The 456625-nt window shown below is 64.3% G+C and carries 411 protein-coding genes, 2 tRNA genes and 1 pseudogene (2 of these 414 only partly in view); 187 read left to right on the top strand and 227 right to left on the bottom strand.

What is annotated here, in order from left to right:
- The 3 genes from IB236_RS03685 to IB236_RS03675 form a co-directional block, all read right to left on the bottom strand.
- A protein-coding gene (locus IB236_RS03685) for a tripartite tricarboxylate transporter substrate binding protein (protein ID WP_192418975.1) crosses the window boundary here: on the bottom strand, positions 1 to 29 show its beginning. The gene continues 982 nt to the left of window position 1, outside the view; 29 of the gene's 1011 nt are visible here — the first part of the coding sequence; the start codon lies at positions 27 to 29; its stop codon lies beyond the left edge, outside the window.
- A gap of 105 nt (positions 30 to 134) precedes the next feature.
- Positions 135 to 1349 carry a CaiB/BaiF CoA-transferase family protein gene (locus tag IB236_RS03680; protein WP_192418863.1) on the bottom strand — a complete coding sequence of 405 codons (1215 nt, stop codon included), beginning with the start codon at positions 1347 to 1349 and terminating at the stop codon, positions 135 to 137.
- 23 nt (positions 1350 to 1372) lie between these two features.
- Positions 1373 to 2350 (bottom strand): hydroxymethylglutaryl-CoA lyase, encoded by a 978-nt coding sequence (locus tag IB236_RS03675; protein ID WP_192418861.1) that lies wholly within the window; start codon positions 2348 to 2350, stop codon positions 1373 to 1375.
- 118 nt (positions 2351 to 2468) lie between these two features.
- On the opposite strand from IB236_RS03675, the gene IB236_RS03670 reads away from it, so the two are divergent.
- The 3 genes from IB236_RS03670 to IB236_RS03660 all read left to right on the top strand — a co-directional run bounded on the left by IB236_RS03670 (position 2469) and on the right by IB236_RS03660 (position 4400).
- Complete coding sequence (locus IB236_RS03670) at positions 2469 to 3371, top strand: LysR family transcriptional regulator (protein WP_099729820.1); 903 nt, start codon at positions 2469 to 2471, stop codon at positions 3369 to 3371.
- Between the two features lie 205 nt (positions 3372 to 3576).
- A complete protein-coding gene (locus IB236_RS03665; RefSeq protein WP_015013381.1) occupies positions 3577 to 3885 on the top strand; it encodes a helix-turn-helix domain-containing protein in 309 nt (102 codons plus the stop codon).
- Between the two features lie 155 nt (positions 3886 to 4040).
- Positions 4041 to 4400, top strand: a complete 360-nt coding sequence (locus IB236_RS03660) for an FKBP-type peptidyl-prolyl cis-trans isomerase (RefSeq protein ID WP_056061897.1) — start codon at positions 4041 to 4043, stop codon at positions 4398 to 4400.
- Between the two features lie 143 nt (positions 4401 to 4543).
- Here the strand turns inward: IB236_RS03660 and IB236_RS03655 are convergent, their stop codons facing one another.
- The 4 genes from IB236_RS03655 to ppsA form a co-directional block, all read right to left on the bottom strand.
- Complete coding sequence (locus IB236_RS03655; protein ID WP_056061895.1) at positions 4544 to 5068, bottom strand: hypothetical protein; 525 nt, start codon at positions 5066 to 5068, stop codon at positions 4544 to 4546.
- Between the two features lie 124 nt (positions 5069 to 5192).
- Complete coding sequence (locus IB236_RS03650; RefSeq protein WP_192418859.1) at positions 5193 to 7289, bottom strand: VC_2705 family sodium/solute symporter; 2097 nt, start codon at positions 7287 to 7289, stop codon at positions 5193 to 5195.
- Positions 7282 to 7626 carry a DUF4212 domain-containing protein gene (locus IB236_RS03645; RefSeq protein ID WP_056061890.1) on the bottom strand — a complete coding sequence of 115 codons (345 nt, stop codon included), beginning with the start codon at positions 7624 to 7626 and terminating at the stop codon, positions 7282 to 7284. Before IB236_RS03645 ends, IB236_RS03650 begins: the two co-directional genes overlap by 8 nt.
- Positions 7627 to 7693: 67 nt before the next feature.
- Positions 7694 to 10084 (bottom strand): phosphoenolpyruvate synthase, encoded by a 2391-nt coding sequence (ppsA, locus tag IB236_RS03640; RefSeq protein ID WP_056061886.1) that lies wholly within the window; start codon positions 10082 to 10084, stop codon positions 7694 to 7696.
- A 264-nt stretch (positions 10085 to 10348) separates the two neighbouring features.
- On the opposite strand from ppsA, the gene IB236_RS03635 reads away from it, so the two are divergent.
- On the top strand, positions 10349 to 11170 hold the full coding sequence (locus tag IB236_RS03635; protein WP_056061884.1) for a pyruvate, water dikinase regulatory protein: 822 nt from the start codon (positions 10349 to 10351) through the stop codon (positions 11168 to 11170).
- Positions 11171 to 11355: 185 nt separating this feature from the next.
- Here the strand turns inward: IB236_RS03635 and IB236_RS03630 are convergent, their stop codons facing one another.
- A complete protein-coding gene (locus IB236_RS03630; RefSeq protein WP_056061881.1) occupies positions 11356 to 12285 on the bottom strand; it encodes a LysR family transcriptional regulator in 930 nt (309 codons plus the stop codon).
- Between the two features lie 109 nt (positions 12286 to 12394).
- Here IB236_RS03630 and IB236_RS03625 point away from each other — a divergent pair, with 109 nt between their 5' ends.
- Positions 12395 to 13381 (top strand): 2Fe-2S iron-sulfur cluster-binding protein, encoded by a 987-nt coding sequence (locus IB236_RS03625; RefSeq protein ID WP_192418857.1) that lies wholly within the window; start codon positions 12395 to 12397, stop codon positions 13379 to 13381.
- 178 nt (positions 13382 to 13559) lie between these two features.
- Here the strand turns inward: IB236_RS03625 and maiA are convergent, their stop codons facing one another.
- From maiA to IB236_RS03585, 8 genes are all read right to left on the bottom strand, one after another.
- A complete protein-coding gene (gene maiA, locus IB236_RS03620) occupies positions 13560 to 14198 on the bottom strand; it encodes a maleylacetoacetate isomerase (RefSeq protein WP_192418855.1) in 639 nt (212 codons plus the stop codon).
- A 26-nt stretch (positions 14199 to 14224) separates the two neighbouring features.
- Positions 14225 to 15226 carry a tripartite tricarboxylate transporter substrate binding protein gene (locus IB236_RS03615; RefSeq protein ID WP_192418853.1) on the bottom strand — a complete coding sequence of 334 codons (1002 nt, stop codon included), beginning with the start codon at positions 15224 to 15226 and terminating at the stop codon, positions 14225 to 14227.
- Between the two features lie 53 nt (positions 15227 to 15279).
- Entirely contained in the window at positions 15280 to 16404 is a 1125-nt protein-coding gene (locus IB236_RS03610; RefSeq protein ID WP_192418851.1) for a cupin domain-containing protein, read from the bottom strand.
- 30 nt (positions 16405 to 16434) lie between these two features.
- Positions 16435 to 17151, bottom strand: coding sequence for a fumarylacetoacetate hydrolase family protein (locus IB236_RS03605; protein ID WP_192418849.1), 717 nt, complete (start codon positions 17149 to 17151; stop codon positions 16435 to 16437).
- An 89-nt stretch (positions 17152 to 17240) separates the two neighbouring features.
- A complete protein-coding gene (locus tag IB236_RS03600) occupies positions 17241 to 18533 on the bottom strand; it encodes an NAD(P)/FAD-dependent oxidoreductase (RefSeq protein ID WP_192418847.1) in 1293 nt (430 codons plus the stop codon).
- A 40-nt stretch (positions 18534 to 18573) separates the two neighbouring features.
- Positions 18574 to 18897: a non-heme iron oxygenase ferredoxin subunit gene (locus tag IB236_RS03595; RefSeq protein ID WP_146869788.1), complete on the bottom strand. Its 324-nt coding sequence runs from the start codon at positions 18895 to 18897 to the stop codon at positions 18574 to 18576.
- A 9-nt stretch (positions 18898 to 18906) separates the two neighbouring features.
- Positions 18907 to 19380 (bottom strand): aromatic-ring-hydroxylating dioxygenase subunit beta, encoded by a 474-nt coding sequence (locus IB236_RS03590; RefSeq protein WP_146869796.1) that lies wholly within the window; start codon positions 19378 to 19380, stop codon positions 18907 to 18909.
- 2 nt (positions 19381 to 19382) lie between these two features.
- The gene (locus tag IB236_RS03585) at positions 19383 to 20708 is read right to left on the bottom strand and encodes an aromatic ring-hydroxylating dioxygenase subunit alpha (protein WP_192418845.1); all 1326 of its coding nucleotides are present in this window, start codon (positions 20706 to 20708) and stop codon (positions 19383 to 19385) included.
- 915 nt (positions 20709 to 21623) lie between these two features.
- On the opposite strand from IB236_RS03585, the gene IB236_RS03580 reads away from it, so the two are divergent.
- The 8 genes from IB236_RS03580 to IB236_RS03545 all read left to right on the top strand — a co-directional run bounded on the left by IB236_RS03580 (position 21624) and on the right by IB236_RS03545 (position 31766).
- Positions 21624 to 22940 carry a GTPase-associated system all-helical protein GASH gene (locus IB236_RS03580; protein WP_192418844.1) on the top strand — a complete coding sequence of 439 codons (1317 nt, stop codon included), beginning with the start codon at positions 21624 to 21626 and terminating at the stop codon, positions 22938 to 22940.
- 173 nt (positions 22941 to 23113) lie between these two features.
- A complete protein-coding gene (locus tag IB236_RS03575) occupies positions 23114 to 23899 on the top strand; it encodes a hypothetical protein (RefSeq protein ID WP_192418843.1) in 786 nt (261 codons plus the stop codon).
- Between the two features lie 3 nt (positions 23900 to 23902).
- Positions 23903 to 24739: a hypothetical protein gene (locus IB236_RS03570; protein WP_192418842.1), complete on the top strand. Its 837-nt coding sequence runs from the start codon at positions 23903 to 23905 to the stop codon at positions 24737 to 24739.
- A gap of 4 nt (positions 24740 to 24743) precedes the next feature.
- A complete protein-coding gene (locus tag IB236_RS03565) occupies positions 24744 to 27230 on the top strand; it encodes an effector-associated domain EAD1-containing protein (RefSeq protein WP_192418841.1) in 2487 nt (828 codons plus the stop codon).
- 25 nt (positions 27231 to 27255) lie between these two features.
- Positions 27256 to 28347, top strand: coding sequence for a caspase family protein (locus IB236_RS03560; protein ID WP_192418840.1), 1092 nt, complete (start codon positions 27256 to 27258; stop codon positions 28345 to 28347).
- Between the two features lie 5 nt (positions 28348 to 28352).
- Positions 28353 to 29432 (top strand): CHAT domain-containing protein, encoded by a 1080-nt coding sequence (locus IB236_RS03555; protein ID WP_192418839.1) that lies wholly within the window; start codon positions 28353 to 28355, stop codon positions 29430 to 29432.
- A complete protein-coding gene (locus IB236_RS03550) occupies positions 29432 to 30397 on the top strand; it encodes a hypothetical protein (protein WP_192418838.1) in 966 nt (321 codons plus the stop codon). Before IB236_RS03555 ends, IB236_RS03550 begins: the two co-directional genes overlap by 1 nt.
- On the top strand, positions 30390 to 31766 hold the full coding sequence (locus IB236_RS03545; protein WP_192418836.1) for a hypothetical protein: 1377 nt from the start codon (positions 30390 to 30392) through the stop codon (positions 31764 to 31766). Before IB236_RS03550 ends, IB236_RS03545 begins: the two co-directional genes overlap by 8 nt.
- A gap of 621 nt (positions 31767 to 32387) precedes the next feature.
- Here IB236_RS03545 and IB236_RS03540 read toward each other — a convergent pair.
- The 7 genes from IB236_RS03540 to ahpC form a co-directional block, all read right to left on the bottom strand.
- On the bottom strand, positions 32388 to 32771 hold the full coding sequence (locus IB236_RS03540) for a hypothetical protein (RefSeq protein WP_192418834.1): 384 nt from the start codon (positions 32769 to 32771) through the stop codon (positions 32388 to 32390).
- 39 nt (positions 32772 to 32810) lie between these two features.
- Complete coding sequence (locus IB236_RS03535; protein WP_192418832.1) at positions 32811 to 35930, bottom strand: efflux RND transporter permease subunit; 3120 nt, start codon at positions 35928 to 35930, stop codon at positions 32811 to 32813.
- Between the two features lie 9 nt (positions 35931 to 35939).
- Entirely contained in the window at positions 35940 to 37061 is a 1122-nt protein-coding gene (locus IB236_RS03530) for an efflux RND transporter periplasmic adaptor subunit (RefSeq protein ID WP_192418830.1), read from the bottom strand.
- On the bottom strand, positions 37058 to 37630 hold the full coding sequence (locus tag IB236_RS03525) for a hypothetical protein (RefSeq protein ID WP_192418828.1): 573 nt from the start codon (positions 37628 to 37630) through the stop codon (positions 37058 to 37060). Before IB236_RS03525 ends, IB236_RS03530 begins: the two co-directional genes overlap by 4 nt.
- A gap of 36 nt (positions 37631 to 37666) precedes the next feature.
- Entirely contained in the window at positions 37667 to 38941 is a 1275-nt protein-coding gene (locus tag IB236_RS03520; protein ID WP_192418826.1) for a TolC family protein, read from the bottom strand.
- Between the two features lie 720 nt (positions 38942 to 39661).
- A complete protein-coding gene (gene ahpF, locus IB236_RS03515; RefSeq protein ID WP_192418824.1) occupies positions 39662 to 41275 on the bottom strand; it encodes an alkyl hydroperoxide reductase subunit F in 1614 nt (537 codons plus the stop codon).
- Positions 41276 to 41429: 154 nt separating this feature from the next.
- Complete coding sequence (ahpC, locus tag IB236_RS03510) at positions 41430 to 42005, bottom strand: alkyl hydroperoxide reductase subunit C (protein WP_121943337.1); 576 nt, start codon at positions 42003 to 42005, stop codon at positions 41430 to 41432.
- Positions 42006 to 42289: 284 nt separating this feature from the next.
- Between ahpC and bfr the strand changes: the two genes are divergently transcribed.
- The 5 genes from bfr (at position 42290) to IB236_RS03485 (ending at position 48024) form a co-directional block, all read left to right on the top strand.
- Entirely contained in the window at positions 42290 to 42766 is a 477-nt protein-coding gene (gene bfr / locus IB236_RS03505) for a bacterioferritin (protein WP_099729799.1), read from the top strand.
- Between the two features lie 425 nt (positions 42767 to 43191).
- A complete protein-coding gene (locus IB236_RS03500; protein ID WP_192418822.1) occupies positions 43192 to 43500 on the top strand; it encodes a DUF3649 domain-containing protein in 309 nt (102 codons plus the stop codon).
- Positions 43497 to 45335, top strand: a complete 1839-nt coding sequence (locus tag IB236_RS03495; RefSeq protein ID WP_192418820.1) for a PepSY domain-containing protein — start codon at positions 43497 to 43499, stop codon at positions 45333 to 45335. The genes IB236_RS03500 and IB236_RS03495 overlap by 4 nt, the downstream gene beginning before the upstream one ends.
- A 5-nt stretch (positions 45336 to 45340) precedes the next feature.
- Positions 45341 to 45673 (top strand): DUF3325 domain-containing protein, encoded by a 333-nt coding sequence (locus tag IB236_RS03490; protein WP_192418818.1) that lies wholly within the window; start codon positions 45341 to 45343, stop codon positions 45671 to 45673.
- Positions 45674 to 45849: 176 nt separating this feature from the next.
- Positions 45850 to 48024 carry a TonB-dependent siderophore receptor gene (locus IB236_RS03485; RefSeq protein ID WP_192418816.1) on the top strand — a complete coding sequence of 725 codons (2175 nt, stop codon included), beginning with the start codon at positions 45850 to 45852 and terminating at the stop codon, positions 48022 to 48024.
- Positions 48025 to 48210: 186 nt separating this feature from the next.
- Here the strand turns inward: IB236_RS03485 and IB236_RS03480 are convergent, their stop codons facing one another.
- From IB236_RS03480 to IB236_RS03465, 4 genes are all read right to left on the bottom strand, one after another.
- Complete coding sequence (locus tag IB236_RS03480) at positions 48211 to 48789, bottom strand: nucleotidyltransferase family protein (protein WP_370539874.1); 579 nt, start codon at positions 48787 to 48789, stop codon at positions 48211 to 48213.
- Positions 48790 to 48817: 28 nt separating this feature from the next.
- On the bottom strand, positions 48818 to 49354 hold the full coding sequence (locus IB236_RS03475) for a hypothetical protein (protein WP_192418814.1): 537 nt from the start codon (positions 49352 to 49354) through the stop codon (positions 48818 to 48820).
- Between the two features lie 49 nt (positions 49355 to 49403).
- Positions 49404 to 49805, bottom strand: coding sequence for a hypothetical protein (locus IB236_RS03470; protein WP_192418812.1), 402 nt, complete (start codon positions 49803 to 49805; stop codon positions 49404 to 49406).
- Between the two features lie 252 nt (positions 49806 to 50057).
- On the bottom strand, positions 50058 to 50828 hold the full coding sequence (locus IB236_RS03465) for a hypothetical protein (protein ID WP_192418810.1): 771 nt from the start codon (positions 50826 to 50828) through the stop codon (positions 50058 to 50060).
- Positions 50829 to 51297: 469 nt separating this feature from the next.
- Between IB236_RS03465 and IB236_RS03460 the strand changes: the two genes are divergently transcribed.
- The 8 genes from IB236_RS03460 (at position 51298) to IB236_RS03425 (ending at position 60222) form a co-directional block, all read left to right on the top strand.
- Positions 51298 to 52500, top strand: coding sequence for a PepSY domain-containing protein (locus tag IB236_RS03460; RefSeq protein ID WP_192418809.1), 1203 nt, complete (start codon positions 51298 to 51300; stop codon positions 52498 to 52500).
- Entirely contained in the window at positions 52497 to 52721 is a 225-nt protein-coding gene (locus tag IB236_RS03455) for a hypothetical protein (protein WP_192418808.1), read from the top strand. The genes IB236_RS03460 and IB236_RS03455 overlap by 4 nt, the downstream gene beginning before the upstream one ends.
- 259 nt (positions 52722 to 52980) lie before the next feature.
- On the top strand, positions 52981 to 53730 hold the full coding sequence (locus tag IB236_RS03450; RefSeq protein ID WP_192418807.1) for a TonB-dependent receptor: 750 nt from the start codon (positions 52981 to 52983) through the stop codon (positions 53728 to 53730).
- Between the two features lie 78 nt (positions 53731 to 53808).
- Complete coding sequence (locus tag IB236_RS03445) at positions 53809 to 55992, top strand: TonB-dependent siderophore receptor (RefSeq protein WP_192418806.1); 2184 nt, start codon at positions 53809 to 53811, stop codon at positions 55990 to 55992.
- Between the two features lie 447 nt (positions 55993 to 56439).
- A complete protein-coding gene (locus tag IB236_RS03440) occupies positions 56440 to 57408 on the top strand; it encodes a porin (RefSeq protein WP_099729790.1) in 969 nt (322 codons plus the stop codon).
- A gap of 344 nt (positions 57409 to 57752) precedes the next feature.
- Positions 57753 to 58604, top strand: coding sequence for a glycosyltransferase family A protein (locus tag IB236_RS03435; protein WP_192418805.1), 852 nt, complete (start codon positions 57753 to 57755; stop codon positions 58602 to 58604).
- A complete protein-coding gene (locus IB236_RS24590) occupies positions 58576 to 59001 on the top strand; it encodes an FdtA/QdtA family cupin domain-containing protein (protein ID WP_192418804.1) in 426 nt (141 codons plus the stop codon). Before IB236_RS03435 ends, IB236_RS24590 begins: the two co-directional genes overlap by 29 nt.
- A 6-nt stretch (positions 59002 to 59007) precedes the next feature.
- On the top strand, positions 59008 to 60222 hold the full coding sequence (locus tag IB236_RS03425) for an FAD-binding oxidoreductase (protein WP_192418803.1): 1215 nt from the start codon (positions 59008 to 59010) through the stop codon (positions 60220 to 60222).
- Positions 60223 to 60660: 438 nt separating this feature from the next.
- On the opposite strand, the gene IB236_RS03420 is transcribed toward IB236_RS03425, so the two are convergent.
- Positions 60661 to 60906 (bottom strand): hypothetical protein, encoded by a 246-nt coding sequence (locus IB236_RS03420; protein WP_192418802.1) that lies wholly within the window; start codon positions 60904 to 60906, stop codon positions 60661 to 60663.
- Positions 60907 to 61253: 347 nt separating this feature from the next.
- Positions 61254 to 62690 (bottom strand): NAD-dependent succinate-semialdehyde dehydrogenase, encoded by a 1437-nt coding sequence (locus IB236_RS03415; RefSeq protein ID WP_192418801.1) that lies wholly within the window; start codon positions 62688 to 62690, stop codon positions 61254 to 61256.
- A gap of 78 nt (positions 62691 to 62768) precedes the next feature.
- On the opposite strand from IB236_RS03415, the gene IB236_RS03410 reads away from it, so the two are divergent.
- Positions 62769 to 63941, top strand: coding sequence for a pyridoxal phosphate-dependent aminotransferase (locus tag IB236_RS03410; RefSeq protein WP_192418800.1), 1173 nt, complete (start codon positions 62769 to 62771; stop codon positions 63939 to 63941).
- Positions 63942 to 64813: 872 nt separating this feature from the next.
- On the opposite strand, the gene IB236_RS03405 is transcribed toward IB236_RS03410, so the two are convergent.
- The 4 genes from IB236_RS03405 to IB236_RS03390 all read right to left on the bottom strand — a co-directional run bounded on the left by IB236_RS03405 (position 64814) and on the right by IB236_RS03390 (position 72297).
- Positions 64814 to 66310, bottom strand: a complete 1497-nt coding sequence (locus IB236_RS03405; protein WP_192418799.1) for an efflux transporter outer membrane subunit — start codon at positions 66308 to 66310, stop codon at positions 64814 to 64816.
- Positions 66311 to 66419: 109 nt separating this feature from the next.
- Positions 66420 to 69653, bottom strand: a complete 3234-nt coding sequence (locus tag IB236_RS03400) for an efflux RND transporter permease subunit (protein ID WP_192418798.1) — start codon at positions 69651 to 69653, stop codon at positions 66420 to 66422.
- A 28-nt stretch (positions 69654 to 69681) separates the two neighbouring features.
- A complete protein-coding gene (locus IB236_RS03395) occupies positions 69682 to 70944 on the bottom strand; it encodes an efflux RND transporter periplasmic adaptor subunit (RefSeq protein WP_192418797.1) in 1263 nt (420 codons plus the stop codon).
- 471 nt (positions 70945 to 71415) lie between these two features.
- Positions 71416 to 72297 (bottom strand): alpha/beta hydrolase, encoded by an 882-nt coding sequence (locus IB236_RS03390; protein WP_192418796.1) that lies wholly within the window; start codon positions 72295 to 72297, stop codon positions 71416 to 71418.
- Positions 72298 to 72489: 192 nt separating this feature from the next.
- On the opposite strand from IB236_RS03390, the gene IB236_RS03385 reads away from it, so the two are divergent.
- The 3 genes from IB236_RS03385 to IB236_RS03375 all read left to right on the top strand — a co-directional run bounded on the left by IB236_RS03385 (position 72490) and on the right by IB236_RS03375 (position 74303).
- Positions 72490 to 73407 (top strand): LysR family transcriptional regulator, encoded by a 918-nt coding sequence (locus IB236_RS03385; protein WP_056061756.1) that lies wholly within the window; start codon positions 72490 to 72492, stop codon positions 73405 to 73407.
- 108 nt (positions 73408 to 73515) lie between these two features.
- On the top strand, positions 73516 to 73797 hold the full coding sequence (locus IB236_RS03380; RefSeq protein ID WP_192418794.1) for a VF530 family DNA-binding protein: 282 nt from the start codon (positions 73516 to 73518) through the stop codon (positions 73795 to 73797).
- Positions 73794 to 74303 (top strand): hypothetical protein, encoded by a 510-nt coding sequence (locus IB236_RS03375; protein ID WP_192418792.1) that lies wholly within the window; start codon positions 73794 to 73796, stop codon positions 74301 to 74303. Before IB236_RS03380 ends, IB236_RS03375 begins: the two co-directional genes overlap by 4 nt.
- Here IB236_RS03375 and IB236_RS03370 read toward each other — a convergent pair.
- From IB236_RS03370 to IB236_RS03355, 4 genes are all read right to left on the bottom strand, one after another.
- Positions 74269 to 75228 (bottom strand): alpha-E domain-containing protein, encoded by a 960-nt coding sequence (locus IB236_RS03370; protein ID WP_055400923.1) that lies wholly within the window; start codon positions 75226 to 75228, stop codon positions 74269 to 74271. The genes IB236_RS03375 and IB236_RS03370 overlap by 35 nt on opposite strands.
- Entirely contained in the window at positions 75222 to 75368 is a 147-nt protein-coding gene (locus IB236_RS24585; RefSeq protein WP_082564882.1) for an alpha-E domain-containing protein, read from the bottom strand. Before IB236_RS24585 ends, IB236_RS03370 begins: the two co-directional genes overlap by 7 nt.
- A 2-nt stretch (positions 75369 to 75370) precedes the next feature.
- Positions 75371 to 76912 (bottom strand): circularly permuted type 2 ATP-grasp protein, encoded by a 1542-nt coding sequence (locus IB236_RS03360; RefSeq protein WP_192418790.1) that lies wholly within the window; start codon positions 76910 to 76912, stop codon positions 75371 to 75373.
- Positions 76913 to 76997: 85 nt separating this feature from the next.
- Entirely contained in the window at positions 76998 to 79565 is a 2568-nt protein-coding gene (locus IB236_RS03355) for a DNA internalization-related competence protein ComEC/Rec2 (protein ID WP_225580917.1), read from the bottom strand.
- Positions 79566 to 79701: 136 nt separating this feature from the next.
- Here IB236_RS03355 and IB236_RS03350 point away from each other — a divergent pair, with 136 nt between their 5' ends.
- Positions 79702 to 80160: a RidA family protein gene (locus IB236_RS03350; protein WP_192418788.1), complete on the top strand. Its 459-nt coding sequence runs from the start codon at positions 79702 to 79704 to the stop codon at positions 80158 to 80160.
- 119 nt (positions 80161 to 80279) lie between these two features.
- On the opposite strand, the gene IB236_RS03345 is transcribed toward IB236_RS03350, so the two are convergent.
- The 4 genes from IB236_RS03345 to IB236_RS03330 form a co-directional block, all read right to left on the bottom strand.
- Positions 80280 to 82070 (bottom strand): methyl-accepting chemotaxis protein, encoded by a 1791-nt coding sequence (locus IB236_RS03345; RefSeq protein ID WP_192418786.1) that lies wholly within the window; start codon positions 82068 to 82070, stop codon positions 80280 to 80282.
- Between the two features lie 159 nt (positions 82071 to 82229).
- The gene (parC, locus tag IB236_RS03340; RefSeq protein WP_116749389.1) at positions 82230 to 84587 is read right to left on the bottom strand and encodes a DNA topoisomerase IV subunit A; all 2358 of its coding nucleotides are present in this window, start codon (positions 84585 to 84587) and stop codon (positions 82230 to 82232) included.
- Positions 84584 to 85405 carry a lytic transglycosylase domain-containing protein gene (locus tag IB236_RS03335; RefSeq protein ID WP_192418969.1) on the bottom strand — a complete coding sequence of 274 codons (822 nt, stop codon included), beginning with the start codon at positions 85403 to 85405 and terminating at the stop codon, positions 84584 to 84586. Before IB236_RS03335 ends, parC begins: the two co-directional genes overlap by 4 nt.
- A 52-nt stretch (positions 85406 to 85457) precedes the next feature.
- Positions 85458 to 87440, bottom strand: a complete 1983-nt coding sequence (locus IB236_RS03330; RefSeq protein WP_056061737.1) for a DNA topoisomerase IV subunit B — start codon at positions 87438 to 87440, stop codon at positions 85458 to 85460.
- Positions 87441 to 87598: 158 nt separating this feature from the next.
- Here IB236_RS03330 and IB236_RS03325 point away from each other — a divergent pair, with 158 nt between their 5' ends.
- From IB236_RS03325 to IB236_RS03300, 6 genes are all read left to right on the top strand, one after another.
- Positions 87599 to 88816: an MFS transporter gene (locus tag IB236_RS03325; RefSeq protein ID WP_192418784.1), complete on the top strand. Its 1218-nt coding sequence runs from the start codon at positions 87599 to 87601 to the stop codon at positions 88814 to 88816.
- Positions 88817 to 88831: 15 nt separating this feature from the next.
- Complete coding sequence (locus tag IB236_RS03320; RefSeq protein ID WP_165836555.1) at positions 88832 to 88987, top strand: hypothetical protein; 156 nt, start codon at positions 88832 to 88834, stop codon at positions 88985 to 88987.
- 89 nt (positions 88988 to 89076) lie between these two features.
- Positions 89077 to 89631: a bifunctional 2-polyprenyl-6-hydroxyphenol methylase/3-demethylubiquinol 3-O-methyltransferase UbiG gene (locus tag IB236_RS03315; protein WP_192418968.1), complete on the top strand. Its 555-nt coding sequence runs from the start codon at positions 89077 to 89079 to the stop codon at positions 89629 to 89631.
- 30 nt (positions 89632 to 89661) lie between these two features.
- The gene (gene dapA, locus IB236_RS03310; protein WP_056061726.1) at positions 89662 to 90558 is read left to right on the top strand and encodes a 4-hydroxy-tetrahydrodipicolinate synthase; all 897 of its coding nucleotides are present in this window, start codon (positions 89662 to 89664) and stop codon (positions 90556 to 90558) included.
- 47 nt (positions 90559 to 90605) lie between these two features.
- Positions 90606 to 91703, top strand: a complete 1098-nt coding sequence (gene bamC / locus IB236_RS03305; RefSeq protein ID WP_099729773.1) for an outer membrane protein assembly factor BamC — start codon at positions 90606 to 90608, stop codon at positions 91701 to 91703.
- A gap of 106 nt (positions 91704 to 91809) precedes the next feature.
- Positions 91810 to 92592, top strand: a complete 783-nt coding sequence (locus IB236_RS03300) for an MBL fold metallo-hydrolase (protein ID WP_192418782.1) — start codon at positions 91810 to 91812, stop codon at positions 92590 to 92592.
- Positions 92593 to 92715: 123 nt separating this feature from the next.
- On the opposite strand, the gene IB236_RS03295 is transcribed toward IB236_RS03300, so the two are convergent.
- The 3 genes from IB236_RS03295 to IB236_RS03285 all read right to left on the bottom strand — a co-directional run bounded on the left by IB236_RS03295 (position 92716) and on the right by IB236_RS03285 (position 94908).
- Positions 92716 to 92991 (bottom strand): hypothetical protein, encoded by a 276-nt coding sequence (locus IB236_RS03295; protein WP_082522412.1) that lies wholly within the window; start codon positions 92989 to 92991, stop codon positions 92716 to 92718.
- 251 nt (positions 92992 to 93242) lie between these two features.
- Positions 93243 to 93764, bottom strand: a complete 522-nt coding sequence (locus tag IB236_RS03290; protein WP_056061720.1) for a hypothetical protein — start codon at positions 93762 to 93764, stop codon at positions 93243 to 93245.
- A 19-nt stretch (positions 93765 to 93783) separates the two neighbouring features.
- A complete protein-coding gene (locus tag IB236_RS03285) occupies positions 93784 to 94908 on the bottom strand; it encodes a cupin domain-containing protein (RefSeq protein WP_192418780.1) in 1125 nt (374 codons plus the stop codon).
- A 54-nt stretch (positions 94909 to 94962) separates the two neighbouring features.
- Here IB236_RS03285 and IB236_RS03280 point away from each other — a divergent pair, with 54 nt between their 5' ends.
- The gene (locus tag IB236_RS03280; protein WP_056061714.1) at positions 94963 to 95487 is read left to right on the top strand and encodes a peptidylprolyl isomerase; all 525 of its coding nucleotides are present in this window, start codon (positions 94963 to 94965) and stop codon (positions 95485 to 95487) included.
- A 70-nt stretch (positions 95488 to 95557) separates the two neighbouring features.
- Here the strand turns inward: IB236_RS03280 and IB236_RS03275 are convergent, their stop codons facing one another.
- The 4 genes from IB236_RS03275 to coaBC form a co-directional block, all read right to left on the bottom strand.
- Positions 95558 to 96058, bottom strand: coding sequence for a glycine zipper 2TM domain-containing protein (locus IB236_RS03275; protein WP_192418778.1), 501 nt, complete (start codon positions 96056 to 96058; stop codon positions 95558 to 95560).
- Positions 96059 to 96270: 212 nt separating this feature from the next.
- Complete coding sequence (gene dut, locus IB236_RS03270) at positions 96271 to 96717, bottom strand: dUTP diphosphatase (protein WP_015013334.1); 447 nt, start codon at positions 96715 to 96717, stop codon at positions 96271 to 96273.
- Entirely contained in the window at positions 96714 to 97214 is a 501-nt protein-coding gene (locus tag IB236_RS24265) for a hypothetical protein (protein ID WP_225580916.1), read from the bottom strand. The genes dut and IB236_RS24265 overlap by 4 nt, the downstream gene beginning before the upstream one ends.
- 24 nt (positions 97215 to 97238) lie before the next feature.
- On the bottom strand, positions 97239 to 98462 hold the full coding sequence (gene coaBC, locus IB236_RS03260) for a bifunctional phosphopantothenoylcysteine decarboxylase/phosphopantothenate--cysteine ligase CoaBC (RefSeq protein ID WP_192418776.1): 1224 nt from the start codon (positions 98460 to 98462) through the stop codon (positions 97239 to 97241).
- A 91-nt stretch (positions 98463 to 98553) separates the two neighbouring features.
- Between coaBC and IB236_RS03255 the strand changes: the two genes are divergently transcribed.
- The 6 genes from IB236_RS03255 to IB236_RS03230 all read left to right on the top strand — a co-directional run bounded on the left by IB236_RS03255 (position 98554) and on the right by IB236_RS03230 (position 103717).
- A complete protein-coding gene (locus IB236_RS03255; protein WP_192418774.1) occupies positions 98554 to 100212 on the top strand; it encodes a CTP synthase in 1659 nt (552 codons plus the stop codon).
- A 12-nt stretch (positions 100213 to 100224) separates the two neighbouring features.
- Positions 100225 to 101082 (top strand): 3-deoxy-8-phosphooctulonate synthase, encoded by an 858-nt coding sequence (gene kdsA, locus IB236_RS03250; protein WP_192418772.1) that lies wholly within the window; start codon positions 100225 to 100227, stop codon positions 101080 to 101082.
- A 3-nt stretch (positions 101083 to 101085) separates the two neighbouring features.
- Entirely contained in the window at positions 101086 to 101376 is a 291-nt protein-coding gene (locus tag IB236_RS03245) for a DUF1330 domain-containing protein (RefSeq protein WP_056061699.1), read from the top strand.
- A gap of 99 nt (positions 101377 to 101475) precedes the next feature.
- On the top strand, positions 101476 to 102762 hold the full coding sequence (gene eno, locus IB236_RS03240) for a phosphopyruvate hydratase (protein ID WP_192418770.1): 1287 nt from the start codon (positions 101476 to 101478) through the stop codon (positions 102760 to 102762).
- A 34-nt stretch (positions 102763 to 102796) separates the two neighbouring features.
- Positions 102797 to 103075 (top strand): septum formation initiator family protein, encoded by a 279-nt coding sequence (locus IB236_RS03235; RefSeq protein ID WP_056061693.1) that lies wholly within the window; start codon positions 102797 to 102799, stop codon positions 103073 to 103075.
- A gap of 123 nt (positions 103076 to 103198) precedes the next feature.
- Complete coding sequence (locus IB236_RS03230; RefSeq protein WP_121943365.1) at positions 103199 to 103717, top strand: hypothetical protein; 519 nt, start codon at positions 103199 to 103201, stop codon at positions 103715 to 103717.
- Here the strand turns inward: IB236_RS03230 and IB236_RS03225 are convergent.
- The 3 genes from IB236_RS03225 to IB236_RS03215 all read right to left on the bottom strand — a co-directional run bounded on the left by IB236_RS03225 (position 103698) and on the right by IB236_RS03215 (position 105934).
- Positions 103698 to 104168, bottom strand: coding sequence for a CZB domain-containing protein (locus IB236_RS03225; protein WP_192418766.1), 471 nt, complete (start codon positions 104166 to 104168; stop codon positions 103698 to 103700). The genes IB236_RS03230 and IB236_RS03225 overlap by 20 nt on opposite strands.
- Before the next feature lie 198 nt (positions 104169 to 104366).
- The gene (locus IB236_RS03220) at positions 104367 to 105359 is read right to left on the bottom strand and encodes an Hsp33 family molecular chaperone HslO (RefSeq protein WP_056743430.1); all 993 of its coding nucleotides are present in this window, start codon (positions 105357 to 105359) and stop codon (positions 104367 to 104369) included.
- 50 nt (positions 105360 to 105409) lie between these two features.
- On the bottom strand, positions 105410 to 105934 hold the full coding sequence (locus tag IB236_RS03215) for a gamma carbonic anhydrase family protein (RefSeq protein WP_192418764.1): 525 nt from the start codon (positions 105932 to 105934) through the stop codon (positions 105410 to 105412).
- A 113-nt stretch (positions 105935 to 106047) separates the two neighbouring features.
- On the opposite strand from IB236_RS03215, the gene IB236_RS03210 reads away from it, so the two are divergent.
- From IB236_RS03210 to IB236_RS03200, 3 genes are all read left to right on the top strand, one after another.
- Complete coding sequence (locus IB236_RS03210) at positions 106048 to 106851, top strand: ferritin-like domain-containing protein (RefSeq protein WP_192418762.1); 804 nt, start codon at positions 106048 to 106050, stop codon at positions 106849 to 106851.
- Between the two features lie 111 nt (positions 106852 to 106962).
- Positions 106963 to 108228 carry an EAL and HDOD domain-containing protein gene (locus IB236_RS03205; RefSeq protein WP_056061672.1) on the top strand — a complete coding sequence of 422 codons (1266 nt, stop codon included), beginning with the start codon at positions 106963 to 106965 and terminating at the stop codon, positions 108226 to 108228.
- A gap of 101 nt (positions 108229 to 108329) precedes the next feature.
- Positions 108330 to 109610, top strand: a complete 1281-nt coding sequence (locus IB236_RS03200; protein ID WP_056061670.1) for an EAL and HDOD domain-containing protein — start codon at positions 108330 to 108332, stop codon at positions 109608 to 109610.
- Between the two features lie 83 nt (positions 109611 to 109693).
- On the opposite strand, the gene IB236_RS03195 is transcribed toward IB236_RS03200, so the two are convergent.
- From IB236_RS03195 to IB236_RS03180, 4 genes are all read right to left on the bottom strand, one after another.
- Entirely contained in the window at positions 109694 to 110677 is a 984-nt protein-coding gene (locus IB236_RS03195) for a tripartite tricarboxylate transporter substrate binding protein (RefSeq protein WP_060986431.1), read from the bottom strand.
- 50 nt (positions 110678 to 110727) lie between these two features.
- Entirely contained in the window at positions 110728 to 111690 is a 963-nt protein-coding gene (locus tag IB236_RS03190) for a tripartite tricarboxylate transporter substrate binding protein (RefSeq protein WP_192418760.1), read from the bottom strand.
- A 75-nt stretch (positions 111691 to 111765) separates the two neighbouring features.
- Positions 111766 to 112665: a site-specific tyrosine recombinase XerD gene (gene xerD, locus IB236_RS03185; protein WP_192418759.1), complete on the bottom strand. Its 900-nt coding sequence runs from the start codon at positions 112663 to 112665 to the stop codon at positions 111766 to 111768.
- A gap of 88 nt (positions 112666 to 112753) precedes the next feature.
- Entirely contained in the window at positions 112754 to 113719 is a 966-nt protein-coding gene (locus tag IB236_RS03180; RefSeq protein WP_056061659.1) for a tripartite tricarboxylate transporter substrate binding protein BugE, read from the bottom strand.
- A 187-nt stretch (positions 113720 to 113906) separates the two neighbouring features.
- On the opposite strand from IB236_RS03180, the gene IB236_RS03175 reads away from it, so the two are divergent.
- Both IB236_RS03175 and IB236_RS03170 read left to right on the top strand, forming a co-directional pair.
- Positions 113907 to 114812, top strand: coding sequence for an AEC family transporter (locus IB236_RS03175; protein WP_192418757.1), 906 nt, complete (start codon positions 113907 to 113909; stop codon positions 114810 to 114812).
- Entirely contained in the window at positions 114809 to 115456 is a 648-nt protein-coding gene (locus IB236_RS03170) for a GDSL-type esterase/lipase family protein (protein WP_192418755.1), read from the top strand. The genes IB236_RS03175 and IB236_RS03170 overlap by 4 nt, the downstream gene beginning before the upstream one ends.
- Before the next feature lie 90 nt (positions 115457 to 115546).
- On the opposite strand, the gene queG is transcribed toward IB236_RS03170, so the two are convergent.
- Positions 115547 to 116596, bottom strand: a complete 1050-nt coding sequence (gene queG / locus IB236_RS03165; protein ID WP_192418753.1) for a tRNA epoxyqueuosine(34) reductase QueG — start codon at positions 116594 to 116596, stop codon at positions 115547 to 115549.
- Positions 116597 to 116608: 12 nt separating this feature from the next.
- Here queG and tsaE point away from each other — a divergent pair, with 12 nt between their 5' ends.
- The 3 genes from tsaE to IB236_RS03150 all read left to right on the top strand — a co-directional run bounded on the left by tsaE (position 116609) and on the right by IB236_RS03150 (position 119046).
- Positions 116609 to 117139 (top strand): tRNA (adenosine(37)-N6)-threonylcarbamoyltransferase complex ATPase subunit type 1 TsaE, encoded by a 531-nt coding sequence (gene tsaE, locus IB236_RS03160; protein ID WP_099729757.1) that lies wholly within the window; start codon positions 116609 to 116611, stop codon positions 117137 to 117139.
- A gap of 6 nt (positions 117140 to 117145) precedes the next feature.
- Complete coding sequence (locus IB236_RS03155) at positions 117146 to 118585, top strand: N-acetylmuramoyl-L-alanine amidase (RefSeq protein ID WP_056743447.1); 1440 nt, start codon at positions 117146 to 117148, stop codon at positions 118583 to 118585.
- 119 nt (positions 118586 to 118704) lie between these two features.
- Positions 118705 to 119046 (top strand): cupin domain-containing protein, encoded by a 342-nt coding sequence (locus tag IB236_RS03150; protein ID WP_192418751.1) that lies wholly within the window; start codon positions 118705 to 118707, stop codon positions 119044 to 119046.
- A gap of 82 nt (positions 119047 to 119128) precedes the next feature.
- On the opposite strand, the gene IB236_RS03145 is transcribed toward IB236_RS03150, so the two are convergent.
- Positions 119129 to 120709, bottom strand: coding sequence for a methyl-accepting chemotaxis protein (locus IB236_RS03145; RefSeq protein WP_056743451.1), 1581 nt, complete (start codon positions 120707 to 120709; stop codon positions 119129 to 119131).
- A gap of 245 nt (positions 120710 to 120954) precedes the next feature.
- Between IB236_RS03145 and IB236_RS03140 the strand changes: the two genes are divergently transcribed.
- Positions 120955 to 121194: a glycine zipper 2TM domain-containing protein gene (locus IB236_RS03140; RefSeq protein ID WP_056061634.1), complete on the top strand. Its 240-nt coding sequence runs from the start codon at positions 120955 to 120957 to the stop codon at positions 121192 to 121194.
- 114 nt (positions 121195 to 121308) lie between these two features.
- On the opposite strand, the gene IB236_RS03135 is transcribed toward IB236_RS03140, so the two are convergent.
- Complete coding sequence (locus tag IB236_RS03135; RefSeq protein WP_056061629.1) at positions 121309 to 121956, bottom strand: DedA family protein; 648 nt, start codon at positions 121954 to 121956, stop codon at positions 121309 to 121311.
- Between the two features lie 108 nt (positions 121957 to 122064).
- Here IB236_RS03135 and mutL point away from each other — a divergent pair, with 108 nt between their 5' ends.
- Both mutL and IB236_RS03125 read left to right on the top strand, forming a co-directional pair.
- Entirely contained in the window at positions 122065 to 124152 is a 2088-nt protein-coding gene (gene mutL, locus IB236_RS03130; RefSeq protein ID WP_192418749.1) for a DNA mismatch repair endonuclease MutL, read from the top strand.
- Between the two features lie 67 nt (positions 124153 to 124219).
- The gene (locus IB236_RS03125) at positions 124220 to 124906 is read left to right on the top strand and encodes a hypothetical protein (RefSeq protein ID WP_192418747.1); all 687 of its coding nucleotides are present in this window, start codon (positions 124220 to 124222) and stop codon (positions 124904 to 124906) included.
- Positions 124907 to 124996: 90 nt separating this feature from the next.
- Here the strand turns inward: IB236_RS03125 and IB236_RS03120 are convergent, their stop codons facing one another.
- On the bottom strand, positions 124997 to 126871 hold the full coding sequence (locus tag IB236_RS03120) for a hypothetical protein (protein ID WP_192418745.1): 1875 nt from the start codon (positions 126869 to 126871) through the stop codon (positions 124997 to 124999).
- Positions 126872 to 127253: 382 nt separating this feature from the next.
- On the opposite strand from IB236_RS03120, the gene IB236_RS03115 reads away from it, so the two are divergent.
- On the top strand, positions 127254 to 128006 hold the full coding sequence (locus tag IB236_RS03115; protein WP_056743458.1) for a methyltransferase domain-containing protein: 753 nt from the start codon (positions 127254 to 127256) through the stop codon (positions 128004 to 128006).
- Between the two features lie 118 nt (positions 128007 to 128124).
- Here the strand turns inward: IB236_RS03115 and IB236_RS03110 are convergent, their stop codons facing one another.
- Entirely contained in the window at positions 128125 to 129288 is a 1164-nt protein-coding gene (locus IB236_RS03110) for a glycerophosphodiester phosphodiesterase (RefSeq protein ID WP_146871172.1), read from the bottom strand.
- A 276-nt stretch (positions 129289 to 129564) separates the two neighbouring features.
- On the opposite strand from IB236_RS03110, the gene gdhA reads away from it, so the two are divergent.
- The 6 genes from gdhA (at position 129565) to IB236_RS03080 (ending at position 136075) form a co-directional block, all read left to right on the top strand.
- On the top strand, positions 129565 to 130908 hold the full coding sequence (gdhA, locus tag IB236_RS03105; RefSeq protein ID WP_099729752.1) for an NADP-specific glutamate dehydrogenase: 1344 nt from the start codon (positions 129565 to 129567) through the stop codon (positions 130906 to 130908).
- Between the two features lie 152 nt (positions 130909 to 131060).
- Complete coding sequence (locus tag IB236_RS03100; RefSeq protein ID WP_056062158.1) at positions 131061 to 132194, top strand: PilT/PilU family type 4a pilus ATPase; 1134 nt, start codon at positions 131061 to 131063, stop codon at positions 132192 to 132194.
- A gap of 107 nt (positions 132195 to 132301) precedes the next feature.
- Positions 132302 to 133135 carry an alpha/beta hydrolase gene (locus IB236_RS03095; RefSeq protein WP_192418743.1) on the top strand — a complete coding sequence of 278 codons (834 nt, stop codon included), beginning with the start codon at positions 132302 to 132304 and terminating at the stop codon, positions 133133 to 133135.
- A gap of 63 nt (positions 133136 to 133198) precedes the next feature.
- The gene (locus tag IB236_RS03090; protein ID WP_192418741.1) at positions 133199 to 134440 is read left to right on the top strand and encodes a multidrug effflux MFS transporter; all 1242 of its coding nucleotides are present in this window, start codon (positions 133199 to 133201) and stop codon (positions 134438 to 134440) included.
- On the top strand, positions 134427 to 135428 hold the full coding sequence (gene miaA, locus IB236_RS03085) for a tRNA (adenosine(37)-N6)-dimethylallyltransferase MiaA (RefSeq protein WP_192418739.1): 1002 nt from the start codon (positions 134427 to 134429) through the stop codon (positions 135426 to 135428). The genes IB236_RS03090 and miaA overlap by 14 nt, the downstream gene beginning before the upstream one ends.
- Positions 135425 to 136075, top strand: coding sequence for an ABC transporter ATP-binding protein (locus tag IB236_RS03080; RefSeq protein ID WP_192418737.1), 651 nt, complete (start codon positions 135425 to 135427; stop codon positions 136073 to 136075). The genes miaA and IB236_RS03080 overlap by 4 nt, the downstream gene beginning before the upstream one ends.
- A gap of 36 nt (positions 136076 to 136111) precedes the next feature.
- Here IB236_RS03080 and IB236_RS03075 read toward each other — a convergent pair whose 3' ends face one another.
- Complete coding sequence (locus IB236_RS03075) at positions 136112 to 136540, bottom strand: Hsp20/alpha crystallin family protein (protein ID WP_056061601.1); 429 nt, start codon at positions 136538 to 136540, stop codon at positions 136112 to 136114.
- 216 nt (positions 136541 to 136756) lie between these two features.
- Here IB236_RS03075 and IB236_RS03070 point away from each other — a divergent pair, with 216 nt between their 5' ends.
- The 7 genes and pseudogenes from IB236_RS03070 (at position 136757) to IB236_RS03045 (ending at position 146816) form a co-directional block, all read left to right on the top strand.
- Complete coding sequence (locus IB236_RS03070) at positions 136757 to 139432, top strand: FtsX-like permease family protein (RefSeq protein ID WP_192418735.1); 2676 nt, start codon at positions 136757 to 136759, stop codon at positions 139430 to 139432.
- Between the two features lie 218 nt (positions 139433 to 139650).
- The gene (locus tag IB236_RS03065; protein ID WP_225580914.1) at positions 139651 to 140349 is read left to right on the top strand and encodes an IPTL-CTERM sorting domain-containing protein; all 699 of its coding nucleotides are present in this window, start codon (positions 139651 to 139653) and stop codon (positions 140347 to 140349) included.
- 969 nt (positions 140350 to 141318) lie between these two features.
- A pseudogene (locus IB236_RS24255) lies at positions 141319 to 141456 on the top strand (glycosyl transferase); the annotation flags it as partial.
- A 127-nt stretch (positions 141457 to 141583) separates the two neighbouring features.
- Entirely contained in the window at positions 141584 to 142282 is a 699-nt protein-coding gene (locus IB236_RS03060; protein ID WP_225580914.1) for an IPTL-CTERM sorting domain-containing protein, read from the top strand.
- Positions 142283 to 143447: 1165 nt separating this feature from the next.
- Positions 143448 to 144518 carry a glycosyltransferase gene (locus tag IB236_RS03055; RefSeq protein ID WP_192418734.1) on the top strand — a complete coding sequence of 357 codons (1071 nt, stop codon included), beginning with the start codon at positions 143448 to 143450 and terminating at the stop codon, positions 144516 to 144518.
- Positions 144519 to 144561: 43 nt separating this feature from the next.
- Positions 144562 to 145626, top strand: coding sequence for a PLP-dependent cysteine synthase family protein (locus tag IB236_RS03050; protein ID WP_192418733.1), 1065 nt, complete (start codon positions 144562 to 144564; stop codon positions 145624 to 145626).
- Between the two features lie 20 nt (positions 145627 to 145646).
- Positions 145647 to 146816, top strand: coding sequence for a lipocalin-like domain-containing protein (locus tag IB236_RS03045; protein ID WP_370539873.1), 1170 nt, complete (start codon positions 145647 to 145649; stop codon positions 146814 to 146816).
- A gap of 56 nt (positions 146817 to 146872) precedes the next feature.
- Here the strand turns inward: IB236_RS03045 and IB236_RS03040 are convergent, their stop codons facing one another.
- The 5 genes from IB236_RS03040 to IB236_RS03020 form a co-directional block, all read right to left on the bottom strand.
- A complete protein-coding gene (locus IB236_RS03040) occupies positions 146873 to 147874 on the bottom strand; it encodes a branched-chain amino acid ABC transporter permease (protein WP_056747694.1) in 1002 nt (333 codons plus the stop codon).
- A gap of 12 nt (positions 147875 to 147886) precedes the next feature.
- Positions 147887 to 148771 (bottom strand): branched-chain amino acid ABC transporter permease, encoded by an 885-nt coding sequence (locus IB236_RS03035; protein WP_192418732.1) that lies wholly within the window; start codon positions 148769 to 148771, stop codon positions 147887 to 147889.
- 98 nt (positions 148772 to 148869) lie between these two features.
- Positions 148870 to 150066: an ABC transporter substrate-binding protein gene (locus IB236_RS03030; RefSeq protein ID WP_099729744.1), complete on the bottom strand. Its 1197-nt coding sequence runs from the start codon at positions 150064 to 150066 to the stop codon at positions 148870 to 148872.
- A 59-nt stretch (positions 150067 to 150125) separates the two neighbouring features.
- On the bottom strand, positions 150126 to 150839 hold the full coding sequence (locus IB236_RS03025; RefSeq protein ID WP_192418731.1) for an ABC transporter ATP-binding protein: 714 nt from the start codon (positions 150837 to 150839) through the stop codon (positions 150126 to 150128).
- Positions 150839 to 151609: an ABC transporter ATP-binding protein gene (locus IB236_RS03020; RefSeq protein WP_015013285.1), complete on the bottom strand. Its 771-nt coding sequence runs from the start codon at positions 151607 to 151609 to the stop codon at positions 150839 to 150841. The genes IB236_RS03025 and IB236_RS03020 overlap by 1 nt, the downstream gene beginning before the upstream one ends.
- Positions 151610 to 151985: 376 nt before the next feature.
- Here IB236_RS03020 and IB236_RS03015 point away from each other — a divergent pair, with 376 nt between their 5' ends.
- Positions 151986 to 153821, top strand: a complete 1836-nt coding sequence (locus IB236_RS03015; protein ID WP_192418730.1) for an ABC transporter transmembrane domain-containing protein — start codon at positions 151986 to 151988, stop codon at positions 153819 to 153821.
- A 47-nt stretch (positions 153822 to 153868) separates the two neighbouring features.
- Here IB236_RS03015 and IB236_RS03010 read toward each other — a convergent pair whose 3' ends face one another.
- The 22 genes from IB236_RS03010 to rpsO all read right to left on the bottom strand — a co-directional run bounded on the left by IB236_RS03010 (position 153869) and on the right by rpsO (position 174579).
- On the bottom strand, positions 153869 to 154351 hold the full coding sequence (locus IB236_RS03010) for a DUF1178 family protein (RefSeq protein WP_192418729.1): 483 nt from the start codon (positions 154349 to 154351) through the stop codon (positions 153869 to 153871).
- 176 nt (positions 154352 to 154527) lie between these two features.
- The gene (locus tag IB236_RS03005; protein WP_056061582.1) at positions 154528 to 154833 is read right to left on the bottom strand and encodes a DUF2818 family protein; all 306 of its coding nucleotides are present in this window, start codon (positions 154831 to 154833) and stop codon (positions 154528 to 154530) included.
- Positions 154834 to 154906: 73 nt separating this feature from the next.
- Positions 154907 to 156400, bottom strand: a complete 1494-nt coding sequence (gene nuoN, locus IB236_RS03000) for an NADH-quinone oxidoreductase subunit NuoN (RefSeq protein WP_056061579.1) — start codon at positions 156398 to 156400, stop codon at positions 154907 to 154909.
- A gap of 29 nt (positions 156401 to 156429) precedes the next feature.
- The gene (locus IB236_RS02995) at positions 156430 to 157905 is read right to left on the bottom strand and encodes an NADH-quinone oxidoreductase subunit M (protein ID WP_192418728.1); all 1476 of its coding nucleotides are present in this window, start codon (positions 157903 to 157905) and stop codon (positions 156430 to 156432) included.
- Between the two features lie 13 nt (positions 157906 to 157918).
- Complete coding sequence (nuoL, locus tag IB236_RS02990) at positions 157919 to 159940, bottom strand: NADH-quinone oxidoreductase subunit L (RefSeq protein ID WP_192418726.1); 2022 nt, start codon at positions 159938 to 159940, stop codon at positions 157919 to 157921.
- Positions 159941 to 159971: 31 nt separating this feature from the next.
- Positions 159972 to 160280 (bottom strand): NADH-quinone oxidoreductase subunit NuoK, encoded by a 309-nt coding sequence (gene nuoK / locus IB236_RS02985; RefSeq protein WP_005793248.1) that lies wholly within the window; start codon positions 160278 to 160280, stop codon positions 159972 to 159974.
- Positions 160277 to 160942, bottom strand: a complete 666-nt coding sequence (locus IB236_RS02980; RefSeq protein ID WP_192418724.1) for an NADH-quinone oxidoreductase subunit J — start codon at positions 160940 to 160942, stop codon at positions 160277 to 160279. Before IB236_RS02980 ends, nuoK begins: the two co-directional genes overlap by 4 nt.
- Positions 160943 to 160992: 50 nt before the next feature.
- On the bottom strand, positions 160993 to 161505 hold the full coding sequence (gene nuoI / locus IB236_RS02975; RefSeq protein ID WP_010463942.1) for an NADH-quinone oxidoreductase subunit NuoI: 513 nt from the start codon (positions 161503 to 161505) through the stop codon (positions 160993 to 160995).
- Positions 161506 to 161517: 12 nt separating this feature from the next.
- On the bottom strand, positions 161518 to 162600 hold the full coding sequence (gene nuoH, locus IB236_RS02970) for an NADH-quinone oxidoreductase subunit NuoH (RefSeq protein ID WP_056646055.1): 1083 nt from the start codon (positions 162598 to 162600) through the stop codon (positions 161518 to 161520).
- Positions 162597 to 164729, bottom strand: coding sequence for an NADH-quinone oxidoreductase subunit NuoG (gene nuoG, locus IB236_RS02965; protein WP_192418722.1), 2133 nt, complete (start codon positions 164727 to 164729; stop codon positions 162597 to 162599). The genes nuoH and nuoG overlap by 4 nt, the downstream gene beginning before the upstream one ends.
- Positions 164730 to 164743: 14 nt before the next feature.
- A complete protein-coding gene (gene nuoF / locus IB236_RS02960; RefSeq protein WP_056061561.1) occupies positions 164744 to 166099 on the bottom strand; it encodes an NADH-quinone oxidoreductase subunit NuoF in 1356 nt (451 codons plus the stop codon).
- Positions 166099 to 166587: an NADH-quinone oxidoreductase subunit NuoE gene (nuoE, locus tag IB236_RS02955; protein WP_192418720.1), complete on the bottom strand. Its 489-nt coding sequence runs from the start codon at positions 166585 to 166587 to the stop codon at positions 166099 to 166101. Before nuoE ends, nuoF begins: the two co-directional genes overlap by 1 nt.
- On the bottom strand, positions 166584 to 167837 hold the full coding sequence (locus IB236_RS02950) for an NADH-quinone oxidoreductase subunit D (RefSeq protein WP_056061550.1): 1254 nt from the start codon (positions 167835 to 167837) through the stop codon (positions 166584 to 166586). Before IB236_RS02950 ends, nuoE begins: the two co-directional genes overlap by 4 nt.
- Positions 167838 to 167864: 27 nt before the next feature.
- Entirely contained in the window at positions 167865 to 168473 is a 609-nt protein-coding gene (locus tag IB236_RS02945; protein ID WP_108497213.1) for an NADH-quinone oxidoreductase subunit C, read from the bottom strand.
- Positions 168474 to 168483: 10 nt separating this feature from the next.
- Complete coding sequence (locus IB236_RS02940; protein WP_007849129.1) at positions 168484 to 168963, bottom strand: NADH-quinone oxidoreductase subunit B family protein; 480 nt, start codon at positions 168961 to 168963, stop codon at positions 168484 to 168486.
- A gap of 24 nt (positions 168964 to 168987) precedes the next feature.
- Positions 168988 to 169347: an NADH-quinone oxidoreductase subunit A gene (locus IB236_RS02935; RefSeq protein WP_056061547.1), complete on the bottom strand. Its 360-nt coding sequence runs from the start codon at positions 169345 to 169347 to the stop codon at positions 168988 to 168990.
- Positions 169348 to 169420: 73 nt separating this feature from the next.
- Positions 169421 to 169505 (bottom strand) — tRNA-Leu (locus IB236_RS02930).
- A gap of 114 nt (positions 169506 to 169619) precedes the next feature.
- Positions 169620 to 169985 (bottom strand): preprotein translocase subunit SecG, encoded by a 366-nt coding sequence (secG, locus tag IB236_RS02925; protein WP_056061544.1) that lies wholly within the window; start codon positions 169983 to 169985, stop codon positions 169620 to 169622.
- Between the two features lie 42 nt (positions 169986 to 170027).
- A complete protein-coding gene (tpiA, locus tag IB236_RS02920) occupies positions 170028 to 170777 on the bottom strand; it encodes a triose-phosphate isomerase (protein WP_192418718.1) in 750 nt (249 codons plus the stop codon).
- A 2-nt stretch (positions 170778 to 170779) separates the two neighbouring features.
- On the bottom strand, positions 170780 to 171766 hold the full coding sequence (locus IB236_RS02915) for an NAD(P)H-quinone oxidoreductase (RefSeq protein WP_056747674.1): 987 nt from the start codon (positions 171764 to 171766) through the stop codon (positions 170780 to 170782).
- Between the two features lie 95 nt (positions 171767 to 171861).
- The gene (gene pnp / locus IB236_RS02910) at positions 171862 to 174105 is read right to left on the bottom strand and encodes a polyribonucleotide nucleotidyltransferase (protein ID WP_192418716.1); all 2244 of its coding nucleotides are present in this window, start codon (positions 174103 to 174105) and stop codon (positions 171862 to 171864) included.
- A 207-nt stretch (positions 174106 to 174312) separates the two neighbouring features.
- Positions 174313 to 174579: a 30S ribosomal protein S15 gene (gene rpsO / locus IB236_RS02905; protein ID WP_005793232.1), complete on the bottom strand. Its 267-nt coding sequence runs from the start codon at positions 174577 to 174579 to the stop codon at positions 174313 to 174315.
- A 347-nt stretch (positions 174580 to 174926) separates the two neighbouring features.
- Here rpsO and IB236_RS02900 point away from each other — a divergent pair, with 347 nt between their 5' ends.
- Positions 174927 to 175229 (top strand): hypothetical protein, encoded by a 303-nt coding sequence (locus IB236_RS02900; protein ID WP_108497204.1) that lies wholly within the window; start codon positions 174927 to 174929, stop codon positions 175227 to 175229.
- Between the two features lie 94 nt (positions 175230 to 175323).
- Here the strand turns inward: IB236_RS02900 and IB236_RS02895 are convergent, their stop codons facing one another.
- Together IB236_RS02895 and IB236_RS02890 are read right to left on the bottom strand one after the other, a co-directional pair.
- Positions 175324 to 175800 (bottom strand): molybdenum cofactor biosynthesis protein MoaE, encoded by a 477-nt coding sequence (locus IB236_RS02895; protein WP_056061533.1) that lies wholly within the window; start codon positions 175798 to 175800, stop codon positions 175324 to 175326.
- A gap of 48 nt (positions 175801 to 175848) precedes the next feature.
- Complete coding sequence (locus IB236_RS02890) at positions 175849 to 176079, bottom strand: hypothetical protein (protein ID WP_192418714.1); 231 nt, start codon at positions 176077 to 176079, stop codon at positions 175849 to 175851.
- 87 nt (positions 176080 to 176166) lie between these two features.
- Between IB236_RS02890 and IB236_RS02885 the strand changes: the two genes are divergently transcribed.
- The 3 genes from IB236_RS02885 (at position 176167) to dapA (IB236_RS02875) (ending at position 177940) form a co-directional block, all read left to right on the top strand.
- Positions 176167 to 176421, top strand: a complete 255-nt coding sequence (locus tag IB236_RS02885) for a hypothetical protein (RefSeq protein WP_192418712.1) — start codon at positions 176167 to 176169, stop codon at positions 176419 to 176421.
- Positions 176422 to 176429: 8 nt separating this feature from the next.
- On the top strand, positions 176430 to 176789 hold the full coding sequence (locus tag IB236_RS02880) for a hypothetical protein (protein WP_192418710.1): 360 nt from the start codon (positions 176430 to 176432) through the stop codon (positions 176787 to 176789).
- A 272-nt stretch (positions 176790 to 177061) separates the two neighbouring features.
- Positions 177062 to 177940 (top strand): 4-hydroxy-tetrahydrodipicolinate synthase, encoded by an 879-nt coding sequence (gene dapA, locus IB236_RS02875; RefSeq protein ID WP_192418709.1) that lies wholly within the window; start codon positions 177062 to 177064, stop codon positions 177938 to 177940.
- Positions 177941 to 177973: 33 nt separating this feature from the next.
- Here dapA (IB236_RS02875) and moaD read toward each other — a convergent pair whose 3' ends face one another.
- The 8 genes from moaD to IB236_RS02835 form a co-directional block, all read right to left on the bottom strand.
- Positions 177974 to 178225, bottom strand: coding sequence for a molybdopterin converting factor subunit 1 (gene moaD / locus IB236_RS02870; protein ID WP_099729731.1), 252 nt, complete (start codon positions 178223 to 178225; stop codon positions 177974 to 177976).
- Entirely contained in the window at positions 178222 to 179475 is a 1254-nt protein-coding gene (gene glp / locus IB236_RS02865) for a gephyrin-like molybdotransferase Glp (protein ID WP_192418708.1), read from the bottom strand. The genes moaD and glp overlap by 4 nt, the downstream gene beginning before the upstream one ends.
- Positions 179460 to 180029: a molybdopterin-guanine dinucleotide biosynthesis protein B gene (gene mobB, locus IB236_RS02860; protein WP_192418707.1), complete on the bottom strand. Its 570-nt coding sequence runs from the start codon at positions 180027 to 180029 to the stop codon at positions 179460 to 179462. The genes glp and mobB overlap by 16 nt, the downstream gene beginning before the upstream one ends.
- A gap of 144 nt (positions 180030 to 180173) precedes the next feature.
- On the bottom strand, positions 180174 to 181619 hold the full coding sequence (gene thrC, locus IB236_RS02855) for a threonine synthase (protein WP_192418706.1): 1446 nt from the start codon (positions 181617 to 181619) through the stop codon (positions 180174 to 180176).
- A 39-nt stretch (positions 181620 to 181658) separates the two neighbouring features.
- On the bottom strand, positions 181659 to 181973 hold the full coding sequence (locus tag IB236_RS02850; RefSeq protein ID WP_056061506.1) for a hypothetical protein: 315 nt from the start codon (positions 181971 to 181973) through the stop codon (positions 181659 to 181661).
- 35 nt (positions 181974 to 182008) lie between these two features.
- Positions 182009 to 183343, bottom strand: a complete 1335-nt coding sequence (locus IB236_RS02845) for a homoserine dehydrogenase (RefSeq protein WP_056061503.1) — start codon at positions 183341 to 183343, stop codon at positions 182009 to 182011.
- A gap of 72 nt (positions 183344 to 183415) precedes the next feature.
- Positions 183416 to 184447, bottom strand: coding sequence for a DUF1176 domain-containing protein (locus IB236_RS02840; protein ID WP_192418705.1), 1032 nt, complete (start codon positions 184445 to 184447; stop codon positions 183416 to 183418).
- A 37-nt stretch (positions 184448 to 184484) separates the two neighbouring features.
- A complete protein-coding gene (locus IB236_RS02835; protein WP_192418704.1) occupies positions 184485 to 185732 on the bottom strand; it encodes a pyridoxal phosphate-dependent aminotransferase in 1248 nt (415 codons plus the stop codon).
- Between the two features lie 149 nt (positions 185733 to 185881).
- Here IB236_RS02835 and IB236_RS02830 point away from each other — a divergent pair, with 149 nt between their 5' ends.
- The 4 genes from IB236_RS02830 to IB236_RS02815 all read left to right on the top strand — a co-directional run bounded on the left by IB236_RS02830 (position 185882) and on the right by IB236_RS02815 (position 189350).
- Positions 185882 to 186253: an Mth938-like domain-containing protein gene (locus tag IB236_RS02830; RefSeq protein WP_099729725.1), complete on the top strand. Its 372-nt coding sequence runs from the start codon at positions 185882 to 185884 to the stop codon at positions 186251 to 186253.
- Positions 186254 to 186477: 224 nt separating this feature from the next.
- A complete protein-coding gene (locus IB236_RS02825; RefSeq protein WP_015013251.1) occupies positions 186478 to 186963 on the top strand; it encodes a peroxiredoxin in 486 nt (161 codons plus the stop codon).
- 238 nt (positions 186964 to 187201) lie between these two features.
- Positions 187202 to 188962 (top strand): PhoH family protein, encoded by a 1761-nt coding sequence (locus tag IB236_RS02820; RefSeq protein WP_192418703.1) that lies wholly within the window; start codon positions 187202 to 187204, stop codon positions 188960 to 188962.
- A 1-nt stretch (position 188963) separates the two neighbouring features.
- Positions 188964 to 189350: a hypothetical protein gene (locus IB236_RS02815; protein ID WP_192418702.1), complete on the top strand. Its 387-nt coding sequence runs from the start codon at positions 188964 to 188966 to the stop codon at positions 189348 to 189350.
- A 129-nt stretch (positions 189351 to 189479) separates the two neighbouring features.
- Here the strand turns inward: IB236_RS02815 and dnaB are convergent, their stop codons facing one another.
- The 5 genes from dnaB to rpsF form a co-directional block, all read right to left on the bottom strand.
- Positions 189480 to 190892, bottom strand: coding sequence for a replicative DNA helicase (gene dnaB, locus IB236_RS02810; RefSeq protein WP_099729723.1), 1413 nt, complete (start codon positions 190890 to 190892; stop codon positions 189480 to 189482).
- 167 nt (positions 190893 to 191059) lie between these two features.
- Entirely contained in the window at positions 191060 to 191512 is a 453-nt protein-coding gene (rplI, locus tag IB236_RS02805; protein ID WP_015013247.1) for a 50S ribosomal protein L9, read from the bottom strand.
- 12 nt (positions 191513 to 191524) lie between these two features.
- Positions 191525 to 191806 (bottom strand): 30S ribosomal protein S18, encoded by a 282-nt coding sequence (gene rpsR, locus IB236_RS02800; RefSeq protein WP_005795932.1) that lies wholly within the window; start codon positions 191804 to 191806, stop codon positions 191525 to 191527.
- A 17-nt stretch (positions 191807 to 191823) separates the two neighbouring features.
- The gene (priB, locus tag IB236_RS02795) at positions 191824 to 192114 is read right to left on the bottom strand and encodes a primosomal replication protein N (protein ID WP_192418700.1); all 291 of its coding nucleotides are present in this window, start codon (positions 192112 to 192114) and stop codon (positions 191824 to 191826) included.
- 18 nt (positions 192115 to 192132) lie between these two features.
- The gene (gene rpsF, locus IB236_RS02790) at positions 192133 to 192510 is read right to left on the bottom strand and encodes a 30S ribosomal protein S6 (protein WP_015013245.1); all 378 of its coding nucleotides are present in this window, start codon (positions 192508 to 192510) and stop codon (positions 192133 to 192135) included.
- 308 nt (positions 192511 to 192818) lie between these two features.
- Between rpsF and grpE the strand changes: the two genes are divergently transcribed.
- The 16 genes from grpE to accD all read left to right on the top strand — a co-directional run bounded on the left by grpE (position 192819) and on the right by accD (position 211892).
- Positions 192819 to 193370 (top strand): nucleotide exchange factor GrpE, encoded by a 552-nt coding sequence (gene grpE, locus IB236_RS02785; RefSeq protein WP_056747651.1) that lies wholly within the window; start codon positions 192819 to 192821, stop codon positions 193368 to 193370.
- Positions 193371 to 193463: 93 nt separating this feature from the next.
- Entirely contained in the window at positions 193464 to 195413 is a 1950-nt protein-coding gene (gene dnaK, locus IB236_RS02780) for a molecular chaperone DnaK (RefSeq protein ID WP_056061472.1), read from the top strand.
- A gap of 84 nt (positions 195414 to 195497) precedes the next feature.
- Complete coding sequence (gene dnaJ / locus IB236_RS02775; RefSeq protein ID WP_056061470.1) at positions 195498 to 196643, top strand: molecular chaperone DnaJ; 1146 nt, start codon at positions 195498 to 195500, stop codon at positions 196641 to 196643.
- Positions 196644 to 196797: 154 nt separating this feature from the next.
- Positions 196798 to 198162, top strand: coding sequence for an MBL fold metallo-hydrolase (locus tag IB236_RS02770; RefSeq protein ID WP_192418698.1), 1365 nt, complete (start codon positions 196798 to 196800; stop codon positions 198160 to 198162).
- Positions 198163 to 198297: 135 nt separating this feature from the next.
- Positions 198298 to 199275: a LysR family transcriptional regulator gene (locus IB236_RS02765; RefSeq protein WP_192418697.1), complete on the top strand. Its 978-nt coding sequence runs from the start codon at positions 198298 to 198300 to the stop codon at positions 199273 to 199275.
- A gap of 21 nt (positions 199276 to 199296) precedes the next feature.
- Positions 199297 to 200718 (top strand): 3-isopropylmalate dehydratase large subunit, encoded by a 1422-nt coding sequence (gene leuC, locus IB236_RS02760; RefSeq protein WP_108499829.1) that lies wholly within the window; start codon positions 199297 to 199299, stop codon positions 200716 to 200718.
- Positions 200719 to 200787: 69 nt separating this feature from the next.
- Entirely contained in the window at positions 200788 to 200913 is a 126-nt protein-coding gene (locus IB236_RS02755) for an entericidin A/B family lipoprotein (protein ID WP_005795904.1), read from the top strand.
- A gap of 11 nt (positions 200914 to 200924) precedes the next feature.
- Positions 200925 to 201575, top strand: a complete 651-nt coding sequence (gene leuD, locus IB236_RS02750; RefSeq protein ID WP_056061459.1) for a 3-isopropylmalate dehydratase small subunit — start codon at positions 200925 to 200927, stop codon at positions 201573 to 201575.
- 76 nt (positions 201576 to 201651) lie between these two features.
- Entirely contained in the window at positions 201652 to 202725 is a 1074-nt protein-coding gene (gene leuB, locus IB236_RS02745) for a 3-isopropylmalate dehydrogenase (RefSeq protein ID WP_099729718.1), read from the top strand.
- Positions 202726 to 203128: 403 nt separating this feature from the next.
- Positions 203129 to 204259, top strand: coding sequence for an aspartate-semialdehyde dehydrogenase (asd, locus tag IB236_RS02740; protein ID WP_192418695.1), 1131 nt, complete (start codon positions 203129 to 203131; stop codon positions 204257 to 204259).
- Positions 204260 to 204548: 289 nt separating this feature from the next.
- On the top strand, positions 204549 to 207161 hold the full coding sequence (locus tag IB236_RS02735; RefSeq protein ID WP_192418693.1) for a FimV/HubP family polar landmark protein: 2613 nt from the start codon (positions 204549 to 204551) through the stop codon (positions 207159 to 207161).
- A complete protein-coding gene (gene truA, locus IB236_RS02730; protein ID WP_192418691.1) occupies positions 207161 to 208036 on the top strand; it encodes a tRNA pseudouridine(38-40) synthase TruA in 876 nt (291 codons plus the stop codon). Before IB236_RS02735 ends, truA begins: the two co-directional genes overlap by 1 nt.
- Positions 208033 to 208833 (top strand): phosphoribosylanthranilate isomerase, encoded by an 801-nt coding sequence (locus tag IB236_RS02725; protein WP_192418689.1) that lies wholly within the window; start codon positions 208033 to 208035, stop codon positions 208831 to 208833. Before truA ends, IB236_RS02725 begins: the two co-directional genes overlap by 4 nt.
- Positions 208811 to 210094 (top strand): tryptophan synthase subunit beta, encoded by a 1284-nt coding sequence (trpB, locus tag IB236_RS02720; protein WP_192418687.1) that lies wholly within the window; start codon positions 208811 to 208813, stop codon positions 210092 to 210094. The genes IB236_RS02725 and trpB overlap by 23 nt, the downstream gene beginning before the upstream one ends.
- Entirely contained in the window at positions 210095 to 210904 is an 810-nt protein-coding gene (trpA, locus tag IB236_RS02715; RefSeq protein ID WP_056747631.1) for a tryptophan synthase subunit alpha, read from the top strand. It begins immediately after the preceding gene.
- 115 nt (positions 210905 to 211019) lie between these two features.
- Positions 211020 to 211892 carry an acetyl-CoA carboxylase, carboxyltransferase subunit beta gene (gene accD / locus IB236_RS02710; protein WP_015013229.1) on the top strand — a complete coding sequence of 291 codons (873 nt, stop codon included), beginning with the start codon at positions 211020 to 211022 and terminating at the stop codon, positions 211890 to 211892.
- A 107-nt stretch (positions 211893 to 211999) separates the two neighbouring features.
- Here the strand turns inward: accD and IB236_RS02705 are convergent, their stop codons facing one another.
- A complete protein-coding gene (locus tag IB236_RS02705) occupies positions 212000 to 212551 on the bottom strand; it encodes a YggT family protein (RefSeq protein WP_192418685.1) in 552 nt (183 codons plus the stop codon).
- Between the two features lie 79 nt (positions 212552 to 212630).
- Between IB236_RS02705 and IB236_RS02700 the strand changes: the two genes are divergently transcribed.
- Entirely contained in the window at positions 212631 to 213266 is a 636-nt protein-coding gene (locus tag IB236_RS02700; protein WP_108497881.1) for an LON peptidase substrate-binding domain-containing protein, read from the top strand.
- Between the two features lie 21 nt (positions 213267 to 213287).
- On the opposite strand, the gene IB236_RS02695 is transcribed toward IB236_RS02700, so the two are convergent.
- Entirely contained in the window at positions 213288 to 215120 is a 1833-nt protein-coding gene (locus IB236_RS02695; RefSeq protein ID WP_370539872.1) for a polysaccharide biosynthesis protein, read from the bottom strand.
- A gap of 124 nt (positions 215121 to 215244) precedes the next feature.
- Between IB236_RS02695 and pseB the strand changes: the two genes are divergently transcribed.
- The 12 genes from pseB to pseI are packed head-to-tail and all read left to right on the top strand — an operon-like array spanning position 215245 to position 226606.
- Positions 215245 to 216261, top strand: coding sequence for a UDP-N-acetylglucosamine 4,6-dehydratase (inverting) (gene pseB, locus IB236_RS02690; protein WP_192418683.1), 1017 nt, complete (start codon positions 215245 to 215247; stop codon positions 216259 to 216261).
- A 2-nt stretch (positions 216262 to 216263) separates the two neighbouring features.
- A complete protein-coding gene (pseC, locus tag IB236_RS02685; protein ID WP_192418960.1) occupies positions 216264 to 217421 on the top strand; it encodes a UDP-4-amino-4,6-dideoxy-N-acetyl-beta-L-altrosamine transaminase in 1158 nt (385 codons plus the stop codon).
- Positions 217418 to 218341 carry an aldo/keto reductase gene (locus tag IB236_RS02680; protein WP_192418681.1) on the top strand — a complete coding sequence of 308 codons (924 nt, stop codon included), beginning with the start codon at positions 217418 to 217420 and terminating at the stop codon, positions 218339 to 218341. The genes pseC and IB236_RS02680 overlap by 4 nt, the downstream gene beginning before the upstream one ends.
- Complete coding sequence (locus IB236_RS02675) at positions 218338 to 219123, top strand: cytidylyltransferase domain-containing protein (protein WP_192418679.1); 786 nt, start codon at positions 218338 to 218340, stop codon at positions 219121 to 219123. Before IB236_RS02680 ends, IB236_RS02675 begins: the two co-directional genes overlap by 4 nt.
- Positions 219120 to 220406 (top strand): aminotransferase class III-fold pyridoxal phosphate-dependent enzyme, encoded by a 1287-nt coding sequence (locus IB236_RS02670; protein ID WP_192418677.1) that lies wholly within the window; start codon positions 219120 to 219122, stop codon positions 220404 to 220406. The genes IB236_RS02675 and IB236_RS02670 overlap by 4 nt, the downstream gene beginning before the upstream one ends.
- Positions 220406 to 221449 carry a UDP-2,4-diacetamido-2,4,6-trideoxy-beta-L-altropyranose hydrolase gene (pseG, locus tag IB236_RS02665; protein ID WP_225580911.1) on the top strand — a complete coding sequence of 348 codons (1044 nt, stop codon included), beginning with the start codon at positions 220406 to 220408 and terminating at the stop codon, positions 221447 to 221449. Before IB236_RS02670 ends, pseG begins: the two co-directional genes overlap by 1 nt.
- The gene (locus tag IB236_RS02660; protein WP_192418673.1) at positions 221446 to 221958 is read left to right on the top strand and encodes a GNAT family N-acetyltransferase; all 513 of its coding nucleotides are present in this window, start codon (positions 221446 to 221448) and stop codon (positions 221956 to 221958) included. Before pseG ends, IB236_RS02660 begins: the two co-directional genes overlap by 4 nt.
- The gene (locus IB236_RS02655) at positions 221955 to 222668 is read left to right on the top strand and encodes a WbqC family protein (protein ID WP_192418671.1); all 714 of its coding nucleotides are present in this window, start codon (positions 221955 to 221957) and stop codon (positions 222666 to 222668) included. The genes IB236_RS02660 and IB236_RS02655 overlap by 4 nt, the downstream gene beginning before the upstream one ends.
- Positions 222665 to 223543 carry a bifunctional 2-polyprenyl-6-hydroxyphenol methylase/3-demethylubiquinol 3-O-methyltransferase UbiG gene (locus IB236_RS02650; RefSeq protein ID WP_192418669.1) on the top strand — a complete coding sequence of 293 codons (879 nt, stop codon included), beginning with the start codon at positions 222665 to 222667 and terminating at the stop codon, positions 223541 to 223543. The genes IB236_RS02655 and IB236_RS02650 overlap by 4 nt, the downstream gene beginning before the upstream one ends.
- A 12-nt stretch (positions 223544 to 223555) precedes the next feature.
- Positions 223556 to 224848 carry an MBL fold metallo-hydrolase gene (locus IB236_RS02645; protein WP_192418667.1) on the top strand — a complete coding sequence of 431 codons (1293 nt, stop codon included), beginning with the start codon at positions 223556 to 223558 and terminating at the stop codon, positions 224846 to 224848.
- A 4-nt stretch (positions 224849 to 224852) separates the two neighbouring features.
- Positions 224853 to 225551 (top strand): class I SAM-dependent methyltransferase, encoded by a 699-nt coding sequence (locus tag IB236_RS02640; RefSeq protein WP_192418665.1) that lies wholly within the window; start codon positions 224853 to 224855, stop codon positions 225549 to 225551.
- Positions 225548 to 226606 (top strand): pseudaminic acid synthase, encoded by a 1059-nt coding sequence (gene pseI, locus IB236_RS02635; RefSeq protein WP_192418663.1) that lies wholly within the window; start codon positions 225548 to 225550, stop codon positions 226604 to 226606. Before IB236_RS02640 ends, pseI begins: the two co-directional genes overlap by 4 nt.
- A gap of 14 nt (positions 226607 to 226620) precedes the next feature.
- Here the strand turns inward: pseI and IB236_RS02630 are convergent, their stop codons facing one another.
- Genes IB236_RS02630 through IB236_RS02610 form a run of 5 tightly spaced genes read right to left on the bottom strand, consistent with a single transcriptional unit; the run spans position 226621 to position 232553 of the window.
- Entirely contained in the window at positions 226621 to 227802 is a 1182-nt protein-coding gene (locus IB236_RS02630; protein WP_225580910.1) for a UDP-N-acetylglucosamine 2-epimerase, read from the bottom strand.
- Positions 227803 to 227843: 41 nt separating this feature from the next.
- Complete coding sequence (asnB, locus tag IB236_RS02625; RefSeq protein ID WP_192418659.1) at positions 227844 to 229625, bottom strand: asparagine synthase (glutamine-hydrolyzing); 1782 nt, start codon at positions 229623 to 229625, stop codon at positions 227844 to 227846.
- Between the two features lie 3 nt (positions 229626 to 229628).
- The gene (locus IB236_RS02620) at positions 229629 to 230171 is read right to left on the bottom strand and encodes a sugar transferase (RefSeq protein WP_143227249.1); all 543 of its coding nucleotides are present in this window, start codon (positions 230169 to 230171) and stop codon (positions 229629 to 229631) included.
- An 8-nt stretch (positions 230172 to 230179) separates the two neighbouring features.
- Positions 230180 to 231013, bottom strand: a complete 834-nt coding sequence (locus tag IB236_RS02615; protein ID WP_192418657.1) for an aldolase/citrate lyase family protein — start codon at positions 231011 to 231013, stop codon at positions 230180 to 230182.
- Positions 231014 to 231026: 13 nt separating this feature from the next.
- On the bottom strand, positions 231027 to 232553 hold the full coding sequence (locus IB236_RS02610) for a lipid II flippase MurJ (RefSeq protein WP_192418655.1): 1527 nt from the start codon (positions 232551 to 232553) through the stop codon (positions 231027 to 231029).
- Between the two features lie 119 nt (positions 232554 to 232672).
- On the opposite strand from IB236_RS02610, the gene lysS reads away from it, so the two are divergent.
- From lysS to IB236_RS02595, 3 genes are all read left to right on the top strand, one after another.
- Entirely contained in the window at positions 232673 to 234217 is a 1545-nt protein-coding gene (gene lysS, locus IB236_RS02605) for a lysine--tRNA ligase (RefSeq protein ID WP_192418653.1), read from the top strand.
- A gap of 72 nt (positions 234218 to 234289) precedes the next feature.
- A complete protein-coding gene (locus IB236_RS02600) occupies positions 234290 to 235324 on the top strand; it encodes a diguanylate cyclase domain-containing protein (protein WP_146871231.1) in 1035 nt (344 codons plus the stop codon).
- Between the two features lie 62 nt (positions 235325 to 235386).
- The gene (locus IB236_RS02595) at positions 235387 to 236046 is read left to right on the top strand and encodes a mechanosensitive ion channel family protein (RefSeq protein ID WP_146871334.1); all 660 of its coding nucleotides are present in this window, start codon (positions 235387 to 235389) and stop codon (positions 236044 to 236046) included.
- Positions 236047 to 236107: 61 nt separating this feature from the next.
- Here IB236_RS02595 and nagZ read toward each other — a convergent pair whose 3' ends face one another.
- The 22 genes from nagZ to IB236_RS02485 all read right to left on the bottom strand — a co-directional run bounded on the left by nagZ (position 236108) and on the right by IB236_RS02485 (position 255787).
- A complete protein-coding gene (gene nagZ / locus IB236_RS02590) occupies positions 236108 to 237199 on the bottom strand; it encodes a beta-N-acetylhexosaminidase (protein WP_146871232.1) in 1092 nt (363 codons plus the stop codon).
- Between the two features lie 63 nt (positions 237200 to 237262).
- Positions 237263 to 237670 carry a holo-ACP synthase gene (acpS, locus tag IB236_RS02585; RefSeq protein ID WP_056747600.1) on the bottom strand — a complete coding sequence of 136 codons (408 nt, stop codon included), beginning with the start codon at positions 237668 to 237670 and terminating at the stop codon, positions 237263 to 237265.
- A gap of 58 nt (positions 237671 to 237728) precedes the next feature.
- Positions 237729 to 238511 carry a pyridoxine 5'-phosphate synthase gene (locus IB236_RS02580; RefSeq protein WP_146871233.1) on the bottom strand — a complete coding sequence of 261 codons (783 nt, stop codon included), beginning with the start codon at positions 238509 to 238511 and terminating at the stop codon, positions 237729 to 237731.
- Positions 238508 to 239272 (bottom strand): DNA repair protein RecO, encoded by a 765-nt coding sequence (gene recO / locus IB236_RS02575; protein ID WP_056061385.1) that lies wholly within the window; start codon positions 239270 to 239272, stop codon positions 238508 to 238510. Before recO ends, IB236_RS02580 begins: the two co-directional genes overlap by 4 nt.
- A 91-nt stretch (positions 239273 to 239363) precedes the next feature.
- Positions 239364 to 240368, bottom strand: coding sequence for a GTPase Era (gene era, locus IB236_RS02570; protein ID WP_146871234.1), 1005 nt, complete (start codon positions 240366 to 240368; stop codon positions 239364 to 239366).
- Positions 240365 to 241048, bottom strand: a complete 684-nt coding sequence (rnc, locus tag IB236_RS02565; protein WP_146871235.1) for a ribonuclease III — start codon at positions 241046 to 241048, stop codon at positions 240365 to 240367. Before rnc ends, era begins: the two co-directional genes overlap by 4 nt.
- The gene (locus tag IB236_RS02560) at positions 241049 to 241411 is read right to left on the bottom strand and encodes a DUF4845 domain-containing protein (protein ID WP_056747597.1); all 363 of its coding nucleotides are present in this window, start codon (positions 241409 to 241411) and stop codon (positions 241049 to 241051) included.
- A 37-nt stretch (positions 241412 to 241448) separates the two neighbouring features.
- The gene (lepB, locus tag IB236_RS02555) at positions 241449 to 242423 is read right to left on the bottom strand and encodes a signal peptidase I (RefSeq protein WP_146871236.1); all 975 of its coding nucleotides are present in this window, start codon (positions 242421 to 242423) and stop codon (positions 241449 to 241451) included.
- On the bottom strand, positions 242423 to 244231 hold the full coding sequence (lepA, locus tag IB236_RS02550) for a translation elongation factor 4 (protein WP_056061364.1): 1809 nt from the start codon (positions 244229 to 244231) through the stop codon (positions 242423 to 242425). Before lepA ends, lepB begins: the two co-directional genes overlap by 1 nt.
- A gap of 510 nt (positions 244232 to 244741) precedes the next feature.
- On the bottom strand, positions 244742 to 246211 hold the full coding sequence (locus IB236_RS02545) for a Do family serine endopeptidase (RefSeq protein ID WP_056747590.1): 1470 nt from the start codon (positions 246209 to 246211) through the stop codon (positions 244742 to 244744).
- 161 nt (positions 246212 to 246372) lie between these two features.
- On the bottom strand, positions 246373 to 247359 hold the full coding sequence (locus tag IB236_RS02540) for a MucB/RseB C-terminal domain-containing protein (RefSeq protein ID WP_225580909.1): 987 nt from the start codon (positions 247357 to 247359) through the stop codon (positions 246373 to 246375).
- 110 nt (positions 247360 to 247469) lie between these two features.
- Positions 247470 to 248120: a sigma-E factor negative regulatory protein gene (locus IB236_RS02535; RefSeq protein ID WP_192418649.1), complete on the bottom strand. Its 651-nt coding sequence runs from the start codon at positions 248118 to 248120 to the stop codon at positions 247470 to 247472.
- A gap of 9 nt (positions 248121 to 248129) precedes the next feature.
- Complete coding sequence (gene rpoE, locus IB236_RS02530; protein WP_015013192.1) at positions 248130 to 248756, bottom strand: RNA polymerase sigma factor RpoE; 627 nt, start codon at positions 248754 to 248756, stop codon at positions 248130 to 248132.
- Positions 248757 to 248762: 6 nt separating this feature from the next.
- The gene (locus IB236_RS24245) at positions 248763 to 249077 is read right to left on the bottom strand and encodes a hypothetical protein (RefSeq protein WP_225580908.1); all 315 of its coding nucleotides are present in this window, start codon (positions 249075 to 249077) and stop codon (positions 248763 to 248765) included.
- Positions 249078 to 249406: 329 nt separating this feature from the next.
- The gene (gene fabF, locus IB236_RS02520) at positions 249407 to 250651 is read right to left on the bottom strand and encodes a beta-ketoacyl-ACP synthase II (RefSeq protein WP_056061355.1); all 1245 of its coding nucleotides are present in this window, start codon (positions 250649 to 250651) and stop codon (positions 249407 to 249409) included.
- 48 nt (positions 250652 to 250699) lie between these two features.
- Entirely contained in the window at positions 250700 to 250939 is a 240-nt protein-coding gene (gene acpP / locus IB236_RS02515) for an acyl carrier protein (RefSeq protein WP_003058049.1), read from the bottom strand.
- Between the two features lie 103 nt (positions 250940 to 251042).
- Positions 251043 to 251801 carry a 3-oxoacyl-ACP reductase FabG gene (fabG, locus tag IB236_RS02510; protein ID WP_056061353.1) on the bottom strand — a complete coding sequence of 253 codons (759 nt, stop codon included), beginning with the start codon at positions 251799 to 251801 and terminating at the stop codon, positions 251043 to 251045.
- Positions 251798 to 252748, bottom strand: coding sequence for an ACP S-malonyltransferase (gene fabD, locus IB236_RS02505; RefSeq protein WP_192418647.1), 951 nt, complete (start codon positions 252746 to 252748; stop codon positions 251798 to 251800). The genes fabG and fabD overlap by 4 nt, the downstream gene beginning before the upstream one ends.
- A gap of 59 nt (positions 252749 to 252807) precedes the next feature.
- The gene (locus tag IB236_RS02500; RefSeq protein WP_099729687.1) at positions 252808 to 253785 is read right to left on the bottom strand and encodes a beta-ketoacyl-ACP synthase III; all 978 of its coding nucleotides are present in this window, start codon (positions 253783 to 253785) and stop codon (positions 252808 to 252810) included.
- The gene (gene plsX, locus IB236_RS02495; protein ID WP_099729686.1) at positions 253785 to 254837 is read right to left on the bottom strand and encodes a phosphate acyltransferase PlsX; all 1053 of its coding nucleotides are present in this window, start codon (positions 254835 to 254837) and stop codon (positions 253785 to 253787) included. Before plsX ends, IB236_RS02500 begins: the two co-directional genes overlap by 1 nt.
- 107 nt (positions 254838 to 254944) lie before the next feature.
- Positions 254945 to 255127, bottom strand: a complete 183-nt coding sequence (gene rpmF / locus IB236_RS02490) for a 50S ribosomal protein L32 (RefSeq protein WP_005794249.1) — start codon at positions 255125 to 255127, stop codon at positions 254945 to 254947.
- A 111-nt stretch (positions 255128 to 255238) separates the two neighbouring features.
- A complete protein-coding gene (locus IB236_RS02485) occupies positions 255239 to 255787 on the bottom strand; it encodes a DUF177 domain-containing protein (protein WP_056061340.1) in 549 nt (182 codons plus the stop codon).
- Positions 255788 to 255812: 25 nt separating this feature from the next.
- Between IB236_RS02485 and IB236_RS02480 the strand changes: the two genes are divergently transcribed.
- Positions 255813 to 256412: a Maf family nucleotide pyrophosphatase gene (locus IB236_RS02480; RefSeq protein WP_192418645.1), complete on the top strand. Its 600-nt coding sequence runs from the start codon at positions 255813 to 255815 to the stop codon at positions 256410 to 256412.
- On the top strand, positions 256409 to 257185 hold the full coding sequence (locus IB236_RS02475) for an SAM-dependent methyltransferase (protein WP_192418643.1): 777 nt from the start codon (positions 256409 to 256411) through the stop codon (positions 257183 to 257185). Before IB236_RS02480 ends, IB236_RS02475 begins: the two co-directional genes overlap by 4 nt.
- A gap of 275 nt (positions 257186 to 257460) precedes the next feature.
- On the opposite strand, the gene IB236_RS02470 is transcribed toward IB236_RS02475, so the two are convergent.
- From IB236_RS02470 to IB236_RS02455, 4 genes are all read right to left on the bottom strand, one after another.
- Positions 257461 to 258507, bottom strand: a complete 1047-nt coding sequence (locus tag IB236_RS02470) for a S49 family peptidase (protein ID WP_192418641.1) — start codon at positions 258505 to 258507, stop codon at positions 257461 to 257463.
- 92 nt (positions 258508 to 258599) lie between these two features.
- Positions 258600 to 258980, bottom strand: coding sequence for a Rieske 2Fe-2S domain-containing protein (locus IB236_RS02465; protein WP_192418639.1), 381 nt, complete (start codon positions 258978 to 258980; stop codon positions 258600 to 258602).
- Between the two features lie 26 nt (positions 258981 to 259006).
- On the bottom strand, positions 259007 to 259681 hold the full coding sequence (locus tag IB236_RS02460; protein WP_192418638.1) for an HAD family hydrolase: 675 nt from the start codon (positions 259679 to 259681) through the stop codon (positions 259007 to 259009).
- 25 nt (positions 259682 to 259706) lie between these two features.
- Entirely contained in the window at positions 259707 to 260708 is a 1002-nt protein-coding gene (locus IB236_RS02455; RefSeq protein WP_056747571.1) for an RluA family pseudouridine synthase, read from the bottom strand.
- A 599-nt stretch (positions 260709 to 261307) separates the two neighbouring features.
- Between IB236_RS02455 and IB236_RS02450 the strand changes: the two genes are divergently transcribed.
- From IB236_RS02450 to queF, 4 genes are all read left to right on the top strand, one after another.
- Positions 261308 to 264460, top strand: a complete 3153-nt coding sequence (locus IB236_RS02450; protein ID WP_192418636.1) for an Rne/Rng family ribonuclease — start codon at positions 261308 to 261310, stop codon at positions 264458 to 264460.
- A 227-nt stretch (positions 264461 to 264687) separates the two neighbouring features.
- Positions 264688 to 265473: a peroxide stress protein YaaA gene (yaaA, locus tag IB236_RS02445; RefSeq protein ID WP_192418634.1), complete on the top strand. Its 786-nt coding sequence runs from the start codon at positions 264688 to 264690 to the stop codon at positions 265471 to 265473.
- Positions 265474 to 265509: 36 nt separating this feature from the next.
- Complete coding sequence (locus IB236_RS02440; protein ID WP_056061313.1) at positions 265510 to 266415, top strand: 2OG-Fe(II) oxygenase; 906 nt, start codon at positions 265510 to 265512, stop codon at positions 266413 to 266415.
- Positions 266416 to 266514: 99 nt separating this feature from the next.
- A complete protein-coding gene (gene queF / locus IB236_RS02435) occupies positions 266515 to 267360 on the top strand; it encodes an NADPH-dependent 7-cyano-7-deazaguanine reductase QueF (protein ID WP_121943441.1) in 846 nt (281 codons plus the stop codon).
- A 35-nt stretch (positions 267361 to 267395) separates the two neighbouring features.
- Here queF and IB236_RS02430 read toward each other — a convergent pair whose 3' ends face one another.
- The 5 genes from IB236_RS02430 to IB236_RS02410 form a co-directional block, all read right to left on the bottom strand.
- Positions 267396 to 267662 carry a hypothetical protein gene (locus IB236_RS02430; protein ID WP_056061307.1) on the bottom strand — a complete coding sequence of 89 codons (267 nt, stop codon included), beginning with the start codon at positions 267660 to 267662 and terminating at the stop codon, positions 267396 to 267398.
- Between the two features lie 93 nt (positions 267663 to 267755).
- Positions 267756 to 269315 carry a PAS domain-containing methyl-accepting chemotaxis protein gene (locus tag IB236_RS02425; RefSeq protein WP_192418632.1) on the bottom strand — a complete coding sequence of 520 codons (1560 nt, stop codon included), beginning with the start codon at positions 269313 to 269315 and terminating at the stop codon, positions 267756 to 267758.
- A gap of 193 nt (positions 269316 to 269508) precedes the next feature.
- Positions 269509 to 270756, bottom strand: coding sequence for a DNA polymerase IV (locus tag IB236_RS02420; protein WP_225580907.1), 1248 nt, complete (start codon positions 270754 to 270756; stop codon positions 269509 to 269511).
- 95 nt (positions 270757 to 270851) lie between these two features.
- Entirely contained in the window at positions 270852 to 271601 is a 750-nt protein-coding gene (locus IB236_RS02415; protein WP_192418629.1) for a glycosyltransferase, read from the bottom strand.
- Positions 271598 to 272605 (bottom strand): UDP-glucuronic acid decarboxylase family protein, encoded by a 1008-nt coding sequence (locus IB236_RS02410; RefSeq protein WP_192418628.1) that lies wholly within the window; start codon positions 272603 to 272605, stop codon positions 271598 to 271600. Before IB236_RS02410 ends, IB236_RS02415 begins: the two co-directional genes overlap by 4 nt.
- Before the next feature lie 206 nt (positions 272606 to 272811).
- Here IB236_RS02410 and IB236_RS02405 point away from each other — a divergent pair, with 206 nt between their 5' ends.
- Positions 272812 to 273978, top strand: a complete 1167-nt coding sequence (locus IB236_RS02405) for a nucleotide sugar dehydrogenase (protein ID WP_192418626.1) — start codon at positions 272812 to 272814, stop codon at positions 273976 to 273978.
- 63 nt (positions 273979 to 274041) lie between these two features.
- On the opposite strand, the gene IB236_RS02400 is transcribed toward IB236_RS02405, so the two are convergent.
- Positions 274042 to 274986 carry a DMT family transporter gene (locus IB236_RS02400; RefSeq protein ID WP_370539871.1) on the bottom strand — a complete coding sequence of 315 codons (945 nt, stop codon included), beginning with the start codon at positions 274984 to 274986 and terminating at the stop codon, positions 274042 to 274044.
- A gap of 135 nt (positions 274987 to 275121) precedes the next feature.
- Here IB236_RS02400 and IB236_RS02395 point away from each other — a divergent pair, with 135 nt between their 5' ends.
- On the top strand, positions 275122 to 276003 hold the full coding sequence (locus IB236_RS02395; RefSeq protein WP_121943448.1) for a LysR family transcriptional regulator: 882 nt from the start codon (positions 275122 to 275124) through the stop codon (positions 276001 to 276003).
- Positions 276004 to 276041: 38 nt separating this feature from the next.
- On the opposite strand, the gene IB236_RS02390 is transcribed toward IB236_RS02395, so the two are convergent.
- The 5 genes from IB236_RS02390 to IB236_RS02370 all read right to left on the bottom strand — a co-directional run bounded on the left by IB236_RS02390 (position 276042) and on the right by IB236_RS02370 (position 282721).
- Positions 276042 to 277727 (bottom strand): thiamine pyrophosphate-binding protein, encoded by a 1686-nt coding sequence (locus IB236_RS02390; protein WP_192418622.1) that lies wholly within the window; start codon positions 277725 to 277727, stop codon positions 276042 to 276044.
- Between the two features lie 23 nt (positions 277728 to 277750).
- Positions 277751 to 278977: a pyridoxal phosphate-dependent aminotransferase gene (locus IB236_RS02385; protein ID WP_099729670.1), complete on the bottom strand. Its 1227-nt coding sequence runs from the start codon at positions 278975 to 278977 to the stop codon at positions 277751 to 277753.
- The gene (locus IB236_RS02380; protein WP_056061287.1) at positions 278974 to 279891 is read right to left on the bottom strand and encodes an amino acid ABC transporter substrate-binding protein; all 918 of its coding nucleotides are present in this window, start codon (positions 279889 to 279891) and stop codon (positions 278974 to 278976) included. The genes IB236_RS02385 and IB236_RS02380 overlap by 4 nt, the downstream gene beginning before the upstream one ends.
- 74 nt (positions 279892 to 279965) lie before the next feature.
- Positions 279966 to 281162 (bottom strand): FAD-binding oxidoreductase, encoded by a 1197-nt coding sequence (locus tag IB236_RS02375; protein WP_099729669.1) that lies wholly within the window; start codon positions 281160 to 281162, stop codon positions 279966 to 279968.
- A 23-nt stretch (positions 281163 to 281185) separates the two neighbouring features.
- A complete protein-coding gene (locus IB236_RS02370) occupies positions 281186 to 282721 on the bottom strand; it encodes an aldehyde dehydrogenase family protein (RefSeq protein ID WP_099729668.1) in 1536 nt (511 codons plus the stop codon).
- On the opposite strand from IB236_RS02370, the gene IB236_RS02365 reads away from it, so the two are divergent.
- The gene (locus IB236_RS02365) at positions 282720 to 282860 is read left to right on the top strand and encodes a hypothetical protein (RefSeq protein WP_192418620.1); all 141 of its coding nucleotides are present in this window, start codon (positions 282720 to 282722) and stop codon (positions 282858 to 282860) included. The genes IB236_RS02370 and IB236_RS02365 overlap by 2 nt on opposite strands.
- A 118-nt stretch (positions 282861 to 282978) precedes the next feature.
- Positions 282979 to 283890, top strand: a complete 912-nt coding sequence (locus IB236_RS02360) for a LysR family transcriptional regulator (RefSeq protein ID WP_192418618.1) — start codon at positions 282979 to 282981, stop codon at positions 283888 to 283890.
- Between the two features lie 254 nt (positions 283891 to 284144).
- Here IB236_RS02360 and IB236_RS02355 read toward each other — a convergent pair whose 3' ends face one another.
- Positions 284145 to 284510 (bottom strand): YcxB family protein, encoded by a 366-nt coding sequence (locus IB236_RS02355; protein WP_225580906.1) that lies wholly within the window; start codon positions 284508 to 284510, stop codon positions 284145 to 284147.
- A gap of 766 nt (positions 284511 to 285276) precedes the next feature.
- On the opposite strand from IB236_RS02355, the gene IB236_RS02350 reads away from it, so the two are divergent.
- Both IB236_RS02350 and IB236_RS02345 read left to right on the top strand, forming a co-directional pair.
- Positions 285277 to 285636 carry a hypothetical protein gene (locus IB236_RS02350; RefSeq protein ID WP_192418614.1) on the top strand — a complete coding sequence of 120 codons (360 nt, stop codon included), beginning with the start codon at positions 285277 to 285279 and terminating at the stop codon, positions 285634 to 285636.
- Positions 285637 to 286544: 908 nt separating this feature from the next.
- Positions 286545 to 287243 carry a DUF4336 domain-containing protein gene (locus tag IB236_RS02345; RefSeq protein WP_192418612.1) on the top strand — a complete coding sequence of 233 codons (699 nt, stop codon included), beginning with the start codon at positions 286545 to 286547 and terminating at the stop codon, positions 287241 to 287243.
- Positions 287244 to 287288: 45 nt separating this feature from the next.
- Here the strand turns inward: IB236_RS02345 and IB236_RS02340 are convergent, their stop codons facing one another.
- Positions 287289 to 288143, bottom strand: a complete 855-nt coding sequence (locus IB236_RS02340) for an IclR family transcriptional regulator (RefSeq protein ID WP_192418611.1) — start codon at positions 288141 to 288143, stop codon at positions 287289 to 287291.
- Positions 288144 to 288429: 286 nt separating this feature from the next.
- Between IB236_RS02340 and IB236_RS02335 the strand changes: the two genes are divergently transcribed.
- From IB236_RS02335 to IB236_RS02300, 8 genes are all read left to right on the top strand, one after another.
- Positions 288430 to 289539, top strand: a complete 1110-nt coding sequence (locus IB236_RS02335; RefSeq protein WP_192418610.1) for an ABC transporter ATP-binding protein — start codon at positions 288430 to 288432, stop codon at positions 289537 to 289539.
- Positions 289536 to 290408 (top strand): ABC transporter permease, encoded by an 873-nt coding sequence (locus IB236_RS02330; RefSeq protein ID WP_056747537.1) that lies wholly within the window; start codon positions 289536 to 289538, stop codon positions 290406 to 290408. Before IB236_RS02335 ends, IB236_RS02330 begins: the two co-directional genes overlap by 4 nt.
- A 4-nt stretch (positions 290409 to 290412) precedes the next feature.
- Positions 290413 to 291207: an ABC transporter permease gene (locus IB236_RS02325; protein WP_056061258.1), complete on the top strand. Its 795-nt coding sequence runs from the start codon at positions 290413 to 290415 to the stop codon at positions 291205 to 291207.
- A 15-nt stretch (positions 291208 to 291222) separates the two neighbouring features.
- Positions 291223 to 291519, top strand: a complete 297-nt coding sequence (locus tag IB236_RS02320) for a (2Fe-2S)-binding protein (RefSeq protein WP_225580905.1) — start codon at positions 291223 to 291225, stop codon at positions 291517 to 291519.
- The gene (locus tag IB236_RS02315) at positions 291516 to 292904 is read left to right on the top strand and encodes an FAD/NAD(P)-binding oxidoreductase (protein WP_192418608.1); all 1389 of its coding nucleotides are present in this window, start codon (positions 291516 to 291518) and stop codon (positions 292902 to 292904) included. Before IB236_RS02320 ends, IB236_RS02315 begins: the two co-directional genes overlap by 4 nt.
- Positions 292901 to 294058, top strand: coding sequence for an FAD-binding oxidoreductase (locus tag IB236_RS02310; RefSeq protein WP_192418607.1), 1158 nt, complete (start codon positions 292901 to 292903; stop codon positions 294056 to 294058). Before IB236_RS02315 ends, IB236_RS02310 begins: the two co-directional genes overlap by 4 nt.
- 50 nt (positions 294059 to 294108) lie before the next feature.
- Positions 294109 to 295179 carry an ABC transporter substrate-binding protein gene (locus IB236_RS02305; RefSeq protein ID WP_099729658.1) on the top strand — a complete coding sequence of 357 codons (1071 nt, stop codon included), beginning with the start codon at positions 294109 to 294111 and terminating at the stop codon, positions 295177 to 295179.
- A 193-nt stretch (positions 295180 to 295372) separates the two neighbouring features.
- Positions 295373 to 296356, top strand: coding sequence for a c-type cytochrome (locus IB236_RS02300; RefSeq protein ID WP_192418606.1), 984 nt, complete (start codon positions 295373 to 295375; stop codon positions 296354 to 296356).
- A gap of 179 nt (positions 296357 to 296535) precedes the next feature.
- Here the strand turns inward: IB236_RS02300 and IB236_RS02295 are convergent, their stop codons facing one another.
- The 9 genes from IB236_RS02295 to IB236_RS02255 form a co-directional block, all read right to left on the bottom strand.
- Positions 296536 to 297180 carry a plastocyanin gene (locus tag IB236_RS02295; RefSeq protein ID WP_192418605.1) on the bottom strand — a complete coding sequence of 215 codons (645 nt, stop codon included), beginning with the start codon at positions 297178 to 297180 and terminating at the stop codon, positions 296536 to 296538.
- 79 nt (positions 297181 to 297259) lie between these two features.
- Positions 297260 to 297736, bottom strand: coding sequence for a group 1 truncated hemoglobin (locus IB236_RS02290; protein ID WP_192418603.1), 477 nt, complete (start codon positions 297734 to 297736; stop codon positions 297260 to 297262).
- Positions 297737 to 297746: 10 nt separating this feature from the next.
- Positions 297747 to 298679, bottom strand: coding sequence for a DUF3034 family protein (locus tag IB236_RS02285; RefSeq protein ID WP_192418601.1), 933 nt, complete (start codon positions 298677 to 298679; stop codon positions 297747 to 297749).
- A 147-nt stretch (positions 298680 to 298826) separates the two neighbouring features.
- Positions 298827 to 300194 carry a HupE/UreJ family protein gene (locus IB236_RS02280; protein ID WP_192418599.1) on the bottom strand — a complete coding sequence of 456 codons (1368 nt, stop codon included), beginning with the start codon at positions 300192 to 300194 and terminating at the stop codon, positions 298827 to 298829.
- 8 nt (positions 300195 to 300202) lie between these two features.
- Positions 300203 to 301345 carry a hypothetical protein gene (locus IB236_RS02275; RefSeq protein WP_192418597.1) on the bottom strand — a complete coding sequence of 381 codons (1143 nt, stop codon included), beginning with the start codon at positions 301343 to 301345 and terminating at the stop codon, positions 300203 to 300205.
- A 96-nt stretch (positions 301346 to 301441) separates the two neighbouring features.
- Positions 301442 to 301693: a hypothetical protein gene (locus IB236_RS02270; protein WP_108499985.1), complete on the bottom strand. Its 252-nt coding sequence runs from the start codon at positions 301691 to 301693 to the stop codon at positions 301442 to 301444.
- A 17-nt stretch (positions 301694 to 301710) separates the two neighbouring features.
- A complete protein-coding gene (locus IB236_RS02265; protein WP_056061224.1) occupies positions 301711 to 303264 on the bottom strand; it encodes a DUF4331 domain-containing protein in 1554 nt (517 codons plus the stop codon).
- 149 nt (positions 303265 to 303413) lie between these two features.
- Positions 303414 to 304205 carry an anti-sigma factor domain-containing protein gene (locus IB236_RS02260; protein WP_192418595.1) on the bottom strand — a complete coding sequence of 264 codons (792 nt, stop codon included), beginning with the start codon at positions 304203 to 304205 and terminating at the stop codon, positions 303414 to 303416.
- A 7-nt stretch (positions 304206 to 304212) separates the two neighbouring features.
- Positions 304213 to 304788 carry an RNA polymerase sigma factor gene (locus IB236_RS02255; RefSeq protein ID WP_056747526.1) on the bottom strand — a complete coding sequence of 192 codons (576 nt, stop codon included), beginning with the start codon at positions 304786 to 304788 and terminating at the stop codon, positions 304213 to 304215.
- Positions 304789 to 305034: 246 nt separating this feature from the next.
- On the opposite strand from IB236_RS02255, the gene IB236_RS02250 reads away from it, so the two are divergent.
- Positions 305035 to 305448 (top strand): cytochrome c family protein, encoded by a 414-nt coding sequence (locus IB236_RS02250; RefSeq protein ID WP_225580903.1) that lies wholly within the window; start codon positions 305035 to 305037, stop codon positions 305446 to 305448.
- A gap of 15 nt (positions 305449 to 305463) precedes the next feature.
- Here the strand turns inward: IB236_RS02250 and IB236_RS02245 are convergent, their stop codons facing one another.
- The 6 genes from IB236_RS02245 to IB236_RS02220 form a co-directional block, all read right to left on the bottom strand.
- Positions 305464 to 306630, bottom strand: coding sequence for an alpha-hydroxy acid oxidase (locus IB236_RS02245; RefSeq protein ID WP_192418593.1), 1167 nt, complete (start codon positions 306628 to 306630; stop codon positions 305464 to 305466).
- A 142-nt stretch (positions 306631 to 306772) separates the two neighbouring features.
- Positions 306773 to 309061: a diguanylate cyclase domain-containing protein gene (locus tag IB236_RS02240; protein WP_056061211.1), complete on the bottom strand. Its 2289-nt coding sequence runs from the start codon at positions 309059 to 309061 to the stop codon at positions 306773 to 306775.
- Between the two features lie 84 nt (positions 309062 to 309145).
- The gene (gene pbpC, locus IB236_RS02235; protein ID WP_192418958.1) at positions 309146 to 311440 is read right to left on the bottom strand and encodes a penicillin-binding protein 1C; all 2295 of its coding nucleotides are present in this window, start codon (positions 311438 to 311440) and stop codon (positions 309146 to 309148) included.
- 60 nt (positions 311441 to 311500) lie between these two features.
- Positions 311501 to 312370, bottom strand: coding sequence for a methylglyoxal synthase (locus IB236_RS02230; RefSeq protein ID WP_192418591.1), 870 nt, complete (start codon positions 312368 to 312370; stop codon positions 311501 to 311503).
- A gap of 55 nt (positions 312371 to 312425) precedes the next feature.
- Positions 312426 to 312794: a hypothetical protein gene (locus tag IB236_RS02225; RefSeq protein WP_056747520.1), complete on the bottom strand. Its 369-nt coding sequence runs from the start codon at positions 312792 to 312794 to the stop codon at positions 312426 to 312428.
- Positions 312795 to 312873: 79 nt separating this feature from the next.
- The gene (locus IB236_RS02220; protein WP_192418956.1) at positions 312874 to 318858 is read right to left on the bottom strand and encodes an alpha-2-macroglobulin; all 5985 of its coding nucleotides are present in this window, start codon (positions 318856 to 318858) and stop codon (positions 312874 to 312876) included.
- A 222-nt stretch (positions 318859 to 319080) separates the two neighbouring features.
- Between IB236_RS02220 and IB236_RS02215 the strand changes: the two genes are divergently transcribed.
- Positions 319081 to 321198, top strand: coding sequence for a catalase (locus IB236_RS02215; protein WP_192418589.1), 2118 nt, complete (start codon positions 319081 to 319083; stop codon positions 321196 to 321198).
- A gap of 42 nt (positions 321199 to 321240) precedes the next feature.
- A complete protein-coding gene (locus IB236_RS02210; protein WP_056747517.1) occupies positions 321241 to 321849 on the top strand; it encodes a hypothetical protein in 609 nt (202 codons plus the stop codon).
- Positions 321850 to 321972: 123 nt separating this feature from the next.
- Here IB236_RS02210 and IB236_RS02205 read toward each other — a convergent pair whose 3' ends face one another.
- The 3 genes from IB236_RS02205 to argH form a co-directional block, all read right to left on the bottom strand.
- Positions 321973 to 323430 (bottom strand): diguanylate cyclase domain-containing protein, encoded by a 1458-nt coding sequence (locus IB236_RS02205; RefSeq protein WP_192418587.1) that lies wholly within the window; start codon positions 323428 to 323430, stop codon positions 321973 to 321975.
- A 220-nt stretch (positions 323431 to 323650) separates the two neighbouring features.
- A complete protein-coding gene (locus tag IB236_RS02200; RefSeq protein ID WP_099729640.1) occupies positions 323651 to 324640 on the bottom strand; it encodes a Bug family tripartite tricarboxylate transporter substrate binding protein in 990 nt (329 codons plus the stop codon).
- A gap of 41 nt (positions 324641 to 324681) precedes the next feature.
- Complete coding sequence (gene argH, locus IB236_RS02195; protein WP_192418585.1) at positions 324682 to 326169, bottom strand: argininosuccinate lyase; 1488 nt, start codon at positions 326167 to 326169, stop codon at positions 324682 to 324684.
- A gap of 52 nt (positions 326170 to 326221) precedes the next feature.
- On the opposite strand from argH, the gene IB236_RS02190 reads away from it, so the two are divergent.
- A complete protein-coding gene (locus IB236_RS02190; RefSeq protein ID WP_056061180.1) occupies positions 326222 to 327472 on the top strand; it encodes a sensor histidine kinase in 1251 nt (416 codons plus the stop codon).
- Entirely contained in the window at positions 327453 to 328202 is a 750-nt protein-coding gene (locus IB236_RS02185) for a LytTR family DNA-binding domain-containing protein (protein WP_056061176.1), read from the top strand. Before IB236_RS02190 ends, IB236_RS02185 begins: the two co-directional genes overlap by 20 nt.
- A gap of 101 nt (positions 328203 to 328303) precedes the next feature.
- On the opposite strand, the gene arsA is transcribed toward IB236_RS02185, so the two are convergent.
- The 3 genes from arsA to IB236_RS02170 all read right to left on the bottom strand — a co-directional run bounded on the left by arsA (position 328304) and on the right by IB236_RS02170 (position 332056).
- The gene (gene arsA, locus IB236_RS02180) at positions 328304 to 330136 is read right to left on the bottom strand and encodes an arsenical pump-driving ATPase (protein ID WP_056747513.1); all 1833 of its coding nucleotides are present in this window, start codon (positions 330134 to 330136) and stop codon (positions 328304 to 328306) included.
- A 52-nt stretch (positions 330137 to 330188) separates the two neighbouring features.
- Positions 330189 to 331028 (bottom strand): ZIP family metal transporter, encoded by an 840-nt coding sequence (locus IB236_RS02175; protein WP_056747512.1) that lies wholly within the window; start codon positions 331026 to 331028, stop codon positions 330189 to 330191.
- 131 nt (positions 331029 to 331159) lie between these two features.
- On the bottom strand, positions 331160 to 332056 hold the full coding sequence (locus IB236_RS02170) for a dienelactone hydrolase family protein (RefSeq protein WP_056061167.1): 897 nt from the start codon (positions 332054 to 332056) through the stop codon (positions 331160 to 331162).
- 259 nt (positions 332057 to 332315) lie between these two features.
- On the opposite strand from IB236_RS02170, the gene IB236_RS02165 reads away from it, so the two are divergent.
- Together IB236_RS02165 and IB236_RS02160 are read left to right on the top strand one after the other, a co-directional pair.
- Positions 332316 to 334706 (top strand): GGDEF domain-containing protein, encoded by a 2391-nt coding sequence (locus IB236_RS02165; RefSeq protein WP_192418583.1) that lies wholly within the window; start codon positions 332316 to 332318, stop codon positions 334704 to 334706.
- A 93-nt stretch (positions 334707 to 334799) separates the two neighbouring features.
- Entirely contained in the window at positions 334800 to 335690 is an 891-nt protein-coding gene (locus IB236_RS02160; RefSeq protein ID WP_192418581.1) for an NAD-dependent epimerase/dehydratase family protein, read from the top strand.
- 21 nt (positions 335691 to 335711) lie between these two features.
- Here IB236_RS02160 and IB236_RS02155 read toward each other — a convergent pair whose 3' ends face one another.
- The 3 genes from IB236_RS02155 to IB236_RS02145 all read right to left on the bottom strand — a co-directional run bounded on the left by IB236_RS02155 (position 335712) and on the right by IB236_RS02145 (position 338517).
- Positions 335712 to 336707: an amino acid ABC transporter substrate-binding protein gene (locus IB236_RS02155; protein WP_192418579.1), complete on the bottom strand. Its 996-nt coding sequence runs from the start codon at positions 336705 to 336707 to the stop codon at positions 335712 to 335714.
- 95 nt (positions 336708 to 336802) lie between these two features.
- Positions 336803 to 337615 carry an aspartate/glutamate racemase family protein gene (locus tag IB236_RS02150; RefSeq protein ID WP_192418577.1) on the bottom strand — a complete coding sequence of 271 codons (813 nt, stop codon included), beginning with the start codon at positions 337613 to 337615 and terminating at the stop codon, positions 336803 to 336805.
- A gap of 11 nt (positions 337616 to 337626) precedes the next feature.
- Positions 337627 to 338517: an amino acid ABC transporter substrate-binding protein gene (locus tag IB236_RS02145; protein ID WP_056061154.1), complete on the bottom strand. Its 891-nt coding sequence runs from the start codon at positions 338515 to 338517 to the stop codon at positions 337627 to 337629.
- 359 nt (positions 338518 to 338876) lie between these two features.
- Here IB236_RS02145 and IB236_RS02140 point away from each other — a divergent pair, with 359 nt between their 5' ends.
- Complete coding sequence (locus tag IB236_RS02140; protein WP_192418575.1) at positions 338877 to 340091, top strand: D-amino acid dehydrogenase; 1215 nt, start codon at positions 338877 to 338879, stop codon at positions 340089 to 340091.
- 75 nt (positions 340092 to 340166) lie between these two features.
- On the opposite strand, the gene IB236_RS02135 is transcribed toward IB236_RS02140, so the two are convergent.
- From IB236_RS02135 to polA, 5 genes are all read right to left on the bottom strand, one after another.
- On the bottom strand, positions 340167 to 341096 hold the full coding sequence (locus tag IB236_RS02135) for a LysR family transcriptional regulator (RefSeq protein ID WP_192418573.1): 930 nt from the start codon (positions 341094 to 341096) through the stop codon (positions 340167 to 340169).
- A gap of 97 nt (positions 341097 to 341193) precedes the next feature.
- The gene (locus tag IB236_RS02130; protein ID WP_192418571.1) at positions 341194 to 341826 is read right to left on the bottom strand and encodes a glutathione S-transferase family protein; all 633 of its coding nucleotides are present in this window, start codon (positions 341824 to 341826) and stop codon (positions 341194 to 341196) included.
- Positions 341827 to 341847: 21 nt separating this feature from the next.
- Positions 341848 to 342747, bottom strand: coding sequence for a glutathione-dependent disulfide-bond oxidoreductase (gene yghU / locus IB236_RS02125; RefSeq protein WP_192418569.1), 900 nt, complete (start codon positions 342745 to 342747; stop codon positions 341848 to 341850).
- A gap of 167 nt (positions 342748 to 342914) precedes the next feature.
- On the bottom strand, positions 342915 to 343535 hold the full coding sequence (locus IB236_RS02120) for a hypothetical protein (RefSeq protein WP_192418568.1): 621 nt from the start codon (positions 343533 to 343535) through the stop codon (positions 342915 to 342917).
- A gap of 92 nt (positions 343536 to 343627) precedes the next feature.
- Positions 343628 to 346426, bottom strand: a complete 2799-nt coding sequence (gene polA, locus IB236_RS02115; RefSeq protein WP_192418566.1) for a DNA polymerase I — start codon at positions 346424 to 346426, stop codon at positions 343628 to 343630.
- A gap of 52 nt (positions 346427 to 346478) precedes the next feature.
- Between polA and IB236_RS02110 the strand changes: the two genes are divergently transcribed.
- The 5 genes from IB236_RS02110 to IB236_RS02090 all read left to right on the top strand — a co-directional run bounded on the left by IB236_RS02110 (position 346479) and on the right by IB236_RS02090 (position 351853).
- The gene (locus tag IB236_RS02110; RefSeq protein WP_192418564.1) at positions 346479 to 346847 is read left to right on the top strand and encodes a hypothetical protein; all 369 of its coding nucleotides are present in this window, start codon (positions 346479 to 346481) and stop codon (positions 346845 to 346847) included.
- 98 nt (positions 346848 to 346945) lie between these two features.
- Positions 346946 to 347899 (top strand): homoserine kinase, encoded by a 954-nt coding sequence (locus IB236_RS02105; protein WP_192418562.1) that lies wholly within the window; start codon positions 346946 to 346948, stop codon positions 347897 to 347899.
- A 167-nt stretch (positions 347900 to 348066) separates the two neighbouring features.
- Positions 348067 to 348921, top strand: a complete 855-nt coding sequence (locus IB236_RS02100; RefSeq protein ID WP_121943488.1) for a BPSS1780 family membrane protein — start codon at positions 348067 to 348069, stop codon at positions 348919 to 348921.
- Positions 348869 to 349660 (top strand): FecR domain-containing protein, encoded by a 792-nt coding sequence (locus IB236_RS02095; RefSeq protein WP_192418560.1) that lies wholly within the window; start codon positions 348869 to 348871, stop codon positions 349658 to 349660. The genes IB236_RS02100 and IB236_RS02095 overlap by 53 nt, the downstream gene beginning before the upstream one ends.
- A gap of 240 nt (positions 349661 to 349900) precedes the next feature.
- Positions 349901 to 351853 carry a PhoX family phosphatase gene (locus IB236_RS02090; RefSeq protein WP_192418558.1) on the top strand — a complete coding sequence of 651 codons (1953 nt, stop codon included), beginning with the start codon at positions 349901 to 349903 and terminating at the stop codon, positions 351851 to 351853.
- A gap of 342 nt (positions 351854 to 352195) precedes the next feature.
- Here the strand turns inward: IB236_RS02090 and IB236_RS02085 are convergent, their stop codons facing one another.
- On the bottom strand, positions 352196 to 352456 hold the full coding sequence (locus IB236_RS02085; RefSeq protein WP_192418556.1) for a restriction endonuclease subunit S: 261 nt from the start codon (positions 352454 to 352456) through the stop codon (positions 352196 to 352198).
- 124 nt (positions 352457 to 352580) lie between these two features.
- Here IB236_RS02085 and IB236_RS02080 point away from each other — a divergent pair, with 124 nt between their 5' ends.
- A complete protein-coding gene (locus tag IB236_RS02080; protein WP_192418554.1) occupies positions 352581 to 352880 on the top strand; it encodes a hypothetical protein in 300 nt (99 codons plus the stop codon).
- Positions 352881 to 353005: 125 nt separating this feature from the next.
- Here IB236_RS02080 and IB236_RS02075 read toward each other — a convergent pair whose 3' ends face one another.
- Entirely contained in the window at positions 353006 to 355471 is a 2466-nt protein-coding gene (locus IB236_RS02075) for a UvrD-helicase domain-containing protein (protein ID WP_192418553.1), read from the bottom strand.
- Between the two features lie 43 nt (positions 355472 to 355514).
- Between IB236_RS02075 and IB236_RS02070 the strand changes: the two genes are divergently transcribed.
- Positions 355515 to 356240 carry a hypothetical protein gene (locus IB236_RS02070; protein ID WP_192418551.1) on the top strand — a complete coding sequence of 242 codons (726 nt, stop codon included), beginning with the start codon at positions 355515 to 355517 and terminating at the stop codon, positions 356238 to 356240.
- 204 nt (positions 356241 to 356444) lie between these two features.
- Complete coding sequence (locus IB236_RS02065; RefSeq protein WP_121943499.1) at positions 356445 to 357422, top strand: GMP reductase; 978 nt, start codon at positions 356445 to 356447, stop codon at positions 357420 to 357422.
- A gap of 33 nt (positions 357423 to 357455) precedes the next feature.
- Here the strand turns inward: IB236_RS02065 and IB236_RS02060 are convergent, their stop codons facing one another.
- Entirely contained in the window at positions 357456 to 358337 is an 882-nt protein-coding gene (locus IB236_RS02060; RefSeq protein ID WP_192418549.1) for an alpha/beta hydrolase, read from the bottom strand.
- Positions 358338 to 358547: 210 nt separating this feature from the next.
- On the opposite strand from IB236_RS02060, the gene IB236_RS02055 reads away from it, so the two are divergent.
- From IB236_RS02055 to IB236_RS02005, 11 genes are all read left to right on the top strand, one after another.
- Positions 358548 to 359432, top strand: coding sequence for an NAD(P)-dependent oxidoreductase (locus IB236_RS02055; protein ID WP_121944119.1), 885 nt, complete (start codon positions 358548 to 358550; stop codon positions 359430 to 359432).
- An 83-nt stretch (positions 359433 to 359515) separates the two neighbouring features.
- Positions 359516 to 359591: transfer RNA gene (locus IB236_RS02050), tRNA-Lys, on the top strand.
- Between the two features lie 496 nt (positions 359592 to 360087).
- Entirely contained in the window at positions 360088 to 362463 is a 2376-nt protein-coding gene (gene bcsB / locus IB236_RS02045; RefSeq protein ID WP_370539870.1) for a cellulose biosynthesis cyclic di-GMP-binding regulatory protein BcsB, read from the top strand.
- Entirely contained in the window at positions 362456 to 363610 is a 1155-nt protein-coding gene (bcsZ, locus tag IB236_RS02040) for a cellulose synthase complex periplasmic endoglucanase BcsZ (protein ID WP_192418547.1), read from the top strand. The genes bcsB and bcsZ overlap by 8 nt, the downstream gene beginning before the upstream one ends.
- Entirely contained in the window at positions 363607 to 367521 is a 3915-nt protein-coding gene (locus IB236_RS02035; RefSeq protein ID WP_192418545.1) for a cellulose synthase subunit BcsC-related outer membrane protein, read from the top strand. The genes bcsZ and IB236_RS02035 overlap by 4 nt, the downstream gene beginning before the upstream one ends.
- Before the next feature lies 1 nt (position 367522).
- Positions 367523 to 369343, top strand: coding sequence for a BcsE family c-di-GMP-binding protein (locus tag IB236_RS02030; RefSeq protein ID WP_165836550.1), 1821 nt, complete (start codon positions 367523 to 367525; stop codon positions 369341 to 369343).
- Complete coding sequence (locus tag IB236_RS02025) at positions 369340 to 369522, top strand: hypothetical protein (protein ID WP_133246241.1); 183 nt, start codon at positions 369340 to 369342, stop codon at positions 369520 to 369522. The genes IB236_RS02030 and IB236_RS02025 overlap by 4 nt, the downstream gene beginning before the upstream one ends.
- A 13-nt stretch (positions 369523 to 369535) precedes the next feature.
- Positions 369536 to 370327, top strand: coding sequence for a cellulose biosynthesis protein BcsQ (bcsQ, locus tag IB236_RS02020; RefSeq protein ID WP_116749225.1), 792 nt, complete (start codon positions 369536 to 369538; stop codon positions 370325 to 370327).
- A gap of 83 nt (positions 370328 to 370410) precedes the next feature.
- On the top strand, positions 370411 to 372834 hold the full coding sequence (bcsA, locus tag IB236_RS02015) for a UDP-forming cellulose synthase catalytic subunit (RefSeq protein WP_370539877.1): 2424 nt from the start codon (positions 370411 to 370413) through the stop codon (positions 372832 to 372834).
- On the top strand, positions 372831 to 374408 hold the full coding sequence (gene bcsG, locus IB236_RS02010) for a cellulose biosynthesis protein BcsG (protein WP_192418543.1): 1578 nt from the start codon (positions 372831 to 372833) through the stop codon (positions 374406 to 374408). The genes bcsA and bcsG overlap by 4 nt, the downstream gene beginning before the upstream one ends.
- Positions 374409 to 374581: 173 nt before the next feature.
- Entirely contained in the window at positions 374582 to 375814 is a 1233-nt protein-coding gene (locus IB236_RS02005) for a multidrug effflux MFS transporter (RefSeq protein WP_056061100.1), read from the top strand.
- 15 nt (positions 375815 to 375829) lie between these two features.
- Here the strand turns inward: IB236_RS02005 and IB236_RS02000 are convergent, their stop codons facing one another.
- The 3 genes from IB236_RS02000 to orn all read right to left on the bottom strand — a co-directional run bounded on the left by IB236_RS02000 (position 375830) and on the right by orn (position 380294).
- Positions 375830 to 377299, bottom strand: coding sequence for a GGDEF domain-containing protein (locus IB236_RS02000; protein ID WP_192418534.1), 1470 nt, complete (start codon positions 377297 to 377299; stop codon positions 375830 to 375832).
- Between the two features lie 136 nt (positions 377300 to 377435).
- The gene (locus tag IB236_RS01995; RefSeq protein WP_121943507.1) at positions 377436 to 379313 is read right to left on the bottom strand and encodes a DEAD/DEAH box helicase; all 1878 of its coding nucleotides are present in this window, start codon (positions 379311 to 379313) and stop codon (positions 377436 to 377438) included.
- 387 nt (positions 379314 to 379700) lie between these two features.
- The gene (gene orn, locus IB236_RS01990; RefSeq protein WP_056062110.1) at positions 379701 to 380294 is read right to left on the bottom strand and encodes an oligoribonuclease; all 594 of its coding nucleotides are present in this window, start codon (positions 380292 to 380294) and stop codon (positions 379701 to 379703) included.
- Between the two features lie 37 nt (positions 380295 to 380331).
- On the opposite strand from orn, the gene IB236_RS01985 reads away from it, so the two are divergent.
- Genes IB236_RS01985 through rsgA form a run of 3 tightly spaced genes read left to right on the top strand, consistent with a single transcriptional unit; the run spans position 380332 to position 382931 of the window.
- Positions 380332 to 381639 (top strand): M48 family metallopeptidase, encoded by a 1308-nt coding sequence (locus IB236_RS01985; protein WP_192418525.1) that lies wholly within the window; start codon positions 380332 to 380334, stop codon positions 381637 to 381639.
- On the top strand, positions 381636 to 381974 hold the full coding sequence (locus IB236_RS01980; protein WP_056747489.1) for a 4a-hydroxytetrahydrobiopterin dehydratase: 339 nt from the start codon (positions 381636 to 381638) through the stop codon (positions 381972 to 381974). The genes IB236_RS01985 and IB236_RS01980 overlap by 4 nt, the downstream gene beginning before the upstream one ends.
- 12 nt (positions 381975 to 381986) lie before the next feature.
- Positions 381987 to 382931: a ribosome small subunit-dependent GTPase A gene (gene rsgA / locus IB236_RS01975; RefSeq protein ID WP_099729611.1), complete on the top strand. Its 945-nt coding sequence runs from the start codon at positions 381987 to 381989 to the stop codon at positions 382929 to 382931.
- 49 nt (positions 382932 to 382980) lie between these two features.
- Here rsgA and IB236_RS01970 read toward each other — a convergent pair whose 3' ends face one another.
- From IB236_RS01970 to rpsP, 6 genes are all read right to left on the bottom strand, one after another.
- Entirely contained in the window at positions 382981 to 383967 is a 987-nt protein-coding gene (locus IB236_RS01970) for a CobD/CbiB family protein (protein ID WP_056747487.1), read from the bottom strand.
- A 188-nt stretch (positions 383968 to 384155) separates the two neighbouring features.
- Entirely contained in the window at positions 384156 to 384878 is a 723-nt protein-coding gene (locus tag IB236_RS01965) for a CoA pyrophosphatase (RefSeq protein ID WP_192418523.1), read from the bottom strand.
- Between the two features lie 90 nt (positions 384879 to 384968).
- A complete protein-coding gene (rplS, locus tag IB236_RS01960; protein WP_056061081.1) occupies positions 384969 to 385352 on the bottom strand; it encodes a 50S ribosomal protein L19 in 384 nt (127 codons plus the stop codon).
- Positions 385353 to 385480: 128 nt separating this feature from the next.
- Complete coding sequence (gene trmD, locus IB236_RS01955) at positions 385481 to 386239, bottom strand: tRNA (guanosine(37)-N1)-methyltransferase TrmD (protein WP_192418521.1); 759 nt, start codon at positions 386237 to 386239, stop codon at positions 385481 to 385483.
- 24 nt (positions 386240 to 386263) lie between these two features.
- Positions 386264 to 386836: a ribosome maturation factor RimM gene (gene rimM, locus IB236_RS01950; protein WP_192418519.1), complete on the bottom strand. Its 573-nt coding sequence runs from the start codon at positions 386834 to 386836 to the stop codon at positions 386264 to 386266.
- Positions 386837 to 386910: 74 nt separating this feature from the next.
- Positions 386911 to 387162, bottom strand: coding sequence for a 30S ribosomal protein S16 (gene rpsP, locus IB236_RS01945; RefSeq protein WP_015013104.1), 252 nt, complete (start codon positions 387160 to 387162; stop codon positions 386911 to 386913).
- Between the two features lie 145 nt (positions 387163 to 387307).
- Between rpsP and IB236_RS01940 the strand changes: the two genes are divergently transcribed.
- The gene (locus tag IB236_RS01940; protein ID WP_192418517.1) at positions 387308 to 387829 is read left to right on the top strand and encodes a GNAT family N-acetyltransferase; all 522 of its coding nucleotides are present in this window, start codon (positions 387308 to 387310) and stop codon (positions 387827 to 387829) included.
- Positions 387830 to 387839: 10 nt separating this feature from the next.
- A complete protein-coding gene (locus IB236_RS01935; RefSeq protein ID WP_192418515.1) occupies positions 387840 to 388286 on the top strand; it encodes a TM2 domain-containing protein in 447 nt (148 codons plus the stop codon).
- Between the two features lie 117 nt (positions 388287 to 388403).
- Here the strand turns inward: IB236_RS01935 and IB236_RS01930 are convergent, their stop codons facing one another.
- From IB236_RS01930 to IB236_RS01920, 3 genes are all read right to left on the bottom strand, one after another.
- A complete protein-coding gene (locus IB236_RS01930; protein WP_116749216.1) occupies positions 388404 to 389414 on the bottom strand; it encodes an inorganic phosphate transporter in 1011 nt (336 codons plus the stop codon).
- A 19-nt stretch (positions 389415 to 389433) separates the two neighbouring features.
- Positions 389434 to 390081, bottom strand: a complete 648-nt coding sequence (locus IB236_RS01925; protein WP_055403060.1) for a DUF47 domain-containing protein — start codon at positions 390079 to 390081, stop codon at positions 389434 to 389436.
- A 178-nt stretch (positions 390082 to 390259) separates the two neighbouring features.
- On the bottom strand, positions 390260 to 390622 hold the full coding sequence (locus IB236_RS01920) for a DMT family protein (protein ID WP_015013099.1): 363 nt from the start codon (positions 390620 to 390622) through the stop codon (positions 390260 to 390262).
- On the opposite strand from IB236_RS01920, the gene IB236_RS01915 reads away from it, so the two are divergent.
- On the top strand, positions 390552 to 390851 hold the full coding sequence (locus tag IB236_RS01915) for a hypothetical protein (protein ID WP_192418984.1): 300 nt from the start codon (positions 390552 to 390554) through the stop codon (positions 390849 to 390851). The two genes, IB236_RS01920 and IB236_RS01915, sit on opposite strands and share 71 nt — an antisense overlap.
- Here IB236_RS01915 and IB236_RS01910 read toward each other — a convergent pair.
- The 8 genes from IB236_RS01910 to IB236_RS01875 form a co-directional block, all read right to left on the bottom strand.
- Positions 390836 to 391564 (bottom strand): ABC transporter ATP-binding protein, encoded by a 729-nt coding sequence (locus tag IB236_RS01910; protein ID WP_056061060.1) that lies wholly within the window; start codon positions 391562 to 391564, stop codon positions 390836 to 390838. The two genes, IB236_RS01915 and IB236_RS01910, sit on opposite strands and share 16 nt — an antisense overlap.
- A gap of 2 nt (positions 391565 to 391566) precedes the next feature.
- On the bottom strand, positions 391567 to 392361 hold the full coding sequence (locus IB236_RS01905; protein ID WP_192418513.1) for an ABC transporter ATP-binding protein: 795 nt from the start codon (positions 392359 to 392361) through the stop codon (positions 391567 to 391569).
- Positions 392362 to 392381: 20 nt separating this feature from the next.
- Positions 392382 to 393458, bottom strand: a complete 1077-nt coding sequence (locus tag IB236_RS01900; protein WP_192418511.1) for an ABC transporter ATP-binding protein — start codon at positions 393456 to 393458, stop codon at positions 392382 to 392384.
- A 13-nt stretch (positions 393459 to 393471) separates the two neighbouring features.
- Entirely contained in the window at positions 393472 to 394401 is a 930-nt protein-coding gene (locus IB236_RS01895; protein ID WP_056061051.1) for a branched-chain amino acid ABC transporter permease, read from the bottom strand.
- Positions 394402 to 394758: 357 nt separating this feature from the next.
- Complete coding sequence (locus tag IB236_RS01890; RefSeq protein ID WP_192418509.1) at positions 394759 to 396114, bottom strand: replication-associated recombination protein A; 1356 nt, start codon at positions 396112 to 396114, stop codon at positions 394759 to 394761.
- 96 nt (positions 396115 to 396210) lie between these two features.
- Positions 396211 to 396843 carry an outer membrane lipoprotein chaperone LolA gene (gene lolA / locus IB236_RS01885; protein WP_056747481.1) on the bottom strand — a complete coding sequence of 211 codons (633 nt, stop codon included), beginning with the start codon at positions 396841 to 396843 and terminating at the stop codon, positions 396211 to 396213.
- Between the two features lie 44 nt (positions 396844 to 396887).
- A complete protein-coding gene (locus IB236_RS01880; protein WP_056061046.1) occupies positions 396888 to 399224 on the bottom strand; it encodes a DNA translocase FtsK in 2337 nt (778 codons plus the stop codon).
- Positions 399225 to 399297: 73 nt separating this feature from the next.
- Positions 399298 to 399975 carry a Crp/Fnr family transcriptional regulator gene (locus tag IB236_RS01875; RefSeq protein ID WP_056061043.1) on the bottom strand — a complete coding sequence of 226 codons (678 nt, stop codon included), beginning with the start codon at positions 399973 to 399975 and terminating at the stop codon, positions 399298 to 399300.
- A gap of 186 nt (positions 399976 to 400161) precedes the next feature.
- Here IB236_RS01875 and trxB point away from each other — a divergent pair, with 186 nt between their 5' ends.
- The 3 genes from trxB (at position 400162) to rpmG (ending at position 401712) form a co-directional block, all read left to right on the top strand.
- A complete protein-coding gene (trxB, locus tag IB236_RS01870) occupies positions 400162 to 401115 on the top strand; it encodes a thioredoxin-disulfide reductase (RefSeq protein ID WP_056061042.1) in 954 nt (317 codons plus the stop codon).
- 181 nt (positions 401116 to 401296) lie between these two features.
- Positions 401297 to 401530, top strand: a complete 234-nt coding sequence (gene rpmB, locus IB236_RS01865) for a 50S ribosomal protein L28 (RefSeq protein ID WP_010463481.1) — start codon at positions 401297 to 401299, stop codon at positions 401528 to 401530.
- 11 nt (positions 401531 to 401541) lie between these two features.
- Positions 401542 to 401712 (top strand): 50S ribosomal protein L33, encoded by a 171-nt coding sequence (gene rpmG / locus IB236_RS01860; protein ID WP_008904999.1) that lies wholly within the window; start codon positions 401542 to 401544, stop codon positions 401710 to 401712.
- A gap of 251 nt (positions 401713 to 401963) precedes the next feature.
- Here the strand turns inward: rpmG and IB236_RS01855 are convergent, their stop codons facing one another.
- The 3 genes from IB236_RS01855 to IB236_RS01845 all read right to left on the bottom strand — a co-directional run bounded on the left by IB236_RS01855 (position 401964) and on the right by IB236_RS01845 (position 406551).
- Positions 401964 to 403178 (bottom strand): fatty acid desaturase, encoded by a 1215-nt coding sequence (locus IB236_RS01855; RefSeq protein ID WP_056061039.1) that lies wholly within the window; start codon positions 403176 to 403178, stop codon positions 401964 to 401966.
- Between the two features lie 140 nt (positions 403179 to 403318).
- Positions 403319 to 404593: an RsmB/NOP family class I SAM-dependent RNA methyltransferase gene (locus IB236_RS01850; protein WP_192418508.1), complete on the bottom strand. Its 1275-nt coding sequence runs from the start codon at positions 404591 to 404593 to the stop codon at positions 403319 to 403321.
- A gap of 104 nt (positions 404594 to 404697) precedes the next feature.
- Entirely contained in the window at positions 404698 to 406551 is a 1854-nt protein-coding gene (locus tag IB236_RS01845; protein ID WP_192418506.1) for a M48 family metallopeptidase, read from the bottom strand.
- A gap of 66 nt (positions 406552 to 406617) precedes the next feature.
- On the opposite strand from IB236_RS01845, the gene IB236_RS01840 reads away from it, so the two are divergent.
- The gene (locus IB236_RS01840; protein WP_056747477.1) at positions 406618 to 406872 is read left to right on the top strand and encodes a DUF1653 domain-containing protein; all 255 of its coding nucleotides are present in this window, start codon (positions 406618 to 406620) and stop codon (positions 406870 to 406872) included.
- 3 nt (positions 406873 to 406875) lie between these two features.
- On the opposite strand, the gene IB236_RS01835 is transcribed toward IB236_RS01840, so the two are convergent.
- Together IB236_RS01835 and IB236_RS01830 are read right to left on the bottom strand one after the other, a co-directional pair.
- Entirely contained in the window at positions 406876 to 407946 is a 1071-nt protein-coding gene (locus IB236_RS01835) for an ATP-binding protein (RefSeq protein WP_192418504.1), read from the bottom strand.
- Positions 407947 to 407987: 41 nt separating this feature from the next.
- Positions 407988 to 408716 (bottom strand): response regulator, encoded by a 729-nt coding sequence (locus tag IB236_RS01830; RefSeq protein WP_192418502.1) that lies wholly within the window; start codon positions 408714 to 408716, stop codon positions 407988 to 407990.
- A gap of 240 nt (positions 408717 to 408956) precedes the next feature.
- Here IB236_RS01830 and xopAW point away from each other — a divergent pair, with 240 nt between their 5' ends.
- The gene (gene xopAW / locus IB236_RS01825; RefSeq protein ID WP_192418500.1) at positions 408957 to 409961 is read left to right on the top strand and encodes an EF-hand domain-containing protein; all 1005 of its coding nucleotides are present in this window, start codon (positions 408957 to 408959) and stop codon (positions 409959 to 409961) included.
- Between the two features lie 269 nt (positions 409962 to 410230).
- Here the strand turns inward: xopAW and purN are convergent, their stop codons facing one another.
- Positions 410231 to 410812 (bottom strand): phosphoribosylglycinamide formyltransferase, encoded by a 582-nt coding sequence (gene purN / locus IB236_RS01820; protein WP_192418498.1) that lies wholly within the window; start codon positions 410810 to 410812, stop codon positions 410231 to 410233.
- 24 nt (positions 410813 to 410836) lie between these two features.
- Here purN and IB236_RS01815 point away from each other — a divergent pair, with 24 nt between their 5' ends.
- The 4 genes from IB236_RS01815 to IB236_RS01800 all read left to right on the top strand — a co-directional run bounded on the left by IB236_RS01815 (position 410837) and on the right by IB236_RS01800 (position 415501).
- Positions 410837 to 411538, top strand: coding sequence for a YceH family protein (locus IB236_RS01815; protein ID WP_192418496.1), 702 nt, complete (start codon positions 410837 to 410839; stop codon positions 411536 to 411538).
- Positions 411539 to 411585: 47 nt separating this feature from the next.
- A complete protein-coding gene (locus IB236_RS01810) occupies positions 411586 to 412767 on the top strand; it encodes an acyl-CoA dehydrogenase family protein (protein ID WP_056061013.1) in 1182 nt (393 codons plus the stop codon).
- Positions 412768 to 412896: 129 nt separating this feature from the next.
- A complete protein-coding gene (locus IB236_RS01805; protein WP_192418494.1) occupies positions 412897 to 414012 on the top strand; it encodes an acyl-CoA dehydrogenase family protein in 1116 nt (371 codons plus the stop codon).
- 88 nt (positions 414013 to 414100) lie between these two features.
- The gene (locus IB236_RS01800) at positions 414101 to 415501 is read left to right on the top strand and encodes an alpha/beta fold hydrolase (RefSeq protein WP_192418492.1); all 1401 of its coding nucleotides are present in this window, start codon (positions 414101 to 414103) and stop codon (positions 415499 to 415501) included.
- A 149-nt stretch (positions 415502 to 415650) separates the two neighbouring features.
- Here the strand turns inward: IB236_RS01800 and IB236_RS01795 are convergent, their stop codons facing one another.
- Positions 415651 to 416208: an HNH endonuclease gene (locus tag IB236_RS01795; protein WP_055401504.1), complete on the bottom strand. Its 558-nt coding sequence runs from the start codon at positions 416206 to 416208 to the stop codon at positions 415651 to 415653.
- Positions 416209 to 416375: 167 nt separating this feature from the next.
- Between IB236_RS01795 and IB236_RS01790 the strand changes: the two genes are divergently transcribed.
- The 4 genes from IB236_RS01790 to IB236_RS01775 all read left to right on the top strand — a co-directional run bounded on the left by IB236_RS01790 (position 416376) and on the right by IB236_RS01775 (position 422817).
- Positions 416376 to 417428 carry a bifunctional riboflavin kinase/FAD synthetase gene (locus tag IB236_RS01790; RefSeq protein ID WP_192418490.1) on the top strand — a complete coding sequence of 351 codons (1053 nt, stop codon included), beginning with the start codon at positions 416376 to 416378 and terminating at the stop codon, positions 417426 to 417428.
- Between the two features lie 113 nt (positions 417429 to 417541).
- Entirely contained in the window at positions 417542 to 420427 is a 2886-nt protein-coding gene (ileS, locus tag IB236_RS01785; protein ID WP_192418488.1) for an isoleucine--tRNA ligase, read from the top strand.
- Complete coding sequence (gene lspA / locus IB236_RS01780) at positions 420427 to 420930, top strand: signal peptidase II (RefSeq protein WP_099729591.1); 504 nt, start codon at positions 420427 to 420429, stop codon at positions 420928 to 420930. The genes ileS and lspA overlap by 1 nt, the downstream gene beginning before the upstream one ends.
- A 231-nt stretch (positions 420931 to 421161) precedes the next feature.
- Positions 421162 to 422817: a Na/Pi cotransporter family protein gene (locus IB236_RS01775; protein WP_056747467.1), complete on the top strand. Its 1656-nt coding sequence runs from the start codon at positions 421162 to 421164 to the stop codon at positions 422815 to 422817.
- Positions 422818 to 422869: 52 nt separating this feature from the next.
- Here the strand turns inward: IB236_RS01775 and IB236_RS01770 are convergent, their stop codons facing one another.
- The gene (locus tag IB236_RS01770) at positions 422870 to 423850 is read right to left on the bottom strand and encodes a bile acid:sodium symporter family protein (RefSeq protein ID WP_192418486.1); all 981 of its coding nucleotides are present in this window, start codon (positions 423848 to 423850) and stop codon (positions 422870 to 422872) included.
- A 131-nt stretch (positions 423851 to 423981) separates the two neighbouring features.
- Here IB236_RS01770 and IB236_RS01765 point away from each other — a divergent pair, with 131 nt between their 5' ends.
- Complete coding sequence (locus IB236_RS01765) at positions 423982 to 424905, top strand: LysR family transcriptional regulator (protein WP_192418484.1); 924 nt, start codon at positions 423982 to 423984, stop codon at positions 424903 to 424905.
- Positions 424906 to 424985: 80 nt separating this feature from the next.
- Here the strand turns inward: IB236_RS01765 and IB236_RS01760 are convergent, their stop codons facing one another.
- A complete protein-coding gene (locus IB236_RS01760) occupies positions 424986 to 425918 on the bottom strand; it encodes a LysR family transcriptional regulator (RefSeq protein ID WP_192418482.1) in 933 nt (310 codons plus the stop codon).
- Between the two features lie 97 nt (positions 425919 to 426015).
- Between IB236_RS01760 and IB236_RS01755 the strand changes: the two genes are divergently transcribed.
- Entirely contained in the window at positions 426016 to 427107 is a 1092-nt protein-coding gene (locus IB236_RS01755) for an SDR family oxidoreductase (RefSeq protein ID WP_192418481.1), read from the top strand.
- Here IB236_RS01755 and IB236_RS01750 read toward each other — a convergent pair.
- Entirely contained in the window at positions 427061 to 427894 is an 834-nt protein-coding gene (locus IB236_RS01750) for an NUDIX domain-containing protein (protein WP_192418480.1), read from the bottom strand. The two genes, IB236_RS01755 and IB236_RS01750, sit on opposite strands and share 47 nt — an antisense overlap.
- Positions 427891 to 428874: a quinone oxidoreductase gene (locus IB236_RS01745; RefSeq protein ID WP_192418479.1), complete on the bottom strand. Its 984-nt coding sequence runs from the start codon at positions 428872 to 428874 to the stop codon at positions 427891 to 427893. Before IB236_RS01745 ends, IB236_RS01750 begins: the two co-directional genes overlap by 4 nt.
- A 159-nt stretch (positions 428875 to 429033) precedes the next feature.
- Here IB236_RS01745 and IB236_RS01740 point away from each other — a divergent pair, with 159 nt between their 5' ends.
- Positions 429034 to 429933, top strand: coding sequence for a DMT family transporter (locus IB236_RS01740; RefSeq protein ID WP_110959477.1), 900 nt, complete (start codon positions 429034 to 429036; stop codon positions 429931 to 429933).
- A gap of 103 nt (positions 429934 to 430036) precedes the next feature.
- Here IB236_RS01740 and IB236_RS01735 read toward each other — a convergent pair whose 3' ends face one another.
- The 3 genes from IB236_RS01735 to IB236_RS01725 all read right to left on the bottom strand — a co-directional run bounded on the left by IB236_RS01735 (position 430037) and on the right by IB236_RS01725 (position 434802).
- Complete coding sequence (locus IB236_RS01735) at positions 430037 to 432706, bottom strand: EAL domain-containing protein (RefSeq protein WP_192418478.1); 2670 nt, start codon at positions 432704 to 432706, stop codon at positions 430037 to 430039.
- Positions 432703 to 433818, bottom strand: coding sequence for a TRAP transporter substrate-binding protein (locus tag IB236_RS01730; RefSeq protein WP_225580901.1), 1116 nt, complete (start codon positions 433816 to 433818; stop codon positions 432703 to 432705). Before IB236_RS01730 ends, IB236_RS01735 begins: the two co-directional genes overlap by 4 nt.
- A 153-nt stretch (positions 433819 to 433971) precedes the next feature.
- Complete coding sequence (locus IB236_RS01725) at positions 433972 to 434802, bottom strand: SDR family oxidoreductase (RefSeq protein WP_192418477.1); 831 nt, start codon at positions 434800 to 434802, stop codon at positions 433972 to 433974.
- A gap of 115 nt (positions 434803 to 434917) precedes the next feature.
- Here IB236_RS01725 and IB236_RS01720 point away from each other — a divergent pair, with 115 nt between their 5' ends.
- Positions 434918 to 435493 carry an SH3 domain-containing protein gene (locus IB236_RS01720; RefSeq protein ID WP_225580900.1) on the top strand — a complete coding sequence of 192 codons (576 nt, stop codon included), beginning with the start codon at positions 434918 to 434920 and terminating at the stop codon, positions 435491 to 435493.
- Between the two features lie 12 nt (positions 435494 to 435505).
- Positions 435506 to 436546, top strand: coding sequence for a M48 family metalloprotease (locus IB236_RS01715; RefSeq protein ID WP_056060955.1), 1041 nt, complete (start codon positions 435506 to 435508; stop codon positions 436544 to 436546).
- A gap of 56 nt (positions 436547 to 436602) precedes the next feature.
- On the opposite strand, the gene IB236_RS01710 is transcribed toward IB236_RS01715, so the two are convergent.
- The 8 genes from IB236_RS01710 to IB236_RS01675 all read right to left on the bottom strand — a co-directional run bounded on the left by IB236_RS01710 (position 436603) and on the right by IB236_RS01675 (position 445501).
- Entirely contained in the window at positions 436603 to 437502 is a 900-nt protein-coding gene (locus IB236_RS01710) for a DMT family transporter (protein WP_056060951.1), read from the bottom strand.
- A gap of 190 nt (positions 437503 to 437692) precedes the next feature.
- Complete coding sequence (locus IB236_RS01705; RefSeq protein WP_056060948.1) at positions 437693 to 438991, bottom strand: DUF3422 family protein; 1299 nt, start codon at positions 438989 to 438991, stop codon at positions 437693 to 437695.
- A gap of 118 nt (positions 438992 to 439109) precedes the next feature.
- Positions 439110 to 440621 carry a tripartite tricarboxylate transporter permease gene (locus tag IB236_RS01700; protein WP_056747454.1) on the bottom strand — a complete coding sequence of 504 codons (1512 nt, stop codon included), beginning with the start codon at positions 440619 to 440621 and terminating at the stop codon, positions 439110 to 439112.
- Between the two features lie 15 nt (positions 440622 to 440636).
- Positions 440637 to 441125 carry a tripartite tricarboxylate transporter TctB family protein gene (locus IB236_RS01695; RefSeq protein WP_056747453.1) on the bottom strand — a complete coding sequence of 163 codons (489 nt, stop codon included), beginning with the start codon at positions 441123 to 441125 and terminating at the stop codon, positions 440637 to 440639.
- A gap of 200 nt (positions 441126 to 441325) precedes the next feature.
- On the bottom strand, positions 441326 to 443119 hold the full coding sequence (locus IB236_RS01690; protein WP_121943537.1) for a GspE/PulE family protein: 1794 nt from the start codon (positions 443117 to 443119) through the stop codon (positions 441326 to 441328).
- Between the two features lie 13 nt (positions 443120 to 443132).
- Positions 443133 to 443897, bottom strand: a complete 765-nt coding sequence (locus IB236_RS01685; RefSeq protein WP_192418475.1) for a spermidine synthase — start codon at positions 443895 to 443897, stop codon at positions 443133 to 443135.
- On the bottom strand, positions 443898 to 444527 hold the full coding sequence (locus IB236_RS01680; protein ID WP_192418473.1) for a DNA-deoxyinosine glycosylase: 630 nt from the start codon (positions 444525 to 444527) through the stop codon (positions 443898 to 443900).
- A 134-nt stretch (positions 444528 to 444661) separates the two neighbouring features.
- Positions 444662 to 445501 carry a TatD family hydrolase gene (locus IB236_RS01675; protein ID WP_146871322.1) on the bottom strand — a complete coding sequence of 280 codons (840 nt, stop codon included), beginning with the start codon at positions 445499 to 445501 and terminating at the stop codon, positions 444662 to 444664.
- 147 nt (positions 445502 to 445648) lie between these two features.
- Here IB236_RS01675 and IB236_RS01670 point away from each other — a divergent pair, with 147 nt between their 5' ends.
- The 4 genes from IB236_RS01670 to IB236_RS01655 all read left to right on the top strand — a co-directional run bounded on the left by IB236_RS01670 (position 445649) and on the right by IB236_RS01655 (position 449830).
- Entirely contained in the window at positions 445649 to 446596 is a 948-nt protein-coding gene (locus IB236_RS01670) for a S1C family serine protease (RefSeq protein WP_192418471.1), read from the top strand.
- A 44-nt stretch (positions 446597 to 446640) separates the two neighbouring features.
- A complete protein-coding gene (locus tag IB236_RS01665; protein ID WP_056060927.1) occupies positions 446641 to 447657 on the top strand; it encodes a MoxR family ATPase in 1017 nt (338 codons plus the stop codon).
- Positions 447658 to 447669: 12 nt separating this feature from the next.
- A complete protein-coding gene (locus IB236_RS01660; RefSeq protein WP_192418469.1) occupies positions 447670 to 448716 on the top strand; it encodes a DUF58 domain-containing protein in 1047 nt (348 codons plus the stop codon).
- 67 nt (positions 448717 to 448783) lie between these two features.
- Positions 448784 to 449830 carry a VWA domain-containing protein gene (locus tag IB236_RS01655; protein WP_056060921.1) on the top strand — a complete coding sequence of 349 codons (1047 nt, stop codon included), beginning with the start codon at positions 448784 to 448786 and terminating at the stop codon, positions 449828 to 449830.
- A gap of 899 nt (positions 449831 to 450729) precedes the next feature.
- Here the strand turns inward: IB236_RS01655 and lolD are convergent.
- Complete coding sequence (gene lolD / locus IB236_RS01650; protein ID WP_192418467.1) at positions 450730 to 451416, bottom strand: lipoprotein-releasing ABC transporter ATP-binding protein LolD; 687 nt, start codon at positions 451414 to 451416, stop codon at positions 450730 to 450732.
- Positions 451417 to 451565: 149 nt separating this feature from the next.
- Positions 451566 to 452819: a lipoprotein-releasing ABC transporter permease subunit gene (locus IB236_RS01645; RefSeq protein ID WP_056646585.1), complete on the bottom strand. Its 1254-nt coding sequence runs from the start codon at positions 452817 to 452819 to the stop codon at positions 451566 to 451568.
- 346 nt (positions 452820 to 453165) lie between these two features.
- On the opposite strand from IB236_RS01645, the gene IB236_RS01640 reads away from it, so the two are divergent.
- Together IB236_RS01640 and recJ are read left to right on the top strand one after the other, a co-directional pair.
- On the top strand, positions 453166 to 454119 hold the full coding sequence (locus tag IB236_RS01640) for a phosphoglycerate mutase (protein WP_192418465.1): 954 nt from the start codon (positions 453166 to 453168) through the stop codon (positions 454117 to 454119).
- Positions 454116 to 455840, top strand: a complete 1725-nt coding sequence (gene recJ, locus IB236_RS01635; protein ID WP_056060912.1) for a single-stranded-DNA-specific exonuclease RecJ — start codon at positions 454116 to 454118, stop codon at positions 455838 to 455840. The genes IB236_RS01640 and recJ overlap by 4 nt, the downstream gene beginning before the upstream one ends.
- An 11-nt stretch (positions 455841 to 455851) precedes the next feature.
- Here recJ and IB236_RS01630 read toward each other — a convergent pair whose 3' ends face one another.
- Positions 455852 to 456076, bottom strand: coding sequence for a 4-oxalocrotonate tautomerase family protein (locus IB236_RS01630; RefSeq protein WP_056060909.1), 225 nt, complete (start codon positions 456074 to 456076; stop codon positions 455852 to 455854).
- 128 nt (positions 456077 to 456204) lie between these two features.
- A protein-coding gene (locus IB236_RS01625; protein WP_192418463.1) for a methyl-accepting chemotaxis protein crosses the window boundary here: on the bottom strand, positions 456205 to 456625 show its end. Its footprint extends 1346 nt past the window's final position; the window shows 421 of its 1767 coding nt (coding positions 1347–1767); its start codon lies beyond the right edge, outside the window — the gene reads right to left on this strand; its stop codon occupies positions 456205 to 456207.

The raw sequence follows: 456625 nt of genomic DNA, 5'->3' as shown, positions 1-456625 counted from the left end.
CCATGGCGGGCGGGCGCGATGCGGTGCATGTCAAAAGCAGGGGTGGGCTGGGGCACGGTTGTCTCCGGTAGTGGGGTTGGAATCCGGGGCCTGCGGTCTGCGCCGCGTGGGCTGCCCCGGTCGTCAAGGAAAAATCAGGCAATGGCCCCGGTGGCCTGCAGCGCGGTCACTTCATCGGCCGTGTAGCCCAGGCCCTGCAGCAGCTCGGCCGTGTGCTGGCCCAGGCGCGGCGGGTCGCAGCGCACATCCAGGCGCTGGCCGTCCATGCGCAGCGGCATCAGCGTGATCTGCGCGGTCTGCCCGGCACGTTCGCCATCGGGCAGCGTGATGTCGGCGAGGCCCCCCGTGGCTTGCAGGTGCGGGTCGTCAAACAGTTCTTCGGGCCGGCGGATGGGGGCAAACGGCAGGCCGTGGCGCTCGAAGATCGCGGCCAGTTCGTCGGCCGTGTGCTGCGCCAGCCGCTCGCGCAGCACCGGCATCAGCGTGGGGCGGGCGCGCACGCGGTCGTTGTTGGTGGCCAGGCCGGTGTCGGCCTTCAGGTCGGCATAGCCCATGGCGTCGCAGAAGGTCTGCCACTGCGCATCGCTCACGGCGGCCAAAAAGATCTGCCCGCCGTCCTTCACGCTGAACACGTCATACACGGCCCAGGACGAGATGCGGTCGGGCATGGGCGCGGCCGGTTTGCCGGTGACGGCGTACTGCATCATGTGCTGGCCGACCAGGAACACGTTGTTCTCGAACAGGGCCGAGTCCACCTCCTGCCCGCGCCCGGTGATGCCGCGCTGCATCAGCGCCGCCATGGCACCGATGGCACCGAACATGCCGCCCATGATGTCGTTCACGCTGCTGCCCGCGCGCAGCGGGTCGCCAGGGCGTCCGGTCATGTAGGCCAGGCCGCCCATCATCTGCACCACTTCGTCCAGCGCCGTGCGGTGCTCGTACGGGCCGGGCAAGAAGCCGGTGTGGTTGACGTAGATGAGGCGCGGGTTGACCTGGCTCAGCGCGGCATAGTCCAGGCCGTATTTGGTCATCACGCCGGGCTTGAAGTTTTGCGCCACCACGTCGGCCGATGCGGCCAGCTTGCGCGCCACCGCCAGGCCCTCGGGGCTGCGCAGGTCGAGCGCAATGCTCTTCTTGTTGCGGTTGAACATGGGGAAGAAGCCCGCGCCCGCGCCCAGCAGGTGGCGCGTGCGGTCGCCGTCCACCGGCTCGACCTTGATGACCTCGGCCCCCAGATCGGCCAGCACCATGCCGCAGGTGGGGCCCATGACCATGTGGGTGAACTCCACCACGCGCAGGCCTTCGAGCGGCAGGCGGGGGGACGAGGGAGTGGCGGGTGTGTTGTGCATGTTCAGAGCGTTCAGAAAGGGGTTCAGGCCGTTGCTGCTTCGCGCAGCGCTGCAGGTGCGGCATTCTGCGGCAGCCCGGCCTGCCAGAGGGTGCCATGCAGGATCTCGCCCGCCAGCCATCCGGCCACGCGCTGGCGCAGCGCGAGCAGCGCGGTCACATCGATGCCGGTAGCGATGCCCATGCGCTCCAGCATGAACACGAGGTCTTCGGTGGTGACATTGCCGCTGGCGCCCGGCGCGTGCGGACAGCCGCCGATGCCCGCCAGGCAGGCATCAAAGCGCGTGATGCCTGCCTGCCAGGCGGCATAGACGTTGGCCAGGCCCATGCCGCGCGTGTCGTGGAAGTGCGCGCAGGCCAGGCGGTCGCCCACCAGCGCACGCGCTTTGCCAAACAGGCGGGCCACGGCGGCAGGGTCGGCATAGCCCACGGTGTCGGCCAGGCTCACGCGGTCGGCGCCCGCATCCAGCAGCGCCTGCATCAGGCGCAGCACTTCGCTCTCAGCCACCTCGCCCTGCAGGGTGCAGCCAAAGGCCGTGCCCACACCACCTTCGATCAAGGTGCGGCTGCCGCTCGCGTCGCGCAGCGCGCGGATGCGGGCCACCTCGGCCACCACCTCGTCGGGGGTCTTGCGCAGGTTGGCCAGGCTGTGGGCGTGGCTGGCAGACAGGGGCACGATCATCAGGTTGGCACCCTGCTCCAGCGCGCGCTCGGCGCCTTTGATGTTGGGCACCAGCACCGAGGCCACCAGGCCGGGCAACGTTTTGGCGTGGGCCAGCACCTCGGCCGTGTCGGCCAGCTGGGGCAGCAGCCGGGCGGGCACAAAGGAGCCCACCTCGATCTCGCGCTGGCCGGCGGCGTAGGCAGCGTTGATCCATTCGATCTTGTGCGCGGTGGACACCACCGTGGCGATGCTTTGCAGGCCGTCGCGCAGGCCGACTTCGCGGACGATGGCGCGGGCCACCGGGGGCTGCAGGTCGGATGGGATCGGTGAGGTGTGCACGGGATGTCTCTTTCGGGTGGGTCTGGGCAAGATTCTAAAAATTCCCGAATGAATCAGAAAATACATCTCGGAAGCCATAACATTCCAAAACGGAACATCACAACCCTGGAGGTTTGCCATGCGCGACCTGGACTTGCAGACCCTGCGCCTCTTTGCCGCCGTGTGCGAACAGCGCAGCATTGCGCGTGTGGCCGAGCAGGAGTCCATCGTGGGCTCGGCCATCAGCAAGCGGCTGGCGCAGCTGGAAGACACGGTGGGCACGCCGCTGCTGCTGCGCAAGCGCCGGGGCGTGGTGCCAACCCCTGCGGGCGAGACGCTGCTGGAGCATGCCCGCACCATGCTGGCCAGCGTAGGGCAGATCGAGCGCGACATGGCGGCCTACGCCACCGGCACGCGGGGCCATGTGCGCATGCTGGTCACAGCCTCGGTCATGGCCGAGTCGCTGGCCGACGATGTGGCGGCCTTTCTGCAAGACCCGGCACACCGCAACATCCAGATCAGCCTGGAGGAACGCGTGAGCCCGGACGTGGTGCAAGGCGTGCGCGACGGCAGCGCGTCCATCGGCATCTGCTGGGACGCAGCCGACCTGTCGGGCCTGGAAACCAGCGCCTACCGCAGCGACCACCTGGCTGTGGTGGCACACGAGTCGCACCCCGTGGCCCAGCTGCAGAGCGTGCGGTTTGCCGACGTGCTGGAGCACGAATTCGTCAGCATGCCCGCGCTCAGTGCAGTGCAGGTGCTGCTGGCGCGTGCCGCTGCGGTGGAGGGAAAAATGCTGGCCCACCGCGTGCTGGTGTCCAACTTTGACGCCGCCCTGCGGGTGGTGCGCGCCAACCTGGCCATCAGCGTGGTGCCGCGCGAAGTGGCCCAGCCGTTTGCCCAGCTGGCACCGGTGCGCATCGTCCCGCTGAGCGACCCCTGGGCCCAGCGGCGCTTTGCCATCTGCTACCGCAGCGCCCAGTGGCTGCCCCCCGCGGCCCAGTTGCTGGTCGCGCATCTGGCGGGGCTGGGGCGCAGCTGACAGGGGCCGAAAACCGTGGCCCTGTCGCAACAGTTTGATACGCAACATTGTATTTTTCGCCACTAGCGCATGTGTGCTGTGCGTTCTGAGCTACTAAACTTGTAGCAAAATGGGTTCCGCGCTATAGTCTCAGCGCATCAGCGGGCCCGGTTGACGGCCACCCGCACTGAATCCAGATCCAACACTTGCGCGAGGAGAAGCGTCCATGAGCTCCAAAGAAAATGCTTCCATCAACCAGCTTTTCGAGAAACTTGAATGCCGCTATGCGCTGCGCGTGCTGTGGGCCCTGAAGGACGGCCACCCCCAGACGTTCCGCCTGCTGCAGGACAGCGTGGGTGGCATCACCCCCAACACGCTCAACACCCGCATCAAAGAGCTGCGCGAAGCCGGTTTTGTGGACCATGGCAGCGACGGCTACACCGTCACCCCCTCGGGCGCTGACCTGCTCAAGCGCCTGTCGGACGTGCAGGCCTTTGCCACCCGCTGGGTCGCAGGCCGCGCCAAGAAGGCCTGAGCCCTCTTCCCTCCCCCTGCTCGCCCTGCCCCGCAGGGAAAAGCCCCGCCGGACCTCCGCGCGGGGCTTTCGTTAAAATAGGGGTCAAAATAGCTTCAAGCGCACTCAAAACATGCGCTTGAAGCTATATTTTTAATAGCAAACAAGGAACTCCCATGGCACTGACCACCACTGCATCCGGCCTGCAATACGAAGACACCACCGTGGGCGAAGGCGCCGAAGCCACCAAGGGCCAGAACGTGTCGGTGCACTACACCGGCTGGCTGTACAACAACGGTGAGCAAGGTGCCAAGTTCGACTCCAGCCGCGACCGCAACGACCCTTTTGAATTTGCACTGGGCGCCGGCATGGTCATCAAGGGCTGGGACGAAGGCGTACAGGGCATGAAGATCGGCGGCCAGCGCACGCTGATCATCCCCGCCGCCCTGGGCTACGGTGCGCGCGGTGCGGGCGGCGTGATCCCCCCGAACGCCACGCTCAAGTTCGACGTGGAACTGCTCAAGGTGGGCCGCTGATCTCAGCCCCCTTCCGGTCTACATCGGCAAAACAAAAGCGGCCCTCGGGCCGCTTTTTTCATGCCCGCGCATCTTGCAAACGGGCTGTGGCTGTGGAGCCCTCTGGCTCCTATCCGTCGAGACCAGTCCGGAACCCCGGGGCCTCAATCAAACAGCGCCTTGTCCAGCCGCTCGAACTTGGCATCACCCACCGCCTCCCGGATTTTGGGGGCCAGTGCTGCCAGGTCTTCAAAACTGCCTGCGCCCTCCACCGCGAGGTTCAAGCGAAACCCGCGCAAGCCCAGCGCCGCCGTCAGCTCCGTGGCGATGGGATACGCCGCCTGGTAGCGCTCCATGGGCGAACGCCCCGAGCCTTCGACGGGCGACGCCACCGTGCCCAGATCGGTGGCGGGAGCCTCTGCCAGCGTGGCGGAGGCAAGGGGTGCACCGGCAGCAACGGAGCCCACGACTGCGGCAGTCATCTGCCCACCCACCGGCGCCAACAGCCCCTGGGCGATCATGGCCTGCACATCGTCCTGCGTGATGCCCATGGCCGCCGTGGCCGCCAAAATCTCCCCCGTGGTGCGCTTGCCGTCAAAAAGAATGAAGGCCGAGCGCTGGCGCGAGCTCAGGCTGCCGTGACGGTCCTTGAGTGCTTCCTGGCCTGCGGGGGTTTTGACGAGAACCATGAGTCTCCTAGTAGTGAGCAGTCGCGGGGGACGCCGCAAGGCTATCACCTGCGAACCAGAATCCCATGTTTTGGCACCTCTGCAAATCGGGGTTTACACATAACCCCCGCGCGGCGCCAACCCCTCACATCTCCGAGCGAATGCGTGGCAGCGGCGGTGCAGGCCGGGTGATCCAGCTGACCACCAAGGTAACGAGCAGGCCACAGGGCACACCAAACACCCCGGCCGAAATGGGCTGGATGCCGAACCACAACCCATCGGCCAGCAGCCAGCGCGGCAGCGCCTGCATGGCGGGCACATGCGACAGCATGTAGTACACCGTGATGGCCAGCCCGCCCAGCATGCCCGCCACCGCGCCTTGCCGCGTGGTGCCCCGCCAGAAGATGCCCAGCACCATCACCGGCACAAACGCCGACGCCGCCAGCGAGAAGGACGCCGACACCATGGGCAGGATTTCGGATGGCTTGAGCGCCGCCACAAACGCAGCCGACAAGGCCACGGCCAGCAGCGTGAACTTGGTCAGGATCACCCGCTGCTCGGGCGACGCCTGGCGGCGCGTGTCCTGGAAATACAGGTCGCGCACGAGCGCATTGCTGATGGTGAGCAGCAAGCCGTCGGCCGTGGACAGCGCCGCTGCCAGCCCCCCTGCCGCCACCAGGCCCGACACTACATACGGCAGCCCACCCAGTTCGGGCGTGGCCAGCATGATGAGGTCGGCCCCCAGCCGGATCTCACCAAACTGGATCAGGCCATCGCCGTTCACGTCTTCCACCGACAGCAGCGAGCTGTCCACCCGCGCCCACTGCGCCATCCAGGTGGGCAGGGCCTCAAAACTGCTGCCTACCAGGTTCTGCATGACCTCGAACTTCACCAGCACGGCCAGCGCGGGCGCACTGAGGTACAGCAGCGCAATGAAAAACAGCGACCAGCCCACCGACGCACGGGCCGCAGACACCGTGGGCGATGTGTAGTAGCGGGTCAACAGGTGGGGCAGCCCGGCGGTGCCCACCATCAGGCAGAACATCAGCGCCAGAAAATTACGGCGCGTGAGCTCGTAGTCGCGTTGCTCCTCGGGGGTGCCGTGGGGGTCGCCGGCATAGGCCTGGCTGTGGGGCGGCAGCCCGCCCAAAGGACGCGCGCGCTCGTAGTTCTCGCGCATTTCGCGGGTCCAGCGCTCGCGGGCAGCTGCCGTATCGCGGGGCAGCGCCGCCAGCTCGCGGCTGGCAGAGACGATCAGGCCCACATCAGCGTTCTGCGCACGCAGGGCCCGGATGCGCTCACGCCCCTTTTCGCGTTCACGCTCCAGGGCGGCCTCCACATCCTGCAGGCGCGCTTCGAAGTCCTTGGCGCGCTGCAGGTAAGCCTGCACCACCTGGTGTTCGGCCGGGGAGTCGAGCAGCTGCGCCTCCAGGTCGGCAATCTTGCTGATCTGCGCGCCATATACCAATGGCGCCAGCGGGTTGCCCAGCTGCTTGTACGCCAGCCACGAAACCGGGATCATGAACGCCAGCAGCAGCACGACGTACTGCGCCACCTGCGTCCAGGTGATGGCCCGCATGCCGCCCAGGAACGAGCACAGCAGCACCCCCCCCAGGCCCAGCATGATGCCGATCTCGAACTGCACGCCCGTGAGGCGCGAAGCGATCAGCCCCACGCCGTAGATCTGCGCCACCACGTAAGTGAACGAGCACAACACGGCCGCCAGTGCAGCGATGACACGCGGCCAGCGCCCGCCAAAACGCACGTGAAAAAAGTCGGGCACGGTGTACAGGCCCATGGCGCGCAGGTGGGGTGCAATGAGCATGGCCACCAGGCAAAAGCCCCCCGTCCACCCCAGCAGATAGGCCAGGCCACCGGCCTGCCCCGGCGTGCCCGAAAAGCCCTGCAGGTACAACGCGCCCGACAGACTGATGAACGAGGCCGCACTCATCCAGTCGGCCGCCGTCGCCATGCCGTTGTACATGGGCGGAATGCGCCGCCCTGCCACGTAGTAGTCCTCAGGGTCCGTCGTGCGGCCGTACACGCCGATGCCGGCGTACACCATGACGGTGAGAAACAGAAAAATCGGGCCGATCCAGTGGCGCGACAGCCCCTGGTGTTCAGCCCAGGTCATCAGTGCCAGAAAGCCCAGCACCCCCGCCACGTACAGCGCCAGGATGCGGTGCAGCCGCCACAAATAGGCGCGGTCCGCCTCGGCGCTGCCTGGCTTGCGCTCAGCCATGGGCGCGGTCTTCTGCGGGAGGGGCGGAAAGCTCCAACGCCTCGCGTTGCTGCTGGTCCTGCCGCTCAAAGTGGTTCATGGCCCAGCCGTAGGCGACCACGATGGCGATGAACACCAGCACCGCGCCCTGCGCCGCAATCCAGTAGCCCAGAGGCCAGCCCCCCACCACCAGTACCTGCAGGTCGCGGGCGAAGTAGGTGGCACCAAACGACACCAGGGCCCACAGCAGGAGCAAACCTGCTTTGAGCCACAGGTGGCGCACGTCGTGCAAGTCGGGGGGAAACGGTCCCGCCATCTCGGCGTCGGCGGGGCGGGTAGCGGGCTGCTGCAACGGCATCACTGGCGCGGCATCACGGACGCGATGGCGGGTGGTGCAGTTGGCACATGGCAGCCCGGTCGGTGCGTCAGCCTGCCAGTTGCTGCCAGGTGGCAATCACGCTGTCGGGGTTGAGCGAAATCGACGAGATGCCCTCCTTGGCCAGCCACTGCGCAAAGTCAGGGTGGTCGCTGGGGCCCTGGCCGCAGATGCCGATGTACTTGCCCTGGGCCAGGCAGGCCTTGATCGCCTGATGAATCAGTGCCTCGACAGCCGGGTCGCGTTCGTCAAAGTCCTGCGCCAGCAGCTCCAGGCCCGAGTCACGGTCCAGGCCCAGCGTGAGCTGGGTCAGGTCGTTGGAGCCGATGGAGAAGCCGTCGAAGAACTCAAGGAAACGCTCGGCCAGGATGGCGTTGCTGGGCACCTCGCACATCATGATGACCTTGAGGTCGTCCTTGCCACGCTGCAGGCCATGGCTTGCCAGCAGCTTGGTCACGCGCTCGGCCTGGCCCAGCGTGCGCACAAAGGGCACCATCACCTGCACGTTGGTCAGGCCCATGTCGTTGCGCACGCGCTTCAAGGCTTCACATTCCATCGCAAAGGCTTCGCCGAAGTCTTCGCTGATGTAGCGGGCGGCACCACGGAAGCCGAGCATCGGGTTTTCTTCCTCGGGCTCGTAGCGGCTGCCGCCGATCAGCTTGCGGTACTCGTTGGACTTGAAGTCAGACAGGCGCACGATGACGGGCTTGGGCCAGAAGGCGGCGGCGATGGTGGCCACGCCTTCAGCGACCTTGTCCACGTAGAACGCGCGGGGCGATGCATGGCCACGGGCCACGGATTCCACGGCCTTCTTCAGGTCGGCATCGATCTGGGGGTAGTCCAGGATCGCCTTGGGGTGCACACCAATGTTGTTGTTGATGATGAACTCGAGCCGCGCCAGGCCAACGCCTTCGTTGGGCAGCTGGGCAAAATCAAACGCCAGCTGGGGGTTGCCCACGTTCATCATGATCTTGGTCTTGATGGGGGGCATCGCGCCGCGCTGCACTTCGGTGACTTCGGTTTCGAGCAGGCCGTCGTAGATCTTGCCCGTGTCGCCCTCGGAGCAGCTCACCGTGACCAGCGTGCCATCCTTCAGGCGCTCGGTCGCGTCACCGCAGCCCACCACGGCCGGGATGCCCAGCTCGCGCGCAATGATGGCGGCGTGGCACGTGCGGCCACCCCGGTTGGTGACGATGGCGCTGGCGCGCTTCATCACGGGCTCCCAGTTGGGGTCCGTCATGTCGGTGACCAGCACATCGCCCGGCTGGACCTTGTCCATCTCGGAAATGTTGTGCACCAGGCGCACGGGGCCGGTGCCAATCTTCTGGCCGATGGCGCGGCCCTCGGCCAGCACGGTGCCTTGGCCCTTGAGCTTGTAGCGCAGCTCGGCCTGGCCCTTGGCCTGGCTCTTCACGGTTTCAGGCCGTGCCTGCAGGATGTAGAGCTGGCCGTCGGTGCCGTCCTTGCCCCACTCGATGTCCATGGGGCGGCCGTAGTGCTGCTCGATCACCAGCGCGTAGCGGGCCAGTTGCTCCACATCGGCGTCGGTCAGCGAGTAGCGGTTGCGCTGCTCGGTGGGCACATCAATGGTCTTGACCAGCTTGCCGCTGGCGGCCTTTTCTTCAGGCGTGGAGAACACCATCTGGATCAGCTTGCTGCCCAGGTTGCGGCGGATCAGCGCCTTCTTGCCTGCCTGGAGCATGGGCTTGTGCACGTAGAACTCGTCGGGGTTCACGGCGCCCTGCACCACCGTCTCGCCCAGGCCGTAGCTGCTGGTGATGAAGACAACGTCCTCAAAGCCGGATTCGGTGTCGATGGTGAACATCACGCCGGCGGCGCCCAGGTCGGAGCGCACCATGCGCTGCACACCGGCCGACAGGGCCACCACATCGTGCTCGAAGCCCTTGTGCACACGGTAGGAAATGGCGCGGTCGTTGTACAGCGACGCAAACACTTCCTTCATCTTGTGCATGACTTCGTCGATGCCCACCACGTTCAGGAAGGTTTCCTGCTGGCCGGCAAACGAAGCGTCGGGCAGGTCCTCCGCCGTGGCCGACGAGCGCACGGCAAATGAGGCGGCGGGGTTGCCAGCACTCAGCTTGGCAAATTCGTCGGCGATGGCCTTTTGCAGGTCGGCCGGGAAGGGCTGGGCCTCAACCATGGCGCGAATCTCGGCACCGACCTGTGCGAGGGCGCGCACGTCCTCGGTATCCAGGCTTTTGAGCTTGGCGCTGATGCGGTCGGCCAGGCCGTCGTAGGCCAGGAACTCGCGGAACGCGTGGGCGGTGGTGGCAAAGCCCGTGGGCACGCGCACACCCTGCGGCAGCTGGGAGATCATCTCGCCGAGGCTGGCGTTTTTACCGCCAACTGCCTCGACATCGGTCATTCTCAGGTTTTCAAACGGTACGACCAGGGCGGTCGGGCTGAAAAGTGCAGACATGGGAAAGCTCCAGAAGTTGAAACCGGGTCTGCGCGCCTGCCCCCTGAGAGCGATGGGCGAGCGGCCATGCACAGGCTGCAGCTTTGTCGTTGTGGTTGTAGGCCGACGGTGTGCATGGTGAGAATTGGATAATTGTGACAATTGTAGGCCCGCGCATCTGGCAACGGGCTGACGCTTTCACGCGACTGACGCAAAACGGGGAATTGCCACTTCTTTGTGGTGTCCACCCGGCTGGCGCAAGCCGCATCCAAAAAAAGGGGCTCCATGCACTCGCGCACCGTATTTTTTGTCTCTGACGGCACCGGCATCACCGCCGAAACCTTCGGCAACGCCATCCTGGCCCAGTTCGAGATGAAGCCGCGCCATGTGCGCCTGCCCTTCATTGACACCGTGGACAAGGCGCACCAGGCGGTGCGGCAGATCAACCACACTGCAGAGGTCGAGGGTAAAAAGCCCATCGTTTTCACCACGCTGGTCAACATGGACGTGCTCAAGGTCATCCAGGAGGGCTGCAAAGGCATGCTGCTGGACATGTTCGGCACCTTTGTGCACCCGCTGGAGGAAGAGCTGGGCATCAAGTCGCACCACCGCGTGGGGCGCTTCAGCGACGTGAGCCGCAGCAAGGAGTACACGGACCGCATTGAAGCCATCAACTTCAGCTTGGCCCATGACGACGGCCAGAGCAACCGCGACCTGGCGGGGGCCGATGTGATCCTGGTGGGCGTGAGCCGCAGCGGCAAAACCCCCACCAGCCTGTACCTGGCCATGCAATGTGGCCTGAAAGCCGCCAACTACCCCCTGATCCCCGAGGATTTCGAGCGCCGCCAGCTGCCCCCGGCCCTGGTGCCGTTTCGCAGCAAGATCTTTGGCCTGACCATCAGCCCCGACCGCCTGGCCGAGATCCGCGCCGAGCGTCGCCCCAACTCCAAATACGCCAGCATCGAAAACTGCCGCGCCGAAGTGGCCGAGGCCGAAGCCATGATGCGCCGCGCGGGCATCCGGTGGCTGTCCACCACTACCAAATCGATTGAAGAGATTGCGACGACCATCCTGCAGGAGGTGCGGCCGGAGCGGCTGGTGTATTGAACAGCGTTGGGTGACAACGCTGCCACCAACCGACAACCACCAACCCCTCGGAGTGGCGATCAGAATGTTGAATAAAAACCGGGCCTACCGCTTTACCTACAAGAAAAGCAAGCTACAGATAACATAGCAATCTCTAAGAGAGCCAACGGCGCAACCTGGCATGCGCCGCTGGCTCGCTCCACAGATCACGGTAACCCACCGCCAACGGTACCGTCGCCCCCAAACAGCTCAAACACCATCCCGCGCAGCCACTGATTGACGGGTTCGCGGTGCACCTTGGCGTGCCAGAACACGCTGATGGGCGCGTCAGGCAGTTTGACGGGGTGCGTGCGCAGGACCAGGCCAAAGGGTTCGACCAGCTTGAGCGCCAGCCGCTCGGGCACCGTCGCCACCAGCGCCGTGCTTTGGAGGATGTGGCCCACGCTCACAAAGTGCGGCACGCTCAGCCGCACCAGGCGGTCGATGCCGGCCTTCTGGATCAGCTCGTCCACCTTGCCGTGCCCCGTGCCCGCCGACACGATCACCAGGTGCTCTGCCGCTTTGTAGTCCGACAACAGCAGCTTGGGCCGGTCCAGCGCGTGGCCCTTTCGGAACAGGCACACATAACGCTGGCGAAACAAGCGCCGCTGGAAGAACCCGGCTTTCAGCTGCGGCAGCAGGCCGATGGCCAGGTCCACCTTGCCAGCCTCCATGTCTTCGCGCAGATGGGCCGCGTTGTTGCGTACGGTGTTCAGCGTGACGCCCGGCGCCTCCCGCCCCAGGCGCTCCAGCAGCGCGGGCAAAAAGACGATCTCGCCAATGTCTGTCATGCCAATGGTGATGGTGCGCTTGAGCGTTGCGGGCGTGAACTGTGTGCGCTGGTTCAGCCCGCTGTGGATCATGCCCAGCGCATACCCCACGGACTCGCCCAGTTGTTCGGCAAAAGGCGTGGGCACCATGCCGCCCGAGGTGCGCAAGAAAAGCTCGTCGCCAAAAATGCGCCGCAGCTTGGCCAGCGCGTTGCTGACCGCAGGCTGTGTCAGCCCCAGGTTGTCGGCCACTTTCGACACGCGCCGCTCGACCATAAGTTGCTGAAACAGCACCAGCAGGTTCAGGTCGATATCCGATAGCTCCATCGCCACTCCATCAGCTCGGGTGATATGAAGTGGCGATGGTATTGCAGCCAGTGATTCGCAGGCGCTTTCGTGGGCACAATGGGCTGGATGAAATCGAACGCAGCCCGCCATGGACATCCTCGTTCAGCCGCTTAACCGCGTGATCCGCGCCGAGCCCGGCGTGAACCTGCTCGACGCCCTGCGCGCGGCGCAGGTTCCGATGTCGTATTCGTGCCTTTCTGGGCGCTGCGGAATCTGCCGCTGCCGGGTGCTGTCTGGCGAGGTGCTCGATGGCGGGCGCGAGCAGCAGCGCCCGCTGGACGGCGTGGACGGCGCCGTGCTGGCCTGCCAGACCTATGTGACCGAGCCCTGCACCATCGAAGTGCCCGCCCCCGAAGAGGCCGTGGTGCACCGTGCGCGCGTGGCCAAGGCCACCGTGGTGGCCATCGAGCCGCTGGCGGCAGACATCCGGCGCCTGCTGCTCAAGGTGGCAAAACCCATTGCGTACTCGCCAGGCCAGTACATGCAGTTGGGGTTCACGCCGACGCACGTGCGCCCCTACTCCATGGCAAACCTGCCGGGCGAACCGCTGCTGGAGTTTCATGTGCAACTCATGCCTCAGGGCCGGGTCAGCGGCTACATCGCCGGGCAGCTGAAGGTGGGGGACAATGTCAAGGTCAGCGGGCCGCTGGGTGCGGCGTATCTGCGCCAACAGCACACGGGGCCCATGCTGTGCGTGGCTGGGGGCACCGGGCTGGCGTCGGTGCTGTCGGTGGTGCGCGGCGCAGTGGCTGCGGGCATGCGCAACCCCATTCACCTGTACTTCGGCCTGCGCTCGCCGCGCGAGCTGTATGGCCTGGCGTGGCTGGACCATTTGCGCAGCGTGCACCCGGCCCTGCAGGTGCACGTGGTGGTGGCCTCGGGCGCCGACTCTGCCACGCAGCGGCGCGGGCTGGTGACCCAGGCCATCGAGCAGGACCACGCGAGCCTGCAAGGCTGGCAGGCGTATCTGTGCGGATCGCCGCCGATGGTGGAGACCACCACACTGCTGGCGCTGGGCAAAGGCCTGGAGGCGGCGCACCTCCATGCCGAGGCTTTTTACATGCAGGGCGACTGATTCCGTCTCCAAATCATCCGTGTCGTTGTTGCTTCGCCTTGCCGTGCTACAGCACTGTCTGCGGCTTCGCGCCTAGACACGAATGATTTGGAAACGGAATGAGGTTCTTGGAGTCGTCTGAATCCACTTGAACCGCTCACTCAGCGTGGTCAAAGCGCCGCGAGGGGCTTCGACAGGCTCAGCCCGCATCCGGCTGCGCGCTGGGCGCCGCCTTGCGGAACGCTTCCAGCTGCGCGCAGGCAGCGTCAACTGCATGGATTAGCGGCCAGCGCGACAAGTCCACCTTGAAGCGGCGCGCGCTCTCCACCTGCGGAACCAGGTACACATCGGCCAGCGTGGGGGTGCTACCAAAGCAGAAATCACCGCGCTGCGGGTCCTTCGACAGCAGCGCCTCAATGGCATCAAAGCCCGCGCTGATCCAGGTGCCGCACCAGTCGTTCACGGCCGCCTCGTCGGCACCAAAGCGATGGCCCAGCGCCTCCAGAATGCGGCGGTTGTTGATGGGATGGATGTCGCAGCCCACGATGGCCGCCAGGGCGCGCACCTGGGCGCGATCGCCTGCATCGCCGGGCAGCAGCGGTGGGGTGGGATAGCGCTCTTCGAGCCACTCGATGATGGCGGGCGACTGAATCATCAGGCGCTCGTCGGCCTCCAGCACGGGCACCAACTGCTGCGGGTTGATGGCCTTGAAGGCATCGCCCAGATGCTCCTCGCGCCGCAAGTCAACCGCAACCTGTTCGTAGGCCAGCCCCTTGAGGTTGAGCGCAATGCGCAAGCGGTGGGATGTTCCGCTGCGGAAGAAGGAATAAAGTTTCATGCTCAGTCTCTGTTTCCGTCCCTGTGTCAGTCCAGGGCAATCTTGGCGCGCTTGACGACTTCACCGAACGTGCGCGAATCGCGTTCGATGGCCTTGGTGAGTTCGGCGGGCGGGCCGATGTAAGGCTCAAACCCGAAAGTCGCCAGGCGCTCCTTGACCTCCGAGGTGGCCAGCACCTTGCCCACATCGGCATTGATCTTCTCGATGGCGGCCTTCGGCGTGCCAGCGGGCGCGAACAGGCCCACCCAGGTCTTCACTTCAAACCCGGCCGGGCCGCCTGCTTCGCCCATGGTCGGAATGTCGGTGAAGCCCGCCAGACGCTGGGGCGCAGCCAGGGCCAGAAACTTCACCTTCTTGGCCTGGAACATCGGCCCGGCCGTCGCCGCCGTGCCAAACGCCCACTTGATGTCGCCCGTGGCCACAGAGGTGTAAACGCTGCCCATGTCCTTGTACGGCACATGCATCATCTTCGTGCCCGTTGCTGCCTCCAGACTCGCCGCGCCCACATGGGCCACGCTGCCGATGCCCCAGGAGCCGTAGGTGATGTCGCCCGGCGCCGCCTTGGCCGCCTTGATCAAATCGCCCACGTCCTTCCAGGGCGAGTTGGCCGCCACCACCACAAAGAAGTTCGTGAAATACACCGGCGCCACTGGCTCAAAGTCCTTCAACGGGTCATAGGGCAGTTGCTTGAACACATGCGGCTGCAGGGCCATGTGCGTGTTGTCCACCTGCAGCAGCGTGTAGCCGTCTGGCGTTGCACGCTTGGCATCGCCGATGGCGATGAAACCGTTGGCACCCGGCTTGTTGTCGATGACAAGTTGCTGCCCCCAGTTGCGCGACAAGCGCTCGCTGAGGATGCGCATCACCGCATCGGGGCCGCTGCCGGGCGAATACGGTGCGACGGAGCGGACGGGCTTGGCGGGGAAGGTCTGCGCCACGGCATGGGGCACGCTCGCGGCGGCCACAAGGGCCAGCGCGCAAAGCGCCAGGGCGGGTCTAAAAATCTGTGAACGAATGGCGGTCAGCATGGGGGGTGTCTCCTTGGTTTTATGAAAGCCGAATCCGGCTGGTGAGTGATGGATCAAACAGTGACTTGCACACGGTGGCTGTGCAGCGCCTCAAAAATCGGCGCGTCGCTGAAGCGGAACAGGTCGAGCGCGCCAGCGGCCGATGCCTGGGCCGAGAACGGCTGCCACGACGGCACCACAAACAAGTCGCCCCGCGCCACCTGCCAGGTGCGCTCACCCACCGTGACGGTGCCGCTGCCGTCAAACACCTGGAACACCGACGACCCCACATCACGGTGCACCCGCGTTGCACCGCCCGCGCGCACGCGGTGCATTTCGGTCCGCATGGTGGGCAGCACATCAGCGCCGGTGGTGGGGTTGGTAAAGCGCACCGCTGCATGCCCGGGGCTCAGCGTGCCCGCCTGGCCTTCGTCTTCCAGCGCCAGCTGATCGGCCAGTGCACGATCGGTATCCACCCAGCGGTAGGCCAGCAAGGGCGTGGCGGGCTGGGCCTGCACCATCGATACCGGGCGCAGGCCCGGGTGGCCCCACAGCCTTTCTGAATAAGAACGCTCGGCGGTGGTGCGCTCGGCGGGCGGGAGCTTCTCGCGCCCCACTTCAAAGAACTGGCTCTCGGTGTAGTACGAGAACGGAATGTCCAGGCCGTCGATCCAGGCCATGGGCTCGGTGGCAGCGTTGTGGTGGGCATGCCAGTTCCAGCCCGCCTGCGGCAGAAAGTCGCCCCGCGACATGCGCACCGCATCGCCATTGACCACGGTCCACACGCCCTCGCCTTCCACCACAAAACGAAACGCGTGCTGCGTGTGCCGGTGCTCGGGGGCGTCTTCGCCGGGCATCAGGTACTGGATGGCGGCCCACAGCGTGGGCGTGGCAAAGGGGCGCCCGCCCAGCGCAGGGTTGGCCAAGGCAATGGCACGGCGCTCCCCGCCACGGCCCACGGGCACGATGGCGCCCGCCTGTGCGGCCAGGGCCTTCAAGCGGTCCCAGCGCCACAAGTGCGGCACGGCCTTGGATTGGGGCTGTCGGGGCATCAGGTCGCCAATCTGCGTCCAGAGCGGTACCAGCAGCTCTTGCTCAAAGCCCCGGTACAGCTGCTCCAGCTCGGGCGTCGGATCGGGCTGGCCCTTGCCCGCAACGGCATGCAGCCGCACGGGGGAAGGCGTGAGGTCGGTGGTCATGGTGAGGTTGTCTCCTGGATGTGGTTTTTCTTATTCCGCCGGGCCAACGTGGAGCGCGATGCTGCCCACGCCCTCAATGTGGCCGTCGATGCGGTCGCCTGCCAGCACCGGGCCTACGCCCTCGGGCGTGCCGGTGAAGATCAGGTCACCCGGCTGCAGGTGGTAGAACTTGGACAGGTCGGCAACTAGCTCGGGGATGTTCCAGATCAGCTTGGACAGGTCGGACTTCTGGCGCACAGCGCCGTTGACCGACACCTCCAGGTCGCCCTGACCCAGCACCACCTGCGGCATGGGCACGATCTCGGAGACCACGGAGGACTGCTCCACATCCTTGCCCAGGTCCCAAGGCCGACCCTTATCCCGCGCCACCAGTTGCAGGTCGCGGCGCGTCATGTCCAGGCCACAGGCATAGCCATAGACAAGGCGGGGCGCATCCGCCTCGCTCACACGAAAACCGGGTGCACCAATGGCCAGCACCAGTTCCATTTCGTGGTGGTAGTTCTGGGTGCCGGGTGGGTAGGCCACGGTCGCGCCAGACTCGACCAGCGTGGAGGGTGCCTTGGTGAAATAGAACGGCACTTCCACCGCCTTGTCCACCGGACGCCCCATCTCAACCGCATGCGCGTGGTAGTTGCGGCCCACAAAGAACAGCCGGTGGATGGGCAGGCGCTCGCTGCGGCCACGCACAGGCAGCGAATAGACGGGGGGCGGGGTCCAGAGGTAAGTGGTTGACGTGGTTGCGGTCATCGGTGGTTTCCTTAGCGGGTTGTCGTGGTCGGTTCAGGTGGGCTTGGGTGCGGGTGCGGGCTTCTGTGCTGCGCGGCATCAAGCTGGGTTCACAGCTTTGCCATCGGCGTGTTCGGGTCGGCCAGCTGCTCGGCATTCACCGACTTGCGCTGCTCGATCAGCCTGCGGGCAAAGCGCAGGTCACGCGCTGCGTTGGCCCCTACGGCGGCCTGCACCACGTCACCCGCCAGGTAAAACCACACAAAGCTGCCGCTGGCCGGGTCGCCGCGCTGCACCACGCGGTGCGCAGGCGTGGGCATGCCGTAGATCTGCAGGTTCATGCCGTACTGGTCGGACCAGAACCACGGCAGCGGCTGGTAGTCCACGGTCTGGCCCAGGGCCGAGCGCGCAGCGGCCATGCCCTGCTCCTGCGCGTTTTGCCACGACTCCAGCCGCAGGCTGCGGCCCGCCCAGGGGTTGGGCGCCACGGCCACATCGCCTGCGGCCAGGATGTCAGGGTCGGACGTGCGGCATTGGGCATCGACCAGCACGCCACCTTCGCAAGCCAGGCCCGCCGCGCGCGCCAGCTCATCGTTGGGCACCAGGCCAACACCCAGCACGATGGTGTCGCACGCCAGCGCGCTGCCATCGGCCAGCAAGACCTCCGAGCGAATATCTGCGCCGTCTGCGCCATCTGCAGCGCGGGCAAAGCCCCGCACCCCCGCGCCCAGCAGCACGCGCACGCCCTGTGCGCGGTGCAACGCCAGCAGATACGCCGACACATCGGCGGGCACAGTGCGCTCGCACAAGCGGCTTTGCGTCACCACCACCACCTCCGCGCCCTGCTGGCGTGCGGTGGCCGCTACCTCCAGGCCGATCCAGCCACCGCCCACCACCACCACGCTGCGGCCAGGCCGAAGGGCCGGGGCCAGCGCCTGCGCATCTTCAATGGTGCGCAGCGTGTGCAGCGGCACCTGGTCTGCCCCCGGCAAGGCAAGCCGCCGGGCGCGCCCGCCGGTGCACAGGATGAGCTTGTCGTAGGGCTGCGCGGTGCCATCCGACAGCAGCACCTGCTTGGCCGCGCGGTCAATGCGGTGCACCTGCACACCGGGCCGCCATTGCACCGCCAGGGCGTCAAAGGCCTCGGGCTTCATGAGGCGCGCGCTCTCCGGCGCGGCTGCGCCCGAGAGCACCGCCTTCGACAGCGGTGGCCGCTCGTGCGGCGGGTGGGCTTCGTTACCGACCAGCACCACGCGGCCCGCAAAGCCTTCGCTGCGCAGCGTTTGCGCCGCCCAGCCGCCCGCCTGGCCCGCACCGACGATCACGATGGTGTGGGCCGAGTGGGCGTTTGCGCCTTCATACGGCAATGCAGCGGCCTCGACCTCAGGTCGTTCGGCAGTCATGGGGGGGTCTCCTTGAGAGGGTTGCTGTGCTCAGCGGCGCTCAGTCCAGGGCCAGCCACACGCGGCCGCCCTCGATCTTCACGGGGTAGCTGCGCAGCGGCTCGGTCACCGGCGCACAGGTGGGCTTGCCGTTGCGCACATCAAACTTGCCCTGGTGCAAAGGGCATTCGATCTCGTGCCCTTCCAGAAACCCATCGCACAGGCGCGCATGGCCGTGGGTGCAGATGTTGTCAGTGGCAAACACCTCGCCGCCCACGCCATACAGCGCAATGTCGCGCCCGGCCACGGCCAGGCCGATCACGTCATCCTGCGGCACATCATCCTGCGCGGCGGCGTCAATCCAGTTCGTCGTCATCGTCGTCATGGCAGCTCCTCAGATGGGGTAGATCAGCGAGTTGGGGATCATCTCGCTGTCGTAAACGACGAGGCGCGACGCGAACTTCAGGCCCTCGGGCGTGGGCACCACCTCATCCAGCGTGCGCCCCACGTTGAACACCGTCGATTCCTTCGAAAGGCGCGTGCGCAGCACCGCATAGTTGGCCTCGCAGTGGATGCGGCCATCCGCATCGACCTTGTGCACCAGCGGCGCACCCACCACATGGCGCTGGTAGTAGGGGTCGTGGAACAACGTCTCGCGAATGCCGTAGACGCGGTCTTTCAGCATGCCCTTGCTGTCAAACGCCAGTGTGGCCAGCGGAAACCCGCGCTCGTGGTTCTCTCGCGGCTGCAGCTTGTACACGCAGTGGTCGATAAAAAATTCAGGCCACGCCCCCCAGTCCGCCGCGTCGAGCGCGCGGGCGTAGCGGGCGTAGAGCTGGTTCAGTTCAAAGTAGGTCTGGAAGTCCATGGTCAAGCCTCCGCCTCCATCACCTTGCGCCAGTATTCGTACATGCCCCGGATCAGCGTCTCGGTCACCATGTGGTCCGTGTCGCCCACATCGCGCCCCCCCAGCTCGGCCAGCGTGCGGTGCGCGGGCTTGGTCTCAAAGCCTTCTTGCGACCACTCGATCACCTCTCCATCGTCGGCCGACACAAAGCCCGCCGGGCCGAACAGATTGGCCTGGCGCAGGCGGCGCTGCGTCATCTCTTCGCTGTCGTCCTCAAAGCCGAAATGCGTCCACACAAAATCAAAAGCGCCTTTTCCATCCGGCTGGATATGGCGCGTTGACACGCTGTTGACCTGCTGCTGAAAGATCACGCTGGGGAACACGGTCATCATCACCGCCGTCGGCACTGATGCCTGCGCATTGGGCACCGCTGCACCCTCCCCGCTGGCTACCGGGGGTGGCCCCGCCCACCAGTCCTCCTGCGCAATGTCGAGAAAGCGCGGGTCGTTCAGCTCCATGCCCGCCTTGAAGCTGGATACCTGCGTCACATCCGCCGCCTTGCCCGCCGCGCCGCGTGTGGACACCATGGCCGCATGGCGGTGCTGCGCATCCATCAGCAATTGCGACTTGTTGTCTGCACGCCAGAGCCCAAAGGTAACGAACCAGGTGTGCAGCAGGCCGGGGTGGTACGGGTCCTTGATGTTCTCTTGCATCAGCTTCCAGTTGCCCGGAATACGCTGGCGGTTGTAGCCCAGGATGGTGAGCTTGCGGCCATTGAACAGCCGGTCAAAGTAGCCCAGGATGGTGGGGCCCAAAAACTCCTCCAGCGGCTCCACGCCGTGGTCAAACGACGCAAACACCACGCCGCCACGGGTGGCCACCTTGAGCTTGGTCAGCCCATGCTCTGCCGGGTTGAAATCCGCAGGCATGCCGCCATTGACCTTGCCATCCTGCTTCACGCCGCGCCGAAACGGCACACCCTGCAAGTCGCCCGACAGGGTGTAGTTCCACTGGTGGTACGGGCAGGTCAGGCTCTCGCGGTTGCCATGCCGCTCGCGGCAAAACGCCATGCCCCGATGGGCGCAGACGTTTTCCACCACATGGATAGAAGCATCCTTGTCACGCACCAGCAGCACCGAACGCTCGCCGATCACCGTGCGCTTGAAATCCCCCGCGTTGGGAATCTCTGCCTCCAGGCCCACATAGCACCAGTGCCCGTTGTAGAACAAACGGTCCAGCTCCTTGCGGTACAGCGCCTCATCGGTATAGGCCTGAAAGGGAATGCGGCTGGTGCCTTCCGTCTCCCAGCGGATCTGCTGCGGGAACACGGTGACGGGGCATTCATGCATGGGCGTCTCCTTTGTTTTTTGTCATCACGAGTTGATCAGTCAATCAATCAGTCTTTCGGGGCCGGTGCGGATGCACCCAGCGCCTGGGAACCGATCATTCGCTCTGCAGCAATATCAGTCAATGGAACGCTGGTGATGTTTCACATCACCCAGGTGAATATGACTTGGACGGCGGCGCAGGAGATTGCTGCGCCATGCGGCGGTGCAAGGCGCGCCAGGCCGCGCTGCATGCGGGGGCATGAGCGAGTGAAGCGGAAGGTGGTCTTGGGGGAATCGGTCGGGCGCAAACTTCTACCGATGAGGCTGGGCCGGGCAGGCAGCCCGCGTAGCAGGGAGGCCGTTGGAACCGATGCTCAGCCGAAGAGTGGCTCGACCATGCGAAGGCATTTCAATTCAACTCAGATCAGCAGGGGCTGCTCTGCAGCGGTTGCTGCCAGTGGGTGCCCGCTCTCGTACTCACGCTGTTCGGCATCAAGCAGTCATTGGGTGCGGCTACAGAGCGATGGAGGGAAGGGCCGCTCACAGGGTACTTCGGTCGTAGAACTTTCACGAGGCAGTCCTCGCGTCACCAATAACCGCTTCTCTACGTTTCGCCACCCTGTCTCGACCATCCCTGACCATCGCAGTTCCAGTTTTTCGCAAGGACGCTGTCGTTGAAACGCGGACATGAGATGACATTCCTCCCCGATAGGGCGGCGCGCTAGGCAGATTAAGTATGGCAGCATGTGCTCAACAACACTGCACAAAAATCCTCCTACTCCTCCGACGCACACCTCGGAAGCCTACGAGCCGCGGTGTAATGCATACAGGAATGCGCCGGGAGTATTCCCTCTACCCGCCTGCCGTAGCTGCATGCCAAGCGGCTCGTCGTCGCAATGGCTCGCTCATGTAATATGTATCGATGGAGGGTTAGGGATGGAACAAGAGATCCTGATGCAGTTCTTGGAGGCTGGAGTCATTGACCTTAAAGGTGATGACGACAAGCTAGGAAAGCTTCGCTCCACCGCGAAGGATCTGGCGAATTTGCTTGGCAAGACACCAGCAAAGACCGCTACATTCACGATGGTCGCTGCCGACCCTCGTATTGCCGCGATGGACCCGACCATCGAAGAAGCGATGGCTGCGCTGCGCAAGCAATGGGAAACCGTCTCTAACGCGTTTTCTGGACGTCCTGTAGCCATCCTTCGTGCAGTGTTACTCGACGCTTTGGCGCAGGCCTCCCGGGCGCACGACGCCATAGCTGTTGCCTTTGTGAGCACGGCGCGCAATGCCCTGGCGTATAGCGAGTCATCTGATGAGGCATCAATCTGGCGCAACGTTCTCGCGGAGATTGAAACCAAGGTTGACGCTCGCGCAGAAGCCGAGTGGACCACGCCAGAAATGATCACTGTCGGGGACATGCAGTACTCCCCACCGGCGGCGGCCGCAGCCAAGCCTAGGGCCTATGCTGTGGACCTTGAAGCGCTGGGGGCGAAGATTTATCCAATCACTGGACCTTGGGGCCCCCAGGCCGAAAGGAACCCATACCACTTTCAGAACAATCCCCAGGACTGGGGTAAGGAGTTTGCGAATAGGTTGGCTGCCATCCTTGCCACGGAATTTAGCGGAGTTGTTAAGGCAATGTCACCAACTCCTATCGACATCTCAGGGCCGCTCTCATCGCTTTCCGCGGCGGTTGCCGAACATGTTCAAGGCGCGCTCGCCAGCTTCAGCGGAGCGACCGCTGGACTTCAACGTCGGACAAACCTGCTTTGGTGGAAAGAGGCGCTTTACTCTCCGAGCGCTCATGCAAGCTACCGCGACCTAGATCCGTTCGATGCAGCCGCATTGATGGCGCTCGACCTTCACGACCTGCTCCCGATCTACTCGCCCTCGAGCGTTTCTGCATTCCTCAACGAGGCAGTTCGTAGTTTGGCCGACGAAGCGATCCAAACCGTCGAACTTGACGCTGACGCCTTGCTGCGTGGCGCGCGGACGGGCACTGCACTACAGCCATTGAGGGCAGTCGCTGCCCAGTACGTGCCTGCGCCCGCCGGGCGAGCCCCGCTGCTTTCCTTGATTGGGCATCCAGCAGAGCACGGTCTGCTCGACAGCACCGCGTTCAGGCAATTCTCTGGCATCGACTCGTCCGCCAAGCTGACGCCATCCGCCTGGGGCACCTACCTGTTCCGCGAACTTCAATCCGCGCGTGCCACAGCAGGCAGCCCGGCAAAGAAAACCCGTAAGAAATAGGCCCGGCCATGGACACATGTCCGCATCCCAACTGTTTCCCCGACGACAACGCACAGTGCACGCTCGGCCACATGAAACTCGAGCAGTGCCCCCAGTGGCGAGGATCGCTGAAGGCTGGCGGGAGTGCTCCGTCCGACCTAAGTCAGATCTTGCTCCCCTGGAGCGGGCTGGCGATGGGCGAGTACGACCTCACTTATATCAGCGGCAGAACCAAGCCCATCACGGTTGGCATTGTTGGCCCGGAGAGCGCCGGGAAAACGACTATCCTGGCGGCGTTCTACACACTGCTCGGGCGAGGTGCGCTCAGGCCCGTCAAAGATACCTTCAGCGGTAGCTACACCTTGGCCGGCTGGGAGGCCGTAGCGTCATCGTTGCGCTGGAAGCCGGGCCAGCCACCTCGTTTTCCTGCCCACACGCCTAGCACCGCCGCCCGTTCGCCTGGTTTGCTGCACCTGGGCTTTCGGTCAAGCGACGGCTCCCTGCGGGACTTCGTGTTTGCCGACGCTCCGGGAGAATGGTTCAAGAAGTGGGCTATTAACGAGCAAGCTTCTGACGCCGAGGGAGCCCGGTGGATTGCCCGTCGGGCAGACGTGACCCTGCTGATTGCAGACCGCCAAGCTCTCGCGGGCCCCAAGATGGGAACCGCCAGAAACGATTTCCAGCTTATGGCCCAACGCGTGATTACCGAGTCTCGTGGGCGGCGATTGTCGCTTGTCTGGACCAAAAGCGACGTTGAGGTTGCTCCAGCCATGGAGCAAAAAATTCGAGACGCAGTCGCCGCTGGGGCCCAAGGCCTCCCAGAGTTCACCGTGAGCGTCATGCCGCGCGAAGGAGCCAACTCCAACGAAGAATTTCAACAGCTCTTCAACTGGATCCTATCTACAAGGCGGCCTGCGGCGATCCTCCCAAAGACCGAGGTCCTAGGGCACGACCCACTTTTCCGCTTTGGCAGGAGGTAGCCGGTGGCAACGAAACACTCCATCCTGCTTATCGGCGAGTCAAACGTCGGAAAGACCCACTACGGGGCGCAGTTCCTGAAGCGATTGATGGTCAAGGGCTGCGCGCTCAGCATGTCCGGCGCCGCGACAAACCTGGAGCCATTCTCCGCAGCGCTCAGTTGCCTCACCGAAGGGAGAGCGACTGACCACACGCCCGCCACCACCTACGTCGAAAGCGTTTGGCCAATCGCCGACGCCGCAGGCCACGCCGCTGATCTGGTCTGGCCAGACTACGGAGGCGAGCAGGTTCGCAATCTGGTCACCCAGCGAAAGATTCCCGCAGACTGGCGAGATCGCGTCTTGGAAGCGACCGACTGGATCGTTCTGATACGCCTTCACTCGATGCGCGCGGAAGACGACATCTTCTCGCGCCCACTTACTGTCTTCGCTGGAACGGAAACAGCTGAGGAAGGTCCGACTAGGGAGCTTTCAGACCAGGCAAGGACTATCGAGCTACTTCAGATGCTGCTTCACCTGGCCCAGTTGCACCCGGAGTCGCCGCTGGCCAAACCGCGCCTGACGATTCTTCTCAGCTGCTGGGACGAACTGAACACCAATGAATTGCCGGAAGATTTAGTCGCTTCGCGATTGCCCCTACTGTGGTCCTTCGTCCGTAGCAACTGGGCCGGACCGATCGTCATGGGGCTCTCTGCACTCGAACGTCCTTTGAGCAAGACTGAACCGGACCCTGACTACGCGATTCATGGACCGGAAGGCTTCGGGTTCGTCGTGCTTCCCAACGGTACTCGGACGAAGGACATCACCCTCCCAATCCAGCAATTACTCGCCCACGGCGCTTAACCGCATGCAAGTTGAGCAAGCCATTTACGGCGAGGTGCAGGGTCGCGGGCACGGGCTCAGGATCGCAAGCACCGACATGCCCATCGTATCCGAGCTGGCTTTGAGGCTTGATCTGCCGGATGCCGCACCGCCTGGAGTGCCCTGGTCGCCATTCGTGCGGGGCTTTCCTCTGGGGGACCACTACATCCTTGCTCGGACTTTCCTCGACACGACCGCAACCCGCAGCGGCATGGTGCTTTCGCATGCGCTCATCGCCCGCTTGGAAGAGATCTGTGAACTGACGGACATCTCCGAGCTGCTTGAAAACCTCATTCCGTCACTGCAGGACTTGCCCAGCGCCATCCCGTCAATTGAGCTGACTGCGTCAGAGAAGCCATATTCGCGTGCAGCCGAACTCACGGGCGCAGCCAATGCACTCGCTGAGCGGTCAGCCGGACCTGTCATCCGGCTCGGCGTGGTGGGGTTTGAAGCCTTGGTTGCTGACCTTTGGCGCAACTTTTGGCCCACACTTCGCAGGACGTTCTCCTTCAGGCTCAGCTTTGGCCCCAATGATCTGGTCGAACCGCTGCCAACCATCGTGTGCAGTCCTGAACAACTTCGGGCGCGATGGACGAAGCATCGAGTCCTGGCACCGGACGACCTGGAGCCCGCGGGTGAAGCTGCCGCCATCCTCTGCGGTCAGCGTGACGCCCAGCCCATCCTGGAGTTCGCGGCGCAGTTGGGTATCGAGGTCACCGCAGTCAAGGAACTGCCCCGGCTTGAGCGCGCCCACCATCTGCTGGCACCAGGACGAGGCTTTGATGACCTCCTTGCGGCCAGCCGACTTGTTGGCGGCCTATCCAGCGATCCTGCGCGCGGCATTCCACAGAAGGCCGCCTTGGTCCAAAAGCTGGCGGAAGAGGTTTCGCAGGTGACCTACCAGCAGTTGCTGACAATGAGGAACCTGGACCTCTCTGGCTTTAAGGACTCCCGCGCCTTGTGGTTGGCCGTCGAGCAGCGCGTCTCCAGCCTGGACTTCGCACCGCTCAACGATGACGTTGTCCAGGAGATGCTGACGATGGCCGTGGACGTAGACGCCGCGCGTCCTGCCTGGTGTGGTGCTGTCGCCGCAGGATTTATAGCTGCGACCGGCAAAGCCGGAGCTGCACTCCCCGCAGTCTGGCGAATGGCTGAGCGCAGCACGCCTGCTTTCGAAGCAGCCCTGTCGATTTTCCCGACCGATCCCGCCCTGGAGAAGCACCTAGCCGAAGCCGTCCCGACCAAGCTCAATGCCGACTCCCTAGACGATCTGCTGAAAGCGGTTCTAAGCAAGCAGTGGCTTGCGGTACATGGAGCAGTGCTGTCGGCCACACACACGCCGCTGGAATCAGCGCAACGCCAGTTGAAGGCCGAGAGGAGTGGACGAAGCGATGCAGGTCTGCGCCTAGCCCTTCGCCATGCCAGCGCCACTCAATTGCTGGAATGCGCAAAAACCTTGAAGGATCAGCGCCTGGTGACACTTGCTGCTGAGGCGGCTGTGTCAAAACCGGCCGTATTGGCAAGCATTAAGTGCGAGGACCTCACCGAACAGGCGGTTTGGAGCGCTTCTCTAAAGAAGTCTCCGGCACTGTGGAATGCGCCGCGCGACGCTACCGCAGCGCGCAATGTCGTCCTGGTGCAGTTGGTCAACCGGGAGCAGGTCGACGACTCTTTGGTCGAGGCCCTGTCCACAACACCGCTCGCCGATCTGACTGGCTTTTCCGAGCGTAGCCATGTTTGGCAGCTTCTACCGAGTTCTTGCCGAGACGCCTACTTGCAGGCGACAGCGACCGGCTGGATTCAGGCAGCTATCAAGGGGGACGGCGTCACATCACCCGAACATCCGCTTGAACGGGTCATCCTGAACGTCTTGGTGCCACGCACGGCGCCCGGTGGAGCGAACCTCCCGCTCGAGCCCGGACTCGCCATCATCAGTGCTCTGCCCTCGTTCCCAGAGGACCGATTCCTCTCGTGGGTACATAGCGCATTGACAGCCCACCGGCACGTGTCCTCAGCTGCCGCGGAGCAACTCGGCCTACTCATGGCCAGCCGGAGGTGGGAGCGCGCAGCGAAGGAGCTGGCCGACCGGTACGCCAGAAGTCGCCATGACATCCTGCCGGCGCTGAGGGCATGTGCAGGCCTACTCGGCCTAGTCAAGTGCTGGTTTCTAGGCATCAGCAAACCCACCGTGACCGAGAAATGGGCGGCGCTCGAGGAAGAAGCCTGCGAGCTCTATCCGGATGGCCCTGATACCGGTGAACTGTGGTCTAGGGCCGGTGGGAAGAACGCTGCGCTACCGTCCAAGATTTCCAGCGGTCAAGCGAGATGGCACGCAGCCCTCTTGTCGATTCGACACGGAGGGAAGCCAACTGCCAGAGATCTCCTTGCGGAGATGGCGAAGGACTTCTACGCCAACGAGAAGATTCGCCTGTACGCGAGCGACAGCGACATCGTTGGGTCGTATCGGCGATGAGCGAAGCTTCTACGAGAAATACACTATGACTACACCCGGCTTCCCGCAGGGCCATGCGCTGCTAATCGGAGTTACTGACTACCGCTTCGTTACGAATCTGCCCATAGCCGTTCGCAACGACGTCCTGGATCTGTCACGAACCCTTTCGGCCCAGGACCTGTGCGGCTACGATCCGGTGAATGTCGTAGCGTTACTGGACGCTCAAGCCACCCGTGTGGCAGTCATGGAAGCGCTTGAGGACCTAGCATCCAGAGTTGGCGCTGAGGACACTGCGTGCGTGTACTTTTCAGGCCATGGTGCCGTGCTTGACGAAGCAACCTACGAGGACAGTTTCCTGCTAACAGTGGACAGCGATCCGGAGGAATTGCCGACCACGGCCATCAGCTCGGATGAGTTCTCGAGTGCACTGATGAAGGTGAAGGCGAAGCGGCTTCTGGTCTTTGTCGACGCCTGCCACGCCGGAGGGACTGCTATCTCCAAAGGTGTTGGCGACGGACAGACGCCTTACCTCAAGTCAGGCTACAGCGAAAAGACCTTCGCGAAGCTTGCCAACGGCAGCGGTCGGGCGCTCATGGCTTCTTGCCGCGCCAGCGAGGAATCGTCCATCTTTCCCGACGCGCGAAATAGTGTGTTCACCACGGCCCTGCTGGAGGGGCTGCGAGGTTCCGCAGACCCGACGGCCAGCGGATTTGTACGAGTGTTCGATTTGTTCGGATATGTCGCCGACCAAGTGCCACAAGTGATTAGCGAGCAACACCCTGTTTTTCATGCAGACCAGATTGAAGGCAACTTTCCCGTCGCTTTGAGTCGCGGCGGGAAAAATTCTCCTGGCAACGGCCCCTCGCTGACGAGTACTGGGCCACAAAACTGGAAGGCTCTCGAAGAGGCACTCGTAGACCTGTACCCATCTGGCCCGCGAGACCAGGAGGTCTGGAGCCGCGCTGGCGGTGATCTCTCAAGACTCGCCTTTCAAGCGAACGGCAGGGTTGCCTGGCACGCCGCCTTGCGCACACTCCAGCAAGGCGGTGGGGGCAGGAACATCACTTTCGCATCGCTTCTTGAGGTCGCAAAAGACGACTTTGAGAACAACGCTGAGCTGATGAAGCTTGAGGCGTAGAACTTATGGATTTGTTTGTACTTCAGGGTTGTGCTGAGCGCCAGGCGTTGGTTGTAGCCAGACGCGGTCCGGATACAGCGGTCACAAGGCTCGACTTGGCACATCCAGAGATTCAGTCGTTCATTCAGTTTACCGAACGGGTTGAGCAAGTCGTGCTCGGAGGCGAGCGGCCTACGCCGGCGGAGCTCGATGACGTCGGAACTCGCCTCTTCGATCACATCTTCCATGGCGAGGTCCTGCGCCTGTACAACCGCGTTCCGAGCCCGAATTTCAGTATCCAGATTGCGACCGACGAACCAAGCGTTCAGCGGATTCCCTGGGAGTTCATCCGGCCACATGATCGTATGGCGGTTCCTCATCGGGACCGCTGTGTAGTTCGTGTACTTCCCATCTGCGCTCCGTCAGATCCCGCGCCAACCAGGTCACTGAAGAAGTTGAAGGTGCTGTTGGCAGTTGCGGACCCCATTGACCAAGCCGGGGTAGGTTGGCAGGACGTAGAGTACAACATCCGCCGTGTCTTCGAAGCGCAGACAGATGGACTGGCGACTCTCAAAGTTATCCCTGCAGCTACAAGCGAGGCCCTGCTGAGGGCTTTGGACGCTGACTCTTATGATGTCTTCCACTTCTTGGGGCATGGCTGCATCGTGGACGGCGAGGGGCGTCTTGTGCTGGTTGATGTCGCCACAAAGAAGTCAGACTTCATAACCGCTGAGCAGGTGGCCGTCGCGCTCGGTGGGCAGAACCTTCGCCTAGTCATCCTCAGCGCATGCTTGACGGGCGCAGGGGATATCAAGGATGACTTTGGGCCGGTAGCGACGGCACTGCTTCGCAACGGAATTCCTGCAGTGGTAGCGAACCAAACCTCAATTCCAACTAAGTCGGTGGCCCCTTTTGTTGGAGCACTCTACCAACGTTTGCTTCGTGAAGGCAACATTGATTCAGCGGTGATGTCAGGTCGAGTCGCACTGCAGGATTCCCTGCGCAGGACCATGCCTCCTGCGAGCGCAGTGGTTGAGTGGGGAATTCCTGCTCTGTATAGGCTGCCCGGTGGCGATCAACTCTTTGTGCCGCGAGGAGACGCATGATGAAGTCCAAGAACCCCTACAGCATTGTCAACCGTCCTGCTGAGTTCACGTCTCTACGGAAGACAGCCGAAAACATGGTTAGTACAGCGTTGAAGAAGCAGTCAAGGACGCTGGTGATGGACCGTGTGCCACCCGGCCTGTTGGAAGCTCTGGTGTCCAGTTCGAATCAGGTCTTGTCGCCCACTGTTACCAAGACGGCCAAGCGGAGAGTTGTCAAGGCCGCTCTGCCGGCAGCTGCCGATTTGTCTTCTGAGGTGCTCAAGGTTGTTGAACGTGCGGCTTCCGGAAGCATCGCCTCCACCGTCGGGATTTTGGACCTGGGGGCATGGGTGTCGCGGCTTCCGGATCTGCTCAAGGTTATGAACAAGAGCCAGGATGCTTTGGTCTTCCTTGAAGTACAGACACCTGTGCCGGCCGGGCTGATAAAAACAGAGGAGCCGCTGGCCAGATGGGCCGAAAAGTTGTTGGGTCGGTCGTTGAAGGAGGAAGAGTCCAAGGACCTCAAGCGCAACATGCTTGCTGACGAGTTCTACTTCTTTGGCGAGTCAGTACGGAAACAGAACAAGCTGGATGTACTAGTTGCCCTGACGCCGGCAATGATTGCATTCGAAGAAAAAGGGGCTCCTCGGTGGAACTACTTTGCGGCCGGGAACGGGGACGTGTCCGTGGTATCGACCTGTGATGTACGCGAGTTTTCGACGAAAGCAGGCAGGCCTTACGAAGCGGCGATTGGAATGCTAATTGCGGCTCAGGTACTGGCGTCGCGCAACAACATGGAGTATCACGAAGAAACGCGTGGCTGCATCTTTGACTTCAATGATGAACGGACGGAACTCGTCGAAAGCATTCGCGGGATGCACATCGACGCCGACTGCATGAAGCACTTTAAGGATAAGGACGAGGCGAAGAACGCCAAGAGCCTGGTCACCGCTCTTGCTCGCATGAAGGAGACGCACCGTGGCTGAAGTCAGCGTCTTTATCCCTGGCATCATGGGGTCTGAGCTCTACCTTGGTGATGAGCTTATCTGGCCTGGTACTCCGGCTGAGATGCTCTTCCCATACGGGAAGATGGAGAAGCTGCTGCGGCCGGATTTGCTGATCGGCGACATCATCCGAAAGGTGTCCATCTCCAATCAGTACGCCAGTCTCATCAAGGCATTCAAATTGTGCGGCTTCGATGAGGAGGCGGGTCCGCCAACGCTCATCGTCTGCCCATATGACTGGCGCAAAGACAACCGCTTGGCGGCTGACCGGTTGGCAGATTGCGTCAAGAAGCTGCGGGCGGACCATGGCGAAGACGTTGTCATCAATATCGTTGCACACTCGATGGGAGGCTTGGTCAGCCGCTACTTCCTCGAGTCGGGCTCCTACTCGGCGGCTAACTGCCTGGGATTCGACCGGATTCAACGCCTCATCACCATTGGCACGCCTCACCGCGGAGCGCCGCTGGCGTTGTGCGCTGCGATGGGCCAGATTAAGCGCCTTTTCCTCAACGCCAAGCAGGTCAAGCAGATTGCCGACCAGGATGAATTTCCGGCGCTGTACCAGTTGATGCCACCGCGCAGCGAGCCGTATCTTTGGAACACTGACCCGCAAGCGCGCCTGGAACCTGCAAAGGTCTATGAAGACGGCACCGCGAAGCTGCTTGGATTGAACGCTAAGAATCTTGCGTCTGCTGCGGCCTTCCACGCCGCGCTAGATACCGCGAAGAAGCCGGACGGGGTCGTCTACTTCTGCTTCATCGGAACGAGGCAAGACACGATTTGCAACGTCCAAGGAAACTTCGCAGTCGAGACGGAGGACGGAGCGTTTCCAGCGAACCGGCCCCTTCCTGAAGGCGTGGAAATCACCGATGGCGGAGATGGGACTGTACCGAGCTGGAGCGCGTCCATTCCGGGCATGCAGCAGCTCGCGGTAGGTGGGGACCACGGCGGTCTCTACAAGACGCCAGAGGTTCTTCGGACGCTTGGCGCACTGTTAGGTAAGCAGGGGGTCTTGTCCTCTCAATTCAAGCCGGAGCTAGTACGGATTAGTCTCCGAGACGAGGTGGTGACGCCTGGCTTCCGAGAGCCAATTGTGCTGTTCTTCAACACGCCAACCGGAAAAATAGAAGCGGAGATCGTCGTGTCTCGGCTCGCCGGAAGCGACGGCCAGCCGTTGCCGTCACCAGCAGTTGCCAGCAAGTTGTCCGTCAGCTACATCGGCGCTCCTATCGACTCGCTGGCCTTGAAGGTTGACACGCCGGACTTCGCGGGTGTGTACGAACTGGATGTCCAAGTCGGCGGTGCGAGCATTGCCGACAACAATCCGCGACTACTCGTGCAGTGGGAATAGGACATAGGCCTGATGAAGCCTCGCCCGACTCAGCGGTCGATTGAACTTTTCCAGAAGCGGGGCTTTCATGATCGGCCGCTTCGAGTTGGCGCGTCCACCAAAGAGGTAATTGACTGTGGCAACAAGCTGAAATGCGTCCGCCGAACAGAACGCGCGTCAGACTAGCCGAGGCGAATTTACACAGGCGCGACGAGCCGCGCGGTCAAATGACCGATGCTGAGGGTGAAGCGGGCGTTCAGGAATGGTGGCGCTCGGCGACTGGTATTGGCGGTTGCTGCTGTTCAGGCACGGACCTGAATGACTCAGTTCAGCCTAAAACGGCCAGACACTCCGCCCAAAAAATCTGCCTATTCCCGCCCACGCAAGCTAAGCACCCTGCGCCCAGCATCAACCAAATCACTATCAATTTGATAGCAATAAGCGATTGACAGACAAGCGGTAGAGCCTAATCTTTTTCAAATTTCAGCACACCTCACTACTGAAACGACGGGTGCGCCCATCTCGCCCATTCTCATGGAGCACCGCCACTGAAACAGGCCACACACCGCCACACACCGCCACGCCAGCCAAAGCCAGCGCGGCGGCGCGTAATGCACAACGCTCTCTATCTACGGCAGCGGCTTACTTCACCGCAAACCGCACATTCGCCGCCTTCTTTCCCGGCAGTGTCACAAGCGCCACCACCTTGGTGCCCGCGGCGACCTTGAACGCGCCCTTGGCCTCCAGCTTGCCCTCCCCCGCAGGCGCCAGCAGGGCTTCGGATTTTTCGGTGCCGTTGAACAAGGTGAGCTTGGCACTCACGCCTTCGGTCTTGGCTGGCTTGCCGTGGTCGCGCTGGTGCAGCGTGAGGGTATCTGGCTTGGCCACCAGTTCGTAGTCCATGTCGTTGGCTTCGACCACGATGCCGCCGTGCAGCGGCTTGTAGTCGTGGCCATGGTTGCCGACGGCAAACGCAGCGCCACTCACCGCCAGCGCGAGCGCGGCAAAGAAGTATTTGGTGTTCATGAAAATCCTTTCAAAGGGTGGTTGAGACAGCGACAAAAATCAGAACGCCCCGACGTTCTTGTCGTCCAGCAGGCGCTCGGCATCGTGGCGGCCGAACAGCCAGAACAGGGCGGGGGTCAGGAAGGTGTCGAGCAGGGTCGAGCTGATCAGGCCCGAGAAGATCACCACCGCCACCGGGTGCAATATCTCGGTGCCGGGGCGCTCGGCCTCCAGCAGCAGCGGGGCCAGCGCAAACGCCGTGACCAGGGCGGTCATGAGCACGGGGGAAAGCCGCTCCAGCGAGCCGCGCACGATCATGGCGGTGTCAAAGCGCTCGCCTTCCACGCGCATCAGGTTGAGGTAGTGGCTCACCTTCAAAATGCCGTTGCGCACCGAGATGCCCGCCAGCGTGATGAAGCCGATCAGCGCCGCCACCGACAGCGGCTGGCCCGACACCCACAGCCCCAGCACCGCGCCCACCAGCGCCAGCGGGATGTTGGCCATGATGAGGGCCGAGAGCGTGGCCGAGCGGTAGCGGGTGTAGAGCACCACAAACATCAGCACCAGCGAAACGATGGCGAGCAGGCCCACCAGGCGGCTGGCTTTTTCCTGCGCCTGGAACTGGCCGCCCAGGGTGATGAAGTAGCCCTCGGGCAGGCGCGTGTCGCCCACGGCCTGGCGGATGTCGGCCACCACGTCGGACAGCGCCCTGCCCTGCGCGTTGGCCGACAGCACGATGCGGCGCTTGCCGTCGTCGCGGCTGATCTGGTTGGGGCCGTCGCCTTCTTCGATGGTGGCCAGGCGCGACAGCGGCACGGGGCCGCGTGGCGTATCGATCAGCACACGCGCCAGGCCGTAGATGGAGCGTGCGCTGTCGGGCAGGCGCACCACCAGCGCAAAGCGGCGGCTGCCTTCCACCACCTGGGCCACTTTCTCGCCCTCCACCAGCGTCTGCAGCGCGGCCAGCACCTGGGGTGCGGGCACGCCCATTTGTGCAGCGGCGGCGTAGTCCACGCGCACGGTGATCTGCGGTGCCAGCACCTGCTTTTCCACCTCCAGGTCGGCCAGGCCGGGGATGCCCGCCAGCCGCGCGCGCAGGGCCTCGGCCTGGCCGCGCAGGGTGTCCAGGTCGTCGCCAAAGAGCTTGATGGCGATCTGCGAGCGCACGCCCGAGAGCATGTGGTCGATGCGGTGCGAGATGGGCTGGCCGATGGCGATGGCGGCAGGCAGGTGCGCCAGGCGGCTGCGGATGTCGGCCTGCACCTCGGCCATGCTGCGCTTGAGCTCCGCCGCAGGCAGCAGGCCCACGTCCAGCTCGCTCACGTGCACGCCTTCGGCATGTTCGTCCAGCTCGGCGCGGCCACTGCGCCGGCCCACGTGCGTGACCTCGGGCACCTGGCGCACCAGCACCTCGGCCTGGCGGGCCAGCGCGCTCGATTCGGCCAGCGTGACGCCGGGGTTGAGCCGCATGCCGATGAGCAGCGTGCCTTCGTTGAACGGCGGCAAGAAGGTGGTGGGGAAAAACGGCACCGCCGCTGCCGACAGCGCCACCGCCACCGCGCTCACGGCCAGGGCTGCACGCGGCCGCGCCAGCACAGCCACAAGCCCGCTGCGGTAGCGCGCCTTGAGCCAGGCCACCACGCGGGTGTCGCCGTGGTCGAGGTTCTTCATGCGCGGAAGCAGGTAGAACGCCAACACCGGCGTGACGGTGACCGACACCAGCAGCGATGCCACGGTGGAGACGATGAAGGCAATGCCCAGCGGCACAAACAGCCGCCCCTCGATGCCCGGCAGTGCAAACAGCGGCAGGAACACCAGCACGATGATGGCCGTGGCATACAGGATGCCCGAGCGCACTTCCATGGACGCGAGCTTGACCACCTCGATGGGGTGCAGGCGGTGGTTCGGGTGCTTGGCGCGGTCCATCTTCAAGCGGCGCAGCACGTTCTCCACATCGACCACGGCATCGTCCACAAGGCCGCCAATGGCAATGGCCAGGCCGCCCAGCGTCATGGTGTTGATCGACAGGCCGAAATACTTGAACACCAGCGCGGTGATGAAGATGGACACCGGGATGGCCGTGAGCGCAATCACCGTGGGCCTGAGCGTGCCGAGGAACACGAACAAAATCACCGCCACGAACACCGAGGCGCCCATGAGCTTGCCCTGCAGCGTGGTGACCGAGGCCTCGATGAAGCTTGCCTGGCGGAAGGTGACGCGCGGCGCCTCCATGCCTGCGGGCAGCGAGTTCTTCAGGTCCACCAGCGCGGCCTCGATGCTGCGCGTGAGGCCGATGGTGTCGGCCGTGGGTTGCTTCTGGATGCCCAGGATGACGGCGCCCTGCCCTTCAAAGCCCGCGTCGCCCCGCTTGGTGGCGGCGGCAAAGGTTGCATCGGCCACCTGGCGCAGCAGCACGCTCTGGCCGTTTTTGGCGGTGAGGGCCAGGTTCTGCAGGTCTTCGAGCCGCGAGGTGCGGCCCAGGTGGCGGATGAGGTATTCGCGCCCACCCAGCTCCAGAAATCCGCCCGAGGTATTGGCCGCAAAGCCCTTGAGCGCGCCCGTGAGCTGGTCGTGCGTGATGCCCAGCGCTGCCATGCGCGCCGTGTCGGGCAGCACCTGGAACTGGCGCACCTCGCCACCGATGGGGATCACCTGCGCCACGCCAGGGATGGCCATGAGGCGCGGGCGCAGCACCCAGTCGGCGTACTCGCGCACGGCCATGGGCGTGGTCTTGCCTGCGTCGATGGGGATGGCCACCTGCATGATCTCGCCCATGATGGAGCTGATGGGCCCCATGCGCGGCGTGATGCCGCTGGGCAGGCCCTCTTCCATGGACGACAGGCGCTCAGACACCATCTGGCGCGCGCGGTAGATCTCGGTGCTCCAGTCAAAGGTGACGTAGATGAACGACAGGCCCGCGCTGGAGGTGGAGCGCACACTCTCCACACCGGGCAGGCCGTTCATGGTGGTCTCCAGCGGGAAGGTGATGAGCTGCTCCACCTCTTCGGCGGCCATGCCGCCCGCCTCGGTCATGAGGGTGACGGTGGGTTTGTTGAGGTCAGGGAACACGTCCACCGGCGTGCGCGAGAGCGTGAGGGCGCCGTAGGCCATGAGCACGGCTGCTGCGATGAGCACCAGCAGCCGGTGGGTCAGGCTGTTTTCGAGAAGCCACTTGAACATCGTGACTCCTTAGCGGACCTGGTTGATGAGCGTGGCGCCCTGCGTGGCCACGCGGTCGCCGGGCTGGAGGCCCGAGGTCACGGCCACCGAGGTGCCGTCCAGCGGCACCGAGGTGACGACCCGGGGCACAAAGCGCTCGGGCGACTCCTTGACCCACACGATGGTCTGATTGGCCGGGTTGCGCAGCAACGCTGCGGCGGGCACCTGCACGCCATCGACCCTTTCGGTGGACTGCACGAACACGCGTACGGGCTGGCCCAGGGCCAAGGTGCCAAGCGCAGACGAGTCGCCCGCAAACTGCAGCGGCTGCGCCTGATCACGCAGGCTGCGCGCCGCGCCCAGAAAGCGCAGTGGCACGCGCTGCCCGCCCGCAACCAGCGTGGCACCGGCCACGCTCTGCGCCTGGGCCGGGTCATAGGCCAGGGCCTCGATGCGCAGGCGCGATGGGTCTACCACCTCAAACACCAGTTCGCGCGCATCCACCACCTGCCCGGCCACGGCATTGGCCGAGGCGATGACGCCCGACACCGGGGCCACCAGCGCATCGCGTGTGGCCAGGCCCGCGCCTACGGCGCCCAGGCGCTGGGTGAGGCTGTGCAGCTCGCTCTCGGCCGCTTCGATGTCCTTGCGCGGCACGGTGTCGGCCAACTCTTGCAGGCGCGCCACGCGCCGTGCGGCCAGGTCGCGCGCAGCGCGCAGTTCGGCCTGCTGGGCCAGTTGGTTGGAGCGCTCGATGGCGCCCGCCGTGGGCACCACATAGGCCAGCACCTCGCCCTTGCGCACCGCCTGACCCACGCCAGGCAGGCCCTTGGGCCCGGCCTCCAGCCGCCCGGCCAGCATGGCCTGCACCTTGCCACCCGCGTTGGGGTCCATCACCACGGAGCCTGCCAGTTCAAAAGCCTTGGCGTGTTGCCCGGTAGCTGCCACAAGAGTGCGCACGCCCAGTTGGCGCTGCGCGGGTTTGGGCAGAAACACGCTGCCATCGGGCTGGCGGCTGGGGCCGTTGCCGGTGGGCGCGGGCGGTGCGTCGCCGTGGTCGTGGCCGGGGCCTGCCAGGGCTGGCAGGGGGGCGCTGAGCGCGGCGGCCATGAGCAGGGCCAGCAAGGAAGGCATGGGGTGGAAGCGCTTCATGCTGCACCTCCCACGCGCTGGGTGTTGCCCATGCGGGCAGTACGGCCCCGGCGCAAACCCCACACGGCGACCAGCGCCAGCAGCACGGCGGCCACGGCGCCTGCGATCAGCACAGTGCGGCGGGCCAGCCCTGCGGGTGCGGCTTCGGTGTGGGCGGCGGGGTGCAGGTCGATTTCGCCTGCGAGCAGGTCAGTCTCATTGCCTGCGGCCACGGTAGCGGTGACGGGGCTCACGCCCTCGGCCAGCGGGGCGGCCAGGGTGGCCTGGAACTCGCCCTCGGCCACGCGGGTGACGGGCACGCTGGTGCCCGCGATGTCCAGCTCCAGCCGGGCGTCTTTCACGGGGCTGTTGTCGCCCGCGTGGTCCAGATAGAGCGCAATTTTTTGCCCGTCGAGCACGCCCACGAGTTCAAACAGGTCGGAGGTGGCGGCAAAGCGCGGCAGGGCTGTGCCCGCAGCGGCGACGGGGGCTTCGCCATGGTCATGGCCTGCGCCAGCCAGCGCGGTCGGCGGTAGAAAGCCCAGCAGCAGGGCCAGGCCCAGTGTGGAGAAAGCGGAAGAGAGTGTCATGGTCGTCTTAAAAATTGGTCGGGATTCACAGGGAGTTCATTGCGGCAGCAGGCCCAGGGCCTGGCGCAGATGGGAGATGGCGGCGGCCGCATCGATGCGGGCGCGGGCCAGCTGGCGTTCGGCCTGGGCGGCCTCCAGCTCCACACGCAGGCGCGTGGGGCCATCGGCCTCGCCCAGGCGGAAGGCCTTGTCGATAAAGCCGCGTGTGCCCTGTGCCAGCGCCGCGTGGCGCGCCGAGGCGTCGCGCTGGGCCTGGGTGGCTTTCACACGGGCCATGGCGGCGGCGATGTCGGCGGCCAGGCGCCTCTGCTCCACGGCAGCACGCGCCTCGGCATCGATGGCATCGGCGCGGGCTGTGGCCTGCTTGGCTTGCGCACGGTCGCCCCCGCCCAGGGGTATGCGCAGGCCCACGGTGAAGGTCTGCTGGTAGCGGTCGCCCGCCTGCTCGCGGCCGCGCGTGGCGGCCACCGTCAGCTCGGGGTTGGCGCGGGTTTGCACGGCGGCCAGGTCGGCCGCGCGGCGGGCCACCTCGGCCTGGTCCTGCCAGTCGGCCGCCGCAGGGTGCTGGGCAGCGGCTGCCGTGGCATCGGGCACGGGGGGCTCGGGCTCTGCCCCATCCGCCAGCGCCATGGTGGGCGCGGCCTGCACACCCCAGGCGGCCAGTGCGGCCTGCGCTGCGTCCCGTGCGCCCTGGGCCTCGGCCATGGCGGCTTCGGCCTGGGCCACGGCGCCGTCGGCCTGCGCGTGGTCGGCGCGCGACAAGTCTCCCGCACGCACGCGGCGCGCTACGTCGGCGGCCAGGCGCTGCGCGTTCAGCAGCCGGTCTTGCGCCAGTGCCTGATCGGCCTGCGCGCGCTGCGCGGCCCACCACGCTTCGCGCACGGTGGCGGCCAGTTGCAGCTGCGCGGCGCGCTGACGGCTGTCCAGCGCCTGCGCTTCGGCGTCGGCCAGCGCGGCCTTGCGGGCGCGCTCGCCGGGCAGCCACAGCGGCAGGGCCAGGCCCACTTCGGCTTCGCGGCTGCCCTGGTTGCTACCGGGGCGGTCGGTTTTGGTGGACAGCTCCAGCGCCACGGGCTCGGCCGTCCAGGCTGCCGCCGCGCTGCGTGTGGCCTGCGCAGCCTCGCGCCGCAAAGCTGCTGACTGCGCCTCGGGCTGGCGCTGCCGGGCCTGCTCGAACAGGGCCTGGAGCGTGAGCGGCGCTGTGCCGGGGTTGGGGGCCTGGGCCTGTGCGGCAGTGCCCAGAAGTGCCACGCCCAGCGCCATAGCCGCTACGGCGGCGGGCGCATGGTGTCGTCGTTTCGTTGATTGCATCCGATTCCTCTGCAGTGGCCAGAGGCCACAGGTTGAAATCGGCGAGGCGCGATGGGAGGGAGAGACGATCAGCAGCACACGCAGGCGTCAGCGCGCGCGTCGCGACTGCCTCAAAAGGCAGCTCTTCAACACCATCAACAAAATGGAAACGGGACAGCCCAGAGCCCCCGCCTCGCCGCTCAGGCGAGGACGGGCCAATTGGGGCGTTCGGGGCGTGAAAGGGGGGCTGGAGGCCAGGCTGGTGCCGCCTGGGCCAGCGGGCGTGCTGCAGTCACCACGATGGCATGGTCACCGGGACTGTGCGCGAGACCGCTGCCCGCACCATGGCAGGCGTGACAGTCCATGTCCGCCGGGGTGGCACTGGATGTCTTGGCTGGATGGACAGGGGATTCATCGGCCACATGATCGTGCACATGGTGGCCAAAGTGCGAGGCTTGCGGCGCCGTTTCATGCCCGCAATAGGGCGAAGCAGCCGCCCAGATAGACTGGAGCGGCATGAACACCAACAGGAAGAGCAACAGCAAGCGGCGCATGGGCAGCCGGATTCTAGGGAGGTTTGTAGAACCCCTACAAAAACAGCGGATCGCCCAGACCGGGTTGAAGGACTTTGCGTGGTTGAGTGGCAAAAGGCCCAGGCCTAAATCCGCAGCTGGATCCACGCTCCGGGCCGCCCTACCTGCAGGGACGAGGGCAGCATCCGCCCCCATCCCCTGCACGACATCAGGCAGCAACGGCCTCGGGCTGCGCTGCCTGCGCCTTGGCACCTTCAGCCACCACGGGCATGCGGATCAGGTGGTCAAAAGCGCTCAGCGCTGCCTTGGAGCCATCGCCCGCCGCAATCACGATCTGCTTGAAAGGCACGGTGGTGCAATCGCCCGCCGCAAACACGCCGGGGATGTTGGTGCGACCGTGCGAATCGACAATGATTTCACCGAAGCGCGACAGCTCCACCGTGCCCTTGAGCCATTCGGTGTTGGGCACCAGGCCGATCTGCACGAACACGCCTTCCAGCTGCACGGTGTGCTCCACATTAGTGGCACGGTCCTTGTACTTGAGGCCGTTCACCTTGCCGTCAGCACCGGTGATTTCGGTGGTCTGCGCGTTGGTGTGGATGGTCACGTTGGGCAGGCTCTTGAGCTTGTTGACCAGCACGGCGTCGGCCTTGAGCTGGTCGGCAAACTCGATGAGCGTCACGTGGGCCACCACGCCAGCGAGGTCAATCGCAGCTTCGACACCGCTGTTGCCGCCGCCGATGACCGACACGCGCTTGCCCTTGAACAGCGGGCCGTCGCAGTGCGGGCAGTAGGCCACGCCCTTGTTCTTGTACTCGGCTTCGCCGGGCACGTTCACGTTGCGCCAGCGGGCGCCGGTGGACAGGATCACCGTCTTGGCCTTGAGCGAGCCGCCATTGGCCAGCTGCACTTCGATCAAGCCACCAGGCTGCGCAGCGGGGATGAGCTTGTCGGCGCGCTGCAGGTTCATGATGTCCACGCCATAGGCACGGGTGTGGGCTTCGAGCGCGGCGGCGAACTTGGGGCCGTCGGTTTCGAGCACCGAGATGTAGTTCTCGATGGCCAGCGTGTCATTCACCTGGCCGCCAAAACGCTCGGCAGCCACGCCGGTGCGGATGCCCTTGCGGGCGGCGTACACGGCGGCTGCGGCACCTGCGGGGCCACCGCCGACGATGAGCACGTCGTACGGGTCTTTGGCGCTGAGCTTCGCGGCTTCGCGGGCGGCAGAGCCGGTGTCGAGCTTGGCGACGATCTCTTCGATGGTCATGCGGCCGGAGCCGAACACCTGGCCGTTCAGGAACACCATGGGCACGGCCATGATTTCGCGGTCGTTCACTTCCTGCTGGAAGGCGCCGCCTTCGATCACGGTCGTCTTGATCTTCGGGTTGACGATGGCCATGAGCGACAGCGCCTGCACCACGTCCGGGCAGTTGTGGCAGGTCAGGCTCATGTAGACCTCGAAGTTGAAGTCTCCGTCCAGCGCCTTGATGGAGTCGATCACATCCTGCTCGACCTTGGGTGGGTGGCCGCCCGTCCACAACAGGGCAAGCACCAGCGAGGTGAACTCGTGGCCCAGCGGCAGGCCGGCAAAGCGCAGGCTGTTGGTGGCGCCCACGCGCTGCAGGCTGAAAGATGGCTTGCGTGCATCGTTGCCGTCGGTGCGCAGGGTGATCTTGTCGCTGCGCAGGGATTGGATGGTCGTCAGCAGCTCGCGCATGTCGCGCGCCGTCTCGCTGTCGTCCAGGGAAGCCACCAGCTCAAACGGCTGCTGCACGCGCTCCAGGTAGGCGGCGAGTTGGGTCTTGAGTTGTTCGTCGAGCATGGTGGTGTCCTTTGAAATTCGAGTTGTGGTGTCTGGGAGGGTGACGCCAAAAAGGCTGCAGTTCAAGCCTGCTTGTCAACGTCCGGGCGTAAAAAAGCCGGACGGCATGGCGCGATGGCGCCATGACGCTGTCCGGCTTTGGAGGAGCCGTGGATTAGATCTTGCCAACCAGGTCCAGCGAAGGCGTCAGCGTCTTGGCGCCTTCCTTCCACTTGGCGGGGCAGACTTGGCCAGGGTTGGCGGCGGTGAACTGGGCAGCCTTGAGCTTGCGCAGGGTTTCCGACACGTCGCGGGCGATTTCGTTGGAGTGGATTTCCATGGTCTTGATCACGCCATCGGGGTTGATCACGAACGTGCCACGCAGTGCCAGACCTTCTTCAGGAATGTGCACGCCGAAGGCGTTGGTCAGCTGGTGCGTTGGGTCGCCGACCAGGGGGAACTTGGCCTTGCCCACGGCGTCGGAGGTTTCGTGCCACACCTTGTGCGAGAAGTGGGTGTCGGTGGTCACGATGTAAACCTCGGCACCGGCCTTTTGGAATTCAGCGTAGTTGTCGGCAGCGTCTTCGATTTCGGTGGGGCAGTTGAAGGTGAAGGCTGCAGGCATGAAGATCAGCACGGACCACTTGCCCTTGAGGGACTGCTCGGTCACTTCGATGAATTCACCCTTGCCGGCACGGTTGACAAAAGCGGTGGTCTTGAAGGGCTGAACTTGCGTATTGATCAGGGACATTGCTGTTTCCTTTGTGGTTGGTTGACTGAACAGGACTGAAGTTTAGGCATTTCCAATCCATCAATCCAATTAATTGATTACATCGAATCAATTGCCAATTACTATACAACGCCCTGTGCGACCTCCCGGTGACAACCCTGGTGCGCCGCGGGGCACACAAGATGTGAACGCGAACGCCTCTCAGCATCACACGCAGCCCGCGCGCCACAGCAGGGGCTTGCCTTGCGCTGCTGGATGCGGGTCACGACAATCAGCGCCGAATCCACACATTACAAGGAGTCCCCATGAAAGGTGACGCACAGGTCATTGGCCATCTGCAGGCCCAGCTCAAGAACGAACTCACCGCCATCAACCAGTACTTCCTGCACTACCGCATGCTCAAGCACTGGGGCTTCGACAAGCTGGCGAAGAAGGAGTATTCGGAATCCATCGGCGAGATGAAGCATGCCGACTGGCTCATGGACCGCATCTTCACGCTGGACGGCCTGCCCAACCTGCAGGACCTGGCCAAGATCCAGGTCGGCGAAGACGTGCCAGAGATCCTGGCCTGCGACCTGCGCGCCGAACAAGGCGCCCAAGCCACCATCAAGGATGGGATCGCCCACTGCGAAAGCGTGCGTGACTATGTATCGCGCGACCTGCTGCAAAAGATCCTGGACGACACCGAGGAGCACATCGACTTCCTCGAGACCCAGATCGATCTGATCGGCAAGGTGGGCCTGCAGAACTACCTGCAGTCGCAGATGGGCGATGTGGAGTAAGGCCACGGATCGCCAGATCGGTCCACGAAAGCGGGCAGAAAAATCAAAACGGGCTTCGGCCCGTTTTTTTGTGCCTGCGCGCTGCAGCTTTGAGAATATTTCTCCCGGATAGCAATGCCCCCTGCGATCACGGGTTGTTGCAAGTGCACATCAACGGAAGAAAATTCCCGCAACACAAATGCGAATGCCTCTCAACAAAAGTAGAATGTCAGCCTACCACCAGCGGCCGGGTTCAGTGACACCCTGATTCCCGAGCCCGCCAGCAAGCCAGTCAGCCGGCTCCAGCCGCCCGTTGCAGCCAGCGTTTGTGCGTTTTGTACCCACACACCTGTCTGGAGCTCTTTGCTGATGCCGCACCGTACGACCCGCCCCCGCCTTGCGGGGCCCTTGCCCACATACACCCCCGGAGCTCCCCGGGCCCTGCCATGAAGGCCACCCGCGTCAATGGACGCTACCGGCTGGCCATCACCTCCCGCGCCGTGGCGGCGATAGGGGGCGGCTACGCGCTAGCGGCAGGCTTCTCGGCGGCGCTGTCGCTCCTGCTAGCGCAATGCATGCCCCGCGTGGAGGCTGTGCTCACGGCCACCATGCTCTCGTGGGTGGTGTATGCCGCCGCCGCTGGCTGGGCTTTTTACACACGCACCGCCTGGGGCGCCTGGGGTGGCACGCTGCTGCCCGCACTGGTGCTGGGCGCCTGCGCCACGGCACCGCATTGGATGAAGGCCGCCGCATGACGAGCAGCACACTCCCCTCCCGCACCCCGGCAGAACGGGCCCTGGCAGCCACCGCGGCCAGCACCGCGGCTGAAGCAGCACGCTCAGCCAAGAAGCCCAAGGCGCCCAGCGACCGCGAGGGATTCCGCCAGGCCATGTCTTGGCTGCACACCTGGGCCGGATTGATCCTGGGCTGGCTGCTGTTTGCGATCTTCCTGACCGGCACGCTGTCGTTCTTCAAGAACGAGTTCAACCTGTGGATGCGCCCCGAGATGCATGGACTGCAGCCGGTGGATGCCACTGATCCGCAGGTGGCGCAAAAAGCCCTGGACGCGCTGGTGCGCCGGGTGCCCAACGTCACGCAGTGGATCATGCACCTGCCCGACGACCGCGACCCTGCCGTCAACATCCTGTGGCGCGACACGGGCAATGGCCGCTTCGAGACGCTGCGCATGAACCCGCAGACCGGCGAGGCCATCGACGCGCGCCAGACCATGGGCGGCGACTTCTTCTACCGCTTCCACTTCGAGCTGCGCACCGCGCAGAAGGGGCGCTGGACCCTCGAAGGCCGCTGGGTGGTGGGCGTAGCCACCATGCTGATGTTTGTGGCGCTGATCTCGGGGGTGATCACGCACCGCCGCATCTTCAAGGACTTCTTCACCTTCCGCCCCACCAAGGGCGGCCAGCGCGCCTGGCTGGACGCACACAACGTCAGCGGTGTACTGGTGCTGCCGTTCTACCTGATGATCACCTTCAGCGGGCTGATGATCTTCCACACGCTCTACATGCCTGCAGGCATTGCCACCGCCTACAAGGGCGAGAACGGCGTGGACTCCAACGCGTACTTTGCCGACCTGCAGGGCGAGAAAGCCGAAAGCCGCCCCCGGCGCAGACCGGGCGACAAGGTAGAGCCCCTGCCCGCTATTGCACTGCCGTCCATCCTGACCGAAGCGCGCACCCGCTGGGATGGCGGGCGCATCGGCAGCCTGCAGGCACGCCGCGACGCCAAGGGCCGCGCCGTGGTCGAGGTGACGCGCCACGAAGGCGACCGCCTGCAGTACCGCCCACCGCGCCTGCTGTTTGATGCCACCACCGGCCAGTGGCTGGACCAGGCCGATGCCACCGGCCCCGCCGTCAAGACCTACGGCGTGTTGTACGGCCTGCACATGGCGCGGTTTGCCGACATCGGCCTGCGCTGGGCGCTGTTTGGCTTTGGCGTGTTGGGCAGCCTGATGATCGCCACCGGCATGGTGCTGTGGTCGGTCAAGCGCAGCGCCAAATCGCAGACGCAGGCCAGCCGCACAGGGATCGCCGCCAATAAAGACAACAGGGCGGGCGTCGCACCCACCGAGGCGCCGTTTGGCGAGCGCCTGGTGGCAGCCATCAACATTGCCACGCTGGCGGGCCTGCCGCTGGCCTGCGGCGTGTACATCGCCTCCAACCGCCTGATCCCGCTGAACGCTGAGGGCCGGGCCGATGTGGAACTGGCCTGGTTCTTCAGCGCCTGGGGCCTGGCCCTGCTGTGGGCGCTGGCCTGCGCCGTGGTGCGGCCTGGCCGCATGGGCTGGTCGGTGCCACTGGGCGCAGCGGGGCTGGTGTGGGCGTTGCTGCCTGTCATCAACGCCCTGACCACCCACACCCACCTCGGCGTCACGCTGCCGGCGGGCGAATGGGTGTGGGCCAGCATGGACCTGGCGTTCCTGACCACCGGGCTGGTGCTGGGCTGGCTGTCGTGGCGGCTGCGCCCGGGCCGTGCCCCCAAGGGCAAAGCCGCTGAGGCCAAAACACCGCGCACTGCCCCGGCGGCCGCATTGCCTGCGGCCACCGAAGTGTCTGTTTCAACGTCGGGGGCTTGAACACCATGTCCGCATTTCTGCTGTGTTTTGCGGCCTGGTCGGTGATGGCGCTGGGCATGGACCGCCACCATGAAGACGCCACAGACCGTGAAGGTGCGGCCCACCGCCTGCAACAGCTGCGCCGCGCGGGGTGGCTGTTGCTGCTGCTGTCGCTCTGGCTGGCCGCACACCCGGCCGATGGCGTGCCTGTCTCGCTCGGCGTGACCGCATGGGCCGTGGCCCTGTCAGTAGCAGCCGTGGCCGTGACGGCCACTGTGACCTGGCAGCCCCGGCGCACACCGGTGCTGGCGGGGTTGACCCTGCTGGCAGGCCTCGCCGCCTGGGCCGGGGGGTGGTGAGCGGAAAGGATGCGGCGGCCCCTCTGGCTCGTCGCACTTTCTGATCCGCCTCTCACCTCTGCATTTTTTCATCCCGCTCTCTGCGCCCCCCCAGCCACCGGCCCCATAGGCCCGCGCCAGGCCCGGTGCCTGCGGAGCCGTTTTCAACCGCGTTGCGCACACACCTAGGACAAACCATGCACGCACCTTTCCGCCGCCCCTTCCGTCACCCCCAGGCCCTGCACCCGCTGGCCGCCGCCGTCCTGGCCGCGTTCTGCGGCACCGCGCTGGCACAAGCAACACCGCCCTCTGCACCGCCCCAGACGCTGGGCGAGGTCACCGTGCAATCCACCAGCGGCGATGACGGCTATTCGCCCGCCGTCAGCTCCTCGGCCACCAAGGGCAGCGCGCCGCTGCGCGATGTGCCCCAAGCCGTGAACGTGGTACCCGAGCAGCTCATGCGCGACCAGGGGGCGCGGTCGATGGAAGACGTGCTGCGCAACGTACCCGGCGTGGCCATGAGCCACGGCGACGGCCAGCGTGACCAGGTGGTGATCCGTGGCTTCACCGCCATTGCCGACCAGTTTGTGGATGGCGTGCGCGACGATGCGCTGTACTTCCGCGACCTGGCCGACATCGAGCGCGTGGAGGTGCTCAAGGGCCCCGCCGCCGTGCTGTACGGGCGCGGCTCCTCGGGCGGCCTGATCAACCGCGTGACCAAGAAACCCAAGTTCGGCGAGACATCGGGCGAGGCTTCTCTGGGCCTGGGCAGCTACGCCTTTCGCCGCGCCACGGCCGATGTGAATGTAGGCATCAGCGACACCGCAGCCTTCCGCATCAACGCCGCCGTCGAAGATTCGGGCAGCTACCGCGACCAGCAGTTCGTCAAGCGCCACAACTTCGCGCCGTCCCTCGCGCTCAAGCTCGCCGCACAGACCGACCTGCTGCTGCAGTACACCAACGCGCGCGACAAGCGCCTGACGGACTTCGGCATTCCCGCACTCAACGGCCGTCCAGTGAACGTGCCCGCCAGCACCTACTACGGCTCCAGCAACGCCGCGCAAGACGACACCACCACCAGCACTATGCAATCGCTGGCGGCCACCCTCAACCACCGCTTCAACGACGACTGGTCGGTGCGCAATGTGACACGCGCATACGACTACACGCTGGACCGCTACAACACCTTGCCCGGCGGCACCACCAACCCGGTGAACCTGACCGTGGGCCGCACACGCTCGTTCATCCTGCGCGACGAAAGCGGCCTGTTCAACCAGACCGACGTGACCTGGCGCAACCAGCTCGGGGGCCTGAAGCAGGAGTGGCTGATGGGCATGGAGCTGGGCCAGCAGAAGAAGCGCGCGGAGTCCGTGTCGGGCGGAGCAGACCGCGTCTCCATCTCCAACCCCGCCGGCGTAGCCGCTCCGGTGATACCTGCCGCCAGCTACACCGCCGACAGCGCCATCCCCAGCCACACCACCCAAGACACAGCGGCGGTGTACTGGCAAAACCAGATCACGCTGGCCCCGCAGTGGAAGGCGCTGGTGGGTGCGCGCTACGACGTGTTCAAGCAGCAGACCGAGTTTGACCGCAAGCTCTCCGCGTTGTCGCGCACCGACAAAAAGTTCAGCCCCCGCGCAGGCCTGGTCTGGCAGCCCAGCGACGCGGTGTCGTACTACGTGTCGTACAGCAAGTCGTTCCAGCCTTCGGCAGAGACTTTTGCGCTGGCCGCCAACAACACCGCCAACGAACCCGAGATCACGCAGAACAAGGAAATCGGCATGAAGCTCGACCTGCTCGATGGCCGCATGAACGTAACGGGCGCGCTCTTCAACCTGGAGCGCACCAACATCAAGAACACCGACCCCACCAACCCCTCGCGCCAGATCAACGTGGGCACGCAACGCACCAACGGCCTGGAGCTGACCGCCAACGGCCGCCTGCCCGGCCGCTGGGATGTGAGCGCCGGCTACGCCTGGCTGGATGGCCGCATGACGAAATCACTGGCCACCACCACCTCCACCCAGTTGCCCACCGCCGCCATTGCCGCCCAGGGCAAGGTGCCTGCGCTCACGCCCCGCAATTCCGCCTTCCTGTGGGCCATGAAGGACCTCGGCCACGGCCTACGCGTAGGCGGCGGTGTGAACTACGTGGGCGAGCGCTTCACCTCACTGACCAACCTGGTCACCCTGCCCGCCTACACCACGCTCGATGCCGCCCTGCAGTACACGCTGGGCCAGTGGGAAGTGGACGTGAACATCAAGAACCTGGCCAACCGCAAGTACTACGTGTCGGCGCACGGCAGCAACGACAACCTGATCCTGCCGGGCTCGCCGCGTGCGGTGCAGGTGGCGGTGCGCACGCGGTTTTGAGAGGGTCAGCAAAAGCAGACGCCTGACTTCAATTCCGATCAGCTGCTAGCGCTTCACCCAGAAGCACTAGCAGCTATGAAATAAATAGCAACAAAAAGGCGCATATGAACGGCCGATGGCCCATGACGCGCCGGGAGAACAGAATCGCCCCCCATCTGAGTCATTCTCCTCAGAGTACACAACCTGTCAGGGATTTTCGTCAATCGAAAGCAGCGGCCATCGTTCGCTGAACCGCTTCGATTCCACACGTTGCCGGAAGACGGCAAAGCTGGCTCTGAGCGGGTTGTGCCGAACGCGCAGCCCAAACAGATCGCCCAACCCATGCGGGGCCACAACGCCTATCGATTCGTCTTCGTTCAGGTAGACGCCTACACAGGTCGCGAACTCGGGCCACGTGGCCACACCCTCTTCCAGCGAGGCAAGCGCGGGAACCACTTGCCCAAGACTGCGAGCGAACCAGTGATGCACGGTGGCCTGGTTGGTCACTTCCCACTGCACCGCTGGCATGAGCGTGCGAAGGCGCCTTTCGAGGTCCGCATCGGACACTGGCCCGGCCGCTTCGCTGGTGAAGTGCACCACATCCACATCCTGAAGCTTCGACGGTGCATCAAACCCATGCAGAGCGTCCCACACCAGCGACCGCACGGCGCCCGCGCCAATGCACCAGGAACTCAGCCCCAACGAGCGGACTGCCACCAGTGCGGCCATCAAACGGGGCGACGAACGTACCATGCCGATGAGCTTCTGTTCGAGCGCGGGCCGCATGGGTTTGCCGGGGGAAGGCGGTATGCGCCTACCTCGGAAGTTGCCCGGCACGCAGCGCCTTCCGATATCGCTTGAGGTTCTTTGCCTTGCGTCCTGTCGGAAACTGGGTCAGTTCCATACTGCAGCCCGCAGCCGCAAGCGCAGCAATCAGTTCTGTAGGGAAGTGGTCTGACTGGACGACCACATCCCGCATGGCAATCCCGAAGTCCAAAGTCGCGTGCTCCACGCCTGCGACTTCGCTCATGGCCTTCAAGACGCTTGAATGGGCAAGGAGGAACTGAATTGCGTCGGCCTGCTGCTGCTCCAGGTCCTCAAATTCAGCGTCACTCACCACCAAGGTCAACCCGGAAGTCACTGCAGGACGGCTGTTCGGCCGGGAACTGCGCGGCACACCGCGCCGCCAAACGCTGCACGGTTCAATGGGACTCAGCGCGACGAGGCTTTCCACATCAGCCTCGCGGCCCACGAAATGAAGGATGCAGCCCATACGATTTAAGGTTTGAGAAGAGAGTGTTTTCTGGGGACTGAATATTTGGTGAACAGCGATTGAATACACGGTTTTCATAGTTCGCTATTACAAGAAAGTGGTTGATGTGTGCAACAAATACCTGCGGTTACCCATCCACATCTTCGTCACGCACAGCAGCAATCTCGCCAAACTCGGACTGCAACGCATTGCGAATAAGCGCCGGATAAGCAAACCAATAGTGCCGACGAACCGCACCACGAACGAAGTCGGCTCCAAACATCTCACTGAAATGGCGCTGCTCCCACGCGGCAAGCGGACTGCGATCATCCGCCAGCAGCGACCTGCGGTGCCGGGTAATCAGGCGTTTGAGAGTTCCTCGGTCTGCTATCCCAAACCGGCGTAGCTCTGGCAACAAATCCTCGTACAGCGCCATGTCCTCTATGTAGTCATTTTTCGGAGGAAAGATGCCGCGCATGACCTGTCGTACCAGTTCAGCGTTCAGCAACTGAAGCGATGCTCTTTTTCTTGCGGAAACGTACTTTCTCATGGAGGCGGCCACTTACATGTCAGGACTGGGCGAATCGGTGAGGGCGACGCGTACTGGTGAAGCCTTGCACATTCACTCAATGAATCGCGCCATTGTCGATACGTCGAAATAGTCGGCCCGAACCCGCGAAACCGTCATTCTTCAAAAAGGGAGCAGGTACGTTCGAATCGACAGCTCAAGCCGCGGATAGGTTTGAATCATGGTGAATCACGAACAAGGTGCGAGCCAGCTCTTCAACAAACCTGCGCTGCATCATGGCGGTGTCATACCCTTCTTGTGCACCTTGAAACTTTCATCCAGGTAGACCGAAGAACCCGTCATGCCATAGCCTTCACAGACGAACCCATTCAAAGGAAGCACGCCCGGACCATCAACGATCCGGCCTCTCGCCTCCTTGTACTTCTTGCCAGCACGCCGCGAATGAATGGCGGCGTTGGTCAGGTAGTTGAGGCTCACGCGGTGGTAGGAGTTGCTGGGATAGTCTTCGTCGTCCTGCTGCTCGCCGATATGTTCCAGGTCTTTGGTCTTGGGGTTGTAGCGGAACTGCAGCGTGAAGCCCGAGAACCGGGCGGCGTCGGCGTAAAAGACTGCCTGGACGAACAACGAATTGTTCTTGATGTCCAGGTTGTAGAACTTGCTGGGGTGGCAGAACTCGCCGGACACCGAGAGCACCTGATAGCCGCCATCCGCCTTTCCGGTCAGGACGAACAGCCGCTCCTCTTGCGGGCCTTCGCCTTTGCGTCCCATCAACAGCATGGCCCGGTCGGGAACGCCGTCACCGTTCAAATCACCTTCCGCAGCGGCCAGGACAAAGTCGAGATGCCGAAACTCGGGGGGTATTGCGAGTCGGGCTTTTCGCTCCGCAGATGTGCTTTCGTCTGCGGCGTGCACGTTGCCCGCACACCCAATGGCCAGAACAGCGAGCCCGAGCAAGGCAACCTTGTGCAGCGCCCGCCACAAGGCACCCATGCAAGCCGCAAAACTGTACGCGACAGGCTGAACGACGCGGGATATCGTGGACACAGAGTTCTCCTGAAAGCGGCTCGCAGCCTGGGTTTGAAGCCGATGGGCTGATTTCAAACGCCGGTGTGAATGTCTGCCAAACCAGCGTTGGGACGAGAGGAATATAGCCTGCAGGCTCCAACCCCGCCCTGCACCTGCAGCCCCTGCCCGGAGAGCCGTCCCTGCCTCAAAGCGCCGCATGGGCAGCATGGCTGAATCCATTTCGCAACACCTCTACCCCCCAGCACAATCACGAATACAAACAATTCCCATTTGCAATGTAAAATTGAGTTTCCGCCAGCCATAGTCCTTGCCGCGAGCCATCGAACAGGCCTCCCGGCTGCAGCCAGCACCCACCGTCTTCCGATGTTTCCGGGTTGTCTGGCTTGATGAACCACTTTTTCGCCTTCTCTGTTGCGACAGCGTGCCCCGTGCCGTGGGCGGCGCTGGCGGTGGTCCGATTGCATGACGGCCCTTACCACCCCGCCCCATGCTGAGCCCCACCGCCCTGCGCCGCTGGAGCTGGACCCACAAATGGTCCAGCCTGGTGTGCACCGTCTTCATGCTGCTGCTGTGCATCACCGGTCTGCCGCTGATCTTTCACCACGAAATCGGCCACCTGCTGGGCACCGAGGTGGAGGCGCCCGCCATGCCTGCCAACACGCCGCGCGCGAGCCTGGACAAGGTGCTGGCCACCGCACAGGCGCTGCACCCCGAGCGGGTGGTGCAGTTCGCGTCGCATGCGGAGGACGATGACAACGTCTGGTTCGTCACGCTCACGCCCACCCCGGCGCCCACCGATGACTTCCGCTCTGTGGCGGTGGATGCCCGCACGGCCCAGGTGCTGGCGCAGCCACGGTTTGACGAAGGCTTCATGTACGTGATGTTCAAGCTGCATGTGGACCTGTTCGCTGGGCTGCCGGGCAAGCTGTTTCTGGGCTTCATGGGCTTGCTGCTGCTGGTGGCCATCGTCACCGGCGTGGTGTTGTATGCGCCGTTCATGCGCAAGCTGGCGTTTGGTGAGGTGCGGCGGGATCGGTCCACGCGGGTGAAGTGGCTCGACCTGCACAACCTGCTGGGCATCGTCACGCTGGTGTGGGCCTTCGTGGTGGGTGGCACCGGCATGATCAACACGTGGGCCGACCTGCTCATCAAGTACTGGCAGTACGACCAACTCTCGGTGCTGCTCAAGCCCTACGAAGGCCAGCCCATCGTGCCCGCTGCCGAGCGCGGGCCGCTGCAGCAGGCGCTGGTGGCCGCGCAGGCCCAGGCGCCGGGCACCAAGCTGTCGTTCATTGCGTTCCCGGGCACGGCGTTTTCCAGCCCGCACCACAACACGTTTTTCCTGCGCGGCAACGAGCCGCTCACATCGCGCCTGCTCAAGCCCGTGCTGGTGGACGCGCGCACAGCGCAGGTCACCGCATCGCCCATGCTGCCGTGGTACCTGACGGCGCTGCTCGTGTCGCAGCCGCTGCACTTTGGCGACTACGGCGGCATGCCGATGAAGATCCTCTGGGCGCTGCTCGACATCGCCACCATCGTGGTGCTGGGCAGCGGGCTGTACCTGTGGCTGCGCAAGGGCGTGCAGGCCGCAAGCCCCGCAACACCAAGCGCGGGCAGCGCCAACGGTCACTTGGCTGGCGGCGCATTGCCCACATCGGGCGCAGCGCGCACCACCGAGGGAGCCGTATGAACAAGCGCAGCCCTTTCTGGGCCCTATGGGGCGGGCCCATCGTGATGGGTGTGCTCACCACCACCGGGCTGCTAACGGCTCTGGTGTCCGACACCTGGGGCGACTGGTGGTCGTGGGTAGCGCTGGGCATCCCCGTGGGGGTGATGGGCTGGTACGGCCGGCCGCGTGCGCAGGTTCCGACTCCCCCAGCAAAGAACCCGCGCGCGAGCGCGGCGTTGTGAGCGTTTGTCGGCGGCTGTCATGACGACCCCATGGCGGTCGCTGAAGCGGGCCCCACGGACCACCGATCTGCGCTGTCGTCCGGTGTGAGCCGGGCGCTGCAATGTTCAGATCAAAAAGCCACCCAGCGCTTATCCCAAAAGCGCAGGCAGCTACCAAAAAGTGAGCTTTGTTGCACCCACCCGGGGGGTGGTGCGGCGGGCTGCGCGCTGCGTTTTTTGGCGGCGTTCCTGAATCCCAAACCAAAGAGAGGAAATATCCATGTCTTGTGCTCCCACCTTCCCACGCCCTTGGCTGGCTGCCGCGCTGACCATCGCCAGCGTGACCGCACTGGGCCCTGTCCACGCGCACCAAGTGTGGCTGGAAAACGCCGGGGGCCAGGCGCGCCTGCACTTCGGGGAGTTCAACGACAACCTGCGCGAGACATCGCCCGGCCGGTTGGACCAGTTCAAGGGCGTGCCCGTACTCGAACAGCAACGCACGGGCGCCGCCGCCCAGCGTGTGGAAGGCCAACTGGGCAAGGACGCTTTTGTCTACCCCGCCGCCGGCACGCCCGACACCCTGTTTGCCACCGCCACCTACCCGCTGATCGACCGCAGCAAGCGCAACCTGCCCGCGATGGTCTGGCAGCCCGCGGCCCGCTGGGTGGCCAGCCTGGCCAAGCCCGTGGCCCCCACCGCCCCGCTGGACCTGGTGCCCACCGGTAAGCCCGGTGAGCTGAAAGTGGTCTATCAGGGCGCACCGCTGCCCAAGGCCAAGGTGCAGCTGGCCGCACCCTCGGGCTGGACGCGCGAGGCCGAGGCCGGTGAAGACGGCACAGTGACCTTCGTCACCCCCTGGAAGGGCCAGTACGTGGCCGAGGTGAAGCACAGCGACAAGACGCCGGGTGAGGCACATGGCGCACCGTACGGCGAAGCCAGCTACGTGACCACGCTGAGCTTTGTGCTGGCCGACGGCATGCCGTCGCCGTCCCTGCCCCCAGCGCCCACTCCCGCCCCTGCGGGACGCTGACCGGCGCCCATTTCAAGCCAAAACGGCCGCTTGCGCTAGTCGAATATGCCCAAGTAGCTATCCAATTAATAGCAAATCATGCATCCTTCCGCATCCAATTCGCGCGCATGCTGCGCGCCGCGCACCGCGGTGGCACAGGCCGCCCTGCTGCTGCTGTGCAGCGCCGCTGCCCATGCACAAACCGCTCCGACCACCACGGCCGAGACCACGCTGGCCCCGGTCACCGTCTCTTCGGGCGCAGGGCAGGAGAACCCCACCGCGCCCGTCACCGGCTTTGTGGCCCAGCGTGCACTCAGCGCCACCAAGACCGACACCCCACTCATCGAAACCCCGCAGGCCATCAGCGTGATCACCCGCGACCAGATGGAAGCCCAGGGCGTCCAGACGCTGCGGCAGGTGACGGCATACACCGCGGGCGCGGTGTCCAACTATTTCGACAGCCGCGTGGACAGCTTTGCCGCACGCGGCGGCACGGTGAGCCAGTACCAGGACGGCCTGCTGCGCACCTACGGCACCTACAACACCAGCCGACCGGACCCGTACACGCTGGAGCGCGTGGAGTTTCTGCGCGGCCCCACCTCCGTGCTGTACGGCCAGGGCAGCGTGGGCGGTGTGCTCAACCTGACGAGCAAACGCCCGCAGGCCGACACCCTGCGCGAGGTGCAGGTGCAGCTGGGCAACAACGCACGCAAGCAGATCGCCGCCGACCTGACGGGCGCACTCGACCAGGACGGCCAGTGGCTCTACCGCCTGGTGGCCGTGGGCCGCGACAGCGGTACGCAGGTGGACCATGTGGACGACAACCGCGTGGTGTTTGCGCCATCGCTCACCTGGAAGCCCAATGCCGACACGTCGCTGACGCTGCAGGCGCTGCACCAGAAGGACCAAAGCGGCTCGCTCATTGGCTTCTTCCCGTGGCAAGGCACGCAGCTGCCCAGCCAGTACGGACAGATTCCGCGCAGCACCTTCATCAGCGAGCCGGGCTGGGACGCTTACGACACCAGCAACAACTCCTGGGGCTACCTGTTCAGCCACCGTCTGAACAGCGACTGGACAGTGCGCCAGAACCTGCGCCGCACCGTGAGCGAGGTGGACTACCGCACCATCTACACCAGCTTCACCGCCAACGCTGGGACCGGCCGCCCTGCGCGCCCCGTGTTCAACAGCGACAACCGCACGCTGGTGCGCGATGCGGTGTGGAACCTCAACACCGGCCGCATGCTGCTCATCGACACGCAGCTCGAAGGCAAGCTGCAGGCGGGCAATACTGCGCACACAGTGCTCGCCGGCCTGGACGTGCAGCGCAACCACACCGGCCAGCAGGCCTGGCGCGCGGTGGCGTCGTCCATCGACGTGTACAACCCGGTGTACGGCAACTTCACGCCGCCCACTGCGGCGCAGCTGGTGCGCCAGCCCAGCGTGGTGCAAAAGCAGCTGGGGTTCTACGCGCAAGACCAGATCCAATGGGGCCGCTGGACGGCCACGCTGGGCCTGCGCCACGACAGTGCGCAGACCGATACCGAAGGCCGCCCCGCCGCTGCCGTGGACGACAAGGCCTGGACCAAACGCGCAGGCGTCACGTACCAGATGGATGGCGGCTGGGCACCGTATGTGGGCTACTCCGAATCGTTCCAGCCCCTGGGTGGGCTCGACGCGTACGGCACCCCCTACAAACCCCAGCGCGGTGAACAGTGGGAGGCTGGCGTGAAGTGGCAGCCGCCAGGCCAGGGCATCAGTGCGTTTGCCGCTGTGTACACCCTGCGCGAGAAGAACCGCAAGACCACCGACCCCGGCAACCCGCTCAACAGCCTGCAGATTGGCGAAGTAAAGGTCAACGGTTTCGAGGCGGAGGTGCAGGCCAGCCTGGCGCGCCAGTGGGACTTCACGGTGGGCTACGCCTTCACCGACGCCCAAATCAGCCGCAGCAACGCAGGCGACCAGGGCCAGCCCGTGGCCAGCGTGCCCCGGCACACCGCGTCGGCCTGGCTGAGCCACCGCTTTGCAGCGCAGGGACGTGGCGGCTGGGTGGTGGGCGCTGGCGTGCGCTACACCGGCTCGCAATGGAGCGGCACCAGCGCCATCAGCACCCCTGCCGCCACCCTGGCCGATGCCATGCTGGCCTACGACGCTGGCGACTGGCGCGTGGCCTTCAACGTGGTCAACCTGACCGACAAGGTGCACATCACCCAGTGCCTGGCACGCGGGGATTGCTTCTACGGACAGGCGCGCACCTACACGCTGACCTCGACCTACCGGTTCTAGGGGCCCGTTGACGATCCCTCAAGGGGTCGTCGCCCACTCCACAAACCCCACCCGCCGCCCTGCAGCGCTTGCAATCCTCGCGGCCCTTGCAGCGCCTGCACGGCGGCAGCAGCCCGGGCAGTGCGACACGCCGATGGCAGCCCGCGTAGGGCTTGCGCTGCATTCGCGACCTTGGAGGGGGTGCCGGGCTTCGCCCTGGGTCGGTTCTGGCATGCCTTACCAGAACCATGTTGCGCCGCAACGACATCTTGATGACAAAAAGGTGTTTACCCCGCTGGCGGCCAATCACGGCGGCCAGTAGCATCCCCTTCCGTTGCAAAGTGCAACGATCACATCACCACAGGCACCAAACTTGCTTGTAGCGGCGGCCCGAAGGCATCACCCCTGTGCGTTTTTGGCCGGTGATTATTTGTCATCAAACAAAATTTGATTTAAGGAACCTCGCGAATGAAAACATTGAACCGCTGCGCCCTCGCTGCGCTGGCCCTGGTGGGTACGTCTGCTGCCTTTGCACAGAGCAGCGTCACCCTGTACGGCCGGGTCAACACCAGCTTTGAACACCAAAAAGACGGCGATGTCTCCAAGACCGGCCTGTTCAACAACTCCTCCCGCTTCGGCTTCAAGGGCCAGGAAGACCTGGGCGGCGGCCTGATGGCTGGCTTCCAGCTCGAAAGCGGCTTTGACTCCAGCTCCGGCGCTACCGACTCGCGCGGCATTTTTGCCCGCCAGAGCGAAGTGAACCTGTCCGGCGGCTTCGGCATGGTTCGCCTGGGCAACTTCACGTCCGAGTCGTACTACGCCACGGCCGACTTCATCAGCAACCACAACCACGACACCGGCTCGTCGGCTGACGCCCTGTACGCCTACCCCGCCCGTGACATCAACAAGATCGCTTACCGCACCCCCAGCCTGGGCGGCGCAACGTTCGAAGCCGGCTGGGCCCAGCACGAGCAGCCCAGCGGCACCGGCGGCAAGAACAGCATGGACCTGGCTGCCAACTACGAAATCGGCAAGCTGGGCCTGGGCGCTGGTTACTCCAAGCTGGGCGACCAGAACCAGTTCGCAGTGCGCGCTTCGTACTCCACCGGTCCCTTCGTGATGGGCGCCTACGTGCAACGTGACAAGAACGTGTTCATCGCCAACGGCGGCAACCGCACCAACCTGCGCCTGTCGGCCGCCTACATCATGGGCGTGTCCGAGTTCCACGTGAACGTGGGCCGTGCCGGCAACTACTCCAACGTGTCCAACAGCGCCGCCACCCAGTACACGCTGGGCTACAACTACAACCTGAGCAAGCGCACCAAGATCTACACGTACTACACCCGCATCAACAACAGCCAGGCTGCCACCTACGGCGTGTCGGCTCCGGGTAACGACTTCAGCTCCTTCGCCGTGGGCGTGCGCCACAACTTCTGATAGCGCCCCACACGCTGCTGCCCTGACTGGTGGGAGGGCAGACAAACAGCCAATTACCCCGCACTTCTTTGAGGTGCGGGGTTTTTTTCTTGCGCAATCAACGCCTTGCGCATCCAATCCACCGAGCGTTTCCGTGCCAGCCCTGCATGCCCAATGCGGTTACAGATAGACACGCCGTGCGGGTTTGAACTGGTATCTTCCCAACAGTCGGCGCAGTACTTGCTTGCACGAAAAATACCTTCGTGTATGGGAAAAAAATTTCACGACAGAGCAAGGAAAGCGCTCGACCATGCGGGCCTTCCGGCTCCTGCTGCGCTGGCAATAAAAATCACTTTCTCAATCATATGGACTCCCATAAAAAGCCATCGAAGGTCACCGCACTGGTTCCCGCATGGCAATCCGCAGGCTTTATTCAGGCGACTCTTGACTGTCTGTCGGCCCAAACCTATGCCCCTCTTGAGATCATTATCTCAGTGGACAAATGCGATGACTCGACCTATGAAATCTGTGCAGCCCATGCCCACAATGACCCACGCTTCAGGGTGATACGACAGCAGGAACGGCTGGGGTATGTAGGCAATTGCAATTTTTTACTCAACCAAGCCAACTCAGATTATGTTTTGTTTGCATTTCACGATGATATATTAAATTCAGCTTATATCGAGAAGCTGGTCAACATACTTGACAGCCGGCCAGAAGTTGTATTGAGCTATTCCGACGTTCTCTTGACTAACACCGACGAATCTCAAGAGCAGTGGATATTTGAAGAGATTGAAGGCGTGCACGACCCCGTACAGAGAGGGTTCATCATGATGCGGGGAGACAACAAATGGTGGGTGCCCAATCGAGGTCTATTTCGCTTGGAGCCTGCACGTCGAATTCAGGGACTCAAGTCCCACCGGGCGGGCGAATTTTCGGCAGACTGGCCATGGTTGTTTCACATGAGCCTGCTCGGTGAGTTCGCACGAATACCAGAAACCCTATGCTACAAGTACTACAAACCTGACAGCCTTTCTCGAAGCTGGAAATTCTCTCAACGGCAATTTTTTGAGGTTCATGCCGCAATAATGCGAGAAATCTGGATCTCAGACCTAACTAGCGAACAGAAACTCACCTTGACCGGTCCGATGGCGAGATGGCTCCTCCAACACAAGCCAGACTTAGAAAGTGAGGGAAATCATAAATACCAGCGCTGACTTTTCGCATCACTCTTGGTTTGAGGGGCGCGCCCGCCTGATTGATCTTCCCGTTCATGCTGATGAACGCGGCAATTTACTGTCAATCGATTTCGACGATCTTCCTTTCCGGCCTCGCCGGGTATTCACGGTAACAAACGTACCCGCCGGAGCCATACGCGGCGAGCACGGCCACCGAACGGGGCAGCAACTATTGATCTGCCTTCAAGGGAAAATCGAACTCGTGCTAAGAACAGGGCCAGAAGAAGTAAATACCGCGCTGATACCTTCAGGGCCAGGCCTGCTCCTAGGCAGTGGAGTGTGGTGCCGCCAGACATACGTTGCATCGGACTCTGTACTCTTGGTAATGGCCAGTGAGAAATATGATCCCGCGTCATATGTGAATAACTGGAATTAAACAAACATGAAAAAACCGTTACGCATTGCGGTACTCGGAGCAGGGATAATGGGCTGCTCCACCGCGATCTTTCTCGCCCGCAAAGGATTTCACGTATCCATATTTGACAAAGAGAAACATCCTTTCAGTGCGGCAAGTCGATGGAACGAAGGAAAGATCCATCTGGGATTTATCTACAGTGCGGATCCATCTTTACGCACCGCAAGCCATGTCATTCCTGGAGGGCTCAATTTTCGCCCTCTGATCGAAGAATTGGTCGGCACTTCACTTGCTCCAGCCATCACAAGCGAAGACGACCTGTATTTGTGCCATCGCGATTCAGTAACATCGGCATCAGAAATGATGACGTACATGGAGAAAGTTGTTGAACGGGTGCGAGCGCATCCCGATACAAAACGGTATTTAGCTGATGTATCCGATTGCAGGGTTCAGCGACTGAACTCCTCCCAACTTGCCAACTTGACATCTTCTCCAGACATTGTTGCGGGGTTTCGCGCTCCAGAGCGCTCTGTAGAGACCAATTGGGTGGCCGAAAAATTTATATCCGCTTTGGCGGAAGAAAAACTCATTGAGCCTTTGATGGGGGTCCGTATTACAGCAGCCCACCCCACGGGAGACAGCGCCGAAGGTACCTGGAGCATAGAAACATCTGAAGGCACGTTTGGCCCTTATGACTATGTGATTAACTCGCTCTGGCAGGGCCGCATGGCGATAGACCAGACCGCTGGAATAGAACCGACGGGGACTTGGTCGAATCGATACCGCCAGTCGCTATTCGTACGCACACGAGCAACAGTAAACACACCTTGTGCCGTTATTGCCACGGGGCCTTTCGGAGACATCAAAAATTACAATGGACGTGATTTTTATCTCTCTTGGTATCCCGATGGTTTGCGGGTAGATAGTTCAGACGTCTTGCCACCGGATATCAAAGAGTCGGCCGTTTCCGATTCGCAGGCACTGAAGGATTCCATCTTCCAAAATCTGGAGTCATTGTTGCCGTGGGCAGCACAGGTTCGCGAACAAGCCGAATACATTTATCTGGAAGGTGGCTGGGTTTTTGCTGCTGGCCAGGGTTTGCTCTCGGATCCGAAATCCACGCTTCATCGCCGATCAGACTATGGCATCACACGACATGGCCGCTATTTTTCAGTAGACACTGGAAAATACTCCACAGCACCTTTTCTTGCAAAATCACTCGCTCACAGCCTTGCTGAATAAATAGTCAGCACTCAAAATCTCTTTTGGTGTGACCTCCCGGGCATACGATTGCAACCAGGTGCTCTAGGCATCTGGTGTTCATGCCATCCATGAGTAGATACCGCGATAGCCGGTATGCAACAGCCCTAGCTGGCGTTTTGCGCGCTTTCAGTCTCGGGCAAAACCGCCAGCAGGCACGTGGTTTTCGACGATTTGAGTGGCTTGTATATCGACCGGGCCGAAGTCACCCACACGGTGTCGACAGGTGTCAGGCACCAGCGACGGGTCACCACACAGGTGCTTTGAATCACGGCGCGCTCTGGCCAGCGTCCGGCCATCAGCGCCCCATTGCAAACACTGTACGGTGCGCACGAAACGCACCAGGCATCTCGACGCCCGCCAAACCGCCCCAGCTGCCGCAGCCCGCCCGTCAGGCCCCAGAGCGACACGCACCAGCCGTCACACCCCTCCGACACTAAGAACCTGGTCAAAGTCTTTTTGGAGTTGCACAAGTACTTGCCCGAAGGGTTGGAGTGGAATCGGGCGATTGGAAGCCTCGGCTGCTTGCATGGTCAGCCCTGCGGTGTAGGGTTCTTCCTGGCCGGCGGACTTCTGTGGTGATGCTGCCTTGCACTGGTAGCGGGTGCCTGCCTGCAGCGCAAACACCGGCGCGCCGGTATGGCAGTGCCGCACCAGTTGCGGCATGGTGCGCGGGGTTCTCAAAATGCGCCCACACCGGGCCATCGTCCGGGGACAGCCAGGCACAGAACAGTCCAGGCCGCTGGCTGGAGCCTTCCTTGTCCATGCCAGCCCAGGTGGGGCATACGCAGGCTGGGGCCAAGATGAGGGCAAGGTAGCGCGTGGAGAACATGGGCTAGGCTCTCCTGAAAGCAGTGCGCGCTGGCACACCGCTACCCATGCCGTGTGCCAGCGCGGCACCATTGCGCCGCCCCAGCGCAGTCTTCAGAAAGCAGAAAGGCCCCCGATGCCATGGCACCGGGGGCCTGTGACTACCGCGCTGAGAACCTGTTCAAAAAGCGCGATGGTCGCCTTCACACGTTCATGATCGACACCAGACGCGTGTTCAGGTGCGCCTCGATGGCCTCCGGGCCACCCTCGGAGCCGTAGCCCGAATCCTTCAGGCCACCAAACGGCAGCTCGGCTGCAGGTGCGGCGGCCTGGTTGATCCAGAGCATGCCCACTTCCAGGCGCTGCGCCAGCAAATGAGCGTTCTTCAGCGACGAAGTGAAGGCATAACCGGCCAGACCAAACGGCAGGCGGTTGGCTTCGGCAATGGCGTCTTCGATCTTTTCAAACCCACGAATCGCAGCCACGGGGCCAAAGGGTTCTTCGTTCACGATGCGGGCCGACAGGGGCACGTCGTTCAGCACGGTGGGCTGGAAGAAGTTGCCTTCGGTGCCGATGCGCTCGCCACCGGCCAGCACCTTGGCGCCCTGCTGCACTGCATCGGCCAGCAAATCGGCCATGGCGGTAATGCGGCGCGGGTTGGCCAGCGGGCCCATCTGCGTGCCGGCCGTGAGGCCATCGCCCACCTTCAGGCCCTGCGCGTACTTGGCGAAGGCAGCCACGAAATCGGCACGGATGCTCTCGTGCACCAGATAGCGGGTGGGCGAGATGCAGACCTGGCCTGCGTTGCGGAACTTGGCCCCGCTGCCGATCTTGATGGCGAGTTCGAGGTCGGCGTCTTCGGCCACGATGACCGGAGCGTGGCCGCCCAGCTCCATGGTAACGCGCTTCATGTGCTTGCCCGCCAGCGCGGCCAGCTGCTTGCCCACGGGCGTGGAACCCGTGAACGTGACCTTGCGGATGATGGGGTGCGGGATCAGGTAGCTGGAGATTTCAGCCGGGTCGCCATAGACCAGGCCCACGGTGCCAGCGGGCACACCAGCATCGGCAAACGCGCGGATCAGCTCGGCGGGGCTGGCGGGGGTTTCCTCAGGCGCCTTCACCAGAATCGAGCAGCCTGCACCGAGCGCGGCGGCCAGCTTGCGCACGACCTGGTTGATGGGGAAGTTCCAGGGCGTGAACGCGGCCACGGGGCCCACCGGGTCCTTCAGCACCATCTGCGTGGCCTTGAGATTGCGCGAGGGCACGATGCGGCCGTACACACGCAGCGATTCGTCGGCAAACCATTCGATGATGTCGGCGGAAGCCATGGTCTCAACCTTGGCCTCGGCCAGGGGCTTGCCCTGCTCTTGCACCATGATGGCGGCTATTGATTCGGCGCGCTCGCGCATCAGGGCCGCTGCGCGGCGCATGGTCTTGGCGCGCTCGGCGGCGGGCATGTCGCGCCAGGCTTCAAAGCCCTTTTGTGCGGCGTCCAGCGCGCGGTCCAGGTCGACCTTGGTGGCGTGGGCCACGCGGCCAATTTCTTTGCCCGTTGCGGGGTTGAACACGGCAAGGGTCTTGCCTTCGGCGGCGTCTTGCCACTGGCCTGCGATGAAGAGCTGGGTGTTGGGATAGGTCATGAGCGTTGGGGTCAGCCAAAAAAATCAAAAAAACGACTATACGCCTGCGATGATGGCTGTGTATTTCAAGGAGATTGCATGCGAGAAGTAGTCCAAAGCCTCGAAGAGTCGCGCATCCGCGAAGTGGCCAACGAAGGCCTGGGGCGCAGCGATGTGCTGAAGTTCTGGTTCGGCGAGAGCGACGAAGTAACGCCCGATTTCATCCGCGACGCGGCCATTGCGTCGCTGCAAAAGGGCGAGACCTTTTATGCCCACAACCTGGGCCTGCCCGAACTGCGCCACGCGATTGCGGGCTACATGCACGGCCTGCACCCGCAGCAGCACACCGATGCGTGGTTCGACCGCATCGCAGTGACGTCCGGCGGTGTGAACGGCCTGATGGTGGCCGTGCAGACCCTGGTGGACGCGGGCGACGAAGTGGTGCTGGTGACGCCCGTGTGGCCCAACCTGGTGGCGCAGCCGCGCATTCTGGGGGCCCAGGTGCGCACTGTGCCGCTGGTAGCGGATGCAGACGGCGCGTGGCGGCTGGACATGGACGCGCTGATGGCCGCCATCACACGCGGCACGCGCCTGCTGGTCGTCAACGCACCCAACAACCCCACGGGCTGGACGCTGACGCGCGAGGAGCAAGCCACCATCCTGGCGCACTGCCGCCGCACCGGCACGTGGATTCTGGCGGACGAGGTGTACGAGCGGCTGTACTACGCGGGCGACACGGCCAATGGCGCGGCCCCCAGCTTTCTGGACGTGGCTGAGCCCGAGGACCGGCTGATCGTGACGCACAGCTTTTCCAAGAGCTTTTTGATGACCGGCTGGCGCCTTGGGTGGCTGGTGTTGCCGCCTTCACTCACCCAGGCGGTGGGCAAGCTGATCGAGTTCAACACCTCGTGCGCACCGGTGTTTGTGCAGCGCGGAGCCACGGTGGCGCTGCAGCGCACGGAGGAGGTAACGCCCGCGCTGGTGAACCATCTACGCAACTGCCGCGACACGCTGGTGCCGCTGCTGGCCGAGGTGCCGGGAGTGTCGGTGGCCACGCCACGTGGGGGCATGTATGCGTTCTTCCACATCGACGGGCATGACGAGTGTTTGCCATTGGCCAAGCGGCTGGTACGGGAGGCGGGGCTGGGGTTGGCGCCGGGCAGTGCGTTTGGGGGGGAGGCTGCGGGGTGGTTGCGGTGGTGTTTTGCGAGTCAGGATCTGGGGAGGTTGGAGGAAGGGGTGGGGAGGTTGCGGGGGTGGCTGAAGGGGTGATTTGAGGTTTTTGAGCCTTTTTGGCCGCAGGCGCTAGTGGGATATGCGGCGGTAGCTATTGATTTTGTAGTGTCTGGTTGTTGTGCTGATGGGGCCACGTGCCTGGGTTGAGGGCGGAGGCCGGGAGTCGCCCGGCAGGCGAGGTACTTTTCTTTGCTTCGCCAAAGAAAAGTACCCAAAAGAAAGGCGACCCCGCTGTCTGCGTCCCCTGCGCTGACGCTACGGGGCAACCTGCGGTGCTCGGGTGTGGCGGGGTCTCGCTCAACTCGCGCCGCTGGGCGTCGCTCAGACACACGCGAGCCCTGATCCGCCAAACCCTGCGCTCCTCGGCGCATCCACAGGGGCACGGGGAGCTGAACATCCACACGGGCCATCGCTGCGCTCGGCCCCGAATCGCGGGCGCAAGCGCCACGCGCTGCGCAGCCTGGGCCGAGCGCAGCAATGGCCCGAATGGATGTCCGGCTGTTCGGTTGTTTGGATGTTCGGCTGTCCACCCCCTGCTGGCTGCGCCTGCGGCGGGGCGGTTGCGGGGTGAGCATGGGCGTCGGAGCGCCCATGCCTCGTGCACTGACTCGCCGTGGATGTCTGAACGAAGCTGCAACGCAGCGCAGTGAGTTCCACGGCGCACCCCACAGCCGCCCCGCCGCAGGTTTGCCCCTTCGCGTTGCGAAGGGGTCGCAGACTGGGGGTCGCCTTTTCTTTGGTGACTTTCTTTTGGCGAAGCAAAAGAAAGTTACTCGCTCGCCGGGCGACTCCCGGCCTCCGCACTCAAGCCAGGCGTACGGCCCAACCAGCACAACAACCAGACACTACAAAATCAATAGCTACCTAGGCATGTTTCACTAGCGCAAGCAGCCTAAACCGCTCAAAAACTACTGCGGCGCAGCCGCCACCTTCACCACAGGCTGATCCCCCCACCCGCCTCCAAGCGCCCGAATCAACCCCACCGTCGCCACATACTGCGCCGTCCGCACCTGCAGCTCCTGCCGCCGATTGCGCAACTCACTGCGCCGCGCGTCCAGCAACTCCAGCTGACTCACCAAGCCATTGCGATACCGCACATCCGACAACTGCGTGGCCCGCCGCGCCGCAGTCACCGCACGCCCTTGCGCCTCAGCCTGGCCAGACAGCAGACGCAGCGAGGTCAGCTGATCCTCCACGTCACGAAACGCGTTGAGGACCTGCCCCCGGTGGTCCGCCAGCGCAGCCTCCAGGCGGGCCTTGGCGCCCTCGATCTGCGCATCGCGCTGGCCGCCGTCAAAGATCGGCAGCGACAGCAGCGCACTCACGCCCCAGGCACGGGCCGACCACTTGAACAGGTCACCCAGCTCGGGCGACGCATGCCCCGCATTGCCCGTGAGCGTGACCGCCGGGAACCACGCCTTCTGCGCCACGCCCACGCGCGCTTGCGCGGCCAGCACGGCAGTTTGCGCGGCCGACACATCGGGCCGGCGCGCCAGCACCGTGCCGGGCACGCCCGGCGGGATCACCGGCAGCGCGGCGTCGCCCGTCGCGGGCGGCAGCACAAAGCCGCTGGCCACCTCGCCGGCCAGCACGGCCAGCGCGTTGGTCAGCAGGGCCTGCTGGCGCTGCAAGGCCAGGGCATCGGACTCGGTGGCGGCCACTTCGGTCTGCACACGGGCCACGTCCAGCTCTGCCACGTCGCCCGCCTGCAGGCGGCGCTGCGTCAGGCGCAGCGTGTCCTGGTACGCGGCCAGGCTCTCTTGCACCAGCACCTGCTCGGCCTGCACGGCGCGCAGCTGCAGATAGGTTTGCGCCACATCGGCTTGCACCATGAGGCGCGTGCTCTGCAGCAAAGCTTCGCGCGTGTCGGCGTCCAGCCGCGCGGCGTCACTGGTTTGCGAGAGGCGGCCGAACAGGTCCAGCTCGTACGATGCATTGAGCCCCGCCGTGCCCAGCGTGGCAGGTGCTGCGCTGCCCGTGGTGGCAGCGCCTGCCTGGCGCGTCACACCGGCCGAGGCGCCCACTTGCACCGAGCGCGCGGCATCGGCAGAGCGCAGCAGCGAGCGCGCCTCGGCCAGCCGCGCAGCGGCCTGCTGGATACTGGTGTTGGCCTGGCCCGCGCGTTGCACCAAGTCGGCCAGCACTGGGTCTTGAAAGCCCAGCCACCACTCGCCGCGGGGCTGTGCCTCGGCGGGGGCGGCCACCGTCCAGGGGGCCGTGGGCAGCGCGCCGCCCCCTGCGGTGAAGCTGGCGGGCACGGGCACACCCGCATGCGGCGCGGGGGCCACGGGCTGCGTCATGCAACCGGCCAGCACCAGGGCGGCGGCCAGGGGCGCCAGCAGGCTGCGCTTGCGCGCTGCAAGGGCACCGTCGGTGGAGTTTTTCTTCAATAGCAAATCGGTCATGGTTGGTCTCCTGCCCCGCTCGATGCACCCGTTGCAGTCGGCAGCGGGTGCACCGTGGAGCGCGCATCTAGGGCCACAAAGGTCGTTGTTGTCACCGTGGTCAAGGGCATCATTCGTGCTCCTTGCGTGGCGCAGCCAGCACGGGGTGCGCGGTGCCACCAGTGCCAGTGTTGTGCGAGATAGGCGCCACATGCGCGCCATGCTCCACCAGCGGGCGGTTGCCAGCCAGCTTGCGCAGCAGCACGTAGAACACGGGCGTGAGGAACAGGCCGAAGGCCGTCACACCAATCATCCCGGCGAACACCGCCACACCCATGGCGCTGCGCATCTCCGCACCCGCTCCGGTGGAGAGCACCAGGGGCAACACACCCATCACGAAGGCCAGCGAGGTCATCAGGATGGGGCGCAGCCGCAGGCGGCTGGCCTCGATGGCGGCCTGTATGGGCGTGCGTCCGGCAAACTCCAGCTCGCGCGCAAACTCCACGATCAGGATCGCGTTCTTGGCCGACAACCCCACCAGCACGATGAGCCCGATCTGCGTGAACACGTTGTTGTCGCCCTTGCTCAGCCACACCCCAGTCATCGCGGCCAGCAGGCCCATGGGCACGATCAGGATGATGGCGATGGGCAGCGTCAGGCTCTCGTACTGCGCGGCCAGCACCAGGAACACCAGCAGGATGGCCAGCGGGAACACCAGCACGGCGGAGTTGCCGGCCAGGATTTCCTGGTAGGTCAGTTCGGTCCACTCAAACGTGATGCCCTGGGGCAGAGTCTCCTTGGCGATGCGCTCGATGGCCGCCTGTGCCTGGCCCGATGAATAACCAGGCGCGGAGCCGCCGTTCACATCGGCCGCCAGGTAGCCGTTGTAGCGCATGGCGCGCTCGGGGCCGAAGCTGGGCTCCATCTTCATCAGCGCCGACAGCGGCACCATCTCGCCGGTGCTGGAACGCACCTTGAGCAGGCCCACGTCCTCGGCCCGTGCCCGGTAGGCCGCATCGGCCTGCACACGCACGCTGTAGGTACGGCCGAACTGGTTGAAGTCGTTGGCGTACAGGCTGCCCAGGTAGATCTGCAGCGTGTCGAAGATGTCCGTCACGGGCACACCGAGCTGGCGTGCCTTGGTGCGGTCGATGTTGGCGTACAGCTGCGGCACGTTGACCTGCCAGCTGGTGAACAACCCCGCCAGCTCGGGCGTCTGGTAGGCCTTGGCCATGAAGGCCTTCACCGCGTTGTCCATGGCTTCATAGCCCAGCGAGGCACGGTCCTCGATCTGCAGCTTGAAGCCGCCCGTGGTGCCCAGTCCCGCCACCGGGGGTGGCGGGAACATGGCGATGAACGCGTCCTGGATGCTGCCAAACGCCTGGTTCAGCTGGCCTGCCACCGCACCGCCGCTCTGGTCGGCACGGGTGCGCTCGGCAAAGGGCTTGAGCGTGGCGAACACGATGCCGGAGTTGGAGCTGTTGGTGAAGCCATTGATCGACAGGCCGGGGAAGGCAATCGCGTCTTCAACGTTCGGATTCTCCTTCATGATCTCGCCCATGCGGCGGATCACGTTCTCGGTGCGGTCCAGCGTGGCGCCGTCGGGCAGCTGCGCAAAACCGATCAGATACTGCTTGTCCTGCGCGGGCACGAAGCCGCCGGGCACGATCTTGAACAGGCCGACTGTGGCGCCTACCAGCGCGAGATAGATCACGAACATCAGCGCCTTGCGGCCGATGACGCGCTTGACACCGCCGCTGTAGGCCTCGGAGCCGCGATGGAACAGGCGGTTGAAGCCGCGGAACAGGCCGCCGAACACCTTGTCCATGCCGCGCGTAAGCGCGTCCTTGGGCTCGTCGTGGCCCTTGAGCAGCATTGCTGACAGCGCGGGCGACAGGGTCAGCGAGTTGATCGCCGAGATCACCGTGGAGATCGCGATCGTCACCGCAAACTGGCGATAGAACTGGCCCGTGAGCCCGCTGATGAAAGCCAGTGGCACGAACACTGCCACCAGCACCAGTGCGATGGCAATGATGGGGCCGGAGACTTCGCGCATGGCGCGGTAAGTAGCCTCGCGCGGGGTCAGGCCCGCCTCGATGTTGCGCTCGACGTTCTCCACCACCACGATGGCATCGTCCACCACGATGCCGATGGCCAACACCAGCCCGAACAGGGAGAGCGCGTTGATCGAGAAGCCCAGCAGGTGCAGCACGGCAAACGTACCCACCACCGACACCGGCACAGCCAGCAGCGGGATGATGGACGCGCGCCAGGTCTGCAGGAACAAAATCACCACCAGCACCACGAGGGCGATGGCTTCGAGCAGCGTGTGGATCACGGACTTGATCGACGCACGCACGAACTGCGTGGGGTCGTACGCGATCCGGTACTCCACGCCTTCGGGCATGTTCTTCTGGATCTCGTCCATGGTCTTGCGCACGTTGGCCGAGATGTCGAGCGCGTTGGAGCCCGGCGCCTGGAACACGCCCATGCCCACGGCAGGGTCGTTGTTGAGCAGCGAGCGCAGCGAATAGTCGGCCGCGCCCAGCTCCAGGCGGGCGATGTCGCGCAGGCGCGTCACCGCGCCGTCGGCACCGGTCTTGACGATGATGTCGCCGAACTCTTCTTCGGTCTGCAGGCGGCCCTGCGCGTTGATGGACAGCTGCAAGTCCACGCCAGGCAGGCCGGGCGATGCGCCCACCACACCTGCAGCGGCTTGCACGTTCTGGCCGCGGATGGCGGCCACCACGTCGCTGGCCGAGAGGCCGCGCTGCGCGACCTTTTGCGGGTCGAGCCACACACGCATGGAGTAGTCGCCGCCGCCAAAGATCTGCACCTGGCCCACGCCCTGGATGCGCGCAAGGCGGTCCTTCACATTGAGCACGGCGTAGTTGCGCAGGTAGTCGATGTCGTAGCGGTTGTTGGGCGAGACCAGGTGGACCACCATGGTCAGGTCCGGCGCGCTCTTGACGGTGGTGACGCCCAGGCGGCGCACTTCCTCGGGCAGGCGCGGCTCGGCCTGCGAGACGCGGTTTTGCACCAGCTGCTGGGCCTTGTCGGGGTCGGTGCCGAGGGCAAAGGTCACCGTCAGCGTCATCACGCCGTCGGTGGTGGCCTGGCTGCCCATGTAAAGCATGCCTTCCACGCCGTTGATGGACTCCTCCAGCGGCGTGGCCACGGTCTCGGCGATCACTTTGGGGTTGGCGCCCGGGTACTGTGCGCGCACCACCACGGAGGGCGGCGCGACTTCAGGGTATTCAGAGATGGGCAGACCGCGCAATGCGATGAGCCCCCCGAGGAAGATGAGCACCGACAGCACCCCGGCAAAGATGGGGCGGTCGATGAAAAAGCGGGACAGGTTCATGGATGCAAATTCCTGGTGTCCAGCGCGCTCAGGCGGCTGGCGACTTGGCGGCGTTCTTGGCTTCCTTGCGATCACCCGCAATCTCGGCCTTGGCGGTCATGGGCACAGGCTGTGGCGCCACCACGGCGCCGGGGCGCACGCGCTGCAGGCCGTTGACGACGATGCTCTCGCCCGCCTTGAGGCCCGAGGTGACCACGCGCAGGCCGTCAATCGGCGCGCCCAGGGTGACCTCGCGGTACTCGGCCTTGTTGCCCTCGCCCACCACCATCACGAACTTCTTGTTCTGGTCGGTACCCACGGCACGCTCGTTGATGAGCAGCGCCTGGGTGTTACGGGCCTGGCCCATGCGGATGCGAGCGAACTGGCCGGGGATGAGCGAGCCGTCTTCGTTGTCGAACACGGCGCGCACGCGCACGGTGCCGCTCTTGGCATCCACCTGGTTGTCAATGAGCTGCAGGCGACCGGCGTGCGGCGTGCCACCCGTGGTGCCCGTGCCCATCTGGACAGGGATGCGCTCGATGAGCTGGCGGGCGCTGTTGCCGCGCTGGCCGCTTTGCAGGTCGGCCAGGGCCTTCACCACGATCTGCTCATCTGTGTCGAAGCTCGCGTAGATGGGGCTCACGGACACCAGCGTGGTCAGCACGGGGGCGCCCGCGCCGGCCGCCACCAGGTTGCCCACGGTGACTTCGATGCGGCCCACACGGCCCGCCACCGGTGCGCGCACCTGGGTGTAGCCCAGGTTCAGCTTCGCGGTCTGCAGCGCGGCCTGGGCGGCGCGCAGGTTGGCATCGGCCTCGCGCTGGGCGTTCAGGCGCTCGTCATGCTCGCGCTGGGCAATGGCTTTTTCTTCGAGCAGGCGTGTGGCGCGCTCCAGTTCGCTGCGGGTGTACGACAGGCGGGCCTGCGCAGCGACCACCTGGGCTTCGGCGCGGTCCACCTCCACAGCGTAGGGGGCTGGGTCCACCGTGACCAGCAGGTCGCCCTGCTTGACCAGCGAGCCTTCGCGAAAGTGCACGGCCTGCACGGCGCCCGAGACGCGCGGGCGCACGTCCACGCGCTGCACGGCTTCGAGCCGGCCGGAAAACTCGTCCCACAGGGCGATGTCTTTTTGCAGCACGGCAGCCACCGACACCGGCATAGCGGGCGGTGCTGCGGGGGCGCTATCCGCCTGCGCCACGGGTGCCTGAAACACCAGAACAGCAGCCGCCACGGTGGCCGTCACGGCCGTGGCAAGGGTGGCCAGACCCAGGGGGCGGCGCTGGGAGAACTTGGAGAAGGATGGGAAGTTCATGGTCACTTTCGATCAGTAGTTGTGCCCTTGTGGAGCACGCTGTGAAACTTGTCTGCCGTGCGCTGGCGCCTGTGGGCTGCGCTCGGCAGGTGTCAATGCAATAGGCGCGAAATGAAGTCTCGGCAATGACACGGTGGAAAGGTCAATACCCCGGCGACAAACACCGGGGCGGCCTGCGTGCCACCGTCAAAAGACGGTGCGGGCAGGTGCGCTGTGACAGCGGCCGCAGGCCAACGGGATCAGGGGTGCATGCATGGTGAGTTCTTTCCTCCGTGTCGTTTGAATGGCTAACGTGGGCTCTAGGACATGCGGAGCGGGCAACGCCGGGCAAGCGTTTCCCCTCCGGCACGCCAGGCCGGAAATCAAGATGCAAAAAGGAAATGGGGCTCGCGCCGAGCCCGCGTTTCTCTGCCTCCACCCGGGTGGAGGTCAGCGGCTGTCAGGGGTGTGAGAAGGTGTCAGGGGCCGTCGTCAGGACGGCACCGGACTTCGCGTGGAGGCAAAGAACTGCCGGAACTGCTCCTGCGCACCCGCCGCACACGGACATTCGTGCGGGCCGGTCTGCAGCAGGGCATCGGGCCATTGCGGGTTCTTGGAGAACACGTGACGCGTGACCGGCAGGCCGGCAGCCTCCAGCCGGGCCGCGTAGGCCAGCGCCTCGTCGTGCATGGGGTCGGTGTCGCCCACCAGGATCAGCGTGGGGGGCAGCCCCGCCAGGCGCTGCGCACCGGCAGGCACCGCATAGGGGTGCTCGGCATCGCGCGGGCAGCGCAGAAAGTTGCGCCAGCCCTCGGTCCACTTGCAGCCCGTGGAATCCCCCGTGGCCTCGCGCAGCGACGCGGTGCCCACACAGGGGTCCAGCATGGGCGACAGCAGGATCTGCCCGGCCAGCGGGGGGTGAGACTGGTCACGCGCCATCAGTGCCACGGCCGCCGCCAGGTTGCCACCGGCCTCTTCGCCCGCCAGGTACACGGCGGCGCCCTGCCCGCCGAGCTTGGTGCGGTGCTTGTGCACCCACTTGAGCACACCGTAACCCGTGTCCACCGGCTGTGGAAAGGGCGTGAGCGGATACGCGACCGACACCACCACGGCCCCGGCACTCTCCAGCAGAGAAGCCACCGTGCAGCCGTTGTCCAGATCGCCCGACATGAAGGCCCCGCCATGGAAGTGCACGACCACCGGTGACGCCTGACCGGTCTTCTTGCGGCCGTACATGCGCACTTCCACGTCCTGCCCCTGGGCCACCTCAATGGTGGAATCGGTGCAGACGGACGCAGCCACCCCGGACGCCTTGGCGGGCGCCGCAGCGGGCTGCGTGGGCAAAGAGGATGAAGACGGGCGGTCGGGCTGCATGGCAGGTACCCAGTAGGTAGGTGGATAGGTGGAAGGTCGGTTGACGATGGATGAAATGTAGTGGGTTGGGCCTTTCTGATAAACAGGTCAAACACCACCGCACTGTTTCCAAAAGCTCAACAATCAAACCGGGGCGCCCGTGTGAGAATTCCTCAGCACCCAATCTGGGTGCTGATGACTCAAGGAGAAGCCATGGACCAGATACAGGCCATGCGCATATTCGTGCGGGTGGTGGAGGCCGGCACGTTTACCCGGGCAGCGGATTCGCTGAGCCTGCCCAAAGCCACGGTGACCAAGCATGTGCAGGCGCTGGAGGAGCGGCTGCGCGTGAAGCTGCTCAACCGCACCACCCGCCGCGTGACCGTGACACCCGATGGCGCGGCCTATTACGACCGCACGGTGCGGCTGCTGACCGACCTGGACGACATCGAGGCCAGCATGACCAACGCGCGCGCCAACCCGCGCGGGCGGCTGCGCATCGACGTGGGCACGTCGGTGGCCCAGTTGCTCATCATTCCGCAACTGGCGGAGTTCCATGCCCGCTACCCGGACATCCAGGTGGACCTGGGTGTGAGCGACCGCACGGTGGATCTGATCGGGGACAACGTGGACTGCGTGATCCGGGGGGGCGAGCTGAGCGACCAGTCACTGGTGGCGCGCCGCATTGGCAACCTGGAGTTCATCACCGTCGCCGCACCCGCCTACCTGGAGCGCAAGGGCACACCCACGCACCCGCTGGAGATCGAGGAGAAACATGCCAGCGTGATCTACTTCTCGCCTCAAAGCGGGCGGCACTATCCGCTGGAGTTTCGCCGGGGTGATGAGTCCATCGACATCACCGGCCCCTACCAGCTGAGCGTGAACGAGGCCAACGCCTACGTCACCTCCATCGTGGCGGGCCTGGGCATTGGCCAGATCACCAGCTGGCAAGCCCAGCGCTACCTCGCCAGCGGAGCCCTGGTGCAGCTGCTGCCCGACTGGACCCAACCCCTGCTGCCTGTGTATGTGGTGTACCCGCCCAATCGCCACCTGAGCGCCAAGGTGCGCGCGTTTGTGGACTGGGCGGCCGAGCTGTTCCAGCGCGAGGCCCATCTGCAGCGCAAAGCCTGACGTCCCCTGAGCCGGTTCTATGGTGGCGGTGGTGGGGTTAACGCCCGATGCAAACGACAGGATTTCCCTCAGGGCGTGTTCACGCTCCCAGTCTGTATGCTTGGAGCCATGAGCACTCCAGAGACCCCGCCACCCGCCCCACCGGCCAACAAGCCCACCCAGCCGCGCAACCCCCTGCACGGCGTGACACTCGAAGCCATGGTGGTGGGCCTGGCCCACTACTTTGGCTGGGATGAGCTGGGGCGGCAGATTCCCATCCGCTGCTTCCAGATCGACCCCAGCGTGGGCTCCAGCCTCAAGTTCCTGCGCAAGACCCCCTGGGCGCGCGAGAAGGTCGAAAGCCTCTACCTCTTCATGCTGCGGGACCAGCGGCGCAACGCGCAAGAATGACCAGCGATGCGCGCAGCCATACCGCAACAACGCCCAATCAGGCGGCGCATTCGGCACAGCTGAGCGCGCGGTATCGCAACTTTCTGGTACCGCTGCTGGCGCTGGGCGCCATGGGTGGTTTCAACGCGCTGCTGGTGGCTCGGTCTGGAGCCGGTGATGCAGGCTGGTGGCCGGTGGCCTGGCTGGCCACCGTGTTTCTGGGGGTGTTCTTCAGTGCGGCTTTCATGGCGATGGCGGGCCACCGCAAGCTGCCAGTCGCCTACGGCATCGCGGTGGGCACGCTGGTGGGCCTGGGGCTTACCGCCTGTGGCCTACTGCAGGCCCACCTGCACGCACCATGGGGTGCAACCCTGCCCGCCTGGTTAGCGTGGTTCAGCAGCCCCCAGGCAAGGGCCTGGCTGGGCTCTCCCTGGGCACCGCTCCTTCCCTACGCAGCGGGGCTGGCCTGGCATGGCGCCGCCCTGCTGGTTTTCAATCGCCGGACGTCACCAGAAAATCGCGGCTGATGCCGCCACCCAGGTCGTTCACCCGGTCCAGGAACTGCGTGAGGAACGCGTGCAGCCCGGTCGCCAGGATCTCGTCGATGCGGCCGTACTGCAGGTCGGCCAGCAGGCGCCCTGCCCTGCGGCTGGTCTCGGCAGACTGCCCGTTGGCCAGCACCGCCAGGTTGTCCACCACTTCGCGCAGGCACGCGTGCAGCGAACGCGGCATATCGCGGCTCAGGATCAGCAGGTCGGCCACGCGGCCCGGCGTGATCACGTCGCGGTAGACCTTGCGGTACACCTCGAACGCCGACACGCTGCGCAAGATGGCGCTCCAGTGGTAGAAGTCGCTTTCCTGGTTGCGGTCACTGGGGCGGCCAAAAAAGTCGTTCTTGACCGCGTGGAACTTCACATCCAGCAGGCGCGCGGTGTTGTCCGCGCGCTCCAGGAAGGTGCCCATGCGCAAGAAGTGAAACGCCTCGTCCTGCAGCATGGTGCCCAGCACCACGCCGCGTGAGAGGTGCGAGCGGTACTTCACCCATTCAAAGAACTGGCCTGGGTCGCGCTCAAACGCGCCGCCTTCCAGTTGCCGGTGCAGTTCCAGCCAGGTCTGGTTCTGCGTCTCCCACACCTCGGTGGTGAGCGCACCGCGCACGGCCCGCGCGTTCTCGCGCGCGGCGCGCAGGCACGACAGGATGGACGACGGGTTGTTGCCGTCGTGCACCATGAACTCCAGCACGTTGGCGGGCGTCACTTCACCATGCTTGGCGGTGTAGGCAGGGATCAGCTCGCTGATGGACAGCAGGCCCTCCCAGCCTTTTTGCGCCACATCGGCAGCCTGGGGCAACAGGGAGGTCTCGTAGCTCACATTGAGCATTCTTGCTGTGTTCTCTGCCCGCTCTGTATATCGGGACATCCAGAACAGATGATCGGCAGTGCGACTTAGCATTTTTCCTCCCCGGGCAGAGAACCCCGCGCGTGCTGCGCACGCTGGCTGTGTTGTGGTGAAACCCCGCTTTCGGCGGCGTTTTCAGCCCGCTCGGTGTAGCGAGACATCCAGAACAGATGGTCGGCGGTGCGGCTCAGCATGTTCAGAGGCTCCCTTGCGATTGACTTTGCGACTGACCTTGTCCCTGCGATTGCGATTGCGACTGGGATTGCGCGGCCTTGGGTTGCGCTGCGGGCGTACCCTCGCCCAGCACCCAGGTGTCCTTGGTGCCGCCGCCCTGCGACGAATTCACCACCAGCGAGCCCTCTTGCAGCGCCACGCGCGTAAGGCCGCCGGCGGCCATCTGCACCTCGCGACCGCTTAGCACAAAGGGGCGCAGGTCGATGTGGCGCGGGGCAATGCCGCTTTCCACATACGTGGGGCAGCTCGACAGGCTGAGCGTGGGCTGCGCGATGTAGCCCGCCGGGTTGGCCAGCAGCGCGCGGCGAAAGTCCTCGATCTCGGCCTGCGTAGCGGCAGGGCCGATGAGCATGCCGTAGCCGCCCGCGCCGTGCACTTCCTTCACCACCAGGTCCTTGAGGTTGGCCAGCACGTGCTGCAGGTCGTCCTGCTTGCGGCACATCCAGGTGGGCACGTTCTTCAGGATGGGCTCCTCGCCCAGGTAGAAGCGGATCATCTCCGGCACATAGGGGTAGACGGACTTGTCGTCCGCCACGCCCGTGCCCACAGCGTTGCAGATGCCCACGTTGCCCGCGCGGTAAGCCTCCATGAGGCCGTAGCAGCCCAGGGTGGAATTGCGGCGGAAGACTTGGGGGTCGAGGAAGTCATCGTCCACGCGGCGATAGATCACGTCCACCCGCTGCAGGCCGCGTGTGGTGCGCATGTACACGAACTTGTCCTTGACCACCAGGTCCTGGCCCTCCACCAGCTCCACCCCCATCTGCTGGGCCAGGAAGGCGTGCTCGAAGTACGCACTGTTGTGCATGCCGGGCGTGAGTACCACCACCGTGGGCTCATCCGCCGTGGCGGGGGCGCTGGCGCGCAGGGTTTCGAGCAGCATGTCGGGGTAGTGGGCCACCGGCGCCACCTTGTGCAGGCTGAACAGCTCGGGGAACAGCCGCATCATCATCTTGCGGTTTTCGAGCATGTAGCTCACACCGCTGGGCACGCGCAGGTTGTCTTCAAGCACGTAGTACTCACCATTGCCCTGGGCATCGGGGGCGCGCACGATGTCGATGCCTGCGATGTGCGCGTAGATGTCTTGCGGCACATGCACGCCGGCCATCTCGGGCCGGTACTGCGCGTTGTTGAGGATAAGGTCGGCGGGCACGATGCCGGCGCGGATGATGTCCTGGCCGTGGTACACGTCGTGGATGAAACGGTTGAGCGCCGTGACACGCTGCACCAGCCCCTGCTGCATGCTGGCCCACTCGTGGGCCGGAATGATGCGGGGGATCAGGTCGAACGGGATCAACCGCTCGTTGCCTGCGCCGCCTTCATCCTTGGCGCCGTAGACGGCGAAGGTGATGCCCACGCGCCGGAAGATCATCTCGGCTTCGGCCCTGCGGGCCTGCATCACGTCAGGGGGCTGTTTGCTCAACCACTGCGCATAGCGCTTGTAGTGTTCCCGCACGTCGCTGCCATCAAACGGCAGCATGGCGTACATCTCGTCAAATTTCTGCATGAACGGGCCTCCTGCGATCAGGATAGCAAGTTGTGAGCCCACCCCCGCCCAACACCCCTGGCGGCGCTGCGCCATCGGCCCCGAATCAGTCGTCCCGTGGCACCATGCGGTGCTGCCAATAGCGCTCGCCCGTGTCGCGTTCGCAGGCCACCTGCCCAGGCTGCGACGAGGACCAGCGGGCGGCCCCGCAGCGCGACGATTCCACCACCGCAATCTGGCGCGCACGGTAGCGCTGCAGCACATCCGGCGCCGGATGACCAAAGCGGTTGCGATAACCAGCCTGCACCAAAGCGGTGCGCGGCTGGACAGCCTCCAGAAAAGCCGCCGACGACGAGGTCTTGCTGCCGTGGTGGGGCACCAGCAGCAGGTCGGCCCGCAAGGGTGCGCTGCGCGTCAGCAAGGCTTGCTCCTGCGGTGCCTCAATGTCGCCCACCAGCAGGGCCGTCCCGCCCTCGGGCCCAGCGGCCGTGATGCGCAACACGCAGCTGAGTGCATTGGGACGCGGGGCCTTGGCCGCCACAGGTGCGTCGTCACCGGGCAGCGGATGCAGCACCTCAAAAGCCACGCCATCCCACTCCCAGCGCTGGCCTGCCAGGCAGGGCCTGCTGGGGCGCAAGCGCTGCAGGGCGTGCTCGGCTTCGATGGAGCCGGTCAGTTCGGCGCCCGGCTGCTGGGCCAGCACGGCCGCTGCACCGCCTGTGTGGTCGGCATCGCGGTGGCTGAGCATGAGCACATCCACCTGCTCCCCCAGCGCCCGCAGCAGCGGCACCAGCACGCGGTGGCCCGCATCGCTCTCGCGGCTGAAGCGCGGCCCTGCGTCATACAGCAGGGTGTGCGTGGCCGTGCGCACCAGCACGGCATTGCCCTGGCCGATGTCGGCGGCCAGCAGATCCAACTGCCCAGCGGCCGGCCGCTCGGGCTGCCACCACAACACCGGCAGCAGCAAGGGCAACGCCAGCAAACGCAGGCGCCAGGGCAGGCGCATGGCCAAGAGCGCGCCCCCTGCCACCGCCGCCACACCCGCCCACAGCGGCGCGGCAGGCAAAAACACAGCGGCCCATGGCCACTGCGCCAGCCACTGCAGCAACACGGTGAACGGCTGCAGGCTGAGGGCCGCCGCACTCCACAGCGGCGCCCACAACACGCCCCCCAGCGCCAGCGGCGTGACCACCAGCGTCACCCAGGGGATGGCCACCAGGTTGGCGACAAAACCCACCAGCGACACCTGGCCAAACAGCAGCAAGCCTAGGGGCGTGAGCGCCAGCGTGACCCCCCACTGCTCGCGCACCAATGCATAAAAATGGCCTGTAGCGCTTGTACTACTTGCCCCTGTAGCTATTGGATTAGTAGCAAACAGAACGCCCACTGCCACAAAGCTCAGCCAGAAACCTGCCTGTGCCAGCGCCCAGGGGTCCAGCACCACCACGGCCCCGCAGGCCAGCAGCCACACCTGGGGCCAGGGCCAGCGGCGCCCGCTCAGCTGCAGCAGCCCCACGATGGCCAGCATGGTCACGGTGCGCTGCGCGGGCACGCCCCAGCCGCTGAACAGGGCGTAGGCAGCGGCCAGCAGCACACCCGACACCAGTGCGGCGGATTGCGCAGGCACCGCCAGGCTCAACCGGGGCGAGCGCCGCCACAACGCCCGCACCACCAGCGCCGCCAGCCAGGCGAACAGCGTGATGTGGAGACCCGAAATGCTCATGAGGTGGGCCACCCCGGTGGCACGGAACACATCCCAGTCTGCACGGTCAATGGCACGCTGGTCGCCGGTGACCAGCGCCGCCACCACGCCCGCCGTGCGCGTGCGGGCGGGGTCGGCGATGTCATTGCCCGAGCCATCCTGCCCAAATACCAGGCGCTCCAGGATGGCGTCCCGCACGCGCTGGCGCAGCTGCTCCACCGGGTACTGCCAGGTGGCGGCCACACGCACCGGCGGCTCATCCTTGGGCCCCGCGCGCACGTAGCCCGTGGCCTGCAGGCCCTGCTCCCACATCCACAGTTCGTAGTCAAAGCCATGCGGGTTGCGCAGGCCATGGGGCGCCTTCAGGCGCACGGTGATCTGCCACCGCTCGCCCGCCCGCACCGGGGCGGGCTGGCGTTGCAGGTCCAGCACCTCGCCCGCACCGCCGAAAGCGCCGCCATACCAGGCCACATCCACCAGGGGCGGCAAGGATACCGGCGCGCCCTGCAGCGTCGCCCCCTCCACCACCATGCGCCAGCGGTTGCCCGCCTCGTTGATCTGCGGCATGGCGGCCACCACGCCGGTGATGCGCAGGTCCTTGCCCTCCAACGCTGCCGGCAATGCCTGCGCCTGGTAGGCCAGGGCCCGCAGGCCGGTGCCTCCCGCCATGGCCAGCGCCCCCGCCAGCAACATCAGCCAGGGCGCCATGGCGATGGCACTGCGAGCCCAGCGAAGCCCTGGGCGCCGCCGCGCGGCGGCCACCGCACCACCGCCCAGCAGCAGACCAGCCCCCAACAGCCACCCATAGGCCGCAGCGGACCACAGCGTGGGCTGCTGCAGCTGCAGCGCAGCCCCGGCCACCACGCCCAGCAACACAGCGGGCAGCAGCCACGGACGCGGGGGCAATGGCCCCTCCACGCCCCGGCCTGTGGCGGACAGCAGCGTGGCATTAGGGGCGCTTATGGCGGACATGCGCTGATGCTAATGCGCCGCCAGGGCCTGCCACGTCGGCGCGAGGGTGGGGTGCTGTGTAACACTTACCGCGCTCGGCGGCCTGCGCACCAGACCGCTCTCGTCTATCCACCCACACTTCCTAACGAGGACCACCATGAGCGTTTACGACAAGCTGAAAGAAATCAACATCACCCTGCCCCCCGTGTCGGTGCCCGCCGCCGCCTACGTGCCCTATGTGCAGACGGGCAACCTGGTGTTCCTGAGCGGCCACATCGCTCGCAAGGACGGCAAGCCCTGGGCTGCACAGTTTGGCCGCGACATCGGCACCGAAGAAGGCAAGCAGGCTGCGCGTGCTGTGGCCATCGACCTGATGGGCACGCTGCAAGCCGCCTGCGGCGGCGACCTGAACCGTGTCAAACGCATCGTCAAGGTCATGAGCCTGGTGAACTCCACGGGCGACTTCACCGAGCAGCACCTGGTGACCAATGGCGCCAGCGAACTGCTGGGCCAGGTGTTTGGCGAGAAGGGCGTGCACGCCCGCAGCGCCTTCGGCGTGGCCCAGATCCCCATGGGCGCGTGCGTGGAGATTGAACTGATCGCCGAACTGGCCTGACAGACCGCGCGCCCCAGCAAAAACCCATGGCATCACTGCCATGGGTTTTTTTGTTGCCTGTGCAGCGCAGGGTCCCGCCGCCTGGGCCTGCGGCAGCCGGGAGCACCCACCTCAGCGTGTCAGAAAGATTCCCAGTCCTCTTCCGCCCCAGCCGTGGCACCGTGCTTGGCACCTTGCTTCACGCCAGGCGATGATGAAGGCGATTTCGCCAGTGCCACCGGGGCACTCGCAGTGCTGATGCGGGCTGCAGGGGCACCGCCCGCAGTGGCGGACGCTGCGGGCTTGTTGCGGGTGGCTGGCATGGTGGTTGTCGCCTTGGCCGTGCCGCGCGCGATCCCAATGGCGGCCTGCGCAGGCCCGTAGCTGGCAGCGTTGACCTTGAACATGGACACCTCGCGCGCCAGGTGATCGGCCTGCTCGCGCAGGCTTTGTGCTGCCGCAGCGCTTTCTTCCACCAGGGCGGCGTTCTGCTGGGTCATCTGGTCCAGGTTGCTGATCGCCTTGTTGACCTGCGACACCCCCGCGCTCTGCTCAGACGATGCGGCGGTGATCTCGCCGATCATGTCGGTCACGCGCTGCACCGACTGCACGATGTCGGTCATGGTCGTGCCCGCATCGGACACCAGGCGCGAGCCGGTCTCCACCTTCTCGACCGACGCGCTGATGAGCTGCTTGATCTCCTTGGCTGCCTCGGCACTGCGCTGGGCCAGGCTGCGCACCTCACTGGCCACCACGGCGAAGCCCCGGCCTTGCTCGCCGGCACGCGCGGCCTCCACCGCCGCATTGAGCGCCAGGATGTTGGTCTGGAACGCAATGCCGTCGATCACGCCGATGATGTCTGCGATCTTCTTGCTGCTGTGGTTGATGTCCTCCATGGTGGCCACCACCTGGGTCACCACCTCGCCGCCCCGGCGCGCCACGCCGGTGGCACCCGCTGCCAGGCTGCTGGCCTGCTGGGCGCTGCCTGCGCTTTGCTGGATGGTGCTGGTGAACTCTTCCATCGCGGCGGCCGTCTCCTGCAGGTTGCTGGAGGTCTGCTCGGTGCGGGCCGACAGGTCCTGGTTGCCGGTCGCGATCTCTGCGCTGGCAATGGCAATGCTGTCCGTGCTTTGGCGCACCTGGTGCACCATGCGTCCCAGCGCATTGCTCATGGCATAGAGCGAGCGCAACAGGTCGCCAAACTCGTCGCTGCGCGTGACAGCCTCCTGCAGGCTCAGGTCGCCACCCGCAATGCGTTCGGCCAGTCCATTGGCCTGGGCCAAGGGCCGCTGGATGCTGCCAATCAGGTAATACGCCCCCACGATGATGGCCAGCAGCAGCAGGCCCACGGCCACCGCGGCAATCTTGACGGTAAGCATGCGTGAGGCTGCCATCTCCTGCTGCTTGGCGGCCGCATTCTGTTGCTGCTGCTGCACAAAGTCGCGCAGGGCTTGCAGGTAGGTGGCCACGGCCGGGTTGTAGGACTGCTTGACCAGTGCAATGGCCTGGTCCTGTTGCCCATCCGCCTTGAGCTTGCGGGCCTGGCCGCGCAAGTCGATCATGGCCTTGCGTGCTTCGGCAATCTTGGCCATCTGCGCCTTGTCGGCGTCGGACAGGGCCATGGCCTCCAGTGACTTTTGCACCTCGCTGATCTGCGCCGTGGTGGCCGCAATCACGTCCTTGAACTCGGCCTCCACCGCGGCGTCACCACTGACGATGAGCGCCTGGGTACGCGCCGCGTTGGTTTCCGTCAGGCCCGACCAGCGGATAGCGGCCTGCACGCGCGCCTCCATGTCCTTGGCCATCGCATCGGCCTCAGCCTGCACCTTGGCCGAGCGGTAGCCGGAGAAACCCACCACGGCAACCAGCAGCACCACAATCAGCACCACCGCCAGCCAGAGTTTGTGCGCCATCCGGAATTGCTTGGGCATGGATGTCTCCTGAAGCGTTGTGTTTGTGTACAGATGTTGCTCTTTTTTTCACCATCGCACAAACAGACCGCCTCGGCATCAGGGTCTGCCCTCGGCGCCGCGCGTTGAGAGGTACCGGCGCGGCGCAGGGTCGCCGGCCGTGCCCCTCGCCGAAAACAACTACTCGACGCGCGTCACTGTCGTGGGCTTGAAGCCCAGGTCTGCTGCCTTGCCCTTGCGGCCGCGCGCAGCACGGGCGTTGTTCAGGCTGCGGATCTCCAGCGTCTCATCACGCTGCTTGCCGCCCCGGCCCACGCCATCGAGGCGAATGCTGCGCGTGTAGGCCGCCGCGCCTGCGAGCTGGTCCTTGTCTTCCAGGTCGATCAGCATCAGCCCCCGGCCGCCATTGGCCATGGTTTTCAGCTCGGTGATCTCGAAGGTCAGGATGCGCCCGCCCGTGGACGCGCAGGCCACGTGCGTGGCCGGCAGCACCGGTTTGCTGCCCGTGGTGCCCGCAGCGTGCGACGGCACACACACGGTTTCGCCCTCGCCCAGGGTGAGGAAGGCCTTGCCGCCCTTTTGGCGCGAGACCATGTTTTCCACCGCCGCCAGAAAGCCGTAGCCGCCCGAGTTGGACAACAGCAGCGTGGCGTTGGCTGGCCCCGCAAAGTAGTGCAGCAGTTGCGTGCCCGATTCCAGCTCGATGAGCGTGGTCACCGGCTGGCCGTCGCCACGCGCACCGGGCAGCAGCGACACGGCCACCGAGTAAACGCGGCCATTGCTGCCAAAGGCCAGCAGGGTATCCACCGTGCGGCACTCGAACGTGCCGTACAGCCCGTCACCTGCCTTGAAGGCAAAGCTGGCGGCCTCATGGCCATGGCCGGTGCGGGCGCGCACCCAGCCTTTTTGCGAGACGACCACGGTCACAGGCTCGTCCACCACCTTCACCTCGGCCACGGCCTTTTTCTCGGCCTGGATGAGGGTGCGGCGTGCGTCGGCAAAGGTCTTCGCGTCCGCCTCGATCTCCTTGACCATGGTGCGGCGCAGCGAGCCGGGGTTGTTCAGGATGTCTTCGAGCTTGCCCTGGCTTTCGCGCAGTTCTTTCAGCTCTTGTTCGATCTTGATGGCTTCGAGCCGTGCGAGCTGGCGCAGGCGGATTTCGAGGATGTCCTCGGCCTGCCGGTCGCTCAGGTTGAAGCGCGCGATGAGCGCGGCCTTGGGCTCCTCGGCCGCACGGATGATCGCGATCACCTCGTCGATGTTGAGCAGCACGGTCTGCCGCCCTTCGAGGATGTGGATGCGGTCCAGCACCTTGTCCAGCCGGTGCTGGCTTCGGCGGGTGATGGTGGTCTGGCGGAAGGCAATCCACTCTTCCAGCATCACACGCAGCGACTTCTGTACGGGCTTGCCATCGAGCCCCACCATCGTGAGGTTGATGGGGGCCGAGGTTTCCAGGCTGGTGTGAGCCAACAGGGCGGTGATCAGCTCCTGCTGCGGGGTCTTGCCCGTCTTGGGCTCGAACACCAGGCGCACGGGCGCGTCTTTGCTCGATTCGTCGCGCACCACATCCAGCACGGCCAGCATGCTGGCCTTGAGCTGGGTCTGGTCTTGCGAGAGCGCCTTTTTGCCGGCCTTGACCTTGGGGTTGGTGATTTCCTCGATCTCTTCGAGCACCTTTTGCGTGCTCACGCCGGGCGGCAACTCGTTCACCACCAGCTGCCACTGGCCACGCGCCATGTCTTCGATCTTCCAGCGCGCGCGCACCTTGAGGCTGCCACGTCCGGTGCGGTAGGCATCGGCAATGTCGCCCGCGCTGCTGATGATCTGGCCGCCGCCGGGGTAGTCCGGGCCGGGCACCAGCGCGAGCAGGTCTTCCTGGCTCAGCGAGGGCGTCTTGATGAGCGCAATGCAGGCGTCAGCAATCTCGCGCAGGTTGTGGCTGGGGATTTCGGTGGCCAGGCCCACGGCAATGCCGCTGGCGCCATTGAGCAACGCGAACGGCAAGCGCGCGGGCAACTGGCGCGGCTCCTCCGTGCTGCCGTCGTAGTTGGGCATGAAATCGACCGTGCCTTCGTCGATCTCATCCAGCAGCAGGCTGGTGATGCGCGACAGGCGGGCCTCGGTGTAGCGCATGGCAGCAGCGCCGTCGCCGTCGCGGCTGCCGAAGTTGCCCTGGCCGTCGATCAGCGGGTAGCGCTGGGCAAAGTCCTGCGCCATGCGCACGAGCGCGTCATAGGCCGACTGATCGCCATGCGGGTGGAAGCGGCCCAGCACATCGCCCACCACGCGGGCGCTCTTGACCGGTTTGGCGGCCGTGTTGCGCGTGGGGCCGCTGTAGCCCAGGCCCATGCGGTCCATCGAATACAGAATGCGCCGCTGCACGGGCTTGAGGCCGTCGCACACGTCGGGCAGCGCGCGGCCCTTGACGACCGACAGTGCGTACTCCAGGTAGGCACGCTGGGCATAGCCCGCCAGGCCCAGGGAGTCGCCCCCGTCATCGCCTGCGGTGGTGAAATCGAGAGTGGGTTGGTCGCTCATTCGTTGGGTACAGTTTCTGGATTCACGTTCTGGGGAGCGGTGGGTGTCTGCGCCACGCGGGTGGGCGGCAGGTTGCCCCGGTTCTGCGCGCCGCCCGACAGCTCCATGCGCACGCGGCCGGGCAGCGCACGCTGGGCCAGCACCGGCGCCGGGGGCTTGAGCTGGGCATACAGGCCCAGCACGGTGCGCACGTAGTTCTGGGTTTCCCTGAAGGCCGGTATCTGGTTGCCCGCCTTTTGCACCGCGCCTTCGCCGGCGTTGTAGGCGGCCACGGCCAGGTCCATGCGGCCAGGGAACAGGTCCAGCAGGTAGCGCAGGTAACGGGTGCCGGTGGGCACGTTCACGGCCGGGTCGGCGAGCTTTTGCTCGACCGAGCGCTTCTTGTCCGCATTCACACCAAAACGGCTGGCCGTGGCGGGCATGACCTGCATCAGGCCCACGGCGCCTTTGGGCGACACGGCGGCGGCGTCAAAGCCGGACTCGGTGGCGATCACGGCCTGCAGCAGCTCGTAGTCCACACCATGTTGGCTGGACGCAGCGCGCAGGTGGTGCTTGACGCGCTTGTAGTCGGGCGCAATGTCAAAAAACGCCAGCAGGCGCGCACCCGCTGCGGGCAGCGCATAGGGCATGGGCGATGCGTTGGCCGGTGCATCCCGCGTGGAGTCGAAGTCGTTGCCCCGAAAAAACAGCTGGTAGTGCGCATCGACCTGCTCGGACGCAAAGTGCGTCACGCCGCGCTCATCCACATGCGCCCACAGGTCTGCATGGGCCGTTTGCTGCAAAAAACAGAGCAAACAACCCAATAAGTACCAGCGCATGACGCCATTCTTGTTTGGATTCCTCATGGCAGACCTGTCGGACAGCCCTCGGTCAGATATCGATCTCCACCGCGTCGCCATGCAGCTCCATGAGCTCGCGGCGCGCGGCGGCCTCGCCCTTGCCCATGAGCTTGGTGATGAGGCCTTCGGTGGCGGCAAAGTCCACATCCCCCAGCTGCACGGGCAGCAGGCGGCGGGTGTCGGGATTGAGGGTGGTTTCCCACAGCTGCTCGGCGTTCATTTCGCCCAGGCCCTTGAAGCGGCTGATCTGGCACTTCTCGCGTGCCACGCCATCCTTGGCGCATTTGTCGAGGATGGCCGTCAGCTCCCCATCGTCCAGCGCATACATCTTGGCCGCAGGCTTCTTGCCGCGCGCAGGCACATCCACGCGAAACAGCGGTGGGCGCGCCACATAGATGTGGCCGGTCTCGATGAGCTTGGGGAAGTGGCGGAAGAACAGCGTGAGCAGCAGCACCTGGATGTGCGAGCCGTCCACGTCGGCATCAGACAGGATGCAGATCTTGCCGTAGCGCAGACCGCTCAGGTCCGGCGTGTCGTTGGGGCCATGCGGGTCCACTCCAATCGCTACCGAGATGTCGTGGATTTCGTTGTTGGCAAACAGGCGGTCGCGCTCCACCTCCCAGGTGTTAAGCACCTTGCCGCGCAGCGGCAGGATGGCCTGGCTTTCCTTGTCGCGGCCCATCTTGGCGCTGCCACCGGCCGAATCGCCCTCCACCAGGAAGACCTCGTTGTGGGCGATGTCCCTGCTTTCGCAGTCGGTGAGCTTGCCCGGCAGCACAGCCACGCCCGAGCCCTTGCGTTTTTCAACCTTCTGCCCGGCCTTCTGGCGCGTCTGCGCGGCCTTGATGGCCAGCTCGGCCAGCTTCTTGCCGTAATCAACGTGCTGGTTCAGCCACAGCTCCAGCGCCGGGCGTACGAAGCCGCTGACCAACCGCACGGCGTCGCGCGAGTTCAGGCGCTCCTTGATCTGGCCCTGGAACTGCGGGTCGAGCACCTTGGCACTCAGCACATAGCTGGCGCGCGCAAACACGTCCTCGGGCAGCAGCTTCACGCCCTTGGGCAACAGGCTGTGCAGCTCGATAAAGCTCTTGACCGCGTTGAACAGGCCGTCGCGCAGGCCACTTTCGTGGGTGCCACCCGCGCTGGTGGGGATCAGGTTGACGTAGCTCTCGCGCATGGGCTGGCCGTCTTCGGTGAAGGCCACCGCCCAGGCCGCCCCTTCGCCCTCGGCAAAGCTCTCGTTGCCGCTGTCGGCAAAACCCTCGCCTTCAAACAGCGGGATGACCGGGTCGCCGGTGAGCGTCTGCATCAGGTAGTCCCGCAGGCCGCCCTTGTACTGCCAGGTCTGCGTGTCGCGGGTTTTTTCGTTGACCAGCTGCACCGTCACGCCGGGCATGAGCACGGCCTTGCTGCGCAGCAGATGGGTCAGCTCGCCCATGGGCAGGGCACTGGATTCAAAATACTTGGCGTCGGGCCACACGCGCACAGAGGTGCCCTGCTTGCGCTCGCCCGCCTCCAGCGGGCGGGCGACCAAAGGCTCGATCACGTCACCGGCGGAGAACACCAGGCGCGCCGCCTTGCCTTCGCGGTAGCTGGTGGCCTCCAGCCGGGTGGCCAGGGCGTTGGTGACCGACACGCCCACACCGTGCAGGCCGCCCGAGAAGCTGTAGGCGCCGCCCTTGCCCTTGTCGAACTTGCCACCCGCGTGCAGGCGGGTGAAGACCAGCTCGATCACCGGTGCGTTTTCTTCCGGGTGCAGGCCGAACGGGATGCCCCGGCCGTCGTCCTCCACACTGACCGAGCCATCGGCGTGCAGGGTGACGCGGATCTTCTTGCCGTGGCCGGCGAGGGCCTCGTCGGCGGCGTTGTCCAGCACCTCCTGGATGATGTGCAGGGGGTTGTCGGTGCGGGTGTACATGCCCGGGCGCTGCTTGACGGGCTCCAGGCCCTTGAGCACGCGGATTGAGCCTTCGGAGTATTCGCTCGCGGAAACAGAAGAGGGTTTGGCTGCCATGGGGCGGATTGTAGTGCGGCACCGCAGCAATAGCTGGATAAATAACCAGCCCTTCAAACCGCTGCGCCAAGCGCTGCATTTTCTGCCGCCCCCACCGCCAACTGTATTGGTCGCGGGTGTATCAGCGCGTTTCGCCCAATCTGGCTACATTCCTGCGCATGCATATGAATCCTCCCAAACTATCCATGTTCCAGGTGCTGGCGTGCGGCGCGGCCATCGTGACCCTGTCCATGGGCACCCGCCACGGGTTCGGGCTGTGGCTTCTCCCCATCACCCAGGAAATGGGCTGGACGCGCCAGTCGTTCGCCCTGGCCATCGCCATCCAGAACCTGTCCTGGGGCGTGATCGGGATTTTTGCGGGCATGGCGGCCGACCGGTTTGGGGCCTTCCGCGTGCTGCTCGGCGGTGCAGCCCTGTATACCCTGGGCCTGGCGGGCATGGCGCTGTCGCCCACGCCCACGCTGTTTGCGCTGACGGCCGGTGTGCTGATTGGCGCGGCGCAGGCGGGCACCACCTATGCAGTGATCTATGGTGTGCTGGGGCGGCAGATTGCGCCCGAAAAACGCTCATGGGCCATGGGCGTGGCAGCGGCGGCGGGTTCGTTCGGTCAGTTCCTGATGGTGCCGGTCGAAGGCTGGCTGATTGCAGGCCTGGGCTGGCAGCAGGCCTTGCTGGTGCTGTCGATGGCGGTGCTGCTGATCGTGCCGCTGGCCTTTGGCCTGCGGGAGCCGGGCTTCAAGGGCGCGGCCCCGGTCAAGCGCGAGCAGACCATTGCGCAGGCGCTGGGCGAGGCCTTCCGCTACCCCAGCTTCAACCTGCTGATGGCCGGTTACTTTGTGTGCGGCTTTCAGGTGGTGTTCATTGGCGTGCACATGCCCAGCTACCTCAAGGACCATGGCCTGTCGCCCCAGGTGGCCAGCTATGCGCTGGCGCTGATCGGACTGTTCAATGTGTTTGGCACCTACATCGCGGGCACGCTGGGCCAGCGCATGCCCAAGCGCCACATCCTCGCTTTCATCTACTTTGCCCGCGCGGTGGCGATCAGCATCTTTTTGCTGGTACCGCTGTCGCCGCTGTCGGTGTACGTGTTCTCGGCGGTGATGGGCGCGCTGTGGCTGTCCACCGTGCCGCCCACCAACGCCACCATTGCACAAATCTTTGGGGTGCAGCACCTGTCCATGCTGGGCGGCTTTGTGTTCTTCAGCCACCAGATCGGCAGCTTCCTGGGCGTCTGGCTGGGCGGCTATCTGTATGACGCTACCGGCAGCTACGATATCGTCTGGTATATCGCGATCGGCCTGGGCATTTTTGCCGGGCTGGTGAACCTGCCAGTCAAGGAAAGCCCGATCGCGCGCAACAGCCCCCAACCCGCCTGACCCGTTTGCCCCCGCATGAGCGACACCACCCCGCCCCGCAAACCCGCGCCGCGTGCCCTGCGCTGGCTGGGCGGTGCAGTGGCCGTGCTGCTGTGCCTGGTGGTGTTTGGCTTGTACACCGTGCCCGAATTCATGGTGCTGCTGGCCGACCAGATGTGGGCATGTTTTTGACACTCTCTGCAGGCTTTTGAAGCGTTTTTGGCAGCAAGCGCTAGTGGATCATGCGCAGGCAGCTATCATTTTTATAGTTCATGCACGGTATGCACGGTACAGAAGCCCCTTCGGAATGGGTGCGGCGCTGGAGCCACCTGATCGCCCCCCACAGCACCGTGCTGGATGTCGCCTGCGGCGCAGGGCGCCACCTGCGCCATCTGAGGGAACGAGGGCACACCGTGGTCGGCGTGGACCGGTCCGCCGAGGCGCTGGCCGCCTGCGAAGGGCTGGGCGAGCTGGTGCAGGCTGACATCGAAAACGGCCCCTGGCCTTTTGCAGGCCGCCAGTTTGGTGGCGTGGTTGTCACCAACTACCTGTGGCGCCCCTTGCTGCCCACCATCGTGGCCAGCGTGGCGCCGGGCGGGGTGCTGGTCTACGAAACCTTTGCCCAGGGCAACGAAACCGTGGGGCGCCCGGCGCGGGCGGAGTTCCTGCTCGCGCACGGCGAACTGCTGCAGGCATGCCAGGACCTGCGCGTGGTGGCTTATGAGGACGGCTTCATCGACGAACCCGCGCGTTTCGTGCAACGCATCACGGCCGTACGGGAACTCCCGCAGGCGGGTGGACCCTCACGACATCTTTTGTCTACCGGGGCTAGTTAGAATGCCCTTTTACCGTTTACCACTGCGGACATGACTTCTTCTTCCGTGCCACTCACCGGCAGCATCGTCGCCCTCGTCACTCCCATGCACGAGGACGGTAGCGTGGACTACCCCACCTTGCGCAAACTGATCGACTGGCACATCGCCGAAGGCACCGATTGCATCGGCGTGGTGGGCACCACGGGCGAGTCCCCCACGGTGAACGTGGAAGAACACTGCGAAATCATCCGCGTGGCCGTGGAACAGTCTGCCAAGCGCGTGCCCATCATGGCCGGCTGCGGCGCCAACTCCACCGCCGAAGCCATTGAGCTGGCCAAGTTCGCGCGCGGCGTGGGTGCCGACAGCCAGCTGCAGGTCGTGCCCTACTACAACAAGCCCACCCAAGAGGGCCAGTACCAGCACTTCAAGGCGATTGCAGAAGCCACGGGCGACCTGCCCATCGTGCTGTACAACGTGCCTGGCCGCTCGGTGGCCGATATGCAGCACGACACCGTGCTGCGCCTGGCCCAGGTGCCCGGCGTGATCGGCATCAAGGAAGCCACCGGCAACATCGAGCGTGCCCAGTGGCTCATCCGTGACGTGCCCAAGGGCTTTGGCGTGTACTCGGGCGACGACCCGACCGCCGTCGCCCTGATGCTGTGTGGCGGCCACGGCAACATCAGCGTGACGGCCAACGTGGCCCCGCGCCTGATGCACGAGCTGTGCGTGGCGGCACTGGCCGGCAACGTGCAACGCGCCATGCAGATCCAGTTTCAGCTGATGCCGGTGCACAAGCACCTGTTTGTCGAAGCCAACCCCATCCCGGTCAAGTGGGCCATGTCCCGCATGGGCCTGTGTGGTGGCACCATGCGCCTGCCCATGACGCCCCTGGCCAGCAGCAACGAGGCTGTGGTCGAGTCGGCACTGCGCACCAGCGGCCTGATCTAATCCGGGCTTTGCGCCCGCTCTCAGAGACACTTCCCAAGGATTTCCGCGTGAAAGCTGCTACCACCCGCCTGAGCCTGCTGGCTCTTGTCATGGCCCTGTCCGCCTGCTCCACCAGCATTCTGGAGGGCGACAAGATCGACTACAAGAGCGCCGCCAAGGGCTCGTCACTGGAAGTCCCCCCGGACCTCACCCAGCTGTCACGCGACTCGCGCTACGCCATGCCAGGTGGCTCGGTGTCTGCCGCTGCCATGCAGGCAGGCCAGGCCGCGCAGCCGTCGGGCAACGCCAACGCGGCGGCCCTGTCGCTGGGCGACGTGCGGATCGAACGAGATGGCAGCCAGCGCTGGCTGGTGGTCAATCGCCCCGCCGACAAGCTGTGGGAGCCCGTGCGCGACTTCTGGCTGGAAAGCGGCTTCACGCTGGCCCAGTCCGAGGCCAACGTCGGCATCATGGAAACCGACTGGGCAGAGAACCGCGCCAAACTGCCCCAGGATTTCATCCGATCCACCATCGGCAAGCTGATGGAGTCCCTGTACTCGACCGGCGAACGGGACAAGTTCCGCACCCGGCTGGAACGCAATGCCAATGGTAGTACCGAGATCTACATCACCCACCGCGGGATGGTCGAGGTCTATGGCAACGTCACCAAGGACAGCACCGTCTGGCAGCCCCGCCCATCCGACCCGGAACTCGAAACCGAATTCCTGCGCCGCCTGATGGTCAAGCTGGGCGTCAGCCAGGAGCAATCCAAGGCAGTGGCCGCAGCACCCGCGGCGCGTGCCCAGGCCGCCCGCATGGCCACGGTCAACAATGTGCCGGTGGTCCAGCTGGACGAGGGCTTTGACCGGTCCTGGCGCCGGGTGGGCCTGGCCCTGGACCGCACCGGCTTCACCGTGGAAGACCGCAACCGCAACGAGGGCACTTACTTCGTGCGCTACGTGGCTCCGGACACCGTGAAGAAAGAGCCTGGCTTCTTCAGCAAGCTGTTCAGCTCCACCTCCGCAACACCTCCGCTCAAGTACCGCATCGTGGTGCGCAGCCAGGGTGAGTCGACCACCGTGTCGGTGCTCAATGAGGCTGGTGCCCCCGAATCCTCGGCCAACGCCGAGCGCATCGTGCGCGTGATTGCTGACGATCTGAAATAAGAGCCGGCCGCAGGCCCCCACCCACACATCTGGAGCCCCCTCCGCCTTCTGGTGGACGGTGGCTCTGGTTTTTTGGGCCGCTACAAACCCACCCTTTCGCCCCGCCATGCTTCGATTCAAGAACCTGGGCAGCGGCAGCACCGGCAATGCCACGGTCGTCGAAGGCCGCAGTGGCAGCCAGGTTCGCCGCCTCCTGATCGACTGCGGGCTCGGCATCCGGCAGCTGCAAGCCCGTCTGGCGCAAGCCCAGTTGCAGGTGGAATACCTGGACGCCCTCTTCATCACCCACGAACACTCGGACCACATCGGCTGTGCCCAGACCGTGGCGCTGCGTTTTCGCATTCCCGTGTGGATGAGCGAGGGCACGTACGCGGCCCTCGGTGCGCCAGACTTGGACGGCTTGCTGCGGGTGGCGCACGACATGGAAGCGATTGACATGAGCGCGTTCGAAGCCCGCCCCTTCACCGTGCCCCACGATGCCCGGGAGCCGCTGCAGCTGCGGTGCTCCGACGGCGCAGCACACCTGGGCGTGCTGACCGACCTGGGCCACGCCAGCCCCCATGTGCTGCAGCAGCTGCAGGGATGCCACGCCCTGTTGATCGAGGCCAATCACGACCCCGACATGCTGGCCGCGTCCCGCTACCCGCTCTTCCTGAAACGCCGCGTAGGCGGGCTGTACGGCCACCTGGCCAACCCGGCGACGGCGGAGATCCTGCGTGCGGTGCAGCACGACAGCCTGCGGTGCGTAGTGGCAGCGCACCTGAGTGCGCAAAACAACCTCCCCGCACTCGCCCGCCAATCGCTCGCCGCCGCGCTGGGTTGGGCGGACGAGGAGATCCAGGTCGCCAGCCCCACCGAAGGCACTGATTGGCTCGACGTCAACCCTTGATGGCCCAGACCGGGCGTCCATAAATGTCTCACCCTGGCGAAGGGCATAAAAAAAGCCCCGGACCTTGCGGTGCGGGGCCGTGGCACAGGCCGACCTTGGGGTCAGCCCAGAGCCTGCAGCAATTTACTTGGCTGCGGAAGCGCCGGTAGCGGCGGTGGCAGCAGCGTCAGCAGCAGCCTTGGCAGCGTCAGCGGCAGGAGCAGAAGCGTCAGCAGCAGGTGCAGCGGCGGCAGGAGCAGCAGCGTCGGAAGCGGCAGGTGCTGCTGGCTCGGCGGCGGGAGCAGGTGCTGCGGCAGGAGCTTCCACAGGAGCGGGTGCTGGAGCGGGTTCTTCCTTCTTGCCACAAGCGGCGAGTGCAGCAGCAGCGATCAGGGCGGCCAGAACGAGAGAGTTCTTCATTTCGATTTTCCTATTTGGACAGACAGAATCTTGAAAAGCCACGGCGTCAGGCTTCCTGAGCCCATGCACGCATTGGCACAATGCACTTGGTTGCACCTTTTTGGGCACAGCCGCAGATTATATTGGTATTTAGTCAATACTGACTAACACTGACGAAAGCTTTACGCCAGCTTGACTTTGCGCAGCATCCCCCCAGGCGCGACTGCCGCGTGGCGCCATGCCAACGGGCGCTCCCCAAAGTGGGGCACAAGCTACAGGCCCAGTGTGGTGGAGGGAAAGCCGGGTGCGCTCTTGCTGCGCACCCATTCGTTGAGTGTCTCGTGCAGCAGCACCCGGCGATCGGCCTCGCTGCCGGTCACCCCCACGCAGCGCTCAGGATCGAGCCGGTGCAGCACCCATTGCGGCGACCAGAGCGCGCTGGGCAGGTCCAGCGGGTCGGCGGCCGGGCTGCGGCGGCAGGTGATGATGTGGTCCCAGGTACCGCGCCAGCGCACAAAGCGGGCATGGCGGCGGATCACGTCGTCGTAGCTGCAGGCCAGCATGGTGAAGCGCCTGCCGCTGCGGGCCCAGTCCTGCAAGCACTCGACCACAGCACGCTCGCCCAAGGGCCAGTCATGAAAGTGGGCATCGCTGATGAAAATCTCTTGCCAGCCGTCCCGCGCCGCCGTTGCAATGGCGTCGCGCACCAGTTGCTGAAACGCCTCACGCCCGCTGAATCTCCCACTGGGCAAGTCACGCAAAGGCTCGGCGGAGGGGGTTGCTGTGTCGGTCATCACTGGCTCCTGGTCAGTCTCAGCCGGCCCAGGCATGGGCCCAGCCCGCATCGCACCACGACGAAAGCAGCTCCAGCGCGTCGTCGCTGGCCCGTGCCAGATCGCGTGCCGACAGTTGGCGCTCATCGGCCAGGCGCCGCATCAGCGTGGCGTCGCGCCCCGCTGCGCGGTAGCTTTCGCCGTTGATGAAGATGTGCTGTGTGTCGTACATCATGCGGCTCTTGCGGTCCAGCCGCACCCCTTCCAGCATCACCTTGGGGTCACCAGGCTCAAACCACACGCTGGGCTTGGGCTCGGTCAGGTACTCGCCCAGCGCGCGTTCCAGCACCAGCGGCTGGGCCAGCGCGCGCGACAGCGCCTCACGCGCAAAGTCCTGCAGCCCGGCAGGAATGTGCGCCGGCTGCGCCACAGCGTCTTGTCCGGCATCGCGGTACAGCAACGGATGGTCGTCCTCCCCGGCATCTTCCGCCAGACGCACCAGCAGCTCTTGCGCCAGCTCGGCGCGGGCCGGTGCGCGAAAACCGATGGAGTAGGTCATGCACTCGCCTTCGGCAATCCCGTCGTGGGCATAACGCGGGGGCAGGTACAGCATGTCACCCGGCTCCAGCACAAACTCCTCCTCAGGCTCGAACTGGGCCAGCACCTTCAAGGGAATGCCGTCGCGCAGCGACAGATCCTTTTGGCGCCCGATGCGCCAGCGCCGCTTGCCGTGCGCCTGCAGCAAAAAGACGTCATAACTGTCGAAATGGGGCCCTACGCCACCGCCATTGCTGGCGTAGCTGATCATGAGATCGTCCAGCCGCGCCTCGGGCACAAAACGAAACTGCTGCATCAGCGCATGCACCGCGTCGTTGTGCAGATCGACGCCCTGTACGAGCAGCGTCCAGTCGGGCTGCTGCAACGCAGGCAGTGCACGGCGGTTGAAGGGCCCGTGGCGCAGCTTCCAGGCGCCCTTGATCTGTTGCACCAGGCGGGACTCCACACCCTCCTGCCCGGCCAGCGCAAACAGCTCGGCCCGCAGCACCGGCGGCGCAAACTGCGGGATGGCCTGGCGCACCAGCAAGGGCTTCTTCTGCCAGTGGCGGCGCATGAATTGCGCGGGAGTGAGGCCGCCGAGCAGGGCCAAGGGTTGCTGAATGTCCATGGGGAAAGTGTTGCCCTTTTGCGGGGCCGTTGGTCAAACTGCGACAATTCTCCTATGGAAATTACCCAACAATGTGTGGTCGCACTGACCTGGACCCTGAAAGACACCCTGGGCGAAGAACTCGACGTACTCGACGAACCCGTGGAGTTTCTGGTGGGCGGTGATGATCTCCTGCCCCGTATCGAAGAGGCCCTGCAAGGCCACGGCCCTGGTGCCACGCTGGCACTGCACCTCGAACCCGAGGACGCTTTCGGTGACTTCAATGACCAATTGCTGTTTCTGGAACCCCGCGCCCTCTTCCCCGCCGAGATCGAAGAAGGGATGACGTTTGACGGCATGGCCCTGCCCGAGGGCTGCAACCCCGATGCCCCCCGCACGGCCCTCTATACCGTGGCCGAGATCTATCCCGAACATATCGTGCTCGACGGTAACCACCCGCTGGCGGGCATCGCGCTGCGCCTGCAACTGACGGTGCAGGCCGTGCGCGAAGCCACCGAAGAAGAAATCGGGCGTGGCACGGCTGGAACCGGCTTCTTCCGCGTCCAGCCCCAGGCGCCAGGCAGCTCGTTGCTGCACTAAGTCCTACCAAAAGCACAACGGGCGCCCCGAGGAAACTCGGAGCGCCCGCTTGTGAGGGCAGTGCGTCAGGTCACATGCGCGAAATCTGACCGTTGTACAAACGCACGCGATCGCCGATGCGCAGGTCACCCGGGCTGCTCACGTCATACACGCGATACCCCCCCTGGTCCAGCTGCACGGACAACCGGTATCCCTGCACAAATTCCTGGTTGTTGCGCCCCTCGATGGCGTTGCCAGCCACCGCACCACCCAACACGCCTACAGCGGTGGCTGCAGCACGACCCGTGCCCTTGCCCACCTGGTTGCCAAGAACGCCGCCCACCACCGCGCCCAGAACGGCACCAGTGCCGGTGGTCTGGCCTTGGCTGCGGCCCTGCAGGACCTCGATGTTGGACACGCGACCATATTCGGTGCCTGCCTGATTCTGCGGATAGGCAGGCGCCGTCTGGTAGCCACTCGAATAACCGCCGGAGTATTGCGGAGCAGGTGCCGGGCGGCTGTGGCCGCAAGCAGCCAGCGAAGCAGCCAGAACCACGGTGCCCACGAGGGCGAGGGGACGGGTGAATTGCATGTTCAATCTCCAGAAGTTGTTGGGGCAGGCACTGAAAAATCTCCGACGACCCAGAGCTCAATGCCCATATACCGATTGGAACAACGCCTGAGGATGCCGCGGCGTAGACAAGGGGCCATCGCCATGTCGGTAACAGACCCATCGAAACGTAAGCGGGGTCTTACAACCCGGCCACTCACCCATCACGCGCTCGGAGCCCCGGGCGGTCCACCTCAGGACTTGCCTGTGGATCCGTAGCCCCCCTCACCCCGCTGCGTGGCCGCAAACTCGGTGACGACGTTGAACTGGGCCTGCACCACCGGAACAATCACCAATTGGGCCAGCCGCTCCATGGGCTCCAGGGTAAACGCCACATTGCTGCGGTTCCAGGCGCTCACCATGAGCTGCCCTTGGTAGTCACTGTCGATCAACCCCACCAGATTGCCGAGCACGATGCCATGTTTGTGCCCCAGGCCCGAGCGCGGCAAGATCAGCGCGGCATAGCCCGGGTCTTGCAGATAGATCGCAATGCCCGTAGGCACCAGTTGCCAGGCGTTGGGCTGCAGGGTCAGCGGCGCATCCAGGCAGGCACGCAGGTCCAGCCCAGCGCTACCGGGTGTGGCGTAGGTGGGCAATTGGTCCGCCATGCGCGGATCGAGAATCTTCACATCTATCTTCACGGTTTTTTCTTTCCTGTTCCTATTCCTGTGCCACTGCGCTGCTGCGCCATTTGTCGCAGGCGATCCTGCAACGATTCCATCCCTGCACGCCCACCCGGGGCCTGCGCACCCCCAGCCTGTGCGGCCGATTGCATCAGCCAACCCAGTCCCCACCACACCGCCCCCATGACCACCAGGCCTGGCAGCGAGCCCCGACCAAGCAGGAACAGCGCAATGCCATGCAACACCATCATTACCAGCAACACCGATCGCACCGTGCGCAGTACGCCCGCCAGCGGCTGCATCAGCTGCAGCACATCGGGCGGCAGGACCTGAGGCAGGGAAGTCGCTGGCGCACTGGCCTTGGATGACTGAACGGCACCGTTGGTAGCGGCAGCACTTGCCTGTGCCGCTCGGGCCTTTTGCAAAGGCGCCTGGGCTGTCAGCCGTTCCACGTAAGCCGCAAAGTCGCCATCGGGTGGCGTGTCCCAATCAGGCTTGGTGGCACCAGTTGTCATCACACCTCCCCACGGTGGTGGCCGTCAAGAACGCAAAGGTGGCAAACGCGCGGCGATCTCAGCGATAAGCTGCTGCGCCAGCACACGCTTGGACGCGCGGGGTAACTCGCGGTTGCCCTGCGCGTCCACCAGCAGCAGGGCGTTGTCGTCCTGCCCAAAGGTAGCGGGGCCAATATTGCCCACCAGCAAGGGGACGCCCTTGCGCGTCCTTTTGGCGGTGGCATGGGCCAGCAGGTCATGGCTTTCGGCGGCAAAACCCACGCAGAAAAGATCCCCTTCCAGCGCATGCGGCGACCGGGCTACGGTGGCCAGAATGTCGGGGTTCTCGACGAACTCCAGCGACGGGGACTGGCCCGAGCCGTCTTTCTTGATCTTTTGGTCGGACTGGTGGGCAGGGCGCCAGTCGGCCACTGCGGCCGTGGCAACAAACACCGAGGCGGCCTGGACATGCCGCTCCACGGCCGCCAGCATCTCCTGGGCGGACTGCACATTGACACGCCGCACGCCGCGTGGCGTGGGCACATGCACCGGCCCTGCGACCAGGGTGACATCGGCACCCGCCTCGCGCGCCGCCCGGGCCACAGCAAAGCCCATCTTTCCGCTCGACAGGTTGGTGATGCCACGCACCGGGTCAATGGCTTCAAACGTGGGCCCCGCCGTGACGAGTACCGACCGGCCCACAAGGGTCTTGGGCGTGAAAAAAGCGATCAGCTCGTCCAGCAGCTCCAGCGGCTCCAGCATGCGGCCGTCACCCGTCTCGCCACAGGCCTGGTCACCATTGCCCACGCCCAGCACCACTGCACCGTCCTGCGCCACCTGGGCCAGATTGCGCCGCGTGGCCGGGTGCGCCCACATTTCGCGGTTCATCGCAGGGGCCAGCAACAGGGGTACGCGCTGAGCGGGACGCGCCAGGCACAGCAGGCTGAGCAACTCGTCCGCCCTGCCCTGCACCAGGCGCGCAATGAAGTCCGCACTGCAAGGCGCGATCAGGATCGCATCCGCGTCGCGGCTCAGATTGATGTGGGGCATGTTGTTGGGCTCGCGCGCATCCCATTGCGAGCCGTACACCGTGCGGCCAGACAGCGCCTGCATGGTGACCGGGGTGATGAACTGCTCTGCCGCCTCGGTCATCACCACCTGCACGGTGGCGCCCTCCTTGATGAGCTGACGGCACAGATCGGCTGCCTTGTAGCAAGCCACGCCCCCACTCAGACCCAGAACAATGTGTTTGCCAGCAAGCTCATTCATGGCGCGAATTTAGCAGACGGGGGTGACCCTGCCCCCGGGGGTGTCGCCGGGGTGCCATCTATAATCCCAATTTCCCACCACCAAAAAAGACATGACCAAATTTGTCTTCGTCACCGGCGGTGTGGTGTCTTCCCTCGGTAAGGGAATCGCCTCAGCCTCCCTTGCCGCGATCCTCGAATCGCGGGGACTCAAAGTCACCCTCATCAAGCTTGACCCCTACATCAACGTAGACCCGGGCACCATGTCGCCGTTCCAGCACGGCGAGGTGTTCGTGACCGATGACGGCGCAGAAACCGACCTGGATCTGGGCCACTATGAGCGTTTCATCGAAACGCGCATGAAGAAAACCAATAACTTCACCACGGGCAAGATTTATCAGTCCGTGCTGGAGAAGGAACGCCGTGGCGACTACCTGGGCAAGACCGTGCAGGTCATTCCCCATGTCACCAACGAAATCCAGGAATTCATCAAGCGCGGCGCCGGCATTGGCACGCCCGATGCCGTGGATGTGGCCATCGTCGAGATCGGCGGCACCGTGGGCGACATCGAATCGCTGCCGTTCCTCGAAGCCGTGCGCCAGATGAGCCTGCGCATGGGGCCCAACAACGCGGCCTTCGTGCACCTGACCTACCTGCCCTGGATCGCGGCAGCGGGCGAGCTCAAGACCAAGCCCACCCAGCACACGGTGCAGAAGCTGCGCGAGATCGGCATCCAGGCCGACGCCCTGCTGTGCCGCGCCGACCGCCGCATCCCCGAGGAAGAGCGCGCCAAGATCTCGCTGTTCACCAACGTGCCCGAATGGGGCGTGATCAGCATGTGGGACGTGGACACCATTTACAAGGTGCCGCGCATGCTGCACGAGCAGGGCCTGGACGGCCTGATCTGCGACAAGCTGCGCCTGAACACCCCGCCCACCAGCCTCAAGCGCTGGGACGATCTGGTGCATGAGACCGAACACCCCCAAGGCGAAGTCACCATCGCCATGGTCGGCAAGTATGTGGACCTGTCGGACAGCTACAAGTCGGTCAACGAAGCCCTCCGGCACGCCGGCATGCGCAACCATGTGCGCGTGAAGATCGACCATGTCGATTCCGAAACCATTGACAGCGCCGACGCAGCCGCCAAGCTCGCCAAATACGACGCCATCCTGGTGCCCGGCGGCTTCGGCCAGCGTGGTGTGGAAGGCAAGATCGCCACGGCCCAGTTTGCCCGCGAGCGCAAGGTGCCCTACCTGGGCATCTGCCTGGGGATGCAGGTGGCCACCATCGAATACGCGCGCCACGTGGCAGGCCTCGCCCACGCCAACAGCACCGAGTTCGACCCCACCACCCCACACCCCGTGATCGCCCTGATCACCGAGTGGAAGGACGCGGACGGCACCATCAAGAAACGCGACGAAAACTCCGATCTGGGCGGCACCATGCGCCTGGGCGCGCAAAGCTCGGACGTGGCCAAGGACACACTGGCCCACAGCATCTACGGCGATGTGGTGACCGAGCGCCACCGCCACCGCTACGAAGCCAACGTGAACTACCTGGACCAGTTGCGCAAGGCGGGCCTGGTGATCTCGGCGCTGACCCAGCGTGAAGAACTCACCGAAATCGTGGAGCTGCCGCAAAGCGTGCACCCCTGGTTCATCGGCGTGCAGTTCCACCCCGAGTTCAAATCCACTCCGTGGAACGGCCACCCGCTGTTCAATGCCTTCATCAAGGCGGCCGTGGAGCACCAGCAAGCCGCGAAAAAAGCCTAAGGGGACCTCACCATGCAGCTGTGCGGATTCAACGTTGGCCTGGACCAGCGCTTCTTCCTGATCGCAGGCACCTGTTCCATTGAAGGCCTGGAGATGTCGCTCGATGTCGCAGGCCAGCTCAAGGAAGCCTGCGCGCCGCTGGGCATTCCGCTGATCTACAAAGGCTCGTTCGACAAGGCCAACCGCTCGTCGGGCACCAGCAAGCGTGGTGTGGGGCTGGAGGCCGGCCTGAAGATCCTCGATGAAGTGCGCCGCCAGCTGCAGCTGCCCATCCTGACCGACGTGCACGACACCTCGCACGTGGCCGAGGTGGCCAGCGTGGTCGATGTGCTGCAGACGCCTGCCTTCCTGTGCCGCCAGACGGACTTCATCCGCGCCGTGGCACAAAGCGGCAAGCCGGTGAACATCAAGAAGGGCCAGTTCCTGGCGCCCTGGGACATGAAGAACGTCATCGACAAGGCCCGCGCTGCTGCGGCCGAAGTCGGCCTGTCGGAAGACCGGTTTCTGGCCTGCGAGCGCGGCGTGAGCTTTGGCTACAACAACCTCGTGGCTGACATGACCAGCCTGGCCGAGATGCGCAACTCCGGCGCACCCGTGGTGTTCGACGTGACCCACTCGGTGCAAAAGCCCGGCGGCCTGGGCGCCGTGAGCGGTGGCGCGCGCGAGATGGTGCCCGTGCTGGCGCGTGCCGGTGTGGCTGTGGGCGTGGCGGGCCTGTTCATGGAAACCCACCCCCGCCCCGCCGAGGCCTGGTCGGACGGCCCGAACGCCGTACCGCTCAAGCACATGAAGGCGCTGCTGGAGACCTTGGTGGCCCTGGACGATGTCACCAAGAAAAGCGGATTCCTCGAAAACAACTTTGGAGCTTGAGACATGAGCAGTGGTTACGTCATCGCATCCGTCACCGTCACCAACCCCACGCAGTACGACGAGTACCGCAAGTGGAGCACCCTTGCCATGCAAGCCCACGGCGCTGAAGTCTGCGTGCGTGGCGGCAAGGTCGAAGTGCTGGAGGGCGACTGGAACCCCGGTCGTACCGTGATCCTCAAGTTCCCGAGCTTTGAAGCCGCTCGCGCCTTCTACGACACGCCCGAGTACCAGAAAGCCAAGGCCGCCCGCGAAGGCGCCGCCGTCATGCGCATGGTGTGTGTCGAAGGCGTCTGAGCGCACACACCCAAATCGCTCACCAATTAATAGCTGCTAGCGCTTATACAGAAGGCGCTAGAGACTGATTTGATTTAAAACTTCTGCAAAAGGAAAACCATGAGTGCCATCGTTGACATCGTCGGTCGCGAGATTCTGGACAGCCGCGGCAACCCCACCGTCGAATGCGACGTGTTGCTCGAATCGGGCGTGATGGGCCGGGCCGCCGTGCCGTCGGGCGCCTCCACCGGCAGCCGTGAAGCCATTGAAATGCGCGACGGCGACAAAGGCCGCTACCTGGGCAAGGGCGTGCTCAAGGCCGTGGAATACATCAACACCGAGATCAGCGAAGCCGTGCTGGGCCTGGATGCCTCCGAGCAGGCCTTCCTGGACAAGACCCTGATCGACCTCGATGGCACCGAGAACAAGAGCCGCCTGGGCGCCAACGCCATGCTGGCCGTGTCCATGGCCGTGGCCCGCGCCGCCGCCGAAGAGTCTGGCCTGCCCCTGTACCGCTACCTGGGCGGCATGGGCAGCGTGCAACTGCCCGTGCCCATGATGAACGTGATCAACGGCGGCGCACACGCCAACAACAGCCTGGACCTGCAGGAGTTCATGATCATCCCGGTGGGCGCGCCCACGTTCCGCGAAGCCGTGCGCTGGGGCGCCGAAGTGTTCCACGCGCTCAAGAAGATCCTGCACGACAAGGGCATCAGCACCGCCGTGGGCGACGAAGGCGGCTTTGCCCCCAGCGTTGAAAACCACGAAGCAGCCATCCGCCTGATCCTGCAAGCCATTGAAGCTGCGGGCTACACGGCGGGCGATCAGATCGCCCTGGGCCTGGACTGCGCTGCGAGCGAGTTCTACAGGGACGGCCACTATGTGCTGGAAGGCGAAGGCGGCCTCAAGCTCACCGCCCAGCAGTGGACGGACATGCTGGCGGCCTGGGTGGACAAGTACCCGATCATCAGCATCGAAGACGGCATGCACGAAGGCGACTGGGACGGCTGGAAGCATCTGACCGAACGCCTGGGCGACAAGGTGCAACTGGTGGGTGACGACCTGTTCGTGACCAACACCAAGATCCTGAAGGAAGGCATCGACAAGCGCATTGCCAACTCGATCCTGATCAAGATCAACCAGATCGGTACGCTGACCGAGACCTTCGCTGCGATCGAGATGGCCAAGCGCGCGGGCTACACCGCCGTGATCTCGCACCGCTCGGGCGAGACCGAGGACAGCACCATTGCCGACATCGCGGTGGGCACGAATGCGGGCCAGATCAAGACCGGCTCGCTGTCGCGCTCGGACCGCATCGCCAAGTACAACCAGCTGCTGCGCATTGAGGAAGACCTGGGCGAGATCGCGCAGTACCCTGGCCGCGCTGCGTTCTACAACCTGCGCTGAGCCCCTGGCAGCCCTCGCCTGAGCGAGCCCTCCATTGGTCTCCCGCATCGTCCCCGTCATCCTGCTGGCCTTGCTGGCAGCGCTGCACGCCCAGCTCTGGCTGGGGCGGGGCAGCGTGCCGCGCGTCAATGCGATGCAGCGGCAGATTGATGTGCAGAAGGCGGCCAACGAACAGGCCCGCCAGGCAAATGCGCGGCTGACCTCGGAGGTGCACGACCTCAAGGAAGGCCTTGATATGGTGGAAGAAAAGGCGCGCAGCGAGCTGGGCATGGTCAAGCCCAACGAGGTGTACGTGCAGTTCACACCCCGCTGATCTGTCGTGCGGGGTCACTCAGCCGCCTTGGACCACCCCGCACCGTCCACACCCACAACGCAGCCCTGGACCAAGGCCTGCGCTTCATTCAACCCCGTGCGGCAGCCCTCTCCCCCCACTCCCTTGATTGCCCTGCTGGGCGCGCCCTACACGGGCGTGGAGGCGTTGGCACAGGCGCTGCAGCAGCAGATCACTCCCAGCACGGTGCGTATCGCCCTGCACCACCCGCACCTGGCCCACACCCCGCCCACACCGCAGGCAGAGTCCGACGCGGTGGCATTGACTCTGCTCATGGGTCTCGATCAGCCCTGTCCTGCCGAGGAACGGACTGCGCAGGAGGCCTGCGATACCCGGCTGCGTGCGGCCCTGGCGGCTGCGGCGATACCCTACCGCGTGGTGTACGGAACGGGCGAGCAGCGCACTCGCAATGCGCTTATTGCTATACAAAATATAGCACCACAGGCATATTCCACTAGCGCAAGGGCCGCATGGGACACTGAAAATACGCCCAGAGCAGCCCGGCTGCGCGCCTGGAACTGCGAAAAGTGCAGCGACCCGGCTTGTGAGCATCGACTGTTCACGGCGCTCGTTGAGCAGCGGGATACGACACCGCCGCAAGCCATCACGCCAGACCGCGCTTGAGTTCCTTGAGAAGCAACACCACCTGGCTGGAACCATAGCGGTAACCACCGTTGAGCACCTGCACAGCCCGGTCCCATTCGCCCTGCTGGGCCAGTTCCACCAGGGTGGCCGCCTGCTCATGAAAGTATTGGTAGCGCGCCACCAGCAGCGGATAGGCCGGCTGGTCGCCCAGCAGCTCGCCGCCTACGCCGTGCAACCAGCGGCCCAGCGCACTGTGGTCAGCGCGGCGCACCAGCGCCGGGTCCAGCCCGGCGGAGGTGCGGCCCTCCAGGTAGTCCATCAGGCGGTCTTTCCAGCGCTCGTGGGCATTGATGGCGGCGTCGATGTCCAGCGCGGCGAGCAGGGTATCGGCACGCCGCGAGTCGGGTGCCGCCGCGCTGTCGTACAGCGCCAGCGGAGGCGTAGCCGGGCTGGCCCAGTGGCCCCCCAGAACACGGCGAAGAAACTGCATGACACCCCTCGTTCATTTCCTGCGCGACCGGATGTGATCGCTTGAACGCACACAGGCCTTGCGATCGGACCTTGTGCGCCGGCCCCTCGCAGCGGCAGGCGCTGCTGCAGGGTGACCCAGGAATCTTAGGCGTGGATGGCGGGGGCGATTGTCAACGATGGTCAGCCAACCACCGCGCCCGATGGAGGCTGCAGACGGCTACTGGATGCCTGTGGGCCCCGGGGGCTGAGCAGCGGCGGGCGAGACAAAAATCTGCGCAGCATCCACGGCATCAAACCGGTACTGCTGGCCGCAGAACTCGCAACCCACTTCGATGTCGTCGCGCTCGGCGAGGATGCTCTCGGCCTCTTCAGCGCCCAGGTTGCGCAGCATGTTGCTCACGCGCTCGCGGCTGCAGGTGCATGCAAAACGCGGGCCGCTGGCGCCCTGCTGGGGTTCAAAGCGCAGCAACTTTTCTTCCCAGAACAGGCGGCGCAGGATGGTGTCCACGTCCAGCGTCAGCAGTTCTTCGCGGGTCAGGCTGGCAGCCAGGTGGGCGATGCGGTTGTAGTCCTCGTTGTGGCCGATCTGGTCTTCGTTCTCGCGGTGCGAGAGGCCCGCGGCCAGGTTGCCCTCGCCCTTGATGGGCATGCGCTGGATCAAGAGGCCTGCCGCCACCTGGTCGTTGGCGCCGAGCACCAGAATGGTGTCGAGCTGCTCGGACTGCAGCATGTAATGCTGCAGCACGTCCGACAGACGCTCCAGCTTTTCGTGGTGGTCGCCGTGCAGAGGCACCACGCCCTGGTAGGGCTGCTGGCCAGGGTGGCGGTCCTTGGGGTCCAGGGTGATGGCGCAGCGGCCACCGCCGCCCACATTGACCATCTGGCTCAGCTTCGCGTCCGGCAGCACCTCGCCATTCACGGTGGCTGTAGCGCGCAGGCTCAGGTCCGACTGCACCTCGGCCACGGCCAATTTGACGGGGCCATCACCAAACACCTGCAGCACCAGCGCGCCGTTGAACTTGATGTTGGACTGCATCAACACGCCGGCGGCCGCCATCTCGCCCAGCAGCTCGCTCACGGGGGCGGGATAGGCGCCGGTGGCGGTGTTGCCCGCCCGGCGTTTCAGGATCTCGGTCCAGGCATCGGTAAGGCGCACGATCATGCCGCGCACGGGCAGACCATCGAAAAGAAACTTGTGGAGTTCAGACACGCAGGGATTCCAGGAGAAAAATAGCAGCAGCGAGCGCCAGTGGGCGGCGTTCAGCCGATCTTGTGCAAGCCGTGTTGGAAGCGGCGCGCATTGTCGATGTAGTGCTGAGCGCTCTGGCGCAGGCCTTCGATCTGCTCAGGGGTGAGTTCACGCACGGCCTTGGCCGGGCTGCCGATGATCATGGAGCCATCGGGGAACTCCTTGCCCTCGGTGACCAGCGCACCCGCGCCCACGAGGCAGTTCTTGCCGATCCTGGCGCCGTTGAGCACCACAGCGCCAATGCCGATCAGCGATTCGTCGCCGATGGTGCAGCCGTGCAGCATGACCTGGTGGCCCACCGTCACCCGATCGCCCACCACCAGGGGCTTGCCGATGTCGGCGTGCAGCACGCTCGCGTCCTGGATGTTGGAGCCTGCGCCGATGGTGATGCTCTCGGTGTCGCCGCGCACCACGGTGCCAAACCACACGCTGGAGTCTTCACCCAGCACCACGTTGCCCATCACCTGCGCGCTGTCGGCCACCCAGGCCGACGCCGCCACTTGGGGAGCCACACCGTCGAGTTCGTAAATTGCCATGCACCCACTCCGCTGAAACAAAAGAAGCGGCACGCCATGGCGCGCCCTGAGAGGTCGCCAATCGTTACAAAGCGCAAGCCTTGGTGCCGATGGCAAGGCCTAGAATTGTAAGGATGGAGCTTCGCCACCGTGCACTGCAGGTCTTGTGCCTGGCAGACCCCGAACAAAAAGCGGCTGCAGCGCTAGACCTGTATTCCCAGGCAGCTACGCTTTCGATAGCAGATACTGCCCCTGCGGCCCCCACCGACCCGGACGCCCTGCCCGGCCGTCCCGAGCGCCCCGAACTGCTGCGCCACACCCAGGTGGCCCGCCGCTCGCCCGCTACCCCCGAGGGCCGGGCCATCCTCATCCACGCCATCGCCCACATCGAGTTCAACGCCATCAACCTGGCGCTGGACGCCGTGTGGCGCTTTGACGGTATGCCCCGCACCTACTACCAGGACTGGATGCGCGTGGCGGCCGAAGAGGCCAAGCACTTCAGGCTGCTGCGCGACCACCTGCGCAGCCAAGGTCACGACTATGGGGACTTCCCGGCCCACCAGGGGCTGTGGACCATGTGCGAGAAAACCCGGCACGACGTGCTGGCCCGCATGGCACTGGTGCCCCGCACGCTGGAAGCCCGGGGGCTCGACGCCACGCCGCAGATCCAGGCCAAACTGCGCCAGGTGGGCACGCCCGACGCCCTGGCCGCCGTTGCCATCCTGGACGTGATCCTGCATGACGAGGTGGGGCATGTCGCCATCGGCAACCACTGGTACCGCTGGCTGTGCGAGCGCGCGGGCCAGGACCCGGAATCCCTCTACGGCACGCTGGTGCAGCGGTACGAAGCCCCCCGCCTGAAGCCACCGTTCAATGAGTCGGCGCGACGCAGCGCCGGTTTCAGCGACGCCGAGCTGCGCTGGCTGCAGCAGGCCTAATCACCAAGCCATGTGTTGACGATCTGAGGGGAATACGATGGCTCCTACAATTCTTGGCGATGCCCCCAGCGGGTCAGCGCACCCTCTTTCAAGAACACCAAGCCCACGCCCATGACCCAAGCCTTCACCCCTGGCACACCGCCAGCGCCACCGCCGGGCAACCAATCGTCGGTCGCCATGATTGCGCGCCAAGCCATCGTGAACGCACAACAGGTGGTGGTTGGCTACGAGCTGTTCAACCGCTCGCGCAGCGGCGCCGCCCACACGGCCGCCACCGACGTGATCCTGGTGTTCACCGCCCTGTCGCACGCTGGCACCGAGGAGCTGGTGGGCAAGAAGCTGATCTTCGTCAACTGCACCCATGAAAGCCTGTCGGGCGGCCACCTGGAGCTGGTGGACCCCGACAAGGTGGTGCTGGAGATTCCGCCCCTGGGCCATGCGGCCGCCGAAGAGGTCGCTACGCGCCTGCCCATCCTGACCGAGCTGCGCGACCGGGGCTTTCACCTGGCCTTCAACCACACGGTGCTGCAGTCGGCGTATGCGCCGTGGCTGCCGCTGGCGGACTACATCAAGCTGGACCTGTCGGTGCTGGCGCCCGACCAGCTCGCGGTGCTGATCAGCTACGCGGGCCGCCACTGCAAGGCCGAACTGATCGCCGAGAAGGTGGAGACGGCCCAGCAGTACGACATGGTGTCCAGCCAGGGGGTGCAGCTGTTCCAGGGCTACTGGTTTGCCCGCCCTGCCCTGGTCGAGACCAAGCTGCTCACGCCGTCGCAGGCCAGCATCATCGAGCTGATCAACCAGGTGCGCAAACAGGCCAGCACCGACGAGATCGAAGAAGTGCTCAAGAAGGATGCGGGCCTGGCCTTCAACCTGATGCGCCTCATCAACTCCGCCGGCTTTGGCCTGTCGCGCGAGATCACCTCCTTCCGCCAGGCCGTGATGCTCATGGGCCTGAAAAAGCTGTTCCGCTGGGCGGCGCTGCTGCTGACCGCGTCGCGCAACAACGGTACGCCGTCGTCGGTGGGCCACACCGCCGTGGTGCGCGGGCGCCTGATGGAGCTGCTGGCACTGGAGACACTGCCCCCCGAGGAAGCCGACCAGGCCTTTGTGGTGGGCATCTTCTCGTTGCTGGATGTGATGCTCTCCATGCCCATGGAGTCGGCGATTGGCCTGCTCAACGTGCCCGAACCCGTGGCGGCCGCGCTGCTGCGGCGCGAAGGTTTCCTGGGTGACCTGCTGACCCTGGCGGAGGCCTGCGAGTCCAGCGACGACGCCGTGTTTGACCGCGCTGCCGGCCTGCTGCACCTGACCAGCCAGCAGATCAACTTTGCCCACCTGCAGGCGCTGGCCTGGGCCGACCACATCAGCGACTGACAGGTATCGCCGCCACACTGGCGGCCCCCGGTCAGACTTTGGTTCTCTGCCAACGCCCGGCGGTCTAGAATGATCGTCAGCCCTTCATTTCAGTGGACCCCATGTCGAGCACACCCGAACAAGACACCCCGGACGCCGCAGCGCCTGTGGTCGATCCCGTGGACGAGAACCTTGCCATCATTGCGCGCCAGGCCATCGTGGACGAAAGCCGCGCGGTCTATGGCTACGAGCTGTTCGACCGCTCCACCGCGTCCGACTCACACACCGCCGCCAGCGATGCAGCCCTGCTGTTCAATGCCCTGTCCTACGCGGGCACCGAGGCCCTGGTCGGCAAGAAGACGGTGTTCATCAACTGCACGCATGACAGCCTCTCGGGCGGCCACCTGGAGCTGATCCACCCCGAAAAGGTGGTGCTGGAGGTGCCACCGCTGCCCGACAGCGCCACCCCCGAAGAAATCGAAGGCCGCGTTCCCACGCTGGAGGCGTTGCGCACACGTGGCTTTCGCCTCGCGTTTGACCAGCAGGCCCTCAAGCGCGCCTACACCAGCTGGCTGCCGATGGCGGCTTTCATCAAGCTGGACATGCAGGCCTTCAAGCCCGAGCTGGCGGCCCCCCTGGTCAAATTTGCCACCACCCACAGCAAGGCCACGCTGGTGGCCGAAAAGGTCGAAACGGCTGCGCAATACGAGTTGATGCGCGATCTGGGCGTCAAGCTGTTCCAGGGCTACTGGTTTGCGCATCCCTCGCTGGTCAAGGCCACCACCATCCGCCCCTCGCAGGCCACCATCATCCAGCTCATCAACCTCGTGCGCAAACAGGCCAGCACGGCGGAGATCGAAGACCTGCTCAAGAAAGACCCCACCCTGTCTTTCAACCTGCTGCGTTTCATCAACTCGTCGGGTTTTGGCCTGTCGTGCGAGATCACCTCGTTCCGCCACGCGGTGATGATCCTGGGGCTGAAAAAGCTGTTCCGCTGGGCGGCCCTCTTGATGACCACCTCGCGTGCGGGGGGAGCGCCACCGGCCGTGGGCCAGACCGCCGTGGTGCGCGGCCGCCTGATGGAGCTGCTGGCTGCCGAGCTGCTGCCGCCCGAAGAATGCGACAACGCCTTCGTCGTGGGCGTGTTCTCGCTGCTGGACACCATGCTGGGCGTGCCGCTCGAAAAGGCGCTGGAATCCGTGGCCCTGCCCGAACCCGTGATGGATGCCCTGCTGCGTGGCACCGGTGTGTTTGCCCCGTTCCTGGAGCTGACCAAGGCCTGCGAAAGCGGCGATGAAGTGGCCTTTGCCAAGAACGCCGATGCGCTGCACCTGTCCAACCGCCAGGTGAACTGGGCCCACCTGCAGGCGCTGACCTGGGCCGAGAGCCTGAACGAAGAATAGTCCCGCCTTTCCCCTTAAAAGACCACAGGCCCTGCTTTGACAGGGCCTGTGGCGTTTCTGGGGCTTCAAACCCCTGCACACGGTCAGTTGCCCTGAATTCCTGCCGCGCGGATGATGCGGGCGTTATTTTCGGACTCCAGCGCAATCTGGCGCGCGAACTCGGCCGTGGTGCCACCTGTGGGCACGTTGTCAGTGGCATCGAGCTTGGCGCGAATGTCCGGCAGGGCCAACGCCTTGTTCACCTCGGTATTGATGCGTGTGATGACCGTCTTGGGCGTCTGGGCCGGGGCATAGAGGCCAAACAGGGACGAGAGATTGGCTGCAGGCTGACCCAGCTCGGCGAGCGTGGGCACCTGGGGCAGCGAATCCAGCCGCGCCGGAGCCCCCACCGCCAGCGGCTTGAGCTTGCCCGCCTGGATGTGCTGCAGCACCGCTGGGCCGGCGTTGGTCGATAGCACCTCAAACTGCCCGCCCAGCGCGTCGTTCATCTGCTGCCCGCCGCCCTTGTAGGGGATGTGCGTGATCTGCACCTGCGCCACCGACTGGATCTGCTCCAGCATGATGTGTCCCAGCGATGCCTGCCCCGACGTGGCCCAGCGCACCGTGCCGGGCTGGGCCCGCGCGCGGGCAATCAGGTCCTTGAAGTCGGTCGCCCGGCTCGCGGGCGTGCCCAACAGCAACACCGGCGAATACATCACGCTGACCACTGGCGCGATGTCCTTTTGCGGATCGAAGGGGGACTTGCCCAGGTGCGGGTTGAGCGCCAGGGGACTGACCGCTGCAAAGCCCAGCGTGTAGCCGTCCGGCGCGGCTTTGGCCACCGCGTCCACGCCAAGGCTGCCACTGGCGCCCGCCTTGTTTTCAATGACCACAGGGGTGCCCAGCTGCACCGCCAGCTTGTCGGCCAGCGCGCGGGCGATGTTGTCGCTCACGCCCCCTGCCGGGTAGGCCACGATGATGCGGATGGGTTTGGCGGGCCACGCCTGGGCCGACGCCACGACGGGAGAGACCACCAGGGCGACAGCAGCAGCGGCCACCCACTGGCGGCGAGAAAAAAGCAGATTCATGGTGAGAGCCAATGGTGAGGAGTTCGATGGGCAGCCGTCAGGTCAGCCCGTCAATCCAGTTCGAGCTTGCGCTCGCGGATCAGCTTGGCCCACTTGTCGTTCTCGCCCTTCACAAAGCCGAAGAATTCCGTGGGTCCCAGAGAATGTACCTCTGAACCTGTGGACGCGAACTTGGCCTTCACCTCCGCTTGTGCCAGAACCTTAGCCAGTTCGGCGGCCAGCTTGTCCACCACCTCCTTGGGCATGCCTGCGGGGCCCACCAGCCCCTGGAAGCCGACGGATTCCATGCCGCCGAGCCCAAGTTCAGCGACCGTTGGCACGTCGGGCAACTGCGGGTCGCGGCGTGGGCCCGTCACTGCCAGCGCCTTCAGCTTGCCGCCCTTGACCTGCGGCAGCAGCACCGGCCCTGCATCGATCAGCAACTGCGTCTGTCCGCCGATCAAGTCCTGCACAGCCGGGGCACTGCCTTTGTAGGGCACATGCGTCACGTCCAGCCCGGTCGCCTGGTTCATCAGCTCGCCATTCAGGTGGGTGGAGGTGCCCGCACCGCCCGATGCGAAGTTCACCTTGCCAGCGTTGGCCTTGGCCCATGCCACCCATTCCTTGAGGTCCTTGGCAGGGTGGTCCGGCCGGGTGACCGCGATGTAGCTGCCCTGGCTGATCTGGCCGATGTAGCTGAACTGCTTGAGCGGGTCGTACGGCATCTTGCGCTGCAAATACGGTGCGATAGCGAACGGGCCGGTATTGGCCAGCAGCAACGTGTAGCCATCGGGCGCGGCCCGGGTCAGCTCGGTCGCCGCCAGCATGCCACCGGCACCGGGCTTGTAGTCCACCACGATCTGCTGCTTGACAAGCTCCTGCAGCGGCACCTGCACGGTGCGCGCGGCAAAGTCGATGCCGCCGCCCGGCGGGTACCCCACGATGAGGCGGATGGGCTTGGCCGTGGGCCAGGCCTGCGCCATGGCCAGGGTGGCAGCCCCCAGCAGCAGTGCGCTGGTGATGAGTTTTTTCATGCAATGTCTCCTGGTTTTGGTGTGGGAAAACCGGTCTGGCGCGCCGCTCAGCCCACGCCAGTGTGGTGTTGCACGCTATCCACGGGGGTGATGCTGCGCGTGCAGGGACTTGAGCCGCTCGCGCGCCACGTGGGTGTAGATGGTGGTGGTGGAGATATCCGCATGGCCCAGCAGCAGCTGCACCACGCGCAGGTCGGCGCCGTGGTTGAGCAGGTGCGTGGCAAACGCGTGGCGCAGCGTGTGCGGCGACAGCGGCACCGTGATACCCGCCACCTGCGCCCACTTCTTCACAATGACCCAGAACATCACGCGCGTCATGCCGCTGCCGCGCTGGGTGACGAACAGGTCGTCGGTCTGCTGCCCGCCCAGGATGGCGCCGCGGGCCTCGTTCAAATAGCGCTCCAGCCAGGCACGCGCCTCTTCGCCAAACGGCACCAGGCGCTCCTTGCTGCCCTTGCCCATCACCCGCAGCACGCCTTCGTTCAGGCCGACCTGGTAGGTCTTGAGCGTGACCAGCTCGGTCACGCGCAGGCCGCTGGCGTACATCAGCTCCAGCATGGTGCGGTCGCGCAGGCCCAGAGAGTTGCCCAGGTCGGGCGCGTTCAGCAGCGCCTCCACCTGCGCTTGCGACAGGGTCTTGGGCACACGCAGCGGCTGGCGCGCCGCCTGCAGCCGCACCGTGGGGTCGGCAGTGATGCGCCGCTCGCGCAGCGCCCAGTGAAAGTAGCGGCGCAACACCGTGAGGCGCCGGTTGGCCGAAGTGGCGCGGGTCTGCGCATGGCGGGCGGCAAAGTAGGCCTGCAGGTGGTGTTCGGCCGTGTCGTCCAGCGCCAGGGCGGGCTGCTGGTCGGCCAGCCACTGCGCATACAGCGTCAGGTCGCGCCGGTAGGCGGCCAGCGTGTTGCGCGACAGGCCATCTTCCAGCCACAGGGCGTCCACAAAGGTGTCGATGGCGTTCAGACTGGGAGCGAGCATCCAAAAACCATAGCACGCATCGCGGGCATTCGACTCCACGGGCACAAAAAAGCCGCCCGAAGGCGGCTGGGGATGGAAGCGGTGGCTTTTATTCCAGCGTCAGCTTCTGCTTGACGACCACATCCTTGTAGACCGCGAACTCGGCCTTGATCTGCTCGGCAAACTGCTCGGGCGTGTTGCCGATCACGAGCGAGCCAGTGTCTTCGATGCGCTTCTTCACGGCCGGGTCTTCCAGGGCCTTGCGCACACCGGCGTTGATCTTGTCCACCACATCCTTGGGCAGACCCTTGGGGCCCACGATGCCGTAGTAGGCCATGCGGTTCACCGGCTCCAGGCCCAGTTCCTTGAAGGTGGGCACATTGGGCAGGGCCGCCACGCGCTGGGGCGCTGCAACGACGATGGGCACCAGGCGGTTTTCCTTGATGAAGGGCAGCGCCGAGGGCAGGTTGTCAAAAATCATGGGCACCTGGCCGGCCACGGTGTCGTTCAGGGCCGGGCCCGCGCCGCGGTAGGGGATGTGGGTCACAAAGGTGCCCGAGAGGTTCTTGTACAGCTCCATCTGCAGGTGACCGATGCCGCCCGTGCCGGACGACGAGTACGAATACTTGCCAGGCGACTTCTTGAGTTCCGCCACAAACGCCTTGTAGTCCTTGGCCGGAAAGCTGGGGTTCACCGCAATGATGTTGGGGGTGGCCGCAATGTTGATGATGGGCGAGAAGTCCGTCAGCGGGTTGTACGGCGTCTTGGGGTTGATGGCGGGGTTGGCTGCGGTGGTGGACACGGTGGCCACGCCCAGCGTGTAGCCGTCGGCCGTGGCACGGGCGAGTTCGGCCGCACCCACAATGCCGCCGCCACCGGCCTTGTTGTCCACGATCACGCTCTGGCCAAGCACGCGGCCCAGCGGCTCGGCGATCACACGCGCAATGATGTCGGTGGTGCCACCGGGTGCAAAGGGCACCACCAGCCGGATCACCTTGTTGGGGTAGCCTTGTGCGGCAGCCGATCCAGCTGCGGCAGCCAGTACGGTCAGCGCAAGCCATTGACGACGATGCATGGAAATCTCCTTCGTGCGGGGTAACAACAAACAGCGCAGATGGTATGCCCAACGCACGCCAAACCGCCCTGCGGATTCCACATAAGGGCTAACCCTAGAAACAAAGTGGGGGTGGGTAGTCCCCCTGCCCCATTCAGCCTGCCGGGAGCCCCCGGGCGGCTTGCCATGCATCAAGTATTCTCGGTGCGTGAACTACGCCCAACTTCTGCTCCCCGACTTTTCCCTCATCTTCCTGGGCTACCTGATCTGCCGGTACACCGCCCTGAACCGCTCGGTCTGGCAGCCGGTGGAGAGCCTGGTGTACTACCTGCTGTTCCCGGTGCTGCTGTTCCAGTCCATCGTCAAAAGCCCGATGGATATTGGCGCCGCGTCGGGGCTGATCGGGGCGGGCATGCTGTCGGGCGTGATCGGCATCGCGCTGGCCTACAGCCTGCCGCACTGGCCCTGGGTGGGCAAGCACATCGACGTGCGCGACCATGCGGCCAGCGCGCAGGTGGCGTTCCGCTTCAACTCCTTCATTGGCCTGGCGATTGCCGAGCGGCTGGCAGGGACCCAGGGCCTGCTGATGATCGCGGTGCTGATCGGCGTGTGTGTGCCGCTGTTCAATGTGGCTGCGGTGTGGCCCATGGCCCGGCACGGGCAGCACAGCTTTGCGCGCGAGCTGTTGCGCAACCCGCTGATCATCGCCACCGCCTCGGGGCTGGTGGCCAATCTGCTGGGCTTCCAGATCCCCGAATGGGCGGTGCCCACGGTCACCCGCATCAGCTCCGCCTCACTGGCGCTGGGCCTGATGGCGGCCGGGGCGGGGCTGCAGTTTGGCCTGCTCACGCGGGGCAAGACGCTGAGCGTGTCGGTGCTGGCCATCCGCCACCTGGTGCAGCCGCTGGTGGCCTTTGGCATGGCCCGCATATTTGGTCTCGACGCCGTGCAGACGACGGTGCTCCTGGCCTTTGCAGCCCTGCCCACGGCATCGACCTGCTATGTGCTGGCAGCGCGCATGGGCTACAACGGGCCGTATGTGGCGGGGCTGGTCACGCTGTCCACCTTGCTGGGCATCGTGAGCCTGCCGTTTGCGCTGGGGGTGCTGCGATGAGCCGGGGCCTGAACCGCAGGCGGCTGCTCGGCGCCAGCCTGGCCACCGCGTTCGGCCTGGTCGCCTGCGGCCGCAAACCTGCGCGTGCCCAGGCCGTCCCGGCAGGCGCCACGGTCCTGGCGCTGGGCGACTCGCTCACGTCGGGCGTGGGAGCCTCGGCCGACACCGCCTACCCCGCCGAACTGGCGCGCCTGACGGGCTGGAAGGTGGTCAACGGCGGTGTGTCGGGCGACACCTCGGCCCAGGCGCTTGCGCGCCTGCCGGGCCTGCTGCAACAGCACCAGCCCGCGCTGGTCATCGTGGGCATTGGCGGCAATGACTTTTTGCGGCGCCAGAGTGCTGCCACCGCGCGCACCAACATCCTGCGCATCTGCACCGAGGCACGGGCCAGCGGCGCCCAGGTGCTGCTGGTGGCTGTGCCCGAACTGTCGCTCATGGCCGCTGCCGGCCGCCTGAGCGACCACCCACTGTACGAAGAGGTTACCGAAGAGCTGAAGATCCCGCTGCATGCCAAAGGCTGGTCGAGCGTGCTGGCGCAAGAGCGGTTGCGGTCGGACCAGATCCACGCCAACGCTGCCGGATATGCGGAGTTCGCCCAGGGGCTGGTGGGCACTTTGCGGCAGACGGGGCTGCTGGTGCAGTGAGGCCCCGGCACAACGACCGTTACTCCTATTTTGATAGCTGCCAAGGCATATTGCACTAGCGCTACCAGGCAATTTCCTCCAAAAACGCCCTCAAGCAGCGTCCAGAGCCCAGGCCACATGCTCCCGCACCAGCGCGCTGGCATCCTCGGCCCGCGACTGCAGCGCAGCGCGCAAGGCCCCATCGCCCGTGGCACGCAGCGCATTGCCCAGCGCCACGGCCACATTGCGCAGCCAGCGCTCATGGCCGATGCGACGGATGGGGCCGCCCTCGGTCATGCGCAAAAAGGTGGCTTCGTCCCACGCAAACAGGTGCACCAGCTGCTGGCCCGACAGGCCCTTGCGCTCGTCAAAATCCGGCAGGCGGCTGACCTGCGCAAACTTGTTCCAGGGGCAAATCAGCTGGCAGTCGTCGCAGCCATAGATGCGGTTGCCCATCAGCGGGCGTAGCTCCACAGGGATGGGCCCGGCGTGTTCGATGGTGAGGTACGAGATGCAGCGCCGCGCGTCAACGCGGTGCGGCGCAACGATGGCCTGCGTGGGGCAGATGTCGATGCACGCGCTGCAGCTGCCGCAGTGCGGAGTGACGGGCTCGCTCTGGGGCAGCGCCATGTCCACATAAATCTCGCCCAGAAAGAACATGGACCCCGCCTCGCGGTTGAGTACCAGCGTGTGCTTGCCGCGCCAACCTTGGCCGCTGCGCGCGGCCAGTTCGGCCTCCAGCACCGGCGCAGAGTCGGTGAACACGCGGTGGCCAAACGGGCCGATGGCCTCGGCAATGCGGTCGCTGAGCTTTTGCAGGCGGGCGCGCAGCACCTTGTGGTAATCCCGGCCCCGGGCATAGACGGAGACGATGCCCTCGTGCGGGCGCTGCAGGCGTGAGAGTTCGGCCGCCTGCCAGCCCCCGGGCGCATCCCTGGCGGTATCGCGCGGCAAATAATCCATGCGCGCCGTGATCACACTCACAGTGCCGGGTACCAGCTCGGCCGGGCGCGCGCGCTTCATGCCGTGGGATGCCATGTAATGCATGTCACCATGGAACCCCTGCGCCAGCCAGGCCGCAAGACCCGGCTCGGCCGCAGACAAGTCCACCCCCGCCACGCCGATTTGGGAAAATCCCAGCTCGCGGGCCCACTCCTGCATTTGAGGAACGAGTTGACTGTTGCACCACATACCGGCCAGATTGTAGAAAGCGGCACCGATGCTGCGGCCACCCCCCCTGCAGAAACCACGCGCCATTTCACCTGGCACAGCGAGGAAGACACCGCCGCCTTTGCCCAGCGCCTGGCCGCCCAGCCTCTGCTGGCCAACGCCTTTGTGACCCTGCACGGCGACCTGGGCGCGGGCAAGACCACCCTGGTGCGCCACCTGCTGCGCGCGCTGGGCGTGCAGGGCCGCATCAAGAGCCCCACCTATGCGGTGGTGGAGCCCCACGAGGCGCCGGGTCTCTCGATCTGGCACTTCGACTTCTACCGTTTTGACGATCCGCGCGAGTGGGAAGACGCCGGTTTCAGGGACATTTTTGCCAACCCCGGTCTCAAGGTGGCAGAATGGCCGGAAAAGGCCGCAGCGCTTACCCCGCTTGCAGACCTTGCTATCCACATTGAAGCAATGGATGACACCGAAAGGAAGGTCACGCTGCATGCCCCCACCGCCACGGGGCGCAGCCTGCTGCAAGCTCTCTGAGACACCGTGAACGAACCCACCCTGCCCGACCGCCACGCCGCTTCCCAGCCATCGCGCCGTGCCGTGCTGCGCGCCAGCAGCCTGGTGCTGCTGCTGGGCGCACAGCAGATTGCACGCGGCGCCACCATCGTGGCCGTGCGCGTCTGGCCCGCACCCGAATACTCGCGGGTGACCATCGAGTCCGATGGCGCGCTGGTGGCCAAGCAGTTCTTCGTGACCTCGCCGCCGCGCCTGGCGGTGGACATCGAGGGCATCGACCTGAGCCCCGAGCTGCGCGAACTGGTGGCCAAGGTCAAACCCGACGACCCCAACATCGCGGGCATCCGCGTGGGCCAGAACGCACCGGGGGTGGTGCGCCTGGTGGTGGACCTCAAGCAGCCCGCCATGCCGCAGGTGTTCACCCTGCCACCCGTCGCCGCCTACCGCCACCGGCTGGTGTTTGACCTGTACCCCGCGGCGCCTGTGGACCCGCTGGAGGCACTGATTGCCGAGCGCCTGCGCGATGCCAGCGGCCCGGCCGCCACACCTGCGCCATCGCCCGCACCCGCCACAGCCCGCGCCGCAGAGCACGACCCGCTGGGCGACCTGATCGCGCAACGCGCCAATGGCCCCGCGCAGTCCGGCACCACAGCCCAGCCGCCCGTGGTGGCCGCAGCACCCGCGCCCAGCGCCGCCCCTGCCGCGCCCTCACGACCTGGCAACCGCCCCACAGCCACCGAGACAGACCGCATCATCATCGTGGCACTCGACCCCGGCCACGGGGGCGAAGACCCCGGCGCCATTGGCCCCTCCGGCACCCGCGAAAAAGACGTGGTGCTGCGCGTGGCCCACCTGCTGCGCGACCGTATCAACGCCACCACCGTGGGTGGCAACCCCATGCGCGCCTACCTCACGCGCGACGGCGACTACTTTGTGCCCCTGGGCACCCGCGTGCAAAAGGCCCGGCGCGTGCAGGCCGACCTGTTCGTCTCCATCCATGCCGATGCCTTCACCACGCCCGAGGCGCGCGGCGCCAGCGTGTTTGCGCTGAGCCAGGGCGGGGCCTCCAGCACGGCCGCCCGCTGGCTGGCCAACAAGGAGAACCAGGCCGACCTGGTGGGCGGCATCAACGTGCAGTCCAAGGACCAGCATGTGCAGCGCGCGCTGCTGGACATGAGCACCACCGCGCAGATCAACGACAGCCTCAAGCTCGGCACCGTGCTGCTGGGGGAGATCGGCAACGTGGGCAAGCTGCACAAGCCGCGCGTGGAGCAGGCGGGCTTTGCCGTGCTCAAGGCGCCTGACATCCCGAGCGTGCTGGTCGAAACCGCCTTCATCAGCAACCCCGAAGAAGAAAAGCGCCTGCGCAGCAGCGCCTACCAGGAGCAGCTGGCCGACGCGCTGATGCGCGGCATCACGCGCTACTTCGCCAAGAACCCGCCACTGGCGCGCAGCCGGTCGGTGTAGGCGGGCAGGGACATCGCGCGCGGGACGGCCAGCCCACCTTGCGCGCACTGCCAACTGCAGGCACAGTAGCCTGCATCGGCCGGGCGCGCACCGCGCCTTGGCCAGCAAGGAGAACTGCCATGGCCCTGCCCCACGCCCAATCTGGTCAGATCGTCAGCGTGCGTCCCCTGGGAGCACGATTGGCCGACACAGTCACCACCGCCGTCCTCAAAGCCGGCCAGCTCGAAGTCATGCGGGTGGTCCTGCCCGTGGGCAAATCCATGAAAGAACACCAGACGCCCGGCGAGGCCACCGTGCAGTGCATCGAGGGCGTGGTGGAGTTTGCGAGCGAGCAGGGCGTGCAGCAATTGCATCCCGGCGACTTTGTGCACCTGGCACCGCGCGCGCTGCATTCGCTCAAGGCGGTAGAACCTGCGTCACTGCTGGTGACGATGTGCCTCAAGCCTGCGGAGAAAACCTGAGGCCTCTTTGGCCGCGTTGGCTTCTTTGCACTCCGGGCCCCGAAGGCCTGAGGGGGTGAAGACCGTGCGGCACTGAAGGCGGTCAGCGCCCCAGCCGGAACACGCTCACGATCTCTGACAACCGCGCCGCCTGGTGCTTGAGGCTGTCGGCCGCCGCAGCGCTCTGCTCCACCAGGGCCGCATTCTGCTGGGTGACCTGGTCCAGCTGCATCACCGCCTCGCCCACCTGGCTGATGCCGATGGTCTGCTCGCCCGTGGCGCTGGAGATCTCGCCAATCAGGTCGCTCACCCGCTGCACCTGGGCGACGATATCTTCCATGCTCTGCCCGGCGTTGCTCACCAGCTGGGTGCCGTTCTCCACCTTCTCCACACTGGCACTGATCAGGGCCTTGATCTCCTTGGCCGCCTCGGCGCTGCGCTGGGCCAGGCTGCGCACCTCGCTGGCCACCACGGCAAAGCCACGGCCCTGTTCACCGGCGCGTGCGGCCTCCACCGCCGCGTTCAGCGCCAGGATGTTGGTCTGGAACGCGATGCCATCAATCACGCTGATGATGTCGGTGATCTTTCGGGACGCGGCCGAGATGTCCTGCATGGTGGTCACCACCTGGCCCACCACCTCGCCGCCCTTGACCGCCGCCTGCGATGCCGAGCCGGCCAGCGTGGCCGCCTTGCGCGCGGTGTCGGCGTTGTTCTTCACGGTGCTGGTGATCTCTTCCATGGAGGCGGCCGTTTCCTCCAGGTTGCTGGCCTGTTCCTCGGTGCGCTGGCTCAGGTCGGCATTGCCCATGGCGATCTCGCTGGAGCCCGTGGCAATGCTGTCGCTGCTGTGCCGTACGTCGCCCACGATGCGCACCAGCGAGGTCTGCATGCCCTGCATGGCACGCATCATCTCGGCCACCTCACCACGCCCTTGCACCTCGATGGGTTGGGACAGGTCACCCTCGCCAATGCGCTGCGCCACCGCGCTCACCGCCCCCAGGGAGCGGCGGATGCGCTGCACCACCACCCACGACAGCACCACGAGCAGCGCCAGCCCTGCCACACCCGCCACCAGCACGGTCATGCGGTAGGACTGGATGAGCTCTGCCGCCTCGGCCGCCTGCTCGGCCGAGCGGCGCACCTGGTAATCCACCATCTTGTCGGCCACGGCGTTGTATTTGTCCAGCACTGGCGCAAACGTGCCCAGCGCATAGGCGCGCGCCTGGGCCATGTCACCCGCCTTTTTCAGCTCCAGCGACTTGTCGCGCGACTCCAGGTACGACTTGCGGATGGTGGCCAGCTCTTCCTGGATGCGCAGGCCCTCCGGGCTGTTTTCCAGCTCGGTATAGCGCTTTTGCACCTTGCTGGTGTCGGCGGTGGTGGCGGCCACTGCCTCCTTGAAATAGTTCTGGAGGTCATCGCCCTCGGTCTGGGCGATGGAGAACACACGCGTGGAATTGACGGCGATGTTGCTGCGCCAGCGCAGCGCCAGTTGCAGCCGCTCCACCTGCTCGGTGGCCAGCTGATCCACCGTAGCCCCCAGCCGCTGCACACGCACCAGGCTCAGCGCCAGGACGACCACCAGCGCCAGCACCGCCACGCCCACAATCAACCCGATCTGCTGCGCCACCGTCAGCTGGGTGCCCACGCCGCCCCGGCCGGCTTGCTGGATGTGCTGGGTCATCGCGTGTCCTTGTGTAAGTTTTGTATGACAAGGAAATGATCTGCCTGCGCAACCCGGTTGGCAACAGCGACAGGCGCAGGGAAACCCTTAGTTCCTCCTGTGCCGCCTGTCCTACACCCAGCACCCTTGCCTGCCTACAGCCACCGCGCGGCCGGGCAGCCACAGTAGAGGCACAGGTCGAGCTTCAGCCGCTACCGCGGATTGGGGACCACGGCCTGACTCCACAACCATCAAGGAATCTCGCCATGAACATCCGTCACATTCTTCTTGCGACTACCTGCACTGCGGCCCTGGCACTGGGTGGTTGTGCATCCAACCCCACCAACGCCCAGGTCGGCACTGGCGTCGGCGCCGTGGTCGGTGGCGTTGCCGGTAACGCCATCTTCGGCGGCCCTGTTGGCACCATCGGCGGTGCCGCTGCCGGCGCCCTCATCGGCCATGAAGTGGGCGAAGACCGCGACCAACGCCGCCCTTACCGCCGTTAAGCCTCTGGGACTTCCCTCCCCGCCCAGAGCGTTGATCTGGGCATAAAAAGAGCGGCAGGCGCATGTAAATCATGCGCCTGCCGCTCTTTTTATTTGTAGCAAATTCGCTGCCTATCAGGCTGTGCGGGCCTGGCGCCCGGCGCGCCAGGCGCCAAAGATGGCGATCAGGCCCGGCACAAAAATCATCGCCCAGATGATCTTGTCCAGGTTCTCCTTGACCCACGCAAAGTTGCCGAAGAAGTACCCGGCCGTGGCAATGCCCAGCACCCACAGCAGCGCCCCGCCCACGTTGTAGGCGGTGAACTTGGCACGATTCATTTCCGCCACGCCCGCCACGAAGGGCGCAAACGTGCGGATGAAGGGCATGAAACGCGCAATCACGATGGTGATGCCACCGTAGCGCTCGTAAAACTCATGCGCCTGGTTGAACGCCCGGCGGTTGAACCAGCGCGAATCCTCCCACTGGAACACCTTGGGGCCAAAGTAGCGGCCGATGGAGTAGTTGCACTGGTCGCCCAAGATGGCTGCCGCCAGCAGCACCGCGCACGCCAGCGGAAAGCTCATCATGCCGGCACCACACAGCGCGCCCACGATGAACAGCAGCGAGTCGCCCGGCAAAAACGGCATCACCACCAGGCCTGTCTCGACAAACACAATGGCAAACAGCAGGGCGTACACCCACATGCCGTAGGCCTGCACAAACGCCTCCAGATACTTGTCCACATGCAGGATGAAGTCGATGAGAAAAGTGACAAGTTCCATGAAAAGGCGGGCCTGGGCGCAGCGCGGAAAAAAGGTGGGCGCATTATCCCCATCACGCCCCACCCCAGCCCGATACCCCTGCGCAGCCCCCGCCCTAAAATCCGGTGGGTGAACGACACCACCCCCTTCCTCGCAGCGGCGCAGCCCGCCTCCAGCCCCCCCAACACCACGCGCCGCCCCATCCGCGATCTGCCCGATGAACTCATCAGCCAGATTGCTGCGGGTGAAGTGGTGGAGCGCCCCGCTTCGGTGGTGCGCGAGCTGGTGGACAACGCGCTCGATGCGGGTGCCACGCAGATCACCGTGCGCCTGTCGGCCGGTGGCGTGCGGCTGATCACCGTGGAGGACGATGGCGGCGGCATCCCGCAAGAAGAGCTGCCTGTGGCCTTGCGCCGCCACGCCACCAGCAAGATCACCAACCTGAACGACCTGGAGACCGTCGCCACCATGGGCTTTCGGGGCGAGGCACTGGCAGCGATTGCGTCGGTGTCGGAGATGGCCCTGCTCTCGCGCCCGGCCGCGCAGGCCAGCGCCTTCTTGCTGGACGCCCGCAGTGGTGAGCTGCGCCCCGCCGCGCGCAGCACCGGCACCACGGTGGAGGTGAAGGAACTGTTCTTCTCCACCCCCGCGCGCCGCAAGTTCTTGAAGACCGATGCCACCGAGCTGGCGCACTGCATTGAATCAGTGCGCCGCCACGCACTGGCACGGCCCGACGTGGGCTTTGCCATCTGGCATGAAGGCAAGCTGGTAGAGCAGTGGCGCGCCACCTTTGTGCCGGGCCAGGGTGATCCGCAGGACGTGCAGGACGCGCTTGCCCGCCGCCTGTCGGACGTGCTGGGCGAAGACTTCGTCACCCAGTCGGTCGCCGTGCAGCACCGCGTGGGCCCGGTCACCGTCACCGGCCGCGCAGGCCTGCCCGACGCGGCGCGCTCGCGGCCCGACCACCAGTATTGCTACGTCAACGGCCGCTTCGTGCGCGACAAGGTCCTCACGCACGCCGCCCGCAGCGCCTACGAGGACGTGCTGCACGGGCACAAGCAGCCCATTTATGCGCTGTATGTCGAAATCGACCCGGCGCGTGTGGACGTGAACGTGCACCCCACCAAGATCGAGGTGCGCTTTCGCGACAGCCGCGAGGTGCACCAGGCCGTGCGCCATGCGGTGGAAAACGCGCTGGCTGCGCCCCGGGCTGCCGCATTGGCAGCCGCCGCGGCGGCCCCCCCCCCCTCCGCAGCCGGTGATGGGGAGCATTTCAAGCCCCAGACGCCCCAAGCGCCAGTGTGGAATGCCCAGGCCGCTATCAAATTTGAAGAACGTGGTCACCGTGTGGAAGACCTGCAGGCCCTGTGGGGGCCGCGCAGTGCGACGCCTGCCAGCCCCGTGGCAGACCCCGCATCGGGCGCGGCCGTGGGCGGTTTGTGGGCGCCCTCGGCCCAGTCAGATGCGCCCGCAGCATGGGCAACGCCTGCCGCATCCCATGCATCTGCCACGCCCTGGGACGGTGCGCCCTCCGCACAGACGGCCGCTCCGGTTGCAGGCTCCCCCACCGAGCCCCTGGCCAGCAACCCACCCACGGCCTGGCCCGTGGGCCGCGATGGCAACGAAACCGCCTGGCCCCTGGGCAAGGCCGTGGCCCAGTTGCACGGCGTGTACATCCTGGCCGAAAACGCCCAGGGCATGGTGGTGGTGGACATGCATGCCGCCCACGAGCGCATCGTCTACGAACGCCTGAAGGCCCAGGTGGACAGTGGCGCGCGCATTGCCAGCCAGCCCTTGCTGATCCCTGCCACCTTCGCTGCCACGCCGCAGGAAGTCGCCACGGCCGAAGAGTCTGCCGACGTGCTGGCCACGCTGGGCCTGGAGGTGGTGCCCTTCTCGCCCAAGACGCTGGCCGTGCGCGCAGTGCCCATCACATTGGCGCAGGGCGACCCGGTGGAGCTGGCCCGCAGCGTGCTGGCCGAGCTGGCCGCCCACGACGCCACCACCGTGGTGCAACGCGCCCGCAATGAAATCCTGGGCACCATGGCCTGCCACGGTGCCGTGCGGGCCAACCGCAAGCTCACCATCGACGAGATGAACGCCCTGCTGCGCCAGATGGAAACCACCGACCGCTCCGACCAGTGCAACCACGGCCGCCCCACCTGGCGGCAGTTGAGCATGAAGGAGCTGGATGCGCTGTTCCTGCGCGGTCGGTAGCGGCGGGCACTTCCCCGCCCGCGACATAGCCAGAGCCCTTTCCTCCAGCCATTGCCCACCGCCCTCCATGACCCAGCACCGCTACCACCGTACCACCCACGCCACCGCATCGCGCATGCTGGCAGCCACTACCACCCTGTGCGTGGCCTGGTCCGCCCACGCCGGGCGCCCCCTGACCGTGGACGATGCGGGCGTGGACGAGGTGGGCCATGGTCACGTCGAAGTGTGGTGGGAGGGCCAGCGCGGCCAGCCCGGCACGGTGTACATGGCCCCTGCCTTCACCCCCATGGCGGGACTGGAGCTGGGCGCCGTGCTGGCGCGTGACCGCAATGAACGCCACACCTTGCAAGGCGTGCAGGCCAAGTGGCTGTGGAGCCCCGCACAGGAGCAGGGCTGCAACGCAGGCAGCAGTGCCGGTGTCGTGCACCGGCGCCAGAGTGCCGGGCAAAGCGCGGGCAGCGTGGTGGCGCTCAACCTCATCGGCACATGCGCCGCGACCTGGGGCGTGGTCAATGCCAACCTGGGCAGCCAGCGCGAGCACGGCCAGTCCTGGCGCGCCACCTGGGGCGCCTCGGTGGAAGGCAGCTGGGGTGCCATCACGCCGCACCTGGAGGCCTTTGGCACCCGGGGCAGCGCCCCTACCTTTCAGACGGGTGCACGTTGGGAGTGGGCGCCAGGCAAGCAGCTTGACGCTACCGTGGGCCGCCAGCAAGGTCGCACCTTGTTGAGCCTGGGGTTTGCGCTGGGGTTCTGACCCGACGCAGCGCCGCATAAAACCGCAGCTACTGCCGCCCCGCCCAGCATCCTCTTGCCCCCACCGGCAAAGAGCAGGGGGACAAGCCGCTCAGGGCAAGGCGCGCGCTGCTGCGGACACGTCGCATTGCAGCGCTACCGGAGGCGTCGCCACGGTAATGGAAGCACCTGGCCGCGCCGGCAGCAAGGACCACTCCAGCGTGTAGTAGTTGCTGCCCATGTACCTGAAGTGCTCGGCGCGCGGCGGCACACTGGAGCTGGCCTGCACCAAGGACCAGCCCTCCGGCGGGGGTAGCACCGTCTCGTCGGTGCATCGCAGGGCCACGCGGAGCACAGAAGGCCCCGGCGCGCTGATCTGCAGCGCAATACCCTCTCGGTGCGTGGCTGGCAAGAACGTCATGTAGTCCAACCGTTCGTCGGTAAAGACATTGCCACCTTCGCGGCCGTTTACGCGCACGGACAGCGGCGCAAAGGCATACACCGCCGCACCGGGCAGCGCAGCCACGGGCACAAGCCCCTGGGTGAATGCGGTCGGCACCGCCTGAGCCTTGGGTTCGATCAGATATTGCGTGGCCAAGGCGCCCCCCGCAGCGACCTGGCACCTGGCGTCGAACTGGCGGTTCGTCATATCGCGCACCAGCATCCAGTACAGGCCCCGAAGCTGGCTCTGACAAAGGGCTTCGGATTCCACATAGTCCTGCATGGCGCGCAGGTACCTGAAGCTGAAGGATGGCGCCCAGCGTTGTGGCCCCCCGATGCGCGGAAAGAACGACACGTTGGCCCCGAGGTCCAGCTTGCCCAGCGCCTCAAACTGCCGGTACAGCGCCCATTGCCCGCCCAACGCCATAGCGCCAACGGCGGCCATCACCGCAAGCCAGGCCGCCGCGCTGCGAGCCCAGCGCGCACTGGCGCCAGCCCAGCCGTAGGCCGCCAACAAAGCCATCCAGGGCTGGATCACATCCAGGTACCAGAACGCGCCAAAGGGCAGCAGCAGCATGGCCATACCCCACCACACCAGTACCGCCGCTGCCACCCAGCGCATGGAGGAAGACCGGGCGGCCCGAACCAGCCCCAGCAACACTCCCACCAGCAACACTCCCAGCAGCACAGCGGCGGCGGCGGCCACCATGGGCAAGGCAGGCTCAATGCCCGCGACCATGTGGTAGGGCATGGCCAGTGCATCCCACCATTTGCCCGGACTCAGCAGCCGGCCAGCGAGCGCCGTCCAGCCCGCCTCGGACGGTGGCGGCGGAGCCGCCACCACACGCTCGATGCTCCACGGCTTGGCCCACAACGCCCACCAGGCCGTCAGGACCAGCACCACGCCGATGCCAGCCCAAGTGCCGCGCTGGCGCAGCACGGATGGATGAACCACGGCAAACAGTCCCATGACCACCGCCAGCAAAGCCGCCGAGGGGTGAACCTGCAGCAGTACGAACATCGCCAGCACCAGCGCAAACCAACCTGTGTCCGGCCGGTGCAAGGCACGTACCCACAGCGCCAGTACCAGGCTGGACAGCCCCATCACCAGCGCCGGATTCCAGGCACTGTGGGTGTATACGCTGCCAAAGATGGGCATGCACAGCGCTACATAGGCCAGCGCAACGCGGCTTCCTAGGTGCGTGCGGAGCATGGTCCATGCCCAGCCGATGCAGGCCACGTTGAAGAACCCGAAGGCGGCAAAGATGCTGACCTCGCTGTCCACCACCAGCAGGGGCAGGCCCAGCAGGTAATAAAACCCCGGGGGAAGAAAAAACCGACCGTTGAACGGGGTGCTGCTCTGGGGCCACTGGCCGCGGTGCAACCACTGGCGCACTGTGTCCACGTCGCGAATCTGGTCGGGGCCATGGAAAGTGAGATCGCAGTAGTACAGCTGCAGGAAACCGAATCCCAGCAACAGCAGCACGGCCAACCAATCGCAGGGCTGTGCGCGCTGCACTGGGGAGGAAGCAGAGGGTGCGGTCATGGAAGAGAAAATCGACTTGGTGGGCTGGCACCGCAGCTGACGTGCCGGGAACGCGCTGGCGGAAATATGGGCGAACAACCTGAAAATGCGAAGTCCCGCATAAGGCGCGCCAAATCGGGAAGAATACAACGCAAAACTCGGCGATAGCGCCAGCCCCCTGCCGCAGCGTTGGTCTTATGCAAATGGGTCCCACGCATTGGCTGCCAGGGACTACCTCACTGAACACACGAAAAATCTCGATCTTGAAAACTGCAATCACATCCCTCATCCGCAGATTGGTAGGCACGCCGGGCCTTGACAGCCGGCTAGCAAGTATTGAACTGGCTCTTCAACAAAAAAAGAAGTACCCGTAGCACCCGCAGCACGTTCGCTCTGCGGATCCATGACCGAGGTGCGCAAAACCGTTGCAGACAATTTCATTGCGGGCCACGGGTTGGAAATCGGTGCCTTCGCTTCGCCCCTGCCAGTGCCCGACGCGGCTCGCGTAACTTATGTGGACAAATACAACCTGGAAGACTTGGACGCGAATCACAAGGTGGCTGGCTTATCGCTGGGGGATTTTGGGGTCGATCTGAGCACCGTGATCCGCCCGGACATCGTGGACGATGGCGAATGCCTTGCGAAAGTGGGGGACTACTCACAGGACTTCGTGATTGCCAACCATGTCCTGGAGCATTTTGAAGATCCGATAAGGGGCTTTCGCAACATGCTCAGAGTGTTGAAACACGGAGGCATCCTGTATTTGAGCCTGCCCGAAATGCGGCATAGCTTTGACAGCGTCCGACAACCCACGCCCTTTGAGCACCTTCAACGAGACTATGAGGAGGGGCCTGCCTGGTCGCGGGATTCGGCCTATGCCGAGTTTGCAAAGATCTTTGCGGCCAACGGAATGGACAAAGGGCTTTTCCCACGCCACAGCGGCGCGGCGCTAAAGCAGTTCGAAAATGAAGTAGCCCAGGAATTGAATGCAGCCGACTACAGCATTCACTTTCACGCCTGGACCATGGAGGGCATGGTGGACATGTTCTCCAGGATCAAGCCCCTGTACCGCCTCGCTTACGAGACACGGCTGATTCTGAAAAACAAGGAAGAAGTGATCTTCATCTTTGAAAAAGCGGTGCCTCATATTGCGTAGATTTCAGGCACAGGCTCTTTCATTCTTTCGCCGCCCATAAAAGAAAGCGCCTCTCGGCGCTTTCCTGCGGGTAGCTCTTGGGGATTGCAGCCGGGCGGTGCGCCCCCGGGCGAGGGTGTCACTGATCCCGCGCAGCCTTGGCGGTGTCGGCAAAGTCGCTGAACACGCCGTCCACACCCAGGTTGAAGAACAGCTTGTACTCGGCCTTGGGATCACCCTTGAAGTCCGAGGCCAGGCGCTTGGCTTCGTTGCGGAAGGTGTAAGCGTGCACGAACAGGCCTTCGGCGTGGGCGTTCTTCACCACGTCGGTGGGCGCCATCATCACGCGGTCGCGCTCGTCGATCTTGCCGTCGCCATTCAGGTCGTCGGCCTTGCTATCCTTGTTGGCATCCACTTGCTTAGAGGGGATCAGGTACGGCTTCCAGGGGCCAATGCCGTCGGCATAGGTCTTGACTTCCTTGAGGCCTGCGGGGGTCAGCAGGCTGGCGAAGGTGCGCGAGTCACCGGCCACAGCAAAGTCATAGGGCTTGTCGTACGGGGCCACCAGCGACATGGTGCCATCGGGGTTCACATCGTCCGCGTCCACCAGCTGCACCAGGCGCACCTGGGTCTTGGTGCGCAGGTACTTGAGGTTGGAAACCTCGAACGACTGGATGATGACGGGCGAGCTCTTGGAGGTGTAGCCGTACTTGGCCAGGATGGCCAGCAGGCGGTCTTCCAGCGGCAAGCCTTGCTTGACGTGGTAGGTGGGGTGCTTAGTCTCGGGGTACACGCCCACGGTGCGGCCAGCCTTGGCGCCTTCGGTCTTAGCCAGGTCCAGCACTTCTTCAAAGGTGGGGATCTGGAACTTGCCGTTGTACGACTGGTCGCGGTCCGACAGGGGCTGGATGGCGCGCAGGGTCTTGAGTTCGGCCAGGGTGAAGTCGGTGACAAACCAGCCTTCCTCCTCTACGCCATCGACCACTTTCTTGGTCTTGCGGCCCGCAAACTCGGCGCGGGTGGAGACATCCGTGGTGCCCGTGATGTTGGGCTCATGGCGGGCAACCAGCACACCGTCCTTGGTGGCGACCAGGTCGGGCTCGATGAAGTCGGCGCCCATGTCGATGGCCAGCTTGTAGCCCTCTAGCGTGTGGTCGGGCCGGTAGCCCGCCGTGCCCCGGTGGCCGATCACCAGGGGCTTGTCGCCGTTCAGGGTGGGGTACGGATAGTTGTCGCTGCCGCCGCAGGCTGCCAGCGTGGCCACCATGGCCAGCGCTCCCCATTTCACACCAGTGATGTGCATGCTCTTCTCCTCGCTATGTTGTTGGTAGAACCGCCGAACTGTGGAGTCGGCATGTGACAAGACCATGACGTCCTTTTTGCAAACGCATGACGGTCGCACCACACACCAACCGCACCAATATGTGGCGAATATCTCGGCCACATTCCCCACCATTGTGCATAGGCATCGGCATGAACGTATAACTTTTGAACATAATTCGATGTTGCAGTGCGCCAAACCGGTGCGTTAGCGATCTTTGACGTTGTTGACCTTTTGATGCTGAAAGCCTTTTGAACCATGAAACACGCGACCGCCGAGAGCTTCCTTTCCCACGTGGCGCTCCGCAACCCCGGCCAGCCGGAATTCCTGCAAGCCGTCACCGAAGTGATGGAAAGCCTCTGGCCGTTCATTGCGCAGCACCCGCGCTACGCCGAGCATGGTCTGCTGGAGCGGCTGGTGGAGCCCGAGCGCGTCGTGATGTTCCGCGTGTCCTGGGTGGACGACCATGGCGGCGTGCAGGTCAACCGGGGCTACCGCATCCAGCACAGCATGGCGATTGGCCCGTACAAAGGCGGCCTGCGTTTTCATCCGTCAGTCAACCTGTCGGTGCTCAAGTTCCTGGCGTTTGAGCAGACCTTCAAGAACGCACTGACCACGCTGCCCATGGGTGGTGGCAAGGGCGGTTCCGACTTCGACCCCAAGGGCAAGAGCCCTGGCGAAGTCATGCGCTTTTGCCAGGCGTTCGTGACCGAGCTGTACCGCCATGTGGGCCCCGACACCGATGTGCCCGCCGGCGACATCGGCGTGGGCGGCCGCGAGGTGGGCTTCATGGCGGGCATGTACAAAAAGCTGGCCAACAACGCGGCCAGCGTGTTCACCGGCAAGGGCCTGTCGTTCGGCGGCTCGCTGATCCGCCCTGAAGCCACAGGCTACGGCACGGTGTACTTTGCGCAGGAAATGCTCAAGACCCGAGGCCGTTCGTTCGACGGCCTGCGCGTGTCGGTGTCCGGCTCGGGCAACGTGGCGCAATACGCCGTGCAAAAGGCGATGGAGCTGGGCGCCAAGGTGGTGACGGTGTCGGACTCCAGCGGCACCGTGGTGGACGAGGATGGCTTCACTCCCGAAAAGCTCGCCATCCTGATGGATGTGAAGAACCACCTCTACGGCCGCGTGAGCGACTACGCCGCCCGCACGGGTGTGAAGTTTGAAGCCGGTGTCCGCCCCTGGCATGTGAAGGTGGACGTGGCCCTGCCCTGCGCCACGCAAAACGAGCTGGACGAGAACGACGCGAAAACGCTGATCCAGAACGGCGTGCTCTGCGTGGCCGAGGGCGCCAACATGCCCTCGACCATCGAGGCCGCCAAGGCCTTTGAGGCCGCAGGCGTGCTGTACGCCCCCGGCAAGGCCAGCAACGCAGGCGGCGTGGCCACATCCGGCCTGGAGATGAGCCAGAACGCCGCCCGCCTGTCCTGGCCCCGCGAGGAGGTGGACGCCCGACTGCTGCAGATCATGCAGGGCATCCACGCAGCCTGCCTGCACTACGGCAAGCGCGCCGATGGCAGCGTGAGCTACATCGACGGCGCCAACATCGCCGGCTTTGTGAAGGTGGCCGACGCCATGCTGGCGCAGGGCGTGGTGTAAGGGGAAGGGCCGGGCCTTGGAACGTGTTTGCGTTCCAAGATCCTGTTCACGCAGCAAATCACTGGGGCTTCGTCCCCTTTGTTTTTGGCGCGCAGCGCAGTGCAGGCTATGCTGCACTTGAAAACCAATACGCACACTTTCGGGAGTCCGCCGTGGAAATCTTCAGCTTCTTGAACGTCATGGTCGAAAAGGGAGGCTCGGACCTCTTTTTCAGTGTCGGTGCGCCGGTCAATCTCAAGATCGAAGGGGTCACACACCCGTTGAAGATGCCCGCCTTGTTGCCCGGCCAGGTCAAGCAGCTGGCCTACGCGGTGATGAACGAAAAGCAGATCGGCGAGTTCGAGGCCAAGCAGGAGATGAACCTGTCGATCTCGGCCGAGAACCTGGGGCGCTTTCGGGTCAATGTATTCGTGCAGCGCGGCGAAACCGGCATGGTGGTGCGCTACATCAAGAACAAGATCCCGCCGCTGGCCGCGCTGGGCCTGCCCCCGGTGCTGGAAAAGCTGGTGCTGCGCAAGCGCGGCCTGGTGCTGGTGACCGGAGCCACGGGCTCGGGCAAATCGACCACGCTGGCGTCGATGATCAACTACCGTAACGAGAACGTCACGGGCCACATCCTCACCATCGAAGACCCGCTGGAGTTTTTGCACGCGCACAAGCGCTCGGTGGTGGACCAGCGCGAGGTGGGCATCGACACGCAGTCGTACGAAGAGGCCCTGAAGAACGCGCTGCGCGAGGCGCCGGACGTGATCATGATCGGCGAGATCCGCGACCGCAACACCATGAAGCAGGCCATTGCCTATGCCGAGACCGGCCACCTGTGCCTGTCCACGCTGCACGCCAACAACGCCAACCAGGCCATGGAGCGGGTCATCAACTTCTTCCCCGAAGACGCCCACCACCAGCTACTGATGGACCTGAGCCTGAACCTGGCCGGCGTGATCTCGCAGCGCCTGATCCCCGGCCTGCACGAAAAGCTGGTGCCTGCGGTGGAGGTCATGCTCAACTCGCCCTACATCGCCGACCTGATCGCCAAGGGTGAGTTCTCGGGCATCAAGGAGGCCATGGGCCACAGCACTGAGATCGGCATGTGCACCTTTGACCAGGCGCTGTACCAGCTCTACACCGACGGCCGCATCTCGCTGGACGAGGCCCTGCACAATGCGGATTCGCGCACCGACCTGGCGCTGCGTGTGCGCCTGGCGGCCGGCGTGACCACGCAGGATGCAGGAGAGCTTTCCATCGATACCTCCTCGCCCATGCAGTCGGCCTCGCGGCTGTCGTGAACGGAGTGCTGGCGCCAGGGGTATCGTCTGCTCTACCACAGCAAGCCACCGGCTCCCGTGCTTGACTCTCACCGAACTTTTGTACCTGCGCCAGAATCAGTCGGACGATGAAACGAATCCCTCTCCTTGCATCCCTGGCGCTGGCAGTGGCCGTGAGCGTGGGTTGCGCCACCCTTGACGCCAAACAGCGCGAATGGATCTTCCAGCCCAGCGACCGCAGCTGGGGGGGCGCGCCGTCCACCGAAGGCATGCAGGACGTGTGGATCGAGTTCACCTCCGACGCCAGCGGCAAGGCCGAGCGCCTGCACGGGCTGTGGCTGCCCCACACCCAGGCCAAGGCGCCGGTGCTGCTGTACCTGCACGGCGCGCGCTGGAACGTGGCGGGCTCGTCAGGCCGCATCCGGCGCATGCAGGAGCTGGGCTTTTCGGTGCTGGCCATCGACTACCGGGGCTTTGGGCGCAGCAGCGCAGGCCTGCCGTCCGAGGCCACCGCGGCCGAGGACGCCCGCGCCGCCTGGAACTGGCTGGCCGAGCAGCACCCGGACAAGCCGCGCTACATCTTCGGCCACTCGCTGGGCGGCGCCATTGCGATCGATCTGGCGCGCCAGGTGCCGGATGAAAAGGGCACCATCGTCGAAGGCACCTTCACCAGCATCCCCGACGTGGTCAGCACCTTCAAGTGGGGCTGGCTGCCCGTGTCGCCGCTCATCACGCAGCGGTTCGAATCCATCCGCAAGGTGGCCGAGATCGGCTCGCCGCTGCTGGTGGTGCATGGCAGCGACGACAGCCTGATCCGCCCCACGCTGGGCCGCCAGCTGTACGAGGCAGCGCGGGAGCCCAAGCAGTTTGTGCTGGTAGAGGGCGGCTCGCACCACAACACCAACTCTGTGGGCCAACGGCAGTATCGCGCGGCGGTGGCATCGCTCTTCCACCTGAAATAGCCCGGGAGCACGCCCTGGGCCCGCCCCGGCCGCGGATGTACCTTCTGGTACCCTCAGACAGATATGTCTGCCCCCTCCGCCACCGCAGCGTCTGCGGCCGCCCCTGTCTCTGTCCAACCCGGCCTGGCCATTCTGGTACTGGCCCTGTTGCTGTCCATCCAGCCCGTCACCACCGACCTGTACCTGCCCGCGCTGCCCGCGCTCACCCGCAGCCTGGGCGCGCCCATGGCGGCGGCGCAGCTCACGCTCAGCGGGCTGCTGCTGGCGTTTGGTTGTTCGCAGATGGTGTGGGGTCCTCTGTCTGACCGCTTTGGCCGCCGCCCCATCCTGCTGGCGGGCCTGACCATCTACACCGTGGCCTCGCTGGGCAGTGCCTTTGCGCCGACCATGGGCCTGCTGATTCTGTGGCGCATCGCCCAGGGTGCTGCCATGGGTGCCGTGGTGATGTGCGCGCGCGCCATCGTGCGCGACCTGTACACCCCGCTGGAGGGCGCCCGCGCCATGTCCAAGGCGCTCACGGGGCTGGGCATCGTGGCCTGCATCTGCGCGCCCATGGGTGGCCTGCTGAGCGAATGGCTGGGCTGGCGCGCTGCGCTGCTGGCACTCACGGTGTACGCCGTGGTCACGCTGGCGCTGGTGGCATTGCGCTTGCCCGAGACCCTGTCCCACCGCAACCCCCAAGCGCTGCAGCCCCGTGCGCTGGTGGGTACCTGGCAACAGGTGTTGCGCAGCCCCACCTTCTGGGCGTTTTCGCTGCAGACCACGGCCACCTATGGCGGGCTGTTCACCTTTCTTGCGTCGTCCTCGTTCGTCTACATCGACGTGCTGGGCCTCACGCGCACCATGTATGGCTGGGTCATGGCGTCTGCCTGCGTGGCCTACTTTGCGGGCACCTTTGTGTGCCGCGCTCTGCTGGCACGTTTTGGCCTGCAGCGCACGGTGGCCATTGCCGGGGCCTTGAGCGCCAGCGGCGGCACGCTGATGGCGCTGGTGGCCTGGATGGGCTGGCACCACCCCTGGGCACTGACGCTACCGTTCTACCTGTTCATGGTGGCGCACGGCATCCACCAGCCCTGCGGGCAAAGTGGCGCTGTAGGGCCCTTCCCCAAAGCAGCAGGCGTCGCATCGGCCCTGAACGGTTTCATGATGATGCTGGCGGCCTTTGCCATTGGCGGCTGGCTGGGGCTGCGGCTCGATGGCACGGTGTGGCCGCTGGTCAACGGGATCTGGTTCTGGTCGGTGGTGCTGGCCGTGATCTCGTGGACGCTGGTGCAGAAGTTTGGAGCGCCCCGTGAGCACGCCTGACACCCTCCCTACCATCGCCCTGGCGGGCCCCACGGCGTCGGGCAAGACCGCCGGCGCGCTGGCGCTGGCCGCTGTGCTGGGCAAACAGGGCCGGCCGGTCGAGATCATCAGCGTGGACTCGGCCCTGGTGTATCGGGGCATGGACATTGGCACCGCCAAGCCCACGCCCGACGAGCGCGCCGCCGTGCCGCACCACCTCATCGATATCCGCGATCCGCTGCAGGCCTACAGCGCCGCCGAGTTTGTGCAGGACGCCACCCGGCTCATCGCCGAGATCCGCGCGCGCGGCGCACTGCCATTGCTGGTGGGCGGCACCATGCTGTACTTCAAGGCCCTGTTTGATGGCATTGACGACATGCCCGCCGCCGACCCCGAGGTGCGCGCCAAGATCGAAGCCCAGGCGGCCGAGCAGGGCTGGCCTGCCCTGCATGCCGAGCTGGCGCGTGTGGACCCAGTGACGGCCGCGCGCCTGGCCCCCGGCGACAGCCAGCGCATTCAACGTGCGCTGGAGGTGTGGCATGTCTCGGGCCAGCCGTTGTCGAGCTTTCACACTATTAAAAAGATAGCAGACAACACAAACAACACCGGCGCAAGCGCGCTTTTCTCCTTGGAACCCGACAACCGGGTCTGGCTGCATGAGCGCATCGCCCAGCGTTTCGACACCATGCTGGCCGGAGGATTCATTGATGAGGTGGCGGCCCTGCGCGCACGCGGCGACCTGCACCCCGACCTGCCCTCCATGCGCTGCGTAGGCTACCGGCAGGTGTGGGAAGAACTCGACTTCCAGGCCAGCCGCCCCGCTGGCACGCCGTTGAACACCGCCTTCCTGCGCGAGCGCGGCATTGCCGCCACGCGCCAGCTGGCCAAGCGCCAGATCACCTGGCTGCGCAGCATGCCGCAGCGCCACGCCATCGCCTGCGACCAGCCCCATGCTGTGGCCACGCTGGTGCAGGCCGTGCTGCAGCGCCTGGAGCAGCCCACGCCATGACGCTGCTGCGTGTGGAGAACCTGGGCAAGCACTACGGCAGCACGCCGGTGTTCGCCAACGTGCAGTTCACCATGGCACCCGGCGAGTTTGTGGCCATCGTGGGCGATTCGGGCGTGGGCAAGTCCACGCTGCTCAACTGCCTGGCGGGGCTGGATACCTGGAACACCGGCAGCATCACCCACGGCACCACCGACCTGGGCCAGCTCGACGACACCGCCCGTGCGCTGTGGCGCCGTGCGCATGTGGGCTTTGTGTTCCAGGCCTTCCACGTGCTGCCGCACCTGGACGTGGCACAGAACGTGGCCCTGCCGCTGATGCTGCTGGGCCAAACCGACGCGGCCCGGGTGCAGCACATGCTGGCCGCCGTGGGCCTGGAGGCCTTCAGCGCACGGCTGCCGCAGCAGCTCAGCGGCGGCCAGCTGCAGCGCGTGGCCATCGCCCGCGCACTGGTACACCGCCCCGCCCTGCTGCTGGCCGACGAGCCCACCGGCAACCTCGATCCCACCACCGCCACGCGCGTGATGGACCTGCTGCTGGCGCAGACACGCGAGCACGGCGCATCGCTGGTGCTGGTCACCCATTCCGACGCTGCCGCGGCGCGGGCCGACCGGGTGCTGCGCCTCACGGCCAGCGGCATCGCCGGTTAGGCAGAGCCCCATTGCAGCCAAAGCGGCTGCGGGCTCTTACTCGATGTTCAGCCGCTGCGCCGCCTTGTTCACCTTCTTGGGCAGGGTCAGCGTCAGCACGCCGTTGTCATACTTGGCCTTGGCCTGCGCGGCGTCCACATCGGCGGGCAGCTGGAAGCTGCGCGCCACGGCGCCAAAGTAGCGCTCGCTGCGCAGCACCTTTTCGCCTTCGCGCTTTTCATCGTGCTGGCGCACCTCGGCGCGCAGGCTCACCACATTGCCTTCGAGCGAGACATGGATGTCCTCCTTGGCCACGCCGGGCACCTCGGCCTGCACCGTGTAGCCACCTTCGGTTTCCTTCACATCCACCTTGATCTGGCTGGGCGAAGGCAGGTTGTCGCCATGCAGCGGGCGCACGTAAAAGCCGGGGGCAATGTCCTTGAAAAAGTCGTCAAACAGACTGCCACGGGTCACGAGAGAGTTCATGGTTTTGGCTCCTGAAAAGGGGTTGGTACAAACAACCGGGCCTGCGCAGGAGGGCGGGCCCCTGAGAGGGTGCGAACAAAGCCCTACATGCCTGCGCGCGGGGCTCATTCACACCTTCTGGCTCCAAGTTAGGCGCAGCCTTTCGGCACTTCAAGAGGGCGCAAAACGCAAGGTTGATGTACCTCAAAGGCGCTGCAGCTGGCCCCTGCAGCCACAATGCAGCCCATGCTCGCCCTGCTCCGCACCTTCTCCTGGCAAGACCTCCGCCACCATCCCTGGCGCAGCGCCGCAGCGGTAGCAGCAGTGATGCTGGGTGTGGCGCTGGCGTTTGCGGTGCATGTGATCAATGCGTCGGCACTGGACGAGTTCTCGCAGGCGGTGCGCGCCGTCAACGGCCAGCCCGACCTGGAGCTGCGCGCCATGCAAGGCAGCCTGCCCGAGGCTCTGTACGAACGCCTGGCCACCGACCCGCAAGTGGCCCGCGCCAGCCCGCTGCTGGAGCTGTCGGCCGTAGCGCAGGCAGATACAGCCGCGGGTGCCAATGACCAGTCCCTTCGCACGCCCATCCGCGTGCTGGGCGCCGATGCACTGCTGCTGCCCACCATGGCCCCGGCGCTGGTGCCGCGCCCCTGGGACAGCGCCGACCGGTTCGCCCTCTTCGCACCCGCCACGGTGTTCCTCAACACGGCCGCGCTGCAGGTACTGGGGCTTTCTGCCGCCGCTCCAGCACCATCCTCGCCCCTGCCCCGCCTCACGCTGCGGGTGGGTTTGCAACAGGCGCTCACGGTGCAGGTGGCGGGCACCGTGACCGCCGGCGGCGCGCCGCTGGCCGTGATGGACATTGGCGCCGCGCAAGACCTGTTTGGCCGCGCGGGCGCACTCACCCGCATCGACCTGCAACTGCAGCCCGGCACCGACCGCACTGCGTGGGAAGCCACACTGCGCGCGCAGCCCGGCTGGCCTGCCAACCTGGTGCTGGCGCAGCCCGGCGATGCCACCCAGCGCATCAGCAACCTGTCGCGCGCCTACCGGGTCAACCTGACGGTGCTGGCGCTGGTGGCACTGTTCACCGGGGCGTTTCTGGTGTTTTCGGTATTGGCCCTCAGCGTGGCGCAGCGCGGGCCGCAGTTTGCGCTGCTGGCCGTGCTGGGCGCCACGCCGCGCCAGCGGCTGGCACTGGTGCTGGCAGAGTCGGCAGCGCTGGGCCTGCTGGGCAGCGTGCTGGGCATAGCGCTGGGCACCGCGCTGGCGGCCACGGCACTGCAACTGCTGGGCGGCGACCTGGGCGGTGGCTACTTTGCGGGCGTGCGGCCCGCGCTGCAATGGAGCGCCCCCGCCGCCCTGGTGTACGGCGCACTGGGCGTGGCGGCCGCCTTGGCGGGTGGCTGGTGGCCCGCACGCGCCGCGCAGACACTGCCCCCGGCCCAGACCCTGAAGGGCCTCGGCGCCGCAGCCAGCCAGGCGGACAAGGGCACTGTTGGTATCGTTTTGATAGCTACCGGGGCACTGTTGACTGGCGCCCCACCCGTATTTGGCATTCCACTGGCTGCCTACGTGGCCATTGCGCTGCTGCTGGTGGGTGGCATCGCCCTGCTGCCCTGGGGCATGGCGCGGTTGCTGGCGTGGCTGCAGCCCCTGGCCGCACGCCATGCGCTGCCACTGCTGGCGCTGGAGCGCGCGCGGCGCATGCGTGGCAGCGCGGCCATCGCGGTGGGCGGTGTGGTCGCATCCCTCAGCCTGGCCGTGGCGCTGACGGTGATGGTGTCCAGCTTTCGCGGCTCGGTCACACAGTGGCTGGACGCAGTGCTGCCGTCGCCGCTGTACGTGCGCTCGGCCCTCAGTGCGGGTGGCACGAGCGGCGGTGAGGCCACGTTGCTGCCCGCAGGCTTTGCCGAAGCGGTGGGCCAGTTGCCAGGGTTGGACCGCATGCAGCCCCTGCGCGCCAGCCCACTGCAGCTGTCCCCCACCCTGCCCTCGCTCACGGTGCTAAGCCGCCCCTTGGGCGATGAGCCGGCGCAGACCCTGCCGCTTGTGGGCGAGGCCCTGCCGGTGCCCCCCGGCCGCACCGGCGTGTACATCAGCGAGGCCGTGGTGGACCTGTACGGCCTGCGCCCCGGCATGGAGTGGCCTGCACTTTCCAAGGCTTTTAGCCCCAAAGCGCTAGAGAATCATGCGCCAACAGCTATCTTTTACATAGCAGGCATCTGGCGGGACTACGCCCGGCAAACCGGCGCCGTGGTGATGGACCGCGCGGTGTGGCTGCGCCTGACCGGCGACGCCCGCACCAGCGACCTGGCCCTGTGGCCCAGCGGGGGCACTGATGTGTCTGCCTTGCAGGCGTCCATCCGCGCAGTCGCTGCGACCCAAGCCGGCCGCCAACCCTCCACTGCGGCGGGCGCCACCACGGGCGACGGCAACGAGGCCCTGGTGGAATTCAGCTCCGCCGCCACCATCCGCGAGCGCTCGCTGCGCATCTTCGACCGCAGCTTTGCCGTTACCTACTGGCTACAGGCCGTCGCCATCGGCATCGGCCTGTTCGGCGTGGCCGCCAGCTTCAGCGCCCAGGTGCTGGCACGGCGCAAGGAGTTTGGCCTGCTCGCCCACCTGGGCCTCACGCGGCGCCAGATCCTGACCGTGGTGGCGGGCGAAGGGGCCGCGTGGACGGCGGTGGGTGCAGCGGCGGGGGTGCTGCTGGGGCTGGCCGTGTCCGTGGTGCTGGTGCACGTGGTGAACCCGCAGAGTTTTCACTGGACGATGGATTTGGCAGTGCCGGGTTGGAGGTTGCTGGCGCTGTGTGCTGCCGTTGTTGTGTCGGGCACGGTCACCGCATGGCTGGCAGGCCGGGCGGCGGCGGGAAGGGATGCGGTGATGGCGGTGAAAGAGGACTGGTGACACACCACTTGTGATCATTCAATAGCGCCGTTAAAAATTGTTTGCAATCTCGGAAGATTTTGATAATCATCCTTTGAAATGCCAGCGCAAGCGACATAGAAGCGCAGGTGGCGGCAAGGCGTGACCAGCGTTGTCCGCCACGCCCCGGGCACAGTCACTTGGCAATGCAAGACTGAGCTGCCGCGTACATAACGTACATAAGAGTAAGAGGGAAATCCATGAAATCAGTATTCCGGCATATGGCCGCCGCAGCCGTGCTCTGTTGCGGCCTCATCGCCCCCGCGTGGTCGCAATATGTCGTGGGCGCTGGCGCTTCGATTGACATGTCCGGAGGAGGCTCTTGGGATCTCGGCTGCCTCCCCGTGCAGGTGGAAGGCTCCCTGATCATCGGTGCCGGCCAGTTCTCGACAGGCAGCAACCTCGACATCGCTGGCTCGGGGGTTTTCAACGGCGGCACCGGCCTGCTTCAAGTGGGCGGCAACCTGAGCAGCTCCGGCACGTTCAACCCCGAGACCGGCTCTGTGGTGCTCACAGACGGATGCATAGGCAATACCAGCCAGCTTTCAGGCACCTTGGTGTTTCGCAATCTGACTTTGTCCAGCTCCACGGGACGTACCTTTGTCATTCCGGCAGGTACCAACATCACCGTGTTGGGGACCCTGACGCTCCAAGGAGCACCGGGACAAAACATCCAGCTGATCTCTTCGGGTGGCGGCACTGCCGTCATCAACCTTGGGCCCGGCGCAACAGTCAACCGCACCTTCGCCACTGTGGCGGGTAACGTTCAAATCGGCGCGGCCGTTGCGGCCAGCAGCATCCCGACACTCAGCGAGTACGGCTTGATGCTTCTGGCACTCCTGATGGGCATGGCTGCCTTCTGGCGCCATCGCCGTGGTGCCACAACACCGCACGCTTGATATCTGCAACCAGGAGCGATTTGCCATGACATTCCCCTTCCATCCCCTTCGCCTGATGGTTGCACTGAGCGCAGCCTATGCCTTGCACACGCCGCTGGCCCTGGCCGCCGACATCTCCGCCACTGTCCCCAGTGGTGGTGGCTTTGTGATCAAGAACTCCGCCGGCACCCAGGAACGCTTTCGGGTACAGGACAGTGGTGAAGTGCGGGCCCCTGGCCTGAGCGGCGCAACGCCCAACACCAACCTCACCTGCTTTGATGGTCCCACAGGTCGCCTGGGCCCTTGCGCAGCGGGTATTGGATCTGGCGCCACCGGTGCAACAGGCCCGACAGGCGCTACTGGAGCCATTGGAACGACCGGCCCCACAGGCAGCGCGGGAGCAGCAGGTGCCACTGGGGCAACTGGCGCAACGGGACCCACCGGGGCAACTGGCGCCACGGGCGCCACCGGTGCCACGGGAGCAGGCGCTACCGGTGCAACCGGCCCAACCGGTGCAACAGGCCCTGTGGGAGCCGCTGGAGCGGTGGGCCCCACAGGCGCCACTGGGGCCGACAGCACTGTGCCCGGGCCACAGGGCACCCAGGGGATCCAGGGGATTCAAGGCCCTACGGGGCCGACCGGCCCCACAGGCAGCGCTACCGTATCGTTGACAGAGTATTCCAACGGATCCAATTGCGACAACGTCACACCACCGTACACGGTCCAGGTAGAAGCCACCTGTGGCGCAGGAAAAGCTGTGATCAGTGGCGGATGTGAGACAGCCTCCCCCACCACCGACCTGTTTTCGATCAGCAAACGCGTGGGCACAGACAAGTGGAGCTGTACCTTCTCTTGTGGAAGTGCGAGCGCCATCACAGCCTACGCCTACTGCCAATAAGGGGCGCCAGCGCCGCCGCCATTCGCGCACGGACGAAATCGATCTTCAACCACGCGCTGCAATCATTGGCCCCGCTCCGCATTTGCCTGAACATGATCGTGAAGGACGAGGCACCGGTGATCACCCGGTGCCTCGCTTCGGTGAAGCACTGGATAGACCATTGGGTCATCGTTGATACGGGCTGCACGCAGGGCATCGTCCGCGAGTTCATGCAAGGCATTCCTGGCACGCAGTGCGATCTCCTACCGGAACTTCAGGTACCGGTAATTTCACAACATTCACCTTGCGCACAGTCACTTGGCAATGCAAGACTGAGCTGCCGCGTACATAACGTACATAAGAGTAAGAGGGAAATCCATGAAATCAGTATTCCGGCATATGGCCGCCGCAGCCGTGCTCTGTTGCGGCCTCATCGCCCCCGCGTGGTCGCAATATGTCGTGGGCGCTGGCGCTTCGATTGACATGTCCGGAGGAGGCTCTTGGGATCTCGGCTGCCTCCCCGTGCAGGTGGAAGGCTCCCTGATCATCGGTGCCGGCCAGTTCTCGACAGGCAGCAACCTCGACATCGCTGGCTCGGGGGTTTTCAACGGCGGCACCGGCCTGCTTCAAGTGGGCGGCAACCTGAGCAGCTCCGGCACGTTCAACCCCGAGACCGGCTCTGTGGTGCTCACAGACGGATGCATAGGCAATACCAGCCAGCTTTCAGGCACCTTGGTGTTTCGCAATCTGACTTTGTCCAGCTCCACGGGACGTACCTTTGTCATTCCGGCAGGTACCAACATCACCGTGTTGGGGACCCTGACGCTCCAAGGAGCACCGGGACAAAACATCCAGCTGATCTCTTCGGGTGGCGGCACTGCCGTCATCAACCTTGGGCCCGGCGCAACAGTCAACCGCACCTTCGCCACTGTGGCGGGTAACGTTCAAATCGGCGCGGCCGTTGCGGCCAGCAGCATCCCGACACTCAGCGAGTACGGCTTGATGCTTCTGGCACTCCTGATGGGCATGGCTGCCTTCTGGCGCCATCGCCGTGGTGCCACAACACCGCACGCTTGATATCTGCAACCAGGAGCGATTTGCCATGACATTCCCCTTCCATCCCCTTCGCCTGATGGTTGCACTGAGCGCAGCCTATGCCTTGCACACGCCGCTGGCCCTGGCCGCCGACATCTCCGCCACTGTCCCCAGTGGTGGTGGCTTTGTGATCAAGAACTCCGCCGGCACCCAGGAACGCTTTCGGGTACAGGACAGTGGTGAAGTGCGGGCCCCTGGCCTGAGCGGCGCAACGCCCAACACCAACCTCACCTGCTTTGATGGCCCCACAGGTCGCCTGGGCCCTTGCGCCAGCGGTATAGGCACTGGCGCCACCGGTGCAACAGGGCCCACCGGGGCCACTGGCGCCTCTGGAACGGGTGCCACTGGGACAACCGGAGCCATGGGTGCTACCGGTGCGACGGGCGCCACGGGGGTCACAGGAGCAACGGGCGCCACCGGTGCTGGCAGCACCGTCCAAGGGCCTACGGGACCTACGGGGGCTCAAGGTATCCAGGGCATTCAAGGGCCTGCCGGCCCTACCGGGGCAGACAGTACCGTGCCTGGACCACAGGGGAACATCGGTGCAACTGGCGCCATGGGGCCAACAGGGGTTACCGGCGCTGCGGGGGCTACTGGGGCCACCGGGCCTGCAGGAAGTGGAGGTTACCGCTGGCAGGGCATCCTCGCGTCCACTGTAACCACCACGTCGGGTTATATGAACGGTTCAGCGGTGGCCCCATCAGGCATTGCCATCTATGCAATGCCCTCGAACTGCACCGTCGCTAACGTCAATGTTCGCTCCGTAAACTCCTTTCCCGCGCTGACGACAAACTTGCTCAGGGGCAACGGTTTCGTGGCACCCAGCCTTGTCAGTTCCTGCACAGGTACTCCGTGCACCATCGCAGCCAACCAAGCGTTCAATGCAGGCGATTCTTTCGCGGTCACGGTGGATGGTGGCGGTGCTCAACTCGGAACCACCAGCGGTGGGCTTTCCGTTGAATTTTCGTGCCAGTAGCGTTGGTGCACTCACAAGCCACGTCTCGAACAACTCGCTCTTTCATCGGTGTGCATGAACCGGACTGGCGTTCAATGAACGGCTTCGTTGTTGTACTGTGTAACCGTCTCGCCAAAGGCTTTTCTACCGCGCTCGACTGACCTCCCTGCCGTACATTGCGGCGGTACCTCCATGCGCAACATTACGCTCAACATGATCATCAAGAACGAGGCACCGGTGATCACCCGGTGCCTTGCTTCGGTCAAGCCCTTGATAGACCACTGGGTCATCGTGGACACGGGTTCCACCGATGGCACGCAGGACATCGTCCGAGATTTCATGCAAGGCGTTCCCGGCACGCTGTTCGAACGCCCCTGGAAGAACTTTGCGCACAACCGCAACGAGGCACTGGAACTAGCGCGCCCCTATGGCGGCTATCTGCTCTTCATTGACGCCGATGAGCAACTGCGTGTGCCGCCCGACTTTGCCTGGCCCGCGCTCTCGGCCGACGGGTACACCCTGACCTGCCACATGGACGGCTGGGAGTATCAGCGCAACAGCCTGGTGGCCACACGCATCGGCTGGCGTTGGGAGGGCGTGCTGCACGAGTACCTTACGGCCAAGCAGCATGGCCCCTGGCAGACCCTGCAAGGGCCCGTCATCCACGTATCCCACGATGGCGCCCGCGCGCGCGACCCGGAGACCTACCTGCGCGACATGGCGCTGCTGGAACAGGCAGTGCGGGATGACCCCACGAATACACGCAACGTTTTTTACCTTGCCCAGAGCTGCCGCGATGCCGGGAAAATCGAACCCAGCTTGCAGTGGTACCAGCGACGGGTTGACATGGGGGGGTGGGACGAAGAACGCTGGTATGCCCTGTTCCAGATCGCCGTGCTGCATGAGCGCAACCAGGCCCCACCCACCACCGTGCGCAATGCTTATCTGGCTGCCTACGCGGCCCGCCCGCAGAGAGCTGAGCCCCTGTGCGAACTGGCCCGCTATCACCGCGAACGGGCCGAACATGCACTTGCCACCGTGTTTGCCTTGCAGGCGTCACATATTCCGCAACCTGCGGACATTCTTTTTGTGGATACACAGGTGTACGCATGGCGTGCACTGGATGAACTGGCCGTCAGTGCCTTCTACACCCCCCACCGAGACCTGGGCCGTGCTGCGCTGCAGCGGCTGCTGGCCGAGCGCCGATACCCGACGGACCAAGCCCAACGCATTGAAGCAAATCAGGCGTTCTACGGACTGTGACCTCCAGCACGGTACAGGCTGAAGGCGCTGCGACAATGCGCACATGCAGATCCCGCCCTCCCCTACTCGATGGCTCCACGAAGCCATCTCCCGCATCGAAGCCGACTACCAGCGCAGTGCCGACACCCACCTGATCCCACTGCGCCTGCCCGCGTTTGCCGCGCATGGCATTGACCTGTACCTCAAGGACGAATCCACCCACCCCACGGGCAGCCTGAAGCACCGGTTGGCGCGGTCGCTGTTTTTGTATGCGCTGTGCAATGGCTGGGTGCATGAGGGCTCGACCATCGTCGAGTCGTCCAGCGGTTCCACGGCGGTGAGTGAGGCTTATTTTGCCCGGCTGCTGGGGTTGCCGTTTGTGGCAGTGATGCCGCGCAGCACCTCGCCCGAGAAGGTCGCGCAGATCGAGTTCCATGGCGGGCGTTGCCACTTTGTGGATAGCGCGGGCGCTGTGTATGACGCGGCCCGTGCGATTGCCGAGGAGACGGGCGGCCACTACATGGACCAGTTCACCTATGCCGAGCGCGCGACCGACTGGCGCGGCAACAACAACATTGCCGAGAGCATGTTCACCCAGATGGCGCGCGAGCCGCACCCTGTGCCGCGCTGGATCGTGGTGGGCGCGGGCACGGGTGGTACTAGCGCCACCATTGGCCGCTATGTGCGCTACCAGCGCCATGCCACGCAGGTGTGTGTGGCCGACCCGGCGGGGTCGGTGTTCAGTGCCTACCACCGCACGGGCGATGCGCAGCTGACGGCGCCAGGATCCCGCATTGAAGGCATTGGTCGCCCACGGGTGGAGCCAAGCTTTATCCGCACGCTGGTGGACCACATGGTGGATGTGGCGGACTGCGAGTCCATCGCCGCCATGCGTGCGCTGTCGCAGTTGCTGGGGCGGCGCGTGGGCCCGTCCACCGGCACCAACTTTGTGGCCATGCTCACGCTGGCCAGCGAGATGCGCGAGCGGGGCGAGCGCGGCTCCATCCTGTCGCTGTTGTGTGATGCGGGCGAACGGTACTTGCCCACGTATTTCGACACTGAATGGGTGGACCGCACGTTTGGTGATTGCTCGGCCGCACAGCAGAAGATAGACGCACTGATCGGCTGACGCCCGCTACCCTCCGCACCATGCCCTTTTCTGCTTTGCCTCCAGGCCCGTTGACGCCACCAAGTGGCCCTCTGGCCACCCGACGCCAGTGGCTGGTAACGCAGATGCCCGTGGGCCTGGCAGCCGTAGGTGCTGCAGGGTGGTTGCCCGAGACAGCGCATGCATTGCCTGCACGGGCGTTGACCTTTCCCCGTGACCACGGCAGCCACCCGGAGCTGCGTACCGAGTGGTGGTACATCACCGGCCATGTGCAGGCGCAGGGGCAACCGTGGGGCTTTCAGATCACATTCTTTCGCTCGCGGGTCGATGCAACGCAACAGCTGCAGTCGGCGTTTGCTGCCAAACACCTGCTGTTCGCGCACGCCGCCATCACCGATGTGCGCGGGCAGCGGCTGGTGCATGACCAGCGCATTGCGCGTGCAGGGTTTGGGGTGGCGCAAGCCAGCGAGGCCGACACCCGCATCCGCCTGCAGGACTGGGCACTGGAACGCAGTGACACCGCACGCGGAAAGCCAGACTTTGCAGCCAGCCGCTACACCACACACGTCGTGGGCAGCGAGTTTGGGCTGGACCTGGTGTTTGACAGCACCCAGCCCTTGCTGTTGCAAGGGCAGCAGGGGCTATCCCGCAAGGGGCCAGACGCCGAGCAGGCCAGCTACTACTACAGCCAGCCCCAGCTCACCGTCAGCGGTACCTTGCAGATGGGCAACCAACGCATGGCGGTGACGCCCGACACCGGCCGTGCCTGGATGGACCACGAGTGGAGCGAGGCCCTGCTGCACCCTGAGGCCCAGGGGTGGGACTGGATTGGCATGAACCTGCATGATGGCAGTGCGCTCACGGCCTTCCGACTGCGGCGGGCTGATGGCACCGCGTTGTGGGCGGGTGGATCGTGGCGGGCGCCCGGGCAGCCGGTGCAAGTGTTTGGCGCACAGTCTGTGGCGTTCACCCCCTTGCGGTGGTGGGCCAGCCCGCGCAGTGGCGCGCGCTACCCAGTGCAGTGGCGGGTGGAAACGCCCGCAGGCAGCTTTGAAGTGAATGCGCTGCTGGAAAGCCAGGAGCTGGACAGCAGCGGATCAACGGGGGCCATCTATTGGGAAGGGCTGTCTGACCTGATGAGCGCCGGAGGCCAACCCATGGGTAGGGGCTACCTGGAGATGACCGGATACGCAAAGCCGCTGCGCCTGTAAAAGCAGCAGCGGCTTGATGCCAGAAAGATACCGCCAGATCGGGCGGCGTCACCTCTTCAATGCTTGGCAGAGTTGCCTGCGCGGCGCTGCGCCAGCCAGGCAATGATCTCGCCCATGATGCCGCGGCGGAATGCCAGCACGCAGATCACGAAGATCAGGCCCGTGACCATGGTGACGGATTCGCCCAGGGTCTTGAACCATTCCACACTGGTCAAGGCGGCCAACAGGTTGCCGAATTCACCGATCTTGTTCTCCAGCAGCACCACCACGGCCGAGCCGATGAGCGGGCCCGACAGCGTGCCCAGGCCGCCTACCAGCGTCATCAGGATGACCTGGCCCGACGCGGTCCAGTGCACATCGGACAGCGTGGCAAAGCCGAGAACCAGGGTCTTGAGAGAGCCTGCCAGGCCCGCCAGAGCCGCCGACAACACAAAGGCCAGCAGCTTGAAGCGGTGCGTGTCATAGCCCAGCGAGATGGCGCGTGGCTCGTTCTCCTTGATGCCCTTGAGCACCTGGCCAAACGGCGAGTGGATGGTACGCACGATCAGCAAGAAGGCTGCGACCACGATGACCAGCGCGACGTAGTACATGACGAGGTCGCTTTGCAGATCGATCACGCCAAACAGCTTGCCGCGCGGCACACCCTGCAAGCCGTCCTCACCACCCGTGAAGGGTGCTTGGAGACAGGCAAAGAACAGCATCTGCGCCAACGCCAATGTAATCATGGAGAAGTAGATGCCCTGGCGGCGAATGGCCAGCCAGCCAAACAGCAAGCCCAGCAGCGCGCCACCAGCGGTGCCGAGCAACAGGCCCACTTCAGGCGTCAGGCCCCACACCTTGATGGCGTGGCCAGCCACATAGGCGGCGCCACCGAGGAAGGCCGCATGGCCAAAAGACAGCAGGCCGGTGTAACCGAGCAGCAGGTTGAACGCAGAAGCAAACAGTGCAAAGCACATAAGCTTCATCACGAAGACGGGATAGGCGCCGAGAAAAGGCGCGGCAATGAGGGCCAGCAACAGCAGGCCGTAACCAATGGTGGCAGTGTTCTTGGAATTCATGCTGGCGGCCCCTTATTTTTCTTTGCCGAACAGGCCGGCGGGGCGAATGAGAAGAACGATGACCATGATGACAAACACCACGGTGGAAGACGCTTCGGGGTAGAACACCTTGGTGAAACCTTCGATCACTCCCAGGCCCAGCCCGGTCAAGATGGAGCCCATGATGGAGCCCATGCCGCCAATCACCACCACGGCAAACACCACGATGATCAGGTTCTGGCCCATGAGCGGTGTGACCTGGTACACGGGGGCGGCCAGCACACCGGCAAAAGCGGCCAGTGCGGCACCAAAGGCGTAGGTCAGGGTCACCATCACCGGCACGTTGATGCCGAAGGCCTCCACCAGGCGCGGGTTTTCGGTACCGGCACGCAAATAGGCGCCGAGCTTGGTTTTTTCGATCACATACCAGGTGGCCAGACAGATCACCACCGACGCGACCACCACCCAAGCGCGGTAGTTGGGCATGATCATGAAGCCGAGATTGGTCGCGCCTTCCAGCAGTTCGGGTGTGTCGTAGCCCAGGCCCGACACGCCGTAGATGGAGCGGAACACGCCTTCGATCAGCAGGGTCAGGCCCAGCGTGAGCAGCAGCCCGTACAGGTGATCGAGTTTGTAGATCCAGCGCAGCAGCAAGCGCTCGATCAGCACCCCGAACAGCCCCACCGCAAGCGGCGCCAGCACCAGCATCAACCAGTAGTTGATGCCGAAGTAGTTCATGGCCATCCATGTCAGCAATGCCCCGGTCATGAACAGTGCACCGTGCGCAAAGTTGATGACGTTGAGCAGGCCGAAGATCACAGCCAGCCCCAGGCTGAGGATTGCGTAGAACGATCCGTTGACCAGCCCCAGAAGGAGCTGGCTCAACAGGCCGGGCAATGAGACACCAAAGATTTCCATGGGAGGCAGCAGCAGGTGGAGAGAGTTCAGGTCAGAGGACCACATCGGGCCCGGCGCCCCGCAGGGACCGCCAGGCCGGTGTGCGCCCTCTCAGGGGTTTACTTCCAGAGCGGGCACTTGCTCTCGGCCTTGGTGGTGAACACCGAGTCACCAGGCAGCTTCTTGATCAGCTTGTAGTAGTCCCAGGGCTTGGTGGACTCTGCGGGCTTCTTCACTTCCATCAGGTACATGTCGTGCACATAGCGGCCATCAGGACGAATCTGACCTGAGGCGAAGAAGTCATTCATCTTCATCTTGCGCCAGGTTTCCATGACCTTGTCGGCATCCACCGACTTGGCTGCTTCCACGGCCTTGAGGTAGTTCATGGTGGCTGAATAGTCAGCAGCTTGAATTTCACCAGGCATGCGCTTGGTTTTCTCGAAGAAGCGGGCAGAGAACTTGCGGGTCTCGTCGTTCAGGTCCCAGTACCAGCTGGTGGTGAACTGCAGGCCTTCGGTATTGCGCAGGCCCAGGCTGTGCACGTCGGAGATGAAGATCAGCAGGCCGGCGAGCTTCATGCTCTTGCCGATGCCGAACTCCTTGGCAGCCTTGATGGAGTTGATGGTGTCGCCACCCGCATTGGCCAGGCCCAGGATCTGCGCCTTGGAGTTCTGTGCCTGCAGCAGGAAGGACGAGAAGTCCGACGCGTTCAGCGGGTGGCGCACGGCACCCACCACATTGCCGCCCTTGGCCTTGACCACTGAGGTAGTGTCGGCCTCGAGCGCATGGCCGAAGGCATAGTCTGCCGTCAGGAAGTACCAGCTCTTGCCACCGCCATCCACAATGGCCGAGCCAGTGCCCTTGGCCAGCGCCACGGTGTCATACGCATAGTGGACGGTGTAAGGCGAGCACTGTTCGTTGGTCAATGCCGAACTGGCAGCGCCGTTGTTGATGTAGACGCGCTTCTTCTCGGCGGCTACCTTGGCAATGGCCAGTGCGGTGCCGGAGTTGGTGCCACCAAACACCATGGTCAGGCCCTGGGTGTCGATCCACTCGCGGGCCTTGGAGGCTGCGATGTCGGCCTTGTTCTGGTGGTCGGCGCTCATCAGTTCGATGGGCATGCCCAGCACCTTGCCGCCAAAGTCATCAATGGCCATCTGGATGGCGACCGCGCCGTTCTTGCCTTCCACGTCCGCGTACAGGCTGGACATGTCGGTGATGAAACCGATCTTGACCTTGTCCTGTGCGTGCGCGGCCGAGGTGGCCAAGCCTGCAACGCCCAGCATCAGTGCCAGCACTTTGAGTTGTTTCTTCATGGATTTGTCTCCTGTGGGTGTGGTGGAAGAAAGCGGTAGGGAAAGGGTGTGGGCGTGGCTCAGACGCCCAGCAGTTCGTTGAGCACAGGCATCTTGGCTTCCAGCTCGGCAGCGCCGAACTTCTCCACGATGCGGCCGTGCTCCATCACGTAGAACCGGTCGGCCAGCGGTGCGGCAAAACGGAAGTTCTGCTCAACCATGACCACGGTGTAGCCCTTCTGGCGCAGCATGGTGATCATGCGGGCCAGGGCCTGCACAATGACGGGCGCCAGGCCTTCGGAGATTTCATCGAGCAGCAGCAGGTTGGCGCCGGTGCGCAGGATGCGGGCCACGGCCAGCATCTGCTGTTCACCGCCCGACAGGCGCGTGCCCTGGCTGTTCCTGCGCTCGGCCAGGTTGGGGAACATGGCGTAGATCTCCTGCACCGACATGCCCGGCGTGCCCGTCTTGAGGGCGGGTGGCAGCAGCAGGTTTTCTTCGCACGACAGGCTGGAGAAGATGCCACGCTCTTCGGGGCAGTAGCCCACGCCCAGGTGCGCAATACGGTGCGTGGGCATGTTCACGGTTTCCACGCCGTTGATCTTGACCGAACCCTTGCGCGCACCGGTCAGCCCCATGATGGCGCGCATGGTGGTGGTGCGGCCTGCGCCGTTGCGGCCCAGCAGCGTGACCACCTCGCCCGGCTGGACGACGATGTCCACGCCGTGCAGCACATGCGACTCGCCGTACCAGGCTTCGAGGTTCTTGATTTCGAGTGCGGGAGCGCCAGCCATCAGTGCGCTCCCTGCAGTTGGCCGTCGGTCGTGCCCATGTAGGCTTCCATGACTTGGGGGTTGTTGGAGACTTCTGCGTAGGGGCCTTCGGCCAGCACGGCGCCGCGCTGCAGCACCGTGATGCGGTCAGCGATGGTGGAGACCACCTTCATGTTGTGTTCCACCATCAGGATGGTGCGGCCTGCCGAGACCTTCTTGATGAGCTGGGTAACGCGGTCCACGTCTTCGTGGCCCATGCCCTGCGTGGGCTCGTCCAGCAGCATCAACTCGGGCTCCATGGACAGCGTGGTCGCGATCTCCAGTGCGCGCTTGCGGCCGTAGGGCAGGTTCACGGTCACTTCATCGGCCAGGTCTTCCAGCCCCACCTCGGTCAGCAGTTGCATGGCTCGGTCGTCCAGTTGCCGCAGGGTGCGCTCGCTGCGCCAAAAGTGGAACGAGGTGCCCAGCTTGCGCTGCAGGCCCAGGCGTACGTTCTCGATGAGTGTCAGGTGCGGGAACACGGCCGAGATCTGGAACGAGCGGATCACTCCACGGCGCGCAATCTGTGCGGGCTGCTCTCGCGTGATGTCGTGTCCGTTGAAGCGGATGACACCCGAGGTCGGCTCCAGGAACTTGGTGAGCAGGTTGAAGCACGTGGTCTTGCCCGCACCATTGGGACCGATCAGCGCATGGATGGAGCCGCGCCGAACGGCCAGGTTCACATCGCTGACGGCGGTGAAGCCCTTGAACTCTTTGGTCAGGCTGTTGGTTTCAAGAATGACGTCGCTCATTGCGCCTTGGCCGCTCCGTAGGGTGCTGAAATGAGGAGCCTTGCGACAAGGTCTCCAGGTGGTTGGATCGCAACGCATCGTATGTCTCCCTACCCCGCAGTAGATACTGGGACTAATGCCTATGTATAAATGCCTACGTACCCGCCCTGAGGGCGCGCGGCGCTGGGGATGTACGGGCGTGGGCAGCGCGCCAGTGCTCAATCTGGCGCAGTAACGGGGACAGAAGCCCACACGCGGTGGCAGTGCAGCGCCACGCCCCTCACTGACTTTTTGCTGACAGGCCTTGGTATTCACCACCGTGGGCACCACCTACAGCGAGAGAGAGGCTGTGCCTGCTCCTTCTGCAGCGCCCGGCTGCGCCGCCTACACTGCCACGATGCCCTCCCCCTCCTCCTCCACGCCCACCCGCGGTGCGCCCCGGTCGCTCACGGGACTGCTGCCCTTTTTGCGCCCTTATCGGGCGCGCATTGCACTGTCGCTGGTGTTCCTGGTGCTGGCGGCATTGGCCACACTGGCGTTTCCCATGGCACTGCGCCATCTCATCGATGGAGGCCTGGTCTCTGCAACGGGTGACCGGGGAGCGCAGGCCATGGCCCTTCGCGGGCATTTTGAAGAGCTGTTTGCGGTGGCCATGGCACTGGGCGGGTTTTCAGCCGCGCGCTTTTATATGGTGAGCTGGCTGGGCGAGCGCGTCACCGCTGACCTGCGCAACGCCGTTTACAGCCATGTGCTGCAGCAAAGCCCCCAGTTCTTCGAAACCACCCAAACCGGCGAGGTGCTGTCGCGGCTGACGTCGGACACGACGCTGGTGCAGACCGTGGTCGGCTCGTCGCTGTCCATGGGGCTACGCAATGCGGTCCTGGGCCTGGGTGCCCTGGTCATGCTGGTGTGGACGAATCCCTATGTGATGTCGGTGGTACTGCTGGCCGTCGTACTGGTGGTGCTGCCCACTATGTGGATCGGTCGCAGGGTGCGCCGATTGTCACGCGACAGCCAGGACCGCGTGGCCGACTCCAGCGCCATCGCGGCCGAAGTGCTCAACGCTATCCCCGTGGTGCAGAGCTATACCGCTGAGCCACGCGAGGCCTCAAGGTTTGCGCGGGCCACGGAAGACGCCTTTCGCGCGGCGGTCAAGCGCACCAAGGCACGCGCCTTGCTCGTTGCCTTCATCATCATCGCCAACGCGGCCCTTCTGCTGTGGGGGTTGTACCGGGGTACAGAAGCCGTGCTGGCCGGGCAGATGAGTGCGGGCCACCTGGGCCAGACCGTGGTGTACGTGATTCTGCTGGCGAGCGCGGTGGCAGTACTGGGCGAAGTGTACGGAGACCTGCTGCGTGCTGCCGGTGCCACCGAGCGCTTGATGGAGTTGCTGTCCAGCCAATCCCCGGTGGCGAACCCAGCAATACCCAAGCGGCTGCCCACTTCGGATCAGGGGCTGGAGGTGCAGTTTGACAACGTGCAGTTTCACTACCCGTCGCGCCCGGATCAGCCCGCGCTGCAGAACTTCTCTCTGCACCTGTCACCCGGAGAGACTGTGGCACTGGTGGGCGCCAGCGGGGCAGGCAAGACCACGGTGTTTCAGTTGCTGCAGCGCTTTTATGACGTGGATAGGGGCAGGGAGGCGGGTGCTCAGGGTTCACCAGAGGGACGCATCCTGTTGAACGGTGTGGACATCCGCGATCTGAGCTTGGACACACTGCGCGCCCATACGGGCACCGTGCCTCAGGATGCCGTGATTTTCTCCGCCTCGGCCATGGACAACGTCCGCTATGGCCGTCCGGATGCCTCCGACGAAGAGGTCATGGCGGCCACCCGGGCTGCCTTTGCGCATGACTTCATCGCAGCGCTGCCCGAGGGCTACCACACGTTTCTGGGCGAACGGGGTGTACGCCTGTCGGGCGGCCAACGCCAGCGCATCGCCATTGCCCGAGCCATGCTCAAAAATCCGCCCCTGTTGCTGTTGGACGAGGCCACCAGCGCACTGGATGCAGAAAGTGAGCGCATGGTGCAGGCCGCGCTGGACATCGCCATGCAGCGCCACACTGGCAGAAGGACCACGCTGGTGATCGCCCACCGCCTGGCCACGGTACAAAATGCCGACCGCATCGTGGTGCTGGACCACGGTCAGATCGTGGAGCAAGGCACCCACAGCGCATTGATGGCACAAGGTGGGGTGTATGCGCGCCTGGCTGCACTGCAGTTCACCAGTTGATCCCGGCACCATTCCGCAAGGTCTACCCCCAGGACCGGGTGCAGTGGCTACTGCAGGGTTTCCTTGACTGCCGCTGGCAACGGCATGACGGCAATGCCCTCATCCAGCAGCTGCAACGCCTCCTGCGCGGTGGCCTGGCCACGAATGGCCCGATCCTGAACCTCGCCGTGGTGCATGCGCCTGGCTTCATCGGCAAACCGGGAGCCTACATCTTCGGTATTCGCGACGACCTTGCGGGCCAGCTCCAGCCACGCTGCCTGTAGCGCCGGGGGAAGCGTCGATGCCTCGACCTGCGCGCTGGAAACAGCATGTGAAACAGAAGTTGTGCCGGACGGTGCCGCCGCAGCTGCGGCGGGCTCGCGGGCGCCCAGATTCAGGCGCGGCGCGCTCAGCCGCTTGTCGATATGGACGTCTGCGCACAAAGGGCACTGCACCACCCCGCGCTGCTTCTGGCTCTGAAAGTCATCTTCAGAACCAAACCAGCCTTCAAACACATGGCCGTGCTGACATTGGAGATCCAGTACCTTCATAAGATGCATCGTACGCTGGTGAGCGCAATCCCATGATTGGCGCTACCAGGCACATCAACGTCCAGGTGCAGAGTTGTGTTCAGAAGTGCTCCACCCCATCTGCCGGCCTACAGCTGGCAACGGGGAAGTGCCCTCAAGGCTTTGTCGAATGGCTCTGCCCGGAACCGACCGCTGCTTCAGCCGTGGCGCCGCAGCAGATACCGATAGACAAACCCGGGGAAGGCCAGCGTGAGAAACATGGTGCCGGTGATGGCGTAAAACTCCCAGCCCTGAGGTGCAATTTGGCCTGCACGACGCTCCAACAACAGAGCCATCCCGCCCACCAAGAAGTACAAAACGATCAGTTCGGCCATGCGCCCGACCAGAGGCTTGCCGTTGGCGACGGAGGGGCCCACCACCAGCCAGCGCTGATTGACGAAGGGCAGATTGGCGGCAATCAAAGCCGCCACAATCACAAGCCAAACCGAACCGGTAAGTGACACAGAGGAACTGATCGAGGCAGCAAATTGGGAATGGGAGCAGTAGCCCGCGCGGCGTGTGCGCGCAGGCTACCGATCAGGTCGCCAGTGCGCGGACCACGGCGTCGGCACACAGGGCCATCAAACCGCCTGGCAGCAAGCCCAACACCAGCACCAAAGCGCCGTTGATGGTCAGCACCACGCGCACATCGGCGGGCGCCGATACATTGGTAGCGGTCAAGGGTGCGTCGAAATACATGACCTTCACCACCCGCAGGTAGTAGAACGCACCGATCAGCGACATGATCACGGCAAACACAGCCATCGCCATGTAGATGGTCTGCCCCGAAGCGATCAGGGCTTGAAGAACCGCCAGCTTGGCATAGAAGCCCACCAGAGGAGGAATACCTGCCATGGAGAACAGGCAGACAGCCATCACGCCAGCGTACAGGGGGCTCCGCTGATTGAGGCCTGCGAAATCGGAAATCTCTTCGCTCTCAAAACCTTCCCGGGCCAGCAGCAGGATCACACCAAAGGCAGCCAGCGTGGTCAACACATAGGTGATGACGTAGAACATCGAGGCGCTGTAGGCGTTCTCCACCGCAGTGGCGTCCACGTTGCCATTGATGACCCCGGACATCAGGCCCAGCAGCACAAAGCCCATCTGGGAGATGGTGGAGTAGGCCAGCATGCGCTTGAGGTTGGTCTGCGCAATGGCTGCCAGGTTACCCACGAGCAAAGAACCAATCGCCAACACGGCCAGCATCTGTTGCCAGTCGATAGCCAGCGGCAGCAGACCATCCACCAGCAAACGGATGGTGATGGCAAATGCAGCCAGCTTGGGCGCACCACCAATCATCAGCGTCACTGCAGTGGGTGCGCCCTGGTAGACATCGGGAATCCACATGTGGAAGGGCACCACCCCCAACTTGAAGGCCAGACCGGCTACCACAAACACCAAGCCGAACACCAGCACCTGATGCTTGATCTGACCGGAATTGACTGCCTTGAACACTTGGCCAATATCCAGCGAGCCCGTGGCACCGTACACCATGGACAACCCATACAGCAGGAAGCCACTGGCCATGGCGCCCAGCACAAAATACTTCATGGCCGCTTCTGTAGCAGTAGCGTTGTCGCGACGCAATGCCACCAGGGCATAGCTGGACAGCGTGAGCAATTCAAGCCCCAGGTAGATCACCAGGAAGTTGTTGCCCGAGATCATGATGAACATGCCGAGCAAAGCGAACATGGACAGCGTGAAGAGCTCGCCCCCCCGCAACATGTCGCGGTCGGCAGCATAGGGGCGGCCATACACCAGAGTGACCATCATGGCCACGGTGGCAAAACACTTGAGCCAATTGCCCATGGCGTCACTCACCACCATGTTGCCAAAACCGTAGAAGGTATTGCCGCTGCTGGCATACATGGCCTGCAGGGCAGCCACCACGGCCAGCGTGAGCATGGTCAGCACGTAGGTGCTGGTGCGACGAGGGCTGTGTACGCCCAGATCAACCAGCGCAATCACGCAGGCCATCGTCAACAGCACAATTTCGGGGTAAATCGCTAGCCAGCTGATGTTGTCAATCATCTCGAATCTCTCAGTTCAGTCTGGTCTGTTCAGTTCAGCTTGGTCTGCGCGACATGCTTGAGCAGTTCTGCCACCGAGGTGTCCATCACGTCGGTGAACGGACGGGGGTAGAGGCCCATGGCCAGCACCGCGATGCCCAGCACAGCAAGCACCAGGAACTCGCGGCTGTCGATGTCCGTCAAGCCCTTGACGTTGTCATTGCCCACGGGGCCCAGGTACACACGCTTGAACATCCACAGGGTGTAAGCAGCACCAAAAATCAGCGCAGTGGCGGCAGCCAGACCGATCCAGAAATTGGCCTTGACGGCACCCAGGATCACCATCCACTCACCCACAAAACCGGCCGTACCCGGCAGACCGCAGTTGGCCATGGCAAACAGCAGGGCAAACGCCGTGAAGTTCGGCATGGTGTTGACCACGCCACCATAGGCGGCGATTTCACGGGAGTGCACGCGGTCGTACAAGACACCGATGGACAAGAACATCGCACCGGACACAAAACCGTGCGCAATCATCTGGACAATACCGCCGGACACGCCCAGGTCGTTGAAGATGAAAAAGCCCAAGGTCACAAAGCCCATGTGCGCCACCGACGAGTAAGCCACCAGCTTCTTCATGTCCTTCTGGACCATGGCCACCAGGCCCACATAGATCACGGCGATCAGCGACAAGGCAATCATCAGCCAAGCCCACTGGCGTGCAGCGTCAGGAGCGATTGGCAGTGAAAACCGCAGAAAACCGTAGGCACCCAGTTTCAGCATGATGGCGGCCAGCACTGCTGAACCGCCCGTAGGCGCCTCCACGTGCACATCGGGCAGCCAGGTGTGGACGGGCCACATGGGAACCTTCACAGCAAAGGCGGCAAAGAATGCGAAGAACAGCAGGGTCTGTGCACGTCCGCTCAACGGCAGCTGATGCCAGGTCGCAATGTCAAAGCTGCCACCCGACTGGTTGTACAGGTAGATCAGCGCGATGAGCATCAACAGCGACCCGAGCAGCGTATACAGGAAGAACTTGAACGCTGCGTAGATCTTATTGGGGCCGCCCCAGATGCCGATGATCAGATACATCGGGATCAGCGTTGCCTCGAAGAACACATAGAACAGAATGCCGTCGAGTGCGCTGAACACACCGATCATGAGCCCCGAAAGGATCAGGAAAGCGCCCATGTACTGGTTCACGCGCTCCGTGATCGACTCCCAGGAAGCAATCACCACAATGACGGTGATGAATGCTGTCAGCGGCACGAACCAGAAGGAAATGCCGTCCACCCCAAGGTGGTAGTGGACGTTGAAGCGCTCGATCCAGTCAGCCTTCTCCACAAACTGCATGGCTGCTGTACCCAGCTTGAAGCCATCGTACAAAGGCAGCGTGACCAGGAAGCCGATCAGCGCGCCGACGAGCGCCAGCCAGCGCACGGCACGCGCGTGATCATCGCGCCCGATGGCGAGCAACAGCACGCCAAACGCAATCGGTGTCCAGATTGCAAGACTCAACAGACCCATTTTTATTCTTCTCCTACTTGTTGAGCCAGACGAAATACGTCATGAGCACAAAAACACCCAGGATCATGACCAGCGCATAGTGGTAGATGAAGCCCGACTGCACCCAACGCACAGCACCAGCCACCCACCGCACCAGCTTCCAGGACCCATTGACCAGGGCGCCATCGATCACAGCCTGATCCCCACCCTTCCAGAGACCCACGCCCAGCGCACGTGCACCACGGGCCAGAATGTTCTCGTTGATCCAGTCGAGGTAGTACTTGTTTTCAAGCAATGTGTAGATGGGCTGTACGCGCGTCTTGATCGCCGTGGGCAACGCAGGATTGACCATGTACATGTAGTACGACAGCGCCACACCTGCCAATGCGAGCCAGAACGGTGCCGTCTGCAGACCATGCAATGCCATGGCCCAGGCGCTGTGGAAATGCTCCGCCATGTGTGCCATGGAAGGATGCTTGGTCGCATCCACAAAAATGACATCCTTGAAGAAGTCCCCAAACAGCATGGGCTGGATGAACAGGAAACCCACCACCACTGAAGGAATGGCCAACAGCACCAGAGGCACCGTCACCACCCAGGGAGATTCGTGCGGTTCGTGGTGATCATCGTGGCCGTGGCCATGGTGATCGTCGTGGTGGGCATCCGGATTCTGGTCGTAACGCTCCTTGCCATGGAAGACCAGGAAGTACATGCGAAAGGAATAGAACGCCGTGATGAACACACCCGCGAGCACTGCGAAATGTGCAAAACCGGCTGCTGGCAGATGGCTGAAGTGCACCGCCTCAATGATGCTGTCCTTGGAATAGAAACCCGAGAACAGCGGCGTGCCGATCAGGGCCATAGAACCCAGCAGCGAGGTGATCCAGGTGATGGGCATGTACTTGCGCACACCGCCCATCCAGCGGATGTCCTGGTTGTGGTGCATGCCCATGATGACCGAGCCTGCGCCCAGGAACAACAAGGCTTTGAAGAACGCATGGGTCATCAGGTGGAACACAGCCACCGAGTACGCCGAGGCGCCAAGCGCTACTGTCATGTAGCCGAGCTGCGAGAGCGTCGAGTACGCCACCACACGCTTGATGTCGTTCTGGATGATGCCAAGGAAACCCATGAACAATGCTGTGATGGCACCAATCACCAGGATGAAGTTGAGCGCGGTGTCCGACAGCTCGAACAGAGGCGACATGCGCGACACCATGAAGATACCGGCGGTCACCATGGTGGCAGCGTGGATCAGCGCGGAGATGGGAGTCGGCCCCTCCATCGAATCAGGCAGCCAGACGTGCAGGGGAAACTGCGCTGACTTGCCCATAGCGCCGATGAACAGGCAGATGCAGATCACCGTGACGAGCATCCAGCTGGTGCCGGGGAACGACAGAGAGCCCAGTTCACCCGCCTTGGCGAAGATCTCGCCATAGTTCAAGGTGCCGGTATACGCTGCGATCAGGCCAATGCCCAGAATGAAGCCGAAGTCGCCGACACGGTTGACCAGAAACGCCTTCATGTTGGCGAAGATGGCAGAAGGCTTGTTGAACCAGAACCCGATGAGCAGGTAGGACACCAGACCCACCGCCTCCCAACCAAAGAACAGCTGCAGCAGGTTGTTGCTCATGACGAGCATGAGCATGGAGAAAGTGAACAGCGAAATGTAGGCAAAGAAGCGGTTGTAGCCCTCGTCTTCTTCCATGTAGCCAATGGTGTAGATGTGAACCATCAGCGACACAAAGGTCACCACCACCATCATCATCGCCGTGAGGCTGTCGATCAGGAAGCCCACTTCCATCTTCAAGCCACCCACCACCATCCAGGTGTACAGGGTTTCATTGAACCGGGCACCATCGAGTGCCACGCTCTTGAGCGTCATCGCCGAGAGGATGAAAGCAACCAGCACCCCGAGGATGGTCAGGGTATGGCTCAGGCGACGACCAATCCAGTTACCACCGAAGGTCGTACCGAAGACGCCGGCCAGTAAGGCGCCTGCCAGCGGTGCCAACGGCACTGCCAGGAGGGTTGAAGCAGAGAGGGTTTGACTCATTCTTGAGAACCTTGGGAATACTCGCGACCCATCAACCCTTGAGGGTGTTGAGGTCTTCCGCGTTGATACTGGATTTGTTGCGGAACAGCAGCACCAGGATGGCCAGGCCAATCGCCGATTCAGCGGCTGCCACGGTCAGGATAAAGAACACGAACACTTGGCCGTGCATGTCTCCCAGGTAGTGGGAGAACGCCACGAAGTTCATGTTCACGGCCAGCAGCATGAGCTCGATCGCCATCAGCAGCACGATCAGGTTCTTGCGGTTCAGGAAGATGCCGATCACAGCGAGCGCAAACAGCATGGCGCCCAGCGACAAAAAGTGGCCCAGTGTCAACGTCATGCTTTTTTCTCCTCGGCAGCAGCTTGCGCAGGCTCTTCAGCAGGCTTTTGGGTGGCGGTCACCTTGACCACCGCCAGACGATCGGCCGCACGCACTCGGATCTGCATTGAAGGATTGATGGCCTTGCTGTCCTTGCGCTGACGCAGGGTCAGTGCGATGGCAGCCACCATGGCCACCAGCAAAATGACTGCTGCGATCTCAACGGGATACAGATACTGGGTGTACAGCAGCTTGCCCAAGGCCTTGGTGTTGGAGTACGGGACCACATGACCAGCGGCATCGACCATGGCTGCGACGGCCTTGGGCTCTTCCATGCCGCGGAATCCCCCCATCAACACAGCCGCCATTTCCAGGGCGATGAGTGCCCCAATGAATGCCGCCAACGGGAAATGCTTCCAGAACCCCTTGCGTACGGTATCGATGTGGATGTCCAGCATCATCACCACGAACAGGAAGAGCACCATGACCGCGCCCAGGTACACCAGCACCAGCGCAATTGCCAGGAACTCTGCCTTGAGCAACAGCCAGACAGCCGCCGCCTGCGAGAACGCAAGGATGAGATACAGCACTGCATGCACAGGGTTGCGTGCAGTGATCACCCGGAAGGCTGCAAACAGCAGCACCACCGAGAAGAGATAGAAGAAACCAGTCTTGGCGTCCATGAATCGGGTCTTTATAGAAAGTCTGGCAAAGAGGCTGAACCCCGTACCGTTCAGCGGTACTTGGCGTCTGCAGCCTTGGCTGCCGCAATTTCACCTTCGTACCGGTCGCCCACGGCCAAGAGCATGTCCTTCGTGAAATACAGGTCACCACGCTTTTCGCCGTGGTATTCAAAGATGTGTGTCTCGACAATCGAATCGACTGGGCAGCTCTCTTCGCAGAACCCGCAAAAGATGCACTTGGTCAGGTCGATGTCATAGCGCGTGGTGCGACGCGAACCATCTGCACGCACATCCGATTCGATGGTGATGGCCATCGCAGGGCATACGGCTTCGCACAGCTTGCAAGCGATGCAACGCTCCTCGCCGTTGTCATAACGGCGCAGTGCATGCAGGCCACGGAAGCGTGGCGACAAAGGCGTCTTCTCTTCGGGAAACTGCACGGTCACCTTACGGCGAAACGCGTAGCGGCCAGTCAGGGCCATCCCCTTGAGCAACTCCACGAGCATGAAGCTCTTGAAGAAATCCTTGAACGAAAAAGGTGCAGCAGCAGCAACAGCAGTCATTTGTGTCCCCGCTTATTTCCAGATATTCCAAGGCGAGAGCAACCACCCGCCAACAATCAACAAGTACACCAGCGTGACCGGAATGAAGATCTTCCAGCCCAGACGCATGATCTGGTCGTACCGGAACCGCGGGAAGGTAGCCCGGATCCAGATGAACATGGATACCACAAGGAAGGTCTTGAGACCCAGCCAGATCCAGCCTGGAATCCAGTTGAACACCGCGCTATCAATGGGAGACAGCCAGCCGCCCAGGAACATGAGAGCCGCCAGGATGGACACGAGCCACATGCTGGCGTACTCGGCCAGGAAGAAGATCGCGAAGCCCATACCGGAGTACTCGACCATGTGGCCGGCCACGATTTCTGCCTCGCCTTCCACCACGTCGAAGGGATGGCGGTTGGTTTCTGCCACGCCGGAGATCAGGTACACAAGGAAGATCGGCAGCAGGGGCAGCCAATTCCAGGACAGGAACGTCAGGCCCTTGTCTGCGGCCATGCCCCGCCCCTGACCCAGTACGATTTCCGTCAGGTTCATACTGCCCGACACCATGATCACGACGAGGAAACAAAAGCCCATCGCGATTTCGTAGCTCACCATCTGTGCCGAGGCCCGCAGTGCACCCAAGAATGCGTACTTGGAGTTGGAAGCCCAGCCTGCAATGATCACGCCATAGACTTCGATGGAAGTGATGGCCATCACCAACAACAGACCAGCATTCACATTCGCCAAGGCCACATCGGGGCCGAAAGGAATGGCCACCCAGGCAGCAAGGGCCGGCATGATGGCCATGACGGGCCCGAGAACAAACAGGCCCTTGCTGGCTGCCGTAGGCTGGATGATTTCCTTGGTCAGCAGCTTCAGTGCGTCAGCAATGGGCTGCAGCAGCCCCATCGGCCCCACGCGGTTGGGACCGTGGCGCACTTGCATGAAGCCCAGCAGCTTGCGCTCCCACAACGTGAGGTAAGCCACGGCACCCATGAGCGGCGCCAGGATGCAGACGATCTTGATCAGGATCCAGAGCACTGGCCAGACGATGCCGGTCCACCACCCAAAGGAGAGCAGGTTCAGGCCCGCGTTGTAGATCGCGTCGATCATGCGGCCACTCCTTCGCGTGCCATGCGTGCGTCGGCAGTGAGTTGCAGCGACGTAGAACGGCGCACCAAGCCGTCCAGTTGATAGATGGATGCCACGACCGGATCACCAGCTGCAGCCGTTGCGGCTGGCGACGCCTTCACTGCATTCGACAACTGTGCGGCGGGCACCTGCGTAACGGCACCGGCAGCGGCGTTCGTCGCACGGGCCAGAACATCCTGGGAGGTCTCAAAGTCGAAGCCTGGCACACCCAACAGGTTGGCCAGCACGCGCAGAACCTTCCAAGCGGGACGGGTATCGCCCAGAGGGCGCACCACGGCGTGGAAACCCTGTATGCGTCCCTCGGCGTTGACAAAGCTGCCCGAAGTTTCCGTGAACGGAGCAATTGGCAACAAAACGTCACTGAACTCCATGTTGGCCTTGAAGGGGCTCAACGTGACCACCATTTCTGCACCAGCAAGAGCAGTTGCAGCTTGAGCACCCGTCGCAGAATCATGGACGGGCTCGGTGTTCAGCAGCACCGCCGCCTTCAAACCACCGGAGAGCATTTGAGCCGCATTCAGTCCACCGTTGACAGGGTGAGCGCCCGCAAACTGCGCGCCCACCGTATTGGCGGCCTCTGTCAGGTAGCCCACCGTTGCACCAGTGTTCTCTGCAATCCAGTTGGCCCATGCAAGCAACTGCGTAGCTTGCGCGTGGTGCGCCGCCGCATTGCCCAGCAACACCGCCTTGCGCTCCCCGCCCAGCAGCGAGCGGGCGATGGCCTGGGCGGCCTCGTTGGCCGCGCTGGCACCTTGCGGAGCGGGAATGCCCTTTTCATGGGCGATGGCGGAAGCAATGCCTCCGAGCATCTCGACCCACTGGACGGCACCTTGTGCCACAAATGTCTGCACCGGCATGGCCCAGTCATGGGATACCGAAGCGATGGCACTGACCTGGCAGCCATGGCGGGCCGCCTGACGGATGCGCTGCGCAAACAACGGATGGTCCTTGCGCAGGTTGGAACCCACGACCAGCACACGCTGGAGCGTGGACAACGAAGCGATGGACGTACCGAGCCAGCGAATACCTTCGGGAGCAGCGAACTCGGCGTTGCGCAGACGATAGTCGATGTTGTCGCTACCAAGACCGCGCACCAGGGCGCTGGCCAGATACAACTCTTCCAACGTACTGTGAGGACTCACCAGCGCACCAATGCTGGCAGCGCCGTGGTCGTTCTTGATGTTCTTGAGGCCATTGGCCACGTATTCCAACGCAGTCTGCCAGTCGACTTCCTTCCACACCCCGCCCTGCTTGAGCATGGGCTGGGTCAGGCGGTCGTCACCGTTGAGCGATTCATAGGAGAAACGGTCGCGGTCGGCAATCCAGCATTCGTTAACAGCCTCGTTTTCAAACGGGACAACGCGCATGACCTTGTGGTTCTTGACCTGAACAATCAGGTTAGCGCCGGTGGAGTCATGTGGACTCACCGAGCGGCGGCGCGACAGTTCCCAGGTGCGGGCGCTGTAACGGAAAGGCTTGCTGGTCAATGCACCCACGGGGCAGATGTCGATCATGTTGCCCGACAGTTCGGAGTCCACCGTGTCGCCGGTGACCGTGGTGATTTCCGAATGCTCGCCACGATGGATCATGCCGAGTTCCATCACGCCCGCCACTTCCTGGCCGAAGCGCACGCAACGGGTGCAGTGGATGCAGCGGCTCATCTCCTCCATGGAGATCAGCGGGCCCACGTCCTTGTGGAACACCACGCGCTTTTCTTCCTCGTACCGCGAGGAGGAGCCACCGTAGCCCACGGCCAGATCCTGCAACTGGCACTCGCCGCCCTGGTCGCAGATGGGGCAGTCCAGAGGGTGGTTGATGAGCAGAAACTCCATGACCGACTGCTGCGCCTTGATGGCTTTGTCGCTCTTGGTACGCACGATCATGCCCTGCGTGACCGGCGTGGCGCAGGCTGGCATGGGCTTGGGAGCCTTCTCCACGTCCACCAGGCACATGCGGCAGTTGGCGGCGATCGAAAGCTTCTTGTGGTAGCAGAAATGCGGAATGTAAGTGCCAGCCTTTTCAGCCGCATGCATCACCATGCAGCCCTCGGCGACTTCCACTTTCTGACCGTCCAGTTCAATTTCAACCATATGTTTTCTCGCGATCAGACGGAAGTCGCGGCTTGTGGAGCCTTGTTCCGGATCAGTGCCTCAAACTCGGGACGGAAGTGTTTGATCATGGCGCGCACAGGCATGGCGGCAGCATCACCCAGCGCACAGATGGTGCGGCCCTGGATGTTGTCCGCCACCGAATTGAGCAGATCCAGGTCACCCTCACGACCCTGGCCATGCTGGATGCGATCGATCACGCGCCACATCCATCCCGTGCCTTCACGGCAGGGCGTGCACTGGCCGCAGGATTCATGCGAATAGAAATACGACAGGCGCAGCAGACTTTCGACCATGCTCCGGGAATCGTCCATGACGATCACGGCACCAGAGCCCAGCATGGAGCCAGCCTTGGCGATGGAGTCGTAGTCCATCGTGCATTCCATGATGACGGATGCAGGCAAGACAGGGGCCGATGAACCACCAGGAATCACCGCCTTGAGTTGACGGCCTTTGCGCACGCCACCGGCCAGTTCCAGCAGCTTGGCAAATGGGGTACCCAACGGCACCTCATAGTTGCCTGGCTTTTCGACGTCACCAGACACCGAGAAAATCTTGGTGCCGCCGTTGTTGGGCTTGCCGCACTCCAGATAAGCCGCACCGCCATTGCGGATGATCCAAGGCACAGCCGCAAAGGTTTCCGTGTTGTTGATGGTGGTGGGCTTGCCATACAGGCCAAAGCTGGCCGGAAACGGTGGCTTGAAACGGGGTTGCCCCTTTTTGCCTTCCAGCGATTCGAGCAATGCAGTTTCTTCACCGCAAATGTAGGCACCAAAACCGTGGGCTGCGTGCAGCTGAAAGCTGAAACTGCTGCCCAGGATGTTGTCGCCCAGATAACCTGCTGCCCGCGCTTCTTCCAGAGCGGCTTCAAACCGTTCGTAGGTCTGGAAGATCTCGCCATGGATGTAGTTGTAGCCCACCGAGATGCCCATCGCATAGGCTGCGATGATCATGCCTTCGATGACGATGTGCGGGTTGAACTGCAGGATGTCACGATCCTTGCAAGTACCAGGCTCACCCTCATCGGAATTGCACACCAGATATTTTTGGCCTGGGAACGAGCGGGGCATGAAGCTCCACTTGAGACCCGTAGGAAAGCCTGCACCACCCCGGCCACGCAAGCCAGACTCCTTGACAGTGGCAATGACCTGATCCTGCGTCAGGCCCTCTTCACCATCCTTGCCCAGGATACGACGCAGCGCCTGATAGCCACCACGCGCTTCGTAGTCCTTGATGCTCCAGTTGCTGCCATTCAGGCCCACATAGATTTGGGGGTTGATATGGCGGTCATGGAAACAGGTCTGAACGCCCGTAGCCTGGAACTGGGAGAGTATTTGTGCTGCCGTGGTCATCACTGGCCCTCCGCGGCCCGCAGGCCGTCAACGAGCTGGTCGAGCTTGTCGTTGTCCATGAAGCTGCACATCGTGCGATCGTTCACCAGCATCACAGGCGCATCAGCGCAAGCACCCAGGCATTCGCATTGCTGCAGAGTGAACAGGCCGTCAGGTGTGGTCTCGCCCATCGAAACACCCAGCTTCTTTTCCAGGTGATGCAGCGCATTTTGCCCGTCGCGCAACTGGCAGGGTAAATTGGTGCACACGTTGAGCTTGTACTTGCCCACCGGTTGCTGGTTGTACATGTTGTAGAAGGTCGTGACTTCGTGCACGGCGATCTGCGCCATGCCCAGATAGTCGGCGATCACTGCCTCGCTCTCGGCGCTGACATAGCCCTGCTCTTGCTGAACGATGGACAAGCACGCCATCACCGCAGACTGCTTCTGGTCTGCGGGGTACTTGGCCACTTCGCGCGCAAACCGCGCCTTGGTCGCTTCGGTAATCATCGGTCAATCTCTCCGAACACGATATCCATGGTGCCAATGATGGCGACAGCATCCGCGATCATGTGTCCACGCGCCATTTCGTCGAGCGTGGCCAGATGCGCAAAACCCGGTGCCCGGATCTTGAGGCGGTAAGGCTTGTTGGCACCATCGCTCACCAGGTAGATACCGAACTCGCCCTTGGGGTGCTCCACAGCCGCGTAAGCCTCGCCTTCGGGGACGTGGAAGCCTTCCGTGAAGAGCTTGAAATGGTGGATCAGCTCTTCCATGTTCGATTTCATGGATTCACGCGCAGGCGCGGCAACCTTGTGATTGTCGGTGATCACCGGGCCGGGGTTGGCCTTGAGCCAGTCCACGCATTGCTTGATGATGCGATTGGACTCGCGCATCTCCTGCACACGCACCAGGTAGCGGTCGTAGCAGTCGCCGGTCTTGCCCACTGGCACATCGAAATCCACACGGTCGTATACGTCGTATGGCTGGGTCTTGCGCAGGTCCCAGGCGATACCGGAGCCACGGAGCATGGGGCCGGTCATACCCAGATTCAGGGCTCGCTCGGGGGGCACCACGCCGATGCCTACCGTTCGCTGCTTCCAGATGCGGTTGTCTGTGAGCAGTGTTTCGTATTCGTCCACACAGCCTGGGAAACGCTGGGTGAAATCGTCGATGAAGTCCAGCAGAGACCCTTGACGATTCTGGTTCAACGCCTCCAGCGCCTTGGCATTCTTGATCTTGCTGACCTTGTACTGCGGCATGCTGTCGGGCAGATCGCGGTAGACGCCGCCCGGACGGAAATAGGCCGCATGCATGCGCGCGCCAGAAACCGCCTCGTACATGTCGAACAGGTCTTCCCGCTCGCGGAAGGTGTAGATCAGGATGGTGGAGCTGCCGCAGTCGTTACCGTGCGAGCCCAACCACATGAGGTGGTTCAGCAAGCGCGTGATCTCGGAGAACATCACGCGGATGTACTGCGCGCGCACCGGCACTTCCAGGCCCAGCAGCTTCTCGATGGCAAGGCAGTAGGCGTGCTCGTTGCACATCATCGACACGTAGTCCAGCCGGTCCATGTAGGGCAGTGACTGGATGTAGGTCTTGTGCTCGGCCAGCTTCTCGGTGGCGCGATGGAGCAGACCGATATGCGGGTCAGCGCGTTGCACAACCTCGCCGTCCAGCTCCAGCACCAGGCGCAACACACCGTGCGCCGCAGGGTGCTGCGGACCAAAGTTCAGGGAGTAGTTCTTGATTTCAGCCATGATGGATCACATGAGGCGCGAGGCGGCTCAGTGCAGGCCTCCGTACTTGTCTTCGCGGATGATGCGGGGCGTGATTTCCCGCGGCTCGATGGACACGGGTTCATACACGACACGGCGCTGCTCGGCGTCGTAACGCATTTCGACATGTCCAGACAAGGGGAAATCCTTGCGGAAAGGGTGCCCGATAAATCCGTAGTCCGTGAGAATGCGGCGCAGGTCGTTATGACCATCAAACACGATGCCAAACAGATCGAAGGCTTCGCGTTCGTACCAGTTGGCTGCATTCCACAACTCGGCTACCGAAGCAACAACCGGGAAATCATCGTCTTGGCAGAACACCTTCACGCGCACTCGCTGGTTGAGGCTGACCGACAACAAGTGCGACACCACACAGTAGCGTGCACCCTCGTGGGCTGCATCGCCATATGCAGAATAGTCCACACCGCACAAATCGATCAGCTGCTCGAAACGGCAACCTTCCGAGTCGCGCAGCAAGCGCATCGCATCCAGATAGTCCGCAGCAGCGACCACCAGGGTGACCTCATCGAGAGCGACCGAAATCTGGCGCACTTTGGCACCCAGCGCCGCAGAGATATTCTCTTTAAGCTTCTCAGGCCGAATGGCAACAGCTGTCATCATCAACCCTTCAGACACGAGCAATGGTGTTGGTGCGGCGGATCTTCTGCTGCAGCTGGATGATCCCGTAGATCAGAGCTTCTGCCGTCGGAGGGCAACCTGGCACATAAACATCCACCGGCACGATGCGGTCACAACCGCGCACCACCGAATAGCTGTAGTGGTAATAACCACCACCATTGGCACACGAACCCATCGACAAGACCCAGCGCGGCTCGGACATCTGGTCGTACACCTTGCGCAGTGCGGGGGCCATCTTGTTGCACAGCGTGCCCGCCACGATCATCAGGTCGGACTGACGAGGGCTGGCACGGAACACTTCCGCACCAAAACGACCGATGTCATACCGGGCCGCCGCAGCGTGCATCATCTCCACAGCACAGCAAGCCAGACCAAACGTCATCGGCCACAGAGAACCGGTCTTGGCCCAGTTCACCACGGAGTCGTAACTCGTGGTGATGAAGCCTTCCTTCATCACGCCTTCAATCATTGCATTGTCCTTGTTGAAGTCCGCTCATTCCCAATCCAGGGCACCCTTTTTCCATTCGTAGGCAAAACCCACGACCAGAATGGCCAGGAAAATCACGACCGCCACAAAACCGGCCACGCCCACCTCGTGCAGCGTGACCGCCCACGGGAAAAGGAATGCGATTTCCAGGTCGAACAGAATGAAGAGAATGGCCACGAGGTAGTAGCGCACATCGAATTTCATGCGCGCATCCTCGAAGGCTTCAAAGCCACATTCGTAGGGAGAGTTCTTTGCGGCATCCGGGCGGTTGGGGCCCAGTATGTAGCCGAGTACAAGGGGGACAACGCCTACGGCGATGCCGACCAAGATGAACAAAAGGACGGGGAGGTACTGATCGAGGTTCATCTTGAGGATGTGCTCACCGCTGTGGCCTTGCCCGTCAGGACCCGAGCCGGGTCATGCAGGCAGGCCTTTGTTTTGGTGCCGTCGGCGAGACTCGAACTCGCACAGCTTTCGCCACTACCCCCTCAAGATAGCGTGTCTACCAATTTCACCACGACGGCTGATTTTTGCATCTGGATGGCATGAGGAACCTTGCGGCTTTGGCTTTCCAGACAATCCAGAATTCTACTCCGGAAAAACCCTGCTTCGGCCCTGCGGGCCGAAATTCAGTTCAATTATTTGGTCGGGATCTGCGCGGCGCCCGAAGCGGGAGCGGCAGGCGCTGCAGGCACCTCAGAAGCAGGTGCGCCGGCAGGCACGGCAGCGGCGGGCGTTTCCAGAACGCTGCCCGAACTGGCGGGACGAGCGTTGCCAAAGTAGGCCAACGCGAGCGTAGAAACAAAGAACACTGCAGCCAGCACGGCCGTGGTACGGGACAGGAAGTTGGCGCTGCCGCTGGCGCCAAAGAGGCTGCCCGAACTGCCGCTGCCGAAAGCCGCCCCCATGTCGGCTCCCTTGCCATGCTGAATCAAGATCAGGCCGATCATGGCCAGGGCCGCCAACATCTGCACCGCCAAAATCACATTCACGATCACGTTCATTCTCTGTTCACTCCTGATTGAATTGTTTGACTCGCAGCCGCCTCAACGGGCGGCCGCAATGATTTGTAGAAAGTCGGGCGCCTTCAGCGAAGCCCCACCGACCAGGCCACCGTCGATATCGGGCTGCGCCAGCAATTGGGCTGCATTGGCCGCATTCATGCTGCCGCCGTACAGCAACCGGATGCGGTCCGCATGCTCGCTCGCTGCTGCCAACTGGGTGCGCAGCACGGCATGCACAGCTTGCGCCTGCTCCGGCGACGCAGTGCGACCCGTGCCAATGGCCCACACTGGCTCGTAAGCCACCACGATCTCGCTGATGCAATGACCGTTGAGATGAATTACCGCTGCGAGTTGCCGCTTGACCACCGCCTCGGTCAGTCCCGCTTCACGCTCCTGCAGTGTTTCCCCCACACAGACCACCGGCGTCACACCGGCCGCCAGCGCGCGCTGGGCCTTCTCCGCCACAATCGCGTCCGTTTCATCATGGTACTGGCGGCGCTCAGAGTGCCCCACCAGCGCATAGCGCACACCAAAATCCTTCAGCATGGCCACCGATACCTCACCAGTGTAGGCACCCACCTCGTGCGAAGACACATCCTGCGCTGCCACCGCAATGGCAGTGCCAGCCGTCAACGCCTGCACCTGCGCCAGATAAGGCGCTGGCACTGCGACGGCCACATCACAAGCCACATCTGCAGCACCCGCAATCAAGGCCTTCAACAAAGCTTCGTTGGCAGCGAGGCTGCCATTCATCTTCCAGTTGCCAGCGATGAGTTTTTTCTTGTTGTTCATGATTACCACGTCAAAACAATCTTGCCAACGTGCTGGTTGGACTCCATCAGCGCATGGGCTTGTGCCGCATCCGCAGCAGCAAACGTGCTGTGGATGACCGGACGCACCTTACCCGCTGCCAGCAAGGGCCAGACATGCTCACGCAGCGCCCGTGCAATCGCACCCTTGAAAGCCACGGGACGCGGACGCAGTGTGGACCCTGTGATGGTGAGCCGCTTGCGCAGCACCAACCCGGCATTGAAACCGCTCTGCACACCCCCTTGCACGGCGATGATGACGATCCGGCCGTCCTCGGCCAGGCATTCGACCTCGCGGGCGACATAGTCACCTGCCACCATATCGAGCACCACATCAACACCACGCGCCTCGGTGATTCGTTTCGCCTCGGCCACAAAGTCCTGAGACTTGTAGTTGACGGCGTGGTGCGCGCCCAGCGCCAGACAAGCTGCACACTTGTCATCGCTCCCAGCGGTGGCAATCACGGTAGCACCGAAGGCACGTGCCAGCTGAATAGCCGTCACGCCAATGCCACTCGTACCGCCTTGCACCAGGAAGGTTTCACCGGCTTGCAAACGCGCACGGTCAAAGACATTGCTCCACACCGTGAAGAACGTCTCCGGAAGTGATGCAGCCTCTACGTCACTGAAGCCGTCAGGCACCGGCAGGCATTGCACCACCGGCGCCACACACCACTGGGCATAACCACCACCCGCCACCAAGGCGCAAACACGGTCACCCACACGAATGCCCGCCTCTGCCATCGCCAAAGCATCGCCCGACTCAACCACCCCCGCGACCTCCAGCCCCGGAAGATCCGAGGTGCCAGGAGGCGGCGCATAGTGGCCCATTCGCTGCAATACATCAGGGCGGTTGATGCCACTGGCCGCAACGCGGATCAGCAGCTCACCCGCACCCGCTACAGGAGCGGGGCGCTCACCCAGACGCAGCACCTCAGGCCCACCAAACGATGTGATCTCAACAGCATGCATAACGGGGTTTACCGAATATGGATTCAGATGATTTAGGCCGCTAGCGCATGATTTATATGCACCAGCAGCTACCAAATCAATAGCAGATCAACAATTTAGCCATTCACCTGGACAGACGCACCGTCTGCAGGCAGGGCCTGCTGCTGTTGCTGCTCTGCGGGATGACGGCCGCCATCACGACCGTGATCACGGCGGGGTTCGCGATCGCCACGTTCTGCAGGCGCTGGACGGTCGCCGCCACCGGCGGGACGATCTGCCAACACCTTCATGGACAGCTTGATGCGGCCCTTTTCGTCGGTTTCCATGACCTTGACCTTCACGATCTGGCCTTCGGTCAGGTAGTCGGACACTTTTTCGACGCGCTCGTGAGCGATCTGGCTGATGTGCAGCAGACCATCCTTGCCAGGCAGCAGATTGATCAGCGCGCCAAAGTCGAGGATCTTGGTCACAGGGCCTTCGTAGATCTTGCCGATCTCGACTTCTGCCGTGATCTGCTCGATGCGCTTCTTGGCTTCGTCGGCCTTCGCAGCGTCTGTAGCGGCGATGGTGATGGTGCCGTCTTCCTCGATGTTGATCTGGCAGCCAGTTTCTTCGGTCAGCGCACGGATCACAGCGCCGCCCTTGCCGATCACGTCACGGATCTTCTCGGGGTTGATCTTCATGGTGTACAGCTTGGGCGCGAAGTTCGACACTTCGGTCTTGGCTTCACCCATGGCCTCCTGCATCTTGCCCAGGATGTGCATGCGCGCTTCCTTGGCCTGGGCCAGTGCCACTTGCATGATTTCCTTGGTGATGCCCTGGATCTTGATGTCCATCTGCAAGGCCGTGATACCGCCCGTGGTACCCGCCACCTTGAAGTCCATGTCACCCAGGTGATCTTCATCGCCCAGGATGTCGGTCAGCACGGCGAAACGGTTGGCGTCCTTGATCAGCCCCATCGCAATACCGGCCACGTGGGCCTTCATGGGCACGCCGGCATCCATCAGCGACAGGCAGCCGCCGCAAACCGAAGCCATCGACGAGGAACCGTTGGACTCAGTGATTTCCGACACCACACGCATGGTGTAGGGGAATTCTTCCTTGGTCGGCAGAACAGCCACCAGAGCACGCTTGGCCAGACGGCCGTGGCCGATTTCGCGGCGCTTGGTCGAGCCCATGCGGCCCACTTCGCCGGTGGCGAAGGGAGGCATGTTGTAGTGCATCATGAAGCGGTCTTCGTACTCGCCAGCCAGCGCATCGATGCGCTGTGCATCACGCTCGGTGCCCAGCGTGGTAACGACCAGCGCCTGGGTTTCGCCACGCGTGAACAGGGCCGAGCCGTGGGCACGGGGCAGCACGCTGTTGCGGATCTCGATGGGGCGCACGGTGCGCGTATCGCGGCCGTCGATGCGGGGCTCGCCAGCCAGGATCTGGCTGCGCACGATGCCCGCTTCGATGTCGAACAGCATGCCTTCAACCTTGACGGCGTCGAACTCAACACCATCGGCCTTCAACGCTGCCATCACGGCTGCATAGGCTTCGCGGCAGGCCTGGGTGCGGGCTTGCTTGTTGCGGATCTGGTAGGCAGCGCGCAGCTTGTCGTCGGCCAGCGCCACCACCTTGGCGATCAGTGCTTCGTCCTTGGCAGGCGCTTCCCATTGCCACACGGGCTTGCCCGCGTCGCGCACCAGATCGTGAATGGCGTTGATGGCCACATTGCCTTGCTCGTGACCGAACACCACGGCACCCAGCATGATTTCTTCAGACAGCTGCTGGGCTTCGGATTCGACCATCAGCACTGCGGCTTCGGTACCCGCCACCACCAGATCCATCTGCGAGTTCTTGCGCGCAGTCTGGCCAGGGTTGAGCACGTACTCGCCGTTGATATAACCCACGCGTGCGGCACCAATGGGGCCGTTGAACGGAATGCCAGAGATGGCCAGGGCAGCACTGGTAGCGATCAACGCAGCGATGTCGGCATCCACTTCAGGGTTCAGCGACACCGTGTGGATCACCACGTGCACTTCGTTGAAGAAACCTTCGGGGAACAGCGGACGGATCGGGCGGTCGATCAGGCGGCTGGTCAGGGTTTCGTGCTCGCTGGGCTTGGCTTCGCGCTTGAAGAAGCTGCCAGGGATCTTGCCGGCCGCGTACGTCTTCTCGATGTAGTCCACCGTCAGGGGAAAGAAGTCCTGGCCGGGCTTGGCGGACTTGGAGGCGACCACAGTGGCCAGCACCACGGTGTCGTCAATATTCACCAGCACGGCGCCAGAGGCCTGGCGGGCGATTTCGCCGGTTTCCATGATGACGGTCTTGTCACCCCATTGGAAGGTCTTGGTGACTTTGTTGAAAATGCTCATGTTCAGCTCCTGTTTTAATAGCTGGTAGTGCCCTACCAAATTGTCTTGGAGAGCAATTCAGAACACGATGCCATTCCAGGGAAGTTCTGCGCCAGGCAGTAACAACAACTTCATTGGAATGACACAGCTTCGCTCTGTTTTGCGGCTCCGAAGTAAAAAACGCCTGAGCTAGCGGACTAACCCAGGCGTTTTGGCATGCAATGAAGATTACTTGCGCAGACCCAACTTGGCGATCAGCGCGGTGTAACGGTCAGCGTCCTTGGCCTTCAGGTAGTCCAGCAGCTTACGACGGCGGCTCACCATGCGCAGCAGGCCACGGCGACCATGGTGGTCCTTGGCGTGCGTCTTGAAGTGGGGAGTCAGTTCGTTGATGCGAGCGGTCAGCAGGGCCACTTGCACTTCTGGGCTACCAGTGTCATTGGCAGCACGGGCGTTCGCCTTGACGACTTCGGCCTTGATGGAGGATGCGATCATGTTTTTCCTTGAATGTGGCCTGCCGCAGGCGGAAGACCATGGTTTTTACTTGCGCCAGCAGCTGGAACGGCCGCAGGCGTGCGTCTTGCACCATGCAAAACCCACGGATTATAACCCGAGGCCCCCAATTCGCCTCTGCCCGGCCTATCGGCACATTGCCAATCCGATCTCGCCGGACCAGAACACGGGGGCTTGCTGCTGCCCTTCGCCGCCGGTGTAGCGTAGAGGATACGCCGCAGCACAGGCCTCATCGGCGTGAGCCCGCCTCGACGCATTGCAGCCCAAGCCCACCTTAAGATCACTCGGCGCCCCGGCATCCCAACATTCACTCCCCCGGACCACTCAACATGCCATTCCCCCCGGCCCTCCACCCCTCGACCAACGTGGCACTGCGCAAGGTTATCGCTCCCCTGCTTTTGTGGATGCTGGCCCTTGGCCTCGGGCTGCATACCGGGGCAAGCCACGCCACCACCAAAAATGCGACCCAAAGCGGCCATAGCGAAGTGAGCAAGAAAAAGAAATCCACCAAGGTGAAACAGGAGCGAAGCTCATCCGAGGAGAGCCGCTCGGAACGCGACCGCCGGCTGTATCGGGAGTGCAAGGGGCGCGCCAATGCGGGCGCCTGCCTCGGATACACCCACAAACCGTGACCCCACACACCACGCTGCCAAGCCTGAAGTCATCCGCATCCCTCAGAGACACCCCGGGGCGTGGCGCCGGCGGTGCGAAAAGGCCGTGGCTTGTTCAGGCGTTGGCCGCTGTGATCCCCCAGCGCGCGAGCGCTGCATCGTCACTCACCCGTGCATCCACCCAGCGAGCGCCATGTGAGGTTTGCTCCTTTTTCCAGAACGGCGCCTGGGTCTTGAGGTAGTCCATCAAAAACTCGCAGGCCTGAAAACTCTGACCCCGGTGGGCACTGGTCACCGCCACCAGCACGATCTGGTCCAGGGGCTGCAGAAGACCCACCCGGTGAATCACGCGGGCGCCAAAAATATCGAAGCGCCGAAAGGCCTCGTCCACCATGGCTTCGATGGATTTTTCGGTCATGCCAGGGTAGTGCTCCAACTCCATGGAGGACACCTGATCCCCCTCGTTGCGATCACGGACGGTGCCCACGAAGCTGCAGACAGCGCCCACACCCTTGTTCTCACGACGCAAGGTAGCGATTTCGGTGGACAGGTCAAAGTCCTCGGTCTGAATGGAAACACGGGGCAAGGTCATGACAAAAGGCTCTCAGCAGGGAGTGTGGAGTTCAGACAGGAAGTCGCGTCAGGGCGAACGATGCAGCCGTGGTGCAGCCAGCAGGGCGCGTTCTTCCTCCACCACCTTGTTCAACTGCGCCAGTGCGGGCGATGAGGGCAACTGCGCCAGCAATGCCTGCAGCCGCGTGACGTCGCCCACGGTCGGTGCCACCTTGATCTGAGCAATGGCAGCGGGCAGGTTGCCGCCCCGAACCAACGCCAGCACCTTGGCGGGCCATTCACTTTTATTGCGTGCCATAGATTGGTAATAACGTTTGTCTGTACGATTCGCCCGCACTGTACCCGCATGCGATCCGGTACGTGATCTTCCAAGCCCTTTCCACCCATGGCCACACAAACGATTCAGACCGATCTCTACAAGCTCTACCCATCCCCGCGCAATACGGTCCGCGATGTGTTCGAGCACCAGGTCTTCGTGCCCCACCCCTACGCCATCATTGACTTGGATGTGATGGAGCTGGCGGGCAAAACGACGCTGTTTGGCGCCTGCCGCCTGTCGGACATGAAAATGGGCCAGGTGGTGACTTTCGAGCTGACCTCCGATCAGGCCAAGTTCGAGCGGCTGTTCACCCCCGACTAAACCACCCCATGGATGACGACAACCAGATCCACGTGCCGCCCTCCTTCATGGCGGTTTACACCGACACCCGAGGGCGCCTGACGGAAAAGGCGAACGACGTGCGCGCCCGCTACGAACTGTGCGAAGACCTGGCAGGCCACCTGGTGGAGCACGCGCAGACGCTGTACCACGTGCAGGCGCCTTCCGAGACCGAGATCCTGCAGCGCATCCACGCGGGGCTGTGCACGGCCGAATCTGGCGTGGCGGTGGCAGAAGCGACATGGATCGTCACCCGGCTGGCCGAGCTGCTGGTGTGGCAATGCCCCGTGCTGGTGCCGCCGCAGCCTGAATCAGCAGCCAACGCTGCCCGGCCACCGCAGGCAGGCTGACCAACCTTGGGACACGGTGGGCACTTGGCTATACTGCGGCCCATGTCCACGCACACCACCTTTGCCGCGACCGCCGCACCTGCGGTGGCGTTGCAGTGCGTGGGCAAAACCAAAAAACCAGAGCTCATCTGATCGGAGCTGTGGTTCCGTCCGGATGAGCGACGGAACCACCTGGTAGAGAAATTTCCTTTTCTCTTTTCACTCCCCGGCATTCCGCGCGCGCCCCCTCCGGACGGCTCTTCCCCTGGTCGACCCCTGAAAGGACGCTTCGCATGTCTGCCACCGATACCGCTACCTCCCACCAGCCGCTGTTCAGCGGGCTCTGGATCGCCTTGGTCACACCATTCAAGGACGGCGCCGTGGACCACCCGGCCCTTGCCGCACTCACCACCCGGCTGCGTGCCGACGGCGTTGCGGGCTTCGTTGCCTGCGGCTCGACCGGTGAGGCCGCGGCCCTCGACAAGGCCGAGCAACTGCAGGTGCTGGAGACCGTGCTCAGCGCCGCCCAGGGTTTGCCAGTTGTGATGGGCGTGTCGGGTTACCACCAGGGCCAGGTGCTGGAGCAGGTGCAGGCCCTTGCACACCACCCGGTGGCAGGCCTGCTGGTGTCCGCCCCGCACTACATCCGCCCCTCGCAGGAGGGCCTGCTGCACTGGTTCCGCACTCTGGCCGACGCCAGCGCGGTGCCCCTGCTGATCTACGACATTCCGTACCGCACGGGTGCCACGCTCACCACCGAAACGCTGCTGGCGCTGGCGGCGCATCCGCGCATAGAGGCCATCAAGGACTGTGGCGGCAACACGGCCAAGACGCAGGCCCTGATCGCCGATGGCCGGCTGCAGGTGCTGACGGGCGAAGACGCGCAGATCTTCCATACGCTGGCCCTCGGCGGCGCAGGCGCCATCTCTGCCTGTGCACACTGGCAGACGCCGCTTTTTGTGGAGTTGATGGCATTGCTGCGTCAGGGTGACCTGCCCGCAGCCCGTCATTTGTGGCAGGCCTTGCAACCCTGGGTGGAAGCGTGTTTTGCAGAGCCCAACCCTGCCCCGCTCAAGGCCATGCTGGCGCGTGCAGGGTGGATGCACAGTGAACTGCGCGCGCCGATGATGCCGGCCTCAAAGGCGCTGCAAGATCGTTTGAAGGCGCTTTGAGGTGACGTGCTGGCGAGCGCGGGAGCGCCCTGGCTAACCGCCCGTCACCGGGGGGAAGAAAGCCACCTCGGCCCCATCGGCCAGGGTGGCGGACTCGTCGCTCAAGGTCTGGTTCAGTGCCATGCGCACGGCCCGGCCCCGCGCCAGGCTGCTGGCGTGGGCACCACCGCGTGCAATGAGCTCGTCGCGCAAGGCCCCCAGCGTGGTGGCAGCGGTTTCGACCGCCTCGCTGCCTTGCCCAATGGCCTCACGGATCGAGGCGAAGTAGCGCACAGAGACCTTCATCCCAGCAACTCCGAAAACGCGATAAACCGCACCATATCGCCTGGCGCAATCGTCTGGCCCGCCGGGTTGTCCGCCACGCCATCACCCCAGGCGGCCGAAGTGAGCACACCCGAACTCTGGTTGTTGAACAGGTCCAGTCCGCCCGCCGCGTTGTGCCGCACGCGCAGAAATTCGCGGCGTTTATCGGCTTTGGGCCAGGTGAAATCGGCACGCACCGCCACGGCCTGCGGAGTCACGTCCTGCACGCCCTGCAGCCGCAGCACAAAAGGCTGCACCAGCAATGCAAAGGTCAGAAAGCTAGACACCGGGTTGCCGGGCAGGCCCATGAAATGGGCAGCACCGCCTTCACGCGGGATCTGGCCATAGGCAAACGGCTTGCCAGGCTTCATCGCGATTTGCCACAGGTCCAGCGTGCCCAGAGTCTCCACAGCAGGCTTGATGTGGTCTTCCTCACCCACGCTCACGCCGCCGCTGGTCAGGATCAGGTCGTGCGCGCTGCTGGCCTGGCGCAGGGCGTCGATGGTGGCCTCGCGCCGGTCGGGCACGATGCCCAAGTCGGTCACCTCGCAGCCCAGGCGTAGCAGCATCGCACGCAGGAAAAAGCGGTTGCTGTTGTAGATGGCACCGGGGCGCATCTGCTCGGGCGGGACTTCGCCGGGCATGACCAGTTCATCGCCCGTGGACAACAGCGCCACGCGCGGGCGCCGCACGACCTGCAGCTGGTGCTGACCGATGCTGGCCGCCAGGCCCAGTTCGGCCGGAGTGAGACGCGTGCCAGCCGACAGCACCACCGCACCCCGGGTGATGTCTTCGCCCGCGCTGCGGATCCACTGCCCGGCTTGGGGAACGGCGTTGATACGCACCGAGCCCAGGCCATCGGCCGCCGCAAGGGCTTCACAGTCTTCCTGCATCAGGATGGCATCGGCGCCTGCAGGCACTGGCGCACCGGTGAAGATGCGCGCTGCCGTGCCGGGCTGCAGTGGGTCGCCCGCACTGCCCGCAGGAATGCGCTGCGACACCGGCAACACCACCCCTGCCGCCGCCACATCAGAGCGGCGCACGGCGTAACCATCCATCGAGCTGTTGTCCTGGGGAGGCACGTGCAAAGCCGACACACAGCTCTGCGCCAGCACGCGGCCGTCGGCGTCAAAGGTGGTGACAGTGTCGGTGCCTGGCAGCGGCCGGGCGTGCGCCAGCAGGTCCGACAGCGCTTCGTCCAGCGGCTTGAGGGGCTTCATTGCGGGGCGCATGGCAGCGGCCCTCCATACAGTTCCCAGTTGTGCTCAAAGCGGTGTTCGTACTGGATGAGCCAGTCCACCACCTGATCGGGCGCGTTCAGGTCCAGCAAGGGCAATTGCGTGGAGACCGGCAGGCTCTCGGGGGCATCAGTGGCCACAGCCACCACAAAGTCGTCTTCGGGGTAACGCACGGGCTTGGCCACTTGCCCTGGCTCGGGGGCTCGCCAGACTTCGATCTTGAGCAGGTCGCTGTCCTTGAAACCCTCCACCAGCACCCAGTCCACGCCCTGGTACAGCTCCGCCAGCAGGTGGTGCACGCTGAGGGTGGCGGGCTGCTCGAACTCGCGCACTAGCATCAGGCGCTTGTCCGATGCCGCGACCACCTCGAAAGCCCCCGCCTCGCGGTGGCGGTAGGTGTCCTTGCCCGGGTGGTCCACATCAAAACTGTGATGTGCATGCTTGACCACCGACACTCGCAGGCCCCGCAGCCGCAGCGCGGGGATCAACTGCTCGACCAGCGTGGTCTTGCCACTGCCGGAAAACCCGGCAAAACCGACAACCTTCATCCACTGCTCCTTGATTAGCTATGTTATTTATAGCTTTAAGTGCATACCAGACTAGCGCCCGGGGCAATATTGACCACAAAAGAGCCTGTCCTGGCCCGCCCGGCATCTGCCGGCCGCTCACGCGGACAGGCAGGTACCGACCGTTCACCCCAACGCTGCAGGGGAGCAATGGCGTTCGATGTAGGCCTTGACCAAGTCCACATCAGCGGGCATCACCTGTACACGCTTGGGCAGGTCTTCGATGCCTGCAAACTTGGCAGGCCGCTCGGGCGCATGGCCCAGCGCTTCGACGATGGTTTCGGCAAACTTGATGGGCAGCGCCGTTTCCAGCACGATCATCGGTACGTTGGGGTCTTGGTGATGCTCCAGGGCCACCTTCACCCCGTCGGCGGTGTGGGTGTCAATGGTCACGCCATGGCGCTGATAGTTGTCGCGGATGGTGGCCAGGCGGTCGGCGTGGGTGCTCTTGCCACTTTCAAAACCGTATTTGGTGGCGGCATCGGCAAACAGCGGCTCCGCGCTCAAGTCAAAGCGGCCGTAGGTTTGCAATGCAGCGCCGAACAAGGCCTTGGTACGTTGGCCGTTGCGGCCCAGCAGGTCGAAAATGAAACGCTCGAAGTTGCTGGCCTTGCTGATGTCCATCGAAGGGCTGGACGTCTCGTGCGTGTCGGCACTGCTGCGCACGCGGTACACGCCGGTGCGGAAGAACTCGTCGAGCACGTCGTTTTCATTGGTGGCCACCACCAGCTTGGCAATGGGCAGGCCCATCATGCGCGCCACATGGCCCGCGCACACGTTGCCAAAGTTGCCCGATGGCACCGTGAAACTCACCTTCTGGTTGTTGGTCTCGGTGGCCTGGATGTAGCCCGCAAAGTAGTACACCACCTGTGCCAGCAGGCGCGCCCAGTTGATGGAGTTGACGGTGCCGATCTTGTACTTGTGCTTGAAGGCGTGGTCATTGGAGACGGCCTTGACAATGTCCTGGCAGTCGTCGAACACACCTTCGATGGCGATGTTGTGGATGTTCTCGTCCTGCAGGCTGAACATCTGCGCCTGCTGGAAGGCGCTCATGCGGCCGTGCGGGCTGGTCATGAAGACACGCACGCCCTGTTTGCCGCGCATCGCGTATTCGGCGGCGCTGCCGGTATCGCCACTGGTTGCGCCCAGGATGTTGAGCTGCTCGCCGCGGCGCTTGAGCTCGTACTCGAACAGGTTGCCCAGCAGCTGCATGGCCATGTCCTTGAAGGCCAGCGTAGGACCGTTGGACAGGGCTTCGAGCCACAGACTGTTTTCGAGGTGGCGCAGGGGCACTATCTCGCCCGTGCCAAACACTTCGGCGGTGTACGTCTTGGCGCAGATGGCCTTCAAATCGGCGGCAGGAATGTCGTCGATGTAGAGCGACAGGATCTGAAACGCCAGCTCGGCGTAGCCTTGCTCGTGGTAGGCCTTGCGCAGGCGCGTGAGCATGGCGTCATCCACCTGCGGGTAATGCTCGGGCAGGTACAGGCCACCATCGGGCGCCAGGCCTTCGAGCAGGATGTCGCAGAACTGTTTGCGGTCTGCATGGCCGCGGGTGCTGAGGTACTTCATGAAGGATTCCCGTCGGTATCGGTGAAGGTGGTGAACTGGCTAAAAGCTGATGCCGTACACACGGATGTCAATGTAGAGACGCGAGGCGATCAGCAGGAAGAACCCGCCGATCAGGATGAGCCAGTGCAGTGCCCGGTCCTGGCGGTTGTCGGTGCGCTCCAGCAGGACAAAGTACAGCCACGCGGCCAGAAAGCTGCCCACACCGTTGAGCAGGGCCTGCGTGCGCGACATGGCCCCGAACAGGGCCAATGCGACCAGCAGGCCGAACCAGAACGCCAGATGCCAGCGCGGCAAATCGACATGCGCCATCTTGAGCAGCGCCGACAGCGTGAGGGCGGCAACCAGAGTGGGCATGGCGAGGCAGCATCATGGTGTGGCGTGGCCCATCATCAGTTGAGTTCTTCCTTGCGAATGCGCGTGATGGGTGCCAGCACGGTCGGCAGCGCCTGCATTTGCGCAATGACGGCATCCATCGTGCCTTCGCGGGTGTCGTGGGTCAGGATGATCAGGTCGGTCTGCGTCGATCCCTCGCCGCCCACTTCGTCAGCCTCGCGCTGCAGCACGGCATCGATGCTCACGCCTGCCTCGGCCAGCAGGCCGGTGACCTTGGCCAGCACGCCAGCCTGGTCGGCGACGCGCAAGCGCAGGTAGTAGCTGGTGACCACTTCGCTCATCGGCAGCACGGGCAGCTGGTCCATGGCGCCCTGCAGCGTGTTGGCCTGGAAGGCCAGGTGCGGCACGCGGTGTTCAGGGTCGGCCGTGTGCAGGCGGGCGATGTCTACCAGGTCGGCGATCACGGCACTGGCGGTGGGCTCACTGCCTGCGCCCTTGCCGTAGTACAGCGTGGTGCCCACGGCATCGCCCTGCACCACCACGGCGTTCATCGCGCCTTCGACGTTGGCGATCAGGCGCTTGGAGGGTACGAGGCTCGGGTGCACGCGCAGCTCGATGCCCTTTTCGGCGCGCTTGGTGATGCCCAGCAGCTTGATGCGGTAGCCCAGTTGTTCTGCGTATTTGATGTCGGCGGCGGAGAGCTTGGTGATGCCTTCCACATAGGCCTTGTCGAACTGCACCGGGATGCCGAAAGCGATGGCGCTCATCAATGTCGCCTTGTGCGCGGCATCCACGCCTTCAATGTCGAAGGTGGGGTCGGCCTCGGCGTAGCCCAGGCGTTGCGCTTCTTTGAGCACCACGTCGAAGTCCAGGCCCTTGCTGCGCATCTCGGACAGGATGAAGTTGGTGGTGCCGTTGATGATGCCGGCGATCCACTGGATGCGGTTGGCCGTGAGGCCTTCGCGCAGCGCCTTGATGATGGGAATGCCGCCGGCCACGGCGGCCTCGAAGGCCACCATCACGCCCTTGGCCGATGCGGCCGCAAATATCTCGGTGCCATGCACGGCCAGCAGCGCCTTGTTGGCGGTGACCACATGCTTGCCTGCGGCAATGGCTTCGAGCACCAGTGCGCGTGCGATGCCGTAGCCGCCGATCAACTCGATCACGATATCGATGTCGGGGTTGGCGATGATGGCACGGGCGTCGTTGACGACCTGGATGCCGTCACCCACCACAGCCTTGGCGCGCGCTACGTCCAGGTCCGCCACCATGGTGATCTCGATGCCACGGCCAGCACGGCGGCTGATCTCGTCCTGGTTACGCTGCAACACGTTGAACACGCCGCTGCCGACGGTGCCGATGCCCAGAAGGCCTACTTGGATGGGTTTCATAGCAATGGGAAGGGAAAGAAAAACAATGATTCGGGAGGGATGTAGAGGGCGCGGTGTCGAGCAGCAGATCACTCAACGCGTGACATAGGTCGGCAACTGCCAGGCGCCACCCGCAAAGCCACGGCACATGCCGTCACCAGACTCGCTGCGCAGCACAAAACCCTGGCCATCGAACTGCCACTCACGCACCCACCAGCAGTCGCCAATGCCCCGGCCCTTCATCGCCGAATGCACCGTGCCCGAGGCCGGATCGAAATCGCCGTCCACGTCCTGCAAGGGCTCTGGCTTGTAGGGCGGGCGGTCGTTGGCCACCCACAGCAAGCTGCTGAAGTTGTAAGCGCCCATGCCACAGGGCACGGACAGCAGCACCTTGCGCTCCGTGAGCCGGTAGACCTGCACATTGGCGGGGTTGAACGCATCGTCGCCGTTGCACTGGCCTTCGGTACTGGCGCGGCCCAGCGCAGCCACCAGCGGCTTGGCCAGTGCGGCATCCCCCTTGCGCGCAGGCATCGGGGTCACAGCCTTGATGACCGGAGCAGGCAAAGACGGCAGCACGGAAGCCTCTGGCTTCGTGCCCTTGCGCACCAAGGCGCCCGGTGTGCCCACCCGGCCCTGGGCCTCGTCCATCTTGAGCAGAACCGCGGTGACACCCGCCAGTGACAGCACCCAACGGTCCTTGCCAGCGGCCACCGTGGCCTCTTCGCTCTTGAGCAGCTCCTGCAGCAGGCGGGGCACCTGCGCTGCAGGCACGCTGGGGGTGTCGCCCTTGAGCCCTGGCAAAGACAGTGTGCCCACCTTGAGGTGCAGCGACGCTGGAGTGGCTTTCTCGGTGGACACCTGCAGGTCCACCAGCACCGGCGTGTCAGGTCCCGCCTCGCGGGTCAGGCGCATGGAGACCGGCTCCGACTCGCCACTCTCCGACTGGTAGCCCACGGCCCTGCAAGTGCGGGTGTTGTCGCATTGCAAGGCCCAGTCCTTGTGCTGGAAGCTCACGGGCTCTTTGCCCTTGTCGGCAGCCTGCACAGCAGCGCCGTGCAAGCCCGCCGCCACCAGCCCACAGGCGGCGACATGCCGGGCCAGGTCAAGAACGGAGGGTCTGTGCATGGAGCGTATCGCCTTGTCTTCTGGGCAACGCGACGGATCAGGCTGCGACGGCCGCCACAGTGGTCTGCTTGCGCTTTCGGTATTGCTCCAGGAAGCGCGCCACGCGGCCAATGGCATCGCGCAGGTCGTCTTCATGGGGCAGGAACACGATGCGGAAATGGTCCGGAGCAGGCCAGTTGAAACCCGTGCCCTGCACCAGCATGACCTTCGTCTCCTGCAGCAACTCCAGGAAGAACTGCTGGTCGTCCTCGATGGGATACACCGCCGGGTCGAGGCGCGGGAACATGTACAGCGCGGCCTGAGGTTTCACACAGGTCACGCCCGGGATGGCCGTGATCAGTTCATAGGCCAGATCACGCTGCTTGCGCAGGCGGCCGCCCTCACAGACCAGTTCGTTGATGCTCTGGTAACCACCCAGCGCCGTCTGCACGGCCCACTGGCCAGGAACGTTGGCACAAAGTCGCATGTTCGAGAGCATGTTCAGGCCCTCGATGTAGTCCTTGGCGGGCTTCTTGTCGCCCGAGACCACCAGCCAGCCAGCACGGTAACCGCAAGACCGGTAGCTTTTGGACAGCGAGTTGAAGGTGAGCGTGAGCACATCCTCGCTCAGCGAGCCGATGGCCGTGTGCTTGGCGCCGTCGTACAACACCTTGTCGTACACCTCGTCCGCAAAGATCACCAGGCCGTGTTCGCGGGCGATGGCCACGATGCCCTTTAGCAACTCGACCGAGTACAGCGCACCCGTGGGGTTGTTGGGGTTGATGACCACGATGCCTTTGGTACGCGGCGTGATCTTGGCGCGGATGTCCTCCAGGTCGGGCATCCAGCCATTGGCCTCATCGCACAGGTAGTGCACCGGCGTGCCGCCCGACAGGCTGGCCGCAGCGGTCCACAGCGGGTAATCCGGCGATGGCAGCAACAACTCATCGCCAGTGTCCAGCAACGCGTTCGTTGCCATCACGATCAGTTCGCTGGCGCCGTTGCCCAGGTAGATGTCATCCAGCGCCACGCCCTTGATGCCCTGCTTCTGGGTCTCGTGCATCACGGCCTTGCGGGCGGCGAAGATGCCTTTGCTGTCCGAGTAGCCCGCCGAGTTGGGCAGGTTGCGGATCATGTCCTGCTGAATTTCTTCGGGGGCATCAAAGCCGAACACCGCCAGATTGCCGATGTTGAGCTTGATGATCTTGTGCCCATCCTCCTCCATCTGCTTGGCCGCGTCCATGATCGGGCCCCGGATGTCGTAACAAACATTGGCGAGCTTGGCGGATTTTTGGACGGTTTTCATGCGCTGACAGTAGTGCGGTGGGGTCAGGAGGCCGCCGGAGCCGGCGCCCTCAGGCGAAACCTATAATTTGACCACAGAACCGTTGCCATCCCCTGGCGCCGGGCGCAGCTGCCACACCCCGCAGCACCTGAGGCCCACCACTTCCTGCCATGAAATTCCAGCCCGACCGCTCCAACGCTCAGACCATCAGCGGCTACGGCCCCGGCTGGATCGGCATCGACGCCGACAAGATCACCCACAGCGTCATCATCGGGTCGGCAGGCCTGCGCCAGCCCTGGCCCTGCTCCCGCTTTGAGGATCTGACCCCGGAGCATTTCGCCCAGTTGGCCGGACTGGAAACCGAACTGGTCATTTTTGGCAGCGGGCTGCGCAATCGTTTTCCCCCGCCCGCATGGCTGGCTCCCCTGATGGCGCGGCGACTCGGGCTGGAGACCATGGACACCCAGGCAGCATGCCGCACCTACAACATCCTGGCGAGCGAAGGACGCAACGTGGTCGCAGCCCTGATTCTGGAAGTCTGAACGCGCGCTCACGGCCTGCCTCAAAGTCGGGCGCACCGGGAATGCCACTTATGCACGGCCGTGCCAAAGTGCCCGCCACCCCACGCAGGACACACTGTCTTACATTTGGCCGGGAACCGATTTCAGGGTAAAATCACCGGTTGCGGTCGGGGGCACCACCAAGAGCAATAACACACCCACTCCCCCGGCTTACCAACGACTACATCCTGAGAGATTGAAGTGATATGGCGATCGTTGTCAACAAACCCCTCCCTGAATTTGAAGCCAACGCAACCGGTGGTATCAAGGTCTCCAACACCTCCCACCTTGGCCAAATTCTGGTTCTCTACTTCTATCCCAAGGACAACACGCCGGGCTGCACCACGGAGGCCATGCAGTTTCGCGACAAGTACAAGGATTTCGTGAAAGCTGGCGCAGCCGTGTTCGGTGTCTCGCGCGACAACATGAAGTCGCACGACGACTTCAAGGAAAAGCTGGAACTGCCGTTCGAGCTGATCGCCGACACCGAAGAAAAGATGTGCCACATGTTCGGCGTGGTCAAGAACAAGATCATGTACGGCAAGAAGGTCAAGGGCATCGAGCGCAGCACCTTCCTGATCGGCCCCGATGGCCTGCTTGTGCAAGAGTGGCGCGGCCTCAAGGTACCAGGCCACGTGGACGAAGTCCTCAAGACCGTCAAATCCCTCAAGGCCCTGAAAAAGGCCGCCTGAGCAGAACCTGATCGCGTCAGCGCTGCTGCGACCGTTGCAATCCACCAAAGGGCACTGGAGCATCCACGCGACACACCGCCCGTTTTGCCCTGGCAAGACACGTGGAGTGGGCATAATGGGTCAATGCCCCTGGTTCTTGCACCGTTAGCACCCATTCAAAAAGCCGCCTTGGCCTCCAGGCGGCTTTTTGCTTTCTGACCCCATCCGTTACCCCTTTACCGACCGAGGCCCTGCCACCATGCCCCTGCCCCCCGCCCCCAGCCGGCGCGCTGCACTCCTCGCGCCAGAAGCCTTTGAAGTCACGGCCCGCCCCCGCGTAGCCACCACCTCGGCCAACGAAGCCGTTGCCATGCCTCAGCGCGCCGCTGCAGCCCCAGCCCGCGCGGGACGCAAGGCAGACAGTGTGGCCTCGTCGCTGGCAGCGCCTGACACCGCTCCACTGCTACAAATCGAGACACGAACCCGGACAGCCGCCCCCTCTGCCGCTCCCGTGGCTCGCAGCACTGGCACGCGCAAGGCGCGCGGTACCGCCACTCCTCCTGCCGTCACCGCCAGCCCCGCGCCAGCCACCGCAACCACCACACGCAGCCGCAAGTCCGCATCGCACGGCCCGACCAAGCTCTTCGTGCTGGACACCAATGTGCTCCTGCATGACCCGACCAGCCTGTTCCGCTTTGAAGAGCACGACATCTTCCTGCCGATGATCGTGCTGGAAGAATTGGACGGCCACAAGAAGGGCATGACCGAAGTCGCGCGCAACGGCCGCCAAGCCAGCCGCACCCTGGATGCGCTGGCGGCCGCCCAGGGCGCCGACATGGCCGAGGGCCTCAAGCTCGACTCCACCGGCCAGCGCGCCGCGGGCGGCCACCTGTTCTTCCAGACCGTACCGCTGGACTACAGCCTGCCCACCAGCCTGCCCCCCGGCAAGGCCGACAACCAGATCCTGGGCGTGGTCGAAGCCTTGCGCAAGCTGCACGCCCCGCGCGAGGTGGTGCTGGTATCCAAGGACATCAACATGCGCGTCAAGGCGCGCGCCCTGGGCCTGAACGCCGAGGACTACCAGAACGACAAGACACTGGAAGACGGCGACCTGCTGTACGCCGGTGTGCTGGCCCTGCCCCCCGACTTCTGGGCCAAGAGCGGCAAGAACGTTGAAAGCTGGCAGAGCGGCGCCCACACCTACTACCGCATCGGCGGGCCCATCGTGCCGCAGCTGATGATCAATCAGTTTGTGTACTTTGAAGCCCCCGGCGAGCCCAGCCTGTTTGCGCGCGTGAGCGAAATCCGCGAGAAAACAGCGGTCCTGCAGACCCTCAAGGACTACGGTTCGGCCAAAAACGCGGTATGGGGCGTGAGCACCCGCAACCGCGAGCAGAACTACGCTATGAATCTGCTCATGGACCCCGAGATCGACTTCGTGACCCTGACCGGCACCGCAGGCACCGGCAAGACACTGCTGGCCCTGGCCGCAGGCCTCACTCAGGTGTTGGACGACCGCCGCTACACCGAGATCATCATGACCCGCGCCACCGTGAGCGTGGGCGAGGACATCGGCTTCCTGCCCGGCACCGAAGAAGAGAAGATGGGCCCCTGGATGGGCGCACTGGATGACAACCTGGAGTTTTTGGCCAAGGGCGATGGCGGCAACGCAGGCGAGTGGGGCCGCGCGGCCACCAATGAGCTGATCCGCAGCCGCATCAAGATCAAGAGCATGAACTTCATGCGCGGGCGAACCTTCCTGAACAAGTACGTGATCATCGACGAAGCGCAGAACCTGACGCCCAAGCAGATGAAGACGCTGATCACCCGGGCAGGCCCCGGCACCAAGATCATCTGCATGGGCAACCTGGCGCAGATCGATACACCGTACCTGACCGAAGGCTCCTCCGGCCTGACGTATGCGGTGGACCGCTTCAAGGGCTGGCCACACAGCGGGCACATCACCCTGGCGCGGGGCGAACGCTCACGCCTGGCGGACTTCGCCAGCGAGGTGCTCTGAGTTGGCGGCAGGCTGGGTTGCAGCACTGAAGCTGGTACCCTGGGGCGACGTCATCGAGGCGACGCCCCAGATCCTGCAGGCGGCCAAGAAGCTGCTGGGCACCACCCAAAAAGGGAAGGCCGAAGCGGCGACGGCTGCACTCGATGGCGCCGTTGGCGAGCCCGCCATTCCGGTGGCCTTGCAGCTTCAGCATCTGCGTGACCGCGTGGCGCAATTGGAGCGAGAGCAGCAAGAGTCCGCCATGCTGATCCAGTCCCTGGCCGAACAGCATGCCCAGGTGGTGCAGGCAGTGGAAGTGCTGCGCCGACGCCAGCAATGGCTCACCATGGCGGTGAGCATGCTGGCAGTGGCATGCACAGGTTTGCTGGTGTGGGTACTAACTCAATAGAGCAATAGCGATAACGCGCACGCTGGGAGCCTGGAACCGCGGGCACTGTACGGCATGGCGCCAGAACTTGTTCGCTATAAATTCAATAGCTTCCAGCACATATAAAACCGGCGCTAGCAGCTATTTTTATTAGAAATCGTCGCCTGAACCCATCGCCAGGTTCTCAAAGCGCGTCTGGTTCTTCTGGAAGAACAGCTTCACGGTTCCGGTGGGGCCGTTCCGCTGTTTGCCGATGATGACCTCGGCCACGTTGGGCTCCTTGGAGTCCTTGTTGTAGTAGTCGTCGCGGTAGATGAACATGATGATGTCCGCGTCCTGCTCGATGGCGCCCGATTCGCGCAGGTCGGACATCATGGGGCGCTTGTCGGTACGCTGCTCCACCGAGCGGTTGAGCTGAGACAGCGCGATCACCGGGCACTGCAGCTCCTTGGCCAGCATCTTGAGGCCCCGGGAAATTTCGCCCAGCTCCGTCGCCCGGTTGTCCGATCCCGACGAACCCGAGCCGCTCATGAGCTGCAAGTAGTCCACCACGATCAGGCCCAGCTTGCCGCACTGGCGCGCCAGACGGCGCGCGTTGGCACGCAGCTCGCTAGGCGTGAGGCCCGGGGTTTCGTCGATGTGCAGCGACACCGTGCGCAGCTTCTCGATGGCTTCGGTCAGGCGCGGCCATTCATCGTCGGTGAGCTTGCCGGTGCGCAGGTTGCCCTGGTTCACCCGGCCGATCGAGCCCACGATACGCACCGCCAATTGAGCGGCACCCATTTCCATCGAGAAGATGGCGACCGGCAAGCCCTCGTTGAGCGCCACGTGCTCAGCAATGTTCACCGCGAACGAGGTTTTGCCCATGGACGGGCGGGCTGCCAGCACCACCATGTCGCCCGCCTGCAAGCCGCTGGTCATGCGGTCCAGGTCGGCAAAGCCGGTGGGGACGCCCGTGACGTCCACAGGGTTGTCAGCCATCTCCTGCACGCGGTCGAGCAGGTCAATCACCAGCGTATCGAGCGACTGGAAGCCCTGCTTGGTGCGCGAACCCTCTTCGCCAATGGCAAAGATCTTGGCCTCGGCTTCGTCCAGAATGCGTTCCACCGTTTTGCCTTGGGGGTTGAACGCGTTGGTCGAAATTTCGTCGCTGGCCGTGACCAGCTTGCGCAGGATGGCGCGTTCGCGAACGATTTCGGCATAGCGCCGAATATTGCTGGCACTGGGTACGTATTGCGCCAGATTGTTCAGATAGGCCAGCCCGCCCATCTCCTGCGCCTTGCCTTGGTTCTGGAGGTGCTCGAACACCGTGATCACGTCGGCTGGCTTGCTGGCATTGATCAGCGCGCCAATGGCCGTGTAGATCATCTGGTGCTCGTGGCGATAGAAATGGCTTTCTACCAGCAGGTCGCCCACGCGGTCCCAGGCGTTGTTGTCCAGCAGCAGACCACCCAGCACACTGGACTCCGCCTCGATGGAGTGCGGTGGCACACGCAGCTGGGCAATTTCACGGTCCGGCACGGGCGTGAATCCATCATCAAGGGGTGGGAAAATGGCAGACATGGAATCCTTGGAGCTAACCCGGCATGCTATCGCCCACGCGGCGTGTCGTCATGGCACAAGTCTGTGGATAAGGCGGGGGTAACCCGTGGGCAACCGTGTACAAACTACGGTCACACAAAGACAAAAGCCGCCCAAGGGCGGCTTTTTTGAGAGGTCCTGACGGACGATCAGGCGGTTTCGCCGTAGACCGACACGTTGACTTCCACGACCACGTCGGTGTGCAGAGCCACGCTCACAGCGCTGTCGCTCACGACCTTGATCGGGCCGTTGGGCAGGCGGATTTGCGACTTGGCAACCTTGTAGCCTTGCTTATTCAGCTCTTCGGCGATGTCATGGTTGGTCACGGAACCAAACAGACGGCCATCCACGCCAGCCTTTTGTGTCAGCTTGACAGTGGTACCGGCCAGCTTTTCACCTTGGGCCTGTGCTTCTGCCAGCTTGGCAGCAGCGGCCTTTTCGAGTTCAGCGCGCTTGGCTTCGAACTCTGCCTTGGCAGCTTCGGTGGCGCGACGTGCGCGGCCGGCGGGAATCAGAAAGTTGCGGGCGTAGCCGTCTTTGACCTTGACGATTTCACCGAGGTTGCCGAGGTTCACAACCTTGTCGAGCAGGATGATTTGCATGGGTTGTGCTCCTTAGATCTTGTGCTGGTCGCTGTAAGGCACCAGGGCCAGGAAGCGTGCGCGCTTGATGGCAGTGTTCAGCTGACGCTGGAAGATGGCGCGCGTGCCGGTCAGGCGTGCGGGGATGATCTTGCCGTTTTCGGCGATGAAATCGCGCAGCGTATCGACATCCTTGTAGTCGATTTCTTCAACACCGGTCACCGTGAAGCGGCAAAAGCGCTTGCGCTTGAACAGCAGGGACTGGGTGTTGCGCTTTGGGCGCTTGTCTTTGTTGAACTTCTTGAACGTGGCCATTGCGGACCCCTTGAAAATTAATTTTGTTGAATATCCTGGATGTGCAGCACTGCAGTCTTGCCATTGCGCGGTGTGGCCAGAAATCCATGAAAAGTCCAGAGACTTCCGATGTTTTGCCTTGCCAGTCGCTCAGCCATCGCTCCAAATGCGGTGGCTTTTATGGCGGTCTTGACTTCGCGGGGATGGCCTGCTTCGGTTTGCTGGGACTCGTGTTCGAGGCGCAGCGTGAGGGCAGGCAGTCCGGCGGGCGTGTATCGCAGGGGCTCAGCCTCTGCGATGCAGGCGGTCAAGACGACGCGGTTCTCCACTCCAAAGAGAGAAGAGGATCAACGCTCGCCGGCCGCTGCGTATTCAGCTTGGCTGGCCTTGCGGGCTTCTTCGCGCTCGACGGTCTTCATCATGGAGGAAGGACCGGTTTCAGCCTTCTTCTTTTGCACGGTCAGGTGGCGCAGCACGGCGTCGTTGAACTTGAAGGCGTGCTCCAGTTCAGCCATCACAGCCTGGTCGGCTTCGATGTTCACGCACAGGTAGTGGGCCTTGGCCAGCTTGTTGATCAGGTACGCCAGTTGACGACGGCCCCAGTCTTCCACGCGGTGCACCTTGCCACCGCCAGCGGTGATCATGCCCTTGTAGCGCTCCAGCATGGCTGGAACTTGTTCGCTTTGATCCGGATGGATCAACAAAATGATTTCGTAATGACGCATGCAGACTCCTTTTGGGTGAGACCACCCACCGCGTCTAGAAGTGGTGTGGCAAGGGAAAGCCCGCGATTATAACCCGACCGCTTGCGCTTGTACACTCAGCACACCCGCTACAGCATCGTCCACACCCCATTTGTCCAGCCATGGAAGGTGCGGCCCTTGCAAAAACGGCGGTTGGGCCGACATGCCTTACAACCACTTGCGCCAACCCAGTGCCGTCATAACGACAAATCCCTGGCGCAGACCTTGATATTTCCCGGCAAGCCCCCAGATGCCGCGCGTACTGCTTTTTTACCTCTTCAAATCCTGACATGTCAGACCACAGCCAAACCAACCCCTCCCCAAGCGCCCCCGCCCCCGAAGAAGTCGAAGCCGCCATGGCCGCCCACGCCTCCGATGAGCTGGCACGCCTGCAGGGCGAGCTGGCCGAGCTGAAGGCCAAAAGTGCCGATCTGGCGGACCAGTTCCTGCGCGCCAAGGCCGAGGCGGAGAACGCCCGCCGCCGCGCTGAAGAGGAAGTGTCCAAGGCCCGCAAGTTCGGCATCGAGAGTTTTGCCGAGAGCCTGCTGCCCGTGGCTGACAGCCTGGACGCGGCCCTGGCCATCAAGGAGGCCACGCCCCAGCAGCTGCGCGAAGGCGCCGACGCCACCTTGCGCCAGTTGACGTCTGCGCTGGAGCGCAACAAGGTGGTGGCCATCAACCCCGCCGCAGGCGCCAAGTTCGACCCCCACCAGCACCAGGCCATCAGCGTGGTGCCCGCGGAGCAAGAAGCCAATACTGTGGTGGCTGTGCTGCAAAAGGGCTACGTGATCGCGGAGCGCGTGTTGCGCCCAGCCTTGGTCACCGTGACTGCGCCCAAGTAAGCCTCAAAAAAATCGACCTGGAAGACTTGAAGCAAACCAAGTTATCCACAAGTTACTAGCCATCCAAACCATTCAAGCATTCGGAGAAAAATCATGGGAAGAATCATCGGCATTGACCTGGGCACCACCAACAGCTGCGTTTCCATCATGGAGGGCAACACGACCCGCGTGATTGAAAACAGCGAAGGTGCACGCACCACGCCCTCCATCGTGGCCTACCAGGAAGACGGCGAGATCCTCGTCGGCGCCTCGGCCAAGCGCCAGGCCGTGACCAATCCCAAGAACACGCTGTACGCCGTCAAGCGCCTGATCGGCCGCAAATTCACCGAAAAAGAAGTGCAAAAGGACATCGACCTGATGCCCTACAAGATCGTGGCTGCCGACAACGGCGACGCCTGGATCGAAGTGCGCGGCAACAAGCTGTCGGCCCAGCAGGTGTCCGCAGACATCCTGCGCAAGATGAAGAAAACGGCTGAAGACTACCTGGGCGAGCCCGTGACGGAAGCCGTCATCACCGTGCCCGCTTACTTCAACGACGCCCAGCGCCAGGCCACCAAGGACGCTGGCCGCATCGCTGGCCTTGATGTCAAGCGCATCATCAACGAGCCCACCGCTGCAGCCTTGGCCTTTGGCCTCGACAAGCAGGAAAAGGGCGACCGCAAGATTGCCGTGTATGACCTGGGTGGCGGCACGTTCGACGTGTCCATCATCGAAATCGCCGACGTGGATGGCGAAAAGCAGTTCGAAGTGCTGTCGACCAATGGTGACACCTTCCTGGGCGGCGAGGACTTCGACCAACGCATCATCGACTTCATCATCGGCGAGTTCAAGAAGGAACAAGGCGTGGACCTGTCCAAGGACGTCCTGGCCCTGCAACGCCTGAAGGAAGCCGCCGAAAAGGCCAAGATCGAGTTGTCGAATTCGGCAGCAACCGACATCAACCTGCCCTACATCACGGCCGACGCCTCGGGTCCCAAGCACCTGAACATCAAGCTGACCCGCTCCAAGCTGGAACAACTGGTGGAAGAGCTGATCGAGCGCACCATCGCTCCTTGCCGCATGGCGATCAAGGACGCGGGCGTGTCGGTGTCCGACATCCATGACGTGATTCTGGTCGGCGGCATGACCCGCATGCCCAAGGTGCAGGAGAAGGTCAAGGAATTCTTCGGCAAGGACCCCCGCAAGGATGTGAACCCTGACGAAGCCGTGGCCGTGGGCGCCGCCATCCAGGGCCAAGTGCTGTCGGGCGACCGCAAGGACGTGCTGCTGCTGGACGTGACCCCACTGTCGCTGGGTATCGAAACCCTGGGCGGTGTGATGACCAAGATGATCACCAAGAACACGACCATCCCGACGAAATTCGCTCAGACCTTCTCGACGGCCGATGACAACCAGCCTGCCGTGACCATCAAGGTCTATCAGGGCGAGCGCGAAATGGCCACCGGCAACAAGCTGCTGGGCGAGTTCAACCTCGAAGGCATTCCACCCGCAGCCCGTGGTGTTCCGCAGATCGAAGTGTCGTTCGACATTGACGCCAACGGCATCTTGCACGTGGGCGCCAAGGACAAGGGCACCGGCAAGGAAAACAAGATCACCATCAAGGCCAACTCGGGCCTGTCGGAAGAAGAAATCCAGAAGATGGTGAAGGACGCCGAGCTGAACGCTGCGGACGACAAGAAGAAGCTGGAACTGGTGCAGGCCCGCAACCAGGGTGAAGCCGCTGTGCACAGCGTCAATAAGAGCCTGGCCGAACACGGCGACAAGCTCGACGCAGGTGAAAAGGACGCGATCGCTGCAGCCGTGAAGGCCCTCGAAGAAGCCCTCAAGGGTGAAGACAAGGCCGCGATTGACGAAAAGACGACCGCGCTGATGGCCGCCAGCCAGAAGCTGGGCGAGAAGATGTACGCCGAATCGCAGGCAGCGCAAGCCGCCCAGGCGGCCGGTGGTGCAGACGCCGCAGGCGCATCGGCCGGTGCAGCCAACAAGCCCGCAGACGACGACAACGTCGTTGATGCCGAGGTGAAGGAAGTCAAGAAGGGCTGAACGAGCCCCCGTTGACCCGAGCCGCCGCGCAATGCTCGTCAGGGGCTGCGCGGCGTTCCTGTTCCAACCGGGTTCTGAATCACTATGTCCAAACGAGACTTTTACGAAATCCTGGGTGTTCCGAAGAACGCCTCGGACGAAGAAATCAAAAAGGCCTATCGCAAGCTGGCGATGAAGCACCATCCTGACCGCAATCAGGGGGACGCAGCCAAGCCTGCCGAGGAGAAGTTCAAGGAGGCCAAAGAGGCCTACGAGATGCTCTCGGACCCACAAAAGCGTGCGGCCTATGACCAGTATGGCCATGCGGGGGTAGACCCCAACATGCGCGGCCCTGGTGGCGCGGGAGCAGAAGGATTTGGCGGTTTTGCGGAAGCCTTCGGCGACATCTTTGGCGACATGTTCGGCCAACAAGGCGGGCGCGGGCGTGGCGCCGGTGGACGCCAGGTCTACCGTGGCAGTGACCTCAGCTATGCCATGGAGATCACGCTCGAAGAAGCAGCTCGCGGCAAAGACGCGCAGATTCGTATCCCATCCTGGGACACCTGCGACACCTGCCATGGCAGCGGCGCCAAACCCGGCACCAGCGCCAAGACCTGCGGCACCTGCCAAGGCGCGGGCACCGTGCAAATGCGTCAGGGCTTCTTCAGCGTGCAACAGACCTGCCCCCACTGCCGTGGCACGGGCAAGATCATTCCTGAGCCTTGCACCACCTGCCATGGCCAGGGCAAGCTCAAGAAGCAGAAGACGCTGGAAGTGAAGATTCCTGCCGGCATCGACGATGGCATGCGCATCCGTTCCACCGGCAACGGCGAGCCGGGCACCAACGGCGGCCCGCCGGGCGACCTGTATATCGAGATCCGCCTGAAGAAACACGACATCTTCGAGCGCGACGGCGACGACCTGCACTGCCAGGTACCGGTGAGCTTCATCACAGCGGCGCTGGGTGGCGAGATCGAGGTGCCCACCCTGCAGGGCAAGGCGGCCATCGACATCCCCGAAGGCACCCAGGCCGGCAAGCAGTTCCGCCTGCGCGGCAAGGGCATCAAGGGTGTGCGCGCCAGCTACCCGGGTGACCTGTACTGCCACATTGCTGTCGAGACACCCGTCAAGCTCACCGAACACCAGCGCAAGCTGCTGCGCGAGCTGGAAGACTCCCTCAAGAAGGGCGGCGCACGCCATTCGCCCAGCGGCGAGAGCTGGACGGACCGGTTGAAGAACTTCTTCAGCTGATCACGCGCGGGTTTCCCGCCAAAAACCGCCTGCAGCCCCAAGGCCGCAGGCGGTTTTTTCTTGATGCAAGGCAAGAAACCCCCTGGCAACGTCCGCAGGCGCAATCCGACCAGTAGGATGGTCATCATCGATGATCACCCGGGAGTCTGGGCACATGAACGTCAACATCACCTTCCTGGGCGGCTCCGGCACCGTCACCGGCTCCAAGTACCTGGTGCGTTACAACGGCAAGAGCCTGCTGGTGGACTGCGGCCTGTTCCAGGGCTACAAGCAGTTGCGCCTGCGCAATTGGCAGCCCCTGCCAGTCACGCCGCACCAGATCGACGCCGTGGTGCTGACCCATGCCCACCTGGACCACAGCGGTTACCTGCCGCTGCTGGCGCGCGACGGCTACACCCACGCCATCCACTGCACCCCGGGCACACGTGACCTGTGCACCATCCTGCTGCCCGACAGCGGGCACCTGCAAGAAGAGGACGCGGCCTTCCTCAACCGCCACCAGCTCAGCAGCCACAGCCCCGCCCTGCCCCTGTATACCCGGCTCGACGCGCTGCACTGCCTCAAACAGTTTCAGATCCATGCCTTCCACAAGGCGTTCGAGCCCCTGCCCGGCTGGCGCGTGACGTTTTCGCCCGCAGGCCACATCCTGGGTGCGGCCAGCGTGCTGCTGGAGGTGGGCGGCAGGCGAATCCTGTTCTCTGGCGACCTGGGCCGGCCGGACGACTTGCTGATGAATCCACCGGACGCCCCGCCCCAGGCGGACACCGTGCTCATCGAATCCACCTATGGCGACCGGGAGCACCCGCCCGAAGGTCTGCTCGACGAACTGGGCCCCGCTCTACAGCGCCTGGCCGCACGCGGGGGCATCGCCGTGGTGCCCGTCTTCGCCGTGGGCCGCGCACAGGTCGTGCTGCACGCCATCGGGTTGCTGAAGGCGCAGGGTGTGGTGCCTGCATCGCTCAAGGTATTCCTCGACAGCCCCATGGCCGTGAGCACCACCGGACTGTTCCAGCACCACCTGCAGGAACACCGCCTGAGCGGCCGCGAGGTGCAGGCGCTAGAGCATGGCGCCACCATGGTCCAGACACCCGAGCAATCCAAAGGACTGGCCAAACTGCATGGTCCCATGGTCATCCTGTCGGCCAGTGGCATGGCTACCGGGGGCCGCGTACTGCACCACCTGGCACTGCACGCTGGCGATCACCGCAACATGATCATTCTGACCGGGCACCAGGCGCCGGGCACACGCGGCGCGCGGCTGGCTGAGGGCGAAAAGACCATCCGCATTCACGGCCAGGACGTGGCCGTGCGCGCCGAAGTGGTCAAGTTGTCTTCCGCATCGGCCCACGCCGACGGCAACCAGCTCATCGCCTGGCTGCGCAGCATGGGCCACGCGCCCGACCAGGTGTATGTGGTGCATGGCGAAATGAGCGCCGCCGACCTGCTGCGCCAGCGCATTGAACACGAATTGCGCTGGCGGGCCTCAGTGCCAGAGCACGGCAGCACCTGCGCGGCCTGAGCCCGGTCTCTTTCTGCACCCCAGGAGAGCCGCTCTCGCGCAGAAGGGCATCGCAGCCATCGCGTATCGCGATGTCAAACCACCAACAATGGGGAGAAAATATGAAACCTTCTCTTTCCGAGAAGTCAAAACCCCATGAAAAGCTCCGAGCGCAGTTTTGCGCGCCGTATTGACCTCACCTCGCTGCAATTGTTTGTGGCGGTGTGCGAGCTGGGCAGCATCGGCCGCGCCGCCGAGCGCGAATTCATTGCAGCATCGGCGGTCAGCAAGCGCCTGTCGGACCTGGAAACGGCTGTAGACACCGCCCTGCTCTACCGCCACAGCCGGGGTGTGACGCTCACGCCCGCCGGCGAGAGCCTGCTGCACCATGCGCGCACCGTGCTGTTTGGCCTGGAGCGTATGCAGGGCGAACTGAGTGAATATGCCGACGGCGTTCGCGGCCATGTCCGCATGCACGCCAACATCTCGGCCATCTTTCAGTTTCTGCCCGAAGACCTGGGCGCCTTTGCGCGCGAGCACAGCCAGATCAAGATCGACCTGCAGGAGCACCTCTCCAGCGATGTGCTGCACGCCGTGCAAGAAGGAGCCGCCGACCTTGGCATCTGCAACATCGGCATGGCGAACGGGGGCGGAGCCCTGGGGCTGCAGAGCCGCCCCTACCGCGCCGATAATTTGGTGCTGGTTGTGCCCCGAGCGCATGATTTATCTGCGCTGGATGCTATCAATTTTGAAGAAGTCCTGGACTGGGACATTGTGGGCCTGCACGCCAACAGCAGCATCAGCCTGGCCATGCGCGCAGCCGCTGCCGCCGCCGGGCGCCCCCTGCGCCAGCGCATCCAGGTGACGGGGCTGGACGCCATGTGCCGCATGATCGACAACGGCCTGGGCGTGGGCCTGCTGCCCGACCGGGCATTTGCGCTGATGCGCGGTGTGGGCAACCTGCAATCCATTCCGCTGAGCGATGCCTGGGCCCACCGCGAACTGCGCGTAGTAGCCCGCGACTTTGACGCCCTGCCCGTCACGGCGCGTTTGCTGGTGGAACACCTCTCACCCCGGGCAGAACCCGCCCCGGCGCACCCGGCCCCCGACACTAAAATCCAATCACCCACCTGAAAGCAGAAAGAAAGCCACGCCATGGGACGCACCCTGTACGACAAGATCTGGGACGAGCATGTCGTCCACACCGAAGAGGACGGCACTTCCATCCTCTACATCGACCGCCATCTGGTGCATGAAGTCACCAGCCCTCAGGCATTCGAGGGTCTGCGCGAAGCAGGCCGCAAGGTCTGGCGCATGAGCTCCATCGTGGCCACGGCCGACCACAACACGCCCACCACGGGCTGGGAAAACGGCTACGACGGCATCACCGATCCGATCAGCAAGGAACAGATCACCACGCTGAACGACAACATCGCGCAGATCACACCCGCCGCGTTCTTCCCGTTCATGCACAAGCGCCAGGGCATCGTGCACGTCATTGGCCCTGAAAACGGTGCCACCCTGCCCGGCATGACCGTGGTCTGCGGCGACAGCCACACCAGCACCCACGGCGCGTTTGGCGCACTGGCCCACGGCATCGGCACCTCTGAGGTCGAGCACGTGATGGCCACGCAGACCCTGCTGGCCAAAAAGGCCAAGAACATGCTGGTGCAGGTTGATGGCACCTTGGCCAAAGGCGTGACCCCCAAAGACGTGGTGCTGGCCATCATCGGCAAGATCGGCACGGCCGGCGGCACGGGCTATACCATTGAATTTGCAGGCTCCGTCTTCCGCGCCATGAGCATGGAAGGCCGCATGACCGTGTGCAACATGGCCATCGAAGGTGGTGCTCGCGCGGGTCTGGTGGCTGTGGACGACAAGACCATCGAATACGTCAAGGGCCGCCCCCTGTCGCCCACGGGCGTGGAATGGGACCAGGCCGTTGCGTACTGGAGGACGCTGCACTCCGACGCCGACGCAAAGTTCGACACCGTGGTCAAGCTTGATGCGGCCGACATCGTGCCGCAGGTCACCTGGGGCACCAGCCCCGAGATGGTGCTGGGCGTGGACGCTCGCGTGCCCGACCCGGACAAAGAAAAGGACGTCAACAAGCGTGGTGCCATCGAGCGCGCGCTGACGTACATGGGCCTGCAGCCCGGCAAGCCGATCAATGACATCACGATCGACAAGGTGTTCATCGGCAGCTGCACCAACAGCCGCATCGAAGACATGCGCGAAGCCGCCGCTGTGGTGAAGAACCTGGGTCGCAAGGTGGCCAGCAATGTGAAGCTGGCCATGGTGGTGCCCGGCTCGGGGCTGGTCAAGGAGCAGGCCGAGCGCGAGGGCCTGGACAAGATTTTTGTGGCCGCAGGCTTTGAGTGGCGCGAGCCCGGTTGCAGCATGTGCCTGGCCATGAACGCCGACCGGCTGGAGCCTGGCGAGCGCTGCGCCTCCACCAGCAACCGCAACTTTGAAGGCCGCCAGGGCGCTGGTGGCCGCACGCACCTGGTGAGCCCGGCCATGGCCGCAGCCGCTGCCGTGCACGGCCACTTTGTGGACATCCGCCAGTTCACCTGAGCTGATCATTCATCCCATCATCCGCCCGTTGTCCTCTCTACTGCCCCAACCGCCTGAAGGAGCCTTGTCATGAAAAAGACCGCCACCCTCATCGCCCTGTCCCTGGCCTTTGTGCTGGCTGGCTGCAACACCGTCAAGGGTGTGGGCCAGGACATTGGCAAAGCCGGCAGCGCCATCGAGCGGGCCGCTAAGTAACTGATACCGCCATGCAAAAATTCACTTTGCTCAAGGGCCTTGTGGCCCCCATGGATCGCGAGAACGTCGATACCGACGCCATCATCCCCAAGCAGTTCCTCAAGTCGATCAAGAAGACCGGCTTTGGCGTGAACCTGTTTGACGAATGGCGTTACCTGGACCACGGCGAGCCCGGCCAGGACCCCGCCAGTCGCAAGCCCAATCCCGACTTCGTGTTGAACCAGCCGCGTTACCAAGGCGCCAGTATCCTGATCGCACGCAAGAATTTCGGGTGCGGTTCCAGCCGCGAGCACGCGCCGTGGGCCTTGGATCAGTTCGGCTTCCGCGCCATCATCGCGCCCAGCTTTGCGGACATCTTCTTCAACAACTGCTTCAAGAATGGCCTGCTGCCCATCGTGCTGCCCGAGGCCACGGTGGCCCAGCTGTTCGATGAAGTGCTGGCCTTCCCCGGCTACCAGCTCACCATCGACCTAGAGCGCCAGGTCATCGTGCGCCCCCAGGGCGAAGAGATCCCGTTCGACGTGCAGGCCTTCCGCAAGTACTGCCTGCTCAACGGTTTTGACGACATCGGCCTGACCCTGCGCCAGTCGGACAAGATCAAGGCCTTTGAAGCCCAGCGGCTTGCCACCAAGCCCTGGCTGGCACACACCATGGTGTCGTAACTCAAAAATTCAGCCCAATCGGCCGCAAGCGCTACATCCATATGCGCTAGCAGCTATCAAAAACAAAGCAAAATCAATGAAAATCGCAGTTCTGCCGGGTGACGGCATCGGTACCGAAATCGTGGCCGAGGCCGTCAAGGTCCTCAACGCACTCGACCTGAAGTTCGAGATGGAATCCGCCCTGGTCGGCGGCGCCGCCTACGAGGCCCACGGCCACCCGCTGCCCGAGTCCACCCTCAAGCTCGCCAAGGAAGCCGACGCCATTCTGTTCGGCGCCGTGGGCGACTGGAAATACGACAAGCTCGACAGGCCCCTGCGCCCCGAACAGGCCATCCTGGGCCTGCGCAAGAACCTGGGCCTGTTCGCCAACTTCCGCCCTGCCATCTGCTACGAGCAACTGGTGGGCGCATCGAGCCTCAAGCCCGAACTGATCGCAGGCCTGGATATCCTCATCATCCGCGAGCTGACCGGCGACATCTACTTCGGCCAGCCGCGCGGCCGCCGCGTGGCCACCGACGGCCACTTCCCCGGTGCCGAAGAAGCGTTTGACACCATGCGCTACAGCCGCCCCGAGATCGAGCGCATCGCCCACGTCGCCTTCCAGGCCGCCCGCAAGCGCAACAAGAAGGTCACCAGCGTGGACAAAGCCAACGTGCTGGAAACCTTCCAGTTCTGGAAGGACGTCATGACCGAGGTGGGCCAGCAGTACCCCGACGTGGAACTCCAGCACATGTACGTGGATAACGCGGCCATGCAACTGGTCAAGGCCCCCAAGGCGTTTGACGTGGTGGTGACCGGCAACATGTTTGGCGACATCCTGTCGGACGAAGCCTCCATGCTGACTGGCTCCATCGGCATGCTGCCCTCGGCCAGCCTGAACAGCAGCAACCAGGGTCTGTACGAGCCCAGCCACGGCAGCGCCCCCGACATCGCCGGCAAGGGCGTGGCCAACCCGCTGGCCACCATCCTCTCGGCAGCGATGATGCTGCGCTTCAGCCTGAACCAGGAAGCCGCCGCCCAGCGCATCGAAGCCGCCGTGCAGAAGGTGCTGGCCCAGGGCCTGCGCACGCCCGACATCTACAGCGAAGGCACCACCAAGGTCGGCACGGCGCAGATGGGCGACGCGGTGGTGAAGGCGCTACAGGCGTAAATCACCCCAGCCGTCCGAGCTGCCCAGAGCGGCGGCGCGCGGCATCCGCAAAAGGCGATCCTCTGTGATCGCCTTTTTTATGGGCGCGGACCGACTCGCACACCCATCCAGCCCGCCAGGGGCACCGTTGCCGAGCAGACCATGGCGTGCTCGCAACGTTGCAAGCCCCGTGCAAGCCGCGATCTATTACAATCATGCCCATGTTTGCCGCCCGCCCGTTCGACCTGAACACCGCTACTGCCGCCCTGGCAGGCGTGGCTGTGCGCGCAATCACCACCAAAACCACGACCATTATTAAGGGCTGATCCAGCTCCGGTACCGTCGTGCGCCCTCTCCCGGCCAGACGAGCCGGGGCAAACAGTCTGGTCTGGCACTGTTTCTTAATCTGAAAAGGGGCGTTGAAATGAGCAAGTTGGTAGGTTTGGTCGGCTGGCGCGGCATGGTCGGCTCGGTGTTGATGGACCGCATGGTCGAGGAAAATGACTTCGACCTTATTGAGCCATTGTTCTTCTCCACATCCAATGCCGGCGGCAAGGCCCCTGCGCAGGCCAAGAACGAAACCACACTGCAAGACGCCTTCAACATCGACGCCTTGAAGCGCTGCGACATCATCGTCACAGCCCAAGGCGGCGACTACACCACCGAAGTCTTCCCCAAGCTGCGCGCCGCAGGCTGGAACGGCCACTGGATCGATGCTGCTTCGACCCTGCGCATGGAAAAAGACGCGGTCATCATCCTGGACCCGGTGAACATGCCCGTCATCAAGGACGCGCTGGCCAACGGCGGCAAGAACTGGGTGGGCGGCAACTGCACCGTGAGCTGCATGCTGATGGGCGTGGGCGCACTGTACAAGGCCGGGCTGGTCGAGTGGATGAGCACCCAGACCTACCAGGCGGCATCGGGCGGCGGCGCGCAGCACATGCGCGAACTGCTCACGCAATACGGCACGCTCAACGCCGAAGTGAAGGCCCTGCTCGACGACCCCAAGAGCGCCATCCTGGAAATCGACCGCAAGGTCATCGCCAAGCAGCGCGCACTGACCGGTGCAGAAACCGCCAACTTTGGCGTGCCGCTGGGTGGCTCGCTGATCCCCTGGATCGACAAGGACCTAGGCAACGGCCAGTCCAAGGAAGAGTGGAAGGGCATGGCCGAAACCAACAAGATTCTGGGCCTGGGCGAAGGCTTTGACTCCGCAGCCATTCCAGTCGACGGATTCTGCGTGCGCGTGGGCGCCATGCGCTGCCACAGCCAGGCCCTGACCTTCAAGCTCAAGAAGGACGTGCCCGTGGCCGACCTCGAAGCCATGATCGCCGCCGACAACGAGTGGGTGAAGGTGGTACCCAACACCCGCGAAGCCACCATCAAGGACCTGACACCCGTCGCCGTGACGGGCACCATGACCATCCCCGTGGGCCGCATCCGCAAGCTGGCCATGGGCCCCGAGTATGTCGGCGCCTTCACCATCGGCGACCAGCTCCTGTGGGGAGCCGCCGAGCCACTGCGTCGCATGCTGCGCATCTTGCTCAACGCCTGATCGTCTCACTTCATAAAGCGCGCGCAAGCCCCCTTGCGCGCGCTTTTTTACGCCTGAGACATCGACACACTCGGTTACGCTACGTTGGCAATTGGCAACATCTGCATGCCCCAATTTGGGGCACCGGGACCCCACTCAAAGCTTCGGAGCCACCTCAGCTTGTCAGTGCAAAACATTGATGCTATGGTGCTTTTTACATATTTTCACGCGCCGGGGCGGGGATCAGACCATGAGAACAAAAGCACCGCTCGTCCGAGCCGCAAAAAATCCTAATCAGTTGTTGGCAAACATGCATCGTTGGAAATTTTCTGTCCTGGCGGCCGCGGCCGTGGCTTGCGCTGGTTTCTACACCAGCGACGCGTCTGCGCTGGCACTGGGCCGCATCACCGTGCAGTCTGCCCTGGGCGAGCCGCTGCGCGCTGAAATCGACCTGCCACAGATCACTCCTGCCGAAGCGGACTCGCTGCGTGCCACGACGGCCACGCCTGAGGTTTTCCGTGCCCAGGGCATGGAATACACGCAGACCATGAACAACCTGCAGATTCAACTGCAGCGCCGCGCCGACGGCACCGCCGTGTTGCGCCTGTCAAGCGACCGACCTGTGAACGAACCGTTCCTGGACTTGGTGCTGGATGCCAACTGGGGCTCAGGCCGCATCGTTCGCAGCTACACCATGCTGTTTGACCCGCCAAGCATGCGCCGCGCAGCGCCTGCCGTCACAGCAGCGCCCCAAATTTCTGCACCGGTGGCGCCCCAGGTCCCTGCGACGCGCCCCGCAGCCACAGCCCGTGCCAGCGAGGCAACCGCCGCTGCACCCGCACCCCGTGTGGCAGCCCCACGCCCTGCCCCCGCAGATGGCGTGACGGTCCAGGCAGGCGATACTGCCGGCCGCATCGCGAACGCCTACAAGCCTGCAGGCGTTTCGCTCGACCAGATGCTGGTCGCCATGATGCGTACCAACCCGGACGCGTTCATTCAGGGCAACGTGAACCGCCTGAGGGCAGGTGCCGTGCTGCAAATGCCCGACCAGGCCGCAGCGCAATCCACCACAGCCCCCGAAGCACGTCAGATTCTGGCCGCACAGGCCCGTGACTTCAACGACTTCCGCCGCAAACTCGCGGGTGCGGCCCCTTCGACCGAAGTGGCAGCTGCCCAGCGCTCCGCCTCTGGCACCGTACAGACGCGCGTAGAAGACAAAAAACCCGCGACTGCAGCGCCCGACAAGCTCACCCTGTCCAAGGGGGCCGTCAAAGGCCAAAAGGCAGCCGAAGAGCAAGTCGCCAAGGACAAACAGGCCAGTGAAGCCGCCACGCGGATGGCGGAGTTGTCCAAGAACATCACCGACCTCAACAAGCTGAGCGCAGCCTCTGCAGCCGCCGGAGGCAGCCCTGCGCCCGCCGCTGCGGGTGCGGCCAGCGCACCTGCGGGGGTGGCCGTGCAGGCCCCAGCCGTCCCGGCAACACCGACCGCGCCGCCGGCGCCAGAAGCCCCGGCATCCGCCCCCGCAGCGGCCGCCAGCACCCCGCCAGACACCGCAGTGGCAGCAGAAGCGGCCGCCTCGGCCCCCGCCACGGAGGCCTCTGCACCCGCACCGGCCCCCAAACCGGCGCCCACACCCAAACCTGCTCCGGCCCCCGTCGAGGAGCCCGGCTTCCTGTCCACCCTCATGGACGACCCACTGTTGCCTATTGGCGGCGGCATCCTGGTGGCGGGCCTGCTCGGATTTGGCGCTTACCGCCTGGTCCAGCGCCGTCGACAGAACGGTGGGGTGGACAGCTCCTTCCTGGAAAGTCGCATTCAACCCGACTCGTTTTTTGGTGCCAGCGGCGGCCAGCGTGTAGACACAGCCAACAGCGACATGACCACCGGCTCGTCCATGGCCTATTCACCCAGCCAACTGGACGCCGGCGGCGACGTGGACCCCGTGGCCGAAGCCGACGTTTATCTGGCCTACGGCCGCGATCTCCAGGCCGAAGAAATCCTGAAAGAAGCCGTGCGCCACAACCCGGGCCGCGTCTCAGTGCACGTCAAGCTGGGTGAAATCTACGCCAAGCGCCAGGACCGCAAAGCCCTTGAGGCCGTCGCAGGCGAAGTGTTCAAGCTGACCCAGGGCGAAGGGCCTGACTGGAACCGCATTGCGGAACTCGGGCGTGACCTGGAACCCGAAAACCGCCTGTACCAACCTGGCGGCCGCCCCGGAATGGCCGAGGATGAATCGCCTTCCGTGCCACCGGGCGGGTTCCCCAGCACCTTCACTGGTGCAGGCAGCCCTGCCGCAGCCCTGCCCCCAGACTTGGACCTCGACCTGGATCTGGACCTGCCCGATGACGCGCTGACAGACGCCCCCCCCGCTGCAGCCGGTGGTTTTGCTGCGGCCGCTGCGGCTGCTGCGGCCAACAACCGCGGTGAAGCCGGCGAACCACAGACGCTGCGCCCCGAGTTGGATCTGCCCAGCATCCCCGACGAGCCCACGGCCGCGTGGAGCAGTCAGGAAACCGCTCCGAGTCCCATGATGGCGCCGCCTCCAGTGGCCAATCTGGACTTCCCCAGCAGCGACGACCTGACCATGGCGCCGTCCGGCCCCATGCCTCTCCATGGCGAGCCCCAAGACTCCGGCCCTATGGAGTTTGATCTGGGCGACCTGTCGCTGGACCTGAACGCCCCCTCGAAGCCCATGGCAGCTCCCGCCTCCAAGGCCCCGACGGCCCCCGCACCGGAATTCACCGACGATGGATCGGCCGCAGCGCAGGACGACCCGCTGGCCACCAAGCTTGCGCTGGCCGAAGAGTTCAACGCCATCGGGGACACCGACGGCGCTCGTACGCTGATTGAAGAGGTGGTGGCAGAGTCCAGCGGCGCCCTCAAGACCCGCGCCCAGCGCATGCTGGCCGAACTGGGCTGATGCCGCTCGGCCCCTCCGCTGATTTAACCCCCAGCACGTCCCCAGGCCGCCCCGTGACCCGGGTGGCGCTGGGTGTCAGCTACAACGGCCAGGCCTACAGTGGCTGGCAGAGCCAGCTTTCTGGCAACACCGTGCAGGACAAACTCGAAGCGGCCCTGGGCCGCTTTGCTACGCATCCGGTCAGCACCCTTTGCGCAGGCCGTACCGATGCGGGTGTGCACGGCCTGATGCAGGTGGTGCACTTTGACACCCCACTGGACCGGCCCGCGGCGTCCTGGGTCCGGGGTACCAACACCTTCCTGCCCTCCGACATTGCGGTGCAATGGGCTCAGGCTGTCCCAGACCACTTTCATGCGCGTGCCAGCGCCGTGGCCCGGCGCTATGCCTACGTGCTTCTACAGTCGCCAGTGCGGCCCAGCGTGGATGCCGGGCGGGTGGGCTGGGTGTTTCACCCGTTAGACCATGACGCCATGCGGCAGGCGGCCGACTACCTGATCGGCGAGCATGATTTCACCTCGTTTCGCGCGTCCGCCTGCCAGGCCAAGACCCCGGTCAAGACCTTGCAACGCATCGACATCGTGCGACGGGGGGCTGATATACCGCACCCCGAACTGGGCTGGAGCCCCTGTTACTGGCGTTTTGAATTCGAAGCCAACGCCTTCTTGCACCACATGATCCGCAACATCATGGGCTGCCTGATCACCATCGGCCAGGGCACGCAGCCTCCCGAATGGATGGCCGAAGTGCTGGCAGCCCAGTCCCGCAAGGTGGCTGCGCCGACATTCTCGCCAGACGGGTTGTACTTTCAAGGGCCCGTCTACGACGCCGCCTGGGGGCTACCCCAGCGCACGGCTGCGTATGATTGGCTTCCATGAACCAGGCCACTACACCGACCACAACGGCCCCCGCCGTCAGTCAACGCCTCCACGCCCCTTTCCAGGCGTCTGCCAACGCACGCACCCGCATCAAGATCTGCGGGCTGACCCGCGAGGAAGACGTGGATGCAGCTGTGGCTGCGGGCGCCGATGCGGTGGGTTTTGTGCTCTACGCCCCCAGCCCACGGTCGGTCACCCCCCAGCGGGCCGCGCAGTTGGCACGGCGCCTGCCGCCGTTTGTCACGCCCGTGCTGCTGTTCGTGAATGAATCTACTCCTAATATAATAGCAGCCAGTGCAATGATTGCTGGCGCTACAGTGCAATTCCATGGTGATGAGACGCCACAGGACTGCATGGCGGCCACCCACCAGGGGGCACGCCCCTACCTGCGAGCCGCCCGAATTCCCCTCGGTGATGGAGCGGCGCAGTTTGACCTCGTAAAATACGCCCACGATTACTCTCACGCCCAAGCCATCCTGCTCGACGCCCATGTCGAAGGGTTTGGCGGCAGCGGCAAGGCATTCAATTGGTCACTCCTTCCACCAAGCGTCAGCTCTCACCTCGTTTTGTCTGGTGGACTCACGCCTGCAAACGTGACCGATGGCATTTTGCAAGTCCGCCCGCGGGGTCTCTCGCTGGCGGTTGATGTCAGTTCCGGCGTCGAAGCCGATGGTCCTGATGGCAAACCCGTCAAGGGCATCAAGGACGCCGTGAAGATCCAACGCTTCGTTGCCGCCGTGCGTGCGGCCGATGCACAACTTGCAAAGAACCCCCATGAATTCCTATCAGCAACCTGATGCTTCCGGCCATTTCGGCCCGTATGGTGGCAGCTTCGTCAGCGAAACCCTGACCCACGCCATCCAGGAACTGCGCGAGGCTTACGCGCGCTACCAGAACGACCCTGAATTTCTGGCTGAATTCCATTACGAACTCAAGCACTTCGTCGGTCGCCCCTCCCCCATCTACCATGCAGCGCGCACCAGCCGCGAGATGGGTGGCGCACAGATCTACCTCAAGCGCGAAGACCTGAACCACACCGGCGCGCACAAGATCAACAACGTGATCGGCCAAGCCATGCTGGCCAAGCGCATGGGCAAGCCCCGCGTGATTGCCGAGACGGGTGCAGGTCAGCACGGTGTGGCCACTGCCACCATCTGCGCGCGCTACGGGCTCGAATGCGTTGTTTACATGGGTGCCGAAGACGTGAAGCGCCAAAGCCCCAACGTGTACCGCATGAAACTGCTGGGCGCTACGGTCGTGCCCGTGGAGTCTGGCAGCAAGACCTTGAAGGACGCCCTGAACGACGCCATGCGCGACTGGGTGGCGAATGTGGACAACACCTTCTACATCATCGGCACGGTGGCGGGCCCGCACCCCTACCCCATGATGGTGCGCGACTTCCAGAGCGTGATCGGCAAGGAATGCATTGAGCAAATGCCCAGCATGCTGGCCGAGCAAAAGGTGCTGGGCGACCAGCCCGATGCGGTTATCGCCTGCGTGGGTGGTGGCAGCAATGCCATGGGTATCTTTCACCCTTACATCCCTTTCGAGAAAACGCGCCTCATCGGCGTGGAGGCAGCGGGCGAAGGCCTGGAGTCTGGCAAACACTCGGCATCGCTGCAAAAGGGCAGCGCGGGTGTGCTGCACGGCAACCGCACCTTCATCTTGCAGGATGACAACGGCCAGATCACCGAAACCCATAGCATCAGCGCAGGCCTGGACTACCCCGGCGTGGGCCCGGAGCACGCCTGGTTGCAGGAAGTCGGCCGCGCCGAATACGTCGGCATCACCGACCAGGAAGCGCTGGACGCCTTCCACTACCTGTGCCGCACCGAGGGCATCATCCCCGCACTCGAATCCAGTCACGCCGTGGCCTACGCCATGAAGCTGGCCAAAACCATGCGCCCAGAACAGTCGATCCTGGTCAACCTCTCGGGCCGGGGCGACAAGGACATTGGTACTGTGGCCGATCTCAGTGGCGCCGACTTTTACTGCCGACCCAGCTGCCAGGGGCAGTCCGTCAAGGGCGGCGAGCAACCCATCAAGTTGGTGAAATAAATGAGCCGTATCGCATCCACCTTTTCTGCCCTGCAAGCACAGGGCCGCAAGGCGCTGATTCCTTATGTGACCGCCGGTTTCCCGTTTGCCGACATCACCCCCGCGCTCATGCACGGCATGGTCGAGGCCGGTGCCGACGTGATCGAGCTGGGCGTGCCCTTTTCCGACCCCATGGCCGATGGCCCGGTGATCCAGAAGGCGGGTGAAAAAGCCCTCAGCCTGGGCATTGGCATGGTGCAGGTGCTCGACCATGTGCGTGAGTTCCGCAAGCGCAACAGCACCACGCCAGTGGTGTTGATGGGCTATGCCAACCCTGTGGAACGCTACGACCAGAAGCACGGCGAAGGTGCGTTTGTGCGCGACTCTGCCGCTGCGGGCGTGGACGGCGTGCTCATCGTGGACTACCCGCCCGAAGAATGCGAAGCCTTTGCCGCCAGCCTGCGCGCGCACGGCATGGACCTGATCTTCCTGCTGGCCCCCACCAGCACGGATGAGCGTATGGCCCAGGTGGCGCGTGTGGCCAGCGGCTATGTGTACTACGTATCGCTCAAGGGCGTGACCGGCTCAGGCGCGCTGGACACGGCGGCCGTGGAGCAGATGCTGCCCCGTATTCGCCAGCACGTGACCATCCCGGTGGGTGTGGGCTTCGGCATCCGCGACGCCGCCACCGCCCAGGCCATCGGCAAGGTGGCCGATGCCGTGGTCATCGGCAGCCGCATCATCCAGTTGATTGAAGACCAGGAGCACGCCAAGGTGGTGCCCCTGACCATCGACTTCCTGCGCGGCATCCGCAAGGCCCTGGACGCCTAGTCGCATAATGCAGCCCGGCGCATCCTGCGGGGTGCGCCGACAGATTCACACCCGGCCTGCCCCGCAAACGCCTACGGGCTTTGTAGCAAGTCGCGCCACTGAAGAGGAGAACACCATGTCCTGGCTCGAAAAACTTCTGCCCGCCAAAATCCAGCAAACCGACCCCACCGAGCGCCGTCAGGTGCCCGAAGGCCTGTGGATCAAGTGCCCGAGCTGCGAAACGGTGCTCTACAAGGCCGACCTGGAGCACAACCAGAATGTGTGCCCCCACTGCAGCCACCACCACCGCATCGGCGCGCGCGCCCGACTGGACGCATTTCTGGATGCTGAAGGCCGCTACGAAATCGGCCAGGAAGTGCTGCCCGTAGACGCGCTCAAGTTCAAGGACAGCCGCAAGTACCCCGAACGCCTGAAGGAGGCCCTGGAGAACACCGGCGAGACCGACGCCCTCATCGTGATGGGCGGCGCGGTCAAGAGCATCAACGTGGTCGCAGCCTGCTTCGAGTTCGACTTCATGGGCGGCTCCATGGGCTCCGTGGTGGGCGAGCGATTTGTGCGTGGCGTGGAAACCGCCATCGAGCAAAAGGTGCCCTTCATCTGCTTTACCGCCACCGGCGGCGCCCGCATGCAGGAAGGTCTGCTGTCGCTCATGCAGATGGCCAAGACCAACGCAGCGCTGACCCGCCTGGCCAAGAAGGGTCTGCCCTACATCAGCGTGCTGACCGACCCCACCATGGGTGGCGTGAGCGCAGGTTTTGCCTTTGTGGGCGACATCGTGATTGCCGAGCCCAAGGCGCTGATCGGCTTTGCTGGCCCGCGCGTGATCGAATCCACTGTGCGTGTGACCCTGCCCGAGGGCTTCCAGCGTGCAGAGTTCCTGCAAACCAAGGGCGCGGTGGACTTCATCTGCGACCGCCGCGAACTGCGCAACACGGTGGCCAGCAGTTTGGCTATGCTGCAACGACTGCCTGCTGACGCGGTGATGTAAATACCCGGTCCCCGAAAAGGGGACTGAGTGAGGCCTCACCACGGCATTGCTATATTTTCAATAGCAAACAGAGCATATTTGGCTAGCGCATAGGGCCTTTGGGATGCTTAACGCATCACACTGGCCTGCAAATGGCCCAGAACAATCATCACAACCTGCAGCACCACCAGCGCCACCAATGGCGACAGGTCGAAGCCGCCCATCAGCGGAATGACGCGCCGAAAAGGACGCAACACAGGTTCACACAGGCGCGCGATCACATCCGCCAGCGGTGAACGGCCACCCTGTACCCAGGACAGGACGGCATAGACAATCAGCAGGCCGATCAGCCCCGAGACCGCCACGCGCAGCAGCCCGAACAAGGCCAACCAGGGCAACCACGCCCATGCCGATCCCGCACCGAGCAGCAAGGTCAACAACGCGTACTGCACCAGCTGCACCAGCATCGCTGCCACCAGGCTCGACACATCCCAACGCCCCACGGGAGGTATCACCCGGCGCAACGGCATGATCAGCCAATCGGTCAACGCAAACACCAACCCACCAACCGGGTTGGAGAACGGCACCCGCTGCCACTGCATGTACAGCCGCAAAAGGCAGGCTCCGGTCAGCAAGCCGCCAACAACATCGAGCAGGAAAGAGGCGATCTGATAGAGCATGGATGAGACAAAAACAGTGGTGTGCAGCAAAAGCCGACGGTGTCATGGGATGATAGCGGGCGAAGGCATCCACGCGCCCATGACCCCACCCCTCACCTTGTCGTCCCTGCCGCTTTTCCCCCTGGGCTCTGTCTTGTTCCCGGACGGAGTGCTAGCTCTGAGGGTGTTTGAGGTGCGCTACCTGGACATGGTGCGCAAGTGCCACCGAACAGGCGCCCCCTTCGGCGTGGTTGCACTCACCCAAGGCCAGGAAGTGCGCCAAGCCGGAGCGCCAGAAGAACGCTTCAACGACATCGGTACCCTGGCCATCATCGAGCAATTGGAGACACCCCAGCCCGGACTGGTCACCCTGTTGTGCCGAGGTAGCCAGCGTTTTCGCATCACTCAACGCCATCACCTGCAGCACGGCCTTTGGATTGCTGACGTCGATCACGTCGAACAGGATCTGACAGTACCGGTTCCAGACGATCTCAAAAAGGCGTCAACTGCATTGGCGCAGGTCTTGCACACGCTGCAGGTACGCGACCCAGACATGCCCCACTTGGTCACCCCCACTGCAGCACAACTGAACGATTGCGGCTGGGTGGCAAACCGATGGTGCGAACTGCTGCCAGTGCCACTGGAGCTGAAACAGCGGTTGATGGAGCTAGACAACCCCCTGGTCCGCCTGGAACTGGTGGGGGATGTGCTGGAGCGGACGGGGATCGCGCAGTAGGCACGCCACAGCCACCCCACCTTAGCGTGCTACGTACTCTGGCACCTGGCTCTGCAACCAAGCGCGAAGTGCGGACGCTGACGGCTCAGCACCCAAGTCCGAAATACTCTGGCTAACTACTTCCAGATTTATGCAACCAAAAGTGTCAATTTTTGCGACATGGAGCTTAGGATGAGGTGTGGCCTCTGTCGTTTCTCCATTGGCTAAAAGTTCCTCATAAAGCTTTTCGCCGGGCCTCAATCCAGTAAAAACAATAGGAATCTCTTGCTCAGTCTTTCCCGATAGGCGAATCAGTATCTTGGCCAACTCGACGATTTTGACTGGTTCTCCCATATCCAGCACAAAAATCTGACGCGAATTCCCCATCAAGCTTGCCTGCAAGACCAATTGGGCAGCCTCAGGAATGGTCATAAAGTACCGGACGATATCTGGATGGGTCACAGTCAATGGCCCACCGTGCAAAATTTGATCAGTGAACAAAGGAACAACCGATCCACTAGAACCCAAAACATTCCCAAATCGCACCGCAACAAAACGCGTATCCAGGTATTCCGAAGCCACAGCCTGCATCACTTGCTCAGCAAGTCTCTTGCTGGCACCCATCACATTCGTCGGATTGACTGCCTTGTCGGTAGAAATCAGCACAAACCGCGCCGCCCCTACCAAACCCGCTACACGAGCAGCGTTCATTGTGCCCAGCACATTTGTACGCAGCGCTTCGATCTCGTTGAGCGACTCCATTAGCGGAACATGCTTGTAGGCAGCCGCATGGAAAACCACACTCGGCGGATAAAGGCGCGCAATGGCGTACAGACGCTCAACTTCGCGCACGTTAGCGGTGTAGTACATGCCAATCATCTGCGGGTGTGCTTCGCGCAACTCTTGCTCGAGGCGGTAGATGGAGAACTCAGAGATATCCACGCAAATAAGGCGCGCAACACCAAAGCGCGCAATCTGGCGACACAATTCGGCCCCTATAGAACCGCCGGCCCCTGTAACCAAAACAGTCTGACCGGAAAGCAGATCCGCCAGCCCCTTTACGTCAAGAGCAACAGCATCGCGCCCGAGCAAATCCTCCAATTCAATGCGGCGTGGCCCAGTCGACGGACGCATCCATTCGTCTGGGCGAGGCATCGCCAAAAGAGCAAGGCCCACGCCCGTGGAGTGCAGCAAAGCATCGCGCCTTGCCTGCGAACCCGGGGGACATGCCATTAAAGCCGTATACGCACCGATGGCACCAGCTACACGGGCAATGTGCACAGGCTCCCCTAGCACCGGCACGTTCTGGATTGAACGCCCGACTTCTGCCGACACCGGTGAAAGGATCCCAACCGGAACCCACTGACTAAGAGCACCAAGGGTACGCAGGGCGTCTGAAGCATCCTGTAACGAGCCAATGATCAGAAGAGGGGTACCCGGCAGCCCCAGCGTACGTCGCCGCTCGATCAGCGTTCGCCAACCTGCTCGCAAGGCTCCAAGCAAGGTTAATACCAAAATGGGATGCATTACCAGCACTGAGCGAGGCACAGCAGAGTAACGCAGCATCACGATTGCAGCGACCGTGAAAAGTGCCCCTAGTAACACCCCGGTACCGAGTTGACGCAGTTCTGGCAGTCCAGCAAATCGCCAGACCTGCCGATACACACGCCGCAAGGCTAGTCCGAAGACAAAACAGGCCGTAGCAATCGCTGCGGTACGCAACACAAGAGGGAGAACTTCCGAGGGGATTTCGAAGTTGTAGCGCAGTAGGAATGCCATCCACCAAGCAGCCATAACAACAATCGCGTCCACACCGATCTGCAGTGGGTTTGGACTGCTCAAAAAACGGGCAAGGCGTGATTGCTTCAGCAGCACTGGGATATCAGGAGATGACGAAATATGGACACGGGCACCGAAACCTACCGGCCTGTTGACTTCGACTATTATCTGGCAAACATGCCCAGCGCCCGAAAAACTCGAAGTATGCACCTCCAATAATATGTTTAGCGGAAAATCTATCCTGATCACCGGGGGTACCGGGTCATTCGGCAAGCAGTATGTCAAGACCTTGCTGGAGAACAACAAGCCGGGGCGCATTGTTGTTTTTTCGCGCGACGAGCTGAAACAGTACGAAATGGCACAACGCTTTAACGACCCAAGCATGCGCTACTTTCTAGGAGATGTGCGCGACTACGAGCGCCTTGCTCAAGCGATGAAGGGCATCGACTACGTCATTCACGCTGCAGCCCTTAAGCAAGTGCCTGCGGCAGAGTACAACCCCATGGAGTGCATCAAAACAAATATTCATGGCGCAGAGAACGTCATCCGGGCTGCGATCGCGAACAATGTTGAGAAGGTTATCGCGCTATCCACTGATAAGGCGGCCAACCCCATCAACCTGTATGGCGCGACCAAGCTGGTTTCCGACAAGCTCTTCGTAGCGGCCAACAACTTGGTGGGGAGCGGCCGCTCCCGTTTCGCAGTGGTGCGCTATGGCAATGTGGTCGGCTCGCGCGGCTCAGTTGTGCCTCTCTTCCAGAAACTTCTGGCAGAAGGCGCAAATAGCCTACCGATCACAGACAGCCGCATGACACGGTTTTGGATCAGCCTCCAAAAGGGCGTCGATTTTGTTCTGGACAAATTTACCCGCATGCATGGAGGAGAGATCTTTGTACCCAAGATCCCCTCTATCCGTATGGTGGACCTTGCGAATGCCATGGCGCCCGGCATTGCACAGCACGAAATCGGCATCCGCCCCGGTGAGAAGCTTCACGAAATCATGTGTCCGGCCGATGATTCACACTTAACGCTAGAGTTCAAGAACCACTACGTCATTCGTCCCACGATCAAGTTTTACGGAGAGACGCTCGACTACGTCACCGACGCCCAAGGCGCGATGGGAACGCCGGTCGCCCAAGGCTTCGAGTACCACTCCGGCAACAATACGCACTTTCTCTCAGTCCCCGAGATCCGCGCATTCAATGCGCAGGCGATGGAAAGCGGATTGGGCCATTGAGCATGATTCCCTACGGCCGCCAGGATATCAACGGCGAAGACATCGAAGCAGTCGTGCGGGTGCTCCGCTCGGACTACTTGACGCAAGGTCCCGAAATAGAGGGTTTCGAGAAGGAAACATCTTTATTCTGCGGTGCTCCTCACGCCATCGCTGTCAACAGCGCCACCTCCGCGCTGCACATGGCCTGCGCGGCGCTTGGTGTAGGACAGGGCGACCTCGTATGGACCAGTCCGAACAGTTTCACGGCCTCGGCCAACTGTGCCCGCTACTGCGGGGCTGATGTCGGCTTTGTCGACATCGGTGATGACCTCAACATGGACCCCAGCGACCTAGCAGCACGCCTCACCCGTGCGCGCGCTGCAGGCCGGTTGCCGAAGGTCGTGATCCCCGTAGACTTTGCTGGCCGCTCATGTCGCATGGGTGAGATCCGGGCGCTGGCTGAGGAATACGGCTTTGCGATTGTCGAGGACGCATCGCATGCCATCGGCGGAACGCTTGGGGGCGCGCCGGTCGGTGGGCACGGGCTGGCGGACATCACGGTCTTCAGTTTCCACCCGGTCAAGATCATCACGAGCGGCGAAGGCGGTATGGCGGTAACACACAACGCTGAACTCGCTCAGCGCATGCGTCTGTTCCGCACCCACGGGATCACGCGCGACCCAGCTCAGATGACGAGCGAACCCGATGGCCCTTGGTACTACCAACAAATCGAACTTGGTTTCAACTACCGAATCACCGACCTGCAGGCAGCCTTGGGTCGCAGCCAGCTGCGCCGTATCAACGCTTTTGTAGAGCGCCGCCGCGAAGTCCGCTACGCCTACGATACGGCCCTGTCAAAAAGCGACCTCGGCCTCCCGCCACCGGACGAAGGCTGTCGATCGGCCCTGCACCTGTATCCCGTCCGCGTTCCCGCTTGCCTCGCGGGCGGCCGCGACGCCGTATTCGCCCGTCTGCGCGAGGCCGGACTCGGTGTTAACGTTCACTACATCCCGATCCACACACAGCCCTACTACCAAGCGCTAGGCTTCCGCTGGGGCGACTTCCCCAAGTCTGAGTCATACTACCGCGAAGCGATCTCACTTCCGATGTACGCAGCCATCACGCCGGAACAGCTCGGTACCGTGATCGAGACAGTGCTGACAGCGGTGGCACCGCGATGACTGTCTCTACGAACCAGAGGATCGCGCTGGGAACAGCGCAGTTCGGGCTGAACTATGGGATCACTAACACGAGAGGCCGCCTCGGCAACGACACGGCGCAGGAGGTTCTTGCCGAAGCCGCCGCGTGCGGCTGGACACTCTTGGATACTGCGGGCGGCTACGGTGACAGCGAGGAACGTCTCGGTTTGCTCTTGGGCGGCCAGCCGGATGCGCCCTGGGAAATCATCACCAAGACCCCTGCGATTCACAAGAGGTGCTTCGGAGCAGACGACCTCGAGCCGTTCCAGGTGGCATGGGCACGCTCCCGATCGCGGCTCGGCATACGGCACGGACAGCCAGCCGCGCTCCTGGTTCACCATGCCGACGATCTTCTCGTCCCTGGCGGCGAACGGCTCCACGACTGGCTCTTGGCTCTGCGTGAAGAAGGCACGGCCACGCGGGTAGGCGTCTCCGTCTACGACGAGGAGCAAGTCGACGCACTCTTCTCGCTGTACGGCCGTGCGGAGCGCCCCTTTGACATCGTGCAGGTTCCCGCCAGCATTGCTGACCAGCGACTCGTGCGCGGGCCCGCAGCGCAGGCACTGCACAATATGGGCGTGGAAATCCACGCCCGGTCTCTGTTCCTGCAGGGCCTGCTGCTGGCTCCGCCCTCGTTTGTGGAAAGCCGGTTTACCGGGAGCGGCGAATGGGTACGACGTCTTCAAAACTGGTCGCAGCAGCAGGGTATGAGTCCGGTACAGGCATGCATGAGCTTTTTTCGCTCAAATCCTGCGCTCGGGGTAGCCGTCATCGGAGTAACCCGAGCGGAGGAGCTGCGGCAGATCGCGAAAGCGCTCGCATCGGCGCCCGTCCTGGATTGGAGCGGGTGGGCCAACGACGACCCTGCCTGGATAGATCCGCGCCGCTGGGGAGGGGCATGAGCGCAACCCCCGTCCTTGCCATCCTCCAGGTGCGCATGAGCTCAAGCCGCCTGCCTGGCAAGGCGCTGCTGCGCACTTGTGGCAAACCGCTGCTTGCCCACCAGATCGAGCGGGTGCGGCGCTGCGAGACCATCTCACGCATGGTGGTCGCCACCAGCGCCGACGTGAGTGATAACCCGATCTGGGATCTCTGCCTTACCCTGGGCGTGGACGTGCACCGGGGCAGCTTGGACGACGTACTAGACCGCTTCGCAGGCGCCGCGCTCCCCTTTGCTCCCGAATGGATCGTACGGCTCACTGGCGACTGTCCCCTCGCCGACCCCGTCGTCATCGACCGCGTAGTACACAAGGCGCTAGAAGGCGGCTTCGACTATGTCTCCAGCGCGCTGACCCCCACCTTTCCCGATGGTCTCGACGCCGAATGCCTTCGCGCTTGCGTGCTCGCTGCGGCAGCAGCCGAGGCACGCCTGCCCAGCGAGCGCGAGCACGTTACCGCTTTCGTCCACAGCCGGCCAGAGCGCTTCCGCCTTGGCGAGATCAGAAACGGGACTGACCTCTCCGCGCTTCGCTGGACCGTCGACGAGGCGCGTGATTTTGTTTTCGTTTCGCAAGTGTTCGAGCGCCTGTACCCCAGCAATCCGCGCTTTTCAATGGAAGACGTACTGCAATTGCTGGACAATGAACCAATGCTGGCCACTATCAACAGCGGGATCCTGCGCAATGAGGGCTATTACAAGTCCCTGCAGCGAGACGCCTCGCCGGCCCCTCAGGATATGGAATGAAGATATTCACGAAATCACAAGCAATGCTCGCCCGCGCCGAAAAGGTGATCCCGCTCGGCGCACAGACATTCAGCAAGAGCCGCACGCAGTACCCATATGGCGTATCTCCATACTTCGTCAGCCATGGCAAGGGAAGCCGCGTCTGGGATATAGACGGCAACGAGTACACAGATTACATCAACGCCCTCGCCTCCGTCACGCTGGGCTACTGTGACCCAGACGTCACCGCGGCCGTGGAGACGCAGCTGCGCAAGGGCACAATCTTCACGCTAAGCACAGAGATCGAGATCGAGGTCGCCGAGCGCATCGTTCGTATGGTGCCTTGCGCCGAGAAAGTACGCTTCGGTAAGAACGGATCGGACGCCACAGCCGGCGCGGTGCGCGTCGCACGCGCGTTCACGGGCCGCGATCACATCGCGGTGTGCGGCTACCACGGCTGGCAGGACTGGTATATCGGCTCCACCGCGCGCAACCTCGGCGTGCCCCAGGCAGTGCGCAGCCTAACGCACAGCTGGACCTACAACGATATCGACTCCCTTGCGGCCCTCTTCGCGACCCACCCGGGCGCGATAGCGGCTATCGTGATGGAGCCGATGAACATCACAGAGCCCAAACCTGGCTTCCTTGAAGAGGTGCAAAAGCTGTGCCGCAAGAACGGCGCGCTGCTGGTATTCGACGAGACGATCACCGGCTTCCGCTATGCCCCCGGAGGAGCGCAGGAGTTCCTGGGCATCACGCCCGACCTCGCCTGCTTCGGCAAGGGTCTCGCCAACGGGTATCCCCTGGCGGCGATTGCCGGGCGCGCCGATGTGATGAAGTTCATGGAGGAAGTGTTTTTCTCGTTCACTTTCGGCGGCGAAGCGCTCTCGCTGGCCGCCTCCTGCGCAACGCTCGACAAGGTCGCATCCCAGGATGTCACCGGGTACCTCACGAAGCTCGGTACCGAGCTCATGGCGGGCGTACAGGGCCTGATCGACAAACACGGTACGCAGGAGCTGATGACGTCGACTGGGCATCCTAGCTGGTCATTCCTGATTCTCAAGGACGTCCCCGGCTGCTCCTCCTTCCACAGCAAGACGCTATTTATGCAGGAGATGTTCCAGCGCGGCATTCTTGCCTACGGCACGCACAACCTCACCTTCGCACATACCCCGGAGGACATCACCGACCTCCTAACCGTGTACGACGAGGTCTTCCCCCTCATGCGCGCTGGCGCGCTTGAGGGGCGCATGGCCGAGCTGCTGCGCTGTAAGCCGCTGGAGCCGCTTTTCAAGATCAGATGATGCTGCGTGTCGCGTTCCGCACTGATGCGTCGCCGGCGACAGGCCAGGGTCATCTCAGCCGCTGCCTTGCACTGGCAGCTCGCCTGCACGCCCGGGGTATTCACTGCCACTTCGTCGGTACGGAAACGCTACGGTACTGGGTCGCGGGCATAGAAGCCGCCGGCCACCAAACCAGCCTCATCCCCGAAGGTCTCGAGGCCCGCGAGGATGCAGCAGCAACACTGCGCGCGTTGGGAACCCTACGGCCCGACTGGCTCGTGATCGACCATTACGGCCTCGACGCGCGCTGGCATGAGGCTGTCCGCAGGGCCGCTCCCAGGCTCCTTGCGATCGACGACCTCGCCAACCGGCCGCTCGCCGTGGACGCCGTACTCGACCCCTCTCCCTGCGCGGAGGCCGCCGCTTATCGCGCGCTCTCGACCGAGGGCTGCGAGCTCCTGCTCGGCCCGACATGGTGCCTGTTGCGGGAGGAGTTCGCCACAGCCAGAATCGGCAATGTACGAACGCTATCGGAGGCTAGAGGTGGCCTGCGTATCCACCTCGCGCTCGGAGGGACCGACCCTGCCGGTGCTACCCTTCCCATCGCGAAAGCCCTGCTCGACTGGTTCGCCAGCGCCCGAGTCATCGCCGTACTGGGCCAGGAAGGCCCATCCGCCCAGGTTCTGCGCGAATTCGCCGACGCATCCGGCGGGCGGCTCGAAGCCTTGGTAGCCACTCGCGAAGTGGCATCGACAATGGCCCGCTGTGACTGCGCGGTGGGCGCACCCGGCGGTACGCTGTGGGAACGCTTCTGCCTGGGGCTGCCCACGGCATGCGTCACCACGGCACCATCGCAGCGCCCCGTGATAGAGCGCCTAGCGAGCGAAGGCTGGCTGCTCGATCTCGGGGAGGCTTGCGATTTCGGCGAGGGCCAGCGCGGCGCGCTGGCGCGCTGGCTCAGCAACGCGGCCGCACTGCGCTCGCAGCGCAGCCGCCTGACAGGGGCGGTGGACGGCCTGGGCGCCGAGCGGCTGGCCGGCTGGATGGCGGAGCGAGTACGGTGAGCGGCGAAGCCACCAGCGTACGCCTTGTCCCGTGGTCGGACGAACACGATGCGGCCACCGTACAATGGTTGAACGACCCGGCCATCCGCGCCAGCTTCGGCATCACGCGGGCCGTCACCCTGGAAGGCCACCGCCAGTGGCGCCTCCAGCGCACCGGGCTCGCCGCCTGGGCCATTGTTGCGGACGACGCGCATCTCGGGAATTTCCTGCTCGACCTCAACCAGCGGCATGCGAGCGCCTACCTGCAGATCTACATCGGCGAGGTCCGTGCACAGGGCCGGGGCACGGGGCGCCGCGCCATGACACTCGGCCTCGCAGAGGCTTTCGGGTCGCTGGGCATGAACCGCGTCTGGCTCCATACACGAGACGACAATCCCCGCGCCCGCCACTTGTATGGGAGCCTCGGCTTCCGCAGCGAGGGGTTCGAGCGCGAGTCGATCTTGGAGGACGGACGCTTCCTCGACCAGGAACGCTGGGCGCTACTGCGTGCGGAGTGGCTGGCCCGATGAAGGTCGCCATCATGCAACCCACTTACATGCCCTGGGCGGGCTACCTGCGGCTGGTGGCGCGGGCCGACCGCTTCGTGTACCTGGACGACGCGCAGTACGAACGCGGCACCTGGCACCAGCGCAACCGCGTCCTGCTGAACGGGCGGGCGCACTGGCTCACCGTCCCGGTGCGCCGCCTACGATTGGGCGAGACCCTGTTGGAGGTGCAGGTGGAAGACGCAGCGCACTGGCGCCGCAAGCACCTCGCGCTCGTCACTAACGCTTACGGACGGCATCCCCACGCGGACGATGCGCTGGCCCTCATGCGCCTGGCCGCCAGAAGTACAGAAGTGACATCTCTAGCCCTCCTCAACATCGCATTGATCGAGCACTGCTGTGAGGTGATGGGCCTCGTCACAGAGCGTCTGCGCTCAAGCACGCTTGGCGTCGGCGGTGCACGCACCGGACGGGTGTTATCCATCTGCGGCCTGCTCGGCGCCACGACTTACATCTCTCCGCCAGGCGCTCGGGAGTATCTGGAGACCGACGGTTTCAAGGAGCAGGCGGCGATCAAACTAGAATTCGACGAGTTTCCCGCTTCCGCCTACCCACAGCAGGGCGCATGTGGCTTCGTGAGCCACCTCTCCGTACTTGATGTGGTCGCCAACATCGGCTGGAAAGGCCTCGCTCGATATATCGCGGGAGGGGATAACGCAGGCATCGACCCATGACCCAATCGCTGAAGAAACACTCCCGCTACGGCTTTCTGCAGATCGACCCCACGCCCTCGCCTGAGGATATCTCACGCTACTACGCTCAGGAGTTCTACGCCGCCAGCTACCAGGGCCTGAACGATTCCGCCCTGCAGACCATCGACTTGGACCGAGGCTTCTACGAGGGCCACTATGACGACCTGCTGGAGACCATCGTCGAGCTGTCGGGACGGCCGGCCGCAGGGACGAAGCTGCTGGACGTCGGCTGCGGATGGTGCCAGGCGCTCGCGCGCTGGCAGTCGTGTGGTGTGGTGGGCTACGGTTTCGATCCTGCACCAGAAGCCATCGCGCACGGCACGAAGATCGGCCTGACCGTGAAGCAGGCGGGCATGGAACGCATGGACGTCTTCGGCGAGCGTTTCGACGCCGTGACACTGCTCAACGTCCTCGAGCACCTCGCTGACCCTGAAGCCGTCGTGCGCGAGATCCGAGAGAAAGTTATCCGCCCGGGCGGCGTGCTAGTCATTGACGTCCCGAACGAGTTCAACACGTTCCAGACGGCTGGACAGGCCGTACATGGACTGCGGGAATGGTGGGTCGCACCGCCTGCGCACCTCAACTACTTCAGCGGGACGACGCTCAAGGAGCTGCTGGAAGGCAACGGGTTCGAGGTCCGCGTGCTGGAAGCCTCGTTCCCGCTAGAGATGTTCCTCCTCATGGGTGACCGCTACGTCGGCGACGCCGAACTCGGCCGCACGTGTCACCAGAAACGCGTGGCCTTTGAGGCGAACCTGCGGGCCCAGGGCAAGACGAGGGAGATGCGCGACTACTACCGCGCGCTCGCTGGCTTGAACCTGGGTCGCCAAGTCGTTGCATTCGCGGTGGCGCGCTAGGAAGCGAAGCGTATGGAACTGTTCAACTTCGGCGGCGCTACGGCCATCCTGGAGCACCGTGGCGTGCGGATGCTTATGGACCCTTGGCTGGATGATGGAATCTTCCACGGCTCTTGGGTGCATTTCCCTCCGCTCAGCGCGCATGTGGAGGACGTAGGCAGGCTCGACTACATCTATATCTCTCACATCCACGAGGACCACTGCTCGCTCGGGACGCTGGAGCGGCTCGACCGCAACGCCGTCGTTCTCGTGATGGGCCGTAAACCAAACTTCGTCGTCGACTTCCTAATCCGCAACAAGCTCGGGTTCCGGGACATTTGCGTCATCCCGCCGCGCTCGCCGATGGAACTGCAGCCAGGTCTCGTCGTGGACATGGTCGAACCAGACCCTTCAGACGCCATGGCGAGCGCCATCGACTCGGCGCTCGTGCTGCGCTGGGACGAGTATGTCATCTTCAACGCCAACGACTGCCAGCCTCACCCAGCGATGATCGAGTACGTGCGCTCAGCCTATGGCCGCCCCGACCTCGCAATGCTCCCCTACTCGGGCGGCTCGGGCTACCCGTCGTGCTACGTCAATCTTTCCGACGAAGAGAAGCGCGCCGAGCGCGACCGCATCCGCTCCATGCGTGGCGAAGCCTTCATCGAAACGGTGAAGGCCCTCGACCCAAAACGCGTCATGCCCTTCGCCGATCAGTACGCCATCGCAGGCTCGCGGGCAGCGCTCAACGAATTCGTCGCGCACCCGACCACGCCCGCAGCCATGCGTGGGCCGATCGAACGGGCCGGCCTGACTGACCGCCTGCTACTCGTCAACTCCGGGCAGCGCTTCGACTTCGAGACGGGCCGCTACCAACCCGAGGCACCCTACCGCAACTACACAGATGAAGAGCGTCAGGCATGGTTAGACAGCGTCACGGCCAACTACCGCTACGATCACGAGAAGTTCGAATTCGGGTCCGGGGTACCACTCGAACGGCTGGTGCGCCAGGCCCGCGCACGACTCTGGGACTACCAGGAGGCCAACAGCATCTACCCGGACTGGACGCTTGTACTCGACTCTCCGGAAATGGCGCAGGTCTTCCTGGTTCCGATGGGAAGCGCCGAGGTAACGTCGGCGTCGCGCGAGCAGACGGTCGAAGGCCACTTTCTGCGCATTGGCGCGCCCCGCACGCTCATGATCATGATGCTGCTTGGGCACGTATCTTGGAACATCGCGGATGCAGCCTTGTTCCTGGACTACGAGCGCGTGCCGAACCACTACGACCCCGTTGTCTACTTCCTCGTCAATCTCCTCCGGGTGTAACCGCATGACTTTAGCCGTACCGCAAACCAGCGCCTTCATCGAGAAGGAGGGCGACGCCTGGTTCGAACGCAACCGGGGCGCCTACGAGGCGCATGAGAACCACTTCGAATGCGAGCTCCTCGTATCGGAGCTCGCGCCCTTCCGGGATGAAATCGACAGCCTTCTGGAGATTGGCTGTGGCGACGGGCATAAGACCGATTGGCTTGCCCGCTTCTTCGACGCGCGCGCCGCGGGGCTCGATCCCTCTGGCAAGGCGATTGACTATGGCCGCGAGCGCTTCGGCGCCTCGGGCCGCGTCGACCTACGCACCGGCACGGCCGACAAGCTACCTTGGGCAGACGCGAGCTTCGACATTGTGTACTTCGGCTTCTGCCTCTACCTAGTGGGCCGCACTGAGCTGCTCGCTGCGGTTGCCGAGGCAGATCGCGTTCTCAAGTATGGCGGCTTCCTCGTCATCCTCGATTTCGATCCGCACCAGCCTCACCGGCGGGAATACCACCACCGGCAGGGCCTCTTCTCCTACAAACAGGACTACCCCGCACTCTTCACGGGGTCGGCGGGTTACCACCTGTTCGCCAAGCGCAGCTTTTCCCACTCGGGCCGGCACTTCACGACCGACCCATCCGAGCGCGTCGCCATGTCTTTCCTCTACAAGGAGAAGGAAGCCTACGCTCCCGCACCTGCCCCCCAGGAAGCCCGATGAGCCAGAAACCTTTCCAGATCGCAGGCCGCAAGATCGGCACCGGCCACGCCCCATTCGTGATCGCAGAAATGTCCGGCAACCACAACCACTCGCTGGATCGCGCGCTTGCTATCGTCGATGCCGCCGCTGCGAGCGGGGCGCACGGTCTGAAGATTCAGACGTACACCGCTGACACGATGACGCTGCCCCTCGCCACCGGCGAGTTTTTCGTTTCGGACCCGGCCAACCTTTGGACCGGCCGCACTCTCTATGACCTCTACCGAGAAGCCCACACGCCCTGGGAATGGCACGAGGCGATCTTTGAACGTTGCCGTAGCCATGGAATAGTTGGCTTCTCAACGCCCTTCGATGCAACCGCAGTCGACTTCCTCGAGGGACTAGGCGTTCCTTGCTACAAAATCTCGTCTTTCGAGAACACAGACCTACCTTTGGTTCGAAAAGTGGCGGCCACCGGCAAGCCGCTGATCATCTCTACAGGTATGGCGACGGCTGCGGAGCTGGACGAAACTATGCAAGCCGCGCGCGAGGCAGGCGCGGAGCACATCGTACTGCTCAAGTGCACAAGTACATACCCTGCCACACCAGACAACACACACGTGCGGACCATCCCGCACATGCGCGATCTCTTCGGCTGCGAAGTGGGCCTCTCGGACCACACGATGGGAGTGGGCGCGGCGGTCGCGGGCGTCGCTCTCGGCGCCACCGTGATCGAGAAACATTTCACGCTGGCACGGGCCGACGGTGGCGTCGACTCCACCTTCTCGCTGGAGCCGCAGGAGTTCCGCGTACTTGTTGACGAGACCGAGCGTGCGTGGCGCAGCCTGGGCAGTGTGCAATACGGCCCTACTGCAGATGAGCTTAAGTCGCTGCGCTACCGCCGGTCGCTTTACGTGGTGGAAGACATGGCCGCTGGCGAGCATTTCACAGAAAGCAACGTTCGCGCGATCCGCCCAGGCCTCGGGTTGGCGCCAAAATACCTCGGCGTGGTGCTGCAGCACAAAGCACGCACTGCCCTCGAGAAGGGCCGTGCCGTCTCTTGGGACATCCTCGCCTGAGGCGCGAGGCAGCGTCAGCGCCCGGCGAGGGCGATGATCTCTTGCGCGATCCTCGGACTGGCCGGCCCAGGCTGTGTTTCCGCAGACTTCACGCTAGGCGTCGAATCAGCGGCTTCATCAAGGCAGGCCTCTAGGGCTTCAAGAGAAGGCACGCCGCGGCTAATCCCCAGTTTCTCGTAACTCATAACGCTATTCGAGCCGGATGACTCCAGTGAGAGCACCGGCACACCCGCGCTAGCCGCCTCGACACCCACAGTGGATCCCGTAACGAGCACGGTGCGCGCGGAGAGGATCTGCGGATGCAGCGGGTCGCGCAGTGGCCGGGAAAGATGCACGCGCTCCTGAGGCGGCTGCGCGGCGAAGTGGTGCGCCTCGTTCGGGTGGTAGCGCACAATGGCCGCGACATCCGGGCGGCGCGCGCACCAGCGACGCAGCACCGCCTCCACCGCCTCGCCAAAGGCAGTGCCGGGAGCGACAGCGCCTCCCTCGCTCGGCAAGCGCTCGATGATCCCCGCCCAAAGGAATATCTTCAGGCCGTCCCAGCCGAGCGAGCGGCGCAGCTCCATGGCTGCTTGGCGCTGCGCCGGATCGAACAAGCTATCGAATGCGGGGTTACCCGTCACTACTATCCGCGAGGCTTCCATGCCGGCAGTGACGAGGTTATCCCGCACCTGAGGCAACATAACAGTCACGCGGTCTGCATGGCGCGCCCGCCTCAGGTACGGATCGCCAGCCATCGCAAAGAGGTCGATCATCGACAGAGTGGGAATGCCCGCGTCCATCGCGGCATCCAGCGCCGCATGCTCGCTGCGCGGCGAGTTGGTCGCTACAACTACGTCGGGGGACAGGCATGCAACGACACGGCGAAAAAAATGTATAGGGTAAAAGCCGTACCGCCCTTCACGCGCGTACAGGACACGCGCACCATCGGCACCGTGCTGCCGGGTCAGATCCCAGTAGTTGACACCCATATAAGCGGCCGTCTCCGCAGGATCCACTGCAGGATGAGTATTGCCCACCGTGAGCCGCTCCCCCCATTCCTTGGCAAATGGTTCATCTGCCAAGTGCATAAGATCACAGAAGGCTAGTGACCTCTCTCCCGCTGCCGCCGCGGCCGACTTAGCCGTGGTCAGTGCAATCAGGTCCACATGCACGTTCGGCCGGATGGCGCGCAGGGCCCGGACGACGGGAAGCATCATCGCGATGTGCCCCCCTCCATACGTAACACATAGGACCCTCACGCCTGCTCGCTCCAAATCGAAAGCGCCGCCAGCGCGCGAAGCTCGCGCGTGAAGTTGGATGAACCATCGCGGTGCTGGTCCAGCATCGCCGTCACTACTGACGCTTGAAACAATTCACACATAGACTCACTGCGAATCAGCCTGTCGCGTAGCCAGCCGTACAGTTCGCTCTTAAACCACTCCCCCACCGGCACGGTAAACATCTGCTTCTTGCGATAAGCCAAATCTTTGCCAATCAGCGGTGCCACAGCCTGTTTGAACCAGTGCTTCTTGTCGCCGCTGACCGAGAGCTTGCTCGCTCCACGCGAGCGGAAGGCGAATTCCATCACACGCCAGTCGAGAAAGGGCGTGCGCGCCTCAATACTCACAGCCATCCCCATGCGGTCGGGCTTGACGAGGTTGTTGCCGCTCAGCAGCAGTTGCATGTCCATGTACAGCGCCTGGTTGATGCGGTCGAAGTGCTGCGCCTCGGCAAACCAGGGCTGGGCCGCAGCGGTGAAGCTGTCGATGCCGGCCAGCTGCGCGCGCACTTCGGGCCGGTATAGCGCAGCCTTGGCCTTGGTGCTGAAGAGCGAAATGTTGTCGAAATACCCGCGCTCGAACGCGGCCTGTGGCAAGACAAATGCATCGGACTGTGCGAAGAACTGGGCGTATTTGTCGTAGCCGGCAAACAGCTCGTCGCCGCCATCGCCGGTCAGCACCACCTTGACCTGCTTTGCTGCCAGCTCGCTCACGCGCAGGGTGGGCATGAAGGACGCATCGCCGTGCGGCTGATCCAGATGGCGCAGCACACGGGGCCACTGGGCCAACATATTCAGTTCGGCAACCTCCATCGTATGGTCACAACCAAAACGCTGAGCGGCCTGCAGAGCGAAGGCGGACTCATCGTAGCGCGGGTCTTCAAAGCCAATGCAGAAGGTCTTGACTGGCTCTCTCACATGCCGCGCCATCAGGCCGACGATGGTGCTCGAATCGACCCCGCCCGAAAGGAAAGCGCCAAAGGGTACGTCGGCACGCAAGCGGATGCGGGTGGCATCGTCGAGCAAAGCAATGAACTCATCGGACCAATCGCCAAACTCAAAGTCTTGCTCACGCTGGTCTGCCAGGCTCCACCAGCGCTGCGTCTGCACATGGCGGCCCCGTGTGTATTTATGCCAGGTGCCAGGCATGACATGGCACACGCCTTCGTAGGCCGTCCACGGCGCAGGGACATAGTTGAACGTCAGGTAATGATGGATTGCTTCCAGGCACATACCAGGCTTGCGCCGAACGGCCGGCCACAGGGCCTTGGGCTCAGAGCCAAACAGCATACGTTGGCCGTCGTCGTACACAAACAGGGGCTTGACGCCGATGCGGTCGCGCGCCAGATACAACGCGTCTTCGCGCGCATCGTCGATGGCAATAGCGAACATACCGTTCAGGCGACTCAGGCAGGAGATGCCCTCGCGCTCGTACAGGCGCAGGATGACTTCGGTGTCCGACTGCGTGCGCAGACGCACGCCCTGCGAGCGCAGCTCGGCGGCCAACTCCAAGTGATTGAAGATTTCGCCGTTTTGCACCACGGCAACCAAGCCGTCGTCGCTGACAAAGGGCTGGTGACCGCCGCCTAGATCGATGATGGACAGGCGCCGGTTGCCGATAGCTACACCCCGCTGGGGCTGGTGGTGGATGCCTTCGTCGTCCGGTCCGCGGTGCACCAGCGCTTGCGCCATACCGCGCAGGACTTTATCGTCCAACGACTGTTGTATGCGATCCCAGTAGCCAAAGATACCGCACATGGTTCAGTTCGCGCCCTGGCCGCCCAGGCGCTTGAATGTCCACCAGCAGATCTTCAGGTCGAGCCAGAGCGAAGCTTCGCGTGTGTAGCACAGGTCGGCTTCGAGCCGCTGCACCTCTGTCGAATCGGACCGGTACAGGGCCTGAGCCAGCCCTGTGATACCGGGTCGCACGCTGCAACGCTGCGCCCAGTCAGCGTCGGTGTATAGGCTGCGCTGAGCGGGCACGTCGGGACGCGGGCCGACTAAGCTCATCTCACCCGTAAGCACATTAATTAGCTGAGGCAGTTCATCGATGCTGGTGCGGCGTATGAAGCGGCCAACGCGGGTGATGCGCGGATCATTTTCAGCGGTGAAATATGGACCCATCTGAGCCGCATTCTTCACCATGCTGCGAAATTTGTACATGCCGAACTCTTGGCCATTCAGACCCAGGCGGGTCTGCCGGAAAAGAACCGGAAAACCCGTTTCTAAAGCAATCGCCAGCGCAGCCACCAACAGCAGCGGGCTCAGGACCAGCAGCGCCACCAAGGAAAGCACGATATCCACGCCGCGCTTCAATCCACTGCCTCTACAGTCCGCACGGACATGGACGTTGCAATAGAACGTATCACACTGCTGATACGTAGCCTGTCTGCAACGACCTGCTCTGGCGTACGCGTTGACAAGGTCTGCTCAGACTGCCGCAGGGCTTCAACCTCGGCCTCAAAGGTGTGCACGGCAGCCCCCGATTCGTCTGGTCGATGAAAAGTGCGCGACAAAATCACGCCTCGTGAGCCTAAGCGAACATGCTCAGCCAACACATCACGGCCCGGAAGCAGCCCTTCGTCCAATCGTGCGATGCCGCCAAAACCAAAGCGCAATCCATACGCATGAGCCTTGAGTGCCACGCCGTCCAGCAGCCCCTGCGCCAGGGGCTCGAACATGAATCTGCAGCCCAGCGACAGATGCAAGTCGTTCAGCCCCACGAACACTTCACACAGCCCCGGGGTATCCGCCCAAGCATCCAGTGAATGCAGTGCACCCGCCGTCTCCAGCAACGCCACGATAGGAGCCCGCCCTGCCACGATACGGCTGAAGGCACGCAACTCGTCGGGGGTCTGGAACATGGGCAACATCACCGAGTCGGCACCTTGCGCCAGCACTGTGTCCAACTCCATGGCCGTGCCTTCGTGCAACGGGTTCACCCGCACCATCAACTGGGACCGCCGCAACTGAGCCTTGATACGACCTACATCCTCGGGTTGGTGCGTGCTGATGAACGTGTTACGTCCTGCCTGGCGCGCGGCCTTGCCATTCCTTTCCAGATCGACAAACAAGCGCATACCGGGCAGCGCATCGCAACGGCGCGCCAGATCTGGGTCATTGGTGATCTGTAGAAAATCCATCATGGTTGGGATCGGATTATGACCGCAGGGCTTGGCGCAATCCGGGGCCAACGAACCAACCAGACGCTATAACAAAGAGAGCAGCTACCACAGATAGAAGAAACGCTTGAACCTGTTTTGATCCAGAAATCGAAGAAGGCGTTGCTCCTGCAAGGCCAAGCCATTGCGTCGCGGCCACCCAGGCCACCAGCATGAAAAAGGGCGACAGTAAGGCCCTCACCGGAACCCAGCGCCGCATGGCAGGCACGCCCAGCGCACCCCAAGCCACCACCGCAGCACCAAGGAACCCCGCGTTCAGAGCCCACATCAACTGGTGCCCCGCCGTGTAACCCATGACTCCAGCAACGAGCACTATCGCCAGGGCGAGCGCATAGGCCAGCACTGCAAAACGCATGCGCCCTACGGTGGCCAAAATTGTCAAAGCTACTGCCAAAAGTGCTTGCGGCAACAAGCCCCAGGCACCCACACTACCCCAGGCTGCAATCTGCACCAAAGCTGAGGCTTGCATGCGCCCCCAGCCGAAGAGCACACTGGAGATAGCGGGAGCCCCCACCAACAACGCTGCTGCTGCTGCGCAGGCCAATGTCCAGGCCAATATCAAGGCGCCGCGTACGGCAGATGCCATCGCTTCCTCGTTTGAATTTTCAGAGTCGGTTTGCCTACCGTGGGCGTGGGCGATGGCGGGGAAAGCCAGCGACGCCACCAATTGGATCGCCAGAACCAACGGCAACTCCACCAGTTTCCATGCATAGTTGAAGGTAGCAAGAGCCCCCTCACCCGCGCCAGACGCGAAGGTACGCGCCACGAAGGGCAAGGTCAGTGGCAGACCGGCCCCCAAAACCGCCCATATCCAGATGCGCCAGCCGGGCAAAGGGCCAGGCGCGATGGAAGAAGAGGGCGGGGAGTTGCCATGGCGGTACAGCGGTCGCATGCGCCAGCCCTGCCACAGCAGCCTCATGAAGACCGCTACCAACAGAAAGACACCCAACGTTGGCACCGCCCCTTCGCCCGTCGCAGATCCACGCGTGCTCCAAAAGACCAGGGCTGTGATCAACACACCATTGACCACCAGGTTCGCGCTATACATGCCCAGGAAGTCCCTCTCATGCTGCAGCCGCGTTGCCCACAGACCCGCCAGCATGGCGGCTGGCAAGGCAAGAGCGCTCCAGACAACCGCTTGACCGACTGAGCCCTCAAGGGAAAGAGATACTCCCGGCACCAGCAGAGACCCCAATGAAGCATGGGTCGCCATCATCACACTTGCAAGCAGGATGCTTCCCCACAGCAGATACCTGGCCACCCGATGTTGTGTGGCATTCTGCTGCGCGGCTGACTCTCTCGCCCAATGCGGCAGCAGAACATAGGCCAACGCACCGCTGACGAATACGCCCGCAAGCCAATCCGGCAGGGTCAACATGACGATGGCCACATCTGCCATGCCTGAGCTGCCAAAAGCAGCGGCCAATGCTGTTTCACGTAACACCCCCAATACGCGACTGACCAGCAGCAACAGCAGTGAGAGGAGGCCCGCTTTAAGAAACATGCGGCAAATTATCCGGGCTCAGACGGGTACAAGCACCCCACGGCACGTGCAAAAAACTAAAATAACAGGTTTTGGTTCGAATAACGCCTCTGAACGCCTCCATTTGCGGGCGGCTCTCCATGTCTGACACCACCACCACCCTCCCCCCCCAGGACGACAACCAGCTCATCGCCGAGCGCCGCGAAAAGCTCCGCGCTCTGCGCGAAGCCCAGGCCAACGGCGGTAGCGTTGCGTTCCCCAACAACTTCAAGCCCGGCCACAAGGCTGCCCAGTTGCACCTGGAACACAGCGCTGCCACGAACGAGTCTCTGGAAGCCACGCCGGTGAATGTGTCTGTAGCTGGCCGCATGATGCTCAAGCGGGTGATGGGCAAGGCCAGCTTCGCCACGATCCAGGATGGCTCGCTGGGCGAAGTGGGTGGGCGTATCCAGCTCTACGTGACCCGTGACGCTGTGGGCGAAGAGCTGTATGCGGCCTTCAAGCACTGGGATCTGGGCGACATCGTGGGTGCCGAAGGCTTGCTGATGAAGACCAAGACCGGCGAGCTGTCGGTCAAGGTGAACAGCCTGCGCCTGCTGACCAAGAGCCTGCGCCCGCTGCCCGACAAGTTCCACGGCATGGCCGACCAGGAGCAGAAGTACCGCCAGCGCTATGTGGACCTGATCACCGATGAGCAGGCCCGCAAGCGCTTCGTGGCCCGCAGCAAGGCCGTGAGCGGCCTGCGCGAGTTCATGGTGAGCCACGGCTTCCTCGAAGTCGAAACGCCCATGCTGCACCCCATCCCGGGCGGTGCCAATGCCAAGCCGTTTGTGACGCACCACAATGCTTTGGAGCAGGAGATGTACCTGCGCATCGCGCCCGAGCTGTACCTGAAGCGCCTGATCGTGGGCGGCTTCGAGCGCGTGTTCGAGATCAACCGCAGCTACCGCAACGAAGGTATCTCGGTGCGCCACAACCCCGAGTTCACCATGATGGAGTTCTACGCGGCGTACTGGAACTACCTGGACCTGATGGACTTCACCGAGACGCTGATCCGTGAAGTGGCGCTCAAGGCCACGGGCTCGCTGCAGATGCCCTACCAGGGCCGCGCGGTGGACCTGACCCAGCCGTTTGCCCGCCTGACCATCCGTGAAGCCATCTTCCAGTACACCGAGGCCGGTGCCCATGTGGACGATGCCGCCTGGCTCATCAGCGCATTGAAGAAGCTGGGCATGACCGAAGAGAAGGACAAGCTCTCGACCCGCACGCTGGCCAGCCTGCAGGTGTTGTACTTTGAAGAAACGGTGGAAGACAAGCTGTGGCAGCCCACCTTCATCATGGAACATCCCACCGAAATTTCGCCCCTGGCGCGTGCCAACGACACCCGCCCCGAGGTGACCGAGCGCTTTGAGCTGTACATCACCGGCCGCGAGTTCGGCAACGGCTTCAGCGAGCTAAACGACGCCGAAGACCAGGCCGCACGCTTCCATGCCCAGGTGGCCGCCAAAGACAGTGGCGACGACGAAGCCATGTTCTACGATCACGACTTCGTGCGCGCATTGGAGTACGGCATGCCACCCACGGGGGGTTGCGGCATTGGTATTGACCGCCTCATGATGCTGCTGACTGACAGCCCCAGCATTCGCGACGTGATTCTGTTCCCTGCGCTGCGCCGCGAGTCCTGAGGCCTGATTTGCGTCGGAGGGCGGTCTGCGACTGCCCCCTCTACCGGTCACCAGGCACCAAGGAGACATACCGTGCCCTTCAGCTCCAGCAACGCGCCCTACCCTGCCAACGAGCCCCCGCCTTCGGGCAATGCTTTTTCGGTACTGGTGGTCGAAGACCAGGGGTCCGTGCGCGCGGCGCTGGTGGCCGAACTGCGGCGGGCGGGGGTGTCAGACATCTTCGAGGCACCCGAGGGCCCGGCTGCGCTGCATCTGTTCAAGACCCACCGGCCCGATCTGGTGCTGCTGGACATCAAGCTGCCGGGCCAGGATGGCTACTGGGTGGCGCAGCAGATGCGTGAGAGCGAGGCGGGGGACTGGACGCCCATCATCTTCCTGTCGGGCCTGGACAACGAACTGGATGTGTGGCGCGGCATTGAGGTGGGGGGCGACGACTACCTGGTCAAACCCGTCAAGCCCATCGTGCTGATGGCCAAGCTGCGCGCCATGCGGCGGTTGCTGGACATGCGCCGACGGCTGGTGTCGATGTCGGCCGAGTTGCATGTCGCCAACCAGCGGCTCAACGAGATGGTGGAAATCGATGCGCTCACGGGCCTCGTCAACCGCCGCGGGTTTGACCGCATCCTGCACAACGAGATCCTGGCCGCGCGACGCGACGGCACGCCGCTCACGCTGATGCTGTGCGATCTGGACCACTTCAAGCTTTTCAACGACGCCAGCGGCCACGTGCAAGGAGACGCCTGCCTGAAAGAGGTGGGCCGCCTGTTGCGCGAGGTCTGTGTGCGCCCCCGGGACGTGGCCTCGCGCTACGGGGGGGAAGAGTTCGCACTCATCCTGCCCAACACGCCCCGCTCCGGCGCCATGACCTTTGCACGCGCCCTGGGGCAGCTGCTCAAGGTGCGTGCCATTGCACACGCAGACTCCCCACTGGGCGACACACTGACCCTGTCGGGTGGCATCACCACCTGCGTGCCCGACGACAGCACCAACGCCGAGAGCATGATCATGCGGGCCGACCAGGCGCTCTATGCCGCCAAGGCCCAGGGCCGCAACCGCTTCTTCAGTTTTGAAATGCAAATGGACACCGTGGAGCAATTGCGCAATTGAGTTTCTTCCACTTCTTCTCGTTCGACGCGACCGAACGCAACGCCCGTACCGCCGTCTCCCGCATGCAAGTTCTGAAAACCCGACTGCCCGAGTGGATGCAGGACTGGCTTGAGGTCATCATCCCTGGATCGCAGATCCTGCTGATTCTGTTTGTCGCCTGGCTGTTGCAGCGCACACTGAGGCGCCTGGTGCGCCGTGCCAGCGCCCACTACCAGTTGCCCAATGAACTGCTGGTGCCCATCAACGGCCTGATCCGCTGGCTCATCATTGCCAGCGCCGTGCTGCTGGTGCTGGAGCGCATGGGGGTGTCCGCCACGGTGCTCTGGACCGCCTTCACCGGTTTTGCCACTGTGGGTGCCGTCGCGTTCTTCGCAGCCTGGAGCGTGCTGTCCAACCTGTTTTGTGCGCTGCTGATCTTCACCGTGCGGCCCTTCAAGATCGGCGACTACATCGAGGTGCTGGACACCGCAGAGAAGCCTGGCGCCAAGGGGCGCGTGGTGGACATCAACCTGCTTTACACCACGCTGGAAGACCACGGGGCAGCCACCGGTCACACGGCCTGGCTGCAGATTCCGAATGCGCTGGTGTTCCAGCGCGTGGTGCGCAGGTTTCAGGGGGTACCGCCGCCCCCTGCCCCGCCTGCGACCACTGCGGATGCGATAGCCAATGCCTCACCGGCCGCACCGACACCTGTGACGCCAGGGCCCTTCAACACGCCCTAGCGGGTAACACACTCGGCACCGCAAGGGGTGGCGCCGTACCGGACACACCACCACGCGCAGGTCAAGGCAACAGGTCCAGCGCCTGCAGGTAGGCAGGCTGGTACATCAGTTCATCCCAGGCTTGCGGCAGGGTTTCGGGCAGCAGCGCCAGGCGGCGGGATTCGCTGTCCACACTGGGTTGCCAGCGCCCCTGGTTGCGGGCGTTGTCGAGGCCCGTGATGAGTTCGTCCACCGCCTTGCCATCGCCCACGCTCTGGTTGCACAGCAGCACCAGGTCGCAACCCGCTTCCAACGCCGCCACGGCGGCATCGGTGTAGCTGACCACCTGGCCGTCCAGGCGGCGGGCACCTTCCATGCTGAGGTCGTCGCTGAAGATCGCGCCATCAAAACGCATCTCTCGGCGCAGGATGTCTTGCAGCCAGCGCTGCGAGAAACCGGCGGGGCGGTTGTCCACCTTGGGGTAGATCACATGGGCCGGCATCACACTGGTGAGCGTGCTGCTGAGCCAGGGGTAAGGCGCCGCATCGTCGGCCAGGATGGCCTTGAGGCTGCGCTTGTCTACAGGTACCTCGGTGTGCGAGTCCGCCTTGACAAAGCCGTGGCCAGGGAAGTGCTTGCCGCAGTTGGCCATGCCCGCCTGCAGCAGGCCGTGCATGAGGCTCTTGGCCAGCAGCGCCACCACACGGGGGTCGCGGTGGAAGGACCGGTCTCCGATCACTCCGCTTTCGCCCCAATCCAGGTCGAGCACGGGCGTGAAGCTGAAGTCCACACCGCAGGCGCGCAATTCGGTACCCAGCACATAACCCGCCGCCGTGGCCGCATTGGTGGCGCGCAGGGCGCCGCTGCCGGGCACAGCCTTGGCGCCCTTGCCGTCATCCATCCACATCTCCCCCAGCGCACGCATGGGCGGCAGGTGGGTGAAACCATCGGTGCGAAAACGCTGCACGCGGCCGCCTTCGTGGTCCACACAGATCAACAGGTCGTCGCGCACGGCCTTGATGCTGCTGGTGAGCTGCAGCAGCTGTGCGCGGTTTTCCCAGTTGCGGGCAAACAGGATGACACCACCCGTGAGTGGGTGCGCCAGGCGGCGGCGGTCATCGGCATTGAGGGTGGTGCCAGCGACGTCGAGGATCAGGGGTGCGTGTTCAGTCATGGGACGTTTCAAGGGTCAATTGCTACTCAATTGATAGCTATCAGCACATATGAATCATGCGCTTCAAGGTAATTTGGTTTGGATTTTTTCTACCACACAGAAGCTGGCGGCGTAGTCGGTTTCGTCGGTCACGCTCAGGTGCGCCTGCAAGCCTTGGGCCTCAAACCATTCCTTGAGCGCGCCGTGTAGCACGATGACAGGCTGGCCGCTGCGTAGCTTGGCGACCTCGCAATGGCGCCAGGTCATCGGCATGCGCATGCCCAGACCGATCGCCTTGCTGAAAGCCTCCTTGGCCGAGAACCGGGTGGCAAGGTAGCGCAAACCCCGGTCGGGCCAGCGCGCGCTGCGTTCACGCCAGGTGGCCAGTTCGCCCTCGGCCAGCACCTTTTCAGCAAAGCGATCGCCGTGGCGCGCCAGGCTGGCCGCGATGCGGCGCACGTCGCAGATGTCGGTGCCGATGCCGTAGATCATGAAATTTCAATCAAAATGGCTAGAAGCGCTAGTGAAACATGCTTCTGCAGCTATCAAATCAGGAGTTCCCAGCGCCCAAAAAGCCCTGGGCAATGCAGTCCAGGTACGCCTGCACGGTTGCGGCGTAGCCCAGCTCCAGCGCATCAGCAATCAGCGCATGGCCAATCGAGACCTCCAGAACGCCCGGCACTTCGCGCACAAAAGCCGCAAGGTTGTCCCGGTTGAGGTCATGGCCAGCGTTGACGCCCAATCCGACGTCCAGCGCGGCCTGGGCGGCTGCGGCATAGCGTTTGAGCTCGGCCGCCTGCTGCGCCGAGCCCCAGGCGGCGGCATAGGGCTCGGTGTACAGCTCCACCCGGTCGGCTCCCACGGCCTTGGCCGCTGCCATTTGCTCGGGGACCGGGTCCATGAAGAGGCTCACGCGCACACCCAGTGCCTTGCATTCAGCCACCAGCGGCGCCAGGCGCTCGGCATCTTGCGGAAAGCTCCAGCCGTGGTCGCTGGTGAACTGGTCCTCGCTGTCGGGCACAAAAGTCGCCTGCTGGGGGCGCACCTGGCGAATGAAGTCCATCAGGTTCTGCGACGGGTTGCCCTCGATGTTGTATTCGCGGTCGGGCCATGCCTTCATCAGGGTTGCCAGCTCATGCACGTCCTGGCTGCGGATGTGGCGTTCGTCGGGCCGGGGGTGCACCGTGATGCCCTGCGCACCCGCTTGCAGGCACAACTCGGCCGCGCGGGTGACGCTGGGAATGCCCAGGTGTCGCGTGTTGCGCACCAAGGCCACCTTGTTGACATTGACGGACAAGGCGGTGCGCAGGGGAGAGTGAGAGGATGGATTCATAGGGCCTGCAAATCAATCATGAGCTGGCGGGTGCGCAGCGTCGGGCTGCCGCAATGGTATTGCAGCAGGGCACGCAGCTGCGGCTTGAGTTCAGTCGCCACGGGGGCACATGCGCGCAAGGTGGCGGTGTAGCTGGCCACGTCATCCAGGCCATGCTGCAGGGCCCGCCACTGGCTGCCCAGCAGGCCTGCGCGGTCCGCTGCCGACGCGGCACGCAAGCCGCCTTCGGGCACCAGGGTGTAGCGGGTGCCCGGCTCCAGGGGGGCGAAGGTCATGGTCTGCACGTCCAGTCCCGGCAAGAGGCCGATCTCGCGCAGGAGCAGCAGCTCAAAACTGCGCAGCACCGCCTCGAGCGCATCGCCATGCTCACTGGCCAGCACGCGCACCACTCCTGCATAGGCATCAAACAATGCCGGGTGCGGGTCTGCCCTCGCCAGCAGGCGCAGCAGCAGTTCATTGAGGTACATGCCCGACAGCAAGGCATCTCCCGTGGGCATCACATGCCCCCCCACCCATTCGGCGCCCTTGAGCGTGTGGATGTCCGCATGGCCATCGCCCGTGAGCGTGTAGGTCACCAGCAAGGGCTGCAGCGGCAGCAGCACCGGGCGGAAGTTGGAGCTGGGCTTCTTGGCCCCTTTGGCCACGAGTGCGGTCCGCCCTTGCTGGCGGCAGAAGACTTCCAGGATCAGGCTGGATTCGCTCCAGTCGTAGCTGTGCAGCACGAACGCAGGTTCATCAGAAATGCGCTTGGCTACGGCCACGGTGCTGCGGGGATGAATGGTACGGAGGGATCGCCCGTGACGCCTGCTGCGGGGTGTGCGCGCAGGAAGACGGGGAAGTCAGCTTTCGGGGTTATTCGTAGCCGAAGGAGCGGACCCGGGCTTCGTCATCGGCCCAGCCGGAGCGGACCTTGACCCACAGCTCCAGGAACACCTTGGCGTCCATGAGCTTTTCCAGCTCCTGGCGGGCCTCGGTGCCAATGCGCTTCAGGCGCTCGCCCTTGTCGCCAATGACCATCATCTTGTGGTTGTCACGCTCCACCACGATGGTGGCGGCAATCTTGACCAGGCGTTTGTGCTGCTTGCTCTTTTCCTCATCGAACTTGTCGATGACCACGGTCGAGGTGTAGGGCAGTTCGTCGCCCGTGAAGCGAAACAGCTTCTCGCGCACGGTTTCAGAGGCCAGGAACTTCTCGCTGCGGTCGGTCAGTTCATCCTCGCCATACCACCAGGCCTGCTCGGGCAGGTATTTGGCGCAGATGCCAAACAAACGCTCGATGTCGCCCTTGTTCTTGGCCGACATGGGCACGAACTCGGCAAACGGGTGGCGCTCCTGCATGCTCTTGAGCCAGGGAGCCAGCTCGGCACGGCGGTGCACCATGTCCAGCTTGTTGGCCACCAGCAGCGTGGGAATGCCCGGCTTGAACAGCGAAAGCACCTTGGCATCCGCCAGCGTGAAGTTGCCGGCTTCCACCACAAAAAGGATCAGGTCCACGTCGCCAATCGCGCCCATCACAGTCTTGTTCAGCGACTTGTTGAGTGCGGTGGCGTGCCGGGTCTGGAAGCCAGGGGTGTCCACAAAAATGAACTGCGTCTGGTCCAGGGTGCGAATGCCCGTGATGCGGTGGCGCGTGGTCTGCGCCTTGCGCGAGGTGATGCTGATCTTTTGCCCCACCAGGGCATTGAGCAGGGTGGACTTGCCCACGTTGGGCTTGCCAACAATGGCGATCACACCACAGCGTTGGCCGGGCACAGCCGCCGGAGCCCCCGCAGCAGCCAGCATGGCTTCCAGATCGTTTTGCACCGGGGCGCTTTCAGCACCCTGGTCAGGAGCTACATCTTTGGTAGCGTCATTCATAAATTCTTTGCTTTCAATGTGGCCAGCATGGCCGCGGCGGCGGCTTGCTCGCCTGCCCTGCGGGAACCGCCGATGCCACGCTCGGTCAGGCCCAGTTCGGGAATATCGCACTCGACGTCAAAGGTCTGGCGGTGGGCCGCACCCACCGTCGCGACCACCTTGTACTGCGGCAGCCTCATTTTGCGGCCCTGGAGCCACTCCTGCAACGCGGTTTTGGCGTCCTTGGATGCTGCCTGCATCTGCGGGTTGATCTCCACGCCCTGGAAAAGACGGTGCACCAGCGCTTCTGCGCTGGCGTAACCGGCATCCAGATACACCGCGCCAATCAGGGCCTCCAACGCGTCCGCCAGGATGGAGGGGCGCTGCTGCCCCCCTGATTTCGCCTCCCCCTCTCCGAGGCGCAGTACCTCTGAGACTTTGAGTCGCACCGCCAACTGGTGCAACGTGTCCTGCTTGACCAGATTGGCCCGCACCCGCGACAAGTCACCCTCGGGCAAGGCAGACAAACGCTGGTACAGCAGGCTGGCCACCGCCAGGTTCAAAACCGAGTCGCCGAGAAATTCAAGCCGCTCGTTATGGTCCGCAGAGAAACTGCGGTGTGTGGTGGCACGCTGGAGCAGCGAAGGATCGGCAAACACATGCTGCAGGCGATCCTGCAGAGCTAAAAGACCGGGCTGCACCTAGTTGGTCTGCGCATCAAAGCGGTAGACCAGATAGGCTGGGCCCGCCAGGGGAATCTCGCGCGAGTATTTGAAAGACACCACCACCTTGTCGCCTCGCTTCGTTACCTCAAGGTCCGACCCCTTGATGGATTTGATGTCGTCAATGGCCGCAGCACGATCAAACGCAGCGCGCACCCCGGGCACCGTACTCTCCACCTTGGCCTTCTCAATGGCCTTTTTCGCCGAAGCGAACTCTAGGAAGATCGGAACTGATTGACCTCCGATAGCAAAAGCCGCCACAGCGATCAGCCCCACAAAAATCAGCCCGAAAAACGACAGCCCGCGTTGGCTTGAGCGGCTTGCAGTGCGATATGTTTTCATCAATGACCCCCTCAATGTTATTTGCAATCGCCCGCACTCAATGGAACGAGCCGATGCGCTTGAGATTACCGAAATTCATCCAGACAAAAAAGGCCTTGCCCACGATGTTGCCCTCGGGCACAAACCCCCAGTAACGGGAATCGAGCGAGTTGTCACGGTTGTCGCCCATCATGAAATAGTGCCCCTCCGGCACCTTGCAAGTGACACCTTCTACACTGTAGCGGCAGTTTTCGCGATAAGCAAAATTGCTGGCGCCTTGTACAAAAGCGGGCACATCGGGATTGTTCAGCAACCGGTGCGGCTGATCACCCAGTTGCTCTTCAAACTGCTTGAAGTAACGCATGGAGTCTTCTTCAAAGAAGTCGGGCAACGCCTTGGTGTCAACAGCTTTACCGTTGATGGTGAGGCGCTTGTTGATGTAGGCCACCTCATCGCCCGGCACCCCTACGACACGCTTGATGTAGTCCATGCTGGGCTGTGGTGGATAGCGGAACACCAGAACATCGCCGCGAACGGGCCTGGATCCCTCGGTCAACCGTGTGTTGATGACAGGCAGTCGAATGCCATAGGTGAATTTATTCACCAAAATCAGGTCGCCAACGAGCAGCGTTGGGATCATGGAGCCCGATGGAATCTTGAAAGGCTCGAAAAGGAACGAGCGCAAGAAAAACACCGCAGCGATGACTGGAAACAACCCCGCAGTCCAGTCCAGCCACCAGGGTTGCATGAGGATGCGGCCCTTGGCTTCCTGCACATCCACATCCACCTTCTGGATGCCCATGCGATCTAGCTCCGCACGCCGCTCGGTTGCTGCGTCCTCGATGGCCTGCGCCGCGCGGCGCCGCCGGGGCAGAAAATAAATGCGCTCTGCCAGCCAGTAGATGCCGGTGACGACCGTCGCCAGAAACAAAAGCAGTGCAAAGTTGCCCTCGATAGCTCCGGTATACCAGGCACCGATATAGCCCACGAAGGCCGTCAGCACCAGTGACGTCAAAATTTGCATGAATTGCATCAATCTTCCACCTGCAAAATGGCCAGGAATGCCTCTTGAGGCACCTCGACCGATCCGATCTGTTTCATGCGCTTTTTGCCTGCTTTCTGCTTCTCAAGAAGCTTGCGTTTGCGGGTGATATCGCCGCCATAACATTTGGCCAACACGTTTTTGCGCAGTGCCTTGATGGTTTCGCGCGCAATGATGTTGGCGCCAATGGCCGCCTGGATGGCCACGTCATACATCTGGCGGCTGATGATCTCGCGCATCTTGGCAACCACTGCCCGGCCGCGGTACTGCGACTGCGAACGGTGCACGATGATGGACAAGGCATCCACCTTTTCTCCGTTGAGCAGGATATCAACCTTCACCACATCGGAGGCACGGTACTCCTTGAACTCGTAGTCCATGGAGGCGTAGCCGCGCGAGACCGATTTGAGCTTGTCAAAGAAGTCGAGCACGATCTCACCGAGGGGCATTTCATAAGTGAGCATTACCTGGCGACCGTGGTACGCCATGTTCATCTGCACGCCACGCTTCTGATTGGCCAGCGTCATCACCGGGCCCACATAGTCCTGCGGCATGTACAGATGGACCGTCACGATAGGCTCGCGGATTTCCTCCAGACGACCCTGGTCAGGCATCTTGGAAGGGTTCTCGACCATGATCACTTCGCCGTCGGCCTTGACCACCTCATAGACCACACTGGGGGCCGTCGTGATGAGGTCCTGGTCGAATTCGCGCTCCAGCCGCTCTTGCACGATCTCCATGTGCAACAGTCCGAGAAAGCCGCAGCGGAAGCCAAAGCCCAGCGCCTGACTCACCTCGGGCTCATAGTGGAGCGAAGCATCGTTGAGCTTGAGCTTTTCCAGGGCGTCACGCAGCGAGTCGTACTCGCTGGCTTCGGTGGGGTAAAGACCTGCGAACACCTGGGGCTGGATCTCCTTGAAACCAGGCAGCGCGTCCGTAGCAGGCCCTGCATTGTTGGGGAGCTTCTTCTCGAGCGTGATGGTGTCACCCACCTTGGCGGCCTGCAGCTCCTTGATGCCGGCAATGATGTAGCCCACCTGCCCTGCATCGAGGGAATTGCGCGGCTCGTTGGCGGGCGTGAACACCCCCAGGTTGTCGGCGTTGTACACCGCGCCCGTGGCCATCATCTTGATGCGCTCGCCCTTGAGCAAGCGGCCATCGACCACACGCACCAGCATGACCACCCCGACGTAGCTGTCGAACCAGCTGTCGATGATCATCGCGCGCAGCGGGCCATCGGCATTGCCACGTGGTGCGGGCACCTTGGCAACAATCGCCTCCAGAATCTCATCGATTCCCATACCGGTTTTGGCAGAACAAGGAATCGCGTCGGTGGCATCAATGCCGATCACATCTTCGATCTCGGCCTTGGCGTTGTCTGGATCAGCGTTGGGCAGATCCATCTTGTTGAGCACCGGCACCACTTCCACACCCAGATCCAGAGCGGTGTAGCAGTTGGCCACAGTCTGCGCTTCGACCCCCTGCGATGCATCCACCACCAACAGCGCACCCTCGCATGCAGACAGCGAACGACTCACCTCATACGAGAAGTCCACATGCCCTGGCGTGTCGATCAGATTGAGGTTGTAGACCTGCCCATCCTGGGCCTTGTACTGCAGCGCAGCGGTCTGCGCCTTGATGGTTATCCCACGCTCTTTTTCGATATCCATCGAGTCCAGAACCTGGGCCTCCATCTCACGGTCTGCAAGACCTCCGCACCGCTGAATCAAGCGGTCGGCAAGCGTCGACTTGCCATGGTCGATGTGCGCAATGATGGAAAAATTTCTGATGTGATTCATCAACGGAAAGCGTCAAGTGATTGAATTAAAACAGTGCGCACAAGAAAAAAGGGCGCGTCGAATGGCGACGCGCCCTGAACCAACAATCATTGGCAACTGCGATAGTTGGAGCTTCATTGTAGGCAAAAAGGCCGCCTGAAAAAGCCCGACCCTCGGCATCCAAGGGAAGTTGCCAGGGTGCAACAGGAATTTTATACACAGTTTATACACAGTCCGCACAAGAACAACGCTGGACAACTTGTGGGTGAGCTGTGGATCAACTGTGCATTGCTCAAAAACATCCCACATCGTGAACAGAGCGCCCGTCGATATGCAGATAAGCGTTGAACGCAAGTCTCTATTCTATCGAAACTGGTTGATGGACCTCTGAAAAGTTAGCAAAAGCTAACATCCAGACTGGTGTGGACGCCTCCTACCAACCCCTCAAAAAAAACCAAGCACCGACAATGGCCCCCTTGAAACGTAGGGAATGGCCCGACTCCGGGCCATCCTCGTTCTCGCTTGTGGCGCTTATCTGCCGGGGCGAATCAGCGCGTACTGAGCCCATTCGCCGCGGCGATACAGCACATTGATGGACTTGCTCTTATCAGCCTTGGAAAGCACGGATTCAAACTCTTTCACGCCCGCCACTTCGGTGTTGGCAACCGACAGGATGATGTCCCCTTCCCGGAGGCCAGCGCGTGCTGCCGCGTCCGTGGCGGTCGCCACGACCACCCCGCCCTTGAGCTTGAGTTCCTTCTTCTGGGCATCCGTCAGTTCCGTCACTGACAAACCGATCTGCTGTGCAGCGGCAGAGGCCTTGGGCTTCTCCTCGCGCTCGGCTACTTTGGTGGCGGGCTTGTCAGGTTCGATCTCCGCGATGGTGATGGCCAGATCGCGGGATGCACCGCGACGGAACACCGTCACCGAACTGCGATTGCCTGGTTTGGTGTTGCCCACAAGGCGCGGCAGGTCTGCCACCTTCTCGATGGGTTTGCCATCAAAGCGCGTGATGATGTCGCCCGCCTCCACACCCGCTTTGTCTGCGGGCGATCCTGCCTCCACTCCGGTCACCAGAGCGCCCTGCGCCTTGCCCAGGCCAATCGACTCAGCAACATCCTTGGTGACTTGCCCGATCTGGACACCGATACGGCCACGCGTCACACGGCCCGAAGCGCGCAGCTGCTCACTCACACGGATGGCTTCATCCATGGGGATGGCGAACGAAATACCCATGAATCCGCCAGAGCGGGAATAGATCTGGCTGTTGATGCCCACCACCTCACCACGCATGTTGATGAGCGGCCCGCCAGAGTTTCCGGGGTTGATGGCCACATCCGTCTGGATGAAGGGCAGGTAGTCACCCGTATCGCGCTGCTTGGCGCTGACGATGCCAGCAGTGACCGTGTTTTCCAGCCCAAAGGGTGAACCGATCGCCATCACCCACTCGCCCACACGGAGGCGACTCACATCCCCCACTTTCACAGCAGGCAATCCTGACGCCTCGATCTTCACAACGGCCACGTCAGTGCGCTTGTCAGCCCCCACGATGCGCGCCTTGAACTCACGCTTGTCCGTCAAGGTCACAATGACCTCGTCAGCGCCTTCAACCACATGCGCGTTGGTCATCACAAACCCGTCAGAGGTCAGAATGAAACCCGATCCCACTCCACGTGGCTGCGCCTCTTCTTCCTGTTGAGGCCGTTGAGGCCGCTGTTGACGCGGAGCATTGGGGATGGGTACCCCAAACCGGCGAAAGAATTCCAGCATCTCTTCGTCCATGCCATTGGCGTTGGCTCGACTGGACGCTTTCTCGACGGTGCGGATGTTGACCACCGACGGCCCCACCTGATCCACCAGATCGGTGAAATCAGGCAAACCCCGAACCAGCGGTGCAGGTTGTGCCAACGCCGCATGGGGCGCTACCGAGACCGTGGCCAGACCACCCATCAGGCATGCCACTGCCACCGAACGCAACATACTTCCATCAAACTTCGGCATCTTCGACCTTTCTTGATTCTTGGCGAATGCTGTTCACGAATTGTGTGTGACTGTGAAGAGTGTGACGCCAAATGGTTCCCCGCATTCGTCACGCCCTCCATGCCCACACAAACCGCCAAATGACCGGGTATGGCGGCCCGCAGCCATCGGCAGCGCGGCTGTCAGCGCAGGCGCTCCAGCTGACCTACAAAAAGACGCAGTGTCTGCAGAGGTACCTCTCCCACTGCGGTCAACCACGTGTCTGACGGCCCACGCTGGGCTACCAGCTGTGTAGCGCCCATGCTGGACACTTGGGGCTGCGCGGGATGGCGCTGCGGGTCGAAGGGCTCCAGAAACAACGACACCGAGGCCAGTCCATCGGAGTACAAGCACTGCAAGACACTGGAGGCATCCGGAGCGTCAGACACCGCCCGTCGGTGACAGCTGACAGGCACAAACCCGGCCACGGGCTGGCGCAAGGCCCAACCTTCGGCCTTTGCCGTAGTTTTGACCACTGAGGGTGCCACCACCTTGTAACCCGACGTCGCGTCCATCAGACGCGTCAGCTGATCAACCTTCACCGGCGCATTGAGATCCAGCTCGGAAAAAGCCGCTTGCTCCAAGACCCGACCATCAGCCGCCAGCGTCTGCAGCTTCACCACCAGCCCGGTTTCGCGCTCGCTCCAGAGCCGATAACCGAAACGCAGGGTATCCGTAGGCTGAAACCAGACCACGTCCGACACGAAGCCAGCCACCCGCTCCTGCCCCAGCAGGCGGGGCGTGTAAAACTGGGCGATCGATGTACCGCTGACCACAGGTACGCGCGGAAAGAGCCCAGATGCATCGCGGCGGTCTGACCGCACAACGCGCGCCTGGGGCAGGAAGGTACGAACTTCGTCGTTACGGCGATAGACCGTGCGCGGAGTGCCACTGAGCGATTCAACCCGCTCCAATTGTTGCTGGCCATCACATGCGTGCCAGATGCGTGAGCTGGACATGGCGCCGTTGGCCGACAACACCACAAAGGTTCCGGCATAGGCTCGGCTGCACGGTGCGCTGTGCATGCGCTCGATCCACTGCGCCATGTCGCGCTCGGCCACTGCAGTGGTAGTTGACTCAGAGGATGCCGCAGGAGCCCCCGCCACTGGCCCCACGAACAAGCCACACATCGCTGCGGCTATCAGCGAGCCAAGCCATCGAACCCGGGTATTTCCAAAGACCTTCGCAACTCCAGAGGGGTTCATCACACGATCTCAGCGCCAGACATACCGTTCACGATTCAGCGGTCAGGAGTCTCAAAAGTAGCGTTGCGCAAAAAGCCAGCAGGCATCTGCAGGGCCGACGTACTGCCAAACTGCTTATGGGCCGCCAGCAACTCATCCAATCGAGGATCCCGGATCATCACTTGCTGGCCGTCCGCATCAGCAACAGCCACGACAGGCGCGCCTTGCGCCGTCGCACGCTCGGGGGAAGACGCGGCCAGTTGAGCACCCGCTCCACCCGCCCCCTGCAGTTGGGAAAACGAGGTCCAGCCAATGGCCGCCACGGCGGCCAGCGACGCAAAGCCCGCAACCATCTTCCAACGGAAAACCGAAGCATTGGCAGCCACAGGCAGAGGGGTGGCTACGATGCCCAACTGTGCTGGAACACGGGGACGCTGTGGCGGAGCCTCCTTGGCCAGCTCTTCGCGCAAGCGGGACAGAAACGCTGGATTTGCTGGCCGCGCCAAATCAGAAGAACGCAACGCATCGCCCACAAGGTGGTAAACCGCCCATGTGTCGCGTCCTTCGTCTTCCGCCGCCCAGGCCAGCGCATCGGCAAACTCATCGCCGTGCAGCTGACCATCCGCCAGCGCAGATAGCTGTTCGCTCCGTCTGCCGGTCAAGCTGACGTCCGCCGAGGCGGTGATACCTGTTTGTGCCTTGTTCATTCAATCACCTCACCACCGTTTGCCCGACTGGTTTTCGAGCAAGGGTCGCACTTTGGCCGAAATGGCTTCTCGCGCCCGAAAAATTCGAGATCGCACCGTACCAATGGGGCACCCCATCGCGGTAGCAATTTCTTCATAACTGAGCCCTTCAATCTCTCGCAGCGTGACAGCTTGGCGCAGATCATCGGGCAAGGCCTCCATGGCTGCATTCACGACCTGGGCGATTTCCTGGGCCGCAAGGACAGTTTCGGGGGTTTCGTCGCTGGTTAGTTCGTGTCCAAGGCGGGAAGTTTCATCCTCGTCCTCCGAACCCCTGAATGCATTTTCGGAAATGACCGGGTTGCGCTTCATGTCCATGAGCGCCTTCTTGGCTGTATTGACAGCAATCCGGTACAGCCAGGTGTAAAACTGGGCGTCGCCGCGAAACTGGTGCAGAGCCCGATAGGCGCGAATGAAGGTTTCCTGGGCAATGTCCTGCACCAGGTCCGTGTCGCGCACCATGCGCCCGATCAGTCGTTCGATGCGGCGTTGGTACTTGATGACCAGCAATTCATAGGCGCGCTGGTCGCCCGCTACCGTGCGCTCCACCAGTTGGAGGTCGCTGTCTTCGGAGGGGGAAGGCGGAATTACAGTCATGGATACTCAGTATTCACGCCCTGGGGCAGCTTGCCGGGCGGTTTCGTCAGCGTTGTCAGCGCCCGATCTGGCGCGCGAATATACCGCACGGCGCAAGTCCATCCAGCGCTCTGGCTGGCTGGAACGCTCCAGCCACAACCACAGCGGCGGATGTCCGACGAGCAAGATGCGCACCCACAGATGCGCCTGCAGATCCAGAAGCACCTCCGGGGGCGCTGAAAGCGTCAGCGGCACACTGGTGGGCGGCGCCACTCGGTTCAGCGTCCAGGCTTGGCCGTCGAACTGCAAAACTCCACGGGCTTGGCTCCACCAAAAGTGCATGGCAGCCGCCATCGCTGGCAGCCAGAAACACAGGGCCACTGCGATGGACAGATGCGCAGCACGGCTACCCAAAGCGATCCAGGCAACCAAAACGGCACCACCAGCAAGCACCCAGGCAGCCAACAGCACGCCCAGAGCCCGACTGCGACGCAGCGAATATTGGACAGAGGGAGGCCGTCTCGAAAGCCGCGTCACAAGACAGCTCCCTTCGACGGACGGATCAAGCGCCAACTCGATGACGGACCGACACCACAGTCAATGACACATCGCCCGCAGGCCCACGAGCGATACGTATTGCCACCGAATCCGAGATTGGTATATGCGCGCAATCAGACGCGTTTGAATACCAGCGTTCCGTTGGTGCCGCCAAAGCCAAAGTTGTTTTTGACGGCCACATCAATCTTCATGTCCCGCGCCGTATTGGCGCAGTAGTCGAGATCACACTCCGGATCCTGGTTGAACAGGTTGATGGTGGGCGGCACTTTTTGTTCATGCAGTGCCAGCACAGTAAACACACTCTCAATCCCCCCCGCACCGCCGAGCAAGTGGCCCGTCATGGATTTGGTGGAGCTCACAACGGTCTTGTAGGCGTGGTCGCCCAAGGCCGCTTTGATTGCATTGGTTTCGTTGATGTCGCCCAGAGGAGTGGACGTGCCGTGGGCGTTAAGGTAATCCACCTGATCGGCATTGATCCCGGCGTTGCGCAACGCGCTAAGCATGGCGCGGCGGGGTCCATCCATGTTGGGTGCCGTCATGTGACCTGCATCTGCGCTCATGCCGAAGCCGCTGAGTTCGGCATAAATCTTGGCGCCTCGCGCTTTGGCGTGTTCATACTCTTCGAGCACCATCACACCGGCGCCTTCGCCCAGCACAAAACCGTCGCGATCCTTATCCCATGGGCGGGATGCCGTCTTGGGGTCGTCGTTGCGGGTGGACAGGGCCCGCATGGCGGCAAACCCGCCGATGCCCAGCGGAGATACCGTGGATTCGGTACCGCCAGCCACGACCACGTCCGCATCGCCGTATTCGATCATACGACCTGCCTCGCCGATACAGTGCAAGCCTGTTGTGCAGGCAGTCACCACGGCAAGGTTGGGCCCCTTGAAGCCAAAGCGCATGGACACATGCCCTGCCACCATGTTGATGATGGACGCAGGTACAAAAAATGGGGTGATACGCCGTGGCCCGCGGCTGACCAGCTCGGCGTGGGTGTTTTCGATCAGCGGGAGGCCGCCAATGCCGGAGCCGATCACGCAGGCAATGCGTGTGGCGAACTCCTCACTGAGCGCTTCGCCCGTGGGAAGCCCTGCGTCCTGGACGGCCTGCGCTGCAGCAGCGATGCCATAGTGGATGAAGGTATCCATCGCGCGCGCATCCTTGGCGCTGATGTACGACTCCAGGTCAAGACCTTTGACCTCTCCCGCAATCTTGCAGGCGAAGTTCGATGCATCGAACTTGGTGATGAGATCAATGCCGGACTGGCCGGCAAGGAGATTGGCCCAGGACTCGGCCACCGTGTTACCCACGGGGCTGACGCAACCCAGGCCGGTCACGACAACGCGACGACGGCTCATGCGTATAAAACCTTCTGCTGATCGCTTGAGTCAGGCGCAGGGCGCCGCTCAGGCCTTCTGGTGGGTGTTGGCGTAGTCGATGGCGTTTTGCACCGTGGTGATCTTCTCGGCGTCTTCGTCCGGGATCTCGATGCCGAATTCGTCTTCCAGAGCCATCACCAGTTCCACCGTGTCGAGCGAGTCGGCACCGAGGTCTGCCACAAAGGCCTTTTCATTGGTGACTTGAGACTCTTCCACACCGAGTTGTTCGGCAATGATTTTTTTGACGCGTGCTTCGATATCGCTCATGGTTTCCCTCTGGGGGTTGTGAATGAATCCGCGATTCTAGCCGCTTAAGGAGAAGCCCCTAAACGACCCGCCGTCCGGATGAACCGGCGTTAACTTTCAATAACTACATGTACATGCCGCCATTGACATGCAACTCCTGCCCCGTCACATAGCCAGCCTCGCGCGAGGCAAGGTACGCCACCGCGTGCGCGATGTCGGCCGGCTTGCCCATGTGACCCAGCGGGATCTGCGCATTGAGCGCTTTTTGCTGGTCTTCGGGTAACACGGAGGTCATGTCGGTCTCGATGAAACCGGGTGCCACGCAGTTCACGGTGATGCTGCGGCTGCCCAGCTCACGGGCCAGCGCGCGCGTCATGCCCGCCACACCCGCCTTGGCCGCGGCGTAGTTGGCCTGGCCTGGATTGCCCGACGCACCCACCACGCTGGTGATGCTGATGATGCGCCCAAAGCGCTGCTTCATCATCGGCCTGATCGCGGCGCGGCTCGTGCGGAATACCGCCTTGAGATTGGTGTCCAGCACGGCATCCCAGTCGTCGTCCTTCATGCGCATGGCCAGAGTGTCGCGCGTAATGCCCGCGTTGTTCACCAGCACATGCAAGCCACCTTGCTGCTTGACGATGGCGTCCATCAGGGCCTCAACCGCAGCCACATCGTTCACGTTCAGATTGGCACCGCGGCAACCAGGGTAAGCCGACAGCGCCTGGCTGATGCGCGCAGCGCCTTCATCCGTGGTGGCTGTACCCACCACCTGGTAGCCGCGCACCGCCAACTCCAGGGCAATGGCAGCACCGATGCCGCGCGATGCACCGGTCACCAGCGCCACTTGCGCCGCCTGCACTGCTGTCTGAGTCGATTCCGTCATGCCAACAACTCCCGGGTTTCAGCCAGCGTGGCCGAGTCAAACAATGCTGCGCCGACCAGTTCAGGGTCGATGCGTTTGGTGAGGCCTGCCAGCACCTTGCCAGGGCCACATTCAATGATGTGCGTCACACCACGGCCTTTCAGCGCGTGCACGCATTCCACCCAGCGGACGGGGCCAAAGGCCTGGCGGTAGAGCGCTTCGCGAATGGCATCAGCGTCTTGCTGCACCACCACGTCCACATTGTTGACCACCGGAATCTGAGGGGTAGCAAGCGCAACCTCCGCCAGCGCCATACGCAGCTTTTCAGCCGCAGGCTTCATCAGGCTGGAATGGAAAGGCGCCGACACTGGCAGGGGCAATGCGCGCTTGGCGCCCCCCGCCTTGAGCACCTCACAGGCCTTGTCCACACCCGCCTTGGTACCAGCGATCACGGTCTGGATCGGGTCGTTGAAATTGACAGCCTCCACCACCTCAGCCGTACCTGGCCCGAACGATGCCAAAGCCTCGGCACAACCAGCGATGACCTTGGAAGCCTCCATGCCCAGAATGGCCGCCATGGCGCCGGTGCCGATAGGCACCGCCTCTTGCATGGCCGCCGCACGCAGCTGCACCAGCGGGGCCGCCTGCGCGAGCGTCAACACACCAGCCGCCACCAGAGCGGAGTATTCGCCCAACGAATGCCCGGCAACGGCCACCGGGGCTGCGCCACCTTCTGCGCGCCACACCCGCCATGCCGCCACGCCAGCGACCAGCATCACCGGCTGGGTGTTGGTGGTGAGGGCCAAAGCCTCCTTGGGGCCTTCCTTGATCAGCAGGCCAACATCCTCACCCAGAGCATCCGAGGCTTCCTGCAGGGTCTGCGCCACCACCGGGTGGTCACCCCAACCATCGAGCATGCCAACCGATTGCGAGCCTTGCCCCGGAAAGACAAATGCAAAAGACTTCATGAAAAATCCAGAAATATGATGAAACCGGCCGGTAGCGCAGGTACTTATTGCGCCAGCAGCTACAACTTCAGGAGCACAGCACCCCAGGTAAAACCACCACCCACGCCTTCGAGCAGCAGGGTTTCGCCTTTCTTGACCTGACCGGTCCGCACCCCATGGTCCAAAGCCAGCGGAATGGAGGCTGCCGAGGTGTTGCCGTGTTGGTCCACCGTGACCACCACCTTGTCCATGGACATCTTCAGTTTGCGGGCGGTGCTCTGCATGATGCGGATGTTGGCCTGGTGCGGGATCAGCCAGTCGATATCGGCCTCGGTCAGCCCGGCCTTGGCCAGGGCCGCGTGGGCCGCCTTTTCCAGCACACCCACTGCCAGCTTGAAGACCGCCTGCCCGTCCATTTTTAGGACCGGGTCCCCAAGCACCTTGCCGCCGGACACATTGCCGGGCACACACAAAATATCGACATGCTTGCCGTCGGCGTGCAGGTCGCTCGACAGAATGCCAGGCGTGTCAGAGGCCTCCAGCACCACAGCGCCCGCACCATCACCGAACAACACACAGGTGGTGCGGTCGTTGAAGTCCAGGATGCGGCTGAAAACCTCTGCACCAATCACCAGCGCGCGATTGGCAGCACCTGTCTGGATCATGGCGTCCGCCACCGACAGGGCATAGACAAAACCGCTGCACACAGCTTGCACATCAAACGCAGGGCATCCATTGGCACCCAGCTTGTTCTGCAAGATACAAGCAACGGACGGGAACACCATGTCCGGCGTGGACGTTGCCACGATGATCAGATCGATATCGGTGGGCTGCAGCCCGGCGGCCTGCAGGGCATTGCGCGCAGCCTCCAACCCCAAGTCGCTGGCGGTCACATCCGGCGCAGCAAAGTGGCGCGCCCGGATGCCGGTGCGCTCCACAATCCATTCATCGGAGGTTTCGATACCGCGCTGGCCCAGTTCGGCAACCAGATCAGCGTTGGTCAACCGGCGGGGAGGCAGGTAGCTGCCGGTGCCGGTAATGCGGGAATAACGTCTCATTATTGTGCGGTCGCCGCAACGCCAGGCTGGGGCTGGGCATCTGCAGGCGCCAACAGGGGCGCCGCGTGCGCAATCCGGGTCCGGACACGGTCGAGCAGGTTGTTGCGGGCTGCATCATACGCCCGGTTCAACGCCTGCTCGAAAGCCATGGCGTCTGCCGATCCGTGGCTCTTGAACACCAGCCCGCGCAGGCCGAGCAGCGCCGCGCCGTTGTAACGGCGGTAGTCCATGCGCTTCATCAACGCTTTTAAGATCGGATAGGCGACGATAGCAGCCATTTTGGTAAAAATGTGGCGCGAAAATTCGGTTTTAAGTGCTCCGATGATCATCGAGGCCACACCTTCGCTGGCCTTGAGCGCCACATTACCCACAAAACCATCACAGACCACGATATCCACCGTACCCTTGAAGATATCGTTGCCCTCCACATTGCCATAGAAGTTCAAATCGCCGGAATTAGCTGCAGATCGCAGCAATTCACCCGCCTTTTTGATCACCTCACTACCTTTGATGACCTCTTCTCCAATGTTCAGCAAACCCACCGTGGGCTCGCCACCCTCCTGAAGGACGGATACCAGGGCAGAGCCCATCACGGCGAACTGCAGTAGGTGCTCGGCCGAGCAATCGACGTTGGCCCCCAGGTCCAGCACCGTGGTGGCACCACCGGTGGCGTTGGGCAGCTGGGTAGCGATGGCAGGACGGTCGATACCGTCCAAAGTCTTGAGCAGATAGCGGGCGATGGCCATCAAGGCACCGGTATTGCCCGCAGACACGGCCGCCGAAGCCGTGCCATCCTTGACTTGCTGGATGGCCACACGCATCGAAGAATCTTTCTTCTTGCGCAAGGCCACTTCCACCGGGTCATCCATAGCGACCACTTCGGTAGCGGGAACGATGGTGGCTCGGTCGTGGGAGAACGATTGCAGGCTGTCCGCCAGGCCAACGAGCAGCAGGCGGGCATCCGGGTGGTGGTCGAGAAACTGGCGGCACGCCGCGAGCGTGACGCGGGGGCCATGGTCGCCCCCCATGCAGTCAACAGCCAGTGTGATCATGGGCGACTTGTCCGGCCGGCCCAAAGGGCCGAGAGATGAATACGACGGTCAAAACAAAGGCCCGCGCTACAGGGTTTGTAGCAACGGGCCTTTGGATGGGGTGAAGGTCAGGCTTCAGACTTGTTCTTCAGCACCTGACGGCCACGGTAGAAACCGTTGGGGCTGATGTGGTGACGCAGGTGCGTTTCACCAGTGGTGGGTTCCACGGCAATGCCTGGCACGTTCAGGGCATTGTGCGAGCGGTGCATGCCGCGCTTGGAAGGGGACTTTTTGTTTTGCTGAACGGCCATGATGGCTCCTGATCTGGAATAGGTTGGTAAAAACGCGATCAGCCCAAAAAGACACGATGGGGTTCGCGTGAAGCCCACGATTATAACCCAAATGATTTTTGGGTCGATGAATCAGTCCTTGGCGTCTTTGCGCAAGGCTGCCAGCGCGGCAAACGGGTTGGGCTTTTCGGCGTTGGCTTCTTCAAAATCGTCGTCCGAAGACGCCAGCGGCACAGAGGTCGGGCACTCGTCGTGTTTGGGTACCACGGGCAAAGCCATCAACAGTTCGTCTTCGATGAGTTCGTGCAGATCAAACTCGCGGCTCAGGGCCAGCAGGTCTTCTTCGCTCTCATCGTCCAGGGCCTCGGCCGTGGCTTCGTCTGCCACAAAGCGGAACTCACGATCCACCTCCAGGGGCACATCGACCGGCGTCAGGCAGCGCTGGCACTCCATGGGGAAGCTGGCGCGCACCTTGATGTGCAGCCAGACCTGCCCCATGCCTCCCAGGGCAGTGCGCACTTCGCCCGTCGCCTCCCAGTCCACCAACAGGTCGGGGTGCAGGCCTTTGGCCTCTTGCGCCAGGCGTTCGTACTTCAGCAGCGAGTCGTGTCCCGCCAGCCGACCGCCCGCCTGTGCGAAGGCTTTCACGTCGAGGCGCTGTGCGGAGAATTCCTTGGTCATGGCGGCAGTGTAAGAGAATCGGCGCATGCATCAATCCCCCTCCCCGCAACGCCCTCTGGTATTGGGCTCGACCTCGCGCTACCGGCGCGAATTGCTGGAACGGCTGAACCTGCCTTTCGAAGTGACCGCTCCCCATGTCGATGAGACTCCCCTGCCCGGCGAGGCGCCCCGCGCCCTGGCCTTGCGCCTGGCTCTGGCCAAAGCGCAAGCTGTGGCGCGGCAGCACCCCGAAGCCGTGGTGATCGGATCCGACCAGGTGGCAGACCTGGCCGGAGAGCCGCTGGGCAAACCGGGCCAGCACGATCGCGCGGTGCTGCAGTTGCGCCAGATGCGCGGCCAGACGGTGGTGTTCCAAACCGCCCTGGCGGTGGTGTGCGCGGCCACCGGCTTTGAACAGGTGGACCTCGCCCCCGTAGAGGTGAAGTTCCGCGACCTGTCGGATGAAGAAATCGAGCGCTACCTGCGCGCCGAACAGCCCTACGACTGCGCGGGCAGCGCCAAGAGCGAAGGCCTTGGCATTGCCCTGCTGGACGCCATCCACAGCGACGACCCCACGGCACTCATCGGTCTGCCGCTGATCCGCACATGCCGCATGCTGCGCGCAGCAGGGCTGGTGCTGCCATGAACGTAAAAACCGGCACGCTGTACCTGGTGCCCGCCCCGCTCGACTTTGGCTGCGACACCCAGGCCCCACTGCAGGATGCCCTGCCCTCAGCGACCCTGCAGACAGCCGCCCGCCTGACCCACTGGGTGTGCGAAAACGCCAAGAGCACGCGCGCTTACCTCAAGCGCATTGACGTGCTGCACCCCCTGGCCCTCTCTCTACAGCAACAGCAGATCACCGAGTTGCCGCGTGAAGTGCACAAAAAAGGCGACCACGGCGACAAAGGCTCAGCGCCGTTCGATGCCCGCCCGTTGCTGGCTGCGGCCCTGAACGGGCACGACATCGGCCTGGTCAGCGAAGCGGGCATGCCCGCAGTGGCCGACCCTGGCTCGTCGGTGGTGCGGGCCGCGCACGACCTGGGCCTGCGCGTAGTGCCGTTGGTAGGGCCGGTGTCGCTGCTGCTGGCCCTGGCTGCCAGTGGCCTCAATGGACAAAACTTCGCCTTCGTCGGCTACCTGCCACAAGACGGACAAGAGCGCACACAGCGCATCAAGGAGCTGGAAGGCATCGCGCTGCGCACGGGCCAGACCCAGCTGTTCATCGAGACCCCGTACCGCAACCCGGCCCTGTGGCAGGCACTGGTTCAGACCCTGCAGCCGCACACCCGGCTGGCGCTGGCCAGCGGCCTGACCCTGCCCGACGCGCGGGTGCAAAGCCAGCTGGTACGCCAGTGGAAGCAGCAGCCCGCACCGCCGGACAACCGCACCCCCGTGGTGTTTGCGCTGGGGCGTTGAGACAGCGACGGGGTAACACGCTACGGGCGAGGCGCTTGGAATGCTACGTATTCAGGAGCATTCCAGGCATATTTCACTATCGCAACCGCCCCAAAACACCCCAAAAACCCCTCAGACCGCTGCACAACGGCCCCACACCGGCACTGCGGCACAGCGAAACAGGGCCCAACAAAAAGCCCCGGCAGATCCCTCTGCCGGGGCTTCGAATAGACATCTGCCGTCAATGCAAGGGCTTGCGCGGATGATCACGCCCCCTGCCGACTCCGAGGCGAATATCAGCGCAACTGTGGCCCCGATATGGCCAGTGACTTGACGGCGCCCATGCCCACCGCCGCGCCAAACCGCTTGGCCAGGCGCTCGGCCACGTTGTCGCGGCGGGTGTAGTCGATGATGTCTTCGGCCTTGACCACTTCGCGCGCGACATAGTCCAGGTTGCCCAGCTTGTCCGCCAGGCCCATTTCCACGGCCTGCTGGCCCGTCCAGAACAAGCCGCTGAAGGTATCGGGCGTGGTCTTGAGACGGTCACCGCGCCCTGCTTTCACCACGGCAATGAACTGTTGGTGGATCTGGTCGAGCATGGTCTGCGCGTAGGCGCGCTGCTTCTCGGTCTGCGGGCTGAAGGGGTCCAGAAAACCCTTGTTCTCGCCTGCAGTGAGCAAGCGGCGCTCCACGCCCACCTTCTCCATCACGCCGGTGAACCCAAAACCGTCCATCAGCACACCAATGCTGCCCACGATGCTGGCCTTGTCCACGTAGATATCGTCGGCGGCGGCTGCAATGTAGTAAGCAGCCGAGGCGCAGGTTTCTTCGACCACGGCGTAGATCGGCTTGTTGTGCTTGGCTTTCAGGCGCACTATCTCATCGTTGATGATGCCGGCCTGCACAGGACTGCCACCGGGCGAGTTGATGAGCAGCACCAGCGCTTGCGAGCCCTCATCCTCCAGCGCGCTGCGCATGGCGGCCACAACAAACTCGGCACTGGCCTCGGCGCCACTCGCGATCTCGCCCTTGATGTCCACCACGGCAGTGTGCGGCGTGCTTTTGCTGGTGCTGGGCGACGCCTGACGCAGGGCCACGAACGCAACAGCAGCAAACAACACCAGCCATGTCAGGCGGAAAAAAATCTTCCAGCGGCGGGCGCTGCGTTGTTCGTTGAGGGCGGCAAAGGCCAGCTTTTCCAGCGTGGCGCGTTCCCACCCGGGTTCACGCGATGAGTCGCTCACAGGGGCTCCTGAATTAGTAGCTGCTTGCGCCCACAGATCGGGGGCGGAATTGCTTTTGGGGTCAAAGCCCGACGAGGCGGGCTGATGGGGGTCTGTCATGTCATGCGTCCTGGGCACTGCACCGCTGCGGCCCGCGCGTTGCGGTGGCCCGCGTCGGGCGGCAGCACATCAGGGTAATTCATCTGGATTTTCTAGAACTCTACAGGCTGCAGGTTGTAGGCAGTATGCCAGCGCACCACACCATCGCTCTCCGACAGGGCAATTTTGACCAGCCCACCGCGGCAGGGACCTCCCGCGCACTGGCCGGTATGGGGCAAGTAGGCCGCCCCGTGGGTGGCACACAACAGCCAGTTGCCTGTGTCATCAAAAAAGCGGTTGGGCTGGTAGTCCATCTCCATCGCCACATGGGTGCAGCGGTTGAGGTAAGCGTGCGGCAGGTCTCGGTAGCGAATCGCAAAGGCCCTGCACGTCTGGCCTGCGTACTGCACATCAAACGGCACGGCCAAGCCTCCATCGACAAGGTCGCCACTGTTGCACAGCGCGATAGGCTGATCAGTGGAGGGTATGGTCATGGGCTCGTCCCGCTCCGATACCCGCGTCAAACGTTGTGCAGCAGCCAGTCGTGCAGCTCGCGCACCGAATGCACAACCGCCAGCGGCTGGAGGGCATGAAAAGCGTCGGGCTCGTGTGCGCCATAGCTCACCCCTACGCTCGCGCAGCCCGCGTTGACCGCCATCTGCAGGTCATGGGTGGTGTCGCCAATCATCAGCAGGCGCTCAGGCGCCACGTCAAATTCGGCCATCAGCTCCTGCAGCATCAGGGGGTGCGGCTTGCCAGCGGTCTGGTCGGCGGTGCGGGAGCCGTCGAACACACCGCGCAAATCCACCGAATGCAGCGCCTCGTCCAGCCCGCGCCGGCTTTTGCCCGTGGCCACGGCCAGCAGGTGCCCACGTTCACGCAGATCGTTCAGCAGCGGCAACACGCCGTCGAACAGGCTCAGGTCGTCCTGGTGCTGGATGTAGTGGAAGCGGTAGCGGTTGCCCAGCTCGGTGTACTTTTCGGGTGGCACATCGGGGGCGGCATGGGCCAGCGCCTGCATCAGGCCCATGCCAATCACATAGGCAGCCTCCTTGTCTGTGGGTACCGTGCCGCCCACGTCGCGCACCGCTGCCTGGATGCAGCGCACGATGATGGCGGTGGAGTCGAACAGGGTTCCATCCCAGTCAAAGGCAATGAGGTCGAAGCGGCGCGGACGGAAGTTTGTGGCAGACATGGAGGGGGTTCTTCGCGCAGGATCGTCAGGCAGGGGACACAAAATCGGCCAGCTCAGGGGGTAGCTCGGCAATCAGTTGCACGCGCTCGCCCGAGGCGGGGTGGTTGAACTGTAACCGCCATGCGTGCAGGAACATGCGCTTCATCGAGAGCTTCTGCAGGCGCTTGTTGAGGTCAAAGTCACCGTATTTGTCATCACCCACGATGGCGTGGCCCTGGCTGGCCAGGTGTACGCGGATCTGATGGGTGCGGCCGGTCTTGATGGTCACCTCCAGCAGGGACATCGCCGGCAGGCCTTGAGCGGCGCGCGCGGGCACAGTGCTGCGCACCTTGACCAACGTGATGGAGCGCATGCCATCCGGGTCATCGGCCGTGGTCACACGCACGCGGCGCTCGCCGTCGGCCTGCAGGTACTTGTGCAGTGGCAGGTCGATGACCTTTTTGTTGGCAGGCCAGGTGCCCGTGACGAGTGCCAGATAGGTCTTGCCTGTCTCGCGCTCACGGAACTGGTCTTGCAGGTGAGTGAGCGCTGACCGCTTCTTGGCCACCAGCAGGATGCCCGAGGTCTCGCGGTCCAGACGGTGCACCAGTTCCAGGAACTTGGACGCCGGCCGCGCCTGGCGCAATTGCTCGATCACGCCAAAACTCACGCCGCTGCCGCCGTGCACCGCCACGCCCGCGGGCTTGTCCAGGGCAATCAGGTGCTCGTCTTCGAGCAGGATGGGAAATTCGCGCGCAGGCGCCGGACGCTCGGCCTTCTCGGCCACCTTGTCGGAGATGCGCACGGGCGGCAGGCGCACCACGTCCCCTGCTTGCACGCGGGTGTCGGCGCTCACGCGGCCTTTGTTGATGCGGACCTCACCGCTGCGGATGATGCGGTAGACATGCGTTTTTGGCACGCCTTTCAAGTGGCGTATCAAAAAGTTATCGAGCCGCTGGCCAGCGGAGTCAGCATCCACTTCCACCAGGCGGGCTGCGGGAAGCCCCGCAGGGGCTGTGGGCGGTTTGGCCCCTATAATGTGTTTCACCTGCGCGTTGTTATGTAAGTGGTTGATTTGTCTGGAGTTTAGTCCACACAGCCCTTGCCCCTCACGCAGGCAGGTCGATGCCACCGGGCGTCGTGCGCGCAGATTGCAGGCCAGATGCCTGTGGTGGCCAGCACGCCGTGCGGCGGGCTGACAGATTGAAACACTGATACGGAATCCCCCAAGCTGGCAGATGTTCCCTACCCGGGCGCAGCCTGTCAGCGGATCAAAGCGAGCATGTGGTTGTTGATGAGCTGGATGGTGACCTTGTGGCGGTGGCTGATGCCCCCGGCTGCACGCTCCAATTCAGCCCCAACGCCCAGCCAGCAAGCGCAATCAGCTACTCTTTTGCTAGCAAAACTGCGCTCCTACCACTCGCCCCCATCCACGCGCCCCTGCCTCACGATGCTGCGCTAGAGCGCGGCAGATCATTGGCATTCCCGGCAATTCCCTTCGTTTCGATGCGTCAGTCCAGGCATTCACAGCTCCTGTAGAGCTTGTTGTATTGGTTTGGAAACTGTGGGCGGCAGCCCGCGCAGCCCTTCCTGTGGGTCAGGTGGGCTGCACCGCTGCTGTCCGCGAAACACTGAAGGAATCGCATCATGAAGCGGATGCTCATCAACGCCACGCAGCCCGAAGAACGGCGCCTGGCCATCGTCGACGGACAAAAGCTCCTCGACTACGAAATCGAAATCGAAGGGCGCGAACAGCGCAAGGGCAACATCTATAAGGCCGTCGTCACTCGCGTCGAGCCTTCGCTGGAAGCCTGTTTTGTGGACTACGGCGAAGACCGCCACGGTTTCCTGCCGTTCAAGGAAATCTCGCGCAGCTACTTCACCCCCGGTGTCTCGCCCAGCCAGGCGCGCATCAATGAAGTGATCAAGGAAGGCCAGGAACTGCTGGTCCAGGTCGAAAAAGAAGAACGCGGCAACAAGGGCGCGGCCCTGACCACCTTCGTCTCGCTGGCCGGCCGCTATGTGGTGCTGATGCCCAACAACCCCCGTGGCGGAGGCGTTTCACGCCGCATCGAGGGCGAGGACCGCGCCGAGCTCAAGGAGGCGATGGACCAGCTGGAATACCCGAACGGCATGTCCATCATCGCGCGCACCGCTGGCATTGGCCGCACCGCGCCCGAGCTGCAGTGGGACCTGAATTACCTGCTCAAGCTGTGGAACGCTATCGACGGCGCCGCCAAGGGCGGCAAGGGCGCCTTCCTGATCTATCAGGAATCGAGCCTGGTGATCCGCGCGATCCGCGACTACTTCAACAACGACATCGGTGACATCCTCATCGATACCGACGACATCTACGAACAGGCACAGCAGTTCATGGCGCACGTCATGCCCGAGCATGCCGCCCGCGTGAAGCGCTACCGCGACGACGCCGCCCTGTTCAGCCGCTTCCAGATCGAGCACCAGATCGAATCGGCCTACGCCCGCACCGTGCAACTGCCCTCGGGTGGCGCCATCGTGATCGACCACACCGAAGCGCTGGTCAGCGTGGACGTGAACTCGGCCCGCGCCATCAAGGGCGGCGACATCGAGGAAACCGCCACCCGCACCAACCTGGAAGCCGCCGACGAAGTGGCCCGCCAGATGCGCCTGCGCGACCTGGGCGGCCTGATCGTCATCGACTTCATCGACATGGAAGAGTCGAAGAATCGCCGCGAAGTGGAAAACCGCCTGCGCGACGCGCTGCGCCAGGACCGCGCCCGCGTGCAGTTCGGCACCATCAGCAAGTTCGGCCTCATGGAAATGAGCCGCCAGCGCCTCAAGCCCGCCTTGAGCGAGGGCTCGTCCATCCCCTGCCCACGCTGTGGCGGCTCGGGCCACATCCGCGACACCGAATCGTCGGCCCTGCAGATCCTGCGGATCATTCAGGAAGAGTCGATGAAGGACAACACGGCCGCTGTGCACTGCCAGGTGCCGGTGGAAGTGGCCTCTTTCCTGCTGAACGAAAAGCGCACCGAGATCGCCAAGATCGAACTCAAGCAGCGCGTGGCCGTGCTGATGGTGCCCAACAAGACGCTGGAAACCCCCAACTACCGCCTGGAACGCCTCAAGCACGACGACCCGCGCCTGGACCACATCGAAGCCAGCTACAAGCTCGCCGAAGAAGTGGAAGACCCCACCGCCGTGACGCGCCGCTCGCAAGAGCCCACCAACAAGCAGACCCCGGTGATCAAGGGCGTGCTGCCTGACGCACCCGCCCCCGTGGCGGAGCCCCGCCCCGAAGGCGCCGCACGCCCACCCCGTGGTGGCCAACGCCCTGCAGCCGCTGCCACCCCTGCACCTGCACCAGTAGCCGCTCCAGCGCCCGCCCCTGCCGCACCGCAAGAGCAAGGCTTCTTCGCCTGGCTCAAGAGCCTGTTTGGCTTTGGCAGCGCACCGGCAGCCCCCACCCCGGTCGCAACGGCATCGCCCGCAGCCGCACCTGCCGCTGCCGAAACCACGAGCCGTGGCGAACCGCGCCGCGAAGGCCGCAACGGTGAAAGCCGTGGTCGCCGTGGCGGCCGCGATGGCAACCGGGACGGTCAGCGCGAAGGCGCACCACGTGATGGCAACCGCGAAGGCAGCTCTGGCGAAGGCCGTGGCCGCCGTGGCGAACGCTCGGCCGAAGGCCGCGCTCCCCGCGATGCAGACAGCCGTCCACCCCGCGACGCAGAGCGCCGTCCCGAAGGCGAAGGCCGTGAAGGGGGCCGCAACGGACGTGGCGAAGGCCGTGAAGGGGGCCGTGGCCGCCGCGACAGCGAGCCGCGCAACCTGAACGCTGGCGTGAATGGTGACAACACCAACGCTGCAACCACTCCGGTGGAAGGCCCCAACGCAGGCAACACCGGTGGCGCAGAAGGCCAGCCGGCGCAGCAACCCCGTGGCGAGCGCGGTCCGCGCCGCGAACGTGGTGATCGCGGTGGCAACCGTGGCGAACGCGGTGAACGCGCTCCCCGCGCGGTCGAGGCCCAGGAGGCAGGCGCCACAGCCGTCGCTGGTGACTTTGCGGACACCGCTCCACTGGCATCGCTGCCGGACCTGGACCTGAGCGGCAATGACGCACCCGCCAACGGCAATGGCGCCACCGAAGAGCAGCGCCGCGAGCGCCGCTCCCGCGACCGCTATGGCCGTGACCGCCGCGAACGCGGCGAGCGTGGCCCGCGCGACAACAACGGCAACGCCGAAGCAGCTGCGCCAGCGATGCTGGACTTTGACCCCACCCAGGCCGAGCCCGCACCGGCACAGGACGAGGCGCCGCGCCGCAGTTACTTCAGCAACGCGCCCGCCGCCGAGCCTGTGGCACCGGCGGCAACCCCTGTCGCAGCTCCTGTGGCAGCCCCAGCCGCTTCGACCACCGAGCCAGCCGCAGCTCCTGCGGCAGCTGTTGCAGCGCCCGTTGCAAACCCTGCAGCCGCCCCGGTGGCTGCACCGGCACCTGTCGCAGCACCTGCACCGGCGGTAGCCGCCCAGGCCCCCGTGGCGACAGCTGCACAAGCCAAGGGACTGCCCCGCGTTCAGGCGTTCACGCTGCCCATCGATGAACTGCAGCAAGTGGCTGCCGCATCAGGCCTGCAGTGGGTGAACTCTGACGCGGACAAGATCGCTGCCGTGCAGGCCGCCATCGCTGCCGAGCCCAAGCCCATCCGCGTGCCCCGCGAGCGCCCCCCTGCGGTGGTGCTGGACGAAGGTCCGCTGGTGCTGGTGGAAACCCGCCGCGACCTGTCGGCCATGGCGCTTCCGTTTGAGCAGCCCCCCGCAGCCTGATGCGTTGCAATGGCTGCTGCCCCCAGGGCCGCAGCCCACGCAAAGAAGGCGGCTCAGGCCGCCTTCTTTTTTTTGGGCAACTGAGCAAGCACCGTGCTGGGCGCCAATACCCGCAAGCGACAGAAGACGGTCGTCCAGCAGGTACCATTTCAGGCCGCTGGCGCAGCCAGCAGCCCGCGCTTTCCAGGCCACACTTCACCCCCGAGATCCACGGACCCTTTGCCCCCATGCTGTTCCTGCTGTCTCCCGCCAAATCGCTCGACTACGACACGCCCGTTCCCGAAGGCCTGCCGCACACCTCACCCCAGTTTGTGCCGCAGTCCACGGCCCTGATCGAAGTCCTGCGGGAGCAGTCGCCGCAGCAGATCGCGTCGCTGATGGAACTGAGCGACACGCTCGCGGCGCTGAACGTGGCGCGCTACCAGGCCTGGCGCCCCCGCTTCACGGCCCACAACTCGCGCCAGGCGGTGCTGGCCTTCAATGGCGACGTGTACGAGGGGCTGCAAGCCCGCAGCCTGAGCGCTGACGACCTGCACTGGGCCCAGAACCATGTCGCCATCCTCAGTGGCCTGTACGGTGTGCTGCGGCCGCTGGACCGCATGCAGCCCTATCGCCTGGAGATGGGCACGCGCCTGGCCACCGAGGCAGGCAGCAACCTGTACCAGTTCTGGGGCCGCCAGATTGCCGAGCACCTGAACACCCGGCTGCGCGCCGACACCACGCCAGTGGTGATCAACCTCGCCTCGCAGGAATACTTCAAGGCCGTGGACCGCAAGGCACTCAAGGCCCGCGTGATCGAATGCGTGTTCGAGGACTGGAAGGGCGGCAACTACAAGATCATCAGCTTCTTTGCCAAGCGCGCACGCGGCCTGATGGCGCGCTACGCCATCACCCACCGCCTTGCCACACCCCACCAGCTCGAAGGGTTTGACCTGGACGGCTATGCCTTTGCCCCGGCATCATCCGAGCCCGAGCGCCTGGTCTTCCGGCGCAAGACCCCGCCCTCCGCATAAATCCGCCCACCACCCTGCTCTTGTTGAAGGACCGCCATGGCATCGCGTTCTGACCAGCACCCGGACAGCACCACCACCCAGCACGCCAGCGCAGCGCGGCAGGCCATCACCCCCGAGTTGCGCCGCTGGATCATAGAGCAGGCCCAGGCGGGCTACGCCGCACCCGTGGTGCTGCAGTCCATGCGTGACGCAGGCTGGGACGAAGACGTGGCGGCGGATGCGCTGGAGATCACGCTGCAGGAGCACCTGAACGACCTGGCCGTGCAGCAGGGCCTGCCCTCGGCCGTGCGGGTGCCCGAGCCCCGGCTGGATGAATCCCCCGCCCAGGTGGACTGCGGAGACCGCGCCGTGAATGTGCTGCTGGCCATGGCACAGCCGCGCATCGTGGTGTTTGGCAACCTGCTGTCGCCCGAGGAGTGCGATGCCCTGATAGCCGCTGCAGAGCCCCGCATGGCACGCTCGCTCACCGTGGCCACCAAGACCGGGGGCGAAGAGATCAATGCCGACCGCACCAGTGACGGCATGTTCTTCCAGCGCGGGCAAAGTCCCCTGATCCAGCGCATCGAGGAGCGCATTGCACGCCTGCTCCACTGGCCCGTCGAAAACGGCGAAGGCCTGCAGGTGCTGCACTACCGCCCCGGCGCCGAATACAAGCCCCACTACGACTACTTCGACCCCGCCGAGCCCGGCACGCCCAGCATCATCCAGCGCGGCGGCCAGCGCGTGGGCACGCTGGTGATGTACCTGAACACACCTGACAAAGGCGGCGGCACCACCTTCCCCGACGTGCACCTGGAGGTGGCGCCGCAGCGTGGCAACGCGGTGTTCTTCAGCTACGAGCGCCCGCACCCGTCCACCCGCACCCTGCATGGCGGCGCCCCCGTGATCGCCGGGGACAAATGGATTGCCACCAAATGGCTGCGTGAGCGGGAATTTCAGTAAAAACCCCGGCATGCGCTAGTCGAACATGCGCCAGCAGCTATAAAAATAGTAGCAATAGCACAGACCCCCTTGGAACCCACACACCCGAAAGACCAGGCCATGAACACGCCAGAACAATCCCAACTCGGCAAGGCATCGGCCTATGTGGACCAGTACGACGCCTCGCTGCTGTTCCCCATCCCGCGCGCGGGCAAGCGGGCCGAGATCGGCATCACCGGCGCGGCGCCCTTCTTCGGGGCCGACCTGTGGACGGCGTTCGAGCTGTCCTGGCTGAATGCGCGTGGCAAGCCGCAGGTGGCGCTGGCGCACATCACTGTGCCCTGCGAGACGCCCAACATCGTCGAGAGCAAGTCGTTCAAGCTGTATCTCAACAGCTTCAACAACACCCGCTTTGCCGATGCGGCCGAGGTGCAGGCCCGCATCCGCGCCGACATCAGCGAAGCCGTATGGCGTGGCGCCGACCACCCCGCCACCGTGGGCGTGAAGCTCATCGCGCCCGAGCTGTTCGACCAGGAGCCCGTGCATGAGCTGGACGGCCTGAGCCTAGACCGGCTGGACGTGGAATGCACGCGCTACCAGCCCGCGCCCGACCTGCTGACGGCCACATTCAACGAAGCGCCCGTGACCGAAACCCTGACCAGCAACCTGCTCAAGAGCAACTGCCTGGTGACCGGCCAGCCCGACTGGGGCAGCGTGCAGATCAGCTACAGCGGCCCGCAGATCAACCAGGAAGGGCTGCTGCAGTACCTGGTGAGCTTTCGCAACCACAACGAGTTCCATGAGCAGTGTGTGGAGCGCATCTTCATGGACGTGTGGACACGCTGCAAACCCATCAAGCTCACGGTGTACGCGCGCTACACGCGCCGCGGCGGGCTGGACATCAACCCCCTGCGCACCAGCCACCCGCAGGCCCTGCCGCGCAACGTGCGCACTGCCCGGCAGTAGGCCTGGCCCCGCCACCCGTCAACCGACCGCATCCGTCAGTTACGCGCGTCGATCCAGTCGCACCGCAGGGTGTGGCGCAAGTGCGCGCGGGTGCGCCAGGCAACGTACAGGCTGGGGACAAAAATGCCGATCAGGCAGACCGGCGCGGCGCAGGGCTCGCCAAAAGCGCAGATGGGAAACCAGCCCACCCAGCCCAGCATCCAGACCGTCAGCACCAGGTCCCACAGGTGGTATTCGAGCGGGTGGTCGGCCTTGTGCGCCACATGCCACTGCTTGATGCGCTGCAGCTCGTCGAGGGTCATGGTGATCTCCCGGAAAACGGGAAAATCACTGTAAGTTACGAGTAAGAATTCGTCAAGGTGCGAGTGTTCCTTGGCGGCTCGTTGCAATGCCGCTCAACCCAGCCGGAACACATCCACCGAGCGGCCCAGCGACACCGCGCTTTCCTTGAGGCCCTGGGCGGCGGCGGCCGACTCCTCCACCAGCGCGGCGTTCTGCTGCGTCACGGTGTCGAGCTGCGTCACCGCCTCGTTGACCTGGGCAATGCCCTGCGACTGCTCCTTGGTGGCGCTGCTGATCTGCTGGACCAGCGTGCTCACGCGCTCCACGGCGTGCACGACGCCCTCGATGGTGGTGCCCGCATGGTCCATCTGCTGCGCGCCACTGGCGATCTGGTTCACCGTGACGCCGATCAGGCCGCTGATCTCCTTGGCCGAGCTGGCGCTGCGTTGCGCCAGGGCCCGCACCTCGCCCGCCACCACCGCAAAGCCCCGGCCCTGCTCGCCTGCACGGGCTGCCTCCACGGCGGCGTTGAGCGCCAGCAGGTTGGTCTGGAAGGCAATGCCCTCGATCACGCCCACGATCTCGCTGATCTTGGTGGACGACAGCTTCATCTGCTGCATGGCCGCGCCCACCTCCTGCACCGCCTGGCCGCCGCGCGTGGCGATGTCGCTGCTCTGTGCGCTCTCGTGCGACACCTTGGCCGCTGTCTCCGACGTCTGCAGCACCGTGCTGGCCAGTTGCTCCATCGCAGCGGCGGTCTCTTCCAGGCTGCTTGCCTGCGACTCGGTGCGGGCTGACAGGTCCATGCCGCCGCGTGCGATTTCGTCGGCCGATTCGATGAAGTTGCGCACCTCGGTGCGCACGTCGCCCACCACGGCGCGCAGGTTGACCTGGGTCTGCTGCAGGCGCTGCATCAGCGCGCCCAGGGGCTGGGGGTAGTCGGTGCCCACCGACGTGGCAAGGTTGCAGGCCGAGATGTCGGACGCGAAGCGGGTGGCATCGTGCACGCCCTGCAGCACGGTGGCCTGAAAGCGCCACAGCGTCCACCCCGCCCCCAGCAACAGCAGCACCAGGCGGGCCACCCAGGCGGTGGTGCCTTGCAGCCCCATCACGTCGGGCAACAAGGCCAGCAGCACCGTCATCAGCAGCAGGATCGCCATGCGGGGCAGCAGCGCCATCTGCGCCAGGCGCTGCTGCCAGCCACGCACTCCCCGGTAGCGCACGTTGCCCGAGTCCAGGTAGAAGCTGCTTGCACCCGAAGCCGCCTCGCTGCGCATCTGTGCATACAGGGCCTCGGCAGCCACCATCTCGGCCGCACTGGGCTTGGTTCGCACCGACATATAGGCGCGTGGCTTGCCGCCCTCCATGATGGGGGTGACGTTGGCTCGCACCCAGTAGTGGTCGCCGTTCTTGCGGCGGTTCTTGACCAAGCCCGTCCAAGGCTCGCCCCGGCCAATGGTGCGCCACATGTCCTTGTAGGCCTCGGCCGGCATGTCGGGGTGACGAATGATGTTGTGGGGCTGGCCAATGAGTTCGTCGTAGCTGTAACCGCTGACGCGCACGAACGCCGGGTTGCAGTGCGTGATCTCACCCTTGGTGTTGGTGCTGGACACCAGCAGCTCTTCACCGGGGTAGTCAAAATTCTGCTGGGTCACTGGCAGATTGATGCGCATTCGAGGCTCCTGAAGGGCCTGCGGCAGGGGCAGGCGGCGCGGCTTTTTGTGGCGTGTTGTATGTAACCGCTTGATACGAATCAAGTCTAACTGCTCCCTCCCCTGCTTTGCCCCAAAAAGGTGCCTCCTCACGCCCCTCAAAGCGCAAACACTGAAAGCCTGCTCACCGCCTTTTGGAAATCCGCTGCCTCAATCAAAAAAGCTGCCCGGTTTCCATGGTCGCCTCTGTCTGAGGCCCGCGCCGACGCCCCTCTGCGGCCGCAGTGGCACGCGGCTCGAGCGCAGGCTCTTCCCCCCGCCGCGCCAGTGTGCTGGCCCGCACGCCGAGCAGCCGCAGGCGCTTGTCCAGCGGCACGCGCTTGAGGCATTGCCCGGCCAGCTGCCGGATGGTCGCCCCGTCGGCGGTGTAGCTGTTGGCGGTGTGGTCACGCGTCGCGATCTTGAAGTCGTCGTAGCGCAGCTTGATACCGATGGTGCGCGCCACATAGCCCTTGCGCTGCAGATCTTCGGCCAGCCGCATGCACAGGTCGGTAAAAATGGCGCCCAGCTCGGCCCGGTCACGCACCGCATGCAGGTCGCGGTCGAAGGTGGTCTCGCGGCTCATGCTCACCGGCTCGCTCTCGGTCACCACCGGGCTGTCGTCGCGGCCCCAGGCCACGCGGTGCATCCATGCGCCGGTGGACTTGCCAAAGTAGCCCATCAGCCATTGCTCATCCTGCGCGGCAAGCTGCCCGATGGTTTCAATGCCCAGCCGTGCCAGCTTCTCGCCCGCCTTGGGACCGATGCCGTTGATCTTGCGCACGTTCAAGGGCCAGAACTTGCTCTGCAGGTCTTCCTCGTAAACGATGGAGATGCCGTTGGGCTTGTTGAACTCGCTGGCCATCTTGGCCAGCAGCCGGTTGGGCGCCACGCCGATCGAGCAGGTCAGCCCGGTCCTATCAAAGATGCTTTTCTGGATGAGCCTCGCCAGCACCCGCCCGCCTTCGCGCTGGCCGCCGGGCACGTCGGTGAAGTCGATGTAGACCTCGTCCACCCCCCGGTCCTGCATCACCGGTGCGATCTCGGTGATGGTACTTTTGAACAAGCGCGAAAAGCGTCGCACCTCTTCAAAATCCACCGGCAACACAATGGCCTGCGGGCACAGCTTGGCGGCCTTCATCATGCCCATGGCCGAGCCCACGCCGAACTGCCGCGCCGGGTAGGTGGCCGTGGTGATCACACCCCGGCCCACGTAGTCCTTGAGCAGCGGAAAGTCTTCCACCGGTATGAAGCGCCGCTCGCGCTCCTCGGTGCCGTCTGGCCCGCGCAGCAGCAGCTCGTCCACCTTGCGCCGCCCGCCACCGATCACCACAGGCAAGCCTTTGAGTTGCGGGTAGCGCAGCAACTCGACGGACGCAAAGAACGCGTCCATGTCCAGGTGCGCGATGCGGCGTAACGGCATCATGTGATCCATCTCAGTGCTTGATCGTCGACAGCACAGAGAAGGACGGCCATGGCTGCACAACGGTGATCATCACTTGCACACCTGCCAATAAATCAGGCAGCGCCTGCAACCTGGAGCCGAATCCGAAGCCGCGCCAACATCTCGTCTGACGGCAGTTGAACGTCGGTCAGAGTCGCGTCATGCAATCCATGATCGGGAATCGGTAAACCAGCCTGCTGATAATCGTAGCTCCAGTTGGATTCGTAAAGCACCGTCCAGCGGTCAGTCCATTCCATTCGCAAACGATGCGCACGAACAAGGTCGAACATAAGCCGGTCGCACTTGGGCGTTGCAGCGTGTGGAATCATCCCCCAAAGGGTCCACACGAATGCGGCTGAACGATGAAAGGACATGCAGCTGGTATCGACATGCTGCCGCGAAACATCCTCTTGCGACACCAAGCGCAAGTGTTCATGCCCCGGCAAAAAAATGTGCCGGGACCCAAAAACGGCATCGAGTGGAGCGCCATCATCTATCGCACGCTGATAGGCAGACACCAGGCTTTCCAGGTGCTCGGGCTCGAACAAGTTATCTGCGTCGAGAAAGCAAGCCACGTCGGCCCCTTCGTTCAGTGCCAGCAAGGCGCCTACGCTTCGCGGAGTGCACCCATAGTCTGCATGCGCACTGGGCAAGTTAACTGCCACTACGCGCTCATACCCCTCCATCACCTCAGGCCTGGGATGACCATCGGCCACCATGTAGTGCACAAAATTTCGATAGGTCTGCCTCTGCACGCTGTCCATTCCGCGACGCAATACCGCCTCAGACTCTTTGAAATAAGGCGTGATGACAGCAACTTTCATGACGCACCTTCCTCACGCATTACTTGAACAACGCCGTCCACAGAAGTGGTTGAGGTGGCTGACAAAAGTTGCCGAAAATAGTCCACCGTCTTTTCCAACCCAACGGACAAAGGCACTGTGGGCTCCCAACCCAGTACGTGCTTGGCGCGCGTAATGTCCGGACGCCTCTGGCGGGGATCATCTTGGGGCAAAGGACGAAAGTCCACCGCGGTGCGCGCGCCCGTCAAGGTCAGTACACGATCCGCAAGCTCACACATGGAAAGCTCGGTAGGATTGCCCAGATTGATAGGTCCGGTTACCTCCAGCGGGCTTGCCATCAAAGCGAGCAGCCCTTCGATCAGGTCATCAACGTAGCAAAATGATCGCGTCTGCGAGCCATCACCGTACACCGTTAGCGAATCGCCACGCAACGCTTGCACGATGAAGTTGCTCACCACTCTCCCGTCATCTGGCTGCATGCGAGGTCCATACGTGTTGAAGATTCTCGCTACCTTGATGGCCACTCCGTGACGGCGATGGAAATCGAAAAACAGGGTTTCAGCGCAGCGCTTTCCCTCGTCGTAACAAGCCCTTGGCCCCAAGGGATTGACATGGCCCCAGTACGCCTCGGTCTGTGGACTGACCTCAGGATCACCATAGACCTCGCTGGTAGACGCTTGCAAAATGCGCGCGCCACACCGCTGGGCGAGTTCGAGAAGATGGATAGCCCCGTACACGGAGGTTTTGACGGTATGCAACGGATCGGCCTGGTAATGCGGAGGCGATGCCGGACAAGCAAGGTTGTAAATTTCATCAACCTCCATCCCGGCTGGCAACGGTTGTGCGATGTCGTGCGTTATCAGTGCAAAGTTCCGGTGCGCCAAAAATGGGGCGACATTCGCATGCGATCCCGTCAGGAACGAATCCATGCAGAGGACGTGACACCCAGAACGCAGCAATCGCTCACACAAGTGGGAACCCAAAAAGCCAGCACCACCAGTAACAAGAATGCGTTTGGAGACCATGGAAACCTTGCAGGAACGAAGGCGGAATGCAATGAGCAAGTGAACTGCATAATTATCAGTGCCTACCGTTGCTGGATCTCCATGATGATGGATACCGACGCGCAGGCAACGGACAACAACATCTTCGCTGCGTTGAGGTAAGGACACCTGCAGCGCACTCCGCAGGTACTACCCACCCGGGTACATCCTCCGCCTCTCAAGGTCCCATGAAAATAGCTGTCGCAGGAATCGGGTATGTTGGTCTTTCCGTGGCCGTTTTGCTTGCGCAACACCACGATGTTGTATTGATCGATATCGCACCAGACAAAGTACAGCAAGTTTCTGACCGGATATCGCCCTTCTGCGACCCCGATATCCAACAGTATTTGAGCGACACGTCGTTGCGCCTAGAGGCCACACTAAGCCAGCAAGCAGCCTATGAGCGAGCAGACTATGTGATCGTGGCAACGCCCACAGACTTTGATCAGAAGACCGGCACTTTCGACACTGCCTCTGTGGATGCTGTCATACAGAGCGTATTGGCGATCCAACCCAATGCGGTGATCGTGATTCGCTCGACCGTGCCAGTAGGATTTACTGAAAACGCAAAGACCCGTTGGGGTACCAATCAGCTGGTTTTCTGTCCAGAGTTTCTGCGGGAGGGCCAAGCTCTGCATGACACGCTCAACCCCTCACGTATCGTTGTGGGTGAGCGCTCGGAACGAGCACAGACTCTTGCAGGTCTTCTATTGGAAGGCGCGCGCTCCAAAGAAGTCCCCGTGTTGTTCACCAACGCCAGAGAAGCAGAGTCGATCAAGCTTTTTGCCAATGCCTATTTGGCGATGCGTGTGGCGTACTTCAATGAACTTGACAGTTTTGCCGAAACCCACGAGCTCAACACGCGGCAGATCGTTGAAGGCGTGTGCGCCGACCCTCGCATTGGCGGGCACTACAACAACCCATCGTTTGGCTACGGCGGGTACTGCCTGCCTAAAGACACCCAACAGCTGCAGGCCCAATTCGACGGTATCCCTCAACACCTGATCAGTGCCATCGTACGCTCCAATGTTGCAAGGCAACATTTCATTGCTGAGCGCATCATGCAACGCGACCCGCAGAGGGTGGGAATATTTCGGCTGATCCACAAGCAAGGATCGGGAAACTTCCGCACATCCAGCATCCAAGGGGTAATGATGCATTTACAGGATCGAGGAGTTGAAGTACTTGTCTACGAACCGAACTTGAATGCAGCAGACTTCCTTCATTTCCGCGTGGAGCATGATCTCGACACCTTCAAGCGCTGCTGCGATGTCATCCTCGCCAATCGAATTACAGATGTCCTCAACGACGTAACGCACAAGGTCTACACCCGAGACCTCTTTGGCCGAGACTAGCGCCACCAGTTCGCCAACAATAACTGCTAGCTCCCAATCCACTCTATGGGTAGCAGATGTGGGCTATGGACCTCGCCCAAGCTTCTGACCAAAACCCATAGAAATCAGCATCAGCACCACCCCCCCCAGCTGCCAACCGCCCAAGGTGTGCTGAAAGTACAACCAGTCCACCACGATGGCGACCGTGGGGTAAGCAAATTGCAATACCGCCACCCGGGCCGTCGCCAGGCGGGCCATGCCTGCGTACATCAAGGTATACGCCAAGCCGGTGTGGATCAGCCCCAACCCACCCAGCCATGCCCAGGAGACTCCCCAGGCAGGCCAACCGTGTCCCACGGGGGCCACCCACAGCACGGCCGCACCCAGCGCACATTGCCACCACGCGAGGGTCCCCAGCGGCAGCACCCCCAAGCGTTTGGCGACCACGGTGACGGTGGCTGTGCACAGCGCACCGATCAGGCACAGGCCCACGCCCACCCAGTAGCCTGGCGCGTGGCTACCGCGCGATGGAGCCACCCCCTCCGCAACCCCCGTGGCCAGGACCAACCCCACCATGGCGACCAGCACCGACACCACGCGCTGCCGGGGCACGGACTCTTTCAACCACCAAGCCCCCAGCAGCAACACCCACAGCGGTTGCACATGGAACAGCACCACCGCCACCCCGGTGGGCACCTGCTGGATCGCGGTGAAAAACAGCCACCAGCTCGCCAACATGAGCCCACTGAGCAGCAACACCCACGGCAAAGCAGCCCAGCCCACCCAGAGCCCCCGCCGAAGTCCCGACCATGACCGGTTGCGCCAGGCCATCCACAACGTGAGCCCAATGAGGCCAAACGCGCACCGGAACCACGTCACTGTCAACGGCGCCGCCTGCGCCTCGTGCACAAACACGCCGATGGTGCCCAGCAGCGCGTTGCCCAGCACGAAGGCGACCCAGCCATCCAGCCGGCGGGCATCCGGCAGCACGTGGGCAACGGCCACAGGTGAAGCGGACGCTGGAACCACGGGTGCGGATGTGCCGGAAACGGTAGAGGAAGACTGCTGCATGCCCGCAGTGTGGCTGCCAGCCTTTGCAATCCAAAGCGCATAATTTATAAACCAACCATTCGATCATCGAATACATCATCACTGGGATAGTCCATGAGCTACCGCGATTTGCAATTCGATTGGCTTCAGTGCCTGGTGGCTGTGGTGGATGCAGGCTCGCTCTCCGGCGCGGCGGCCGAGGTGCACCGGTCCCAGTCGGCGGTCAGCATGCAGCTCAAGAAGCTCGAAGACGCTGTAGGCCACCGACTGCTGGAGCGCGATGCCCGCAAGCAGCACCTCACGCCCGAGGGTGAAACCCTGCTGGGCTATGCGCGCCGCATTCTGGAACTGCACGCAGAAGCGCACGACGCACTGAACGGCGACGCCCTCACAGGCCGGGTGCGGCTGGGGGTGCCGGATGACTACGCAGCGCGCTACCTCACGCCTGTGCTCAAGCGCTTTGCGCCCCGTCACAGTGCGGTGGAGATTGAGCTGGACTGCGAGCAGTCCACCGCACTCATCCCGCGTGTGGCCAATGGCGACCTGGACCTGGCCCTGATCTCGCGCGACCACGCACGCCGGGGCACGCTGCTGTTCCATGAGCCCATGGTGTGGGTGGGGTCGGCGCAGTTCGAGTTGTGGAGGCGTGACCCGCTGCCGATTGCGGTGTACGAATCGGCCAGCCTGGCGCGGCGCGGCGCCATCCACGCGCTGGCGCAGCAGGGGCGCCGCTACAAGGTGGTCTATCACAGCTCCAGCCTGGCCGGGCAAATTGCAGCGGTGGAAAGCGGCCTGGCCGTGGCCGCCCTCACCCACTGCAGCGTGCCACCGCAGCTGCAGGTGCTCGGCACCGAGCAAGGCCTGGGGCCGCTGGCCCCTATGGAGGTGGCCGTGTACCGCAGCCGCGCGTCACGCGGCTCCAAGGCGGTGGACAGCCTGCAGAACCTGCTGGTGCAGACCCTGCGGCAGTCGGGCGGCGCCCGCGTGACCGGCTGAGCGACAGAGCGCCTAAGAGCCTAAGTACGAGATGGGGCCTATTTTCTGGAGAGTGCTGCGCTGCGAATGCCCTGCAGCGTGCCGGTGGGCGTGATCGCCTCGGGATCGATCAGGCAGTGCAGCACGCTGGGCAGACCGCTGGCGCGGGCGCGGGCAAGAGCCGGAGCAAAGTCTTCGGTACGCTCCACCCGCTCGCCATGGCCGCCAAAGGCCTGGGCGTAGGCCTTGAAGTCAGGATTCTTGAGCTGCGTGGCGCTGATGCGCCCGGGGTATTCGCGCTCCTGGTGCATGCGGATGGTACCGTACATGGCGTTGTCCAGCAGCACCACGATGATGGGCAGGCCGTACTGCACGGCGGTCGCAAATTCCTGGCCATGCATCAAAAAGTCGCCATCGCCCGCAAAGATCACCACCTCGCGCTGCGGCCACAAGCGCTTGCCGCCCACACCCGCGGGCAGGCCGTAGCCCATCGACCCGCTGGTGGGCGCGAGCTGGCTCGCGTAGGTGGTGAAGGGCCAGAAGCGGTGAATCCACGTAGCGAAGTTACCCGCGCCGTTGCAGAAGATGGTGTCGGCGGGCAGCACTTCCTTGAGGTGCTGCATCACCTGGCCCATTTGCAGGTTGCCAGGGATGCGGATGGGCGCCGTGTCGCTCCAGGCCAGGTACTCGGCATGGGCCGCTTCAGCGTGCGCCTTCCAGGGCACTGCCGCCGTGGGTCGCACAGAATTCAACGCAGCTGTGAAAGCCTGTGGCGTGGCGTGGATGGCCTGGGTGGGGCGATACAGCTTGCCCAGTTCGTCCGCATCGGCATGCACATGCACCAGGGGCTGCGCGGGCGTTGGGATGTTGAACAACTCGTAGCCCTGCGATGGCACCTCCGACAAGCGACCGCCCACCACCAGCACCAGGTCCGACGCCTTGATGCGCGCCAGCAGCTTGGGGTTGACGCCCAGGCCCAGGTCGCCGCCGTAGCAGGCGTGCGTGGCCGGGAACAGCATCTGGCGGCGGAACGAGCAGTACACGGGAATGGACCACGCTTCGGCAAACGCAGTGAAATCGCGCACCGCCTGCTCAGACCAGCGGCTGCCGCCCAGGATGGCCACGGGATTTTTGGCGGCTTGCAGGCGCTGCGCCAGCTCGGCCATCTGCGCAGTGCCAGGGTGGGTCTCCGCCACCTGGTAGGGCAACGCATCGGCCACGGTGGCGGCCTCGGTCAGCATGTCTTCGGGCAGCGCCACCACCACGGGGCCAGGGCGGCCCGAGGTGGCGACATGGAAAGCGCGCGAGATCAGCTCGGGCACACGGGCTGGGTCGTCAATCTGCACCACCCACTTGGCCATGGTGCCGAACACCGCGCTGTAGTCCAACTCCTGAAATGCCTCGCGCCCCATGGCACCGCGTGCCACCTGGCCCACGAACAGGATCATGGGGGTCGAATCCTGGTGGGCAATGTGCACACCGGCCGACGCGTTGGTGGCGCCGGGCCCACGCGTCACAAAGCAGATGCCGGGCTGGCCGGTGAGCTTGCCCTGCGCCTCGGCCATCATGGCCGCCCCGCCCTCCTGGCGGCATACCGTCACGCCGATGTCGGCATCGTGCAGGGCATCGAGCACGGCCAGGTAGCTTTCGCCGGGCACACAAAAGAGCTGCTTCACACCATGGGTGATGAGCTGCTGCACCAGGATCTGGCCGCCAGTGCGGGGGGTGAGGGAGGTCGTGTTCATATCAACGGTATCGGGTCAGAAATTCAGAACAGGGCCTGGCAGGCGCGCTGGATGCGTGCGCAGGCCTCTTGCAAATCGGCGGTAGATGCTGCGTACGAGATGCGGAAGTATGGCGCCAGCCCCAGCACCCCGCCGGGCACCACGGCCACATGGTGCTCGCGCAGCAGGTAGGCGCAGAAGTCGGCATCGGTGCGCAGCAGCATGCCGCCCGGCGTGGTGCGGCCCAGCACACCTTCGCAGCTGGCAAAGGTGTAGAACGCGCCCTCCGGCACACGGCACCGCAGGCCCGGCGATGCATTGAGCGACGCCACCACCAGGTCACGCCGGTCTTGGAAAGCTTGGCAGCGCTCGCGCACCACGTCTTGCGGCCCCGTCAGCGCCGCCACGGCCGCCGCCTGGCTGATGGACGAAGGGCAGGACGTGGCCTGGCTCTGCACCACGGCCATGGCCGCAATCAGCGCCTTCGGGCCTGCGCCGTAGCCCAGGCGCCAGCCCGTCATGGCATAGGCCTTGGAGACACCGTTCACCGTCAGCGTGCGCTCGCGCAGCGAGGGCAATACGGCGGCGGGCGTGGCAAACGCGCGGCCGTCGTACAGGATGTGTTCGTAGATGTCGTCCGCCAGCAGCCACACCTGCGGATGGCGCTCCACCACTTCCAGCACCGGGCGCAGTTGCTCTGCGCTGTAGGCCGCGCCGCTGGGATTGGAAGGCGAATTGATGAACACCCAGCGCGTGCGCGGCGTGATGGCCGCCTCCAGCTGCTCGGGCGTGATACGAAAGCCGTTGGCTTCGGTGCAGGGCACCACCACGGGTACACCGCCTGCAATCAGCACCATGTCGGCATACGAGGTCCAGTACGGCGCGGGCAGGATCACCTCGTCGCCAGGGTTCACCGAGGCCATCAGCGCGTTGTAGAGGATCTGCTTGGCACCCGCGCCTGCGGTGATCTCGTTGAGCTGAAAGTCCAGCCCGTTGTCGTGCTTGAACTTGTGCTGGATGGCCGCCTTGAGTTCGGCCGTGCCGTCCAGCACCGTGTAGTGCGTCTCCCCCCGCGCCATGGCCTGCTGCGCGGCCTCCAGGATGTGCGCGGGCGTGTCGAAGTCGGGCTCGCCCAGGCCCAGCACGATCACGGGCTGGCCCTGGCGCTTGAGCTGGTTGGCCTCTTGCGTCAGGCGCACGATTTCCGAGACGCCGATGGCGCCGAGGCGGTCGGCCGCGCGGAAGGCCGTGGCGGGGATGGCAGCGTTCATTGCTGGTAGGTCTCCAGGGGCTTGTCGTTGGGGGTGGCGAACAGCTGGCGCAGGGTGGTGCCCAGTGGCAGGTTCAGGCTCATGTTCTTGGGCGGAATGGGGTTCACAAACCACTTGGTGTAGATCTTTTCCATCTCGCCGCTTTGCATCAGCTTGGTCAGCACACCATCCACCGCAGCCTTGAAGGTCGGGTCGTCCTTGCGGAACAGCAGTGCAATCGGCTCGGCGCCCAAGGGCTCGCCCACGATGCGGTAGGCCGAGGGGTCTTTGGAGTTGGCAATCATCCCGGCCAGCAGGTTGTCATCGAGCACAAAAGCGTCGGCGCGGCCTGTTTCGAGCAGCAAGAAGCTCTCATGGTGGTCCTTGCCCAGCACAGTCTTGATGGGCGCGCCACCCAGCGCGCGCTCTTGCTTGCGCAGCAATTGCACGGCGGTGGTGCCGGTGGATGCCGCAATGGTGCGGCCTGCGAGCTGGCTGATGGACTTCAGGTCCGAATCCTTGCGCACCGCCATGCGCACTTCGCTCACATAGGTGGTCACCGCAAACGCCACCTGCTGCTGGCGCGCGGTGTTGTTGGTGGTGGGGCCGCAGCCAATGTCCAGCGTGCCGTTCTGCACCAGCGGCAGCGTGTTTTGCGCCGTCACGGCCATGTATTCGAGCTTGGCGTCGGGCGCGATTTCCTTGAGCACGCGCTCGCACAGCTCCACGTGGTAGCCCACGTATTTTTCGTTGGCGCCCAGCGCGTAGGCCATGGGCGGCGAAGTCTCGCGCACGCCCAGCACGGCCTTGCCCGATGCCTTGATCTTCTCCAGCGTGGGCTGGGTGACCGTCTGCGCCAGCGCGGGGGCCGTGGCCATGCAGGCCAGGGTCAGGCCTGCAGCGAGCGCTGTGAAGGTCTTGCGGGAAATTGCCATGTCGTTGTCTCCGTATGTTTTGTGGTTGGCAGGTTGAGAAAGGGGTGAGGGAAAACTGGCGGTACCAATGGTGCTCAGATGACGTTCTTTTCGAGCAGTGGTGCGTTGCGCGCAATGCGCTCGATGGACAGCGGCGACAGGTCCAGGCTCTGGTAGCCGCCCGTCAACATCCACTCCGCCAGGCCACGCCCCACCGCAGGGCACTGCTGCAGGCCGTGGCCCGAAAATCCGTTGGCAAACACCAGGTTGTCGCACGCCGAGTGCAGGCCCACGATGGCGTTGTGGTCAAAGGTGTTCATCTCGTAATAGCCCGCCCAGGCGCCCTGCATGCGCAGCGCCTCAAAGCCAGGGATGCGCTCGGCCAGCGCGGGCCAGATGTGGTTGTCAAACGCGTCGTACTCGGGCTCCAGCGGGGCAAAGTCGGCGTCGTTGTCTGCGTCGGGTGCAAAGCCGCAGATGAAGCCTTTGCCCTCGGGCCGCAGCCAGATGCCACTGGTGTCGATGAGCAGGGGGCAGCCCGGCAGCGCTGCGGGGCTGGCGAGGTTGAAGACCGTGCGGCGCTTGCCCACAACGGGCAAATCAATTCCCGCCCAGCCCGCAATGGCTGCCGCCCAGGGGCCACCGGCGTTCACGGCGTAGCGGCAAGGCAGCACGGCGCCGCTTTGCAGGCGTACTGCGTTCACATGCAACACGCCGTCGCTGGCCGCAGTGTCCAGCCCCACAGCCTCATCGGCCACATAGCGAACGCCCTGGCTCTGCGCCATTTTGCGCAGCGCCGTCAGCAGCAGGTAGCCATCAAACCAGCCCTCGCCCGACAGGCCCAGCGAGCCCAGCACCACGTCCTGCAGCGCCAGCCACGAGAAGCGCTCGGCCAGCTGCTGCGGGCTGAGCAGCGCCACATCGGCACCGTACTGCTTTTGCAGTGCATGGTTCTCGCGCAGCGTGGCCTCGCCCGCCTGGGTGGCCAGGTACAGGTAGCCGCCTTCGTGCAGACCGATGTCGGGCACATCGCCGTTGCAGGCCAGCAGCGTGCCCACGTTGCGCAAGAAGCCGATGCCAAACGCCGAGATCTGGATGTTGATGTCCGTCGAGAACTGCTGGCGGATGGAGCTGGCTGACAGCGCCGACGATGCACGTGCATAGGTCGGATCGCGCTCGACCACCACCACCTCGCAGCCCGGCTGCTGCAGCGTGAGGAAGTACGCGATGGCACTGCCGATGACACCACCGCCAATGATGACGATGGGGTGTGGGGTCTTAACAATCAACATGAACGGGGCAACCAGCGCGTGGGTTACACATCAAACGTCACGCCCTGCGCCAGCGGCAGTGCTGTGGAGTAGTTGATGGTATTGGTCGCGCGGCGCATGTAGGCCTTCCAGCTGTCCGAGCCCGCTTCGCGGCCACCGCCGGTTTCCTTCTCACCGCCAAACGCGCCGCCAATTTCGGCGCCGCTGGGGCCAATGTTCACATTAGCAATGCCGCAGTCCGAACCCGCTGCCGACATGAACTGTTCGGCCTCGCGCACATTGAGCGTGAAGATGGACGAAGACAGGCCCGCGCCCACTGCGTTGTTCATGGCAATGGCGTCGTCGATGGTGCTGTAGCGCACCACGTACAGGACGGGCGCAAAGGTTTCGTGCAGCGCGGGGCCTTCATGGGCTTTCAGCTCCACCAGCGCGGGGCGCACGTAGTACGCATCGGCACCGCCGATGCCTTCCACGCGGCCACCACCGTGCACCGTGGCACCCAGCGCACGGCTTTGCTCCAGCGCCTTTTGCATGCCGTCAAACGCGGGGCGGTCGATCAGCGGGCCCACCAGCGTGCCAGCGGTGCGCGGGTTGCCCACCTGCACGTTGGCGTACACCTTGGCCAGCTGGGGCACCAGCTGGTCGTAAATGCTTTCGTGCACAAACAGGCGGCGCAGCGTGGTGCAGCGCTGGCCCGCCGTGCCCATGGCGGCAAACGCGATGCCGCGCAGCGCCAGGTTCAGGTCGGCCGTGGGCGCCACGATGGCCGCGTTGTTGCCGCCCAGCTCCAGAATGCCGCGCGCAAACCGCGCTGCCAGGCGCGGACCCACGGCGCGGCCCATGGCGGTGGAGCCGGTGGCTGACAGCACGGGCACGCGGGCGTCATCCACCAGCACCTCGCCAATGTCGCGCTGGCCCACGATCAGCTCCAGCAGGCCTTCGGGTGCGTCGGCACCAAAACGGGCGATGGCACGCTGCGCAATCGCGTGCGTGGCCAGGGCGGTGAGCGGGGTCTTTTCCGACGGCTTCCACACCACCGAATCACCGCATACCAGCGCCAGCGCGGCGTTCCACGACCACACGGCTACCGGGAAGTTGAAGGCCGAAATGACGCCGCACACGCCCAGCGGGTGCCAGGTTTCCATCATGCGGTGGCCGGGGCGCTCGGTGGCAATCGTCAGGCCGTACAGCTGGCGCGACAGGCCCACGGCAAAGTCGCAGATGTCGATCATCTCCTGCACCTCGCCCAGTCCTTCGGACGGGATCTTGCCCGCCTCGATGGTCACCAGCAGGCCGAGGTCCGCCTTGGCGGCGCGCAGCTCTTCGCCCAGCAGGCGCACCAGCTCGCCCCGGCGCGGTGCGGGCACATTGCGCCATGCCAAAAAGGCCGCATGCGCGCGGCCGATGGCAGCGGTGGCATCGGCCGCGCTTTGCTGCGGCACCTGGGCCAGCACCTCGCCCGTGATGGGCGAGCGGGCCGCCAGCGTGCCGCCGGTGTAGGCGGAGCGGGGCACGCCCAGGCGTTGCAGCAGTTGATCGACTTCGGACACAAGGGGGGTGGCGGCAGGGGTGGCAGACATGGCGGCTCGCAAAGGTGAATGGAAGCGAATAGAAGGAAGCAGCGTGGGAGAAAACCGCGCGATCAATGCGCCAATATCCGCCAATCGCGCCGTGCTGGATAGCAAAAAAATGGAACTACTTGATCACGAATCAGCATGAAGTGCCTGAAAATTGCAGAGCTACTAGCGCTTGATGCACTAGCGCCACAGCCCAAAACCATGCACAACCTGACAGAGCCGCTCATTCCCTCTGCGCATGATTGATCCCATTTGCCACCATGACCCTGCTGCGCCGCGCCTTCCTGCCCTCCACCGCCGACCTGCTGGCCTTTGAGGCGGCGGCGCGCCACCAGAGCGTGTCGCGCGCGGCCGAAGAGCTGCACCTCACCCAAAGTGCCGTGTCGCGCCAGATCCGCCAGTTGGAAGAGCAGATCGGCACAGCCCTCTTTCACCGTGTGCGCCAGCGTGTGGTGCTGACCGACGCGGGCCGCGTCTACGCGGCCGACGTGCAAAACGTGCTGCAACAGCTGTCGGCCAGCACACAAAAGGCCATGGCGTTCTCCAGCACCGACGGCCTGCTCAACCTGGCCGTGTTGCCCACCCTGGGCACGCGCTGGCTCATCCCGCGACTGGGCGGCTTCATGGCGCTGCACCCTGAGGCGCTGGTCAACTTCTCGGCCCGCACCGAGCCGTTTGACTTTGCGGGCACACCGTTCGACGCTGCCATCCACTTCGGCACCCCGCACTGGGCAGGCGCCGTGTGCGAATACCTGATGCACGAAGAAACCGTGCCCGTGTGCAGCCCCGCTTACCGCGACCGCCACAACATTCACACACCGCAAGACCTCACGCGCGTGGTGCTGCTGCAGCAAAGCACCCGCCCCACCCAATGGGCCGAATGGTTCGAGCTGGTGGGCGCCCCCACAGCCCTGGCCCTGCGCGGCCCCCAGTCCGAACACTTCGCCATGATTGCGCAGGCTGCCGTGTCGCACCTGGGGGCAGCGCTGCTGCCGCGCTTTTTGATTGAGCAAGAGCTTGCGGCAGGGAGCCTGGTGGAGCTGTCAGACCAGGTGCTGACCAGCACCGATGCGTATTACCTCGTGTACCCAGAGGCGCGGGCGCAGACGCCGCTGGTGACGGCGTTCAGGGATTGGGTGGTGGGGGAATGCGCGGGGCAGCGGCAGGGGTGAGGACCGGGCGCTCACACCGAGCGACAGGGGCATTTCGCCAAGAGGATGAGGCAGGAATCAAAACGGCCTGTAGCGCCATATTGCAAAGCGGCGACAGCTCATCAAAATTGGTACAAGACACCCGATACTTCATGCCCGCACCGGGAGCTTGCGCGAACAGCTATAGGCCAGAAACGGTCTGTGGCAACAGATGAAAGCGGACGCTCAACGTTTGAATTCAGTGGGCGCCGACGGTGGTCCGCTGGAATGAAGGGCTAGGCCGCATTCTTGACGTGGGCTGTGTACTGCTCGAACTGAGCCGCCAGATGACTCATCGCATTGCGCGGAAGGACGAGCGCCTGCATTTCATCGATGAAGAGGTAGTAGTTCGCGTCGTCTTCTTCGAGTGCAAGCACAGCCGACCATGGAACCTCCGTCGTGCCGGTCGCAGAACTTACATGCACCGAGGTAGACGACAGGGAAAGGGTTTGCGGCGAGAGGAAGGCGCCATTGGGCGCCAACATGACCTTGCGAAGCGAGGCTTGAGCCACATATGGCGTTACCACGATTGCGACCAAAGCGACGATAAGCAGAATCGCCACGGTGAGCAGCGGCTGCGAGAGTTCCGGGTACTCGCGCATGACTCGAGCGTACGTGGCACCGGCAAGACCGATGCATAGCCAAACTAGCGCGCGGAGGCCGAACTGTAATGAGAAAGGCCCGGTCTTGCCCCGAAATCTCTTGGCGACCATCTTTTGCAGTCGCATGAAATCGGTGGCGGTGAGCGTAAAGTTTGTCGGCATCGTTGTACGTGTTCAGCCTAACGTGATTTATCCCGCAAAACCTGCGGGATAAACTGGACCGTGCGGGATATTCTGGACACTGATGTCTCCTTGAAGTGGCCTGCAGCATAGGTTTGCAAGGGGTGACCTGTTCAAATTTCCAGGGATAAAAATTCCGTGAAACCCGGCACGCGTCAACTCAGCAAACTATAGCTTGCCGAAGGCAGGCACCAGGATTTCCAACAGCAGCGTGCAGCAAGTCAATGCAGCTTACGGGTGAAGCTTCTGAACGGCGGCTCAGGGCCCGGAGCCGCCAGTGATTACCCTCCCCCAAGACAGTCATTGATTCTTATCGCTTGCTCGCAGTTCAAAACGTGACTGTCGAGAGCTCTGGCTTTGCTAGTCCGCAGGCTATAGTTTGTCTTCATGAATCCTGCGGGGATTGCCGGAATGTTTGTATGGAATGCTGCAACAGCCCCGCACTTGCAAATCCGCGCTCCACTCCGTTTTCAGGAGCAATCAGAGTCCCAAAGTAACTCCTATCGCCCAGCTTGCCCGCAGGTTGTGTGGGGCAAATTGTGCTGGGGCCCAGCTAGGCAGATAAATGAAAGAAATGATTGGGCTAATGTCCAACACCAAATGGAAGAAGCTTTTGTCCCATCTGGCTCAAGCAGATGTGGCTAGCCACTGCATATGGAAATTGCTGGAGTGGGAGAACTCCAGAGAAGGCTTTCTTCCCGCACTAGATTGCCTCACTGAACTAGGTGTCGGTGATTGTGGCGCGGTAACGGGCGGCCCATTTCAATACTCGGAGATTGAGTGGCTGCTCATCCCCGACAAGGCTACAAGGTGGCCCCATGCTCAACCTCAGCATCGGTATGAGCGCCAAGATATAGGTAGAGTTCAGGCGGAAATTGATTCGCTGGGGCAATACCCGTACCGGATCACCTCAGCAGGGTTAGTGGTCAGTGGGTATGCGCCTTAACAAGTCGTTCAACGCCGAAACGCTTCGCGAGCGGCAGTAACTCCAACTTTGAACGTCTGCTTCTCCTTGCCGCAACCGACAGCTCCTGGCCGACAGCCGGTATGGTAGTCACGGCGCTAGGGCCTCACCCCGGCCAACTTAGCCTTCGTTTCATGAATTCCGTTCTACGAGCGTAGCTTGCAACCGTAAGCGTTAGATCTCAATGCGATCCATCCTGAATTTTGCAAGAGCCATCGCGCTCGCGAGCGTCCTCGCAATACTCGTCGCCTGTACTACTGCCGAGCCAGCAGGTGAGTTCAGCACAGCCCTCGGGAAGTTGGTTCGATCCGAGAAGGTCCACGAGGTAGATTTGGCAAACGTACTCCCACTGGACTGGGATGAACTGTTCGCGTTTGGCCCGTACTCGACCCGCGAGAGCAACTGCCGGGTTTTACAACTTGGCTGGCTCAAGTGCCGCATGACACTACCTGCCGAAGTGAATGGGGGTGAATTCGTTCTGGTCTTCCAATCAAACTCTAAAGTCGTGCACGTGGAGCATCATCGAAGGTGGAATGGCGATTTCAGCTCGCAGACCAGTCCCCGACCCCAGCCAATACTGCGGTCAGCTGCAAAGTTCTCTGTCAGGCTGGTGTCTAACCGGGCGCCAGAGGATGAGCAGTGGTATCAACTTGAGCACCAGGTCCATCACTAGGCACACGAAACGATGAGAACTAACCATGCCATCGAAGGGATGCCCAAAAGACTGCGCCTCATGCCAAACGTTGAGTGTCCGCTTTACCCAAGAGCCACCACGGCTCCTGGCTGGATTCTGCCCCTCGGCGACGGACGATAGCGGGCCCAAGCAGAACTCCGAACCATGTCGAATTCGTTCAAGACCTTACCCAGTGGCCCGGGCACCATCCTGCGCCATGCAACTTGAACCCCTCGATACCGATCTCTGGCACGCCACCCACGCGTTCAAGGCCAACGGCCTTCCTATCACCACGCGCATGACGGTCGTGCGTCTGCCAGGGCGCAAGCTTTTCATCCACTCTCCCATCCCGATGCCGCCCGGCAGCGCGTTGTTGCGCCAGGTGCAAAGCCTCGGCAGCGTGGCCTTTGTCGTGGCGCCGAACAAGATGCACCACCTTTTTCTGGCGCCCTGTGCCGCAGCCTTCCCGGGCGCGGTGGTCTACGGCCCTCAAGGGCTTGCGCAAAAACGGCCAGATTTGGCAGCTACGCTGCATGCGCTGCCTGCAGGCGACCTCCCCGAGTGGCTGCCTGAGCTGGAGCACTTTGCGTTTGAGGGCATCCCGGCAGGCAATGAGTCGGTGTGGTTTCACCGGCCGTCTGCCACGCTCATCGTGACGGACCTCCTGCAGTGGATGGCGGGCGATCTGCCCTGGCTCACACAGGCCTATGCCACGTTGACAGGGGTACGGCGCCAAATGGCTGTGCCGCTCACAGTGCGTGCATTGGTGCGCGACCGCGCTGCGGCGGCCCGCAGTGCCGCGCATGTGTTGCGCTGGCCGTTCACACGGGTGGTGACGGCCCACAACCAAGTGATTGACAGCGATGCACACGCACAGGCGGCGCAAGCGCTGTCGGTATTTCTGAGCGCAAGTTGACCCGCAAGCCGTTGCTTTCGGGAATTCGGAACCTCGCTCAACAGATCACGCCCCAGGTTCCGCAGGTGCAATGGCCTGCGCCTCGGCTCGCACGGATGACAAACTCTGTGCCGGCCTTCTCAGCGTTGCATCAAACGGATTGATCTTCGGCCCAATCGCGGCCGCCTCGCGTTTGAGCAACTCCACGACGGTCGGCAGACGGTCATCGTTCAAGCGCGCGGAGATAGTGCCCACGCTCAATGCAGCGACGGCCCGACCTTCGCGGTCCAGTATGGGTACGGCTACACCAGCCATGCCTTCGAGCAAGCCGGTATTGCGCCCCGCGTAGCCCAGCTGGCGCACACGCTCGATCTCGGTGCGCAGATAGACCTCGTCAAACACGCCGTACTCGCGCACGCGGGAGAGGTTGAAGCGGATGACCTCTTCGCGCTCGGCCTCGGGCAAGAAGGCCAGGATGGCCAGCGCACCCTGCCCCACGCCCAGGGCCACGCGGCCGCCGATGTCGCCGGTGAAGGAGCGGATGGGGAACGGCCCCTCGCTGCGGTCCAGGCACACGGCATCGAACCCGCTGCGCGCCAAGAGAAAGATGCTGTCTCCCAGGCTGGCGCACAGGCGCAGCAATGCAGGGCGGCACAGGGTGCGCAGGTCGCCGGGGTTGCCAGCCTTCGCCGCCAATGCGAAGAATTCCATGCTCAGGCGGTAGAGCTTGCTGCGCTCGTCCTGCTCGACCATGCCCTCTGCCACCAGCGATTGCAGCAAACGGTGCGTGGTGCCTTGCGTGAGGCCCACGGCGCGCGCCAATTGGGTGACTCGCCCGCCCTCGGCCTGCACGGCCGACAGGGCCCGGATGACGGCAAACACCCGGGGTACGCCGCCGGTGGCGGTGGATGCGGCTTCCATACCTCGCTCCTGTGGAATTCGTTGATCAAACTGAAGGCATCATATTTCATTGAACGGAATAAATTCAATAAAAATTCTGATTAATGGAATACCCGAAGCATTCTGGTTTGTTTATTGCAATAGATTCAATTGAATCGAGCGGCTGTTCCAGCCTTTGTGCGGCACTTGCACCACCCCGGTGCAAGCACACCGAAGGCCCGCAGCCCATCCATGCAACTCCACAGCAGGTGACACGCACAGCCCCCCAGGCAAACCGTGCGATGCCACCACCGGAAAGGCTTTCGCCATGTCGTTTCTCAAGCTCACGGATGTGACCAAGTTCTATGGCAGCACCTGCGCGGTGCAGTCCATGAACCTCACGGTGCAAAAGGGTGAATTTGTGTCGTTGCTGGGCCCGTCGGGCTGCGGCAAGACGACCACGCTGCAGATGGTGGCGGGGTTCGAGGCGGTGACCAGCGGGCGCATCGAGCTCGATGGCAAGGACATCACCCACGCCAAGGCCAACACGCGCGGGCTGGGCATCGTGTTCCAGAGCTATGCGCTGTTCCCGCACATGACGGTGGCGGCCAACGTGAGCTTTGGGCTGGAGATGCGCAAGGTGCCCAAGGCCGAACGCGCCGAGCGCGTGGCCCAGGCGCTGGCGCTGGTGCACCTGGAAAAGCACGCCACGCGCTACCCGCGCGAGCTGTCTGGCGGCCAGCGCCAGCGCGTGGCACTGGCCCGTGCACTGGTGATCGAGCCGCCCGTTCTGCTGCTGGACGAGCCCCTGTCCAACCTCGACGCCAAGCTGCGCGAGGAAATGCAGTTTGAGCTGCGGCAAATCCAGCGCAAGGTGGGCACCACCACCATCATGGTCACGCACGACCAGAGCGAGGCCATGTCCATCAGCGACCGCGTGGTGGTGATGGAGGCCGGCCGCGCCACGCAGATCGATCACCCGCATCGCGTGTACGAGCACCCGCGCACGCGCTTCATCTCCACCTTTGTGGGCAAGGCCAACCTGCTGCCCGGCCAGGTAACGCATGCCAATGGCACGCACACGCAGGTGAAGGTGGGCGCCCTCACGATGGAGGTGGACGGTGCCCGCTACCGCCCCGGCGCCGCCGTGCTGCTGAGCGTGCGGCCTGAAAAAGTGCAACTGGTGCCCGCCGTGCAGGGCCGGATGGATGGCCAGGTGTGCGAGCGGTTCTTCCTGGGCAGCCAGTGGCTGTACAGTGTGGGCACCCCCGTGGGCGACCTGATGGTGCTGGCGCCCAACGACGGCCGCGCTGCGCTGGCCGAGGGCGAGCGCACTGGCGTGGACTGGCCCGACCACTGCATGCGCCTGCTGCCCGCCGATGAAACTGCCCTGGCCGAGCTGGAGGCCGAAGACACCTCCGCCGAGGTGGCGCCATGAGCCTGGCCACCACCTTACTGCACAAAAAGGCTGCGCCCTGGTGGCTGTCAGGCCCGGCGCTGGTGCTGTTCACGGTGCTGCTGCTGGTGCCGCTGGCGCTCACGGCCGTGCTGTCGTTCAACGCGTTCGACCCGGCCACCGGGGTGAAGGCGGGTGAGTTCACGCTGGAGCATTACGCCCATGTGTTCACCGATTCGTATTACCACACCATCTTCTGGCGCACGTTCTGGATTGCGGGGCTGGTTACGCTGATCTGCGTGGCCATTGGCGCACCCGAGGCCTACATCCTGAGCCGCATGGGCAACCCTTGGCGTTCCATCCTGCTGCTGGTGGTGCTCGCGCCGCTGCTGGTGTCGGTGGTGGTGCGGGCTTTTGGCTGGAGCATGCTGCTGGGCCCCGAGGGGCTGGTGAATGGCGCGCTGCAACTCGTTGGCATCGGCCCGGTGAAGATGCTCTACACAGAGATCGCGGTGGTCATCGCCCTGGTGCATGTGATGCTGCCCTTCATGGTGATCCCCGTATGGACCTCGCTGCAGAAGCTAGACCCCGGTGTGGAAAACGCAGCGCTGTCGCTGCAGGCCTCGCCCTTCACGACGCTGCGGCGCATTGTGTTGCCGCAGGTACTGCCTGGCATCCTGTCCGGCAGCCTCATCGTGTTCGGCCTGGCGGCCAGCTCGTTTGCCATTCCCGGCCTGCTGGGCGGGCGGCGGCTGAAGATGGTGGCCACGGTGGTGTACGACGAGTACCTGCACGAGCTGAACTGGCCCCTGGGCGCCGCCATTGCGCTGACGCTGCTGGTGGCCAACCTGGTGGTGATGCTGAGCTACAACCGACTGGTTGAGGGCCGGTACAAGAAAGCGTTGGGCTGAAGTTATGCAGAAGAACGGACCTTTGGCCCTCGCGTTCAACGCGCTGGTCATCACCTTCATGCTCGCCCCGCTGCTGGTGGTGTGCATCGTGGCGTTCACGCCGCACAACACGCTGACGCTGCCCACCACCGAGTTCTCGCTGCGCTGGTTCAAGGCGGTGTTCGAACATTCGGACTTTGTGCAATCGTTCTGGAACAGCCTGTGGCTGGCGCTGGCTTCGGCCACGCTGGCCACAGTGCTGGCCGTGCCTGCGGGCATTGCCATCACGCGCTATGAGTTTGCGGGGCGCGGCTTTCTCAACGGTCTGTTTCTGTCGCCGCTGATCATTCCGCACCTGGTGCTGGGCGTCGCCCTGCTGCGCCTGTTTGCGCTGCTGGGTGGCACAGGCAGCTTTGGCTGGCTGGTGTTTGCGCATGCGCTCATCGTCACGCCCTACACGCTGCGGCTGGTGGTGGCGGCGCTGGTGGGCTTTGACCGCAGTGCCGAGCACGCAGCCCTGTCGCTGGGCGCCAGCCAGGCCACGGTGTTCACGCGCATCACGCTGCCGATGATCCTGCCCGGCGTGACAGGCGGCTGGATGCTGGCCTTCATCAACAGCTTTGACGAAGTGACCATGTCGATCTTTGTCACCTCGCCCAGCACGGTGACGCTGCCGGTGCGCATGTACATGTACGCCACCGAGTCGATCGACCCGCTGATGGCTGCGGTGTCGGCACTGATGGTGGCCCTGACGGCCTGCGCGATGGTGATTCTCGACCGGGTGTACGGCTTGGACCGCGTACTCGTAGGGCGCAAATAAATGGGCACGACCTCCATGACTGTGAACACAGCCCAGCTCCACCGTGTGGCCGAAAAAGACCGCGCGCCCGTGCCCTTCTTGCTCGATGGCGAACCCGCCACGGCGCTCGAAGGCGACACGGTGCTCACGGCCATCCTCACTCACCGCGCCCAATTGCGCCGCAACGAATTCAGCCACGAGCCGCGCGCAGGCTTTTGCCTGATGGGCGCGTGCCAGGACTGCTGGGTGATGACTGCTACCGGCGAACGCCTACGGTCTTGCGCCACCTTCATCCAGACGGGCATGCAGCTGACTACCGGAGGGGCCGCATGACCGCCCCCACCTTGCAACCCGTGATCGTGGGCGCAGGTCCTGCGGGCATCCGTGCAGCGCAAACCCTGGTGGCTCATGGTGTGCGGCCCATGGTGATCGACGAGGCCGCGCGCGGCGGCGGGCAGATCTACCGCCGCCCGCCCGCCCACTTTGCCCGTAGCCCGCAAACGCTGTACGGCACCGAAGCATCACGCGCCACGGCATTGCACAGCACGCTGGATGGCTTGGCCGCCCACATCGACTACCAACCCAACAGCCTGGTGTGGAACGCCCATGGTGGCCAGCTCGATGTGCTGCATGGCCCCACACAGACCACGCGCACGGTGCCCTACGGCCAGCTTATCGTGGCCAGCGGCGCCACCGACCGCGTGCTGCCCATGCCAGGCTGGACGCTGCCCGGCGTGTACACGCTGGGCGGTGCGCAGGTAGCGCTCAAGTTCCAGGGCTGCACCATTGGCCGCAACGTGGTGCTGATGGGCACCGGGCCGCTGCTGTATCTGGTGGCGTACCAATATGCCAAGGCGGGCACCAAGGTCGCCGCAGTGCTCGACACCGCCCGCTTTGCCGACCAACTGGCCGCGCTGCCCGGCATGCTGACGCAGCCCGCCGTGCTGGCCAAAGGGATGTACTACGTGGGCTGGCTGCGCGCGCACGGCGTGGCGGTGCACACCGGCGTGCGGCCCGTTCGCGTGGAGGGCGAAACACGGGTCAATGCCGTGGTGTGGACCGACGGCCAGAACGAGCACACCGTGCAGTGCGATGCCGTGGGCTTTGGCTACGCCCTTCGGTCCGAAACCCAACTGGCAGACCTGCTGGGCTGCCGCTTTGCCTGGGCGCCCATGCACCGCGCCCACCTGCCCGAGCGCGACAGCGCAGGGCGCACCAGCGTGGCCGGTGTGTACCTGGCGGGGGATGGCGCGGGCATCATGGGCGCCGATGCGGCTGAATGGGCGGGTGAGCGCGCTGCGCTGGCGCTGCTTGCCGACCACAGTGTGAAGGTGGACGAGGCACGCGCTGCAGAGCTGGAACGCAAGCTCACGGGCTTGATGCCCTTCCGCCAAGGGCTGGAGCGCGCCTTCCCCTTCCCCACCAACTGGGCGGCCCACGCGCCCGACGCGCTGGTGGTGTGCCGCTGCGAGAACATCACGGCCGGTGAGCTGCGCGCCTGCGCCCGCGATGCGGGCGCAGACGAGATGAACCGTCTTAAAGCCCTGACCCGCGTGGGCATGGGCCGCTGCCAGGGCCGCATGTGCGGTGTGGCCGCTGCAGAAATCCTGGCCCAGGCCACAGGCAAGCCTATCGATCAGGTGGGACGGCTGCGTGGGCAGGCGCCCATCAAGCCCATCCCCATCCACCTGCAACCCCAGGCGGAGGCACGCGCATGACCGCAACCCCAACGATTGACACCGACGTCGCCATTGTGGGCGGCGGCATCATGGGCGCATCGGCCGCACTGGCACTGCGCCGCAAAGGTGTGGCGGTGGTGCTGCTGGAGCGCGACCTGTGCGGCTCGCGCTCCAGCGGCGTGAACTATGGCGGCGTGCGCCGCCAGGGCCGCCCTGTGAGCCAGCTGCCGCTGGCGCAGCGCGCCCACCAGGTGTGGGCCGACCTGCCCGCGCTGGTTGGCACCGATGGCGAGTACCAACGCAGCGGGCACTTCAAGATCGGGCGCAGCGAGGCGGACATGGCTGCGCTGGAAGCCTATGCCAACCTGAGCCGTGACTTCGACCTGGGCATTCAACTGATCTCCGGCGCCACGCTGCGCGAGCGCTGCCCTTGGCTGGGCGGGCGCGCCATGGGTGGCTCGCTGTGCCCCGACGACGGCCAGGCCAACCCGCGCCTGGTGTCGCCCGCGTTTGCGCTGGCGGCCAAGCGCGCGGGCGCGCAGATTCTGGAGCGCACACCAATGACCTCGGTGGAGCACGACGGGCAGCTGTTTACCGTGCGCTCCGGCACCACCGTGGCGGTGCGTGCGCCCGTGCTCATCAACTGCGCTGGTGCCTGGGCCGGTGCGCTGGCCGCGCAGTTTGGCGAGGCCGTGCCCATTCACTCCGGCCATCCGGCCATGGCCGTGACCGAGCCCCTGCCCTTTTTCATGCACTGGAGCATGGGTGTGGAAGGCGGCGGCATCTACTGCCGACAGGTGGCGCGCGGCAATCTGGTGCTGGGCGGCGGCGCAGGTGTGGCGCTGGATGCCGACCGCGCCCGCTCCGAGCGCAGCGCCATCTCGACCCTGGCAGTGCAGGCGGTGGAGCTGCTGCCCGCCCTCAAGAACGCGCACTTCATTCGCACCTGGAGCGGCACCGAAGGCTATCTGCCTGACCGCCAGCCGGTGCTGGGCAAGAGCCACACCACGCCCGGCCTGATCCATGGCTTTGGCTTTGCGGGTGCGGGCTTTCAGATTGGCCCCGGCGTGGGCGAGGTGCTGGCAGAGCTGGCACGCGATGGCCGCAGCACCACGCCGATTGATGCCTTTGCGATTGAGCGCTTTCTCCCAACGACGGTGGCTGACGTGGCCAGCACTGCCGCTGCCCACTGACCCCGTTTGCCACCGACAAAACTCCCCTCCCCACCAGAAAGGAAACCACCATGACCTTCTCCCCCCGCTTTGCCAGCCGCACCCGCCGCGCCCTTGTGACGGCCGCTGCACTGACCGCCGTGGCCGCCGCAGGCACCGCCACCGCGCAGACCAAAACGCTGTACATCGGCATGAATGGCGGCACGATGGAGAAGGCGTACACGCAGTACGTGTTCCCGGCGTTCGAGAAGCTGCATGGCGTGAAGGTGGTGGTGGTGCCTGGCACGTCCTCGGACATCCTGGCCAAGGCCCAGGCCAACAAGGACAAGCCGCAGATGCACGTGATGTTTCTGGACGACGGCATCATGGTGCGCGCCATGGGCATGGGCCTGTGCGAAAAGCAAAAGCCCAACCCGCATCTGAACGACATCTACCCCGCCGCCCGCTTCAAGGACGACCTGGCCAGTGGCGTGAGCCTGGGCATGACCGGCATCGCCTACAACACCAAGATGTTTGCCGAAAAGGGCTGGGCCGCGCCTACGTCGTGGATGGACTTTGCCGACCCCAAGTACAAGGGCAAGGTGGTGTTCCAGTCCATGCCGTCGTCGTCGTTCGGGCTGCACGGCTTCTTGATGTTCAACCGCATCCAGGGCGGCAACGACAAGAACGTGGAGCCTGGCTTCAACAACTGGGCCAAGACCATCGGCCCCAACGTGCTGGAGTACATCCCCAGCTCGGCCAAGATTTCAGAGATGGTGCAGACGGGTGAAGCGGCGATCTTCCCGCTCACGCCGACCAGTGTGGCGGCCTTGAAGGCCAAGGGCATTCCGGTGGAATACGCACAGCCCAAGGAGGGCTCGGTGGTGCTGATGACCGGCCAATGCGTGATCGCCAAGAACAGCGAGCCCGAACTGGCGCAAAAGCTGGCAGAGTTTCTGCTGAGCCCGCTGGCCCAGGCCAACGTGCTGCAGTTTGGCGCGCAGATCCCCACCAACCCCAAGGCGCCGGCCGTGGGTGAAGGTGCCGCCCAGGTCGCGCAGATCAGCCAGTGGATGAAAAACGCCGTGACGCTGGACTGGGACAGCGTGAACGCCAACCGCCCTGCGTGGAACGCGCGCTGGAACAAGACCATCGAGCGCTGAGAGGATATGGAGCGCGTGTGAACAGGCTACACCTGCTCACACCGGCGGGCCGTTTGTGACAAATGTCACCGGCCCCGCCATACCCTGCGGTGGTGGGGTGCCACAAACCGCTTCTTCGACTTCAGAATCCGGCGCCTGGGCATGCTGATTCGTTCAGCCCGTCCGCCACCATTCGAAGAAGAGGGATACCACCATGAAACGCTGGATCAAATGGACCGCAGGCAGCGCACTGCTGCTGGGCGTGATCGTTGTCGCCACCGCCGCCAGCGGCCTGTACCTGGCCGAGCAAAAACGCAACCGCTACATCGACATCAAACCCCGCCCCGTGGCCTACACCACCGATGCGCAGACCATCGAACGTGGGCGCTATCTGTATGCATCGCGTGGCTGCACCGACTGCCATGGCGCACAAGGCACGGGCCGCGAGTTCGTCAACGATGGCAAGGGCACGCGCATCGTGGGGCCCAACATCACACCGGCTGGCGTGGTGGCGCGCTACCAGCCCGAGGACTGGAACAGCGTGATCCGCCACGGCGTCAAGCCCAATGGCCGCCCGGTGCTGGTCATGCCCAGCGAGGACTACAACCGCTTCACCAACGAAGACCTGAACGCCCTGGTGTCGTATGTGCGCCAGTTCCCCCCCAAGGAGGGCACGCAGGCCGTGATCGATCTGCCGCACCCTGCCTGGGTGCTGTATGGGCTGGGTGCGATTCCCGACGCGGCCTCGCGCATTGACCACCAGTTGGCCCCATCGCGGCCGACGGCTGCCGGAGTGACGCTGGCCAATGGTCAGTATGTGGCCAACATGTGCATCGGCTGCCATGGTGCCGACCTGTCGGGCGGAAAAATCCCCGGCGGCCCGCCTGACTGGCCTGCGGCAGCAGACATCCGCCCTGGCACACACAGTGCCGACAGCGCCCTGACACGCTACCCCAACGCCGCAAGCTTTGTGGCCATGCTGCGCACAGGCAAGCGGCCTGACGGCACACCCATCCAGGTGATGCCCTTCGAGTCGCTGGGTCAGTTGAGCGATGTGGATGCGCAGGCGCTGTACCTGTACCTGAACGCACCCCCTGGCAGCGTGAAGCAGGACGTGGGCAGTGCAACGGCCGGTAGCCAAAAGAGCAGCGCCAACACCGTGCCCTCCGGGCCGGGCGGGCTCAAGCTGCCGGGTTGACTTGGGAGCCTGTGGACGGCCCCGCAGGGGGACGCCCGCAGACACTCAGACGAAAGAGCAGGCGACGGACCACGCCCCCAAAAATCGCTGCCCTGCTGACCCGCCCCCTTTGGACCACCCGCTGTGGTGGCGGGTCAGCTGCCAGGGTGCTGATGTGCGTGGGGAGGCGAGACGGGCGCCTAGCTGTAAGACCCCATGGGCCCACCGGGGCTGTTGGTAGGGCCGGTGGGCGCAGCCGGCGGTGCGCGACGCACCCGTGGCACCACGCTGAGCTGCACGGTATCCAGCACCGGGCCGGGCACCACATTCAGCGCCTTGCGCGGCAGGTCCACCAGTTGCTCGGCGTGCCACACGCGCACCTGTGCGGCGCCATCCGGCACGCTGGCAAATCGGGCAATGCCATCGTTGTCGGTCTTGAGTGTCCAGGCCGAATCGGTCACAAACACGTGGCCGCGCATGGAACCGTGCAGGTGGCAGCCCAGCAGCACCACGCCAGGGGTGTCGAGTTTGACGTCCGCAAAGTTGGCGGGCTTGCCGTCGGCCTTGCCGGCCAGGCGCAGCTCAAAATTGGAACCGGGCGCAGCAGGGGCCGCTGCAGCGGCCACGCCTGTAGGGTTGCCGCGCACATGGTGATCCCACCGGTCCTGGTTGGTGAAACGCACGGTGGTGCCGGGCATCACCACGGTGACGGCAGGCACAAAACGCATGCGCTCCTGCTCAATGGTGGGGCTGGGCTGCAGCAGGCTGGGGGCCGCGCCCGCGGTGGCCCCGGGGTACACCACCACCACGGCGTCGGGCACCGGCTTGCCCTCGCGGTCCAGCACCTGAATTTGAACATTTCCGGACCAAGCGTTAGTGAATATTGCGCTAACAGCTATCAAAAATATAGCGTTTTTCATTGTCTTACCGCTTGGTGATCACGTCACGGTGCATGGGCGCCAACAAGGCCAGCAGGCGGTTTTGTTGAGCGAACGGTATGCCCTGGGCATCCATGGCGCTTTGCAGCACCTCCACCAGGGCGTTGAAGTGGCCCTTGTTGATGTCCATGTCGGCATGGGCCGATTTCATGTCAGCGCCTTCATATTTGCAAGGGCCCCCGCTCAACTGGCAAAACTGCTCGGTCAGGCTCTCCTTGAGGGCGGCTGGTTTCGTGTCCTTGAAGTGGCTGCCGATGCGCGGGTCCTTGACCACACGGTTCACAAAATCGTCCACCAGGCGGGTGATGCCAGGCTTTTCGCCCAGGGCCTGGTACAGGCCGGCAGGGGCTACAGGGGCTGCAGTGTTCGCCACCGGCGCCGCAGCGGTCTGCGCAAAGGCCGAGGCAGCCAGCAAGCCGCTCAGGGCGATGGCCAGGGCGATGAGGTTTTTGGAGTGGGTCATGAAAATCTCCTCAGAAAGCGACTTGGGCCGACAGGTAGTAGCCCGTCTGGCGGCGGTTTTGGGTGATGCCGGGCACGATGCGGCCCAGGTCCACATAGGCGAGCGTGAATGACACGTTCTTGCTGGGCGCCCAGGCCACAAAGATGTCCTTCCAGTCGTCTTCGCGCAGTGCAGCACCCAGGCCGGCCGCAGCGCCCAGCGCCTGCAGGTTGTTGGGCTTGAAGCGGTATTCGGCGCCCACCGCCAGGTTCTTGTTGATCAGGTACGCCACCGAGAATTCGGGCTGCAGGCTGCGGCTGTTCTTGCCAGGCGCAGCCGAGCCAAAGCCCAGCAGGCCGTTCTGGTTGGCGTTGGTGTAGCGCAGCGTGCCGTTGACCAGCACGCTTTGCGCCAGCAGCAGCTTGGTGGCGCTCACATACACATCGGTGCCGCTGGTTTTGGTGCCCAGAAAGTCCAGCACCGACCTGAGGGAGCCCGGGTGCACCTGCTTGTGCTCCAGCCCCACCGCAATCTGGGGCATCCAGCTGTCGCTGTTGAGCACCGCGTCGCCCGCCACCTTGAGCTTGATGCCGAGCACGTCCATCTTGATGTGCTGGCCGGGTGTCACGCCAAACGGCGCAATGCCGTTGAGCGCGATCGCGGGCGAGGCATCAAAGTCCTGGCGCGCCAGCGACAGCTCCAGGCGGTCGTGCAGCCCCAGGGCCACGCCATAGCCGTTCAGGCTGTAATCCTGGGTCGCAGCACGGGTGGCATAGGCGCTGACACCCACCTCGCCCTCGGTGGCGTTGCTGCCAATCACTGCCCAGGGGGTCAGCCCGCCGCCCGCCGATCCGGCGATGGTGCTGACACCACCGGTGAGCAGCAGCTTGCCGGTATCGGCCTGGGCCGCACTGCAGGTCAGTGCAACGCCAGCCAGCACGGCGATGGAAAGGGGACTCTTCATGGGGCGCTCCTCATGTTTGTAAATAATTGCTACGACAGCGTCATTACGCACACGGGCGACGTCCAGATGTGAATCCAGAGTGCCGCAAAGGGTCTTTAGCGCCTGATCAGGGTCTGGCCCTCCACGACGGACTGGCCACCGTTCTCGTCAGCCAGCGAAGGCAAGGCGCTGCACGGTCCAGTACAGCGACAGCACCAGCAACGCGACGGAGCCCCCACGCACCACCACCGAGCGGTACCACGCCCTGCGCGCCAATGCCACCGAAACCGCGCACCACAGGGCGACCACCATCAGCTGGCCCACTTCGACCCCCAGGTTGAACCCCGCCAGGGCCCACAACAGCGAAGCCCCCGCCACGCCAGCTTCAACCAGCACCCCGGAAAAACCCAGCCCGTGCACCAGACCAAAGCCCAGAGCAAGCCAGCTACTGCGCAGGCCTTGGACGGGAAACAGGTTCAGCAACGCCGAGATGCCGATGCTGATGGCAATGGCGGGCTCCACCCAGTTGCCCGACACGGTGACCCAGCCCAGGCCTGCCAGTGCCAAGGTGATGGAATGGCCCACGGTGAAACAAGTCACCGTGAGCAGGAGCGCCTTGATCCCGGCGAAGCGGTCCCTGGCGCCGGAGGCCAGGGTTTCAGCGATCGGTGTTGTGCCGGACTCCGTGTGCAATGGCAGATCGCGGTGGCGGGGCTGCGGCTGCGGCTGCGGCTGCGGCTGCGGCTGCGGCTGCGGCTGCGGCTGCGGCTGCGCCAAGGATATGGGCAGCAACAGTGCCAGCAAAAAGGCCAGGTGGTCGTAGCCAGACAGGATGTGGTGCACCCCTTCGGTCACAAAGTGCAGCAGCGTGGCCACCCCGCCGCGTGGGGCGCCGGGCACTGTTGCGTCCGTGCCTTGAGCACCTTCTGCACCGTCTGGCCCCGCTTGTCCGGCGCGGCTGCCTGCAGAGCGCAGGTCGGTGCCGGAGCGCCCGTCAGGGGCCAGCACGGCTGCCAGCGTCTGGCCGCTCAACGCGCCGCCCACCAGCAGGCGGTGTGTGGGGTCGATGCCCTGCATCAGGCCGTAGCGCAGGGTGACCGCCTGGGCTGGCGCACAGGGCAGCGTGGCAGCCAGCCGCGCGTAACGCCCATCGGTGCGCTGCTCCAACGCTTCAAAGCGCCAGGCAGGCACCGTCGCCGTGCCGTCGCACTGCCACAACATGCCCTGGCCCACCCACTGGACGATGGCGGGCACGGACTGTCGCACCTCGCCCCATGTGAGCTGGCGGTCGCCATCGGCATCGAGCTGCTCCAGCGCGGCATCTACATCCTTCAAGGCCACCGACAGCACAAGGCCTATCGATGCGCCCGCCCCTGCAGTGCCCTGGGGTGCCAGCGCATTCGTCACCCGCAGATAGGCGTCGCTGGCCTTGTGGGCCCAGGCGCTGGGCGCCAGTGCTGCGGCAGTCAACGCGACAGCCACCATGGCCCGCAGGGAACGCCCGTGTGGGCGCAGGAGGCCCGTTAACCAGTGCATGCAGCGCATCATTGGGCTCCCCGGGTCTGCCAGCGCGCCAGGCGCAGGTCTTGCAGTCCTGCTTGCTGCAGGGCCTGCCGCACGGCCTGGTGGGCAGCAGCATCGCCCGACTGCTCAGAGGTCTGCAGTGCAAGCCACCAGTCGAGTGGCTCTTTTTGCAGGGCAAGGTTGGTGCGGGCCGCCTTCCATGCGGCGGCGGGTTGCCCCTGCAACCACAGCGCCAGCAAGGCACGCTCCCGGGCGTGGGCGTCCAGCCCCTCTCCGCGCGCCGCGATGGCGGCAAAACGCGCTTCCAGGTCGCGCACCAGGGGCTGCCACGCGGCGTCCCCCATCAGCCGCAAGGCCTGCGCGCGCCGCAGCAGCACGGAGTCGCTGTCGGGCTGGTGCCTGAGCACCTCCAGCGCGGCGCTCGCACGATTGCGGCGCAACAGCTGGTCGGCATAGGCCAGCGCGGTGTAGCCGTCGGGGGCATCGGCCAGGCTGCGGCGGTAGGCCGCGTCGGCAGCGTCATCGCGCCCTGCGCGCTCTTCGCTCTCGGCCAGCAGCGACCCGATCCAGGCCCGCTGGGCAGCATCCGCCGCCACCTGCTGCAGCAGCGCGGTGAAGCCATTGCGTGCGGCATCGTGCTGGCCTTGCAGTGAACGGGTTTCGAGCAGACAGGCGGTGGCATACAGCGCAGCACCGTGGCGGGCTACGTTGCGGCAGGCGGCCTCGGCGGCCTCATAGCGCGCGGCCACACGCTCCAGCGTGGCCAGCGTGAGCCAGCCCTGCACCTGTGCGGGGTTGGTTTGCAAGGCGCGCTCCAGCGTGGCGCGCGCTGCTGAAAATTCATGGCGCCCTTGCTCTACGGTGGCCTGCAACACCAGCAGATCGGCCGGGGCGCCTGCCTGGCCCCACCAGCGTGCCAGGGCCGCCTGTGCCCGGCCCAGGTAACGCGGGTCCGCCGTCTCGCGTGACAGCGTGATCCAGCGCCGGGCCGTGGTGGCGGCGGCCTGGGGCGTGGCGGGGGCTGCGCTCACACGCTCCGGCAGACGCTCGACCACATCGGCATTGAGGCCAGGTGGCAAGTCCTGCGGCAAGGCCGCCAGGGCCGTGCCCGCCCAGAGCACCAGGCACAAGGCCACGCACACACAGCGATGAGGTTTCTTCATGGGCTCGTGACAACAGCGGATATCGAAAGAGACACAATCACCCACGCACGCCCTGGCCACACCCCTTCAGGGCGCAGCCAGGACATCGCGCGGGGGTCAGAGCCGCGAATCGGGCTCTTCAGCCTCGGTGCTGGACAGCACCAGCTGGTCAACCGCCTGAGGCTCCGCGGTGTCCGAAGCGCCGCTGGCCACAATGGGCTGCACATACGCGAACGCATTCACCATCACGGGGCCCCCATTGCCAGGGTCTGCCGTGTTGTCGCCGCTACCCCCACCGCCGCAACCGGTGATGGCCAATGCCGCCACCGAAGTAAGGGCCAGGTGCTGAATCCGAAGGTTCTTTTGCATGGTGTGGCTCCTTCGGATCAGAAGTTCTTGGCACCGGGCAGCGGTGGGTTCACATACGGAAACGCCGTACGGTAGTCGGTCGCCTTGGTGCGCGAGCCGTCCACAAACGCTACCCCTCCTGCCGGGGCATCACCCGGCTTGCAGCCCACCTTGAGCGTGTCCGTGGCACCCGTCACCGTGCACAGCGCCCCCATGGCCACGCGCAGCGATACGTCCACCACGTCGTCGCCCAAGCGGCGGCCGTTCGGGAAGCCGGCCGCATCCCCTGCCACCACCCCCAGCGAGTTCTGCGCAGCCGCAGCCGTGGCGGCAATGCCCGTGTTCAAGCGCAGCATTTCGGCCAGGGGGCCGCCGGCACCCAGGCCGGTGATGTTGCCGGGGCGATTGACGGTGGGCAGCCCCGTGAGGAAGGCCGTCATCAGGTCGGTGCGCGGGAAGTTCGTGGGGGCCTTGGCGCCAAACAGCGTCTCGACCAGCGCGGGCAGCGTGGGGTGCGTCACGTAGTCCGCAAAGTTGGCGGCATCATCCTTGGGCTTGGACGCGTTGAACTTGTCCTTGTCCTTGAGGCCAATCACCACCTCGTTGACCAGCGGCATGCCCAGGCGCGAGACCTGCGTCCATGCGCCACCGGCCTTCTCGCTGGCCTGCAGGCCCGAGTCTGGCTTGCCATTGAGCAAGCGGGCCTGGCGCAGGCTGGCAGTGGTCCAGCCGCCAATGACCTTCTCGCCCGATGCCGCCGTGAGGCAGTTGGTGGGCACTTCCACCGCGAGCGACGTCACGTTCTTATTGGCAATCTGGCCCGCGCCGAAGGCCGCAGCATTCGACTCGCTGGTGATGACGGCGGCAGGTGCATTCACCAGATCAAAGATGGTGCCCAACGACACCGGGAACGGGTCCTGCCGCTGGCCCACAAACACCTTGCCGGGGGTCGCGCAGCCGGGGATGTTGATGCCATACACATACTTGCCGGCATAGGCGTCGTAGGCGGCCGCATTGCCCAGCGATTTTTCACCGATGTAGTCGATGGGCTTGGTGAAGGTGGTGCCACCACCGGCCATGGTGATCTGCTCGCGCTTGCCGGTACGGCGGTCACCGCGCACGATGAACATCTCGTACTCTTCACGGTATGCCAGCGGGTCGCCCGCTGCGCCGCTGATGCCACCGGCGTTGCGCAGCGGGATCGCCACCTTCTTGCGAGCACCATCAGGACCGATATCGAGCGTGATGCCGTTGCCACCATTGTTCAGCGTGTTCTTGAAGCGGAACTGAAAGGTGATGTCCTCCGCTGCGTCGCCGTTGTTGTCGATGTGGATCTCGTACAGCGCATTCGAGTCCAGGCTGAAGTAGTTGGGGCCGCCATAGGCATCCTGCAGCGGCAGGTAGTTGGCGATCATGGTGACAAAACCCGCTCGACCCGGTTCGTAGCTGTTGAACAGGTAGAAGTCACTGCCGTCAACCTTGGGCTGGGTCGTGATGAACGGCGCCTCGCGGTGGCTGGACGCCAGACTGACGCCCGCTGCGCTGGCAGCCAGAACAGCCAGCACGGCCAGACTGATTTTTTTCAATGGCATGGGGATCTCCTCGTAGGTGGATGGTGGGGTGCCAAGCACCCCACCTTGAATACGACGAAGAGAAACCCGTGGATTCAACGGTGGCGACTATTCTTTTCTTTTGCCACCGGTTCTTCCAGACCTGTACGCCACCGCCTGGAACCCGGGTGTCAGGTGGCCTTGCGGATCAGAGTGCCCTTGAACAGCACCGGCCCGGTCGGGCCTGTGGCGCTGGGCACACCCCCCTTGGGCTCCAGACTGATGGCCAGCGTGGGGACTTCTTTCACATCGCCCTCCTGGGCCACCAGCTTGAGCAGCTTGTCCTGCCCCAGCACGCCCAATGAGCGCGGGCCGCCAGCGGGCGGCAGCGCCCACAGTTGCAAGGACTTGTCCGCACCCTCCTGGAAACCGCCCACGCGCTGCAGCACGAGCTGGTTGTTCTTGGGGTCGAACGTCACCAGCATCGACGCGTCGGCCTTGTCATCGGCCAGCACCGCCACGTACTGGATCTGGGGTGTGGCTTGCAGTTGTTGCTGCAGTGCGGCGATCTGCGCGCCGGTGGTGGCACGCAGGCCACCATTGACCTGAACGCCCACCACCACAGCCGCCAGCGTGGCGATGGCGCCCGCAGCCGCCGCACCGCGCCACACCAGCAGGTTGCGCCACCAGCCGCTGGGGGCCTCTGCGGCCTGGTGCACACGGGCAGCCTGCATGGCAGACGCAGCCCGGTCGGCCTGCACCAGGTTGTCGATGCGCGTCCACACGGCGGGCGCGGGGTGGATGGCGGACTGCAACTCGGTCAGGCCGGACCAGCGGGTCTGCCAGACCAGCGCGGCAGCGCGCACGGTGGCGTGTTCGCGGGCCAGGCTTTCAAATCGGCGGCGGGCGCCGCCACGCAGTGTGCCCAGGGCGTAGCTGGCAGCCAGGCGGTCGAGCAGTTCGGGGTGTCGGGTAATGTTCATGGCAACCTCACGCAAAACGCGCCATGCAGGTGCGCAGCTGTTCCAGGCCCCGGCGGATCCAGGTCTTGACGGTGCCAAGCGGCAGCTTGAGTTGCTCGGCCAGCTCGCCGTGGCTCTGGTCGCGTAGGTAGGCCAGGCTCACTACCTCGCGCTGCTTGTGATCGAGCTTTCCCAGACAGTGGTGCAGCGCAAAGGCCTGCTCGCTGGCATCGGCGGCGTCCATGGGGTTGGGCGTATCGCCCTCCAGCGTCTGCGCCATCTCGTCATCCAGCTCGTTCATCAGATCGGACCGGTCGGTGGTGCGCTTGCGCAGGGCATCCAGCGCCCGGCTGCGCACGATCAAACCCATCCACGCCATGGGCGGACTCAGCGATGCGCGGTAGTTGCCCGCGCCGCGCCAGATGGTCAAAAACGCCTCCTGCAGCACATCCTCCGCCGCATCGCGGTTGCGGACGATGCGCAGGGCCAGGCCAAAAAGCTGCGACGAGGCGCGCTCGTACAGCTTTTTCAGCGCGGAGTCGTCCTGCGCGGCGATGCGGTCTAGGAGGTCCATCAGTTCACGGTCTGGGTGGAGGGTGCTCATGCGCCCATTCTCGGGGATTGGTTGGGTGGGAGGTGCCTGCGGGGCTTTGCTGTGTGTGAATACGCCACTGCAGGCACTTTGGATGCAGCCGGGCACAAAAACAGTGCCCTGGCTCGGCAAATTGGTGTAGTCGGGGTATCGGGCACTCCAACCGCGACGGGCATGAATCCAGGCGGCGGGATCGTCCGTACTGCAAGAGTCACCTACGCCCACAACGCTTGCGCTTTCCACCCCATGCTGCCCGTCATGCCTCTGCCTCGCCCACTGTTCACTGTTCATTGGGTTGCCGTTGCGGCCACCTTGGTGTGGGGGGCCCACAGTCCTGCTGCAGCCCAGTCGGTGGAGCGTGGCGCTGCGCTGTACGCGGCGCATTGCAGCAGCTGCCACAGCCCGGACCAGCACGGAGACGGCCCGGCGCACCGGGGCGTGGTGGGGCGCCGCGCGGGCGCACTGAAGGATTTTGACTACTCGCCCGCGCTGCGTGCAAGCAAGCTGCTGTGGACGCGTGCCACGCTCAAGGCCTGGCTGACCGACCCCGAGGCACTGATCCCCGGCCAGGGCATGGACTACCAGCTCGACGATGCGCAGGGCCGCGAGGACGTGGTGGCCTACCTGGCCACGCTCAAACGCCTGCCGGCGCCGACGACGGCCGCGCGGTAAAGGGCTTTCAGCCGCTCAGGCCGTGGGAAAGGTACCGGGCAGCAGGATCGACGAATCAACGTTGTTGATGTTGGTATGGCCACAGAACGCCATGGTGATGTCCAGCTCTTTCTGGATGATCTGCAGCGCACGCGTCACGCCCGCCTCGCCGTAGGCACCCAGGCCGTACAAGAAGCTGCGGCCGATCAGCGTGCCCTGCGCGCCCAAAGCTCGGGCCTTGAGCACGTCCTGCCCGCTGCGGATGCCGCCGTCCATCCACACCTCGATGTTCTTGCCCGCTGCTGCGGCAATGCCTGGCAGTGCGGCAATGGAGGATGGCGCGCCATCGAGCTGGCGCCCACCGTGGTTGCTGACGATCAGTGCGTCGGCACCGCTGTTGACGGCCAGGCGCGCATCTTCGGCGTCCATGATGCCTTTGAGGATCAGCTTGCCGCCCCAGCGCTTCTTGATCCACTCCACATCGCCCCAGTTGAGCTGCGGGTCGAACTGCTCGGCCGTCCACGACGACAGCGACGACAGGTCGCCCACACCCTTGGCGTGGCCCACGATGTTGCCAAAGCTGCGGCGTTTTGTGCCCAGCATGCCCATGCACCAGCGCGGCTTGGTGGCCAGGTTGATGAGGTTGGCGATGGTGGGCTTGGGCGGGGCCGAGAGGCCGTTCTTGATGTCCTTGTGGCGCTGGCCCAGGATCTGCAGATCGAGCGTGAGCTGCAGCGCCGAGCAGTTGGCCGCCTTGGCGCGGTCGATCAGGCGTTCGATGAAGTCGCGGTCCCGCATCACATACACCTGGAACCAGAACGGGTGGCGGCCCGTGTGTTCGGCCACGTCTTCGATGGAGCAGATGCTCATGGTCGAGAGGGTGAACGGGATTCCAAACGCCTTGGCCGCCTTGGCCCCCAGGATCTCGCCGTCGGCATGTTGCATGCCGGTGAGGCCGGTGGGTGCAATGGCCACGGGCATGGCCACGTCCTGGCCCACAATGGTGGTGCGGGTGGTGCGGCCTTCCATGTTCACGGCCACGCGCTGGCGCAGCTTGATGCGCTGGAAGTCGCTCTCGTTGGCGCGGTAGGTGCCCTCGGTGTACGAGCCCGAATCGGCGTAGTCATAAAACATGCGCGGCACACGGCGCTGGGCGACGGCACGCAGGTCTTCGATGCAGGTGATTTTGGACAGATTGGGCACGCAGGCTCTCCAGGATGGGGAATGCGCCGAATGGTAGGCGGTGGCGCGGGGGCCAGCCATCAAAATTTTTTCGACGGCTTGCAACAAATTTCCAGCGACGGACAGTGCCGTGCCACCCGGACGCCCGACACCAGCAGGTGGACTACTGGGCCGCGGCCACTTGAGAGGGCTCGGGCAACACCACCTCGGGATCGGCATCCGGGCCCTGGTACAGCATGAAGCGCATGCGCCCGCCGCGTTTGGCCGCATACATGGCGCCGTCAGCATGGCGCGACAGCTCATCGAACGTGCTGCCGTGCTGCGGGAACAGCGCAATGCCGCCGCTCACGCCCACCCGCACCGGCTGCCCAGCCAGATCAAACGCTGCGTCACAGGCCGCCAGGATCTTGCGCGCCACCAGGCAGGCGGGCTCCACCCCATCCAGCCCCGGCAGCAGCACCACAAACTCATCGCCCCCCTGCCGGCACACCGTGTCGGACGCACGCACCGCTGCCTGCAGGCGCTGGGCAAACTGCACCAGCAGGACATCGCCCACATCGTGGCCCAGGCGGTCGTTGACTTCCTTGAAGCCATCGAGGTCCAGATACATCACCGCCAGAGACTTGCCGTCACGCCGTGCCTGGGCCATGGCCAGATGGGCGCGGTCCTGCAGCAGCACGCGGTTGGGCAGGTCGGTGAGCGCGTCATATTGCGCGAGGTGGGACATGCGCTCGGCCATGGCCACGGCCTCGGTCACATCGCGCAGCACCGCCACCGCGCCCGTCACCGCGCCATGGCGGTCGGTGATGGCACTGGCCGTCTCCTCCACCTGGAAGCGCTGGCCGCTGGTGCGGTGTACCAGCACGCCCCGCACGGGCTCTGTGGCCGCGCCTTGCTGAATCGCGGTGCGCAAGGTGTTGGGCAAGGGTTCGTCGTTGTCGGGGCAACGCAGGCTGACCACTTCGTCTGCGTTGTGCCCGGCCGCATCAAACGCCTGCCAGCCCGTGAGGCGTTCGGCCACGGGGTTGAGGTAGGTCACCATGCCTTTGGCGTCCGAGCAGACCACGGCATCGCCGATGGATTGCAGGGTGAGGCGTACGCGCTCTTTCTCGTCGAACAGCTCGTTCTCCATGCGCTTGCGCTCGGTGATGTCCGTCACTTGCACAAAGAGCCCGGTGACCACGCCGCGCGCATCGGTGTCAGGCAGGTACGAGACGATGCTGTGACGCGGCTGACCCCGTGCGTCCTCGTCCGTCCGCTCAAAGCGCTGTGGCATTCCTGCCAACGCCAAGTCGTAATTGGGCTTGCTGGCCGCGTAGCGGGCCTCGCTGAGCAGCTCGCTGATATGGCGGTCCCGCACCGGTGCCGGGTAGGTGCCGAACTCCTCCAGCGCCGCACGGTTGGCAAAGCGGTTGTGCATGCTGGCATCCCAGTAGGCAATCATCGAGGGCACGTTGTCGAGCGTCGTGCGCAGGTCGTGTTCGGCCTCGGCCAGGCGCGCGGACACCTGCTGGCGCAGCAGGAGCTCGCGCACAAACATCAGGGCCAGCCCCAGGCTTCCCAGCATCAGCAGCACGGCGAAGCCCCCCAACACCCAGGCACTGCTGCTCCACTTGGCCAGGATGGTCTCTGTGGACTGCGCCACGTTCAGGATCAGCGGGTAGTTGCCCACAGGCCGGAAGGAGTAGAGGCGCTCCACGCCGTCGAGCGCCGCCTTGCCCACAAAAGAACCCGTGCCCTCCTTCTGAAAGCGCAGCAGGTTGGGGGAGCCGGCAATCGTTTTGCCCACATCCGAATCACCGTACGGGAAGCGGGAGATCACCACCCCGTCCTGACGGAACATGTTGATACCGCTGTTCGGGCCCAGGTCCAGCGAGCCGAACAGTTCGTTGAAGTAGCTCAGGCGGATGGCGCCGACCACTACCCCGGCAAAGCTGCCGTCTGCGTTGTAGTAGCCCCGCGAGATGGGCAGGATGTTCAGGCCCGTCACCCGCGAAGGCACAGGCTTGCCGAAGAACAGCCCCTGTTCGCCCCGATCGCGGAAAGCCAGAAAGTAGTCGCGGTCGGCAAAGTTGACCCGGCGGGGGGCATTGGAGCCCGAGTCCAGGATGACATTGCCTTGCGCGTCCAGCACCAGCACATCACCCGCGCCGCGCGCGCGCAGCGAGTTGTCAAACACCACCCGCGAGCGCAGGTCGGGGGGCAACGCCCACACCTCCGGGCGCGACACCTCGCGGGCCACGCCCTCCAGGGATTTATCGAACGAGTCCAGCGACCAGGCCAGGCCCTGCTCCAGGGTGCGGGCCAGGTTGGCGTTGGTTTGCACCGCGTAGCTCCACTCGTCGTTGCGAATGGTCCAGATGGTGCGGGCGAACAATGCCCCAATACCCAAAGCCACCAGCAAAGCCAGCCAGATCAGGCGGTGAGAGAAAAACTGGCGAAGCGAGGGCATAGAGATAGTTTGTAACTATTTTAAACAGTCGCCTGAACCGGGACTTGGCCCGAATTCACACCGTATTCCTCGGATTTGTCAGCGTCAATGCGCACCTGCCCGGGGGGGCGCCGCCACCACACCGGCACCACGCACCTCCAGCCGGACTTCGTCCAGCACCTTGCCCTGGGCATCGGTGATCTGCACGACATGCCGCCCAGGCCACGGCATCCAGGCCACCCGAGGCCCCCGGCCCAGGGTTTTGCCGTCCAGCCGCCACTGCACGGCATCGCCGGTGGCGGTGAACTGCAGGCGCTGGCGCATCGGCGGGATGTCCGGGTCCAGCGCGATCACCGTGCCGGACGCCGGGGCGGTGATGCGGGCAGAGGCACCGGCAGGAAGCGCCATAGGGGTCGAGGCAGCGTTTTTGGAGACTTTTTGGCCAGATGCGCTAGTGGAATATGGCTCGGAAGCTATTGAATCAATAGCAAACAAAGACTGCTGTGTGCCAGGCACAAACCATTCGTCGCGCGCAGCCTCCAGCGGCTGGAGCACGCCTGCAGAGGGCGGCTGGCCCGGACCAAACCGCACAGCCGCCCTGACCAGACCCCCAGGGGCCTTGGGGGCCCGGCTGGGCTCGCGGGCGTGCAGAAAGCCCATCACCGCTGCCCAGATGGGCGCCGCACCACTGGTGCCGCTGACCTCGTGCATGGCCGCGCCACTGGCATTGCCTACCCACACACCCACCGTGTAGCGCTCGGACCAGCCCACCGCCCAGTTGTCGCGCATGTCCTTGCTGGTGCCGGTTTTCACCGCCGTCCAGAAACGGGTGGCCAACACGCTGTCGGTGCCGAAGGTGCGGGCGCGTGCATTGCCGTCGGACATGATGTCACCCACGATGTAGGCAGCGCGTGGGTCGATGGCCGGGGCCGCGGCGCTCACCCGCCCGCCATTGGCGAGCGTGACTGCAACAGGACTCGCCCGCCCGCCGTTGGCGAGCGTGCGATAGGCATTGGTCAGGTGCAGCAGCGGTACCTCGGGGCTGCCCAGTGCCAGGCTGTAGCCAAAGTAGTCGCCACTTTCACGCAGCGGCAATCCCATGGCCCCGAGCTGCCGGTGGAACGCATCGGGCGTGACCATGACCAGCGTGCGCACGGCGGGCACGTTGAGCGACGCCGCCAGTGCCGTGCGCACCGACACCCAGCCCTTGAACTGGCGGTCGTAGTTTTGCGGAATGTAGAGCCCGCCCGCCGTGGTGATCTGCGCGGGCGAGTCCTCCACCAGCGAGGCCGCCGTGAGCCGCCGCTCTGCAATCGCCTGGGCGTACAAGAACGGCTTGAGCGTGGAGCCCGGCTGGCGCAGCGCCAGCACCCCATCGACCTCGCTGGCCTGGCTGAGCTGGCCGGATGACCCCACCCAGGCCAGCACCGCGCCCGTGGCGTTGTCCAGCACCAGTACCGCGCCGTCTTCCACATGGCGCCCGCGCAACTCGCGCAGGTGCTGCTGCAGGCTCTGCATCGCAAAACGCTGCAACGGCGCGCGCAGGGTGGTGGCCACCCGCTCGGGCACAGCGCTGTCCTTGTCCCGCTGGCGCAGAAGGTAGCGTGCAAAGTGCGGCGCCACACCCTCGCTGGCATCAAAAGCGCGGCGTTGTAATGCGGCCGTGGTGAACAGATCCAGCGCATCGCAGTCCACGCGCACCGCCGGTGCAGCGGGCGAGGCGGGGGTGGAGGGGCGTTGCTGCATGTCGCGCAGCACGCCGCAGGCACGCTGTGCCACCAGCGCAGGCCTTGCGTTGGGTGCGCGCACCAGGGCCGCTGCCACCGCGGCTTCGCGGTCGTCCAGGCCGTGGGCCGCCTTGTCAAACAGAGTGCGGCTCAGGGCATCGATGCCCACCAGCTCGCTGCGAAACGGCACCAGGTTGAGGTACGCCTCCAGGATCTGGTCCTTGCGCCAGCGCCGGTCCAATACCTGGGCGGCCACGGTCTGGCCGACCTTCTGCACCACCGTGCGCCCCCCGGGGCCCTGGCGCCAGTCCCCGTCCAGCAGGCCCGCGAGCTGCATGGTGATGGTGCTGGCCCCGCGTGTGCGCTGGTTCCACAGGTTGCCCCAGGCGGCGGCCGACGCAGCACGCCAGTCCACGCCGCTGTGTTCAAAAAAGCGCTTGTCCTCGCTCAGCACCAGCGCCTGGCGCAACGCGGGCGACACATCGGCCAGTGGCACCCACTGGCCACGCCGCACGGTGGCGTCGGTGCGCAAGCGCTGCAGCACCTCGCCTTCGCGCGAGAGGATCAGGGTGTCCGAGGGCTTGAAGTCCGCGCGCACCTCGTCAAACGTGGGAATGGCCCAGGCGCCCGAGGCGCAGGCCGCCAGCACCAGAGCGGTGGCCTGTGTGCGCATGCGCAAGGTGAAGAAGAAATCGAAGGGAAGGAGCACAAACGCGCAGAGATCAAAGCGCCATCAGCGCGCTGCGCGCAGGCGCACGGCGTCGCACCAGCGCTGCGCCACGCCCGGCACGGTGACACACACCGCATCGTGCGTGGCGGTGGTCACGGCGCGCTCCAGCAACTGGATGTCGGCCTCGTGCTGGCGCGCCACATGCGGGTCCTCAAAAAAAACGGCTCGATGGCAACGGCGCTCCAGCACCAGGTCGGCAATCTGCGCATCGCCACCCAGCGGCCCGCTGTTAAAACGCTGCACCCAGGGCTGCCCCTCGGGCCAGCCCTTGCTCAACGCCAGGGCGTTCAGTCGCTGGCCCGTGGTGCCGGTGGCCACCCGGTGGCGAAACTGCGACAGCACATCAAAGTTGCGATCCGCGAAGTCGAGCATGGCCTGTTTGCACGCGTCATGCGCAATCAGGGCCAGCGTCTGGGTGCCATGGTCATGAAACCGGTCGGCCTGCGGGTCGGGCGCCAGCCCGGCGTGGATGCGCTCCATTTCGATCCAGTCGCGCGCGCTGGCCACGGTGGAAAGAAACGGCTTGCCGTGGATCACACACTGCCGCTTGAGGGCCAGCGCCTCGGGGAAGATGGAAGAAGGCTCCACAGGGTCGGTGAGGTAGATCGCGCCATCGAGCGTGCGCCCTTCCCCCATGCCCACCACCTCTGCCACCACTTTCATCAGCCCACCGTCGCGCCCGTAGGGATAGCGCACCAGCGGCCGGTACCCCTGCAGCATGCCCGCAGCGACGATGGCATCGTGCGTGCGGCCCACGGCGTGCAGCCCCAGCTGCAGTTCCCGGATACCCGCCTCGCAGGCGCGCAGCCAGGCAAAGAGCGCCGCATCTTCGGTGTGGTGGTGCAAGCGGTTGGCAGCGAGACCCAGGATCATGGTGGGTTGACTTTCTGAAAACGAAGGGATCTGAACATCGTAAGCGCCTCACGACTCAACGATCGGAGTGCTCCCGGTCAAACCGCCCCTCGGCCTCGGTCAGGTGGCGCAGCAGCACATGCGAGATCAGGTTGACGCCGATACCGCCGAACACCACCGGCAGCAGGTACAGCGCAATCGTCAGCTCGGAACTGAACCACACATCGTCGGCCAGCGACGGCGTGCTCTTGGCCTGTGCTGCCATGGACTGCAGCAGGTACACATCCACCCCCGCGATCAGCACCAGGGCCACACCAAACCCCAGCACCGCCCAGCGCGAGATCGACCGCGTGACCAGCAGCAGCGCATAAATGCCCACCGGCAGCACCAGCGAGAACCCCACCAGCAGCCAGAACCGCAGCTCCAGGAAGACGCTGAGGCTCATGGCATGCGTACCTGGGGTGGGCAATGGGCAAAGCTGTGCACGGCTGCGTTATGACGAAGTGGCGTTGGGGCGTCGCAGCTTATTTGGCCACCTGCACCTTTACCCGTGCGTTGGGCGACTCGCCAAACATCTCGGGCGCATACATGGCCTCGACCCGGCTCGGTGGCAGCGCAAAGTCGCCCGCGTTGTTCAGGCGCACGGTGTACTCCATCTTGACGATGCCCTTGGGCAGGTACTCGTAGTAGCTGCGGAAGGACTCAAAACTGCGCTCCTCGAACGCGGGCCAGCCGGCGCCGCTCTTCTTTTCGCCCTGCGTGGCGATCTCGGAATCGCGGCCCAGGCCGCTGCCCAGGATGGTGGCGCCACCCGGGATGGGGTCGGTGATGGCCACCCAGGTCATGTCGGCCGTGGCGTTGACCTCCAGCGTCACCCGCAGCACGTCGCCCCGCGTGTACTGGCCGGCGGGCAGCGACTTGTTGGCCTGCTCCACCGGGGTGATGGTCTTCTTGATCGCATAGCCCGCCGCGAACGGGGCCTTGAGATCAATGGCCGCCACCGACTGCAGCGTGAGCCAGGGCTTGCCCGGGCCCTGGTGCGTGACGGCCAGCTGCTCCTTGCCGCCCGCCTTGCCCGCAGCACTTGCCCAAGGCAGGAACATGCCGTTGTTCTTGAGGTTGCCGGGCGATGCGGGTGCACCAAACCAGGTGATCTGGTTGGGAGCGCCGGTGGCGTCCGACGCCTTCAGGCGATCAACCTTGCTCCAGTCCACGCTGGCGGTGTTGCCACCCATGCTGGCCTTGGTGGTGCCCGACACGGGTGTGGCCTCGAACTTGGCGCTGAATTTTTCCAGCGCCAGGCCGCCCCACAGGTTGGCGGTGGTGGTGTGCCAGGCGCCTGCCTGCTGGCGGCTGATAAAACCGTTGGCCAGGCGGCCCATGTCGTCCTTCCAGGCCGGGTCGTCCATCACGGCCAGCATCAGGCGGGCAGTGTTCACGTCGCCGTTCTGCATCAGCCACCACCAGTAGTCGTCCTGCTCGTTGCTGAAGATGAGCTTGGTGCCCTGGAACGACAGGCGGCCGCGCAGGATCTGCATCGCCTCGGCCAGGCGCTTGTCGCGCTCGGGCACATCGGCCACGCGCTTCAAGACATTGACCCAGTCGATCACCGTGTGGGTGGGCCACTGGTTGGGCGCGATGGTGATGCTGCTTACCATGCGGCCCTGGGCCTTGCCGTAGCGCGACAGCGCTTCGAGCGCAGCCACCTTGCGCATGTCCAGGTCCTTGCGCGGGCTCCAGAAGTTGCGCTGGATGCGGCCTTCCACAAACGCGATCAGGCCACGCTCCATGGGCGCGCGGGCCTCGTCGGGCAGTGCAAACGCGGGGTTGATGCTGGCGGCCTCGTGCGTGGCGGCCAGCACATAGGCCGTCAGGGTGTCGCTGCCCCGGTTGGCGTCGCCGTCGCGCGGCGGGAAGTAATTGGCCAAGCCATCGCTGTCGAGGTAGGTGGGCAACTGCGCCACCACGGTCTGCCACAGCGCGCCATCACGCAGGCCCACGGCCTTGCTGGTCTTTTGCTCCAGGCAGGCAAACGGGTAGCGCGCCCACCAGTCGCGCACGCCGGGCAGGCCTTCGGCCAGCTTGGGCTGCAGCGACATCTTGAGGCCGCCCCGGCCGGGCAATGCGTCGGCAGGTGGGTTCACATCGAGGTTGTAGCTACCGTCCACCTGCACCAGCGTGGCCTGCTGCACCGTGAGCGGCACCGCCTGCACGATGCGCTGGCGGGCCTTGAGGGCGTCGCGGGCACCACTGACCTGGTCCTTGGCTTCGATCTCCCACAGGATGGCCTCGGCGCGCGTCTGCGCCAGCTGCGCTGGGGCCGTCACGTCCCAGGCCACCTCACGCGCCTCTCCCGCCGGGATGTCGATGGTCTGCGGCTTCAGGTCCAGCAGCGTAGCGCGTGGTGCCACCTCCACCTTCATGGCGGCCTTGGTGGTGTTGCGCAGCGTGATCTGCGCGCGGAACTGGTCGTCCTCACGCACCAGCGGCGGCAGGCCGCTGATGATCTGCAGGTCCTGCGTGGCGCGGATGCTGGTGCTGCCGGTGCCAAACAGCCCAGTGGACGCATCGGCCACCGCCACGATCTTGAAGGTGGTCAGCGCATCGTTGAGCGGCACGGTGACCTTGGCCTGGCCGTTGGCGTCGAGCTTGAGTGCGGGCTCCCACAGCAGCAGGGTGTCCAGCAACTCGCGCGTGGGCGACTTGCCCCCACCACCCCCAGCGGGCACGGCCTTCTTGCCGTAGTGGCGCCGGCCGATGATTTCCATCTGCGCGGTGGATGTCTCCACGCCCCAGCTGCGGCGCTGCAGCATGGCTTCCAGCAGGTTCCAGCTGTTGTTGGGCATCAGCTCCAGCAGCGCCTGGTCCACGGCGGCCAGGGCCACTTCGGCATTGGCGGCGGGCTTGCCGCCGGGCAGCGTGGCGGTGATGGTGACCTGGGCCTTGCCGCGCACGGCGTAGCTCTCCTTGTCAGCCTGCACCTTCACATCGATCTGGTGGGCCTGCGTGCCCACGCGGATTTCGGCCACGCCCAGGCGGTATGCGGGCTTGGACAGATCCACCAGCGCCGTGGGCGCCTGGTATTCCTTGCCTTCGTACCAGAACGAGGTCCACCACTCGCGCGGCGCCTTGAAGCCCCAGGTGAAGAAGCTGTACCACGGCACTTCGCGCAGGCGGCCCCGCAAGGCCAGCACGCTCACGTACACGTTGGGTCCCCAGTCGGGCTGCACCTTCAGGCTCACCGTGGGGTCCTGGCCGTTGAGCTGCACCACCTGCGTGTCGATGATGCCCTCACGCTCCACGGCCACCAGGGCCGTGGCAAAGCGGAACGGCATGCGCACCTGGAACTTGGCGGTCTCGCCGGGCTGGTAGCTCTTCTTCTCGGCCAGCAGATCGATGCGGTCATGGTCTTCGCCGCCAAACCACAGCTCGCCCTGGCGCGTGACCCACACCGACGAAGCGGCCACGCTGGTGTTGCCGTCCTTGTCCGTGGCCGTGACCACCAGCTCCACCTCGCCCGCCTCGTCGAGCTTGGCCTCGCAGAGCAACAGGCCTCGCGCGTCGCTTTTGCCGCTGCACAGCGTGCCCAGGTCCTTGGTATCGGTCTGGTTGTCGTAGCTGTAGAAGCCACCCACCATGCGCTTGCGCGTGGTGGTGGTGATGCGGGCCAGGGCCTGCACCTGCAGCGCGGTGTCGGCCGCCGGCTTGCCGTTGTGCTGCAGCGCCAGCGCCTGGAAGCGGATCTTCTGGCGCGCAGACACCCAGCCTTCGGTCTTGATGCCCGCCACCACACCGGCGGGCCACAGCATCTGCGTGCTGCGAAGGGTCTGCACCTCGCCATTGGGGTCGGCGTAGGTGGCCTCCAGCAGCAGTTCCTGCGGCTGGCGGGCCTGGGGGACATTGTCGATGGTGACCTTGCCCGCACCGTTCTTGTCGAGGGTGAGCGGCAGCTTGTCGGCAATCACGCGTGCATCCTGACTGGCGGTGGCCTCTTCGTCGTCGCTGTTGGCGTTGCTCTGCTCGCGCTTGCGGGGCGGGTTGAAGCGGAAGGTATCGTAGTCGCTGAACTCCAGGGACTTGCCGCGCACCAGGGCCGACACGCGCACCGGCAGGTTGGCCGCGCCGCCACCGGCCACGTAGTTGATCTGCACGTCGGTGGGCACCGACCGCACGCGCACCAGTGCCTTTTTCTCGACCGGGGCGATGCGGCCTTCCAGCACGGGCAGGCGGAACTCCTCCACGCGGAACGAGCCCGACGCTAGGCTGCCATTCACCGTGCCGTTGCCCCCCAGCTCGACCTGGTACACGCCCAGCTTGGCAGCGGGCGGAATCGCAAAGGTGCTTTGCGCACTGAGCCCCCCGGTGGCCGTGCCGCGCCACACCAGGGGTTGGGTGAACTGCTGGCCGCTGCCCAGGTGGGTGATGACAAGGGTGTCGGGACGCGATGCCGACAGGGCAAAACCCTGGCGCGTTTCGGCGCGCAGCAGGTGCTTCATCGACACGGTTTCGCCCGCGCGGAACAGCGTGCGATCAAAGATGGTGTGGACGCGCTCGTCCGGCGAGGGTGCCCGGCTGGTGGGCACATTGAAGCGCCAGGGCTCGATGCCCCGCTGCCAGTCGCTCCATGTGAAGGCCATGTCCTCCACGCCATCCACCCCCTTGTGGCGCGCGCTCACAAAGTACGACTGGCCCACCTCGTCCTCAGAATGGGAATTGCAGCCGGGCGGTTCGGACGAAAGGCCCTCCACACGGGCTATACCCTGTGCGTCGGTCACGGCCTGCGCCAGTTCGTTGCCTCGGCAGTCCGACACGCGCACCGTGGCGCCCTGCACGGGCTGGCCCTTGTCCAGCGTGGTGACCCAGGCCATGGCGTTTTCGCGGCCCAGCTTGAAATGCACGCCCAGGTTGGTCACCAGCGCCGAGGTGCGCACGTACATCGTGCGGCCTTCGCCATGGCGGTCGTCCAGCAGCGAGGCGCCGAGCTTTTGCGACGCGATCTCCACCACATGGAAGCCGGGTGTGAGCGGAATGCCCACCACCTCGAACGGGCGCGGGTCGTTGCTCGATGGCTTGGGCAGGTCCAGCGTCTTGACGCCGCCCTTGCCTGCCAGCAGCGACAGCATGCGCGACTGCACGTATTCCTTGTCGTCATCCAGCACCTTGGGCAGGGGGCCGGTCACGTCCTGCCGCGCCTGCTTGCGGTTGACCACGTAACTGTCATAGCGCTGCACCTTGCGAAACCAGGCAATGATGTCCGCGTCGGTGCGGGGCTTGAGCGTGCTCACCTTGCCCGCCGGTGCGGTGGCTGTCGCAACACCTGCTTGCAGGCCCTGCACGCGCAGGGCAGCCTCCACGTTGCGCAGCGTCACGGGCAGCAGCGCAGGCGGGTTGTCCGACGCGGGGCCTTCGGCAAAACGCTCCACGATGCCAAAAGGCGCCGCTGCAAACTTGGCCAGCGGCGGCATGCCGCCAGTGGACACCTTGAGTGGGAAGTTGTCCGCATTGCGCAGCGGGCGGCCCGAGGCGTCCTTGAAGTCCTTGGGCAGCTCGATGGTGAAAGCGGTGTTCTCGGCCAGCGGCGCGTTGAACTGCAGGCTGTTGACCAGGGCATCGGCCTGGGCACCTTCTGCGCCGCCATCGATCTGGGACTTGAGGGTTTCCTTGGCGGACTTGAGGCGAATGGCAGCCGCCAGCTTGCGCGGCACGGGCGCATTGAACGACAGCATCATCGGCCGGATCGGCAGGCAGGCCGCCTGGGCGTTTTCGCGCTCGCAGCTGAACTCGGCCGAAAACGGCTCACGCACCTTGAAGTCAAAGCGTTTTTCCACCGTGTTGGCGACTCCGCTGGGGGTGGCCACCCCCTTGCCGAACACGATCTGCATGCGCGAGCCCGAGGTGAACCGGCGGTTGCAGGCCAGCGTGGCAAAGGACAGGGGCTCGCGTGCTGCGTCTTTCTCCAGGCCCAGGCCCTTGAGGATTTCGGCGCGCTGGGCCCCCTCGATCAAACGCACGGGGATGCGCTCGCCCACGCCTTCGGCCGTGCACCACACGTTGCTCTGCACGCTGGCCGTGGTGGCAGGACCATTGAGGAACAGCACAAAGAACTGCTCTTCGTCGATCTGCTCGTAGGTGCTGGGGCGGAGATTCTGCACAAATGGCCCACCGCTATTGAACTGATAGCTCTTGGCGCCCGTCAGTTCTGCGCCAGCGGGCGATTTGAAGCCCGGCTTGACGCTGGCGGTGCAACGCACGCCTGGCGGCAGGTCGCGCTCGAAGTCAAACACCCACTCGCGCTCGCCAGTCCAGCGGCCCGTGCCCTTGGTCACACTGGCGTCGCTGCAGCTCAGACTCAGGGGAGCGGCCGCCTTGGGGTCCCCAAAATTGACCGCAGCAGCGTCGAACTTGGCCACCACCTGGCGCACGCGCGCCACCTCGCCCTGGGGCGAGAAGCTGGTGATCTGCAGGGCCTGGGCCCCCCAGGCCACCAGAGACAGGCTGGCGGCCAACATCCATTTTTTTGCGTTCACGCTATCCCCTCCGAAGGAACCAGCAAGCGTAACAAAGTGCCATGTCGCCCGGGTGTATGTTGCAAGCACTTACGTATCGGCCGGGCAAGCCGTCATCACCCGCGCCCGACGACGCGCCGATGGGGCCATGTCCTACCCGCTGGGAACGCTAAGCGCCCAAAGATGGTGGCTTCGTTTTACCCCACGCACCACCCAGGAGCGCCCATGGCACGACCCCCCACCTCGCGCAGCGCGGCCCACAAATCGCCGTCTGCCCTGCCTTCTTCCACCCAGTCCGATAACTTTCGCGGCAACGCGGGCGAGCTGCAGCAACAGGCGGGCGGCAAACACCCGGTGCTGACCACGCAGCAGGGTATTCCGGTTGCCGACAACCAGAACTCGCTGCGCACCGCGCCGCGCGGCCCCACGCTACTCGAAGACTTCATCCTGCGCGAGAAGATCACGCACTTTGACCATGAACGCATTCCCGAGCGCATCGTGCATGCGCGGGGCACGGCAGCCCATGGTTTCTTTGAACTCACGCACTCGCTCAAGAAGTACACCACCGCCAAGGTGCTGACCGACATCGGTGTACAGACCCCTGTATTCACCCGCTTTTCGACCGTAGCCGGGGGCGCAGGCTCGGTGGACACGCCGCGCGACGTGCGCGGCTTTGCCGTCAAGTTCTACACGCCAGAAGGCAACTGGGACTTGGTGGGCAACAACATCCCCGTGTTCTTCATCCAGGACGCGATGAAGTTCCCGGACCTGGTGCACGCCGTGAAGATGGAGCCCGACCGGGGCTTTCCGCAGGCGGCCAGCGCGCACGACACCTTCTGGGACTTTGTCTCGCTGATGCCCGAAACCCTGCACATGGTCATGTGGGCCATGAGCGACCGCACCATCCCGCGCAGCCTGCGCATGATGGAAGGTTTTGGCGTGCACAGCTTCCGCCTGCTGAATGCAGCGGGCGAGAGCACGTTTGTGAAGTTCCACTGGCGGCCCAAGCTGGGCATCCAGTCCACCGTGTGGGACGAGGCCGTCAAGCTGCAATCGGCCGACAACGACTACCACCGGCGCGACCTGTTCGAAGCCATCGAGGCGGGCGACTTTCCCGAGTGGGAGCTGTCGGTGCAGCTGTTCACTGAACAGGATGCCGAACGCTTCCCGTTTGACCATCTCGACCCCACCAAGCTCATCCCCGAAGAACTGGTGCCCCTGCAGCCCATCGGCCGCATGGTACTCAACCGCTGGCCCGACAACTTTTTCGCCGAGACCGAGCAGGTGGCGTTCTGCCCCGCCAACGTGCCGCCTGGCATCGACTTCAGCAACGACCCCCTGCTGCAGGGCCGCCTGTTCTCGTACCTGGACACACAGCTGTCGCGCCTGGGCGGGCCCAACTTTGCGCAGATCCCCATCAATGCCCCCAAGTGCCCGTTCCATAACATGCAGCGCGACGGGCACATGCAGATGCAGGTGCCCAAGGGCCGCGTCAACTACGAACCCAGCAGCCTGCAGCCTGACACGCCCCGCGCCTCGCTCGCGCAAGGCTTTCGCCACTTCGCGCAGGCCGACGATGGCGTGAAGGGCCGCGTGCGGGCCGAGAGTTTTGCCGACCACTACAGCCAAGCGCGCATGTTCTACCGCAGCCAGAGCCCGCTGGAGCAGGCCCACATGGCCTCGGCGCTGGTGTTCGAGCTGTCCAAGGTCGGCACACCCCATGTGCGCGAAGCGGTGGTGGGCCATCTGCTGCATGTGGACGCAGACCTGGCCCAGCGCGTGGCCGACGGCCTGGGGCTGCCGGCACTGCCCCCTGCCCCGGCCACCACCGAGCCGGTGCAGGACCTGCCCCTGTCGCCCGCCCTGCGCATCATCGACCGCATGAAGCCCACGCTGCAGGGCCGCTCCATCGGCATTCTGGTGGCCGACGGCTCCAACGGCGCCTCGGTGACCAACCTGCGCAAGGCGCTGGAGAAAGTCGGCGCCACCGTGAAGATCGTGGCCCCCAAGGTGGGCGGTGCCGTGCTGAAAGACGGCACGCTGCTGCCCGCCGATGGCCAGCTGGCGGGCACGCCATCGGTGGTGTTTGACGCCGTGGCCTCCATCCTGTCGCCCGACATGGGCGCACAGCTGGCCAAGGAGGCGGCGGCCGTCGACTGGTTCCGCGACGCGTTCGGCCACCTCAAGGCCATTGCCGCCTGCAAGGGCACGCGGGCCATCCTGCAGGCCGGTGGCATCGAGCCCGATGCAGGCGTAGTGGACCCGGCCGACGCCCAGGGCTTCATCGCCGCTGCCCAGACCCGCCAGTGGGAGCGTGAACCCAAAGTGCGCACCCTGGCCTGAAGCCCCACCTTTTCGTTCACCCCACCACCCCAAGGATCCCCCATGCCCAAAAGCCACTACGACAGCCACCAACTCGACGACCTCGTCCTGCAGATGATGGAGACCGAACTCGGCGGCGAACAGGTGTACCGCACCGCCCTCACCTGCGCCATCAACCCCGACCTGAAGAAGGAATGGCAAGGTTATCTGGAAGAAACGCTGGCGCATCAGAACGTGGTGCGCGGTGTCTGCGATGCGCTGGGCCTGGACCCCGATACGCAGTCGCCCACGCGGGCCGTGGTCAAGCACATTGGCACGTCCCTGGTACAGGCGATGCAGCTGGCCAAAAAGTCTGGCAGCCCCGACGCCGCACAGCTGGTGGCCTGCGAATGTGTGGTGCACGCGGAGACCAAGGATCACGCCAACTGGGAGCTGCTGGGCCAGGTCGCCAAGGTGGCCACGGGCGATGTGGGCCACACGCTCAAGGTAGCGCACAAGGCCGTGGAAAAAGACGAGGACCACCACCTGTACCACACCAAAGGCTGGTGCCGCGAGCTGGCCATTCAGGCCCTGGGCATGCCCGCCGTGCTGCCCCCGCCCGAGGAGGTCAAGAACGTGGAGACCGCCATTGGCGCATCGCGCGCCGAGCAGCAGCGCACGGCCATGCTGTGACCGGGTTGAGGGGCCGCACGGCAGGCCCCGTGGCAGCAAACGCTCCTAAAAATATAGCTGCAAGCGCTTTATGCACTAGCGCCTGCAGCTATTTTTGCTTGATTTCCATGCAAAACATGCTTCTCAGGCCAACGGCAGCGGGGTCTCCTGCGGCAACTCTGCAGCGCCGGGGGCTTCGGCCAATGTGGCCAGCCCTTTGCCGCTGCGCTTGCTGGTGTACAGCGCCCGGTCCGCCCGGTCCATGAGCGCGGGCATGGATTCCACAGCAGGGCCCTGGAACAAAGCGACCCCAACGCTTGCGCCGGTCAGCACGTGTTGGCCACTGTCGAGTCCAATGGGTGCCACCAGCGCTGCCAGCACCTTGTGGGCCAGTTCCATGGCGGCCTCCGGGGACGCCACAGCGTTCAGCACCAGTGCAAATTCGTCACCGCCCAGGCGGGCGGCGGTGTCATTGGCGCGGGCCAGCCCGGCCAGACGCTGCGCCACACGCACCAGCACCTGGTCGCCACTGCCATGCCCCAGGCTGTCATTGACCGCCTTGAAACCATCCAGGTCCACCAGCAACAAAGCGCCCGCACGGTGGTCACGGTAGGCCGTCAGCACCGCCTGCGACAACCGGTCTTCAAACAGGCGCCGGTTGGGCAGCCCCGTCAGGCGGTCGTGGCTGGCCAGGGCCAGCACCTGCTGGTGGGCGCGCACCAGCCGTGCGCTCAACAGCCCCAGCACCAGCGCGAACGCGTAGGCCAGCATCACCACCAGCGCGGGTGCACGGCCTGCAGCCCCCCAGCCGCCGGTGGGGACCGCGCCCAGGATCCAGCTGCCGCCGCCCGGCAACGGCACATCGAGCGTGGCCGGGTCCTCGTCGAACAACTGGGATCGGCCGATGAACACCGCGCCCTGCGCACCCATGGCGTCCAGGCCACGTGCCGCCACCTGAAAACCCATCTGGTCGGAGTTCAGGCCCACGTCGGCGAACAGGGTGTCGGCATTGACGGTGAGCGACACGATGCCCCAGTAACGGGGCCCGCCCAAAGGTGCGCGCCCCGGCGGATGTGCCAGGAAAACCGGCGTGCGGCTGATGATGCCGAGCCCCCCTTGCACCAGCGGAATGGGACCTGCAACGACGGTGCGACGGGTCTGGATGGCCCGCTCCACCGCACCACGCTGCTGCGGGTTGTCCAGGTACCGCAGGCCAATCGCTCGCTCATTGCCCACGCGCGGGTACACATCGCTGATGACGTTGTCGGGCGCCAGAGCCAGGTTGCGGATATTGCGCTGGTGCTCCAGCAGGCGGCCCACTACGGTGGCAAAGATGTCGGGCGACATGCTGCCTTGTGCGGCAATGAAGGCGGATACCGTTTCGGGCACCGACAGCGTGCTTTGCAATTGCCTGTCCAGGCGGTCGCGGATCTGCAGCAGGTGGCTTTGCGCCTGCGCAGCAATCTCGGCCCGCGCCTTGGTGTGAGAGATATCGATGACCACCCAGGCCAGCAAGGCGGCCAGTGTGCTGCTGCACACGCCCACCGCGAGGGGCAGGTACCGGTGATGGATCCAGTTCGAAGGAAGGCGGCTGGTGGGCATGAATGAGGTCCGGGATGGGTGCCGGATGGTGCCATGGTCTGTGCAGACCGGCCAGCACCGACTGCGCTGGGGCTGGCCGCTTTGGAGACACCCAGGCCGGTCGGTGAGACGGTCCCTTGTGGCCACAGCCCCACGGCACGGACAGCACGTACCACCTGAACCGCCGTTGATGCGAACGCGGGCTGGGGTCAGGCGGCTTCGCAGCAGCCCTCCCCGTCCTTTATTGCGCTACAAACCCGCTGGTCTTGATGATGCGCGTCCAGGCCTCGGTGTAGGCCTTCTCGCGCGTGGCCAGCTGCTGGGGCGACATGTAGCCCACTGTGAGGCCCATGGCGGTGAGGTGCTCGCGCACATCGGGCTGGGCCACCACCTTGGCCAGCGCGTTCGAGAAGTCGGTGATGAACTTTTGCGGCGTGCCGGTGGGGGCGTAGATGCCGTAGTACGGGAGGTCTTCAAAGCCCTTGAGACCCATCTCGTCGAACGTGGGCACGTCGGGCATGGAGGCCTGGCGCTTGGTGCCCAGCACGCCCACCACGCGTACCTTGCCGGCCTTGTGGTTTTCCATGAAGTCCTGCACCGAGGCCACGCCCGCGCTGATCTGGTTGCCCAGCATGTCAGCCATCATCGGGGCGCTGCCCCGGTACGGTGCCGAGACCAAGTCCAGCTGGTACTTTTGCCCCACCAGCTTGACCAGAAACTCTGGAGTGGAAGCTGGCGCAGGAATACCCACCGCGCCCTTGCTGCCACCGGCCGTCTTGACCCACTGCACGTATTCGGTGAACGACTTGGCCGGCGTACCGCCCGACACGGCAAACGCATTCACAAACGTGGCAAAACCGCCCACCGCCACAAAGTCGCGCGCGGGTTCGTAGCCGGGGTTCTTCACCACCTGGGGCAGGATGGAGATGGTGTGGTCGTGCGTGAGGAACAGCGTGGTGCCGTCGGGCGCCGAGGCCTTGAGTGCCTGCGCGGCAATCTGGCCGCCCGCGCCGGGGCGGTTTTCGACCACCACGGGCTGGCCCAGCTCATCCTTGAGCTTCTCGGACAGCGTGCGCGCAATGGCGTCCGTACCGCCGCCGGGCGGAAAACCCACGAGCAGGCGGATGGGCTTGGCCTGCTGGGCAGACGCCAGGCCCACGGCCAGTGCGGCGCCCACAAAAGCACCAGTGCGCACAAGGCGGGACAGCAGGCTGCGGCGGGAAGTTGTCATGAAAAAGCTCCAGGGTAGAGGGTCAACAGGCGGTGCAAAGATCAGGCCAGGCGGGCGCAGTGGCGCGCCAGCTGGGCACGCACCTGCGCCGGGGCCGTGCCGCCCAGCGTGTTGCGGGCGTTGAGCGAGCCGCGCAGGCTCAGGCACTCGTACACATCCTTCTCGATGGCGGGGTGAAAGCCCTGCAGCACGGTCAGGGGCAGCTCTGACAGGTCACACGCATGGGTGGTGGCCGCCTTCACGGCGTGGGCCACCGTCTCGTGCGCATCGCGGAAGGGCAGGCCCTTCTTGACCAGGTAGTCGGCCAGGTCGGTGGCCGTGGCATAGCCCTTGAGTGCGGCCTGCTCCATGGCCTGGGCGTTGACGGTGATGCCGCCCTCTTTCTTGCCCGTGGCGGGGTTCAACTGGCCGCCGACCATCTCGGCGAAGATGCGCAGCGTGTCCTTGAGCGTGTCCACGGTGTCGAACAGCGGCTCCTTGTCTTCCTGGTTATCCTTGTTGTAGGCCAGGGGCTGGCCCTTCATCAGAGTGATCAGGCCCATCAGGTGACCGACCACGCGGCCCGTCTTGCCGCGCGCGAGTTCGGGCACGTCGGGGTTTTTCTTCTGCGGCATGATCGACGAACCCGTGGTGAAGCGATCCGCAATCTTGATGAAGCCGAAGTTCTGGCTCATCCAGATGATGAGTTCTTCGGACAGGCGGCTCACGTGCACCATGCACAGGCTGGCGGCAGCGGTGAATTCGATGGCGAAGTCGCGGTCGCTCACGGCGTCCAGGCTGTTCTGGCACACCAGGGGGGTTCCGTTCGCATCCACCATGCCCAGCGTCTTGGCCACGCGCTCGCGGTCCAGCGGGTAGGTGGTGCCGGCCAGGGCCGCGCTGCCCAGCGGCAGCACATTGGTGCGGCGGCGCACGTCGGCCATACGCTCGGCGTCGCGCTTGAACATCTCCACGTAGGCCAGCATGTGGTGGCCAAAGCTCACGGGCTGCGCTACCTGCAGGTGGGTGAAGCCGGGCAGGATCACCTCGACGTTCTGCTCGGCCACATCGACCAGCGACACCTGCAGCTCTTTGAGCAGGTCGCCGATCAGGTCGATCTCGCCGCGCAGCCACAGGCGCACGTCGGTGGCCACCTGGTCGTTGCGGCTGCGGCCGGTGTGCAGGCGCTTGCCAGCGTCGCCCACCAGCTGGGTCAGGCGGGCCTCGATGTTCAGGTGCACGTCTTCCAGGTCCAGCTTCCACTCGAAGGCGCCGGACTCGATTTCCGACGTGATCTGGGCCATGCCGCGCTGGATGGAGGCGTGGTCTTCGGCACTGATGATGCCCTGTGCGGCCAGCATTTCGGCGTGCGCCAGGCTGCCTGCAATGTCGGCCTGCCACAGGCGCTTGTCGAAGAAAACGCTGGAGGTGTAGCGCTTGACCAGGTCGCTCATGGGCTCGGAAAACAGCGCCGACCAGGCCTGGGCCTTGGTGTCGAGCTGGTTGTGGGACGGCGCAGAGTCGGCGCTGGTGGCTTGGGCTTTGGACATAAGGAGGGCAATAATCCGGTGGTTCAGACACCCGGACTGTCCGGATGCCGCAATGCAAAACACCCAAATTTTATCGACCCAGCCCCCGCCGCCGGATTCCGCCCTGCCAGACAGGCCTGCGCGCAGCGTGCGGGCCGCTGCGGGCGCCGGGCCGGGCGGGCAGCCGCCACGTGGGCGGGCCCTGGTGTTCGATGCCTGCCAGGTCGGTGTGGTGCTGCGGGCCGTGCTGTTTGTGGAGGTGGTGGTGGGCGTGGGTGCCATGTATGGCGCCAGCAGCCCCGTCGAATGGCTGGCCAGCCTGGCGCTGCTGACCGGCGGCGCGCTGCCGGCCACGCTGGTGTGGCTGATCACGGCCTGCAGCCTCAAGACGGTGCTGCAGCGCCTGTCCACCGCGCAGCAATATGCCGCCGGGGTGCTGCTGGGGGCCGTGGCCGGTGCCTATGCCTGCGCCATGCTGGCGCTGGTGGGCCTGTCGGCATCGCCGCCCTGGCTGGCCAGCGCAGCGACAGGCGCGTTGCTGGCGGCCATGCTGGTGGCTGCGCTGGTGCTGCGCGCCCGGGGCCGCACCCCGGCCGCCACCACGGCGCGCCTGACCGAGCTGCAGTCGCGCATCCGCCCGCATTTTTTGTTCAACACACTCAACAGCGCCATTGCGCTGGTGCGTGAGGAGCCGGCCAAGGCCGAGTCGCTGCTCGAAGACCTGTCGGACCTGTTCCGCGTGGCCCTCATCGAGCAGGGCGAATCGACCACGCTGGCCGAGGAGATCACCCTGGCGCGCCGTTACCTGGGCATTGAGCAGGTGCGCTTTGGCAAGCGCCTGCAGGTGCAGTGGAACCTGGACCCACGCACCGACAGCGCCCGGCTGCCGCCGCTGCTGCTGCAGCCGCTGGTGGAAAACGCCGTCAAACATGGCGTGGAGCCCAGCGCCCGGGGCGGCAAGCTGCGCGTGCTGACCGAGCTGCGCGGCACCCGCGTGGTGGTGCGCATCACCAACACCCTGCCCCCCAAAGAGGGCAAAACCGGCAAACACGACGAGCCCAGCACGCGGGGCCATGGCATCGCACTGGCCAACGTGCGCGCGCGGCTGGCCTTGCTGCATGACGTGCAGGGCGAATTCACCGCTGGCGTGCAGGACGGGCTGTATCAGGTGCGCATCACATTGCCCGCCGCCGACCCCACCCCTGCCGCCCGCCCGCGCACGCCCTTGCGCGGGCGTGGCGACCTGCGGGGCGGCTACCGCCGAGGCGCGGTGGCCCCGACCGAACCTACCCCTTCCAAACCCCATGAACATCCTGATCGTTGACGACGAAGCCCTGGCGCGCAGCCGCTTGCGCACCCTGCTGTCCGACTGCTCGGACATCCAGCGCTGCACGGTGGCAGAGGCCTCCAACGCCGCCGAGACCATGGCGCTGCTGGGTCCCACCGGGGGGCGTGGGTACGACCTGGTGCTGCTGGACATCCACATGCCCGGCCAGGACGGCCTGGCACTGGCCCATGCACTGCAGGCCCTGCCCCAGCCCCCGGCCGTGGTGTTTGTGACAGCCCACGCCGACCACGCAGTGAGCGCGTTCGAGCTGGATGCCGTGGACTACCTGACCAAACCCGTGCGCCGTGAGCGCCTGCAGCAGGCCCTGGCCAAGGTGCAGCGCACCAGCCGCCCCGCAGGGCCCAGCGCCGTGCCCAGCCTGCCCGAGGGCGAGACTCTGCTGATCCAGGACCGGGGCCGCACCGAACGCCTGCCGCTGACCGAGGTGCTGTACTTCAAGGCCGAGCAGAAATACGTGACCGTGCGCACCACCACGCGCAGCTACATCATGGACGGCTCGCTGAGCGAGCTGGAAGCCAAGTTTGCACCGCGCTTCCTGCGCATCCACCGCAATGCGCTGGTGGCGCGCCGCGCCGTGCGCGCGCTGGAAAAGCACTACGACCCTGAGGAGGGCGAAGGCTGGGCGGTGCGGCTGCAGGGATCGACCGAGCTGCTGGCGGTGTCGCGGCGGCAGGTGGCGGCCGTGCGCGAGGAGCTGGCGCGCTAGCAGCAGAGGTGCACAGGCCTTTGAGGGCCTTGGAACACCCCTACAGATATTTTTTGAGCCATTTTGGCCGCTAGCGCCAGTTCCATATGCCTGAGCAGCTATCAATGAGATAGCAAATCTCCTGTGACTGCAGGCGGTGCGGCCGCCAGCCGCCCCAGCGCCTCCACGCCCACAGGCGGCTGTGCCAGCCAGGGCAGCACGTAGGTACGCTGCGCCAGGCCGCTGGCGATGCGTGCGGCCTGCTGTTGCTCGCCCGCCAACCGGGCCTGCAGCAAGGGGTCGCTGGTGCCGGTGGCCGCCACGCTTTTGTTGATGACCCAGGCCCAAGGCTCGATGCGGGCGCGGCGCAGGTCGTCCTGCAGCGCGGCGGCTTGGCTCACGGGCGTGACCTCGGGCAGCGTGACGATGACCACATGGGTCATGTCCGCGTCCTGCAGGCGCATCAACGGCGTGATGATGTGCTTGGCGTTGACGTTGCCTTCGTACTGCTGCGTCATCTGCCGGTGGTAGGCGCCGGTGGCGTCCATCAGCAGCAGGCTGTGGCCGGTGGGTGCCGTGTCCAGCACCACAAAGGCGCTGCGCGCCTCGTTCACCACGCGGCTGAAGGCGTGGAACACGGCCACCTCTTCGGTACAGGGGGACTGCAGGTCTTCCAGCAGCAGGGCGCGGCCCGCGTCGTCCAGCGCCTTGCCGCGCGTGGCCATGATCTTGTCGATGTAGGCCTGGGTTTCGGCCTGTGGGTCGATGCGCCCCACTTTCAGCCCCGGCAGGCTGCCATCGAGCTGACTTTGCACATGGGCCGCCGGGTCGGTGGTGGTGAGGTGCACGCTGTGCCCACGCTGCACCAGGCCCACGGCCAGCGCGGCGGCGATGGTGGTCTTGCCCACGCCGCCCTTGCCCATCACCATGATGAGGCCGTGGCCCTTGGCGGCCAGCGCGTCGGCCAGGGCTGCGAGGGGCTCCGCCTGCAACGGCACACCCGCTGCGGCAGCGGGTGCGCGCAACGTCAAATCGCCGCCACCCAGCAAGGCCCGCAGCGCAGGCAGGCCCACGGTGTCAAAGGCGCGCAGCGGCACCTCGTCGCGCGGCAAATGCGCCAGCGCATCGGGCATCTGGTCCATGGCTTCCCGGCCCAGAGCCTCGATGGCGTCGGCCACCGCGTCCTGCCCCGGCTGGCTGGCATGGAACACGCCGTTGATGGCCAGGCGCTGGTTGGCCAGGCCCAGGGCGCGCAGCTCCAGCGCGGTGCGCGCGGCCTCTTGCATGGGTCGGGGGTCGGGGCGGGTGACCAGCACCACGGTGGTCAGGCCCGGGTCGCTCAGCGCGGCCAGGGCGGCGTTGAAGCGGGCCTCCTGCATCTTGAGGCCCGAGTGCGGCCCCAGGCACGAGGCGCCCCGGTCGTTGCCCGCCAGGAATCCGGTCCAGGCCTTGGGCAGGCTCAGCAGACGCAGCGTGTGGCCGGTGGGGGCCGTGTCGAACACCACATGGTCGAACACATGGCCGGTGTCATTGCCCTCGCTGGCCAGCAGCGCGGCAAATTCGTCAAATGCAGCGATCTCGGTGGTGCAGGCGCCCGAGAGTTGCTCGCGCACTGTCGCGCGTTCATCGCTGCTGGCGGTGGCCTCCAGCTGCGCCAGCACACGCTGGCGGTAGGCCTCGGCGGCGGTATCGGGGTCGATGTTGAGCATGTGCAGCCCCGGCACCCCGGGCACGGCCACCGGCTGGTTGGACAGCGGCACGCCCAGCATTTCATCGAGGTTGGAGGCCGCATCGGTGCTGACCAGCAGCACCTGGCGGCCCGCATCTGCCAGGGCAATGGCCGCAGCCGTGGACAGCGATGTCTTGCCCACCCCACCCTTGCCCGTGAAGAACAGGAAACGCGTGGGCTGGGCGAGCAGCCCGAGGGAGATGGGGGTGGCGTGTGGGGCAGTCATGGGCCCAGCATGGCAGAACCGTCCGGCACGGCCTTGAGCCAGGTCAAGTGCTTCAGTGCGCGTGCGCCGCCCCGCTCACCAGCGTGACCACCGCCATGCCGGCAATCAGCCAGGCAATCTGCAACACGGTTTCGCGCGCGGTCAGGCGTTTTTGCAGCTGGGGGATCAGGTCGGCCAGCGCCACGTACACAAAACTGCTCGACGCCACGGCCAGGAAGTACGGCAAAAAGTCTTGCAACTGCCCCACCAGGAAGTAGCCCACCACCCCGCCCAGCGCCGTCACAGCCCCCGCCAGCGACACCTTCACCAGCGCCATGCGGCGGTTGGGGCTGGTCTGGCGCAGCACCACCAGGTCGCCCATGTGGTGCGGCACCTCATGCGCGAGCACCGACACGGCGGCAATCACCCCCAGGCGAATGTCGGCCATGAAGGCCGAGGCAATCAGGATGCCGTCGCCAAAACAATGCACGCTGTCACCCGTGAGCACCGCCCAGCCTCCCGAGCGCGGGCCGTGGTGGTGGTGCGCGTGGCCGTGGTCATGGCCGGTTTCGTGGCCATGGTCATGGTGGGCATGGCTATGGGCAGCGGTCTCTGCGTGGCTGTGCTCATGCCCGTGGTGCCACAGCTCGGCCTTGTCAAGCAGGAAGAAGAACACCACACCCACCAGCAGGGTGGCAAACAGGTCATGGGCGCCCGCCTGGCTCTCGAACGCCTCGGGCAGCAGGTGCATGAAGGCCGTGGCCAGCAAGGCACCCGCGGCCAAGCTGAGCAGGTGCTGCGGCCCCACGCTGTCGCTCCGCCCACCCAGGCCCAGCCGCATGAGCAAGGCGGCCAGCCACACGCTGCCGATACCAGCGGCCAGTGTGGCCAGAATGATTGCTACCAAAGTCATAGCTTGTTGCGCTTTATCTTTAAGCCTTGGCTCATTTTTTATTCAGAATCTGCACGCCCGATGCAAGATGAAAAAAGCCGCCCCGGGTGTGGGGCGGCTGCGGGTGGCCTGGTAGGCCGGGGGTTTGTGCATCAAACCACACCGTGCGTCTTGAACCAGGCCAGCGCACGCTTCCAGCCGTCTTCGGCCGCTTCCTTACGGTAGCTGGCGCGGTAGTCGGCATGGAAGGCATGCGGTGCATCGGGGTACACCACAAATTCCGACGCCTTGGCCTGTGGCGAGCCACTGGACAAGGCCGCTTTCATCTTATCAACCGTGTCAAGGGGGATGCCGGTGTCTTTTTCGCCATACAGGCCCAGCACCGGCGCCTTGAGGATGGGCGCCAGGTCCACAGGGTGCTTGGGGGTGAGCTCGCTCGCTTGCCCCACCAGCCGCCCGTACCATGCCACGCCGGCCTTGACGGGGCCGTGTGCGGCATACAGCCAGGTGATGCGGCCACCCCAACAAAAGCCGGTGATCCCCACCCGGGCGCCATCGCCCCCGTTGGCTGCGGCCCATGCCACAGCGCCGTCCAGGTCGGCCATCACCTGGGCGTCGGGCACCTTGGACACCACTTCAGCCATCAGCTTGGCAATGTCGGTATAGGTGGTGGCATCACCCTGGCGCGCGTACAGCTGTGGGGCAATGGCCAGGTAGCCCGCCTTGGCAAAGCGGCGGCAGGTGTCGGCGATGTATTCGTGCACGCCAAAAATTTCCTGGATCACCAGCACCACGGGCAGGCCGGTCTTGCCAGCCGGTGCTGCGCGGTAGGCCGGCACCTTGAAGCCATTGACCGTGAAGCTCACTTCCCCCACCGTCAGGCCGTCTGCCGGCGTGGCAATGGCCGTCTGCGCCATGATGGGGGCGGCCGCCGCCGCATAACCCAGGCCCAGCGCCGCCTGCAGCGCAGTGCGGCGCGTAGCGCCCGCTTCGGTGGTGCGGCCCGGCAACAGAGCCTGGGCGTCGGCATGGAGGTCGTCATTGAACATCGGTTTTCTCCAAAAAAAGGGGGGATGGGCCACGGGGTGGAAACTGCCAGCCCCGGAGTCTATGGGGTTTGCACCGCCTCCGCATTTTCGGATACCGAAAAACGGGGAGCACTGCTAGACTTTCCGCGAGCACCGTCGCCGTGGGCATGCGCCACCAACCCGCTACCGCGCAAACGCCTGCTCGCCCGCCCACATTTGCTTTTTTCTTTCTTCATCCACCCGCCCACCTCCCGCAGACCACCCGCACCGGCCCGAGCGCATGCCCCCTCATCCCACACCACTCCCCCTGCGCGGACAGCTGCTGGTCCGACTGGTGGTCGGGATTTGCGGCGCGGGGGGCTTGGGGTTGCTGACCTGGGCGCTGGCCCGCCAAAGCATGGACCCGGCCATGCGACTGGCCAGCGCGGGTGCCGGGCTGGCGCTGGTGGCCAGTGCGGTGCTGTGCTGGTGGCTGAGCCTCCGGTTGCTGGCGATGCATGCCACCGCCAGCGCCGCCCAGGATGCTGCGCAGCGGGCCACCAACCAGCTGTGCGCCACGCTGGACATCCTGCCCGACGGGCTGGCCATCTACGACGCTGACGACCGCTTGGTGCTGTGCAATCCCCGGTACCGGGAAGTCAGCCCCGGCACCACCATGGCCGTCGATTACGGCACCGGCTTTGAAGACGTGCTGCGCCGCGCTGCCGAATCCGGCCACATCGTGGCTGCGCGGCAGGACACCAATGCCTGGCTGGCCGACCGCATGGCCCGCCATCGCTCGCCCGGCCAGCCCGAGGTGCAGGAGGTCGAGGGCGACCGCTGGATGCTCATCACCGAGCGCCTGCAAGAGGGGGGCGGCATGGTGGTGCTGCGCGCCGACATCACGGACGCAGTGCACAAGGAACGCGCCCTCAAGCAGGCCCTGCACGACGCCGAACGTGCCGAACGCAGCCTGCGCGAGGCCGTCAATGCCATGCCCGCCGGGCTGGACATCTATGACGAGCAAGACCGGCTGGTGCTGTGCAATGACCAGATGGCGCGCCTGCGTCCGCACCTGCCCGTGGCTGAGTCCCTGGGCAAGACGTATGAGGAACTGCTGCGCGAGGGCCTGCGCTACGGCATCCCCGAGGAAGCCAAGGGCCAGGAAGAACTGTGGCTGGCCCACGAGCTGGCCATCCGGGGCCATCGGCCCGGCCCCGAGGTGCGCCACTACCCCAACGGCACGTGGATGCACATGCACGAATGCCGCACCCCGTCCGGCATGACGGTGTGCGTGCGCCTGGACATCAGCGACCTGATCGAGCAGCGCCAGAAGGTCGAAGCCGCCCGGCAGGAAAGCCAGCGCATGCGCCAGCTGCTGGAGCGCGCAGTGGAGGCCCTGCCCGTGGGCATCGAGATCTTCGACGAGCAAGACCGGCTGGTGCTCTACAACCAGCAGCTGTCCCGCATGTACCCCTACATCGACTATGCCGAGCACCTGGGCAAGGGGTTTGTGGACATCCTGCGCTATTCGGTATCGCGTGGCCTGATCCCGTCGGCCAAGGGACGCGAAGAGGCCTGGATCGCAGAGCGCCTGTCGGAGCATGGCAGCAGCACGTCCACCCTGGTGCAGCGCCTGAGCGACGGCCGCTGGATCAACATCTACGAAACCCGCACGCCCGAGAACTACGTGGTGGCCGTGCGGCTGGACATCACCAACCTCATCGAGCAACGCCAGGCCCTGGAGGCCGCCCAACAGGCAGCTCAGCAGGCGCGTCAGCTGCTGCAGGACGCCGTGGAGTCCCTGCCAGAAGGTTTTGCCCTGTTCGATGCAGAAGACAAGCTGGTGGTGTGCAACGCACAGTACCGGCGCCTGTACCCCATCTCGGCCCCCATGATCGTGCCCGGCAGCACGTTTGAACAGATCGCGCGCTACGGCGCCGAGCGCGGCCAGTACCCCGACGCCATTGGCAACGAAGAGGCCTGGCTCGCCCAGCGCATGGCAGACCACCGTACGGCCAACCATGCCGTGCTGCAGCGCCTGCCCGAGGGCCGCTGGCTGCAGGCCGACGAGCGGCGCACCCCCCAGGGCGGCATCGCCGGTGTGCGCACCGACGTGACCCAACTGGTGCGCAAGGAGCAGGAACTGGCCGCCGCCAACGCCAAGCTGGCCCTTCTATCCACCACCGACGGTGTGACGGGCATTGGCAACCGCCGGCGCTTTGACGAGCGGCTGGCCACCGAATGGATGCGCTGCGGGCGGCACCAGCTGCCGCTGGCCGTGATCCTGATCGATATCGACCACTTCAAGCTCTACAACGACCACTACGGCCATCTGGCCGGTGACGAATGCCTGCGCCGCGTGGCGCAGCTGCTGCAGGGCACCATCCGCCGGGCCGACGAGGTGGCCGCACGCTACGGCGGCGAGGAGTTTGTGCTGCTGCTGCCCGATGTGCCCCTGCCCGAGGCAGTGACGGTGGCAGAGCGCTGCATGGCCAGCCTGCGCGAGGCGGCACTGGCCCACCCCCGCTCCCCCACGGCGCCCTACATCACGCTCAGCATGGGCATTGCCAGCCTGGTGCCACGCCCCGGCGCCAGTTCTGACACACTCGTGCACGCGGCCGATGCGGCTCTGTACCGCGCCAAGTATGGCGGCCGCAACCGCTTCGAGGTCTTCACGCCTGCGCAGTGACGGTGTTGCCAGCGGGGGTGGCGACGGCCTGAGCAGGTCCGCGCCGGGCCTTCCGGTTTTTGCACGCTTCACCTTCTTTGCAGGACGACGCTGATGAACATTTTGCTCACCGGCTCCACCGGTTTTGTGGGCCGCACCGTGGCTGCCGCACTCACCCGTGCAGGACACCAGGTGCACGGCGGCGTATCACCCCGGCACCGGTCACCCGGCGCCTTGCAGGTGCCCATGGACTTTGCGCGCGACACCTCGGCCCAGGCCTGGCTGCCGCGTCTGGCGGGTATCGATGCCGTGGTGAATGCTGTGGGGGTGCTGCGCGACAGCCGTGCGCGCCCCATCGACGCCGTGCACCAGCACACGCCCGTCGCGCTGTTTGATGCCTGCGCCCAGGTGGGTGTGCGGCGCGTGGTGCATGTCTCGGCCCTGGGCATTGAAGGCAGTGCCACCCGCTATGCCGCCACCAAGCGCGCTGCAGACACGCACCTGCTGGCGTTGGCCAAACAAGGTGCATTGCACCCCGCCATCCTGCGCCCCAGTGTGGTGTTTGGCAAAGGCGGTGACAGCAGCGCGCTGTTCATGAACCTGGCGCGCCTGCCGGTGGCGCTGTTCCCCGGCCCCATGCTCACAGCGCGGGTGCAGCCCGTGTCGGTGCACGATCTGGCCGCCGCCATCGTTGCACTGCTGGGGCCCGCCATCTCCACCCAGGGCATCGTCGAGTGCGCTGGGCCGGAGGCCCTGACCATGGGCGACTTCATTGCCAGCCTGCGCCAGCAACTGGGCCATGGCAAAGCCCATGTGCTGCGCCTGCCCGACCCGCTCACCCAGCTGAGCGCCCGCCTCGGCGACGCAGTGCCCAGCGTGCCCTGGTGCACCGAAACCCTCACCATGCTGGGCAGCGACAACGTGGGCAACCCTGCGGTGTTCGAGCAGCTGCTGGGCCGCAAGGCGGTGCACTACAGCCAGCTGGTGGCGACCGCCTGGCGCTGACGCGCACCGTCTGTGCCCCCATCACTGGGGCACGAAGTCCGATGGATACCGCAGCGAATCCACCAGCAGGTGCGACATGCGCATGCCCAGATTGATGCCATTTGGAGGAATGGGCTGGGTGAACCACTTGTCGTACAGGCGGTGCAGCTCCCGCGTCTGGATGAGCCGCCGCAGCTCCGCATCGACCACGGCCTTGAGCGCAGGGTCGTTGCGCTCGAACGCCACCGCATAGGGCTCGATGGTCATGGGCTTGCCAATCACCTTCAGGTCTTGCGGGCGGGCATGGCTGGCACGCAGGCCATAGAGCAGCACGTCGTCCATCGCAAAGCCGTCCACCCTGCCATCCACCACCCAGCCAAAGCCCTCGGCGTGGTCACGGGCGGGCTCGATGCGCAGGCGCACTGATTTGTTGGCAGCCTCGCGCGCCAGCGAATCGATGTTGGTGGTGCCCACCGTCGAAGCCACGGTCTTGCCGTCCAGGTCTTCGATACGCTCGAAGGGGCGCTGGCTTTGCACCACGATGCGTGATGACGCAATGAAGTGCGCAATGGTGAAAGCCACCCGCTGCCTGCGCGCAGCCGTGTTGGTGGTGGAGCCGCATTCCAGGTCCACATCGCCGCACTCGATGGCCTCAAAGCGGTTGCCCGACGTGACCTGACGGTAGTCCACCCGCAGATCGCGCCGCTGCAGATGGCGACCGATGGCCTGTGCGATCTGCAGGCACACGTCCACGCTGTAGCCCACGGGCACCCCATTGGCCACATAGGACATCGGCAGAGAAGATTCGCGGTGGCCGATGACCACTCTTCCCGTGGCCTGGATGCGCTGCAGCGTCTGGCCCGGAGGCTCCGCTGTGCGCGCCAAGGCGGTGCTTGGCACTTCCGTCTTCGCAGAGGTCGATAGGCCCGCAGCGGTCCCCGTGTTCTGCGCGATGACCCCCGCCGTCGCACACGCAGCGCAGGCAGCAGCCAGCGCACGCACCATCCCAAACCTCGCGGGATTCGCTTCACATGTCATAGCTTGCCTCTTCGAAGTTTTCGTGATGCCACCTGGGCAATGGCCTGTGCGCTGGCTGGCGTACCGGGGCGCAGCGGCACCAGGGCTCTACAGCGCTATACCGCAGCCCGCGAAGCTGAAGACCCAGTGGGGGGCGGGGCTTCCATGCCCGTGTTTCCGTACGCATGCCGCGCCAAGGCAGCCGCCAGCACCATGGACGGGTTGACCAGCGTCAGCCCCTCCAGCCGGGGGTGCTCTGACAGTGCGAGTGGAATTTCTGTGCAGCCCATGATGAGCGTGGAGACCCCATAGCGCTGCTGCAGCACCAGCGACACGGACTCGAACCGCTGGCGGGCCAGCGCGTAGTTGCCGGCCTTCACGCCGTCGTAGATGCCCTGCATCAGCTGATCGCGCTCACGGGGTTCGGGCACAAAGCAGTCGATGTCGCGGTGCTCCAGCTCGCGCTGGTACAAGCCCGCCTCGTAGGCACCCTGCGTGGCCAGCAGGCCCACGCCATGCACCTTGTGCAGCGCCAGGTCTGCAGCGACCTCTCGCACACCATGCAGCACCATCAACTGCGGAAAGCGCTGCTGCAGCAGGCCATGCCAGGCATGCGCCGTGTTGCACGCAATGGCCACCACGCGCGCGCCCAGGGCCGCCAGGCGGCCCGTGGCCTGCAGCATCGGGTCCGCAGGCTGGTGTGCGCCGGGCCGCGTGTCGTGCAGGGCGGCAGTGCGGTCGGGAATGGGCACCTGCGCCAGCCAATGCTCAGGGTAAGCCTGGTCGTGCACAGGGATGCCCAGCGCCGCCATGCGGTCGGTGCAGGCCTGCACAAACAGGCGCACGAAGTCGGCACCCGCAGCAGGCCCCATGCCGCCCAGAATGCCCACCACCTGCGGGGCCGGAGGGTGCGGGGTGGACGGCAACATGCTCACACCCATCACAGCGCAGGCTTGTCGCTCTGGGCCACCAAGTTGTCGCGCAGCTCCTTGCTCATGGGCAGGTTGAGGTTCTGGCCGCGCGGGGGCACCGGCGACATGAACCACTTGGTGTAGAGCTTGTCGAACTCGCCCGACTTCATCATCCCGCCGATCACGCCGTTGACCAGCGTCTGGAACTGCGGGTCGTCCTTGCGCAGCATGCAGGCATAGGGTTCGACCTGCAGAGAGTCGCCCACCACCACCCAGTCGGCGGGGTTGCGCGTGTTGCCCATCAATCCAAACAGCAGGATGTCGTCCATGGCGAAGGCCTCTGCACGGCCGGTGTCCACCAGCAGAAGCGAGTCCTCGTGGTCCTTGCCCAGCACGATGTCCATGTCCAGGTTGTTGTCGCGGTTGTACTTGCGGATCACCTGCGCGTTGGTGGTGCCCGAGGTGCTGGCCACTTTTTTCTTGGCGAGGTCGGCGTAGTTCTTGACGCCCGAGGCCTTCTTGGTCAGCAGCCGGGTGCCGGTGTAGAAATAGTTGATGGCAAATTGCACATCCTTGCCGCGCGCCGTGTTGTTGGTGGTCGATCCGCACTCCAGGTCCACGGTGCCGTTGGTCAGCAGCGGAATGCGGTTTTGCGAAGTCACGGCCTGCAGCTCCACCTTGATGGCAGGGTTGTTCAACCGTTTCTTCACCGCGTCGACCACAGCGTTGGAGATGTCCACCGACATGCCCACCGGGTTGCCCGGGCCCGCCAGATAACTGAAGGGCACCGACGATTCGCGGTAGGCCAGCGTGATCTTGCCGGAGTCGGCAATCTTCTTGAGGGTGTCGGCACTGGCCACGGTACTGGCCAGCACACCGGCGACCACGAGGACAGCAGCGGTGACAGCGGAGAGCTTCATGGGAATCCCTTTGCAAAAAATCAGGTGAACAGACAGTCGAACAGACGAGAAAGCAAGATGCAGGGGCACTGTAAAAATTTGCGGCCGTCTTGAACAATTCATTTGCACGGGTCCACCATGATGAAAAGTTATGGCTCTGTTTCGGTGCACCTCCGCGCACCATCGTGGATCGTCCTGCCTTCTTTGCGGCCCTTGCATCGCGGTGCCCCCACCCCTCTCCCGCCGGCCCATCCTGAAAACACCAGGTGCTGACCAGTGCATAACTTCCTGGCATGGCAAGGCACTGCTTTGGCATTGTTCAGCAGGTGCACTGCCGCCTACATTCGTTGGCATCTCCTCCAACCGTTTCACTCTCTCCGATGCAGGTATGTGTATTGGGCGCAGGCATCGTCGGCCTGGCCACGGCGTATGAACTTCAACAGCGCGGCCTGCAGGTCACCGTCATCGACCAGGCGCAGCCCGGCACGGGCGCCAGCGGTGGCAATGGCGCGCAGCTGAGCTATAGCTATGTGCAGCCCCTGGCAGACGCCAGCATCTGGCGGCAGCTGCCCCGGCTGCTGCTGTCGCCCAGCTCGCCGCTCAAGCTGCGCCTGCAGTGGGACACCCACCAGTGGCGCTGGGGGCTGGAGTTTCTGCGCGCCTGCAACCGACCCACCTCCGAACGCAGCACCGCGCAGCTGCTGGCGCTGGCCGCCCTGAGCCGCCACCACTTCGAGGCCATGCTGCGGGCAGAAGCTCTGGACTGCGACTTCTCCCGCACCGGCAAGCTGGTGCTGTACGACACCCCCACCGGCCTGGCCGCTGCGCAACGCCAGATGGACCTGCAGCGCCAGTGGGGCTGCGAGCAACAGGCCGTGTCCTCCCAGCGCTGCGCAGAGATCGAGCCCGCGCTGCAGCACTACCAGCCGCGCATTGCCGGAGCCATCTACACCCCCACCGAATGCGCGGCCGACTGCCTTCAGGTCTGCCAAGGCTTGCAGGCCGTGCTGGCCGCACGGGGCGTGCGCTTTGCACTGGGTGCCACAGTTCAGGGCTTTGTGCGCCAGGGCTCCCGCATTGCTGCGGTGCAGACCAGTGCAGGCGCCATCGAGGCGCAGCAGTTTGTGCTGGCCCTGGGCAGCCGCAGCCACCAGGTGGCGCAGACGCTAGGCTTTCGCCTGCCCGTGTACCCCCTCAAGGGCTACAGCATCACACTCGATACCAGCGCTGCACCATCGGCAGTGCCTCGCGTGAATGTGACCGACGCTGCACGCAAGGTGGTGTTTGCGCGCATCGGCCAGCGCCTGCGGGTGGCGGGCATGGCCGAACTGGTAGGGCACGATGCCCGCATACCTGCCGCGCGCATCCAGAGCCTGCGCGACGCCACACGCGCCGTCTTCCCCCACTGCCATCAAGGCGGGGACCCGCATGCCTGGACCGGCATGCGCCCCGCCACACCGACTGGACTGCCGGTGGTGGGCCGTTGGGCGGGCGCGCCCGACAACCTGCTGCTGAACACAGGCCATGGGTCTCTGGGGTTCACGCTGGCGTTTGGCACGGCGGCACAGGTGGCCGAGTTGCTGGCACCCGCCTGATCCCATCGCACTCACAACCGCGCTCCAGCGCTCTATAGCAACCTAAGGTGCCGCCCGCCTCGGCGGGGGGAGCGTTCATTCCACCTCAGGCTGCAGGCCCACCGCTTCCAGCGTCTCTGCCACCGCCTGGCGCATGCATTGCGTCATGGCACTGGCCAGCAGTGAACTGGGCCGGTTCACGGTGCGCAGGGACTTGATGGGCACGGCAATATGCGGCGCGAGCGCCAGCACATCCACCTTGCTGCGGTCGGCCGATGCCGCCGTGCAGGCATCCACCAGCGCCACCGCGTGACCATGGTGTGCCAGTGCCAGCGCCGCATGGTAGGTCTGCACCGTGAACGCTGTCTGCAGGCCCACACCCGCCTCGCGGCACGCGTGGTTGACCACTGTGCCGATGGGGTCGCGCACATCCAGCCGCACCACGGGCGTGTCTGCCAGGTCGGCCAGATGCACCACCCCGGCCATCACCAGCTCAGCACCCAACATGCCCTTGGGCGCCACACACACCATGCGCCCATCGGCCAGATGCTCCTGCGTGAGCGCGGGGTGGGCGATGGCGCTGAACACAAAGCCCACATCCGCCTCCTGCAGCACCAAGGCCGAGACGATCTGGGGCGAGTGCAGCGCGTCGATGGTCACCTGCACATCCGGGTGCTTTTTCCTGAAAAAACGCAACGCACGCGGCAGCACCTCGTAGCTCAGCGCCAGCACGCTGAGGATATGCAACTCACCCTCACGCCGGTCGCTCTTGAGGCTGTTGGCCAGGCGCTGCACATCATCGAGCTGGGTGAACAGGCGCTCGATGTGCGGGTACAGGGTCTGTGCCTCGGTGGTGGGTACCAGCTTGCCCTTGAGCCGGTGGAACAACGGAAAGCCCAGCTGCAATTCAGCATGCGCCAGGATGCGGCTGACCGCAGGCTGCGTGACGTTGATGAGGCGGGCCGCCGCGCTCACGCTGCCGGTGAGCATGACCGCGTTGAAGACTTCTATGTGGCGAAGGCGCATATGCTGACGATGCAAGGAATGGGCCGCAAGCGCAATCCTTGCATGTACCCATTGCGAAATCGCGCACTCAAACCGCGCGCCTCGCACGCGCTTGCAGCTAAAGCGACATCGACGGTCGCTGCGCCATGGCCGCGCGCCAGCGCAGCAGATGCGGGTGCTGCTCGCCCGGCTTGTGCTTGACCACACGCGCAAAGTCCACCGCCACCACCGCCGTGATGTCGGCCACGCTGAAGCGGTCAGTGGCAATGAATTCGCGGTCCGCGAGGCGCTCGTTGAGCAGCTGAAAGAACTGCCCCACACGCACCAGTCCACGCTCAGCCAGGGCCGGGATTTGCGGGTAGTCCACCGCGCCGGGCAATGCCCGGTTGGCCATGGCGGGCGCGCTGTTGCGCAGCGCCTCGGCAATGGCCTGCAGGCCCTCGAACTCCATGCGCCAGTTCCAGCTCGCAATCTCGGCCTTTTCTGCAGGCGTCTCGCCCAGCAGTGCAGGCTGCGGGTAGCGCGCCTCCACATACGCCGTGATCGCCGCGTTGTCGGTCAGCAGCAGACCCTCTTCAGTGCGCAGCGCGGGCACCGTGCACTGCGGGTTGATCTGGCGGTAGGCCTCGCCCAGTTGCTCGCCATTGCGCAGGTCCACCTGCACGGTGTCGTGGGCCACACCCTTTTCTGCCAGCAGGATGCGCGCACGGCGCGGGCTGGGCGCCGTGGCGCAGTCATACAAAGTAATCATGGTGACGCCTTGCAAAAACACTCAGCGTGCGGGGGAAGAAGCTGCCGCCGCCGCCTCGATCTTGTCCTGCGTCTTGGTGTCAAAGTCGCTGGCGTCATGCCGCTCGCGCAACTGGCTGGCCGGGTCGCCCTGCACGCGGTTCACCTTGCGTCCGCGCTGCACCGCCGGGCGCTTGGCCACCTGTTCGGCCCAGCGCACCACATGCGTGTATTCTTGCACCTGCAAAAACTCGCCTGCGTTGTAGGCCTGCCCTTTCACCAGCAAGCCATACCAGGGCCAAATCGCAATGTCGGCCACCGTGTACTCATCGCCCGCCACGTACTCAGTCACCGCCAGGCGCTGGTTCAGCACATCCAGCTGCCGCTTGGCCTCCATCGCATAGCGGTCAATCGCATACTCGATCTTCACTGGCGCATAGGCATAAAAATGCCCAAACCCGCCGCCCACAAACGGCGCACTGCCCATCTGCCAGAACAGCCATGACAGGCACTCGGCGCGCGCAGCGCCGTCTTTGGGCAAGAAGGCGCTGCCGAACTTCTCGGCCAGATACATCAGGATGGCGCCGGACTCGAACACCCGCACCGGGTTGGCCGGGTCGGTGCGGTCCAGCAGGGCCGGGATCTTGGAGTTGGGGTTCACAGACACGAAGCCGCTGCCAAACTGCTCACCCTCGTTGATGCGGATCAGCCATGCGTCGTACTCCGCCCCGTTGTGGCCCAGCGCCAGCAGCTCTTCCAGCATCACGGTCACCTTCACGCCATTGGGCGTGCCCAGCGAATACAGCTGCAGCGGGTGTCGACCTACGGGCAGTTCCTCGTCATGCGTAGCACCGGCAATGGGCCGGTTGATGCTGGCGAACTGACCGCCGTTTTCCTTGTTCCATTGCCAGATGGCGGGGGGGGTGTAGAGGGTGTCGGACATGCGGTTTCCAGGCTGATGAATGAGAGCAAGCGAGGTCGCTAGCGATTGCCAAGCCAGTTTAGCGATGGCGACAATTTACGGCTGGGCATACACGAATCCCCACAAAAACTTCCTTAAGAATTGACTCTGAGAACACGCACAGTGATTCATTTGTGCAGGCTGCCTGTTTAGCTGTTACGTACGTCATGGCGACCATGCTCAGTCACCTTTTCGCGCTCTTCTGAAGACATGTTCAACGGAGGAAGAGCAACTTCAGCCAGTATGACGTCAGGCGCTGATGTGATCTTTTTCCAGTTTTCCGAGACCGCTTCGGCAGGGGCTCTAGAGGACAAGAAACTTTCATGCCGTGCCGCAGCCCAGAGGGCGTCATAGAAAGCCTGAGCGCTCTTCGGCCCAAGATACACGCAGTTGCGCTCCCACCATTGAAGACACCTTCCTGCGACCACCCCAGCTTCTTTTGTGTGCATCGCATTGAATTGCTCACGCATCAAAGCAAATGCGTCCTGATGCGCCTGCAAACGTCTTTCAGCAGCAACCATTCGGAGTTGATGCCCAGCCTTTAAATCCTCAAGGATCTCTAGGTGCTGTCGCTTAATGCCCTCTACTTTATTAGTGAGCTTCTCAACATCTTCTTTTGTCGCCAGACCTTTACCTTTCTCGCTCAGGTAGGAACCCAGAAAAGCCGCTCCTCCAACGAGACTCAACATAAGCAGATAAGCCCACCAAGGAGGTAGCCCTAAAGCACCAGCGATCTCAACAGCTAGGGCCTTCAACTGAACTGAATCCAATCCACACCTCCACAGCAAGTCCACGGCTTTAAAGCGTGGGGTAACGAATAGAAGTCGTGCAAGACGGTTTACTCAATCCTGAACGCCGATCCTCAATGCGCCTTATCCCAATTAGCCCCCACCCCCACCTCCGCCAGCAATGGCACCTTCAGCGCCGCCACGTCCGCCATCAGGCGCGGGATGTGGGTCTTGAGCCAGTCCACCTCGCCCTCCGGCAGCTCAAACACCAGTTCGTCGTGTACCTGCATGATCATCTTGATATCTGGCTTGTGGGCGTCCAGCTCTTTCTGCACCGCCACCATGGCCAGCTTGATGAGGTCTGCCGCCGTGCCCTGCATGGGTGCGTTGATGGCGGCGCGTTCGGCCCCGGCGCGGCGGGGGCCGTTGGGGGAGTTGATCTCGGGCAGGTACAGGCGGCGGCCAAACACGGTTTCCACATAGCCCATGGATTTGGCGGCGGCCTTGGTCTCGTCCATGTACTGCTTCACGCCGGGGTAGCGCTGGAAGTAGCGGTCGATGTAGGCGGCTGCGGCCCTGGTCTCGATGCCTAAGTTCCTAGCCAGGCCAAAGCTGCTCATGCCGTAGATGAGACCGAAGTTGATGACCTTGGCGTAGCGGCGTTGCTCGCTGGTGACCTGGTCCACCTCCACCCCAAACACTTCGGCAGCGGTGGCGCGGTGCACGTCCAGCCCGGCGTGGAAGGCGTGCAGCAGCGAGTGGTCGCCGCTGAGGTGGGCCATGATGCGCAGCTCGATCTGGGAGTAGTCGGCACTCGCAATCACGCGGCCTGCGGGCGCTACGAAGGCCTCGCGCACGCGGCGGCCTTCCGGCGTGCGGATGGGGATGTTCTGCAGGTTGGGGTCGTTGCTGGACAAGCGCCCGGTCACAGCCACCGCCTGCGCGTAGTGCGTGTGCACGCGGCCCGTGCGTGGCAGGGCCAGTTGCGCCAGCTTGTCGGTGTAGGTGCCTTTGAGCTTGACGAGGCTGCGGTGTTCCAGCAGCTTGGCGGGCAGGGGGTAGTCCTCGGCCAGTTTTTCCAGCACTTCTTCGTCGGTGCTGCGGGCGCCTGTCGCCGTCTTCTTCACCACGGGCATGCCCAGCTTGTCGAAGAAGATTTCGCCCAGCTGCTTGGGGCTGCTCAGGTTGAAGGGCTGGCCTGCAATTTCGTACGCCTCGGTTTCGAGCTGCAGGATGCGCTGGCCCAGCTCGTGGCTTTGGGCGGCCAGGGTGGGGGCGTCGATGAGCACACCGTTGCGTTCGATGCGGTACAGGGCCTCGCTGCTTTGCATCTCCAGGTTGTAGATGAAGCGCAGTTTCTCGTTGGCCTCCAGAAGCGGCCACAGGGCGTTGTGCACGTCCAGGGTCTGGTCGGAGTCTTCGCACGAGTAGGCGGCCGCCTTGTCCACCGGCACCTGGGCAAAGGGAATCTGGTGCGCGCCCTTGCCGCACAGGTCTTCGTAGCTGATGCCTTTGCGGCCGGTGTGGCGCTCGGCCAGGCTGGTGAGGTTGTGGGGCTTGTGCACTTCGAGCACGTAGCTTTGCAGCATGGTGTCGTGCGCGTAGCCCTGCACCTCGATGCCGTGGTTGGCAAACACATGGCGGTCGTACTTGATGTGCTGGCCCAGCTTGTGGTGCTTCGCGTCCTCCAGCCAGGGTTTGAGGCGGGCGAGTACCTCGTCCATCGGCAGCTGCGCAGGGGCGTCGGGGCCCACATGGCGCAGGGGGATGTACGCGGCCTCGCCGGGCTGTACGCTGAAAGAGATGCCCACGATCTGCGCGCGCACTTCGTCCAGCGAATCGGTTTCGGTGTCCAGCGCCACCAGCGGGGCCTTGTGCAGTCGCGCAAGCCACTGGTCAAAGTCCGCCCAGTTCAGGATGGTGTCGTACACCACAGTGCGCTGCTGGGCCTCTTCGGCCACGGTGCTGGCGGAATGGTCGGCAAACAAATCACCACTCTGGCCGGGCATGGCCACGGTGGGGGCCACTGCAGCTGGGGCCGTCGCACCCTTGATCGCGCTGGCCAGGCCCTTGAAGCCGTACTTTTCGTAAAACGGCAACAGGCCAGCGTTGTCCGGCGCGTCCAGCGTGATGTCGTCAAACGCGGGCAAACCGGGGATGTGGTCGGCCAGCGCGCAGTCGGTTTTCATGGTGACCAGCTGGCGGCTCAAGGCCAGCTGGCCGCTGGCAATCGCCTCGCGCAGGTTGTTGCCTGCCACGCCCTTGATGGCGTCGGCGTTGGCAATCAGGTTGTCGAGCGAGCCGTATTCTTCCAGCCACTTGGCGGCCGTCTTGGGCCCTACCTTGGCAACGCCGGGCACGTTGTCCACGGTGTCGCCCACCAGCGCCTGGTAGTCCACCATCAGCGTGGGTGGCACGCCAAACTCTGCTGTCACGCCCGCCACATCGCGGCGCTTGCCGCTCATGGTGTCGATGATCGTAATGTGCTCGTTGACCAGCTGGCTCAAATCCTTGTCGCCACTCGACACAATGACCTCAATGCCCTGTGCGGCCGCCACGTGGGCCAAGGTGGCGATCACGTCGTCGGCCTCCACGCCGGGCACGGCCACCACCTTCCAGCCCAGCAGGTCCACCACCTCGTGGATGGGCTCGATCTGGCTGCGCAGGTCGTCGGGCATGGGCGAGCGCGTGGCCTTGTATTCGGTGTACAGCACGTCGCGGAAGGTGGGACCCGAGGCGTCGAAAACGCACACGGCGTAGTCGGCCGTCACCTCTTTGCGCAGGGCCTGCATCATGTTGATCATGCCGCGAATGGCGCCTGTGGCAGGGCTGGTGGGGTCGCCCGGCACGGCCCGCAGGTCGGGCATGGCGTGGAAGGCGCGGTACAGGTAGCTGGAGCCGTCCACCAGCACCAGGGTCTTTTTGTTGCTCATCCGGCAATTGTGCACGGGCAGCGCCCGCCGGGCGGCGCTCTACAATCACCCGATGCGCGCTGTTCACCTTCTCCTGCTGCTGGGCATGGCCTGCGGCAATGCCCTGGCCCAAACCCCGTCCCCATCCCCTGCTGCCACCACCGCAGGCGCTGGTAACCAGCGCGATGCGCTGCCCGATCCCGAGCCCCTGTCTGGTCGCACCAACCAGCGCACGGAGCGCATCCAGATCGAAGACGCAGGCAGCCGTGTGGACGAGCTGCGGGTCGGCGGGCAAACCCAGAACATCTCGGTGCAGCCCAAGACCGGCAACCTGCCCGCCTACGAAGTGCAGTCGCCTGACGGTGCGCGCAGCCGCACCGGTGGCAACAATGGCGCCGAGACCACCACGGCGCCCCGCGTCTGGAACGTGTTCAAGTTCTGATGGGTGGCAGGGTGGCGCGCACGCACTGCGTTGCCACCGGTTAAGCCCCGCCCGTTGTCCCGCCCCTTCCCCTTCTCTTTTCTTCGACCCCCTGAGCGATGGCCGTTTTTACCGAAGTCTCCAATCCCGAGGCGCGCGAGTTGCTGCGCCGTTTGCAACTGGGCGAGCTGGTGGAGCTGCGCGGCATTGAGGGCGGCATCGAGAACACCAACTACTTTCTGACCAGCGACCAGGGCGAGTTCGTGCTGACACTGTTCGAGCGCCTCACGGCCGAGCAGCTGCCTTTCTACCTGTACCTGATGAAGCACCTGGCGCACGGCGGCGTGCCCGTGCCCGACCCGCGTGCCGACAAGAACGGCGACATACTGCACACCGTGTGTGGCAAACCCGCCGCCGTGGTCAACAAGCTGCGCGGCAAGAGCCAGCTGGCCCCGCAGGGCGTGCACTGCGCGGCCGTGGGCACCATGCTGGCCCGCATGCACCTGGCGGGCCGCGACTTTGACCGCCACCAGCCCAACCTGCGTGGGCTGACCTGGTGGAACGAGACGGTGCCGGTGGTGCTGCCCCACATTGACGCTGCGCAGGCTGCACTGCTGCGGTCTGAGTTGGCCTACCAGAACCATGTGGCGGCCAGCTCCGCGTATGCCGCCCTGCCGCGCGGGCCCGTGCATGCCGACCTGTTCCGCGACAACGTGATGTTTGAAGGGGAAGAGCTGACGGGCTTCTTCGACTTCTACTTTGCAGGGGTGGACACCTGGCTGTTTGACCTGGCTGTGTGCCTGAACGACTGGTGCATCGACCTGCCCACCGGCACTCATGACGCCGAACGCGCCACGCGCATGCTCGACGCGTACCAGGCCGTGCGCCCGCTGACGGCGGCCGAGCGCGAACTGCTGCCTGCCATGCTGCGCGCCGGGGCCTTGCGGTTCTGGATCTCGCGTCTGTGGGACTTCTACCTGCCGCGCGAGGCCTCCATGCTCAAGCCCCACGACCCCACGCACTTCGAGCGCGTGCTGCGCGGGCGCCTGGCACTGCCCGTGCACGCGGGCTGATCCCACCACAGGCGAGCAGCCTCTAACCCCTGGCCCAGCCACCGGTTTGGGGCGGTGGGGTAAATTCGGCCTTATTCGCCCACCCGACATCCGATGCCGCTCGACGCCCCCTGTTGGCGCCAGGGCACAGCTGGCGGTGCGAGCCTCTCCTCCTTTCCAACGTATTCATGAAACTCCACATTGTTCCCGCACGCACCGGCATGGCCTGGGTCAAGCTCGGCGTTCGGGCGTTCTGGCGGCAGCCCATGGCGCTGGCTGCGCTGTTCTTCATGACCATGGCGGCCATGTCGCTGGCCACGATGATTCCGCTGGTGGGCCCGGCCATTGCCCTTGCACTGCTGCCGTCGGCCACGCTGGCCATGATGGTGGCGGCGGCGCAGGCATCGCAAGGGCGGTTTCCGATGCCCACGGTGCTGCTGGTGGCCTTTCGCACCGGGCGCGAGCGGCTGCGCGACATGCTCACACTGGGTGTGCTGTATGCGGTGGCTTTTCTCGGCATCATGGGCCTGTCGGCCCTGCTGGACGGCGGCCAGTTTGCGCAGGTTTACCTGGGTGGCGCGCCCATGACCCGAGAGATTGCCGAGAACCCGGACTTCCAGCGCGCCATGTGGCTGTCTATGCTGCTGTACCTGCCCCTGTCGCTGCTGTTCTGGCATGCACCGGGCCTCGTGCACTGGCATGGCGTGCCGCCGGTCAAGGCGCTGTTCTTCTCCATCGTGGCCTGCGTGCGCAACTTTGGCGCGTTCCTGGTCTACGGGCTGGGCTGGCTGGGGGTGTTTTTGCTGGGCGGGCTGGTGGTCAGCATCGTGTCGGCCCTGCTGGCCGTGGCGGGGCTTGCGGGATCGATGGCCGGTGGCATCATGGTAGGCGCTGCCATGATGATGGCGGCCATGTTCTTCACCTCGGTGGTCTTCACCTTCCGCGACTGCTTCGAGCCCCCCTACACCCCCCAGCAAGAAGAGGCGCCCCATGACAACCCACCCCCCAGCCCCCCTGGCGCACCACCTGCAGGGCCGCTCTGACGACGAGCTGGTCTGGTTCCAACGGCGCAGCGTGGTGCAGGCTGCCACGCTGTGGGTGGCAGGCGGTGGCTGGGTGGCCGCCCATGCCCAGGCGCGCAGCAACATCGTGGAGGTGCGCGGCGATGTACTGCGCAATGGCGAGCCCCTGACGGCGCAGCACACCATCACCGCCAACGACCGCATCGAAACCGGGCCGGGCGCCAGCCTGGTGTTCTCGGTGGGCGACAGCGCCTTCATGGTGCGGCAGAACTCACGCATGGCGATGGAGAGCGACACCCCCACAGCCGTCAAGCTGCTGCGCCTGCTCAGCGGTGCGGTGGCCACGGTGTGGGGGCGCGGCCCCGACCGGCAGATTGCGCTGCCCACCGCCACGGCGGGCATCCGCGGCACAGGGGTGTATGCCGAGGTATTTGCCGACCAGGACCAGCGCGGCTACCTCTGCAACTGTTATGGCACGGTAGAGCTGACGGCGGGCGGCGAACGCCTGGTGAGCCAGTCCAGCTACCACCAGTCGTTCTGGGCCGAGCCCGCGCCCCGCAATGGCCGGCTGCTGACTCCGGCCGGTGCCATCAACCACACGGACGAAGAAATGGAGTTCTTGGCCGGCCTGGTCAACCAGCGCACCGCGTGGCAGGTGTCGGGCCGCAAGGGCGTCAAGGATGGCAGCGGGGGCGCGGCTGCACCGGCCAACAACTACGGAACCGGCAACTCCTACGGCCCGCCCGGTTCACGGGACTAGGGCCTGTCCCGCAGCGCACGCGCAGCCATGCCTGCGCGGCGCGCCTTGGGCGGGCGTCACGCGCTGCGCAAGGCACCGCGTCAAACCGTCACACAAACGTCAAACCACTGTCACGGGGCGTTCCTAGGATCGCGGGCTGGACTCCATGCCACCCGCCTCCTACGCCTTTTCCAACAAGGCTCCCGGTCGGATCAGGGCGTGGCATGCCCGTTCGCATACCCACTTGGAAACACCCCGAAAATGACCCAACCGACGATGCCCACCCGCCGCAAGGCCCTGCAACTGCTGGCCGGCGTTCCCATGCTGCCGCTCAGCGCCAGCGCCTCGGCCGCACTGCTGACCGCCTGCGGTGGCGGCGACTCCGCCGCGCCCGGCTATGTGTCGGCCAGCTTCACGTCGATGGCAGCCCCCACCCTGGCAAATGCCGCTGCCATGGCCACCACCACCGTGGGCTCCACGCTCAACATCAAGCTCAGCGACGACTCGGTGCGCTCGTACCAGCTGGCTTACCAGCCGTTCTTCGTGACGGGCGACATGGTGTCCGACGGCAAGGGCGGCACCATCCTGTCGGGTGGCTACTACGACATCAACAACAAGCCCATCATCGACGCCACGGTGGCTGGCAAGGAACGCCAGTACTTCTCGGACTCGCCCGACGGCACCTCGCTGCTGACCGTGGCCAACCCCACCGTGACCGGCCTCAAGGGCAAGGCCGTGTTTGCCGTGGTGCAGTTTGAATACACCACCTGGGCACAAGACGGCAAGACCGACATGTACGGCAAGCTGCCCTCGCCCATCGCCGTGCTGACGCTGGACCAGGACCAGACCACCGGCAGGCTGAGCCTGGTGAAGTACCACAACGTGGACACCTCCAAGGTGCACGGCCTCTGGATCACCTGCGGCGCGAGCCTGTCGCCCTGGGGCACCCACCTGTCGAGCGAAGAATACGAACCCGATGCGTTAAGCATCGCCAGCAACGCCATGTTCAAGGCCTACAGCAAGAACTTGTATGGCGACGAAACCAAGGCCAATCCCTACCACTACGGCCACATGCCCGAAGTGACGGTGAACCCCGATGGCACCGCCAGCATCAAGAAGCACTTCTGCATGGGCCGCATCTCGCACGAGCTGGTGCAGGTGATGCCTGACAACCGCACGGCGCTGATGGGCGACGACGCCACCAACAGCGGCTACTTCGTGTTCGTGGCCGACAAGGAAAAAGACCTGTCGTCCGGCACGCTGTACGTTGCCAAGGTGGGCAGCGGCTTCTCCATCGACCCCAAGGTCGGCACAGCAGCGCCCCTCACCTGGATCAAGATGGGCTCGGCCACCAGCGCCGAGATCGAGAACCTGGCCAACACGCTCAAGCCCACGGACATCATGACCGTGAAGACCACCGACCCGGCCGATGCCAGCTACACCAAGATCGTGGCCAACGGCAAGACCGAGTGGATCAAGCTGAACCCTGGCATGGAAAAGGCCGCTGCCTTCCTGGAAACCCACCGCTACGCCGCCTACCTCGGCGCCAGCCTGGGCTTCACCAAGATGGAAGGCACCACGGTCAACGCCAAGGACAAGATTGCCTACTCTGCGCTGCAGAACATCCAGTCGTCCATGGTGGCAGGCAACGCCGCCAACGTGCCGGGCAACGGCATCTCGGTGCCCAAGCAACTGGTGGCCGGCGCCGTGATGGCGCTGAACCTCAAGGGTGGCCAGAAGGACACCGCTGGCGGCACCATCAACAGCGAATGGATGCCCGTGGACACCAAGGTGCTGCTGGCCGGTGAAGACATCACCGCCGACGCCCTGGGCAACACCGCCAACCCCAACAACATCGCCAACCCGGACAACCTCAAGTTCTCCGAAAAGATGCGCACCCTGTTCATCGGCGAAGACAGCAGCCAGCACGTCAACAACTTCCTGTGGGCCTACAACGTGGACACCAAGCAGCTGTCGCGCGTGATGTCGATCCCCTCGGGCGGCGAGTCCACCGGCCTGCACGCCGTGGACGAGATCAACGGCTGGACGTACATCATGAGCAACTTCCAGCACGCCGGTGACTGGGGCGCCATCCACAGCGTGGTCAAGGACACGCTGGACCCGATGATCAAGGCCAACTACAAGAACAAGAACGGCGCGGCCGTGGGCTACCTGACGGCAGCGGCCAAGCAGCCCAGCCTGAACCAGGCCTGAACTCAGCCTGAAACCCGCCTGAGCCAGGGGCCAACAGGGCTGCACCCGGTGCGGCCCGCTTCAAAAACCAACGGGGCCCGAGGGCCCCGTTGGTTTTGCTGCTGGCGCCACTGTCTGCACGCCTCCACACGCATCTACACGCCCCTGCACGACCGGGGCGAAGGCTACAGCGCAGCGCCCGCCCAGCCTTTGGCGCGCCTGCGCAGTGCAGCGCCGTGCCGCATCCAGATCGGCCAGGGTAGTTGCCTACGCCACATGCCCCCTATTCTGATGACAACGCCCATTCACTATTAAATGTGTAGCTACCAGCGCTTTCCCCACTAGCGCTTGCGGCCATTTTCGCTACAAATCGGCTGCGGCAGCGGCCTTGCGCCCCCGGCCCCGGCCTGCGCCGGTTCTGGATGCAGGTGCGCCCGTAGCGCGCTGGGCCTGCAGGCGGCGCAGCAGCGCGGCGGCGGGTTCGTCGTTCGGGTCTTGCGGCACCAGCTCACCGCGAAACGCCTTGGCCAGCAGTGCGGGGGTCAGGCGCGTGGCGGCGGTCTGCGCCTGGGCCAGGCGGGCTTCGAGCCGGTCGGCAAAGGCGAACATCGCCGCCTTCGTCATTTCGATTCTTCTGGCGGTATTTGGAATCCCGGACACCGCTGCGAAGTTGATCGGAGGGCTTCTTGTCGTGGGTGCTGCCGGCATTGTTCTGGTTCATACGGCCCGGACGAACCATTCGTTCTGGATGACCGCAAGCTCCTTTTTCGCCAAGTACACGTTATTGGCAATAGGTGGTCTCATTGCCATCGTGGTCTACGTCCTGCTGGCGCCGGGTGGCCGCAAAAAATACGAACGGCATGCATCCTACGAGCGCCGCTCCTCGGCCCAAACAGCGGCGGCGATGGCCGCCGGCGTAGGAGCAGCCGCTTATCTTGGCCATTTGCTGTGCGAGCGGCGAGAATTTGTCTCACTCGAAGATTACTTCGCAGGGACAGCTGCTGAAGCAGTGGCTGCCGATGAAGCTCCGACCGAGTCCGCGGCATAACCCCTGTCACTGAAGCGCCCACGAGAAGTCCCCACAGGTCTTCCCGCTCTGGAACCCCATGCTCGCACCGCGTAAATCCTTCAGTGCCTCATCATGGGCTGCGGTGCAAGCCCAGCCAAGGCCCACTACTCCACCACCGTCAGCTTGGCCACCGACAGCGCCAGCCACTTGGTGCCGTGGCGCGGAAAGTTGACCTGTGCACGTGCGTCGTCGCCGGTGCCTTCAATGGCCAGCACCTTGCCCTCACCAAACTTGGTGTGGAACACGGCAATGCCCGCGCGCAGGCCGTGCGATGGCGCCGCCTTCTGCGCAGGCACTGGGGGGCTGGCAAACGTCTCGGATTTGAAGCCAAATTGGCCTCTAGAGCTAGATCCATATGCGCCACCAGCTCCTGAATTAGTAGCAAAACTGGGCGTATACGAGCCAAACCCTTGCTGCTTGGGCGTGATCCACTTGAGGGCCGCTTCGGGCAGCTCGTCAAAAAACCGGCTCTTGATGTTGTAGCGCGTCTGCCCGTGCAGCATGCGCGTTTGCGAGTGGCTCAGGTACAGGCGCTTGCGGGCGCGGGTGATGGCCACGTACATCAGACGGCGCTCCTCCTCCAGGCCGTCGCGGTCGCTGGCGGAGTTCTCGTGGGGGAACAGGCCCTCCTCCATGCCGCCGATGAACACGCAGTCAAACTCCAGCCCCTTGCTGGCGTGCACCGTCATGAGCTGCACAGCGTCCTGCCCAGCCTGGGCCTGGTTGTCACCGGCTTCGAGCGCGGCGTGGGTCAGGAAGGCGGCCAGGGGCGAGAGGGTTTCGCCGGTGTCGGCGTCCACGATGCCGGGCACAGCGGGTTTCAAAGGCTCGTCGAGTACGGGCGCGTTCGGGTCCAGCCCTTGGCTGACCACGCTTTGGGCGAGCGGCGTGCCGTGCTCGTCCAGCGGCAGCGCCACCGCGTCACGGCCAAAGCCCTCTTGCGTGACAAAGCTCTCGGCGGCGTTGACCAGTTCCTCCAGGTTCTCGATGCGATCGGCGCCTTCCTTCTCGGTGCGAAAGTGCTCCACCAGCCCCGTGGATTCGAGCATCTGCTCGATGATGCCGCGCAGGTTCAGGCCCTGGGTCTGCTCGCGCAGCACATCCACCATGGCCACAAACGCGCCCAGGTTGGCCCCCGCCTTGCCGGGCACGGCGCTCACCGCGTCGTGCAACGAGCAGCCTGCGGCGCGGGCCGCGTCCTGCAGCACCTCGATGCTGCGCGCGCCAATGCCACGCGGCGGAAAGTTGACGACCCGCGTGAAGCTGGTGTCGTCGTGCGGGTTCTCCAACAGGCGCAGATAGGCCAGCGCGTGCTTGATTTCGGCACGCTCAAAAAACCGCAGGCCGCCGTACACACGGTAGGGCACGCTGGCATTGAACAATGCCGATTCGATCACCCGGCTTTGCGCATTGCTGCGATAGAGCACAGCGATTTCCTTGCGCTCAAAGCCGTCGTTGCGCACCAGTTGCTTGATCTCATCGACCATCCACTGCGCCTCGGCCAGGTCGGAGCTGGCCTCGTACACACGCACGGGCTCGCCCGCGCCCTGCGTGGTGCGGAGGTTCTTGCCCAGGCGGCGGCTGTTGTGGCTGATGAGGTGGTTGGCCGAGTCGAGGATGTTGCTGTAGCTGCGGTAGTTCTGCTCCAGCTTGATCTGGCGCTGCACATCGAATTCGCGCACAAAGTCGGTCATGTTGCCCACGCGCGCGCCACGGAAGGCGTAGATGCTCTGGTCATCGTCGCCCACAGCGATCACGCTGCCACGTGCCTCGTAGCGCCCGCCCACGTCGTTGCCCGCCAGTTGCTTGAGCCAGGCGTACTGCAGCTTGTTGGTGTCCTGGAACTCATCGACCAGGATGTGCTGGAACCGGCGCTGGTAGTGCTCGCGGATCGGGTCGTTGTCGCGCAGCAGCTCGTAAGACCGCAGCATCAACTCGCCGAAGTCCACCACGCCTTCGCGCTGGCATTGCTCTTCGTACAGCTGGTAGACCTCGACCTTCTTGCGGGCGTCGCTGTCGTGCGTGGGCACGTCGCCGGGACGCATGCCCTCTTCCTTGCAGCTGGCGATGAAGTACGACAGCTGCTTGGGAGGAAAGCGCTCCTCGTCCACGTTGTGCTGCTTGCACAGGCGCTTGATGGCCGAGAGCTGATCTTGCGTATCCAGGATCTGGAACGACTGCGGCAGCCCCGCTGCCTTGTGGTGCGCGCGCAGCAGCCGGTTGCACAGGCCGTGGAAGGTGCCAATCCACATGCCACGCACGTTGACCGGCAGCATGGCCGACAGGCGGGCCACCATCTCCTTGGCCGCCTTGTTGGTGAAGGTGACGGCCAGGATGCCGCCGGGCGTGGCGTAGCCGTTTTGCAGCAGCCAGGCAATGCGGGTGGTCAGCACCCGGGTCTTGCCCGACCCCGCCCCCGCCAGGATGAGCGCATGGCCTGCGGGCAAGGTCACCGCAGCCAGTTGTTCATCGTTCAGGTGGGCCAGAAGGGGGGATGCGGCCGAGGGCGCACCGGAGTGTGGGGGCACCAGGGCATCTGGCACACCCGAAAACGGGTCTTGTGGGAACATCCAGCCATTGTAGAAAGCACCCTGCCCCACGCCGCCTCGCACCATGAAAAACATTGCCCTCACCCTGGCCAGCCTGTGGCTGGCCCTGGCGCACGCCCCCCAGGCGATGGCCCAGGCCAGTTGCAGCAGCGACGGCACCCCCAGGCCTGTGGCCGTGTTCGAGCGCTTCATCAGCGCCGACTGCGAGTCCTGCTGGGGCGATGCGGCCACCCCGGCACCGTCAGCCAAGGCAGGTGCCGTGGTGCTGGACTGGATCGTGCCGGGCAAGGCGGGCGACGACGCCCCCCTGTCGGCTGCAGCCTCCACCGACGCGCTGCCCCGCCTGCAAGCCCTGGGGCGCAAGCCCCCCATCTCCACCGATGTGTACGTCACCCCGGTCGATTTAGCAGCGCGTGGCCGGTTGCGCGTGGCCCATGGGGTGGCGTTCAATGACTATGTGGGCACAGGCATCGCCTTCACCCCCTCCCCTGCGGCGCCACAGCGCACTGCGGCTGCCACGCCCCTCGCCTTTTACCTGTTGCTGGTAGAGGCCATACCCGCAGGTACTGACGGCACCGTTGTGCCCCGTTACATCGTACGCAATCAGTTCGAGGGTGCCTGGCCCCAGGCCCAGCGGCACGCACGCAGCAGGGGCAAGCCGTGGGCATGGATGGAAACCCGCTCCATGCGCATCCCCGATGGCGCACAGGCCGACAGGCTGCATCTGGTTGGCTGGGTACAGGATGCCTCGGGCAGCATCGTGGCGGCCGCCCAATCCGTATGCAGGTAATACCGGTGCCGTTATGACGGCCCTTTGGCAGGCGGGTAGAATCAATCACCGGGCCCAAGTTTCTTGACGCCCGGTTTTTTGTGCCTGCGCTCAGCAGGGTTCGGAGTGACTGTCACGTCCACTCCCGCAAAGCCGGTCTGACAGCCAAGCGCCCACCGCCGTCGAAATCGTTTGGCGGCGTCCCTTTATGGAGCTTGGAATCTCATGGAAATCTTCGACTACGACAACATCCTGCTGCTGCCCCGCAAGTGCCGCGTGGAAAGCCGCTCGGAATGCGACGCCAGTGTGGAGCTGGGCGGTCGCCGCTTTCGCCTGCCGGTGGTGCCCGCCAACATGAAGACCGTGGTGGACGAAACCATCTGCACCTGGATGGCGCAGAACGGTTACTTCTACGTCATGCACCGCTTTGACCTGGACAACATCCAGTTCGTCAAGGATATGCATGCCAAGGGCTGCTATGCATCGATCTCGCTGGGCGTGAAGCAACCCGACTACGCCACCGTGGACCAGCTGGTGGCACAGGGCATCACGCCCGAATACATCACCATCGACATCGCCCACGGCCATGCCGACAGCGTGAAGAACATGATTGGCTATCTCAAGGAAAAGCTGCCCAAGTCCTTCGTGATCGCAGGCAATGTGGCGACCCCCGAGGCCATCATCGACCTGGAAAACTGGGGCGCCGACGCGACCAAGGTGGGCGTGGGCCCGGGCAAGGTGTGCATCACCAAGCTCAAGACCGGTTTTGGCACGGGCGGCTGGCAGCTGTCGGCCCTCAAGTGGTGTGCCCGCGTGGCCACCAAGCCCATCATTGCCGACGGGGGCATCCGCAGCCACGGTGACATTGCCAAGAGCATCCGCTTTGGCGCCAGCATGGTGATGATCGGCTCGCTGTTTGCGGGCCACGAGGAATCACCCGGCAAGACGGTGGAAGTGGACGGCGCGCTGTTCAAGGAGTACTACGGCTCGGCCAGTGACTTCAACAAGGGCGAATACAAGCATGTCGAAGGCAAGCGCATCCTGGAGCCCATCAAGGGCAAACTAGCCGAAACGCTCATCGAGATGGAGCAGGACGTGCAAAGCTCCATCAGCTACGCGGGCGGCACCAAGCTGATGGACGTGCGCAAGGTGAACTATGTGATCCTGGGCGGCGACAACGCAGGCGAACACCTGCTGATGTAATTCAGCACCCGGGCGCGGATCGTCGCCCGGTCATCAGGCCCGCAGCAGGTTCTGCGCCATGTGGTGCAGGTCATGCCCGGGCTTGGCCAGGGCATCGACGATGCTGAAGTGGTTCAACCCCGGCAAGGCCACGCTGCGGGGTACAAAATGGCTGCCCCAGGCATCCTGCATGAGCTGGTTCTGGCGCAGGAACTCGGGACTTTCATCCGCCCCGACAGCGCAATACAACGTGCCAGTGGGCGGCTCCAGCAAACGCGCCGGGCTGCATTGCAGCACCTGCTGCTCGGTCAGGTGCAACACCGACTGGTACATGGGTGTGTGCATGACGGGTTCCAGATCGTGCACCCCGGATATCGACAGCGCATTGCGCACCAGGCCATCTGGCAAACCCTTTCCGATGAGCGGCCACACGCTGGTCAGCAGCAGCGCCGCCAGTTGCCCGCCAGCAGAATGCCCTGCTACGGTGATCCGCCGGGGGTCGCCACCATGGGCGGCGATCTGGTGCCACACCCAGCCCAGCGCCTTTTCCATCTGCCGCGCGATGTGGGGAATGGTCACCGGCGCGTCCGGGGTGCCCGGGCACAGCGCGTAGTTCACCACCACCACACAAAACCCGGCCTGGGTGAAAGGCGGCGCGATGAACGAGTGATCCGATTTGTCGAGTGACCGCCAGTAACCGCCGTGGATGAACACCAGCACCGGCACCGGCCCACCCCCGGCACGGGCGGACGGAAACACGTCCAGGGTTTCCCCGGCACCTGTGCCATAGGCCACATCCAGGGCACAGGGGACAGTGGCTCGCACCTGGGCAGAGTCTTGAGCCCAACGCTGGAAGTAGTCCATGTGGTCAGGGACCAGGGCACGATTGTTGTACATGCGCTCCAGCCAGGCAGGGTCGTACAGGGGCAAGGTCATGGGCAAGGGTCTCCGAGTTATGTGGGCTGCCTTCGGTGCCATACCGCAGCCCGGCCAACAGGCTCGGCAGACGCAGGAACGGCGCTGGCGCTGCAGAATCATCTGGCCAATCGCTGTACGCTGCAAGCTCCGTGACAGACTGGAGCGCCAAAAAGGCACATGATGACAACAGAGACACCCTTGAATTCCTCTTTGCAGCAGAACAACGCCATGACCACCACACCGCTTCGCATCGCCGTTCTTGGCATTGGCATGATGGGGTTGCCCATGGCCAGGCGGCTCAGCGAAGCAGGCCACAGGGTGCACGCATGGAACCGCACCCGCGCCAAAGCAGAACCGCTGGCGCAATGGGGTGTCACCGTGCACGGAAGCCCTGCCGATGCCGTCAAGGACGCGGACATTGTCATCAGCCTGCTCGAAAACGGTCCTGTCGTGGGCCAGGTTCTCTTTGAACAGGGCGCCGCGCGGGCAATGCGCCCGGGCGCTCTTTTCATTGACATGGCCTCCATTCAGCCCAGCGAGGCCCGCGACCACGCAGCCCGCCTTGGCGAGCTGGGCCTGACCCACCTGGATGCACCGGTATCTGGGGGCACCGTTGGCGCCGAAGCCGGCACTCTGGCCATCATGGCCGGAGGAAGGCCCGAGGACTATGTCCGCGCCCAGCCCGTGTTTGCTTGCCTGGGGCACGCCACGCATGTGGGGCCACACGGTGCCGGGCAGCTGGCCAAACTGGCCAACCAGATGATCGTGGGCATTACGATTGGCGCCGTGGCCGAAGCGCTGCTGTTTGCCGCCAAGGGTGGTGCCGACATGGCCAAGGTCCGCGAGGCCATTAGCGGCGGTTTTGCCGACAGCCGCATCCTGCAGCTGCATGGCCAGCGGATGGTGGAACGTGACTTCGCCCCCAGGGGCCGCATGGCGGTCCAACTGAAGGACATGCGCAATGCGTTGGCCACCGCCCGGGAAACAGGTTTCGATGCCCCCATCACAGCCCTGTTTGAGGCCTTGTATGCCGAGGGTGTGGACCACGGCCTGGGCGAGCTGGACCACAGCGGCCTCTTCGTCGAGCTGGCCAGCCGCAACGCAATGCAATAATTTTTGAGCACGACTTGCAGAGTGTCCAAAAACTAGTGCATAATTCGAGGCTCTGCAGCGATGCAGACAAATTTTAAAGATTTGGGTTCTTAGCTCAGTTGGTAGAGCAGCGGACTCTTAATCCGTAGGTCGAGTGTTCGAGTCACTCAGGACCCACCAAATCAAGCCGCAAGGCACAAAAAGCCTGCTACCCATAAGTAGCAGGCTTTTTTGTTTCCAGACCGATTGTTTCTCCGCTCGCGGCAACCCGGCCCCATGGCCCGGAGTCGTCCGCCGGCAGCACCATCGTCTGGCCGCCTGGGGCCCACGGCCCCGGTGTCCACCCTCCACGGGTGGCAACGGATGTGTCTTTGCAAGAACCACCGCGTGTTCTGTCCGCCGTCGGCCCGCCATGGAACATGCCATCCGCCATGCCACGGTGACCAGACAGTGCTACAGACGCGCACCGTTTTTTCGAACCATGAATCCAGGCACTTACTCTTCACGTACCTGCTGCAGTCGGGCAACAACACTGCTGGCAAAGCAATTGCAAACAAATGTCCTGCGGAACGTCATGCCCCGGTCCCATCGATACACTTTGTCATACAAGTGACACCACCCAGGCATGGGTCCGATGCGCCCATCCTTCAGGTACGAGCCAGCAAAAAAGAACACTGTGAAATCCACATCTGCAACCCGCGCGCTCCCTCTTTTTGTCGCGCTGATCACTGCCGGGCTGATCTCAGCTCCCGCCCCGCAAGCCAATGCCCAGACCAGCAAGGCCCGTAGCGCGGTGGCCAAAGAGAAGGCTCTGACCCGCCAGGAGCGCGAGTCAGCCCGGGCAGTGCAGGCCAATGACAGCGCGATCGGAGCCAGCCCATCAGACACTCCTACGCTGCCCGCACGGCAGTGGAAAGTCAGCCTCAAGGAACTGGGCGTGGGGCGCCCTGTTTCTTTGCGCGGCGTGGAGAGTGAGGCCAGTGTGGGTGTGGGGGTGCGGCGCGACGAGATCGTCGAAGCCGCCAAGCTGCGCCTGACCTTCACACTGTCACCTGCGCTGATCCCGTCACTGTCGCATCTCAAGCTGATGCTCAATGACGAAACCCTGCAGACCGTGGTGCTGGACAAGGAGCGCCTGGGCACCCCTCAGACTGTCGAGCTCAATATCGACCCGCGCTACTTCACGGATTACAACCGGTTCCGCTTCCAGTTCATCGGCCACTACACGATGGAATGTGAAACGCCCACCCACTCCAGCCTGTGGGCCACCATCAGCAACGACAGCCAGCTGGAGCTTTCGTTGCGGCAGATTCCTCTGCGCAATGACCTCGCGCTGCTGCCTGCGCCGTTTTTCGACCCCCGGGACAACCGCCCCGTCAAGCTGCCGTTTGTGTTCGGCAATCAACCCAGCACCGGTACGCTCAAGGCGTCAGGCTCCATCGCCAGCTGGATTGGCATGCTGGCAGGCTACCGAGGCAACCAGTTCCCGGTGCTGGAAAACCAGCTGCCCCGCTCGCACGCCGTGGTGCTGGCCACCAACAGCCACCGTCCCGCGTTCCTGCAGGACATGGCACCTGTGACCGAGCCCACGATCTCGATGGTCAACCACCCCGAAGTGCCAGGCGCCAAACTGCTGCTGGTGCTGGGCAAAGACGATGCTCAGCTGCAGATGGCGGCAGATGCCCTGGCCCTGGGGAAAGCGGTTTTGTCCGGGCAAACCATTGCCGTCAAATCGCTGGACTATCCCGCGCTGACCAAGCCCTATGACGCCCCTCGCTGGATCACCACCCAGAGGCCCGTGAAACTGGCCGAGCTGGTGGGCAGTCCGTCGGACCTGCAACTGCGTGGCACGGTGCTCAACGACACGGTGAACATCTACACCCGCATGGCCCCAGACCTGTTCACCTGGAACGCCAAAGGCGTGCCGCTGGACCTGGCCTATCGCTACACCCCCAGCAGCGTTTCGGACCATGGGAGTCTGAACATCTCCATCAACAACCAGTTCATCCAGTCCTATCCACTGCAGTCGCGAGACGACCGCACCAGTGGCAAGAACACGGTGATGTTGCCCCTGTTCGATGACGGGAACGCCCAGAACCGTTCGGACCTGAAGATTCCTGCCTTCATGATTGGCGGCGACAACCAGTTGCAGTTCGCATTCCAGATCCCGCCCAACGACCTGGGCCGTTGCAAGTCCGCGCCGCCCACCGAACTGTTTGCGGCCATTGATCCGCAGTCCACCATCGACCTCACGGGGTTTCGCCACTACCTGGCCATGCCCAATCTGGCGGCCTATGCCAACAGCGGCTTTCCGTTCACCCGGGTGCCCGACCTGGCCCAGACCTCCATCATCTTGCCCAACCAGCCCAGCACCGCAGACGTCGAGGTCTTCCTGACCTCCGTAGGCCGCATGAGCGCTTCCACCGGCTATCCGGGCACCCGCTTTCAGCTGCTGCGTGCTGCGGACGCCAACAAGGCGGGTGACACGGACATCCTGATCGTGTCGCAGGCCGACGCCGATGGTTTGCTGGAGCAGTGGAAGAACCACCTGCCAGCCCTGCTGGCCGCTGGCGCCCGGTCGGTGCAGCCCCTGGAACGCGCACTGGGATCGTTCATTGAACTGTTCAACCTAGAGTCCGAACACCGTCTGTCCGCCTCTGGCGGGCAAGCTGTGCTGCAAGGCACAGGGCCGCTGGCAGCAGTCACAGGCTTTGAATCGCCCTTGCACAGTGGTCGCAGCGTGGTGGCGCTCACCGCCACTGACAAGGAAGCCATGGGGCTGCTGAGCCAGAGCCTGAACGATGCGGGCAAGATCAAGAGCCTGCGCGGAGATCTGGGCCTGATGCGCGGCGACGCCATCGAAAGCTTCCGCATCAAGCCTGTGTACTACGTGGGCGACCTGCCTTGGTGGCAACGCCTGTGGTTCCACCTGCACAGCCACCCCTTGCTGCTGGCCTTGGCGGGCATCGCCACCGGCCTTCTGCTGACCTTTATCGTTTATGGCGCCTTGCGCACCATGGCGCGCCGCCGACTGGCATCCCAGCATGACTGAGTCCCTTCGTCGGCGTACGGCCCTGCAGGCTGGCGGCGGTGCTGCACTGCTGTCTTGGCTGCCAGGCCTTCGCGCGCAACCCCAATCCACGGCAGAACGCCCCGGGTGGCCCGCCTGGGAAGCGTTCAAGGCGCAGTTCATCAACGAAGGCGGCCGCGTCATCTCGGATGATGCGGGAGGAGGACAGACCTACTCCGAAGGTCAGGCATACGCCTTATTCTTTGCCTTGGTGGCCAATGACCGAACCACCTTCGACAAGTTGTTGCGCTGGACCGAAAACAACCTCTGTGATGGGGACATGACCGCCCGTCTCCCGGCGTGGCTATGGGGCAAACGCCCCGATGGCAATTGGGGTGTCATCGACAGCAACGCCGCATCGGACGCCGACCTCTGGATGGCCTACGCGCTGGGCGAGGCAGGCCGCCTGTGGAACGTGCGCAGCTACCGCGCACTCTCTGCCTTGCTGGCGGCCCGCATCCTGCGTGAAGAAACCGCGCAACTGCCCGGCCTGGGACTGACCCTTCTGCCAGCGCCCCAGGGCTTTGCACAGAAGGACGGACGCTGGCGCCTGAACCCCAGCTACATGCCCATGCACCTCATGCACTGGCTGGCAGCAGTGGACCCGCAGCCCGAATGGAAGCAACTGGTGGACAGCTCGCTCAAGGTCATCCAGGGCGCTTCACCCAAGGGCTTCACGCCCGACTGGACCGTGTACGACCCTAAGCAGGGCTTTCTGGTGGATGACAAGGGCAAGGAAAAAGGCCAGGGCAGCTACAACGCCATCCGCGTCTATCTGTGGGCGGGCACGTTGCACGCCAACGCTCCCGGCCGCAAGGCCTTGCTGGATAGCCTGCAGCCGATGGCGCGCTTCGTGCGCGAACAGGGATACCCGCCTGAGTCCATCGACATCCTGACAACCCAAGCCTCGGGCCCCGCCCCCTCCGGGTTCTCGGCTGCAGTCCTGCCATTTTTGCGGGCAGTGGGCGACGACCGCACCCTGCAATCGCAGCGCATGCGCCTGGAGGCCCGCCCCTTGCGTCCCACGGCCTACTACGAGCAGGTGCTCGGCTTGTTTGGGCTGGGCGCCATGGAGGGGCAATATCGCTTCACTGCAAACGGCCAACTCACTGTGCGATGGAAACCGTGAAACGCCGCACACACCGCTGGCTCCCCTCCCTGACCTTGCTCGCCGCCGCCTGCCTGCCCGGCCAGCACGGCGTGCACGCCAGCACCCCACCCGCCATCGAAGCTGAGCTGCTCAGCGGCGCCCGCCTGTGGGCCAGCAAAAACCGGCCGGATATGGCCCGCCAACTGGTGGACAAGCTGCTGGCCATGGACCCGAACTCTCCCGAAGGCCTGGCAACGCTGGGCGACCTGGCGCTGCGCGAAAAGAAAAGCGACGAGGCCCAGCGCGTGCTGGCCACCTTGCGTGCACGCCACCCCGGCCATGTGCTGACCCAGGAACTGGAAACCCTGGTGCGCGTGTATGGCCCCGACCGCGAAAAACTGGCCCAGATGCGCTTGATGGCACGCGCAGGCCGCAAGGCCGAGGCCGCCGATCTGGCACGCGAGCTGTTTCCGCAAGGCCCGCCCACGCTCGGCGGACTGGCGCTGGAATACCACCAGATCATGGGCTCCACCGCCAAACAGAGCACCGAATCCCAGCGCCAGCTGGCCAAGCTGTACCAGCAGACCGGGGAGTCCCGCTACCGGCTTGCACAACTGGAGCTGCGCATGTACCAGGGGGGCAACCCGACGGCCGTGGTGCAGGAGATCGAGGCCCTGGCAAAGCAGCCCGATACCAACGCCCAACAGCTGCAAGACCTCTGGCGTCGCGCCCTGGACCGGCTGGCCAACACCCCAGCCAACCAGCCCCGCGTGCGCGCATTTCTGCAGCGCTACCCGGCTGACAGCGCCATGGTGGAACGACTGGCCGCCATGCAACAGGCGGTCGAGCGCGCAGAGCGCGCGGCCCGTGACCCCGCCAACATCGCCCGCCAGGCAGCGCGCACTGCCCTTGACCAAGGCGATATGGAGTTGGCGGAAGAGCAGGTCCAGGCGACGCTGGCTTTGCGCCCCCAGGACGGAGAAAGCCTGGGAAACCTGGGATTGATCCGCCTGCGCCAAGGCCAGCATGCACAGGCGCAGGACCTCTTCAGCCAGGCCTATGCGCTCACACGCCAGAGCCACTGGAAGGACCTGCAGGCCACCGCCAGATTCTGGGGACTGCTGCGACAGGCCGACAGAGCCGTCGAACAGAACGAACTGGTCACCGCTGCCAGCCTGGCCGAACGCGCGCTGCAGATGCAGCCCCAAAGTGCTGACGCATTGACCACCCTGGCGAGCATTCGCGACCTGCAAGGGGACCATGCGCTGGCAGAAAATTTCTACCAACAAGCCCTCCAACAGGAGCCCAACAGCACCTCCGCCATCAAAGGCCTGGCAAGTCTCTATGCCCGCACCGGGCGGGTGACCAAAGCGCTGTCCCTGCTGGCCGAGGCTGCCGCACGTGACACGACACTTGCCGAAAAACTCGCCAGTGCCCAGGCGGATGTGCTGGTGGCCCAGGCCGAGGACGACCTTCAGGCCCAGCGCCTCGGCCCCGCGCTGCGTGCACTGGAGTCGGCTGTGGTACTCACCCCCGACGATGCGTGGATACGGCACCGCCTCGCACGTGTTTACTTGCGCCTGGGCCGTCCCCAAGAAGCACTGCACGTCGTGGATGAGGGTGTGGCGCGCATTCCGTCCGGCACCGTCGGCGCAGAGATGTTGTATGCCCGCGCCCTGATACGCTCTGCCCTGGACGATGACAGCGCTGCCCTCGCAGACATGCAGCGGATACCCTCCGCCGATCAGACAGACGCCATGCGCGCGCTGGTGCGGCGCTCTCAGGTCAAGTCGCTCGTCGCCCAAACTCTGAAGCCCCTGCCTGCCGCAGAGGTCGATGCGCTGCTACAGCAAGCGGAACAAGAAGCGGGCAATGAAGCAGACCTGCTCTACAGCGTAGCCAATGCCTGGTTTCGCCGTGCACAGCCCGCACGGGGCGTGGCAGTCTTCCATCGCCTGGCAACGCGCGTTCCCACACTGGCGCCAGACACGCAACTGGACTACGCACAGCTGCTCAACCGGGCCGAGGATGAGGCCGGCCTCGCCGAGCAATTGCCTCGCCTGCTGCAAACCAAGGGCTGGAGCGCCGAGCAAGAAAACCGGCTGGTAGCGCTGTACACCGCGCACCAGGAGCGGCTCATCGAGAAGCAGCAGCAGGCTGGACGCCCCAACGAAGCCTCGCGGCTGGCACGCCAGGCGACACGGCTGCCGGACACACTCTCCACACCGCGCCAACGCAGCCTGGCTCAGGCCCGCTTGCTCATGGCTGCGGCCGAATATGCCGATGCCGCCCAATTGCTCAAGCCCCTGGCATCCGCACAACCTGACGATCTGTCCGTTCGCATGGCGCTGGCTGACACGTTGTCACGACTGCAGGACACCGGAGACAGGCGGGCCGCGGCCAATGAGGCAGACTGGTTGAAAGACCGTATCCCACCGGACGATGTGGGGCAGCAACTGGCAGTGTTGCGCATCTGGCAACGCATTGGCCGCATGGACGAAGCGCGGGCATTGGCGACCCGCTTGCTGGACCGCTTTCCGCAAGACAGTGACGTGCTGCTGCATGCAGCGCGCCTGGAGCGGGCCAACCGCAACTATACGCAGGCCATGGTGTTCTTCCGCAGCGCCCTCCTGCTGGAGACGCGCGGAAGGGAAGCCCCTCCCGCAACGGAACCCAACAGACAAACCCGGTCGTCGAGTGATTCAGACAGCCCGCTGGTTCTCCAGCAGAGCTACACGCTGTCCCTGCCGGCGGACCCTGCAGTCGTCGCCAAGATTCAGGGCGAGATCGACGCTATCGAGGCACGGCGCCAGCCGCGAATCGAAGCGGGACACCAGGCGCTGAGCAAGCGCTCCACGGACGGAATCTCCAGCCTGCGCGGCTGGGAACGTCCTGTGGTGGCGTGGATGCCGCGTGGCTACGACGGGCACTATTTCTTGCACGTGGATCGGGTGCAGCTGGATGCGGGCGATCTCCCCGCCGATGGTCCAGACCTGCTCACTTACGGGCAGGTGGCGGCACTACCACCCGGGTCCTCCTTTGCCACCGAGCGACGCCAACGGGGCCAGGGCACCAACCTGGGTTTCGGCTATGTGGGAGACGATGTCCAGTGGGACATCGGAACCACTGGGGTTGGATTTCCGGTGACCAATGTCGTAGGGGGCCTGTCCAAAACCGGCGATCTGGGCCGCTACAGCTACAAACTCGAAGCGTATCGGCGCCCCATCACTGGCAGCCTGCTGTCGTACGCAGGGGCACGCGATCCCATCACAGGCCAGGTATGGGGCGGCGTGGTAGCAACGGGCGCTGCAGGCCGTCTTTCTACCGACATTGGGCCCTACAGCACCTCGCTGAGCCTGAGCCTGGCCGCCCTCACCGGCAAAAATGTGGCAACCAACACCCGCGCCCAGCTGCGGTGGGCACTGGACCGCGATGTATGGCGCCATAGCGATAGCGTGGTCAACCTCGGTGTTGCCGTCTCAGCTTGGCACTATGGCAAAGACCTGTCCGAATTCAGCTTCGGCCACGGCGGCTATTACAGCCCACGCAACTACGTATCCGTCGCCTTGCCACTGGAATGGAGTGGACGCCGCGGCGCACTGACCTGGCTGGCCCGCGGGTCCGTCTCTGTATCGCGCAGTAGCAGTGGCGGCAGCGACTATTTTCCGCAGAGCGCACTCCTGCAGGCCCTGGCGCGTGCCCGGCTGGCGGCCGACGGTGGCGTTCCGGTGTACGCGGGCAGTTCGGGCTCGGGTTTCGGGCGTTCGTTCCGGGGGGCACTGGAATACCAGGTCACGCCACATCTCGCACTGGGTGCACAGCTGGAGCTGGATCGCTCGGCCTACTACGCGCCCACCAATTTCATGGTGTATGGCCGCTACCGCTTTGAGCCCGGGAACGCTCCACTGGACAACCGCCCACGGCCGGTGCAAACCTATTCCAGCTTCTGACATGTCCCCCGCCCCTTCATCCCCACGCAAGAGCCCACCCGCAACAGGTGTGCTGCACTCGCTCGCCCAGCGCCTTCGGCCCTCTTTGGGTACAGCCAGCGCCATCCAGCGACCGACAAGCATCGGCATTGCAGGCCTGCCAGACGGCATTGGCCAGTTGCCATCCCATGTGCCCGTCTCTCTGGTTGCCGCCGACAGCAGAAGTGCTGCGGCATGGTTTCCCGCGCTGATCGAAGACGCTTTGGCCGCTGGCCCCTTGGGGCTGGTGGCGTCCAGCACGCAGTGGCTGGACGAGTTGCTGGAGTACCCCGAGCTGCGAGCGGCTTACCGCGCTGGTCGGCTCAAGCTCTGGGTGCTATCGCCTGGGTTGCAGGCGCAAGTACAGCGCCATGGACTCAGTCCACTCGTGCAGGAGCTTGAGCGGACCGGCCTGCAGCCACAGCACGCACTGTATCTGTGCGACGCACAGAACCTGCTGTCCGGACTGAACGTCGCCCAACTCGCACATGTCAGCGACCAGCTCAGCGCCCTGTGCCGCCAACGGCAGCGCCCGGTGGTACTGGGGTTCACCCCGCCGCTGGATGCCACTGCCCTTTTGCCAACGCTGCGCAACCTGTGCCAGATGTCCATGCACATCGCCACCTTGCATGCTGACGCTGACCGCTGGCGCCTGAGCCTGGACCGCTGGGGTTCGGACACCGGGGCGCTGTTTCAGACCGGCTTTGGCCTGGTGCAAGAAGCCAGCACACACCGACTGACTGCCGACGGCACGCGCACCCAAGGCGCTACCCCCGAACTGGTCACTGCAGCCGACCAATGGGGCGTGCTAGCAACCCGGGCATCGGTGGAGGGGCAACGCGGTATCCCTGGTCACTGGCGCATCGTCGATGGGCTGGAGGACATCGAAGTGGCTGCTGCGACCTGCGTGGCCTCCACGGTGCTGATCGACGCGGGCTCTGCGGGCGATTTTGAATCCCGCGCACGCCTGGTGCACCACCTGCGTCTCTCGCGCCCCCCAACGCTCAAGATTGTGGTGCGCGAGAACCTCGGCAAGTTGCGCACCCACAGCGAACAGGCACTGCTGCAACTGGGCGCCAGCGCGGTGGTCTACAAAGAGGTGGGTTTCTCGCGACTGCTGCAACTACTGCAGGACATCAACGCTCAGAGCCACACCCGCAAAGTCCACCCCGACTACGCTCAGGCGCTCGACAGCTTCATGCCCCCCCGCGAGCGGGGCTACCAGGCCCCGGGACGATTCTGTACGTTAGTACGCGGCATGCTCGACCGCACCCATGACATTGGCCTGTCGCACAGTCTGGTACGGCTCAACATGCTGGACCGGATGCCGCACCTCGATGCTTTGCGCGCCTGCCACACCTCGCGCGATGGCGACTTGTTCACGGCCGACCACGAAGCGATCTACGTGTTCCTGTTCGCCTGCCGGGAGCCCGATGTAGAGCTGGCACTGCAACGGGTATTCGCGCTGCCGCTGACCCAGCTTTTCACTTCGCAAGCTACGGACTGCTCAGCGCCGGGTATACGCGCGATGACTGAACAGTTGCAAGAATCCCTGCGCAAGGGCGTACCTGACTACAGTGCCATCTTGGCAGCAGTCAGCGCCCCCACACCTGCCGCCCTGGAGGCTCCTCCTGCCACGCCTTTGGCGCAGTTAAGAGAGGATGCGCTGGCACTGCCAAAGCACACCCACATAGAGAGCCAACAGTCCGCGGCCTCGCCGCTCGTTGTGACAAGACCGCAAATGCGACCACGTCCCATCGGACGGCGCGCCGCGCCACGCCCCCTTGGAAGGACGTCTGCATGACTGCATGGATGCTTGTTTACGTGCTGCTGGGCGTCTTGCTGGCTTGGCCGTGTGGTTGGCTGCTGCGCCGCGTGCTGAAGGCGCGCCAGCCGTTACGCTGCGTGCAGCCCTATCGGCCAAACCTTCCGCAAAGCGAATCGCCCATTACCCCAAAAGGTGGGATGACCAAAGCCCCATGAACAAAGAGTTTGCATGCGCGTGATTGCTGTCGTTTCGCCGCTCGGCGGGTCCGGGCGCACCACCATGGTCGCCCACCTGGCGTCCATTGGTGCCCGTCAAGGCCAGCACACCTTGGCCGTAGAACTCTGCGCCCAGAATCTGCTGGGCATACACCTGGGCATGCCCCGCCCCGCCAGTCAGGGATGGGCAGCACTTGCTGCCACAGGCTCTTGGTGGGCAGACGGCAGCTTCGACAACACGGACGGCGTCTGCGTTCTGCCCTTTGGCCCAGCGGCGCCAGAAACCATCACGACGCTCCACCAGTTGCTGGCTGCCCACCCACAGTGGCTACAAGACCAGTTGGAACTGCTCGACGTGCCAGAGGATTGCACGATACTGCTGGACACACCGCAATGGCCTTCGCCGCTGGCCCAGGCAGCGCTGCGCTGCGCAGATGCGGTGTTGGTGGTCATGGAAGCGTCTGCGCGCGGATGTGCCAGCACGGACGCCGTACGCGCCATGCTGCAGGCGTCGTCAGCAGCGCCCAACGTGCAGGGCATCGCAGTCACGCGTTTTGACCCGCGCCGCGCATCGCACCGGGAGGCGCTCAGCACATTGCGCCAGCAGTGGGGAAGCCAATTGCTGCCCTATACCGTGCATGAAGACGAGAACCTCTCACGTGCACTGGCCGCATCGCAATGCGTGAACGGCATGGCACCGCATGCACAGTCTGCGCACGATCTCCAGGGCATCTTCCATTGGCTGTCGGCAGTGCCTCCGTTGCCGCCGCTGCCTGCGCCTGCAGCTGGAGTGGTTGCACCATGACAGACCAGGCGCCCTCGGGCACCACCACACCCACCCCGGCCACCGAACAAGCGGACGCGCTGGTGCCCACCCGCAAGGCGCTGATGTGGCTCGGGCGCCAGCTTGAGGTCGGGCATGAGGCTCCCTGGTGGATGTGGTTGTGGCGCTGTTTCGTTCTACCACCCTCGCCACAGCGCGCATTGCGCCCCTGGTTGCTGCGCCCAGTGCGCGGGCTTTGGGCAGGCCTCGGCTGGGCCATGCGCTGGCTCTGGCGAGTCCTGGCACTGGCGCTGACACTGGTTTTCTGGCCCATCCGGCTTTTCCTGCGTGCCATGGACCGCCTGGCAACCCACGTCAACGTGGGCAAGGGCATGCGACTGGCAGACCAGTGGCTCACACCGGCCCTGGAGATTCCTGGCCTGCGCTGGGTGATCCTGGCGGTGGGGGCGGTCACCGGTCTGGTCGTCATGACCACCCCATTCAACTGGTTTGGGCAACTGTTGTTCATGCTGCTCTGCTGGGGGCTGTCCCTGGTGCTCCGGCGCCTGCCAGGCCGCTATCCTTCGCTGGCGCTTGCAGCGATCAGCCTGCTGGCGATGGGGCGTTACGCCTGGTGGCGCCTGACTTCATCGATTGAATTCGACTCGGTCATCGAGTCCTTCCTGGGCTACGGCCTGCTGGCGGCAGAGGCCTACACCTGGTTGGTGGTGGTGCTGGGCTTCATACAGACTGCCTGGCCCCTGCACCGCAGTCCGGCGGAGCTGCAAGGCGCGCCCGCGTCCTGGCCCACGGTGGATGTGTACATCCCCACCTATAACGAGCCGCTGAGTGTGGTGCGCACCACGGTGCTGGCGTCGATGGCACTGGACTGGCCCAAAGACAAGGTCAAGGTCTTCATCCTGGACGATGGGCGGCGCGAGGAATTCCGTGCCTTTGCCGAATCCATGGGCGTGGGCTATATCGTGCGGCCCGACAACAACCACGCCAAGGCTGGCAACCTGAACCATGCGCTGGGCAAGACCGATGGTGAGCTGGTCGCCATCTTCGACTGCGACCACATTCCCACACGCTCCTTCCTGACCACGGCCGTGGGCTGGTTCCAGCGCGACCCGAAGTGCGCCATGCTGCAAACGCCGCACCACTTCTTCTCACCCGACCCGTTTGAGCGCAACCTGGGCACCTTCCGCCGTGTGCCCAACGAAGGTGCCCTGTTCTACGGTCTGATCCAGGATGGCAATGATTTCTGGAACGCCACGTTCTTCTGCGGTTCCTGCGCCGTAATACGCCGCGGCCCACTGCTGGAGGTCGGCGGCATCGCCGTGGAAACGGTGACCGAGGATGCGCACACCGCCCTCAAGCTGCACCGGCGCGGCTACACCACGGCTTACATCAACGAGACGCAGGCCGCTGGCCTGGCCACCGAGAGCCTGTCGGCCCATGTGGGCCAGCGTATCCGCTGGGCGCGCGGCATGGCGCAGATCTTCCGCGTGGACAACCCCTTCCTGGGCAAGGGCCTCACGCTGTGGCAGCGCATCTGCTATGCCAACGCCATGGTGCACTTCTTCTTCGGGCTGCCGCGGCTGGTGTTCCTCACCGCGCCCATGGCCTTCTTGTTTTTTGAATGGCACATCATCAACGCGGGCGCCATCATGATCGCGCTGTATGTGCTGCCATACATCCTGCAGTCCAACATCGCCAATGCGCACGTGCAAGGCGAGCACCGGCACACGTTCTGGGCTGAGGTCTACGAAACGGTGTTGGCCTGGTACGTGGCCCTGCCCACCACGGTGGCTCTGATCAATCCGCGCCTTGGCAAGTTCAATGTGACAGCCAAGGGCGGGCTGGTGGATGAGCCGTACTTCGACTGGGTGATCTCCCGCCCCTACACCGTGCTGGTCCTGCTCAACTTCGCAGCCTTCGGCATGGGGCTGCTGCGCCTGTTCATTTGGAATACCGAGGAAACCGCCACCGTACTCCTCAATCTGCTATGGACGGTTTACAGCATCCTCATGCTGGGTGCTGCGTTGGGTGTGGCATCCGAAGCACGCCAGGTGCGGCGAATGCACCGCGTGGCCACGCAATTGCCCGCGACCTTGTACCAGGACGACGGAACCGTGCTGAGGGCCCTTTGCCTCGACTTTTCCATGACTGGTGTAGGCCTGCAATTACCTGAAGGCACTCCACTGGCCGTGGGAGACAAGGTGCAGGTGGGACTGTGGCGCAACGATACGGAATGCACCTTTCCAGCCACGGTGATGTTGCACAGAGGCCAGAGTGCCACCGGTTTTCAGTTTGACCCCATGACGCGCGAACAACAAATCGACCTGGTGCAGTGCACCTTTGCCCGCCCCGACACCTGGAGGCAATGGAACGACAGCCACGATACCGACCGACCTTTGCATGGCCTGCAGGAAATCGCGCAGCTGGGCGTGCTGGGCTACCGCAAGTTCTGGACTTCGCTGGTGGAGTCGGCACGCAGCCGATGGCCCCTTCGCAAGCAGCGCGGGCAAGAAAGGCTGCCGGCATGAGCTTCTGGCATTTGATTTTCCTTGCCAAGGTGGGCCTGTACTTTGGTGGCTATATCGGCTTGAACTGGTGGCTGAACCTGCTGTTGTGGGCGTCCATGCTGCCCCCCATTGCGCACACGGGGTGGCGCCGTGTACGCGCTGCAGTCGCCGTACCGGCTGCCATCGCACTGCTGTATGCCGACTCTTACCTTCCCAGCCCAGGACGCGTGCTGTCGCAGCTCAAAGCGCTGAGTGGCTTCAGCGCGGACTACTGGCTGGAACTTGCCCAGCGGGTGTTCAACCCTGAAATGCTGCTGGTGGGACTGGTCGGCATCGTGCTTTATGCAGCACTGGCCCGGCGGGTCCGTGCGGGGACTTTTGCATTGCTGGCGTTGTTGAGCGTACCGGTGGTAGCGGCCCTGCAGGAGCAGGCGGCTACGCCCCAGGCCACCATGGCCGCAGCAAGCGGATCGAACTCGGCCGCTGCGCCCAACGACAATCAGGAAACGTCGCCAGACGCTCTGTTGCAACGCTTTTACGCCAGCGAAAGCCAAAGGCGCGTCCAGTTCACCGCGCCCAATGCCCCCCCGGCATTCGACATCATCCTGCTGCATGTGTGCTCCTTGTCGTGGGATGACATGAACTTTGTAGGACAGCGGGACAACCCATTCCTCAAGCGTTTTGATGTGCTGTTCACCAACTTCAACAGTGCCGCCAGCTACAGCGGGCCAGCCTCGCTGCGGGTATTGCACGGCACCTGTGGGCAAACACCACACAACAAGCTGTACGAGGGCATTGATCCGCAGTGCTACGTGTTTCCCAACCTGGAAAAAGTGGGCTACCAGACCGCTGCACTGCTCAACCACGACGGGGTGTACGAAGAGTTTGCCCATGCGCTTGAGCAGCGCGGAGGCCTTGCTGGCAAGCTGCAGTCCAATCAGGGCGCGCCCGTGCACATGCAGAATTTTGACGGCTCGCCCATCTATAACGACCACGCCTTGTTGGCGCAATGGTGGAAGAAGCGCAGCACTGACCGCAGCACCGGGCCCGTGGCGCTGTACTACAACACCATCTCCCTGCACGACGGAAATCGCGTGCCGGGCATGGCTTCGCGCAACAGCCTGGAGACGTTCAAGCCCCGCCTGGTACAGCTGCTCGCCGACTTCGACAAGTTCATCTCCGAACTGGAGGCAGCAGGCCGCCCTGTGGTCGTGATGCTGGTCCCTGAGCACGGCGCATCGCTGCGCGGCGACAAGATCCAGATGTCGGGCATGCGGGAGATTCCTGGCCCCCGCATCACCCTGGTCCCTGCTGCGGTGAAGCTGGTGGGCATGAAGCCATCTGAGGCATCCGCCCCAGCAGCGCCCGTGATCGTGAACCAGCCGATGAGCTACCTGGGCTTGTACACCTTGCTAGGCGATCTGATTCGCGACAACCCTTACGCCGACTCCGCGCGCCCGTTGGCGGAGCGGCTCGCGGCCCCGGTCACTACTCCCTTTGCGTCAGAGAACGCCGATGTGATCGTGATGCGCAACATGGAAGGCAAGTACGTGATGCGCTCGGGGAACGGTGAATGGGTTCCCTACAACTATTGATTGCGTTGGCTTACAGCCCCAAGGGGGTGTGACGAGGGGGCTGCGCGACAGACCCCTTCTCCACACCCTGCCGCATGCGTCCCGCATAATCCATCCGCACTACCGCGTCATCCCGCGATGCCACGGCGGTGCGATGTCCTTCGCGTGCCCGCAACCCCCATCTGTCACCACCCATGAACCCACAAGCCCATCTGCTCTGGAAAGCACCCCGCTGGGCGCTCGCGATCCTGCTGGCTGTGCTGGGCATGCTCGGGCCGTTCTCCATCGACACCTACATCCCCGCGTTCTCAGGCATCGCCGCGGCGCTGGGAGCCACACCGGTGGAAATGCAGCAGACGCTGTCCGCCTACCTGTTCGGCTTTGCGTTCATGAGCCTGTTCCACGGCGCGCTGGCAGACAGCTTTGGGCGCAGGCCCGTGATCTTGTGGGGCATCGCCGTGTTCACGCTCGCTTCCGCAGGGTGTGCGCTATCGCAAACGATCGGGCAACTGGTCTTTTTCCGGGCACTGCAAGGCCTGTCCACGGGAGCAGGGATCGTGGTGTCCCGCGCGGTGATCCGCGACATGTTCCCTCCAGCACAAGCACAGAAGGTTATGAGCCAGGTGACCATCTACTTTGGAGTGGCTCCAGCGATTGCTCCCATCATCGGAGGCTGGCTGTTTGTCCACACCGGGTGGCACAGCATTTTCTGGTTCCTGACCTTCGTGGGAGTGGCCCTGTGGACCGCCAACTTCAGGTTGCTGCCAGAGACCTTGCATGTGGAGCAGCGCCAGCCCTTTCATGTGCGCCATCTAATGCGCGGCTACGTGCAGTTGGGCACCAGTGCGCGCTTTGTGCTGCTGGCGCTGGCCAGTGGCGTGCCCTTCAATGGCATGTTCCTGTACGTTCTCTCGGCCCCAGCATTTCTTGGCGATCACCTGTCGCTGGCGCCTACGCAGTTTTTCTGGTTTTTTGTCCTGACCATCTCGGGGATCATGGGCGGTGCGTGGCTCAGTGGACGGCTGGCAGGGCGTATCCCGCCCAAGCGCCAGATCCGCCACGGATTTGTCATCATGTTTTCGGTGGCTGTGTTGAACCTGGTCGCCAATCTGCTGTTCACACCCCACGCCTGGTGGGCTCTGGCGCCCATTGCGGTCTTCTCTTTTGGCTGGGCACTGATGGTGCCGGTGGTGACGCTGCTGGTGCTGGACCTCTACCCGGAGCGCCGAGGCATGGCCTCATCCATGCAGGCGTTTGTCGGCTCTTCGGCCAATGGCCTGGTGGCAGGCGTCATCGCTCCGCTGGTGATGCACTCTACCGTTTTGCTGGCGCTGTCATCACTCCTGATGTTGTGCATTGGCATGCTGTCCTGGATCTGTCTGCACCATCGCTGGCCCGAGATCGGACGTACGCCGGTCCACCTCTAATCAATACCCGACTGATCAAGGACTGGGCTGCCGCCGGTCCACGCTCTTTTGCTGGTAATAGCGGTTCTTCTCCGCATACATCGCCTGGTCTGCGCGGTGAATCGCCGCTTCTACCGCATCTCCAGACTGGCAGCAGGCAATCCCCATCGCCAGGCTGAGATGCTGGCCAGGGTAGAACTGGTTGTTGAGTTCGAGCATCGACAAAATGCGTTCCTGCAAAGCCATGGCTCCGCGCTCATCCGTGCCCGGCAACAACACCGTGAACTCGTCACCACCAATGCGGGCTGCGCAGGCCGGAGCATCCACGGCCTTGGCCAAGACCTCGCCAACGCGGCGCAGCATGGAGTCCCCCGCCGCATGGCCTTGCTCATCGTTCACCACCTTGAGACCATTCAGGTCGATGGCGATGATGGACAGCGGCCAAGGGCCCTTGCGGGTCAGGCGGTTGAGCTCCTCTGCATAAAAGGCTCGGTTGCGCAATTGCGTGAGCACATCGTGCTTGCCCAGGTACTCCAGATAAGCCTCGGCCTTCTTGCGTGCCGTGATATCCACCAGCGACAGGAGCACCAGGCCCCAATCGCTCATGTGATCGGCCAGCACCGAGAACTGCATATGGATATGCACGGCATCCCCGGACAGTGCGTAGTTAACCACTTCGCGCTGCTGAAAGGTCTTGCCCTCCCACAGGTCCAGCAATTGCTCCGCAAAGGACTCGTGCATCTCACCGCGAAACACCCGGCCAATGTTGTTCAGCAGCATTTCTTTGCTCTCTGCGCCGAACATGCGCAGGGTCTGCTGGTTCACATCGATCACCCGGATTTCGTGCATGCAGCGTGTCACGAACTCGGGATGCACCCGGATGAAAGTCTTGAAATCATCAATACCCTGCGCACGCACACCATCGAGCAGGCTCTTGACCGCACTGAAGTCCTCGACCCACAAGGACACGGGTGAGTGCTCGAACAAATCGCGTGCGTACCGTTCGCTGCGGCGCAGCTCGGCACCTGCACGCACGGTGGCCGTAACATCCTCCAGAGACACCAGCACACGGCTCCAGTTGTCCTCGTAACCTGGCAGGATGCGCGCACGGATCTGCACATCCAGCCGACGTCCGTCGAGCGCATAGTTGACTGTCTGGTTAGAAAACTCCAGCTGCCCGTCCCACAACTGTGACAGCTCATGCGACACCGCGTCGTGCATGTCGTCCCTGAAGACCTTATCCAGATTGGCTTCCAGTACCTGCTGGCTCTCGGCGGCAAACAGATCCAGCGTGCGCTGATTCACCTTGAGCACCTTGAGGGCTGCACTGCAGGCCCGCAGGCGGGCCGGGTCCTCTGCCAGGAACTGGCGGATGTCGGTCACGCCTTCGGCGCGCCACTGCTCAAAAAGCTGCTTGAGCGCACTGTAATCCTCCAACCAGAGCGACACTGGCGCCAGCCCGAACATGTGCTCAAAGTCCGCACCCGAAGATAAAGAAGACGACACAGCAGATTCCTCCGGCGGCCATTATTGACGAGGCGCCGTTGGCATCCGCTGCTGAAATGGCCTCCCCAATGAAAAAAGGCCAGCACCTTACGGTACTGGCCTTTGTACAAAGGGCGGCGCTAGCGCCACACAACAATCAGCGCGCGGGGCGTGCAGGACGCTTGCGGGCGTCGTGGGCCACAAAGGGCTTGCCACCACCACCGGCAGGCTTGGCAAATGCAGGCTTGCGAGGAGCGAAATCGCCGCGCGGTGCACCCGCATCGCCACGAGGAGCAAAGCCACCACGGCCTGTATCACCAAAACCAGGCTTGCGGCCATAACCGTCACCGTCACGACGCGGCGCAAAACCACGGTCGCCGCCACGGTCATCACGGCCAGCGAAACCGCCGCCTTCACCACGGGCAGGGGCGCCACGGTTGTCACGACCAGCAAAGCCGCCGCCAAAGCCACCACCGAATCCACCACGATCATTGCCACCACGTGCGGGACCACCGAAGCGACCGCGCGACTGGTTATCACGGTTGTCATACGAACGGCCCGGGGCGCCACGGCCACCACCAAAATCGCCACCGCGAGGTGCCTGCGGAGCGCGCTGTGAAGGCTCCATGCCCGGAATCACTTCGGCCTTGAACTGCTGGCGGCTGTACGACTCAATGTCGTAGATCTTGCGGCGATCGCGGAACTCGGCAAACGTGATGGCCAGGCCATCGCGGCCCGCACGGCCGGTACGACCGATGCGGTGGGTGTAATCCTCAGCCTTCATGGGCAGGCCGAAGTTGAACACGTGGGTGATGGTAGGCACGTCGATACCCCGTGCTGCCACGTCAGTAGCCACCAGAATCTGCACCTGACCAGCGCGCAGCGCCATCAAACGGCGGTTGCGCAGGCCCTGGCTCAGGGCGCCATGCAAAGCGACGGCCGAGAAGCCTTCTTGCTGCAGGTCGTTGGCCAAACCGTCGCACTCCACCTGGGTGCTGGCAAAGACAATGGCTTGGTTGATCGTGGTGTCACGCAGCCAGTGGTCCAGCATCTTGCGCTTGTGCTGGGCATTGTCGGCCCAGTACAGAACTTGCTTGATGTTGGCGTGCTTCTCTTGCGGAGAATCGATGGTCACCTTCTGCACAGACGAACCACCGTCGTGCATCACGCGCATTGCCAGTTGCTGGATGCGGGGCGCAAATGTGGCGCTGAACATCATGGTCTGCTTGCGCTGCGCGGTCAGCTGGTTCAGTTCAGCCAGGTCATCCGAGAAGCCCAGGTCGAGCATACGGTCCGCTTCGTCAACGACCAGGAACTGCACCTTGTCGAGCTTGATTTGCATCGAGCGCTGCAGGTCCAGCAGGCGGCCAGGGGTCGCCACCACGAGGTCAGCGTTTTGCAGTTTGGCGATCTGCAACTGGTAAGGCATGCCACCCACCACGTTGGCCACACGCAGGCCACGGCAATGCTTGACCAGGTCGATGGCATCGTGCGCGACTTGCTGCGCCAGTTCACGGGTCGGGCACAGGATCAGGGCACCAGGGGTGGCAGCCTTGAAGTTGCGCGAACTGGTAGGGTCCTTGCGTTTGGCGCGCTTGGGAGCAGGTTCGCCACGGGCAGCGGCTTCGGCCACGGCGCGTTCAAAAGCGGCGCGCTCTTCGGCTTCGGCAGCAGCTTGCTGGTTGATCAGTGTGTGCAGCACAGGCAGGAGGAAGGCGGCGGTCTTGCCGCTGCCCGTCTGGCTGGAGACCATGAGGTCGATGAACTTGGTGGAGTCGTTGCCACCGCCCATCGCCAGAGGGATTGCCTTGAGCTGCACGCTGGTGGGCTGGGTGTAACCCAGATCAGCCACGGCTTGCACGAGTTCAGGGGCCAGGCCCAGCTCGATGAAGCCATTGGGCTCAGCGGTCACAGCAGCATCGGCTTCGACGGCTGATACCACGGCGTCCAGGGGAGAAGACTGCACGGAAATGTCGGCAGCAAAGGAAGTGTCTGCAGGCGCGAATTCGCCCTGCACCAAAGAGGTGTCGGTCATGATTTTTCTCTCACGAAGACGGTCGCGGGCGCAGCCCACGATTGGCTTCGTCAAATGGTTAAAAAACATCAACCATCAAACGAAACCTGCGCTGGCGCTGAAGGCCTGAGCGGGTGGGCGTTATTCGCCAGTCCTGCACTGTCGAGTGACAGTCGGCTGGCAAGCCCGGTGTGTGAGGGGAGATGCACAATCTGCGAGGGATTCCTGCGCAGCCGTCGATTATTGCACGATTAAGGGTTTGCCCGCAATACTCCCTTCGCTTTTCGCCAGTGGCAATGCCTTCACTGCCAGGAATCCAGTCCCGCGCCGCCGTAAAACACGCACACCAAGGGCGCGGATCTCACAAGGGCTCCCACGCCCCTCACAAAAGGGATGAGAAGCAGTGGCTCAAGACGTTTTCACATCCACGGCCAACAGGTGCTGACGGTAATGCGCCAGCTCGTCGATGGACTCATGGACATCGGCCAGGGCCGTGTGTTTTTGCGCTTTCTTGAAACTGGTGTATGCCTCGGGCTTCCAGCGCTTGGCCAGCTCCTTGAGCGTGCTCACATCCACATTGCGGTAGTGAAAGAACCGCTCGAGCTTGGGCATGTAACGCACCAGAAAACGCCGGTCCTGACCGATGCTGTTGCCGCACATGGGCGCGGTGCCCTTGGGCACGTACTGGGCCAGGAAAGCAAGGATCTTCTGCTCCGCTTCCTCCTCCGTCACCGTAGACGCCTTCACCTTGTCGATCAGGCCGCTGCGGCCATGCGTGCCTTTGTTCCAGGCATCCATCTTGTTCAGCAATTCATCCGGCTGGTGAATGGCAAACACGGGGCCTTCGACGCGGGGTTCCAGGCTCGGACCGGTCACGACCACGGCGATCTCCAGCAGGCGGTCGGTGTCGGGCTCCAGGCCGGTCATTTCACAGTCCAGCCAGACCAGGTTCTGGTCGGATTTGGCAAGCGTGGCAGGGGTGGGGTTGTTGGCTTCTGACATGGCGCGCATTGTCGCCGATGGCCTAAACTCGCCGCACATGCCCACCTCTGACGACATTTCCCCCTCTTTGCTGCTCACCTTGGCCTTTGCAGCCGCGCTGCTACTGGGCCTGGCCCTCAAGTTCTGGCTGGCGACGCGCCAGGTCCGGCATGTTGCACGCCATCGCGCTGCGGTCCCGGTACCGTTTGCCGAGCGCATCGCCCTGGCGGCGCACCAGAAGGCGGCCGACTACACCATCACCAAGGCCCGGCTGGGCATGCTGGAGATGGCGTTGGGCGCGGCCGTGCTGCTGGGCTGGACCTTGCTGGGCGGCCTGGACGCACTGAACCAGGCGCTGCTTGGCGTGCTGGGCGGCGGCATGTGGCAACAGATGGCATTCCTGGTCGCCTTTGTAGCAATCAGCGGCCTGATCGACCTGCCCCTGTCGCTGTACCAGACGTTTGTTGTGGAAGAACGGTTTGGGTTCAACAAGATGACCTGGCGCCTGTGGCTGGCGGACGCCCTCAAGGGCCTGCTGGTGGGCGCCATCATCGGGCTGCCCATTGCCGCGCTGATCCTCTGGCTGATGGGCGCTGCAGGCCCGCTGTGGTGGCTGTGGGCCTGGTGCTTCTGGATGGGTTTCAACCTGCTGCTGATGGTGATTTACCCCACCTTCATCGCACCCTTGTTCAACAAATTCCAGCCGCTTGAAGACGAGTCGCTCAAGGCCCGGGTGACTGCGCTGATGCAGCGTTGCGGCTTCTCGGCCAAGGGCCTGTTCGTGATGGACGGCAGCCGCCGCAGCGCCCACGCCAATGCCTATTTCACTGGCTTTGGTGCCGCCAAGCGCGTGGTGTTCTACGACACCCTGCTGCGCCAGCTGGCACCTGGCGAGGTCGAAGCTGTGCTGGCCCATGAGCTGGGCCACTTCAAGCACCGCCACATCATCCAGCGCATCGTGATGATTTTTGCGCTCAGCCTGGCGGGCTTTGCGCTGCTGGGCTGGCTTTCCACACAGGTCTGGTTCTACACCGGGCTGGGTGTGCGGCCCAACCTCTCGCTGGACCCGGCCATGGCCGCCGCACCCAATAATGCGCTGGCACTACTGCTTTTCATGCTGGTCGTTCCGGTATTTACCTTCTTCATCTCGCCGCTGTTTTCGCAACAATCGCGTCGCCATGAGTTCCAGGCGGACGCGTATGCCGCGGCCCAGGCCAGCGGCGCCGACCTGTCGTCGGCCTTGCTCAAGCTGTACGAAGACAATGCCTCCACGCTCACTCCAGACCCGGTCTACGTGAAGTTTTACTACTCGCATCCACCCGCCACAGAACGGCTGGCGCGCATGCAAACCCCTGCTCACCCATGACTACCATGTTGAAGAAAAAAGACTGGTCCACGCTGACCCGCCGCGCCCTGACAGCTACAGAAATAGTAGCAAATCTGGCCAAACTGGAGGGCTGGAGCCTCAGCGGCGACGGCGCCAACGTCGCCATCGAGAAGACCTACCACTTTGCCAACTACTACGAGACGATCTCGTTCGTGAACGCATTGGCTTTCATCGCCAATGCGCAAGACCACCACCCCGATCTGTCGGTGCACTACAACCGCTGCGTGGTGCGACTGAACACGCACGACGTGCATGGCATCTCCAGCACCGACTTCGAGTGCGCCACCCAGTTCGACGCACTGGTCGCACTGTGAGGCAGGCCCACCATGGCTGAACGCAGCGCCCTCATGGAAGGTACCGTGGTGGCCAGCCATGGGCGCCACTGCATGGTCGAGACCCCGGATGGGGAGCGCCGCATCTGCCACCCCCGCGGTAAAAAAAGCCAGGCCGTCGTTGGCGACCATGTGCTATGGCAGGCACCGCCGCCCGGGCAAGGCGAAGAAGGCACCATCGAAAAGGTCAAGGAACGGCGCAACCTGTTCTACCGACAGGACGAGATTCGCACCAAATCTTTCGCCGCCAACCTCGATCAGGTACTCATCCTGATTGCGGCGGAACCGGTGTTCTCCGAAAGCCAGCTATCACGGGCACTGATTGCTGCAGAGGCGGAGGGCATCAAACCCATCATTGCACTCAACAAGAGTGATCTGGTCGAACCCTTCGCCCGCGCATGGGAGCGACTGCTGCCGTACCGGCACATGGGCGCAGGCAAACACTATGGCGTGCTGCCGCTATCTCTGGCGCTGTCCAGCGATGTGGACCGTGCCCTGCTCATGGAACACTTGCAGGGCAAGACCACGCTGGTGCTGGGCCCGTCGGGGTCCGGCAAGAGCACGCTGATCAACCTGCTGGTGCCGGGCGCCTCGGTGCTCACCGGAGAAATCTCGCAGGCCCTGAATTCAGGCAAACACACCACCACCAGCACCCACTGGTACTGGATGGATGCGGCGCGCACCACGGCACTGATCGACTCGCCAGGGTTCCAGGAATTCGGGCTGCACCATATCGCCCCCATGCAGCTGGCGGCCTGTATGCCCGACATCGCCGAGCATGCAACGGCCTGCAAGTTCTACAACTGCACCCACCTGCATGAGCCGGGGTGCGGTGTGCTGGATGCAGTCAAAAAGGGCCAAAGCGCTGGAGGAATAAGCCCTTCTCGCTACAAAATATATAGCGATTTATTTGAAGAGCTGAGTCACACCCGGTATTGACCGGCGTATGCCAGCGGCGCCACGCGAGATGGCGCGACAGGTGAACGGGCTAGCCGAGCAACCGGGCCAGCGTCAGCAGCGCCAGCAGCAGCATCCAGACCACCACCGAGCGCCACACCAGGCCCACCACGCTACGAAGGTGGCCTACTTCAGGCTCGCGGCCGGGGGTGGAGTCGCTGTCGCCCATGTCGGCATCAATCTCCAGACCCTGTGGCGCATGCAGCTCGGTGCGCGCCTTCAACGCCTCACCGCCCAGGCGCACATTGATGGCCCCTGCAGTGGCGGCAAGAACCACACCATCGTTGTCGTTGGGAAACCGCTGCGCATGAAAACGCCAGCCTTCAATCGCTTCTTCAAAACTGCCGACCACCGCAAAGCTCAGTGCCGTGAGCCGCGCAGGCAACCAGTCGATGGCAGTCCAGGCCTGGGCGGACGCCTGCTGCAAGGACTCGCTGGCGGGCAATGCGCCGGTGCGCTGCTTGTAATGCCAGTAGCGAGAGACAAATTCAGCCAGGCGATACAGCACCGCCCCCGTCGGCCCCAGACCCAGCGCAGCCAGCACCGAGAACCACGCCAACACGCCAAATACATGCCGGTGCGCAGCCAGCACCGAATACTCGATCACATGGCGCACGATCTCGCTGCGCGGCAGGGCGCCCACATCCACCTGTTGCCAGTGCGCGAGGCGCTCGCGCGCCGCGTCTTCGTCCCCCTCTTCCAGCGCATCGCGGATGCCGGTGAAGTGGTGGCTGAACTGCCGAAAACCCAGCGTGACATACAGCACCGCCACGCTCCAGAGCACCGCAAACGGCCAGCCGAGACCCCACAGCAGCAGCCAGTGGATGCCCAGTGTGACCAGTGCAGGAACGAGTACCGCGAGGCTCCACGCCACCCACCCGTGGTGCGATTTGCCCGCGTCGAAATTGCGGCTCACGGACAAGGCCCATGCACGCAGCCCCGCGTGGATGGGATTGCTGCGAGCCAGAGGGCGTGCCTGCTCGATCAGCAGAGCGAACAGGATGGCAAAGAAACTCATGGGGGGCAATGATACTGGCGCCAAGCCACGGGAGCACGTGATTCCGCCGAACCTCAGCAACACATCCTCCAATGAAGCGGGGACCCCACCCGCAGCCCTCAAAGCCCACATGGCCGAAGCCAGAGCCCCATGTGAGGGTCGCGCTGCCACACACCGGGTGCGTCCGCGCAAAGCGCCTCAGGGGTGCTTCATTCAGCCATCATGAACCGGTAGAAATTGCGCAGCATGCCAGCCGTGGCGCCCCAGATGAAATGGGTCTTGTCGCCTTGCTGGTAGGGCATGGAGAACCACTCGCGGTGCACGCCATCGCGGTCAAACACATGGCGGCGATGATGAGCTGGGTCGAGCAAAAAGGCCAGCGGTACCTCAAACAGGTCGGCCACCTCATACGGGTTGGGCCGAAGCACGCAGTCCGGCTGCACCAGGGCGACCACCGGGGTGATGATGAATGACGAGCCGGTCACGTAGGTGGGCAAGGTCCCCAGCACCTCGACAAACTCACGGTCCAGGCCCACCTCCTCCTGCGCTTCGCGCAAGGCGGTTTCAGCAGCACTGGCGTCTTCCGGATCGGCCCGCCCACCCGGGAAGGCCACCTGCCCGGAATGGGTGGACAGATGTGCGGTGCGCTCCGTCAACAGCACCATGGGTTGCTCGCGCAACACGATCGCCAGCAACACGGACGCGTGGGCTGGCTCGCGGTTCATGAACTTCTTTTCCAGCACCACCTCCGGCTCCCACTGGGGTGGCTGTGCAAAACGCGCACGCAGCGCATCGGGCGTCTGCACAGCCAGGGGCACGGCGGGCAGGTGCGCATCCACCCCGACCACCGGCACCGTGCGAGGGTCAAAGTCGGGCAGGCTCGACAGAGGCGCAATGACCGATGAGACAGCAGGAGGAGAAGAAGGGTTCACAAAAAGCAGGTTCCACGGACCAAAAAACAAAAAGCCGCTACAGGCAGATGCTGTAGCGGCTTGTCAGGACAGGCCCTCGCCTTGCTTGAATTAAGCGGCGGTAGCAGCAGCCTTGACGCGCGAAGGCAGCTTTTCCTTGATACGTGCCGACTTGCCGCTGCGGTCACGCAGGTAGTACAGCTTGGCACGGCGCACATCACCGCGGCGCTTGACTTCGATGCTGGCGATCAGCGGGCTGTAGGTCTGGAACGTACGCTCCACGCCTTCGCCGCTGGAGATCTTGCGCACGGTGAAGCCGCTGTTCAGGCCGCGATTGCGCTTGGCAATCACCACGCCTTCGTAAGCCTGCACACGCTTGCGGGTACCTTCCACCACGTTCACGCTCACGATGACGGTGTCACCAGGGGCGAATTCGGGGATGGTCTTGTTCAAGCGGGCAATTTCTTCCGCTTCCAGGGTCTGGATCAGGTTCATGTGAGTTTCCTAGTGATCTTGTCCGCGCCAAAAATGGCTGCGTCGGGATTGACGTCTCAGTGTTTTGCGGGAGAACTCCCAGTCAAAACGGCCGGCCAGAGGATCGAAAAGCCTTTGATTATAGCAATTCAGCCGAGCTTGGCCAATACGGCTTCATCGGCGGGTGCCAAACGCCCCGCTTTGCGCGCGGCATCGATGAGATCAGGCCGGTGGCGGGCCGTGGTGGCTAGGCGCTGCTCGCGCCGCCAGCGCTCGATCTGCGCATGGTGACCCGACATGAGGGCCGAAGGCACCTGCTGCCCTGCCCACTCTTCGGGCCTCGTGTAATGCGGGCAGTCCAGCAGGCCATCGAGCGCGGGATTGAAGCTGTCGAGCTGGTGGCTGCCCTCGTCGTTGAGCACCCCGGGCTGCAGGCGCGCCACGGCGTCCAGCAGCGCCATGGCGGCAATCTCGCCGCCCGAGAGCACGAAGTCGCCCAGGCTCATCTGAACATTCACATGGGTGTCAATGAACCGCTGGTCTATGCCTTCATAGCGTCCACAAAGCAACACGGCCCCCTCGCTGGCAGACCAGCGCTCCACGGCGGCGTGGTTCAGCGACTCGCCAATGGGGGAAAAAAGAACCAGCGGCGCCTCGCCGCCCTCGGGCTCACCGCGCTCTGCCCGGATGGCCGCAAGGCACCTCGCTAAGGGCTCAGCCATTATCACCATGCCCGGGCCACCGCCAAACGGGCGGTCATCCACCCGGCGGTAGTTGCCGTCGGCGTAGTCGCGTGGGTTCCACAGGCGCACATCAACCTGGCCGCTGGCATAGGCGCGCCGGGTCACACCGCTCGCCAGGAAGGGCGCGAACAGCTCGGGAAAGAGGGTGATGATGTCAAAGCGCATAGGGCGCGGCTCGTGACGGCGTGGTCAGTAGTCGGGCTGCCAGTCCACGGTGATGCGTTTTTCGACCAGATCCACCTTGTCCACGAAGGCCGAGACAAACGGAATCATGCGCTCCTGTGCCTTGCCGTCCTGCTCATAGGCCAGCACCAGCACGGTCTGGGGACCGGTGGACATCAACTCGCGCACCTCGCCCAGCGCCACACCTTCACGGTTGAAGACCGACAGACCAATCAGATCGACCCAGTAGTACTCGTCTTCGGAGGTGGATGGAAAACTGGATCGCGGCACAAAAATCCGCGCACCGCGCAACGCCTCTGCACCATTGCGGTCATCAATGCCCTGCGCCCAGGCCACCACGGAGTCCGAATGATCCTTGGCTTGGCGGATGGGCAGAAGCACGGTGCCGCTGAAGGTCTTGGCACCACGCTCGGAGGGCTGCAAATACCAGCGTTTGGACGAAAAAAGCGCCTCGGGATTGTTGCTGTGCGACAGCACCTTGAACCAGCCCTTGATGCCCCAGGCATCTGCGATGCGCCCCACTTCAACGGCGTCGGCAGGCAGTTCTGCGGGTTCGAGGGTCAACGGTGTGGTGGCCATGGCAGTGAATCCAGAATGAGAAAAGGGCGGGTTCCGCCAGACCAGCCGACGGAACCCGCCCTTTTCAGGGAGCTTTAAGCAGCCTTCTTGGCGGCTTGCTTGATCAGGCGGTCCACCGTGGGGGAGGACTGGGCGCCAACGCCCACCCAGTAAGCCAGACGGTCTTGCACGATGCGCAGGCCTTCTTCAGATTCCTTGGCGGTGGGGTTGTAGAAGCCGATGCGCTCGATGAAGCGGCCATCACGGCGCACGCGCTTGTCAGCAACGACGATGTTGAAGAAAGGACGGCCCTTGGAGCCGCCGCGGGAGAGTCGAATGACGACCATGATTTATCCTTCGGGTGGTGAACTCCGGCAACATTTGCCGTAAGCCACAGTGTTCGCAACCATATTCGCAACGCTTGAGACACGCGACATGGCCACCCGGCCAGCGACACGCTGCAAAGCCTGCGATTATATCCATTTCCCCAAAATGCCCTCTATCCGCCCCAGCACTGACAGCGATATTCCTGCCATCACGGCCATTTACCAACACCATGTGCTCCACGGCACGGGCACCTTCGAGATAGATCCTCCCTCCGAAGCCGACATGGCGAGCCGCCGCGCTGACGTGCTGGCGCGTGGCCTGCCCTGGCTGGTTGCTGAGAAAGACGGTCAAGTGCTGGGCTTTGCCTATGCCAACTGGTTCAAGCCCCGCCCGGCCTACCGCTTCTCGGCCGAAGACTCGATCTACGTGGCCGATCAGGCCCGCGGCATGGGCCTGGGCCGCAAGCTGCTGGCCGAGCTGGCGGTACAGGCCGAAGTGGCTGGCGTGCGCAAGCTGCTGGCGGTGATTGGAGACTCTGCCAACGCAGGCTCGATCGGCGTGCACCGGGCCCTGGGCTTCACCGATGTGGGCATCATGCGCTCGGTGGGCTGGAAGTTCGGCGCCTGGCGCGACATCGTGCTCATGGAAAAGACCCTGGGCGCGGGCGACACCACTTCACCCGAATAGCGCGGCACCCATGAAAAACAAAACCGTAGCCGCCTGGCTCGCCTTTGTCGGCGGACCCCTGGGCCTGCACCGCTTTTACCTTCATGGCCTGTCCGACATGCTCGGCTGGTTGTTGCCCATCCCCACGGCGCTGGGCATCTATGGCATTCAGCGGGTGCAACAACTCGGCCAGGACGACCACTACAGCTGGGTGCTGATACCGCTGCTGGGCTTCACGATTGCCGCCTGTGCGCTGCGTGCCATCCTGTTCGCGCTGATGACACCCGAGGCATGGAATGCGCGCTACAACCCCAGCGCCGCACCGGACGCCGCGCCGGGCAGGACGCAATGGATCACCGTGGGCGCCATCGTGGTGTCCCTGCTGATTGGGACCACGGTACTGATGGCCAGCCTGGCGTTCAGTTTCCAGCGGTACTTTGAGTACCAGATCGAGGAAGCGCGCAAGATCTCGCAGTGATCCGCTGGCAGGCGCCAATGCAAACGCCCCATCGAATTCACACTCAATGGGGCGTATGCGCTAGTGTTGATTGCCTTGAATGCTATCTATTCAATAGCATTCGCGATAACTCCGCCATCAGAACAGCTGCAGGCTGATCCAGTAGGCGACGGCGGCCACAAAGGCGCTTGCTGGGATGGTCAGAATCCACGCCCAGATGATGTTGCCGGCCACGCCCCAGCGCACGGCGCTGGCGCGCTGCGTGGAGCCCACACCGACGATGGCGCCCGTGATGGTGTGCGTGGTGGACACCGGAATGCCCAGTGTGGTGGCCAGGAACAAGGTCAGCGCCCCACCCGTTTCGGCGCAGAAGCCGCCCACCGGCTTGAGCTTGGTGATCTTCTGGCCCATGGTTTTGACGATGCGCCAGCCGCCAAACATGGTGCCCAGGCCGATGGCCACGTAGCAGCTGATGATGGCCCAGGTGGGTGGCGAGGCGTCAGACGCCGACGCATACCCGGTGGCAATCAGCAGCAGCCAGATGATGCCGATGGTTTTTTGCGCATCGTTGCCGCCGTGGCCCAGGCTGTAGGCACCCGCAGACAACAGCTGCAACCGGCGGAACCACTTGTCCACCTTGCTCGGGCGCGTGCGCCGGAAGATCCAGGCCACGGCCACCATCATGAGCGAGCCCAGCGCAAAACCCAGCAGCGGCGAGACAAAGATGAACGCCACGGTCTTGAGGATGCCCGCCGAGATCAGCGCGCCCGCACCAGCCTTGGCAATCACAGCGCCCACAATGCCGCCGATGAGGGCGTGCGAGGAGCTGCTGGGGATGCCGTAGTACCAGGTGATCACGTTCCAGGTGATCGCGCCCACCAGGGCGCCAAACACCACGTGCGTGTCCACAATGCCGGGCTGCACGATGCCCTTGCCCACCGTCGCTGCCACGCTCAGGTGAAAGACAAAAATCGCCACAAAGTTGAAGAAGGCGGCAAACAGCACCGCCTGCGCGGGCTTGAGCACGCCGGTGGAGACCACCGTGGCGATCGAATTGGCCGCGTCATGGAACCCGTTCATGAAGTCGAACAGGATTGCCAGGGCCACAAGCAGAACCACAACCCAGAGGGCCGTCTGTACGGTTTCCATACTGGTCAGCCTGCGCGGATCAGGAGTTCTCGAGGACGATGCCCTCGATGCAGTTGGCCACGTCCTCGCACTTGTCGGTGATCGTCTCCAGCAGTTCGTAGATGGCCTTGAGCTTGATCACCTCGCGGACATCGGGCTCCTCGCGGAACAGCTTGCTCATGGCGCTGCGCATCACGCGGTCGGCGTCGGATTCGAGCTTGTCGATCTCCTCGCAGGTCTTGAGCGCGGCCTCGGCAACGGCCGGGTCGGCGATCTTGTCGAGCAGCTTGACGGCATCGCGCAGGCGCTCGCAGCACTTGAGGCTCAGGTCCGTGAGGCGGGTGATTTCTTCCGTCATGTGGCGCACGTCGTACAGCGCCATGGTTTCAGCCGAGTCCTGGATCAGGTCGGCCACATCGTCCATGGTGTTGATCAGCGTGTGGATCTGCTCACGGTCGATGGGGGTGATGAAGGTCTTGTGGATGGCCTTGTTCACCTCGTGCGTCACTCGGTCGGCGGCACGCTCGGCGTTGTCCACATCCTGGTTGTACTTGTCGCGCAGGTGCGGGTCGCTGTAGTTGGCCACCAGTTGCGAGAAGGCCCGGGCCGCCTCGACGATGCGGTCCGCATGCTGGTTGAACATTTCGAAAAAATTGCCTTCGCGTGGCAACAGCTTGGCAAACAGCATGGAGACTCCTGGATCGGGAACGAATGGTGAGAAAAGGCCGCGCCATGACAGAACCATGACGCTTTCGTGACCCGGCGAGTTTAACCGTGCGCCCTGCAGGGACTGATGCCGCCGCCTCATGCAGTCATGCGCACGGCGCCGTGGGCGACGACACACTGGCCGTTCAGGCCCTGTGCCTTCAGGCGCCCCGGAAGATGAAATACACCGCCCCCACCAGGCACAACCCCGCCCAAAGGTAGTCCCACTTCAGGGGTTGCCCCATGTAGAACACGGCGAACGGCACAAACACACCCAGCGTGATGACCTCTTGCATGATCTTGAGCTGCCCCACGTTGAACTGGGTGAAGCCAATGCGGTTGGCCGGCACCTGCAACAGGTATTCAAACAGTGCGATACCCCAGCTGACGAGGGCCGCGACATACCACGGCGAAGACGCCAGGTTCTTCAGGTGGCCGTACCACGCAAAGGTCATGAAGATATTGCTGGCAGTGAGCAGCAATACCGTTTGCAAAGAAATAGGCAGGGATTGGAGCGCGTTCATGGTGGAGCGGCAGGCTGGGGAAGTGAACGAAGCGGCCGATTATGAACAAAACCAATCGATTGTGCTGGTGTTACATACCTTGTCAGCTATATATTTAATAGCAATTTACTGCAACACCACCCCCACCAACAGACATAAAAAAAGGCACTCCCGAGGGAGTGCCTTGCTGGACAGCCGCCGCACCACACCAGCGGTGCGCAGGCTTGCGGTCGCTTATTCGCCCAGGTAGGCAGCGCGCACCTTGGGGTCGTTGAGCAACTGCTGGCCAGGGCCCGACATGGTGATCAGGCCGGACTCCATCACGTAGCCGCGGTCGGCAATCGCCAGCGCGCGGCTGGCGTTCTGCTCGACCAGCACGATGGTCACTCCCAGCGCGTACACGTCGCGCACCACCTCAAAGATCTTGTCCACCATGATGGGGGACAGGCCCATGGAAGGCTCGTCCAGCAGCAGCACCTTGGGTTGGCTCATCAGCGCGCGGCCCATCGCCAGCATCTGCTGCTCACCGCCCGACATGGTGCCGGCCAGCTGGTCCTTGCGCTCGCGCAGACGCGGGAAAATGGTGAACATCTTCTCGATGTCAGCCAGGATGCCGGCCTTGTCGGAGCGCGTGTAGGCGCCCATTTGCAGGTTTTCGGTGATGGTCATGCGCGCAAACACGCCACGGCCTTCCGGCACCATCACCAGGCCCTTCTTCACCAGGTCCCAGGCGCCCTTGCCCTTGATGCTTTCGCCCAGGTACTCGATGTCGCCGTCGTTCATGGCCAGGGTGCCAGTGATGGCCTTCATGGTGGTGGTCTTGCCCGCACCGTTGGAGCCGATCAGCGAGACCAGCTCGCCTTCACGCACTTCGAAGTCCACGCCCTTCACGGCCTGGATACCGCCGTAGGCCACTTTCAGGCCCTTGACCTGCAGCAGTACCTTGTTGGATTTTTCGGCCATTCTCAATGTCCTCCGGTGCCCAGATAGGCCTCAATCACTTTTTCGTTCTTCTGCACTTCGGCAGGGTTGCCTTCGGCGATCTGCTTGCCATAGTCGAGCACCGTCACACGGTCGCACAGGCCCATCACCAGCTTCACGTCGTGCTCGATGAGCAAGATGGTGCGGTTGTCTTTGCGGATGCGGTCGATCAGCTCGCGCAGCAGCACCTTCTCGGTGGCGTTCATGCCGGCGGCGGGCTCGTCCAGCGCAATCAGTTGCGGATCGGTGGCCAGGGCCCGGGCGATCTCCAGGCGGCGCTGGTCGCCGTAGCTCAGGGTGCGCGCCTTGTAGTCGGCAAACTTGCCAATGCCCACGTACTCGAGCAGTTCCTGTGCGCGCTTGGCGATGGCCAGCTCTTCTTCCTTGAAGCCCTTGGTACGCAGCACAGCGCCCAGCAGGCCGGACTTGGTACGGATGTGGCGGCCCACCATCACGTTTTCCAGTGCCGTCATTTCTGCAAACAGACGGATGTTCTGGAAGGTGCGCGCGATGCCCGCCTTGGCCACTTCATGCACGGCTGTCGGCTCATAGGGCTTGCCAGCCAGTTCAAAGGTACCGCTGTCGGGGGTGTACAGGCCGGTAATCACGTTGAAGAACGTGGTCTTGCCTGCGCCGTTCGGGCCAATCAGGCCATACACCTGGCCTCGCTCAATGGTGATGCCCACGTCGGAGAGGGCTTGCAGGCCGCCGAAGCGCTTGGAAATGCCCGCAACCCGCAGCACCACGTCGCTGGCTGATTTCTGAATGTTCTCTGCCATGTTCTAACTTTCTGCGGTGTTCAGGTCTTCTGCGTGAGGCTCTTGCCATGGTCGGGCGCAGGCCACAGACCACGGGGACGCATCAGCATGATGATGATCATGGCCAGCGCGATCAGCAGCTGGCGCAGGATGGCGGAGTCCAGGCGACCGTCCGTCATGGCCTGCAGAGGGCCTGCCACATAGCGCAGCACTTCGGGCAGGGCCGACAGCAGCACGGCGCCCAGGATCACGCCAGGAATGTGGCCGATACCGCCCAGCACCACCATGGCGACGATCATGACCGACTCCATCAGGCTGAACGACTCGGGCGACACAAAGCCCTGGAACGCACCGAACATCGCACCCGACACGCCGCCGAACGAAGCCCCCATGCCGAAGGCCAGCAGCTTCATGTTGCGGGTGTTGATGCCCATCGCCTTGGCAGCGATTTCATCTTCACGGATGGCCATCCAGGCGCGGCCGATGCGCGAGTCCTGCAGGCGGTAGCAGATGATGATGGACACCACCACCAGGGTCAGGAACAGGTAGTAGTACAGCGTGACGGAATTGATGTCGAAACCGAACACCTCCAGTCGCTTGCCCAGGTCCAGGCCAAAGATCTTGACCGAGTCGATCTGGCCCAGGCCCTTGGGGCCGTTGGTCAGGTTGACCGGGTGGTCCAGGTTGTTCAGGAAGATGCGGATGATTTCGCCGAAGCCCAGCGTCACGATGGCCAGGTAGTCACCGCGCAGCTTCAGCGTGGGCGCCCCCAGCATGGCGCCAAAGAACGCCGCTAACAACGCCGCCACCGGTATCACGATCCACAGCGAGGTGTGCAGCCCGTTGGGGAACATGGCGGCAAACGCCACAAAGTTGTCCGCCAGGTGCGGCGAAGCCATCAAGGCAAACAGGTAGGCGCCCACGGCGTAGAACGCCACGTAGCCCAGGTCCAGCAGGCCGGCGTAGCCCACCACGATGTTCAGGCCCAGGGCCAGCAGCACGTACAGCAGGGCCAGGTCGGCGATACGCACCCAGGCGTTGCCGAAGGATTGCAGGATCAGCGGCAGCACCAGCAGCGCGACGGCGCCGATGATCCAGTTGGTTTTGGTGTTCTTCATGGTGTGAGGCTCCTCAGGCGCGATCGGCCACACGCTCACCCAGCAGGCCCGAGGGGCGCAGCGTCAGGATGATGATGAGCACGATGAACGCAAAGATGTCGGTGTAGTGGCTGCCCAGCAAACCGCCAGTGAGCGTGCCGATGTAGCCGGAGCCGATGGCTTCGATGAGGCCCAGCAGGATGCCGCCCACCACCGCACCGGCCAGGTTGCCGATACCGCCGAACACCGCCGCCGTGAAGGCCTTGAGCCCCGGCAGGAAGCCCATGGTGTGCTGCGCCGTGCCGTAGTTGGAGGCATACATGATGCCGGCGATGGCCGCCAGGATGGCGCCGATGATGAAGGTGGCCGAGATCACCATGTCGGGCTTCACGCCCATCAGGGAGGCGACGCGGGGGTTCTCCGCCGTGGCGCGCATGGCGCGGCCCAGGTTGGTGTGGTTGACCAGATAGACCAGCGAAGCCAGGGCCACCGCGGTCACCCCCAGGATCAGGATCTGGGTGGGAGTGATGTACGCACCACCCAACTGGAACGGCGTGCTGGGCAGCAGCGTGGGATAGGGCTTGTAGTTGGGCTTCCAGATGATCATGGCCAGCGTCTGCAGCAGGATCGACATGCCGATGGCAGTGATCAGGGGGGCAAGACGGGGGCTGGTGCGCAGTGGCTTGTAGGCCACCTTTTCAATCACGAAGTTGAGCGTGGCAGCGACCACGCAGGCGATGAGCGTGGCCAGCAGCAGGATGACCCAACCCGGCGCGCCGGGCATGGCAGCCTGCATCATTCCAATACAGCTCCAGCTGGTGAGGGCTCCGATCATGAGCACCTCGCCGTGGGCGAAATTGATGAGTTGAATAATGCCGTACACCATCGTGTAGCCCAAGGCTATCAAGGCGTACATGCTGCCGAGTACCAGACCGTTGATGATCTGTTGCAGCAAAATGTCCATAAGAGAAGTCCTTCGTTTGTGACGTACCCACCGCTTTGGCACCGGAATCGGTACAGCCTTGTGGGCCCGACTGCCATCTAGCAAAAAACCCGCCAGGAATGCAGCTGTGCGGGTTTGTGGACGGGATTGTAGCGAGTAGTCACAACCGCCCCAATCCAAGCCGGGCGGGGTTTTCCCTCGGGTTTTGGTCACATCAGCGCGCCACGCACTGCATAAGGAATTTTGATGCACGCAAGATAATTGATGTGCAAACTTATTACCTTGATCATGCAGAATCGGCATAAAGCAGGCTGTGCAGCACCTTAGGACTGCCGCAGGACATGCGCGGCCACCTCGCCCCGACGATCAGGTCTCGGATCAGGAGGCGGTATCTGAATCCTGAAGGCCTGGCGTGGCTGCTGCGGCATTGCGTTCGCGCAGCTCACGCAGCTTCAGGGCAATCTTGATTTCGAGACCCCGCTCCACGGGCTGGTAGAAGCCGGGCTCTGGCATGCCTTCGGGCAGGTAGCTCTCCCCTGCCGCAAAGCCACCCTCTTCGTCGTGGGCGTAGCGGTAGCCCTTGCCGTAGTCGAGCTCTTTCATCAACTTGGTGGGCGCATTGCGCAGGTGCATGGGCACCGGGCGTGTGCCATCCTGCTTGACCCAGGCCCGCGCCGCGTTGTAGGCCTTGTAGACCGCGTTGGACTTGGGCGCCACCGCCAGGTACACCACGCATTCGGCCAGCGCCAGCTCGCCCTCAGGGCTGCCCAGGCGCTCGTACACCTCGCTCGCGTCCAGTGCCAGGCGCAATGCGCGCGGGTCGGCCAGGCCCACGTCCTCGGCTGCCATGCGCACCAGCCGGCGCGCCATGTAGCGGGGGTCAGCACCGCCGTCGAGCATGCGCACCAGCCAGTACAACGCAGCGTCGGGGTCAGAGCCCCGCACCGATTTGTGCAAAGCGCTGATGGTGTCGTAGAACTGCTCGCCGCCCTTGTCGTAGCGGCGCATGCGCTCGCCAAGCACCTTGAGCAGCCAGGCATCGGTGATCTCGGAAAGCTTCTCCTGCGCAGCCGCCATGGCCAGGGTTTCGAGCGTGTTGAGCAGGCGGCGCGCGTCGCCATCGGCATAGGCCACCAGGCGGTCGATTGCTACATCTTCGATAGCGGGCAACGCATCTTCCTCCTGCGCCAGGGCCACAATCTGCTTCAAATCTTGCTCAGACAGCGGCTGCAGCACGTAGACCGCCGCTCGCGACAGCAGCGCGGAATTCACCTCAAACGAAGGGTTCTCGGTGGTGGCGCCAATGAAGGTGAACAGACCTGATTCAACGTGTGGCAAGAACGCGTCTTGCTGACTCTTGTTGAAGCGGTGCACCTCGTCCACAAACACGATGGTGCGCTGCTGCATCAACCCATCGCGCGCGGCCTGGGCCTGGTCCACCGCCTCGCGAATATCCTTGACCCCGCCCAACACGGCGCTGATGCTGATGAACTGCGCATCGAACGCATCAGCCATCAGGCGCGCAATGGTGGTCTTGCCCACTCCAGGTGGGCCCCACAGGATGCAGCTGTGCGGCCGGCCTGACTCGAAGGCCAGGCGCAGCGGCATGCCCGGGCCCAGCACGTGCTGCTGCCCAATCACCTCGCCCAGCGTGCGGGGCCGCAGACGTTCTGCCAGGGGCTGGTGGGTGGAGGGGTGTGCCGGAGAAGGGGCGGAGGCACCGCGTGCTGCCATGTTCGTATCCTGTCTACAGTACGCTGATTTTCAAGCCAATTTGGCTTCTAGCGCCCAAAAATCATGCGTTGGCAGCTATTGTTTCGAGAGCAGAACCTACTGCTTCACCACATCAGCCCCTGCCGGAGGCTTGAACTGGAACGTGCTGGCAGGCAGCGCCGCATTGGCCTGCATACCGGTAAAGCGAATCAGCGAGCGCTGGCCAAAGCTGTCCAGAATGTCCAGGGCCGCCAGCTGCTCGCCCGCAAAGCCCACACGCACGCTCTTGAGCTGGCCGTCCTTGGTCCTGGGGCTGGCCAGCACCCACTGCAGGCCATCCGCATCCGGCGAGGCCTCCAGCGTGAACTCGGCCTTCAGCGCCGACAGGTCCGGCGCGGACGCCAGCAGCGCAGCGGGCGTGCTGCCCAGCGCCTGGGACTGCGAGCGCTGCGTGACCTGGTTCAGGTCCAGGTCGTACAGCCACAAAGTCTGGCCGTCAGCCACGATGGTCTGCTCAAAAGGTTTTTTGTAGACGAACTTGAAGCGCCCGGGGCGCTGGAACTCAAAGCTGCCGCTCGATGTCTTGGTGCGCGCGGTCTGGCCGTCCTTGGGGGGCGAGGTCACAGTCTGGGTGAAGTCGGCCTTGCCCGTCTGCGTGCCCTTCATGAAGGATTCCAGGCTTTTCAGCCCGTCAGCGCTAGCCATGCTTGCCGCAGCAGCTATCAAAATTGCAGTAGCGATCTTTTTCAACAGAAACTCCTGTGGGGTAGGGTCCGGCCTTGTGGTCCGGCCGATCATTCGCTGCGGTTGGGTACCAGCACTTCACGCTGGCCGCTGGTGGTCAGGCCACTGACGAGTCCAGCCTTCTCCATGTCTTCCAGCAGCCGCGCCGAGCGGTTGTAGCCAATGCGCAGCTTGCGCTGCACGTAAGAGATGCTGGCCTTGCGGTCTTTGAGCACCACTTCGACGGCCTGGTCGTACATGGGGTCCTTCTCGCCCCCTTCGCCACCACCGCCCTCTCCTGACAGATCACCCTCGCCATCCACAGTTCCACCTTCGAGCACGCCTTCTATGTAGTCCGGCTCCCCTTGTTCCTTGAGGTAACTGACGACACGGTGTACTTCTTCGTCCGACACGAAGGCGCCATGCACCCGGATCGGCAGGCCGGTGCCGCTGGCCATGTAGAGCATGTCGCCCATGCCCAACAGCGCCTCGGCGCCCATCTGGTCAAGAATGGTGCGGCTGTCGATCTTGGAGCCCACTGAGAACGCGATGCGGGTGGGGATGTTGGCCTTGATCAGGCCGGTGATCACATCCACGCTGGGGCGCTGGGTGGCCAGGATCAGGTGGATGCCGGCCGCGCGCGCCTTTTGCGCCAGGCGGGCGATCAGTTCTTCGATCTTCTTGCCCACGACCATCATCAGGTCGGCCAGCTCGTCGATGATGACCACGATGTGCGGCAGGCGCTGCAGCGGCTCGGGCTCCTCGGGTGTGAGGCTGAAGGGGTTGTAGATGAACTCTTCCTTGGCCTTGGCCTCGTCGATCTTGGTGTTGTAGCCCGCCAGGTTGCGAACGCCCAGCTTGGACATGAGCTTGTAGCGGCGTTCCATCTCGGCCACGCACCAGTTCAGGCCATGCGCCGCCTGCTTCATGTCGGTGACCACGGGCGCCAGCAGGTGCGGAATGCCTTCGTAGACCGACATTTCCAGCATCTTGGGGTCGATCATCAACAGACGCACATCGCGCGCCTCGGCCTTGTACAGCAGCGAGAGGATCATCGCGTTGATCCCCACCGACTTGCCCGAGCCCGTGGTACCTGCCACCAGCACGTGCGGCATCTTGGCCAGGTCGGCCACCACCGGGTTGCCCACGATGTCCTTGCCCAGGCCCATGGTGAGCATGCTCTTGGCCTCGTGGTAAACCTGCGATCCCAGGATTTCGGACAGGCGGATGGACTGCCGCTTGGCGTTGGGCAGTTCCAGCGCCATGTAGTTCTTGCCGGGGATGGTCTCCACCACGCGGATCGATACGAGGCTGAGCGAGCGCGCCAGGTCCTTGGCCAGTCCCACGATCTGCGAACCCTTCACGCCCGTGGCGGGTTCGATCTCGTAGCGTGTGATCACCGGGCCGGGCATGGCCGCGACCACGCGCACTTCCACCCCAAAGTCCTTGAGTTTTTTCTCGATGAGCCGGCTGGTCATCTCCAGCGTCTCGGGGGCCACGGTTTCCTGGCGCTGCAGAGGGCCGTCAAGCAGGTCCACCAGCGGCAGCTTGCTGTCCGGCATCTCGGTGAACAGGGGCTTCTGGCGCTCTTTCACCACACGGGTGCTCTGCGGCACATCCACCAGAATCGGCTCGATGATTTGCACGGGCTCGGGGTGGTGCACCTCGCTTTCGGTGCGCTCCTCCAATACCACCACTTCGCGCTCGCGGGCCGCCTTGCGGCCCACGGCGACGTCCTTGGCCACCTCGCGTTTTGCCAGGCGCGCCTGTACCAGCGCATCAAGGCGCCCTCCGAGAAACTCCGCCACATGGCCCCACGAGAAGCGGAACACCAGCGCCGCCCCCGCCACCGCCAGCACGATCGCCAACAAGCCGGAGCCCGTAAATCCCAGCCACTTCACGCCAGCTGGCCCCACCAGGTACCCCAGCACGCCACCCGCATGCCCAGGCAGGAACGATTCAAACCGGTACAAACGCGACCATTCCAGCGCCGTGCTGGAACACATCAGCACCACCAGTCCACCCCAGAACGTGGCCCGGCGCACCAGAGGGCTGGCGGCGCCTGCCACCACTTCGCCTCCGCGCATCCAGCGCGCCAGCGACGACAGCCAGGCCCGCACGCCAGCCGCCACGCACCACCACACTGAAAACCCCAGCGCAAAGTAGCTGCCATCGGCCAGCCAGGCGCCAAAGCGCCCCGCCCAGTTAGCAACGGAGCGCGCGTCGCGGGCACCCGAGGTGGACCAGGCCGCATCCTGTGCCGAATAGCTGACCAGCGCCAGCAGCCAGAAAACCAGGGCCAGCAAGCCCACCACCAGGGCAATTTCGTGGCCAAAACGGGCGGCGCCCGTGCGGGGCGGCGACTTGGCCGCCGCCGATGCATTCAGGGTATTGAGGGAATAGGTCATAAACGTGCGGGGTGAGCTTACCCCATGCGTTGCGCTGGGCGCACCACCCGGCGCAGGGTCCGCCCCCCGGATTTCAGCCCAGCGCGTTCAGCCGGTCCTTGAGCAGGGTAGCCCCGCTGGGCAGCGCCTCGATGAAGCCGCGCTCCTCCAGGTCTTTCATCACGCGGCTGACCATTTCGCGGGAAGCTCCCACCATCTTGGCCAGGTCCTGGCGGGAGATTTTGTCCTTGATCAGCAGCTGCCCCTGCGCATCGGGCACCGCAAAGTCCAGCAAGGCATGGGCCACACGGCCGTACACATCCAGTAACGCGAGTGACTCAATCTTGCGATCTGCATGGCGCAGCCGCTTGACCAGCCCGCGCATCACCACCAGCGACATGGACGCGTTCTCGGTCAGGCAACGTGCAAACTCCGCGCGCCCCAGCATCAGCACGTCGGTCTGCACCTCGGCACGCACCGTGGCCGAGTGGGGTTCGTTGTCGATGATGCTCATCTCGCCCAGGTAGTCGCCCTGGGCGAGGGTGGCCAGAATCACCTCACGCCCCCGGCTGTCCGAGGTCATGACCCGAGCGCGCCCTGTGAGCAAGATGAACAGGGCATTGGACTTTTGCCCCTGCTCCACCAGCGCCTCGCCCCGCTTGAAGCGGCGTTTGATCACTGCGCCGCTGATCACCTCGGCCTGCGCCACCGTCAGCAGCGAAAACAAAGGTACCCGGCGCAGCAGGTCGAGGTTGGACAACATCGTGGACATGCAAACATCTCCTTTCAGGGGTGCGACCCAACCGGAGCCGCAACGGGTTATCAATGGGTTCTTACAATCACCGTGATTGAAAACGGGGCCACTCTCGCGAGCGGACGCCGGTTGATACTCGGCGGCTCAACCCCCAGCTTTCCCAACAGCGCCCCATGTAGCGGGCGCAAAACACAGGCTTTTACCATGTCCACCACCCAACACGCGAAAGTTCTGATCCTCGGCTCGGGCCCTGCGGGCTACACCGCAGCGGTTTATGCCGCCCGTGCCAACCTGAACCCGGTGCTGATCACCGGCATGGCCCAGGGTGGCCAGCTGATGACCACCACCGAGGTGGACAACTGGCCTGCCGACGTGCACGGCGTGCAGGGACCGGAGCTGATGCAGCGTTTTCTGGAACACGCAGAGCGCTTCAAGACCCAGATCATCTTCGACCACATCAACAAGGTCGATTTCAGCAAGCGGCCCTTCACACTCACCGGCGACAGCGGTACCTACACCTGCGACGCATTGATTCTGGCCACTGGCGCATCGGCCAAATACCTGGGCCTGCCTTCGGAAGAAGCCTTCATGGGCAAGGGCGTGTCCGGCTGCGCGACCTGTGACGGCTTCTTCTACCGCGAGCAGGATGTCTGCGTGGTCGGTGGCGGCAATACGGCGGTGGAGGAAGCGCTGTACCTGTCGAACATCGCCCGCAAGGTCACCCTGGTGCACCGCCGCGACAAGTTCAAGGCCGAACCCATTCTGGTGGACAAGCTCAACGAGAAAGTGGCAGCGGGCAAAATCGAGCTCAAGCTGTTCCACACTCTGGACGAGGTGCTGGGCGACAACACGGGCGTGACCGGTATCCGCATCAAGAGCACGAAAGACGGCAGCACGGAAGACATCAAGCTGCAAGGTTGCTTCATCGCCATCGGCCACGCGCCCAACACCGAGATCTTCCAGGGCCAGCTGGAGATGGAAAACGGCTACATCATCACCCAGGGTGGGCTGAAGGGCTTTGCCACACAGACCAGCGTGCCCGGCGTGTTTGCCGCAGGCGATGTGCAGGACCATGTGTACCGTCAGGCCATCACCAGCGCGGGCACCGGCTGCATGGCCGCGCTGGACGCCCAGCGCTTCCTCGAACAAGAGTCTTGATGAAAAAATGAGCTGCAGGTTATAATCTGGGGCTTTGCTGAATTCGGCCCGTTTTTGCGGTCCTCCGAAACAGGCAAATCGGGTTACCGCCACCCTTTCTGGCGAGGTGAGGCCGCAAGCCAACCTGGGCACACAGCCCAGGGCTCAGCGAACGGCCGTTAATCAGTATCGGAGTGTCCTCATGGCACGCGTCTGCGACGTAACGGGCAAGAAGCCCATGACGGGGAACAATGTTTCCCACGCCAACAACAAAACCAAGCGCCGGTTCCTGCCGAACCTGCAATACCGCCGTTTCTGGGTCGAGACCGAAAACCGTTGGGTGCGCCTGCGTGTTTCGAGCGCTGCCCTGCGTTTGATCGACAAGAACGGTATCGACTCGGTGCTCGCAGACCTGCGTGCCCGTGGCCAGGCTTAAGGAGTAGCACCATGGCAAGCAAAGGCGGACGCGACAAGATCAAGCTGGAATCCACTGCGGGTACCGGTCACTTCTACACCACGACCAAGAACAAGAAGACCATGCCCGAGAAGATGCTGATCATGAAATTTGATCCCAAGGCTCGCAAGCATGTGGAATACAAGGAAATGAAGCTGAAGTAATTCAGTCTCTTTCTTGCCATCCCAAAGGCCGCCCGGCATTCAGCCCGGCGGCTTTTTTCATGGCTGCAATCCACGCAGCCCGATGACTACAGCACCGCCTCCCGCCATCGACGACTTGTTCCCCACCAACTTCGAGAGCCAGCAGGTCCACAGCCAACAAAAAACCGCTGAGGGCACAAAGCCCTGCAGCGGTTTATGGGGAGGTGCGCCGGGGTCAGTGGCCCGACCGACAGCGCCACCAAGGCATTACATCAGGCCCGTGCAGCGCGCAGACTGATGGAGAACTCGCGCAGAGTGGCAATACCGCTCTCCTCGGCGCGGCGGCACCAGGCCTGCAAGTCGGCAGTGAGTTGCTCACGGGATTGCGAGGTGTTGAGCCACAGCTGACGCAGTTCTTCGCGCATGGTCACCATCTTGTCCAGGGCCGGATGCGCAGCGCGGGCCTGGGCCAGCTGGGGCAAGGCCCCCGCCGGCACCTTCTCGGCATCGCGATGCAGCCAGCGCTTGGCGGCCTTGAGCACCGATACATCGGCCTGACGGGCCTGCAGCGCGGCAATCTCATCCTTGCACGCCTTGCGCACACCGCGCGCATAGCCCGCCATCACTTCATAGCGGTTGGCGATCAAGGCCTCCAGCGTCTTTTCATCAGCCACCGGCTTGACATCGCCCAGTTGCAACTTGGGTGGCACCTTCTTCACGGTAGCCCAGCCGATTTTCTTCATGAGGCTGATGTACACCCAGCCAATGTCAAATTCATACGGCTTGACCGAGAACTTGGCCGACGTGGGGTAGGTGTGGTGGTTGTTGTGCAGCTCTTCGCCGCCAATGATGATGCCCCAGGGCGACAGGTTGGTGCTGGCATCCTGCGCCTCAAAGTTGCGGTAGCCCCAGTAGTGGCCCACACCATTGACCACCCCTGCTGCCCAGAAGGGAATCCAAAGCATCTGCACCGCCCACACCGCAGCGCCCAGGGCGCCGAACAGGGCCAGGTTCAGGATGAGCATGAGGCCCACGCCCTGCCAGCCGTAGCGGGTGTACACATTGCGCTCCATCCAGTCATCGGGCGTGCCGTGACCGAACTTCTTGATGGTTTCCATGTTCTTGGACTCGGCGCGGTACAGCTCGGCGCCGCGCCACATCACCGTGTCCAGCCCGCGGGTCTGGGGGCTGTGGGGGTCATCCACGGTTTCACACTTGGCGTGGTGCTTGCGGTGGATGGCCACCCATTCCTTGGTCACCATGCCGGTACCAATCCACAGCCAGAAGCGGAAGAAATGCGAGGGGATGGCATGCAGGTCCAGCGCGCGGTGTGCCTGCGCGCGGTGCAGGAAGATCGTGACCGCCGCGATCGTGATGTGGGTCGTGGCAAGGGTGTACAACACGATCTGCCACCAGGACAGGTTCCACAACCCATTTCCCAGCCAGTCGATGGCGGCGTTCAGTACAGCCCAGTCGGGTAACAGCATATTCACAAAAACCTTACTACAGAGAACCCGCTCACCAACGAAACAGGTCATTAATTTTAGAGGGCCCGTTTCTGAACGGATCAGGGGAATCCACAGTATTTACGCTGGTTTAGGGAGTTTAGAGCCCTGCCTCCAGCGTTTCAGTCCTTTTTGGCCCAGATGGCGGCAAAAAACCCGTCGGTCTGATGCAGATGGGGCCATAAGCGCAAATAACCACTGCCCGATGCACCCCCGCTGCACAAACCCTTGGCCCCCTCGACCTTGAGCTGCTCCAGCAGTTCACCAGCATCCAGCAGCTGGAAGTCGGGGTGTGTTGCGCTGAAGGCCTCGGCAATGGCCTCGTTTTCTTGCGGCAGGATGCTGCAGGTGGCATACACCAGACGGCCGCCCGGCTTGAGCAGGCGGGCTGCGCTGTCCAGGATGGCCGTCTGCTTGGCCACCAGCTCCTCGATGGCCTTGGGCGACTGGCGCCATTTGAGGTCGGGGTTGCGCCGCAGGGTGCCCAGGCCCGAGCAAGGCGCGTCCACGAGGACGCGGTCGATCTTGCCTGCCAGGCGCTTGACGCGGTCGTCGCGCTCGTGGGCGATGGCGGCGGGGTGCACGTTCGACAGGCCGCTGCGGGCCAGGCGCGGTTTGAGCGCATCCAGGCGGTGAGCTGACACGTCAAAGGCGTACAGCCGCCCAGTGCTGCGCATGCTCGCGCCAATGGCCAGCGTCTTGCCCCCCGCGCCAGCGCAGAAGTCCACCACCATCTCGCCACGCTTGGCGTCGAGCAGCAGGGCCAGCAACTGTGAGCCCTCGTCCTGTACCTCGATGGCGCCCCGCGTGAAGGCATCGAGCTTGGTCAGCGCGGGCTTGTCGTCAATGCGCAGGCCCCAGGGTGAATACGGTGTGGGATGCGCCTTGATGCCAGCTTTGGCCAACTCCTTTTGCACATCGGCGCGCTTGTCCTTGAGGGTATTGACGCGCAAATCCAGGGGGGCGCTCTGGGCCAGACTTTCCACCAGCGGCCAGAAGCCATCGCCCAGCTGGTCCTTCAGGGGCTTGACCATCCATTCGGGCAGGTTGTGGCGATGGCGCTCCATCAGGTCATCGACCGTGACCGCATCGCACTGGTCCAGCCAGTTTTTCTCCTGGTCGGTCAACGCACTCTTGAGGAAATCGCGCGGGCCATAGAAACCCAGGATGGCCAGGCGGCGCTCCTTGGGACCCGAGCCTGACGGGGCCATGTGGTCAAACAGGAGCTTCTTGCGCAGAACGGTGTAAACCGTTTCAGCCAGCGTGGCGCGCTCGCGCGGCCCCAGGCCCCGGTTGTCGCGGAAGAAACGCGACACCACCGCGTCGGCGGGGTGTTCAAACGTGAGGGTGAGCCTGACCAGTTCGGCGCAGGCGTCGAGAAGAACTTTGGGATGCATCCTGCGATTGTCCCATTCCCTGCCAACCTGGCGACATCGCCCCCACCCGCCCAGTGCGGGAGCCAAACCTCAACGGCCAAGTCGCTCCATGCACGGCTTGGGCGTCAACGGGTATAGATCGGCTCGAACGCTGAGCGCTCGATCTGCTGCAGCGTCGGTGACTCGCCCGCCCACAGCACCAGCGCCGGCCCCGGCAGACTCAGGTTGCGCTCCAGCGCGCGGCACAGGTGATAGCGGCTTTCATCGTCCATGCCCGGCAGCTCGACAAACACCAGGTAGGCCCTGCGCTGGGGGTACTCGCGCAGGTTCTTGCGCACCAGCCAGCAGCGGGCCAGAGGAGCGCAGCGGGCCAGTTCGGACTGCAGCTCGGCCAGCTCGAAGGAGCTGAGGTCGTGCCGCACGATCTGGCTGAAGAACGAGGTGCCCGACAGCTCTTCCCAGGCCCGCTCTTCGGATTCTTGCGCGCGTTCCAGCCGCTTGCGCCACTGCTTGAAGGCGGCTGCATCGTGGTCCAGCCCCAGGCGTGGGGTCTCCAGCTCGGCCAATGCCGTGCGCGCGGCCCAGTAGCGGTCGCTGCTGCCTGTTTCCCACAACCGGTGCAGCAGCTGGAGCTTGCCCTCCCGATCATCGTCCGCCAGGCAAGGCACCAGTCCACGCAGCGCAGCGGGGTATTCGGGGCTGCGCTGCAATGCCAGCTCGTACAGGGCGCGCACATCGGCATGCGGATCCAGGTGGCGCTTGAGGCGGGCCAGTTCCACCAGGTCGGCCGCACTGCTCTGTGCCGTCGATGCCCCCAGGGCCTCGGCGCGTGCGCGCACGCGCCCCAGCCAGGCGTGGTGCTGCTTCCATTCGCTGGCATTGTCGCGGCACCACTGCTTGTCGAAATGGGCCACCCAGCGCTTGGCATCCGGCCCCAACAGGGCCAAAGCGTTGCCGCGCGACCAGTCGGGCAGCGTGGGCGTGGCATCCAGTGCCTCAATGCGGTCGCGCAGGCCGGGGTGGGTGTCGTCCAGATTGCTCAGGCGCTTGAGCGCCTGGCGCAAGGCGTCGTTGGCAAAGGCTGCGTCGGGGGCCTTGGCCAGGGCACGGCGCATGCTGCGATAGGGGCCCACCGGCAATGGATTGCCCGCCGCTGCACACCAGTGGCTGCCCCAGAACTCTGCCTGCAGCCACGCGCCCCGGATCTCGATCTCGGCGAGGGCCGCAGCGGTCACGTCGCGGCCCAGCAGCTTGCCAGCGATCCGGTCGGCTTCGTATTCATCCTGGCGGGCCAGCGCAAAGGTCTTGGCAGAGAAACGAGGAAAGTACCAGCGCATGAACAGCTGGGTGGCGGCAGCGACCGGGCCTTCATCGTCGGCCAGGCTGTGGTTCAGGCGCATCCACGACAGGCGCGTGCGGTAGATCCAAGCCGCAAAGCGGCCATGGTCGCCCCGCAGGTGGCCATACTCGTGCGCCAGCACCGCCAGGAACCGCGGCCGGTCAAGTGCCATCAACAGGGGCAGGCCAATGCTCAGGTGATTGACGGCGCCGCCCAGCAGCCCAAAACGCGGCAGTTGCTGGATGCTGGCATTGAACTCGTCGGTCAGCGTGACCTTGTGGATGGGGGGGCCCTTGATCTTGCGGCGGATGCGCGCCAGCGCTTCAAACAGGTCGGGGGCATCCAGCGCTGTGATCTCCACGCCCTGGGGCTCATCAAACCGCACCCACAGCGCACGCAGGCTCACCCACAGCAGACCTCCGGCACCCAGCAGGGCCCACAGCATCGCGAAACGAAAGCGCCCCTGCAGCAACTGGGGCACCACCCACAGCAAAATACCCACGGCCAGTGCCATACACCCCAGCACCCATGCATAACCCAGGGCGGCAAACGCAGCCACACTGCGGCGGTATGCGCGACTGTTCTCGGCGCTGGCATGCTCGCTCATGCGCACCATGTGCACAAAATCTGCCTGATCCACGGGCGTCCCTCACTCTGGTTGATTTTTTTCAGCCGCCATCCTAACCATTCACGCCACCGCAACACCATGACCGACGACGACCTGCCCGAGCTCATCCGCACGCCACCCGGCCTGTACCGCCACTACAAGGGCATGCTCTATGAAGTGATCGACACCGTGCGCCACAGCGAGACGCTGGAGCCCATGACGCTGTACCGCGCGCTGTATGGCCAGCGCGGCCTGTGGGTGCGACCAGCCGCCATGTTTGAGGAGCAAGTGCTCATCGATGGCGTGCTGCGCCCCCGGTTTGAAAAATGGGAGGGCGAAGCTCCCGCCGCCTGAGCCCTACTGATATCCGGCGACAGCGCGCGGAAACACTGCGGCCACCACCAGCCCACCGCCCGGTGCATTGCGAAGGGCCAGTTGGCCACCGTGGCGCCGCACGATGTCGCTGGCGATGGTGAGCCCCAGCCCCGCCCCGCCGCTCTGGCGATTGCGCGAGGCCTCCACACGGTAGAAGGGCTCCAAGACCCGGTCCAGCTCCTCGGGCGGCAGGCCCGGGCCGTGGTCACGCACCTCGATGGTCAGGGCGTCTGCCGCGTCGTGCAGCGTGACCTCGGCGCTGCCGCCGTAGCGCACGGCATTTCCCACCAGGTTGTCCAGGCAACGCCGCATTGCCACGGCCTGCACGCGCAAAGGGGCAGCCTGCCCCGCCACGGTGACGGCGTGGCCCATCGCCACCTGGTCGTCCGCCATGCTGTCCACCAGGGCCTGCACATCCAGATGCACCCAAGCCTCCGCACCCGCCACGCCGCGCAGGTAATCCAGCGTGGAGGCAATCATGGCGTCCATTTCGGCAATGTCGCGCCGAAACAGCTGCTGCGCCTGGGCGTCGCCCAGGCTTTCGGTGCGCAGCCGCAGCCGCGTCAGGGGCGTGCGCAAATCGTGCGACACGGCCGCCACAAAGCGGTCGCGCTCGGCCAGTTGCTGACGGATGCGCGCCTGCATCTGGTTGAACACACGGCTGGCGTCGCGGCATTCCAGCGTGCCGTCCTCGGGCAACGGGGTGCGGTGGATGTCGCGCCCCAGCTCCTGTGCGGCCGTGGCCAGCCGGCGCATGGGGCGCGACAGCCAGCGCGCAGCCCACCAAGCTGCAGCAACCAATGCGGCCAGGCGCACACTGATGTCCAGCAGCAGGCCCAGCTGCAGCGAGGGAGGTGCGTTCCACAAGCCCGGTGCGGGCCCCGGCGGCGGCAATTGGCGCCCATCGGCCGCCAATGCGTGCGGCGGCGGGCCGGGCGGGTGGCCTGGATGGGCAGGGCGCAGCTCGAACATCAGCGTCAGCGCCAGCACATGGCTCACGATGACGGCGGCGATGAGCAGCAGGGCGAGCCGGCCAAACAGGGTGTCAGGCATGCAGCGCTGGACTGCAGCGCGCAGCTGCGATTGTGTGGGCGTCAGTGGGGCCACCCTACCTGCCCTTGCAGCGACTGCACGTTGAACAGATACCCGGCACCGCGCACGGTGCGGATCATGGAAGGCGACCGCGGGTCGTCCGCAAGCTTGCTGCGCAGGCGTGACACCAGCAGGTCGATGCTTCGCTCGAATGCATCCATGGCCCGGCCGCGGGCCTGCTCCATGAGCTGGTCGCGGCTGAAAACGCGGCGCGGCATGCGCAAAAAGGTGCACAGCAAACGGAACTCGGCATTCGACAAGGGCACCACCATGCCCCCGGGCGACACCAGATGCCGCTCCAGGCTGTGCAGCGTCCAGCCATCAAACCGCACCACTTCATCAGGCCCTTGCCGCACAGGTGCCTCGGCGCCGCGCGTGCGGCGCAGCACGGTCTGGATGCGGGCTACCAGCTCACGCGGCTCGAAGGGTTTGCCCATGTAATCGTCCGCGCCCATCTCCAGCCCCAGCACGCAGTCATACGGGTTGGCGCGCGCAGTGAGCATGATGATGGGCACCCGCGAGCGCTCACGCAGCTCCCTTGCCAGCGTGATCCCGTCGGTGCCGGGCAGCATCACATCCAGCACCACCAGGCCGATGGGCTGGGCGGCCATCTGGGCGCGCATCGTCTGCGCGTCACAGGCCGCGTGGGCGACATAGCCAAAGCGGGTCAGGTAGTCGGTGAGGAGTGTGGTGATCTCGACATCGTCGTCCACCACCAGGATGTGTTGCATGGGCAGGCACAGGCACAAAAGAACGCACCAAGTTTAGGGAGGCTGCGCACCCTGCGCGGGGCAATCTGGCGGGCCTTTGCCCCCCTGTTCATGCCTTGCATCTGCTCTTTGTATCGGCCTTGGTACAAAGCGGACAAACCCTGGAGACACGCGCACCCAAGAATGGGATCGGGCCATGGCTGAGGGCTTCCGCAGTGGAGGGCCCGGCACCGGTCCACCTTTGGAACGAAAGGAACAACGATGACGACCATCAGTAGCGTCAGCAGTGCCTGGTCCAGTGCGAGCGTGCAGCGGGCATCGCGCCCGGGGCCTTCGCCGGAGCGGCTGCTGTCCAAGATCGATACCGACGGTAGCGGCGGCGTGAGCGACACCGAATTGCAGGGCCTGCTGGACGACGTGGCGAAGAAAACCGGCGTCAGCAGCCAGACCAGCGCGGCCGACCTGGTGAAGCAATACGACGCCAACGGCGACGGCAGCCTGAACGCCGACGAGCTGGGCAAGACTCTGCAAAGCGTGCTGCCACCGCCTCCTTCCACCATGGCGTTTGCCCAATCGCGCGGTGGCGAAGGCAGCAGTTCGGCCACCAGCGCCACCGGCCAGGCGGGTGACGACCTGTTTGGCAAAGTGGACAGCGACGGCGATGGCGCCGTGAGCAAGACCGAGCTGCAGGCCCTGCTGAAGGCCATGTCCGGCGGCACCGCCAGCCAGACCGGCGTGAGCAGCGACGACGTGTTCAGCCAGCTGGATACCGATGGTGATGGCAGCCTGACGCAGGCCGAGTTCGATGCGGGTCGCCCCTCGGGCCCCGGCGCGGGTGCCGATGGCATGCAGGCCATGGGCGGCATGCCGCCGCCTCCGGGTGGTCCGAGGGGTGCAGGTGGCGCTGGCGCCGCATCCGACAGCAGCTCGGCGACCAGCTACGACCCCCTGGACACCAACGAGGATGGCGTGGTCTCGGCCGCCGAGCGCCTGGCGGGCGGAACCAGTACAGCCGAGCAGGACGCCATCACCTCGCTGTTCAACGCCATCGACACCGACGGCGATGCCAGCATCAGCGCCAGCGAGTCGCAGGCGTTCATCGACCAGCTGACCAGTCAGGTGCAGTCCACCACCAGCACCAGCACCGAGTCCACCGGCCGCAACGACCTGGCGCGGCTGGCCGACTTTGCGCGGCAGCAGTACGAACGCACCGCCAGCGACTGGCGCACGGCGTCGAACACCAGCAGTCTGAGCGCCGTGGCCTGACAAGGTGTGAACGATCCGGCGGCGCCCTCCGGGCACCCCTGATTTCTGGCCGCACAGTGCGATTCGCCCGTCAGTTGACGAGCTGTGCGAGCCAGAAACCGGCCCCGGGGCTGGTGGGTGGGTCCTGGGACACGAAATCTGATCCAAATCGGCCAGATGCGCTAGTGCATCATGCCTTGATAGCTATAAATTTAGTAGCGCCAACCCTGTCAACGTGGGAGCGGTGGGCACCCCACGCGCCCGGCCTGCCTCGCCCCGACCTCACCCCCCTACAGGGAGCGCACCAGCGCCCGCACGGCGCGGGGGTAGATCACATGCTCCTGGGTCAGCACCCGGGCGGCCAGCGTCTCGGCGGTGTCGCCCGGCAGCACCGGCACCACGGCCTGGTCCAGGATGGGGCCCACATCCAGCTCGGCCGTCACCTGGTGCACCGTCACGCCCGCAAACTTGCAGCCCGCGTCGATGGCGCGCTGGTGCGTGTGCAGCCCGGTAAAGGCCGGCAACAGCGAAGGGTGGATATTGATGAGCCGCCCGGCGTAGTGCGCCACAAACCCTGGCGTCAGGATGCGCATGAACCCCGCCAGCACCACCAGGGCAGGCTGGTGGCGGTCGATGGTGGCCGCCAGCTCGGCATCAAAAGCCTCGCGGCTGGCAAAGGCCTTGTGGTCCAGCGCCTCGGCGGCGATGCCCTGCTCGCGCGCAAACACCAGCCCGGCGGCGTCCGGCTTGTTGCTGATGACGGCCGCCACGCGGGCGCCGTAGCGCTGCTCCCAGCGCTCCTGCTGTGCCGTGCGGACGATGGTGGCCATGTTGGAGCCGCCGCCAGAGATCAGAATGACGATGTTCTTCATAAATTGCCCCGGATTATCCCAGCCATGCCTTTTGATCCTGCGACCCGCCCCCTTACCCCCAACGAAGCCCGCGTGCTCGCCACCCTGATGGAAAAGGCGCGCACCGTGCCCGACAGCTACCCCATGTCGCTCAACGGCCTGGTCACCGGCTGCAACCAGAAAACCAGCCGCGACCCGGTGATGAACCTCAGCGACGCCGAGGCGCAGGAGGCGCTGGATTCGCTCAAACTGCTGACGCTGGCGTTTGAGAGCAGCGGCAACCGCACCACACGCTGGGAGCACAACTTTCAACGTGGCGTGGGCGTGCCCGAGCAGTCGGCCGTGCTGCTGGGCCTGCTCATGCTACGCGGCCCACAGACGGCGGGTGAGCTGCGCATCAACGCTGAGCGCTGGTACCGGTTTGCGGACATTTCGTCGGTCGAGGCCTTTCTGGACGAGTTGCAGGAGCGCAGTGCCGAAAAGGGTGGCCCGCTGGTCGTGCAGCTGCCCCGCGCTCCCGGCGCGCGCGAGCAACGCTGGGCGCATTTGATGTGCGGGCCGGTGGACACCACCGCCAGCCATGCGCCCGCAGGCAGTGCGGGCGCCAGCCCATCGCCTGCGCTGCAGGCCCGCGTGGACGCCCTGGAGGCCGAAGTGGCAAGCCTGCGCAACACCGTGCAGCGCCTGTGCGCCGAGCTGGGCATTTCCCCTGACTTCAGTCCAATGTCGCCACCCGGACAGGAATAAAACGAACGACCGTGCTACAAATGCAGTATCACTAGGAGACGCACCGCATGGATCTCGCATTCACCCCCGAAGAGCAGGCCTTTCGCGAAGAGATTCGCGCTTGGGTTCACGCCAATCTGCCCAAAGAAATCTCCCACAAGGTCCACAACGCCTTGCGCCTGACCCGCGAGGACATGCAGGGCTGGGCCAAGATTCTGGGCAAAAAAGGCTGGCTGGGCTTTGGCTGGCCCAAAGAGTTTGGCGGCCCGGGCTGGACGGCCGTGCAAAAGCACCTGTTTGAAGAAGAGTGTGCGCTGGCCGGTGCGCCCCGCATCATCCCCTTCGGCCCCGTGATGGTGGCCCCGGTGATCATGGCGTTTGGCAACGCCGAGCAGCAAAAGCGCTTTTTGCCCGGGATCGCCAGCGGCGAAGTGTGGTGGAGCCAGGGCTACAGCGAACCCGGTTCGGGCTCGGACCTGGCCAGCGTCAAGACCCGCGCCGAGCGCGTGGGCGACAAATACATCGTCAACGGCCAAAAGACCTGGACCACCCTGGGCCAGCATGGCGACTGGATGTTCAACCTGGTGCGCACCAGCACCGAGGGCAAGCCCCAGACCGGCATCTCCTTCCTGCTGCTGGACATGAAGTCCAAGGGCGTGACCGTGCGCCCCATCAAGCTGCTGGACGGCGAATGCGAGGTGAACGAAGTGTTCTTCGACAACGTCGAAGTGCCCGCCGAAAACCTGATCGGCGAAGAGAACAAGGGCTGGACCTACGCCAAGCACCTGCTGAGCCACGAACGCACCAACATCGCCGACGTGAACCGCAGCAAGCGCGAACTTGAGCGCTTGAAGCGCATCGCCAAGACCGAAGGCGTGTGGGATGACCTGCGCTTCCGGGACCAGATCGCACTGCTTGAAGTGGACATCGTCGCGCTGGAAATGCTGGTGCTGCGCGTGCTGTCCGCCGAGAAGTCGGGCAAGAACTCGCTCGACATCGCGGGTCTGCTCAAGATCAAGGGCAGCGAGATCCAGCAGCGCTACGCCGAGCTGATGATGCTGGCCGCCGGCCCCTTTGCCATGCCCTTCATCGAAGAGGCCATGGAGGCGGGCTGGCAGGGCAACTTCCCCGGCGGCGTCACCGCCAACGCGCCGCTGGCGTCCACCTACTTCAACCTGCGCAAGACGACCATCTACGGTGGCTCCAACGAAGTGCAGCGCAACATCGTCGCGCAGACCGTTCTGGGCTGACGCCCAGTACGGTCCGCGCCTTGCGCGACAGGACTGCTCCCCCGTGCCCCCTCCGGGAGGGGGTTCCCGATAGAGCTTCGCTGGTTGTTGAGGGCGCCATGGCGCCACAACCGGCACAAGGAGAGACAAATGGATTTCGATTTTTCTGACGACCAGGAACAACTGCGCGACGCCGTGCGCAAGTGGGTGGACAAGGGCTACACGTTTGAGCGCCGCCGCGCTGCCGTGGCCGCAGGCGGTTTTGACCGCGCCGCCTGGGGCGAACTGGCCGAGCTGGGCCTGACCGCCCTCACCGTGCCCGAAGCGCACGACGGCATGGGCCAGGGCGCCATTGATGCGATGGTCGTGGCCGAAGAACTGGGCCGCGGCATTGTGCTGGAGCCGATTGCCCAAGCCTTCATTGCCAGCAGCGTGCTGTCGCACTACGCACCGGCCGACGTACAAGGCGCCTGGCTGCCCCGCGTGGCCAGCGGCGAAGCCCTGGTGGTGCTGGCCCAGCAGGAGCGCAAGGCGCGCTACCGCCTGGACGTTTGCGATGCAAAAGCGGTCAAAGCGCAATCAGGATATGCGGTAACAGCTATCAAAAGCGTAGTGCCCGCTGGCGACAAGGCCGACGCCTTCATCGTGCCTGCGCAACTCGACGGCAAGATCGCCCTCTTCCTGGTCGAGCGCACGGCGAGCGGCGTGACCACGCAGGGCTACGTCACGCAAGATGGCAGCCGCGCCGCCGAAGTGCAGCTGGCCAACGCCCCCGCCACGCTCATTACCACCGACGGCCTGGCCGCGCTGGAACTGGCCGTGGACACCGGCATTGCCGCCGCCTGCGCCGAAGCCGTGGGCGTGATGGACAAGACCGTGGCCATCACGGTCGAATACATGAACCAGCGCAAGCAGTTTGGCGTGTTCATTGCCAGCTTCCAGGCACTGCGCCACCGCGTGGCCGACATGAAGATGCAGCTGGAGCTGGCCCGATCAATGAGCTACTACGCCAGCCTCAAGCTCGGCGCCCCCGCTGCCGAACGCCGCGCCGCCATGGCGCGTGCCAAGGTGCAACTGGGCCAATCGATGCGTTTTGTGGGCCAGCAGGCTGTGCAACTGCATGGCGGCATCGGCGTGACGGACGAATACATCGTGAGCCACTATTTCAAGAAGCTCACGCAGCTGGAAGTGACTTTTGGCGACACGCTGCACCATCTGGGTGAAGTGTCTGCCCGCATGCAGGACACCGCAGGCGTGTTCGCCTGACGGTCGCTGACGCAGGCGCGTCACAGCCATCAACGATGCTCGTGGATTCACAGGTCCACGGGCATTTTTTCTTTCTGGAGACAGCTTCATGAACAACACACTCTGGCTGCAACGCCGATCTCTCCTGCTGGCCTCCGCTGCGGCAGTCACCCTGGCCCTGGCTGGTTGCGCCACCCAGAGCCCCAGCTTGGCCGATGCCCCGCCCATCGTCTTTGTGCACGGCAACGGCGATACCGCTGCGCTGTGGCAAACCACCGTGTGGCGGTTCGAATCCAACGGCTGGCCCCGCGAGCGCCTGCACGCCATTGACGTGCCTTACCCCCTATCGCGCGATGAGGACGCCAAGCCCCAGCCGGGCCGCACCTCGGCCGCAGAGCACATGGCCTACCTCAAGGCCGAAGTGGACAAGGTGCTCAAAGCCACAGGCGCCCGCCAGGTCGTGCTGGTCGGCAACTCGCGCGGCGGCAATGCCATCCGCAACTACATCTACAACGGGGGCGGCGACAAGACGGTGAGCCACGCAATCCTCGGCGGCACACCCAACCACGGCGTGTGGGCGATACCGGGGTTCCGAGAAGGCAACGAGTTCTCGGGCACAGGCCCCTTCCTCAAAGCGCTGAATGCCCCCAAGAACGCTGCGGGCGACGAAGTGAGCGGCCCGGTGAAATGGCTGACCATCCGCTCGGACAACAACGACAAGTTCGCCCAGCCCGACGGCCTGTGGATCGGCCAGAAAGGCACGCCCACCAACGTGACCGCCGCAGGGCCCGAGCTCAAGGGCGCTACCAACGTGGTGATCCCGCGCATCGACCACCGCGAGACTTCGTACTCCCCCGCTGCGTTTGAAGCCACCTACCGCTTCATCACCGGCAAGGCCCCCGCACGCACCGAGATCGCCGCGGAAAAATCCGTAGTGCTCAACGGCAAGGTCACGGGCCTGGGGGTGGACTCTGCCGACCCCAAGACCGGCAACTTCAGCAACAACCTGCCCCTGGCGGGTGCCCAGCTGGAGGTGTACGCCACCGACTCCGCCACTGGTGCTCGCACGGGCAACCCGCTGCTGCGAAAGACAGTGGGTGCAGATGGCCAATGGGGTCCGTTGGTGGTTGCACCCGGCGCACCCATCGAGTTCGTAATCACCGCACCTGGATATGCCACCACCCACATCTACCGCAGCGGCTTTCCGCGCAGTAGTGACCTCATCCATCTGCGCGCAGAACGCATGGCCGATGCCGACAAGGGCGCCGAGAGCGTCGTGACCTTGACCCGCCCGCGCGGCTACCTGGACCCGGCGCGCGACAAGATGCTGCTTGATGGTGCAGTGCCTGCGGGCGTGCCCGCTGGCGCCGGCGCTGGCGTGGCATCTGCCAAGTTCAAGCCTGCGGGGGGCGTACGCAGTATTGCGGGTGAATTCAATGGCGAACGCGTGGTGGGACAGACCTGGCCCGCTGCCAGCGGCCACCTGGTGTTCCTCGAACTGACTTACTAAAGGAATAGGCGCTGCACCGTGTCTTTGCACCGTGTAGCACGCCCCCAAGAGCGGTCAAGACTGCCCCGATGGCTAGGCGCTCCGTCGCAGACAGTACTGAAAGTACGGCAGGACGGAGCAACGACGCCAGCGGGGTCGTATCAGCCGCTCTACGCCAAAAGACGCGAGGACTTGGGGACGTGGGCCATCAGGAACTCCATCTGATCGGCCAGGATGCGCCGGTTGCGCAAGATGAAGTCTTCCCACAGACTGGGTACATAGGGCGCATACAGCAGCGGCATGTGCGCCTGCTCTGGCGTGCGGGGGCCCTTGCGGTGGTTGCAGGGGCGGCAGGCCGTGACCACGTTCATCCAGTGGTCCTGGCCGTTGCGGGCGAAGGGCACGATGTGTTCGCGCGTCAGGTCTTCTTCGTGAAAGTGCCCGCCGCAGTAGGCACACACATTGCGGTCGCGGGCAAAGAGCTTGCTGTTGGTCAGGCTGGGCTTGAGCTCGAACGGATTGATGCTGGGCACGCCCTTGGTGCCGATGATGCTGTTGATGGCGATCACCGATTGCTCACCCGAGATGGCGTTGTGCCCGCCCCGGAACCGGGCAATCTGGGCACCAGACTCCCAGCGCACTTCCCCGGCGGCGTAATGAATGACCGCCTGCTCCAGCGAAATCCACGATTGGGGCAGCCCTTGGGCTGACAGCTTCAAGACCTTCAAAACACGCCTCCTGGAACACAAAGTACACAAGGATCGGAACGCAGATGTCTCGCGGGCAGCCCTGCGCGGGGCCAGCCGTGGGTCACAATATACTCCGTTTTCATGACAAATTGGCGTCCTGCGCTTATTGCGCTTGCACAGACCGCTATCAAAAAGATAACAAACCGATGAAGATCTTTCGCGGATTCCACCACCCTGGCATCGCTGACGCCTGCGCGCTGACCATCGGTAATTTCGATGGCGTACACCGAGGTCACCAGGCCATGTTGGCCCTGTTGAACAGCGAGGCCGCACACCGGGGGGTGGAGAGCTGTGTGCTCACTTTCGAGCCCCACCCACGCGACTACTTTGCCGGTGCACACCACAAGCCGGAACTCGCACCAGCCCGGATCGGCACCCTGCGAGACAAGCTCACCGAGCTGGCACGCTGCGGTGTGCAGCAGACTGTGGTGCTACCGTTTGACGCGCGACTGGCCGCACAGTCGCCCGAGGCCTTCATCGACGAGGTGTTGGTGCGCGGCCTGGGCGCCCGCTACGTCCTGGTGGGCGACGATTTCCGCTTTGGCCGCCAGCGAGCGGGCCACTACGCCATGCTGGACTCGGCCGGGCAAACCAAGGGCTTCGACGTAGCGCGCATGAACAGCTACGAGGTGCACGGCCTGCGCGTGTCCAGTTCCGCCGTGCGCCAAGCCCTCGCGGCGGGCGACATGGAGGCGGCGGCACGCCTGCTGGGGAGGCCCTACACCATCAGCGGCCATGTGGTGCATGGCCGCAAGCTGGGGCGCGAACTGGGCGCTACGGCGGAAGGCGCGGGCGACGGTTTTCGCACCCTCAACCTGCGGTTTGCGCACTGGAAACCCGCCGCCAGCGGCATCTTTGCCGTACTGGTCCATGGTCTCGGTGGCGAGCCCTTGCCGGGTGTGGCCAACCTGGGCGTGCGCCCCTCCCTGGACCCCAATGACGTGAACGGCGGCCGCGTGCTGCTGGAAACCCATTGCCTGCACTGGCCTGCCGAACTGGGTGCCGAAGGGGCGTACGGTAAAATCGTGCGTGTGGAACTACTGCACAAACTGCACGACGAACTGAAGTACGACAGTCTGGACGCCCTGACGACGGGTATCGCGAAAGACTGTGCGGATGCGCGCGCCTACTTTGCATCGGCCCACGCCGCTCCCAACCACACCGAGACCCGGCGCCAAACCACGCGCGACCGAATTTAGGGGGCTGCCTGCGCAGCGCCTGCCCTGCAGGCACTACACCTCCCGCGTTTCGCCCCCCGTTCCCCCGCATTGCTCCGGGCCTGCCCCGGAATGCCCCGTTTTAAGGCTCCTTCATGTCCGACAACGCCAGTACCCCCGCATCCACCGCCACGGACTACCGCAGCACGCTGAACCTGCCCGACACCCCCTTCCCCATGCGCGGCGACCTGCCGAAGCGCGAGCCGGGCTGGGTGAAGGACTGGGAAGACCAGGGCGTCTACAAGCGCCTGCGCGACGCCCGCCGGGGAGCCCCCAAGTTCATCCTGCACGACGGCCCGCCCTACGCCAACGGCCAGATCCACATGGGCCACGCGGTCAACAAGATCCTCAAGGACATGATCACCAAAGCGCGCCAGCTCGAAGGCTTTGACGCGCTGTACGTGCCTGGCTGGGACTGCCACGGTCTGCCGATCGAGAACGCCATCGAGAAGAAACACGGCCGCAACCTGAGCCGCGATGACATGCAGGCCAAGAGCCGCGCGTTTGCCACCGAGCAGATCGCGCAGCAGATGGTGGACTTCAAGCGCCTGGGCGTGCTGGGCGAATGGGACAACCCCTACAAGACCATGAACCCCGCGAACGAAGCGGGCGAGATCCGCGCCTTCAAGCGCGTGATGGAGCGCGGCTTTGTGTACCGGGGCCTCAAGCCCGTGTACTGGTGTTTTGACTGCGGCTCTTCGCTGGCCGAGTTCGAGATCGAATACCAGGACAAGAAGAGCACCACGCTGGACGTGGCCTTCAAGTCGCACGACCCCGCCAAGCTGGCAGCCGCCTTTGGCCTGCCCGCATTGGTCAAGGATGCGTTTGTGGTCATCTGGACCACCACTGCCTGGACCATCCCTGCCAACCAGGCGCTGAACCTCAACCCCGAGATCAGCTACGCGCTGGTGGACACGGGCGAGCGCATCCTGCTCGTGGCCGAGCCGCTGGTGGCCTCGTGCCTGGAGCGCTATGGCCTCACCGGCAGCGTGCTGGCCTCCACCCTGGGCAAGAACCTGGGCGGCCTGGAATTCGAACACCCGCTGTACGACGTGGCCAGCGAGGACGGCAGCTTTGGCTACCGCCGCCTGTCGCCCGTGTACCTGGCAGACTACGCCACGGCCGACGACGGCACGGGTATCGTGCACTCCTCGCCCGCCTACGGTCTGGAAGACTTTAACTCCTGCCGCGCGCATGGCATGGCGCTCGACGACATCCTGAACCCCGTGCAGGGCAACGGCACCTACGCGGCCGACTTCCCGCTGTTCGGCGGCCAGCACATCTGGAAGGCCGTGCCTGTGATCATCGAAGCCATGCGCAACGCAGGCCGCCTGATGACCACCAAGGACATCACACACAGCTACCCGCACTGCTGGCGCCACAAGACGCCGGTGATCTACCGCGCGGCCGCCCAGTGGTTCGTGCGCATGGACGAGGGCGAAGGCGTGTTCACGAAGCCCGGCATGAAGCCCGCCAAGACGCTGCGCCAGATCGCGCTGGATGCCATCGAGCACACCAGTTTCTACCCCGAGAACGGCAAGGCCCGCCTGCACGACATGATCGCCGGGCGGCCCGACTGGTGCATCTCGCGCCAGCGCAGCTGGGGCGTTCCCATCCCGTTCTTCCTGCACAAGGATTCGGGCGAGCTGCACCCGCGCACCATGGAAATCATGGACCAGGCGGCTGACATCGTTGAAAAGGGCGGCATCGAGGCCTGGAGCCGCGTGACGACCGAGGAAATCCTGGGCGCCGAAGACGCGCCGCACTACACCAAGAGCACCGACATCCTGGAGGTGTGGTTTGACTCCGGCTCCACCTTCAGCCATGTGCTGCGCGGCACGCACCCCGAGGTGCACCACGACACCGGCCCTGAGGCCGACCTGTACCTCGAAGGCCATGACCAGCACCGCGGCTGGTTCCATAGCTCGCTGCTGCTGGCCTCCGCGCTGGAAGGCCGCGCGCCCTATCGCGGCCTGCTGACCCATGGCTTCACCGTGGACAGCCAGGGCCGCAAGATGAGCAAGTCGCTGGGCAACGGCATCGACCCGCAGGAAATCAACAAGAAGCTGGGCGCCGAGATCATCCGTCTGTGGGTGGCCGCCAGCGACTACTCCGGCGACATCGCGGGCGACGAGAAGATCCTGGCCCGCGTGGTGGACGCCTACCGCCGCATCCGCAACACACTGCGCTTCCTGCTGGCCAACGTGAGCGATTTCGACCCGGCCAAGGACGCCGTGCCGTTCGACCAGATGCTGGAGATCGACCGTTACGCCCTCACCCGCGCATCCGAGTTCCAGGCCGAGGTGCTGGCGCACTACAAGGTCTACGAATTCCACCCCGTGGTGGCCAAGCTGCAGCTGTACTGCTCGGAAGACCTGGGCGGCTTTTACCTCGACGTGCTCAAGGACCGCCTGTACACCACGGCGCCCAAGAGCCTGGCCCGCCGCAGTGCCCAGACCGCGCTCTACAACATCACGCACGCCATGCTGCGCTGGATGGCGCCGTTCCTGTCGTTCACGGCCGAAGAGGCGTGGAAGGTGTTTGGCAACTCCGACTCCATCTTCCTGGAGACCTATGGCAACGTGGCGGGCGTGGGTGCCGGTGCCGACGAAGGCCTGTTGGCCAAGTGGGCGCGCATCCGCGAGATCCGCGATGCGGTGAACAAGGAGATCGAAGCGCTGCGCGCCGCCGGCCAGGTGGGCTCGTCGCTGCAGGCCACCGTCACCCTCACGGCTGCGCCGGAGGACCACGCACTGCTGGCCAGCCTGGGCGATGACCTGAAATTCGTGTTCATCACATCCGCTATCGATTTGGTAGCTGGTAGCGCTTTGCAGATCAGCGTCAAGCCCAGCTCTGACGCAAAGTGCGAGCGCTGCTGGCACTACCGCAGTGATGTGGGCAGCGATGCCGCCCATCCCACCATCTGCGGCCGCTGCACCAGCAACCTCCACGGCGACGGCGAAAGCCGGGCGCACGCGTGATGGCGCGCACAGCACAGGCCGGACGCACCGGCGCGGGCATGTGGCCGTGGCTGGCGTGGGCGGTGTTGCTGGTGGGCGCCGACCAGATCACCAAGACGCTGATCCTCAACCACTACCAGCTGGGTGACTCCACGTTCATCACCAGCTTCTTCAACATCGTGCGCGCGCACAACACTGGCGCAGCGTTCTCGTTCCTGTCGGACGCGGGCGGCTGGCAGCGCTGGCTGTTCACCGGCATCGGCGTGGCGGCCACGATCTTCATCGTGTGGCAGCTGCGCGCGCACCCGGGCCAGAAGCTGTTCAGCTTTGCGCTGTCCAGCATCCTCGGCGGAGCGGTGGGTAACGTGGTGGACCGGCTCATGCACGGCTATGTGGTGGACTTCTTGCAGTTCCACTACGCGGGCTGGTACTTCCCGTCGTTCAATCTGGCGGACTCGGCCATCACGGTGGGTGCGGCCTGCCTGATCCTGGATGAGCTGCTGCGGGTGCGGCGCGAGCGTTGAGGCCACGCTGGCTTTGTTCCCCCTGAACGGCCCGCTCCATGCGGGCCGCGCTGTTTGTGCGCAGCAACGCACCCAGCGCCGACATGGGCATCTGCTCCAGCGCTATGGAATCAGGAGTATGCTTATGTGTCAGTTTTATGACAGCCCGGTGTGCGCGGTTCTTGCATTGGCCCCTGGGTCTGGTCATCGCACGGTTTGCGCCCATCACAAGAAGAAGAAACAACGGTTTTCATGAAGCATCTCCTCAATCTCCTGGCAGCCGTGGCGCTGCTGATCTGGGGCACCCACCTGGTGCGCACCGGCATTCTGCGTGTGTTCGGCGCGAACCTGCGCCAGCTCATTGCGCACAGCGTCAGCAGCCGCTTCACCGCTGTGCTCTCCGGCATTGGCGTGACGGCCGTGGTGCAGTCCAGCACCGCCACCGCGCTCATCGTGTCGTCCTTTGTGGGCCAGGGCCTGGTGGGCCTGCCTGCGGCGCTGGCCGTGATGCTGGGCGCCGACGTGGGCACCAGCGTGATGGCCGTGGTGTTCTCCATGGACCTGTCGTGGCTGTCGCCCCTGTTCATCTTTGTGGGCGTGGTGCTGTTCATCTCGCGCAAGGACACCGCCGTGGGCCGCGTGGGCCGGGTGCTGATCGGCCTGGGGCTGATGCTGCTGGCGTTGCGCCTCATCACCGAATCGACCACGGTGCTCACCCAGTCGCCCACCGTGCGCACGCTGCTGGGCGCGCTCACCAGCGATCTGCTGCTGGAGATTTTTACCGGCGCCATTCTGGCCATCGTGGCGTACTCCAGCCTCGCCACCGTGCTGCTCACAGCAGCGCTGGCGGGCTCGGGCGGTATTCCGGCAGACGTGGCGCTGGGTCTGGTGCTGGGCGCCAACCTGGGCAGCGGTGTGCTGGCGGTGTTGACCACCATGAAGTCCAACGTGCAGACACGCCAGGTGCCACTGGGCAATCTGTTCTTCAAGATCATTGGCGTGCTCATCATGACGCCGCTCACCGGCCTGTGGCTTCAACATGTGCGGCCCTATGTGCCCGAAACCGCCGCCCTGGTGGTGCTGTTCCACCTGGCCTTCAATATCGTGGTGGGCATCGTCTGCATTGGCCTGACAGGTACGGTGGCGCGGGCCGTGCAGCGCCTGCTGCCGGTTGAAAAGGCGCAGGCTGCCGCAGGCACCCGTCCCCAGCATCTGGACCCCTCCGCCCTGGCCACGCCATCGCTCGCCATCTCATGCGCGGCGCGCGAAGCCCTGCACCAGGCCGACGTGGTCGAATCAATGCTGCTGGGCCTGCACAAGGTGATCCGCACGGACGACCTGCAATTGGCGGAAGACCTGCGCAAGCTCGACGACGAGGTGGACGGCCTGTATTCGGCCATCAAGTACTACATGACCAAGATCTCGCGCGAGGCCCTGGACGAACGCGAGGGCCGCCGCTGGGCCGACATCATCAGCTTCACCATCAACATGGAGCAGATCGGCGACATCATCGAGCGGGTGCTGATCGACATCGAGGACAAGAAGATCAAGAAGGGCCGCCAGTTCTCCGAGGCAGGCATGGAAGAGATCAACGAGCTGCACGCCCGCCTGATCGACAACCTGCGGCTGGCCATGAGCGTGTTCTTGAACGGCAGCGTGCGCGACGCACAAAAGCTGCTCGAAGAAAAAGCGCGCTTTCGCGACCTGGAACACGCCTATTCGGCCACCCACCTGGCACGCCTGTCAGACAACACCGTGCAGAGCATTGAGACCAGCTCACTGCACATTGACCTGATCAGCGAGCTCAAGCGCATCAACTCGCTGCTGTGCTCGGTGGCCTACCCCATTCTGGAATCGGCCGGCGCCCTGGCGCCCAGCCGCCTGCGCGCGCTCAACGAACAAAGTTGAAGCCTTTTGGGCTGCAGGCGCATATTCCCTATGCGCCTACAGCTACATAAATCTACGCACTGCGCCGCGCATAGCGTTGCGCCAGCACCGCACACACCATCAGCTGCATCTGGTGGAACACCATGATGGGCAGCACGATGGCGCCCACCGCGTGCGACGCAAACAGCACCTTGGCCATGGGCACACCGCTGGCCAGGCTCTTCTTGGAGCCGCAGAACACCAGGGTGATTTCGTCCTCCTTGGAGAACCCCATGCGCTGCGCGACCCAGGTGGTGGTCACCAGCGCCAGGGTCAGCAGCACGGCGCACACCACCACCAGGCCCAGCAGTGCAGACGCTGGCAACTGCCGCCACAGCCCCTCGACCACCGCTGCGCTGAAGGCGGTGAACACCACCAGCAGGATGGAGCCCTGGTCCACCAGCTTGAGCGCTGCCGCACGGCGCTGCACAAAACCGCCAATCCACGGACGCAGCAGGTGGCCCGCCACAAAGGGCACCAGCAACTGCAAGGTGATGCGGCCGATGTTGGCCAGCGTGTCATGCTGCGCAGTGCCTGCCTGCTGCCGCGCCTCGGGCAGCAACAGGCCCACTAGCAGCGGTGTGATCACAATGCCCAGCAGGGTCGATGCCGACGCGCTGCAGATGGCCGCCGGCATGTTGCCGCGCGCCATGGCCGTGAACGCAATGGCCGACTGCACCGTGGCTGGCAGCACGCACAGGTACAGGATGCCGGTGTAAAGCCCGGGCGTGACCAGCGGCAGCAGCACCGGCCGCAGCGCCCAGCCCAGCAGCGGGAACAGCACAAACGTGGTGCCCACGACCACCAGGTGCAGCCGCCAGTGCGAGAGCCCCGCCACGATGGCATCCCGCGAGAGCTTGGCCCCGTGCAAGAAGAACAGCAGCGCCACCGCAGCCACGGTGATCCCCTCCAGCGCCTGGGCCGCCACGCCCGATGCGGGCAACACGCTGGCGAGGGTGACGGTGCCCAGCAGTGCCAGGGTGAAGTTGTCGGGGAGAAAACGGGAACGGGCCATGGGTGACAGCGCAGCGGCAGCGCAAAAAATGCAAAGGGACATGGGGCATACAAACCCCCAAGACACGCATTGGACCGCAGCCTGATTCCAAAGAGAAATGGATTTCTCTGATGGATTTATGATTCGAGCGCATGAATATCACCCTGCGCCAGCTGCACGTGTTTCAGTCGGTGGCCGCCACCCGCAACTTCAGCCGCACCGGCGATGCGGTGGGACTGACCCAACCGGCCGTGAGCCGCTGCATCACCGAGCTGGAAGCCCAGCTGGGCCTGAAGCTGCTCAACCGCACCACGCGCGAAGTGACGCTGACCGATGCGGGCCAGCGCCTGTCGGCACGCCTGCCACGTGTGCTGGAGGAGCTGGAGAACACGCTGCTGGACGTGCGGGAACTGGCCACCGAGCGGCGCGGCCGCGTGCGTGTGGCCAGCAGCCCCACGCTGTCGGCCAACCTCATGCCCGACTGCATAGCCGACTGCCAGCGCACCCTGCCCGGGCTGGAGCTGGTGCTGCTGGACCGCATCCAGAGCGCAGTACTGGCCAGCGTGCTGTCGGGCGAGGTGGACTTTGGCGTGGTCATCGACCCCAGCGAGCGCGAGGCGCTGCACTGCGAGACCATCCTCACCGAACCCTTTTGCCTGGCCTGCCCGCCCGACCACCGGCTGGCGGGCAAGCGCAAGGTGCGCTGGACCGACCTGCAGGGCGAAGCGCTGGTGCTGCTGGATCACGAATCCGGCAGCCGCCGCCTGATCGATCGCGCCCTGGCCGAGCACGGCGTGACCTGCACGGTGGCTCAGGAGGTGGGCCACCCCACCACCATCTTCCGCATGCTGGACGCAGGCCTGGGCATCTCGGTGATCCCCACCCTGGCGCTTCCGCCCGAAGGCCTGGCACGGCTGGCGGTGCGCCCCCTGGTGCCGCGCGTGGACCGCGAGATCATGCTGGTACACCGGAGGCACCGCGCGCTCTCGCCCATGGCGCAGGCGGCCTGGGATCTGGTGAAGGCGGTGGCGGTGCAGCGCAATGGCACGCAGGTTCTTAGCAACAAAGGCCGTTGAAAAAACTTCCAACGTATCTGCATGGGCATCTTCAGCTGCTTGATAAATCGCAGCCTTCCATGCCCATCCGATTCAGCGGACTAGTCGCCCGATTCGTCGCTGCCTGGTCCCTCGACAAGGTACCGCTCCAGCCCCACCACCAGCGCATCAAACGTGCGCCTGCAGCGCGGACTGGTGCGCAGGTCCTCATGCATCACCACCCAGGTCTCCAGCCCGTATTGAAGCTGCTGCGGCAGCACCCGCACGAGTGCGGGGGCGCTGCGCCGGGCCAGTGCTTCCTGGCAAATGCCGATGCCGGCGCCTGCGCGGACAAAGGCCAGCTGCGCCACATCGCTGTCGCTGCGCACGGTAAACCGATCTCGCCGCCACACAGGCAGGGCCTTTTGGGCCGCACGCAAAAAAGGGGTTTCTGCATCAAAGCCGATCAGGCGGTGCTGCGCCAGCTCGGCCAGGGTGGCGGGCATGCCCTGGGCGGCGATGTAGCGCGGATGGGCATACAGGCCCAGCGGGATGGTGCCCACGCGGCGGGCGATGAGCGCGTCCTGCCGGGGTTCGGTCATGCGGATGGCGATGTCGGCCTCGCGCTGCAGCAGGTCGTGCACGCGGTTGCTCAGCACCAGCTCCACCGTCAGCGCGGGGTGCTCGGCCTGCAACTGCGCAAGGAGGGGCGGCAGCACCTCAACCCCCATCACCTCGCTGGCGCTCACTCGCACCGTGCCGCGTACGCCGTCGCCCTGGCTGTCAGCCGCGCGCACCAGGGCCGCCGCAGAGTGGCCCATGGCTTCCGCGTAGCTGCGCAGGGCCAACGCGGCCTCGGTCGGCAGCAGGCCCTGCTGAGAGCGCGTGAAGAGCACCAGCCCCAGGGCCTGCTCCAGGGCGGCAATGTGGCGGCCCACTGTGGGCTGTGTCACCCCCAGCGCCCGCGCGGCGCCCGACAAGGAGCCCTCTCGCAGCACACCGAGGTACGAACGGTACAGCTCCCAGCCAATGTCATGGCGATCCGGTTGGTCCATACATAAATGTATAGCCAAGCACTCATTTTCAGCAATTCCATTGGATCGCCCTGGCGCAGACACTGCCTCCATCCATAGGTTTTGAAGGAGTATCGAGATGAGCAACAACCCCACGGGCAGCCGCCCCAAGGTACTGGTTCTGGGCGCCACCGGCGGCATTGGCGGCGAGGTGGCGCGCCAGCTGCGTGACCGGGGGTGGGAGGTGGTGGCAATTCACCGCAACGCAGCGCAGGCCAGAGAACAGCGCGACGGGTTCACCTGGGTTCGGGGCGACGCGATGACCCTCGCCGATGTGATGGCCGCCGCCACGGGCTGCCAGGTGATCGTGCATGCGGTCAACCCGCCCGGCTACCGGCGCTGGAGCGAGCTGGTGCTGCCAATGATCGACAACACGATTGCAGCGGCCCGGGCGCACGGGGCCACGGTGGTGCTGCCAGGCACCGTCTACAACTACGGGCCTGACGCCTTCCCGGTGCTGCACGAAGACGCCCCCCAACACCCCCGCACACGCAAAGGCGCCCTGCGGGTGGAGCTGGAGCGCCGCCTGCAGCAAGCCACCGAGCCACACCCACTGGAGGCAGCATGCCGTGTGATCATCGTGCGCGCGGGCGACTTCTTTGGCCCGCAGGCGGGCAACAGCTGGTTTGCGCAGGGCCTGGTCCAGCCGGGCCGACCGGTGACCACGGTAAAGCAGCCAGGCGCGCCCGGCGTCGGGCACCAGTGGTCGTACTTGCCGGACGTGGCGCGCGCCATGGTGTTGCTGCTGGAGCGGCGCGCCGAGCTGCCCGCATTTGCCCGCTTCCACATGGCTGGGCATTGGGATGCCGATGGCACGCAGATGGCGGCTGCCATTGGCCGTGTGGTGGTGGCGCGGGGCGGCCAGGCGCCGCGCGTGCAGGCTTTTCCGTGGTGGCTGGTCACGCTGGTCTCGCCGTTCGTGACCACCTTGCGTGAAATGCGCGAGATGCGCTACCTGTGGCAGCAGCCGGTGCGCATGGCCAACGACCGGCTGCGGACGGTGCTGGGCGAAGAGCCACACACCCCGCTGGACGAGGCGGTGCAGGCCACCTTGCAGGGCCTGGGCTGCCTGCCAGCCTGCTCCGGTAGCAGCGGGAGCGGGCGCGCCCAGGCCGCACCGGCAACTACACCCCCAGAAACCCCGCAATCACCAGCCCGGCTTCCAGCGTGAACGCCCCTTGGGCGACGCGCTCCCGGACCACCTCCAGAGGCAGCAGGTCAAAACGCTCGACCTCGCCGTCCTGGTTGTCGGGCTCCATGCCCTGAGGCACCTGGGCGCGGAACCAGTCGATGCGCTCGACCATGAAGCCCGCGCCACCGCCCTCCCGGCTGGGGCGGCTGAACAGCACCTGGCCCCCGTGCGCCACGTTGGCCAATGCCTCCACCCGCAAACCGGCCTCTTCCCAGGTTTCGCGGGCCAGGGCCTGCGGCAGAGAGTCGGCAGCGGAGACCATGCCACCCATCAGCGTGTCCCACAGCCCGGGGTTGTTGGGTTTGGTCAGGGAGCGCTTTTGCACCCACATGCGTCCGTCAGGCGCCACGCCCACCAGGTGCACGGCGCGGGTGGCCACACCCAGCACACGCACCACCCCGCGCTCCACGGTGCCGATGACCTCGCCCGCCGGGTTGGTGACCGCCAACTGCTCATCACGCCAGGGGCCACACAGGCCCGCATCGCGCAGCGCGGCGGCCAGGGTGTTGAGGGCATCCGTGGTGTCAGCGGGTAATGCCTGCAAATACCACGCACGGCCCTCAGAATGCTCTGCTTCTGATAGCTGGTAGCGCTTGTTCATCAAGCGCTTCTGGCTGATTTGGCTGAAAAACCCGGGCGCTACCGAGCCCACCACCTGCCCCGCCACCACCAGGGGCTGGCGCGGCTGGGCCGGTGGCTGCTGCGCCGCCTGGCGTGCCCCTGCCAGCCACTGGTCGAAGGTGGGCGCCTGTGCAGCCGCGTTCACAGCGTGAGGATGGTGCAGCCGGTGGTCTTGCGTGCTTCCAGGTCGCGGTGGGCCTGCTGCACATCGGCCAGCGGGTAGCGCTGGTCGATATGGATCTTGACCTGCCCGCTGGCGACCACGGCAAACAGGTCGTCCGCCATGGCTTGCGTGGCTTCGCGCGTGGCGATGTGGGTGAACAGCGTCTGGCGCGTGACGTACAGCGAGCCTTTGGCGCCCAGGCTGCCCGGCGCAAACGGTGCCACCGGGCCGGACGCGTTACCGAAGCTGGCCATCAAGCCGAAGGGGCGCAGGCATTCGAGCGACTTGTCCCAGGTGTCCTTGCCCACCGAGTCGTACACCACCTTCACGCCCTTGCCGCCGGTGATCGCCTTCACACGGGCTGCGAAATCCTCGGTGCTGTAGTTGATGGCGTGCGCAGCCCCATTGGCCAGCGCCAGCTGGCACTTGGCATCGGACCCCGCCGTGCCGATGAGCTGCAGGCCGAGCGCCTTGGCCCATTGGCAGGCGATCAGGCCCACACCACCCGCTGCGGCATGGAACAGCACATGGTCACCGGGCTGCAGGCCTTCCACAGGCCGGGTTTTCTTGAGCAGGTATTGCGCCGTCAGGCCCTTGAGCATCATGGCCGCGCCGGTCTCGAAGCTGATGGCGTCGGGCAGCTTGCACACGCACTTGGCGGGCATCACGCGCACTTCACAGTAAGCGCCGGGGGGGTTGCTGGCATAGGCGGCGCGGTCGCCCACCTTGAGGTGTGTGACGCCCTCGCCCACAGCCTCGATCACACCGGCACCTTCCATGCCGATGGTGGCAGGCATGTTCAGCGGGTACAGGCCCGTGCGGTGGTAGACGTCGATGAAGTTCAGGCCGATGGCGTGGTGGCGGATGCGGACTTCGCCGGGGCCGGGCTCGCCCACGGGGACGTCAACGATGTGGAGTTCTTCGGGACCACCGTGCTGGCGGATCTGGACTGCAAGGCTCATGGCAATAAGTCTCCTCAAAAGGGGTGGGATGCTGACAACGGCGGCCATCCTGCCATGAATCTCACGACCGTGCCGGAGGCATGGCCCGCACCGATTTGCCTTGGGGACATGAGGCCCCGCCGCAGCAGGGCCCTGCCTGCACCGTTACAGTGCAGCCCCATGACTCAAAAAATCACACCCGGCACGGCCGTGCTGCTGGTGATCCCGCCCCTGCTGTGGGCCGGCAACGCGGTGGTAGGGCGGCTGGTCCACGAACTGATTCCCCCCATCACCCTGAACTTCATCCGCTGGGTTTTGGCCTTTGCCATCCTGCTGCCCCTGGCCCACGGCGTGCTGCGCGCCGACAGCCCGCTGTGGCCCCACTGGCGCCGCTACGCGCTGCTGGGCCTGCTGGGCATCGGGGCCTACAACGCGCTGCAGTACATGGCGCTGCAGACCTCCACCCCCATCAATGTGACGCTGGTGGGGTCGAGCATGCCGGTGTGGATGCTGGCAGTGGGCGCGCTGTTCTTCGGCGCGGCCGTCACGCGGCGCCAGGTGCTGGGCGCGCTGCTGTCGGTATGTGGGGTGCTGCTGGTGCTGAGCCGGGGCGAGTGGTCGCAGCTGCTGGCCTTCCGCCTGGTGCCGGGCGATTTGTTCATGCTGCTGGCGACCATCTCCTGGGCGTTCTACAGCTGGCTGCTGTCGCGCACCAGCGAGCCCACCAGCATCCGGGGCGACTGGGCTGCGTTCTTGATGGCACAGATGGTGTTTGGGCTGGCCTGGTCGGGCAGCTTTGCGGGGGCCGAATGGGCCAGCGGGCGCACGCATATCGAATGGGGCTGGCCGCTGATTGCCGCCCTGGCCTTCATTGCCGTGGGGCCTGCGGTGCTGGCCTACCGCTGCTGGGGGGTGGGCGTGCAACGCGCCGGGCCTGCAGCCGCCGGGTTTTTCATCAACCTCACGCCCCTGTTTGCCGGGGTGCTGTCGGCGGCGTTCCTGGGCGACACGCCCAAGGCCTTTCACGGCGTGGCGTTTGCGCTGATTGTGGGCGGCATCGTGGTGTCTTCACGGCGCTGAAGGATTCAATTTTTGATCCAAACTGCCGGTAGCGCAGGTATTGATTGCCTGAAGCGCTACATAAAAAGTAGCAAAAAGCGCTAATTCCCTGAGTCTGATCCGATCAACCCGGGGCAGTGACCGTGGCGGCGGACTCGATCAACGCCTCCAGGTCGGCCACCGGGGTAGGCCGCCCCAGCAGATAGCCCTGGAAGTACACACACCCGTGCCGGGCCAGGAAGTCCTTCTGCGCCTCGGTTTCCACCCCTTCGGCAATCACATCCAGCTCCAGGTTGCGCGCCATGCCCAGAATGGTCTGGACGATCACATCGTCGGTGTGCCGTACCCCCAGGTTGCGGACGAAGGACTGGTCGATCTTGAGCTGGTCCAGCGGCAGCCGCGTGAGGTACGCGAGCGATGAATAGCCGGTGCCAAAGTCGTCCACCGAAAAGCGCACGCCCTTGGTCTTGAGCATGCCGATCTTGGCGATGGTGTCGTCCACGTTGTCCAGCACCAGCGACTCAGTAAGTTCCAACTTGAGCAAATGCGGCTTGGCACCCGTCTCGCGCAGCACCTCGACCACCCGGGCCACAAAGTCGCGCTGCCGGAACTGCCGCGCGCTCACGTTGACCGACACCTGCAGGTGACGGTACCGCTCGTCCCCCTGCCAGGCCGCCAGCTGCTCGCAGGCGGTGCGCAGCACCCAGTGCCCCATGGGCACGATGAGTTCACTCTCCTCGGCCACACCAATGAATTCGCCCGGGGCGACCAGCCCGCGCTCCGGGTGCTGCCAGCGGATCAGGGCCTCGGCACCCACCATGCGGCCATCCAGGTGGAACTGCGGCTGGTAGTGCAGCACAAATTGCCGCGCCGTGAGGGCCATCTGCAGGTCAGTCTCCAGCTGCGCGCGCATGCTGATGACGATCTGCATCTGCGGGTCAAAAAAGCACAGCGCGTTGCGCCCTTGCGATTTGACTTGGTACATGGCGATGTCCGCCTCTTTCAGCAGGTCCACCGACGACTGCAGGCTGCCGCCCATCAGCGTGGCGCCAATGCTGGGCGTGCTGTGGTGCGCGTTCCCCCCCAGCGTGTATGGCACGTTGAGTTTGCGCAGGATCTTCTCACCCACCCGGCGCGCCTGGGCGGCGGCCTCATCACGGTGCACCGACAGGTCGCTGAGCATGACCACAAATTCGTCGCCCCCCAGGCGCGCCACCGTGTCCTCGCGCCGCACGCAGGTCTTCAGGCGCTGAGCCACCTGGCGCAACAGCATGTCGCCCACCTCATGGCCCCGCGTGTCGTTCAGGGTCTTGAAGTGGTCCAGGTCCAGGAACAACAAGGCGCCGTACTGCCCGCTGCGCACGCTGGCGGCAATGGCTTGCTGCATGCGGTCCATCAACAGACGGCGGTTGGGCAGGTTGGTCAGCGGATCGTAAAAGGCCAGGCTCTCGATCTCCGTGCTGGCCTTGCGCAGCGCAGTCACGTCGTGGTAGCTGATGACGAGGCCGCCATCGGGCGTGGCGCGTTCGGTGATCTGGATGGTGCTGCCGTTGGCGTACGACTGTTCACGCGGCTCGGGCTGGTGCTTTTGCCGCTCCAGGCGCTGGCTCACCCACCGCTTGCGCTCATCGTCGGACAGGCGGGGCACATGGTGCTCCACCGTGGCCTCCAGCACCGTTCGGAACGGAATGAGGGGCGTGATCACGCCCTGCAGCCACGGGAGAATCGTCTCCAGCTGGCGGTTCCACTGCACCACCCGATGCTGGCTGTCCAATAGCAAGAAGCCGCTCACCATGGACTCCAGCGCCTGGTCCAGCGTGGCCTTGGACTGCGCGATGGCCAGGCGGGCCTGGGACATCCGGTCCACATAGCGCAGCGCCAACACTCCCGCCGCAAAGATCATGGCGATGAACAGCGCGGTGGTCAGCGCAATGGCATCGCGCTGGTCGCGCCAGCCGGCGAGCGCCGCATCCAGCGGAATGCTGGCCGCGATGCGCAAGTCCTGGTACAGGATGGGCCGGAACACCACCAGCGATGGCTCGCCGGTCAATCGCGCAGGGGCCTGCCAAGCCATTCCCCGGTCGACCAAATCTCCGATGGGCGGCGTGAGGGTGGGCGCGGTCACGTCTTCGCGGTTGGGCACGCTCAGCAGCAGTTGCCCGGTGGCGCGCTCCAGCGTGACCTGCAGGCCGCTGATGTCCACGCCCTGTACCAGCACCGAGCTGAGGGCCGACACCGGCAGCTCGGCCACAGCCACCACCCGCGAGCTGTCGGCCATGCGCAGGTGGCGAGCGAAGTACAACACTTTCTCGGAACTGGCAAAGCTCACCACCGGCGCGCTGACCATCAGGGTGGATACAGGTTGCTCCAGCACGCTCTCCAGAAAACCGGCCGGCAGTTGCACCAACAGGCTGGCGCCTGCGGGGTCGGACGACGCCAACGCCTTGCCCGTGCTGTCGAGCACCGCCACGTAGCGCACCATGAGGTTCTGCCGCGCCGACCCCCGCAGCCGCTGGCTGGCCGTATCGGCATCCAGCCACTTGGGCATGGCATTGGACAGTCCCAGCAGCTCGTCCATGCTGGCCAGCAGCACGTCCACGGCCAGCAGCGAGCGGTTGAGTGCCGCCTCTGCGCCCGCCACGAAGCGCGTGGCCTGGGCCTCGCTATCGGCCAGCGCGGCCTGGCGGGCATTCCACGCCAGGGTACCGGCCACCGCCACCACGGCCGCCACAAACACTGCAGCGCCCGCCCAGACATAGGCCTTGATGCGCGAAGGTGCGGCGGACTCTGTCATTTCGCAGGCGCTGCCTGCAGCCCACGCGCTGGCCCGATGGTCTGGTTCCAGACCTGCGCGCAGCGAGCGCCGCAACGCTGCACCCAGCGCGGCAACACGGTGGATTCAAGGATCTCCTGGCGGCTGCGCTCATCCTGGGGCGACACGGGCACCACCACCATGCTGCCCTTGGTGCCAGCGCTGCAAGTGGGGGCACCCCGGTTGCAAGCCAGCCCGTCGGCAGTTTCACGCTCGGACTCGGCCCAGATGGCAGCTTCCAGGCGGGGCAGTTCGCGCTTGAGCAGCGTGCGCAGGTCGGCCGGCAGCGCCGCCCAGGCGGCCTGGTTGGCACCGAACACGGCAAGCCCCCAGGTCACCGGCAGGGTGTGCACGTGGGTGGTGAGCGACGGCAGGCCAAGCATGTTGCCCGACATGGTGCCGGTAATGGCGCATTCGGTATTGCCCGCGGTCAAGCTCGGCACGATCTGCGAAAAACTGGTCAGCACGGGCACCCCGCCCAAGGCGCCCACAAAGTCGGCCTGGCTGGCTGACGACACACGCACGCGGCGGCCAGTGAGTTCGGCCAGCGTACGCAGTGGCTTCTTGCAGAACACCACCTGCGCAGGGTACACATAGATGGCGAGTGCCTCGACGCCATGCTGCTCACGCAACGCCTTTTCGAGGTAGGGGCGAAACGCCGCCAGCGTGGTCTTGAGCGTGGCAAGGTCGGGGTTCAGTCCGGCCAGGTCAGGCGCTGTGTATTCGGGGTATTGCGCGGTGAAAGAACTCATCAGGGTGGTGCCAAAAGGAACCACGCCCAGCTGCAACAAACGCAGCATCTCGGCCCCAGGCACGCCGGCCCGGTCAAAGGGCACGATCTCTGCCTGGAAGCGCCCGGCGCTCAGGCGAGAAAGCTCCTTGGTCCAGAAGGGCTCTTCCTGCCGGACGTACTGGCTGATACCGGCCAGACCGCCCACGATGCGCAACCGGTACGGAGCTGCCGCTGCAGTGCCCGCACCCGCCGCGCTGGCCGCATCGGCGGCCTGCACAGCTGCCACAACGCACAGCGCCAGACACAGCAGGGTGCAGGGGCGTTTCAGGCGCAGCAGAAAGGGAGTGTGGACAGATTGCATGGCGGCGGACAGTGGCAGGCGCTGGCCCGCAGTATTCCACCAATTATTCAGCGCTCCGGTAAAGCTGTCGGCAAAACACCACGCCAGCTTCCGTTCTGCGGGAGCACTGCGCCACACAGCCCACCAGCCGGGCCTCGTCGGGCCCGGCCTGCGTCAGAACGTACCGGGGTAGGCACCACCGTCGGCCAGCACGTTCTGTCCCGTCATGTAGCCCGCGTGCATGCTGCACAGGAAGGCGCAAATGGCACCAAACTCTTCGGCAGTGCCATACCGCCCTGCCGGAATCTGCGCCTGCTGCGCGGAGCGCACATCCTGGACGCTCTTGCCCGCCTTGCTGGCGGCTGCCGTGACGGTGGCTGCGAGCCGGTCGGTGTCGAACTTGCCAGGCAGCAGGTTGTTGATGGTCACCCCGCTCGCTGCAATCTTGCTGCGCGACACACCCGCCACAAACCCCGTGAGACCACTGCGCGCGCCGTTGGACAGGCCCAGGATGTCGATGGGCGCCTTCACGGCGCTGGAAGTGATGTTGACGATGCGGCCAAACCCGCGTGCAGCCATGCCATCCACCGTGGCCTGAATCAACTCGATAGGGGTCAGCATGTTGGCGTCCACAGCCTTGATCCAGGCGTCGCGGTTCCAGTCGCGGAAGTCGCCGGTGGGTGGGCCGCCTGCGTTGGTGACCACGATGTCGAAGTCACGGTCCGGTCCTCCGGCCACCGAGAACACCGCCGCACGCCCTTCGGGTGTGGTGATGTCGGCCGCCACAGCCAGCACCTGGGGTGAGGCACCCTTTTGGCCGCTGGCGCCGGTTTTGTTTGCACTTTCAGCTATCAAACGAGTAGCAGCCTGTTCGAGCGCCTCGGCACTGCGGGCGTTGATGACCACATTGACACCCTCGCGCACCAAAGCCTGCGCGCAGCCATAGCCCAGCCCCTTGCTCGCGCCACACACCAGCGCCCATTTGCCTGCAATACCCAAATCCATAACAATCTCCGGTTTCACGCTGCATGCCGCAGCCACAACAAATCATAAGTGGAGAGTTACAAAAATGATCCGGCTGCACTGCAGAGCCCTGACTCCCTGGCTGGCATCGGGCGTGATGGCTCTCGCGCCTCTTCTGACAGGCACAGCACATGCCCAGGAGGCAGCCGTCGTCAAACGCGCCACCCAGCTGCGCGACAGCCCCACAGAAAACGGCGCCAGTGTGGCGCCCCTGGAAGCCAACGCGGTGGTCACGCGCACCAGTGAGCGCAAGGGCCCCTGGACCAAGGTCAGTACGCCACAAGGCGCCACGGGCTGGGTGCATATGTTTGACCTGGGCCCGCAGTCTGGCGCTGCTCCTACCAGTGGAAATGCAGCCACCAGCGGCATGCGCGGCCTGGGCGGCCTGTTTGGCAGCAACAGCGGCAGCACGACGACAGCCACCTCCACCGTGGGCATCCGGGGTCTGGGAGCCGAAGACATCGCCAAGGCGCAACCCAACCCGGCAGCCGTGACCCAGGCCGAGGGGCTGCGGGTCAACGCCGACCAAGCCCGCCAGTTCGCCAGCAATGCGTCGCTGCAGCCACGCAACGTGGCACCCCTGGCGGAGCCGCCCCGGCCCTCCTCCAGCAGCGGATCGGGGGCGACAGGCTCGTCCAACAATCCGTCCGACCCCAATTTCAGCCCCAACTGAGCGAGAGCTGCCATGCGTCTGCCCCCATCCCTCTCCCGCACCCGATTGCTCGCGGCGGCGTGTACCGCCCTGGCCCTGACCCTGCTCCCCAGCCAGGGGCAGAGCCAGGGGGTCATGAATCTGCTCAACGCCCTGGGTGGTGGCAGCTCCACCAGCAACACCGGCGGAGGCCTGCTGGGCGCCATCACCGGTGGAGGCAGCCCCGCAGGCCAGGGGGATGACCTCATCAGCATGCTCACCCGTTCGGTTGAGAGCATCGACGAGCCCCGCGAGATCGAAATCGGCCGCCAACTCTCGGCCGTGCTGCTGGGCAGCAAACCCCTGCACCCGGACATGGCACTGCAGCGGTATGTGAATCAGCTCGGGCGCTGGATCAGCCTGCAATCGCCCCGCCCCAACCTGCCGTGGACCTTTGTGGTGCTGGACGACTCGGGGTACAACGCCTTTGCGGCCCCGGGGGGGTATGTGTTCGTGACCAAGGGCCTGATCGACCGCTGCGCCGACGAGGCCGAGCTGGCTGGCATCCTCGCCCACGAAATCACCCACGTCACCGCCAAACACCACCTGCTGGCCATTCGCAAGACGGCACAGTCGGGCATGCTGACCCAGTTGGTGGCTTCGCAGATCAAGACCAACGCCGTGGGCAACGTGGTGGCCTCGCAATTTTTGGCACTGGGGCGCAACCTGTACGCACGCGGCCTGGACCAGACCGATGAGTACGATGCCGACCGCACTGGCGTGGCACTGGCCACCCGCGCGGGGTTTGATCCCTATGGACTGGTGTCGGTGCTGCAGCACCTGCGCACCGCCACGCCTGACAACCCGGCCTTCACGCTGGCACTGGCCACGCACCCGCCTGCACAGGCGCGCCTGGAGCAACTGGAGCTGGCCATGGGCAAGAACCTCGATGGATTCACCGGCACGGCCCCCGTGACGGTGGCCCAGCGCATGAATCCCAAAGCGGCACCCGCAGCAGCAGCGGTGCCGTCGCCTGCAGCACCGGCCGAGGCTCCAGCCCGCAGCAAGGCAGCTCCCAAAAAGAAGACGTCATAAAAGCAAGCAGGGCGGCCCTTGTCACGGCGCCCCAAAGGGCTGCGGGATGTGGGCTGTCAGGCCCTGCGCGCCATGCGGGTAAAAATGAAGATACCCGCGACCACAAGCACCGTCCCGGCAGCGACCCACACCGTGAACGGTTCGCCCAGAATCCACACGCCCATGAGGATGGTGGACAACGGGCCCACCATGCCCGTCTGCGCGGCCATGCCTGCGCCGATGCGCTCAATGGCCATCATCACCATCAGCACGGGCGCGGCCGTGCACAAGGTGGCGTTGAGTACCGACAGCCAGATCACCTCAGGCGCAACGACTGCCGCACTCAGCGGCCGCAGCACCACAAACTGCAACAGGCAGCACAGGCAAGCCACGGTCGTGGCAAGCCCCACCAACCGCAGCGCGCCCAGGCGCTGCACCATCTCGCCGCTGTAAACCAGATAGATGGCATAGCTGACTGCGCTCAGGAACACCAGCAAGGTGCCCCAGGCAGCATTGGCACCCTGCAGGTTGGCCTCGTGGCCAAACACCAGAACCACGCCGCTGTAGCTCACCAGCATGCCTGCCGCCTGGGCCCAGCGGATACCACGCCCGTACAACACCCAGCCCAGCAACACGACCAGCGTGGGGTTGAGGTACAGGATGAGGCGCTCCAGGCTGGCACTGATGTAGGCAAGCCCTGCAAAGTCGAGAAAACTCGCCAGATAGTAGCCGGTGACACCCAGGCCCAGCACGCCCAGCCAGTCCTTGCGGGTGAGCGGCGGTTTACCCCGGCTGGCCCACCAGGCCATCACGGCAAAGATGGGCAGCGCAAATAGCATGCGGTACATGATGAGCGTGACCGCATCCACCCCATGGCGGTAGGCCAGCTTGACGATGATGGCCTTGCCGCTGAAGGCGATGGAGCCCAGGAACGCCAGCACAAGGCCGGAGGCAATGCTCTTCTTTTCAGTGGTCACGGGTACGAAGGGACGCAAAGCGCCTGCTGAAGTATCTGCCGGACAGTGGTCGCCGGAGCGTTGCGCCCAGTGTGACACGGCAAGGCTGGTGCAGGCCATCGAACCTCTGCGCGGGCGCCCCCTTCATCAACGATGGCTGACAAGCCAAAGTGCACCCCGTGCCGCTCGACAGATCGGTGGGCCAACCGCCTTAGCGGTGTTTGTGGAACACCCGCTGGTGCAGCCGCCGCAGTGACCACCACACCCCTGCCGCCACCACCGGAATCGCGAGGGCTGCCGTAGTCTCCGGCGACAACGGCCAGCCCAGTTTTTGCGCGCCCTTGGCCAGATAGCTGACGAGCCCGACGATGTAATAGGTAATGGCCGCCACAGACAACCCCTCCACGGTGGACTGCATCTGCAACTGCAGATCCTGCCGGTGGTTCATGGTGGTCAGCAGCGCCTGGCTGCTTTGCTGCTGTTCGATCTCTACCCGGGTGCGCAGCAGGTTGCTCATGCGCGATACGCGCTGCGACAGCGCATCCTGCCGACGGGTTGCCCACTCACAGGTACTCCGAGCGGGGGTCAGGCGCCGGTCCATGAACTCCCGGATGGTCTGCATGCCCGCCAGGCGGGACTCGGCAATGTCCTGGATACGGCGGTCCAGCAATTCAAAGTAGGCACTGCTGGCCGAGAAGCGCGAGTGCGTGGCTGCGTACTGACTTTCCACCTGCCCGGCCAGGCGCGTCAGCCGATCGAGCAAGGCGGGCTCGTCATCACGGTTGGCCGTGCGGATGGCTTCAGCCAGCGCCGCCAGTTCGCGCTCAGCAAAGGCCAGCACGCTGGCAGCCTCGCGAGCGGCAGGCAGGCCGAGCAAGGCCGCCATGCGGTAGGTCTCGATTTCCAGCAGGCGCTGCACCAAACGCCCCAGGCGCCGTGGTGTCATGCCCCCTGCGAGCAGCACCATGCGCGAAAAGCCGTCGGCGTGGATCGCAAAGTCGGTGTACACCTCACCATGCCCGTCGGCCACGGTAGAGGCTACCAATGTGTCTTCGTGCAGAACATGCTTGACCAGAGAGCCCGATCCAAAGGTGTGTGTGGGCAGCACCCACAGGTTCAGGCTGCACAGGCACTGGCCGGGCAAAGCTGCAAGCCAGTCGTGCGGAACGGAATCCACGGCACTGACCGGCTCCCGCTCTCCAAAAGCCTCCACCGGCGCCGGGACCATGAAGGTCCAGGTGACGAATTCGGTGTGCATCTCCCAGCGCATCCGAAAAGCGCCCAAGTCCATACGCAAGTGGGTGGTCTGGGCGTCGGGCAGCGCCATGTGGTGGTCCCGCAGGAGCGCGGCCACATGGGCCCGGCTGGCCTCGCGCCCTGCCGCATCGGCCAGCATCACGATGTGCGCGATGGCCAGCGGGGCATTCATCGCCTCGGGCGGGCGGGCGTGGATTTCGTTGTGCAGCATCGCCCGGTGCGGGTGCTGCGTGGGATGAAACGGTGTAGACATGCGGACCTCTGCCCGCAATTGTGTACTGGCGACAGCCGTACCACGTGGACGCCACTGCCCAAAAAACAACGGCACCCGAAGGTGCCGTTGATCAGGGTGAGAAAAGAATCGGACCCGATCAGTCTTCCACAAACGCTTCTTCGCGCTTGTTCTTGACTGAAGGCAGCAGCACGATGATGAGCAGCAGTGCCGCAGCCGCCAACAGGCCAGCCGACAGCGGACGCGTCACAAACACGCTCCAGTCACCACGCGACAGCAGCAGCGCACGGCGCAGGTTCTCTTCCATCATGGGGCCCAGAATGAAGCCGAGCAGCAGCGGTGCCGGTTCGGTACCCAGCTTGTAGAAGATGTAGCCAATCAGACCGAACGCACCCACCATCCAGATGTCGAAGGTGTTGTTGTTGGTGGAGTACACACCCACCGCGCAGAACAGCACGATGGACGGATACAGCCAGCGGTAAGGCACCGTCAGCAGCTTGATCCAGATGCCGATCAGCGGCAGGTTCAGGATGATCAGCATCGCATTGCCGATCCACATCGAAGCAATCAGGCCCCAGAACAGTTCGGGGTTGCTGGTCATCACCTGGGGACCAGGCTGAATGTTGTGAATGGTCATGGCACCCACCATCAGCGCCATCACGGCGTTGGGAGGAATGCCCAGCGTCAGCAGCGGGATGAACGAGGTTTGTGCACCGGCGTTGTTGGCAGCTTCCGGAGAAGCCACGCCACGGATATTGCCCTGGCCGAAAGGCACTTCACCGGGTTGCAGCTTGGTCTTCTTTTCCAGCGTGTAGGCAGCAAAAGCAGCCAGCAGCGCACCGCCACCAGGCAGGATACCCAGTGCAGAACCCAGCGCGGTACCACGCAGCACGGCGGGAATCATGCGCTTGAAATCGTCCTTGGTGGGGAACAGACCCTCGACCTTGGCGGTGAACACTTCGCGTTCGTCATCAGGACGCGAGAGGTTGGCAATGATTTCGCCGTAACCGAACACGCCCATGGCGATGGTCACAAAACCGATGCCGTCGGTCAGCTCAGGGATATCGAAGCTGAAGCGGGCCACGCCCGAGTTCACGTCGGTACCCACCAGACCCATCAGCAGGCCCAGCACGATCATGGCCACTGCCTTGAGCAACGAGCCTGAGGCCAGCACCACAGCACCGATGAGACCCAGCACCATCAGCGAGAAGTACTCGGCAGGACCGAACTTGAACGCGACTTCGGTCAGCGGAGGCGCAAAGGCTGCCAGGATCAGCGTACCCACGCAGCCCGCGAAGAACGAACCCAGACCTGCAGCCGCCAGCGCCGGCCCCGCTCGACCCTTGCGCGCCATCTGGTAACCGTCAATCACGGTCACCACCGACGAGGACTCGCCTGGCAGGTTCACCAGAATGGCGGTGGTGGAACCACCATACTGGGCACCGTAGTAAATACCAGCCAGCATGATCAGCGCCGCCACCGGGGGCAGCGCATAGGTGGCGGGCAGCAGCATGGCGATGGTCGCCACCGGGCCAATGCCTGGCAGCACGCCAATGAGCGTGCCGAGCAAGCAGCCCACGAAGCAGTAAATCAGGTTCTGGAACGTGAAAGCAACGCCAAAACCCAGCGCGAGGTTATTGAATAATTCCATGGTCGGTGCTCCTGCTTAACCTGCGATGAAACTCGGCCACACAGGAAACTGCAGCTTGAGCGCCCACACAAAAGCCACGTAGCTGCCGATGGCAAGCACGGTGGCCAGAACAAACACACCCTTGGCATTGAACTCATTGCCAGCCAGGCTGGAGATGAAGGTCAGTGCATAGATGCCCACGATGAGGCCCATGGCCGGGATGCCCATGCTGGGCAGGCCACCCAGCAGAATGCCGAAGGCAAAGTTGGCAGCCAAAATGAAGAACAGCGGCTTCCAGGCCCATTTGCCGATCTTGTCGCCGTCGGCGGTTTCCACGGTCAGCGCCTTGAAGGTGATCACGCTGCCGATGAGGGCCAGCAAGATACCCAGCAACAACGGGAAGTAGCCAGGGCCCATGCGCGCGCCCGTGCCCACGTTGTAAGTGGTGGCACCCCACGCAAATGCGATCCCTACGCCCATGAACATGAGCCCGGACGCAAAGTCTTTATTACTCTTGATTTTCACGAATTGTCTCCTTGACGGAATTCTCGACTGCGCGATTGTGCTGGCAAGGAGCGGGCGGCGCGATGTGGATTCCACCTACATCCGGTAACGCTCTGCCCACACTGACAACAGCACCCTCACCCCGCAGCCCCTCTCAGAGACCAGAAAAGAAGGGCCAGCGGAGAAGATTGCCCAGAACGCAATCTCGCCCGCCCCGTTTCTCACTCCAGGGGCGGTGTGGCCGCAATCACCTCTTCCATGGTGGTCAGCCCCTCCGCCACGCGCAACGCACCCGCCAGGCGCAAGGGACGCATGCCGTCTTGCACGGCCTGGCGGCGCAGTACATCAATGGAAGGCGCCTGGGTGATTTTGTCCTTGAGCGCCTCGCTGACGGTGAGCAATTCATAGAGCCCCATGCGGCCCCTGAAACCGCCCATGCGGCAATCCACGCAGCCGACCGGCTTGTACGGGTGGTAGCTACCACTGATCTTCCAGGGCTTGACCACCTCGGTCAGGGCTTCGCGGCTCGCGGCCTCATCCTTTTGTTTGCACTGCTTGCACAGCGTGCGCACCAGCCGTTGGGCCAGCACGCCCAGCAAGGTGGCATTGAGGAGGTACGACGGAACACCCAGCTCCATCATGCGGGTGATGGCGCTGGGGGCATCGTTGGTGTGCAGGGTAGAGAACACCAGGTGGCCTGTCAGCGCCGCCTGGATGGCCATCTCGGCGGTCTCCAGGTCGCGGATCTCACCCACCATGATGATGTCAGGGTCCTGCCGCATCAGGGCGCGCAGGCCTTCGGCAAAGTTGAAGTCGAGCTGCGGCTGCACCTGGGTCTGGTTGAAGCTGGGCTCGATCATTTCGATGGGGTCTTCCACCGTGCTCACGTTGACCTCTTCAGTGGCCACGCGCTTCAGGGTCGAGTACAGCGTGGTGGTCTTGCCCGAGCCCGTGGGGCCAGTCACCAGGATGATGCCGTGCGGCCGCTTGACCAACGCCTCCCAGCGCTGCGCATCGTGCTGCGCAAAGCCCAGGGCATCAAGGTCCTTGACCGCGTTGTCCGGGTCAAAAATGCGCATGACCATCTTTTCGCCAAACGCAGTGGGCAAGGTGGACAGGCGCATTTCCACCTCTTCGCCCCGCTGGTTGCGGGTCTTGATGCGGCCGTCCTGTGGGCGGCGTTTTTCCACCACATCGATGCGACCCAGCAACTTGATGCGCGCTACCATCGCGTTGTGTACGCCCATGGGCATCTGGTAGACCGGGTGCAGCACACCGTCGATGCGAAAACGGATCACGCCCTGGTCGCGGCGCGGCTCCAGGTGAATGTCGCTCGCGCGCTGGTCAAACGCGTACTGCCAGAGCCAGTCCACCACCTTGACCACGCCCTGGTCGTTGGCATCGAGCTGCTTGTTGCTCTTGCCCAGCTCCACCAACTGCTCAAAGCTGCTGCCACCCGAGTTGCCGCCAGCCTTCTGCGCGGCGCGCACCGACTTGGCCAGCGCAAAAAATTCAGCCGTGAAGCGGTGGATGTCTTGGGGGTTCGCCACCACCCGGCGCACCGAGCGGCGCGACTGGCGCTCCACCTCGGCCACCCAGTCATCAATGAAAGGCTCGGCCGTGGCCACCACCACTTCTTTGCTGGTCACCTGCACAGGCAGCACCTTGTGGCGTTCCGCATAAGTGGCGCTCATGGTGTCTGCTACGCGCCCCACATCCACCTTGAGGGGGTCGATGCGCAGGTAGGCGAGGCCCGCACGTTGCGCCAGATACTCGGACAGCGCCTCGATGTCGAGCGGCTTGCTGTCGCTGACCCGCTCCATGGCCACACTGGCCAGGCGTACCAGGGCATGCTGGGAGCTCTCGGCCTGCGAACAGCGGGCGATGGTGCGTTGCGCTTCCTCGCGCGAGATCACCTTGTCATCGCTGAGCCACTGCACCATGCGGCGCCAGTCCACCGGGCCAATGTATGAAGCCGACTTCAGCCGGTCAGGGGTCACGACAGGAGCATTCATTGCAAGATTCCTCTCAGGGGTTCACAGGCTTGAACACCCGCAGCCATTTGGTGGTGGGCAGGTCCCACCGCGCCTGAATCGCCTCGGCCCGCTCGGCCAGTTCCGCGCGCTTGGGCCGCGTGGGGGTGCGCTGGGCCAGCACCACCGTGTTGCCTTCACGCGTGGGCTTGAACGCCCACAGCGCATCGCTGCCAAACGCCTGGGACATGCTCTGCAGGCTGCGGTCAAAGCTCGACGCGCGGCCGAACAGGTTCACAGTCATGCAGCCCGTCTCCGTGAGCAGTGCGCGGCAGTCGGCATAAAAATCGGGGCTATCGAGCACGGGGGCCGCAGCCTCGTGGTCATACAGGTCCACAGCCAGCGCATCCACCGTGCCCAGCCACATGGGGTTCTGGATCTCCTTGGACGCGTCGGCCAGCACCACGCGCAGCTTGGCGCCGTCGGGCGGCAGCTTGAACCACTGGCGGCACACGGCCAGCACCTGCGGGTTCAGCTCGATGGCGGTGGTGCAGATGCGCAGCTTTTTGTGGCAGAACTTGGTGATGGCACCCGCCCCCAGCCCCAACTGCATGGCATGGCCCTTGGACACCTGCGCCAGGTCGGCAAACAGCAGCCAGGCCATCATGCGCTGCACGTACTCCAGCTCCAGGGCGAAGGGCTCGTCGATGCGCATGGAGCCTTGGATCCAGGGTGTGCCCAGATGCAGGTGGCGCACTTCGCCGTCGTCAGACACGCTGACTTCGGGCAGTTCTTGCAAGGTTTCTTTTTTACGGGCCATTCACAGCAATCCGTGCCGGGCCATCACATCGGCCCAGGCGGTCAATTTACGTTCAAAACTCCAGGAGGCGTTGGCCGGGCTGGTCGATGGCAGCCGCAAGGCCTCGATGGCACGTGCGCCTGACGTGCCCACATCATGCGGCAAGAGCGTCGGCTGCCCGGCAGCTCCCAGCGCGGCAAGCGCCGCCGGCGCGTGCCGAAAACTCTCCGCACCGTTGTGCGCCAGCGCGGCCAGCCGGGGGCACACACTGCGCAGCGCCGCAAAGTCGTTGAGCCGGGCGTTACGGATACTGGTGTCCAGGCTGCCCTCGCGCTCGCAGCTCTGGTACACGTCCCACAGGCCCAGGCCGCGATCCAGCAGCCAGGCACAGCGGTCTGCATAACCATCCGGCCCCGCCGGGGGCAAGGGATGCTGGGGCCACAAGGCCTGCAGGATCTTCCAGAAGTGGTTCTGGGGGTGCGCGTAGTACTGGCGGGCTTGCAATGACGCAGCCCCCGGAAAACTGCCCAGCACCAGCACCACGGTGCGCACACCTGCCACCGGCGGCAGGCCCAGCCAGCGCGCGGACGGGCCGGAGGCGTCAGGCGTGGAGGCCGGCGACGGGTCGGCTGCAACAGGGGCTGGAAGCATGGGGCAATTTTGGCCCCAAAGGGCCGTCAGCCACGTCTGGCAGCACAAAAAAGATAGCTGTCGGCCCTTTGCCACAGGGCGTCAAACTCCCCAATTTCTCCCATTTGATCGTCCTTGCCGGTCTCTCTATCCCCCTACGACGGCCGCCCGTCTGCCAGCAGCCTTTCCAGCCGGGGCAACGCGGCCAAAGCATTGGCCCAGGTGCTGCCGGCCAGCGCCTGCACAGGCTGGCCGCGCAGCTGGGCCACCGCCGCCGCAATGCCAGGCAGCTCTGCCGGGCTGTTGCGGCCCTGGGCTTGTCCTGCGGCGCGCTCTGCGGCGGTGGTGTACAGCCAGTGGGGCGGAATGTCAGGCGCGTCGGTCTCCAGCACCAGGGCATCGCCGGGCAGCTCGGTGGCCAGACGGCGCAGCTGCAGGGCGCGGTCATAGGTCACCGCACCGCCAAATCCCAGCTTGAAGCCCAGGCCGATGAACGCCTGCGCCTGCTGCAGGCTGCCGTTGAAGGCATGCGCAATGCCGCCGCGCACCGGCAAATCCCGCAGGCCCTTGAGCAGCTTGTCGGCAGAACGGCGCACATGCAGGATCACCGGCAGGTCAAACCGCCGGGCCAGCTGCAGCTGTGCGCGGTAGAACCGCTCCTGGCGCGCCGGGTCGAGGCCCGGCACAAAATAATCGAGGCCGATCTCGCCAATCGCCACCAGGCGCGGGTCGGCGTGGTGCTGCTCCAGATACCCGGCCAGATGCTGCAGGTCCTCCTCCTCGGCGCGCCCTGTGTAGAGGGGATGAATGCCCAGCGCGTAGCTATCCCCATGCTGGTGCGCCAGTGCCCGCACGGTGTCCCAGTTGCTGCGCTCCACGGCCGGAATCACGCAATGGCAAACGCCTTGCGCCGCAGCCTGTGCGCGGACCGCACTGCGGTCGGCATCGAACTCGGGGGCGTCGAGGTGGCAGTGGGTATCGATCCAGGCGGTCATGCGCCGATGATGCCCGATGCAGCCTGCAAAGGCTGCGGTCGCAGGGGACGGTGGGCCCGTGTAGCCCTGCATGTGCATTTGCCCGCAAACCGTGCTACTGTCATTTGCGTGCGCCAGGCCCTGGCGTGTACGAGCAAAGGTGACAGGATGCCCCGGCCCGCCCTCTACAGCAGCTCCCGCCCCGCCCGCAGCCGCACGCCTGCGGCGGTGGATGCCACCGAAGCCGTGGCCTCCACAGCGCCGCCCGCAGATGATTCGCCAGCGAAGAACGCCGCCACCGCAGCCGCCACGCCCCCGAATTCCCGGGCATTCAAACGCCAGCTGGTTGCCCTGTGGACCATCGTGGTGCTGTTGGCCGCCTTGCTGGTAGCCAGCGCCTGGCACAACACCCGCAGCCCCGCCCGCAAGATCACCCAGGACGACATCGACGCCGCGGTGCTGCGCACGCTGGAGACCACCACCCCGCCCTCTGCCGCCGCGCGGGCTGTGGAGAGCATCGGCCCCTCGGTGGTGCGCGTGGTGGGCTACGGGCGCAGCAAGAACGGCAAGGAAGAGGTCGAGCGCGGCATCGGCACGGGCGTGGTCATCGTGGACAAAGGCGTCATCCTGACCAACCTGCATGTGGTTGCGGGCTCAGACCGCATCGGCATCACCTTCCACGACGGACTGGAAACCACGGCCAGCATCACCGGCGTACAACCCGAAAACGACCTGGCCGTGCTGCAGGCCCACAAGGTGCCCGACGACCTGGAGGCCGCCACCCTGCGGTCCACCCAGAACCTGCGCCCGGGCGACCATGTGGTGGCCGTCGGCTTTCCTTTTGGCATCGGCCCGTCGGCCTCGGCGGGCGTGGTATCGGGCCTGCAGCGCGAGTTCACGTCGCCCGAGGGCAAGCGCCAGCTCAGCAATCTGATCCAGTTCGACGCAGCGGCCAACCCTGGCAACTCTGGCGGCCCGCTGGTGACGATGGACGGCGAGGTGGTGGGCATCGTCACCGCCATCCTCAACCCCACGCAGGCGCGCACCTTCATCGGCATCGGTTTTGCGGTGCCCATCGAAAACGCGGCGTCCGCCGTCGGCATGCCCCCGTTCTGACCGTACGCCGCCCCACCACTTCACTCGTCATCGCAAGGAGCCCCATGTCATCCAGCACGTCGCCCAATGCATCGAACGCTGCCACCGCCACGCTGATGGAACAGGTGCTCTACGAGGTCAAACGCGTGGTGGTCGGGCAAGACCGCTTTCTGGAGCGTGTCATGGTCGCCATGCTGGCCCAGGGCCACCTGCTGGTCGAGGGCGTGCCGGGCCTGGCCAAGACGCTGACGGTGAAAACACTCGCCAGCACCATTCAGGGCAGCTTCAAGCGCATCCAGTTCACACCCGACCTGGTGCCCGCCGACCTGGTGGGCACGCGCATGTACAACCAGAAAACCGGCGAGTTCAGCACCACGTTGGGGCCCGTTTTCACCCACCTGCTGCTGGCCGACGAAATCAACCGCGCGCCCGCCAAGGTGCAGAGCGCGCTGCTGGAGGTGATGCAGGAGCGCCAGGTGACCATTGCAGGCGAAACCCACAAGGTGCCTGAGCCCTTCCTGGTGATGGCCACCCAGAACCCCATCGAGACCGAAGGCACCTACGCGCTGCCCGAGGCGCAGGTGGACCGTTTCATGATGAAGGTGCTGCTGGGCTACCCCACCGAGGAAGAAGAATTCGTGATCGCCCAGCGCGCGCTCGATGTGCCCGTGCAGGTGCTACCCGTGGCCACCACGGCGCAGCTGGCGGCATTGCAGGCCGAATGCCGCACCGTGTATGTGGACCCGTCGATGCTGCAATACGCCGTGAAGCTGGTGGCAGCCACCCGCGAGCCCGCACGACATGGCCTGAAGGACCTGGCCGGCTACATCAGCTGCGGCGCCAGCCCGCGCGCCACCATTGCCCTGGCCGAGGGGGCTCAGGCCCTGGCCATGCTGCGCGGGCGCAACTACGTGCTGCCCGAAGACATGACCGATCTGGCCGCCGATGTGCTGCGCCATCGCGTGGCGCTGTCGTACGAAGCGCTGTCCGACGGGCTGGATGCCGACGCACTCATCCAGCGCATCATGGCCAAGATCCCGGCACCAGCACGTCCCTTGCATCACGAGCAAAAAGCTGCTTGAGGTGTCATCGCCATGAACAGCAAGCCGCCCGCCACATCCGTCCCATCCGCCACGGTCCACACCCTGCCCACACTGCCCGGGCAGGCCGACCGGCTGCTGCGCGAGCTGGAGTGGAAGGTGATCCGCCGCCTGGACGGCCTGCTGCAGGGCGACTACCGCACGCTGATGCGCGGCAGCGGCCTGGACCTGACCGACCTGCGCGAATACCAGCCGCACGACGACGTACGCCACATCGACTGGAACGTGACCGCGCGGCTGAACACCCCCCATGTGCGCGTGTTCACCGAAGACCGCGAAATGTCGGCCTGGTTCCTGCTGGACCTGAGCCCGTCCATCAGCTTCGGCCCCACAGGCCACGCCAAGCGCGACATCCTGACCGGCTTTGTGGCCGTGCTTTCGCGCCTGCTTACCCGCCACGGCAACCGTGTGGGCGCCGTGCTCTACGGCGGTGCCAGTCCGAAGGCCGAACGCGCAGTGGATGCCGTACTGCCCCCGCGCAGCAGCCGCGCCCATGTGCTGCACCTGGTGCACAAACTGCTGCCGTCCAAAACCCCGGTGCCACCGCACAAGACGGGTGGCGGCGCCACCGAACTGCACCGGCTGCTGCAGACCGGCCTGGCCACGCTCAAGCGCCGGTCCACCGTATTTGTGGTGTCCGACTTCATCAGCGCGCCCGGCTGGGAAAAGCCCCTGGCCCAACTGGCCCAGCGGCATGACGTGGTGGCCGTGCGCCTGCTCGACCCGCTGGAGCTGGAGCTGCCCGACGTGGGCCTGGTCACGCTGCGCGATGCCGAAAGCGGCGAGCAACTGCAGGTGGACACGCACGACGCAGGCTTTCGCCGCCGCTTTGCCCAGTTGGCCGCCGACCGCGAGGCGGCGCTGCGCGAGGGCCTGACCCACGCGGGCGCCGACACGCTGGAGCTGTGCACCAACGACGACCTAGTTGACGCCCTGCTGCGCTTCATGGACCTGCGCCAGCGCCGGGTGCGAGCGCACAGCCACCCCCTCGTCCCCGCATCGGCATCCGCAGGCCCTGCCGCAACGGCTGCCGCCGCCTGACCGATCAATGGATTGATTCATTAATCACCCGCCGCACACGCTGTACTCGCCACCAAGGACACACACCATGGTTTTTCTCTGGCCCACCCTGCTCTGGCTGCTGCTGGCTGTGCCCCTCTTGGTACTGCTGTACTGGTGGCTGCTGCACCGGCGCAAGAAAACAGCGCTGACCTACTCCAGCCTGTCCCTGGTGCGCGAGGCCATGGGCCCCGGCCAGCATCTGCGCCGCCACATCCCGCCCGCGCTGTTTCTGCTGGCCCTGGTGGCACTGCTGCTGGCCGCCGCGCGCCCGCTGGCCGTCATCACCCTGCCCTCGCAAGACCAGACCATCATGCTGGCCATGGACGTGTCGGGCAGCATGCGCGCCGCCGATGTGGAGCCCGACCGCATCACCGCCGCCCAGAACGCCGCCAAGGCCTTCATCGCCGACCTGCCGCGCCATGTGCGCGTGGGCATCGTGGCCTTTGCGGGCAGCGCCCAGCTGGCCCAGCTGCCCACCCAGAGCCGTGAAGACCTGGTGAAAGCCATCGACAGCTTCCAGCTGCAGCGCGGCACGGCCACGGGCAACGGCATCATGCTGTCGCTGGCCACCATCTTTCCCGATGCGGGCATCGACATCGCCGCCCTGGGCGGCCGCCAGGCCATGCGCCCGAAGCCCATCGAAGAGCTGGGCAAGCAACAGGACCCCGCCAAGACCTTCACGCCCGTGGCCCCAGGCTCGTACAACTCGGCCGCCATCATCATGCTGACGGACGGCCAGCGCACGACGGGCGTGGACCCACTGGAAGCCGCCAAGTGGGCGGCCGACCGGGGGGTGCGGGTGTACACGGTGGGGGTGGGCACGGTGCAGGGCGAGACCATTGGCTTTGAGGGCTGGTCGATGCGGGTACGGCTGGACGAAGAAACCCTGAAGGCCGTGGCTGCGCGGACCAATGCCGAATACTTTCATGCGGCGACGGCGGCAGACTTGAAGAAGGTGTACGAGACGCTGAGCTCGCGGCTGACGGTGGAGAAGAAGGAGACGGAGATTTCTTCTTTGCTGGCGTTGTTGGGGGCGGTGCTGGCGTTGGTGGCGGCGGGGTTGTCGGTGTGGTGGTATGGGCGGGTGATGTGACTTTTTCTGGTGATTTTGGCTGGATGCGCTAGTGGGATATGCGCTGGCAGCTATGCTTTTTGAAGCACTCTCCCTCCGTGCAAAGGGCTGTTTGCCTGATTAACGGCATGCCTTGATGAAGGGCGGAGGCCGGGAGTCGCCCGGCAGGCGAGGTACTTTTCTTTGCTTCGCCAAAGAAAAGTACCCAAAAGAAAGGCGACCCCACTGTCTGCGTCCCCTGCGCTGACGCTACGGGGCAACCTGCGGTGCTCGGGTTTGGCGGGGTCTCGCTCAACTCGCGCCGCTGCGCGTCGCTCAGACACACGCGAGCCCTGATCCGCCAAACCCTGCGCTCCTCGGCGCATCCACAGGGGCACCGGGGTACAGAACATCCACACGGGCCTTTGCTGCGCTCGGCCCCATCTCGCGGGCGCAAGCGCCACGCGCTGCGCAGCCTGGGCCGAGCGCAGCAATGGCCCGAATGGATGTCAGGCTGTTCGGTTGTTTGGATGTTTGGATGTTTGGATGTTCGGCTGTCCCCCCCTGCTGGCTGCGCCTGCGGCGGGGCGGTTGTGGGGTGGCACGCGCGTCGGAGCGCGCGTGCTTCGTGAACTGACTCGCCGTGGATGTCTGAGCGGCGCGCGCCAGCGCAAAGCGAGTTCCACGGCGCACCCCGCAACCGTCCCGACGCAGGTTTGCCCCGTAGCGAAGCGCAGGGGTCGCAGACTGGGGGTCGCTTTTCTTTTGGGTACTTTTCTTTGGCGAAGCAAAGAAAAGTACCTCGCCCGCCGGGGCGACTCCCGGCCTCCGCCCTCCATCAAGGCATGCCGTTAACCAGGCACACGGCCCTTTGCGCGGAGGTAGAGCGCTTCAAAAAGCATAGCCGCTAGCGCATATTCCACTGACGCATCCAGCCAAAATCACCCCAAAACCCCAGACACCAGCCTCACCACCCGGTCACACCGGGCCGCCAGCGACTCATCGTGCGTCACCATCACAAATGCGGTGCCCTGGTCCCGCGCCAATTGCAGCATCAAGTCAAAAACGCCATCAGCCGTACTCCGGTCCAGATTGCCCGTAGGCTCGTCCGCCAGCACACACGCAGGCCGGGTCACCAACGCCCGCGCAATCGCCACCCGCTGACGCTCACCGCCCGACAGCTCGGCCGGCCGGTGCATCAGCCGCTCCTTCAAACCGACTGACGCCAGCACGCGCTCCGCCTCCGCATGGCACTGGGCCAACGGCAGGCGACGGATGCGCAGCGGCATGGCCACGTTGTCCAGCGCACTGAACTCCGGCAGCAGGTGGTGGAACTGGTAGATAAACCCCAGGTGCTGGTTGCGCAGCTGCCCCTGGCGCTCGGCCGACAGCGACGACATCTCTTCGCCCTTCAGGCGCACCGTGCCCGCCGTGGGTGCATCCAGCCCGCCCAGCAGGTGCAGCAAGGTGCTCTTGCCCGACCCCGAGGCGCCCACGATCGCCAGCGTTTCACCCGCATGGATCCGCAGGTCCACGCCCTTGAGCACGGTCACATCCAGGCGGCCTTCGGTAAAGCGTTTGGTCAGGCCCTTGGCTTCCAGCACCACGGCGTTTTTTATGGCGTTCATCTCAGTTATCCATGGCATGAAACTGGCGCTCGCCAGGCCAGGGCAGCCGCGCAAGGGCCGCCCCGCCGCGCTGGCTGCGTCCCCCTGCCCGCATTGCGCAGCAATGCGAGAGCGGGGGGAAGGCGCGAAGCGTCTCAGGGGGGTGTTTCTTATTCATAACGCAGCGCCTCGGCAGGGTTCACACGGCTGGCGCGCCAGCTGGGATACAGGGTGGCCACAAAGGCCAGCACCAGCGAGATGACCGCAATGGGCACGATGTCGCTGCTCTGCGGCTCGCTGGGCATCTTGCTGATGAGGTAGATGTCCTTGGGCAAAAAGCTCGCGTTCAGAGCGCGCTCGATGGCCGGCACGATCACGTCGATGTTGAACGCGATGCCAAGGCCCAGCAGCAGGCCAACCAGCGTGCCAATCACGCCCACCATCGCGCCCTGCACCACAAAGATGCCCATGATGCTTTTGGGGCTGGCACCCAGCGTGCGCAGGATGGCGATGTCGGCGCGCTTGTCGGTCACCGTCATCACCAGCGTGGAGACCAGGTTGAACGCGGCCACCGCCACGATGAGCGTGAGGATGATGAACATCATACGTTTTTCCAGCTGCACCGCGGCGAACCAGGTGCGGTTTTGCTGCGTCCAGTCGCGGATCAGCAGCTGGCCGCTCAGGGACTGCGCCAGCTGCTGCGCCACCTCGCGGGCCTGGTGCAGGTCCTTGAGCTTGAGGCGCACGCCCGTGGGGCCTTCCAGACGGAAGATGCGCTGCGCGTCTTCATGGTGCAGCAGCACCAGGGCCGAGTCGTATTCGTAGTGGCCGGAGTCAAACGTGCCGGCCACCGTCATCTGCTTGAGGCGCGGCACCACACCAGCCGGCGTCACCTGGCCGGCGGGCGCAATCAGCGTCACCGGGTCGCCCACCCGCACGCCCAGGGCACGGGCCAGCTCGCCCCCCAGCACCACGCGGAACTCGCCGGGCACCAGCAGGTTCAGCGTCTTCTCATTGGTGGCGGCCAGGTCGGTCACCGCGCCTTCCAGGGCCGGATCGATGCCACGCACCAGAGCACCTTTCATATCTTCGCCACGCGCCAGCAGGGCCTGGGCCGCCACAAAAGGTGCAGCCCCGATCACATTCGGGTTCTTCTTGGCCTCGGCCAGGGTGAGTGCCGGGTCGGGCAATGCGGCCCCCAGGGGCGCAAAGATCTCGATGTGCGAGACCACGCTGAGCATGCGGTCGCGCACGTCCTTCTGAAAGCCGTTCATCACCGACAGCACGATGATCAGCGCCGCCACCCCCAGCGCAATGCCCAGCATGGACACGCCCGAGATGAACGAGATGAAGCCATTGCGCCGCGTGGCGCGGCCCGCGCGCGTGTAGCGCCAGCCCAGGGCCAGTTCGTAGGGAATTTGCATGGATTAGGAAAGAAGGACCTGTACGGTGCGGAATGCACGCTACGGGCCGGGCCGATTGTGGCATCCCGGACAATAGAGCGAGTGAAACACTTTTACATACCCACGTTGGGCCTCCAGGCCAGTGATCGCAAGGCGCGGGCCGCCGCCAAGGCTAGGCGCCTTGGCAAGGTCCGCAACGCCGCGAGCGCTGGCCTGGAGGCCCAACCCTTCGGGAAAGCCGGGGAAAGGCCCGGCCACTGCGTTGCAGCCCGCTTGCGGTATCCCAACCGCTGCGCGTCCTGCGCCTTGTTGCCGGGCCTTTCCCCGGCTTTCGTGGGCACGTAAAAGTGTTTCACTCGCTCTAGCCATGTCGGACACCACCCATTTGCTCATTCCCTACGCCGCCAGCGCCTCGCCGGGATGCCAGCAAGCCCAACAGGGCCTGGCCCTGCCCCACCTGGACCGGCTGCTGGCCCGGCTCAGCCCCCATCCCGCCCAGAGCGACACCGGCGAAGAAACCAGCTTCTCTGTCCCCCATGAACGCGCCCTGGCCCGCGCCCTGGGCCTGCCCGCACAAGACGGCCGCATCCCCTGGGCGGCCTGGCACCGCCACCAGCAAGGTCTGGCCACCCACGGCGAGGCCTGGGCCTTCGTCACGCCCTGCCAGTGGCAGGTCAGCACCGACCACGTCACCCTGCGCGACCCCGAACAGCTGGGGCTGGACGAAGCCGCGTCCCGCGCGCTGCTGGCCATCGTGGCGCCCTGGTTTGCCGAGGACGGCATCACCCTGCACTACGACCAGCCCACGCGCTGGCTGGCCAGCGGGCCGCTGTTTGCCGACCTGGCCACCGCGTCGCTGGAGCGTGTGTTGCTGCGCGACGTGCGCGCCTGGATGCCCGACGTCAAACAAGCCCGCACCCTGCACCGCCTGCACAGCGAGATACAGATGCTGCTGTACACCCATGCCTTCAACGACGAGCGCTCAGCGCGCGGGCTGCCCATCGTCAACTCGTTCTGGGTGCACGGCACGGGCGCACTGGCTGGCCCACCGCGTGGCACAGTGCCACCCCATATGCCCACCACCCTGCGGGACGCCGCCTTGCACGACGACTGGCGCACCTGGGCCAGCGCCTGGGCCGCGCTGGACGCAGGCCCCGTGGCCGACCTGCTGCGCCGGGCCGAAAGCGGCACGCCCGTGCAGCTGACCCTGTGCGGCGAACGCAATGCGCTGGGCTTCCACACCGCTCCACGCAGCCTTGCACAGCGGTTTCAAGGTCTTTTTCGCCCCATGCGCTGGTCGAATATGCTGGTGCAGCTATGAAAATAATAGCAAGAGACATTCCGCCCCGCGCCGCCTGGGCGCTGGAGCAGGCCGGCGTGCACCCGCTGCTGGCGCGCCTGTACGCCGCGCGTGGCGTGCGGGCCAAGGACGAGCTGGACGATGGCCTGGGCCGCCTGCTGCCGCCCAGTGGCGACCATGGCTTGAAGGGCATTGACGCCGCAGCCCGCCTGCTGGCCGATGCCATGGCGCAGAACCAACGGCTCATCATCGTGGCCGACTACGACTGCGACGGCGCCACCGCCTGCGCCGTGGGTGTGCGCGGCCTGCGGCTGCTGGGCGCCCAGAGCGTGGACTACCTGGTGCCCGACCGCGTGACCGACGGCTACGGCCTCACCGCCTCGATCGCCCGCCGCGTGGCCGAGCGGGGCGCTGACATGCTCATCACCGTGGACAACGGCATCGCCAGCGTGGACGGCGTGGCCGAGGCCAAGGCGCTGGGCCTGCAGGTGCTGGTGACCGACCACCACCTGCCTGGCCCCGAGCTGCCTGCGGCGGACGCCATCGTCAACCCCAACCAGCCCGGCTGCCCGTTCGAAAGCAAGTCCATGGCCGGGGTGGGCGTGATGTTTTATGTGCTGCTGGCCTTGCGCGCCGAGCTGCGTGCGCGTGGCGTGTTTGACGCCGCCACGCAACCCAAGCTCGACCCCTTGCTCACCCTGGTGGCGCTGGGCACCGTGGCTGACGTGGTCAAGCTGGATGCCAACAACCGCCGCCTGGTCGCCCAGGGCTTGAAGCGCATCCGCGCGGGGCAGATGCCCGCAGGCATCGCCGCCCTGTTCCACGCCGCCGGCCGCAAGGCACCCGTGGCCACCACCTTCGACTTTGGCTTTGCTTTAGGCCCACGCATCAACGCTGCCGGCCGCTTGGCGGACATGACGCTGGGCATCGAATGCCTGCTGACGGACGACGCAGGCCGCGCTGCCGAACTGGCCGCCACGCTGGACGGCATCAACCGCGAGCGCCGCGAGATCGAAGGAGGCATGCGCGAGCAGGCCATGCTGATGGCCGAGAGCCTGTTCGACGAGAGCGAAGAGCCGCCCCCCGCCATCAGCGTGTTCGACCCCGACTTCCACGAAGGCGTGGTGGGTATCGTGGCCAGCCGCATCAAGGACAAGCTGCACCGCCCGACCTTCGTGTTTGCGGCCAGCAGCGCGCCGGGCAAGGAGCATGAGCTCAAAGGCTCGGGCCGCTCCATCCCCGGCTTTCACCTGCGCGACGCGCTGGATCTGGTGGCCAAACGCCACCCGGGCGTGATCCTCAAGTTCGGCGGCCACGCCATGGCGGCGGGCTGCACGGTGGCGGAGGAATCGTTCGACGTGTTCGAGCAGGCCTTTGCCCAGGTGGCGCAGGAATGGCTGGACGCCGCCACCCTCACCCGCCGCATCGAGACCGACGGCCCGCTGGCCCCCGAATACTGCCGCGCCGACATCGTGGACACGCTGCACCGCGAGGTCTGGGGCCAGGGCTTTGCGCCCCCCACCTTCAGCGAAGAGGTGCAGATCGTGAGCCAGCGCCTGGTGGGCGAGGCCAAGAACCACCTGTCGCTCAAGCTCATCCACCAGGGCAACCCCGTGGATGCCATCTGGTTCGGCCACACCGAGCAGTTGCCTGCTCGGGTGCTGCTGGCCTTCCGCCTGGATGTGAACGAGTGGAAGGGCGAGCGCAAGGTACAGTTCCTAGTCGAAGGCGCGCAGGTGTAGTGCGCCACCGCTCAAGCCTGCGTCGGCCCCTTGCTTCGCTGGCGGATCACGGTCACCGGCTCTCCGCCTTGCCCCCAGTTCTCGGGGTCCACCTCGTCGATGATGACGGTGACACTTTCCGGCCGCTTGTCCAGCACCTGCTGCATGAGCTGGGTCACGCCCGCAATCAGGGCGGCTTTCTGGGCTGCGGTAGTCGGCAGGTCGCGGCGCGCAAGGCGGATGTTGACCAAGGGCATCGGAGAATCCTTTCAAGGTGCACCAAAACAAAAGGCAGCTCACGCTGCCTTGCTGTCAATTCGGACGGAATACCGACCACAAAAAATAGCCGCTAGCGCTTGATGGTCATGCGCTGGCCGCTATCGATTTAGAAGCTCTCCCAATCGTCATCGCCACCCTGCGCCGCTGCCTTGGCTGCTGGGGCGGGGGCCTTGGCCGCAGGCAGGCGCGCCGGGGCGGGCGCAGGGGCCTTCGGCGCGGCGGCCGACGCCACACGGGGCGCGCTGGCCGTTGCCTTGGCCACGGCGGGCCGTGGTGCGGGGGCAGATGCTGCGGCGCGGGGCGCCGCTGCCGGCGCCCGGGTGGCCACCGCTCCCACGTTGAACACCGACACCACCTGCGCCAGGTGCTGTGCCTGGTCACGCATCGAGGCAGCTGCCGCCGTGGACTCCTCCACCAGCGCCGCGTTCTGTTGCGTCATCTGATCGAGGTGTGTGACGGCCTGGTTGACCTGCGCGATGCCGTCGCGCTGTTCTGTCGAGGAGGCCGTGATCTCGCCGATGAGGTCG

It is taken from the genome of Acidovorax sp. ACV02 (assembly GCF_014851475.1).
GTDB classification, from domain to species: domain Bacteria; phylum Pseudomonadota; class Gammaproteobacteria; order Burkholderiales; family Burkholderiaceae_C; genus Acidovorax; species Acidovorax delafieldii.
This window is presented reverse-complemented; position numbering and strand designations above follow the sequence as displayed.

Bases quoted from the DNA above. Each gene is read 5' to 3' on its own strand.
- IB236_RS03680 (WP_192418863.1), bottom strand. From the start codon at position 1,349: ATGCACAACACACCCGCCACTCCCTCGTCCCCCCGCCTGCCGCTCGAA.
- IB236_RS03670 (WP_099729820.1), top strand. From the start codon at position 2,469: ATGCGCGACCTGGACTTGCAGACCCTGCGCCTCTTTGCCGCCGTGTGC.
- IB236_RS03665 (WP_015013381.1), top strand. From the start codon at position 3,577: ATGAGCTCCAAAGAAAATGCTTCCATCAACCAGCTTTTCGAGAAACTT.
- IB236_RS03660 (WP_056061897.1), top strand. From the start codon at position 4,041: ATGGCACTGACCACCACTGCATCCGGCCTGCAATACGAAGACACCACC.
- IB236_RS03655 (WP_056061895.1), bottom strand. From the start codon at position 5,068: ATGGTTCTCGTCAAAACCCCCGCAGGCCAGGAAGCACTCAAGGACCGT.
- IB236_RS03650 (WP_192418859.1), bottom strand. From the start codon at position 7,289: ATGGCTGAGCGCAAGCCAGGCAGCGCCGAGGCGGACCGCGCCTATTTG.
- IB236_RS03645 (WP_056061890.1), bottom strand. From the start codon at position 7,626: ATGCCGTTGCAGCAGCCCGCTACCCGCCCCGCCGACGCCGAGATGGCG.
- ppsA (WP_056061886.1), bottom strand. From the start codon at position 10,084: ATGTCTGCACTTTTCAGCCCGACCGCCCTGGTCGTACCGTTTGAAAAC.
- IB236_RS03635 (WP_056061884.1), top strand. From the start codon at position 10,349: ATGCACTCGCGCACCGTATTTTTTGTCTCTGACGGCACCGGCATCACC.
- IB236_RS03630 (WP_056061881.1), bottom strand. From the start codon at position 12,285: ATGGAGCTATCGGATATCGACCTGAACCTGCTGGTGCTGTTTCAGCAA.
- IB236_RS03625 (WP_192418857.1), top strand. From the start codon at position 12,395: ATGGACATCCTCGTTCAGCCGCTTAACCGCGTGATCCGCGCCGAGCCC.
- maiA (WP_192418855.1), bottom strand. From the start codon at position 14,198: ATGAAACTTTATTCCTTCTTCCGCAGCGGAACATCCCACCGCTTGCGC.
- IB236_RS03615 (WP_192418853.1), bottom strand. From the start codon at position 15,226: ATGCTGACCGCCATTCGTTCACAGATTTTTAGACCCGCCCTGGCGCTT.
- IB236_RS03610 (WP_192418851.1), bottom strand. From the start codon at position 16,404: ATGACCACCGACCTCACGCCTTCCCCCGTGCGGCTGCATGCCGTTGCG.
- IB236_RS03605 (WP_192418849.1), bottom strand. From the start codon at position 17,151: ATGACCGCAACCACGTCAACCACTTACCTCTGGACCCCGCCCCCCGTC.
- IB236_RS03600 (WP_192418847.1), bottom strand. From the start codon at position 18,533: ATGACTGCCGAACGACCTGAGGTCGAGGCCGCTGCATTGCCGTATGAA.
- IB236_RS03595 (WP_146869788.1), bottom strand. From the start codon at position 18,897: ATGACGACGATGACGACGAACTGGATTGACGCCGCCGCGCAGGATGAT.
- IB236_RS03590 (WP_146869796.1), bottom strand. From the start codon at position 19,380: ATGGACTTCCAGACCTACTTTGAACTGAACCAGCTCTACGCCCGCTAC.
- IB236_RS03585 (WP_192418845.1), bottom strand. From the start codon at position 20,708: ATGCATGAATGCCCCGTCACCGTGTTCCCGCAGCAGATCCGCTGGGAG.
- IB236_RS03580 (WP_192418844.1), top strand. From the start codon at position 21,624: ATGGAACAAGAGATCCTGATGCAGTTCTTGGAGGCTGGAGTCATTGAC.
- IB236_RS03575 (WP_192418843.1), top strand. From the start codon at position 23,114: ATGGGCGAGTACGACCTCACTTATATCAGCGGCAGAACCAAGCCCATC.
- IB236_RS03565 (WP_192418841.1), top strand. From the start codon at position 24,744: ATGCAAGTTGAGCAAGCCATTTACGGCGAGGTGCAGGGTCGCGGGCAC.
- IB236_RS03560 (WP_192418840.1), top strand. From the start codon at position 27,256: ATGACTACACCCGGCTTCCCGCAGGGCCATGCGCTGCTAATCGGAGTT.
- IB236_RS03555 (WP_192418839.1), top strand. From the start codon at position 28,353: ATGGATTTGTTTGTACTTCAGGGTTGTGCTGAGCGCCAGGCGTTGGTT.
- IB236_RS03550 (WP_192418838.1), top strand. From the start codon at position 29,432: ATGAAGTCCAAGAACCCCTACAGCATTGTCAACCGTCCTGCTGAGTTC.
- IB236_RS03540 (WP_192418834.1), bottom strand. From the start codon at position 32,771: ATGAACACCAAATACTTCTTTGCCGCGCTCGCGCTGGCGGTGAGTGGC.
- IB236_RS03535 (WP_192418832.1), bottom strand. From the start codon at position 35,930: ATGTTCAAGTGGCTTCTCGAAAACAGCCTGACCCACCGGCTGCTGGTG.
- IB236_RS03530 (WP_192418830.1), bottom strand. From the start codon at position 37,061: ATGAAGCGCTTCCACCCCATGCCTTCCTTGCTGGCCCTGCTCATGGCC.
- IB236_RS03525 (WP_192418828.1), bottom strand. From the start codon at position 37,630: ATGACACTCTCTTCCGCTTTCTCCACACTGGGCCTGGCCCTGCTGCTG.
- IB236_RS03520 (WP_192418826.1), bottom strand. From the start codon at position 38,941: ATGCAATCAACGAAACGACGACACCATGCGCCCGCCGCCGTAGCGGCT.
- ahpF (WP_192418824.1), bottom strand. From the start codon at position 41,275: ATGCTCGACGAACAACTCAAGACCCAACTCGCCGCCTACCTGGAGCGC.
- ahpC (WP_121943337.1), bottom strand. From the start codon at position 42,005: ATGTCCCTGATCAATACGCAAGTTCAGCCCTTCAAGACCACCGCTTTT.
- bfr (WP_099729799.1), top strand. From the start codon at position 42,290: ATGAAAGGTGACGCACAGGTCATTGGCCATCTGCAGGCCCAGCTCAAG.
- IB236_RS03500 (WP_192418822.1), top strand. From the start codon at position 43,192: ATGAAGGCCACCCGCGTCAATGGACGCTACCGGCTGGCCATCACCTCC.
- IB236_RS03495 (WP_192418820.1), top strand. From the start codon at position 43,497: ATGACGAGCAGCACACTCCCCTCCCGCACCCCGGCAGAACGGGCCCTG.
- IB236_RS03490 (WP_192418818.1), top strand. From the start codon at position 45,341: ATGTCCGCATTTCTGCTGTGTTTTGCGGCCTGGTCGGTGATGGCGCTG.
- IB236_RS03485 (WP_192418816.1), top strand. From the start codon at position 45,850: ATGCACGCACCTTTCCGCCGCCCCTTCCGTCACCCCCAGGCCCTGCAC.
- IB236_RS03480 (WP_370539874.1), bottom strand. From the start codon at position 48,789: ATGCGGCCCGCGCTCGAACAGAAGCTCATCGGCATGGTACGTTCGTCG.
- IB236_RS03475 (WP_192418814.1), bottom strand. From the start codon at position 49,354: ATGAAAACCGTGTATTCAATCGCTGTTCACCAAATATTCAGTCCCCAG.
- IB236_RS03470 (WP_192418812.1), bottom strand. From the start codon at position 49,805: ATGAGAAAGTACGTTTCCGCAAGAAAAAGAGCATCGCTTCAGTTGCTG.
- IB236_RS03460 (WP_192418809.1), top strand. From the start codon at position 51,298: ATGCTGAGCCCCACCGCCCTGCGCCGCTGGAGCTGGACCCACAAATGG.
- IB236_RS03455 (WP_192418808.1), top strand. From the start codon at position 52,497: ATGAACAAGCGCAGCCCTTTCTGGGCCCTATGGGGCGGGCCCATCGTG.
- IB236_RS03450 (WP_192418807.1), top strand. From the start codon at position 52,981: ATGTCTTGTGCTCCCACCTTCCCACGCCCTTGGCTGGCTGCCGCGCTG.
- IB236_RS03445 (WP_192418806.1), top strand. From the start codon at position 53,809: ATGCATCCTTCCGCATCCAATTCGCGCGCATGCTGCGCGCCGCGCACC.
- IB236_RS03440 (WP_099729790.1), top strand. From the start codon at position 56,440: ATGAAAACATTGAACCGCTGCGCCCTCGCTGCGCTGGCCCTGGTGGGT.
- IB236_RS03435 (WP_192418805.1), top strand. From the start codon at position 57,753: ATGGACTCCCATAAAAAGCCATCGAAGGTCACCGCACTGGTTCCCGCA.
- IB236_RS03425 (WP_192418803.1), top strand. From the start codon at position 59,008: ATGAAAAAACCGTTACGCATTGCGGTACTCGGAGCAGGGATAATGGGC.
- IB236_RS03420 (WP_192418802.1), bottom strand. From the start codon at position 60,906: ATGCCGCAACTGGTGCGGCACTGCCATACCGGCGCGCCGGTGTTTGCG.
- IB236_RS03415 (WP_192418801.1), bottom strand. From the start codon at position 62,690: ATGACCTATCCCAACACCCAGCTCTTCATCGCAGGCCAGTGGCAAGAC.
- IB236_RS03410 (WP_192418800.1), top strand. From the start codon at position 62,769: ATGCGAGAAGTAGTCCAAAGCCTCGAAGAGTCGCGCATCCGCGAAGTG.
- IB236_RS03405 (WP_192418799.1), bottom strand. From the start codon at position 66,310: ATGACCGATTTGCTATTGAAGAAAAACTCCACCGACGGTGCCCTTGCA.
- IB236_RS03400 (WP_192418798.1), bottom strand. From the start codon at position 69,653: ATGAACCTGTCCCGCTTTTTCATCGACCGCCCCATCTTTGCCGGGGTG.
- IB236_RS03395 (WP_192418797.1), bottom strand. From the start codon at position 70,944: ATGAACTTCCCATCCTTCTCCAAGTTCTCCCAGCGCCGCCCCCTGGGT.
- IB236_RS03390 (WP_192418796.1), bottom strand. From the start codon at position 72,297: ATGCAGCCCGACCGCCCGTCTTCATCCTCTTTGCCCACGCAGCCCGCT.
- IB236_RS03385 (WP_056061756.1), top strand. From the start codon at position 72,490: ATGGACCAGATACAGGCCATGCGCATATTCGTGCGGGTGGTGGAGGCC.
- IB236_RS03380 (WP_192418794.1), top strand. From the start codon at position 73,516: ATGAGCACTCCAGAGACCCCGCCACCCGCCCCACCGGCCAACAAGCCC.
- IB236_RS03375 (WP_192418792.1), top strand. From the start codon at position 73,794: ATGACCAGCGATGCGCGCAGCCATACCGCAACAACGCCCAATCAGGCG.
- IB236_RS03370 (WP_055400923.1), bottom strand. From the start codon at position 75,228: ATGCTAAGTCGCACTGCCGATCATCTGTTCTGGATGTCCCGATATACA.
- IB236_RS24585 (WP_082564882.1), bottom strand. From the start codon at position 75,368: ATGCTGAGCCGCACCGCCGACCATCTGTTCTGGATGTCTCGCTACACC.
- IB236_RS03360 (WP_192418790.1), bottom strand. From the start codon at position 76,912: ATGCAGAAATTTGACGAGATGTACGCCATGCTGCCGTTTGATGGCAGC.
- IB236_RS03355 (WP_225580917.1), bottom strand. From the start codon at position 79,565: ATGTCCGCCATAAGCGCCCCTAATGCCACGCTGCTGTCCGCCACAGGC.
- IB236_RS03350 (WP_192418788.1), top strand. From the start codon at position 79,702: ATGAGCGTTTACGACAAGCTGAAAGAAATCAACATCACCCTGCCCCCC.
- IB236_RS03345 (WP_192418786.1), bottom strand. From the start codon at position 82,070: ATGCCCAAGCAATTCCGGATGGCGCACAAACTCTGGCTGGCGGTGGTG.
- parC (WP_116749389.1), bottom strand. From the start codon at position 84,587: ATGAGCGACCAACCCACTCTCGATTTCACCACCGCAGGCGATGACGGG.
- IB236_RS03335 (WP_192418969.1), bottom strand. From the start codon at position 85,405: ATGCGCTGGTACTTATTGGGTTGTTTGCTCTGTTTTTTGCAGCAAACG.
- IB236_RS03330 (WP_056061737.1), bottom strand. From the start codon at position 87,440: ATGGCAGCCAAACCCTCTTCTGTTTCCGCGAGCGAATACTCCGAAGGC.
- IB236_RS03325 (WP_192418784.1), top strand. From the start codon at position 87,599: ATGCATATGAATCCTCCCAAACTATCCATGTTCCAGGTGCTGGCGTGC.
- IB236_RS03320 (WP_165836555.1), top strand. From the start codon at position 88,832: ATGAGCGACACCACCCCGCCCCGCAAACCCGCGCCGCGTGCCCTGCGC.
- IB236_RS03315 (WP_192418968.1), top strand. From the start codon at position 89,077: ATGCACGGTACAGAAGCCCCTTCGGAATGGGTGCGGCGCTGGAGCCAC.
- dapA (WP_056061726.1), top strand. From the start codon at position 89,662: ATGACTTCTTCTTCCGTGCCACTCACCGGCAGCATCGTCGCCCTCGTC.
- IB236_RS03300 (WP_192418782.1), top strand. From the start codon at position 91,810: ATGCTTCGATTCAAGAACCTGGGCAGCGGCAGCACCGGCAATGCCACG.
- IB236_RS03295 (WP_082522412.1), bottom strand. From the start codon at position 92,991: ATGAAGAACTCTCTCGTTCTGGCCGCCCTGATCGCTGCTGCTGCACTC.
- IB236_RS03290 (WP_056061720.1), bottom strand. From the start codon at position 93,764: ATGACCGACACAGCAACCCCCTCCGCCGAGCCTTTGCGTGACTTGCCC.
- IB236_RS03285 (WP_192418780.1), bottom strand. From the start codon at position 94,908: ATGGACATTCAGCAACCCTTGGCCCTGCTCGGCGGCCTCACTCCCGCG.
- IB236_RS03280 (WP_056061714.1), top strand. From the start codon at position 94,963: ATGGAAATTACCCAACAATGTGTGGTCGCACTGACCTGGACCCTGAAA.
- IB236_RS03275 (WP_192418778.1), bottom strand. From the start codon at position 96,058: ATGCAATTCACCCGTCCCCTCGCCCTCGTGGGCACCGTGGTTCTGGCT.
- IB236_RS24265 (WP_225580916.1), bottom strand. From the start codon at position 97,214: ATGACAACTGGTGCCACCAAGCCTGATTGGGACACGCCACCCGATGGC.
- coaBC (WP_192418776.1), bottom strand. From the start codon at position 98,462: ATGAATGAGCTTGCTGGCAAACACATTGTTCTGGGTCTGAGTGGGGGC.
- IB236_RS03255 (WP_192418774.1), top strand. From the start codon at position 98,554: ATGACCAAATTTGTCTTCGTCACCGGCGGTGTGGTGTCTTCCCTCGGT.
- kdsA (WP_192418772.1), top strand. From the start codon at position 100,225: ATGCAGCTGTGCGGATTCAACGTTGGCCTGGACCAGCGCTTCTTCCTG.
- IB236_RS03245 (WP_056061699.1), top strand. From the start codon at position 101,086: ATGAGCAGTGGTTACGTCATCGCATCCGTCACCGTCACCAACCCCACG.
- eno (WP_192418770.1), top strand. From the start codon at position 101,476: ATGAGTGCCATCGTTGACATCGTCGGTCGCGAGATTCTGGACAGCCGC.
- IB236_RS03225 (WP_192418766.1), bottom strand. From the start codon at position 104,168: ATGCAGTTTCTTCGCCGTGTTCTGGGGGGCCACTGGGCCAGCCCGGCT.
- IB236_RS03215 (WP_192418764.1), bottom strand. From the start codon at position 105,934: ATGGCAATTTACGAACTCGACGGTGTGGCTCCCCAAGTGGCGGCGTCG.
- IB236_RS03210 (WP_192418762.1), top strand. From the start codon at position 106,048: ATGGAGCTTCGCCACCGTGCACTGCAGGTCTTGTGCCTGGCAGACCCC.
- IB236_RS03205 (WP_056061672.1), top strand. From the start codon at position 106,963: ATGACCCAAGCCTTCACCCCTGGCACACCGCCAGCGCCACCGCCGGGC.
- IB236_RS03200 (WP_056061670.1), top strand. From the start codon at position 108,330: ATGTCGAGCACACCCGAACAAGACACCCCGGACGCCGCAGCGCCTGTG.
- IB236_RS03195 (WP_060986431.1), bottom strand. From the start codon at position 110,677: ATGAATCTGCTTTTTTCTCGCCGCCAGTGGGTGGCCGCTGCTGCTGTC.
- IB236_RS03190 (WP_192418760.1), bottom strand. From the start codon at position 111,690: ATGAAAAAACTCATCACCAGCGCACTGCTGCTGGGGGCTGCCACCCTG.
- xerD (WP_192418759.1), bottom strand. From the start codon at position 112,665: ATGCTCGCTCCCAGTCTGAACGCCATCGACACCTTTGTGGACGCCCTG.
- IB236_RS03180 (WP_056061659.1), bottom strand. From the start codon at position 113,719: ATGCATCGTCGTCAATGGCTTGCGCTGACCGTACTGGCTGCCGCAGCT.
- IB236_RS03170 (WP_192418755.1), top strand. From the start codon at position 114,809: ATGAGCCGGGGCCTGAACCGCAGGCGGCTGCTCGGCGCCAGCCTGGCC.
- queG (WP_192418753.1), bottom strand. From the start codon at position 116,596: ATGCAGGAGTGGGCCCGCGAGCTGGGATTTTCCCAAATCGGCGTGGCG.
- IB236_RS03150 (WP_192418751.1), top strand. From the start codon at position 118,705: ATGGCCCTGCCCCACGCCCAATCTGGTCAGATCGTCAGCGTGCGTCCC.
- IB236_RS03145 (WP_056743451.1), bottom strand. From the start codon at position 120,709: ATGACCCAGCACATCCAGCAAGCCGGCCGGGGCGGCGTGGGCACCCAG.
- IB236_RS03140 (WP_056061634.1), top strand. From the start codon at position 120,955: ATGAACATCCGTCACATTCTTCTTGCGACTACCTGCACTGCGGCCCTG.
- IB236_RS03135 (WP_056061629.1), bottom strand. From the start codon at position 121,956: ATGGAACTTGTCACTTTTCTCATCGACTTCATCCTGCATGTGGACAAG.
- IB236_RS03125 (WP_192418747.1), top strand. From the start codon at position 124,220: ATGACCCAGCACCGCTACCACCGTACCACCCACGCCACCGCATCGCGC.
- IB236_RS03120 (WP_192418745.1), bottom strand. From the start codon at position 126,871: ATGACCGCACCCTCTGCTTCCTCCCCAGTGCAGCGCGCACAGCCCTGC.
- IB236_RS03115 (WP_056743458.1), top strand. From the start codon at position 127,254: ATGACCGAGGTGCGCAAAACCGTTGCAGACAATTTCATTGCGGGCCAC.
- IB236_RS03110 (WP_146871172.1), bottom strand. From the start codon at position 129,288: ATGCACATCACTGGTGTGAAATGGGGAGCGCTGGCCATGGTGGCCACG.
- gdhA (WP_099729752.1), top strand. From the start codon at position 129,565: ATGAAACACGCGACCGCCGAGAGCTTCCTTTCCCACGTGGCGCTCCGC.
- IB236_RS03095 (WP_192418743.1), top strand. From the start codon at position 132,302: ATGAAACGAATCCCTCTCCTTGCATCCCTGGCGCTGGCAGTGGCCGTG.
- IB236_RS03090 (WP_192418741.1), top strand. From the start codon at position 133,199: ATGTCTGCCCCCTCCGCCACCGCAGCGTCTGCGGCCGCCCCTGTCTCT.
- IB236_RS03080 (WP_192418737.1), top strand. From the start codon at position 135,425: ATGACGCTGCTGCGTGTGGAGAACCTGGGCAAGCACTACGGCAGCACG.
- IB236_RS03075 (WP_056061601.1), bottom strand. From the start codon at position 136,540: ATGAACTCTCTCGTGACCCGTGGCAGTCTGTTTGACGACTTTTTCAAG.
- IB236_RS03070 (WP_192418735.1), top strand. From the start codon at position 136,757: ATGCAGCCCATGCTCGCCCTGCTCCGCACCTTCTCCTGGCAAGACCTC.
- IB236_RS03065 (WP_225580914.1), top strand. From the start codon at position 139,651: ATGAAATCAGTATTCCGGCATATGGCCGCCGCAGCCGTGCTCTGTTGC.
- IB236_RS03060 (WP_225580914.1), top strand. From the start codon at position 141,584: ATGAAATCAGTATTCCGGCATATGGCCGCCGCAGCCGTGCTCTGTTGC.
- IB236_RS03055 (WP_192418734.1), top strand. From the start codon at position 143,448: ATGCGCAACATTACGCTCAACATGATCATCAAGAACGAGGCACCGGTG.
- IB236_RS03050 (WP_192418733.1), top strand. From the start codon at position 144,562: ATGCAGATCCCGCCCTCCCCTACTCGATGGCTCCACGAAGCCATCTCC.
- IB236_RS03045 (WP_370539873.1), top strand. From the start codon at position 145,647: ATGCCCTTTTCTGCTTTGCCTCCAGGCCCGTTGACGCCACCAAGTGGC.
- IB236_RS03040 (WP_056747694.1), bottom strand. From the start codon at position 147,874: ATGAATTCCAAGAACACTGCCACCATTGGTTACGGCCTGCTGTTGCTG.
- IB236_RS03035 (WP_192418732.1), bottom strand. From the start codon at position 148,771: ATGGAAATCTTTGGTGTCTCATTGCCCGGCCTGTTGAGCCAGCTCCTT.
- IB236_RS03030 (WP_099729744.1), bottom strand. From the start codon at position 150,066: ATGAAGAAACAACTCAAAGTGCTGGCACTGATGCTGGGCGTTGCAGGC.
- IB236_RS03025 (WP_192418731.1), bottom strand. From the start codon at position 150,839: ATGGCTGGCGCTCCCGCACTCGAAATCAAGAACCTCGAAGCCTGGTAC.
- IB236_RS03020 (WP_015013285.1), bottom strand. From the start codon at position 151,609: ATGAGCGACGTCATTCTTGAAACCAACAGCCTGACCAAAGAGTTCAAG.
- IB236_RS03015 (WP_192418730.1), top strand. From the start codon at position 151,986: ATGCCCTCCCCCTCCTCCTCCACGCCCACCCGCGGTGCGCCCCGGTCG.
- IB236_RS03010 (WP_192418729.1), bottom strand. From the start codon at position 154,351: ATGAAGGTACTGGATCTCCAATGTCAGCACGGCCATGTGTTTGAAGGC.
- nuoN (WP_056061579.1), bottom strand. From the start codon at position 156,400: ATGATTGACAACATCAGCTGGCTAGCGATTTACCCCGAAATTGTGCTG.
- IB236_RS02995 (WP_192418728.1), bottom strand. From the start codon at position 157,905: ATGGGTCTGTTGAGTCTTGCAATCTGGACACCGATTGCGTTTGGCGTG.
- nuoL (WP_192418726.1), bottom strand. From the start codon at position 159,940: ATGAGTCAAACCCTCTCTGCTTCAACCCTCCTGGCAGTGCCGTTGGCA.
- nuoK (WP_005793248.1), bottom strand. From the start codon at position 160,280: ATGACGTTGACACTGGGCCACTTTTTGTCGCTGGGCGCCATGCTGTTT.
- IB236_RS02980 (WP_192418724.1), bottom strand. From the start codon at position 160,942: ATGGACGCCAAGACTGGTTTCTTCTATCTCTTCTCGGTGGTGCTGCTG.
- nuoI (WP_010463942.1), bottom strand. From the start codon at position 161,505: ATGACTGCTGTTGCTGCTGCTGCACCTTTTTCGTTCAAGGATTTCTTC.
- nuoH (WP_056646055.1), bottom strand. From the start codon at position 162,600: ATGATCGACGCGATCTACAACGCGGGCCTGAACCTGCTCTCCTTTGGG.
- nuoG (WP_192418722.1), bottom strand. From the start codon at position 164,729: ATGGTTGAAATTGAACTGGACGGTCAGAAAGTGGAAGTCGCCGAGGGC.
- nuoF (WP_056061561.1), bottom strand. From the start codon at position 166,099: ATGACCACGGCAGCACAAATACTCTCCCAGTTCCAGGCTACGGGCGTT.
- nuoE (WP_192418720.1), bottom strand. From the start codon at position 166,587: ATGATTACCGAAGCGACCAAGGCGCGGTTTGCGCGCGAAGTGGCCAAG.
- IB236_RS02950 (WP_056061550.1), bottom strand. From the start codon at position 167,837: ATGGCTGAAATCAAGAACTACTCCCTGAACTTTGGTCCGCAGCACCCT.
- IB236_RS02945 (WP_108497213.1), bottom strand. From the start codon at position 168,473: ATGACAGCTGTTGCCATTCGGCCTGAGAAGCTTAAAGAGAATATCTCT.
- IB236_RS02940 (WP_007849129.1), bottom strand. From the start codon at position 168,963: ATGATTGAAGGCGTGATGAAGGAAGGCTTCATCACCACGAGTTACGAC.
- IB236_RS02935 (WP_056061547.1), bottom strand. From the start codon at position 169,347: ATGAACCTCGATCAGTACCTCCCCGTCCTTTTGTTCATCTTGGTCGGC.
- secG (WP_056061544.1), bottom strand. From the start codon at position 169,985: ATGAACGTGATCGTGAATGTGATTTTGGCGGTGCAGATGTTGGCGGCC.
- tpiA (WP_192418718.1), bottom strand. From the start codon at position 170,777: ATGAACAACAAGAAAAAACTCATCGCTGGCAACTGGAAGATGAATGGC.
- IB236_RS02915 (WP_056747674.1), bottom strand. From the start codon at position 171,766: ATGCATGCTGTTGAGATCACATCGTTTGGTGGGCCTGAGGTGCTGCGT.
- pnp (WP_192418716.1), bottom strand. From the start codon at position 174,105: ATGAGCATTTTCAACAAAGTCACCAAGACCTTCCAATGGGGTGACAAG.
- rpsO (WP_005793232.1), bottom strand. From the start codon at position 174,579: ATGATCGCATCCTCCATCAAGGCCGAAGTCGTCAAGGCGAACGCCCGT.
- IB236_RS02900 (WP_108497204.1), top strand. From the start codon at position 174,927: ATGCCATTCCCCCCGGCCCTCCACCCCTCGACCAACGTGGCACTGCGC.
- IB236_RS02895 (WP_056061533.1), bottom strand. From the start codon at position 175,800: ATGACCTTGCCCCGTGTTTCCATTCAGACCGAGGACTTTGACCTGTCC.
- IB236_RS02890 (WP_192418714.1), bottom strand. From the start codon at position 176,079: ATGGCACGCAATAAAAGTGAATGGCCCGCCAAGGTGCTGGCGTTGGTT.
- IB236_RS02885 (WP_192418712.1), top strand. From the start codon at position 176,167: ATGGCCACACAAACGATTCAGACCGATCTCTACAAGCTCTACCCATCC.
- IB236_RS02880 (WP_192418710.1), top strand. From the start codon at position 176,430: ATGGATGACGACAACCAGATCCACGTGCCGCCCTCCTTCATGGCGGTT.
- dapA (WP_192418709.1), top strand. From the start codon at position 177,062: ATGTCTGCCACCGATACCGCTACCTCCCACCAGCCGCTGTTCAGCGGG.
- moaD (WP_099729731.1), bottom strand. From the start codon at position 178,225: ATGAAGGTCTCTGTGCGCTACTTCGCCTCGATCCGTGAGGCCATTGGG.
- glp (WP_192418708.1), bottom strand. From the start codon at position 179,475: ATGCGCCCCGCAATGAAGCCCCTCAAGCCGCTGGACGAAGCGCTGTCG.
- mobB (WP_192418707.1), bottom strand. From the start codon at position 180,029: ATGAAGGTTGTCGGTTTTGCCGGGTTTTCCGGCAGTGGCAAGACCACG.
- thrC (WP_192418706.1), bottom strand. From the start codon at position 181,619: ATGAAGTACCTCAGCACCCGCGGCCATGCAGACCGCAAACAGTTCTGC.
- IB236_RS02850 (WP_056061506.1), bottom strand. From the start codon at position 181,973: ATGCCCACTCTGGTTGCCGCCCTCACGCTGTCGGCGCTGCTCAAGATG.
- IB236_RS02845 (WP_056061503.1), bottom strand. From the start codon at position 183,343: ATGAAACCCATCCAAGTAGGCCTTCTGGGCATCGGCACCGTCGGCAGC.
- IB236_RS02840 (WP_192418705.1), bottom strand. From the start codon at position 184,447: ATGCACAGACCCTCCGTTCTTGACCTGGCCCGGCATGTCGCCGCCTGT.
- IB236_RS02835 (WP_192418704.1), bottom strand. From the start codon at position 185,732: ATGAAAACCGTCCAAAAATCCGCCAAGCTCGCCAATGTTTGTTACGAC.
- IB236_RS02830 (WP_099729725.1), top strand. From the start codon at position 185,882: ATGAAATTCCAGCCCGACCGCTCCAACGCTCAGACCATCAGCGGCTAC.
- IB236_RS02825 (WP_015013251.1), top strand. From the start codon at position 186,478: ATGGCGATCGTTGTCAACAAACCCCTCCCTGAATTTGAAGCCAACGCA.
- IB236_RS02820 (WP_192418703.1), top strand. From the start codon at position 187,202: ATGCCCCTGCCCCCCGCCCCCAGCCGGCGCGCTGCACTCCTCGCGCCA.
- dnaB (WP_099729723.1), bottom strand. From the start codon at position 190,892: ATGTCTGCCATTTTCCCACCCCTTGATGATGGATTCACGCCCGTGCCG.
- rplI (WP_015013247.1), bottom strand. From the start codon at position 191,512: ATGCAAATCATCCTGCTCGACAAGGTTGTGAACCTCGGCAACCTCGGT.
- rpsR (WP_005795932.1), bottom strand. From the start codon at position 191,806: ATGGCCACGTTCAAGAAGTTCAACAAAGACAAGCGCCCAAAGCGCAAC.
- rpsF (WP_015013245.1), bottom strand. From the start codon at position 192,510: ATGCGTCATTACGAAATCATTTTGTTGATCCATCCGGATCAAAGCGAA.
- grpE (WP_056747651.1), top strand. From the start codon at position 192,819: ATGTCAGACCACAGCCAAACCAACCCCTCCCCAAGCGCCCCCGCCCCC.
- dnaK (WP_056061472.1), top strand. From the start codon at position 193,464: ATGGGAAGAATCATCGGCATTGACCTGGGCACCACCAACAGCTGCGTT.
- dnaJ (WP_056061470.1), top strand. From the start codon at position 195,498: ATGTCCAAACGAGACTTTTACGAAATCCTGGGTGTTCCGAAGAACGCC.
- IB236_RS02770 (WP_192418698.1), top strand. From the start codon at position 196,798: ATGAACGTCAACATCACCTTCCTGGGCGGCTCCGGCACCGTCACCGGC.
- IB236_RS02765 (WP_192418697.1), top strand. From the start codon at position 198,298: ATGAAAAGCTCCGAGCGCAGTTTTGCGCGCCGTATTGACCTCACCTCG.
- leuC (WP_108499829.1), top strand. From the start codon at position 199,297: ATGGGACGCACCCTGTACGACAAGATCTGGGACGAGCATGTCGTCCAC.
- IB236_RS02755 (WP_005795904.1), top strand. From the start codon at position 200,788: ATGAAAAAGACCGCCACCCTCATCGCCCTGTCCCTGGCCTTTGTGCTG.
- leuD (WP_056061459.1), top strand. From the start codon at position 200,925: ATGCAAAAATTCACTTTGCTCAAGGGCCTTGTGGCCCCCATGGATCGC.
- leuB (WP_099729718.1), top strand. From the start codon at position 201,652: ATGAAAATCGCAGTTCTGCCGGGTGACGGCATCGGTACCGAAATCGTG.
- asd (WP_192418695.1), top strand. From the start codon at position 203,129: ATGAGCAAGTTGGTAGGTTTGGTCGGCTGGCGCGGCATGGTCGGCTCG.
- IB236_RS02735 (WP_192418693.1), top strand. From the start codon at position 204,549: ATGCATCGTTGGAAATTTTCTGTCCTGGCGGCCGCGGCCGTGGCTTGC.
- truA (WP_192418691.1), top strand. From the start codon at position 207,161: ATGCCGCTCGGCCCCTCCGCTGATTTAACCCCCAGCACGTCCCCAGGC.
- IB236_RS02725 (WP_192418689.1), top strand. From the start codon at position 208,033: ATGAACCAGGCCACTACACCGACCACAACGGCCCCCGCCGTCAGTCAA.
- trpB (WP_192418687.1), top strand. From the start codon at position 208,811: ATGAATTCCTATCAGCAACCTGATGCTTCCGGCCATTTCGGCCCGTAT.
- trpA (WP_056747631.1), top strand. From the start codon at position 210,095: ATGAGCCGTATCGCATCCACCTTTTCTGCCCTGCAAGCACAGGGCCGC.
- accD (WP_015013229.1), top strand. From the start codon at position 211,020: ATGTCCTGGCTCGAAAAACTTCTGCCCGCCAAAATCCAGCAAACCGAC.
- IB236_RS02705 (WP_192418685.1), bottom strand. From the start codon at position 212,551: ATGCTCTATCAGATCGCCTCTTTCCTGCTCGATGTTGTTGGCGGCTTG.
- IB236_RS02700 (WP_108497881.1), top strand. From the start codon at position 212,631: ATGACCCCACCCCTCACCTTGTCGTCCCTGCCGCTTTTCCCCCTGGGC.
- pseB (WP_192418683.1), top strand. From the start codon at position 215,245: ATGTTTAGCGGAAAATCTATCCTGATCACCGGGGGTACCGGGTCATTC.
- pseC (WP_192418960.1), top strand. From the start codon at position 216,264: ATGATTCCCTACGGCCGCCAGGATATCAACGGCGAAGACATCGAAGCA.
- IB236_RS02680 (WP_192418681.1), top strand. From the start codon at position 217,418: ATGACTGTCTCTACGAACCAGAGGATCGCGCTGGGAACAGCGCAGTTC.
- IB236_RS02675 (WP_192418679.1), top strand. From the start codon at position 218,338: ATGAGCGCAACCCCCGTCCTTGCCATCCTCCAGGTGCGCATGAGCTCA.
- IB236_RS02670 (WP_192418677.1), top strand. From the start codon at position 219,120: ATGAAGATATTCACGAAATCACAAGCAATGCTCGCCCGCGCCGAAAAG.
- pseG (WP_225580911.1), top strand. From the start codon at position 220,406: ATGCTGCGTGTCGCGTTCCGCACTGATGCGTCGCCGGCGACAGGCCAG.
- IB236_RS02655 (WP_192418671.1), top strand. From the start codon at position 221,955: ATGAAGGTCGCCATCATGCAACCCACTTACATGCCCTGGGCGGGCTAC.
- IB236_RS02650 (WP_192418669.1), top strand. From the start codon at position 222,665: ATGACCCAATCGCTGAAGAAACACTCCCGCTACGGCTTTCTGCAGATC.
- IB236_RS02645 (WP_192418667.1), top strand. From the start codon at position 223,556: ATGGAACTGTTCAACTTCGGCGGCGCTACGGCCATCCTGGAGCACCGT.
- IB236_RS02640 (WP_192418665.1), top strand. From the start codon at position 224,853: ATGACTTTAGCCGTACCGCAAACCAGCGCCTTCATCGAGAAGGAGGGC.
- pseI (WP_192418663.1), top strand. From the start codon at position 225,548: ATGAGCCAGAAACCTTTCCAGATCGCAGGCCGCAAGATCGGCACCGGC.
- IB236_RS02630 (WP_225580910.1), bottom strand. From the start codon at position 227,802: ATGCTTCCCGTCGTCCGGGCCCTGCGCGCCATCCGGCCGAACGTGCAT.
- asnB (WP_192418659.1), bottom strand. From the start codon at position 229,625: ATGTGCGGTATCTTTGGCTACTGGGATCGCATACAACAGTCGTTGGAC.
- IB236_RS02615 (WP_192418657.1), bottom strand. From the start codon at position 231,013: ATGATGGATTTTCTACAGATCACCAATGACCCAGATCTGGCGCGCCGT.
- IB236_RS02610 (WP_192418655.1), bottom strand. From the start codon at position 232,553: ATGTTTCTTAAAGCGGGCCTCCTCTCACTGCTGTTGCTGCTGGTCAGT.
- lysS (WP_192418653.1), top strand. From the start codon at position 232,673: ATGTCTGACACCACCACCACCCTCCCCCCCCAGGACGACAACCAGCTC.
- IB236_RS02595 (WP_146871334.1), top strand. From the start codon at position 235,387: ATGCAAGTTCTGAAAACCCGACTGCCCGAGTGGATGCAGGACTGGCTT.
- nagZ (WP_146871232.1), bottom strand. From the start codon at position 237,199: ATGACTGAACACGCACCCCTGATCCTCGACGTCGCTGGCACCACCCTC.
- acpS (WP_056747600.1), bottom strand. From the start codon at position 237,670: ATGATCTACGGCATCGGCACCGACATCTGCGACGTGCGCCGCATCGCG.
- IB236_RS02580 (WP_146871233.1), bottom strand. From the start codon at position 238,511: ATGAATCCATCCTCTCACTCTCCCCTGCGCACCGCCTTGTCCGTCAAT.
- era (WP_146871234.1), bottom strand. From the start codon at position 240,368: ATGAATGACGCTACCAAAGATGTAGCTCCTGACCAGGGTGCTGAAAGC.
- IB236_RS02560 (WP_056747597.1), bottom strand. From the start codon at position 241,411: ATGAAAACATATCGCACTGCAAGCCGCTCAAGCCAACGCGGGCTGTCG.
- lepB (WP_146871236.1), bottom strand. From the start codon at position 242,423: ATGCAATTCATGCAAATTTTGACGTCACTGGTGCTGACGGCCTTCGTG.
- lepA (WP_056061364.1), bottom strand. From the start codon at position 244,231: ATGAATCACATCAGAAATTTTTCCATCATTGCGCACATCGACCATGGC.
- IB236_RS02545 (WP_056747590.1), bottom strand. From the start codon at position 246,211: ATGCCGAAGTTTGATGGAAGTATGTTGCGTTCGGTGGCAGTGGCATGC.
- IB236_RS02540 (WP_225580909.1), bottom strand. From the start codon at position 247,359: ATGTGTGGCTTGTTCGTGGGGCCAGTGGCGGGGGCTCCTGCGGCATCC.
- IB236_RS02535 (WP_192418649.1), bottom strand. From the start codon at position 248,120: ATGAACAAGGCACAAACAGGTATCACCGCCTCGGCGGACGTCAGCTTG.
- rpoE (WP_015013192.1), bottom strand. From the start codon at position 248,756: ATGACTGTAATTCCGCCTTCCCCCTCCGAAGACAGCGACCTCCAACTG.
- IB236_RS24245 (WP_225580908.1), bottom strand. From the start codon at position 249,077: ATGCACTTTTGGTGGAGCCAAGCCCGTGGAGTTTTGCAGTTCGACGGC.
- fabF (WP_056061355.1), bottom strand. From the start codon at position 250,651: ATGAGCCGTCGTCGCGTTGTCGTGACCGGCCTGGGTTGCGTCAGCCCC.
- acpP (WP_003058049.1), bottom strand. From the start codon at position 250,939: ATGAGCGATATCGAAGCACGCGTCAAAAAAATCATTGCCGAACAACTC.
- fabG (WP_056061353.1), bottom strand. From the start codon at position 251,801: ATGACGGAATCGACTCAGACAGCAGTGCAGGCGGCGCAAGTGGCGCTG.
- fabD (WP_192418647.1), bottom strand. From the start codon at position 252,748: ATGAAGTCTTTTGCATTTGTCTTTCCGGGGCAAGGCTCGCAATCGGTT.
- IB236_RS02500 (WP_099729687.1), bottom strand. From the start codon at position 253,785: ATGAGACGTTATTCCCGCATTACCGGCACCGGCAGCTACCTGCCTCCC.
- plsX (WP_099729686.1), bottom strand. From the start codon at position 254,837: ATGATCACACTGGCTGTTGACTGCATGGGGGGCGACCATGGCCCCCGC.
- rpmF (WP_005794249.1), bottom strand. From the start codon at position 255,127: ATGGCCGTTCAGCAAAACAAAAAGTCCCCTTCCAAGCGCGGCATGCAC.
- IB236_RS02485 (WP_056061340.1), bottom strand. From the start codon at position 255,787: ATGACCAAGGAATTCTCCGCACAGCGCCTCGACGTGAAAGCCTTCGCA.
- IB236_RS02480 (WP_192418645.1), top strand. From the start codon at position 255,813: ATGCATCAATCCCCCTCCCCGCAACGCCCTCTGGTATTGGGCTCGACC.
- IB236_RS02475 (WP_192418643.1), top strand. From the start codon at position 256,409: ATGAACGTAAAAACCGGCACGCTGTACCTGGTGCCCGCCCCGCTCGAC.
- IB236_RS02470 (WP_192418641.1), bottom strand. From the start codon at position 258,507: ATGACAGACCCCCATCAGCCCGCCTCGTCGGGCTTTGACCCCAAAAGC.
- IB236_RS02465 (WP_192418639.1), bottom strand. From the start codon at position 258,980: ATGACCATACCCTCCACTGATCAGCCTATCGCGCTGTGCAACAGTGGC.
- IB236_RS02460 (WP_192418638.1), bottom strand. From the start codon at position 259,681: ATGTCTGCCACAAACTTCCGTCCGCGCCGCTTCGACCTCATTGCCTTT.
- IB236_RS02450 (WP_192418636.1), top strand. From the start codon at position 261,308: ATGAAGCGGATGCTCATCAACGCCACGCAGCCCGAAGAACGGCGCCTG.
- yaaA (WP_192418634.1), top strand. From the start codon at position 264,688: ATGCTGTTCCTGCTGTCTCCCGCCAAATCGCTCGACTACGACACGCCC.
- IB236_RS02440 (WP_056061313.1), top strand. From the start codon at position 265,510: ATGGCATCGCGTTCTGACCAGCACCCGGACAGCACCACCACCCAGCAC.
- queF (WP_121943441.1), top strand. From the start codon at position 266,515: ATGAACACGCCAGAACAATCCCAACTCGGCAAGGCATCGGCCTATGTG.
- IB236_RS02430 (WP_056061307.1), bottom strand. From the start codon at position 267,662: ATGACCCTCGACGAGCTGCAGCGCATCAAGCAGTGGCATGTGGCGCAC.
- IB236_RS02425 (WP_192418632.1), bottom strand. From the start codon at position 269,315: ATGCGCATCAATCTGCCAGTGACCCAGCAGAATTTTGACTACCCCGGT.
- IB236_RS02420 (WP_225580907.1), bottom strand. From the start codon at position 270,756: ATGCCGTTACGCCGCATCGCGCACCTGGACATGGACGCGTTCTTTGCG.
- IB236_RS02415 (WP_192418629.1), bottom strand. From the start codon at position 271,601: ATGAAAGTTGCTGTCATCACGCCTTATTTCAAAGAGTCTGAGGCGGTA.
- IB236_RS02410 (WP_192418628.1), bottom strand. From the start codon at position 272,605: ATGGTCTCCAAACGCATTCTTGTTACTGGTGGTGCTGGCTTTTTGGGT.
- IB236_RS02405 (WP_192418626.1), top strand. From the start codon at position 272,812: ATGAAAATAGCTGTCGCAGGAATCGGGTATGTTGGTCTTTCCGTGGCC.
- IB236_RS02395 (WP_121943448.1), top strand. From the start codon at position 275,122: ATGAGCTACCGCGATTTGCAATTCGATTGGCTTCAGTGCCTGGTGGCT.
- IB236_RS02390 (WP_192418622.1), bottom strand. From the start codon at position 277,727: ATGAACACGACCTCCCTCACCCCCCGCACTGGCGGCCAGATCCTGGTG.
- IB236_RS02385 (WP_099729670.1), bottom strand. From the start codon at position 278,977: ATGAACGCTGCCATCCCCGCCACGGCCTTCCGCGCGGCCGACCGCCTC.
- IB236_RS02380 (WP_056061287.1), bottom strand. From the start codon at position 279,891: ATGGCAATTTCCCGCAAGACCTTCACAGCGCTCGCTGCAGGCCTGACC.
- IB236_RS02375 (WP_099729669.1), bottom strand. From the start codon at position 281,162: ATGTTGATTGTTAAGACCCCACACCCCATCGTCATCATTGGCGGTGGT.
- IB236_RS02365 (WP_192418620.1), top strand. From the start codon at position 282,720: ATGGCGGCTCGCAAAGGTGAATGGAAGCGAATAGAAGGAAGCAGCGTG.
- IB236_RS02370 (WP_099729668.1), bottom strand. From the start codon at position 282,721: ATGTCTGCCACCCCTGCCGCCACCCCCCTTGTGTCCGAAGTCGATCAA.
- IB236_RS02360 (WP_192418618.1), top strand. From the start codon at position 282,979: ATGACCCTGCTGCGCCGCGCCTTCCTGCCCTCCACCGCCGACCTGCTG.
- IB236_RS02355 (WP_225580906.1), bottom strand. From the start codon at position 284,510: ATGCGCGAGTACCCGGAACTCTCGCAGCCGCTGCTCACCGTGGCGATT.
- IB236_RS02350 (WP_192418614.1), top strand. From the start codon at position 285,277: ATGTCCAACACCAAATGGAAGAAGCTTTTGTCCCATCTGGCTCAAGCA.
- IB236_RS02345 (WP_192418612.1), top strand. From the start codon at position 286,545: ATGCAACTTGAACCCCTCGATACCGATCTCTGGCACGCCACCCACGCG.
- IB236_RS02340 (WP_192418611.1), bottom strand. From the start codon at position 288,143: ATGGAAGCCGCATCCACCGCCACCGGCGGCGTACCCCGGGTGTTTGCC.
- IB236_RS02335 (WP_192418610.1), top strand. From the start codon at position 288,430: ATGTCGTTTCTCAAGCTCACGGATGTGACCAAGTTCTATGGCAGCACC.
- IB236_RS02330 (WP_056747537.1), top strand. From the start codon at position 289,536: ATGAGCCTGGCCACCACCTTACTGCACAAAAAGGCTGCGCCCTGGTGG.
- IB236_RS02325 (WP_056061258.1), top strand. From the start codon at position 290,413: ATGCAGAAGAACGGACCTTTGGCCCTCGCGTTCAACGCGCTGGTCATC.
- IB236_RS02320 (WP_225580905.1), top strand. From the start codon at position 291,223: ATGACTGTGAACACAGCCCAGCTCCACCGTGTGGCCGAAAAAGACCGC.
- IB236_RS02315 (WP_192418608.1), top strand. From the start codon at position 291,516: ATGACCGCCCCCACCTTGCAACCCGTGATCGTGGGCGCAGGTCCTGCG.
- IB236_RS02310 (WP_192418607.1), top strand. From the start codon at position 292,901: ATGACCGCAACCCCAACGATTGACACCGACGTCGCCATTGTGGGCGGC.
- IB236_RS02305 (WP_099729658.1), top strand. From the start codon at position 294,109: ATGACCTTCTCCCCCCGCTTTGCCAGCCGCACCCGCCGCGCCCTTGTG.
- IB236_RS02300 (WP_192418606.1), top strand. From the start codon at position 295,373: ATGAAACGCTGGATCAAATGGACCGCAGGCAGCGCACTGCTGCTGGGC.
- IB236_RS02290 (WP_192418603.1), bottom strand. From the start codon at position 297,736: ATGACCCACTCCAAAAACCTCATCGCCCTGGCCATCGCCCTGAGCGGC.
- IB236_RS02285 (WP_192418601.1), bottom strand. From the start codon at position 298,679: ATGAAGAGTCCCCTTTCCATCGCCGTGCTGGCTGGCGTTGCACTGACC.
- IB236_RS02280 (WP_192418599.1), bottom strand. From the start codon at position 300,194: ATGCACTGGTTAACGGGCCTCCTGCGCCCACACGGGCGTTCCCTGCGG.
- IB236_RS02275 (WP_192418597.1), bottom strand. From the start codon at position 301,345: ATGAAGAAACCTCATCGCTGTGTGTGCGTGGCCTTGTGCCTGGTGCTC.
- IB236_RS02270 (WP_108499985.1), bottom strand. From the start codon at position 301,693: ATGCAAAAGAACCTTCGGATTCAGCACCTGGCCCTTACTTCGGTGGCG.
- IB236_RS02265 (WP_056061224.1), bottom strand. From the start codon at position 303,264: ATGCCATTGAAAAAAATCAGTCTGGCCGTGCTGGCTGTTCTGGCTGCC.
- IB236_RS02260 (WP_192418595.1), bottom strand. From the start codon at position 304,205: ATGAACATTACCCGACACCCCGAACTGCTCGACCGCCTGGCTGCCAGC.
- IB236_RS02255 (WP_056747526.1), bottom strand. From the start codon at position 304,788: ATGAGCACCCTCCACCCAGACCGTGAACTGATGGACCTCCTAGACCGC.
- IB236_RS02250 (WP_225580903.1), top strand. From the start codon at position 305,035: ATGCCTCTGCCTCGCCCACTGTTCACTGTTCATTGGGTTGCCGTTGCG.
- IB236_RS02240 (WP_056061211.1), bottom strand. From the start codon at position 309,061: ATGCCCTCGCTTCGCCAGTTTTTCTCTCACCGCCTGATCTGGCTGGCT.
- pbpC (WP_192418958.1), bottom strand. From the start codon at position 311,440: ATGCGCACACAGGCCACCGCTCTGGTGCTGGCGGCCTGCGCCTCGGGC.
- IB236_RS02230 (WP_192418591.1), bottom strand. From the start codon at position 312,370: ATGATCCTGGGTCTCGCTGCCAACCGCTTGCACCACCACACCGAAGAT.
- IB236_RS02225 (WP_056747520.1), bottom strand. From the start codon at position 312,794: ATGAGCCTCAGCGTCTTCCTGGAGCTGCGGTTCTGGCTGCTGGTGGGG.
- IB236_RS02220 (WP_192418956.1), bottom strand. From the start codon at position 318,858: ATGTTGGCCGCCAGCCTGTCTCTGGTGGCCTGGGGGGCCCAGGCCCTG.
- IB236_RS02215 (WP_192418589.1), top strand. From the start codon at position 319,081: ATGGCACGACCCCCCACCTCGCGCAGCGCGGCCCACAAATCGCCGTCT.
- IB236_RS02210 (WP_056747517.1), top strand. From the start codon at position 321,241: ATGCCCAAAAGCCACTACGACAGCCACCAACTCGACGACCTCGTCCTG.
- IB236_RS02205 (WP_192418587.1), bottom strand. From the start codon at position 323,430: ATGCCCACCAGCCGCCTTCCTTCGAACTGGATCCATCACCGGTACCTG.
- IB236_RS02200 (WP_099729640.1), bottom strand. From the start codon at position 324,640: ATGACAACTTCCCGCCGCAGCCTGCTGTCCCGCCTTGTGCGCACTGGT.
- argH (WP_192418585.1), bottom strand. From the start codon at position 326,169: ATGTCCAAAGCCCAAGCCACCAGCGCCGACTCTGCGCCGTCCCACAAC.
- IB236_RS02190 (WP_056061180.1), top strand. From the start codon at position 326,222: ATGCAAAACACCCAAATTTTATCGACCCAGCCCCCGCCGCCGGATTCC.
- IB236_RS02185 (WP_056061176.1), top strand. From the start codon at position 327,453: ATGAACATCCTGATCGTTGACGACGAAGCCCTGGCGCGCAGCCGCTTG.
- arsA (WP_056747513.1), bottom strand. From the start codon at position 330,136: ATGACTGCCCCACACGCCACCCCCATCTCCCTCGGGCTGCTCGCCCAG.
- IB236_RS02175 (WP_056747512.1), bottom strand. From the start codon at position 331,028: ATGACTTTGGTAGCAATCATTCTGGCCACACTGGCCGCTGGTATCGGC.
- IB236_RS02170 (WP_056061167.1), bottom strand. From the start codon at position 332,056: ATGTTCAATGACGACCTCCATGCCGACGCCCAGGCTCTGTTGCCGGGC.
- IB236_RS02165 (WP_192418583.1), top strand. From the start codon at position 332,316: ATGCCCCCTCATCCCACACCACTCCCCCTGCGCGGACAGCTGCTGGTC.
- IB236_RS02160 (WP_192418581.1), top strand. From the start codon at position 334,800: ATGAACATTTTGCTCACCGGCTCCACCGGTTTTGTGGGCCGCACCGTG.
- IB236_RS02155 (WP_192418579.1), bottom strand. From the start codon at position 336,707: ATGACATGTGAAGCGAATCCCGCGAGGTTTGGGATGGTGCGTGCGCTG.
- IB236_RS02150 (WP_192418577.1), bottom strand. From the start codon at position 337,615: ATGTTGCCGTCCACCCCGCACCCTCCGGCCCCGCAGGTGGTGGGCATT.
- IB236_RS02145 (WP_056061154.1), bottom strand. From the start codon at position 338,517: ATGAAGCTCTCCGCTGTCACCGCTGCTGTCCTCGTGGTCGCCGGTGTG.
- IB236_RS02140 (WP_192418575.1), top strand. From the start codon at position 338,877: ATGCAGGTATGTGTATTGGGCGCAGGCATCGTCGGCCTGGCCACGGCG.
- IB236_RS02135 (WP_192418573.1), bottom strand. From the start codon at position 341,096: ATGCGCCTTCGCCACATAGAAGTCTTCAACGCGGTCATGCTCACCGGC.
- IB236_RS02130 (WP_192418571.1), bottom strand. From the start codon at position 341,826: ATGATTACTTTGTATGACTGCGCCACGGCGCCCAGCCCGCGCCGTGCG.
- yghU (WP_192418569.1), bottom strand. From the start codon at position 342,747: ATGTCCGACACCCTCTACACCCCCCCCGCCATCTGGCAATGGAACAAG.
- polA (WP_192418566.1), bottom strand. From the start codon at position 346,426: ATGAGCAACAAAAAGACCCTGGTGCTGGTGGACGGCTCCAGCTACCTG.
- IB236_RS02110 (WP_192418564.1), top strand. From the start codon at position 346,479: ATGCGCGCTGTTCACCTTCTCCTGCTGCTGGGCATGGCCTGCGGCAAT.
- IB236_RS02105 (WP_192418562.1), top strand. From the start codon at position 346,946: ATGGCCGTTTTTACCGAAGTCTCCAATCCCGAGGCGCGCGAGTTGCTG.
- IB236_RS02100 (WP_121943488.1), top strand. From the start codon at position 348,067: ATGAAACTCCACATTGTTCCCGCACGCACCGGCATGGCCTGGGTCAAG.
- IB236_RS02095 (WP_192418560.1), top strand. From the start codon at position 348,869: ATGACAACCCACCCCCCAGCCCCCCTGGCGCACCACCTGCAGGGCCGC.
- IB236_RS02090 (WP_192418558.1), top strand. From the start codon at position 349,901: ATGACCCAACCGACGATGCCCACCCGCCGCAAGGCCCTGCAACTGCTG.
- IB236_RS02085 (WP_192418556.1), bottom strand. From the start codon at position 352,456: ATGACGAAGGCGGCGATGTTCGCCTTTGCCGACCGGCTCGAAGCCCGC.
- IB236_RS02080 (WP_192418554.1), top strand. From the start codon at position 352,581: ATGACCGCAAGCTCCTTTTTCGCCAAGTACACGTTATTGGCAATAGGT.
- IB236_RS02075 (WP_192418553.1), bottom strand. From the start codon at position 355,471: ATGTTCCCACAAGACCCGTTTTCGGGTGTGCCAGATGCCCTGGTGCCC.
- IB236_RS02070 (WP_192418551.1), top strand. From the start codon at position 355,515: ATGAAAAACATTGCCCTCACCCTGGCCAGCCTGTGGCTGGCCCTGGCG.
- IB236_RS02065 (WP_121943499.1), top strand. From the start codon at position 356,445: ATGGAAATCTTCGACTACGACAACATCCTGCTGCTGCCCCGCAAGTGC.
- IB236_RS02060 (WP_192418549.1), bottom strand. From the start codon at position 358,337: ATGACCTTGCCCCTGTACGACCCTGCCTGGCTGGAGCGCATGTACAAC.
- IB236_RS02055 (WP_121944119.1), top strand. From the start codon at position 358,548: ATGACCACCACACCGCTTCGCATCGCCGTTCTTGGCATTGGCATGATG.
- bcsZ (WP_192418547.1), top strand. From the start codon at position 362,456: ATGACTGAGTCCCTTCGTCGGCGTACGGCCCTGCAGGCTGGCGGCGGT.
- IB236_RS02030 (WP_165836550.1), top strand. From the start codon at position 367,523: ATGTCCCCCGCCCCTTCATCCCCACGCAAGAGCCCACCCGCAACAGGT.
- IB236_RS02025 (WP_133246241.1), top strand. From the start codon at position 369,340: ATGACTGCATGGATGCTTGTTTACGTGCTGCTGGGCGTCTTGCTGGCT.
- bcsQ (WP_116749225.1), top strand. From the start codon at position 369,536: ATGCGCGTGATTGCTGTCGTTTCGCCGCTCGGCGGGTCCGGGCGCACC.
- bcsA (WP_370539877.1), top strand. From the start codon at position 370,411: ATGTGGCTCGGGCGCCAGCTTGAGGTCGGGCATGAGGCTCCCTGGTGG.
- bcsG (WP_192418543.1), top strand. From the start codon at position 372,831: ATGAGCTTCTGGCATTTGATTTTCCTTGCCAAGGTGGGCCTGTACTTT.
- IB236_RS02005 (WP_056061100.1), top strand. From the start codon at position 374,582: ATGAACCCACAAGCCCATCTGCTCTGGAAAGCACCCCGCTGGGCGCTC.
- IB236_RS01995 (WP_121943507.1), bottom strand. From the start codon at position 379,313: ATGACCGACACCTCTTTGGTGCAGGGCGAATTCGCGCCTGCAGACACT.
- orn (WP_056062110.1), bottom strand. From the start codon at position 380,294: ATGTCAGAAGCCAACAACCCCACCCCTGCCACGCTTGCCAAATCCGAC.
- IB236_RS01985 (WP_192418525.1), top strand. From the start codon at position 380,332: ATGCCCACCTCTGACGACATTTCCCCCTCTTTGCTGCTCACCTTGGCC.
- IB236_RS01980 (WP_056747489.1), top strand. From the start codon at position 381,636: ATGACTACCATGTTGAAGAAAAAAGACTGGTCCACGCTGACCCGCCGC.
- rsgA (WP_099729611.1), top strand. From the start codon at position 381,987: ATGGCTGAACGCAGCGCCCTCATGGAAGGTACCGTGGTGGCCAGCCAT.
- IB236_RS01970 (WP_056747487.1), bottom strand. From the start codon at position 383,967: ATGAGTTTCTTTGCCATCCTGTTCGCTCTGCTGATCGAGCAGGCACGC.
- rplS (WP_056061081.1), bottom strand. From the start codon at position 385,352: ATGAACCTGATCCAGACCCTGGAAGCGGAAGAAATTGCCCGCTTGAAC.
- trmD (WP_192418521.1), bottom strand. From the start codon at position 386,239: ATGCGCTTTGACATCATCACCCTCTTTCCCGAGCTGTTCGCGCCCTTC.
- rimM (WP_192418519.1), bottom strand. From the start codon at position 386,836: ATGGCCACCACACCGTTGACCCTCGAACCCGCAGAACTGCCTGCCGAC.
- rpsP (WP_015013104.1), bottom strand. From the start codon at position 387,162: ATGGTCGTCATTCGACTCTCCCGCGGCGGCTCCAAGGGCCGTCCTTTC.
- IB236_RS01940 (WP_192418517.1), top strand. From the start codon at position 387,308: ATGCCCTCTATCCGCCCCAGCACTGACAGCGATATTCCTGCCATCACG.
- IB236_RS01935 (WP_192418515.1), top strand. From the start codon at position 387,840: ATGAAAAACAAAACCGTAGCCGCCTGGCTCGCCTTTGTCGGCGGACCC.
- IB236_RS01930 (WP_116749216.1), bottom strand. From the start codon at position 389,414: ATGGAAACCGTACAGACGGCCCTCTGGGTTGTGGTTCTGCTTGTGGCC.
- IB236_RS01925 (WP_055403060.1), bottom strand. From the start codon at position 390,081: ATGCTGTTTGCCAAGCTGTTGCCACGCGAAGGCAATTTTTTCGAAATG.
- IB236_RS01915 (WP_192418984.1), top strand. From the start codon at position 390,552: ATGAAGATATTGCTGGCAGTGAGCAGCAATACCGTTTGCAAAGAAATA.
- IB236_RS01920 (WP_015013099.1), bottom strand. From the start codon at position 390,622: ATGAACGCGCTCCAATCCCTGCCTATTTCTTTGCAAACGGTATTGCTG.
- IB236_RS01910 (WP_056061060.1), bottom strand. From the start codon at position 391,564: ATGGCCGAAAAATCCAACAAGGTACTGCTGCAGGTCAAGGGCCTGAAA.
- IB236_RS01905 (WP_192418513.1), bottom strand. From the start codon at position 392,361: ATGGCAGAGAACATTCAGAAATCAGCCAGCGACGTGGTGCTGCGGGTT.
- IB236_RS01900 (WP_192418511.1), bottom strand. From the start codon at position 393,458: ATGAAGAACACCAAAACCAACTGGATCATCGGCGCCGTCGCGCTGCTG.
- IB236_RS01895 (WP_056061051.1), bottom strand. From the start codon at position 394,401: ATGGACATTTTGCTGCAACAGATCATCAACGGTCTGGTACTCGGCAGC.
- IB236_RS01890 (WP_192418509.1), bottom strand. From the start codon at position 396,114: ATGGCAGCACGCGGTGCCTCCGCCCCTTCTCCGGCACACCCCTCCACC.
- IB236_RS01880 (WP_056061046.1), bottom strand. From the start codon at position 399,224: ATGACCTATTCCCTCAATACCCTGAATGCATCGGCGGCGGCCAAGTCG.
- IB236_RS01875 (WP_056061043.1), bottom strand. From the start codon at position 399,975: ATGTCCACGATGTTGTCCAACCTCGACCTGCTGCGCCGGGTACCTTTG.
- trxB (WP_056061042.1), top strand. From the start codon at position 400,162: ATGTCCACCACCCAACACGCGAAAGTTCTGATCCTCGGCTCGGGCCCT.
- rpmB (WP_010463481.1), top strand. From the start codon at position 401,297: ATGGCACGCGTCTGCGACGTAACGGGCAAGAAGCCCATGACGGGGAAC.
- rpmG (WP_008904999.1), top strand. From the start codon at position 401,542: ATGGCAAGCAAAGGCGGACGCGACAAGATCAAGCTGGAATCCACTGCG.
- IB236_RS01855 (WP_056061039.1), bottom strand. From the start codon at position 403,178: ATGCTGTTACCCGACTGGGCTGTACTGAACGCCGCCATCGACTGGCTG.
- IB236_RS01850 (WP_192418508.1), bottom strand. From the start codon at position 404,593: ATGCATCCCAAAGTTCTTCTCGACGCCTGCGCCGAACTGGTCAGGCTC.
- IB236_RS01840 (WP_056747477.1), top strand. From the start codon at position 406,618: ATGACCGACGACGACCTGCCCGAGCTCATCCGCACGCCACCCGGCCTG.
- IB236_RS01835 (WP_192418504.1), bottom strand. From the start codon at position 407,946: ATGCCTGACACCCTGTTTGGCCGGCTCGCCCTGCTGCTCATCGCCGCC.
- IB236_RS01830 (WP_192418502.1), bottom strand. From the start codon at position 408,716: ATGCAACACATCCTGGTGGTGGACGACGATGTCGAGATCACCACACTC.
- xopAW (WP_192418500.1), top strand. From the start codon at position 408,957: ATGACGACCATCAGTAGCGTCAGCAGTGCCTGGTCCAGTGCGAGCGTG.
- purN (WP_192418498.1), bottom strand. From the start codon at position 410,812: ATGAAGAACATCGTCATTCTGATCTCTGGCGGCGGCTCCAACATGGCC.
- IB236_RS01815 (WP_192418496.1), top strand. From the start codon at position 410,837: ATGCCTTTTGATCCTGCGACCCGCCCCCTTACCCCCAACGAAGCCCGC.
- IB236_RS01810 (WP_056061013.1), top strand. From the start codon at position 411,586: ATGGATCTCGCATTCACCCCCGAAGAGCAGGCCTTTCGCGAAGAGATT.
- IB236_RS01805 (WP_192418494.1), top strand. From the start codon at position 412,897: ATGGATTTCGATTTTTCTGACGACCAGGAACAACTGCGCGACGCCGTG.
- IB236_RS01800 (WP_192418492.1), top strand. From the start codon at position 414,101: ATGAACAACACACTCTGGCTGCAACGCCGATCTCTCCTGCTGGCCTCC.
- IB236_RS01790 (WP_192418490.1), top strand. From the start codon at position 416,376: ATGAAGATCTTTCGCGGATTCCACCACCCTGGCATCGCTGACGCCTGC.
- ileS (WP_192418488.1), top strand. From the start codon at position 417,542: ATGTCCGACAACGCCAGTACCCCCGCATCCACCGCCACGGACTACCGC.
- lspA (WP_099729591.1), top strand. From the start codon at position 420,427: ATGGCGCGCACAGCACAGGCCGGACGCACCGGCGCGGGCATGTGGCCG.
- IB236_RS01775 (WP_056747467.1), top strand. From the start codon at position 421,162: ATGAAGCATCTCCTCAATCTCCTGGCAGCCGTGGCGCTGCTGATCTGG.
- IB236_RS01770 (WP_192418486.1), bottom strand. From the start codon at position 423,850: ATGGCCCGTTCCCGTTTTCTCCCCGACAACTTCACCCTGGCACTGCTG.
- IB236_RS01765 (WP_192418484.1), top strand. From the start codon at position 423,982: ATGAATATCACCCTGCGCCAGCTGCACGTGTTTCAGTCGGTGGCCGCC.
- IB236_RS01760 (WP_192418482.1), bottom strand. From the start codon at position 425,918: ATGGACCAACCGGATCGCCATGACATTGGCTGGGAGCTGTACCGTTCG.
- IB236_RS01755 (WP_192418481.1), top strand. From the start codon at position 426,016: ATGAGCAACAACCCCACGGGCAGCCGCCCCAAGGTACTGGTTCTGGGC.
- IB236_RS01745 (WP_192418479.1), bottom strand. From the start codon at position 428,874: ATGAGCCTTGCAGTCCAGATCCGCCAGCACGGTGGTCCCGAAGAACTC.
- IB236_RS01740 (WP_110959477.1), top strand. From the start codon at position 429,034: ATGACTCAAAAAATCACACCCGGCACGGCCGTGCTGCTGGTGATCCCG.
- IB236_RS01735 (WP_192418478.1), bottom strand. From the start codon at position 432,706: ATGACAGAGTCCGCCGCACCTTCGCGCATCAAGGCCTATGTCTGGGCG.
- IB236_RS01730 (WP_225580901.1), bottom strand. From the start codon at position 433,818: ATGCAATCTGTCCACACTCCCTTTCTGCTGCGCCTGAAACGCCCCTGC.
- IB236_RS01725 (WP_192418477.1), bottom strand. From the start codon at position 434,802: ATGGATTTGGGTATTGCAGGCAAATGGGCGCTGGTGTGTGGCGCGAGC.
- IB236_RS01720 (WP_225580900.1), top strand. From the start codon at position 434,918: ATGGCTCTCGCGCCTCTTCTGACAGGCACAGCACATGCCCAGGAGGCA.
- IB236_RS01715 (WP_056060955.1), top strand. From the start codon at position 435,506: ATGCGTCTGCCCCCATCCCTCTCCCGCACCCGATTGCTCGCGGCGGCG.
- IB236_RS01705 (WP_056060948.1), bottom strand. From the start codon at position 438,991: ATGTCTACACCGTTTCATCCCACGCAGCACCCGCACCGGGCGATGCTG.
- IB236_RS01700 (WP_056747454.1), bottom strand. From the start codon at position 440,621: ATGGAATTATTCAATAACCTCGCGCTGGGTTTTGGCGTTGCTTTCACG.
- IB236_RS01690 (WP_121943537.1), bottom strand. From the start codon at position 443,119: ATGAATGCTCCTGTCGTGACCCCTGACCGGCTGAAGTCGGCTTCATAC.
- IB236_RS01685 (WP_192418475.1), bottom strand. From the start codon at position 443,897: ATGGCCCGTAAAAAAGAAACCTTGCAAGAACTGCCCGAAGTCAGCGTG.
- IB236_RS01680 (WP_192418473.1), bottom strand. From the start codon at position 444,527: ATGCTTCCAGCCCCTGTTGCAGCCGACCCGTCGCCGGCCTCCACGCCT.
- IB236_RS01675 (WP_146871322.1), bottom strand. From the start codon at position 445,501: ATGACCGCCTGGATCGATACCCACTGCCACCTCGACGCCCCCGAGTTC.
- IB236_RS01670 (WP_192418471.1), top strand. From the start codon at position 445,649: ATGCCCCGGCCCGCCCTCTACAGCAGCTCCCGCCCCGCCCGCAGCCGC.
- IB236_RS01665 (WP_056060927.1), top strand. From the start codon at position 446,641: ATGTCATCCAGCACGTCGCCCAATGCATCGAACGCTGCCACCGCCACG.
- IB236_RS01660 (WP_192418469.1), top strand. From the start codon at position 447,670: ATGAACAGCAAGCCGCCCGCCACATCCGTCCCATCCGCCACGGTCCAC.
- IB236_RS01655 (WP_056060921.1), top strand. From the start codon at position 448,784: ATGGTTTTTCTCTGGCCCACCCTGCTCTGGCTGCTGCTGGCTGTGCCC.
- lolD (WP_192418467.1), bottom strand. From the start codon at position 451,416: ATGAACGCCATAAAAAACGCCGTGGTGCTGGAAGCCAAGGGCCTGACC.
- IB236_RS01645 (WP_056646585.1), bottom strand. From the start codon at position 452,819: ATGCAAATTCCCTACGAACTGGCCCTGGGCTGGCGCTACACGCGCGCG.
- IB236_RS01640 (WP_192418465.1), top strand. From the start codon at position 453,166: ATGTCGGACACCACCCATTTGCTCATTCCCTACGCCGCCAGCGCCTCG.
- recJ (WP_056060912.1), top strand. From the start codon at position 454,116: ATGAAAATAATAGCAAGAGACATTCCGCCCCGCGCCGCCTGGGCGCTG.
- IB236_RS01630 (WP_056060909.1), bottom strand. From the start codon at position 456,076: ATGCCCTTGGTCAACATCCGCCTTGCGCGCCGCGACCTGCCGACTACC.